The sequence below is a fragment of the Mesorhizobium sp. LMG17149 genome (assembly GCF_024518695.1).
Lineage (GTDB): Bacteria > Pseudomonadota > Alphaproteobacteria > Rhizobiales > Rhizobiaceae > Mesorhizobium.
On record NZ_JANIFL010000003.1, the window covers coordinates 229,624 to 594,647 of the forward strand.

326 protein-coding genes, 4 tRNA genes, 5 pseudogenes and 1 riboswitch (1 of these 336 running past the window's edge) are annotated in these 365,024 nt (G+C 62.8%); of the genes and pseudogenes, 165 read left to right on the top strand and 170 right to left on the bottom strand.

Going from position 1 to position 365,024, the window contains the following annotated elements; genetic code table 11:
• Positions 1–41, top strand: partial view of a thermonuclease family protein gene (locus NP945_RS07320; protein ID WP_372337959.1) — the final stretch only. 811 nt of this gene lie to the left of the window's left edge; the window shows 41 of its 852 coding nt (coding positions 812–852); the start codon falls outside the window, past its left edge; the stop codon is at positions 39–41.
• On the opposite strand, the gene NP945_RS07325 is transcribed toward NP945_RS07320, so the two are convergent.
• The gene (locus NP945_RS07325; protein ID WP_256745958.1) at positions 7–1,653 is read right to left on the bottom strand and encodes a lysine--tRNA ligase; all 1,647 of its coding nucleotides are present in this window, start codon (positions 1,651–1,653) and stop codon (positions 7–9) included. The genes NP945_RS07320 and NP945_RS07325 overlap by 35 nt on opposite strands.
• Positions 1,654–1,816: 163 nt before the next feature.
• Here NP945_RS07325 and NP945_RS07330 point away from each other — a divergent pair, with 163 nt between their 5' ends.
• Positions 1,817–2,224: a tellurite resistance TerB family protein gene (locus NP945_RS07330; RefSeq protein WP_013533653.1), complete on the top strand. Its 408-nt coding sequence runs from the start codon at positions 1,817–1,819 to the stop codon at positions 2,222–2,224.
• 60 nt (positions 2,225–2,284) lie between these two features.
• Here NP945_RS07330 and NP945_RS07335 read toward each other — a convergent pair whose 3' ends face one another.
• Positions 2,285–3,133 (bottom strand): transporter substrate-binding domain-containing protein, encoded by an 849-nt coding sequence (locus tag NP945_RS07335; protein WP_256745959.1) that lies wholly within the window; start codon positions 3,131–3,133, stop codon positions 2,285–2,287.
• Positions 3,134–3,381: 248 nt separating this feature from the next.
• Here NP945_RS07335 and NP945_RS07340 point away from each other — a divergent pair, with 248 nt between their 5' ends.
• From NP945_RS07340 to NP945_RS07350, 3 genes are all read left to right on the top strand, one after another.
• Positions 3,382–4,113 carry a LuxR family transcriptional regulator gene (locus NP945_RS07340; protein ID WP_127267150.1) on the top strand — a complete coding sequence of 244 codons (732 nt, stop codon included), beginning with the start codon at positions 3,382–3,384 and terminating at the stop codon, positions 4,111–4,113.
• A 96-nt stretch (positions 4,114–4,209) separates the two neighbouring features.
• Complete coding sequence (locus NP945_RS07345) at positions 4,210–4,848, top strand: acyl-homoserine-lactone synthase (protein WP_013533650.1); 639 nt, start codon at positions 4,210–4,212, stop codon at positions 4,846–4,848.
• Between the two features lie 14 nt (positions 4,849–4,862).
• On the top strand, positions 4,863–5,612 hold the full coding sequence (locus tag NP945_RS07350) for an enoyl-CoA hydratase-related protein (protein WP_013533649.1): 750 nt from the start codon (positions 4,863–4,865) through the stop codon (positions 5,610–5,612).
• A gap of 53 nt (positions 5,613–5,665) precedes the next feature.
• On the opposite strand, the gene ppk2 is transcribed toward NP945_RS07350, so the two are convergent.
• Positions 5,666–6,574: a polyphosphate kinase 2 gene (ppk2, locus tag NP945_RS07355; protein WP_256745960.1), complete on the bottom strand. Its 909-nt coding sequence runs from the start codon at positions 6,572–6,574 to the stop codon at positions 5,666–5,668.
• Between the two features lie 223 nt (positions 6,575–6,797).
• Here ppk2 and NP945_RS07360 point away from each other — a divergent pair, with 223 nt between their 5' ends.
• The 3 genes from NP945_RS07360 (at position 6,798) to NP945_RS07370 (ending at position 10,002) form a co-directional block, all read left to right on the top strand.
• On the top strand, positions 6,798–8,063 hold the full coding sequence (locus tag NP945_RS07360; RefSeq protein WP_127267148.1) for an ATP-binding protein: 1,266 nt from the start codon (positions 6,798–6,800) through the stop codon (positions 8,061–8,063).
• 113 nt (positions 8,064–8,176) lie between these two features.
• Positions 8,177–8,902, top strand: coding sequence for a phosphate signaling complex protein PhoU (gene phoU, locus NP945_RS07365; RefSeq protein WP_127319336.1), 726 nt, complete (start codon positions 8,177–8,179; stop codon positions 8,900–8,902).
• Positions 8,903–8,991: 89 nt separating this feature from the next.
• Complete coding sequence (locus tag NP945_RS07370; RefSeq protein WP_256745961.1) at positions 8,992–10,002, top strand: magnesium and cobalt transport protein CorA; 1,011 nt, start codon at positions 8,992–8,994, stop codon at positions 10,000–10,002.
• A gap of 118 nt (positions 10,003–10,120) precedes the next feature.
• Here the strand turns inward: NP945_RS07370 and NP945_RS07375 are convergent, their stop codons facing one another.
• A complete protein-coding gene (locus NP945_RS07375; protein WP_127267146.1) occupies positions 10,121–10,639 on the bottom strand; it encodes a GcrA family cell cycle regulator in 519 nt (172 codons plus the stop codon).
• Positions 10,640–10,997: 358 nt separating this feature from the next.
• On the opposite strand from NP945_RS07375, the gene NP945_RS07380 reads away from it, so the two are divergent.
• The 3 genes from NP945_RS07380 to NP945_RS07390 all read left to right on the top strand — a co-directional run bounded on the left by NP945_RS07380 (position 10,998) and on the right by NP945_RS07390 (position 14,268).
• Complete coding sequence (locus tag NP945_RS07380) at positions 10,998–12,197, top strand: aspartate aminotransferase family protein (protein ID WP_256745962.1); 1,200 nt, start codon at positions 10,998–11,000, stop codon at positions 12,195–12,197.
• A gap of 17 nt (positions 12,198–12,214) precedes the next feature.
• Positions 12,215–13,126: an ornithine carbamoyltransferase gene (argF, locus tag NP945_RS07385; protein WP_256745963.1), complete on the top strand. Its 912-nt coding sequence runs from the start codon at positions 12,215–12,217 to the stop codon at positions 13,124–13,126.
• A gap of 110 nt (positions 13,127–13,236) precedes the next feature.
• The gene (locus NP945_RS07390; RefSeq protein WP_256745964.1) at positions 13,237–14,268 is read left to right on the top strand and encodes an Hsp33 family molecular chaperone; all 1,032 of its coding nucleotides are present in this window, start codon (positions 13,237–13,239) and stop codon (positions 14,266–14,268) included.
• Positions 14,269–14,315: 47 nt separating this feature from the next.
• Here the strand turns inward: NP945_RS07390 and apaG are convergent, their stop codons facing one another.
• A complete protein-coding gene (gene apaG, locus NP945_RS07395; protein WP_127319328.1) occupies positions 14,316–14,708 on the bottom strand; it encodes a Co2+/Mg2+ efflux protein ApaG in 393 nt (130 codons plus the stop codon).
• 233 nt (positions 14,709–14,941) lie between these two features.
• Between apaG and NP945_RS07400 the strand changes: the two genes are divergently transcribed.
• The 3 genes from NP945_RS07400 to NP945_RS07410 all read left to right on the top strand — a co-directional run bounded on the left by NP945_RS07400 (position 14,942) and on the right by NP945_RS07410 (position 16,780).
• Entirely contained in the window at positions 14,942–16,093 is a 1,152-nt protein-coding gene (locus NP945_RS07400; RefSeq protein WP_256745965.1) for a ceramide glucosyltransferase, read from the top strand.
• A 155-nt stretch (positions 16,094–16,248) separates the two neighbouring features.
• Positions 16,249–16,470, top strand: a complete 222-nt coding sequence (locus tag NP945_RS07405) for a BrnT family toxin (protein WP_256745966.1) — start codon at positions 16,249–16,251, stop codon at positions 16,468–16,470.
• Positions 16,454–16,780 (top strand): BrnA antitoxin family protein, encoded by a 327-nt coding sequence (locus tag NP945_RS07410; RefSeq protein WP_236383388.1) that lies wholly within the window; start codon positions 16,454–16,456, stop codon positions 16,778–16,780. The genes NP945_RS07405 and NP945_RS07410 overlap by 17 nt, the downstream gene beginning before the upstream one ends.
• Before the next feature lie 23 nt (positions 16,781–16,803).
• Here the strand turns inward: NP945_RS07410 and NP945_RS07415 are convergent, their stop codons facing one another.
• Positions 16,804–17,991, bottom strand: a complete 1,188-nt coding sequence (locus tag NP945_RS07415) for an O-succinylhomoserine sulfhydrylase (RefSeq protein WP_256745967.1) — start codon at positions 17,989–17,991, stop codon at positions 16,804–16,806.
• A gap of 57 nt (positions 17,992–18,048) precedes the next feature.
• Positions 18,049–18,126, bottom strand: a riboswitch (SAM riboswitch).
• A 138-nt stretch (positions 18,127–18,264) separates the two neighbouring features.
• On the opposite strand from NP945_RS07415, the gene NP945_RS07420 reads away from it, so the two are divergent.
• On the top strand, positions 18,265–19,359 hold the full coding sequence (locus NP945_RS07420) for a 2'-deoxycytidine 5'-triphosphate deaminase (protein ID WP_256745968.1): 1,095 nt from the start codon (positions 18,265–18,267) through the stop codon (positions 19,357–19,359).
• A 97-nt stretch (positions 19,360–19,456) separates the two neighbouring features.
• Complete coding sequence (locus tag NP945_RS07425) at positions 19,457–20,227, top strand: ABC transporter substrate-binding protein (protein ID WP_128307995.1); 771 nt, start codon at positions 19,457–19,459, stop codon at positions 20,225–20,227.
• Between the two features lie 177 nt (positions 20,228–20,404).
• Here the strand turns inward: NP945_RS07425 and araD1 are convergent, their stop codons facing one another.
• The 4 genes from araD1 to chvE all read right to left on the bottom strand — a co-directional run bounded on the left by araD1 (position 20,405) and on the right by chvE (position 25,711).
• Positions 20,405–21,397 carry an AraD1 family protein gene (gene araD1, locus NP945_RS07430; RefSeq protein WP_127319683.1) on the bottom strand — a complete coding sequence of 331 codons (993 nt, stop codon included), beginning with the start codon at positions 21,395–21,397 and terminating at the stop codon, positions 20,405–20,407.
• A 304-nt stretch (positions 21,398–21,701) separates the two neighbouring features.
• Complete coding sequence (gene mmsB / locus NP945_RS07435; protein WP_027038593.1) at positions 21,702–22,988, bottom strand: multiple monosaccharide ABC transporter permease; 1,287 nt, start codon at positions 22,986–22,988, stop codon at positions 21,702–21,704.
• On the bottom strand, positions 22,985–24,517 hold the full coding sequence (gene mmsA, locus NP945_RS07440; protein ID WP_127266708.1) for a multiple monosaccharide ABC transporter ATP-binding protein: 1,533 nt from the start codon (positions 24,515–24,517) through the stop codon (positions 22,985–22,987). Before mmsA ends, mmsB begins: the two co-directional genes overlap by 4 nt.
• A gap of 123 nt (positions 24,518–24,640) precedes the next feature.
• Complete coding sequence (chvE, locus tag NP945_RS07445) at positions 24,641–25,711, bottom strand: multiple monosaccharide ABC transporter substrate-binding protein (protein ID WP_027038591.1); 1,071 nt, start codon at positions 25,709–25,711, stop codon at positions 24,641–24,643.
• A gap of 312 nt (positions 25,712–26,023) precedes the next feature.
• Here chvE and NP945_RS07450 point away from each other — a divergent pair, with 312 nt between their 5' ends.
• Positions 26,024–27,013, top strand: a complete 990-nt coding sequence (locus NP945_RS07450) for a LysR family transcriptional regulator (RefSeq protein ID WP_256745969.1) — start codon at positions 26,024–26,026, stop codon at positions 27,011–27,013.
• Positions 27,014–27,143: 130 nt separating this feature from the next.
• Complete coding sequence (locus NP945_RS07455; RefSeq protein ID WP_127266711.1) at positions 27,144–27,380, top strand: hypothetical protein; 237 nt, start codon at positions 27,144–27,146, stop codon at positions 27,378–27,380.
• A 2-nt stretch (positions 27,381–27,382) separates the two neighbouring features.
• Here NP945_RS07455 and NP945_RS07460 read toward each other — a convergent pair.
• The 6 genes from NP945_RS07460 to NP945_RS07485 form a co-directional block, all read right to left on the bottom strand.
• A tRNA-Gly gene (locus NP945_RS07460) sits at positions 27,383–27,456 on the bottom strand.
• 77 nt (positions 27,457–27,533) lie between these two features.
• On the bottom strand, positions 27,534–29,447 hold the full coding sequence (locus NP945_RS07465; protein WP_127330890.1) for an acyltransferase family protein: 1,914 nt from the start codon (positions 29,445–29,447) through the stop codon (positions 27,534–27,536).
• Positions 29,448–29,643: 196 nt separating this feature from the next.
• Positions 29,644–31,125, bottom strand: coding sequence for a hypothetical protein (locus tag NP945_RS07470; protein WP_256745970.1), 1,482 nt, complete (start codon positions 31,123–31,125; stop codon positions 29,644–29,646).
• 38 nt (positions 31,126–31,163) lie between these two features.
• The gene (locus NP945_RS07475) at positions 31,164–31,631 is read right to left on the bottom strand and encodes a GtrA family protein (RefSeq protein WP_256745971.1); all 468 of its coding nucleotides are present in this window, start codon (positions 31,629–31,631) and stop codon (positions 31,164–31,166) included.
• A complete protein-coding gene (locus NP945_RS07480; RefSeq protein WP_256745972.1) occupies positions 31,609–32,310 on the bottom strand; it encodes a class I SAM-dependent methyltransferase in 702 nt (233 codons plus the stop codon). The genes NP945_RS07475 and NP945_RS07480 overlap by 23 nt, the downstream gene beginning before the upstream one ends.
• Positions 32,303–33,292 carry a glycosyltransferase family 2 protein gene (locus NP945_RS07485; RefSeq protein ID WP_185929007.1) on the bottom strand — a complete coding sequence of 330 codons (990 nt, stop codon included), beginning with the start codon at positions 33,290–33,292 and terminating at the stop codon, positions 32,303–32,305. Before NP945_RS07485 ends, NP945_RS07480 begins: the two co-directional genes overlap by 8 nt.
• A 273-nt stretch (positions 33,293–33,565) precedes the next feature.
• Here NP945_RS07485 and NP945_RS07490 point away from each other — a divergent pair, with 273 nt between their 5' ends.
• Entirely contained in the window at positions 33,566–33,829 is a 264-nt protein-coding gene (locus NP945_RS07490; protein WP_013533620.1) for a DUF6460 domain-containing protein, read from the top strand.
• Positions 33,830–33,895: 66 nt separating this feature from the next.
• Here the strand turns inward: NP945_RS07490 and NP945_RS07495 are convergent, their stop codons facing one another.
• Positions 33,896–34,801 (bottom strand): histone deacetylase, encoded by a 906-nt coding sequence (locus NP945_RS07495; RefSeq protein ID WP_256745973.1) that lies wholly within the window; start codon positions 34,799–34,801, stop codon positions 33,896–33,898.
• Positions 34,802–34,931: 130 nt separating this feature from the next.
• Between NP945_RS07495 and NP945_RS07500 the strand changes: the two genes are divergently transcribed.
• Entirely contained in the window at positions 34,932–36,287 is a 1,356-nt protein-coding gene (locus NP945_RS07500) for an MATE family efflux transporter (protein WP_256745974.1), read from the top strand.
• A gap of 273 nt (positions 36,288–36,560) precedes the next feature.
• Entirely contained in the window at positions 36,561–36,761 is a 201-nt protein-coding gene (locus NP945_RS07505) for a hypothetical protein (protein WP_127408637.1), read from the top strand.
• 8 nt (positions 36,762–36,769) lie between these two features.
• On the opposite strand, the gene NP945_RS07510 is transcribed toward NP945_RS07505, so the two are convergent.
• Positions 36,770–37,846, bottom strand: a complete 1,077-nt coding sequence (locus tag NP945_RS07510) for a quinone-dependent dihydroorotate dehydrogenase (RefSeq protein ID WP_256745975.1) — start codon at positions 37,844–37,846, stop codon at positions 36,770–36,772.
• Positions 37,843–38,193, bottom strand: a complete 351-nt coding sequence (locus NP945_RS07515; protein ID WP_063173552.1) for a DUF952 domain-containing protein — start codon at positions 38,191–38,193, stop codon at positions 37,843–37,845. The genes NP945_RS07510 and NP945_RS07515 overlap by 4 nt, the downstream gene beginning before the upstream one ends.
• Before the next feature lie 187 nt (positions 38,194–38,380).
• Between NP945_RS07515 and NP945_RS07520 the strand changes: the two genes are divergently transcribed.
• Both NP945_RS07520 and NP945_RS07525 read left to right on the top strand, forming a co-directional pair.
• Positions 38,381–38,797, top strand: a complete 417-nt coding sequence (locus tag NP945_RS07520) for a hypothetical protein (protein ID WP_127266720.1) — start codon at positions 38,381–38,383, stop codon at positions 38,795–38,797.
• Between the two features lie 120 nt (positions 38,798–38,917).
• Entirely contained in the window at positions 38,918–39,577 is a 660-nt protein-coding gene (locus NP945_RS07525) for a response regulator transcription factor (RefSeq protein ID WP_023813893.1), read from the top strand.
• A 32-nt stretch (positions 39,578–39,609) separates the two neighbouring features.
• On the opposite strand, the gene NP945_RS07530 is transcribed toward NP945_RS07525, so the two are convergent.
• Positions 39,610–41,121 carry an MFS transporter gene (locus NP945_RS07530; protein ID WP_256745976.1) on the bottom strand — a complete coding sequence of 504 codons (1,512 nt, stop codon included), beginning with the start codon at positions 41,119–41,121 and terminating at the stop codon, positions 39,610–39,612.
• Between the two features lie 146 nt (positions 41,122–41,267).
• Between NP945_RS07530 and NP945_RS07535 the strand changes: the two genes are divergently transcribed.
• Positions 41,268–42,176, top strand: coding sequence for a LysR substrate-binding domain-containing protein (locus NP945_RS07535; protein ID WP_256745977.1), 909 nt, complete (start codon positions 41,268–41,270; stop codon positions 42,174–42,176).
• 147 nt (positions 42,177–42,323) lie between these two features.
• On the opposite strand, the gene NP945_RS07540 is transcribed toward NP945_RS07535, so the two are convergent.
• From NP945_RS07540 to NP945_RS07550, 3 genes are all read right to left on the bottom strand, one after another.
• Positions 42,324–45,833 carry a PAS domain-containing hybrid sensor histidine kinase/response regulator gene (locus NP945_RS07540; protein WP_256745978.1) on the bottom strand — a complete coding sequence of 1,170 codons (3,510 nt, stop codon included), beginning with the start codon at positions 45,831–45,833 and terminating at the stop codon, positions 42,324–42,326.
• 126 nt (positions 45,834–45,959) lie between these two features.
• Positions 45,960–46,235 carry a type II toxin-antitoxin system RelE/ParE family toxin gene (locus tag NP945_RS07545; RefSeq protein WP_127321224.1) on the bottom strand — a complete coding sequence of 92 codons (276 nt, stop codon included), beginning with the start codon at positions 46,233–46,235 and terminating at the stop codon, positions 45,960–45,962.
• Complete coding sequence (locus tag NP945_RS07550; protein WP_256745979.1) at positions 46,225–46,539, bottom strand: hypothetical protein; 315 nt, start codon at positions 46,537–46,539, stop codon at positions 46,225–46,227. The genes NP945_RS07545 and NP945_RS07550 overlap by 11 nt, the downstream gene beginning before the upstream one ends.
• Before the next feature lie 142 nt (positions 46,540–46,681).
• Between NP945_RS07550 and mscL the strand changes: the two genes are divergently transcribed.
• A complete protein-coding gene (gene mscL, locus NP945_RS07555) occupies positions 46,682–47,104 on the top strand; it encodes a large conductance mechanosensitive channel protein MscL (RefSeq protein ID WP_027038576.1) in 423 nt (140 codons plus the stop codon).
• A 110-nt stretch (positions 47,105–47,214) separates the two neighbouring features.
• Complete coding sequence (locus NP945_RS07560) at positions 47,215–48,381, top strand: pyridoxal phosphate-dependent aminotransferase (RefSeq protein WP_256745980.1); 1,167 nt, start codon at positions 47,215–47,217, stop codon at positions 48,379–48,381.
• 335 nt (positions 48,382–48,716) lie between these two features.
• Here NP945_RS07560 and hemA read toward each other — a convergent pair whose 3' ends face one another.
• Complete coding sequence (gene hemA / locus NP945_RS07565; RefSeq protein WP_127270796.1) at positions 48,717–49,994, bottom strand: 5-aminolevulinate synthase; 1,278 nt, start codon at positions 49,992–49,994, stop codon at positions 48,717–48,719.
• Positions 49,995–50,261: 267 nt separating this feature from the next.
• Between hemA and galE the strand changes: the two genes are divergently transcribed.
• The 3 genes from galE (at position 50,262) to NP945_RS07580 (ending at position 54,440) form a co-directional block, all read left to right on the top strand.
• A complete protein-coding gene (gene galE, locus NP945_RS07570) occupies positions 50,262–51,257 on the top strand; it encodes a UDP-glucose 4-epimerase GalE (RefSeq protein WP_127320762.1) in 996 nt (331 codons plus the stop codon).
• A 103-nt stretch (positions 51,258–51,360) separates the two neighbouring features.
• Positions 51,361–52,611: a D-amino acid dehydrogenase gene (locus NP945_RS07575; protein WP_256745981.1), complete on the top strand. Its 1,251-nt coding sequence runs from the start codon at positions 51,361–51,363 to the stop codon at positions 52,609–52,611.
• Between the two features lie 2 nt (positions 52,612–52,613).
• Positions 52,614–54,440, top strand: a complete 1,827-nt coding sequence (locus NP945_RS07580) for an alanine racemase (protein ID WP_127271726.1) — start codon at positions 52,614–52,616, stop codon at positions 54,438–54,440.
• On the opposite strand, the gene NP945_RS07585 is transcribed toward NP945_RS07580, so the two are convergent.
• The 7 genes from NP945_RS07585 to NP945_RS07615 all read right to left on the bottom strand — a co-directional run bounded on the left by NP945_RS07585 (position 54,441) and on the right by NP945_RS07615 (position 61,580).
• Positions 54,441–55,817, bottom strand: a complete 1,377-nt coding sequence (locus NP945_RS07585) for an FGGY-family carbohydrate kinase (RefSeq protein WP_256745982.1) — start codon at positions 55,815–55,817, stop codon at positions 54,441–54,443.
• A complete protein-coding gene (gene rhaM / locus NP945_RS07590; protein ID WP_256745983.1) occupies positions 55,814–56,131 on the bottom strand; it encodes an L-rhamnose mutarotase in 318 nt (105 codons plus the stop codon). Before rhaM ends, NP945_RS07585 begins: the two co-directional genes overlap by 4 nt.
• On the bottom strand, positions 56,131–57,126 hold the full coding sequence (locus NP945_RS07595) for an ABC transporter permease (protein WP_256745984.1): 996 nt from the start codon (positions 57,124–57,126) through the stop codon (positions 56,131–56,133). The genes rhaM and NP945_RS07595 overlap by 1 nt, the downstream gene beginning before the upstream one ends.
• Positions 57,123–58,097: an ABC transporter permease gene (locus tag NP945_RS07600; protein WP_256745985.1), complete on the bottom strand. Its 975-nt coding sequence runs from the start codon at positions 58,095–58,097 to the stop codon at positions 57,123–57,125. Before NP945_RS07600 ends, NP945_RS07595 begins: the two co-directional genes overlap by 4 nt.
• Positions 58,094–59,635 carry a sugar ABC transporter ATP-binding protein gene (locus NP945_RS07605; protein ID WP_256745986.1) on the bottom strand — a complete coding sequence of 514 codons (1,542 nt, stop codon included), beginning with the start codon at positions 59,633–59,635 and terminating at the stop codon, positions 58,094–58,096. Before NP945_RS07605 ends, NP945_RS07600 begins: the two co-directional genes overlap by 4 nt.
• Positions 59,636–59,719: 84 nt before the next feature.
• Positions 59,720–60,715: a rhamnose ABC transporter substrate-binding protein gene (gene rhaS, locus NP945_RS07610; protein ID WP_013533599.1), complete on the bottom strand. Its 996-nt coding sequence runs from the start codon at positions 60,713–60,715 to the stop codon at positions 59,720–59,722.
• Between the two features lie 55 nt (positions 60,716–60,770).
• Positions 60,771–61,580, bottom strand: coding sequence for a DeoR/GlpR family DNA-binding transcription regulator (locus tag NP945_RS07615; protein WP_256745987.1), 810 nt, complete (start codon positions 61,578–61,580; stop codon positions 60,771–60,773).
• 185 nt (positions 61,581–61,765) lie between these two features.
• On the opposite strand from NP945_RS07615, the gene NP945_RS07620 reads away from it, so the two are divergent.
• From NP945_RS07620 to ggt, 3 genes are all read left to right on the top strand, one after another.
• Positions 61,766–63,868 carry a bifunctional rhamnulose-1-phosphate aldolase/short-chain dehydrogenase gene (locus NP945_RS07620; RefSeq protein WP_256745988.1) on the top strand — a complete coding sequence of 701 codons (2,103 nt, stop codon included), beginning with the start codon at positions 61,766–61,768 and terminating at the stop codon, positions 63,866–63,868.
• A gap of 97 nt (positions 63,869–63,965) precedes the next feature.
• The gene (rhaI, locus tag NP945_RS07625) at positions 63,966–65,258 is read left to right on the top strand and encodes an L-rhamnose catabolism isomerase (RefSeq protein ID WP_372337960.1); all 1,293 of its coding nucleotides are present in this window, start codon (positions 63,966–63,968) and stop codon (positions 65,256–65,258) included.
• Positions 65,259–65,567: 309 nt separating this feature from the next.
• Entirely contained in the window at positions 65,568–67,307 is a 1,740-nt protein-coding gene (ggt, locus tag NP945_RS07630; protein WP_256745990.1) for a gamma-glutamyltransferase, read from the top strand.
• A gap of 86 nt (positions 67,308–67,393) precedes the next feature.
• On the opposite strand, the gene NP945_RS07635 is transcribed toward ggt, so the two are convergent.
• On the bottom strand, positions 67,394–67,741 hold the full coding sequence (locus NP945_RS07635) for a hypothetical protein (RefSeq protein WP_032808338.1): 348 nt from the start codon (positions 67,739–67,741) through the stop codon (positions 67,394–67,396).
• Between the two features lie 433 nt (positions 67,742–68,174).
• Entirely contained in the window at positions 68,175–70,280 is a 2,106-nt protein-coding gene (locus NP945_RS07640; RefSeq protein ID WP_256745991.1) for a TonB-dependent siderophore receptor, read from the bottom strand.
• 400 nt (positions 70,281–70,680) lie between these two features.
• Between NP945_RS07640 and NP945_RS07645 the strand changes: the two genes are divergently transcribed.
• From NP945_RS07645 to NP945_RS07655, 3 genes are read left to right on the top strand one after another with little or no spacing between them, the layout of a single operon-like run.
• Positions 70,681–71,478 (top strand): ABC transporter substrate-binding protein, encoded by a 798-nt coding sequence (locus tag NP945_RS07645; protein WP_245469300.1) that lies wholly within the window; start codon positions 70,681–70,683, stop codon positions 71,476–71,478.
• Positions 71,471–73,522 carry a Fe(3+)-hydroxamate ABC transporter permease FhuB gene (gene fhuB, locus NP945_RS07650; protein WP_256745992.1) on the top strand — a complete coding sequence of 684 codons (2,052 nt, stop codon included), beginning with the start codon at positions 71,471–71,473 and terminating at the stop codon, positions 73,520–73,522. The genes NP945_RS07645 and fhuB overlap by 8 nt, the downstream gene beginning before the upstream one ends.
• A gap of 25 nt (positions 73,523–73,547) precedes the next feature.
• Positions 73,548–74,423 (top strand): alpha/beta hydrolase, encoded by an 876-nt coding sequence (locus NP945_RS07655; protein ID WP_256745993.1) that lies wholly within the window; start codon positions 73,548–73,550, stop codon positions 74,421–74,423.
• Here NP945_RS07655 and NP945_RS07660 read toward each other — a convergent pair.
• The 4 genes from NP945_RS07660 to NP945_RS07675 all read right to left on the bottom strand — a co-directional run bounded on the left by NP945_RS07660 (position 74,420) and on the right by NP945_RS07675 (position 77,586).
• The gene (locus NP945_RS07660; protein ID WP_256745994.1) at positions 74,420–75,529 is read right to left on the bottom strand and encodes a DUF4432 family protein; all 1,110 of its coding nucleotides are present in this window, start codon (positions 75,527–75,529) and stop codon (positions 74,420–74,422) included. The genes NP945_RS07655 and NP945_RS07660 overlap by 4 nt on opposite strands.
• Before the next feature lie 175 nt (positions 75,530–75,704).
• The gene (locus tag NP945_RS07665; RefSeq protein ID WP_256745995.1) at positions 75,705–76,142 is read right to left on the bottom strand and encodes a hypothetical protein; all 438 of its coding nucleotides are present in this window, start codon (positions 76,140–76,142) and stop codon (positions 75,705–75,707) included.
• A 155-nt stretch (positions 76,143–76,297) separates the two neighbouring features.
• A tRNA-Phe gene (locus NP945_RS07670) sits at positions 76,298–76,373 on the bottom strand.
• Between the two features lie 319 nt (positions 76,374–76,692).
• Complete coding sequence (locus NP945_RS07675; protein ID WP_024504770.1) at positions 76,693–77,586, bottom strand: helix-turn-helix domain-containing protein; 894 nt, start codon at positions 77,584–77,586, stop codon at positions 76,693–76,695.
• 85 nt (positions 77,587–77,671) lie between these two features.
• Between NP945_RS07675 and NP945_RS07680 the strand changes: the two genes are divergently transcribed.
• The 5 genes from NP945_RS07680 to NP945_RS07700 all read left to right on the top strand — a co-directional run bounded on the left by NP945_RS07680 (position 77,672) and on the right by NP945_RS07700 (position 84,089).
• Positions 77,672–78,943 (top strand): extracellular solute-binding protein, encoded by a 1,272-nt coding sequence (locus NP945_RS07680; RefSeq protein ID WP_256745996.1) that lies wholly within the window; start codon positions 77,672–77,674, stop codon positions 78,941–78,943.
• 286 nt (positions 78,944–79,229) lie between these two features.
• Positions 79,230–80,090: a carbohydrate ABC transporter permease gene (locus NP945_RS07685; protein ID WP_127328654.1), complete on the top strand. Its 861-nt coding sequence runs from the start codon at positions 79,230–79,232 to the stop codon at positions 80,088–80,090.
• Positions 80,087–80,923 carry a carbohydrate ABC transporter permease gene (locus tag NP945_RS07690; RefSeq protein ID WP_127256867.1) on the top strand — a complete coding sequence of 279 codons (837 nt, stop codon included), beginning with the start codon at positions 80,087–80,089 and terminating at the stop codon, positions 80,921–80,923. The genes NP945_RS07685 and NP945_RS07690 overlap by 4 nt, the downstream gene beginning before the upstream one ends.
• 8 nt (positions 80,924–80,931) lie before the next feature.
• Positions 80,932–82,026, top strand: a complete 1,095-nt coding sequence (locus tag NP945_RS07695) for an ABC transporter ATP-binding protein (RefSeq protein ID WP_127807907.1) — start codon at positions 80,932–80,934, stop codon at positions 82,024–82,026.
• Between the two features lie 35 nt (positions 82,027–82,061).
• Positions 82,062–84,089, top strand: a complete 2,028-nt coding sequence (locus NP945_RS07700; protein WP_256745997.1) for an aldo/keto reductase — start codon at positions 82,062–82,064, stop codon at positions 84,087–84,089.
• Between the two features lie 27 nt (positions 84,090–84,116).
• Here the strand turns inward: NP945_RS07700 and NP945_RS07705 are convergent, their stop codons facing one another.
• Entirely contained in the window at positions 84,117–84,992 is an 876-nt protein-coding gene (locus tag NP945_RS07705; protein WP_256745998.1) for an AraC family transcriptional regulator, read from the bottom strand.
• A 247-nt stretch (positions 84,993–85,239) separates the two neighbouring features.
• Here NP945_RS07705 and NP945_RS07710 point away from each other — a divergent pair, with 247 nt between their 5' ends.
• The 6 genes from NP945_RS07710 to NP945_RS07735 all read left to right on the top strand — a co-directional run bounded on the left by NP945_RS07710 (position 85,240) and on the right by NP945_RS07735 (position 94,281).
• Positions 85,240–86,706 carry an alpha-glucosidase/alpha-galactosidase gene (locus NP945_RS07710; RefSeq protein ID WP_256745999.1) on the top strand — a complete coding sequence of 489 codons (1,467 nt, stop codon included), beginning with the start codon at positions 85,240–85,242 and terminating at the stop codon, positions 86,704–86,706.
• A 160-nt stretch (positions 86,707–86,866) separates the two neighbouring features.
• Positions 86,867–88,951 (top strand): ABC transporter substrate-binding protein, encoded by a 2,085-nt coding sequence (locus NP945_RS07715; protein ID WP_256746000.1) that lies wholly within the window; start codon positions 86,867–86,869, stop codon positions 88,949–88,951.
• Positions 88,952–89,062: 111 nt separating this feature from the next.
• Positions 89,063–90,070, top strand: coding sequence for an ABC transporter permease (locus tag NP945_RS07720; protein ID WP_256746001.1), 1,008 nt, complete (start codon positions 89,063–89,065; stop codon positions 90,068–90,070).
• A 1-nt stretch (position 90,071) separates the two neighbouring features.
• Positions 90,072–91,211, top strand: coding sequence for an ABC transporter permease (locus NP945_RS07725; protein WP_127319546.1), 1,140 nt, complete (start codon positions 90,072–90,074; stop codon positions 91,209–91,211).
• Positions 91,212–91,220: 9 nt separating this feature from the next.
• A complete protein-coding gene (locus tag NP945_RS07730) occupies positions 91,221–92,888 on the top strand; it encodes an ABC transporter ATP-binding protein (protein WP_256746002.1) in 1,668 nt (555 codons plus the stop codon).
• A 19-nt stretch (positions 92,889–92,907) separates the two neighbouring features.
• A complete protein-coding gene (locus tag NP945_RS07735; RefSeq protein ID WP_256746003.1) occupies positions 92,908–94,281 on the top strand; it encodes an alpha-glucosidase/alpha-galactosidase in 1,374 nt (457 codons plus the stop codon).
• A gap of 15 nt (positions 94,282–94,296) precedes the next feature.
• Here the strand turns inward: NP945_RS07735 and yacG are convergent, their stop codons facing one another.
• The 9 genes from yacG to NP945_RS07780 form a co-directional block, all read right to left on the bottom strand.
• Complete coding sequence (yacG, locus tag NP945_RS07740; protein WP_127269085.1) at positions 94,297–94,494, bottom strand: DNA gyrase inhibitor YacG; 198 nt, start codon at positions 94,492–94,494, stop codon at positions 94,297–94,299.
• A complete protein-coding gene (locus NP945_RS07745) occupies positions 94,491–95,120 on the bottom strand; it encodes a Maf-like protein (RefSeq protein ID WP_127319552.1) in 630 nt (209 codons plus the stop codon). The genes yacG and NP945_RS07745 overlap by 4 nt, the downstream gene beginning before the upstream one ends.
• Before the next feature lie 21 nt (positions 95,121–95,141).
• Positions 95,142–95,360: a translation initiation factor IF-1 gene (gene infA, locus NP945_RS07750; protein WP_006200926.1), complete on the bottom strand. Its 219-nt coding sequence runs from the start codon at positions 95,358–95,360 to the stop codon at positions 95,142–95,144.
• A gap of 87 nt (positions 95,361–95,447) precedes the next feature.
• A complete protein-coding gene (locus NP945_RS07755; protein WP_256746152.1) occupies positions 95,448–95,918 on the bottom strand; it encodes a low molecular weight phosphatase family protein in 471 nt (156 codons plus the stop codon).
• Complete coding sequence (locus NP945_RS07760; RefSeq protein ID WP_127271901.1) at positions 95,906–96,391, bottom strand: UPF0262 family protein; 486 nt, start codon at positions 96,389–96,391, stop codon at positions 95,906–95,908. Before NP945_RS07760 ends, NP945_RS07755 begins: the two co-directional genes overlap by 13 nt.
• A gap of 6 nt (positions 96,392–96,397) precedes the next feature.
• On the bottom strand, positions 96,398–97,690 hold the full coding sequence (gene hisD / locus NP945_RS07765) for a histidinol dehydrogenase (RefSeq protein ID WP_127319556.1): 1,293 nt from the start codon (positions 97,688–97,690) through the stop codon (positions 96,398–96,400).
• A gap of 7 nt (positions 97,691–97,697) precedes the next feature.
• Positions 97,698–98,129: a DUF2948 family protein gene (locus tag NP945_RS07770; protein ID WP_256746004.1), complete on the bottom strand. Its 432-nt coding sequence runs from the start codon at positions 98,127–98,129 to the stop codon at positions 97,698–97,700.
• 205 nt (positions 98,130–98,334) lie between these two features.
• Entirely contained in the window at positions 98,335–99,627 is a 1,293-nt protein-coding gene (gene murA, locus NP945_RS07775) for a UDP-N-acetylglucosamine 1-carboxyvinyltransferase (RefSeq protein WP_127381104.1), read from the bottom strand.
• A 146-nt stretch (positions 99,628–99,773) separates the two neighbouring features.
• Positions 99,774–99,968, bottom strand: a complete 195-nt coding sequence (locus NP945_RS07780) for a hypothetical protein (protein WP_256746005.1) — start codon at positions 99,966–99,968, stop codon at positions 99,774–99,776.
• Between the two features lie 161 nt (positions 99,969–100,129).
• Here NP945_RS07780 and NP945_RS07785 point away from each other — a divergent pair.
• From NP945_RS07785 to NP945_RS07800, 4 genes are all read left to right on the top strand, one after another.
• A tRNA-Thr gene (locus NP945_RS07785) sits at positions 100,130–100,204 on the top strand.
• Between the two features lie 323 nt (positions 100,205–100,527).
• Positions 100,528–102,156: a DUF882 domain-containing protein gene (locus NP945_RS07790; RefSeq protein ID WP_256746006.1), complete on the top strand. Its 1,629-nt coding sequence runs from the start codon at positions 100,528–100,530 to the stop codon at positions 102,154–102,156.
• A 170-nt stretch (positions 102,157–102,326) separates the two neighbouring features.
• Complete coding sequence (locus NP945_RS07795; RefSeq protein ID WP_256746153.1) at positions 102,327–103,232, top strand: MurR/RpiR family transcriptional regulator; 906 nt, start codon at positions 102,327–102,329, stop codon at positions 103,230–103,232.
• A gap of 57 nt (positions 103,233–103,289) precedes the next feature.
• Positions 103,290–104,606, top strand: a complete 1,317-nt coding sequence (locus tag NP945_RS07800) for a M20 family metallopeptidase (protein ID WP_256746007.1) — start codon at positions 103,290–103,292, stop codon at positions 104,604–104,606.
• Between the two features lie 24 nt (positions 104,607–104,630).
• On the opposite strand, the gene NP945_RS07805 is transcribed toward NP945_RS07800, so the two are convergent.
• Genes NP945_RS07805 through NP945_RS07825 form a run of 5 tightly spaced genes read right to left on the bottom strand, consistent with a single transcriptional unit; the run spans position 104,631 to position 109,254 of the window.
• The gene (locus NP945_RS07805; RefSeq protein WP_256746008.1) at positions 104,631–105,665 is read right to left on the bottom strand and encodes a branched-chain amino acid ABC transporter permease; all 1,035 of its coding nucleotides are present in this window, start codon (positions 105,663–105,665) and stop codon (positions 104,631–104,633) included.
• The gene (locus tag NP945_RS07810; RefSeq protein WP_127296621.1) at positions 105,662–106,537 is read right to left on the bottom strand and encodes a branched-chain amino acid ABC transporter permease; all 876 of its coding nucleotides are present in this window, start codon (positions 106,535–106,537) and stop codon (positions 105,662–105,664) included. Before NP945_RS07810 ends, NP945_RS07805 begins: the two co-directional genes overlap by 4 nt.
• A 12-nt stretch (positions 106,538–106,549) precedes the next feature.
• Entirely contained in the window at positions 106,550–107,263 is a 714-nt protein-coding gene (locus NP945_RS07815; protein WP_256746009.1) for an ABC transporter ATP-binding protein, read from the bottom strand.
• A complete protein-coding gene (locus tag NP945_RS07820; protein ID WP_256746010.1) occupies positions 107,260–107,997 on the bottom strand; it encodes an ABC transporter ATP-binding protein in 738 nt (245 codons plus the stop codon). The genes NP945_RS07815 and NP945_RS07820 overlap by 4 nt, the downstream gene beginning before the upstream one ends.
• A 3-nt stretch (positions 107,998–108,000) precedes the next feature.
• On the bottom strand, positions 108,001–109,254 hold the full coding sequence (locus tag NP945_RS07825) for an ABC transporter substrate-binding protein (protein ID WP_256746011.1): 1,254 nt from the start codon (positions 109,252–109,254) through the stop codon (positions 108,001–108,003).
• 191 nt (positions 109,255–109,445) lie between these two features.
• Between NP945_RS07825 and NP945_RS07830 the strand changes: the two genes are divergently transcribed.
• The 3 genes from NP945_RS07830 (at position 109,446) to NP945_RS07840 (ending at position 115,703) form a co-directional block, all read left to right on the top strand.
• Positions 109,446–110,264: an alpha/beta fold hydrolase gene (locus NP945_RS07830; protein WP_256746012.1), complete on the top strand. Its 819-nt coding sequence runs from the start codon at positions 109,446–109,448 to the stop codon at positions 110,262–110,264.
• Between the two features lie 131 nt (positions 110,265–110,395).
• On the top strand, positions 110,396–114,205 hold the full coding sequence (gene metH / locus NP945_RS07835; RefSeq protein WP_256746013.1) for a methionine synthase: 3,810 nt from the start codon (positions 110,396–110,398) through the stop codon (positions 114,203–114,205).
• A 103-nt stretch (positions 114,206–114,308) separates the two neighbouring features.
• A complete protein-coding gene (locus NP945_RS07840; RefSeq protein ID WP_256746014.1) occupies positions 114,309–115,703 on the top strand; it encodes a multicopper oxidase family protein in 1,395 nt (464 codons plus the stop codon).
• Between the two features lie 33 nt (positions 115,704–115,736).
• On the opposite strand, the gene NP945_RS07845 is transcribed toward NP945_RS07840, so the two are convergent.
• The 3 genes from NP945_RS07845 to NP945_RS07855 all read right to left on the bottom strand — a co-directional run bounded on the left by NP945_RS07845 (position 115,737) and on the right by NP945_RS07855 (position 117,984).
• On the bottom strand, positions 115,737–116,024 hold the full coding sequence (locus tag NP945_RS07845; protein WP_024504797.1) for a PTS sugar transporter subunit IIB: 288 nt from the start codon (positions 116,022–116,024) through the stop codon (positions 115,737–115,739).
• Positions 116,025–116,041: 17 nt separating this feature from the next.
• Positions 116,042–116,503: a PTS sugar transporter subunit IIA gene (locus tag NP945_RS07850; RefSeq protein ID WP_256746015.1), complete on the bottom strand. Its 462-nt coding sequence runs from the start codon at positions 116,501–116,503 to the stop codon at positions 116,042–116,044.
• A gap of 74 nt (positions 116,504–116,577) precedes the next feature.
• Positions 116,578–117,984: a PTS galactitol transporter subunit IIC gene (locus NP945_RS07855; RefSeq protein ID WP_256746016.1), complete on the bottom strand. Its 1,407-nt coding sequence runs from the start codon at positions 117,982–117,984 to the stop codon at positions 116,578–116,580.
• Between the two features lie 340 nt (positions 117,985–118,324).
• Here NP945_RS07855 and NP945_RS07860 point away from each other — a divergent pair, with 340 nt between their 5' ends.
• Together NP945_RS07860 and NP945_RS07865 are read left to right on the top strand one after the other, a co-directional pair.
• The gene (locus NP945_RS07860) at positions 118,325–119,638 is read left to right on the top strand and encodes an NAD(P)H-dependent oxidoreductase (RefSeq protein ID WP_256746017.1); all 1,314 of its coding nucleotides are present in this window, start codon (positions 118,325–118,327) and stop codon (positions 119,636–119,638) included.
• A gap of 67 nt (positions 119,639–119,705) precedes the next feature.
• Complete coding sequence (locus NP945_RS07865) at positions 119,706–119,960, top strand: type II toxin-antitoxin system VapB family antitoxin (protein ID WP_256746018.1); 255 nt, start codon at positions 119,706–119,708, stop codon at positions 119,958–119,960.
• Positions 119,961–120,332: 372 nt separating this feature from the next.
• Here the strand turns inward: NP945_RS07865 and proC are convergent, their stop codons facing one another.
• From proC to NP945_RS07880, 3 genes are all read right to left on the bottom strand, one after another.
• Positions 120,333–121,148: a pyrroline-5-carboxylate reductase gene (gene proC, locus NP945_RS07870; RefSeq protein WP_256746019.1), complete on the bottom strand. Its 816-nt coding sequence runs from the start codon at positions 121,146–121,148 to the stop codon at positions 120,333–120,335.
• Between the two features lie 61 nt (positions 121,149–121,209).
• On the bottom strand, positions 121,210–122,556 hold the full coding sequence (locus NP945_RS07875) for an O-antigen ligase (protein WP_256746020.1): 1,347 nt from the start codon (positions 122,554–122,556) through the stop codon (positions 121,210–121,212).
• A complete protein-coding gene (locus NP945_RS07880; RefSeq protein WP_256746021.1) occupies positions 122,525–123,523 on the bottom strand; it encodes a glycosyltransferase family 2 protein in 999 nt (332 codons plus the stop codon). Before NP945_RS07880 ends, NP945_RS07875 begins: the two co-directional genes overlap by 32 nt.
• Before the next feature lie 172 nt (positions 123,524–123,695).
• Between NP945_RS07880 and NP945_RS07885 the strand changes: the two genes are divergently transcribed.
• From NP945_RS07885 to NP945_RS07895, 3 genes are read left to right on the top strand one after another with little or no spacing between them, the layout of a single operon-like run.
• Entirely contained in the window at positions 123,696–124,868 is a 1,173-nt protein-coding gene (locus NP945_RS07885; protein ID WP_256746022.1) for a glycosyltransferase family 4 protein, read from the top strand.
• Entirely contained in the window at positions 124,865–125,659 is a 795-nt protein-coding gene (locus NP945_RS07890; protein WP_256746023.1) for a WecB/TagA/CpsF family glycosyltransferase, read from the top strand. Before NP945_RS07885 ends, NP945_RS07890 begins: the two co-directional genes overlap by 4 nt.
• On the top strand, positions 125,656–126,579 hold the full coding sequence (locus tag NP945_RS07895; protein WP_256746024.1) for a DUF6492 family protein: 924 nt from the start codon (positions 125,656–125,658) through the stop codon (positions 126,577–126,579). The genes NP945_RS07890 and NP945_RS07895 overlap by 4 nt, the downstream gene beginning before the upstream one ends.
• Here NP945_RS07895 and NP945_RS07900 read toward each other — a convergent pair.
• A complete protein-coding gene (locus tag NP945_RS07900; RefSeq protein WP_127272343.1) occupies positions 126,576–127,871 on the bottom strand; it encodes a lipopolysaccharide biosynthesis protein in 1,296 nt (431 codons plus the stop codon). The two genes, NP945_RS07895 and NP945_RS07900, sit on opposite strands and share 4 nt — an antisense overlap.
• Before the next feature lie 199 nt (positions 127,872–128,070).
• Between NP945_RS07900 and NP945_RS07905 the strand changes: the two genes are divergently transcribed.
• From NP945_RS07905 to NP945_RS07920, 4 genes are all read left to right on the top strand, one after another.
• Positions 128,071–130,611 carry a Wzz/FepE/Etk N-terminal domain-containing protein gene (locus tag NP945_RS07905; protein ID WP_256746025.1) on the top strand — a complete coding sequence of 847 codons (2,541 nt, stop codon included), beginning with the start codon at positions 128,071–128,073 and terminating at the stop codon, positions 130,609–130,611.
• 180 nt (positions 130,612–130,791) lie between these two features.
• On the top strand, positions 130,792–131,691 hold the full coding sequence (folD, locus tag NP945_RS07910; protein WP_127269251.1) for a bifunctional methylenetetrahydrofolate dehydrogenase/methenyltetrahydrofolate cyclohydrolase FolD: 900 nt from the start codon (positions 130,792–130,794) through the stop codon (positions 131,689–131,691).
• A gap of 20 nt (positions 131,692–131,711) precedes the next feature.
• The gene (locus NP945_RS07915; RefSeq protein WP_164748958.1) at positions 131,712–132,710 is read left to right on the top strand and encodes a GlxA family transcriptional regulator; all 999 of its coding nucleotides are present in this window, start codon (positions 131,712–131,714) and stop codon (positions 132,708–132,710) included.
• Between the two features lie 375 nt (positions 132,711–133,085).
• Positions 133,086–134,756: a VWA domain-containing protein gene (locus tag NP945_RS07920; protein ID WP_256746026.1), complete on the top strand. Its 1,671-nt coding sequence runs from the start codon at positions 133,086–133,088 to the stop codon at positions 134,754–134,756.
• A 68-nt stretch (positions 134,757–134,824) separates the two neighbouring features.
• Here the strand turns inward: NP945_RS07920 and edd are convergent, their stop codons facing one another.
• The 3 genes from edd to zwf all read right to left on the bottom strand — a co-directional run bounded on the left by edd (position 134,825) and on the right by zwf (position 138,890).
• Positions 134,825–136,648 carry a phosphogluconate dehydratase gene (gene edd, locus NP945_RS07925; protein WP_256746027.1) on the bottom strand — a complete coding sequence of 608 codons (1,824 nt, stop codon included), beginning with the start codon at positions 136,646–136,648 and terminating at the stop codon, positions 134,825–134,827.
• A gap of 74 nt (positions 136,649–136,722) precedes the next feature.
• Positions 136,723–137,439 carry a 6-phosphogluconolactonase gene (gene pgl, locus NP945_RS07930; RefSeq protein WP_256746028.1) on the bottom strand — a complete coding sequence of 239 codons (717 nt, stop codon included), beginning with the start codon at positions 137,437–137,439 and terminating at the stop codon, positions 136,723–136,725.
• Positions 137,421–138,890 (bottom strand): glucose-6-phosphate dehydrogenase, encoded by a 1,470-nt coding sequence (gene zwf, locus NP945_RS07935; RefSeq protein WP_127320684.1) that lies wholly within the window; start codon positions 138,888–138,890, stop codon positions 137,421–137,423. The genes pgl and zwf overlap by 19 nt, the downstream gene beginning before the upstream one ends.
• A gap of 314 nt (positions 138,891–139,204) precedes the next feature.
• Between zwf and NP945_RS07940 the strand changes: the two genes are divergently transcribed.
• Entirely contained in the window at positions 139,205–139,951 is a 747-nt protein-coding gene (locus tag NP945_RS07940) for an SDR family oxidoreductase (RefSeq protein WP_256746029.1), read from the top strand.
• A 12-nt stretch (positions 139,952–139,963) separates the two neighbouring features.
• Here NP945_RS07940 and NP945_RS07945 read toward each other — a convergent pair whose 3' ends face one another.
• The 4 genes from NP945_RS07945 to NP945_RS07960 all read right to left on the bottom strand — a co-directional run bounded on the left by NP945_RS07945 (position 139,964) and on the right by NP945_RS07960 (position 144,356).
• The gene (locus tag NP945_RS07945; protein ID WP_127320682.1) at positions 139,964–140,788 is read right to left on the bottom strand and encodes an SH3 domain-containing protein; all 825 of its coding nucleotides are present in this window, start codon (positions 140,786–140,788) and stop codon (positions 139,964–139,966) included.
• Positions 140,789–141,050: 262 nt separating this feature from the next.
• Positions 141,051–142,337 carry an FAD-binding oxidoreductase gene (locus NP945_RS07950; protein ID WP_256746030.1) on the bottom strand — a complete coding sequence of 429 codons (1,287 nt, stop codon included), beginning with the start codon at positions 142,335–142,337 and terminating at the stop codon, positions 141,051–141,053.
• Positions 142,338–142,425: 88 nt separating this feature from the next.
• Positions 142,426–142,794, bottom strand: a complete 369-nt coding sequence (locus tag NP945_RS07955) for a four helix bundle protein (protein WP_013530241.1) — start codon at positions 142,792–142,794, stop codon at positions 142,426–142,428.
• A gap of 125 nt (positions 142,795–142,919) precedes the next feature.
• A complete protein-coding gene (locus tag NP945_RS07960) occupies positions 142,920–144,356 on the bottom strand; it encodes a glutamine synthetase family protein (RefSeq protein ID WP_164749124.1) in 1,437 nt (478 codons plus the stop codon).
• Between the two features lie 163 nt (positions 144,357–144,519).
• Between NP945_RS07960 and NP945_RS07965 the strand changes: the two genes are divergently transcribed.
• Positions 144,520–145,233, top strand: coding sequence for an HAD family hydrolase (locus tag NP945_RS07965; protein WP_256746031.1), 714 nt, complete (start codon positions 144,520–144,522; stop codon positions 145,231–145,233).
• Positions 145,234–145,302: 69 nt separating this feature from the next.
• On the opposite strand, the gene NP945_RS07970 is transcribed toward NP945_RS07965, so the two are convergent.
• From NP945_RS07970 to aceA, 3 genes are all read right to left on the bottom strand, one after another.
• Positions 145,303–145,707 carry a response regulator gene (locus tag NP945_RS07970; protein WP_245463682.1) on the bottom strand — a complete coding sequence of 135 codons (405 nt, stop codon included), beginning with the start codon at positions 145,705–145,707 and terminating at the stop codon, positions 145,303–145,305.
• 279 nt (positions 145,708–145,986) lie between these two features.
• Positions 145,987–146,229: a hypothetical protein gene (locus tag NP945_RS07975; protein WP_023766759.1), complete on the bottom strand. Its 243-nt coding sequence runs from the start codon at positions 146,227–146,229 to the stop codon at positions 145,987–145,989.
• A 57-nt stretch (positions 146,230–146,286) separates the two neighbouring features.
• Positions 146,287–147,576 carry an isocitrate lyase gene (gene aceA, locus NP945_RS07980; RefSeq protein WP_128309403.1) on the bottom strand — a complete coding sequence of 430 codons (1,290 nt, stop codon included), beginning with the start codon at positions 147,574–147,576 and terminating at the stop codon, positions 146,287–146,289.
• A 227-nt stretch (positions 147,577–147,803) separates the two neighbouring features.
• Between aceA and NP945_RS07985 the strand changes: the two genes are divergently transcribed.
• The 6 genes from NP945_RS07985 (at position 147,804) to NP945_RS08010 (ending at position 154,815) form a co-directional block, all read left to right on the top strand.
• Positions 147,804–149,246 carry a short-chain fatty acyl-CoA regulator family protein gene (locus tag NP945_RS07985; RefSeq protein ID WP_127268367.1) on the top strand — a complete coding sequence of 481 codons (1,443 nt, stop codon included), beginning with the start codon at positions 147,804–147,806 and terminating at the stop codon, positions 149,244–149,246.
• Positions 149,247–149,396: 150 nt separating this feature from the next.
• A complete protein-coding gene (locus tag NP945_RS07990; RefSeq protein ID WP_127268368.1) occupies positions 149,397–150,347 on the top strand; it encodes a DMT family transporter in 951 nt (316 codons plus the stop codon).
• 340 nt (positions 150,348–150,687) lie between these two features.
• Complete coding sequence (locus NP945_RS07995) at positions 150,688–151,785, top strand: polyamine ABC transporter substrate-binding protein (RefSeq protein ID WP_127268369.1); 1,098 nt, start codon at positions 150,688–150,690, stop codon at positions 151,783–151,785.
• 84 nt (positions 151,786–151,869) lie between these two features.
• On the top strand, positions 151,870–153,009 hold the full coding sequence (locus tag NP945_RS08000) for an ABC transporter ATP-binding protein (protein WP_127272201.1): 1,140 nt from the start codon (positions 151,870–151,872) through the stop codon (positions 153,007–153,009).
• An 8-nt stretch (positions 153,010–153,017) separates the two neighbouring features.
• Positions 153,018–153,992, top strand: a complete 975-nt coding sequence (locus NP945_RS08005) for an ABC transporter permease subunit (protein ID WP_127272202.1) — start codon at positions 153,018–153,020, stop codon at positions 153,990–153,992.
• A gap of 4 nt (positions 153,993–153,996) precedes the next feature.
• The gene (locus NP945_RS08010) at positions 153,997–154,815 is read left to right on the top strand and encodes an ABC transporter permease (protein WP_013530251.1); all 819 of its coding nucleotides are present in this window, start codon (positions 153,997–153,999) and stop codon (positions 154,813–154,815) included.
• Positions 154,816–154,838: 23 nt separating this feature from the next.
• Here the strand turns inward: NP945_RS08010 and NP945_RS08015 are convergent, their stop codons facing one another.
• Positions 154,839–156,689, bottom strand: a complete 1,851-nt coding sequence (locus NP945_RS08015; protein WP_127327951.1) for an AsmA-like C-terminal region-containing protein — start codon at positions 156,687–156,689, stop codon at positions 154,839–154,841.
• Between the two features lie 290 nt (positions 156,690–156,979).
• Here NP945_RS08015 and NP945_RS08020 point away from each other — a divergent pair, with 290 nt between their 5' ends.
• Complete coding sequence (locus tag NP945_RS08020) at positions 156,980–158,938, top strand: acetoacetate--CoA ligase (protein ID WP_256746032.1); 1,959 nt, start codon at positions 156,980–156,982, stop codon at positions 158,936–158,938.
• A gap of 327 nt (positions 158,939–159,265) precedes the next feature.
• Here the strand turns inward: NP945_RS08020 and NP945_RS08025 are convergent, their stop codons facing one another.
• Positions 159,266–163,030 carry a PAS domain S-box protein gene (locus NP945_RS08025; protein ID WP_256746033.1) on the bottom strand — a complete coding sequence of 1,255 codons (3,765 nt, stop codon included), beginning with the start codon at positions 163,028–163,030 and terminating at the stop codon, positions 159,266–159,268.
• 248 nt (positions 163,031–163,278) lie between these two features.
• Between NP945_RS08025 and NP945_RS08030 the strand changes: the two genes are divergently transcribed.
• The 5 genes from NP945_RS08030 (at position 163,279) to NP945_RS08045 (ending at position 167,624) form a co-directional block, all read left to right on the top strand.
• Complete coding sequence (locus tag NP945_RS08030; RefSeq protein WP_256746034.1) at positions 163,279–163,737, top strand: phasin; 459 nt, start codon at positions 163,279–163,281, stop codon at positions 163,735–163,737.
• A 370-nt stretch (positions 163,738–164,107) separates the two neighbouring features.
• Positions 164,108–164,184, top strand: a tRNA-His gene (locus NP945_RS08035).
• 585 nt (positions 164,185–164,769) lie between these two features.
• Entirely contained in the window at positions 164,770–164,907 is a 138-nt protein-coding gene (locus tag NP945_RS31830; protein ID WP_306283096.1) for a hypothetical protein, read from the top strand.
• Between the two features lie 15 nt (positions 164,908–164,922).
• Complete coding sequence (locus NP945_RS31835; protein ID WP_306283097.1) at positions 164,923–165,702, top strand: hypothetical protein; 780 nt, start codon at positions 164,923–164,925, stop codon at positions 165,700–165,702.
• A gap of 1,088 nt (positions 165,703–166,790) precedes the next feature.
• Positions 166,791–167,624, top strand: coding sequence for a 3-keto-5-aminohexanoate cleavage protein (locus NP945_RS08045; RefSeq protein ID WP_256746035.1), 834 nt, complete (start codon positions 166,791–166,793; stop codon positions 167,622–167,624).
• 139 nt (positions 167,625–167,763) lie between these two features.
• Here the strand turns inward: NP945_RS08045 and NP945_RS08050 are convergent, their stop codons facing one another.
• The 9 genes from NP945_RS08050 to NP945_RS08090 form a co-directional block, all read right to left on the bottom strand.
• On the bottom strand, positions 167,764–168,822 hold the full coding sequence (locus tag NP945_RS08050; RefSeq protein WP_256746036.1) for a 3-carboxy-cis,cis-muconate cycloisomerase: 1,059 nt from the start codon (positions 168,820–168,822) through the stop codon (positions 167,764–167,766).
• 90 nt (positions 168,823–168,912) lie between these two features.
• Complete coding sequence (locus tag NP945_RS08055; protein ID WP_256746037.1) at positions 168,913–169,542, bottom strand: alpha/beta fold hydrolase; 630 nt, start codon at positions 169,540–169,542, stop codon at positions 168,913–168,915.
• A 10-nt stretch (positions 169,543–169,552) separates the two neighbouring features.
• On the bottom strand, positions 169,553–171,454 hold the full coding sequence (locus tag NP945_RS08060) for a bifunctional sugar phosphate isomerase/epimerase/4-hydroxyphenylpyruvate dioxygenase family protein (RefSeq protein ID WP_256746038.1): 1,902 nt from the start codon (positions 171,452–171,454) through the stop codon (positions 169,553–169,555).
• A gap of 85 nt (positions 171,455–171,539) precedes the next feature.
• On the bottom strand, positions 171,540–172,373 hold the full coding sequence (locus NP945_RS08065; protein ID WP_256746039.1) for a cyclase family protein: 834 nt from the start codon (positions 172,371–172,373) through the stop codon (positions 171,540–171,542).
• Positions 172,374–172,471: 98 nt separating this feature from the next.
• Positions 172,472–172,903: a type II 3-dehydroquinate dehydratase gene (locus NP945_RS08070; protein WP_256746040.1), complete on the bottom strand. Its 432-nt coding sequence runs from the start codon at positions 172,901–172,903 to the stop codon at positions 172,472–172,474.
• Between the two features lie 18 nt (positions 172,904–172,921).
• Positions 172,922–174,223, bottom strand: coding sequence for a TRAP transporter large permease (locus NP945_RS08075; RefSeq protein WP_256746041.1), 1,302 nt, complete (start codon positions 174,221–174,223; stop codon positions 172,922–172,924).
• Positions 174,220–174,738 carry a TRAP transporter small permease gene (locus NP945_RS08080; protein WP_256746042.1) on the bottom strand — a complete coding sequence of 173 codons (519 nt, stop codon included), beginning with the start codon at positions 174,736–174,738 and terminating at the stop codon, positions 174,220–174,222. Before NP945_RS08080 ends, NP945_RS08075 begins: the two co-directional genes overlap by 4 nt.
• Positions 174,739–174,827: 89 nt before the next feature.
• Entirely contained in the window at positions 174,828–175,814 is a 987-nt protein-coding gene (gene dctP, locus NP945_RS08085; RefSeq protein WP_256746154.1) for a TRAP transporter substrate-binding protein DctP, read from the bottom strand.
• 46 nt (positions 175,815–175,860) lie between these two features.
• The gene (locus NP945_RS08090) at positions 175,861–176,772 is read right to left on the bottom strand and encodes a shikimate dehydrogenase (RefSeq protein WP_256746043.1); all 912 of its coding nucleotides are present in this window, start codon (positions 176,770–176,772) and stop codon (positions 175,861–175,863) included.
• Between the two features lie 160 nt (positions 176,773–176,932).
• On the opposite strand from NP945_RS08090, the gene NP945_RS08095 reads away from it, so the two are divergent.
• Entirely contained in the window at positions 176,933–177,577 is a 645-nt protein-coding gene (locus NP945_RS08095; protein ID WP_256746044.1) for a TetR/AcrR family transcriptional regulator, read from the top strand.
• 436 nt (positions 177,578–178,013) lie between these two features.
• Here the strand turns inward: NP945_RS08095 and NP945_RS08100 are convergent, their stop codons facing one another.
• Together NP945_RS08100 and NP945_RS31950 are read right to left on the bottom strand one after the other, a co-directional pair.
• Positions 178,014–178,268 carry a hypothetical protein gene (locus NP945_RS08100; RefSeq protein WP_372337962.1) on the bottom strand — a complete coding sequence of 85 codons (255 nt, stop codon included), beginning with the start codon at positions 178,266–178,268 and terminating at the stop codon, positions 178,014–178,016.
• 25 nt (positions 178,269–178,293) lie between these two features.
• Positions 178,294–178,377, bottom strand: a pseudogene (locus NP945_RS31950) (hypothetical protein); the annotation flags it as partial.
• A gap of 109 nt (positions 178,378–178,486) precedes the next feature.
• On the opposite strand from NP945_RS31950, the gene NP945_RS08105 reads away from it, so the two are divergent.
• The 13 genes from NP945_RS08105 to NP945_RS08165 all read left to right on the top strand — a co-directional run bounded on the left by NP945_RS08105 (position 178,487) and on the right by NP945_RS08165 (position 192,618).
• Positions 178,487–180,022 (top strand): sugar ABC transporter ATP-binding protein, encoded by a 1,536-nt coding sequence (locus NP945_RS08105; RefSeq protein WP_127267392.1) that lies wholly within the window; start codon positions 178,487–178,489, stop codon positions 180,020–180,022.
• Positions 180,019–181,011 carry an ABC transporter permease gene (locus NP945_RS08110; protein WP_256746045.1) on the top strand — a complete coding sequence of 331 codons (993 nt, stop codon included), beginning with the start codon at positions 180,019–180,021 and terminating at the stop codon, positions 181,009–181,011. Before NP945_RS08105 ends, NP945_RS08110 begins: the two co-directional genes overlap by 4 nt.
• Positions 181,008–182,036 carry an ABC transporter permease gene (locus tag NP945_RS08115; RefSeq protein WP_256746046.1) on the top strand — a complete coding sequence of 343 codons (1,029 nt, stop codon included), beginning with the start codon at positions 181,008–181,010 and terminating at the stop codon, positions 182,034–182,036. Before NP945_RS08110 ends, NP945_RS08115 begins: the two co-directional genes overlap by 4 nt.
• Before the next feature lie 103 nt (positions 182,037–182,139).
• Positions 182,140–183,360, top strand: coding sequence for a sugar ABC transporter substrate-binding protein (locus NP945_RS08120; protein WP_256746047.1), 1,221 nt, complete (start codon positions 182,140–182,142; stop codon positions 183,358–183,360).
• Between the two features lie 65 nt (positions 183,361–183,425).
• Positions 183,426–184,715: a histidinol dehydrogenase gene (gene hisD / locus NP945_RS08125; protein WP_256746048.1), complete on the top strand. Its 1,290-nt coding sequence runs from the start codon at positions 183,426–183,428 to the stop codon at positions 184,713–184,715.
• Positions 184,716–184,735: 20 nt separating this feature from the next.
• Positions 184,736–185,776: a LacI family DNA-binding transcriptional regulator gene (locus tag NP945_RS08130; RefSeq protein WP_256746049.1), complete on the top strand. Its 1,041-nt coding sequence runs from the start codon at positions 184,736–184,738 to the stop codon at positions 185,774–185,776.
• Complete coding sequence (locus tag NP945_RS08135; protein ID WP_127269455.1) at positions 185,769–186,386, top strand: hypothetical protein; 618 nt, start codon at positions 185,769–185,771, stop codon at positions 186,384–186,386. Before NP945_RS08130 ends, NP945_RS08135 begins: the two co-directional genes overlap by 8 nt.
• Entirely contained in the window at positions 186,358–187,233 is an 876-nt protein-coding gene (locus NP945_RS08140; RefSeq protein WP_127269454.1) for an N-acyl homoserine lactonase family protein, read from the top strand. The genes NP945_RS08135 and NP945_RS08140 overlap by 29 nt, the downstream gene beginning before the upstream one ends.
• Positions 187,221–188,171, top strand: coding sequence for a 3-hydroxyacyl-CoA dehydrogenase (locus NP945_RS08145; RefSeq protein WP_236383432.1), 951 nt, complete (start codon positions 187,221–187,223; stop codon positions 188,169–188,171). Before NP945_RS08140 ends, NP945_RS08145 begins: the two co-directional genes overlap by 13 nt.
• A gap of 13 nt (positions 188,172–188,184) precedes the next feature.
• Positions 188,185–188,934, top strand: a complete 750-nt coding sequence (locus NP945_RS08150) for an SDR family NAD(P)-dependent oxidoreductase (protein ID WP_256746050.1) — start codon at positions 188,185–188,187, stop codon at positions 188,932–188,934.
• 41 nt (positions 188,935–188,975) lie between these two features.
• Positions 188,976–189,980, top strand: coding sequence for a 4-hydroxythreonine-4-phosphate dehydrogenase PdxA (pdxA, locus tag NP945_RS08155; RefSeq protein WP_127271304.1), 1,005 nt, complete (start codon positions 188,976–188,978; stop codon positions 189,978–189,980).
• Positions 189,977–191,071 carry a four-carbon acid sugar kinase family protein gene (locus NP945_RS08160; protein ID WP_256746051.1) on the top strand — a complete coding sequence of 365 codons (1,095 nt, stop codon included), beginning with the start codon at positions 189,977–189,979 and terminating at the stop codon, positions 191,069–191,071. Before pdxA ends, NP945_RS08160 begins: the two co-directional genes overlap by 4 nt.
• Before the next feature lie 200 nt (positions 191,072–191,271).
• Positions 191,272–192,618 (top strand): FAD-binding oxidoreductase, encoded by a 1,347-nt coding sequence (locus tag NP945_RS08165; protein ID WP_256746052.1) that lies wholly within the window; start codon positions 191,272–191,274, stop codon positions 192,616–192,618.
• Positions 192,619–192,675: 57 nt separating this feature from the next.
• Here the strand turns inward: NP945_RS08165 and NP945_RS08170 are convergent, their stop codons facing one another.
• From NP945_RS08170 to NP945_RS08195, 6 genes are all read right to left on the bottom strand, one after another.
• Positions 192,676–193,944: a D-tagatose-bisphosphate aldolase, class II, non-catalytic subunit gene (locus tag NP945_RS08170; RefSeq protein WP_256746053.1), complete on the bottom strand. Its 1,269-nt coding sequence runs from the start codon at positions 193,942–193,944 to the stop codon at positions 192,676–192,678.
• Positions 193,944–194,930, bottom strand: a complete 987-nt coding sequence (locus NP945_RS08175) for a sugar kinase (RefSeq protein WP_256746054.1) — start codon at positions 194,928–194,930, stop codon at positions 193,944–193,946. Before NP945_RS08175 ends, NP945_RS08170 begins: the two co-directional genes overlap by 1 nt.
• A gap of 153 nt (positions 194,931–195,083) precedes the next feature.
• The gene (locus NP945_RS08180; protein WP_256746055.1) at positions 195,084–195,713 is read right to left on the bottom strand and encodes an HAD family phosphatase; all 630 of its coding nucleotides are present in this window, start codon (positions 195,711–195,713) and stop codon (positions 195,084–195,086) included.
• Positions 195,713–197,233 carry an FGGY-family carbohydrate kinase gene (locus NP945_RS08185; protein WP_256746056.1) on the bottom strand — a complete coding sequence of 507 codons (1,521 nt, stop codon included), beginning with the start codon at positions 197,231–197,233 and terminating at the stop codon, positions 195,713–195,715. Before NP945_RS08185 ends, NP945_RS08180 begins: the two co-directional genes overlap by 1 nt.
• A gap of 162 nt (positions 197,234–197,395) precedes the next feature.
• Positions 197,396–198,196, bottom strand: coding sequence for a BtpA/SgcQ family protein (locus NP945_RS08190; RefSeq protein WP_023809131.1), 801 nt, complete (start codon positions 198,194–198,196; stop codon positions 197,396–197,398).
• A gap of 39 nt (positions 198,197–198,235) precedes the next feature.
• A complete protein-coding gene (locus NP945_RS08195; protein WP_127395311.1) occupies positions 198,236–199,096 on the bottom strand; it encodes a DeoR/GlpR family DNA-binding transcription regulator in 861 nt (286 codons plus the stop codon).
• Positions 199,097–199,261: 165 nt separating this feature from the next.
• Here NP945_RS08195 and NP945_RS08200 point away from each other — a divergent pair, with 165 nt between their 5' ends.
• The 6 genes from NP945_RS08200 (at position 199,262) to NP945_RS08225 (ending at position 205,254) form a co-directional block, all read left to right on the top strand.
• On the top strand, positions 199,262–200,062 hold the full coding sequence (locus NP945_RS08200; RefSeq protein WP_127318852.1) for an SDR family NAD(P)-dependent oxidoreductase: 801 nt from the start codon (positions 199,262–199,264) through the stop codon (positions 200,060–200,062).
• Between the two features lie 174 nt (positions 200,063–200,236).
• Positions 200,237–201,412, top strand: coding sequence for an ABC transporter ATP-binding protein (locus NP945_RS08205; RefSeq protein ID WP_256746057.1), 1,176 nt, complete (start codon positions 200,237–200,239; stop codon positions 201,410–201,412).
• On the top strand, positions 201,409–202,239 hold the full coding sequence (locus NP945_RS08210) for a carbohydrate ABC transporter permease (RefSeq protein ID WP_256746058.1): 831 nt from the start codon (positions 201,409–201,411) through the stop codon (positions 202,237–202,239). The genes NP945_RS08205 and NP945_RS08210 overlap by 4 nt, the downstream gene beginning before the upstream one ends.
• 95 nt (positions 202,240–202,334) lie before the next feature.
• Positions 202,335–203,630, top strand: a complete 1,296-nt coding sequence (locus NP945_RS08215; RefSeq protein ID WP_256746059.1) for a sugar ABC transporter substrate-binding protein — start codon at positions 202,335–202,337, stop codon at positions 203,628–203,630.
• A gap of 115 nt (positions 203,631–203,745) precedes the next feature.
• On the top strand, positions 203,746–204,660 hold the full coding sequence (locus NP945_RS08220) for a carbohydrate ABC transporter permease (protein ID WP_127318834.1): 915 nt from the start codon (positions 203,746–203,748) through the stop codon (positions 204,658–204,660).
• Between the two features lie 60 nt (positions 204,661–204,720).
• Positions 204,721–205,254: a hypothetical protein gene (locus NP945_RS08225; RefSeq protein ID WP_256746060.1), complete on the top strand. Its 534-nt coding sequence runs from the start codon at positions 204,721–204,723 to the stop codon at positions 205,252–205,254.
• Between the two features lie 11 nt (positions 205,255–205,265).
• Here NP945_RS08225 and NP945_RS08230 read toward each other — a convergent pair whose 3' ends face one another.
• The 10 genes from NP945_RS08230 to NP945_RS08275 all read right to left on the bottom strand — a co-directional run bounded on the left by NP945_RS08230 (position 205,266) and on the right by NP945_RS08275 (position 213,415).
• The gene (locus NP945_RS08230; protein WP_256746061.1) at positions 205,266–205,859 is read right to left on the bottom strand and encodes a hypothetical protein; all 594 of its coding nucleotides are present in this window, start codon (positions 205,857–205,859) and stop codon (positions 205,266–205,268) included.
• The gene (locus NP945_RS08235; RefSeq protein ID WP_256746062.1) at positions 205,856–206,446 is read right to left on the bottom strand and encodes a L,D-transpeptidase; all 591 of its coding nucleotides are present in this window, start codon (positions 206,444–206,446) and stop codon (positions 205,856–205,858) included. Before NP945_RS08235 ends, NP945_RS08230 begins: the two co-directional genes overlap by 4 nt.
• Positions 206,430–207,593 carry an AAA family ATPase gene (locus tag NP945_RS08240; RefSeq protein ID WP_256746155.1) on the bottom strand — a complete coding sequence of 388 codons (1,164 nt, stop codon included), beginning with the start codon at positions 207,591–207,593 and terminating at the stop codon, positions 206,430–206,432. Before NP945_RS08240 ends, NP945_RS08235 begins: the two co-directional genes overlap by 17 nt.
• Positions 207,590–208,228 (bottom strand): TadE/TadG family type IV pilus assembly protein, encoded by a 639-nt coding sequence (locus NP945_RS08245; RefSeq protein ID WP_256746063.1) that lies wholly within the window; start codon positions 208,226–208,228, stop codon positions 207,590–207,592. Before NP945_RS08245 ends, NP945_RS08240 begins: the two co-directional genes overlap by 4 nt.
• Complete coding sequence (locus NP945_RS08250) at positions 208,222–208,716, bottom strand: TadE/TadG family type IV pilus assembly protein (RefSeq protein ID WP_256746064.1); 495 nt, start codon at positions 208,714–208,716, stop codon at positions 208,222–208,224. Before NP945_RS08250 ends, NP945_RS08245 begins: the two co-directional genes overlap by 7 nt.
• A gap of 7 nt (positions 208,717–208,723) precedes the next feature.
• A complete protein-coding gene (locus NP945_RS08255) occupies positions 208,724–210,238 on the bottom strand; it encodes a TadE/TadG family type IV pilus assembly protein (RefSeq protein ID WP_256746065.1) in 1,515 nt (504 codons plus the stop codon).
• Positions 210,239–210,310: 72 nt separating this feature from the next.
• Complete coding sequence (locus NP945_RS08260; protein WP_256746066.1) at positions 210,311–210,601, bottom strand: hypothetical protein; 291 nt, start codon at positions 210,599–210,601, stop codon at positions 210,311–210,313.
• A complete protein-coding gene (locus NP945_RS08265; RefSeq protein ID WP_256746067.1) occupies positions 210,588–212,033 on the bottom strand; it encodes a type II and III secretion system protein family protein in 1,446 nt (481 codons plus the stop codon). Before NP945_RS08265 ends, NP945_RS08260 begins: the two co-directional genes overlap by 14 nt.
• 48 nt (positions 212,034–212,081) lie before the next feature.
• Positions 212,082–213,104 (bottom strand): Flp pilus assembly protein CpaB, encoded by a 1,023-nt coding sequence (gene cpaB, locus NP945_RS08270; protein ID WP_256746068.1) that lies wholly within the window; start codon positions 213,102–213,104, stop codon positions 212,082–212,084.
• Positions 213,105–213,196: 92 nt separating this feature from the next.
• The gene (locus tag NP945_RS08275; RefSeq protein ID WP_256746069.1) at positions 213,197–213,415 is read right to left on the bottom strand and encodes a Flp family type IVb pilin; all 219 of its coding nucleotides are present in this window, start codon (positions 213,413–213,415) and stop codon (positions 213,197–213,199) included.
• A gap of 530 nt (positions 213,416–213,945) precedes the next feature.
• On the opposite strand from NP945_RS08275, the gene NP945_RS08280 reads away from it, so the two are divergent.
• Genes NP945_RS08280 through NP945_RS08300 form a run of 5 tightly spaced genes read left to right on the top strand, consistent with a single transcriptional unit; the run spans position 213,946 to position 218,409 of the window.
• Positions 213,946–215,334 (top strand): CpaF family protein, encoded by a 1,389-nt coding sequence (locus NP945_RS08280; protein ID WP_256746070.1) that lies wholly within the window; start codon positions 213,946–213,948, stop codon positions 215,332–215,334.
• On the top strand, positions 215,334–216,302 hold the full coding sequence (locus NP945_RS08285) for a type II secretion system F family protein (RefSeq protein ID WP_256746071.1): 969 nt from the start codon (positions 215,334–215,336) through the stop codon (positions 216,300–216,302). The genes NP945_RS08280 and NP945_RS08285 overlap by 1 nt, the downstream gene beginning before the upstream one ends.
• A gap of 18 nt (positions 216,303–216,320) precedes the next feature.
• The gene (locus NP945_RS08290) at positions 216,321–217,271 is read left to right on the top strand and encodes a type II secretion system F family protein (protein ID WP_256746072.1); all 951 of its coding nucleotides are present in this window, start codon (positions 216,321–216,323) and stop codon (positions 217,269–217,271) included.
• A 54-nt stretch (positions 217,272–217,325) separates the two neighbouring features.
• Positions 217,326–217,868, top strand: a complete 543-nt coding sequence (locus tag NP945_RS08295; protein ID WP_127383256.1) for a tetratricopeptide repeat protein — start codon at positions 217,326–217,328, stop codon at positions 217,866–217,868.
• Between the two features lies 1 nt (position 217,869).
• A complete protein-coding gene (locus NP945_RS08300) occupies positions 217,870–218,409 on the top strand; it encodes a prepilin peptidase (protein WP_256746073.1) in 540 nt (179 codons plus the stop codon).
• Between the two features lie 188 nt (positions 218,410–218,597).
• Here the strand turns inward: NP945_RS08300 and NP945_RS08305 are convergent, their stop codons facing one another.
• From NP945_RS08305 to NP945_RS08330, 6 genes are all read right to left on the bottom strand, one after another.
• On the bottom strand, positions 218,598–219,545 hold the full coding sequence (locus tag NP945_RS08305; RefSeq protein ID WP_256746074.1) for a nucleoside hydrolase: 948 nt from the start codon (positions 219,543–219,545) through the stop codon (positions 218,598–218,600).
• Positions 219,542–220,555 (bottom strand): nucleoside hydrolase, encoded by a 1,014-nt coding sequence (locus tag NP945_RS08310; RefSeq protein ID WP_256746075.1) that lies wholly within the window; start codon positions 220,553–220,555, stop codon positions 219,542–219,544. Before NP945_RS08310 ends, NP945_RS08305 begins: the two co-directional genes overlap by 4 nt.
• Positions 220,556–220,566: 11 nt before the next feature.
• Positions 220,567–221,553 (bottom strand): ABC transporter permease, encoded by a 987-nt coding sequence (locus NP945_RS08315; protein WP_256746076.1) that lies wholly within the window; start codon positions 221,551–221,553, stop codon positions 220,567–220,569.
• Positions 221,541–222,581, bottom strand: a complete 1,041-nt coding sequence (locus NP945_RS08320) for an ABC transporter permease (RefSeq protein ID WP_127272241.1) — start codon at positions 222,579–222,581, stop codon at positions 221,541–221,543. Before NP945_RS08320 ends, NP945_RS08315 begins: the two co-directional genes overlap by 13 nt.
• A complete protein-coding gene (locus NP945_RS08325; RefSeq protein ID WP_127301659.1) occupies positions 222,578–224,152 on the bottom strand; it encodes an ABC transporter ATP-binding protein in 1,575 nt (524 codons plus the stop codon). Before NP945_RS08325 ends, NP945_RS08320 begins: the two co-directional genes overlap by 4 nt.
• A 91-nt stretch (positions 224,153–224,243) precedes the next feature.
• Positions 224,244–225,248, bottom strand: coding sequence for a BMP family protein (locus tag NP945_RS08330; RefSeq protein ID WP_127267638.1), 1,005 nt, complete (start codon positions 225,246–225,248; stop codon positions 224,244–224,246).
• Positions 225,249–225,503: 255 nt separating this feature from the next.
• On the opposite strand from NP945_RS08330, the gene NP945_RS08335 reads away from it, so the two are divergent.
• Both NP945_RS08335 and NP945_RS08340 read left to right on the top strand, forming a co-directional pair.
• Entirely contained in the window at positions 225,504–226,088 is a 585-nt protein-coding gene (locus NP945_RS08335; RefSeq protein WP_127396267.1) for an amino acid synthesis family protein, read from the top strand.
• Positions 226,085–226,669: an amino acid synthesis family protein gene (locus NP945_RS08340; protein ID WP_127329177.1), complete on the top strand. Its 585-nt coding sequence runs from the start codon at positions 226,085–226,087 to the stop codon at positions 226,667–226,669. Before NP945_RS08335 ends, NP945_RS08340 begins: the two co-directional genes overlap by 4 nt.
• Positions 226,670–226,672: 3 nt before the next feature.
• Here the strand turns inward: NP945_RS08340 and NP945_RS08345 are convergent, their stop codons facing one another.
• The 3 genes from NP945_RS08345 to NP945_RS08355 are packed head-to-tail and all read right to left on the bottom strand — an operon-like array spanning position 226,673 to position 229,143.
• On the bottom strand, positions 226,673–227,866 hold the full coding sequence (locus NP945_RS08345) for an amidohydrolase family protein (protein ID WP_256746077.1): 1,194 nt from the start codon (positions 227,864–227,866) through the stop codon (positions 226,673–226,675).
• A gap of 44 nt (positions 227,867–227,910) precedes the next feature.
• The gene (locus tag NP945_RS08350) at positions 227,911–228,450 is read right to left on the bottom strand and encodes a MarR family winged helix-turn-helix transcriptional regulator (protein ID WP_256746078.1); all 540 of its coding nucleotides are present in this window, start codon (positions 228,448–228,450) and stop codon (positions 227,911–227,913) included.
• A 48-nt stretch (positions 228,451–228,498) separates the two neighbouring features.
• Entirely contained in the window at positions 228,499–229,143 is a 645-nt protein-coding gene (locus NP945_RS08355) for a cysteine hydrolase family protein (protein ID WP_256746079.1), read from the bottom strand.
• 232 nt (positions 229,144–229,375) lie between these two features.
• Here NP945_RS08355 and NP945_RS08360 point away from each other — a divergent pair, with 232 nt between their 5' ends.
• Together NP945_RS08360 and NP945_RS08365 are read left to right on the top strand one after the other, a co-directional pair.
• Positions 229,376–230,230 carry an NAD(P)-dependent oxidoreductase gene (locus tag NP945_RS08360; RefSeq protein ID WP_256746080.1) on the top strand — a complete coding sequence of 285 codons (855 nt, stop codon included), beginning with the start codon at positions 229,376–229,378 and terminating at the stop codon, positions 230,228–230,230.
• Positions 230,227–231,033 (top strand): SDR family NAD(P)-dependent oxidoreductase, encoded by an 807-nt coding sequence (locus NP945_RS08365; protein ID WP_127267632.1) that lies wholly within the window; start codon positions 230,227–230,229, stop codon positions 231,031–231,033. Before NP945_RS08360 ends, NP945_RS08365 begins: the two co-directional genes overlap by 4 nt.
• Here the strand turns inward: NP945_RS08365 and NP945_RS08370 are convergent.
• The 6 genes from NP945_RS08370 to NP945_RS08395 form a co-directional block, all read right to left on the bottom strand.
• Positions 231,030–232,100 carry a Gfo/Idh/MocA family protein gene (locus NP945_RS08370; RefSeq protein ID WP_256746081.1) on the bottom strand — a complete coding sequence of 357 codons (1,071 nt, stop codon included), beginning with the start codon at positions 232,098–232,100 and terminating at the stop codon, positions 231,030–231,032. The genes NP945_RS08365 and NP945_RS08370 overlap by 4 nt on opposite strands.
• A gap of 1 nt (position 232,101) precedes the next feature.
• Positions 232,102–233,010, bottom strand: coding sequence for a carbohydrate ABC transporter permease (locus NP945_RS08375; RefSeq protein WP_127267630.1), 909 nt, complete (start codon positions 233,008–233,010; stop codon positions 232,102–232,104).
• On the bottom strand, positions 233,010–233,945 hold the full coding sequence (locus NP945_RS08380; RefSeq protein WP_256746082.1) for a carbohydrate ABC transporter permease: 936 nt from the start codon (positions 233,943–233,945) through the stop codon (positions 233,010–233,012). The genes NP945_RS08375 and NP945_RS08380 overlap by 1 nt, the downstream gene beginning before the upstream one ends.
• The gene (locus NP945_RS08385; protein WP_256746083.1) at positions 233,942–234,880 is read right to left on the bottom strand and encodes a sugar phosphate isomerase/epimerase; all 939 of its coding nucleotides are present in this window, start codon (positions 234,878–234,880) and stop codon (positions 233,942–233,944) included. The genes NP945_RS08380 and NP945_RS08385 overlap by 4 nt, the downstream gene beginning before the upstream one ends.
• 108 nt (positions 234,881–234,988) lie before the next feature.
• Positions 234,989–236,341 (bottom strand): extracellular solute-binding protein, encoded by a 1,353-nt coding sequence (locus NP945_RS08390; protein ID WP_256746084.1) that lies wholly within the window; start codon positions 236,339–236,341, stop codon positions 234,989–234,991.
• A 258-nt stretch (positions 236,342–236,599) separates the two neighbouring features.
• Complete coding sequence (locus NP945_RS08395; RefSeq protein ID WP_256746085.1) at positions 236,600–237,385, bottom strand: SDR family NAD(P)-dependent oxidoreductase; 786 nt, start codon at positions 237,383–237,385, stop codon at positions 236,600–236,602.
• A gap of 98 nt (positions 237,386–237,483) precedes the next feature.
• Between NP945_RS08395 and uxuA the strand changes: the two genes are divergently transcribed.
• The 4 genes from uxuA (at position 237,484) to NP945_RS08415 (ending at position 242,704) form a co-directional block, all read left to right on the top strand.
• The gene (gene uxuA / locus NP945_RS08400; RefSeq protein ID WP_256746086.1) at positions 237,484–238,668 is read left to right on the top strand and encodes a mannonate dehydratase; all 1,185 of its coding nucleotides are present in this window, start codon (positions 237,484–237,486) and stop codon (positions 238,666–238,668) included.
• Between the two features lie 316 nt (positions 238,669–238,984).
• Positions 238,985–240,004 carry an isopenicillin N synthase family oxygenase gene (locus NP945_RS08405; RefSeq protein WP_256746087.1) on the top strand — a complete coding sequence of 340 codons (1,020 nt, stop codon included), beginning with the start codon at positions 238,985–238,987 and terminating at the stop codon, positions 240,002–240,004.
• 333 nt (positions 240,005–240,337) lie between these two features.
• A complete protein-coding gene (locus tag NP945_RS08410; RefSeq protein ID WP_256746088.1) occupies positions 240,338–241,660 on the top strand; it encodes an LLM class flavin-dependent oxidoreductase in 1,323 nt (440 codons plus the stop codon).
• 24 nt (positions 241,661–241,684) lie between these two features.
• Entirely contained in the window at positions 241,685–242,704 is a 1,020-nt protein-coding gene (locus tag NP945_RS08415; RefSeq protein WP_256746089.1) for an NADP-dependent oxidoreductase, read from the top strand.
• 70 nt (positions 242,705–242,774) lie between these two features.
• Here the strand turns inward: NP945_RS08415 and NP945_RS08420 are convergent, their stop codons facing one another.
• The 5 genes from NP945_RS08420 to NP945_RS08440 are packed head-to-tail and all read right to left on the bottom strand — an operon-like array spanning position 242,775 to position 247,756.
• Positions 242,775–244,091, bottom strand: a complete 1,317-nt coding sequence (locus tag NP945_RS08420; protein WP_256746090.1) for an aspartate aminotransferase family protein — start codon at positions 244,089–244,091, stop codon at positions 242,775–242,777.
• On the bottom strand, positions 244,088–244,855 hold the full coding sequence (locus NP945_RS08425; RefSeq protein WP_256746091.1) for an N-formylglutamate amidohydrolase: 768 nt from the start codon (positions 244,853–244,855) through the stop codon (positions 244,088–244,090). The genes NP945_RS08420 and NP945_RS08425 overlap by 4 nt, the downstream gene beginning before the upstream one ends.
• Positions 244,855–246,177, bottom strand: coding sequence for a glutamine synthetase (locus tag NP945_RS08430; RefSeq protein ID WP_256746092.1), 1,323 nt, complete (start codon positions 246,175–246,177; stop codon positions 244,855–244,857). The genes NP945_RS08425 and NP945_RS08430 overlap by 1 nt, the downstream gene beginning before the upstream one ends.
• Entirely contained in the window at positions 246,174–246,821 is a 648-nt protein-coding gene (locus NP945_RS08435; RefSeq protein WP_127267229.1) for a cysteine hydrolase family protein, read from the bottom strand. Before NP945_RS08435 ends, NP945_RS08430 begins: the two co-directional genes overlap by 4 nt.
• Positions 246,818–247,756: a MurR/RpiR family transcriptional regulator gene (locus NP945_RS08440; RefSeq protein ID WP_256746093.1), complete on the bottom strand. Its 939-nt coding sequence runs from the start codon at positions 247,754–247,756 to the stop codon at positions 246,818–246,820. The genes NP945_RS08435 and NP945_RS08440 overlap by 4 nt, the downstream gene beginning before the upstream one ends.
• 145 nt (positions 247,757–247,901) lie before the next feature.
• Here NP945_RS08440 and NP945_RS08445 point away from each other — a divergent pair, with 145 nt between their 5' ends.
• From NP945_RS08445 to NP945_RS08475, 7 genes are all read left to right on the top strand, one after another.
• A complete protein-coding gene (locus tag NP945_RS08445) occupies positions 247,902–249,068 on the top strand; it encodes an FAD-binding oxidoreductase (RefSeq protein WP_128287488.1) in 1,167 nt (388 codons plus the stop codon).
• A gap of 14 nt (positions 249,069–249,082) precedes the next feature.
• Positions 249,083–250,924: an ATP-binding cassette domain-containing protein gene (locus tag NP945_RS08450; RefSeq protein WP_256746094.1), complete on the top strand. Its 1,842-nt coding sequence runs from the start codon at positions 249,083–249,085 to the stop codon at positions 250,922–250,924.
• Between the two features lie 45 nt (positions 250,925–250,969).
• Complete coding sequence (locus NP945_RS08455) at positions 250,970–252,136, top strand: ABC transporter substrate-binding protein (RefSeq protein WP_256746095.1); 1,167 nt, start codon at positions 250,970–250,972, stop codon at positions 252,134–252,136.
• A 4-nt stretch (positions 252,137–252,140) separates the two neighbouring features.
• Positions 252,141–252,845, top strand: coding sequence for an ABC transporter ATP-binding protein (locus tag NP945_RS08460; protein ID WP_127382641.1), 705 nt, complete (start codon positions 252,141–252,143; stop codon positions 252,843–252,845).
• 5 nt (positions 252,846–252,850) lie between these two features.
• A complete protein-coding gene (locus NP945_RS08465) occupies positions 252,851–253,732 on the top strand; it encodes a branched-chain amino acid ABC transporter permease (RefSeq protein ID WP_127269886.1) in 882 nt (293 codons plus the stop codon).
• Between the two features lie 4 nt (positions 253,733–253,736).
• A complete protein-coding gene (locus NP945_RS08470) occupies positions 253,737–254,252 on the top strand; it encodes an FMN-binding negative transcriptional regulator (RefSeq protein WP_256746096.1) in 516 nt (171 codons plus the stop codon).
• 143 nt (positions 254,253–254,395) lie between these two features.
• Positions 254,396–255,442: an ornithine cyclodeaminase gene (locus tag NP945_RS08475; protein ID WP_256746097.1), complete on the top strand. Its 1,047-nt coding sequence runs from the start codon at positions 254,396–254,398 to the stop codon at positions 255,440–255,442.
• Between the two features lie 12 nt (positions 255,443–255,454).
• Here NP945_RS08475 and NP945_RS08480 read toward each other — a convergent pair whose 3' ends face one another.
• The 4 genes from NP945_RS08480 to NP945_RS08495 form a co-directional block, all read right to left on the bottom strand.
• Positions 255,455–256,558: an alcohol dehydrogenase family protein gene (locus tag NP945_RS08480; protein WP_256746098.1), complete on the bottom strand. Its 1,104-nt coding sequence runs from the start codon at positions 256,556–256,558 to the stop codon at positions 255,455–255,457.
• A gap of 9 nt (positions 256,559–256,567) precedes the next feature.
• Complete coding sequence (locus tag NP945_RS08485; protein ID WP_256746099.1) at positions 256,568–257,947, bottom strand: aspartate aminotransferase family protein; 1,380 nt, start codon at positions 257,945–257,947, stop codon at positions 256,568–256,570.
• 38 nt (positions 257,948–257,985) lie between these two features.
• On the bottom strand, positions 257,986–259,479 hold the full coding sequence (locus NP945_RS08490) for an NAD-dependent succinate-semialdehyde dehydrogenase (RefSeq protein ID WP_256746100.1): 1,494 nt from the start codon (positions 259,477–259,479) through the stop codon (positions 257,986–257,988).
• A 414-nt stretch (positions 259,480–259,893) separates the two neighbouring features.
• Positions 259,894–260,385: an Lrp/AsnC family transcriptional regulator gene (locus tag NP945_RS08495; RefSeq protein WP_256746101.1), complete on the bottom strand. Its 492-nt coding sequence runs from the start codon at positions 260,383–260,385 to the stop codon at positions 259,894–259,896.
• Between the two features lie 81 nt (positions 260,386–260,466).
• On the opposite strand from NP945_RS08495, the gene NP945_RS08500 reads away from it, so the two are divergent.
• The 11 genes from NP945_RS08500 to NP945_RS08550 all read left to right on the top strand — a co-directional run bounded on the left by NP945_RS08500 (position 260,467) and on the right by NP945_RS08550 (position 271,428).
• The gene (locus tag NP945_RS08500; RefSeq protein WP_127272428.1) at positions 260,467–261,852 is read left to right on the top strand and encodes a PLP-dependent aminotransferase family protein; all 1,386 of its coding nucleotides are present in this window, start codon (positions 260,467–260,469) and stop codon (positions 261,850–261,852) included.
• Positions 261,853–262,121: 269 nt separating this feature from the next.
• Positions 262,122–262,913, top strand: a complete 792-nt coding sequence (gene ehuA / locus NP945_RS08505; RefSeq protein ID WP_128309183.1) for an ectoine/hydroxyectoine ABC transporter ATP-binding protein EhuA — start codon at positions 262,122–262,124, stop codon at positions 262,911–262,913.
• Positions 262,914–263,000: 87 nt separating this feature from the next.
• Complete coding sequence (ehuB, locus tag NP945_RS08510) at positions 263,001–263,852, top strand: ectoine/hydroxyectoine ABC transporter substrate-binding protein EhuB (RefSeq protein WP_256746102.1); 852 nt, start codon at positions 263,001–263,003, stop codon at positions 263,850–263,852.
• A 212-nt stretch (positions 263,853–264,064) separates the two neighbouring features.
• A complete protein-coding gene (gene ehuC, locus NP945_RS08515) occupies positions 264,065–264,724 on the top strand; it encodes an ectoine/hydroxyectoine ABC transporter permease subunit EhuC (protein WP_127807774.1) in 660 nt (219 codons plus the stop codon).
• A gap of 34 nt (positions 264,725–264,758) precedes the next feature.
• On the top strand, positions 264,759–265,418 hold the full coding sequence (gene ehuD, locus NP945_RS08520; protein ID WP_256746103.1) for an ectoine/hydroxyectoine ABC transporter permease subunit EhuD: 660 nt from the start codon (positions 264,759–264,761) through the stop codon (positions 265,416–265,418).
• 3 nt (positions 265,419–265,421) lie between these two features.
• Complete coding sequence (eutA, locus tag NP945_RS08525; RefSeq protein WP_256746104.1) at positions 265,422–266,198, top strand: ectoine utilization protein EutA; 777 nt, start codon at positions 265,422–265,424, stop codon at positions 266,196–266,198.
• 183 nt (positions 266,199–266,381) lie between these two features.
• A complete protein-coding gene (gene eutB / locus NP945_RS08530; protein WP_256746105.1) occupies positions 266,382–267,377 on the top strand; it encodes a hydroxyectoine utilization dehydratase EutB in 996 nt (331 codons plus the stop codon).
• Positions 267,374–268,366, top strand: coding sequence for an ectoine utilization protein EutC (eutC, locus tag NP945_RS08535; RefSeq protein ID WP_256746106.1), 993 nt, complete (start codon positions 267,374–267,376; stop codon positions 268,364–268,366). The genes eutB and eutC overlap by 4 nt, the downstream gene beginning before the upstream one ends.
• A 154-nt stretch (positions 268,367–268,520) precedes the next feature.
• On the top strand, positions 268,521–269,699 hold the full coding sequence (gene doeA, locus NP945_RS08540) for an ectoine hydrolase DoeA (protein ID WP_127330033.1): 1,179 nt from the start codon (positions 268,521–268,523) through the stop codon (positions 269,697–269,699).
• Positions 269,699–270,703: a N(2)-acetyl-L-2,4-diaminobutanoate deacetylase DoeB gene (doeB, locus tag NP945_RS08545; protein ID WP_256746107.1), complete on the top strand. Its 1,005-nt coding sequence runs from the start codon at positions 269,699–269,701 to the stop codon at positions 270,701–270,703. Before doeA ends, doeB begins: the two co-directional genes overlap by 1 nt.
• Before the next feature lie 404 nt (positions 270,704–271,107).
• Positions 271,108–271,428: a hypothetical protein gene (locus NP945_RS08550; RefSeq protein ID WP_245466428.1), complete on the top strand. Its 321-nt coding sequence runs from the start codon at positions 271,108–271,110 to the stop codon at positions 271,426–271,428.
• 69 nt (positions 271,429–271,497) lie between these two features.
• On the opposite strand, the gene NP945_RS08555 is transcribed toward NP945_RS08550, so the two are convergent.
• From NP945_RS08555 to NP945_RS08565, 3 genes are all read right to left on the bottom strand, one after another.
• Complete coding sequence (locus NP945_RS08555) at positions 271,498–272,616, bottom strand: P1 family peptidase (protein WP_256746108.1); 1,119 nt, start codon at positions 272,614–272,616, stop codon at positions 271,498–271,500.
• Positions 272,617–272,620: 4 nt separating this feature from the next.
• Positions 272,621–274,252, bottom strand: coding sequence for an exodeoxyribonuclease VII large subunit (xseA, locus tag NP945_RS08560; protein ID WP_256746109.1), 1,632 nt, complete (start codon positions 274,250–274,252; stop codon positions 272,621–272,623).
• 83 nt (positions 274,253–274,335) lie between these two features.
• The gene (locus NP945_RS08565; RefSeq protein ID WP_063170125.1) at positions 274,336–275,292 is read right to left on the bottom strand and encodes a LysR substrate-binding domain-containing protein; all 957 of its coding nucleotides are present in this window, start codon (positions 275,290–275,292) and stop codon (positions 274,336–274,338) included.
• 178 nt (positions 275,293–275,470) lie between these two features.
• Here NP945_RS08565 and NP945_RS08570 point away from each other — a divergent pair, with 178 nt between their 5' ends.
• On the top strand, positions 275,471–275,761 hold the full coding sequence (locus tag NP945_RS08570; protein WP_127382518.1) for a DUF1127 domain-containing protein: 291 nt from the start codon (positions 275,471–275,473) through the stop codon (positions 275,759–275,761).
• A 145-nt stretch (positions 275,762–275,906) separates the two neighbouring features.
• On the opposite strand, the gene NP945_RS08575 is transcribed toward NP945_RS08570, so the two are convergent.
• The 5 genes from NP945_RS08575 to NP945_RS08595 form a co-directional block, all read right to left on the bottom strand.
• Positions 275,907–276,131, bottom strand: a complete 225-nt coding sequence (locus NP945_RS08575; RefSeq protein ID WP_256746110.1) for a type II toxin-antitoxin system HicB family antitoxin — start codon at positions 276,129–276,131, stop codon at positions 275,907–275,909.
• A 38-nt stretch (positions 276,132–276,169) separates the two neighbouring features.
• Positions 276,170–277,213: a DUF937 domain-containing protein gene (locus tag NP945_RS08580; protein WP_256746111.1), complete on the bottom strand. Its 1,044-nt coding sequence runs from the start codon at positions 277,211–277,213 to the stop codon at positions 276,170–276,172.
• Positions 277,214–277,313: 100 nt separating this feature from the next.
• Positions 277,314–278,687, bottom strand: a complete 1,374-nt coding sequence (locus tag NP945_RS08585) for a glutamate--cysteine ligase (RefSeq protein WP_127330045.1) — start codon at positions 278,685–278,687, stop codon at positions 277,314–277,316.
• A 144-nt stretch (positions 278,688–278,831) separates the two neighbouring features.
• The gene (locus NP945_RS08590) at positions 278,832–279,566 is read right to left on the bottom strand and encodes a 16S rRNA (uracil(1498)-N(3))-methyltransferase (RefSeq protein WP_256746112.1); all 735 of its coding nucleotides are present in this window, start codon (positions 279,564–279,566) and stop codon (positions 278,832–278,834) included.
• Positions 279,567–279,597: 31 nt separating this feature from the next.
• Complete coding sequence (locus NP945_RS08595) at positions 279,598–280,245, bottom strand: hypothetical protein (protein ID WP_256746113.1); 648 nt, start codon at positions 280,243–280,245, stop codon at positions 279,598–279,600.
• A gap of 87 nt (positions 280,246–280,332) precedes the next feature.
• Between NP945_RS08595 and NP945_RS08600 the strand changes: the two genes are divergently transcribed.
• Both NP945_RS08600 and NP945_RS08605 read left to right on the top strand, forming a co-directional pair.
• Entirely contained in the window at positions 280,333–281,031 is a 699-nt protein-coding gene (locus NP945_RS08600; protein WP_127267708.1) for a type 1 glutamine amidotransferase, read from the top strand.
• Positions 281,032–281,324: 293 nt separating this feature from the next.
• Positions 281,325–281,456 carry a hypothetical protein gene (locus NP945_RS08605; RefSeq protein WP_013893872.1) on the top strand — a complete coding sequence of 44 codons (132 nt, stop codon included), beginning with the start codon at positions 281,325–281,327 and terminating at the stop codon, positions 281,454–281,456.
• A 39-nt stretch (positions 281,457–281,495) separates the two neighbouring features.
• Here NP945_RS08605 and NP945_RS08610 read toward each other — a convergent pair whose 3' ends face one another.
• From NP945_RS08610 to NP945_RS08620, 3 genes are read right to left on the bottom strand one after another with little or no spacing between them, the layout of a single operon-like run.
• The gene (locus tag NP945_RS08610; protein WP_127382525.1) at positions 281,496–282,269 is read right to left on the bottom strand and encodes a metallophosphoesterase; all 774 of its coding nucleotides are present in this window, start codon (positions 282,267–282,269) and stop codon (positions 281,496–281,498) included.
• 35 nt (positions 282,270–282,304) lie between these two features.
• Positions 282,305–283,441 (bottom strand): alpha-hydroxy acid oxidase, encoded by a 1,137-nt coding sequence (locus NP945_RS08615; protein WP_127382526.1) that lies wholly within the window; start codon positions 283,439–283,441, stop codon positions 282,305–282,307.
• Positions 283,442–283,460: 19 nt separating this feature from the next.
• A complete protein-coding gene (locus NP945_RS08620) occupies positions 283,461–284,264 on the bottom strand; it encodes a FadR/GntR family transcriptional regulator (RefSeq protein WP_256746156.1) in 804 nt (267 codons plus the stop codon).
• Positions 284,265–284,466: 202 nt separating this feature from the next.
• Here NP945_RS08620 and NP945_RS08625 point away from each other — a divergent pair, with 202 nt between their 5' ends.
• The 5 genes from NP945_RS08625 (at position 284,467) to glcF (ending at position 290,953) form a co-directional block, all read left to right on the top strand.
• Positions 284,467–285,789: a DUF3422 family protein gene (locus NP945_RS08625; protein ID WP_256746114.1), complete on the top strand. Its 1,323-nt coding sequence runs from the start codon at positions 284,467–284,469 to the stop codon at positions 285,787–285,789.
• A 238-nt stretch (positions 285,790–286,027) separates the two neighbouring features.
• On the top strand, positions 286,028–287,524 hold the full coding sequence (locus NP945_RS08630) for an FAD-linked oxidase C-terminal domain-containing protein (RefSeq protein WP_256746115.1): 1,497 nt from the start codon (positions 286,028–286,030) through the stop codon (positions 287,522–287,524).
• 294 nt (positions 287,525–287,818) lie between these two features.
• Positions 287,819–288,415 (top strand): ASCH domain-containing protein, encoded by a 597-nt coding sequence (locus NP945_RS08635; RefSeq protein WP_256746116.1) that lies wholly within the window; start codon positions 287,819–287,821, stop codon positions 288,413–288,415.
• Entirely contained in the window at positions 288,412–289,617 is a 1,206-nt protein-coding gene (glcE, locus tag NP945_RS08640; protein WP_256746117.1) for a glycolate oxidase subunit GlcE, read from the top strand. Before NP945_RS08635 ends, glcE begins: the two co-directional genes overlap by 4 nt.
• Before the next feature lie 10 nt (positions 289,618–289,627).
• The gene (gene glcF / locus NP945_RS08645) at positions 289,628–290,953 is read left to right on the top strand and encodes a glycolate oxidase subunit GlcF (RefSeq protein ID WP_256746118.1); all 1,326 of its coding nucleotides are present in this window, start codon (positions 289,628–289,630) and stop codon (positions 290,951–290,953) included.
• A 16-nt stretch (positions 290,954–290,969) separates the two neighbouring features.
• Here the strand turns inward: glcF and NP945_RS08650 are convergent, their stop codons facing one another.
• A complete protein-coding gene (locus tag NP945_RS08650; RefSeq protein WP_256746119.1) occupies positions 290,970–291,890 on the bottom strand; it encodes a bifunctional 5,10-methylenetetrahydrofolate dehydrogenase/5,10-methenyltetrahydrofolate cyclohydrolase in 921 nt (306 codons plus the stop codon).
• A 260-nt stretch (positions 291,891–292,150) separates the two neighbouring features.
• A complete protein-coding gene (locus NP945_RS08655) occupies positions 292,151–292,885 on the bottom strand; it encodes a L,D-transpeptidase (RefSeq protein ID WP_256746120.1) in 735 nt (244 codons plus the stop codon).
• 215 nt (positions 292,886–293,100) lie between these two features.
• Here NP945_RS08655 and NP945_RS08660 point away from each other — a divergent pair, with 215 nt between their 5' ends.
• A complete protein-coding gene (locus tag NP945_RS08660; RefSeq protein WP_256746121.1) occupies positions 293,101–293,739 on the top strand; it encodes a DNA-3-methyladenine glycosylase I in 639 nt (212 codons plus the stop codon).
• Between the two features lie 2 nt (positions 293,740–293,741).
• Here NP945_RS08660 and NP945_RS08665 read toward each other — a convergent pair whose 3' ends face one another.
• Entirely contained in the window at positions 293,742–293,993 is a 252-nt protein-coding gene (locus tag NP945_RS08665) for a hypothetical protein (protein ID WP_256746122.1), read from the bottom strand.
• Between the two features lie 248 nt (positions 293,994–294,241).
• On the opposite strand from NP945_RS08665, the gene hisS reads away from it, so the two are divergent.
• The 5 genes from hisS to NP945_RS08690 all read left to right on the top strand — a co-directional run bounded on the left by hisS (position 294,242) and on the right by NP945_RS08690 (position 301,120).
• Positions 294,242–295,747 carry a histidine--tRNA ligase gene (gene hisS, locus NP945_RS08670; RefSeq protein WP_256746123.1) on the top strand — a complete coding sequence of 502 codons (1,506 nt, stop codon included), beginning with the start codon at positions 294,242–294,244 and terminating at the stop codon, positions 295,745–295,747.
• 178 nt (positions 295,748–295,925) lie between these two features.
• Positions 295,926–297,047 carry an ATP phosphoribosyltransferase regulatory subunit gene (locus tag NP945_RS08675; RefSeq protein WP_256746124.1) on the top strand — a complete coding sequence of 374 codons (1,122 nt, stop codon included), beginning with the start codon at positions 295,926–295,928 and terminating at the stop codon, positions 297,045–297,047.
• Positions 297,044–297,742: an ATP phosphoribosyltransferase gene (hisG, locus tag NP945_RS08680; protein ID WP_256746125.1), complete on the top strand. Its 699-nt coding sequence runs from the start codon at positions 297,044–297,046 to the stop codon at positions 297,740–297,742. Before NP945_RS08675 ends, hisG begins: the two co-directional genes overlap by 4 nt.
• A 432-nt stretch (positions 297,743–298,174) precedes the next feature.
• On the top strand, positions 298,175–299,947 hold the full coding sequence (locus NP945_RS08685; RefSeq protein ID WP_256746126.1) for an AMP-binding protein: 1,773 nt from the start codon (positions 298,175–298,177) through the stop codon (positions 299,945–299,947).
• Positions 299,948–300,016: 69 nt separating this feature from the next.
• Positions 300,017–301,120, top strand: coding sequence for a calcium:proton antiporter (locus NP945_RS08690; RefSeq protein ID WP_256746127.1), 1,104 nt, complete (start codon positions 300,017–300,019; stop codon positions 301,118–301,120).
• Between the two features lie 421 nt (positions 301,121–301,541).
• On the opposite strand, the pseudogene NP945_RS08695 reads toward NP945_RS08690, so the two are convergent.
• Both NP945_RS08695 and NP945_RS08700 read right to left on the bottom strand, forming a co-directional pair.
• Positions 301,542–301,739, bottom strand: a pseudogene (locus NP945_RS08695) (DUF899 family protein); the annotation flags it as partial.
• Positions 301,740–302,112: 373 nt separating this feature from the next.
• Positions 302,113–302,697 (bottom strand): N-acetyltransferase, encoded by a 585-nt coding sequence (locus NP945_RS08700; protein WP_206517178.1) that lies wholly within the window; start codon positions 302,695–302,697, stop codon positions 302,113–302,115.
• 136 nt (positions 302,698–302,833) lie between these two features.
• Between NP945_RS08700 and NP945_RS08705 the strand changes: the two genes are divergently transcribed.
• Positions 302,834–303,043, top strand: coding sequence for a hypothetical protein (locus NP945_RS08705; RefSeq protein ID WP_127330081.1), 210 nt, complete (start codon positions 302,834–302,836; stop codon positions 303,041–303,043).
• Positions 303,044–303,163: 120 nt separating this feature from the next.
• On the opposite strand, the pseudogene NP945_RS08710 reads toward NP945_RS08705, so the two are convergent.
• Positions 303,164–303,847, bottom strand: a pseudogene (locus NP945_RS08710) (glutathione S-transferase family protein).
• Between the two features lie 408 nt (positions 303,848–304,255).
• On the opposite strand from NP945_RS08710, the gene NP945_RS08715 reads away from it, so the two are divergent.
• On the top strand, positions 304,256–305,089 hold the full coding sequence (locus tag NP945_RS08715) for a hypothetical protein (protein ID WP_256746128.1): 834 nt from the start codon (positions 304,256–304,258) through the stop codon (positions 305,087–305,089).
• 45 nt (positions 305,090–305,134) lie between these two features.
• Here the strand turns inward: NP945_RS08715 and NP945_RS08720 are convergent, their stop codons facing one another.
• Together NP945_RS08720 and NP945_RS08725 are read right to left on the bottom strand one after the other, a co-directional pair.
• Positions 305,135–306,025, bottom strand: coding sequence for a LysR family transcriptional regulator (locus tag NP945_RS08720; RefSeq protein WP_245456765.1), 891 nt, complete (start codon positions 306,023–306,025; stop codon positions 305,135–305,137).
• A 350-nt stretch (positions 306,026–306,375) separates the two neighbouring features.
• Positions 306,376–308,016, bottom strand: coding sequence for a sulfatase-like hydrolase/transferase (locus NP945_RS08725; RefSeq protein ID WP_256746129.1), 1,641 nt, complete (start codon positions 308,014–308,016; stop codon positions 306,376–306,378).
• A 229-nt stretch (positions 308,017–308,245) separates the two neighbouring features.
• Between NP945_RS08725 and NP945_RS08730 the strand changes: the two genes are divergently transcribed.
• Positions 308,246–309,250 carry an acyltransferase gene (locus NP945_RS08730; protein WP_024502339.1) on the top strand — a complete coding sequence of 335 codons (1,005 nt, stop codon included), beginning with the start codon at positions 308,246–308,248 and terminating at the stop codon, positions 309,248–309,250.
• A gap of 341 nt (positions 309,251–309,591) precedes the next feature.
• Here NP945_RS08730 and NP945_RS08735 read toward each other — a convergent pair whose 3' ends face one another.
• Complete coding sequence (locus NP945_RS08735; protein ID WP_013530368.1) at positions 309,592–310,269, bottom strand: MIP family channel protein; 678 nt, start codon at positions 310,267–310,269, stop codon at positions 309,592–309,594.
• A gap of 182 nt (positions 310,270–310,451) precedes the next feature.
• Between NP945_RS08735 and NP945_RS08740 the strand changes: the two genes are divergently transcribed.
• The 5 genes from NP945_RS08740 (at position 310,452) to NP945_RS08760 (ending at position 316,304) form a co-directional block, all read left to right on the top strand.
• Positions 310,452–311,741, top strand: coding sequence for an RsmB/NOP family class I SAM-dependent RNA methyltransferase (locus NP945_RS08740; RefSeq protein ID WP_256746130.1), 1,290 nt, complete (start codon positions 310,452–310,454; stop codon positions 311,739–311,741).
• Between the two features lie 126 nt (positions 311,742–311,867).
• Positions 311,868–312,326 carry a PaaI family thioesterase gene (locus NP945_RS08745; RefSeq protein ID WP_013530371.1) on the top strand — a complete coding sequence of 153 codons (459 nt, stop codon included), beginning with the start codon at positions 311,868–311,870 and terminating at the stop codon, positions 312,324–312,326.
• Positions 312,327–312,467: 141 nt separating this feature from the next.
• Positions 312,468–313,136 carry a 5'-methylthioadenosine/S-adenosylhomocysteine nucleosidase gene (locus NP945_RS08750; protein WP_256746131.1) on the top strand — a complete coding sequence of 223 codons (669 nt, stop codon included), beginning with the start codon at positions 312,468–312,470 and terminating at the stop codon, positions 313,134–313,136.
• A gap of 55 nt (positions 313,137–313,191) precedes the next feature.
• On the top strand, positions 313,192–314,754 hold the full coding sequence (gene guaA, locus NP945_RS08755) for a glutamine-hydrolyzing GMP synthase (protein ID WP_023809008.1): 1,563 nt from the start codon (positions 313,192–313,194) through the stop codon (positions 314,752–314,754).
• Between the two features lie 293 nt (positions 314,755–315,047).
• Positions 315,048–316,304 (top strand): site-specific integrase, encoded by a 1,257-nt coding sequence (locus tag NP945_RS08760; protein ID WP_127267910.1) that lies wholly within the window; start codon positions 315,048–315,050, stop codon positions 316,302–316,304.
• A gap of 119 nt (positions 316,305–316,423) precedes the next feature.
• Here NP945_RS08760 and NP945_RS08765 read toward each other — a convergent pair whose 3' ends face one another.
• The 5 genes and pseudogenes from NP945_RS08765 to NP945_RS08785 form a co-directional block, all read right to left on the bottom strand.
• Positions 316,424–317,758, bottom strand: a complete 1,335-nt coding sequence (locus NP945_RS08765; protein WP_127267911.1) for a hypothetical protein — start codon at positions 317,756–317,758, stop codon at positions 316,424–316,426.
• 174 nt (positions 317,759–317,932) lie between these two features.
• Positions 317,933–318,366 (bottom strand): annotated as a pseudogene (locus tag NP945_RS31955) (TfuA-like protein).
• 99 nt (positions 318,367–318,465) lie between these two features.
• Entirely contained in the window at positions 318,466–318,720 is a 255-nt protein-coding gene (locus tag NP945_RS08775) for a hypothetical protein (protein WP_127267914.1), read from the bottom strand.
• Between the two features lie 207 nt (positions 318,721–318,927).
• A complete protein-coding gene (locus NP945_RS08780) occupies positions 318,928–319,212 on the bottom strand; it encodes an AlpA family transcriptional regulator (RefSeq protein WP_127267915.1) in 285 nt (94 codons plus the stop codon).
• Between the two features lie 162 nt (positions 319,213–319,374).
• Positions 319,375–319,607 (bottom strand): annotated as a pseudogene (locus NP945_RS08785) (hypothetical protein); the annotation flags it as partial.
• A 2,122-nt stretch (positions 319,608–321,729) separates the two neighbouring features.
• Between NP945_RS08785 and NP945_RS08790 the strand changes: the two are divergent.
• Positions 321,730–323,316 (top strand): FAD-dependent oxidoreductase, encoded by a 1,587-nt coding sequence (locus NP945_RS08790; protein ID WP_127270412.1) that lies wholly within the window; start codon positions 321,730–321,732, stop codon positions 323,314–323,316.
• Between the two features lie 126 nt (positions 323,317–323,442).
• Here NP945_RS08790 and NP945_RS08795 read toward each other — a convergent pair whose 3' ends face one another.
• Positions 323,443–323,775, bottom strand: a complete 333-nt coding sequence (locus NP945_RS08795; RefSeq protein WP_236383374.1) for a hypothetical protein — start codon at positions 323,773–323,775, stop codon at positions 323,443–323,445.
• Positions 323,776–323,986: 211 nt separating this feature from the next.
• Positions 323,987–324,874: a hypothetical protein gene (locus NP945_RS31960; protein WP_372337961.1), complete on the bottom strand. Its 888-nt coding sequence runs from the start codon at positions 324,872–324,874 to the stop codon at positions 323,987–323,989.
• Between the two features lie 369 nt (positions 324,875–325,243).
• Here NP945_RS31960 and xth point away from each other — a divergent pair, with 369 nt between their 5' ends.
• The gene (xth, locus tag NP945_RS08800; protein ID WP_127266514.1) at positions 325,244–326,035 is read left to right on the top strand and encodes an exodeoxyribonuclease III; all 792 of its coding nucleotides are present in this window, start codon (positions 325,244–325,246) and stop codon (positions 326,033–326,035) included.
• A gap of 459 nt (positions 326,036–326,494) precedes the next feature.
• Here xth and NP945_RS08805 read toward each other — a convergent pair whose 3' ends face one another.
• The 8 genes from NP945_RS08805 to NP945_RS08840 all read right to left on the bottom strand — a co-directional run bounded on the left by NP945_RS08805 (position 326,495) and on the right by NP945_RS08840 (position 330,939).
• Positions 326,495–326,797 (bottom strand): hypothetical protein, encoded by a 303-nt coding sequence (locus NP945_RS08805; RefSeq protein WP_127327941.1) that lies wholly within the window; start codon positions 326,795–326,797, stop codon positions 326,495–326,497.
• A 103-nt stretch (positions 326,798–326,900) separates the two neighbouring features.
• The gene (locus tag NP945_RS08810; protein ID WP_127327939.1) at positions 326,901–327,215 is read right to left on the bottom strand and encodes a DUF982 domain-containing protein; all 315 of its coding nucleotides are present in this window, start codon (positions 327,213–327,215) and stop codon (positions 326,901–326,903) included.
• 515 nt (positions 327,216–327,730) lie between these two features.
• Positions 327,731–328,099, bottom strand: a complete 369-nt coding sequence (locus NP945_RS08815; protein ID WP_127266517.1) for an SPW repeat protein — start codon at positions 328,097–328,099, stop codon at positions 327,731–327,733.
• Between the two features lie 31 nt (positions 328,100–328,130).
• On the bottom strand, positions 328,131–328,442 hold the full coding sequence (locus NP945_RS08820; RefSeq protein ID WP_127266518.1) for an RNA polymerase rpb6: 312 nt from the start codon (positions 328,440–328,442) through the stop codon (positions 328,131–328,133).
• 12 nt (positions 328,443–328,454) lie between these two features.
• Positions 328,455–329,222, bottom strand: coding sequence for an NADH dehydrogenase ubiquinone Fe-S protein 4 (locus tag NP945_RS08825; RefSeq protein WP_127266519.1), 768 nt, complete (start codon positions 329,220–329,222; stop codon positions 328,455–328,457).
• Positions 329,223–329,293: 71 nt separating this feature from the next.
• On the bottom strand, positions 329,294–329,803 hold the full coding sequence (locus NP945_RS08830) for an Hsp20/alpha crystallin family protein (protein WP_013525023.1): 510 nt from the start codon (positions 329,801–329,803) through the stop codon (positions 329,294–329,296).
• Positions 329,804–329,876: 73 nt separating this feature from the next.
• Positions 329,877–330,347 (bottom strand): Hsp20 family protein, encoded by a 471-nt coding sequence (locus NP945_RS08835; protein WP_127266520.1) that lies wholly within the window; start codon positions 330,345–330,347, stop codon positions 329,877–329,879.
• A 238-nt stretch (positions 330,348–330,585) separates the two neighbouring features.
• On the bottom strand, positions 330,586–330,939 hold the full coding sequence (locus tag NP945_RS08840; protein WP_127266521.1) for a hypothetical protein: 354 nt from the start codon (positions 330,937–330,939) through the stop codon (positions 330,586–330,588).
• Between the two features lie 285 nt (positions 330,940–331,224).
• On the opposite strand from NP945_RS08840, the gene NP945_RS08845 reads away from it, so the two are divergent.
• Positions 331,225–332,565: a Do family serine endopeptidase gene (locus tag NP945_RS08845; RefSeq protein ID WP_236383373.1), complete on the top strand. Its 1,341-nt coding sequence runs from the start codon at positions 331,225–331,227 to the stop codon at positions 332,563–332,565.
• Positions 332,566–333,688: 1,123 nt separating this feature from the next.
• Here NP945_RS08845 and NP945_RS08855 read toward each other — a convergent pair.
• The 3 genes from NP945_RS08855 to NP945_RS08865 form a co-directional block, all read right to left on the bottom strand.
• Positions 333,689–334,942 (bottom strand): diguanylate cyclase, encoded by a 1,254-nt coding sequence (locus tag NP945_RS08855; protein ID WP_256746157.1) that lies wholly within the window; start codon positions 334,940–334,942, stop codon positions 333,689–333,691.
• Positions 334,943–336,445: 1,503 nt separating this feature from the next.
• Positions 336,446–337,270, bottom strand: coding sequence for a Ku protein (locus NP945_RS08860; protein ID WP_256746132.1), 825 nt, complete (start codon positions 337,268–337,270; stop codon positions 336,446–336,448).
• 87 nt (positions 337,271–337,357) lie between these two features.
• Positions 337,358–338,218: an ATP-dependent DNA ligase gene (locus NP945_RS08865; protein ID WP_127266525.1), complete on the bottom strand. Its 861-nt coding sequence runs from the start codon at positions 338,216–338,218 to the stop codon at positions 337,358–337,360.
• Between the two features lie 41 nt (positions 338,219–338,259).
• Between NP945_RS08865 and NP945_RS08870 the strand changes: the two genes are divergently transcribed.
• Positions 338,260–338,529: a hypothetical protein gene (locus NP945_RS08870; protein ID WP_236383369.1), complete on the top strand. Its 270-nt coding sequence runs from the start codon at positions 338,260–338,262 to the stop codon at positions 338,527–338,529.
• Here the strand turns inward: NP945_RS08870 and NP945_RS08875 are convergent.
• The 5 genes from NP945_RS08875 to NP945_RS08900 all read right to left on the bottom strand — a co-directional run bounded on the left by NP945_RS08875 (position 338,454) and on the right by NP945_RS08900 (position 341,689).
• Entirely contained in the window at positions 338,454–338,678 is a 225-nt protein-coding gene (locus NP945_RS08875) for a KTSC domain-containing protein (protein ID WP_164748849.1), read from the bottom strand. The two genes, NP945_RS08870 and NP945_RS08875, sit on opposite strands and share 76 nt — an antisense overlap.
• Positions 338,679–339,371: 693 nt before the next feature.
• Positions 339,372–339,560: a hypothetical protein gene (locus NP945_RS08880; protein WP_236383367.1), complete on the bottom strand. Its 189-nt coding sequence runs from the start codon at positions 339,558–339,560 to the stop codon at positions 339,372–339,374.
• Complete coding sequence (locus tag NP945_RS08885) at positions 339,560–339,700, bottom strand: entericidin A/B family lipoprotein (RefSeq protein WP_127395386.1); 141 nt, start codon at positions 339,698–339,700, stop codon at positions 339,560–339,562. Before NP945_RS08885 ends, NP945_RS08880 begins: the two co-directional genes overlap by 1 nt.
• A gap of 925 nt (positions 339,701–340,625) precedes the next feature.
• On the bottom strand, positions 340,626–340,823 hold the full coding sequence (locus NP945_RS08895) for a hypothetical protein (protein ID WP_127266529.1): 198 nt from the start codon (positions 340,821–340,823) through the stop codon (positions 340,626–340,628).
• Positions 340,824–340,933: 110 nt separating this feature from the next.
• A complete protein-coding gene (locus tag NP945_RS08900) occupies positions 340,934–341,689 on the bottom strand; it encodes a hypothetical protein (RefSeq protein ID WP_256746133.1) in 756 nt (251 codons plus the stop codon).
• A gap of 560 nt (positions 341,690–342,249) precedes the next feature.
• Between NP945_RS08900 and NP945_RS08905 the strand changes: the two genes are divergently transcribed.
• The 3 genes from NP945_RS08905 to NP945_RS08915 are packed head-to-tail and all read left to right on the top strand — an operon-like array spanning position 342,250 to position 347,712.
• A complete protein-coding gene (locus NP945_RS08905; RefSeq protein ID WP_256746134.1) occupies positions 342,250–343,014 on the top strand; it encodes an ImuA family protein in 765 nt (254 codons plus the stop codon).
• Positions 342,926–344,449 carry a DNA polymerase Y family protein gene (locus NP945_RS08910; RefSeq protein WP_256746135.1) on the top strand — a complete coding sequence of 508 codons (1,524 nt, stop codon included), beginning with the start codon at positions 342,926–342,928 and terminating at the stop codon, positions 344,447–344,449. The genes NP945_RS08905 and NP945_RS08910 overlap by 89 nt, the downstream gene beginning before the upstream one ends.
• A complete protein-coding gene (locus tag NP945_RS08915; protein WP_256746136.1) occupies positions 344,446–347,712 on the top strand; it encodes an error-prone DNA polymerase in 3,267 nt (1,088 codons plus the stop codon). The genes NP945_RS08910 and NP945_RS08915 overlap by 4 nt, the downstream gene beginning before the upstream one ends.
• An 85-nt stretch (positions 347,713–347,797) precedes the next feature.
• On the opposite strand, the gene NP945_RS08920 is transcribed toward NP945_RS08915, so the two are convergent.
• The 4 genes from NP945_RS08920 to NP945_RS08935 all read right to left on the bottom strand — a co-directional run bounded on the left by NP945_RS08920 (position 347,798) and on the right by NP945_RS08935 (position 350,367).
• Positions 347,798–348,652 carry an alpha/beta fold hydrolase gene (locus NP945_RS08920; RefSeq protein ID WP_256746137.1) on the bottom strand — a complete coding sequence of 285 codons (855 nt, stop codon included), beginning with the start codon at positions 348,650–348,652 and terminating at the stop codon, positions 347,798–347,800.
• A gap of 154 nt (positions 348,653–348,806) precedes the next feature.
• Positions 348,807–349,517, bottom strand: coding sequence for a hypothetical protein (locus NP945_RS08925; protein ID WP_236383365.1), 711 nt, complete (start codon positions 349,515–349,517; stop codon positions 348,807–348,809).
• 5 nt (positions 349,518–349,522) lie between these two features.
• Positions 349,523–350,116: an SOS response-associated peptidase gene (locus NP945_RS08930; protein WP_127266533.1), complete on the bottom strand. Its 594-nt coding sequence runs from the start codon at positions 350,114–350,116 to the stop codon at positions 349,523–349,525.
• Between the two features lie 14 nt (positions 350,117–350,130).
• On the bottom strand, positions 350,131–350,367 hold the full coding sequence (locus NP945_RS08935) for a hypothetical protein (protein ID WP_256746138.1): 237 nt from the start codon (positions 350,365–350,367) through the stop codon (positions 350,131–350,133).
• A gap of 235 nt (positions 350,368–350,602) precedes the next feature.
• Between NP945_RS08935 and NP945_RS08940 the strand changes: the two genes are divergently transcribed.
• The 6 genes from NP945_RS08940 (at position 350,603) to NP945_RS08965 (ending at position 361,118) form a co-directional block, all read left to right on the top strand.
• Complete coding sequence (locus NP945_RS08940; RefSeq protein WP_256746139.1) at positions 350,603–351,568, top strand: ArdC family protein; 966 nt, start codon at positions 350,603–350,605, stop codon at positions 351,566–351,568.
• 137 nt (positions 351,569–351,705) lie between these two features.
• Positions 351,706–353,820: a ParB/RepB/Spo0J family partition protein gene (locus NP945_RS08945; RefSeq protein ID WP_256746140.1), complete on the top strand. Its 2,115-nt coding sequence runs from the start codon at positions 351,706–351,708 to the stop codon at positions 353,818–353,820.
• 163 nt (positions 353,821–353,983) lie between these two features.
• Positions 353,984–358,273, top strand: coding sequence for a strawberry notch family protein (locus tag NP945_RS08950; protein ID WP_256746141.1), 4,290 nt, complete (start codon positions 353,984–353,986; stop codon positions 358,271–358,273).
• Positions 358,273–359,334, top strand: a complete 1,062-nt coding sequence (locus NP945_RS08955) for a toprim domain-containing protein (RefSeq protein WP_256746158.1) — start codon at positions 358,273–358,275, stop codon at positions 359,332–359,334. The genes NP945_RS08950 and NP945_RS08955 overlap by 1 nt, the downstream gene beginning before the upstream one ends.
• Positions 359,335–359,691: 357 nt before the next feature.
• The gene (locus NP945_RS08960) at positions 359,692–360,621 is read left to right on the top strand and encodes a DUF2493 domain-containing protein (RefSeq protein WP_127327978.1); all 930 of its coding nucleotides are present in this window, start codon (positions 359,692–359,694) and stop codon (positions 360,619–360,621) included.
• A gap of 329 nt (positions 360,622–360,950) precedes the next feature.
• Positions 360,951–361,118, top strand: a complete 168-nt coding sequence (locus NP945_RS08965; protein WP_256746142.1) for a hypothetical protein — start codon at positions 360,951–360,953, stop codon at positions 361,116–361,118.
• 133 nt (positions 361,119–361,251) lie between these two features.
• Here the strand turns inward: NP945_RS08965 and NP945_RS08970 are convergent, their stop codons facing one another.
• Positions 361,252–361,692 (bottom strand): Lrp/AsnC family transcriptional regulator, encoded by a 441-nt coding sequence (locus tag NP945_RS08970; protein ID WP_127327909.1) that lies wholly within the window; start codon positions 361,690–361,692, stop codon positions 361,252–361,254.
• A gap of 129 nt (positions 361,693–361,821) precedes the next feature.
• Here NP945_RS08970 and rocF point away from each other — a divergent pair, with 129 nt between their 5' ends.
• From rocF to NP945_RS08985, 3 genes are all read left to right on the top strand, one after another.
• Positions 361,822–362,757, top strand: coding sequence for an arginase (gene rocF, locus NP945_RS08975; RefSeq protein ID WP_256746143.1), 936 nt, complete (start codon positions 361,822–361,824; stop codon positions 362,755–362,757).
• Positions 362,754–363,812 (top strand): ornithine cyclodeaminase, encoded by a 1,059-nt coding sequence (locus NP945_RS08980; RefSeq protein WP_256746144.1) that lies wholly within the window; start codon positions 362,754–362,756, stop codon positions 363,810–363,812. Before rocF ends, NP945_RS08980 begins: the two co-directional genes overlap by 4 nt.
• 636 nt (positions 363,813–364,448) lie before the next feature.
• Complete coding sequence (locus NP945_RS08985) at positions 364,449–364,775, top strand: DUF736 domain-containing protein (RefSeq protein ID WP_127327904.1); 327 nt, start codon at positions 364,449–364,451, stop codon at positions 364,773–364,775.
• The last annotated feature ends 249 nt before the right edge of the window (positions 364,776–365,024 follow it).

Genomic DNA, 365,024 nt, shown 5'->3' on the forward strand with positions numbered 1-365,024 from the left:
GCGTGCTCAAGCCAGCTGACCAGCCAGCGCCCGCTCAATGAGCGCACGTGTCTCGGCAACGCCGTAGAGCGCTGCGAACGAGCCGAAGCGCGGGCCGCGCTCCTGGCCGATCAGCACTTGATAGATCATCTGGAAGAAGGCGCCCGATACGCCGGGGCCGCCTTCCGGGCTCTGCTTGGAATGATCCTGATAGCGCTCAATCCTGCGCGCGACGTTGAGCGAGGCGTTCTGGATCGCTTCGCCACTGGCGTCGGCCGGCAGCGCCCCAAGCGCTTCGTCGAGGGCTGCCAGCGCCTCGCGCTCGACCTCGTCGGCGGGCCGGAAGGTTTTCGTCGGCTTCACGAAATCGTCGAAATAGCGGATCGCATGGCCGACCAGCCGGTCGAGCTCGGGATGCGTCGTTGGCGTCACGCCTTGCGTATGACGTGAAATGAACCCCCACAGCACATCCTTGTTCTGCGCGTTGGAGGCGCTGACCAGATTGAGCAGCAGCGAGAACGGCACCGGCATGTCGATCGCGGGCGGGTTGCCGTCATGCATATGCCAGACCGGATTGCCCAGCCGTTCCTTCCAGTCCTGCCGGGGATAGGCGGCGAGGAACGTATAGTATTCGTCCACGGCCCGCGGGATGACGTCGAAATACAGCTTCTTGGCCTGCCGCGGCCGCTGGTACATGTAGAGCCCGAGGCTTTCGGTCGGCGCATAAGTCAGCCACTCGTCGATGGTCAGCCCGTTGCCTTTCGACTTCGAGATCTTCTGGCCGTTCTCGTCGAGGAACAGTTCGTAGACGAAATGCTCCGGCGCCCGTCCGCCCAGAATGTTGCAGATGCGGTCGTAGACCACCGCATTGGTCTGGTGGTCCTTGCCGAACATTTCGAAATCGACGCCAAGGGCTGCCCAGCGCATGCCGAAATCCGGCTTCCACTGCAGCTTCACGCGGCCGCCGGTGATCGAAAGTGTGGTCTCGGTGCCCTCGTCGTCGAAGGTGATGGTGCCGGCCTTGGCGTCGACCTGCTTCATCGGCACGTAAAGCACGCGGCCGGTCTTCGGCGAAATCGGCAGGAACGGGCTGTAGGTCGCCTGCCGCTCGGGCCCGAGCGTCGGCAGCATCACCGCCATGATCTGCTCATAGCGTTCGGCGGCGCGCTTGAGCATCGCATCGAAACGGCCGGACTTGTAGTATTGCGTCGCGCTGGCGAACTCGTAGTCGAAGCCGAACGTGTCGAGGAAGCGGCAAAGCATCGCGTTGTTGTGGTCGGCGAAGCTGGCATAGTCGCCGCCGAAGGGGTTGGGGACCGACGACAGCGGCTTGTGCAGATGCGGCTCGAGTGCGGCGCGGTCCGGCACGCTGTCGGGTATCTTGCGCATGCCGTCCATATCGTCGGAAAAGCACAGAAGCTTGGTCGCGACCTTATCCTGCGTCAGGACGCGGAAAGCATGGCGCACCATCGACGTGCGCGCCACTTCGCCGAACGTGCCGATATGCGGCAGGCCGGACGGCCCGTAGCCGGTCTCGAACAGGATTGTTTGCGGGAAGTCGGCGCCTTTGTAGCGCTCGATGATCTTTTTGGCCTCTTCGAAGGGCCACGCCTTGCTTTCGGTCGCGGCCGCCAACAGCTCGGGGTTGAGATCGATGATGTTTGATCCCGCCATGTCACAGTTTCCAAATCATTTGCCGGCCCGAAGGCGGGCCGCGGCAAGGTTTTTCAACCGGTCTCTAGGCGTGCAGCGCCGGAGCGTCAACGCGTGCGGCGCTTTTTCCTTGCGGTGCAGAACGGGCGTTCCTAACTTCGAGGCCCGGTTCAAGGAGAAAAAATTGCCGACACCTCATGAAGCCCTGATCTATCTGATGGTCATCACCTCGGCCTCCGACCGCGACATGACCGATGTCGAACTGGCGCGGATCGGCGAGGTCGTCCGCTCCTGGCCGGTGTTCGAGGACTTCAACCACGACAGGCTGGTCGGCGTTGCCCAGGACTGCCAGAAGCGCCTGCACGAAAAGGACGGGCTGGAGGGCGTGCTGGCTGAAGTCGCCGAGGTCTTGCCTGAGCGGCTGCGCGACACCGCCTATGCCGCCGCCTTCGAGGTTGCCGCCGTCGACCTCGAAATGCGCATGGAAGAGGTACGGGTGCTGCAGCTGATCCGGCGTCAGCTCGATCTCGACACGCTGACGGTTGCTGCCATCGGCCGCGCGGCCAAGGCGCGGCTCCGCACGCTGACCTGAAGTCCTTGGCCGGGCGCTGTTGAGGTTCAGGTCAGGCCGGCAAAGCCGACCGGAACCGGATCAGAAAAAGCTGACCGGGAAATAGCGCAGATAAAATTCGGCGAACGTGCCTTTCATCGAAATCTCCTGCAGCGCGTAATCGATCGCGGCGGCCAGCGCCGGATTGTCCGCTTTGGTGGCGATGACCATGCCCGAGCCCAGATATTCAGGCGCCAGATAGGGCCCGCCGGCAAAGCGGCAGCAGCCCGCCGCGTCCGAGCCGCCCAGCCAGAAAGCCAGGCGCATGCCGTCGCCGAAGCCGGCGTCGACCTTGCCGGCCTTGAGATCGGCATAGAGGTCTTCCGGCCTGTCGAAAGGGACAACCTGAACCGTGTTGAAATAGTCGCGCAGCATGCGCTCATGCGCCGAGCCTGATATCACGCCGACACGCTTGCCGTGCAATTTGTCAAAGATGGGCTCGGTCAGCGCCTTGCCTTTCGGCATGATGAAGCGCGCTGGAAACTGCAGATAGGAGCGTGAGAAGGCGTAGGTCGCGCGCGATTCCGGTGTGGCGGCGATGCCGGCGATGATCGCCTCGCCTTCCCCTTTCCGCAGTGCGCCTTCCAGCTCGGCCCAGGGCAGGGCCTGGATCTGGCATTTTTCAACAATGCCAAGCTCGGCGCAGATGGCGCGTGCCAGATCGATATGGAAGCCGGACAGCTTTCCCGCACCGTCGAGGAAGTTGAAGGGCGGGAAGTCCGTGGTGGTCAGGAACCTCAGCCGGGGCAGCGTCGAAAGGTCTGGCTTGGGCAGCCGCTCCTTGGCATCCCACAGCACCGGAACCTGAGGCGCCGCGGCGCGCGCGCCGTCGGCGAACGACAGCAAGCCGATCAGCATCGCAAGGGCGAAGGACCTCCACCGGAACGCCAAGATAAAACTCCGCCACAGTCGTGCTCGCACCGGTTTTGGTACGAAAATGGTACAGGCACAATGGTTTTTGATTTCAACCCGCCGATTTCAGGATATGATTTAGCCGGTTTGCAAATCAGCTTCGGCCGCCTCGGTGAGGGAAGCCACAAAATAAGTATGCGATTTGCAATCCGTGGTCGGTGGCGAAGTGTAAATCAGGCACGCATCATTGGCCGCAATGCACGAGGCAACATGGGGTTGATGTTGCGATGGGTCAGTTCGATCGCACGCTGGAATACATAGACCAACTGCAGCACGCCGCAACGGCGGCGGCGGTCTGTGAAAGGCTGCTGGGCATAACATCGGATTTCGGCCTCACCGCGCTGATGGCGGGAACCGTACCGCAGCCAGGCACGCCGGCCGGCCAGCAAAAGCAGCATGTGCTTCTCTGCGATTGGCCGGGCGAATGGCTGGAGCGCTATGTCGCGCGCAACTATGTCGACCATGACCCGGTCGTCAGCCACATGAAACAGTTGCAGGCGCCCTTCCAGTGGCACGAGGCGTCGCAGGGCATCCGCATAGACAAGAGCAGCGGCGAGGTGATGGGCGATGCCGGCGCCTTCAAACTGCGTGATGGATTGGCCTTTCCGTTGATCACGCTTGACGGCCAGATCGTCATGGTGTCGCTGGGCGGCGAGGCTGTGGAATTGTCCGCCGCCGAATTTGGCCAGGTGTCGCTGGTCTCGACCTATGCGGTTGGCCGCGCCATGCAACTCCACACCATGGCGAGCAACACCATCGATCATATCGTGCTGACGCCGCGCGAGCGCGAATGCCTGCAATGGGCCGCCGTCGGCAAGTCCGAATGGGAGATTTCGCAAATCCTCGGCATTTCCGAACACACGTCGGAGAAACATCTTCTTAACGCCAAAAGCAAACTAGGTGCCGTCAACAGGGTGCAGGCCGTCGCGGAAGCGATACGGCGCGGCTACATTAGTTAGGTCGGCCGTGCCGACCTGGAATTTTTGCCTACGCGATCACGCAATTTTCTCATCAAAGCACGGCCGTATCTTCCTCTGAACGCAGGAGACGGCGGAATGCTTTTTTCCCTTACAACCCAGGAATTGATGGAACGTCCCGACCTTTGGGAGGCCGTCCATCGGTTGCGCTACAAGATATTCGTCGAAGAGATGGGGTGGGATGACCTCAGGCGGCCCGACGGGCTCGAACTCGACCAGTTCGACCACGACGAGGCGGTCCATCAGATCGTCATCCGAGGCGGTGAAGTGGCGGGTTATCAGAGGATGTTGCCGACGACGCGGCCACATCTGCTGACCGAGGTCTTGACCGATCTTTCCGAAGGAACGCCGCCATCGGGTCCAAACATCTGGGAATTGACCCGCTACGCGGTGGCTCCCGGTTTTCGTGATGGCCGTCGTGGCGTTTCGACCGTCGGCACCGAACTGATTGCCGGTTTCGTCGAGTGGGGGCTGAAGCGCGGCGTCGACAAGGTGATCATCGAGTTCGAGCCGATGTGGGTGCTGCGCGCCTTGCAACTGCATTTCCTGGCGACCCCGCTGGGCTATCAGCGCACCTATGGCAACCAGCAGGTCGTCGCCACCTTGCTGACCTTCAACGAACACACCCTCGATGTGGTGCGGTCGCGCCGCAATCATTTTGCTCCCGTGCTGGCCAGGGGATATCCCGACATGCTCGGGCAAAGGCGTGCGTCATGAGATCGGAGACAGCCATGAGCACACACCCGCAACCTGAACTTCGCAACCACACGCTGGTCGTCACCGTGTCGTCGAGCGACGGCCGGCCGGTGCTGGACAGGAGAGCCTATGAAAGCCTGGCAAGGACCTTCCATGAAGCCGCCGACAATGAGGAGGTTCGCGTCGTCGTGCTGCGCGGCCTGGCAGGCTGTTTCTGTCTTGGCGGCGACTTCTCCGAATTCCTCGACGCCACCAAGCACCAGAAACTGATCGCCGCCGTCACCGACCTGTTCCGCACGCTGGCGACGTTTCCAAAGCCCATCCTGGCATGCGTCGATGGCGATGCCGTCGGTGTCGGCTGCACCATCCTGTTCCACTGCGACATGGTGATCGCGTCCGATGAGAGCACGTTCAGGGTGCCGTTCGTCGATTTCGGCCTGGTGCCGGATGCGGCGACCAGCATCCTGGCGCCGCAGAAGCTCGGCTACGCCGGTGCCTTCCGCTTCTTCTGCCTCGGCGACACGCTTCGCGCCGAGGACGCCAGGGCGCTCGGCCTTGTCGCGGAGATCGTGCCGGGAGGCACCGTCGAGGAGGCGGCCCTCGGCCGGGCAAGACAGCTCGTCAAGAAGCCGGTCGCCGCCTTGCTGCAGACGCGCGGCCTGCTGAAAGGGAACACCGAGGCCCTCTGCGACCGCATCGATCAGGAGATTTCGCTTTTCCAGCAGGCGCTGCAGGACGACACCACGCTGCGGCGATTGCAACGCATCGCCCGGCTCGCGGCCTGAGCGAAAGCCTCAAGGAACGCGCCGCGCGGCCTTGGCCGCGCGGCGCGGAAGCGTCAATCCTGCTTGCCGAGGAATGACGGCCCTTCGCCGATGATCTTCTTGTCTTCCTTGCCGATGATTTCGAGATCGCGCCCCTCATAGGGCAGAGACGACAGGATGCGCCGCATGATCGCCAGCCGCGCGCGCCGCTTGTCATTGGCCCGTACGATGATCCACGGCGCGAATTCCTTGTGGGTGCGCTCGAACATGGTGTCGCGCACCTTGGTGTAGTCGTCCCACTTGGTGATGCCTGCAACGTCGATGGGCGAAAACTTCCAGCTCTTCAGCGGGCTGTAGCGACGGTCATGGAAGCGCTCGAGCTGCGTTTCCCGGCCGATGTTCAGCCAGAATTTGAAGAAGTGGATGCCCTCGTTGGAGATCATCCGCTCGAAATGCGGCGTCTCCTCAAGAAACTGCTCGTGCTGCTGCGGGGTGCAGAAACCCATCACCGGCTCGACACCGGCGCGGTTGTACCAGGAACGGTCGAAGGTGACGAATTCGCCTGAAGTCGGGAAGTGGTGGACATAGCGCTGGTAGTACCATTGCCCAAGCTCGGTCGGGGTCGGCTTGGTCAGCGCCACGTTGCGTGCCGTGCGCGGATTGAGGTACTGGCGCACCACGAAGATCGTGCCGCCCTTGCCTGCAGCATCGCGGCCCTCGAACAGCGCCATCACCCGTTTGCCGGTCGACTGCAGCCAGGCCTGCGCCTTGACCAGCTCGATCTGCAGCTTCTCGAGCATCTCGTCATACTCGTCGCTTTTCATCTTCTTGTCGTAGGGATAGCCGCCAGCGGTCAGCTTGTTGTCCTCGACCCAGTCGGGAAGCACGGGATTTTCGATGTCGAACTCCCGCTCCTTGCCGCCGATCCTGATCTTCAGCGGCCCCGCAGTTGGCGCGGCGGGACTTTCTTTTGCTTTTTTCATCGAGACGAACCCTTTCCAGCTTCCGGACTCATGCTATGGGGAGCCACTATAGCGTCGCGCGTCCGTTTGGATGCGCAAAGGACGCTGTAGCACTTTTAATTTGCGCATGATCCTTTCCGAAAATCGATCCCGATTTTCGGGGTCATGCGGCAAGCGGTCTAGTGGAAGTTTTCCGCCACCGTGCGACCGGGTGCGAAGACATGGGGGGCAGGTCCACGAGCGAATGGCTGACCTGGACACAGAGCAGAGAGGCATGACGCAAACCATGGCCGCACGGCTGTGGAATAGCCGCTGGCTGCTTGCGGCCGGCGTCGTTGCGGTTCTCGCTGTTTATGCCTTGGCCGGGATTTCAGCCTATGTCGTCCCCGCGGCGCTGCTGTTGCTGCTTGCAGCGGCAATACTGCCGACCGCCGGCGCGCGCCAATCCACCGGCAGCGGCGCTGCCATCGAGGCCATCGGCCTGCAGCGGCTCTCGGGTGAATATCTGGCCGCCGCCGTCGCCGATCCGCTGATCATCTTCGACCGGACCGCCACCATCGTCCATGCCAACGCCGCCGCCTTCGCCGCCTTCGGCGGCATCGCGCCAGGCATGTCGCTGTCGTTGAAATTCCGGGCGCCGGAGATGCAAACCCTGCTGGATGGAGTACTATCTGGTGATATCGCCTCCGATGTCGTCGACTACATGGAGAAACTGCCGGTCGAACGGGCCTACCGGGTGAGTGTGTCCTCGGTCGGTCACGCCACCGATCTCTATGTGCTGGTGTTCAAGGACCAGAGCGAAGCACGCCGGATCGACCGCATGCGCGCCGATTTCATTGCCAATGCCAGCCATGAACTGCGCACGCCGCTCGCCTCCATCGCCGGCTTTATCGAAACGCTGCGCGGGCCAGCCCGCAACGACGCGGCGGCGCGCGACCAGTTTCTGCAGATCATGCAGAGCCAGACCGGTCGCATGGCGCGTCTGATCGACGATTTGTTGTCGCTGTCGCGGCTCGAGATGAAACCCTATCTGAAGCCGGGAACCGAGGTGGATCTGCGGCAGACAGTCGACAGCGTCATCGACTCGCTCGGACCGCTGGCCAGCGAAAACGCCGTTGCCATCGAGCGGCACTACGCCGATGGGCCGCTTCATGTGCCTGGCGATCGCGATGAGCTTTTCCAGGTTTTCGAGAACCTCTTGGAAAACGCCTGCAAATACGGGCAGTCGGGTGGGCGCGTGGTTGTATCCATAGCCCATAGCGACGCCGGATCAGAACCGGGCATCGACGTGACGATCAGGGACTTTGGCCCTGGCATTCCCGAGGAGCACATTCCGCGCATTACCGAGCGCTTCTACCGCGTCGACGTCGAGACCAGCCGGACCCAGAAGGGTACCGGCCTCGGCCTGTCGATCGTCAAGCATATACTGACGCGCCACAACGCCCGGCTTTCGATCAAGTCCGAAGTCGGCAACGGCGCGGCATTCTCGGTTCATTTGCCGACTCACTGATATCGCCCTAATTCAAAGGGACTGTTTCTTTTTTCTGTCATCCGGCTAGCGTATCAGCGGGGATTCGAGGAAACGACTCAAAATCAAAACACCCCGTGGGAAGGCATTTTGCCATGCAGTCCGTGCACATCGTCAGCGCTTATGACGAGGAGTTGAAATATCTGTCGAAGCGCATCGCCGCGATGGGAGGCCATGCCGAGCGCATGGTCGAGCAGGCGGTTACCGCTCTCGTCAATGCCGACCCAGGCCTTGCCCAGAAGGTCATCCGCGACGATACCGTACTGGACGAGGGCCAGCGCGAAATCGACGACAAGGCCATCATCATCATTGCCAAGCGTCAGCCGATGGCGGCGGATTTGCGCGAGATCGTCGGGACCATTCGCATCTCCGCCGACCTCGAGCGGGTTGGCGATCTCGCCAAGAACGTTGCCAAGCGGGTGGTCGCCGTCACCGATGGACGCCAGCCGACCAGCCTGTTCCGCGGCCTCGAGGCTCTGTCCACCCTGGCGTTGACCCAGCTCAAGGAAGTGCTCGACGTCTACGCGTCTCGCGCGGTGGAGAAAATCGGCTTCGTGCGCGATCGTGACGACCAGATCGACGCCATGTACACATCGCTGTTTCGCGAATTGCTGACCTACATGATGGAAGATCCGCGCAACATCACGCCCTGCACGCATCTGCTGTTTTGTGCCAAGAACATCGAGCGTATCGGTGATCACGCCACCAACATCGCCGAGACCATCTATTACATCGTCACCGGCGATCAGTTGCCGGCTGAGCGGCCCAAGGGTGACAAGACCGACAAAATCAGTCTTTCCGAGACGCAGCCGGTGAAGTGAACGCGCCTCTCGAACCGTCACCCGATTTACAGTAAGCTTTCCGGGCTTTGCCTCTATCCTCGCCCGTGGATTTGCTCCGGGAGGTCGTGATGGAAAATGCTCGGAACCTGACCCCGGCGCCTGGGCCGATATCGGGCATTATCGCTTGCGGCGTCTACACGGCGGGGCGCCGCATTGCCGACATTCCCATCGAGGAAGCCGGCGAATGGGCAAAGAAATCCGGTCATGTCGTCTGGATCGGCCTTTTGGAGCCCGACCGCAACCTGCTGCTGCGCGTCCAGGCGCAGTTCCACCTGCATGAACTGGCGATAGAGGATGCCGAGCACCCGCACCAGCGGCCGAAGATCGAACAATATGGCGACGCCTTGTTCATCGTCGCCCGCACCGCGCAGTTGATCGACGGTCGGGTCACCTTCGGCGAGACCCATTTGTTTGTCGGCTCAGGCTACATCGTCAGCGTCAGGCACGGTCCCTCGACGTCCTATGCCGCCGTTCGTCAGCACTGGGAAAGCTGCCCGCACTCGCTGGCCAAGGGTGAGGATTTCGTCCTTTACGCCATTCTCGATTTCATCGTCGACAATTACATGCCGGTGCTCGAGCAGATCGAGGACGAAGTCGAGGCGATCGAGGACAAGGTTCTGCTGAAGCCGATGACCGCTCCCGACATCGAACGGCTCTATATGCTGCGCCGCGATCTCCTGCGCCTGCGCAATGCCGCGCTTCCGCTGGTCGAAGTCTGCCGACGGCTGACCAGCGCCGAGCTGCCGCAGATACATACCGCCATGCACCCGCTGTTCCGCGACGTGACCGACCACATCCGCACCGTCCAGGAGAAGATCGACAGCCTGCGCGAAGTGCTGGCGTTCGCTTTCGAGGCCAGCCTCCTGGTCGGCCAGAGTCAGGAAACGGCGAACACCAAGAAACTCGCCTCCTGGGCCGCGATCCTGGCGGTGCCGACGGCGCTCGCCGGCATCTACGGCATGAACTTCGACAGTATGCCGGAACTGAAGATAGAATACGGCTATCCGGTGGTGCTGGGCGCTATCGCGCTCATCTGCACGTTTCTCTACTGGCGGTTCAGGAAGAACGGTTGGCTGTGAGAAGAGAGCGAATAGGGAGTAGCGAATAGCGAACACAAAAACGGCTTGCTTCCTGTGACGGAAGGCAAGCCGTTTCTATTCGCTATTCGCTATTCGCTATTCGCTATTCGCTATTCGCTCAGCGACTCCGCCGCCGCTCCGATGCCGGCTGGAACGCCACGCGGGCGTGATATTTGCAGTAGGGTCCGGTTTCGGCGGCTTCGTTGCCGCAGAAATGGAAGTCCTCTGAAAGCGGGTCACCGTTCGGCCATTTGCAGGTTCGCTCGGTCAGCTCGACCAGTTGCAGATGCCGCGAGATCGGCAGCACGACATTCTCAACCGGGCGGATGTAATGGCGTGCCACGGGTTCGGCGTCGAACTGCGTCTGCAAGGCGGTCGCGCCGATCGATGTCGTGACATGGCGTGCCGTGGTTGCAGCGCGTGATACCGATTTCTGGACAGTCGATCCTTGCGCTGCCTTCTTCTGGCGTGCCGGTGTGGCGGTCGAGCGTCCGCGGCCCGACAGTTTCAGCCGATGCACCTTCCCGATGACCGCGTTGCGGCTGACCCCTCCAAGCTGCGCAGCAATCTGGCTTGCGCTCAGACCCTCCGACCACAGTTTTCTCAAGAGTTCTACCCGCTCGTCAGTCCAGTTCATGAGACCGCGCTCCTCTAAGCGTGCGGCAATCGGAATCCTTCTCCCGACCCGGCAACATTTGCCGGGGCAGACACCACATATATCTGGTGATTAGGTCCGCCGCACGAAATCTAGTTATTTCTCAACTACAACTACTCTATGCGCTGACTCGGTGACAAGAGTCCCAAGTGCAACACGAATCGGTTTTTTCGGTTTTCCCCAACTTGCCCGGTCGCTGATGAGCCGGCGTCCCGTCGGAGGGCTTGCCGCGCGCCACTACGCGACGTTTTCGTTGACTTCATGGCCGAAAAACGGGATAAGCCGCACAGGCCGCCGCTTTGGCGGCTTTTTTGATTTTCCGGTACCGGAGACGCATATAATGAGCGGTTCGGCGCTTTACGAGACCTTTGCTCGCGCACCCCTGGCCTTCGACCACGGGGAAGGCACCTGGCTGGTTACCGACAAGGGCGAGCGATATCTCGATTTCGCCGGCGGCATCGCCGTCAATTCGCTGGGCCACAGCCATCCGCATCTGGTCGCCGCACTCACCGAGCAGGCCGCCAAGCTCTGGCATGTTTCCAACCTCTATGAGATTCCGGGGCAGAGCCGGCTTGGCGAGCGGCTGGCCGACGCCACCTTCGCCGACAAGGTGTTCTTCACCAATTCCGGCGCCGAGGCGCTGGAATGCGCGATCAAGACGGCGCGGCGCTACCATTTCGTCAAAGGAAATCCCGAGCGCTTCCGCGTCATCACCTTTGAGGGCGCCTTCCATGGCCGCACGCTGGCGACCATCGCGGCTGGCGGCCAGTACAAATATCTCGAAGGCTTCGGCCCCAAGGTCGAAGGTTTCGATCAGGTTGGCTTCGACGATATCGACGCCGCCGAAAAAGCGATCACGCCGGAGACGGCCGCGATCCTGATCGAGCCGGTGCAGGGCGAGGGCGGTATCCGCCCGGTGCCGACGCAGTCGCTGAAGCGGCTCAGGCATTTGTGCGAACAGCACGGCCTGCTGTTGATCTACGACGAGGTCCAGTGCGGCATCGGCCGTACCGGCAAGCTGTTCGCGCATGAATGGTCAGGTGTTACGCCAGACATCATGGCGATCGCCAAGGGTATTGGCGGCGGCTTCCCGATGGGCGCCTGCCTTGCCACGGATGAAGCAGCTGTCGGCATGAGCGCTGGCGTGCACGGCACCACTTTCGGCGGCAACCCGCTTGCCATGGCGGTCGGCAACGCCGTGCTCGATGTCGTGCTGGAAGACGGTTTCCTCGAAGATGTCCAGCGCAAGGCGCTGCTGATGAAGCAGGGGCTGGCGTCGGTCGCCGACGAATTTCCCGAAATCATCGAGGACATCAGGGGTGCCGGGTTGATGCTCGGCCTCAAATGCGCCATGCCCAACACCAAGGTGAACATGGCCTTGCGCGACCAGCACCTGCTGGCGGTTCCGGCCGGCGACAACGTCATTCGCCTGTTGCCGCCGCTCACCGTCACCGACGCCGAGATCCATGACGCGCTCAACCGCATCCGCGCCGGCGCCAAGGGCCTGGCGGAGGCGATCGCTTCCGCCGCGGCGAAGTAATCCCGGAACCATTGCAGATGTCAGTTCGCCATTTCACCGATCTTTCCACCGTTTCCGAAGGCGATCTGCGCTTGATGCTGGACGATGCGGTGGTGCGAAAGGCGCGCCTCAAGGCCGGCGAGCGCACCAAACCGCTCGAAGGCAAGGTGCTGGCGATGATCTTCGACAAGCCGTCGACGCGCACGCGCGTCTCCTTCGACGTCGGCATGCGGCAGCTCGGCGGCGAGACCATCATGCTGACCGGCACCGAGATGCAGCTCGGCCGCTCCGAGACAATTGCCGACACGGCCAAGGTGCTGTCGCGCTATGTCGATGCGATCATGATCCGCACCACCTCGCATGAGCGCCTGCTGGAATTGACCGAGAACGCCACCGTGCCGGTGATCAACGGATTGACCGACGACACCCATCCCTGCCAGCTGATGGCCGATATCATGACCTTCGAGGAACATCGCGGTCCGGTCGCCGGCAAGACCATCGCCTGGACCGGCGACGGCAACAATGTGCTGCATTCCTTGCTTGAGGCCTCGGCCCGGTTCCGCTTCAACGTCAACGTCGCCGTGCCCGAGGGCAGCGAACCGGCGCAGAAGCATATCGACTGGTCGCGGGCACATGGCGGCAAGCTGCACTTCACCCGCTCGCCCGAGGAAGCCGTCGATCAGGCTGACTGCATCGTCACGGATTGTTGGGTCTCGATGGGTCAGGAGCACCGCGCCCGCGGCCACAACGTGTTCTCGCCCTATCAGGTCAACGCCAAGCTGATGGCCAAGGCCAAGCCGGACGCGCTGTTCATGCATTGCCTGCCGGCGCATCGTGGCGAGGAAGTGACGGACGAGGTCATCGACGGGCCGCATTCGGTGGTCTTCGACGAGGCCGAGAACCGGCTCCATGCCCAGAAGGCCGTGCTTGCCTGGTGTCTCGGCGCTTGAAGTGTCTCGGCGCTTGATCCCAGGGAGCTTGATCTGCGGGGGTGTGATGCCTATTTGCGCCGCATCACGCAAATCAAGCGCGTTTCGACGCATGCGCCCCGGAGGGCGGCATGGCCGCGCCCTGGAGCTTTGTCATGTTGGAAACCTATCAAGTGACTGAACATCACCCCAAACTCGGCGAATTTGGCTATGCCGGCGACGATCATGTCGTGCCGTTCGAGGTCGGCCCGCTCGATGTGCGGGGCCGCACCGTCCAACTCGGGCCGATGCTCGACGCCATCCTCGGCCGCCACGATTATCCCGAGCCGGTCGCCCGCCTGCTGGCGGAGGCCTGTGTGCTGACCGTGCTGCTCGGCACCTCGCTGAAGTTCGAGGGCAAGTTCATCCTGCAGACCCGCACCGACGGGCCTGTCGACATGCTGGTCGCGGATTTTTCCACGCCCTCGGCGCTGCGCGCCTATGCGCGTTTTGACGCCGACCGGCTGGAAGCGCTTGTCGCGGCCGGCGAAACTTCCCAGCAGACGCTGCTTGGCAGCGGCGTGCTGGCGCTGACCATCGACCAGGGCGCTCATACGCAGCGCTATCAGGGTATCGTCCAACTCGATGGCGAGACACTGGAAGATGCGGCGCGCACCTATTTTCGCCAGTCGGAACAGATCCCGACCGATCTCAGGCTGTCGGTGGCCAAGCTTTTGACGCCCGGTCCTGGCGGTGCCCGCGAGCAGTGGCGCGCCGGTGGTATCCTGGCGCAGTTCCTGCCGCAGTCGCCCGAGCGCATGCGCGTCCCGGACCTGCCGGGTGGCGATGGCGATCCGCGCGAGGAGATCCACGACCCGGTCGACAATTCCTGGCAGGAGTTGCTGGCGCTGCTCGGCACGATCGAGCCGACCGAACTGATCGACCCGACAATCGGTGCCGAGCGGCTGCTTTACAGGCTGTTCCACGAGCATGGCGTGCGCGTCTTCGGCGGCGTCCCGGTCGCCGACCAGTGCTCGTGCTCCAGGGACAAGATCCGCGGCATCCTCGAGGGTTTTTCCGCGCAGGAGATCAAGGACAGTACAGAGGACGGCGGCATCCACGTCGCCTGCGAATTCTGCTCGAAGCAATATGACTTCGACCCGGCGGAATTCGCGGCCCAGTAGAGAGAAAACCACGCCTCACCGGCCGCGGAGCGGCCGGTGAGGCGAAATCAATTCACCGTCCGCCGCGTCCCCGGCAGGTCCAGCGAAAACGCCGGAATGGCGATGTCGAACGTCTCGCCCTGCTGGTTGCGCATCGTGTAGTGCCCGACCATGATGCCGGATGGTGTCGAGAGCGGGCAACCGGACGTGTATTGGTAGCTGTCGCCGGGATTGAGTTCGGGCTGGTCGCCGACGACGCCGGGGCCGCGCACTTCCTCGACCCGGCCAGTGCCGTCGGTGATATGCCAATAGCGCGACAGAAGCTGCACGAAGTCGTCCGACTGATTGTCGATCGTTATCTGATAGCCCCAGACATAGCGGTTCTCCGAGGGATCCGAACGGTCCTCCAGATAGAATGGCCTGACCTGCACTTCGATGTTGCGCGTGACGGCGCTATACATAAGCGGCTCCAAAAAACGGTTCCAGCGGAACTTTCGGCGCTCTGTGCGGTTAGGTCAACCGACCGAAGCCTCCTCTGGCCGACCTCGCGGGCAGGTGCCGACAAAGAATGTCATTTAAGTGACATATGACAATGATGGTGTGCGCGGACTGGTGATGCGCGACTCGGGCGCTCTGCTGAACTGTTGAAACCGGCCATCTTGCGGACCGGTTTTCCTGGAGTGACCGGATTTCGATGGAACTCACTCTCATAGCCGCCACGCTTTCAACTGTCCTCATCCTCTCGAATCTCGCCAGCATCGTGCTCGCCGCTTCGCGTCTGAAACGGCGCCACACCATTGGGCCACCGGCCGCCAAGCCGCGGCCGGTGTCGATCGTCGTGCCGTCGCGCGGCGTCGAGCCGTTCACGCAGGAGACGCTGGAACGCGCCTTCTCGCTCGATTGGCCGCGCTACGAGTTGATTTTCTGCGTTGCCCATGCCGACGATCCCGTGGTCAAATTGATAAACAGGACGATCGTCCGGTTTCCGAAAGTGCCAGCCCGGCTGCTTATCGGCGACGACCGCATCAGCGCCAATCCGAAACTCAACAATTGCGTCAAGGGCTGGGAAGCGGCGCGGCACGACTGGGTCGTCCTGGCCGATTCCAACGTGCTGATGCCGAGAGACTACGTCCAGCACCTGATGGCTGCCTGGCGGTCCGGCACCGGCCTTGTCTGCTCGACGCCGATCGGCTCCCGGCCTGCCGGCTTCTGGGCCGAGGTCGAATGCGCTTTCCTCAACACGCTGCAGGCGCGCTGGCAATATGCCGGCGAGGCGCTCGGCCTTGGCTTTGCCCAGGGCAAGAGCATGCTCTGGAACAAGCCGATGCTCGACGCCAATGGCGGCATCCGCGCGCTGGCCGCCGAGATCGCCGAGGACGCCGCAGCGACCAAGCTGGTGAACAGCCTCGGCTTGCGCGTCAATCTCGTCGCCGCCCCCTTCGAGCAGCCGCTTGGCCGGCGCTCGTTTGACGAGATCTGGTCGCGTCAGGCCCGCTGGGCGCGCCTGCGCCGCGTCACTTTCCCGCTGTTCTTCGCACCCGAAATCCTGACCGGCGCCTTGGTGCCGCTGGTGCTTGCGCTGATTGCCGCAGCCAGTGCCGGTTTCAGCCTCTGGGCAACCGCCACTGCCGTACTGGCGGCCTTCTACCTTCCGGAGTGCGCCCTGGCCTGGTCCAAGGGCTGGTACCTGTCGCCACGCATGGTCGCCGCGATCATGGCGCGCGACCTGATCCTGCCGGCGATGTGGGGACGCGGCTGGCTCGGCGGCGCCGTCGACTGGCGCGGCAATGCGATGACCATCGGCACCAAGACGGCCGAGCTGGAAGAGACGCCGTCCGGCGCCTGAAGGCGTCAGCCAGGTTTGACCGCTGGAATAATTATCGTATATACGGAAATGTTGCGTTAGGCTCTATTTTTGTGTATACATAATTTATGGGAACGCACCGGCGGCGATGCAGTTCGAGTGGGATGAAAACAAGGCCAGGATGAACAGGGCCAAGCATGGCGTGGATTTTGCGATCGCACCATTCCTTCGACTTCGCCAACGCCGCTATCAGGCTCGACGACAGCGAGGACTTTGGCGAGGACCGCCTCGTTGCCATCGGTCTGATCGGAACTGGCGTCCATGTGATGGTTTATGTCGAGCGACGATACGCCATCCGCGTTATTTCGCTGCGCAAGGCCACAAGGCAGGAAATTACGGACTATGTCGAAAACCTCTAAGACGATCGTACGCCGTGAGGCTGCTGCGCCCCAGCTGTCACGTGCTGACGCTTTGGCGTTGGCCAAAAAGGCGCTTGCCGCGATGACCGACGAAGAAGATGCCAAGATCACCGCTGCGGCCGAAGCCGATCCGGATGCGCAGCCAACCGATGCCGTTTCGCGCCGCAAGGTTGGCCGGCCGCCGCTTGCCCGGCCCAAACGTGCCGTACAGCTACGCCTCGACGCCGACGTTCTCGACCGCTTCAAGGCCGCTGGCGATGGCTGGCAGACCCGCATGAACGAAGTGCTGCGCAAGGCGGTCGGCCTGTAATCCTGTGACGACGCTCGCGCGCGCTACCTGGCCTTCAGCGCCTGCGCGATATCCTCGAGCAGATCGTCGGCATCCTCCAGCCCAACCGACAGCCTGAGCGTGCCCGGCCCGATGCCGAGCTCGGCGCGCGCTTCGTCGCTCAAATTCTTATGCGTCGTCGTCGCCGGATGGGTGATCAGGCTCTTGGCGTCACCGAGATTGTTGGAGATCAAGACGATGTCGAGCGCGTTCTGCAAGGCGAAGGCCGCGTGCTTGCCGCCCTTGACGTCGAGACAGATCAGTGTCGAGCCGCCCGACATCTGCTTCTTGACGATGTCGGCCTGCGGATGGTCGGCGCGGCCGGGATAGATGACGCGGGCGATTTCCGGCCGCTCGGCCAGGAAATCCGCGATCCTGCCCGCGCTTTCCGTCTGCTGGCGCACGCGCAGCGGCAGCGTTTCCAGGCCTTTCAGCAGCGTCCAGGCGTTGAAGGGTGACAGGCTTGGGCCAGTATGGCGGAAATAGTCGTGCAGGTTCTCGTCGATCCACTTCTTGTCCGACAGGATGACGCCGCCGAGACAGCGCCCCTGGCCGTCTATGTGCTTGGTCGCCGAATAGACGACGATATGGGCGCCGAGCTGCAAGGGCTTCTGCTGCAGGGGCGTGGCGAAGACATTGTCGACGATCAGCCTTGCGCCGATCGAATTGGCAAGCGAAGCGACAGCGGCGATATCGACCACTTCCAGCGTCGGATTGGTCGGGCTTTCCAGGAAGAACAGCTTGGTGTTCGGCTTGACCGCCTTTTCCCAGTTGGCGATGTCGGTGCCGTCGACCAGCGTCGCCTCGATGCCGTATCTCGGCGCCAGCGTCTCGACCACCCAGCGGCAGGAGCCGAACAGCGCACGTGCCGCCACGATATGGTCGCCGGCCTTGGCGCTGCACAGAAGGGCGGCCGTCACCGCCGCCATGCCCGACGCGGTGGCGCGCGCGTCTTCGGCGCCTTCGAGCGCGCACATGCGCTTCTCGAACATGTCGACGGTGGGGTTGGCGTAGCGCGAATAGATGAAACCCGGCTCCTCGCCCTTGAAACGGGCTTCGGCGGCCTGTGCCGTTTCGTAGACATAGCCCTGGGTCAGGTAAATCGCTTCCGACGTTTCGCCGAAACCGGAACGCAGCGTTCCGCTGTGCACGAGTGCCGTCTGAGGCTTCCAGTTGTGCTTCTTGGTGCTCATCGCTTTTCTTCCAGACACAAAAAAACCGGCCGCGAAAGTCGCAACCGGTCCATACGGCCTTGCGGCCCGACGGTCCTTTAGCGACTTGTTTAACGTGGCTGCAAGCCGACCGGCCAAATCACCACGGGATAACGACCCTTTAGACCCGCGCCACGCTTGCGTCAATTGCCGGCTTCATTAAGAGGTTTGTACCAAGCAGGTTCCGCAAAAGTGTTCCACGGTTTTGCGACCAGAACCTGCGACAAGAAAAACGTCTGACCTAGGAGTGGAGCCTTGCGGCAGACAGGCATTCTTCCCGATCAGGACATATCGGCGCTGTTCCAGTCCGGCGCGCTGAAGTCGGCGCGTGCGCTCGACGCCGACCAGATCCAGCCGGCCAGTCTCGATCTCAGGCTCGGCGACAAGGCCTGGCGGGTGCGGGCCTCCTTCCTGCCCGGCCCCAACCACAAGGTCTCGGAAAAGCTCGACCGGCTGCAGCTGCACGAGATCAATCTTGCCGAGGGCGCGGTGCTCGAGACCGGCTGCGTCTACATCGTGCCCTTGCTTGAAAGCCTGGCGCTGCCGGCGGACATTTCGGCCTCGGCCAATCCGAAGAGCTCGACCGGGCGGCTCGACATCTTCACCCGCGTCATGACCGATCGCGGCCACGAGTTCGACAAGATCGCCGCCGGCTATCATGGCCCGCTCTTTCTGGAAGTCAGCCCCCGCACCTTCCCGATCGTGGTCCGCACCGGCTCACGCCTGTCGCAGATCCGTTTCCGCACCGGCAATGCGCTGCTCTCCGAAGTCGAGCTGCACGACCTGCATCGCACCGAGATGCTGGTCGCCACCGAGCCGCCGAACATTTCCGGCGGCGGGATCGCGCTGTCGATCGACCTCAACGGCGATCAGAACGGCCTGGTCGGCTACCGCGGCAAGCATCACACCGGCCTCGTCGATGTCGATAAACGCGCGACCCAGGAAGTCGTCGACTTCTGGGAGCCGATCCACAAGAGCGGCGCCGGCGAACTGGTGCTCGACCCCGACGAGTTCTACATCCTCGTCAGCCAGGAAGCGGTGCACGTGCCGCCGCTCTACGCCGCCGAGATGACGCCTTTCGATCCGCTGGTCGGCGAATTCCGCGTCCACTATGCCGGCTTCTTCGATCCAGGCTTCGGCCACTCGGCGTCCGGCGGCACCGGCAGCCGGGCGGTGCTGGAGGTGCGCAGCCACGAAGTGCCGTTCATCCTCGACCACGGCCAGATCGTCGGCCGGCTGGTCTACGAGCATATGCTGAAGCGGCCGCAGGCGCTCTATGGCACCGATCTCGGTTCCAACTATCAGGCGCAGGGCCTGAAGCTGTCCAAGCATTTTCGCGCCGCGCGCTGAGCGCCGCCGTCAGGCAAAATACTTGCCTGCGCTGGCTCGCCATGCTTGGCTGCCTTGCTGGTCGTCAAGATGCCGGCGTTCAAGGGGAACCAAGAAAATGCAGATTTCGAAATGGATCATATCGGCAGCAGGCGCTGCCATGCTGGTGGTGGCGGCCGGCTCGCTTTCGCAGGCGCAGGAGAAAATCAAGATCGGCACGGAGGGCGCCTATCCGCCGTTCAACACCATTACGGCTGACGGCAAGGTCGAAGGCTTCGACATCGACATCGCCAATGCACTATGCGCGCAGATGAAGGTCGAATGCGAGATCGTCACGCAGGACTGGGACGGCATCATTCCCGCCTTGCAGGCGAAGAAATTCGACGCCATCATCGCCTCGATGAGCATCACCGAGGAGCGCAAGAAGCAGGTCGCCTTCACCAACAAATATTACACGACACCGCTCGCTTTGGTGGCGCCGAAGGATAGCGATCTCAGCTCGACCGAACCACCGGCACTGGCCGGCAAGACGGTCGGCGCCCAGGCCTCGACCACGCAGGCCGACTACGCCCAGAATGAGTATGGCAAGGCGGGTGCGGAGGCAAAACTCTATCCCACCCAGGAAGAGGCGATCACAGACCTGACCAACGGTCGTCTTGACGCTGTGATCTCGGACAAGTTCGTGCTGATGGACTGGTTGAAGAAGGCGAGCGACGGCTGCTGCAAGCTGGTCGGCGACGTCAAGGGGACGGAAACGCAAGCCGGCATTGCCGTTCGCCTGGAAGACACGGCACTTCGCGACAAGCTCAACGCGGCCATCGACGCGATCGTCGCCGACGGCACCTACAAGAAGATCCAGGCCAAGTATTTCGACTTCGATATTTATTGAGGCTGGGCGCTGCAATCTCCCCCCTTGAGGGGGAGATGGCCGGCAGGCCAGAGGGGGTCGCAGCGCGTAGAGCGCCAACGTCGTTTGGTGCCGCAGAAGACGTCGGCACTCCACGCGCGACGACCCCCTCTGTCGCCTTCGGCGACATCTCCCCCTCAAGGGGGGAGATTACCCTTTCTACAGCGCCTTCACCGCCACCTTCACCGGCTGTTCGATCTCGAGCGGATTGCGCAGCGGCAGGCCGAAGTCCCCGGCCTCGATCTCGAACACATCGCCGGCCTCGGTCCTGATGCCGTCGGCGAAAGAGAGCGTCGCCGTGCCGAACATATGCACATGCACGTCGCCCGGCTGGCGGAAGGCCGCGTATTTGAAATGGTGATGTTCGAGATTGGCGATGGTGTGCGACATGTTCGCTTCGCCGGACAGGAACGGCTTTTCCCACAGCACCTCGCTGTCACGCACGATGCGCGAGGTGCCGCGGATATCGGGCGGCAGGTCGCCGATCAGGATTTCCGGACCGAACGAGGCGTTGCGCAGCTTGGAATGGGCGAGGAACAGATAGTTCACGCGCTCGGTCACGTGGTCGGAAAACTCGTTCGACAGCGTGAAGCCGACGCGGAAAGGTGCGCCGTCGTCGCCGATGACATAGATGCCGGCCACCTCGGGCTCTTCGCCGGCGTCCTTGGCAAAGGCCGGTGACAGGAGTGCGGCGCCTGGCGCCACCGCCATCGTGCCGTTGCCCTTGTAGAACCATTCCGGCTGCACGCCGATCTGGCCATTTGCCGGCTTGCCGCCCTCCAGCCCCATGCGGAACATCTTCATGGAATCGGTGAGCTGCTCCTCGCCGTCGGCGCTCAGCTTCTTGTGCATGGAATCGCGCGTCGCGGCGGAGCCGAGATGCGTCAGCCCGGTGCCGGTCAGGTGCAGATGCGCCGGATCAGGGTGATTGATCGGCGACAGCAGCCGCCCCTTCTTGTAAGCGGCCTCGAGATCGACCGTCTCGCCAAGCCCCTTGCGTTCGATCAGCGCGACGAGGCCGACGCCGGTGCGGGCGGCCTCCATCGCCAGCGAATAGACGCTGCGGGCGCCATTGATGATCCGGGTCTTGCCGCCATTGCGGGCGACGACGCGGATGGTCTCGGCGTCGTCGAGGATCTGGGAGATCAGCATGATGAATCCTCTCTCATTTGCCTTGGCAGGACTGCCAAAACGGCAGACCTTACTCAGCGCGGCCGGGACCTCGTCCATGCCACGGTTTAAATTCTCAGTTCGGATTGCGCTCGCGGGCCTGGTCCCTCAGGGACTTCTGTTACCGGCGGGTTGCCGGCAGCGCCGCGATCGTATGCCTCCTGCTTGCCTCGCCTAGAGCAGTTCACCGTTTCACGGAAACGGCGAACCGCTCTAACTCATTGTCTTGGCGCAATTCCAGGCGGAAAACCGTTTCACATTTTCCTGGAATTGCTCTTAAGCCCGTTCAAGCCTTGTTCTTGTTGTAGACGTCGAAGATCACGGCACCGAGCAGCACCAGGCCTTTGACCACCTGCTGCCAGTCGACATTGACGCCCATGATCGACATGCCGTTGTTCATCACGCCCATGATGAAGCCGCCGACCACCGCGCCGATGACCTGACCGACGCCGCCCATCGCCGAGGCGCCGCCGATGAAGACGGCGGCGATGACGTCGAGCTCGCTGCCGAGGCCCGCGGCCGGCACCGCCTGTCCCAGTCGCGCCGCGATGATCAGGCCGCCGAGCGCCGACAGCACGCCCATATTGATGAACACCATCAGCGTCAGCCGCTCGGTGTTGATGCCTGACAGCTGCGCGGCCTTGGAATTGCCGCCCATGGCATAGATACGGCGGCCGATGGTCATGCGCTTGGTGACGAAGACGAACAGCGAGATCAGCACGCCCATGACGAGCAGCACCACGGGCAGGCCCCTGTAGCTGGCGAACTGGTAGACCAGGAACAGCGCCAGCGCGCTGCCGACCAGCGTCTTGACGACGAACAGGGCAAAGGGCTCGGCCTCATAGCCATGGCGTTCGCGCTTGCGGCGCGTCCTCACCCCGAAATAGGCGTAGGCCAGCACAGCGATCAGGCCCAGCACGATCGTCGTCATGTGCAGCGTCAGGCCGCTGCCCATGATGGTCTTGCCGGCCGCGTTCACCGTCGGCGGGATCAGCGTCAGCGGGCCGATGACATCCGGGATGAAGCCGGAGCTGAGCGCCTTGAAGCCATCGGGTAGCGGCCCCACCGAGGATCCGCCGCCCAGCAGGGCCTGGCAGATGCCGCGGAAGATCAGCATGCCGGCCAGCGTGACGATGAAGCTCGGTATTCGGTGATAGGCGATCCAGTAGCCTTGCGCGGCGCCGATCGCGCCGCCCACGATCAGGCAGATGATCGACACCACCAGCGGATTGCTGAACGGACCGAGCGGCCAGATGACCATCATCATCGCCGCCAGCGCGCCGATGAAGCCAGCGACCGAGCCAACGCTTAGATCGATATGGCCGGAGACGATGACCAGCAGCATGCCCAGCGCCATCACGATGATGAACGAGTTCTGCTGCACCAGGTTGCTCAGGTTCACCGGCTTGAACAGCGTTCCGTTCGTGGTGAACTGGAAGAACACCATGATGGCGATCAGCGCCAGGATCAGGCCATATTCGCGCAGGTTCGTCGTCAGCGCCGAGACGGCGATGCGTGGGCGCTGCTCTTCGGCGACGTTGCCCTGCGGGGCGGGGGCGCTTTCGGTGCTCATGCTGCTTTTCCTTCTCCACGAACGATGGCGCGCATTATTTTTTCCTGGCTTGCTTCCGCGGCGGGCATTTCGCCCACGATGCGCCCTTCGTTCATGACGTAGATGCGGTCGGTGATGCCAAGCAATTCCGGCATTTCCGACGAGATGACGACGATCGCCTTACCCTCAGCCGCGAGACGGGCGATGATCGTATAGATTTCGTACTTGGCGCCGACATCGATGCCGCGCGTCGGCTCGTCGAGGATCAGCACGTCCGGGTCGGCGAACAGCCATTTCGACAACACCACTTTCTGCTGGTTGCCGCCGGAGAGATTGCCGGTCATCTGATAGACGCTGGAAGCGCGGATATTGGTCTTCTTGCGATAGTCGTTGGCAACGGCGAGCTCGCGCATGTCGTCGATCACGCTGTGGCGCGAGACGCCGCCAAGATTGGCCAGCGTGATGTTGTGCTTGATATGGTCGATGAGGTTGAGACCGTAGGTCTTGCGGTCCTCTGTGACGTAGGCGATACCGTGTTGGACCGCCTTGCTCACCGAGGATACGTCGACCGGCTTGCCCTTGAGCAGCACCTCGCCGGAGATGCGGCGGCCGTAGGAGCGGCCGAACAGGCTCATGGCGAATTCGGTGCGGCCAGCGCCCATCAGCCCGGCAATGCCCACCACTTCGCCCTTGCGCACGTTGATGTCGATGCCCTTGATCACCTGCCGCTCGGCATGGATCGGGTGATAGACCGACCAGTTCTTCACTTCGAACACGACCTCGCCGATGTCAGGCTCGCGCGGCGGATAGCGGTCGTCGAGCGAACGGCCGACCATCGAAGTGATGATGCGATCTTCCGAGATGTCCTTCTTGGCCAGCGTCTCGATGGTGCGCCCGTCACGAATGACCGTGACCTTGTCGGCGACCCGGTTCACCTCGTTGAGCTTGTGCGAGATCAGGATCGAGGTCATGCCCTGCCGCTTGAATTCGAGCAGAAGGTCGAGCAGCGCCTGGCTGTCCTTTTCGCTGAGCGACGCCGTCGGCTCGTCCAGGATCAGGAGCTTGACTTCCTTGCTCAGCGCCTTGGCGATTTCGACCAGCTGCTGCTTGCCGACGCCGATATTGGTGATCAGCGTCTTGGGGTCCTCCTTGAGGCCCACCTTCTTCAACAGGGCGCTGGTGCGCGCCTCGTTGGAATTCCAGTCGATGATGCCGTATCTGGCGTGCTCGTTGCCGAGGAAGATGTTTTCGGCGATCGACAGCATCGGTACCAGCGCAAGTTCCTGGTGGATGATGACGATGCCCTTGCGCTCGCTGTCATGGATGCCTTTGAACTGGCATTCCCCGCCGTTAAAGATGATCTGGCCGTCATAGGTTCCTGAGGGATAGACGCCCGACAGCACCTTCATCAGCGTCGACTTGCCGGCGCCGTTTTCGCCGACCACGGCATGGATCTCGCCTTCCTCGACGCTGAGATTGACGTTCGACAGCGCCTTCACGCCGGGGAACGTCTTGGTGATGTCGCGCATCTCCAAAATCGTCGAGGCCATGGGACAACCGCTCCTTGAGAGCTCGGCAAACATTGCCGGCGAGGTCGGCGACAATACCGGGCTCGCTGGTGAACGAAAAGGGGCCCTGCGTTGCGCAGGACCCCCTGACTTTGTAACCGGGGGTTACTTCAGTTCGTCGGCCTTGATGTAGCCGGAGTCGACGACCAGTGCCTGGTAGTTCGACTTGTCGACCTCATGCGGCGTCAGCAGGATCGAGGGGACGACCTTGACGTCGTTGTTGTAGGTCTTTTCATCGAGGCCGTCCGGCTTGCCGCCCGAGAGCACCTTGTCGACGAGCTCGACGGTGGCCTTGGCCAGTTCACGGGTGTCCTTGAACACGGTCGAATACTGCTCGCCCGTGATGATCAGCTTGACCGAAGCGGTCTCGGCGTCCTGGCCGGTCACGATCGGCCACGGCTGAGCCTCGGTGCCGTAGCCGACGGCGCGCAGCGAGGCGGTGATGCCGCGCGACAGGCCGTCATAGGGCGAAAGAACGCCATCGACGCGGCTGCCGTCCGAATAGTTGGCCGACAGCAGGTTGTCCATGCGCGCCTGGGCGGTGGCGGCGAGCCAACGCAGCGTGCCGACCTTGTCCATGCCGGTCTGGCCGGACTTGATCTTGATTGAGCCGTCGTCGATCAGCGGCTGCAGGACGGAGATGGCGCCATTGTAGAAGAAGAAGGCGTTGTTGTCGTCGGGCGAGCCGCCGAACAGTTCGACGTTCCACGGCTTGGTGTTCGGGAAACGCTCCTTGAGGCCCTTGACCAGCGAATTCGCCTGGATCACGCCGACGCCGAAATTGTCGAAGGTGGTGTAGTAGTCGACATTGGCGGTCTTCTTGATCAGGCGGTCATAGGCGACGACGACGACGCCCGCGTCAGCGGCCTTCTGCAGAGCATCCGACAGGGTGGTGCCGTCGATCGAAGCGATGATCAGCGCCTTCGGGCCTTTGGTGATCTCGTTTTCCAGCTGGCTGAGCTGGTTGGGGATGTCGTCCTGCGCGTATTGCAGGTCGACGGTGTAGCCGAGAGCCTCGAGCTGGGACTTGACGGCATCGCCGTCATTGATCCAGCGCTGCGAGGTCTTGGTCGGCATCAGCACGCCGACGAGACCCTTGTCGGCTGCGTGCGCCGAGTAGGTCATGGCAGCGATGCCAAGGGCCGCGACGGCGGCCAGTGTCTTGATGATTTTCACTTCAACTCTCCCTGTTTGATGGACGCGGCACCCCGGGGGTCGCGGGCCGCGCAATCGTGCAGAAGCGCCAAGGCACTGCTGCCGTCATATCGATCTCCGGTATCCTCCCATGGCCCCGAGACGCTGATTCAATCGATACGATTTTTCTCGTCAGCGACCGTCACGTCTTGGAACGCGCGGAGGGTGTGGGTCTTTGCCATAACTGTCAAATGCGATCTTTGATGGTTGCTATATCATGGTTGGTATATGTATTGGGACGTGACGGGCTGACTCCAAGGTCGGCCTTACACGAGCAGAAGGCAGGGAAAAGCGATGGCGCGGCCCGGGAATCCGGCAACAGCTTCAAATGGTTACAGAGAAGCACCGGGCGATGGCGAAACCCTGCTGCGCAGCGGTCTCAGTCTGCGTCACATGCGCATGATCGTCGCGCTCGACGACCATGGCCGGGTCAGCGCGGCAGCCCAGGTTCTGAACATTTCGCAGCCGGCGGCCTCGCGCATGATCGCGGAGATGGAGGCGGTGCTGGAGGTCAAGCTGTGCGAGAGGCTGCCGCGCGGTATCACCTTGACGCCATACGGCAAGGCTTTGGCCAGGCGGGCGCGCTCGATCCTGCTGGAGATGCGCGAGGTCGACCGCGAGATTTCCGAGCTCAAGGCGGGCAAGGGCGGTTCGGTTTTCCTGGGTGCCGTGACCGCGCCGGCAATCGAGCTGGCGGTGCCGGCAATTCGTGAAATCCGCCGCATCTATCCGCGCATCGAGATCACCATGCAGGTCGAGACCTCCAATGTGCTGGCACGCGAGCTGATCGCCACGCGCCATGACTTCATCATCGCGCGCATCCCGGACGACCTCAATCCGCGGCTGTTCGAGTCGCGCGTCATCGGCGTCGAGAAGGCCTGCCTGATCGTGCGCCGGGGCCATCCGCTCACCAAGGGCGAGGCGGTGCGGCTGGAAGAGACCGCCGCCTATGACTGGGTCTTCCAGTCTGGCGGCTCGCCCTTGCGCCAGGCGATGGAGAGCAACTTCCTCAACCGCAACATCGCTTTGCCGGACCGTATCCTGAACACCAGTTCGCTGCTCCTGACCCTGGTCATGGTCGCGCAATCCGATGCCATCGCACCGGTCTCTGTCCAGGTGGCGAAATTCATCCAGAACCCTGACGGGCTGGCCGGCGCCATCGACGTCGTCCAGACCGAATTCGACATCGAGGTCAGGCCCTACAGCCTGATCACGGTCAGGAATCGCGCACTGTCGCCGGCCGCCAAGATGCTGCACGACTTCATTCTGAGGGAAGTGGGATGATGGCTCGCTCGGGTAAGGTTGTCCGGCGAAAGCACCGCCAGGCCGAGGCCGGCGAAAGCGAGCTGGGAACATTATTTCCCGCCGATGCGTTCATGATCTTGCAAGGGGCGATTTCTTCTGGAGGCTGAACATGCGCAGCTTCGAAATCATCGATCTGCTTTGCGTGATCGAGGCCTGCAAGCACGATCGATCGGTCGGGAATTTCGTTTCCATGGCTGAAGGCGTTGAAGAATTGCGGGTGTTGACCGGCGATTTCGTTTCATCGGATGACGTGGCGGCAAACGCCCTCGCAACGGTGGCGCTTGCGCGAGGCTGCTCGGTTGTGTTCGACGAACAGGCAGGCGCGGAAATGGTTCTGACGCCTTAGACTGGAGCGGGTAGAGGGAATCGAACCCTCGCGTTCAGCTTGGGAAGCTGACAAGCTACCATTACATCATACCCGCGTGCGCCCTCGTTACCATGAGGGTTAGCCTTCGGGCAATCGCAAAGCGGTCTGTTCTCACGACGGTCGTGCTGCGGATCACGGCGCGCCCGCGGCCGTGAATTGCCGTTTTGCCTCCGCGACCTCATTGCTGGTGGCGAAGCTTGGCCAGTATTTCGAGATGGCCAGCGTCGCGCCGGCGGAAGAGAAGTGGCCATAGTCGAAGTAGAGAAATTCATTGGTCGTGGCGTCGGCGTATGAACAACCGGCCGAGTCGCACAGATACGTCAGCGGATCTATGAAATCGGCCCCTTTGGTGAACGGCAAAACCCGTGCGTTGATGTCCGGATCCATAGCCATCGGCCAGGATGTGGTTCCGGCATGCTCCCGTCTCACCAAGAAAGCGATCTTCTGGACGTCGGCGATGAATTCCGGAGACTGGCCGACGGTATAGACCTTGACCCCCATCCCGCGAAGCCGATCGATCGTCTTCTGCAGGCCGTCGAAGCCCCTGGCCTGGTAGTCGGTCCATCGGCCGCTCAGGATCACCGCCTGGATGTTGGCGTCGCGAATGATCGACAAGGCCCGTTCGTTGAAGCGGGTGCAGGCGGGCCGAGCATAGGAAAAATAGGTCAGGTCGGGCGGACAGCCGGCATAGGTGTATTGGATGACATTGGCCTGGATTTTCTGGGCGTTGGGCTCAAGTCCCGGAACATAGTGGGCAGCGAAAGAATCGCCCCACAGCAGCACATTGGTGGCAAAGCCCGTTGTCCGGGTGCAGTCGGCAAGGTTCCAGTCTTCGATGCGGGTCCCGTTTTCGTTGAAACAGATGCCGTTGCGCCAGTCGCCGACCCGGATACGTTCTGTCGAGAAATCCGGAAACCGTTGCGGGAAACCGTTGCCCAGTGCGCCGGCCAAACCACCGGCGCACAGCAGCACGATTGCCGTCGCCGAAAAGGCGAAGATGGGCAGCGGGGCGGTATAGGCTCGTTTGTGGCGGAAGGGTTGCTCGACGTATTTCCAGGAGAATGCCGCCAAGGCGAAACTGGCAACCGTCATCGCGATAATCGTTGGCACACCGACAGTCTTCAGGGAGAGATAATGGACGAAGGAGTTGATTGGCCAGTGGACGAGGTAAAGCGAATAGGAAATGAGGCCGACCCAGACCAGCGGCGCCAACCGAAGCACGCGAGTGGCGACAGGTGCCGGCCTGTCGGCGCTATCCTGGCCAGCATAGATCAGCAGAGCTGTTCCGATGCAGGGGAATAGGGCATTGTAGCCGGGAAACGGATCGCTGTCCGAAATCATCACAAAGCCAAATGCAATGAGGGCAAAGCCGGCGAGGCCGATCAGGTCCGCCGCCAGCCGACTGGCTAGGACCGGAGGCTTCCGCAACATCAGCATGGCGCCCAGCGCCAGCTCCCATATGCGCGTCGGCAAGAGATAGAACCCTGCCGTCGGTGCCAGCGAGGTTGCTATGACTGCCAGGGCAAAGCTGCCGATGGCCATCGGCAGAAGTACCGTCAGCCAGCGCTTCGAGACGTATCGGTAGATCAGATAAAGGAGGATCGGCGCGAAGATATAATACTGCTCTTCCACCGAAAGCGACCATGTGTGCAGGAGCGGCCGCAGTTCGGCGTCGATGGAGAAATAGTTCGTCGTTTTCCAGAAATAGATGTTCGACCAGAAGGTCGAGGCGGCGATCACGCTGAGGCTGAATTCGTGGAGATCCGAAGGCAGAAGGATGAACCAGGCGGCAATGCTCGCGAGCAGGATGACGAAGGTCAGCGCCGGCAGGATGCGCCGTGCGCGGCGCCAGTAGAAGCGGCCGATCGAGAATTGGCCCCGCTCAAGATCATCGAGCAGGCTGCCGCTGATCAGATAGCCCGATATGACGAAGAAGATGTCGACACCGGTGAAGCCGCCGGGAATGGCAGACACGCCGAAATGGAAGAGCACGACAGGCAGCACCGCAACGGCCCGCAGACCGTCGATGTCGCGCCGGTAGTTCATCCGGCCGGCCCGCGCGCGACCACCAGGATCCGTGCGGCCGCACCCGACACGCTCATGCGGCGATGTCGTCGATCGTGCTGAAAATCCCGGCTCGTCGATCTCACAGGCTTACCCTCAGGCAGCAATTTTGCTGCGCTGCAACATGGGTGTCAAGGCATATATTGCTGTCGCGAAATTCGCCAGGAACGCACCGGGATCAGGCGCCGGGCAGATAGATTACCGCGTAGTCGTCCGAATAGGCCCGTTTCCAGCCCAACTGGTCGAAGAAGGGAATGCGGCTGTCGTCGGCCGATAGCAGCGCCCAATCTATTGCGTATTTCTTCAGGCGGGCTTCAAGGAGCGGCTTGCCGTCGCCGCGTCCGGTGTCGTTATCGCTCTTTGTGAAACCGCCGAGGAACAGCTGGTCCGTCCGTCCGTCGATATAGGTCTTGAACCCGTGGAAAATCAGCGTGCCGCCGAAATTGTAGGAATTCAGCACGTTGCCGGATAGATGATGGCTTTGCGCGAATGCCAGCGCCCCGCTGGCCGATGTCTTCGGACTTGGCGCTACCTGATAGACGCTGCCGAGCACAGCGACCCCGCCAATCAGCAGAACGGCTGCCGTGCCGCAGATGGCGTAGAACCGCCTGGCTAAGAATCTCTCCAGCCCGTCGCGCTTTTCGGCCAGCCACGCGGTGGCTGAAAGCGAGGGATATTGCTGTGCGACCTCGGCCGCCATCACCAGCGGAATCAGCAGGAAGAACAGGTACATGAAGCGCACATGGGCGAGATAGACATGCAAGGTGAAGACGACGAACAACGCCTTGGCCCAGCCAATTCGCAATCGGGACACCAATAGCCCGAAAAGCGCCAGCAGCATCACCGCTTCCTGGACAGGACTGTCCGGCGGATTGAACGGTTTCCATTCCATGATCAGCGACACTGCCTCATTGCCGTAAGCCACGGCGAGCGTCGCCAGGATGGCCTGGACGCCGTACGGGTGGATCAGGCTGACCAGCGGGCAAAGCAGGCCGAACGCGATCCACTTCGCCAGCAGGGCCGGTTTTGACAGGCCCGTGCGCGCCAGCAGATCGAGACCGGCGAAAGCCGCGATGACGAAGCTCAAGGTGAAGGTGGCGTGCAGGTTCGCCCATAATACGACCAGCACAAGCAGCCACCAGGGCGGCGCCCGTTCTTCCCTCGCCGCACCGAACAGCACCGCCGTCCAGATGACGATGATCGGGAAGGTGAAGACATGCGGACGCGCCGTGAAGATCGGGTTGATCAGGAACACCGCCGCGAAGGCCAGTGTAATCGCCAGGATCGGTTTCAGCCATGCGCTGAGAAACCACCCCATGAGGAAAACCGTCAGGGAGATCGAGGCGATGATCGCGGTGACGACCCCGTTCCAGCCGCCCGCCCGGTAGGCAAGAGCCAGCAGGACCTGCCCCAGCCATTCCTTGGCAATCCAGGGCTGGCCGGCAAACGTGTAGGAGTAAGAATCCACCGTCGGAAATGTCCGGTTTGTCAGGAAATCGAGACCGACTTTCACTTGCCACCAGCTGTCGGGATCCTGCAAGGTGGCGCCTGCTTGGGCAGCCAACGCACCCGCCATCGCCAAGGCCGCGAGCAGGCAGAAGATCAGCCTGTTCCGCTCGTTGTATGTCGCGGCCGCCACACTGGCCTGAGCGTCGTTCATGATGCGCCGCCTCTGATCGGTTCCGGTGACAGTTGGGTTCAAGGTGTTGGACTGGCGGACTGCCGCCGAGGCTTGTCGGCCACCCGAACTGTGCGGTCGGTGCTGTCGTCCCCACGTCCCACAAACACGAAGCGGGCCGAGCCAAGATAGAAAACCACCGAATAGACGCAGATTCCCGCGAGGTGGACCAGCGGGTTTTCGACGATGCCTGCCGAACGGGCGGCGATCACGACGGCCAGATTGATGCTGTAGGCGACCAGAAAGACACCCCCGTAGCGCAGCGCGGTTCCGGGCTGGAAGCCATCGGCTCTGCTGAAGGTCCATTGGCGGTTGAGGAAGAAGCCGAGGACAAGGCCGGCGGCATAACCCGTGGCGTTGGCAAGGATGTCGCCCAGACCGAGCGCAAGCCCGGCCAGGATGACCGCGTATCCCAGCGCCGTGTTCAACAGACCGACGGCGCCAAATCGCAGCATCCTCGGGAAGTCAAACGGCAGGCTTGACCACATGCGCAAAATATTGGGCTCCGACAGGTACCTTGGTGAGGAAGCGCTCGAACGGCCTCAGTCTCGCAAGCATCCGAGGAAAGAAAATCCGGTAGACGATCCTCGTGTTGGCAAGGCCCGCCTCGGCCATGCGCCTGCGCATCTCGCGCGAATTTATCAAAACCGCGTTTTCGTCGAAGGCACAGTTTCTCACCGCGTGCGTGGTCAGCGGGTTCCAGGGATTGTGTTCGAAGACGAAGAAGCTGCCGCCATCGGCCAGCACCCTGCCGATCTCGGCGAACAGCCCGATCTGCAGGTTCTCGGGAATATGGTGGAAGACGCAGGCCGCGAAGGCCAGGTCGAAGCTGCCGTCGGCAAAGGGAATTGTCTTGCCGTCGAAATGCGTGAAGGCGGCCTGGCCGGGAAAGCGCTTGCTGGCGATGTCGAGCGATTCCCGCGAAGGATCGAGCAAGGTGATCTCCGCGTCGGGAAACGCGTTGCGCATATGGCCTAGCGAATTGCCGACGCCGGCGCCGAAATCCAGTATTCGTCGCGGTTCGACACCGGCCCGCCGCAGCGTCGCGGCGACGTCGTCGATCTTGTACCTGGCGAAGAAATCCGGGTTTTCGCCGCTCAGCCTTATGCTTGCGGCATGCTGCTCCTGATATTCCCGCGCAAACCGGTCGAACTCCGCCTCAAGCACGTGCGGCCCTCTTTGCCATCTCCTGCAGGCGATGGACCGGCAATTCGCCGTCCTCCACTGCCTGGCTGCGCGAAACGATCTCGTTGACGAAGTAGAGCGGCCGCCGCTTTGTCTCCATGTACATGCGCCCGAGATACTCGCCGAAGATCCCGAGCACCATAAGCTGGACGCTGCCGAGGATCAGCACGATCGCGGCAAGGCTGGTCCAGCCGGGCAACACGTTTCCGACCGACCATTCGAGCAGCGTGTAGCCGAGCACGACCAGGCCCAGAAGCCCGAACATCATTCCGAGCAGCGAGGCGAACCGCAACGGCACGATGGAGAAGCTGGTCATCGCGTCGACCGCCAGAAGAAGCATTTTCTTCAGCGGATAGTGGGTGGTGCCGGCAAAGCGGCGGTGCCGCTCATAGGGGAAAGCCACCTGTTTCAGCCCGATCCAGCTCACCATGCCGCGAATAAACCTGTAACGCTCTGGCATCGCGTTCAGATGGTCGAGCGCGCGACGGTTCATCAGCCGGAAATCGCCGGTATTGGGGGCTATGTCGACGTCGACCATCCGGCGCAGCAAGCGATAGAACATGGACGCGGAGGCGAGCTTGAACCAGCTTTCGCCATCGCGCGTCAGCCTCTGGCCGTAGACCACATCGAAGCCTTCGTTCATCTTCGTCATCATCGCGCCGAGCAGTTCAGGCGGATCCTGCAGGTCGGCATCGAGAATGAGAATGCGCTGGCCGCGACAGAATTCGAGCCCGGCGCTCAACGCGATCTGGTGGCCGTAATTGCGGGCAAGGTCGATGGCGACGACATGGTCGTCCTTTTCGGCCAGCTGGAGAATGGCCTCGCGCGTGCCGTCGGTCGCGCCATCGATAACAAGGACGATCTCGTAGGAAGGGCCTTGTTCAAGGCATGCGGCCGTTACCCGCCGATGCAGTTCGGCCACGCCATCCAGCTCGTTGTAGCATGGGATGACCACCGACAGCATGACGCCGCGTCGCGCGGTGTTTCTCTCCGTCTCCACCAAAGCCTTGCTCCCGCTATCCGATTGGGAATAGCGGCAATTGGTTAGAAAACAGATAAGCCAGCGGGATCGGTGCGGCAGTAGCCGGCAGTCTGCCATGCGCCTGGGCTCGGCTTGCGGCCACACTATGCTCGGTGTCTCGCTACCCCGCAGAACTCCCGGCTTGAAGCGGACAAGCCAAGTGCGTATGTCTGGCTGACGCCCTCTAGCCTGGGTACCTCAATCTGGAGACGGGCCTTGTCCGCATTGACGCGCTTTCTTGGCGACTCGCCGCTCAAGGTGATCCTGAAACTGCTGGTGGTGTCTTTCCTCGTCGGCCTGGTCATGAACGCCTTCGGCTGGTCGCCGATGGATGTGCTCTACGGCATCCGCAAATTCTTCATGGACCTGTGGAATCTCGGCTTCCACGCCATCGACCGTTTCCTCGGCTATATCCTGCTGGGCGCGGCTATCGTCGTGCCGGCCTTCATCCTGTTGAGGCTCGCCAACTACCGGAAGTAGAGCATGATCCCGAACCGCAGGTCCGCGTCAGCGAACCCTGGCACCCGGTTTTTGGACAAGATCGTACTATCGGGCGTAGCCCGCGGCGACCTCGAACAGGATGGCGTGGCGCGCCGCGAGTGCGGGCACATCAGTTGAATAGCCACCGCCGATGACGCCACACACCGGAACGCCCCGCGTGCGAAAGTGGCTGATCACCATGTCGTCGCGGGCGCGCAGACCGTCATCCGATAGCGACAGCCTGCCAAGCCGGTCCTCGGCATGGACGTCGACGCCGGCATTGTAGAACACGATGTCCCAATGCGCTCGGGTGGACAGTTCCGGCAGGATGGCGGTGAGCCTCTCAATGTAAGCGGCGTCACCCGTGCCGTCGGGCAGCGCGACATCGAGGTCGGAGGCGATCTTGCGCACGGGGTAGTTGCGGTCGCCATGCATGGAAAAGGTGAGCACGCGCGGATCATCAGCGAGAATATCCGCCGTGCCGTCGCCCTGATGCACGTCGAGATCGACGACCAGGATGTTGCGTGCCGCGCCTTCGGCGAGCAGCACCAATGCGGCCACGGCGACATCGTTGAAGGTGCAGAAGCCCGCGCCTTGCGCGCGCCGCGCATGGTGGCTGCCGCCGGCGGTGTTGCAGGCGATACCGTGGCGCAAGGCCAGCCGCGCCGCCAGCACGGTGCCGCCGGTGGCAAGCTGCGCGCGCAGCGAGACGCGGGGTCCGATCGGAAAACCGATCTCGCGCTCGATCTTCTCGGCCACGCGGCAGTTGACGACTTGGTCGACATAGTCCGCCGCATGGGCAAGCTCCAGCCATGACACCGGTGCCGGTTCGGCGGTGCTGAGCGCGTCGGGGCCGGCGAGGCCACGTGAACGCAACGCCTCCATCAGCAGGGGATATTTGCTCATCGGGAAGCGATGGTTGACGGCGAAGCCGGCGTCGTAGTCGGGATGATGGACGATCTGCAGGGGCATGAACTGGATCCGGCGGCTCGCGCCAGGCCGGGGATTCGGTTGGCCGTCACGGGAAGAGTGATTGCGCGGTGGCTGGAAAATGAGGCACATCGGTAGTTCGATCAAGCCGCAATCAGCAAGGCAGCAATCCTTGGACCAGGGTGCAACCCCAGCCGACGCCAGATCCCCAATCAACCCCGGATCATTTGTCGTCACCAATCGCTCCGTGCTCGCCATCGCCGTGCCGATGACGCTTGCCTATCTGACGACGCCGATGCTCGGCCTGGTCGACACGGCTGTCATCGGCCAGTTCGGCGATGCCGCCTTGCTTGGCGGCCTGGCGGCCGGCGCATTGATCTTCGACGTCGTCTTCACCTCTTTCAATTTCCTGCGCTCGGGCACCACCGGGCTCGTCGCACAGGCGTTTGGGCGCGGCGACGCCCTGGAGGAACAGGCGGTGTTCTGGCGCGCCGTGCTGATCGCGGTTATCGCCGGCATCGTGCTCGCTGCCCTTGCGCCGCTGGTCGCCATCGCCGGGCAAAAGTTCATGGGCGCCGAACCGCGCGTCAGCGAGGCGATGGGCGTCTACATCAGGATCAGGCTGCTCGCGGCGCCGTTCTCGCTGATCAACTACGCCATCCTCGGCTATGCGCTGGGGCGCGGCGAGGGCGGGCTTGGGCTGATGCTGCAATTGGTGCTGAACGGCATCAACATCGCGCTCTGCTTCGTGCTTGGGTTGGAACTTGGCTGGGGTGTCGCCGGCGTTGCCTGGGCGACCGTCACCGGTGAGTTCCTGGCCATGCTGCTCGGCCTGGCGATCGTTATCCGCCGGTTCCGGGCCGCCCCATCCTTGCCGCGCCACCGCCTGCTCGACATGGCCGCCTTCCTGCGCATGATGTCGCTCAACCGCGACATCATGATCCGCTCGTTCTCGCTGCTCGCCGCCTTCGCATTGTTCACCCGCCAGGGCGCGCAGTTCGGCACGGTGACGCTGGCCGCCAACGCCGTGCTGATGAACTTCTTCCTCGTCGCCGGCTATTTCCTCGACGGCTTTGCCACCGCCGCCGAACAGCTGGCGGGCCGTGCCGTCGGCGCACGTGCCGCCGCACCGTTCCGCCAGGCCGTGCGGCTGACGCTGTTTTGGGGTTTCGGACTGGCGGGAGCCGCGACGCTGGTAATGCTGTCTGGTGGCGCCAATCTTGTCGCTCTCGTGACGACATCGGAGGAAGTCCGTTCGGTGGCCGACATCTACCTGCCATGGGCGGCATTCACGGCGCTGAGCGGTGTGCTGGCGTTCCAGATGGATGGCGTCTTCATCGGCGCGACCTGGTCCCGCGACATGCGCAACATGATGCTGCTGTCGTTCCTGGTTTTCGCGGCCGCGCTGCTGACCCTTGCGCCCGCCTTCGGCAACAATGGACTGTGGGCGGCGCTGCACGTCTTCCTGCTGGTGCGAGGCTTCAGCCTGCTGACGATCCTGCGGCTCAGGGTGCGGACGGCGTTTTAGACGGTGCCCTCCGGAAGGCCCTGCGCCGTCCAGGCAGCGAACGGCACCTGTTCGCGATAGGAATTTTTTCTTGACTCGGTGATCTCAGCTATGGTACATTTTTGGCCATGGTGCTGATTTGCGCCAGTGACCCGCCGCACAGGCGGGTTTTTCGTTTGATGCTCCGTCAGCCAATGCGCCGGCGAGGCTCCGAAGCAACCCGTTAAACCGAGTTCGTTGCCCTGCTGTGCGGTCGGATGCACTTGCACTTCCAGTCGATTTCCAACAGACTTGATGCACCAATTGTTCCAGGGCGAGCTTATGCGAAGCTACCTGCCATATGTCTTGGGCGCGGCGTTGGGATTGCTCGCTGCGTTCATTCTCTCCGCGGTTTCTGGCATCGGCGGCACCGCGCAATTGCTTCTCTTCGGCGTGTTGCCTGCCATCGGCGGCGCCATTTGCGAGCGGGCCGTCAGTCGCAATCTACGCTCCTGAGAGCAGGCTCAGAGTTGCCTGGACGCCCAGAAGTCGAGGCGGCTGCCGCGCAACTCGCAAATCGACTTCAGCCGTTCCTTTTCGACGAAACGGACCATTCCGGAAAGGATACGGCCTGGCAGTGAAGGCCCGGCATAAATCATGCCGGTGTAGAGCTGGACCAGATCAGCACCCGCACGGATCTTGTCAAGCGCCGTATCGGCGGAATCGACGCCGCCGACGCCGATGATGGCGCGGTCCGGTCCGAGCAGCTTGCGCATCTTCGCCAGCACGATGGTCGAACGCTCGAACAGCGGCTTTCCGGAGAGCCCGCCGGTCTCGCGCGCGGTGTCGCTACTGCGCAATGGCGGTCGGGAAATGGTGGTGTTGGAGACGATGACGCCGTCCACCTGCTTTTCGGTGACCTCGGCGGCGATGTCCTCCAGCTCTGCCTCGACCAGGTCCGGCGCGATCTTCAGGAACACCGGCGGCTGCGCCGTTGCCGCGGCGCGCGCGGCCATGACACGCGACAAGAGTTCGCCAAGCTGCTCGCGCGCCTGCATGTTGCGCAGGCCCGGCGTGTTGGGCGAGGAGATGTTGACGGTGAGATAGCTGGCGTATTGCGCAAACCGGGCGACACCGCGCTCATAGTCGCCGATGCGGTCGCTGCTGTCCTTGTTGGCTCCGATGTTGACACCGACGATGCCGGAGCGCCCCTTGCGTGCGGCAAGGCGTTTTTCGGCCGCTGCATGGCCTTCATTGTTGAAGCCCAATCGGTTGATCACCGCATCGTCGGCAGTCAGCCGGAAGATACGCGGCTTCGGATTGCCGGCCTGCGGCAACGGCGTGATGGTACCGACCTCGGCGAAACCGAAGCCCAGGCCAAGCAACGCGTCCGGAACCTCGGCGTTCTTGTCATAGCCGGCCGCCATGCCGATCGGATTGGGGAAATCGAGGCCGCAGACGCTGACCTTCAGCCGCGCGTCGAGCGTCGTCCGCGCACCGACCGGCAGGCCGCATCGCAGCGCCGCAATCGACATGCCATGCGCGGTTTCCGGATCGAAGGCGAACAGCAGCTTCTGGCCGAGCCGGTCGAGCACGCTCATTGCCCCTCCAGTGCCGGGAACTGGTGCACACCATCGGCGCCAAGCGGCAGTGGCCGGACCCACAGCACGGCCTTGAGGTCCAGCGGGCCATAAAGATGCGGAAACAGCGCGCCGCCGCGCGAGACCTCGTATCTCAGCGCAGCGCCCAGGCCGGCGCCGTCGATGGCGACCAGCAGAAGGTCCGTCTGGCCGGCAAAGTGCTTTGCCGCCGTTTCCCTGACCTGTGCTGCCGTTGAGAAATGGATGAAGCCATCGGCGACATCGATCGGCGCGCCGGTGAAGCGACCATGCGTTTCGGCCTCGCGCCAAGGCGCTTGCGGGGTTATCTTGTAGATAATCTGAGACATGGTTGCGCTATAGAGCAGTTCCAGGAAAAGTGTGAAACGGTTTTCCCGGGAAAAGCGCATAGCGCTTTCCCTTGGGAATTGCGTCAAAAAGATTCCGAACCAGCCATTCGGGAAAGGCCACGCCAAGGGTCTTCCCCATTTCCGGCGCAAACATGCGATATCTGAGGCCTTGGCCATGGAGGACAACATGCGTCTGCAGCACATCTTGATCCCCGCCGCGCTCGTTTCGCTGGTCGCGGCTTCAGCTTATTCGGAAGAGACCGACCGCTACCGCCTGGAAAAGTCCGATAGCGGCTTTGTCCGTATCGATACGCAGACCGGCGCCATGTCGATCTGCGAGGAACGTTCGGGCCAGCTCGTCTGCAAGATGGCGGCCGACGAACGCGCTGCTTTCCAGGACGAGGTCGACCGCCTGCAAACCTCGATGAAGGCGATGGACGAGCGCGTCACCAAGCTCGAGAATTCGCTCTCCGCCCGCCTCGAATCGAAACTGCCGAGCGAGGAGGATTTCAACAAGACCATGAGCTACATGGAGCGCTTCCTGCGCGGCTTCATGGGCATCGTCAAGGATATGGACAAGGACGACGGCGCTCAGAAGACCTGAGCGCTTCAACCAGGGGAGGCGGCGCGCTGGCTTTGCCGCTTGAAAACAGCGCGCAGCCCCTCATAATCGTCCAATTGAACCCGAAAAGCCAAAAATCATCGGGGATTTGGGGAGGGACATTTGCCGGCAGGCTATTCTTTCGTCATCGCCGACGATCACCCGCTGTTTCGCGGTGCGCTGCGCGAAGCGCTCGCCGGCATCGGCAACGTCGCCGCCATCCATGAAGCCGGCGATTTCGAGAGCGCCAAGGCGCTGGTCGTGGCCAACGAGGACGTCGATCTGGTGCTGCTCGACCTGTCGATGCCGGGCGCCAGCGGCCTGTCCGGCCTGGTCTCGCTGCGTGGCATCCATCCGGCGGTGCCGCTGGTCGTGGTGTCGGCGCATGACGATCCGGCGACCATCAGGCGGGCGCTCGATCTCGGCGCTTCCGGCTTCATCTCCAAGTCGGCCAGCATGGAGGAGATCCGCAGCGCCGTGCAATCGGTGCTTGCCGGCGACATCGCAGCACCAGCCGGCGTCGATCTCGGCATCGAGCGCGATCCCGAAATATCGGACCTCATCAAGCGGCTGCAGGCTCTGACGCCGCAGCAGACACGGGTGCTGGGCATGCTGGCCGAGGGCCTGCTCAACAAGCAGATCGCCTATGAACTCGGTGTATCGGAGGCTACCATCAAGGCGCATGTCTCCGCCATCCTGCAGAAGCTCGGCGTCGACAGCCGCACGCAGGCGGTGATCCTGCTGTCCAAGATCGGCAGCGACCCGCTGCAGCCGGCGGGTTGATCGCCAGGGCGCCTGTTCGATCATTGTAGTGTTCAATCAGAGCACTGAACCTCCGTCCGCCGCACCGGCCGGCCGTTGAAGCTTGCGAAACTGATGGCGGCCATGATCCAGACGCCGATCCCGCCATAGAGCATGACCCAGCCAAAGCCGTTGCGCAGCGCATCCTGGGCGACGGTCCCGGCGAGCCCGGAGATGGGGTTTCCAGCAGCGATAGCTTCGGCGAGAAGACGCAATTGGGCAGCGTCGAGGTCGGGCAGCGCATGCCCCAGATGCGCCAGCACACCGCTGGCCAGGATGAAGCCCATCACCGCGATGTTCAGCGCCAATGAAACCATGCGCGCGGTCATGTCGATGCCGGAGGCCATGCCGGCGCGATCGCTCGAAACGGAACCCGTCGTCGTGTTGGTGACAGGTGTGTTGGTTATTCCCAGACCCATCCCCGCGATCAGGCAGCCGGGCAGCATCGTCAGCCAGTCCGGTTGCGCGGCGGCGCTGCCGAGCTTCATCAGGATGAACCCGACGCCGATGATGACGAGGCCCGCCGGAATGATGATGCCGGGCCGATAACGCAGCGAAAAGCGCTCTGCCAACGGCGGCAGCACAAGCGTCGGCAGCGTGTAGGCAAGCAGGGCAAGGCCGGTGGAGACGGTGTCATAGCCGAGCCCGGCGTGGAACCAGATCGGCAGGTAGATCATGAAAGGCCAATAGCTGAGGTTCATCGCGGCAGAGCCGACGATGGCGCCCGAAAAGGGCCGGATCCGGAAGACCGAGAAATCGAACATCGGCCGCTGGCTGACCTTCTCGGCAATGAGGAAGGCGATGAAGCTCACTATCGAGATACCGAGGATCGCCAGCGCGGCAGGGCTGGAGAAACCCAGATCCGGCCCCTGGATGATGTAGAAAACGAGGCAGAAAACCGACGGCGACAGCGTCAGGATGCCTGCTACGTCGAGCTTGCCCGCCTGTGGATCCTTCGATTCGTGGACGCCCATCAGAGCGAGGGCGAACGCCAGCGCCGCAACCGGCACGTGGACAAGAAACACCCATTGCCAGCTCGAGACCGCGACGATGCCGCCGCCGATGATGGGGCCGAAGCCGAGGCCGGTGCCGAAGATGACGCCCCACCAGCCCCATGCGACGGCGCGTTCGCGCCCTTCCCGGAATTCATGCGACAGCACGGCAAGCTGGCAGATCAGCATCGCACCGCCGCTCAGGCCCTGCAGAAACCGGGCGACGATGAGCGTGGAGACGCTTTCGGCGACGCCGCAGATCAGTGATGTCAGGCCGAAGGCGGCGATGGCGACCAGAAAGACACGCTTGCGCCCGTAACGATCGGCGATCGTGCCGACCGCCATCAGCACCGTCGTGACCGCGATCGTATAGGCGTTCATCACCCATTGCAGTTGCTTGAAGTCGGCGTGCAGAACCTGCTCCAGTGTCGGCAGAATCGTGGGAACGCTTGAAATCTCCAGGCCGAACATCAGGCATGCCAGGCAGGCGGCAAACAGAACCACGATGCCTCGGCGGGTCAATACAGTGGGCATGATTCAACCTTTCGAACGTATTTGTCGGCAATCGGCGAATCCATTGCAGCTCGCCCGGCGCGCGTATGGCCCAGGGTAGGCGAGGCTTGATCATATTAGAATTGCATGGTTGGCTATTTCAGAGACAACAAGTGCGGATAGCTGACATGACGCTGGACGTAGACGCTGTGAAAACATTCGTCGCCATCGCCGATCTTCAGAGCTTTACGCGTGCGGCCGAGGCTCTTGGCAGCACGCAAGGGGCGATCAGCGTGAAGCTGAAGCGGCTGGAAGAGCGCGTCGGCCAGAAATTGATCGAGCGCACGCCCCGGCTGGTGCGCTTGTCGGCGCAGGGCGCGGTGTTTCTCCAGCCCGCACGCGACTTCCTCGCGGCACACGATCGCGCCATTGCCAGCCTGTCTTCGGTGCGCCGCCGCTTCACACTGGGCATCGCCACCCATGTCGGAGGCGCGGAAGTCCCGACATTGCTGGCGCGGCTCAATGCGCATGACCCGGCGCTCACCATCGAAGTGCGGCTCGATGATTCGCGCGACCTGCTGGATGCTTTCGATCGCGGTGAGATCGACGCGGCGATCATCCGCCGGGAGGACGACCGGCGCGATGGTGAAGTGCTGGCGCCCGAACATTTCGGCTGGTACGCCGCGCCCGGCTTCGTCCACCGGGCCGACGAGCCGCTGCGCCTGGCGGCATCCTCGCCATCCTGCGGTATTCGTAACATCACCACCCGCGCGCTCGACGCTGTCGGAATATCGTGGACGGAGGTGTTCCTCGGCTGCGGCTCTTTCGCCGTTGCCGAAGCCGTCTCGGCCGGCCTCGCAGCCTCGGTATTTTCCTGCCGGCTTGCCCCATCCGGCACCATCGAGGTCAGCCGGAAATTCGGGCTGCCGGCGCTGCCGCCTTCCGAGATCGTGCTGCTTTCGACGCTGACGGACGCCAAGTCCCGCGAGGCGCTGAGGACGCTTGCAATGGCCTTTCGCGAGCATCGTCCGCCTGTGGCGGGCAATGCCGGACGGCCTCGGTTCCGCAGTTCCCAGATGGTCGACGGCCTGGCCTAGAGCAATTCTTGGAAAAGTGTGAAGCGGTTTTCCGTCTAGAATTGCGTTAAAACAAAGAGTTAGAGCAGATCGCCGTTTCCGTGAAACGGTGAAATGCTCTAGGACTCCACCCTCGGACACCAGGGCTGAGACCGGGCGCCTTTGCTGCTATTCGGCCGCCGGTGCCAGTGGCCTGACCCTGGCCATCATCGAGCGCAATACCGCTGGTTTGAGCGGTTTGTTGATCACCGCAATCTCGAGCCCGCCGGCGGCCGTGCGCACCTCATTGGAGCGGTCTGCGGTGACCAGCACGGCCGGCAGGGTGTCGCCATGGAGCGCGCGCAGCCTGACGATGATATCGAGACCGGTTTCGCCGTCGAGATGGTAGTCGGCAAGGACGATGTCCGGGCGGTGTGTCACCACGCTTTCCAGATTCTTTGAACCGGACACGGTGTCGACGTTGCAACCCCAGCCTTCGAGCAGGAGCCGCATGCCCTCTAGGATGCGGGCGTCGTTGTCGATGCACAGCACGTGCAGCCCGGCCAGCGAAGCCGTCGCGCGGGCAGGAACCCTGGCGTCGATCTCGCGCCGCGGTTCCTGCACGGCCGCGACGGGCAGGATGACGGAGAAGCGCGTGCCCTTGCCAGGGTTGGAAAAGATCCGGATCTCCAGCCGCAGCACCCGGGCGATGCGGTCGACGATGGAGAGGCCGAGACCGAGGCCCTCGGCCTCGCGCGCGCCCTCGTCGAGCCGGGTGAATTCGCGAAAGACGGTGTTCAGCTTGTCGCCGGCGATGCCGATGCCGGTGTCGATCACCTGGATCTCGGCCAAATCGCCGCGCCGCCTGACGCCAACCAGCACGCGGCCGTGGCGCGTGTATTTGATGGCGTTGGAGACGAGATTCTGGATCAGGCGGCGCAGCAGATTGCGGTCCGTCGTCACTGTCAGCGATGACGGCATGATGGTCAGCTCGAGCTTCTTTTCGGCGGCCAGCGGCAGGAAGTCGTTGCCGATCTGGCGCAGCAATCCGTCGAGGTTGAAGGCGGTATCGTCCGGCTTCATCGCGCCGGCATCGAGGCGGGAGATGTCGAGCACGGCGCCGAGGATCGTCTCGACCGATTCCAGCGAGGATTCGATGTTCACGGCGGCCTTGCCGGCAGGCCCTTTGCCGGCCTTCTCGATCAGCGAGGAGCAATAGAGCCGGGCGGCGTTGAGCGGCTGCAGGATGTCGTGGCCGGCGGCGGCGAGGAAGCGCGTCTTGCCGAGATTGGCCTCCTCGGCCAGCATCTGCGCCTGCGCCAGCTCCTCGTTGACCCGGGTCAACTCCTCGTTGACCCGGGTCAGTTCGATGGTGCGGGTCTTGACGCGCTGCTCCAGCGATTCATTGGCACGCTTCAGCGCCAGATCCTGTTCCACGCGCCCGGAAATGTCGGCATAGGTGGCGACGATGCCGCCGTCCGGCATCGGGTTGGAGCGCAGTTCCAGGATGCGGCCCGAGGTTTTCAGTTCCATCTGCCATGGGCTGACGAAACTGGTCAGGCGGTTGAGCATGGCCACACGCTGATCGGCGGGGATGTCGCCGCGTTCGGCGAGATGGCGCAGGATGCGGTCGAGCGAGACGCCGACCTGGCCCATCTCGTCGGGCAGGTCGAACAGCGCCCGGTACTGGCGGTTCCAGCAGATCAGGCGGAAATCGCGATCGAAGACGGTGATGCCCTGTTCCATCTGGTCGAGCGCGATCTGCAACAGGTCGCGGTTGTGCTGCAGCGCCTCGGTGGCGTCGTCGAGCAAGCGGAAGGCATCCCTGGATTCGCGGTCGTGGCGCCGAAACAGCAGCGACAGGATCAGCCGCGCCGACGAGGAACCGACGGCGCTGGCGAGCAATTGCTCGGAGAAGCGGATGACGTCCATGCTCGCCTGCTCGTTGCCGTGCAGCGAGGCTCCGTTGGTCTTTTCGAACGACTGGAAAGAGCGCTCGGTGCGCTCGACGCCGAGATAGCGCCCGATCGTGTCCTTGAGGTCGTTGACGGTGATGGCGGTGCGGAAGCGGCGCAGGCTTGGCATCGGGCCGGCATCGCGCGGCACGAAGATCGACGCCTGTATACGTTCCAGCGGCACCGATGCGCGCGACAGCGAACCGAGCACGAAGAACACCGCGTTGAGCGACAGGCTCCACAGCACGCCGTGGTTCAGCGGTTCGGCGACGGTGCCGAACAGGGCCTGCGGCCGCAAGGCCTCGAAGCCGAACAGCCCATGCACGATGATGCCGGTATCAGGGGCGGCAAGCGACGGAAACAGCAGCGTGTAGCCCCAGACGAGGATGCCGGCGACCATGCCGAGTGCCGCACCCCGGCCGTTGGCGCCGCGCCAGATCAGCCCGCCGATCAGGGCGGGCGCGAACTGGGCGATGGCCGCGAACGACATCAGGCCGATCGACGACAGTCGCGCGCTGTCGGTGCTCTCGCGGTAGTAGAGGAAGGCGATGAACAAGAGGATGAAGATCGCCCCGCGCCGCACATTGAGGATGAGCGTCGACCAGTCCTCGGTCTCGGAGGTCGAGGTCTTGAGCAGGCGGCGCACGAACAATGGAATGACGAGGTCGTTGGAGATCATGATCGACAGCGCCACGCTTTCGACGATCACCATCGCCGTCGCCGCCGACAGGCCGCCGATGAAAGCCGCCATCGCCAGCACATCATGGCCGCTGAACAGGGGCAGCGACAGCACGTAGAGATCGCTGCTGGTTCCGGTGCCGACCAGCGAAAGGCCGGCGAAGGCGATCGGCAGCACGAACAGGTTGATCGCAACGAGGTAGAGCGGGAACACCCATGTCGCGGTGCGCAGTTCGGCCTCGCCGCGGTTCTCGACGATGGTGACGTAGAACTGCCGCGGCAGCATGATGATGGCAAAGCCGCTGAGGCACGTCAGCACCAGCCAGGTGGCGAGCGAAGTGTTGTAGCTCATCGCCTGGCGGACCTGCGCGTTCTCAGCGAGCTTGTCGAACATGTCGCCCGGGCCGCCGAAGATCAGGAAGGTGACCATCAGGCCGATCGCCAGGAAGGCGGCGAGCTTGACCACGGTTTCGACCGCCACCGCCAGCACCAGCCCGTCCTGGTGTTCGGTGGCGTCGGCGTGACGGGTTCCAAACAGCACCGCAAACAGCGCCAGGAGCATGGCGACGACCAACGAGATGTCGCTGACGAAGGGATCGAACGAAGGCGGCGATCCCGTATAGTGCTCGACCATCAGGCTGACCGAACCGGAAATCGCCTTCAACTGCAGCGCGATATAGGGCACCGCACCAATGGTGGCGATCAGCGTGGCGATCGCCGCGACGGTGAAACTCTTGCCGTAGCGCGCGCCGAGGAAATCCGCGATCGAGGTGATCTTCTCGGTCTTGGCCAGCCGCACGATGCGGTTGAGCAGCGGGAAGCCGAACACGAAGACGAGCACCGGGCCCGTATAGATGCCGAGGAATTCGAGGCCGCGTTCGGAAGAGAGACCGACCGAGCCGAAGAAAGTCCAGGATGTGCAGTAGATAGCGAGGCTGAGTGCGTAGATGAAAGGCCGCCCCCGGCTCGGCTCGGAGATGGCCGAGCGGCGGTCGCCGAGGCTGGCGATGGCAAACAGCAGCGTCACATAGGCGACCGCGATGATGACGATGAACAAGCCCTGCACGCTTGGACTTTCCTCCTCTGCCGTCTTTCTATCCAGCTTGCCCGGACGCAATCACAGCTTGGCGTCCGAGTCCATTGCAGAGCTGCATAGGACGGTTCTCAGGCCGGCGCGTCGGTGTCGATGTCGTTATGGTGAAGATCGCCGCTGGGCGCCGTGGAAGATGCGGCCGACAATGATCTCCTCCGAACCCATACGATAGAGGATGATGTGCTTGCCATGGACGAACTGATGGGTCCTGCCTTCATAGAGCCTGCCCATATTCGGGTAATCGCCGAGCAATTCAAACACCGCGTCGAGTTCACGCAGATACTTTTCGGCCTGAGTGTGGCCGAAGTTTTCGAAGGTATGTCGGTAAATGTCTTTCAGATCGCGTTCGGCGCGATGCGTTATCCTATGGCGCATGCGGGAATTCGGCACGCGCTTCCCGAATAATGTCGTCGATAGACTTGTCGCTGACGGGGCTCTCAAAACCTTCGTCGATGGCCGCCTGAATCGCTTTCCGCTTCTCATCGGGCGAAAGCGCGTCGAACCAAGCGCGCTGCTCCTTTGTCGGAGCCGCCCACGGGTAAACGTCAATGCTGATGGTTTCGAGCATGTTCATGAGAATATTATAGGCGAAAACGCCTATGATTGCCAGAAATTCAACGCTGCTCCTGCCGAACCGTGGGTCTCGAACAACTGAACCGGGGTCGGTCTTGGCGAGCAACCTAGCCGGCTCCCGGTAAGGAGAAACCGGTTGCTTTCTCCTTTTTGCCGATGTTGCGTCAGGAGGTTTTTGTTATGTTGTCTCAGGTCGATGTCGCAAGGACGGAAACGGCAGCTCGGCCAGTCACGACAAGGAGGGTCGAATGCTGAAAGAATTCCAGGAATTTATTTCCAAGGGTAATGTGATGGACCTTGCGGTCGGCGTCATCATCGGCGCGGCCTTCGGCAAGATCGTCGATTCCCTTGTCAACGACATCATCATGCCGATCGTCGGTGCGATTTTCGGCGGATTGGACTTCAACAACTATTTCTTCGGATTGTCCTCAGCCGTCAACGCGACCTCGCTGGCCGATGCCAAGAAGCAGGGCGCGGTCTTTGCCTATGGCAGCTTCATCACCGTGGCGCTGAACTTCCTCATTCTCGCGTTCATCATCTTCCTGATGGTCAAGGCGGTGAACAACATGCGCAAGCGGCTTGAGCGCGAGAAGCCCGCTGCACCGGCCGCTCCGCCGCCTGCCGACGTCGCGCTGCTCACCGAAATTCGCGATCTGCTCGCCAGGCGCTGACCAGGGGCGGCATTTGCTGGACCAAAACCCCGGTCGTTCACGGCCGGGGTTTTCTGTTTTCGCATCTGGTAAGGACCGCTGACGAAAACGCAGACCAAACGGATCCGCCCATGACCCTGATCGACAGCTTGCGCACCGAGGCCCGTGCGGCACCCGAAAGCGGCATTGTCGCCGTCGTCAATTACGGCCGCCTGCGCGAAGGCATGATTCCGCTCTGGGCCGGCGAGGGCGACCTTCCGACGCCAGCCTTCATCACCGATGCCGCGTCGAAGGCGCTGGCCGGCGGCGAGACATTCTACACCTGGCAAAGGGGCATCCCCGATCTCAGGCAGGCGCTCTCCCGCTACTATGCCAGGCATTTCGGCAAGACCTTCCCGGAGGAAGAATTCATCGTCACTGGCTCCGGCATGCATGCCATCCAGCTGGCGCTCGACGCGCTCGCCGGTGCCGGCGACGAGGTTGTCTATCTGTCGCCGGCCTGGCCGAATTTCGATGCCGCGGCAGCGATAGCGGGAGCCATTCCAGTCGCGGTCACGCTCGATCATTCCGGCAATGGCTGGTCCTGCGACGTCGAGAAGCTCGCGGCTTCGATCACGCCGCGCACAAAGGCGCTGTTCATCAACACGCCGTCGAATCCGACCGGCTGGACCGCCGATCATGAGACCTTGCAGGCCATCCTCGATCTGGCGCGCGCGAAAAACCTTTGGATCATCGCGGACGAGATCTATTCTCTGTTCCACTATGGCCACGGCCGCGCGCCGTCCTTCCTCGACATCGCGTCGGCGGAAGACCGCATCCTCTATGTCAACTCCTTCTCCAAGAACTGGGCTATGACCGGCTGGCGCGTCGGCTGGATCAAGACGCATCCGAGCTTGCAGCAGGTGTTCGAGAACCTGATCCAGTATTCGAGCTCCGGCGTCGCCCAGTTCATGCAGCGCGGCGCGGCCGCCGCCCTTGACGAGGGCGATGCCTTCGTTGCCGAACAGGTGGAGCGGGCGCGCAAGGCGCGCGACCTTGTCTGCGGCATTCTCGGCGCCACCGGCCGCGCTGGGTTTACGGTGCCGCAGGGCGCGTTCTATCTGTTTTTCACTGTCGACGGCATCACCGATTCACGCACCGCTGCCTTCGACATTGTCGACAAGGCCAATGTCGGCCTGGCGCCAGGCACCGCTTTCGGCCCCGGTGGCGAGGCGTTTTTGCGGTTGTGTTTCCACCGCCGCCTCGACCAGATCGAGGAAGCGGCACACCGGCTGGCGAAGTGGATGAAGGCAGTTTGAGGATTGGGCTGGACAGGAAAGCCGCGCGTTTGAAGATTCTGGACCGCCTCACTCTTCGGCCGCAGTAACGGCATGGATCCTAGGGTCTGCGCCGCGTCGCTTCGCTCCTTGCTCCGCCCTAGGATGACGAAGAGAAAGATGCCTCGGCCAACCTCGAAGGTCGGCCATTGCTACGATGCCAGACTCCAACTCTGTGACTAGCCAGAAGCCCCCACGCTTCGTCATCCTAGGGCGTAGCAGTCGCGAAGCGACGTCGCGGAGACCCTAGGATCCATGCCGTGACGTCGGAGCGTCGCGGCGTTGGAAGCAATCGACAGGCGCAACCAGCAACGGCTTCAGCCGCCTGACTTAGGCACCAGCAGGGGAATGATGCGGTCGCTCTTGGCCACCGAAGGCCGGCCGGCGGAGCCATAGGGGATGCCGAGCGCATCCCAGGTCTCGACCAGCGCATCCTGCAATTCGGCGATCAGCGCATCGGAGTGGAACGGCGTCGGCGTGATGCGCAGCCGCTCGGTGCCGCGCGGCACGGTCGGGTAGTTGATCGGCTGGATGTAGATGCCGTGCACGCCGAGCAGGCGGTCGCTGGCCATCTTGCAGGCCTCGGGATCGCCGACCAGAAGCGGCACGATGTGGGTCGGCGAGTCCATCACCGGCAGGCCGGCGGCCGACAGGATCTGCTTGGTTCGGCTCGCCTGCTGCTGCTGGGCGTCGCGCTCGGCCTGCGAGCGCTTGAGATGGCGGATCGACGCGGTCGCGGCAGCCGCGATCGCCGGCGGCAGTGCCGTGGTGAAGATGAAGCCCGGCGCATAGGAACGCACGGCGTCGATCACGGCGCTGGTGCCGGTGATATAGCCGCCCAGCGTGCCGAATGCCTTGGCCAGGGTGCCTTCGATGATGTCGATGCGGTCGGCCAGGCCTTCGCGCTCGGTGATGCCGCCGCCGCGCGGCCCGTACATGCCGACGGCATGGACCTCGTCGATATAGGTCATGGCGTTGTAGCGCTCGGCGAGCTCGACGATCTCTTTGATCGGCGCGATGTCGCCATCCATCGAGTAGACGCTTTCGAAGACGATCAGCTTGGCGCGTTCGCGCCCCGCCGCCTGCAAAAGGCTTTCCAGATGCGCCACGTCGTTGTGGCGGAAGATCTTTTTCTCGGCGCCGGAACGCCGTACGCCTTCGATCATCGAGGCGTGGTTCAATTCGTCCGAGATGATCAGGCAGTTGGGCAAAAGCTTCGCGATGGTCGAGATCGAGGCCTCGTTGGAGACGAAACCGGAGGTGAAGACCAGTGCCGCTTCCTTGTCGTGCAGGTCGGCAAGCTCCACCTCGAGTTCGACCAGCGGGTTCGAGGTGCCGGAAATGTTGCGGGTGCCGCCGGCGCCCGAACCCATCTTGCCAGCGGTATTCTGGAACGCGGCGATGACGTCGGGATGCTGGCCCATGCCGAGATAGTCGTTGGAGCACCAGACGGTGATTTCCTCGGCGCGGCCATTGGAACGCCAGATGGCGCGCGGGAACTTGCCCGCGATCCGCTCCAGGTCGGCGAAAACGCGGTAGCGACGCTCGGCATGGAGCTGGTCGATCGCTTCCTCGAAGAACCGCTGATAGTTCATATAGGCTTCCCAATTTTTGCGCGGGATCATAATCATTGGCCTGTTGGTCGTCCACCTGGCCTTTTTGGTCAAAATGCCACGCCCCGGACCTGTTCCTAACGATCACGGATCGTGGCCTATTCCCTTGATGTGGATCAACTTTGTTTCAGGACGATGCCACTAGCCGGCGATGCCGGTTACCACGGTTTCAATGGTTATGCGGCGGGCTTTCCAGTAGAGCGGGGGTTGAGACAGTTTCCGATAAATCTTGGATAAGCGAGGACGCGGATGACGGTTTTGGTTACAGGCGGCGCCGGTTACATCGGCAGCCATATGGTCTGGGAGTTGCTTGATGCCGGCGAGAGCGTGGTCGTCCTCGATCGCCTTTCCACCGGTTTTGAATGGGCGGTGGCGCCGGAGGCGAAGCTGGTCGTCGGCGACGTCGCCGACAGGGAATTGGTCGGCTCGGTCATCAGGGAGAACAAGGTCGACGCGATCATTCATTTCGCCGGCTCGATCGTGGTTCCGGAATCGGTCGCCGACCCGCTCAGCTACTACGAGAACAACACCTCGAAGACGCGCACGCTGATCGAAACCGCGGTGCGCGAAGGCGTGCCCAATTTCATTTTTTCATCGACCGCCGCCGTCTATGGCGGAGCCGGCCTGGAGCCGGTACGCGAGGACGCCCGCCTGTCGCCGGAATCGCCCTATGGCCTGTCCAAGCTGATGAGTGAGTGGATGCTGCGCGACGCGTCGATCGCGCATGGCCTGCGCTATACGGCGCTGCGCTACTTCAACGTCGCCGGCGCCGACCCGAAGGGCCGCACCGGCCAGTCGACGCCGGGCGCCACCCATCTGATCAAGGTCGCCTGCGAGACGGCACTTGGCAAGCGGCCGTTCATGCAGGTGTTCGGCACCGATTATCCGACTCCGGACGGCACCTGCATGCGCGACTACATCCATGTCAGCGACCTGGCGGCGGCGCATCGCCTGGCCTTGCAGCGGCTGCGTGCCGGGGGACAAAGCCTCGTCGCCAATTGCGGCTACAGCCATGGCTACTCGGTGCTCGAGGTCATCGACAGCGTGCGCCGCGCCTTCGGCCATGATTTCGAGGTGAAGATGGGCGATCGCCGTCCCGGCGACGCCGCGGCGGTGGTCGCCAATTCGGATCTCGCCCGCGCTGAACTCGGCTGGACCCCGCAACGCGACGATCTCGACCAGATCGTCGCCGACGCGCTCGCCTGGGAACGCATCCTGACCGGCAAGAACTCCGCGCGCGGCTGAGCCGGGTTCTCCCAAGGGCTCGCAAGGCGGGCAGCGAAGCGCTATTGAAGGCGTTCGCGGCAAGGCGCGGAGGCGTCGCCGCGAGGAGATCTTGGGGGATGGCATGAAAATAACGGTGCTCGGGGCCGGTGTCGTCGGTACGGCGGCCGCCTATTATCTGGCCAGCGACGGCCATGAGGTGACAGTGATCGAGCGCCATCCGGCGGCGGCACAAGGCACCAGCCAGTCCAATGCCGGCCTGGTGTCACCGGGTGACGCCACCGCCTGGGCCTCGCCGGCGGCTTTGAAGACTTTCCTGCGCGGGCTCTACAACCATGATCTCGGCATCAAGGTCAGGCTGCGCCTCGATCCCTATTTCCTCGCCTGGAGCCTGCGTTTCCTGCGCCAGTGCACGGTGGCGCGCCTGCGCGCCAACACCGACATCAAGCTCAGGCTCGCGCTCTATTCGCGTGACTGCATCAATGCGCTTTCGGAAGCGACCGGCATCCACTACGACGAACGCAAGAAGGGCATTCTCTACTTCTTCCGCTCGCAAAAGAGCCTCGATACCGGCACCGACAATTACCGTTATCTTGCCAGGCACGGCCTGCCGATCGAAATCGTCGGCCGCGACCGGCTGGTCGAGCTGGAACCAGGCCTTGCCGGCGTCAAGGACAAGATTGCCGGGGGCGTCTATTCGCCAACCGACCAGACCGGAGATTCCAAGCAGTTTGTCGACAGGCTGGCCGCCTATGCTGCCGAGAAGCTCGGCGTCAAATTCCTGTTCGGCACGACAGTCGAAGGCCTCGACATCGAGGGCGATCATGTGCGCGCGGTGATGACGTCGGCCGGCCCGGTCGCCGGCGATGCCGTGGTCATCTCGATGGGACCGGAGAGCGGCCTGCTCGGGCGCCGTTACGGCATCGACCTGCCTGTCTATCCGGTAAAGGGCTATACCGCGACGATTCCCCTGGAGGACGAAAGCAAGGGACCGACCATGGGCGGCGCCGACGAGGACCGGCTGATCGGCTATTCCAGGCTGGGCAACCGCTTGCGGATGTCCTCGACGGCTGAATTCACCGGCTTCGACCGAACTTTCAAGCCCGCCGATTTCAAGACGATCATCAGCACCGGCAAGGATCTTTTCCCGGGTGCCTTCGACGAGAAGAAGGCTGTGTTCTGGGCCGGTCTGCGGCCGATGATGCCCAACTCGGTGCCGGTCATCGGCCAGGCTCGCTACAAGAATCTCTATCTCGACACCGGCCACGGCCATGTCGGCTGGACCATGGCCTGCGGCTCGGGGAAATTCCTTGCCGACCTCGTTTCCGGCCGCAAGCCGGAGATCGACCCGCAGAGGCTGGTCTACGGGGGGTAGTGATGTCGGGACCGCAAGTCGCTATCGACCTTGGCCGCATCGAGCGCAATGCGCGCACGATCGTCGAGCGCTGCGCGCTGTCGGGCATAAAAGTGTTCGGCGTCACCAAGGGCACTTGCGGCATGCCGCAAGTGGCGCGCGCCATGTTGCGCGGCGGTGTCGCCGGCATCGCCGAATCGCGTTTCGAGAACATCCGCCGGCTGCGCGACAGCGGCATCAACGCGCCGATCATGCTGTTGCGCAGCCCGCCGATGGCGCGGGTCGAGGAGGTGGTGCGCACCGTCGACATCAGCCTGCAGTCGGAACTCGCCACCATCCGCGAAATATCGCGCATCGCCGAGCGCATGGGCCGCATCCACGACATCATGCTGATGATCGATCTCGGCGATCTGCGAGAAGGCATCTGGCCGAACGACCTGATCCCGACCGTCGAGCAGATACTGCAGTTCAAGGGCGTTCGCATTGCCGGCATCGGCACCAATCTCGGCTGTTTCGGCGCCATCATGCCGACGCCGGAAAATCTCGGCCAACTCGTCGCCCATGCCTACAAGACCGAGCGCCTGTCCGGCAGAAGCCTCGACGTGATCTCCGGCGGCGCCTCGTCGTCGCTGCCGCTGCTGCTCGAAGGCAGACTGCCGGCCGGCATCAACAATCTGCGCGTCGGCGAGGCGATCCTGCAGGGTGGTGTCGAGACCTTCCGCGACACGCCGTGGGCGGAGCTCGAACCCGATGCCTGCCGGCTGACAAGCGACATCATCGAGGTCAAGCTCAAGCCGTCACGACCGATCGGCCAATCGGGCTACGACGCCTTCGGCAATCAGCCGGTCTTCCCCGACGAAGGCGACAGGCTGCGCGCCATCGCCAATATCGGCCGTGAGGATGTGCTGGTCGAGGGACTGACGCCGATCGCCAGGGGGATAAGGGTGCTCGGCGCCTCCAGCGATCATCTGCTTTTGGATGTCGCCGATGCCGACCCGAGGCCCTCCGTCGGCGACCGCGTCGCCTTCCGCATGAGCTATGGCGCCATGCTTTTGGCGATGACCTCGGAATATGTCGAGAAGGCCCCGATGCACGACGTCGAGGATTTTTCCGGCCGCAAGATGGTGCAGATCACGGCCGGGCAGGGAGCTGCCGGCATCCTGGCCCGGGAAAGCACCGGCGCCCGGCTGGAAGCGATGAACTTCGACGTGGTGGAACTCGCCGATGTCGAGCGGCCGCCATCGGGGCTGGTCCGGCTGATTGCCGGCGTCGATCGTCGCATCGCCCACAAGGCGCTGACCGCGACGGCGCGCGCGACGCATTCTTTCGGCCTGATCTGGATCGATTCCATCGCCGCCCTGATGCCAGAGGACGAGGAGGGCATCGACCTGCCGGAATGTTCGGTCCTGGCGCGATCGCTCGGGCTCGATCACAAGGCCGGCGCGCTGCAGCCGCAGCTGTCGCCGGAAAATGTCGTCATCGTCGGCCTGCGCCACGCCGATCCGGCCGAGGCGCGGGTGCTGAAGGATTCGCGCGTGTCGGCCTTCACCATGACCGACATCGACGCCATGGGCATGCGCGACCTGATGCACGAAGCGATCCGCATCGCCACCTCAGGCACGCAAGGCTTTCATGTCAGCTATTCGCCGACCGCAACCGAATTCGCCGGCTGGGCTGCGGGCTCCGGCGGGCTGACCGTGCGCGAAACGCACCAGGCGATGGAGGCGATCGCGCTCTCCGGTGGCTTGCTGTCGATGGATGTCTCGGGCCTGACGGCGGATCTGGAGCCGCGGATCGGCACCGACGCGGTCAACTTCGTCATGTCGGCTTTCGGCAAACGGATTCTCTGATCAGCCCTGCACGTCCACTGCCGAGCGCCATGCGCTGACATAGTCGACCCAGGCCGGGTCTACAGGCGGTTCTATTCTTTCGCCCTTGCCGTGCGTCGCCGGCTGATCGGATGCCAGCAGCGCCGCGCCGATGCTGGTGCCGGTGGCGGCCTCGGACCCAACCACGGCGCGCGCCGTGGCTGCCGCCAGCATGCCGACAAAGAGCCGGTTGCGGGCAAAGGGGCCTTCGACCGTGGTCGGGCCGTCCGCGCCGATCAGTTCGAGGCAGGTTGCCGTCATCAATGCCAGGTAGAACGAGATGGCGGCAAAGCGCTGGCCGCTGTTCAGGCCGTCGGCGTTGACCCATGCCGCGGCATGGTGCGGGAATGGCCCCGAGCCTTGCTGGGTCGACGGCAGCAGCAGCATTTTTCGCGCCAGCACGGCGCCGACATCATTCTCGGTCCACTGCTCCGGCTGATCCTTTGTCAGCACGGAAAACTCGCGGCCGCCCATGAAGCGCGCCGAGGGAACGGGATCGCCGATTGCGTTGACATTGACCAGCGTGTCGCGCGCGGCATCCAGCGCAATCTGTTTGCCGCCGACCGCCATCGACACCACCCAGGTGCCGGTCGAGACGACGGAGAAAGGCGGTTTGTCGGAGAGAAGATGCGGCAGAAGCGAGGCGTTGGAATCATGCAGGCCGCAGAACACCGGCGTTTGCGGATCGAGTCCGGTTCGCATCGCAACGATGGGCAGGATCGGGCCGAGGCGGTCGCTGGCCGGCCGCACCGGCGCCATCAGCCCGCGCCATTCCAGCCTGTCGACCAACGATGAGAAATCCGCCGTCCACGGGTTCCACAGGTCGGTGTGGCAGCCGAGCGAGGTGACCTCGTTGGCGGCGATGCCGGTCAGGCGCAACGCCCAGTATTGTGGGTACATCAGCATCGCGGCGGCCCTGGCGAATTCCGCCGGGAAGCTCTTCTGCTGCCAGAAGAATTGAGCACCAAGATTGAGGCCGAGCGGCAGGCGCGGCGTGCCGGTCTCGGAGAAGGGCGGGCGGATCGCGTCATAACCCTCGGCCAGCCCGTCGGGGCCGTCGAACTCATAGTCGAGCACCGGCAGCACCAGTTCACCCGCCGCGTCGACCAGCACGCCGGTCGCGCCATGGGTGGTGATCGAAATGGCGTCGATGCGCTGTTCGCGATTGAGACCGGCAAGGCTTTCGAGGATGAATGCCCACAGGGCCTCGACATCGTGGTGCGGGTAAGGCGCCTGTCGCACCGGCGCATTGGACATGCGGCGCAGCGCCACCTCGCTCAACGTAGCGAGGTCGACCAGCGCCACCTTGGCGTTGGTCTTGCCGATGTCGATAACGGCGATGTGGCGCATCGCACTCATGCCATGTGGAACACGGTTTCCAACGGCACGGCCACCGGCTCGTTGTCCTGCCTGGTTTCCATGATGTCGGCCATTTCAGCCCACCAGCGCTGCATCACCGGATATCCGGGCAATTCGTCCATGCCGTGGTCGTCACGCCGCCACAGAACACCGAACAGGATATTGGTCTCCTCGTCGAGATGGATGGAATAATCGGAGACGCCGGCCTGCTTCAGCAGCGATATCAGCGACGGCCAGATCTCATCGTGACGCTGCTTGTACTCGGCCTTCATGCCGGGCTTCAGCTTCATCTTGAATGCATATTTCTCGGCCATCAACGCCCTCCGCGGAGTCGCCGCCAGACGATCGGCAGGGCAATGACGATAATCAGCAGCAGGCCAATGAAGATCGACATGACGATGCCGGGCACGTTGAGCAGGCCAAGCCCGAAGGTCACCAGCCCCATGATGAAGGCCGCGAGCACGACCCCAACAATGCTGCCGGCGCCACCGAGGATACTGACGCCGCCGAGCACCACCATGGTGATGACTTCCAGCTCGTAGCCCTGCGCGATCGATGGCCGCGTCGAACCGAGCCGCGAGGTGATCAGCACCGAGGCGATGCCCGACATCAGCCCGGTCAGGCAAAACAGGAGGAACTTGGTGCGGCCGACGCGCACGCCGGAAAACTGCGCAGCTATCGGATTGTTGCCGATGGCGAAGACGCGTCGGCCAAAACTCGTACGGTGCAGCAGGAACCAGTAGACGACGGCCGCGATCAGGAAGAGCACCAGTTCGAACGACACCACCCACCAGACATAGCCCTGGCCGAAGAAGGCGAAGCTTGCGGGATAACCCTTGTAGGCCTGGTCGCCGAGGATGATGAAGGCGATGCCGCGAAACAGGCTCATCGTGCCGATGGTGACGACGATCGAGGGCAGACCGAGCCTTGTCACCAGCAGACCGTTGAAGGCGCCGCAGCCGAGCCCGACGACGATGCCGATCGCTACCAGCACCGGCGTGCCGGCGCCGGCCTGCACCGCCATGCCCATCATCGTCGACGCCAGCGCAATGATGGCGGCCACCGACAGATCGATCTCGCCCGAGATGATCAGCAGCGCCATGGCGAAGGCGATCAGGCCTTTCTCGGTGAAATTGAAGGTCAGATCGGACAGCGAATACGGGTCGAGGAAATAGGGCGAGGCGAAGCTGTTGATGGCGAAGATGGCGACGGCCACCACGACCAGCAGCGCTTCCCAGGAAAAGATCGCCGAACGAAGCGGCTTGTCGAGCCGGTCGGGAATGTGGCGCGGAGCAGGGATGTCGGTCACGCCTCCACCTTTCTGAGGATGATGCGGCCTTGCTGGCGTTCGCCGCGCGCGTTGAGCACGACGGCCAGGATGATGGCGCTGCCAGAAATCGCCATCTGCCAGAAGGGCGAGATGTTGATGACCGGCAGCGCGTTGGAGATGATGCCCAGGAACAGTGCGCCGAGCACCGCGCCGCCGACCGAGCCGATGCCGCCGGCGATCGAGATGCCGCCGATGACGCAGGCGGCGATGATGTTGAGCTCATAGCCATTGGCGACCTCGACCGACGCGATCACATAGCGCGAGATCCAGAGATAGCCTGACAGGCCGCCGATCATGCCGGAGATGCAGAAGACGATGAATTTCGTGCGGCCGACATCGATGCCGGCATAGACGGAAGCCGTCGGGTTGACGCCGATCGCATAGATCGAACGGCCGAGCGCGGTGCGCGTCATCAGGACGAAGAACAGCGCAATGACCAGGATGGCGATCCACGACAGCACCGGAATGCCGAGAAAGGCGGCGCGCTGAAAGCCGATGAAGTCCGGGCTCATCTTGTCGGCATTGACCCAGGCGCCGCCGGACAGGACGAAGGTGGCGCCGCGATAGATGGTGAGCGTGCCCAACGTCACCACGATCGAGGGGATGTTCAGCCGCCAGACCAAAAGGCCGTTGATGGCGCCCAGCATCAGCCCGACGGCCAGCGCGACGACGATCAGCAGCGGGATCGGGATTGCCGGATGCGCGGCGTTCAGCATCGCCACCACCATGCCGGTGAAGCATAGATTGGACGCCATCGACAGATCGATCGACCGGGTCAGGATGACCACCATCTGGCCAAGCGCCAGGATCATCAGGATCGAGGTGTCGTTGAAAACCTGGCGCAGATTGCCGGGGTCGGCGAAGGCCGGGAAGCGCGTCGAGATCAGGCCGATCAGCACGACGATGGCCGCGAACAGCCAGATTTCACGGTATTTGAGGAAAGCCTTCATGCCGCAATCCCTGCTGCCGTCCGAACCAGCGTCTCGGCGTCCAGCCCCTTGTTGTCGTAGACCGCCGCGACAAGCCCCTCGCGCATGACCACGACGCGGTCGGACATGCCGAGGATTTCGGGCAGCTCGGACGACACCATGATCACCGACAGGCCTTGCGCCACCAGCTCGGCCATGAAGCCGTGCACGGCGGCCTTCGAGCCGATGTCGATGCCCTTGGTCGGCTCGTCCAGGATGATCACCTTGGGCGACGTCGCCAGCCATTTGGCGATGACGATCTTCTGCTGGTTGCCGCCCGACAGCGTGCCGACATCCTGGCTGAGCGAGGAGGCCCTGAGGTCGAGCCGCTCGGTGTAGGAGCGGGCCAGATCGAACTCCTCCGACAGCCGCAGCAGGCCGGACTTCGATGTGCGCTTGAGCGAAGGCAGCGAGACGTTCTGGAAGATCGGCAGGCCGATCACCACGCCTTGCTTGCCGCGTTCTTCCGGCACGTAGACGATGCCGGCATCGATCGAATCCGCAGCCGATTTCGGCGCGAGCGCCTTGCCTTCCAGCGTGATCGTGCCGGCTGATGTGCGGGTGATGCCCGATATCGCCTGCATCACCTCGCTGCGGCCGGCGCCGACCAGGCCGTAGAAGCCGAGGATCTCGCCCTTGTGCAGTTCGAAGCCGATGTCGTTGAATTCGGTCGGATGCGACAGGCCGGAGACGGAGAGCACCGGCAAGCCGATCTCGGCCTTGCGCTGCGGGAAGATGTGATCGACCGCGCGGCCGACCATCAAGCGCACGATCTGGCTTTGGCCGGCATCCCTGATCAGGCCTTCGCCGACCATCTCGCCATCGCGGAACACCGTGTAGCGGTCGGCGATACGGTAGATCTCGTCGAACTTGTGGCTGATGAACAGGATCGCCTTGCCATCGCTCTTGAGGAACTCGATCAGCAAAAAGAGCTCCTCGATCTCCTTCATCGAGAGTGCTGCGGTCGGCTCGTCCATGATGACGATCTGCGCGTCGATCGACATGGCGCGCGCAACGGCAACCAGATGTTTGTTGGCGATGCCGAGGTCCTTCAGGCGCGCATCGGCGTCGATATGGCCGGCATGCATGGTGTCGAGCACTTCGCGTGCATTCTTGCGCATCGTGCGCCAGTCGATGGTGCGCAATCGCGTGCGCGGCGCATGGCCGAGAAAGATGTTTTCTGCGACCGACAAATCGTCGAACAGCACGGTTTCCTGGTGGATGGCGGTGACGCCGTGCCCGAAGGCGGCATGCGCGCTCGGCAGGGTGACGGCCTGGCCGTCGATGCTGATCGTACCCCCGTCGGGCTGGTAGATGCCGGTCATGATCTTGACCAGCGTCGACTTGCCGGCGCCGTTTTCGCCGATCAGCGCCGTCACCTGCCCGGGGTAGAGAGACAGGCTGACATTGTGCAGCGCGCGCACGCCGGGAAAGCTCTTGGAGATGCCGGACAGCGTCAGGCGTGGAGCCGGGGCCGGAGGCCGCTCCTTCACCGCGCCGTGTTGGGCTGTCGTGTCCATAATCGTATCAAGCCCTGAAACAAGGTTCGTTTAAAGTCGCGGCGGGACGTGAGCCCCGCCGCGTCAGCTCGAGAGAACTCCAGATCAATAGATCTTGGAGAACTTTTCGATGTTCGACTTGTCGAACTGGAAGGGCGGAGCCATCGCAGCCGAGTTGGTGTCGTCGAGCGTGACCTTGCCGACGCGGCCGATCGACAGGGTGGCGCCGGGCTTTGCCTCTTCCTTCTTCACCGCCAGATCATGGGCGAGGTAGACGGCCGAGTAGCCGAGGTCGATCGGGTTCCACAGGGCAACCGCCTGGCTGGAACCGTTGTCGATGAACTTCTTGAACTCCGACGGCAGTGCGAGACCGGTGACATTGACCTTGCCGATCAGGTTTTCGTCGGTGACGACCTGGGCGGCGGCGACGACGCCGACGGTGGTCGGCGCGATGATCGCCTTGAGGTTCGGATAGGACTTCAGCAGGCCCTTGGCTTCGTCGGTGCTCTTGGCCGAGTCGTCATCGCCGTAGACGGTGGCGACGAGTTTGATCTTGGGGAACTTCTCCGGCAGGATTTTCTTGGCCGCGTCGATCCAGGCGTTCTGGTTGGTCGCGGTCGAGGAGGCCGACAGGATGGCGACCTCGCCGCCTTCCGGCAGGTGGTCGGCGGCAAGCTTGATGATGGTCTCGCCGATCAGGCCGGTGTCGGACGGGTTGAGGTGAAGCTGGCGGCCTTCCTTGGCGACGCCCGAATCCCACGAGATGACGGTGATGCCGCGTTCCATGGCCTTCTTCAGCACCGGCACCAGCGCGTCGGCGTCATTGGCCGAAATGGCGATGGCGTTGACCTTCTGCGCGATCAGCGAATTGACCACTTCGATCTGCGCTTCGGCGGTCGCCTTGGTCGGGCCGGTGTAGATGATGTCGACATCGCCGAGTTCCTTGGCCGCCTCTTCGGCGCCCTTGTTGGCGGCATCGAAGAAGCCGTTGCCGAGCGACTTAACCACCAGCGCGATCTTGACGTTTTCGGCATAAGCGGCATTCACGAACATGGCGGCTGAAAAGGCCGCCGTCACCATCAATTTCTTCAAGAAGCTCATCGAATTTCCTCCCTTGAGCGTTGCATTCCATCGTCGCTGCGGGCGCGAGTTGGCCTCAGGCCTGCAGTGAAGATTCTTCCTTGTTGGTTGCGGATGTGCGGGCGACGACCAGCGTCACGCCGGCGGTCTCCAGCATCTTGGCCTCGCGATCCTCGATGCCGTCATCGGTGATGACGGTGGCGATGCGCGACAGGCCGCACAGGATCAGGCTGGAGCGTTTGCGGAATTTCGAGGAATCGACCAGCACCACCAACTCGTCGGCCTGGTCGATCAGCTTCTGCTCCGCCTGGATCAAAAGCGGATCGCCTTCCATCAGGCCAAGCGGCCCCAGCCCCTGCGCGCCCATGAACATGCGGCGCGCATAGAAATTGCGCGTTACGTCATTGTCGAAGGGCGACAGAATGATGTTCTGCTCGCGATAGATGGTGCCGCCCGACAGCATCACCGTGTTCTTGGAGTGCTTGAGCAGGTGCTCGGCGATCGGGAACGAATTGGTGAAGATCGGCATGCGGCGGCCGGTCAGGAAATGCACCATCTGGAAGGTGGTGGTGCCGCCATTGATGATGATCGGTTCGCCGTCCTTGCACAGCTCAACCGCTTCACGCGCTATTGCCCGCTTCTGCGAGGCGTTGATGGTTTCGTTGACGGAAAAGGGCCGGCCGGCCAGCCCGATGAACTGCGGCGGCGAGATTGCCTCGGCGCCGCCGCGCACACGGCGCAGCCGCTTCTGGACGTGGAGGGCCGCGATATCGCGCCGGATCGTCGCCTCGGACGACTCCGTCAGGTCGACCATCTCCTGCACCGTCACCACAGGCTTTTCCTGGACGGCGGACAGAATGATCCTGTGGCGCTCTTTTTCGTGCATGGTTCCTCCCTGCCTGAGCATCTAGGCACCCAAAACGCGCAGTGTCAATCATTTCCGATCATATAATTTCATTGTGCAGTGCAATATGATCGATATTGATCGTTTGTGATTGACAAGCCGGCTGCTTCCGTGGAAATTCGGGGCCAAATGGCCGCGCCTTTTGCGTGCCTTCGGGAGGATTTCTTATGCTCGACAAGCGCACCGGCGCGCGCCTCGCCAATCTGTGGGACGAGGCCAAGGCTCACGCGATGAGCGGGCCGGACCTTCTGGTCTACCGCTCGAACACACTTGGTTCCGACAAGCGCGTCACCAACTATGGCGGCGGCAACACGTCGTCGAAGATCTGGCAGAGAGACCCGCTCACCGGCGAGGATGTCGAAGTGCTGTGGGTCAAGGGATCGGGCGGCGACAGCGCCTCGATCAAGCTGGACGGCTTTGCCACGCTCTACATGGACAAGCTGCGCGCGCTCAAAGGTCTCTATCGCGGCGTCGAGCACGAAGATGAAATGGTCGGCTTCCTGCCGCACTGCACCTTCAACCTCAATCCACGCGCGGCCTCTATCGACACGCCGTTGCACGCCTACGTGCCGAAGCCTTTTGTCGACCACATGCATCCCGATGCCATCATCGCCATTGCCGCCGCGAAGGATTCGAAGGCGCTGACGAAAGAAATCTTCGGCGACGCCATCGGCTGGTTGCCGTGGAAGCGTCCCGGGTTCGAGCTTGGCCTGTGGCTGGAGAAATTCTGCCTCGAACACCCCGATTCCAAGGGTGTCATCCTGGAAAGCCACGGCCTGTTCACCTGGGGCGACACCCCCAGGGAATGCTACGAGACGACGATCTCGGTGATCAACCAGGCAATCGAATGGTTCGAGCGCCGCTCCGAAGGTGTCGCTATCTTCGGCGGTGAAGTGGTCAAGGCACTCGACGCCACCGAGCGCCGTGCCATCGCGGCCAAACTGATGCCGAGGATTCGGGGCCTGATCTCGGAGAAGAGCCACAAAACAGGCCATTTCGACGATTCCGCCGCCGTGCTCGAATTCGTCAATTCCAGGGATCTGCGCCCGCTGGCGGCACTCGGCACCTCGTGCCCCGACCATTTCCTGCGCACCAAGATCCGCCCGCTGGTCATCGAATTCGATCCGGCCAAGCCCGATGTCGATGCGGTGATTGCGCGGCTTGCCGACGACATCGCAGCCTATCGCGTCGGCTACCAGGCCTACTACGACAGCTGCAAGCATCCGGACTCGCCCGCCATCCGCGATCCCAATGCCGTCGTCTACCTGATGCCCGGCGTCGGCATGTTCACCTTCGCCGGCGACAAGGCGACGGCGCGCATTTCGGGCGAATTCTATGTCAACGCCATCAACGTCATGCGCGGCGCCTCCACCGTCTCGTCCTATGTCGGCCTGCCTGCACAGGAAGCCTTCGACATCGAATACTGGCTGCTCGAGGACCTGAAGCTGCAGCGTATGCCGAAGGCGAAGTCGCTTGCCGGCCAGATCGCGCTGGTCACGGGTGGCGCCGGCGGCATCGGCCGCGCCACGGCCAACCGGCTGCTGCGCGAAGGCGCCTGCGTGGTGCTGGCCGACATCGACGAGACAGCGCTGGCCAGCGCCAATGACGAACTGGCCAAGGTCTATGGCAAGGATTTCGTCCGCCCGGTGCTGATCAACGTCACCTCGGAGGACCAGGTTATCGCCGGCTTTGCCGAGACAGCGGTCGAGTTCGGCGGCATCGACATTCTGGTGTCGAATGCAGGGCTGGCCTCCTCGGCGCCGATCGAGGAGACGACGCTGGCGCTGTGGAACAAGAACATGGACATCCTGTCGACCGGCTATTTCCTGGTCTCGCGGGAAGCGTTCCGGCTGTTCCGCGCGCAGAAGATTGGTGGCAACGTCGTCTTCGTCGCCTCCAAGAACGGCCTTGCCGCATCACCCAACGCCGCCGCCTATTGCACCGCCAAGGCCGCCGAGATCCATCTCGCCCGCTGCTTGGCGCTTGAGGGCGCGGAGGCGCAGATCAGGGTCAATGTCGTCAACCCGGACGCGGTGCTGCGCGGCTCGAAGATCTGGACTGGCGAGTGGAAGGAACAGCGCGCCGCCGCCTACAAGATGTCGACCAACGATCTGGAGGAGCACTATCGCTCGCGTTCGATGCTGAAGCGCTCGGTCTTCCCGGAAGACATCGCCGAAGCGATCTATTTCCTGGCGTCCGACATGTCGGCCAAGTCGACCGGCAACATCATCAATGTCGACGCGGGCAACGCCCAGAGCTTTACGCGCTAGCCGCTTCGCCCTTCTCCCCATCACTATACGGGGAGAAGGTGCCGGCAGGCGGATGAGGGGCAGCGCTGCCCGAACATATTTTGGGAGGAATCAGCACTTGTCCGAATCCATCATCTCCGCCGACCTCGTCGACAAGGACAACGGCGCGCGCAAGCCCAACCTCAAGCGCGACTACGCCTCGCTCGGCGAGCGGCTCGACCGTCGCGGCATCGCTATCGACGCTATCAGAGACAAGGTCGAGAAATTCGCGGTGGCGATCCCGTCCTGGGGCGTCGGCACCGGCGGCACGCGCTTTGCCCGCTTTCCCGGCGCCGGCGAGCCGCGCGATATCTTCGACAAGATCGAGGACTGCGCCGTCATCCAGCAATTGACGCAAGCGACGCCGACCGTCTCCCTGCACATTCCGTGGGACAAGGCCGACCCGAACCGGCTGAAGCAGGCGGCTTCGCGCTTTGGCCTCGGCTTCGACGCCATGAACTCCAACACTTTTTCCGACGCGAAGGACCAGGCGCTTTCCTACAAATTCGGCTCGCTGTCGCATGCCGATGCCGGCACGCGCCGGCAAGCGGTCGAGCACAATCTCGAATGTATCGAGATCGGCAAGACGCTCGGCTCCAAGGCCCTGACGGTGTGGATCGGTGACGGTTCGAACTTCCCGGGCCAGGTCAATTTCGCCAAGGCGTTCGAGCGCTATCTCGACGCCATGAAAGAGGTTTACGCCGGACTGCCCGCCGGCTGGAAGCTGTTCAGCGAGCACAAGATGTACGAGCCGGCCTTCTATTCCACCGTCGTGCAGGACTGGGGCACCAACTACATGATCGCCAGGGAATTGGGCGACAAGGCGTTCTGTCTCGTCGACCTCGGCCACCATGCCCCCAACGTCAACATCGAGATGATCGTCTCGCGGCTGATCCAGTTCAAGAAGCTCGGCGGCTTCCATTTCAACGATTCGAAGTATGGCGACGATGATCTCGATGCCGGTTCGATCGACCCCTACCGGCTGTTCCTCGTCTTCAACGAACTGGTCGATGCCGAACTGTCCGGCACCGAGGGTTTCGATCCGGCGCACATGCTCGACCAGAGCCACAACGTCACCGATCCGATCGAAAGCCTGATGCTGTCGGCGGTCGAGGTGCAGCGCGCCTATGCGCAGGCGCTGCTTGTCGACCGCAAGGCGCTGGAAGGTTTTCAGGACAGTAATGACGCGCTGATGGCGACGCAGACGCTGAAAGCCGCCTACCGCACCGATGTCGAGCCGATCCTCGCCATGGCGCGGCTGAAGACCGGCGGCGCCATTGATCCGGTCGCGGCCTATAGGGCGGCGGGCTATCGGGCGAAAGTCGCGGCCGAACGTCCCGCGGTCGCCGGTGGCTCGGGCGGCATTGTCTGAGGCCGAGCCGGCCCCCTCATCCGGCCGCTTTGCGGCCACCGCCCTCCGGGCATTCGTTGTTCGAAAAGCCAAGCAGTTGGCTTTTGGCCCGCCGCGCGGACCACGCCTCACCCCGCTGGGGAGAAGAGACTGACGTCAGCGCTGACAACCTCCTCTCCCTTCGGGGAGAGGTCGGATTGCCTCGAATTGCGCTTCGCAATTCAGTTGGCAATCCGGGTGAGAGGGCTCTTTCTCACGCTCCCTTAATTGTTAGTGGACTCGATCAGTCCAACACGGTCTTCTAGGCGTCCCCCCGCCCGGAGAACCGCCATGCCTCTCAACCGTCGGACACTGATCGCCGCCAGTCTTTCCATCACCTTCGCCCTCGCGCCGTTGACGGGCGTCTTCGCCGCATCGCCCGCGCCGGCCAAGGGCGAGCACGGCATGGTGGTGACGGCCCAGCACCTGGCGTCCGAAATCGGCATCGAGGTGCTGAAAAAGGGCGGCAATGCTGTCGATGCGGCGGTTGCCGTCGGCTATGCGCTCGCCGTCGTCTACCCCAATGCCGGCAATATCGGCGGCGGCGGCTTCATGACCATCCGCTTCAAGGACGGCAAGTCGACCTTCCTCGATTTTCGCGAGCGGGCGCCGCTGGCGGCGACAAAAACCATGTATCTCGACAAGGACGGCAACCCGGTGAAGGGGGCCAGTCTCGACGGCTATCTTGCGGTCGGCGTGCCGGGTTCGGTGGCCGGTCTGGAGATGGCGCGTGAAAAATACGGCAAATTGTCCCGCCAGGATCTGATGGCGCCGGCAATCGGCTATGCCAGGGACGGGTTCATCCTCAACCAGGGCGACGCCGCCTCGTTTGCCGGCAGTGCCGACAGGCTGGCGAAGGACCCTGCGGCCGCGGCGATATTCCTGAAACCCGACGGCAAGCCCTATGGCATCGGCGAGCGGCTGGTCCAGCCCGATCTCGCGGCGTCGCTCGCAACCATTTCCGAAAGGGGGACGGATGCCTTTTACAAAGGCGCCATCGCCGATGCCATCGTCAAGGCGAGCGGCGCCAAGGGCGGCATTCTCGCCAAGCCCGACTTCGAGCAATATGCGGTGCGCGAACTCAAGCCCGTGACCTGCACCTATCGCGGCTACGAGATCACCTCCTCGCCGCCGCCCAGCTCCGGCGGCGTCATCATCTGCGAAATCCTCAACGTTCTGGAGGGCTATCCCTTATCCTACCTCGGTGCCGGTTCTGCCGAGACGGTCCATGTCATGGTCGAGGCGATGCGCTATGCCTATGTCGACCGCAATTCAGCGCTCGGCGATCCCGATTTCGTCGACAATCCGGTCTCGAAATTGCTTGATAAGGCCTATGCCAAGGATATCCGCGACAAGATCGACCCGTTCCGGGCCGGCGTGTCGCAGGATCTGATGCCGAAGGGCTTTGGCGAGAGCAAGGAGACGACGCATTATTCGATCATCGACGATGAAGGCAATGCGGTCGCGGTCACCTACACGCTGAATGGCTCCTTCGGAGCCGGCGTCGTCGCCGACGGCACCGGCATCCTGCTCAACAACGAAATGGACGATTTCACCCAGAAACCCGGCGTGCCCAATCTCTACGGCCTGGTCCAGGGCGAGGCCAACGCCATCCAGCCGAAGAAGACGCCGCTGTCGTCGATGAGCCCGACCGTGGTCGCCAAGGACGGCAAGCCGTTCATGGTCATCGGCAGCCCGGGTGGCTCGCGCATCATCACGATCACGCTGGAAGCGATCGTCAATGTCATCGACCACGGCATGAACATCCAGGAGGCGATCGACGCGCCTCGCATCCACCATCAATGGCTGCCCGACAAGGTCTATGTCGAGCCGTTCGGCCTGTCGCCGGACACAGAAAAGCTGCTGGCCGGCATGGGATATCACCTTGATCTCGCTGACCAGAGCTGGGGGCAGGCGGCCGGCATCCTGGTCGGCGGCAAGAGCCTGGCGGAAATCGAGAAAGGCGGCGGCTCGCGCTACAACGGCGCCATCGACAGCCGCGCGGCCTCCGGCGAGGCGCTCGGATACTGATAGCTCGGAGGAAAAACCTGGTGCAGCATGGCGATTCGGGTTGATCGCCCGCTGCTCAAGTGGATCGGCTCACACCGATTTGGCCGTCACAAGACCAGCGTGAGAGTGGACGCAACCAGCATCAAGGCGGCAATGCCGACGAACAGCGCATAGATACGCGGCCGGTCGAGCAGCAGCGCGTTTCCGGATATCCAGGCGGACGTGGCGCCGCCAAGCGCGAAGAGGAAGCCGTTGCGGTGCCCGAAGACCATCGATGCGGCCATCAGCCCGCCAATGATCAGCGCACCGAACACGATGATCACGGCAACGGCATATCTCTCGAAATCATTGCCGCTTCCCATGCTCGGGCCGATTGCGTTCAAGGTTGGCAGATCGTCCGGATCGAAAGGGTTCGTCGACCCGTATTCGTCTTGACCGGCAGGCTCTCGCATCATTTATTCTCCGTATAGCGGCAACAAACCATCAAGCCTTGCCGAGCGCAACCCGATCGCACTCCCTTCAATGCGTTTGGTACGGTCTTCTACACCTTCTGGCGACGACCGCCGCCGGTTTTTTGATTCGTTGCCTTTTTCAGGCAATCCAATCCAGAGCGCGCCGCCCGGAGGCGGTCGTGGGACCATCCATCCTGGAATGCATTCGTGGAGGAAAAATGATGCGGGACGTGGATTGCGCTTCGCGGGCAGCGATTTTCGGCGAGCGGACGTCGCACGCCCACCGTGACGGTGCGAATCGTCTTGCCGCCATCCGGACGGAGGACAGGGCCGCGTCGAATCGCGGCTCTGGACGCGCGTCATCACAGGTTCGTGCGGCGAGCTTCAGATCCCGCATGCCAGATCACTGCCAGCCGAGGCAGCCGAGCGGCATGCATCAGAACTTCATGCTGAGGCTGCCCTTGATGACGCGGCCTTCGCCATAGATGCAGCTGAGGTCGGCATTGCTGCCGGCCTCATAGCAGGTCGAATAGTAGGTCTTGTCGAACAGGTTGGAGACATTGAGCGCTGCCTGCCAGCCATTCTTCTTGTAGCGCAGCGCCGCGTCGACCAGTGTGTGGCCGGGCACGTTAACCGTGTTCGTATTGTCACCGAAGCTGGCGCCGATATAGCGCACGCCGGCGCCGACGCTCAGGCCCTCGAGCACGCCGCTGCCAACCTCATAATTGGCCCACAGCGATGCCTGGTGTTCCGGCACCCTGGCCGGGCGGTTACCGATGACGGCGGCGGCATCGCTGGTTATCTCCGCGTCGAGATAGGTGTAGGCCGCCGTCATGCTGAGGCCGGAAGCCAGATCTGCGTTGGCCTCGATCTCCAGGCCGCGATGGCGGACTTCTCCGGTCTGGACCTGGTAGACGGGATTGGCTGCTGCCGTCGGCACATTGGTCTTGCGCAGGTCGAACAGCGAAGCGGTGATGAAGCCGGGGAAGAAGGTCGGCTCGTATTTCAAGCCGACTTCATACTGCTTGCCCAACGAGGGCAGCAGCGCGTCTCCGGACTGGGTCGGGCCGATATTGGTGGTGAAGGATTCGGCATAGCTGGCGTAGGGCGTCAGGCCGTTGTCGAAGAGATAGCCGATGCCGATATTGCCGGTGAAGGCATGGTCCTTCTGATCGTAGCTGCCTGCACCGTCGAGTCGGTTGAAATTGGTGTGGTCGATCCAGGCCTGCCGGCCGCCGATTGTCAGGACCCAGTGGTCGGCGATCTTGGACTGGTTTTGTGCATAGAGGCCGACCTGGCCGATCGTCTCCACGCGATCCGTAATGATGAGGCTCGGCGGCGTGACAGGGATCGAGTAGTCCGGGTTCTGGGTGTCCAGCGGCGGACCCGCCCCGTAGCCGTTGCGCCCGTCGACCGATTGTCTGCTGTAATCCAGACCGAACAGCAGCTTGTTTTCGACCACGCCGAAGTCAGCCTTGTACTCGGCCTGGTTGTCGACGTTGAACAGCCTTGCCGTCTCATCCACGGTGAACAGCGTGCGCTGCACCGTATGTTCGTCTGCGCCGATGTATGGGCCGCCAAGCCACTCGCCAAAATAGAGCTGCCGGTAGTCGGTTTCCTGCTGCGAGTAGCGCAGGTTTTGCCGCACCGTCCAATGGTCGTCGAACTCATGGCTGAACTGGTAGCCGATCGAACCATGGTTGGCATCGAAGCGGTCGAAGTCGGGCGAGCCGGTGAAGAAATTGCGCGGCAGATTGCCATACTGCGCCGGCAGAAACTGATTCGTCGTCAGCCTGTCCCACTGGTAGTTGGCCAGGATGGTCAGCGAGGTCTGCGCATCCGGCTGCCACCTGAGCGCCGGCGCGACGAAGATGCGGTCGTTGCGGGAATAGTCGGTTTCGAGCGCGCCGTTGCGAACCAGGCCGGTCAGCCGGTAGGACCACACGCCGGCATCGTCTATCGGGCCGCCTATATCCAGCCCGGCCTCGACGGTGTTGAAGCTGCCATAGCTGAGGAAGCCGTCATAGATCGGCTTGTCCGTCGGTCGCTTGGTGACGGCGTTGACCATGCCGCCAGCCTCGTTCTCGCCGTAGAGCACCGAGGATGGCCCCTTCAAGACTTCGATTCGCTCCAGCCCGTAGGGCTCGATCTTGAAGCCTGAGAAATCGATCACTTTCTGCGGCAGCCCGTCGCGATAGATCGCCGACGTGCAGAGGTCGAACCCACGAATCAGGCATTGGTCGAAGCGATCGTCGACGCCCCATGGCGAGATGGTGACGCCGGCGAGATAGGACAAGGCGTCCTCAAGCTGCCCTGGCTGGCGATCATCGAGCTGCTTGCGGGTCACCACCGAAATCGAGCGTGGAATTTCCTTCAGCGGCGTGTCGGTTTTCGAGCCGGTGGTGGTGTTTTTGGCGATGTAGCCGTCATCCGGTCCGACCGGGCTGTCGCTCTGTCCCTCGACATTGATCGGGTTGAGCTCGGTCGCGGCTTCCTGCGCAAGGGCCTGGGTGCAAAGCAGGGTCGAAAGCGATGCGACCACGAGGCCCCGGGTCCGGCTTCGCCGCCGCGCCGCACGATATGCACTCAACCGCATCTTGATACCCTCACTGCCCGCAATGCGCGCAGGACCGTTTCGCCTTGCGCCAATTTAAATTTGTTGACTGGTTAGTCATCTTCAATGTTGACTATGGAAGTCATGTTTCATAGTCAACCGACCATCGGCTGCCGGCAGCCAGATTTTTGAATGCGTCGTTTTGGAGAAAACCCGTGCCTGAAATCCACGCCCAGCCGGCTTTCCGCACAGGCGCTGCGCGATGATGGCAGCCCTTGAATCCCACAGGGCTGACCGTCTCCGAGGTCGGATCACCCGGCGCGGCGCGCTGGGACTTTTCGTTTTGCCCTTTGCCGCAATTGCATCGCCATCTGCCACGGCGAAACCGTTGCGCATCGTCTGCCTGGATGACGGCCTGGCCGAGACCTTGCTCATGCTCGGTGTCAGCCCGGTTGCCATTGCCGGTCGCGACATCTGGGAGACCTGGGTGGTCGAACCGCCGCTGCCGCCTGAGATCGCCGATGTCGGAACGCTGCTCGAACCCAATCTCGAATTGCTGCAGCAGCTCAGGCCCGACATCATCCTGTCCATGCCGTATCTCGACGGCATCAAGCCGCTGCTCGAACGCGTGGCGCCGGTGACGACGATCGGGCTCTATACCGAGGCCGGGCAGCCCTATCAGCGCGCACTCGAGGCGACGCGCCAGCTTGCCGGGCTTGTCGGCAAGGAAAGCGAAGGCGAAGCGCTGATCGCGGCGACAGATGCGTATTTTTCGGAAGTCCGCCGGCAGCTGGCGCCGCTTTCGGCGCGGCCGATCTATGTCGTCAGCTTCATGGACCCGCGCAATGTGCGCGTCTACGGCAAGAAGAGTCTGTTTCAGGAGGTGTTCGATCGCATCGGGCTCGCCAACGCCTGGACGGCCGAGACCAATTATTGGGGGTTTTCGACCATTGGTATCGACGGGCTGGCGACATCCAGCGACGCTCGCCTCGCTTATCTCGAACCCTTGCCCGAGGGCGCGGGCGGCACGCTGACCGAAAGTCCGGTCTGGAACGCCATGCCTTTCGTGCGCAACCGCTCGATCATGCGTCTTCCCGCCGTCCATATGTTCGGCGCCCTTCCGTCCGCCACCCGTTTTGCTCGGGTCCTGGCGTCGGCGATAACCGGGGAGGCCGCCCGTGGCTGAGGATGCTGCGGCCATTGCCCAAGGGGGGAAGCCTGCGTCGGCCGGCCGGGCCTCCGCGTGGAGCTTTTTCAGCAATCAGCCGGTAGGCGCGATCCTGCTTTGCGCGGTGCTGCTCGCGGCAGCGTCAGCGGCAACCGTCTCAAACCTAACCGTGCAGCTGCCATCGGCGCTCTGGCTCCAATCGGTCGCCGCCCCCGACATCGCCGACATGCGGCAGGTGCTCGTCCACTATGCCTTCCTGCCTCGGCTTGCCGTCAGCCTTCTGTGCGGTGCGGCACTCGGGCTTGCCGGAACCGTCCTGCAGCAGGTTCTGCGCAACCCGCTTGCCTCGCCCGAAACGGTCGGCGTCTCGGCCGGTGCCTATCTGGCGCTGGCGCTGGCGACGCTTCTGTCGCCTTCGCTGCTTGCCTTCGGCCGCGAATGGGTGGCGCTGGCTGGCGCATTCGTCGCCCTTGCCGCCGTTTTCGCTCTGTCCTGGCACAAGGGCCTGTCGCCGCTTTCGGTCGTGCTGGCGGGGCTTGTCGTCAGTCTCTATGCCGGCGCCGTCGGTGCCGCTCTCATTGTGCTGCGGCATGAATGGCTGGCCAGCCTGTTCATCTGGGGCGCCGGTTCGCTCGGCCAGCAGGACTGGTCGACGACGCTGTGGCTGTTGCCGCGCATCGGCACTGCTGCGCTTGCGATCTTCCTCATGGTGCGGCCACTGACCTTGCTTGGCCTCGACGATGAAGGCGCGCGCAGCCTTGGCGTGCCGCTCGGCGCCTATCGCTTCGCCGGACTGGCGGCCGCCGTCGCGCTGATCGCGTTTGTCGTTGCCGCTGTCGGCGTCATCGGTTTCGTCGGCCTGGCCGCGGCGACGCTCGCGCGCATCGGCGGTGCCCGGCGGCTGGGCCAGCAACTGGTGATGGCGCCGCTGATCGGCGGGGCGCTGTTGTGGGCTGCCGACCAGGCCGTGCAGATCGCCACCGGGCCGCAAGGCGACCTGCTGCCGACCGGAGCGATTACAGCACTTCTCGGCGCGCCGCTGCTTCTCTGGCTGCTGCCGCGCCTTGCTCTTGGCTCGGAAGCCCCGACCTTGATGGCCGCGCGCCTGCCGCGCGCAAGCCGGCCCGGCCTTATGCTGACGGCGATCGGCCTGGCCTTGCTTTTGCTGCTCGGGCTGGCCCTGCTCTATGGACCGGGCCCGCATGGCTGGACCTTCGCCTTCGGCGACGAGCTGCAGCCTTTGCTGTCGTGGCGGTGGCCCCGCGTGCTTGCCGCGCTGAGCGCCGGGGCGATGCTGGCGCTTGCCGGGCTGATGATGCAGCGGCTGACCGGCAATCCGATGGCGAGCCCCGAAGTGCTTGGCATCAGCGCCGGTGCTGCGCTCGGCATGATGGTGGCGCTGTTTGCGCTCTCCGATGCCGGGCGCCCGGTTCAGACGGCGGCGGCAACCATCGGCGCCTTCGCCGCTTTGCTGGTGACGCTGGCGATCGGCCGTCGTGCCGCCTATGCGCCGGAGCGGCTGCTGCTCGCCGGCGTTGCTCTGACGGCCTTGTTCGACGCGCTGATCCTGGTGCTCACCGCCACCGGCGATCCGCGTGCCATGCTGCTGCTCAACTGGCTGACCGGTTCGACCTATGGCGTCGATGTCGGTGACGCCTTGCTCACCGGTGGCATCGCCGTCTGCCTCTTCGCGCTCGCGCCTTTCTTCATGCGTTGGCTCGACATCCTGCCGCTTGGCCCCGCCGCTGTGCAGGGCCTTGGCATTGACCTGAAGAGGACGCGGCTTCTCGTGCTGCTGGTGGTCGCGGCACTCACCGCAGCTTCTACCCTGATCGTCGGTCCGCTGACCTTCATCGGCCTCATGGCACCGCACCTTGCCCGTCGCATTGGCCTTTCCCGTGCGCTGCCGCAGGCCATTGGCGCGGTGCTTGCCGGCGCGCTGATCATGGTCGCCGCCGACTGGGTGGGCCGCACCGCCATCTTCCCGCGCCAGATCCCGGCCGGTCTCGTCGCGACGCTCATCGGCGGCCCGGTGCTGATGTGGCTGCTGCGCCGCCGCTGACCGTTTTGCCCTTGTGGAGATATCGATGTCCAAGTCGATGCCAGCCTTGATCGCCGACACCACGGTCCACGATCTTGTCCCGGCGCAGGGCGGCGCCCCCTGGCGGATATTCCTGCATGTGCCGTCCGGGCCGGTGCCAGAAGCCGGCTGGCCGGTACTCTACATGACCGACGGCAATGCCGTCATCGGCACGGCGGTCGACGCCATGCGCGCGCAGGCCTTCTATCCAACGGGCACCAATGTCGGCTGGGGCGTCATCGTCGCCATCGGCTATCCCGTCGACGGCGCCTACGACCCGCTGCGCCGCTCATGGGATCTCGGCCCGCCGCCGGGCAAGACCTATCCGCCCTTCTACGAGGGCACGCCCGAAGTCCGGACGGGTGGGACAGCGGAATTCCTTGCCTTCATCGAAGACGAGCTGAAGCCATGGGTCGCCGGTCGGGTCACGGTCGACACAAGCCGCCAGGCGCTTTACGGCCATTCTTTCGGTGGTCTGTTTGCGCTCTATGCCCTGTTCACGCGGCCGTCTACCTTCCAGACCTGGATCGCGGCGAGCCCCGCCATCTATTGGGAAGAGCGTGCCATCGACCGCTTTCTCGAAACCTTCGAGGCCGCCATCCCCGCTGGTTTGGCGGCGACCGTGATCCTGTCGGCCGGCGAGTACGAGACCGAGAAGCTGGCGCCGTTCCAGATTGGCGCCGAGGACGAGGAAAAGCGCCTGCAGCAGAAGAAGATAACACGCACCGACGAATTCGCGCGGGCAATGGCGCAGCGGCTTGATGCTCTCCCGGGCGTGCGTGCGCGCTTCGAGCTGCACGCTGGCGAGAACCACATGTCGATCCTGCCGGTCACGGTCAATCGCGCGGTTCAGGCAGCGTTTGCGGTCAGGGCTTGCGACTAACGGCCTTCACCTCTCAACGCTGCAATGGCTTGTTCTCGTTGTGTGGCTGCGTCCGCGTCCATAGCGCCAAAACGCAGGGCACAGCGGAATTTTTCCCCGGGTGCGACGCGAACCAGGCGGCCTCTTTCCTTGGCCGCAAGATAGCCGTCTGGTTCGGCGGTGGCCGGCAGCACGAGGCCAAGCGCGTCCTGGTCGGCGCCGCGCGTGATCCAGCGGACGGCATAATTGAGCTCGTCGGGGCGAAAGCTGACGAAATCCGCCGTACGGTCCGGATGGACCTGCAAGGCGTGCGCCCAGCCCTGGAGGTCCGCCTTAGCCCTCATCGTCAGCACGAGTTCTGGGTCGATCGGCTCGCCCTTGGTCAGCAGGCGATGCCGCGAAGGATCGGCGACAACGGCATCGCGGTAGGCAAGGTAGCTTTCGCTCGGTGTGAAAAAGGGCGGCAGCGTCTGGCGCACGACAATGTCCGCGGAATCATCCGCTACGGTGTCGACCAGGCGCCCGCCATCGGCCGGCTTGAAATTGATGTGCGCCAGGTACATCAACTCCATGGCCGAGCGTTTCAGGTTCTCGATCACGATGTCGACGGCGAGGCTGCTGGCGTCGAGTTGCAGCCGTACGGTGGGCTCCATCACATAGTCATGGCTGAAAGCGACGGTCTGTCGGCAGCGCCCCGTCAGCGCCATGAAGGGCCCTTCGGAATTGCTGCCGGCGATCAGTTGCACATCCTGATAAGGCGCATTGGGCAGGTCGCCGTGAAGCGGGTGGCGGTCATCCGGACCCGGATTTCCCATTGCGGTGGCGCCGCAGTGGATGAAGAACGCGCCGTAGTTGGAAAGATAGTCGCGGGTCGCGACCGGCTCATCGAACATCGAGCGCATGGTCAGGGAGCGGCCGAGGAAGGTCGCGTCCCAGATCTGCTGTCCTTGGAACGGCAGCATGACGATTTCGCCCTTCGCGTTGCTGATCCGAAGCCCGGCAACGCCGGATCGGTAGCGAAAGGCGGTGGCGACAAGCCCGCGATAACGCGCGACGATGGTTTCCGACGCGCCGAACTGCTCGGGCAGGAGGTCGACGAAGACGTGATCGGAGTAGTCCAGATGCATTGTTTCGACCTCTATCCACCGCAAGCGTGCGTGCCGATAGTCGCAGGAAACATCTGGAAATCAACGGCAGCACGTCTCACAGCTTCTGCCAGGACGGCTGGTGGCAGAGTCTCTTCGCGCCCTCCTGGGAGAGCGCTCGAAACTGCAAGCTTGCCAGGCAATATCCCGCGATTGCCTATCCGCGAGCCGGCGGCAGCTCGAACAAAGTGGCGCCGTTCTCCCGGCCGCGCTCGACATAGCCGATAACGCCGAACCATCTTGCGACATCCGGCCCCTGGAGCCAGCTGCGCGAGTGGATGGCGAGGTTGCCGGCGAGCGCCTGGATGTGCTTGATATGCCGCTTGCAGAAGCGAACGGTCGCGGCACGGAAGAAGTCTTCCCGTGCGGCGAACAGCGTGTCGGCGGCGTCGCTGTTCTCATGCCAGGCGATAATTGCCACGGCCTTGTCGCCCTCGACAAGCGCGTGCGCGCGGCCCTCCTTCAAATTCATCATCAGATTGTCGTAGGCGATCTTGCTGTCCTTGCCGGCCGCCACGTATTCGTCCGACATCCGCTTGGACAGACCGCGAAAGACATCCTCCAGATCCCCAAGCGTTGCTGCGCGTGCTCTCATTTCACCTCCTGCAGCCCCGGCAGGCAGTTTGCCCTAGGGTTGAGGGGTGGCCAAGCAAATTAAATCCGTCGGCGGGTTAATGTGCGCAAAGTGATTCCACTTGGCGATGCAGGCGGCGACGCGATGGGGTGTGTCCAGAACGGACCTTGGGAAAATGGTGCCCAGAGGCGGATTCGAACCACCGACACGCGGATTTTCAGTCCGCTGCTCTACCAACTGAGCTATCTGGGCCTGTTCCGGCAAACGAAAACTCGCAGACCGGAATTCATTGAGGCGCCGTGGGGCGCCCCTTGAAAGCGCGTGGGTTATAGCACGGGAATTCGGCCTGTCCAGCGCCTAGTGGGCGATTTCAGGCAGGAAAAGCGACGCCGTGCGGTGCCCCGGTTTCCATGCCGCTTGCGGGCCGGAATCGGGCACGGCATGGCACGATGCGGCCTTCGCCATCCCTGTCCGTGCCGCTGTTGCCGGCTGACATGCCGTGGCACTGCCTTTAGCCGGCGATCGAGGCGCACAATGCTTCGCGGCTCAGACCGGCATTGGTCGCCGCCACCTATCTTGCGCCGGTCACGCCTCTACGAAAATCGGAGGGCGACATGCCGGCGAGCTTGCGGAACGACTTGTTGAAGGCGCTGAGCGAGCCGAAGCCCGAATCCATGGCGACGCGCAGCACATTGGCGTCCTGATGCATCAAAAGCGCCTGCGCATAGCTCAGCCGCAACAGGTTCACATACTCGTTGAGCGTCATGCCGGTGGATTTCTTGAACAGGCTCATGGCATATTTGGGATGGATGTCGGCGGCCGCCGCGATGTTCACGCAATCGATGTCGTAGAGGAAGTTTTCGGCGATGAAATCGCACATGCGACCGACATTGCGCGACGATTGCTGGTCGAAGGGGCTGCCTGTTTCCTGGTCGGTCGGAGTTGCGGATACCAGCCGGTAGGGCTCGAACCGCACCCGCTCCAGCCGCAGCAGCAATTCGTTGACGGCATGTTCGGCCTTGGCCTGGTCGCCGGACCGGGCGTAGCGGTTCCAGCGCTCGAAATTATGGTTGTCGGACTGGTCGGTGGCTGATGTCACCAGTGTCGCGCCGGTCATCAGCCGGTGCCTTATATCCGTGGGCAGGTGCAGCCGGAAGAAATGCACCAGTGGCAGATGCGCCCCGGCATAGATGGCGTCGTCGGACAAATCGTCCATCTGGTGCGGCAGGCCACCCCAGAACAGGCACATCTCGCCGGCCGAAAGCGAAATCTCGTGGTCGTTCATGCGGTAATGCACGCTGCCGCGCACGATGAAATTAACCTCGACCTGGGCGTGCCAGTGCGGCTTGAGCATCACCAACGGGTTGGTGTGAAACATCTGCAGGAGCAGCGGCAGGCCTTCCACGCTGCTGGCCCCAGGCTGGTAGAACGGCCGTTCAGGCATCTTACTTTCCGCCAATTTCATATTCCTTTTGACGGCGACAGGCCTTGCCCACTGCATAGTCTAGCCACGCTCACAGTGAGAGAGCAAATGAAATGGGAGGATTTCAATGCGCATCACAATGACCTGCGCCGCGCTCGCGCTTGCCCTGGGCTCTGCCCCGGCCTTCGCGCAATCCGGCGAAATCACCATCTGGAGCTGGAATGTCGCGGCTTCATCGCTGAAGGCGACCATTGCCGGCTTCAACAAGCAATTTCCCGACATCAAGGTCACCGTCCAGGATCTCGGCAACCAGCCGACCTATGACAAGTCGATCGCCGGCTGCGCGGCCGGCGGCGTCGGGCTGCCCGACATCGTCACCGTCGAGAACGGTGAGGCCGAGAATTACTGGAGCCAGTTCCCCGACTGCTTCGTCGACCTGCATACGCTCGGCTACACAGCCGACGACCAGAAAAAGTTCCCCGATTTCAAGCGCACCGAGCTGGAAGTGGGCGACAAGGCCTACGCAATGCCGTGGGATTCCGGCCCGGTTGCCGCGTTCTATCGCCGCGATTTCTACGAAAAGGCCGGCGTCGATCCGGCTTCGATCAAGACCTGGGACGATTTCATCGCCGCGGGCAAGAAGATCCAGTCCGCCAATCCTGGCGTCTCGATGACCAATGCCGATTTCAACGGTGACTCGGAATTCTTCCGCATGATCTCCAACGAACAGGGCTGCGCCTACTTCTCCGAGGACGGACAATCGATCACGGTCAACCAGCCCAAATGCGTCGATGCCATGACCAAGGTCAAGGAGATGAAGGACGCCGGCATCATCTCGTCGGCCGACTGGGGCACCAAGATCACCAACAACACCGCCGGCACCGTCGCCACCCAGATCTATGGCGGCTGGTATGAGGGCACCATTCGCACCGAATCTGCCGGTGAAAACGGCAAATGGGGCGTCTATCTGATGCCGAGCCTCACCGCCGACGGGCCGCGCGCCGCCAATCTGGGCGGTTCCTCGCTGGCTATCACCTCGGTGTCGAAGAACAAGGAGGCCGCCTACGCCTATCTAAAATACACGCTCGGAACCAATGAAGGCCAGATCACGATGCTGAAGGAGTTCGGCCTGGTGCCGTCCCTGATCTCGGCGCTCAATGACCCCTACGTCTCGGAAGGTCTGCCCTATTGGGGCGGCCAGGCGGTGTGGAAGGATATTCTCGGCACCTTGCCGAAGGTTGTTCCGAGCCGCGGCACGCAGTTCCAGAGCGACGCCGAAATCATCGTCCGCGCCGTGCAGACCAAGTATCTGGCCGGCGGCTATCCCGACGCCAAGACGGCACTCGACGATGCCGCAAGCCAGATCGCGGCGGCGACCGGACTGCCCGTCAAGTCATGACCGCCGGCGGGCCGAGGATGCGTCCTGCGGGAACTTTGGCGCTGCCCCTCATCCCCTGCCGGGACCTTCTCCCCGTATAGTGACGGGGAGAAGGGAGATTGCCGCAGCGCCGGCGCCCGTCCTGCAACGCCGGTGATTGACGAAACCATTGATGACAGCGCCCCTCTCCCCGTCACTATACGGGGAGAGGATGCCGGCAGGCAGGTGAGGGGCGGCGCAGACCTCGAAGATTGAATACCGACACGCCACCCGACGGGCGGAAAGCAAAAAGGAAGGAGGCAAAAAAATGCGCAACCGCAACGCCACGGCCTATCGCTTCCTCACGCCCTATCTGCTGATCTTCGCGATCTTCTGGGTGTGGCCGATCATCAGCTCCTTCATGATCTCCTTCCAGGCGACGCGTACCGTGCCGTGGCGGTTCGCGCCGAGCTTCAACTGGGGCCGGTTGATCGGCGATCCGGCATTCTTCAATGCCTTGAAGAACACGCTGCTCATCCTTGTCATCCAGGTGCCGGTGATGATCTCGCTGGCGCTTGTCATGGCGGTGCTGTTGAACTCGCCGCTCTTGAAGGCGCGCGGCCTCTACCGCTTTGCCTTCTTCGCCCCGGTGGTGGTCGGCGAGGTCGCCTATTCGGCGGTGTTCCGGCTGATGTTCAACCTCGATTTCGGCATCATCAACAAGCTGTTGAACAGCATCGGCCTGCCCAAGATCGACTGGTTTTCCAACGTCACGCCGGCGATGGCGCTGATCATGATCGCGGTGACCTGGCGCTGGGCCGGCTACAACGCCATCATCCTGCTCGCCGGCATGCAGTCCATTCCCGAAGATGTCTACGAAGCGGCGACGCTCGACCGCGTCAGCAAGCTCAAGCAGTTCTTCTACATCACCCTGCCGCTCCTGAAGCCGGTCATCGTATTCTGCCTTGTGCTGTCGATCATCGGCACCATGCAGCTGTTCACCGAGCCGTTCCTGATCACCGAACGCGGCGGACCTGGCGGCGGTACGGAGACGCTTGGCCTGCTGCTCTATCGCCAGGGTTTTAGGTCGCTCAATTTCGGCTATGCGTCGGCCGTCGCCTACACCATGGCCGGGCTGGCGATCGCCATCACGCTGGCGCAGCTGTGGCTGACGAGGGAACCGAAATGAGTTCGCGCTCCTCCGCCAGACTGGGACGCAGCATCGCTCTGCATCTGTTCCTGACGCCATTGGCGCTGATCTGGCTGTTTCCGCTGTGGATGATGGTGGTGTTCTCGACCATGCCGGACAACGGCATCTTCAGCCCCGGCATCGAGCTTTTGCCGCACGGCAATTTCATCGACAATTTCAACAATCTGCAGCGTGACACGAACTTCGTCGGCGCCATCGGCATTTCGGTCTCGGTGGCGGTGACCTACACAATCCTGTCGGTGCTGCTGACGTCGATGGCCGGCTGGGCGCTGGCCCGCTACCAGTTCTTCGGCAAGGGCGTGGTTGTCGCCATCATCCTCGGCACCATCACGCTTCCCTATGCGGTCGTGCTGATCCCGCAATTCATCATGGTGGCGCGCGACTTCAAGCTCGCCAACACCTGGGTGGCGCTGATCGTGCCGCCGCTGTTCAATTCGCTCGGCGTGCTGTTCATGCGGCAGAGTTTTTCGATGATGCCGGACGACCTCTTCGATGCTGCGCGCGTCGAAGGCGTCAAGGAATGGCGCATCTTCCTCTTCGTCGCGCTGCCTTTGGCGCGGCCGATGCTGGCCGCACTCGCCATCATCCTGTTCCTCGCCTCCTGGAACAACTATCTGTGGCCGCTTTTGATCAACAGCCAGCCGGGTTCGATGACAGCACCCGTAGCGCTCGGCACGCTGATCGGCCTCACCAAAGTGTCATGGGGCGGCATCATGGCGGGCGCGGTGATGCTGACGGTGCCTATGCTCGTCGTCTTCGTGCTGCTGCAGCGCCATTTCATCGCGGGCATCGCCGCCGGCGCGGTCAAGTAAGGGGCAGCATGGCAACGGTCACGCTCAACAATGTCGTCAAGCGCTTCGGTGTCTTCGAGGTCGTCCATGGCGCCAGCATCGACATCAAGGACGGCGAGTTCGTCGTCTTCGTCGGGCCCTCCGGCTGCGGAAAATCGACGCTGCTCAGGATGATCGCCGGGCTCGAGGACATCAGCGGCGGCGAGATCGCCATCGGCGGCAAGGTGGTCAACGATGTCGAGCCGGCCGACCGCGGCATCGCCATGGTGTTCCAGTCCTACGCGCTCTATCCGCATATGAGCGTCGAACAGAACCTCTCTTTCGGCTTGCGTATGACCGGCAATCCAAAGGCCGACACCGAACGGCGGGTGAAGCGGGCGGCCGAGATCCTGCGCATCAGCGAATTGATGGACAGGCGCCCGAAAAAACTCTCCGGCGGACAGCGCCAGCGCGTCGCCATCGGCCGCGCCATCGTGCGCGAACCGCAGGTGTTCCTGTTCGACGAGCCGCTCTCCAACCTCGACGCCGAATTGCGCGTCCAGATGCGCGTCGAGATCTCCCGGCTGCACAAGGAGCTCGGCACGACAATGATCTATGTCACGCACGACCAGACCGAGGCGATGACGCTCGCCGACAGGATCGTCGTGATGCGCGCCGGCCATATCGAGCAGATCGGCCGGCCGCTCGATCTCTACGACAACCCCGACAATCAGTTCGTCGCGGGCTTTGTCGGCTCGCCGAAGATGAACTTCATCAAGGGCCGGGTCGTCGGGCACGATGCGCGTGGTGTCGTGGTCGAGCTGGCGGGTCAGGAGAAGACCTGCATCACGCAACCGCTGACCGGCGCTGCACCTGAAATGGGCAGCCCAAAAATCGGCAGCAAGGTCATTGTCGGCGTGCGGCCCGAACATTTCGGCAATGCCGGAGAGGGCGACGCCGACCTCGTGGTTGCCATCGACGTGGTCGAGCACCTGGGCGGCACAAGTTTCCTCTACGCCAGAACGGCCAACGGTGACGACGTGGTGATCCAGCGCGACGCGACGAAGGTTCCCGACACATCAGAGATCACCGTTTCCATCCGCAAATCCTACCTGTTCGACGAAAAAGGACTGCGGCTGCGCTGACCGCCGGCCCTTTCCAGCCTTCAAGGAGAATGACAATGACTGCAACCACGCCCATTCGCTGGGGCATCCTCGGCCCGGGCAGCATCGCCCAGTCCTTTGCCGGTGGCGTGGCCTCTTCGCGCACCGGAAAGCTGGTCGCCATCGGCGCGCGAAATCCCGCCAAGCCCGGCCTCGCCGAGAGTTTTCCCGGCGCCCGCATTCTCGACGGCTACGACGCGCTGCTCGCCGATCCCGACATCGATGCCATCTACATTTCGATACCGCATCCCGGTCATGCGCAATGGGCGATCAAGGCGGCCGAGGCCGGAAAGCATGTGCTGTGCGAAAAGCCGCTTGCGCTGACCGCCTTCGAAGCCGACGCCATAATGCACGCCGCACGCAAGGCCGGCACATTCCTCGGCGAAGCCTTCATGTACCGGCTGCACCCGCAGACGCTGAAGCTGGTGGACCTGATCAGGTCCGGTGTCATCGGCGACATCAGGATGATCAAATCGAGCTTCGGCTTCGCCATGCCGGGCTTCATGCCGCAGCACCGGCTCTATGCCAACGATCTCGCCGGCGGCGGCATTCTCGACGTTGGCGGCTATCCCGTCTCGATGGTGCGGCTGATTGCCGGCGCGGCAGTGGGACAGCCCTTCAGCGAGCCGGACAAGGTGGTCGGCACCGCCCATCTGGGCCAGTCCGGCGTCGACGAATGGGCGTCCGCGCTGCTGCATTTCCCAGGCGGCATTGTCGCCGAAGTCTCCTGCAGCATTTCGCTCAACCAGGACAATGTGCTGCGCATCTTGGGCACAAAGGGCCGCATCGAAGTGCCGGACTTCTGGTTCGCCGGCGGTAACCGCGACGTCGGCCTCGGCCGGATCGACATCATCGCATCCACCGGCGCGCGCGAGACCATTAGCGTCGAAGAGAAGCGCCATGTCTATTCCTTCGAGGTCGACGCAGCCGGCGAGGCCATCCGCGCCGGCGGCCAAGAATTCGCCTGGCCTGGCATGGCATGGGCGGAAAGCCTCGGCACCTTGCGTGTGCTGGACAAATGGCGGGCGGCCGCCGGCCTCGAATACGGGATCGAGAAAGCCGCGCAGCGTACCAACACCATCTCCGGCCGGCCTTTGCGGTCCGGCGGCACGGCGATCGCCAAGCGCACCATTCCCGGCCTGTCGAAGCCGGCATCGGTGGTGGCGCTCGGCTTCGAGGATTTCCGTACCTTTTCCTCAGGCTCGATCCTGCTCGATGCCTTTTTCGAGGCCGGCGGCAATCTCTTCGACACCGGCTATGTCTATGGCGGGGGCTATACCGAGAAGCTGCTTGGCGAGTGGTTGAAAAACCGTGGCGTGCGCGCGCAATCGGTGGTCATCGCCAAGGGCGCGCATTCGCCGCTCTGCTATCCCGATGTGATCGGCAAGCAGCTCGACCAGACGCTCGAACGCCTGCAGACCGATCATGTCGATGTCTATTTCATGCACCGCGACAATCCCGATGTGCCGGTCGGCGAATTCGTCGATGCGATGGATCGTGAGGTCAAGGCCGGCCGCATCCGCGGCCCGTTCGGCGGCTCGAACTGGACGATGGAACGCATGGATGAGGCGATCGCCTATGCCGAACGCACCGGCAAGCAAAAGCCTGGCGCGCTGTCCAACAATTTCTCGCTGGCTGAAATGCTGGAGCCGATCTGGGCAGGCTGCGTCACGTCCTCCACGGATCCATGGAAGGCCTGGCTGACATCCAGGCAGATGCCGAACTTCGCCTGGTCGAGCCAGGGGCGTGGCTTCTTCACCCATCGCGCAGGTCGGGACAAGCAAGACAATGAGGAACTGGTGCGGGTCTGGTACTCCGAGCGGAATTTCGGCCGCCGCGACCGGGCGGTCGAACTTGCCGCGAGACTGGGCAAGAGCCCGATTCATATTGCGCTGGCCTATGTGCTCGCTCAGCCCTTCCCATCCATCCCGCTGATCGGGCCACGCACGCTGGATGAGCTGGACGACAGCCTGCGCGCTCTCGACATCACGCTGTCGCAAGCCGATCTCGAATGGCTGGATGGCGGCAGTCGGCGCGCTGCCTAGCTGGCTGCCTTTTTAACCGTCGCGGCGTCAGGTCTCGTCATCAGGCGCCCTGACGCCACGCCTGGCCGGTGTCCGCAAATTGGCATACATGCCGGTGGTGCGGAATTGGCTCGGCGTGATGCCGTAGCAGCGGCGGAAGACTTTTGAAAAATAGTTCGCGTCCTCGAAGCCGCACAGGATGGCGACCTCCTTCACCGGCAGAAAATCCGCCTTGGTCAGCAGCTTCGCCGCGCGTTGCAGACGCTGCTGCAGCACGAACTCGGCAGGCGGCAAGCCTTCGCTTTCAGCAAAACAGCGTGAGAAATGGGCCCGGCTGAGGCCGCTGATCTGGACCAGGTCCGCCACCGGCAGCGGCCCGTCGAGATTGGCATTGATGTGATCGATGACCGGCTGCATGGCGCTCTGTTTTTCGGCAAAGGCATGGGAGCCGAAGACATCGTCATAGAGCGCCATCGCAGCCTCATAGGCGACCGCCGAAGCAGCACCCGGCGAAGCGGCGCCTTTGATCAGGCGCAGGCTGCAATCGGCAAGATGATCGATCGTCGCCGGCTGCAGCCGAAATACCGGACCGGAGACGCTGAGGATCGACTTGTGGATGCGCAGCGCCTCCTCGCCGTTCATCGAAATCCAGAAATATTCCCAGCGCTCATCCCCGGCCAGCCAGTAGCGGTGGTTGTGCGGCACCAGCACCAGCAATGTGTCGTTCTTCTGCAGGCGGTAATTGCGGTTCTCGTAGCGCAGCCGGCCGGTTCCGCTGATCGTGTGCTGGAGCACGGTGAACGGTGTCTGGCCGCGCTTTCGCCCATCCCAGTCGTAGATCTCGTCCTCGCGCACTTCATAGCCCGTGCTCGTCGGCATGGCATGCAGACGCTGGCGGCCGCGCGGCAGCGAGATCGTACGCATGGACTGTCCGTTGTCTATCAAATCCTGCAGCACAAAATTACCCTTGAAAGCATAATCCTTCTCTGGTCGCGCTCGCGAATAAGCGCATAATCGCCGTCGAAAAGCGAGAGAGATCCGCAGTCGAGGAGCGGACAGGGAGGTTGGCGAGCCGGATTCCGGCTTGTCCTGCACACATGCCACGGCATGTGGCAACAGCTTCCCATTGTCATTCCTTGCCTGCAATTCGAAATGGAATGAGGTGCGGCTGATGAGTTTCAAAATCGCTATCATCGGTGCCGGAAGCGTCGGCTTCACCAAGAAATTGTTCACCGACATCCTCTGCGTGCCCGAATTCAAGGACATCGAATTCGCGCTGACCGATGTCAGCGAGCACAACCTTCAGATGATCAAGGCGATCCTCGACAGGATCGTCGAGGCAAACAGGTTGCCGACCAGGGTGACGGCGACGACCGACCGCCGCAAGGCGCTCGAAGGCGCACGCTACGTCATCAGTTGCGTGCGGGTCGGCGGTCTCGAAGCCTATGCCGACGATATCCGCATTCCCCTGAAATACGGCATCGACCAATGCGTCGGCGATACGATCTGCGCCGGCGGCATTCTCTATGGACAGCGCAACATCCCGGTGATCCTGGATTTCTGCAAGGACATGCGCGAGGTCGCCGAGACGAACGTCAAATTCCTGAACTACGCCAACCCGATGGCGATGAACACCTGGGCGGCGATCGAATACGGCAAGGTCGACACTGTCGGGCTCTGCCACGGCGTCCAGCACGGCGCCGAACAGATCGCCGAGGTGCTGGGCGCCAAGTCCACGCAGGAACTCGACTATGTCTGTTCCGGCATCAACCACCAGACCTGGTTCATCGACCTGCGCCTGAACGGCCGCCCCATTGGCAAGGACGAACTGGTGGCTGCCTTCGAGGCGCATCCGGTCTATTCGCAGCAGGAGAAACTGCGCATCGACGTTCTGAAGCGCTTCGGCGTCTACTCGACCGAAAGCAACGGCCATCTTTCCGAATATCTGCCCTGGTACCGCAAACGTCCCGACGAGATCACGCGCTGGATCGATATGTCCGACTGGATTCACGGCGAGACAGGCGGCTATCTCCGCTACTCCACCGAAACCCGCAACTGGTTCGAGACGGAATATCCGCAGTTCCTCGAAGCGGCGTCAAAGCCGATCGACCGGGCGAAGCGCTCCAACGAGCATGCCAGCCACATATTGGAGGCGCTGGAGACCAACCGGGTCTATCGCGGCCACTTCAACGTCAAGAACAATGGCGTGATCGCCAACCTGCCGCAGGATGCCATCATCGAGTCGCCCGGCTTCGTCGACCGTTTCGGCATCAACATGGCCGCCGGCATCACCCTGCCGGAAGCCTGCGCCGCCACTTGCATCGCCTCGATCAATGTCCAGCGCATGTCGGTGCATGCCGCTATATCAGGCGACATCGATCTTCTGAAGCTCGCCGTGCTGCACGACCCGCTGGTCGGCGCGGTTTCGACGCCGGAAGAGGTCTGGCAAATGGTCGACGAAATGGTCGTCGCCCAGGCGGCCTGGCTGCCGCAATATGCCCATGCGGTTCCGGCAGCCAGGGAGCGGCTGTCGACATCTCAGGTGAAGACCCGCGAGTGGGCGGGCGCCGCACGGCGCAGCGTTCGCTCGATCGAGGAATTGCGCGCCGAAAAAGCCGCGCTGAAGCAAGCCGGCTGAGACGAGCCGGCTGAGACGGGCCGGCTGAGACGGGCCGGCTGGAAATTCATGCGGTGATGGTGGATCCATGGGAGGCGGATCCACTGCCACGACACCGTTTGAATTCGAGGAGAGGCGGAGCGGGTGCAAACGCTCCGGACAAACAAGAGGGAGAGAGACCGTGAGGAATTTCCGCAATATCGGCCTTGCTGCCGGACTGACGCTGAGCGTCTCGGTCTCGGCACTCGGTGCTTACGCTTCCGAACCGACGGTTCCGCCGGCGCCGACACCGTTTCCCGCCGAAGGCAAGATCAACTATGTCGCGCGAGACTCGATCCTGGAGTTCAAGGCGCTCCCCGAATATCACGAGCCCGACTGGGTCACCGAGAAATACGTCAAGACCGGCAAGCTGCCGCCGGTGAAAGACAGGCTGCCGAAGGAGCCGCTGGTCTTCAAGAAGGGCAACATGCAGGACGGCATCGGGGTCTATGGCGATACGATGCGCCACGTCATCGGCGGGCGGCCGGAAGGCTGGAACTACGGCGCCGGTCAGACGCAAGGCTGGGGCGGCATCGACATCGGCCTTTCCGAATGCCTGACGCGCACCGCGCCGCTGTTCCAGGTCGAGGCCAAGGATACCGAGCCGCTGCCGAACCTGGCCAGGAGCTGGGATTGGTCGAGCGATGGCCACAAGCTGACCATGCACCTCATCGAAGGAGCGAAGTGGTCGGACGGCGTGCCGTTCAATGCAGACGACGTCATGTTCTACTGGGACGACGAGGTGGTCGATCCCAACGTCTCGCCGCTGAACGGCGCCACGCCGGAAACCTTCGGCGTCGGCACGACGCTGAAGAAGATCGACGACTACACCGTCGAATGGACCTTCAAGGACGCCTTCCCGAAGCAGTACCTGTATGCGATGGCCTACGGCACCTTCTGTCCTGGCCCCGCGCACATCCTGAAGCCCCACCATCCGAAATATTCGAAGAACACCTACGATCAGTTCAAGAATGCCTTTCCGCCGGAATTCATGAACATGCCGGTGATGGGCGGCTGGGTGCCGGTCGAATACCGGCCGGACGACATCATCGTCATGCGCCGCAACCCCTACTACTGGAAGGTCGACGAAAAGGGCAACCAACTGCCCTATCTCAACGAACTGCACTACAAGCTGTCGACCTGGGCCGATCGCGATGTGCAGGCGGTTGCCGGCGCAGCCGACTTCTCCAATCTGGAGCAGCCGGAAAACTTCGTCGCCTCGCTGAAGCGTGCGGCGGAGGCGAATGCGCCCGCACGCCTGGCCTTCGGGCCGCGGCTCATCGGCTACAATCTGCGCTTTAATTTTTCCGCCAATGGCTGGGGCAATCCGGACGAACGCGGCCAGGCGATCCGCGAGCTGAACCGCAACGAGGATTTCCGCAAGGCCGTCACCATGGCGCTCGACCGCAAGGCGCTCGGTGACTCGCTGGTCAAGGGGCCGTTCACCGCCATCTATCCCGGCGGCCTCTCGTCAGGAACCAGCTTCTACGACCGCGCTTCGACGGTCTACTACCCCTTCGACCTTGAGGGCGCCAAGGCGGAACTCGCCAAGGCCGGCCTCAAGGATACGGATGGCGACGGCTTCGTGAATTTCCCTTCCGGTACCGCCGGCGGCAAGAATGTCGAGATCGTGATGCTGGTCAACAACGACTACACGACCGACAAGAGCCTTGCCGAAGGCGTCGTCGCCCAGATGGAAAAGCTCGGGCTTCGGGTCGTGCTCAATGGCCTCAACGGCACCCAGCGCGACGCTTCCCAATATTCGGGCCGCTTCGATTGGCTGGTCCGGCGCAACGAACAGGAACTGACGTCGGTGGTGCAGAACACCGTGCAGCTTGCCCCGGTCGGCCCGCGCACCAGCTGGGACCATCGGGCGCCGGAGAACGGCGAGGTCGATGTGATGCCGTTCGAAAAGGATCTCGTCGATATCGTCAACAAGTTCGTCTCGACGCAGGACAACGACCAGCGTGCCAGCCTGATGAAACAATTCCAGAAGATCTCGACGGAGCACGTCTACAATGTCGGCCTGACGGAATATCCCGGCGCGCTGATCGTCAACAAGCGCTTCTCGAACATTCCGCAGGGCACGCCGATCTTCATGTTCAACTGGGCCGAGGATTCGATCATCCGCGAACGGGTCTTTGTCGCGGCCGACAAGCAGGCGAAATACGAATTGTTCCCCGAGGAGTTGCCCGGCAAACCCGGAGAGAAGGGGCCGATGAATTAGGTTTACCTCCCTGACTGAGAGACCTCCGGCCGCGCCGCTGGCGCGGCCGGACAAACCAACCTCCGGACGCAACCAAGGGCGCGATCGGCGAGACAAGGAAACGAACCGTCCATGCTGCGATTCCTGCTCACGCGCATAGCGTCGGCAATCCCGGTCCTCGCCATTTTGAGCCTGGCCACCTTTGCCATCATCCAGGCGCCGCCGGGCGATTATGCCGACTACATCCGCTCGCAGGCGATCAACCAGGGTGGAGCCTCCTTCGCCGAGGCCGACGCGCAAGCAAGGGCCTATCGTATCGAGCATGGTCTCGATAAGCCGCTGCCTCTCCAGTATCTCAACTGGATCGGTGGCATCGTCACCCGAGGCGATTTCGGCTACAGCCTCTACTACAACAAACCGGTCGCCGACGTGGTCGGAGAGCGCCTGCCGCGCACCCTCCTCCTGGCGCTGGTTTGCCATCTGCTGGCCTCGGTGCTGGGCATCACATTCGGCATATGGGCGGCGACAAGGCAATACACCTGGATCGACTCGACACTGTCGGCCATCTCTTTTCTCGGCATGACTGTGCCGCGCTTCCTGATGGCGCTGATCATCGTCTATCTCCTGGTGTTCCAGTTCAACGTGTCGGAGATCGGCTCATTCTTCTCGCCGCAATATGGTGGCGCGCCGTGGTCGTGGGCCAAATTCGTCGACCTGGTCAAGCATGTCTGGCCGGTGGTGGCGATCGCGACTTTCGGCGGCCTCGCCTACAATATGCGCGTCATGCGCGGCAATCTGCTCGATACGCTGAACGCGCAATATGTCGAGACGGCAAGGGCCAAGGGGCTGACGGGTGCCGCCGTCGTCATGCGCCACGCCGTGCCCAACGCGCTGCATCCGCTCATCATGTATCAGGGTGTGGTGCTGCCCTATATGCTGACCGGCGAGATCGAGACCGCGATCATCTTCGCGCTGCCGACGGTCGGCCCGGCGATCGTCGGCTCCATGGCTGTCGGCGACGTCTATGTCACCGCCACCCTCATGATGGTGCTGTCGGCGACGCTGATCGTCGGCAACATCATCGCCGACATGCTGCTCGTCCTGCTCGATCCGCGCGTGCGCCAGTTCGGGGAGCGCTGAGATGCTGGCGCGCGATCCATCACCTCCACCGCTGCCGGCCGAAGGTCCCATCGTCGCCAAACCGGCGCGCGGCAACGAAAGCTATATCGCGCTTGTCTGGCGCCGGCTGAAGCGCTCCTGGACCGGCATGGCCGGGCTCTGGCTCGTCGTGCTGCTGCTGTTGATGGCCGTGTTCGCCGAGTTCATCGCGCCAATGGACCCGAAGGTCACGGATGTCGGCTTCGCTCCGCCGCAGGTGCCTGTTTTCCATGACAGAGACGGCGGTTTCACCGCACGGCCGAGGGTCTATGCGCTGGCCGATTCGGCGGACCTCGATCCGGTCACTTTTCAGCCCGTCGTCGGTCCCGACTACGACCATCCAAGGCTGCTTGGTTTCTTCGTGCATGGCGCGCCCTACAAGCTGTTCGGGCTGCTGCCGGCGGACCGGCATCTGTTCGGCTCGCTGGACGGCCAGCCGGTGCATTTCCTGGGCACCGACAAGTTCGGCCGTGACGTGCTGTCGCGCGCCATCCATGGCTCGCGCGTCTCGCTGATGATCGCGCTGACGGTCGTCTTCATCATCACCGTCATCGGCACCACCGTCGGCATGGTCTCCGGCTATTTTGGCGGCAGGTTCGATGTCTGGATGCAGCGCTTCGTCGAACTGGTGCTCGCCTTCCCGCAGCTGCCGCTCTATCTGGCGCTGACGACGCTGATCCCGGTCACCGCTCCCACCAACGTCTTCCTGGCTTTCGTCATCATCGTCATGTCGGCCTTGGGCTGGGCGCAGATGTCGCGCGAGGTGCGCGGCAAGACGCTGGCGCTGGCGCGGATCGAGTATGTGCGCGCCGCCATGGCGGTCGGCGCCACCGACCGGCGCATCATCATGCAGCACATCTTCCCCAATGTGATGAGTCATGTGATCGTCGCCGTGACGCTGGCGATCCCGACCGTGGTGCTGCTCGAATCCTTCCTCGGTTTCCTCGGCTTCGCCGTCAAGCCGCCGCTGATCTCGTGGGGTCTGATGCTGCAGGACACCGCGACCTATTCCGTCATCGGCACCTATCCCTGGATCCTGTCGCCGGTCGGTTTCGTGCTCGTCACCGTCTTTGCCTTCAACGCGCTGGGCGACGGCCTGCGTGACGCCGTCGACCCTTATTGAGGTGCTGAGATGACCGTCGCGCTCGCCGAATCCTTCGCACCAACCGTCCGTCACGACCATGACGGACGCCAGGGCCAGCCGATCATCGATGCCCGCAACGTCGCCGTGGCCTTCAAGGTCGAGCATGGCGTCGTCGACGCGGTCAAGGACATCTCGTTTCAGCTCTATCGCGGCGAGACGATCGCCATCGTTGGTGAATCCGGTTCGGGCAAGTCGGTGACGGCGCGCACCGTCATGGGCCTTCTGTCGCGGCGCGCCACCGTGTCCCCCGGATCGAGCGTCTGCTATGACGGGCAAAACATCCTGAAATTTCCCGAGAGCGCCCGGCGCAAGCTGCGCGGCAACCGCATCTCGATGATCTTCCAGGAGCCGATGAGCTCGCTCAACCCGATCTATACGGTCGGCAGCCAGATCGTCGAGGCGATCCGGGTGCATCGCAAAGTCAGCCGCAAGCAGGCCTGGGCGCGCGCACTGGAACTTCTGCAGCATGTGCAGATTCCCGATCCTGCCGCGCGGCTCAAGCAATACCCGCACCAGCTATCGGGCGGGCAGCGTCAGCGGGTGATGATCGCCATGGCGCTGGCCAACAATCCCGATGTGCTGATCGCCGATGAGCCGACCACAGCGCTCGATGTCACCGTCCAGGCGCAGATCCTGAACCTGATCCGCAGCCTGCAGAAAGAGCTGCGCATGGCGGTGATCCTGATCACCCACGACCTGACCGTGGTGCGCCAGTTCTCCGACTACGTCTATGTCATGCAGCATGGCGAAATGTGCGAGCACAACGTCACCGAACGGCTGTTCGCCAACCCACAGCACCCCTATACGAGACGGCTGCTGGCTTCAGAGCCGCATGGGCAGCCGAAACCCCTTCCGGAGGGCTGCGGCACCATCCTCGAGGCGAGCGGCGTGCACGTCTCATTCATGCTGCGCCACGGCACCTTCCTGAAGCCGGACTGGCGAGAACTGGTCGCCGTCGACGATCTCGGCCTGAAACTCTGTCGCCATGAGACGCTGGGGCTGGTCGGCGAATCCGGCTCCGGCAAGACCACCTTCGGCCAGGCCTTGCTCCGCTTGATCGACGCCAAGCGCGGCGAGATCCATTTCGACGGCAAGCCGATCCATGGCCTGTCGCGCGCCGAGATGCGGCCGCTGCGCTCGCGCATGCAGATCGTCTTCCAGGATCCGTTTTCCTCGCTCAACCCGCGCATGACGATCGGCCAGATCATCGAGGAAGGGCTGATCGTCAACAGCATAGGGGCGACGCGGCGCGAGCGGGTCGAACGGGTGCGCGACGCGCTGGTCAGCGCCGGCATGCCGGGCGATATACTGTCGCGGTTTCCGCATGAATTCTCCGGCGGCCAGCGGCAGCGCATCGCCATCGCCCGCGCCATAGCGCTCGAACCCGAATTCATCCTGCTCGACGAGCCGACATCGGCGCTCGACCTCTCCGTCCAGGCGCAGATCATTGACCTCCTGCGCAAGCTGCAGGACGAGCGCGGCCTCAGCTACCTCTTCATCTCGCACGACCTCAAGGTGGTGCGCGCGCTGTGCCACCGCGTGATCGTCATGCAGAACGGCAAGATCGTCGAGCAGGGTCCCGTCGACGACGTCCTGTCCAATCCCAAGACCGCCTACACCGAACGGCTCGTCAGGGCCGCTTTCGACGTGGCCTGAACATATGCCGGAGGTTAGCATGGCAAGGAATCCCAAGATCACGTTCATCGGCGCCGGCTCGACGGTGTTCATGAAGAACATTGTCGGCGACGTGCTGCAGCGCCCGTCGCTTTCGGGCGCGACGATCGCGCTGATGGACATCAATCCGCAGCGGCTGGAAGAGAGCGCCATCGTCGTCAACAAGCTGATCGCGACGCTCGGCGTCAAGGCGAAGACCGAGACCCATTCGGACCAGCGCAAGGCGCTGGCCGACGCCGATTTCGTCGTCGTCGCCTTCCAGATCGGCGGCTATGAGCCCTGCACGGTCACCGACTTCGAGGTGCCGAAGAAATACGGCCTGCGCCAGACGATCGCCGACACGCTGGGCGTCGGCGGCATCATGCGGGGCCTCCGGACCGTGCCGCATCTGTGGAAGGTGTGTGAAGATATGCTCGCCGTCTGCCCGCAGGCGATCATGCTGCAATATGTCAACCCGATGGCGATCAACACCTGGGCGATATCGGAGAAATATCCCGACATCAGGCAGGTCGGCCTCTGCCATTCGGTGCAGGGCACGGCGATGGAACTGGCTGAAGACCTCGACCTTCCCTACGAAGACATCCGCTATCGCTCGGCCGGCATCAACCACATGGCGTTCTACCTGAAGTTCGAGCATCGCCAGCCGGACGGTTCCTACCGCGACCTCTACCCAGATCTCGTGCGCGCCTATCGCGAAGGCCGCGCGCCCAAGCCCGGCTGGAACCCGCGCTGCCCCAACAAGGTGCGCTACGAGATGCTGACCCGGCTCGGCTATTTCGTCACTGAGAGCTCGGAACATTTCGCCGAATACACGCCCTATTTCATCAAGGAAGGGCGCCCCGACCTGATCGAGAAGTACGGCATCCCGCTGGATGAGTATCCCAAGCGCTGCATCGAACAGATCGAGCGCTGGAAGGGACAGGCTGAGGCCTATCGCTCGGCCGATCGCATCGAAGTCGAGCAATCCAAGGAATATGCCTCGTCGATCATGAATTCGGTCTGGACCGGCGAACCCTCGGTGATCTACGGCAATGTCCGCAACAATGGCTGCATCACCTCGCTGCCCCGGGATTGCGCCGCCGAAGTGCCGTGCCTGGTCGATGCTTCCGGCATCCAGCCGACCTACATCGGCGAGTTGCCGCCGCAATTGACCGCGCTGATGCGCACCAACATCAACGTGCAGGAACTGACGGTGCGGGCGCTGATGACGGAAAACCGCGAGCACATCTATCATGCGGCGATGATGGACCCGCACACATCAGCCGAACTCGATCTCGACCAGATCTGGTCCCTGGTCGATGATCTCCTGGCCGCCCACGGTGACTGGCTGCCTGCCTGGGCGCGGACGAACCGCAAGAGCGAGGCCGCCGCCTGATCGGCGGCGCCCGGCTCATTTCGAATCGTCGGGGTCCGTTTCTTCCTCGTCGTCGCGAGCCTTGATGACGTAAGCGCCCTTCAGCCAGCGATTGAGGTCGATGTCCTTGCAGCGCGTCGAGCAGAACGGGAAGGTGTCGCGCGCCGAGGGCTTGCCGCATTCGGGGCAGGGGCGCTTCGGGCGCAAGGGCGTGACTTTGGGATCGGAATTCACAGCCGGGGTCCCGCCAGCCAGCCGCCATGCACCTTGAAGCCCTCGCCGCTCAACAGCGCGACGGTCTCATAGAGCGGCAGGCCAACGATATTGGTGTAGGAGCCGACCAGCTTGACGACGAAAGCGCCGGCGAGGCCCTGGACGGCGTAACCACCCGCTTTACCGCGCCATTCGCCCGAGGCGACATAGGCGTCAATCTCTTCGCGCGGCAGCCGCTTGAAACGCACCCGCGTCTCGACCAGCCGTTGGCGCAGCTTGCCACCCGGGGTGATCAGGCAGATGCCGGAATAGACCCGGTGCGAACGGCCCGACAACAGCCCGAGGCAGTTGGCGGCGTCGTCGAGGGTTTCCGCCTTGGGCAGGATGCGCCGCCCGACGGCAACCACCGTGTCGGCGGCCAGCACGAAACCCGGCGCGTAGTCGGCTTCGGTCTGCAGCGAGGCGAACGCCTTCTCGGCCTTTTCCCTCGACAGCCGTTTGGCCAGCGAGCGCGGATGCTCGGCACGCAGCGGCGTTTCGTCGACATCGGCCGGCAGCACGCGGTCTGGCTCGATGCCGGCCTGCTGCAAAAGCTCGATCCGGCGCGGCGAACCCGAGGCAAGCACCAGCTTCTGCAAAATGCTCATCGCGGACCAGTCGGGCTTTGCTTACTTGAAACGATAGGTGATGCGGCCCTTGGTCAGGTCGTATGGCGTCATCTCGACCAGAACCTTGTCGCCGGTCAGCACGCGGATGCGGTTCTTGCGCATGCGGCCGGCCGTATGGGCGATGATTTCGTGTTCGTTTTCGAGCTTTACCCGGAACATCGCGTTCGGCAACAATTCCGTCACGACACCCGGAAACTCGAGGACTTCTTCCTTCGGCATTCGATACCTTTGCTTGGATGGTAGTTCCAGCACCCTGGCCGGAATTTCGGCGGAACCTATATGATAATCGTCCGCTTGTGAACACGCTTAATCCGTCGCGTTTTTTGCTCCTGGAAGCAGAAAACGTCGGCCTATGCGCACCTTCAGCCGCTCGCGCACGTCGCGATAACTAGCCATGATCTGTTCGCGGGTACCGCTGGCGTCGGTCGGGTCCGGCGTCGGCCAGTATTCGACCTCGACAGCGAGCGAGCGGGTGAGTTCAAGTGTGGCGTGGTGCGCTTCCGGCGCCAGCGTGACGATGAGGTCGAAATAGTCGTCCTCGAGATCGTCCATCGTCCTTGGGTGACGCTCGCCCAGCGTGAGACCGTCTTCGGCAAGCACCGCATCGACGAATGGATCGCGCTCGCCGGCGCGAACGCCTGCCGAAGCGACAAAGACGGTGGCCGGCAGCATGCGGCGCGCCAGTTGCTCTGCCATTGGCGAGCGCACGGCATTCATGCCGCACAGGAACAGGATCGAACGGGGCAGGGCGCCGGGTGCCAGGGCTAGCCCCGCCAGTGCAGTACGCAGACCAGCGTGAACAGCCGGCGCGCCGTATCGAAGTCGATGTCGATCTTGCCGGACAGCCGGTCCATCAGCGTCTGCGAACCTTCATTGTGCAGGCCGCGGCGGCCCATGTCGATCGCTTCGATGTGGCTCGGCGTCGAGGAACGGATGGCGTCGTAGTAGCTTTCGCAGATCATATAATAGTCCTTGACGATGCGCCTGAGCGGCGTCAGCGACAGGATATGGGTGACGACGGCGGTGCCATCCTCGCGCGCCACGGCAAACACCAGGCGCTGCTCGGCCAGCGACAGTTTCAGCCGGTAAGGGCCGTCGCCGCTGTCACTGACGGGCTGAAAACTGTTCTCCTCGATCAGGTCGAAGATCGCCACCGCGCGTTCATGCTCGACATCGGGTGTCGACCGGCCGATCGATTCATCGAGTTCGACATCGATCAGCCTGGCGCGGGTTTGATCGGGGCCAGACATCGCCGCCTACATGTTCAACCGTATGGCGACGGAGCGTCCATGCGCGTCAAGGCCTTCCGCCTTGGCCAGCGCAATCGCCGCCGGCGCCAAGATCCGCAACTGTTCCGGTCCAAGCTTGAGGATCGACGTGCGCTTGACGAAATCGAGCACCGACAGACCGGACGAGAAGCGCGCCGAGCGCGCCGTAGGCAGCACATGGTTGGAGCCGCCGACATAGTCGCCGATGGCTTCCGGCGTGTGGCGGCCGAGAAAGACCGCACCCGCGTTGCGCATCCGCGACAGGAAGCCCTCGGCGTCGTCGATGGCCAGTTCGACATGTTCGGCGGCGATGCGGTCGACCAGCGGCAGCGCGGCGTCGATGGTCGACACCTGGATCACCGCACCAAAATCACGCCAGCTCGCCGCCGCCGTCTCGGCGCGTGGCAGGCTCTGCAACTGGCGCTCGACGGCTTGTTCGACAGCGATGCCGAAGGCTGGATCGTCGGTGACCAGGATCGATTGCGCCGATGCATCGTGCTCGGCCTGGGCCAGCAGGTCGGCCGCGATCCAGTCCGGATCGTTGCTGCCGTCGGCCACGACGAGTACTTCCGACGGCCCGGCGATCATGTCGATGCCGACGGCGCCGAACACCTGGCGTTTGGCCGCCGCGACATAGGCATTGCCCGGGCCGACGATCTTGGCGACCGGCCTGATCGTTTCGGTGCCGTAGGCAAGGGCGGCGATCGCCTGCGCGCCGCCGACACGGTAGATTTCCGACACGCCTGATATGTCGGCCGCCACCAGCACCAGCGGATTGATGATGCCGCCCGGCGCCGGCACGACCATGACGATGCGCTCGACGCCGGCCACCTTGGCCGGCACGGCGTTCATCAGCACCGAGCTTGGATAGCTCGCCGTGCCGCCCGGCACATAGAGCCCAACCGCCTCAACCGCCGTCCAGCGCCAGCCGAGCTCGACGCCGGCGGCATCCGTATAGCGGTCATCCTTTGGTCGCTGCCGCTCATGATGCGAGCGGATGCGGTCGCGCGCGAATTCCAGCGCCTCGATCGTCTTTGGGTCGGCGGCCTTGTAGGCCTGGGCGATGTCGTCCTTCGAAACGGCGATGCCCAGTCCAGCCAGATCGGCGCGATCGAATTTCCGTGAATAGTCGATCAGCGCCGCGTCGCCCTCGGCGCGCACGCGCGCGATGATGGCGCGCACCGCTGCATCGACGTCGGCGGACACTTCCCGCTTGGTCAACAGGAAGGCGGCGAAACGCTGCTCGAAATCGGCGTCGGACTGACGAAGCGTGATGGCCATCGGACGCTCAGGCCTTGTGGATGGGGCGCGAGGTGGCTTCCCACGCCCCGCCGATGTCGGCAAGGCGGGCCTCGATGCATTCGACGTCGAGCATGATCGCACCGCCGCCCGAGAAGATCAGCTCGACGATGCCGGCCGGCTTGCTGATCTCGATGAAGCTGATCGCCAGCAGAGACAGGACTTCCGCAGGCTTGTCGCGGTCGATACCGCTGGTCTTGGCGCCGAGCACGCGGTCGAAATGCAGCACGGCCTGCCGTCGCTCATTGTGCTGGCGAAACAGGCCGGATTTTGCCTCCCAGACGAAACGGTTCATGGTCAGCAGGAAACGCTTGGCCGCGGGCAGGAATTCGAGGTCGCTGACTTTCAGCACGGCATCCTGGACATGAGCCGAAACGATGCTCAGGTCCTGATCGTCGAGCGCGATAAGCTTAAGGGCCATGCGGATTTCGCACCTGAAGGTTGATTGTTCAGCCTTCTGTTAGGCGGTCTTGGCGATCGGTGCAACCGCACCAACAGCTGCAGGTCTGCGCTGCCCCTCATCGCCCTGCCGGGCACTTCTCCCCGTATAGTGACGGGGAGAAGGACGCTGCCGCGAAGGATTTCGCCAATCTCCTGCGTTGCTGGAGAGGAGCCGAGGTCGCGGGCTACGCCGAAATCCGTTCGATCACCGCGCCGCAGTTGGACAGCTTTTCTTCCAGCCGCTCGAAGCCGCGATCGAGGTGGTAGACGCGGTTGACCGTGGTCTCGCCTTCCGCCGCCAGGCCGGCGATGACCAGCGACACCGAGGCGCGAAGATCGGTCGCCATGACCGGCGCGCCCTTCAGCTTCGGCACGCCGTCGACGATCGCCGTCTGGCCCGAAAGCGTGATGTGAGCGCCGAGCCGCGCCAGTTCCTGCACATGCATGAAGCGGTTCTCGAAGATCGTCTCGGTGATGCGCGACTTGCCCTTGGCCATCGTCATCAGGCCCATGAACTGCGCCTGCAAATCGGTTGGGAAGGCCGGAAACGGCGCCGTCGTCACGTCGACCGGCGCAATGCCGGCGCCGTTGCGCCTCACCCGGATGCCGGAATTGGTCGGCGTGATCTCCGCACCCGTCTGCGCGATCACGTCCAGTGCGGTCTGCAGCAGATCCGGACGCGCACCTTCGAGCACGACGTCGCCGCCGGTCATGGCGACAGCCATGGCATAGGTGCCGGTCTCGATGCGGTCGGGGATGACGCGCACGCGCGCACCCGACAGCGATTCGACGCCGTCGATGGTGATGGTTGGCGTGCCGGCGCCGGAAATCTTCGCGCCCATGGCGTTGAGGCACTCGGCGAGGTTGACGATCTCGGGCTCGCAAGCCGCATTTTCCAGCACCGTCTCGCCCTTGGCGAGCGCCGCGGCCATCATCAGCACATGGGTGGCGCCGACCGAGACTTTCGGGAAGATGTAGCGGTTGCCGACAAGCCGGCCATTCCTTGTCTTGGCGATGACATAGCCGGTGTCGACGTCGATATCGGCGCCCAGCGCCTGCAGGCCCTCGAGGAACAGATCGACCGGCCGCGTGCCGATGGCGCAACCGCCCGGCAGCGACACTTTGGCTTCGCCCATGCGGGCCAGCAGCGGGCCGATCACCCAGAACGAGGCGCGCATCTTCGACACCAGTTCGTAGGGCGCTGTGGTGTCGACGATGTTGCGGGCGGAGAAGTTGATGGTGCGCGAATAGCCCTCATTCTGCTTCTCGCGGCGGCCATTGACCGAATAATCGACGCCGTGGTTGCCCAGGATGCGGATCAGTTGCTCGACATCGGCCAGATGCGGCACGTTTTCCAGCGTCAGCGTGTCGTCGGTCAAAAGCGAGGCGATCATCAAAGGCAGCGCCGCGTTTTTCGCGCCCGAGATCGGAATGCTTCCGGAGAGCTTGTTGCCCCCGACAATTCTGATGCGATCCATGGAAGAACGTCCCTCTCGGCCAAAAAGGGCCGGTTCAATCGTTTGAGTAGCGGCCCGTCTAGACCATTGGCCAATCTGGTTCAAGAATTACGCTGGTTCAAGAAATGGGATTTCGCCCACCCCGGGCCTAGAGTGGCCGATTTGAGTTAATCTTTTTGTATTTCCTTCGATGCAGCGAGCCCGTCCGGCCGCTCGTCGGCATCGCCGGTCCGCCGCGAGCGTGACTGCGCCTTGCGCTTCTGCAGATTGGCGCGCAATTGCTCGGCCAGCCGATCCTTGCGGATTGTTGCGCTGTTTTTCGGTGGACCATGCTTTTTCACTGGAATTGCCTTGTCGTCCATCGCCCCGTCCCCGCCGGCGACCCACCAGCTTGCTGTTCAGGGATAGCCAACATTGTGGCACTGCCATGTCATTAAAAGCTATCCGGCAAAGGCTTTCACAGAAGCGTTGCGCTTGGCCTTGCGCTTGCCGGTTCGATATGGCAGAAGCCCCGCCATCAGCGGCTGCGGTAGCTCAGTGGTAGAGCACTCCCTTGGTAAGGGAGAGGTCGAGAGTTCAATCCTCTCTCGCAGCACCAGTTTCCAACATCCTTGTTGCCGCACATTCGTCCTCTGCATTTGCAAGGGCGAGGCGGCTACATGGGAACGGCGCGGCCGTCGTGCTGGCGGACCTCATCAGCGGTGCATTGCTCCAGAAAATGGCTGCCACAGGCAACTCCAGCCGAAGCGCATTCCCGGCAAGACACGATTCATTAACCAAGATGCTGTTCATCGACATGACGTATTGTGGCATGGACGCCTGTCTGCGTCGGTCAAGTCCATGCTTGTCAGGAAGAGGGCTGAAAGGCTCTTCATCCGGGCGGGAACCTGAAATCGCCCGAAACAAAAGAGCGTGCAAGGCATGAACGTGAGCGAAAACGTGCAAAACGCCCCCCGTGCTTCCCGTCTTTGGACACTGCCTGCCATCATCGCAGCGTTCCTTTGCCTGTGTGTCACCGGCGCGTTCGCGGAGACGCGTGCTTTGAAGATTCAACATCTCCATACGGGCGAGAAGGCTGAAATCGTCTTCAAGCGCAATGGGCGCTATGATCCGGCGGGATTGAAGAAGATCAATCTCATGCTGCGCGACTGGCGTCGCAACGAACCGACGAAGATGGATCCGCGCCTGCTCGATCTTGTCTGGCAGGCCTATCGCGCCAGCGGCTCGAGAGCCTATATCCACGTGGTCAGCGCCTATCGGTCGCCAGCGACGAACGCCATGCTGCGCAGCCGCTCGAAGGGCGTGGCTCGGGAAAGCCAACACATGGTTGGCCGCGCGATGGACTTCTTCCTGCCGGATGTGCCGCTGAAGAAGCTGCGCGACATCGGCCTCAAGATGCAGGGCGGCGGCGTAGGCTATTACCCGACCTCCGGTTCGCCTTTCATACATATGGATGTCGGCAATGTGCGGCATTGGCCGGGCATCAGCCGCCAGGAACTCGCAAGGGTATTCCCGAACGGCAATACGCTGCATGTGCCGAGCGACGGCAAACCGCTGCCCGGTTATGGGCAGGCGTTTGCCGCCTACAAGTCGCGCAAGGGCGCCGGCACGCCCAACATCGACCTGGCAAGTGCCGACGGCGGCCAACGCAGACCGGCGCGCGGCCTGCTGGCGACGCTTCTGGGTGGGCGCGGCGCGGACGAGACCGATGATGTCGCCGAAGCGGTGCCGGCGCCACGCAAGCCGGCCAAGTCCGTTGAACCCAGGCCCGCCGGCATCGCAATCGTGCCGCCGCAGGATGCCCAGCGCGCCGACATCCAGATGGCTTCCGTCGATAGGGCCGAAGAATCGCCGATTGGACCGGAGGGGAAGACGCCTGAAGCGATCGTCATGGCGATGGCGCCGGGCTCGGTGCCGCTGCCAGCCTTCGCCCCGCGCAGCGGGTCCACGACCAGCATTCCGACCCCGCAACTCGCGCCGCTTGCAGCAGCCAACGCTTCCACCGCGCGGGCCGAACTGGCCAATCCAACAGCAACCGATGCTGAAATTCCCTCGGGCAAGTCGGCCGGTCCCGCGGGCGGCGCGCCGGACATGGTGGCGTTCAACATCCCGTTGCCGACATGGCGACCGGAAAGCCCGACGCGCCAGCTTGAAGCAGACAAATCCGGCGATGCGGTCGCTGCCTTGCTGGCCTTGAACCACGCCGATGACGGCCACAATGGGTTGGCCAGCCAGCGGGTCTCGGTTGCCCAATCGAAGCCCGAAGATCGCGTCAGGACCAGCCCGAAGGCCGACCGTGTCCAGCCAAATCTCGATCCCGAAGCCACCGCGGTCATCGTGCCGGCAGCGTTGTCCCGGCCGATTGAGACAGGTCGTGGCATCGCCGGCGGAGCTAGCACTGCGGCGGCGCCCGTCATTGCCGCCAATCTCATCCGCACAGCGCCGGAGCACATCTATCTCGATGGATTCCAGCCGCGAGGACAGACCTCCGATCACCGGCGCTTCACCGGTTCCGCGGTCAAGTTCCTGCCCATCGCCAGCTTCAAATAGACGCCAGCCCTCGTTCGAGCCGACGTGGATGTGTTGCACGACTGGCTTGGCTGCCATGGGATAGCAAGTCATGCCGAACTCTCGATGGCTCTGTAAGAGAAGTTCCAAATTTGACAAACATGTGTGAAATTGTAAGATAATCGTCTTTCCGTCGGCGATGGGCGATGACAATGTCGATCCGCGAAGAACTGGCCAATACGACCGTGGCGTTCACCTCTGCGGAAGAGAAGATCGTCCAGGTCCTGCTCGCTGATTATCCGATGTCGGGGCTGGGCACCGCGACCCGGCTGGCACGGCGCGCCGGCGTCAGCGACCCGAGCGTGACGCGGCTGATGAGCAAGCTTGGCTATGTCGGCTTTGCCGATTTCCAGGCACGCCTGCTCACCGAAGTTGAATCCAGGCTGCATTCGCCGCTTTTGATGATGGAGGCCAAGCGTCCGGGCGGCTCCAGCGAAGGCACCGCACTCGCCTATTTCCATTCGGTTTCCGACAGCCTGGAGCGCACGCGCACGGCAGTGCCGGTGCAGGCCTACACGCGCGCCGTCAACATGCTGCTCGAGAGCAAGGGCCAGGTCGTGCTGCTGGGCGGCCGGTTCAGCCGGCATATCGCCTCCATGCTGGCCGGCTACCTCCTGCAGTTCCGCTCCGGCGTGCGCGACATCGGTTCGTTGAGCCCCGCCGATTTCGACCTGTTGATCGACCTTGGCAAGCGCGACCTCCTCGTCGTGTTCGACTACCGGCGCTATCAGTCGGACGTGGTGAGCTTTGCCCAGCAGGCCAAGGAGCGCGGCGTCTCCATCCTGCTGTTCACCGATGTCTGGCTGTCGCCGATATCTGACATAGCGGACCTGACCATGGTCGCGGCGATCGACGCCAACTCGCCGTTCGACACCCTGGCGACGGCCGTTGCCCAGATGGAAACCGTGTTTGCCCACGCGCTGGAGGGCCATGGCGCCGGGGTTCGCAAGCGCATCGAGGACATCGAGAGGATCCGCAGCGCCAATGCGGTCACGCTCGATACCGCCCTGTCGTCATCGGCCGACGACGTCGCCAAATCCAAAACCGCAAGGAAATAGTGTCGTTGCGCCCAGTGCAGCGATGCAAAGCGCCGCGACGCAGAGAAGGAAGCTACAATGCCCGACAACCAGACCATCATCGACGCCGTGCAGGCTGAGATCGAGACCGATCGCGACTGGTTGATCGGCCTGACCCGCGACATGGTTCGCATCCCTTCGGTCAATCCCAAATTCGAGCCCAACCCGGCGATCAACCGCGAGGCGGATGTCCAGGCGCTGCTCGAACCGATCCTCAAGCAGGACGGGTTCAGGACCGAGCAATGGGATGCGTTGCCCGGGCGGCCCAATCTGGTCGGCGAATGGGCGGGAGACGAGGACCGCAGCCTGATCCTGTGCGGCCATATCGACGTCGTGCCGGTCGGCGCGATGAAGGACTGGTCGGTCGATCCGTTCGGCGGCGAGATCACCAATGGCCGCCTCTATGGCCGCGGCGCCGTCGACATGAAGGGCGGCGTCGCCGCTTGCATCGCCGCCGCGCGCGCGATCCGCAAGGCGGGCATCACGTTGCAGGGCCGGCTCGCCATCCACTCGGTCGTCGACGAGGAAGCCGGCGGCTTCGGCGCCATGGATGCGGTGAAGAAGGGCAAGCTCGCCAAGGCGGTGCTGGTCGCCGAACCGACCTGGGGTGATGTCCTGCCGGTCGAAGGCGGGCTCGAATGGGCGCGGGTGACGATCCGCGGCCGCAACGCCCATTCGGCGCTGCGCTACAACGAGATCTATCCGCAGCGCCACGACAAGGACCGGCTCGAGCCGGGCGTCAACGCCATCGAGATCGCCGCCCGTTTCATCGCCGCCGTGCGCCAGTATGAGCTGGACCGGACGCGGGCGAAATCGCATCCGCTGCTGCCGCTCGGCATGAACACGATCAACATCGGCGTCATGCATGGCGGAACCGGCCTTGGCCAGCATGGCCTGCCGACCGTCATGACCAACCCGGCCATCATTCCCGACGTCGCGGTGCTCGATCTCGACATGAAATTCCTGCCCGATGAGAACTCGGCCGACTACCGCCGCGATTTCGAGACGTTCGTCCACCATTTCGCCCAGACCGATGCGTGGCTGCGCGACAACCCGCCTGCGATCCAATGGGAGCTCGGCGGGCTGTATTTCCCGCCGATGAACACGCCGGTCGATCATCCGCTGGTGACATCGCTGATGAAGCGCAAGGCCATGGTCGGCAAGGCGCCGCAGGCGCGCGGCTTCGTCGCCGTGTGCGATGCCGCGCACTATGCCGGCGCCGGCGTCGACGGTGTCATCTTCGGCCCCTCAGGCGACGGGTTTCACGGTTCCGACGAATATGTCGAGGTCGAATCGGTGGTCGAGACCGCCAAGGTGATCGCCGCTTCGGTCATCGACTGGTGCGGCATCCGCTGAGGCGGAGCCGCTATTCCGAGCCGATCAGCCCGGGCGCTTCAGGCGTCCGGCGACGGCGCCCCATGAAGCCTTGATCATGCCGACCAGTCCGCTGGGGTAGGCCAGCATGACGCCGATGATCAGCACCGCCGTGATCATCGGCCGCCACGCGCCGAAATCGGCCATCCATTCGGCGAAGATCGTCAGCACGAAGGAGGCGATGATGGCGCCGTAGATGGTGCTGGTGCCGCCAAGCAGCACCATCGACAGGATGATGGTCGCGAGACTCATGCCGAAGACGTCGATCGACGCATTGCGCTGGTAGGCGGCGTAAAAGGCGCCTGCGATGCCGGTGAAGAAGGCGCTCGCGGCAAGCGTCAGCATGCGCTGGCGCACGATCGAGACGCCGCGGCTGACGGCGTATTCCTCATTGTCGCGCAAGGCGACGATACTTGCCCCGGCGCGTGAGCGCACAAACACGCGCAGGAACAGCGTACTTGCCACCAGCAGTGCCAGCGCGATGTAGAAATAGGCTGATTTGCCGTCGCGGACCATGTTGTGGTCGAAGATATAGAGTCCGGGAATGCGCACCAGCCCTTGCGTGCCGCCGGTGATGGCGGACTGGCTGATGATCACCTGCATCACCAGCTGCGCGAAGCCGAAAGTGACCAGGATGATGTAGATGCCCTTCAGCCGCAGGATCGGGATGGTCACCAGGATCGCCGCCAGGGTTGCGATGACACCGCTGGCAAACAGCGCGATCCACGGGTCGAATTCGGCCAGCTTGGTCAGCAGGCTGTAGGCATAGACGCCGATGCCGAACAGCGCCAGATGGCCGAAATTGAAGACGCCGCCATAACCGAGGCTGAGGTCCCAGTTCGAGGCGACGATCGCATAGATGAAGGCCATGATCAGGATGTGGCGGGCATAAGTGTCACCGAAGATCAGCGGCAGCAGCGCCAGCAGGGCGAAGCCGAGCACGAAGCCGATGGCCTCCTGCTTCCACGGCGTGCGGCCTGGAGCGATCGGGGTTGCCGCCTCGGCGTGGCCAGGCGCGGTCAGCGATGTCGTGTCGGTCATGCTAGGCCTCGGGAGCGGCTGGCAAAGATGCCCTCGGGGCGCACCATCAGGGTCAGGATGAGCACGCCGAACAGCAGTGCCGGCGTCCAGTACAAGCCGAAATAATAGCTGCAGGCTGCCTCGAAGAAGCCGATCAGATAGGCGGCGAAGATCGGACCCGATATGCTCGATATGCCGCCGAAAACGACGACGATCAGCGCCTTGAGCAGCGGGTCGCTGCCCATCACCGGCGACATGAAGCGGTAGCCGCCCATGAAGATGCCGGCGAGCCCGGCCAGCGAAGCGGCGATGGCGAAGGCCAGCCCATAGAGCGCGGTGACGTTCAGCCCGACAAGATGGCTGGCATCTTCGTTCTGCGCCACGGCGCGCAGCGCCAGTCCCAGCCGCGTGCGGTTGAGGAACACCCAAAGTGCGGCCAGGATCAGCGGCGTGATGACGATGATAGCGATCTGGTGCAGGGAGACGCCGACGCCCCCGATGGTGGCGTTGCCGGCGATCAGCGCCGGGATCTGTTTCGAGCGCGGTCCCCAGATGGTCAGCGCGCCGTTCTCGATCAGCGACCCGGCCGCCAGCGTGGTGATGACGACGACCAGCACGATGTTGGGTCGGCCGATCAGCGGCCGCACGACGCTCGCCTGCAGGATCCAGCCGACGCCGGCCATGACGACGACGGCGATCGGAAAGGCGACTGCCGCCGGCAGGCCGAGTTCAACCAGCTGCCAGGCGATGTAGGCGCCCAGCATCATGAACACGCCATGGCTGAAATTGAACACGCCGATCGTCGTCCACACCAGAGCCAGCCCGACCGCCATCATGGCGTAGAGCGAGCCCTGGAACAGGCCGCCGAACAGGATTTCCGCCAATGCGCTCATCTTCGGATTTTCCTAATGGCCAAAATACATCGACATGATCTCGCCGTGGTCGAGGCTTTCGCCCGGCTTGATCTCGGTCGCCACCGCGCCATGATTGACGAGGTAGAGTTGCTGCGTCAGCTCCAGCAGGAATTCGATGTCCTGCTCGACGACGATAAGCGGCACGCCGCCGCGTGAAATATCCATCACGGAGGTGCAGAGCTCATCCTTGATCTTGGGTGCCAGTCCAAGGGTCGGTTCGTCCAGGATCAGCAGGCGCGGATGGCTCATCAGCGCCGTGCCGATCGACACCATCTGGCGCTCGCCGCCCGACAATGTGCGCACGCGCTGGCGCCAGCGCTCCGACAGTTTCGGAAACAGCTTGATCACCTTCTCGCGGTTCTCCGCCTCATGCGGCCGGGCCCGCGGCGAATAGGCGCCGAGCGCCATGCAGTCGGCGATCGAGAGATCGGGAAACAGCCGGTTGCCTTGCGGCACATGGATCAGGCCGGCGCCGACGATGGCGCGTGCGCTGCGGCCGGCAATGTCTTGCCCGTCGAACAGGATGCGGCCGCTCTTCGGCTGCAGCAGCCCGGAGACTGCGCGCAGCAGCGTCGTCTTGCCATGGCCGTTGGGGCCGAACAGGCCGACATTGCCGAAACGGCCGGCCTCCAGCGAGATATCGTGCAGCACGGTGACGCGGCCATAGCCGGCGGTGACGCCTTCGACGCTGAGAATGGGGTTCACGCCGCCGATCTCCTCGTGCCGAGATAGGCTTCGATGACGCGCGGGTCCGCGATCACGCCGGCCGGGTCGCCAGCGGCCAGGACGCGGCCATTGTTGAGCACCAGCAGATGTTGCGAAAGGCTCATCAGGAAGGTCAGCACGTGCTCGATCAGAAGGATGGTGATGCCGCGGTCGGCGGTGCGGCGGATCAGGCCGATCGATGTCTCGATCTCGGGCTTGGTCAGGCTCGATGCCGGCTCGTCGAGCAAGAGCATGCGCGGCTGCATGGCGATCGCGGTGGCAAGCATCAGGCATTTGCGCTCGAACACGGACAATTCGCCGGCAAGCCGGCCGAACGACCGAGATCCCAGGCCGACGAACTCGAGCGCCTCGGCGGCGGCATTGCGGGCCGTGGCCGCTGTCTTTTCCTGCTTGCCGTAACTGGCGCCGATCAGCGCGTTCTCGAACACGGTCAGCCCGTCGAAGCTGGTCTCGCGCTGAAACGTGCGGGCGAGGCCGAGGCGCGCGATGGCGTGTCCCGATTTGCCGTTTATGGCAATGCCGTCAAAGCGGATCCGGCCCCGGTCGGGGCCGAACGGTATGCCGGTGATGATGTTGAACAGCGTGCTCTTCCCGCTGCCGTTCGGGCCGGCGATGCCGAAGATCTCGCCGGCCTCGACCTTGAACGACACGCCGTCGACGGCCTTCAGCGAACCGAAGGCCTTCGACACGTCGTCCAGTTCAAGCAGGGCCATTCCCTACTTCATCCAGGGCTGGAGCTTGAAGGCGCCGGTGGCGTATTTCTCCGGCGAGATCAGCGTGCGCTGGCCATCCCAGATCTGGAAGAAGGTGATCGGAATATAGTCGTCGCCCTGCGTGGCAAGGTGGGTGGCGGGATCGAATTTCAGCCGCCCTTCAGCGACCTGCTTGTCGGTCTCCGACAGTGCCTTCATGATCGCCGCATGGTCGGATGCGCCACCGACCTTCTTGATCGCGTCGAAATAGACATTGGTCATTTCGTAGAGGCCGACGCCGTAGGTGCCGCTCTCGACGCCGTATTTTGCCTTGAACTTGGCCGCCACCTCGTCGGCGCGCGGGTTCTTCGGCGTCGTCAGCGCGCCGCCGAGCAGGTTGTAGATGACACCATCCGATTTCTTGCCGGTCAGCTCGACGAATTCCGGAACGCTCGGTGCGTATTGCAGGAAGACGAGGCTCTTGGTCGGCTGCTCGAGGAACTGGTTCAGGAACGACGCCGAATTGCCCGGCAGATAGTCGGTGTTGATGACGACATCGGGAACGTTCTCGCGCACCTTGGCGAGGATCGAACGCCAGTCGGTCACTTCGCCGAACGGCACGATCTCGTCGACGGTGATGGTCCAGCCCTTCTCCTTGAAGGTCTTCTTCATGCCTTCGGAGATGGTCTTCGAATAGGCATTGTCGGACGAGATGATGGCGACCTTCTTGGTCGGCAAGGTGATCTTGCCGTCGGCCGCGAGCTTCTCGACGAACAGGGTGACGTCGGTGTTGTAGGCGTCGAAGGAAGGCGTCAGCGACCAGCAGCACATGTATTTATCGGGGCTCGGCGCGATGATGTCCCTGGTCTGCTGCGAGGTGGCCGCCAGCATGTAGGGCATTTCCGCTTCGGCCATGTTGTCGATCTCGAAATTGGTCAGGCTGGCATAGCCGGTCAGCATGAAGTGCACGCCCGGATCGCCAAGCAGGCGCTCGACCGCGCTGGTGACGTTGCCGGCGGACTGATCCTTGACGTCGCCGACCACCAGTTCGAACGTATCCCCGGCAACGCCGCCGGCTGCGTTCGCCTCGTCGATGGCCATCTGCACGCCGCGCTGGAATTCCTGGCCATCCGCCGCGGCAGGGCCGGTCAGCGGCGCAAGCAGGCCGATCTTGACGACATCGGCAAAGGCGGGGGCGGCTGATACGGCAAACATGCCGAGCAGCGTCGTGCTCATCAGCATATGGCGGATTCGACTTGCGGCGGATTTGGGCTTCATCGTGCTGTTCCCTGTTTTCCTCCCGTTCATCGGGAGTTGGATAATTGACAATCTACGCATAATTGTTCTTATTTGAAAAGGATTTTTCAACGCAACCTGGCCGGGAAGATGGGTCCCGCAAAGGTATGGAAGCCGTGGCGCTTTGCTGCGCAACTGTATTAAACAGGGCAATTCCCCCGACGGAGCGGACAATGGCGATCTCGCAGAAGACCCTTGAAACCAGCCACGGCAAGATCGCGGTTCGCCAGACCAGTGGCGAAGGCACCGCTGTCATGCTGATCCACGGCAATTCATCTTCCAGCGCCGTTTTCCGCAACCAGTTGGACAGCCCGTTGGGCGAGCGCTACCACCTCATCGCTCCCGACTTGCCAGGCCATGGAGCGTCCGCCGATGCGATCGATCCGGAGCGTTCCTACAGCATGGAAGGCTATGCCGATGCCATGACCGAAGTGCTCGGGCTGCTCGGCATCGACAAGGCCATCGTCTTCGGCTGGTCGCTCGGCGGCCATATCGGGCTTGAGATGATCGACCGTTTTCCCGGCCTGCTTGGCCTGATGATCACCGGCACGCCGCCCGTCTCGCCCGAGCAGGTCGGCAACGGCTTCAAGCCGAGCCCGCATATGCACCTTGCCGGGCAGGAAACCTTCACTGACGCGGATGTCGAGGCCTATGCGCGCAGCACCTGCGGCGAGCCGTTCGAGCCGTTTCTCATCGACACGGTGGCGCGCACCGATGGAAGGGCGCGGCGCCTGATGTTCGAAAAGTTCGCGGCCGGCACCGGCCGGAACCAGCGCGAGATCGTCGCCGGCAAGACGCCGCCGATCGCCGTCCTGAACGGCATCGACGAGCCATTCGTCAACACCGATTTCGTCTCCGCTGTGAAATTCTCCAATCTATGGGAAGGCAAGGCCCATCTGCTCGACAAATCCGGCCACGCGCCGTTCTGGGATTCGCCGGATCGCTTCAATCCGGTCTTCGCCCGCTTCCTTGCAAGCGTCGACAGAGCGTAGGTCCGTCGGAAAACCGGCGCCACAGACCCCGCCCTCGAGACAGGTGGGTGACAATCGCGCGCATCTATCGTATATTGACATAAAGATATCCTTATGTGACATGAAAAGGCCTGTCGCCAAAGGGATAAAAAATGTCGCAGAATTCTGCATCGCTGGACGCATTGTTCGGCCCCGTCGCGGCAAAACCGGACGGCTCGGAAGTGCTTGCCGCGCTGACAGCGGCGGCACGCGAGCGCATTCTCATCCTCGACGGCGCCATGGGCACACAGATCCAGGGCCTCGGCTTTGATGAGGAACAGTTTCGCGGCGAGGCCTTCGCCGGCTGCGCCTGCCACCAGCAAGGCAACAACGATCTTCTGATCCTGACGCAGCCGAAGGCGATCGAGGAGATCCATTACCAATACGCCATCGCAGGCGCCGACATCCTCGAAACCAACACCTTCTCCTCGACCTCGATCGCCCAGGCCGATTACGGCATGGAGGATGCCGTCTACGCGCTGAACCGCGATGGCGCGCGGCTGGTGCGGCGCGCGGCGGTGAGGGCCGAGCAGGAAGATGGCAAGCGCCGTTTCGTCGCCGGCGCGCTGGGGCCGACCAACCGCACCGCCTCGATGTCGCCCGACGTCAACAATCCTGGCTACCGCGCCGTGACCTTCGACGATCTGCGCCTCGCCTATGGTGAGCAGTTGCGCGGCCTGATCGACGGCGGCGCCGACATCATCCTGATCGAGACGATCTTCGACACGCTGAACGCCAAGGCCGCGATCTTCGCAGCGGAAGAGATCTTCATCGAGAAGGGCGTGCGCCTGCCGGTGATGATTTCGGGCACCATCACGGACCTCTCCGGCCGCACGCTGTCGGGCCAGACGCCGACCGCCTTCTGGCATTCGGTGCGCCATGCCAACCCTTTCACCATCGGCCTCAATTGCGCGCTCGGCGCCAATGCGATGCGGGCGCATCTGGCCGAAATATCAGGCGTCGCCAACACCTTCACCTGCGCCTATCCGAATGCCGGCCTGCCCAACGAATTCGGTAGGTATGACGAGAGCCCGGAATTCATGGCCGCGCAGATCGAGGATTTTGCCAGGGAAGGGCTGGTCAATGTCGTCGGCGGATGCTGCGGCTCGACGCCGGAGCACATCCGCGCCATCGCCGAAGCGGTGAAGAAATATCCGCCGCGCGCCATTCCGGACATCGAGCCCAGGATGCGCCTTTCCGGGCTGGAGCCGTTCACGCTCACCGACGAGATTCCCTTCGTCAATGTCGGCGAGCGCACCAATGTCACCGGCTCGGCCAAGTTCCGGAAGCTGATCACGGCGGGCGACTATGTCGCCGCGCTGGATGTGGCGCGCGACCAGGTCGCCAATGGCGCCCAGATCATCGACATCAACATGGACGAGGGTCTGATCGATTCGAAAAAGGCCATGGTCGAGTACCTCAACCTGATCGCAGCCGAGCCGGACATCGCCCGCGTTCCTGTCATGGTCGACAGTTCGAAATGGGAGATCATCGAGGCCGGGCTGAAATGTGTGCAAGGCAAGCCGCTGGTCAACTCCATCTCGATGAAGGAGGGCGAAGAGGCCTTCCTGCATCATGCCAGGCTGGTGCGCGCCTATGGCGCGGCGGTGGTCGTCATGGCTTTCGATGAGGACGGCCAGGCCGACACCAAGGCGCGCAAGGTCGAGATCTGCACGCGCGCCTACAAGCTCCTGACCGAGCAGGCCGGCTTCCCGCCCGAGGACATCGTCTTCGATCCCAATGTCTTCGCCATCGCCACCGGCATCGAGGAGCACGACAATTACGGCGTCGACTTCATCGAAGCCGCGGGCGAGATCACCGGCACGCTGCCGCATGTCCACATTTCCGGCGGCGTGTCGAACCTGTCCTTCTCGTTCCGCGGCAACGAGCCGGTGCGCGAGGCCATGCATGCCGTGTTCCTCTACCATGCCATCCAGCGCGGCATGGACATGGGCATCGTCAATGCCGGCCAGCTCGCAGTCTACGATACGATCGAGCCGGCACTGCGCGAGGCCTGCGAGGATGTCGTGCTCAACCGCGCGCCCAGGGCCGGCGGCACCGCCACCGAACGCATGCTGGAGATCGCCGAACGCTTCAAGGGCACGGCCGGCAAGGAAGCGCTGGAGCGCGATCTCGCCTGGCGCGACCTGCCGGTCGAACAGCGGATCAGCCATGCACTGGTCAACGGCATCACCGAATTCATCGACGCCGACACCGAGGAAGCGCGGCTTGCCGCCGAGCGGCCGCTGCATGTCATCGAAGGCCCGCTGATGGCCGGCATGAATGTCGTCGGCGACCTGTTCGGCGCGGGCAAGATGTTCCTGCCGCAAGTGGTGAAATCGGCGCGGGTGATGAAGCAGGCTGTCGCCGGACTGCTGCCGCATATGGAAGCCGAGAAGCTGGCCAACGCCGCCAACGGCATCGACAATGGCGAGCGCCAGACGGCGGGCAAGATCCTGATGGCGACGGTCAAGGGCGATGTCCATGACATCGGCAAGAACATCGTCGGCGTCGTGCTGGCCTGCAACAATTACGAGATCATCGATCTCGGCGTCATGGTGCCGGCGGCAAAGATCCTGCAGACGGCACGCGAGAGACAAGTCGACATTATCGGCCTGTCGGGCCTGATCACCCCGTCGCTCGACGAGATGGCACACATGGCCGCCGAGATGGAGCGTGAAGGTTTCGACATTCCGCTGCTGATCGGCGGCGCGACGACCAGCCGCGTGCACACGGCGGTGAAGATCCACCCGCGCTACACCAAGGGCCAGACGGTCTACGTCACCGACGCCAGCCGGGCGGTGGGTGTCGTGTCGTCCTTGCTGTCGAACGAGACCAAGGGCGGCTATGTCGACACGGTGCGCACCGAATACAAGAAGGTCGCCGATGCGCATGCCCGCTCCGAATCCGACAAGCAGCGGCTGCCGCTGGCCAAGGCGAGGGCTAATGCGCACCGGATCGACTGGTCTGCCTACGAGCCGCCGAAGCCGTCCTTTACCGGCGTCAAGGTATTCGAGAACTGGGATCTCACCGAACTCGCGCGCTACATCGATTGGACGCCGTTCTTCCAGACCTGGGAACTGAAGGGCCGTTATCCCAAAATTCTCGAAGACGAGGCGCAAGGCGCCGCCGCGCGCCAGCTGTTCGAGGATGCGCAGGCGATGCTGAAGAGGATCATCGCCGAGAAATGGTTCGCGCCGCGCGGCGTCGTCGGCTTCTGGCCGGCCAATGCCGTCGGCGACGACATCAGGCTGTTCACGGACGAAAAGCGGTCGCAGGAACTGGCGACCTTCTTTACCTTGCGCCAGCAGCTGACCAAGCGCGACGGCAAGGCCAATGTCGCACTGGCGGACTTCGTCGCGCCAGCGGAGTGCGGCAAGCCGGATTACATCGGCGGCTTTATCGTCACCGCCGGCATCGAGGAGGTGGCTATCGCCGAACGGTTCGAGCGAGCGAATGATGATTATTCGTCGATCATGGTCAAGGCGCTGGCAGACCGCTTCGCCGAAGCCTTTGCCGAGCGGATGCATGAGAAGGTGCGCAAGGAATTCTGGGGCTATGCTTCAGATGAAGCGCTGGCGCCGGACGAACTGATCGGCGAACCCTATCGCGGCATTCGTCCGGCGCCAGGCTATCCGGCGCAGCCCGATCACACCGAGAAGGCGACTTTGTTCCGGCTGCTCGACGGCGAAGGCAATGCAGGCGTGAGCCTGACCGAAAGCTATGCGATGTGGCCGGGTTCCTCGGTATCAGGCATCTATCTGGCGCATCCCGAAAGCTATTATTTCGGCGTCGCCAAAGTCGAACGCGACCAGGTCGAGGATTACGCACGACGCAAGGCGATGCCGGTGGCCGAGGTTGAGCGCTGGCTTGGCCCCATCCTCAACTACGTGCCGGCACATTATGCCGAGGCGGCTGAATAGCGGCGGCAAGCGTTCAACAGAATTTGCGCTGGTTGCCGGCTTGTGATCCGTGGCGCGGCGGTTACACCTGCGCGGGCAGCCGTCTTTATAGTTGGAGCGCCGAATGACCTTACTCACACGCCGCAGGCTTTTGAAGACGGCTGCGGTTGCCGGCGCGGGCGGGATCGGGCTTTCGGCGATGGGCCGGCTTGGTGGCTGGGCCGCCGCGACGCCTGAGCCGGTGGTTTTGCAGACGGCAAAGATCCAGGCGAAGCTGATGGATGTCGGCCAGACCAGGGATGTGCTGACCTATGGCAACGCCGGAATGCCGCCCGTGCTCAGGATGAAAAAGGGCGAGCCCTTCGCAGCACGCCTTGTCAACGCGATCGACGATCCGACGACGATCCACTGGCACGGTATTCGCGTTCCCAACAAGATGGACGGCGTGCCGTTTCTGGTACAGCCCTACGTCTACACCGGCGATCATTTCGACTACGCCTTCACGCCGCCCGATGCCGGCACCTTCTGGTACCACCCGCATTGCAACACGCTGGAGCAGATGGGCCATGGCCTGACCGGCGTGATCGTGGTCGAGAATCCCAACGATCCGAAATTCGATGCCGAAATCGTCCTCAATTTGCGCGACTGGCGCCTCGGTGACGGCGGCCAGTTCATCGACCAGTTCCGGCCGCGCGATGCCGCGAGAACCGGCACTTACGGCACGGTACGCACCGCCAATTGGCTCGATCAGCCGCAATATGATGCGCCGGCCGGCGGACTTGCGCGGCTGCGCGTCGCCATCACCGACGTGACGCGCATCTACGCTCTTCGCGTCGACGGTGCGGAGGCGAGTGTCATGGCGCTCGACGGCAATCCGGTGCCTGAGCGTTTTTCGCCCGATGCCTTGCTGCTTGGACCCGGCCAGCGCATGGAACTGGCCATACGCATGCCCGACGAGGAAGGCGCGATGGTCAGCTTGAGGGACGTCAGGGGCACCAAGCCAAAAATCCTGGCAACCCTGCGCGCGACAGGAAAATCCCTCAAACGGGACATTCGCGATGTTGCTCCGCTGGAGCTCAATCCGGTGGCGGAAGTGGATCTCGCCAGTGCCAGGCATATTTCCCTGGCACTAAGCGCCACGGCGGAAAACGTCCCGAGCGATGGCATCTGCGGTTCGCTTGGTTATAGTTTCTGGGCCCTCAACAAAGTGCCGTGGCCTGGCGACACCAAGGATCCGACCGCGCCGCTGGCCGAATTGAAGCTTGGCCAAAGCTACGTCATCGACATGGAGAACCTGACGCCGCAATCTCATCCGATGCATCTGCACGGTATGAGCTTCAAAGTGCTGTCATCCTCGACGCGCCAGGTTCAGCCTGTGATTTCCGACACCTATCTCATCCAGCCCAACGAGAAGGTTCAGCTCGGCTTCGTCGCCGACAATCCCGGCGATTGGCTGCTGCACTGCCACATCATCGAGCACCAGAAATCGGGAATGACGAGCTATGTCAGGGTGGTGTGAAGCCGCGTCAGCCTGCGCGTAGCGTCTGTGCCGTCATTTGCGCAACTGCGCCTCGATCTCGTCGAGCACCTTGTCCTTGCCGATGCCGGTGAGGAAGGCGAGGCCCTTGATCACCGGCTTGGTCACCGAAGCGGAGATCGGGGTGGTTGAGACGATGAAGTCGACATTGTCGGCCAGTCCGGGCACTTCGGTGGCCTTTGCCTGCTGGGCGTTGAAGGTGAGGCCGCGTTTCTTCATTTCCTCGGTGACGGCGACATTGACCGCGGTCGAGGTGGCGATGCCCGTGCCGCAGGCAAAGAGAATGGTTTTCTGTCTGGACATCTCTGCTTCTCCTTGTTTCAGCCGAGTACGGCTCGCACGTCTTCGAGGGTTCTGGCCGACCTCAAATCATCCAAGGCTTGCGGATTCTGGATGGTGGCCATGACGGCCTGCAGCGCCTCAATCTGCTTGTCCTTGTCGTTGATGGCAAGCAGGAAGACGAAGCCGACCGGCAGCATCTCGTCGGGATCCTCCATGTTGGCGAAGGTCACTGGTTGCTTCAATGTGCCCATCGCGATGCCAGGCTTCAGCACATGCTCCGGATCGGTGTGCGGCACCGCGACATTATCGGAGCGTTCCAGCGGCAGTCCGGTCGGGATGGTCAATTCGCGGCGCACGACCGCGTCGGCATAGCTGTTTTTGACATAGCCAAGTCTCTCCAGCCGGCCCGCCAGGATGCGGATGATCTCCTCATTGGTCGAGGCATCGGATCCGAGCACGATCGCGTCAGGGTCCAGAAGCTGCATGAGTCCGTCGGACATTCTTTGCTCCGTCTATGAAATCGTGCGCCCCGGGAAGGGCGCACGATCGGTTTAAAGGGTGGACGCTATCAGGTTCAGGCCGTCTCTTCGGCCGGCTCGTCCTCGGCGCCCGCGGCCCGCTCCCAGCCGAGCGGATTGCGGCGGTAGAGGACAAACAACGCCGCGATAACCACCGCGATCACGATGATGCCGACAAGCCCCATCCCTTGGATAGCCTCGATGATCACGTAAGGCACCCACAGGAAGCCGTCGACCACCGAGGTGATCTGCAGTGCGTCCGCCGGCAGCTTGAAGCCCGACGAGACTGCTGCGCTGGTGAACAGCGGCGCCAGCGCGTTGGCGACGTAGAAGCCGATGGCCAGCGTCACCGTGCCGATCACCACCATGCGGAACACGTTGCCTTTGACCAGCGGCGCGGTCATGGCGACGATGAAGGGGATGACCGCGAGGTCGGCGAACAGGATGACGCGGTTGCCCGGCAGGATGATGGACAGAATGATCGCGATCGGCACCAGGATCAGCGACGACGAGATCGCGGCCGGATGGCCGATCAGGATCGCCGAATCGAGACCAACGAGAAGCTCTCGGTCACCGGTGCGTTTGCGCACGAACGCCTGTGCGGCATCGGAGACGGGGATCAGCCCCTCCATCAGGATCTTGACCATGCGCGGCAGCAGCAGCATCACCGCGGCCAGCGTCATGCCGGTGCCCAGGACCTTGGCCAGCACCACACTGAGATCACCCGCATTGTAGAACGCGATCGCACCAAGCACGAGGCCGATGATGAGGCCCATCACGACAGGTTCGCCGAATACGCCGAACCTGCGCTCGATGGTGTCCGTGTTGATGTTGATGCGGTTGATCCCGGGAATGCGGTCCATGATCCAGTTGAGCACAATGGCGATCGGCAGGATCTGTGCCGAGGCGAGATGCGGCACCGAAATGCCGGGCACGCCGTAGAACTGCTGTACCGCGCGCGCCGACCAGTCGGCGAACAGCAGCGAGAGTGCTGCGACAAGTGCTGCGACCGCGATGCCATAGGCCAGATTGTCGGTTGCGGCGACCACCAGCGAGCCGACAAAGGCGAAGTGCCAGAAATTCCAGACATCGACATTGAGCGTGCGCGTCATGCGTGTCAGCAACAGCACGATGTTGACGAGGATGCCGACCGGAATGACCCAAAGGCCGACCGACGAGCCGAAGGCGATCGCGGCCGCGGAGGGCCAGCCGACATCGATGATGTCGCGATGAATACCGGTGTTGGTGACGATGGCCTTGGCGACGTCGCCAATCGACGTGAACATGAGGCCAAGCACCAGATTGATGCCGATGAAGGCGACGCCGATGGTGACGGCGGCGCGAAAAGCCTTGCTGACCTTGGCGCCCAGAACCACGGCGATGATGAAAATGACAATTGGCAGCAGGATCGTCGGGCCAAGCGTATCGATGGCCCCTTTTAGGCCCGCGAGAACAGTATCCATTTTTCCTCCCCTGGAGCCGCGAGCCTTCGCTCGACGCCTCGCAATGATGCTCCATCCAGCCTTTGACGCTCTGGCGCAAAGACACTCCCCAATTTGCCCCAGAGGCGAATGCTTTCCGACTGTCGCGTCGGTGAACATTTGCCTTTGTTGACAAACGAATGTTTTATTGGGGTTGTCCGCTGCATTGTCAATTGGTTGCGCTTCGGCCAATCGAGCCTCGGCGGACGTCCCTTCCGAGACGATTTCGCGGGAAATTGCCGGTCGCGACCGGGTTTCGTTGGCAAATAGAACCCGTTCCCTGCTATCCGACCTCAAATCACGAAGCTGTGGACATTCCTGCATGACCAACGTCGCCCTGACCGGCCTTGCCCGCGATCTCGCCAGGCGTGCCGCCGAGGGCCGCCCGGTGCGCATTGGCGTCATCGGCTCGGGCGAAATGGGCACCGATCTGGTCACCCAAGGCATGCTGATGCCAGGCATTTCGATCTGCGCCGTCTCGACGCGCCGCCCGCACACCGCGCGCGATGCCATCCGTATCGCCTATGGCGACGAAGCCATGGCCGTCGAAGCCGACACCGCGTCGAAAGTCACCGGCGCTATCGAGAGCGGCAAGATCGCCGTCACTTCGAACGAGATGCTGGTCACCAATCCGCTGATCGACGTCGTCATCGACGCCACCGGCAAGCCGGGCGTCGCCGCCGATTTCGACCTCATGGCGATGGAGCACGGCAAGCATCTTGTGATGATGAATGTCGAGGCCGACGTCACCATCGGCTGCTATCTGAAACAGCAGGCCGACCGGCTTGGCGTCGTCTATTCGGTGGGTGCCGGCGACGAGCCGTCGAGCTGCATGGAACTGATCGAGTTTGCGTCAGCGCTCGGGCTGACCATCGTCTCGGCCGGCAAGGGCAAGAACAACCCGCTCAACCACGACGCCGTGCCGGACGACTATCGCGCCGAAGCCATCCGCCGCAACATGAACCCGCGCATGCTCGTCGAGTTCGTCGACGGTTCCAAGACCATGGTCGAGATGTGCGCCATCGCCAACGCCACCGGGCTGGTGCCCGATGTGCCCGGCATGCACGGCCCCAAGGCCGATCGCGACGACCTCGCCAAGGTGCTGATCCCGCGCGAGGACGGCGGTCTGCTGTTGAAGAAAGGCGTCGTCGACTACACGATTGGCAAAGGCGTCGCGCCCGGCGTCTTCGTCATCGTCGAGGCGACGCATCCGCGCATCATCGAGCGCATGGACGATCTGCATATCGGCCACGGCCCTTACTACAGCCTGTTCCGGCCCTACCATCTGACCTCGCTGGAAGTGCCGCTGACCGCCGCCCGCATCATGCTTTTCGGCAAGCCCGACATGGTGCCGCTGCCGCGACCTGTTGCCGAAGTCTGTGCGGTCGCCAAGCGGGATCTCGCCGCCGGCGAGACCTTCGATGCGATCGGCGAGACCTGTTACCGCTCCTGGACGATGACCGTCGGCGAAGCCCGTGCCCAGCGCGCCGTGCCGGTCGGCCTGCTCGAGGGCGGCAAGGTGCTGAAACCGGTCAGGAAGGGTGAGTTGCTGACGTCAGACAATGCGGCGCCCGACCAGACGACAAGGCTGTTCGCCTTGCGCCAGCTTCAGGACGAGATGCTCTACGGGGCCTGAAAGGACCACGCTGGCGCTGCTACGACAAATGATAGATTGTGGGGCAAATGTCGCCAAGGTCGGTCACATGAACCTTCGAATCAGGAATCCGCTTGCCCGCGAACTGGCTCGCCAGCTTGCCGCCAAGCGCAAGGTTTCCATGACCAGAGCGGTTATCGAAGCGCTTGAAAGTGAACTGAAGCGGGAAAACGCCCGTATACCTCTGGCGGAACGGCTGGCTGCAATCGCCGATGATTTGAGGTCCAAAGCGGGCAAGGCTGGCCGGGTCGTGAGCAAGAATGAGATCGATGCCATGTGGGGTGGCGGCCAGAATGACGCCTGACAGGTGCACAGGGGTTGTCACGTTGGAAGGCCTGCTGGCAGCTCGGATTTCGTCGTTCGTTTCGATGGATGATCGTAGACATTCGGGATTGACCGGAGCCTTCCCAACTTCGTCATTCACGGGCGGAGCAGGAGCGAAGCGACGTCGCGGAGACCCGAGGATCCATGCCGTGATCTTGGTCGAGGAATGCAGCGGAGCAGAATTCTGCACCGCAGCAGCGCTTTGAAGTCGCGGCATGGATCCTGGGGTCTGCGCCGCGTCGCTGCGCTCCTTGCTTCGCCCCAGGATGACGAAGCGATGTGCATTTCCGCCAAGCCATCAACGCAAGCACGTCCGACCCATCAAAACTTCGGCAGGGGAGGAGCTGGCTGCTTACTTCCCCAGTTCGACCGACCGCAGCCGTGCAGCCTCCACCGCTTCTGTGAGAAGGTGCGTCAGCCGGTCCTCGCCCATCAGAACGTCCAACGCCGCGGCCGTCGTGCCGTTGGGGCTGGTGACCTGCTGGCGCAGCACGCCCGGTTCCTCGCCGCTTTCGGCGGCGAGCGAGGCGGCGCCATAGACTGTCTGCATGGCGAGCAGCTTGGCGGTCGCCGTTGGCAGCCCGGCCTTCTCGGCGGCCACGGTCAGCGCTTCGATGAAATGGAAGATGTAGGCCGGCCCAGATCCGGAGACGGCGGTCACCGCATCCATCAGGCCCTCGTCGTCGATCGTGGTCACTTCGCCGCTCGCCGACAAAAGGTCGGCGACGAAACGCTTGGTGTCTTCGGAAACCAGCCTGTTGGAGAACACCACCATCATGCCCTTGCCGATTGCTGCCGGCGTGTTGGGCATGCAGCGCACGATCGGCGCGCGGTTGCCGAGGATTTCCTCGAAGGTGCTGGCCGGCGTGCCGGCGGCGATGCTGACGAAGGTGGTGCGGCCATCGCCGAAACGCTTGTAGGCGGAGGTGACATCGCGGATCACCTGCGGCTTCACCGCGATGACGACGAGATCGGGCACGGCATCGGCCGGGATGCTGCCGGCATCGGCTGATGTCGCGCAGCCCAGCGTGGCCGCGCGATTGCGCAGATCGGCATTGGGCTCGACCACGAAAACCGCCGATGGCGCAAGCTTACCGGATTTCAGCCAGCCTGAGAGCATGGCGTAACCCATATTGCCGCAGCCAGCGAGAACAAGCCTGATCGTCATCAAAAGCCCTCCGAAGGAAGGCTTTCACATAGACGCTGGCGCTTCCCCGGGGAAGCCCCCGTCAGGAGGAACGGAAAGATCGCGAGCCGCGATCGGGATCGCGCACTGCCATCGGCCGCAGCGAGACTTGCCTGAGGCCAAATACGCCGAGCACGAAGAACAGCCAGACCGGGTCGCCGCGATGGAAGAAGAAGCTTTCGAGAAAAGCGTTCAGCGCCGTGAACAGCACCACCATCATGAAGAAGTCACCGAGAAAAATGTTTTCCCTGCGCAACGGAATGCGCATGTAGTCGCGCAGCGGCGCGATGAGGAAAGTGTAGACCGCCACGCAGAGTGCCGGAATGCCCATCAGCACGGCGATGTCGAGGTAGCCGTCATGGCCGTGCACGATGGTCCGGATGTCCCACGGCCGGTCGAAGGGCTGGTCCTGGTTGAGCAGCAAGGGCGTGCCCCAGAAGCTCTCATAGCCGTAACCGGTCCATGGCTTCTTCGCGAGCATGCTGCCGGCGAACTCCCACAGCGTCGTGCGGCCCGTATAGGTCATGTCTGGGAAATAGATCGCCGCGAGATGTTTTATCGGCGGCAGGAATACGATGCCCAGCGTGCCGACCGCTGTCGCGACGATCGCCAGCGCAAACAGGATCGGCGTGCCGAGCCGCATGCCGATCAGGCTCGGGAACATGACGATCAGGATCGAGAACGGCACCAGGCCGGCTGTCGTCTTGGAGCCGGTGTGCAGCATGAAGATCATCGCAGCGAAGAAGATCCCGGCACCCCAGTAGCGCTGTCCGCGCCGGTAGAGATAGAGGCCCGCGAAGCTGAGGCAGGCCATGATCGGCCCGGCGATGTTCTTGTGGGTGAACACGCCGCGCCACAGGCCGGCATGCTCAGGCTCCTGCGAGTCGGCGGTGTGCATCGCCTCGTGCGGAAAAACGATGAGCCCGAGATAGGAAAGGCCCATGACCACGACGGTGGTGAAGATGATCACCTTCGAGAAGGCTTCGGCGTCGCGAGGCAGCACCAGGATCGTCGCCATCGTCAGGATGCCGATCAGGGTGAAGGAGGCGGCGCGCATGGCCGAAGGCGGATCGGTCGACAGGATCACCGAGAGGAAAAAGAAGCCCAGCATCAGCATCCAGGACGGGCTGAGCAGCGAGCGCACCACACGCGGATCGGCAAAGGCCATCAGCGAGAAGATCGACATGGCGCCGAGCGAACCGAAGCCAAGCTGGTTGACGATGTCGCCGCCTTGACCGGCGAGTTCTGCGCCGCCCGGCTGGAACGGCCGGAAGGACACCATGATGACGGTGAACAGCAGCGCGGCAATGGCGGTCGCCACGCCTTCGCGCGTGAACGCGGCGCTGAGCGGCGCGCGCTCAGTTTTTCTCAGGCTGGCGATATTGCTCATTGGCATATCCGAATTCGGCCAGCACGCGGCCCAGCGCCACATGGACAGGGTAGATGGCGATATCAGGCGATCCGGTCCGCGCCAGCCGGATCAGGCCGCGAAACGGCGAGGCGGCAAGCAGCGCCAGGCTCTTCAGCAACACCTTGGCGCCGGCCAGCGGTGTGCCGGCGCGCTTCTTCTTTTCGACCAGTGTCGAGATGACACCGTTGCGCAGGCTGCGGGCCCGGATCCAGTCGGCTTCGATACGCCGGGCCGGGACGGTTTCATGCACCTTGGCCTCGGCGCACCAGCCCAGCACAAAGCCCTTTTGCGCCGACCGGCTGAGAAAGTCGGAATCGCCGCCGCCCATGAAGTTGAATCTGAGATCGAGAAAGGGTGGACCCATGGCGATCAGCACGTTGCGCCCGACCAGAAGATTGCCGGACGAATAGAGCGCCGGCACCCGCTTGGTCTCCCGGTAGGGCGGCGCGAACACCGGATGCTCGGCCCATCGCGCATGGGCGGGGTCGGCAAACACCGGCACCTGCGGGCCGCCGACAATATCGGCACTGAGCGTTTCGGCAGCCCGGCACATCCGTTCCAGCCACTGCGGATCGGCGATCTCGTCATCGTCGATGACCAGCAGATGCCTGAAGTTCGGGAATTGCAGGATGGCCGTCTGCCAGCCGGCATTGTAGGCGCTGCAATTGCCGCGCTCATGCGCGATGATGATCAGGCCTGGCATCTCGCCGCGCTCGAACAGCGGCAGCGCTGCCTTGGCGCCGGCCTGCGCCTCGGCTTCGTTCTCCACCACGATGACGGCAAAGCGCCTGCCGGTTTGCTGCGCGCGCAGCGACGCCAGCGTTTCCAGCACCTGCTCGGGACGCTTGAAGGTCGGCAAGGTGACGACGGCTTCGACGGCCTCGACATCAAGTCGCGGCGTGCGTCCCGCGACCGATACCGAACCGTCCGATGGCAAAGGGATCATCCGTGTCCAGCCACATGGTGAGTTGGGCTCTGGTAGCACCGCGGTTGATAAGGTTTCGTTAATCACCTTGCACGGAGAACGCCTGCAAGCAGAGGCTTTCGGCCGTCGAATGTGCTCGCTTAATCAAGGGTTCACCGCGCTTTGCTACCGGCTACACCACTGGATAGGTGAGATGCATCTACTGTTCGCCACATCGATCGTGCCCGACGGTGCTCTCGCCTCGGGCTACGAGATCGCAAACGCTGCGATCATCGCCGCCCTGCGGCGCGCTGGCGTGCGCGTAACCGTCATTGGTTTCACCTGGCCGGGGAAACCCGCGGCCGACCCCGAAAACACCGTGGTGCTGGGTGCCATCGACGTGCGCACGGACAATGCCTCCGCGCGGCAGAAGCTGGCCTGGGTCGGCAAGGCGCTGCTTTCGGGCCTCACCTTCGCCTCGGTCAAGCTGCGCGCCGTGTCCGACAGCGATGTTCTCGCTGCCATCGAGCAAGCTGGACCGGTTGACGGCTACGTGCTGAATTCCGTGCAGTTCGCCGGCGCCTTCGAAAAGCTGTTCACCGAGCGGCCTTCGATCTTCGTTGCCCACAATGTCGAGCATCTTTCGGCGCGGGAGAACGCCGCTGCCGCCGGCAGCCTCTTCCAGCGCCTGCTGTTTCGCCGCGAGGCAAGGCTGCTCAAGGCCGTCGAAGAGCGTCTCTGCCGCCGGGCGCGCTTCGTCTTCACCCTGGCCGAGGAAGACCGCGCCGCACTCGGTGTCGCCTCCGACAACCGCTCGGCGGTGCTGCCGCTGGTGACCGGTGCCCAGGCGCCAACCCTGAAAGGCCCTCGCCGCATCGACTGCGACGCCGCCCTGATCGGCACCTGGACCTGGCAGCCGAACCGCATCGGCCTCGACTGGTTCCTGGACAAGGTGGTGCCGCATCTGCGGCCCGATTTCCGCATCCGCATCGCAGGCCACATGCCTTCGGGCGTCGCCTCGAAGCATCCGGGTGTCGAACTTGTCGGCCGCGTGCCCGACGCGCAGGCTTTCGTGCGCGGTGCTGCCGTCATTCCGCTGATCAGCACCGCGGGCAGCGGCGTCCAGTTGAAGACCATCGAAACGTTCGAACTCGGCCTGCCTTCGGTCGCCACCAGCCGTTCGCTACGCGGCATCGACCACCGTCCGGCCAACTGCGTCGTCACCGACGATCCCGTCGCCTTCGCCAGGGCTCTCGAGGCTGCGGCGGCCGATATCCGCGATGTTGACGGCAGCGCGTTCCGGGGCTCGCAGGTCAAGGCGCTCGACGCTGCCATCCGGCTCGGCCTTGAAAAGCTCGCACCCGTCAGGCAGGAGGCGTTTGCATGAACATGCATTCCGCCCGCGCCGCGTTCGGGCTCGACAAGCTGAAGATGATCCTTGGCATCCCGGTGGTTGCGGTCCGCTGGAACGATGCCATCGCCCTGCTGAACCGGTTGATTGCCGAGCGGCGCTTCACCAAGGTCAGTTTCCTCAACGCCCACAACGCCAACATCGCCTATACCGACCCGGTGTTCGCCGGGGCACTCGATGATTTCCTCATCCTGCCCGACGGCATCGGTATCGATCTGGCGGCGAGACTCCTCTACGGGGCGCCGTTTCCCGACAATCTGAACGGTACCGATTTCGTCCCGGCCTTCCTGCAGGCCTCGACGACGCCGCTGACCGTCGGCCTGCTCGGCGCGACGCGCGTCAATGCCGAAGCGGCGTCGGTCAAGCTGGCGGCACTGGCCGTGCAGCACCGGTTCGTGGTGATCCATGACGGCTACTTCCCCGCTTCGCAGGAGCAGGAAATCGTCGACCGGATTGCCGCGCTTCGGCCCGACGTGCTGCTCGTCGCCATGGGCGTGCCGCGCCAGGAATTGTGGATCGAACGCCATATCGACGCGCGCCACTGCACGCTGCCGATCGCCGTCGGCGCATTGCTTGATTTCCTGAGCGGCGCGGTGCCCCGCGCGCCCTTGTGGATGCGCCGGCTGCGGCTCGAATGGCTGTTCCGGTTGGCTGTCGAGCCGGGCCGCCTGTGGCGCCGCTATGTGGTCGGCAACCCGCTGTTCCTGCTGCGCGTCGTCAGGCAGAAATTCTCGCTTGCGCCCGAAGCCGCGGGAGATACCAAATGAACAGCAGGTTCGTGCCAGGCGCTGCTGTCGAGCCAAGCCCGCTGCGGCAGACACCCACGGTGGCAATCGTGACGGCAAGCTACGCGCCCGACTTCGAGCGCTGCCGCCTGCTGTGCGAGACACTTGATCGCCATGTCTCCGGCGCGGCGCACCATTACATCCTGGTCGAGCATCGCGATGTCAGGCTGTTTCGCCAATTGGAAACCGGCCGCCGCACGGTCGTCGACGAGCGTGAATTGCTGCCGCGCTGGCTGCACGCCTTCGACGATCCGCTCAGCCTGTTTCGCCGGCGCGTCTGGCTCAGCCTGAAGACCCAGCCCCTGCGCGGCTGGCATGTGCAGCAATTGCGCCGCATCGCCATCTCGGCGCATGCATCTCAAGATGTGCTGATCTTCTGCGATTCGGACGTCGCTTTCTTGAAACCTTTCGACTGCGGCGCCTTCTGGCGCGACGGCAAGGTGCGCCTGTTCCGCCGTGACGGTGTGCTGGCGGACGAAGGTCATGAGGAGCATCGCATCTGGTCGCGCAATGCGGGATCGGCACTCGGCATCGAGCCGTCCCAGGCGTCGATCCATGACTATATCTCGACGCTGATCGCCTGGCGGCGCGACACCGTGCTGGCCATGTGCGGCGAGATCGAGAAGGTCCATGGTCGCAACTGGGTCGAGGTCGTCGGCTCGGCGCGCAAATTCTCCGAATGCATGATCTACGGCCGCTATGTCGACGATTTGCTACAGGGTGCCGGCCACTTCCACGGTTCGGAGGAGTTCTGCCGGGTGCACTGGACCGGCGAGGCGCTGTCGGACGACGAGTTCCGCCGCTTCGTTGCCGCCATGGCGCCGGAGCAGGTGGCGATCGGCATGCAATCCTTCATCGGCACCGATATCGGCCGCATCCGCCGTTTGATCGGGCTGGATTAGATGGGCTTTGCCGGTTTACGCATCGCCGAATAGGTGAGCAGCGTCGAGGCGAGATACAAAAGCAGGAAGACGACATTGAGCGACAGCACCAGGTTCGGCGTGTCGAGGATGGTCGTCAGCACATAGGTCAAAAGCAGCGCCTTCAGTGCGGCGAGCAGACCGAGATTGAGCGCCCGCACCAGCGTCTGGCCGCGCGCGAACAAAAGCTCGGCCTGATATTCGACCAGATTGCGCAAGCCAGGCACGCAGATCGCCAGCACCACCAGCGGCGCGGCCTCGGCGACATTCTTGCCGAGCGCATTGGGGAAGAAATGCAGCACGATGCCAAGCGTCAGCAGCGCTGCCGTGGAGACCGCGAACACACCGCCTTCGATGCCGCTCTTGACCGCCAGCCGTGACAACAGTTCCGGTGCGCGCATCATGCGCTGCACCAGCATCATCGAGAAGGTGCGGATCGGAATGGCGGTCAGGTCTACCAGCCGCATAATGATGGCGTAGATGCCAGCCAGATGCGGGCCGCCGATCGCCAGCACCAGCAGCTTGTCGAACTCCATCTGCAGGTAGAACAGCACTTCGGCGCCGGCCACGTAGACAGAATCGGCCAATCGCCTGAGATAGAGCTCGATGCGCAGCCGCAACCGCTGGCGGGGGTAGAAGAAGCCGAAGGCAATCAGCAGCGAGGCGGCATTGGCGCCGATATAGAACCACGACCATATCCAGACACTGTGATGCGCAGAGAACATGAACAGCACCGCGCCAAGCGCCCGCAACGCGGTCGCCAGGATAGCCAGCAGCGCGGCGCGGCCGAATTTGCCCAGCCCATTGTTGACGATCAGCGCCACCTCGACCGGCCGCCACAGCAGCGCTTCGGCAAAGACGATTGCCGCAAACACCGACAGCGGCACGGTGTCGGCGAAGAAAAGCAGGTAGACGCCGAACGAGGCCGCGGCCAGCAACGGCAGCGACAGCACGCCGAGCAGCAGGAAGCCGGCGGAAAAGGTGCCGATCAGATTGGGGCGGATGGTGGCGGTGCGGTAGAGCGCCGAGATGAACCCGAAGGCGAGGATGCGCGACAGCATGACACCGGCCGCCGAAGCGGTGGCGAACATGCCGAATTCGGAAATGGACAGCGTGTTGGCCAGCGCGATGAAATAGGCCAGCGAAAACACCAGTCGCCCGCCGGCGCCGCTGATCGCCGAGAAATAGTCGCGAAGCAGCCCCCGTCGTTCGGCCAAAAAGCTGCCGATCCGGGCGAGGGGCCGCCTTTGCGGTATGTCACTGGCCTGCGTCATGTCTCAAGGAGAGCCTAGGCGGGAAAACTTAACGTGCCGTTCTGGAGGCTTAAGCCTGTGTCGAAAATAGATACAACCGAAGCGAGAAACCGACGCTTCGGTGCGGGAAAATTAACCTTTTGTTTTCCATGCCTGTTTAGCGTGGCTTAACGAATGGCCAAGCGCCGTTTGCAGGTCGCCAAAGGTAAAGTTCCAGACGATGGTCGACAGGGAAAACCGCGAGGACTGGAAGCGCGAGCGCTCATTGCTGGCGCTTGGCCAGGCTGTGCGCGGCGACGAACCCGACGCGTCCCTGGTCTCGATAGGCGACCGGGCAGACCCGTCATGGCGCGAGGATGCCGCCACCCGTCATCGCCTCGCCCGTTCGCAGCGCGAGGCGCGCAACCCGAAACTGTCGGATCCGGCCGCGACCGACGGGGATCATGAGCAAGCTTACCGCGCGCAAACCACGCCACGGACACAGTCTGGTGCCGCCGAAACCGCTGGCGCCCGTCGCGCCGATCGTGCATCGGAACCTTACGCTGCAGGCGACGCGTCGGTATCCCGAAACGACGGCACGGACAGTCAGCAGTGGAAGCCGCTGATCGATCCGATGCAGGTCGTGCGTGGTGTCGGCAAGTCGAAGCTGCTGATCGTGACGACGACACTACTGGGCGCTGCGCTCGGCGTCACCATCGCGCTGTCGACGCCGAAGAAATATGAAGCCACCACCGAACTGATCGTCGACCCGCGCGACCTGAAGCTCACCGACCGCGATCTCACCCAGTCGGTCGTCGCTTCCGACGCCACGCTGGCCATCGTCGAGAACCAGGTTCGGGTGCTGACCTCAGGCACCGTTCTCAACAAGGTCGTCGACAAGCTCAATCTGGTCAACGACCCCGAATTCAATGGGCAAGGCGGCGGCGGCCTTAGCGTCATGTCGCTCATCCGCTCCGTCCTGTCGCGCAATGACGGGCCGGGGGGTGTCGACGACACCCGCCGCCGTGCACTTGCTGTCGGCAATCTGGCCGAGAGCCTTTCGGTCGAGCGCGGCGGCAAGACCTTCGTCATCACCGTCAGCGCCACCACGCAGAATGGCGAGAAATCGGCCCTCATCGCCAACACGATGACGGATGTCTTCCTGCAGACCTTCGGCCAGATACAGTCGGACACGGCAGGCCGCGCCACCGACGAACTGACGGCCAGGCTTGACGAGTTGCGCAAAGGGGTCGAGGCGGCCGAGCGCAAGGTCGAGGATTTCAGGGCTACCCATGATCTCGTCGATGCGCAGGGCCACCTCATCAGCGATGACGAAATGCTGAAACTCAACGAGCAGCTGTCGGTTGCCCGCGCCCGCACGCTGGAGCTGAATGCCCGGGCGGCCTCGGCGCGTTCGGTCGACGTCAATTCGGTTCTCACCGGTACCTTGCCGGAGGAGATCAACTCCAACTCGATGAGCGATCTGCGTTCGCAATATGCATCGCTCAAGCAGGAGGCTGACCGCGCTGCCATTCGGTTCGGCCCGCGTCATCCCGAACTCCAGGCGCTCAATGCCCAGCTTGCCGGCGCACGCGACCGCATCGCCTCGGAGCTGCGCCGCATCGGCTCGTCGCTGCAGGTCGACCTCAAGCGCGCGGTCCAGCTCGAACAGGATCTTGCCTCTCGCCTGGCGCAGCTGAAGGTCCGCAGCGGTGACGTCAACAGCGACCTTGTGTCGATGCGCGAACTGGAGCGCGAGGCGACCGCCAAGCGTTCCGTCTACGAACAGTATCTGCTGCGCGCCAAGGAGACCGGCGAGCAGAAGGACATCAACACAGCCAACATCAATGTGATCTCGAAGGCCTTCGCGCCGCTCGAGCCGAACGGGCCGTCGCGGGTCGTGGTCGCGCTCGCCGGCCTGTTGCTGGGTTTCGCCTCCGGCATTGGCCTCGGAGCCATGCGTGGCGCCTATGAGAGCCTGCGTGACACTGCCAATTCGCGCTCGCGTCGCGACCATGGCACGGACGAACACCGGACGCCTTACGAAGACAAGGCATATCGGTCAGCGCCGCCGCCGGCGCCGCCACAACCACCAGCGCCGCAGCCATCGACACCCCCGCCTGCATCACCACCGCCTGGCGCGCCATCGCCTGTCCAGCAAGCCGAGGTCTCGCCGGCCGAAGGTTCCGGCCGGATCGGTGCCTTGCTGTCGAGGCTGCACAAGTCCGTCTCACGCAGGCCGTCCCGGGAGGAGCCGTTCGATACCGTTGAATGGGCCTCTGCCGAAAACGCGAAGCCGATGCAGGATCCGCAATACTCCGCTTACCCCCAGTCGGCGCCGGCCTTCGAGCCTCGGCAGGCGGCCGCGGCAGCATACCCGTCGCGGCCTTTCCAGCCCGGCGGCCATCCGCAGCAGACGGCGCAGCCGCCACTGCCGCCTCCCATGGTGCAGCAGCGGCCATATTCCGGGCCGCAGCTCTATCCCTACGCGCAGCCATTGGGCTACGCACAGCCGCCGGCCTATCCCTATCCGCAATCGATGCCGGCCGCCAATGCCGGGCTGCAGCCCGATCCGGCTCAGCCTGCTTCCGAGTCCTATCCACAGCCGTCCCTCCCGCAGCAGCAGGCGCCTCAGCCTCATCAGCGATCGGCGGAGCCGTCGCGGGCCGCGGAGGATGCCGAGCAGCAAGCGCCAATCGAGGAAATCCGCGCCAGCCTGCGCGAATTCCGCGAAGCGGTTCGCGAACTGACCGAGAGCCGCGTGCGGCGTCGCTACTTCTGAGCTACAAAAATCTGCGCTGTGCCGTACAAAAACATGCCGGTTTCGCGTAAACGGCATGGGACGGCGCTTTGGCGGGATTGCATGTTGGAATTTTCGTGAAAATGCCACGCTGTGAAAGATCGAAAAGCGCGTCGCTTCCGCAAGCGACGCGCTTGGGCATTCTGGTGTTGAGGGTAGTCCATGGCCGAAGTGATTGATGGCAAGAGCGTTGCCGGCGACGTTGTGGGGTCGGTCAAGACCCTGACGGCTGAGCTTGTCGCCAAGGGCCAGGCCAAGCCGGGTCTTGCCGTGGTTATCGTCGGCGAGGACCCGGCCAGCCAGGTCTATGTCGCGTCCAAGTCGCGCACCGCCAAGGAATGCGGCTTTCATTCCGTCCAGCACACGCTGCCGGCCGAAACCTCGGAACCGGCGTTGCTGAAGATCATCGGCGATCTCAACGCCGATCCGGCCATCAACGGCATCCTCGTGCAGCTTCCGCTGCCGGCCCATATCGACGCCGGCAAGATCATCCAGACCATCGCGCCGGAAAAGGATGTCGACGGCTTCCATTTCATCAATGTCGGCAAGCTCGGCACCGGTGAACTCGAGACAGCCTTCGTGCCTTGCACGCCGGCCGGCTCTATGCTTCTGATCGAGCGGGTGCGCGGCAAGGATCTGTCCGGCCTCAACGCCGTCGTCGTCGGCCGCTCCAACATCGTCGGCAAGCCGATGGCCAACCTGCTGCTTGCCGCCAACTGCACCGTCACCATCGCCCACAGCCGCACCAGGGATCTGCCCGCCTTGGCCCGCACCGCCGATATCCTTGTCGCGGCCGTCGGCAGGCCGGAGATGATCAGGGGTGATTGGGTGAAGCCCGGCGCCACCGTCATCGATGTCGGCATCAACCGCATTCCGGCGCCGGAAAAAGGCGAGGGCAAGTCCCGCCTCGTCGGCGATGTCGCCTATGCCGAAGCGGCTAAGGCCGCCGGCGCCATCACGCCGGTTCCCGGCGGTGTCGGGCCGATGACCATTGCCATGCTGATGGCCAATACGTTAGCCTCGGCCTACCTAGCGGCCGGATTGAAACGGCCGTCCTTCTGACCCGCCAGAAAGCCGCAGCTTTGCCGAACCCCAGTGTTCCCTCAGAACGGCCGGTCATCACGGACCCCGTTCAAGGCGGGCGGCAGTTCGCATTCCTGCTGGTAGACAAGTTCTCCATGTTCTCGCTGGCTGCCGCGATCGATACGTTCCGCTCGGCGAACCGGTTGCTTGGCCGCGACTTCTACGGCTGGACGACGGTGTCGGCCGATGGCGATCCGGTGATGGCTTCCAATGGCCTGCCGCTCAAGATCGACTACGCCGTTGCCGACCTGCCGCCGGTCGATATCCTTTTCGTCTCGGTCGGGCTGACGACGGAATTTCCCGGCAAGAGCAAGGTGCTGGCGGCACTGCGCAGCTGGGGCCGGCGCGGCAATGCGCTGGGTGCCCTGTCGGTCGGCTCCTACCTGCTGGCCGAGGCCGGCCAGCTCGAAGGCTATCGCTGCACCATCCATTGGGAAAACCGCGCCGGCTTCGTCGAACGCTTCCCCGACATCAACTGCACCGGCAACGTCTTCGAGATCGATCGCAAGCGCTACACCTGCGCCGGCGGCACCACTTCGATCGACCTGATGCTGGAGATCGTGCGCGGCGATTTCGGCTCGAACCTCGCCAATGGCGTCGCCAACCAGTTCCAGCACGAACGCATCCGCTCGGCCGGCGACCGCCAGCGCGTCGGCCCGGAACGCGACCTGACCGGCAAGTCGGAGAAGCTCAGACGCATCGTCGAACTGATGGCCGACCATCTCGACGAGCCGCTGTCGGCAGTGCAGCTGGCCAAATCCGCCGGCCTTTCGGTGCGCCAGGTCGAGCGCCTGTTCTTGCGCCACCTCAGCGTCACGCCTGGCCGTTATTACATGCGGCTGCGGCTGGAGCGGGCGCGCGAACTGCTGCGCCAGACCAACATGCCGATCCTCGATGTGGCGATAGCGACCGGCTTCACCTCGCATTCCTACTTCGCCCAAAGCTACCGGCTGCAATTCGGCAGGCCGCCCTCGGAAGAGCGCCGCACGACCTACTGAATTCCGCTTCCGCTGAAAAGTTCGGCATTCGGCCCGGCGCATCGGGCCAGGGTAGCGAATTCGGGTAACGGGTTCTTTCGGAGCCTTGGCCGCGCGTAGGCTGACGGGTGCATCAAACGAAAAACCCGCCTGAGCGGCGGGTCACCGGCGCAAATCAGCACCATGGGCAAAAATGTACCATAGCTGAGTGCATCCAGTCAAGAAAAAATTCCTATCATGGAAAGCCTTCGGCACTGCCGACACCCCGAACTGGCTGTCGTCACGACTTTTGTTAAGCTGGGTTCGGGCCCTACGCACCTGGCTGCCCGGACTTGTGTCCCGGCGCCGCGTCAAATAGCTTGCCGCCCGGATCAGGGGCGGATTTAGGAGATTTCGATGGCGGGACTTGCACGGGGCGTCGCTGCGGCGATCCTCCTTTTGGCGATGACGACGTTCGGCTTCGCCGCAAACAAGGTCATCATCATTCTCGATGCGTCCGGCTCGATGTGGGCGCAGATCGACGGCAAGCCCAAGCTCGAAATCGCCCGAGAGTCGCTTCGAACCGTGCTTCAATCGGTCCCCACCGACGACGACATCGGCTTTATGGCCTATGGCCACCGTGAAAAGGGCAGCTGCGACGACATCCAGCTGATCGTGCCGCCGCAGGCAGGTTCGGGCAGCGCCATTTCGGCCGCTGCCGACAGCCTGAAATTCCTCGGCAAGACGCCGCTGACCGCTGCCGTCAAGCAGGCGGCCGAGGCGTTGAAATACACCGAGGACAAGGCGACCGTCGTGCTCATCACCGACGGGCTCGAAACATGCGGGGGCGACCCTTGCGCGCTTGGCAAGGAGCTCGAGGCATCCGGCGTCGACTTCACCGCCGATGTCGTCGGTTTCGGCCTGACCGCCGATGAGGGCCGGCAGATCGCCTGCCTCGCCGACAACACCGGCGGCAAATACATCCAGGCCTCCGACGAGAAGGCGTTGCAGGAGGCGCTTGCCGAGACAGTGGCGGCGCCGGCGCCGGCGCCTGCTCCTGAACCGGCTCCGGCACCTGCGCCAGCGCCCGCGCCGGAGCCGGCCAAACCGGAATTCAATTTCCTGCCGATAGCGGTGCTTGCCGAGGGCGGCGATCCCGTCACTGACGGCAACGCCTGGGAAATCTACAAGGCCAAACCCGACGGTACGCGCGGCGACTACGTCAGCACCGAATACGGCGCCTACAAGGCCAATCTGGAACCGGGCGACTATATCGTCGTGGCCAGTGACGGCCAGGCCAAGACCGAGCAGAAGGTCAAGATCGAGGCCGGCCAGGTCTACAAGCCGCTTTTCAACTTGGATGCCGGCACGCTCATCATCCACCCGCGACCGAGCGCGGGGGCGGATGTCGTCGATGGCGCGGCTGTCGTCATCGACTATCCTGGTGCTGACATGCCCGCCACCTTCTATGGGACGACGAAAGCCGTGTTGCCGGCCGGCGACCAGAAGGTGACTGTCACGATCGGGCAGGGCGTGGCTACCGAGACGATTCCGCTGGCTGCCGGCAAGACCGTGGAAAAGGACATGGTTGCCGGTGTTGGCCATGTCGTTGCCAATGCTTACTATGCTGCGGGCGGCGACAAGGCGGACGGTTCAGGCATCGGCTTCAAGGTGCTCAAGGCAAAAAAGAAGATCGATGGAACCAGGGACGAGGTGACCTATGCCTACGGACCCGACAGCAAATTCGATCTGCCGCCCGATGACTATGTGTTGATTGCGACGGTTGATCTCGCCGTCGTCGAGCAGCCGTTCACCGTCAAGGTGGGCGAATTTCAGGATCTGAAGGTCGCAATGAATGCCGGCGTGCTGGCGATCACCGCGCCCGGAGCCTCGAAGATCGAGATTTTCGAGGCCAAGAAGGACATCAACGGCAACCGCAAGTCGCTTGGCTATGCATTCGACCAGAAGTATCAGGCAGCGATCCCGGCGGGCGACTACGCCGTGGTTTCGGAGAAATCCGACAACAGTTCGAAAGAAGGCAACGTGACGGTCAAGGCCGGCGAGCGAGCCGAGCTAACCGTGCAATAGAATCGTATGCACAACCGCAAGAGGGCGGCCATGTGCCGCCCTTTTTCATGAACGACGCAGAACTGCCGTCAAGCGGTGCCGAAGGCGCTGGCGCCATGGTCGGCGCGGCCGACCAATTGCCGGAAGCCGGCAAACAGTTCGCGGCCGAAGCCGAACTCGTTGCCGATAAGATCGGCATCCGCCGTCCGGCGCAAGGCGAACTCCCCGGCCGGCACCAGGACTTCGAGTGTGCCGGCTTCGGCGTCGAGCCGGATGATGTCGCCTTCATGGATCCTGGCGATAGGACCCTCCTCGACCGCCTCCGGCGTCACATGGATCGCCGCCGGCACCTTGCCGGAGGCGCCAGACATGCGCCCGTCGGTGACCAGCGCGACGCGCTGGCCGCGATCCTGCAGGATGCCGAGCACGGTGGTCAGCTTGTGCAGTTCCGGCATGCCATTGGCCTTCGGCCCCTGGAAGCGGATGACGGCGATGAAATCACCGGTCAGCGTGCCTGCCTTGAACGCATCGTTCAGCCCTTGCTGGCTGTCGAAGACCCTGGCCGGCGCCTCGATGATACGCCGCTCCGGCTTCACCGCGGAAGTCTTGATGACGGCGTGGCCGAGATTGCCTGACAGCACCTTCAGGCCGCCGGTCGCCTGGAATGCCTTGTTGAACGGCGCCAGCACTTTTTCGTCGCCGCTTGCCTTCGGCGAGGCTTCGCGCACCACGCTGCCATCGACGCCGAGCTTTGCCTCGACCGCATAGGGCCGCAGGCCTTCGCCCCACACCGTCTGCACATCCTCATGCAGGATGCCTTCGTCGAGCAGTTCGCGGATCAGGAAGCCGAGCCCGCCGGCGGCGTGGAAATGGTTCACGTCGGCGAGGCCGTTCGGATAGACCCGCGCCAGCAGCGGCACCGCTTCCGACAGGTCGGAAATATCCTGCCAGGTGATGGCTATGCCGGCCGCCGCCGCCATGGCGATCAGGTGGATGGTGTGATTGGTCGAGCCGCCGGTGGCGTGCAGGCCGACGACGCCGTTGACGATCGAGCGCTCGTCGATCATCCGGCCGACAGGCGTATAGGCGTTGCCGAGCGCGGTGATCGCCAGCGCCCGCTTCGTCGCCTCGCGGGTCAGCGCCTCGCGCAGCGGCGTCCCGGGGTTGACGAAGGAAGCGCCCGGCGTGTGCAGGCCCATGATCTCCATGAGCATCTGGTTGGAATTCGCCGTGCCGTAGAAGGTGCAGGTCCCCGGCCCATGATAGGATTTGGACTCGGCCTCCAGCAGTTCGGCACGTCCGGCCTTGCCCTCGGCGTAGAGCTGGCGGACCTTGGCCTTCTCGTCATTGGGCAGGCCGGTCGTCATCGGTCCGGCCGGGATGAACACCGCCGGCAGATGGCCGAAGGTGAGGGCGGCTATCACCAGCCCCGGCACGATCTTGTCGCAGACGCCGAGATAGACGGCGGCGTCGAACATGTTGTGCGACAGGCCGATCGCGGCGGCCATGGCGATCACGTCGCGCGAAAACAGCGACAGCTCCATGCCGGGCTGGCCCTGGGTGACGCCGTCGCACATCGCCGGCACGCCGCCGGCCACCTGGGCAATGCCGCCGGCTTCGCGGGCCGCGCCCTTGATCAACGCGGGGAAGGTCTCGAACGGCTGATGCGCCGACAGCATGTCGTTGTAGGAGGTGATGATGCCGAGGTTCGGCACCTTGTCGGCGCCCAGCGCGAGCTTTTCCGAGGGGCTGCACACCGCAAAGCCGTGGGCGAGATTGCCGCACGACAGCACAGCCCGGTTGGCGGTGCGGTTCGATGCCTCGGCGATGCGGCCGAGATAACGCTCGCGGCCTGGCTTTGAGCGCTGGCGGATGCGTTCGGTGATGGCTTCGATGTCGCGTCTGGCGGTCATGGCGGTCGGTCCTTTCAGGCGAGGGTCCCGGAAACATCCTCCCGCCGTTTGCCGGGACCAGAGTAAATCGAGATTCAGGGGGCCCAGAAAACCTCTACGGGCTTATGCGCTGCGTCGAGCACGGCACGGATTGGCTTTCGCGGCCCGGGCGCCACCGCGCCGTCGAAGGCGATACGCTTGTCCTCACCCTCTATGTGCAGCGCGATGAAGCCGGCTTCGACGATGCGCGCCAGCGACAGGGTCAGCCGCGGCTCGCCCGCACTTGCCGCATGAACCGGCAGCACGATCCTGTCGGAAGACGGGTCGAGCAGCGTCGCCAGATCGTCGGCATCGGGAAAGAACGAGGCGGTGTGGCCGTCCGGTCCCATGCCGAGCACGACGACATCGAGCGGCCATGGCAAGGACCGGAGCGCTGCATCATCGGACGAGGCCGCATCCTCGATGCTGGTGGCTTCGTGATAGAGCGGCACGAAACGAGCCGCCTTGGCCGCGTTCTGCAACAGATTGGCGGTCACCAGCCCGGCATTGGAGCGTGGCGAGGAGGCCGGCACGAAACGCTCGTCGACCAGCGTCACGATCACCTTGTCCCAGGCGATGGGTATCGCTGAAAGGGCGGCGAAGAATCTTGCCGGCGTGGTGCCGCCGGAGACGGCGAGCAACCCCGTGCCGCGCTCGGCGATCGCCTTGGTCAGTCTGCCTGCAGCATGACCTGCAAGGGCGGCCGCCAGTTCCTGGCGCCCGGCGAAGCCGTTCCAGCTGTAGGCGGCGCTGTTCAATTGCTCTCGTGCCATGTCCGCCCGTCACGCTCGATCAGTGCTATCGAGGCCGATGGCCCCCAGGTGCCCGCCGTGTAGCCCTGCGCCTCCTGCCTGGCACTTTCCCAGGCATTCTGGATCGGGTCGATCCATTTCCACGCCGCCTCGACTTCGTCACGACGCATGAACAGGGTCTGGTTGCCACGGATGACGTCCATGATCAGCCGCTCATAGGCGTCCGGTGCGCGGCCGTCGAAGGACTGCGCAAAACTCATGTCGAGAGAGATCTGGCGCAGCCGCATGCCGCCCGGGCCCGGATCCTTGATCATGATGAACTGCTTGACGCCTTCGTCCGGCTGCAGCCGGATGACCAGCTGGTTGGCGAAGATCGGTCCGGCGCTGTCGCCGAAGATCGAATGCGGGATCGGCTTGAATTCGATGACGATTTCCGAAACCCGCGTCGCCAGCCGTTTGCCGGTGCGGAGATAGAACGGAACGCCCGACCAGCGCCAATTGCCGATCTCGGCCTTGATGGCGACGAAGGTTTCGGTGTTGCTGTCCTTGCCGAGTTCCTCGACATAGCCTTTCACCGGTCCGCCGGCCGAAGCCCCGGCGCGATACTGCCCGCGCACGGTGTGCTTTGGCGCCTCGTTGCCGTTGATGCGCTTCAGTGCCCGCAGCACCTTCAGCTTTTCGTCGCGCACGGCGTCGGCATCCATCGACGATGGCGCTTCCATGGCGACGAGGCACAGCAGCTGCAGCATATGGTTCTGCACCATGTCGCGCAGCGCGCCGGCCTTGTCGTAATAGGTGACGCGGTCTTCCAGGCCGACGGTCTCGGCCACGGTGATCTGCACATGGTCGATGTGGGCTGAATTCCACAACGGCTCGTAGAGCGCGTTGGCGAAGCGCAGCGCCATCAGGTTCTGCACCGTCTCCTTGCCGAGATAATGGTCGATGCGGAAGATCTGGCTTTCGTGGAAGTCGTCGCCGACCAGGTCGTTGAGCTTGCGTGCCGAATCGAGGTCGCGGCCGATCGGCTTTTCCAGCACGATGCGCGAGTTCGGCGTGATCAGATTGTGCTCTTTCAGCTTGTGCGAGATGTCGCCGAACAGCGCCGGCGCCACCGCCAGGTAGAAGGCTCGAATGCGGTCGCTGTCGCCGATCGCTTTCTTGAGCTTGTCGAAGCCGGCGCCGCTCGTCGCATCGGCCGAGACGTAGGATAGTCGCGCCAGGAAAGTCTTCAGTTCCTTGGCGTCGATGTCGGCCGGTTTGACGTGCTCGGAGATCGCCTGTTTGGCGAAGGCCTGGAATTCTTCGTCGCTCATTTTCGAGCGCGATGTGCCGATGATGCGTGTCGGCTCCGAAAACTGATGGTCGCGCTGGCGATAATAGAGCGACGGCAGAAGCTTGCGTTCCGACAGATCGCCGGTGCCGCCGAAAATGATGAAGTCGAAAGGCTCGACGGGGATGATCTGGCTGGTCATGGTCTGTCCGCTTTGACGCCGGTCGCTGTGACGCGGCTGATATAATCTAATCGATTTAAATTTTCCAGTGCCATGGTGTCACATCTGGGTGTATGCGCCTGCCCCTTGACAGTCCGATGACCCGGAGGCTTGTCGAAGGCGCGGCTCCGGAAGCCTTCGCAGTTGCAGCATAGAGCGGGATCGACGCGAAAGCCAAAGGAGAAATCAGCGATGGCTCCACATCTTTCGGCCAATCCAGTCAGAAGCCGTGGCTTTGCGCGGATGAGCGCCAATGACGTGCCCGTTGATCGTCACCAATAGTGAGCGGAAAAAACATGCGTCTGGAAAACAAGGTTGCGATCATCACCGGTGCTGCGTCGGGTTTTGGCGAGGGCATCGCCAGGCGCTTTGCGCAGGAGGGCGCCAGGGTCGTTGTCGCCGACCTCAACGCCAGGGGCGCGAAGCGCGTCGCCGGCGAGATCGGAGAAGCGGCGATCTGGACCCAGACGGATGTCTCGCTACGCTCCGAATTCGACGAGATGGTCTATGCCGCGAAAAGCGCCTTCGGCCGCATCGACATCATGGTCAACAATGCCGGCTACACCCATCGCAACGGCGACATGCTCAATGTCGACGAGGAGACCTTCGACCTGATAACCGCCGTCAACATGAAGGCGATCTATCACGCGGCACTTGCGGTGGTGCCGATCATGGAGCGGCAGGGCGGCGGCGTCATCCTGACCACGGCCTCCACCGCGGGTCTGCGGCCGCGCCCCGGCCTCACCTGGTACAACGCGTCGAAAGGCTGGGCGATCACCGCCACCAAGTCGATGGCGGTCGAACTGGCGCCGAAGAACATCCGCGTCAACTGCCTCTGCCCGGTTGCCGGCGAGACCGGCATGCTGGAGAAATTCATGGGCGCCGACACGCCCGAAATCCGCGAGAAGTTCCGCGCATCGATCCCGCTCGGCCGGCTTTCGACGCCGCTCGACATCGCCAACGCCGCACTCTGGCTGGCCTCGGACGAAGCCGCCTTCATCACCGGCGTGGCGCTGGAGGTCGATGGCGGCCGCTGCATCTGAAAGTGCCAGGCGTCACGCGCCGGTCTTGATGTAACTCTTGTAGATCCAGCCGGTCTTGCCGTTGTAGGTGATCTGGCACCATTGCTTGCAGCTCTTCACCTGCACCGAGGTTTTGGCTGGCACCGTACCGATGGCGGCGGCATTTTTCTTCGGGCCGCTTCGCATGGTCACGGCCCTCAAAATGCGCCCTGTTCCGGCGGCTGCGGCTTTCCTTGGCTTCGCCTTGGCCTGGCTGTCATCGCCTTCCGCCGCTGGCACTTGCGGCTGCACCGCGGGGATGGCGGCGGTTTGTGCGCCGTCGGGGTGGTTGCCCGCGGCTGCGCTGGGCGCGGCTACCTTGGCAAGTTCGGTGGCGGCATCGGTAGCGGCTGCCGGCTGTGCGAATGCCGCCGCTTGCTTGTCCGCTGCCTTGGGAGCGGTCGAATCGGACGTGGTTGCGTCCTTCGGCTGCGAACCGGTCCAGCGCGGGTCATTAGCGGCAAGTGCGGGGAGGTTGGTTTGCGCGGCCGCCACGGTAGTTGGAATTGCGTCGGACTTGCGCGCCTGCGGCACGGCTGCCGCGGCGACCGCGGCCCCAACCGGGGTTATTTTCGTCGTCTTCACCGGAACCGTTGGAATTGTCTGCTCGGGGCTCGCTGCCGCTTGCCTGTCGCTGGCCGGCAATGCCAGCCACAGCGCCACGGCGGCGACGCTAAGCAACGCGGCGGTGCCGATCGCGGCGATCACCAGATGCGAGTTCGAACGGACTTCCTGCCAGAAGGACGGCCGCATATCGTATCCGAACTGCATGGCAAAGCGCCGACGTTCCGGCGTACCGAAACTGAAGGGCTCTCTCACTCTTGCCACCTCCATAAGCGGGCCGACGTTCTCTCGGTCGGTGCCGGAAGTCCGGCGTCTGATCCGCATAGGTCCCAAAAACAACGCGGGCAGTCCCGCAACAATCCCCGAACAATCGCCCAGAACCGGCAGCTTTCGCCTGCGATTGTGGCATCAGTACGCCATTATAGGGGATTCTGCGCCTTTGCGGGAAATTGCGCAATGCGTCGCACGGGCAACAAATGTTACAATGAATATTACAATATTACATCAGGTCGGTCGGCTAGATCCTGTCCCGCAACGCAAACCAGTTGAGCGCCAGGAACAGCAGCGGCGTGCGGAAGCGCCGACCGCCGGGGAAGGGCGGGATTTTCAGATCCTCGATCAGCTTCAGCCGGTCGCGGTTGCCGGCAACGGTTTCAGCATAGAGTTTACCGAAATAGTTCGACAGCATGACGCCGTGGCCGGAATAGCCGCCGGCCGAGATCACATTGGGCATCACTTCGCGCACGAAAGGCTTTCTCGGCACAGTGATGCCGACATAGCCGCCCCACCCATGCGTGATCTCGACATCCCTGAGTGCGGGGTAGAGTTCCGCGATCTGGCGGCGGATGTGAATGTGGATATCCTTCGGATCGTTGACGCCATAAACCTCGCGTCCGCCAAACAGCAGCCGCCCGTCCTTCGATCTGCGGAAATAGCGCACGACGAAGCGCGAATCGTCGACCGCCTCGCCGCCCGGCAGCACATCTGACTCTGCCCCCAGAGGCACGGTCGCACCGATGAAGGAACCGATCGGCATGATGTGCGCCGCACTTACCGGCTCGAGCGCGCCGCCATAGGCGTTGACCGCTATCAGGCATTTTTGCGCCGTCACCGTCCCCCTCGGTGTCGAAACCTTGACCTTGCCGCCACTGGAAATGATGCCGGTCGACGGCGTCCCCTCGAACAGCTGCGCGCCTGCAAGCGCTGCCACCCGCGCCGTGCCGATCACCAGCTTCATCGGATGGATGTGCCCTGTGCCGGTATCGCGCGTGCCGCCGAAATAGGCGGTCGAGCCCAACCGCTCCGCCGTCTCCCTGGCATCCATGAACGAGATATGCGGGTAGGCAAAACGGCTCGCCATGATCTCGGCATGCGCCTTGTAGTCGTCGACATAGCGGGGCTTGTGCGCCACCGAGAGCTGGCCCGGCATATAGTCGATATCGATCTGGTTGGCGGCAGTGAATTCGAGGAGATGCGCCTTGGCCTCTTCGGCAAGATCAAACAGCGCCTTGGCGCGGGCCAAGCCATACTCGGATTCCAGGTCCTCGGCCCAGGCGCGCTGGCCGGTGCCGAGCTGCCCGCCATTGCGCCCGGAGGCGCCATCGCCGAAGCGGTACGCGTCGATCAGTACGACATTGGTGCCTGCCTTGGCCAGATGCGCCGCCGCCGACAGCCCGGTGAAGCCGCCACCAATGATGACGACATCGCATGTCCGGTCGCCATCCAGTCCGGGATATTCGGGCCTCGGTCCCGCCGTGTCCTCGTACCAGGAACGGCCGGGGGAAATTGGGGATTGGTAAGGCATGATGCTCGCAGGGAGTAGGGGAGTAGGGGAATAGGGGAATAGGGGAATAGGGGAATAGGGGAATAGGGGAATAGGGGAATAGGGGAGGCTATTCGGCTGCAAGTTTACGGATGAGAAGCCGAAGAAGCTTTCCCACACTTTCGGTACTCGCCAACAATGGGCCGGACGTCGCTTTCGGCGCGATGCCAATACGTTCAGCAATCAGAAGCTGAGTTTCCAGCTCCTTCAATGATCCTTGGGCAATACGGAGAAATTGCAGATAGGAGCCTCGAATTTCCCTGCCATACCCCTCGGCTATGTTTGCCGGCACCGACGTTGCAGAGCGCCGCACTTGGCTGGTCAGCCCATAAAGTTCTTCTTTGGGCCAGGATTTAGTAGCACCGTAGACCGCCACCGCAAGATCCATCGCCTGCTCCCAAACAAGCAAGTCCTTGTAGGACCCTGTTTTTTCGGTCATCCGTCCCTACTCCCCTACTCCCCTACTCCCCTACTCCCCTACTCCCCTACTCCCCTACTCCCCTACTCCCCTACTCCCCTACTCCCCTACTCCCCTACTCCCCTACTCCCCTACTCCCCTATTCCCTACACATTCAGCAACAAATACTCCCGCTCCCACGGGCTGATCACTTCCATGAAGGTCTCGAACTCCGCCCGCTTGATCGCCGCATAGGTGGCGGCGAAGGACTTGCCCAGATGCGCGCAGAGTTCCTCGTCGCCCTCGAACAGGTCGACGGCTTCGAGCAGGCCACGCGGCAGGTCGATTTCGTCGGCATTGGCGGTGGTCAGGACGGGAGGCTCGGCCTTGATCTTGTTGGTGATGCCGATCAGCCCGCAGGCAAGCGATGCCGCCAGCGCCAGATAGGGGTTGGCATCGGAGGACGGGATGCGGTTTTCGACGCGCCGCGCCGCGGGATCCGAGCGCGGCACACGAAACGCCGTGGTGCGGTTGTCATAGCCCCATTTGTTGTTGACCGGCGCCGACGCCGCCTGCGTCAGCCGGCGGTAAGAATTGACATAGGGCGCGAACATCACAAGTGCGTTCGGCACATGCTTCTGCATGCCGCCGATGAAGTGGAAAAAGTCGTCGGTTTCCGAGCCGTCAGCGGCCGAAAAGATGTTCCGTCCGGTCTTCTTGTCGATGATCGACTGATGGATGTGCATGGCGGAGCCGGGTTGCCCCTGGATCGGTTTGGCCATGAAGGTGGCATAGATCTCGTGCTTGAGTGCTGCCTCGCGAATGGTGCGCTTGAACATGAACACCTGGTCGGCCAGTTCGATCGGGTCGCCGTGGCGCAGATTGATCTCCAACTGCCCGGCGCCCTCCTCGTGGATCAGCGTATCGATCTCCAGGCCCTGGCTTTCGGAGAAATGGTAGATGTCGTCGATCAGTTCGTCGAATTCGTTGACGCCGGCGATCGAATAGCCGGCGCCGCCGCCGATCGCGCGTCCCGACCGGCCGACCGGCGGGGTCAGCGGATAGTCCGGATCGGGATTCTTGCGCACGAGGTAGAACTCGATCTCGGGCGCCACCACTGGCTTCAGGCCGAGCTTGTCATAGGCGGCCACCACACGTTTCAACACATTGCGCGGCGTGAACTCGACCGAGCGTCCGTCCTGGTGGACGAGGTCGCAGATGACCGCGGCCGTCGGGTCTTCTTCCCAGGGCACCACCGTCAGCGTCGACAGGTCGGGCATGAGTTTGAGGTCGCCGTCATCTTCCGGGTAATGGAAGCCGTTGCCATCCTCGGGGTAGCCGCCGGAAATCGTCGTCATGAAGACTGCCGACGGCAGCGCCAGCGAGGTGTTGGAGGTGAATTTCTTCGATGGCATCATTTTGCCACGCGCAACGCCTGCCTGATCGGGCGTGATGCACTCGATATCCTCGATGCCGCGCCACTCCAGCCAGGCGCTGACTTCCTTCCAGTTCTTGACGCCCCGTTGGTTTTTCACGAAGGCAGGCGTGCGGGCGCGTCCTCCGCGGCTCGACGGACGGACTTCCTTTTTTGCAGGCGGCATCATTCACCAGATTGGGTTGCGGATTGTGGAGTATAGCCGTGCCCTCCTATGGAAGGGAAGGGGAGCCGCGTCGGGCATTGGCCGGCGCGGTTGAAAATCACGCCAATCGGCCTAGTTTCGGCCGTCGCAATTCCAATCGAGGCCCAAATCTTAATCGAGAAATTGAATGCGGCCCAACGGCAAACTGACAACGATCGGATTCGATGCCGACGACACGCTGTGGCAGAACGAGCAGTTCTTCCGGCTGACGGAAAAGCGCTTTGCCGCCATGCTCGTCGACCATGGCGAAGCCGAGCATATCTCGGCACGATTGCTGGAGGCCGAAAGGCGCAACCTCGCCGTCTATGGCTTCGGCATCAAGGGATTTACCCTGTCGATGATCGAGACGGCGATCGAGGTCACGCAAGGCCGCGTGCCGGCTTCGGTCATAGCGGAGATTCTCGATGCCGGCCGCGAGATGCTGAGCCATCCGATCGAGGCCTTGCCGCACGCCCGCGAGACGGTCGAAAAGCTTGCCGGTGCATTCCGCCTCGTGCTGATCACCAAGGGCGACCTCTTCGATCAGGAGCGCAAGCTGGCTGGCTCAGGCCTTGGCGATCTGTTCGACGCGGTCGAGATCGTCAGTGACAAGAATGCAGCCACCTATAGCAGGCTCTTCAGCCGCCACGGTGATGGTCCGGCGAAAAGCATGATGGTCGGCAACTCGCTGAAGTCGGATGTGGTGCCGGCCATCGAGGCCGGCGGCTGGGGTGTCCATGTGCCGCATGAACTGACATGGGTGCTGGAGCATGTCGAGGCGCCGGTAACCGAATCGAGGTTCCGCCAGATATCCGATCTCGGACAACTGCCCGGACTGATCGAAAGCATCATCGATCCGTGATCGCCGGGCCTTACCTGGTTTGCTCAATTCCGGACGGAAAACCGCCTGCGTACTTTTCCCGCAGTTGCCTTAGCGGCCGATCAGGCGATCGATCACCGGTTGCAACCGTTCGGGCGTGATCGGCTTGGCGACCACCACGTCGATGATACCAGACAGGCCCAGACTTTCCGTCGTGCCGTTCTTGGTTGACAGCAGGATTACCGGTGGCAGCGATTTGCCCGAGGCGCGGCGCAACGCGTCGATGCTGGACATCAGATTGTCGCAGTCCTTGTTGTCGGCGCCGCCGTCAAGGACAACCACACCGGGAATGAGCGACCGCAAGATCCTTGCCGCCGTGTCGGGAGATTCCGAAATCGGCTTGAGCCCGGATCGCTCGACGATCTTTGAAATCACCACGCGATTGATGGGCGATTTCCCGACGACAAGCACCTGCGACGGATCGCGGATCGCCTCGGTGGTTGAGTCGCGGGTCACCGGATTCGGATGTCTTGGAGTCTCGCCTTCGCGATTCACCGGGCACACAAGTCGGCCAAGAAGCTCGCCCCTATTTCAATGCAGAGTTGAATCCGGAGCGCAATTGGCGTGAGATCGTAGCCTGTGTCAAGTTGAAATAAAAGTGCCCGAAATCATCGCCGGTAGCAGTGAATTTCAAGCAACGCTACTGTACTCAACTGTCCATACGTGGATTTCATAAAGAGAAGATTCACCTGCGCAGGGGCTGCGCAGGTGAAGGGTCGGTTGCATGGATTTCAGTCAGCTGTGGCTCTGCTGCGTGACGATCACCGGGATCAGCAGATCGCCCCAGTTGCCGTCGCCGCCGTGATGTCGTGCCGAGCGCACGAGTTCCACCGAGACGCCCGCCTCGACCGCCTTCATCACCGACTGGTTGAGGCGGTGCAGGTCGTTGGCCAGCATGCGGATCGTCGCCTGCTGGTCGACGCTCATCGTCGTCGACTGTTCCTCGGCGCGTTCCTTGACGCGGCTTATCGATGCCATTGGTCTTCTCCTGTGTTCCCGGCCCTGTTGGGCGTTTCCTCTGTACTTTGCTGCTCGCTATTCCGCGGCCGGTTTGAACTGCGCGTGCTCGGTCGATTCATGCATGGCGGTGGTCGATGACTGGCCGCCGGTGATCGCCATCGACACGGCGTCGAAATAGCCGGTGCCGACTTCGCGCTGATGTTTGGTTGCGGTGTAGCCATTGGCCTCGGCCGCGAACTCCGCTTCCTGCAACTCGGAATAGGCCGCCATCTGCCGCGCCTTGTAGCCGCGCGCCAGTTCGAACATGCCGTAGTTGAGCTGGTGGAAGCCGGCGAGCGTGATGAACTGGAACTTGTAGCCCATCGCGCCGAGCTCCTTCTGGAACCTGGCAATCGTCGCGTCGTCGAGGTTCTTCTTCCAGTTGAACGACGGCGAGCAATTGTAGGCGAGCAGCTTGTCGGGATGATGCTTGCGCACGCCCTCGGCGAATTTCCTGGCTTGCGTCAGGTCCGGCTTCGAGGTCTCGCACCAGATCAGATCCGCGTAAGGCGCATAGGCGATGGCGCGGGCGATGCAGGGCTCGATGCCGTTCCTGACATGGTAGAAGCCTTCCACCGTGCGCCCGGCGTCGTAGTCGACGAAAGGCTGGTCGCGTTCGTCGATGTCGGAGGTGAGCAGCTTGGCGGCTTCCGCATCGGTGCGCGCGACGACCAGGGTCGGCGTGCCCATCACGTCCGCCGCCAGGCGCGCCGCGTTGAGGTTGCGGATGTGCGCCGCAGTCGGGATCAGCACTTTGCCGCCGAGATGGCCGCATTTCTTTTCCGACGCCAGCTGATCCTCATAGTGGACGCCGGCGGCGCCCGCCTCGATGAAGGCCTTCATTATTTCGAAGGCGTTGAGCGGTCCGCCGAAACCGGCTTCCGCGTCGGCGACGATTGGCGCGAACCATGTCTCGACCGAAAGCCCGTTGCCTTCGGACGTTTCGATCTGGTCGGCGCGCTGCAGCGTCCGGTTGATGCGCTTGACCAGTTCGGGCGCTGCATTGGCCGGATAGAGCGACTGGTCCGGATACATCGCGCCAGCCGTGTTGGCGTCGGCGGCAACCTGCCAGCCCGACAGGTAGATCGCTTTCAGCCCGGCGCGCACCTGCTGCATCGCCTGATTGCCGGACATGGCACCGAGCGCGTTGACGAAGTCCTCCTCATGGATGAGCTTCCACAGCCGGTTGGCACCCATTTCGGCGAGGCTCTGACGGATCTGCACCGAACCGCGCAGACGCTTCACATCCGCCGCGGAGTAGGGCCGTTCGATACCGTCGAAACGACCTTCCGGGGCCGATGGCACGAGGTTGTAAAAATCAGTCATTGGTCACTCCGAGGAATTGCTGAACTGTGTCAAGGCTTCAAGAATTTGGGGTCGTTGGGGTATGACTGGATTTACATTTCTGCGCGACATCAGCCACAAAAATCAGGGAAACCGACGGAATATAAGAGAAAACCTGTGTTGCGTTTGACAGAGGTGCGTTGTAAATTTGTCATTATTGTAAAAGGACCGAGCCCAGAAATTCGTGTAAATGCTGTAAAGGACAGTCCGTGGCTGACCAGAAGATTTTCGCCGGGCCGCGCATCCGCCGCATCCGCAACGCCAAGGGCCTGACGCAGACGGCGATGGCCGAGGGTCTTGGCATTTCGCCCTCCTATCTCAATCTGATCGAGCGCAACCAGCGGCCGCTGACGGTGCAGCTGATCCTCAGACTGGCCTCCGTCTACAAGGTCGATCCGCACGAGCTGCAGGGCGAGGCGAGGGGGTCGGTCGCTGCCTTGAAGGAAGTGTTCACCGATCCCCTGCTGGTCGGCGAGTTGCCGGGAGATCAGGAACTGATCGAGCTTGCCGAGGCCGCGCCCAACGCGTCCGCGGCGGTGATAAAACTGTTCCGCGCCTATCGCGAGCAGGCCGAGCGCCTGTCCGACCTAAACGAGCTATTGGCGCGCGAAGGTCGGGCGACGGCGCTTTCCGGCGCCCGCCTGCCGATCGACGAGGTGCACGAGATTTTCGAGCGCCGGCCGAACCATTTCGCTGCCCTCGAGGGGGAGGCCGCGGCGTTCACCTCGGTGCTCGATCCCGGCGACGATCTGTTCGGCGCGCTGAAGGCCTGGCTGAAGCGCGAATATGGCATCGTGGTCAAGGTGCTGCCGGTCGCCACCATGCCGAACTGGCGCCGCCGTTATGATCGTCATTCGCAGCGCCTGTTCCTGTCCGAACGCCTGTCGCCGTTCGACCAGTTGCGCGAAGTCGCGATGGAGGCCTGCCTGATCCGCATGACGGTCGCGGTCGCCGGCGAGATCCAGGCGCTCAAGCTGAGCACCGACGAGGCGCGCCGCCTGGCCCGCTTCGAACTTGGCCGTTATGCGGCGCATGCGCTGATGATGCCCTATCAGGCCTTTCACGCGGCTGCCGTGCGCGCCCGCTATGACATCGATGTCCTGCGTTCGCGCTTCGGCGTCTCCTTCGAACAGGCAGCCAACCGGCTGACCATGCTGCAGCGGCAGGGTGCCTCGGGGGTGCCGTTCTTCATGCTGGAGGTCGACAATGCAGGCAACCGCTTCCGCAAGGCCGGCAGCCAGGGCTTTCCACAAAGCCGCTTTGGCGGCGGCTGTCCCAAGCTGCCCGTGCATGTTGCCTTCACCCAACCCGGCCAGGTCTTCGTCGAGGCAGTGGAAATGCCCGACGGCGCCGAGTTCCTGTGCATCGCCCGCACGCTGGAAGGGCCGCAAGGCGCATTCTCGGAACGTCCGCGCCGCACCGCGCTGCTGCTCGGTTGCGACATCGGCTTTCGGGACGAGATCGTCTATGGCGCGGCATTGCCCGGTGCGGCAATCACCGCAAAGGCCGGCAGTATTGCGGCGACGCCGGTCGGGCCTGCCTGCCGGCTTTGCGAACGCGTCGGCTGCCTGGCGCGGGCCGAGCCGCCGGTGACGCGCCCGCTCGGCCTTGACGAGATGGTGACGGGCCTGAGTGCCTTCGATTTCCAGTAACGCCGTGTCCTCTGAAATGGGGGCAAGGTGCCACAATTGTCGCCGGCCGCTGGCTCAGTTCCGGCCTGCGCCTTTGCGTTACGCGAACAGAGCATCTTTTTGTCGTCCCTTGCGCATCGTCCCGTCCACAAAAGCTCGACAGTCGCGCTCATGATCGATACCGCATCGCCGATCGTCGCATCGCCAGCCGTCTCGCCGCGCGAGGAGCGCGTCGGCATGCTTTTGGTCTTCCTGTCGGCGCTGATGTGGAGCTTCGGCGGCACCATCGCCCGCTTCATCACTGTCGGTGACAGCTGGACGGTCATTTTCTGGCGATCCGTCTGGGCAGCCGCCTTCCTGGTCTGCTTCATGGTCTGGCGTGACGGCTGGCGTGGCACGTTGAAACTGTTCCACGACATGGGTCTGCCCGGCCTTGCCGTCGGGATCTGCTTTGCCACCGCATCGACCGCCTTCGTCGTGGCGCTGGCCTACACCACCGTCGCCAACATCCTTTTGATGCAGGCAGGCGTGCCGTTGCTGGCGGCGCTGTTTGCCTGGGCGTTGTTTCGCGAAAGGGTCGGTGTCGCCACCTGGGTGGCAATCGCCGCCGTCATCACCGGCGTCGCCATCATGGTGTCGGAATCGCTGGATGGCGCCGTCTCGCCCATAGGCGATGGGCTGGCGCTGTTGATCGCGGTCATGTTCTCGGTCGCCACCGTCATCACCCGGCGGTTTTCCGGCGTGCGCATGACGCCGGCGACGTGCCTCGGCACCATGCTCGCGGCCGGCTTTGCCGTCTCGCAGGCATCGACCTTCACCGTGTCAGTCAGCGACATGGGCTTTCTGTTTGCCTTCGGCGTGGTCAATCTCGGCCTCGGTCTCGCCTTCTTCGCCACCGGCGCACGACTGATCCCGGCGGCCATCGCGGCTCTGCTCGGCACGTTCGAGCCGATCCTGGGCCCGATATGGGTCTGGCTCATCCATTCCGAGGTGCCGTCGGGGCGCACCATCATCGGTGGCGCGGTGGTGGTCACGGCGCTGCTCGTCCATATCGGGCTCGAATTCAAGCGCCAGGCACGGCCCGAACGCGCAGGGGTCACCGGGGTGCCGTCGCCTAATTGAAGCGGCCTGCAGCTTTGCCATTGACAACGTCGCTGCAGCACGGGCAGGCTGGGAATACGGCAACAACAAGACAGGCGTATCTTGCCAAGTCTCCCAGCCGGTCCGATCGGGACCGGACCATATCGTCGTATCTCTGCCCGCGCCACGGCGAAAGCCTATGACGGTATTGGCACGCCTCCCAGGCCGCCTCAGGGGCAACCAGCCATCTCATCGAACCGCCTGCATGGTCTCGGCAGTTCGCGCTTGTCGCCCCTTGGAAAGCTCAATAGTCTGAAGAAAATGCCGGTCGCGCTGATATCGCGACGAGCCGGTGAAGGAACACTCATCAAAGGAGAATAGCATGATCCGCAAAGCGCTCTGGCTTTCGGCAACTTCGGCATTCCTGACATTGTTCACCGTCGGCGGTCACGCCGCGGATCGTGTCGTCAACGTCTTCAACTGGTCGGACTACATCGACAGTTCGATCATCGACGATTTCACCAAGGAAACCGGCATCAAGGTCGTCTATGACACCTTTGATTCCAACGAAATCCTTGAGACCAAGCTGCTTGCCGGCGGCAGCGGCTATGACGTCGTCGTGCCCAGCGGCAATTTCCTTGCGCGCCAGATCCAGGCCGGCGTGTTCCAGAAGCTCGACAAGTCGAAACTGCCCAACATTTCCAACATGTGGGACACGGTTACCGAGCGAACCGCCAAGTATGACCCCGGTAACGAATACTCGGTCAACTACATGTGGGGCACGGTTGGCATCGGCTACAACATCAAGAAGGTGCAGGCGGCGCTAGGCACTGACAAGATCGACAGCTGGGACGTCTTCTTCAATCCCGATAGCCTGGCCAAATTGAAGGACTGCGGCGTCTACGTGCTGGACTCGCCGGCAGATATCATCCCGGCGGCGTTGAAATATCTCAACCTCGACCCGAACAGCACGTCACCCGATGATATCGCCAAGGCCGAGGAGACCTTGCTCAAGGTGCGGCCTTACATCAGGAAGTTCCATTCCTCCGAATACATCAACGCGCTCGCCAACGGTGATATCTGCCTGGCGGTCGGCTGGTCGGGTGACGTGTTCCAGGCCCGCAACCGCGCGGTCGAGGCCAAGCAGGGCGTCGAAATCGGCTATTCCGTGCCGAAGGAGGGCGCGCAGATGTGGTTCGACCAGATGGCAATCCCCGCCGACGCGCCGCATGTGGCGGAGGCGCTCGAGTTCATCAACTACATGATGAAGCCGGAAGTTATCGCCAAGTCGTCGAACTACGTGCTCTACGCAAACGGCAACAAGGCTTCGCAGCAATTCGTCGACAAGGCATTGTTGGAGGATCCTTCGGTTTATCCCGATGCCGAGACCATAAAGAAGCTCTACACCGTCTCGCCATACGATCCCAAGACCCAGCGCGTCATCACGCGCACCTGGACCAAGATCGTCACTGGCCAGTAAGCAATCCGACACGGTCCCGGCAGCCACCTGCCGGGACCGTTTCTACCTGGGGCAAGAAGCAAGAAAATCAGGACGGAGTGGGACATGAAATCGCTTGGCAGCATCCGCAGGGATTTTGCACCGTGGAACGACCCGAATGCCAAGCCGTACATCCAGTTCGACAACGTCACCAAGAAGTTCGGTGACTTCACCGCCGTCAACAATCTGTCTCTGACCATCTTCGAGCGCGAGTTCTTCGCGCTGCTGGGCGCCTCCGGTTGCGGAAAGTCGACGCTGCTCAGGATGCTCGCCGGCTTCGAGGAGCCGACAGCCGGCCGCATTCTGCTTGACGGCCAGGATCTGCGCGGCATCCCGCCCTACCGGCGGCCTGTCAACATGATGTTCCAGTCCTATGCGCTGTTCCCGCATATGACGGTCGAGAACAACATCGCCTTCGGCCTCAAGCAGGACGGCATGCCGAAGCCCGAAATCGCATCGCGCGTTGCCGAGATGCTGAAGCTGGTCAAACTCGAGCAGTTCGCCAAGCGCAAGCCGCACCAACTATCCGGCGGCCAGCGCCAGCGCGTCGCGCTCGCCCGCTCGGTCGCCAAGCGGCCGAAGGTGCTGCTGCTCGACGAGCCGCTCGGCGCGTTGGACAAGAAGCTGCGCGAAGAGACGCAGTTCGAACTGATGGATTTGCAGCAGAACCTCGGCCTGACCTTCGTCGTCGTCACCCACGACCAGGAAGAGGCGATGACCATGGCCGATCGCATCGCCATCATCGACAAGGGCGAGGTGATGCAGGTGGCAACGCCGGCCGAAGTCTACGAGGCGCCGGGATCGCGCTTCGTCGCCGGCTTCGTCGGCAATGTGAACATGTTCGAGGGCAAGATCGCGCGTGGCGAGGCCGGCAGCGCCAGCATCGATGCCGGCAACGGCCTCACCATCCGCACCGACAATGCCGGCACCGCCGGCGCCGGGACGGCCGTCACCTTCGCCATCAGGCCCGAAAAGATCAAGGTGTCGTCGAAGAAGCCGGCCGAGGCGGTCAACGCCATCGAGGGCGAGGTCTACGACATCGCCTATCTCGGCGACATGACCGTCTACCATGTCAGGCTGGACGACGGCCAGGTGGTGCGCGCGAGCACCATGAACGCGGCCCGCATCACCGAGGATCCGTTGAGCTGGAACGACCGCGCCTGGGTTTCCTTCCGGCCCGATGCCGGCGTCGTGCTGACGCGGTAGGGGCGACCATGTCGAGCGCCGCCGTCACCACCTCATCAGCCTCTCCGGCATCCAATGCCGGCAAATCCATCCTTGCCAGGCTGGGTGCTGCCTTCGTTGGCCGACTGGTCATCATCATCCCGTATGTCTGGCTGCTGTTTTTCTTCCTCATTCCGTTCGTCATCGTCTTCAAGATCTCGCTGTCGCAGACGGCAATCGCCATTCCGCCCTATACGCCGGCGCTCGATTTCAGTGGCGGCATTTCCGGGTTCCTGGCTCAGCTGAAGCAACTCAGCCTCGACAATTACGCCTGGCTGACGCAGGACGCCCTCTACTTCAACGCCTATGTAACCAGCGTCATCATCGCCGCGGTCTCGACGGTCCTGACATTGCTCGTCGGCTACCCCATCGCCTATGGCATGGCGCGCGCGCCGGCGACGATCCGCCCGACCTTGCTGATGCTGGTGATCCTGCCGTTCTGGACCTCGTTCCTGATCCGGGTCTACGCCTGGATCGGCATTCTCAAGCCCGAAGGGCTGCTCAATCAGCTGCTGCTCGCCACCGGCGTCATCCACCAGCCGCTGATCATCCTCAACACCTATACGGCGATCTTCATCGGCATCGTCTATTCCTACCTTCCGTTCATGGTGTTGCCGCTCTATTCCGCGCTTGAGAAGATGGACTATTCGCTGATCGAGGCAGCCAAGGATCTCGGCTGTCCGCCGACAAGTGCGTTCTGGAAGATCACCTTCCCGCTGTCGCTGCCCGGCGTCATCGCCGGCTGTCTGCTGGTGTTCATTCCGGCCGTCGGCGAGTTCGTCATTCCCGATCTGCTCGGCGGCTCGCAGACGCTGATGATCGGCAAGACGTTGTGGAACGAGTTCTTCGCCAATCGCGACTGGCCGGTATCGTCGGCCGTTGCCGTCATCCTGCTGTTGCTGCTGATCGTGCCGATCATGCTCTTCCAGCGGGCCCAGGCGCGCGCTCAGGAAATGGACAGGTGACCTCATGAACGCCACCTGGAGCCGCTTCAACATCACTTCGATCGTGCTTGGCTTTGCCTTTCTCTATCTGCCGATCGTGCTGCTCATCGTCTTCTCGTTCAACGAGTCGAAACTGGTTACGGTCTGGGGCGGTTTCTCGACCAAATGGTACGTCTCGCTGTTCCACAATCAGGGCCTCATGGACGCGACCTGGGTGACGGCGCGCGTTGGCCTGATCTCAGCCACGGTAGCGACCGTTCTGGGCACGCTGGCGGCACTCACCTTGACCCGCTACACGCGCTTCAAGGGCAGGGTGCTGTTCTCCGGCATGGTCTTTGCGCCGCTGGTCATGCCGGAAGTCATCACCGGCCTGTCGCTGCTGCTGCTCTTCGTCGCCGTCGGGCTCGACCGCGGCTTCCTCACCGTGACGCTCGCCCACATCACGCTGACCATGTGCTTCGTCGCCGTGGTCGTGCAGTCGCGCCTTATGACCTTCGACCGCTCGCTGGAAGAAGCCGCGATGGATCTTGGCGCAACGCCGGTGAAGACCTTCTTCCAGATCACATTGCCGGTCATCATGCCGGCGATCGTCTCCGGCTGGATGCTGGCTTTCACGCTTTCGCTCGACGATCTGGTCATAGCCAGCTTCACCTCCGGGCCGGGCGCGACGACGCTGCCGATGAAGATCTACAGCCAGGTTCGCCTCGGCGTGACGCCGGAAATCAACGCTGCCTGCACCATCCTGATCGCCGTGGTGGCGATTGGCGTCATCATCGCCTCGCTTGCCAACAAACGGCGTGAGGTGCAGCGCCAGCTCGACGAGCAGGCGGCGCAGCGCGGGTGAAAAACAGAAGGCGCGGTGGCGGCCTATTCCCCCGAAACGCCGCGGCTGATCGGGGAAATGAACGGCGTGCTCCAGGTTCCGCCGACGAAGAACGATGACTGGTTGGGACCTTGCTGGCCATTGGCCTGCGTTGCCGCCTGGTCAGGCTGAATGACGCCGCCGGACAAGGCCAGTCCGCGCCCGGCGTAGGACGCGATGCCGGACAGCCAGATCTTGTACTTCGCTGAATTGGCCTCGGCCTTGTCGATCCGCGCCACGCCCTTCGAAATGGTGGCCTTGATCTCGGCGCCGTCGATCGGCAATGTTCCGTCGGAGACATCGTCGAGCGCGAAGAAGCCGCCCTGTTCGGTATGTTTGAGGAAGGCCGGCAGGTTGAGCTTGCTCAACGCACCCGGCCCGAAGGTCGCCGAGACCGAGCCGTCGGCATTGTCGAAGATGGAATCCCAGGTTCTGCCCGGCCCCTTGAGGATCACCGAGACGGTGCCCGTGCCGACCGGCACCAGCCGCGTCATCCCTGCCGCCGTACCGAAAGCACCGCCGTCGATGTCGGACGCCAGAAGGCGGATTTCGACCTGCGAGCCCTCCGGCTTGCGATCGAAGCGAAGGCTGGTCTGGATGTTGCCGCCGAAGGCCGAGGCATCGGAGATGTCGAATACCGACAGACCATCCTTGACCTGGGCCGTGGCGGCGACATCGGCGAGCTGGATAGGCCCCGCCGTGGCGTGGGCTGCCGACAGCCTCAGATCGAGATTGATCTTGTCGGCGAAACTTGTGTCGATTTCGCCGGGTCCCGCCCCTCCGGTCGGCACCAGCGGGGTGAAGGCCGAAAGAAACGATCTGAGGTCGAGCGTGTCGAAGGCGAGCGTACCGGAGATCACAGGTTGTGCGCCAAGCGAGAGGTCCAGTGCACCCATCCCCGGATTGTTGTCGAGTGCAATTGCCGTGTTGTCGAACTTGACGCGCCCGCCTGTCGCGGTGATCTTGCTCGAAATGCTGACCGAGCCGATCGCCGCACCCGGAGCGATGCCGGCCTGCGACCATTCCAGGACACGCCGCAGCGAGGGTGCCGAGAACTTCGCCTGACCGTCGAAATAGGTATTTTCAGACATGCTGGCCGTGCCGTCGAACGAGAAGGTGGCGGGTGCTGCCTTGAAGGACAGCGTCAGCGGCGCCGTGCCGCCGGCAAACAGCACAAGCGGCCTGGCCGAGGCGACGTCCAGCGCGACGCTTTCGCCCCGCCAGATCCCTGTTGCCGACAGCGTCGCATTGCTGTTCATCGCCGCCCAATTCGCCTGACCGTTTAAACTGCTCAGGATCTCGACGTCCTTGCCGCCGATGGAGGCTACCATTCGGCCGTCGCGAAACTCGACCGTGCCGAAGGTGTCGGTAGGCAGCTTGTCGAGGTCCGGCTTGGCGGGGTCGGCATTGACCACGCCGCGCGCCGTGTCGATGGAACGCGTGATGCGCCCGCCGGTGGGGACAGCGGGCAGGAAAAGGCCGGCAGGCGTGCGCTGGACCCGGATCGTCGGCCGCACCAGCCGCGCCGTCGAAAACACCACGTCGCCGCGCAGCGCCGCCATGGCGGAAAGGTCGACCTCGACCCGTTCTGCCTCGACCACAGGCGGCGCCTCGGTGTCGGTCCATTGTGAAAGCGTCACATCGGTCAGGATTGCCCGGAATGTCGGCCAGACCTCGATGCGCGGCGAACCGTCGATGGCGACCCGGAAGCCGCTCCACGCGCTCATTTCCCAGGCGATGCGGTCGCGCACGATACGGGTGGAGGCAATCAGCGGCAGGGCGGCAACGACCAGCGCGACGACGATCACGGCAGCGCCGATCGCCCATATTCCGCGCCGGATCATAGATGATGGCATATGGCCCCGTATGCTTCCATTCCGACAAATCGCCCGGCGGGTGTAACCCCGGTCGTCACCACGACCCCAGTCGTCACCACGACCCCAGTCGTCACCACGACCCCAGTCGTCACCACGACCCCCAGTCGTCACCACGACTTCAAGTTGTCACTACGACTTAGGGCTGAGGCATTTCAAGTCTTTATGGCCCGGCGATGGCATTTGCGCACATCTGGTCGCATCAGCCGAACAAAATCTTGCTCTGCTGCGCTGCGATATGCATAAGCGATGGCGACCGTGGAGGAACGATCATGGCTGCCGAACAACCGCTCTGGACCCCGACGCAAGACCAGATTGACGCAGCACCCTTGACCGCCTTCACCAGGGTCGCCGGAGTGAAAGCCGGCGTAGCGTTTTCCTCGTATTCGCAGCTTCATGCCTGGTCGGTCGAGGACCGTGAAGGGTTCTGGAGCCTGGTCTGGGATTTCTGCGGCATCGTCGGCGACAAGGGCGATAAGCTGCTCGTCGACGGCGACAAGATGCCCGGCGCTTCTTTCTTTCCCGATGCGACACTGAATTTCGCCGAGAATCTGTTGAAGAAGACCGGCTCAGGCGACGCAATCGTGTTTCGCGGCGAAGACAAGGTCGAGCGCCGGCTGTCCTGGAACGCGTTGCACGCGCTGACCTCGCGGCTGCAGCAGCTTTTCCTGTCGCTCAACGTGAAGAAGGGCGACCGCATCGCCGCCATGATGCCCAACATGCCGGAGACCGTCGCCGCCATGCTGGCCGCCGCCTCGATCGGCGCCGTCTGGTCGTCCTGTTCTCCCGATTTCGGCGAGCAGGGCGTGCTCGACAGGTTCGGCCAGATCGAGCCCGTCGTCTTCATCGCGCCGGATGGCTATTGGTACAATGGCAAGGCGATCGAAGTCGCCGACAAGATCGCCGCGGTCGCGGCCAAGCTCGGCACTGTCCGCAAGATCCTGGTCGTCGACTATCTCGGCACATCGAGCGATGTCGCCGGGACCATCGACAAGGCGGTGGCGCTGGAAGAGGCGCTGTCGCCCTTCGTCGGCAAGCCCGTTGCCTTCGAGCCGCTGCCGTTTTCGCATCCGCTCTACATCCTGTTTTCGTCGGGAACGACCGGCATTCCCAAATGCATCGTCCATTCGGCCGGCGGCACGCTGATCCAGCATGTCAAGGAACACCGGCTGCATGCCGGTCTCACAGACGGCGACCGCTTCTTCTACTTCACCACCTGCGGCTGGATGATGTGGAACTGGCTGGTGTCGGGGCTCGCTTCGGGGGCCACGTTGCTGCTCTATGACGGTTCGCCCTTCTACCCCGACGGCAGTGTGCTGTTCGATTTCGCCGATGCCGAGAAGATGACGTTCCTCGGCACCTCGGCCAAGTTCATCGATTCCGTGCGCAAGGCCGGCCTCAAGCCGATCCGCACGCATGATCTGGCCACTGTGCGGGCAATCTCCTCCACCGGCTCGCCGCTATCGCCGGAAGATTTCCGCTTCGTTTATGACGGCATCAAGAAGGACGTGCATCTGGCTTCGGTCTCCGGCGGCACCGACATCGTCTCCTGCTTCGTGCTCGGCGTGCCGACGCAGCCTGTCTGGACCGGCGAGATCCAGGGACCCGGCCTTGGCCTTGCGGTCGATGTCTGGGACGATGACGGCAGGCCGGTCCGGCAGGAGAAGGGCGAGTTGGTCTGCACCAAGGCTTTTCCGGCGATGCCGATCGGCTTCTGGAACGACCCCGAGGGCAAGAAGTACCGGGCGGCCTATTTCGAGCGCTTCGACAATGTCTGGTGTCACGGCGATTTCGCCGAATGGACCGAGCATGGCGGTCTCATCATCCATGGCCGCTCCGACGCCACGCTCAACCCGGGCGGCGTGCGCATCGGCACGGCGGAGATCTACAACCAGGTCGAACAGATGCCGGAGATTCTGGAAGCGCTGTGCATCGGCCAGGACTTCGACAACGACGTGCGCGTCATCCTGTTCGTGCGCCTGGCCGCCGGCGCGCAGCTCGACGAAAATCTGGAAAAACGCATCCGCGCCAAGATCCGCAGTGGCGCCAGTCCCCGCCATGTCCCGGCCAGGATCGTTGCCGTGTCGGATATTCCCCGCACCAAGTCGGGTAAGATCACCGAACTCGCGGTGCGCGACGTGGTGCATGGCCGCGCCATCAAGAACAAGGAAGCGCTCGCCAACCCGGAAGCGCTCGACCTGTTCAAGAACCTGCCGCAGCTGGCCGAGTGACCGCCAACGGATGTCGCTCCAGAGGAGCCACTGTTGGAGGCAACGAGATGGGTGAAAAAAGCCTTTCCAGCATGGTTAACGAAATATCACGCTAGAATTTACCTAGATTTCATGAGTGGTACACATTCGTAAATTTTCCGACGCCCCGGTAAGGAGTTGTTAAGGTCCGGCGTCGATAGTCGCAGGTAACTTGAGGGAGAAATCCCGTTCCTCAGCCCCGAGGATCCGAATTCGCTCAAGCCCCCGTTGTGACAGCAATCCCATCTCTTAAGGCGTCCTTTGGGCGCCTTTTCTTTTTATCGGGACCGAACCGCGGAGAGGGCTGACCTATTCCGCGAGCACACGGGTCGACGGAAAAGCGATCTCGACCAGAGTGCCTTCGCCCGGTGTCGAATTGATGGTGAACCGGGCACGGTTGGCTTCCACCATCGCTTTGGTCAACGGCAGTCCAAGCCCGGTACCGTCACCGCGTCCGCGCTTCAGCGCGTTGATCTGCTTGAACGGCTTCAGCGCCTGCTCGATCTCGGCATGGCTCATGCCGATGCCGGTGTCGCGCACCCGCATGACGACGTCGCCCGAGGTCTCATAGGCGGTCGAGACGATCACCTGGCCGCCGGCCTGAGTGTAGCGGATGGCATTCGACAGGATGTTGAGCGCGATCTGGCGCACGCTGCGCAGGTCGGCCACCACTTCCGGCAGCCGCGAAGCGAAGCTGGAGCGGATGATGACCCGTTCGCGGTTGGCCTGCGGCTGCATCATCGCCACCGTCTCGGCCAGCGTGTCGTTGAGCGACACCGCTTCATAGGCCATCTCCTGCTGGCCGGCCTCGATCTTGGAGATGTCGAGCAGGTCGTTGACCAGATCGAGCACATGATTGCCCGAGCGGTTGATATCGCGCAGATAGTCGCGGTAGCGATCGTTGGCGACAGGTCCGAACTTCTCGTCGACCATCAATTCCGAAAAACCGATGATGGCATTGAGCGGGGTGCGGATCTCGTGGCTGATGCGGGCCAGGAAATCGGTCTTCTGCGAGGACGCGCGCTCGGCCACCGCACGTGCCTGCGTCAAGTCCTCTTCGGCCCGCTTCCACTGCGTGATGTCGCGAACGACGGCGCAGAAGCCGCTGTCGTTGGGCAGCCGACCGATGGTCATGAACAGCGGAATGAAGCGGCCTTGCGACTCGCGCCCGATCACCTCGCGGCCGTCGTTCATGACACTCGCCACGCCGGGTTCGGACAGTCCGTTGAGATAGTCGCGCGCCGCGCGCTGGCTTTCGATCGCAAACAGCGAGGCGAACGGCTTGCCGGTCACATCGTCGCTGTCGAAGCCGAACAGCGCTTCCGCAGGCCGGCTAATCGATCGGATGGTGCCGTCACGGCCGATCAACACGACGCCGTCGGTGGCGGTGTCGATAATGGTGCGCATCTCGGCGATGCGCGCCTTGAGTTCGGAAATATCCGGCTGCGTCTGCTCGTCGCCAACCACATGCAGGCTCGCCGGCGCATCATCCTCGCCGGAGCGTCGCACGACCAGCATCAGCGCCTTGCCGTCGCGCCAGGGGACCGAGCGCAAAATGGCCTCGATCGGGAATTCCTGTCCGTCACGCGTTTTCAGCCGCAGCGCGCGATCGGTGCCGTCGGAAACGCCGTCGTCGGCATAGGGGTCGGCAAACAACGCGCCGAGGCCGCCGGCATCCGCCAGATCGTCAAGCGCCTCGTAACCCGTCAGGCTGAGGAATTCCTCATTCGCATAGTGCAACCGGTCCCCGGAATGGATGAGCAGCGGCACGGGCAGCTTGCCGAGCAGCGACGTGTCCGGAGCCTTGTGTTCATCTCCGGCGGAAAACGCCGACGGCACGAACCCTTCGGCCTTGAGCGGCGGAACCTGCAGGCGAGGGCGCTCGAGGGGTATTTCCGCAGCGTCGCCTGCGGTTTCCTCGGCAACCGTCTGCTCGTCGGGCGACGCGGCTTCCTCGTCGGGCTGCGCCCAATCCTCATTGTCTTCGGCATCGCGAAAATCCGCCGACGTCATGCTGTCGTCATCGAGGCTATCATGTGTCGCGTCAGTGGCTTCAGGCTCTTCGCCGGGCGAAACGGCAGCTGTGTTCTCAGGTTCCGCTGCCACGGGGCCACGTTCGTCATCTTGGCCGGCATAGTCGAGCAACGAGCCCGTCACATTCACCCCCGAGCGGGCGTCACGAGGGGCTTCGTCCGCGTGACCGTCAAGCCGTGCCAGATCCCGCTCGTCTTCGGCATCGACATCGGATGCCTCGACCGGTTCGTTCTCCGGCCCTGACGCAGGGATGCCGTCGGTGCGCATCGGGTCGTCGGACGCATTGACCGGAGCCTCGGTCTCCGCTGCCGATGCCTCCACAGTCTCGGTCTCTGGCGGCCCGACCGGAGCGCTATCCTTCTTCAGCCGCTCGCCGATTTCGCGGAACGCGCTGCGTTCCAGGGTCGACAGGCCCTTGTCGTTGGCAGGCTGGCGATGTTCGGCGAGCCGGATCACCTTATCGGCAAAGCGCCGCTCCTGTTTCGGCACGATGGTCAACGCCGGCACCTCGCCCTTGAACGGATCCGATGCCTGCGTGTCCTCGGTCTTGGGCTCTTCGGCGTTCGGCTGTTCGGGCGCGGGTTGGATGACTTGCGGTTCCGGCGTTGCCGGCGCCTGGCTATTGGGCACCAGCGCCATGCCGATGGCCTCCGGATCGACGACCGCGTCGCTGGCGCGGGCGACGCCGAAGCCGCGGAAACCCTCGAAGGCGCGGCTGCGGCCATAGACAGGCAGCGCCGCCAGGTCGACCGGTATCTTCAGATCGGTGCCGACGACCGGCCACAGCACGGAGCGCCCGGACCAGGTATCGCGCCGTTCGAGGAGCCCTGATATCTCGCCGGAGGGGTCGAGGCCGAATGTAGCGGCGACATCCCTGAAGCGGCGGCCGATCACGTCGGCCGCCGGCTTGCCGACGATGTCGGCGAATTCCGGCGACAGCGCGCTGAACTTGCCTTCGGCATCGGTGCGCCAGACGAAGCGCACCGGCGCCGCTGCGCGGTCTATCGCCGAGACGGTCGTCGGCGTGGCCGTGGACTGGACTTCCAGGGCGGCCGGCTCTTGAGGCGCTTCAGGTCCGGACGCGGCAGGTCGCGGCGCCTGTTGCCCTCCGTCTTCGCCGGCGTTGAAGTACCAATGGTCGTGCTGCGCGGGCATGCGCTCTGCTGCCGGCTGATCGCTGTTGGCCGCCGTCGGCGCCTGTCCGATCGCATCGGCGATCTCATGCTGCTGCGATGCGGCGATGTCGCCGGCCGGCTGCGAGGCGCTCGGTTCGTTGGTCGGTGCCTCGCGACCCTGTTCCGGCTGGGAAGCCGCGTCGCCAGCGGGTGCCGCCTCGGCAATGATTTGCGTAGGATGTTCGCCCGCAGGGGCTGTGTCGTCGAGCTGGTCCTCGTCGATCACCACCAGCAGATGCCGCTCCTCGGTCAATCTTGCCAGCCCTGCCGGGTAGGAGGCCGTGCCGCCGGGGACAAGGCGCTTGACGATGCGGTCGCTCTCGGCTGCGACGTCGGCGACCAGTGCCGCCAGCGTCTCCGGCAGGATGCCCAGTGCCGAAAATCCTTCCGAGGCCGCCTCGACGTTGCCCCCGGCATCGACAAAGGCGATGAAATGACCATCCTCGGTGAGGCCGCTAATGGCGCGCGCGGCGATTTCGCTGGCACTGCGTGACCCGGTCTGAGCCGCCGACACTGCCAGCATGATCGCCTTTTCGGCGTCCGGCATGGTCACCGCACTGGCCAGGAAGCCGACGGCGCGGCTGGTCATGCCGGTCGCCAGCCGCACCATGATGGCGCGGTCACTGCCAATCTCGGGAAATCCGCTGGTCGCCATGATCTGGCGCCTGGCGATCACGGGCAACTGCGCCGAGGCGCCGATGATCGCCTCGATGTCGGGATAACCGAACATCGCGGCTCCTGGCCCGTTGGCCCAGATCACCTGCTCCAGATCCGCCGACAGGATCGCGATCGCGTCGCCTGCCGCAAAGCGCTGGCGGACCGCGTCGAGCACGGCGACATCGAGGAAGGAATATTCGGACGGCATGCGCTTGGCGGACCTCACGGAGCGGCGATTTTGCAGTTAACGCTTTGTTAATAAAAGCCGGAGGCGCGAAGGTCCACAAGCCAGAACGTGCAAAGGCTGGAATCTGGGCTCTTGGTTAACGGCCCAAAAGAAATTTATGGTGCACTGCAACAAAGATATTGCAATGCACAAAATTTGCCTTTATATTGCCATCATACAGGAACGAGACGGCTTTCTGTCAAAGCCGCTGCCGCTGAAAAGGATGGAAAATGTCCAGGACCAAGACCGCCGAGACGATCGAAAACGTTGAATTCCCGAGCTTCGACGCTTCCAAGGCCACCGACCAGATGCGCGCCTTCGCCGAAAAGGGCGTTGAGCAGTCGAAAGAGGCCTATGCCAAGCTGAAGACCGGCGCCGAGGAGACCCAGAAGGCTCTGGAGTCGACCTACGAGAGCGCCAAGACCGTTTCCAACGACCTGTCGCTCAAGACCATCTCCGCTTTGCGTGCCAATGCCGAGGCCGGCTTTTCCCACCTCGAAGCCCTGATCGGCGCCAAGTCGCTGTCGGAAGTCGTCGAGCTGCAGACCGCCTTCCTGCGCAAGCGCGTCGAATCGACCGTCGAGCAGGCCAAGGACTTCCAGGCCGTTGCCTCCAAGGCGGCCGAGGACGTCTCCAAGCCGATCAAGACCGCCTTCGAGAAGGCGATGAAGGAAATCAAGGTTGCCTAACATTTGCGCATGATCTGAAGATGCAACAAAAGGTCGCATTTTCTTAAAAACGATCAGGTGTATGATAGCAGCCATCAAGGAATACCCGGTGAGTGGAACCTCCTCCCTCTGCTCCCCGGGGTGACCAGCCAGCACCTCCTCCCGCTGGCTCGTAACAGGAAAAGGCCGGCACCTCCTCCCGCCGGCCTTTTTCTTTGTCCGTCGCCCGGCCCTTGCCTGCGCCTTCTTGCTGGGCAAATGCCGCGTCGATGTGGGGAAGTGACCTTTGCTTTCCAAAAGCCTTGAATTAGAATCCATAAGCCCGTAAGGACGCATCGCCGAACGACAGAGCGGGCGGATGAGTTTCTGTTTCGATCCGCTCAGGCAACGTGCCGTTGTAGCTCAGATGGTTAGAGCGCCGGATTGTGGATCCGGAGGTCGCTGGTTCGATCCCAGCCAACGGTACCATCGGCTTTCCTCGCTAAGCTATTGAATTTACTACAGAAGTTTCGACAGCTAGTGATTAGCCCTGCGGCTATTTCCGATTTTGTGTTACCTAATGTGTTACTTATTGTGATACAAATGGTGCATCAGAGACGTGGGAAGACGACGCGAAGAGCATGATCCTGACCGCTTCCTGCAACTGAGGGGCGATCATTTCCACTACTACCGCCGGGTGCCCAGAGAGGTTAGGGACCTCGACGAGCGTGGCGTGTTCGTGCGCCGCGCCCTCGACACCACTGACCGCATAAAGGCGCGCACCGCCCGGGATCTCCACGAGGCCGCCGATAGCGCGCCGAGTCGCTGGGGTTCATCTATCGGCCACTCGCCGAGATCCTGGTCGCCGAGCCGCTCGATACGATCCTGCAGCGGGTCGAGAGCACAATAGGCGAGTCTCCCAGATCACCATCTGTCGACGCAGTCGGTGGCGCGGTCGCCCGCCCTCACGACAAGATATCGGAAGCGCTGAAGCTGTATTTCAACGAGATTGCCCGCGACGAAATCCGCACAAAAAGCCCTGATCAGAAGAAGCGCTGGAAGGCAAAGCGCGAAATGAGCGTCGACGTGTTTATCGGCCTGGTCGGCGACAAGCCAATGAGTGAGATCACGCGTGATGACGCGCGAGTGGTACACAAATATTGGCTGGATCGAATTGCGCCGGAGAAAGGGAGAGCGGATCGTTCAGCGTAGACAGGCAACCGAAACATGGGCAATCTTCGAACCCTCTACGCCGACTACTTTCGCCATCTCGGTTTCCCCGAACAAAAGAACCCGTTCGCCGATCTGTCATTCGCCGACAAGTCGAAACGCAGTCGACCGCCGTTCCCGACCGACTGGATTCGAGACAAGATATTTGCGCCTGGCGCGCTTGCGGCACTCAATGATGAGGCCCGGGGAATCGTGCTTGCCTTCGCTGAGACAGGAGCCCGGCCGAGCGAACTCGCGAACCTGCATGCCGGTGTCATCCATGTTGACCACGAGGTGCCGCACATTTCAGTCGAGCCGCGCGACGATCCCGACGATCCAAGAGAGATCAAGATCGCCTCGTCGGTGCGCAAGGTGCCGCTGGTCGGCGTGGCGCTTGAGGTGTTCAAAAAGCATCCCAAGGGCTTCCCACGGTACAAGGATCGCGAGGCGTCGCTGTCAGCCCTGCTCAACAAGCACTTCAAGAGCTACAGTTTGTTCCCGACCGACAGTCACACCGTCTATTCACTGCGCCATTCATTCGAAGACCGCATGAAGAACGGTAGGCTGGACGAGGAGCTTCGGCGCATGCTGATGGGCCACACGATCGACCGTCCGAAATACGGCGAGGGCGGCGACATGAAGATGTGGCAAGAGGAACTTATGAAGATCGTGTTGCCGTTCGATCCTGGGATCGGTTGCCGTTCGATCCTGGGATCGTATGACACGCCGGCGCACTGCCGCGAGGCGTTCCTCCTTCGCTCGATGATCCTGCAGGGCGCGTTCCAAATGGTCGTATAGCGGGAGCCATGCCTCACCATGGTCGCCTCGCGCCACGATGATCTCGGCGACGCGGTCGAGCGCTCGTTCGATACGCTCTGCGGTGATCAGCCGAGGCGCGGGCGAGTACCGCTTCACGGCTACGGCTCTCTGCATGTCCATGAACTCGGCATGCCTTTATGCGTAGACGGACTTTGATTGGAGGAGGGAAGGGGTGCCTTCGGTTCAGGCGGTAAATTGCGGCCGCGACCTGTAAATAGGAGTTGCTACGGGTTACGCCGGTCGGGGGTTGGTAGCGAGAGCGCGCTACATCGCGAGACCCACTATCGAACAGGCATTTTTCTCCTATCGACGGCACGCGGTTTAGTCGAAATTTAGCCGATGCCTCTGAAGAGAGAGGCCACATCTTTCTTCTGGGAAGAAGACCATACGAAAGGCCAGATACTGAGATATTCTTGCCTGACGCTGATACAGTGGTCGTGTCGACATCGCATCTTCTGCGTACTTCCCCGTGGCCATCGCAGCCGGCAGCATCGGGTTTGTGCGGTGCCAGATCGAAGTCCTCCGATCCGGCCAGTGTCCCCACATGTTGAGTTGGCCCAGAGCATCGAACAGCCCGAGGTACTGTTTAGAGCTCACCCCAATCCACATCCGTCGCGATCGGACAACCAAGCGTCACAACGCGAGTGAATGTCTGGAATGCGCCGCATTTCGGCCGTTTAGGCCGCCTTGAGGCTGTCGTGAAAGCTGCCGGTGACCTGCAGCATGCAGCGTGGGGCAGGCATGGCCGGCCTAGGGCGCGGTCATCGGAGCTCCGCACCGGAGTCACGAGGAGGAGATCAAGGCCGTCGTCGTCAAAGAAGACCGGCGACACGTAGACCGAGGGCGAGCTGATCACCTGGCGGACGGGAGCAGTTCGGCGAAACTTGAGCTTGCTCGTGAACAGCAGGGTTTCAGGTCAACGTCGGAGGAAAGCGCAGCGAACGGCCTTTAGTGTGGGTATGCGACGCTGCACAACCATCATGTAGAAGTGCTTGGAGGAAATCGCGTTTCGATGAACAATCGCAGGCACCCTCAAGGGACCTACAAGATCGACGAAGAGCCTATCCATGCCGGAATCATGCATTATCGCGGTGGCGATCACCGGTTCGCTTCCCCGCAAGGAAGACAACCCAGCGCTGCCGATAAGTGCGTCAGAGCAAATCGAATCGACGCACCAAGCCTTCGAGGCCGGTGCGTCGCTGGTGCATATTCATGTCCGCAATGACGATCAGTCGTCCTCGTCCGATCCGAAGCGCTTCGCTGCCGTCCAGGAGGGCCTGCGCCGGCACTGCCCCGGCATGATCGTGCAGTTCTCGACCGGGGGGCGCGGCCGCGATCCGTCCGCGCGGGGCTCTTCGCTCTACCTCAAGCCCGACATGGCTTCGCTTTCGACCGGATCTGTCAACTTCCCCCTCATCGTCTACGAGAACCATCCGGCACTGGTTGACGAGCTTGCGTCGAAGATGAAGGCTAATGGGATTCTACCGGAGATCGAGATCTTCGATCTATCCCATCTTCATGCAGCCCGCAGGCTGGCCGATCTCGACCTGATCGGTGAGCGGCCACATATTCAGTTCGTGTTGGGCGTTCAGAATGCGATGCCGGCGGAAGAACGCCTGCTGGATATCATGCTCAGCGAAGCAAAGACGTTGTTTCCTCGTTGCACCTGGACCGCTGCCGGCATCGGTCGCAACCAAAGTTTGGTCATGCGCTGGGCACTCGCGCGCTCCGCGGACGGCGTGCGCACCGGCATGGAGGACAACATCCGAATTACAAAAGAACGCCTCGCCAGTTCGAATGCGGAGCTGGTCGAATGCGCCGTCGCAGCCATCTTCGAACAAGGTCGGCGTGTCGCTTCCACGACCGAGGCTCGCACAAGGTTCGGTCTGGCGCCGAGCTGAAGCATGTCGCGTTTGGTGCGATTTGAGTTGCGCAGCCGAGTATAGCGTTTCGGAACAGCGCTTCAACGCCACCGCGGCGGCCCAATTCCGGGGATCGCCGCATTTCGTGAACGACTTATTGTGCCCGATTTGCTCTTCACTATGGTTGGAAGTGGATTTGGCTTGTGAGGCGTGTCGCAAGCCTAAGACTTGCGCCTGTCGTAACTATGATTTGCGGCAGCGTCAGCCATTCGAGGGTCCAGGCAGCGCCGGACCGCTCGTTCTCGTGCACGATGGACTGATGCAGCGTGCCGACTAGGCCAGCATTGTAGCGGGCCAATGCCACCAGCACTTCGGCGTTCACCGGGTTGGACTTGTGCGCCATGGCGGAGGACCCGCCGCCGGCGGAGAGTTTGATCGAGGCGACTTCGGTCTGGGCCATCAGCGCCACGTCAGCGCCGATCTTGCCCAGCGATCCTGTTATCAACGAGAGCAGCGATCCGAAGGCCACGATCGGATCACGGGTTGCATGCCATGGTTCCGCAATGCCAAGGTCGAGCAGCCGAGCCAGTCCTCGGGCAACCTGAACGCCCTTCCCGCTGAAAGTCGATCGGTCGCCGATCGGTCCGCCGAGTTGGACCACCAGCAACTGGCGCCGAATGCCGGACAGTGACGCATGATGTCGGCCGAGCGGTTCCAACCAGGTCCTGAGCTTTTCGGCGACGGTAAAAGGCAGTGCCGCTTGCATTTGGGTGTGGGCCATCAGCGGCATCGCGGCGGAAGCTGCTGAGAGCGCGGCGAGGGCCGACTGCAGCTCGGCGATCCGATCGAGAAACAGGGCGACGATCCTGGCCAATTGTAGCACCAGCGCCGTGTCGATAACATCCTGGCTCGTCGCGCCGTGATGGACGAACTGACCGTGGGGTTCGCCGACCGCGGTGCGCAACTGACGCACCAGCGCCGGCACGACCACACCATCCTGCGCGAGGCCGGCCGCAAGGTCATCCCAATCGACGGTGAACCTGTCGATAGCCGAGGCAATCGCCGCTGCAGCATCGTTTCCGATCAGCCCGGCATCGGCTTCGGCCTCCGCAAGGGCGCGCTCGAAGGCGAGCATGGCTGCGAGTTGTGCCTCGTCGCCGAGCAGCGCTTCGGTCCCGTCGTCGCCAACAAGCGCGTCTAGCAATCGGCGCCGAGGCGCGTGCATCGATGGCTTCATTCAGGTGATCTCCTGACGCAGGCCGACATCGATACAAATGGCGGAGCACTTAACCGCATCAACGGAATGGAAAGGGCCCAGCACATCGTCTTAGATGTCGAAGAAGACTGTTTCGTCGCCGCCTTGAAGGCGGATGTCGAATGTGTAAACAGCCTTGCCGTCCGCGTCGGAGCGGGCCGCGATCAGGGTCTTGCGGCGGCGCACGTCCATGATCCGATTGAGCACGAAGTCCATCTCGTTGGCCTCGGCTTCATCCTCGAACCAGCGTTCCATGACGGAATCGGCAATGGCGATGGTGCCGCCGGCCATCACCGCCCTGATCCGGTCGTCCCAGAAACTGGCGGTACCGATCTTTGCCGCCGTATGGCAAAGGACCAGCGCGCGTACGCGGGCGCCGTGGCGGACAGCCGCTCCCTGCGCAATCAGACCGCCGACTGATACGCCGGCCAGGGCGAAGTCGCCGATACCGAGAAAATCCGCGAGACCGAAGAGATCATCGAGATGATCTTCGAGCCGATAGGGGCCGCTTACGGCATCGGACAGCCCGTGGCCCCGCTTGTCGTAGGACATCACGCAATAGCGGCCGGCAAGCATCGCGATGAAATCGTCCCAGATGCGGGCGTCGGTACCCAGCGAATTGACGAGCACGAGCGGCGGTGCGGCCGACGGCCCGTCGATGCGATAGTGCAGCGTGACGCCCTTGATGCTAGCGAAATTCATAATGGGACCATCACAGGCGCAAATCGTGGGGCATGCCCTTCGGCCGCAGATGCCGTTTCTGGGCCGCGATGCGGAACGGCGCGTTGGGCGCGCCGTAGCCCTTGTAGCCGCTTCGGCGTTCCACCACCTCGACGATGAAGCCTTCGCCGAAGGTCGGCGCGTAGAGCTGGAAGAACTCGCCGTTGTCGTCGCGGTCGTAGAGGATGTTTTCGGCGCGCAACCGGTCGGCGAGATCCGGTTCGAGCCCGAACCGCGCTTCGACGTCGTCGTAGTAATTGGATGAGATGGCGAGCGGCGTGAAGCCGTTTCGTCTCAGCGCCGCCGCGGTGGCAAAGATATCGCCCGTCTGAAACGCCAAATGCTGCACGGCCGGGCCGAAACTTTCGGCGATGAAGCGCCCGGCCAGCGTCTGCCGGTTCTCGGCCCCGTTCAATGTCAGCCTCAACTGGCCGTCGTGACTTTCGATCGCCTGGCTTCTCACAATGCCGGACGGATCAATGACGTCCACCATCGGCGTCTTCCTAGTCTGGAATATCGATGTATAGAAGAGCAGCCAAGTCAGCATTTCGCCGTAGTCCATCGTCTGGCCGACATGGTCGATTAGGGTCAGGCCGGCAGGCCCGCATGGGCTGGTGTCCTCGACCGGCAGGAACTCGACGTCCCAGACTCTGGCGAGTGTCGACGTGCCGTCGATGAAGTAGACGACGCCGCCGCCGACCCCGCGTATTGCCGGAATCTGCAGTTCGCCCGGTCCTACCGCCTGCTCGAACAGCTCGGCGCCGAGCGCCCGTGCGCGTTTGACCGTCGCCTTCGCGTCCTCGACCTTGAGGCCGATGGCGTAGACAGACGTCCCGTGGACCAAGAATGAGGAGTGAGCCAGACCCTCGCGCTCGGTGTTGACGACGACGTTGATCTCGCCCTGCCGAAAGAGGCTGACATCCTTCGACACATGCCGTCCCGCCAATTTGAAGCCCAGGGTGTGCAGAAGCGCTGCTAACGCGGCGGCGCCAGCGGCGTCGGCCGCGAATTCGACGAACGCCACGCCCGCGACGCCGACCCGGCCCGGCATCTCTGGCATCTCGAGCGCTAGCCCGGGTTCGTCGCGCCGCACCTGATCCATCAGCGCAAGCAGCGACCGGCGGCCGTCGACCGCGATGGATTTCGGCGAGCCCCCGCGGAACATGTCGTTGAATATCTCTAGCGAGAGATAGCCGTCATAGCCCGTCGCGGCGACCGCGCCGACGAAAGCCTTGACCGGCAGGTCGCCCTCCCCCGGCATGTTGCGGAAATGCCGGCTCCAGTAGAGCAGGTCCATCTCGATCAGCGGCGCGTCGGCCAGTTGCACGATGAAGATCTTGTCCTTCGGGATCGAGCGGATCGAGCCAACGTCAATCTTCCGTGCCAGCGTGTGAAACGAGTCGAGAATAATCCCGACATTGGGATGGTCGGCGCGGCGAACGATCTCCCAGGCGTCACGATGATCGTTGATGTGCCTTCCCCACGCCAGTGCCTCGTAGCCGACTCGCAAGCCACGCCTTGCCGCACGCTCGCCGAGTTCCCGGAAATCCGCCGCCGCGCGGTCGATGCCGCCGAGCGCCACCGGCGAGACGCTGGAACAGATCAGCATCAGATCGGTGCCAAGCTCCTGCATGACGTCGAATTTGCGCTCGGCGCGATCAAACGCTCGACCGCGCTGCGGCTCCGGCAGACCCTCGAAATCGCGGAAGGGCTGGAACAGCGTGATGGCGAGCCCGGCATCGCGCGCCATATTGCCGACATCGGCGGGCGAGCCGTCGAAACCCAGGAAATCGTTTTCGAAGATCTCGACGCCGTCGAAGCCGGCGGCGGCGATCGCGGCGAGCTTCTCGGGGAAGTCGCCGCTGATCGAGACCGTGGCGATCGAGGTTTTCATCTCTTTGCGGACCTGCGCTGGAAGACCCTCCACCCGAAAGGATCGAGGGAGAAAACGACATTCTCGAAGCTATCTTGTTGCGGCTTCATAGGAGCGCGATCACCCGGGTAGGACCGCCGGTGGCGCCCTTCACCTTTGGGATGCCGAGGAAGAGACGCGCTCCGGATTCCGGAATCGCATCGAGATTCGCCAGGCATTCCACGCCCCAGCGGCCGCTTCCCAGCCATTCGTAGTGAACTGGGAACGCTCCGCCCGAATTCAGCCCGGTATCGAGCGACAGCGTGTCGACACCGATGCCTTTCACCTTGCGTTCGTTGATCAGCATCTGTGCCGTTTCAACGTGGAAGCCGGGTGTGTGATTCTTCTTCTGGTCGTCGTTGCCGGTGAATTTCGGATCGCCGACCAGTCTGTGCCAGCCGGAATTCATGACGACGCAGCATCCCTCCGGCAGCGGACCATTTTTCGATTCCCACGCCTTGACGTCATCTGGCGTCAGCGACGTGTCGACATTGTCGGCGGCGCGGGCGGCAATGTTGATGACGGCGACCGGAACGATGAGGTCCGAGATCGGGATCAAGTCGGCCGTCAAGCCGTCGGCGGAGAAATGGATCGGCGCGTCCATATGCGTGCCGCTGTGCTCGACGATCGTCCAGCGATTGAGGTTGACCTTGTCCTTGGCGAACGTGACGAGCTGTTCGACAGTGAACCATTTTTCGCCGCTAAACGTTGGAAACCCCTCATAGAGGGCGTGCGACAGATCGACCGTATCAGTGAAACTCGTGGTCGCGGCCTGGGCAGGCTTTGCGATCGGAAACGCGGTGGCCGCGGCCGCGCCGACGCCAAGTGCGAATCCCGCTTTCAGCAACCCCCTGCGGGTGGCCTTCTCGCAGATCGAATGCAGACATCCTGGTGGGCACATGTATCGTTCCTTCCCTCTCGATGTTTTTGAAGCTTGTGAATTGGATCGGCTTGCCATTCCTTCCTAGTTGTTCCGTATCTTCTCCTCCCGCTCTTGAATTACTTCATGATCATCTCGCACAGCGCGTGAACTGCATGGGCGTAGCCCCTTGGCCCGAGACCCGCGAGCACAGCCGTCGCAACCGTCGAGACGAGCGATTGGTGATAAATCTGCTCACGCTTGTGAATGTTGGAGATGTGGAACTCGATGATCGGACCGGGAAACATCTTGAGCGCGTCCAGGACCGGAATTGAGCGGAAGCTCAAGCCGGCCGGGTTGATCAGAATGCCGGCGCCGTCGTCGATCGCCTCGTGGATCCAATCCACGATCTCGTGTTCGGCGTTCGACTGTTGGAAGCGGACAGGCGTCCCGCCCGCCGCCTCGCGGCACATCGCCTCGATCTCGGCAAGCGTCGTGGTTCCGTAGATCGCAGGTTCCCGCTTGCCGAGCCGGTTGAGGTTGGGGCCATTGATGATGAAGATCGGTTTCATGGCGACGCCTCTCCCCAATCAGCCCTGGTAGCCGAAGAGCCGGGGCAGCCAGAGCACTAGGTCCGGAACAAATGTGATCAGAATTAGCGAGCCGATCATCGCCCAGAGAAACGGCAGTGTGTCGCGCACTAGGTCGCGCAGCGGCACTTCCGCGATCCGGGTCATAATGAAAAGCAGCAGCCCGTAAGGCGGGGTGATCAGGCCGATCATGATATTGACGACGACCATGACGCCGAAATGCACCATATCGAGGCCAAGCGCCTGTGCGGTCGGGATCAGCACCGGCACGACGACGAGCAGGATAGTGGTGCCTTCCAGCAGGCAGCCAAGAACGAGCAGGATGACATTGACGAGGATCAGGAAGCCGGTCGGCGACAAGTCCCATGCTTTCAGGATGGAGGCCACGGTCTGCGGAATATTCTCGACAGTCACGACATAGTTAAAGATGAGGGCACCGGCGATCAGCATGCCGATCGAGGCGGTCGTGCGCGCGCTGGCGAGCACCGAGCGGTAAAAATCCCCAAACGAGACGCTGCGGTAGAGCACGACCGAGATCAGGAGCGCGTAGGCGGCGGCCACGGCGGCCGCCTCGGTTGGCGTGGTGACGCCGCTGTAGATACCGCCGAGCAGCACCACCGGCATCATCAATGACGGCAATGCCTCCCACGTGATGCGCGGCAGGTCGCGGACCGGCGCGGGCTTCTCGACAGGGAAATTCAGCCGGCGCGCGTCGAAGAACACGATGACCATCTGTGCCAGGGCCATGAGCAGGCCAGGGATGACGCCGCCGAGGAAGAGGTAGCCGATCGAGGCGTCGGAAACGAGCGCATAGATCACCATGGGGATCGACGGCGGAATGATCGGGCCGATCACGGCGGTCACGGCGGTGAGTGCTGCGGCATAGCTCGCCGGATATTTGTCGTCCTTGGTCATCAGCTGCTGCATCATCTTGCCGGAGCCGGCGGCATCCGCGATGGCCGAGCCGGACATGCCCGCGAAGATGATCGACTGCACGATGTTGACATAGGCGAGCCCGCCACGGAACCGCCCGACGATGGCGTTGCAGAAGGCCATGAGACGATCCGTCATCGAGCCAATGTTCATCAGTTCCGCCGCCAGAATGAACAACGGCACGGCGAGCAGGATGTAGTTTGTATACATGCCGTTCAGGATCTGTTCGGCAGCGGTGCCCATGTCGAGGCCGGCAAGCAGAAGATAGAAGATGGAACCGGCGATCATGGCGTGGCCGATCGGCAGCCCGAGGAACGACAGCGCGATGATGGCCATGATCGCGAGGGAAAAGGGACTGGTGGGGTTCATACGCCCGATCCCGCCTTGGTCGGGTCGAACTCCTTCGGCGCCTTGCCGAACATCGCCTGCCAGGAGAGCCAGAGGTAGCGGACGATCACGGCGATGACGAAAATGACGTAGATCGAATAAAGCCAGTCGAAGCGGATCTTCATATAGGCGGTGCTCTCGACCTTCATGAAGGTGACGTAGTCCCAGACCGCCGGGAACGAGATGCCATAGAGAACGATCAGCACTATGGCCGAGATCAGGAACATGACGCGCCGCGCGCCGGGGCCGACGGCGGAATAGATCAGATCGAAGCGGATTTCCTCTTCCTCGCGCACGACAAAAGCAGCGCCGAACAGAACCAGCCATATCCAGAGAATGACGCTCAATTCATTGGTCCAGCCGATTGGCAGGTTGAGCAGGTAACGGAAAACGATCTGCAGGATGAAGGCGGCGAACATCAGCCCCAGCATCGCGGCCAGAACGTTCTCTGCGCGGCGATAGAGCCAGCGGCCGGCTTGTTTGAGCTGCCTGTTCAATGACATATCCCATTCTTGACGGCCTCACACCGTCGTCACCGCGAGGTCCGGCCGACGCGCCGCCGGCGGGACCTGTTCACCGTCCGCGCCTAGAGCGCGTTGATCTTGTCGACCATGCCCGCGGGCCAGTCCTTGGCCAGATCCGACGCGAGATACTGTTCCTGAACGTGCTTGCGGAAGGCGGCGACATCCGGCTCGTAGATCTTCAGGCCCTTGCCTTTGAAGGTCTCGACGAGTTCCTTCTCGTGGGTCAGATGTTTCTCGGTCGAGAAGTCGATCGCCGCGTCGGCGGCGGCCTGGACCTTCGCCTGGTTGTCGGCGCCCATCTCGTCCCAAACCTTCTTCGAGATGCTGAGAAGATCGAAGCCCACGAGATGCGAGGTGAGCACGATCTGCGACATGACTTCGTAGAACTTCATGTTTTCGACGTTCGGCAGCGGGTTGTCCTGACCGTCGATCGCGCCGGTCTGCAGGCCTGTATAGACTTCGGCATATGCCATCGGCGTTGGGTTCGCGCCGAGTGCCGTTCCCACGAACTGCCAGGCGTCACCACCAGGCATGCGCAGCTTGACGCCAGCGAGATCGGCCGGCGTCTTGATCTCTTTGTCCGGCTTCAGCCCAACCTGCCGTACGCCGAAATAGGTAGGGCCGAGCACCTTCACGCCAAGCTGGTCCTCGGTCATTTTCTTGAGTTCCGCACCGGACTCGCTTGCGAAGAACGCTTTGAGGTGAGCCGCATCGCGGAACAGGTAACCTGCCGTCACGATCGACCACGCTGGAATCTGCTTTGAGATGTCTTGCGGGGCGATGTTGCCCATTTCGAGGTTGCCGCGCTGGATAGCGACGAGCTCGGTCCCCTGCTTGAACAGGTTGCCTCCGTAGTAGCCTTCGAAGACGAAGTCATCCTTGGTAGCGTCGGCAAACATCTTCATCATCTCGGCGCGGATGTCCTGCTCCGAGAAAACAGCCGAGAAGCGCAGCTTCGGCTTATCCTGCGCGAAGGCCGGAAAAGTGCCCGCGGCGGCAAGGATGCCAGTCCCGACCAGGAATTGGCGGCGTGTTGTTGTGAAGCTCATCTTATTCCTTCCTCCCTTTTGCGATACGAATGACCCCGGTTGATCTCTAGTCGGGTGGCGCGCCACCGAACGCCGAGAAGACCGCCTTCATCCGATCCGCGTCCGGCGCAACGCCAGCGAAAAGCTCGAATGCCCGCACGGCCTGGAATATTGCCATGCCCTCGCCGCCGAGCGTGCGGCAGCCCAGCCGGCGGGCCGCCGCGAGCAACTGAGTTTCGAGTGGAAAGTAAATGATGTCGGCCACCCAGCAGCCGTGCCTCAGCAGAGCGGCATCGATGGGCATGCCGGGAAGCTTGTCCATGCCGACGGGGCTCGTATTGACGATCCCGTCGGCCGCTTGCGACGCCTGGACAATGTCCGTGACCGCTTCGACCTTGTCTGCGCCGAATCGCGAAGAGAGCCGGTCGGCAAGCGCGGTCGCGCGAGCCGTATCGATATCGCCGATCGTCAGCCTGCCGACGCCGCTCTCAAGCAGAGCGTGGCCAACCGCAGCGCCCGCGCCACCAGCGCCGAGCATCAACACGCGGTCACGTAGTGCGAGGGTCATGCCGAGGCGGAAGCTTTCCTTGAAACCCCACATGTCGGTGTTATGCCCGACGCGCCGTCCGTCCCGCAGGACGACTGTATTCACCGAGCCGATAGCCTGCGCGGCATCGGACAGCTCATCCAGAAGCGGAATGATTTCCTGCTTATAGGGGAAGGTGACGTTGAAGCCATCAAAGCCAAAGTACTCGGCAAAGTCGATGACCTCTGAAAGCCGCGGAGGTGTGGCGCCCATCCGATCGGCATCGAGAAGGCGATAGATATAGGCGATGCCGTTCGCACGGCCCTCAGCCTCATGCATGGCCGGGGTGCGGGACTGTTGAATGCCGCGGCCAAGAAGCCCGACCAGAATCGGTCGAGGATTGGCGACCGCCTTCCTTTCCGTCACTACCGCGCTGGCGGCTGCTGATGCCAATCGGACCTCCGGGATGGCAACCACGCTTTCGCATGCTCCTCGTGCCATCGAGAAGCACTTTGTACTGCCTGGTTAATTTCGTCAACAGTTTTGTACGAGCTGGTTAATTTCATTCTCTCTGCGCTCAGTGTAATGTTCGCGGGGCAAGAGCAGGTCATCCATGGACGACAAGACGAGCGGCAGAAACGGCTGGAAGCAGGATCCGGCGGGAGTCCGGAAGAATATCCTCGCGGTGGCAATGGCGGAATTCGCTGCCAACGGCCTCTCGGGAGCGCGCATCGATGAGATCGCGGCGAAGACGAATACGTCGAAGCGCATGATCTATTACTATTTTGGCGACAAGGAGGGTCTGTACGGCCGCGTGCTGGAGGAAGCCTACCGGGAGGTGCGCGCAGGGGAACAGGAACTGGAACTCGATCACCTTCCGCCCGTCGATGCCCTGAGACGCCTGGCAGAGTTCACGTTCGACCATCATAGCCGCAATCCCGATTTCATTCGCATCGTCATGATCGAGAACATCCATCACGGGGCGTATCTGGAGAAATCCGACCTGATCCGCCTGCTTAATGCCGGCGCGATCCAGAAGCTGGAGAGAATCTGCCGCCGAGGGCGGGAGGCGGGCCTGTTCCGGGACGACGTTGAACCGCTGGAGTTGCACTGGCATATCAGTGCCCTGAGTTTCTTCAATGTGTCCAACCGGGCGACTTTCTCCCGCATCTTCGGCGACAGGCTCTTCAGCTCCGACCGACAGCAATTGCTCAAGAAGCATTTGGTCGAAATGGTCGTCGGCCTTGCTCTAATCTGACCGGCGGTTCCGCCCCTAGGAACTGGGACGCTCCTCTGCGGACCAATGATGCATGTAGCAATCGCATACTCGGCGACAACCCGTCGCCGTCCGCCGTCGACCGCGCTCGGACCTCAGCCCGAATGACGGCTTGTGACGGATATGAGCATCTTGTCGGTACCGTCGCCGTGCAGCATTGAAATTATTGGGTAATTTTGTCCGGGGGGCGCTACCACATATGCCTGATTTTATAGTTATTTCAACAACTTACTGGATTTTGGTAGCGGGAGACCGCTACATCGCAACACCCACTATCGAACGGGCGTTCTTCTGCTATCGGAGGTACACGGCTTAGTCCAAAACGAGGATCCGGATAGGCTCCTCCGCGAATAGGCGCGCGATATTGGGCGGGTGAGAAAGGATTCACCCGTCGCGACAGCCCGGTCTTGCGTTCACTTCACGCTTGATGAAGCGGGGGCGCTCCCCTGTAGGTCTTGGGAAGGCCGGCCCTTGCGATCGCTCCCGAGAACCGCTCCAGCGGAAGCCACTCCTCGACGCGACGCCGGAATGCGACCAGTGCCTCGACATCGACACCGGTGTCGAAGCCAAGCTGTTCCAGCAGGAACGCCGTATCCTCCGTGTCGATGTTTCCGGTCGCGCCCGGCGCGAAGGGACAGCCCCCCCAGTCCGCCCAGCGAGGCATCGAAAGCACGGATGCCGACATCCAGCGCCGCTGTCACATTGGCGAGGCCGAGCCCCCGCGTATCGTGGAAATGACAGGCGACACGCCTTGGCGCCGTGGCTGCGATGACCGATTTCATGATGCGGCCGCCAAATACCCGGTTGACAACGAATATCGGTTTATGAAAGGGTGAGAACGTTCTCAGAGAACGTTCTCACTGCAGTTGCGACCTTACCTTGGGAGGAGGGATGAGCACCGACGAGACCCCTCTAGCCGTTCGCATCGCCAAGATTGCGAAGTCTTACGGACCGACAGTCGCGCTCGATTCCGTTTCCATTGACCTGCGTCCGGGTGAAGTCCATGCACTGCTGGGCGAGAACGGCGCCGGCAAGTCGACGCTTGTCAAGATCCTCAGCGGCGTGGTGAAGCCGGACAGCGGATCGCTGTCGATCTTTGGCGCGCCCTATGCGCCGCACGACATCGTCGGTGCGCGGGCGCAGGGCGTGGCGACGGCCTTCCAGGAACTCAGCCTGCTGCCCAACCTCAGCATCGCCGAGAATCTGATGCTGCCGAAAATGCCCAGGGGCATGCTCGGTCTCGCGTCGCATCGCACGGCGATAGCCTCCGCTCGAAAGACGCTTAAGGATTATGGTTTGGCGTATTTCGATCCTGACACGCCCGTGGGTGTGCTCTCGCTGTCGGACCGTCAGCGGCTCGAAATCGTCCGTGCTTTCACCCACGCTTCGAAATTATTGATCCTCGACGAGCCGACGGCCGCGCTGGCCGACGTCGAATGGCTGTTCGAGCTGGTGCGGCGGCAAAAATCCTTGCAGACCGCAATCCTTTATATTTCCCATCGCCTCGGGGAAGTACGCAGCTTGTGCTCGCGTGCCACTATACTGCGCAACGGCCGCAGCATCGGCACCGTCGAGCTTTCGGGCGCCTCGGACGAGAACATCTTCGAGATGATGGTCGGCCGCAGCGCGCGTGAAACGGTCAACACATTGCCCGTAGCAGGTGATGCCGCGCCCATCGCGCTGAGCGTCAAAGGCCTTTCGGGCGGCATCCTGAACGAGGTGTCGTTCAATGTCAGGCAGGGCGAGATCGTCGGCATCGCCGCGCTTGAAGGTCAAGGGCAGCGCGACCTGTTCAGGACACTGGTCGGCCTTGCCAAGGCGAAGGGCGGAAGCATCGAGATCGACGGCGTGCGCGCTCATATCGGCAGCCCAGGCGATGCGCTCTATTTTGGCAACGGCCTTGCCTACCTGCCTGAGGATCGCAAATCGGAAGGTATCCTCGGCGGCCTTACCACGGCCAGCAACATGGTGCTGCCGATCATTTCCCGCATTGCGCAGGGCGGCATCGTCTGGCCCGCCGGCGAGCGTCGCGCCGCGAGGAAAACCGCCGCGGCGGTCGACCTTCAGGAGCGCTACCTGCATTTCAAGATCGACGAGCTTTCGGGTGGCAACCAGCAGAAGGCGCTTCTGGCCCGCGTCATGATGACCGGCGCGCGCACCTTGCTGCTCTTCGATCCCACGCGCGGGGTCGATGTCGGCACAAAGCAGTCGATCTACGAGGCGATTCGCAAATTCGCCGCCGACGGCGGCTCGGTGCTCTTCTATTCATCCGAACTGCCGGAACTCGTCCATCTCGCGCATCGCTGTATCGTGCTCTACGGGGGCCGCATCTTTGCCGAATATCAGGGCGACGCCATCGACGAGCAGACCATCGTCGGCGCGCTGATCGGCCACGCTCGGAGTGCGGCGAAGGGAGTGGCTGCATGAGCGCGATCGCGGCAAATCCAGCGCCTCGCCGCTCGCCTTTCTGGCGCGCCGTCATCAGCGGCACCGGTATCGTCGCGCTGATCTACGTCCTGCTCTACGCGCTCTACGCGTTCTGGCAGCCCGATGCGCTCTCGGTCTACACATTTACCGACCTCGTGAACAATTCGACGCCGCTGGCGCTGGCGGCGGCGGGCGAGACGCTGGTCGTCATCAGTCGCGGCTTTGACCTGTCAGTCGCGGGCGTCGTCTCGCTGACCAACGTGCTGATGGCCGTCTATCCGCTCGACGGCCCGGGCGGAGCGCTGATCAGCCTGCTGATGTGCTGCGCGATCGGCGCCATCGTCGGCATGATCAACGGCATTCTGGTTGCCAGGCTCGGGCTCCAGACCATCGCGGCGACGCTCGGCACGATGATCATCTGCCAGGGGCTGGCGCTCGTCATCCTCGACGCGCCCGGCGGCATGGTCTCCGACTTTGTCACCTACACCTTGACCGACACGCTCTTCGGTGTCGTTCCGATTGCCGGTCTGTTCCTGGTTGCCGCCGCCGTGCTGTGGCTGGCCTTCCGGCGAACGAACACCGGCATCGGCCTTTATGCGATCGGCGCCGACGAGCAGTCGGCCCGTTACTCCGGCGTGGCCGTATCGGGCGTGCGCATCACTGCCTTCGTCGGCGCTGGCATCCTCTATGGCGTCGCCGGCTTCATGCTGAGCGCCCAGACCGCGACCGGCAATCCGACGGCGGGCACTCCATTCCTGATGCTCACCTTTGCCGCCGTGGCGCTTGGCGGCACACCGCTCAGCGGTGGCCGCGGCAGCCTTATCGGCTCGATCCTCGGCGCCGGCACGCTCATGCTTTTGCAGAAAGTGCTGTTCTCGGGCGGTGTGTCGTCTTTCTACACCGGCATCTTCCAGGGCTTCGTGCTGGTGCTCGCGATCGTCTTCGGCAACGCGGTGGCGCGCCTGCTCAAGAAGGACGACGCCCGGTGAACGCGCATAAGGACATGGCGATGCCTTTCGACGCCTCTTCCGACCAGCGCGGCAGGCAGAAGCTGGACCGCGAAACGGTGAACACACTTGTCGTGTTCGGACTGAGCATCGTGCTCGTGTTGTGCTCGCGCTTCATCAGCCCGGCGCTCGGCTCCTGGAGCCAGGTTCTCACAGTGCTGATCCTTGCATCCTTCCTGATCATCCTTTCCTTTGGGCAGGGGCTTGTCATCCTGATCGGCGGACTGGATCTGTCGATACCCGCCCTCATCACGCTCGGCGGCGTTTTGACGACGAACTGGATCGGCACGAACGACGCCGGCATCTGGTACATGCTGCCGGCCATCCTGCTCATCTGTGCCCTGGTCGGCGCGGTGAGCGGCGTCGGTATCGTCTGGCTAAGGGTGCCGCCTTTCATCATGACGATGGCGACGTCGATCGTCATCGCCTCCGCGGCGCTCGGCTATACTAGCGGCACGCCGCGCGGCGGTTCGCCATCGGCCCTGTTATGGCTGATGAAGGCGTGGTTTCTCGGCGTGCCGGTGGTCATCTACTTCACCCTCGCCTTCATCCTGCTCGGCTGGCTGCTGCAGAACTTCACCGCGCTAGGACGTCGGCTTCGCGCGCTCGGCACCAACAGGAACGCCGCGCTCATCGCCGGCGTCAACGTCAACCGGCTCGAGCTCGTGCCCTATGCGATCAGCGCCGTTTGCGCCGGCTTCGTCGGCATGATGCTGGTCGGCTACTCTAACGGCGCGACGCTCAGGATGGGCGACAGCTACATGCTGCCCTCGATAGCCGCCGTCGTGATCGGCGGCTCCTCGATCCTCGGTGGCAGCGGAACCTTCATCGGTACGGTCGGCGGCGCAATCCTTCTGACCACGCTCGGCATGATGATCTCGGCCATCGGGCTCAGCGAGGGATGGCGCACCATCATCGAGGGCGCGATCATCGTCGGGGCGCTGCTGGTGCTGCGGGGCGAGTTCCTGACCCACATCGGAAATCGGATGCTGACGCGAAGGAAATGACCATGCGCCTGCGTGTGATGCTTTTTGTCCAATTGTGAGAACGTTCTCACAAGCTCTGGTCCGGCACCTGAAAGGGCCAAATTCCAAAGGGAGGTTGATGGAAATGAAGCTGTTAAGAAGACTGGGACTGGCCGCGTCGCTGACGCTTGCCACAACTGCGGGCGTTGCGACGGTCATCGACCATGCCGACGCGCAGGACAAGAAGCTCAAGGTCTATCTGTCGCTGAGCTACAGCGGCAATTCCTGGCAGTCGGAGGCCGCGAACATCGTCAAGGCGCTGGCGCAGACGCCGCCTTACGACAAGACCGTGGAGCTGAAGGAGGTCATCTCCGGCACCGATCCGCAGGCGCAGATCTCGGCCTATGAGAGCATGATCCAGGATGGCGCCGACGGCATCATCAGCTTCCCGATCTCGTCGACGGCGCTGAACCGCACCATCCATCGCGGCTGCCAGAAGGGCGTGCTCTTCTTTATGTATGACGCGACGGTGACCGAACCCTGCGCCTACAACGTCAGCTACATCACCGCTGGTTTCGGCGAGAACAGCGCCCAGGCGCTGGTCAACATCCTCGGCGGCAAGGGCAACATCTTCCTGAGCCGTGGCGTTCCGGGCAACTCGGTCGATAAGCGCCACACCGACGGCGCGATGCACATCTTCAACCAGTATCCCGGCATCAAGGTGGTCGCGGAATACTATTCCTACTGGGATGACCGCACCACGCAGCAGGAGACGGCCAAGGCGCTCGCCGCGCATCCGGACGTCGACGGCATCTGGGCCCAGGCCGGCGAATACGGTGCGATCCAAGCGCAGCTCGACAAGGGCAACAAGCTCGTGCCGATGACCGGCGAGAACTCCGACGGCTTTCGCCTCGGCCTTGCCGATCCGAAGATGCAGGGCATGGGTCTCAAAGGCGTCTCGGCCGGCTCGCCGCCCGCCACCTCCGGCTACGCCTTCAAGCTGATGATGGAGATCCTGACCAAGAAGCGCGACCTGAAGCCGATGAACATCGAGTACCCGCTGCCGTGGGTGCCGGCTGATCAGGTCAAGCCTTGCAAGGGCGACACCTTCGCCGACGGCTGCAACGTGTTCCCGTCCGACAAGGTGCCCTCATCCTTCGTCACCGAGGTCTTCAATCCCGAGCTTCTGCCGGAACTGTCGCTACAGTCGGCGCTCGAGGGCAAGCCGACGCCCGGAGCGACCATCCAGCCGCTGCCGGCGGATGTGAAGCAGGCGCCCGACGCGCCCGGCATCAACTGCTCGTCGTGCAAGGCCCCGGCCGACGAATACAAGCTCACCAAGATCGAGGCGACGGTGAAGCCCTGACGATCAGCAATGCGATAGATGGACGGCACCCTGCCGTCCATCCCACCCAAGACAAGGATGAAAACATGCCGACCTTTCTGAAGCGGGGCAGAGATCCCGAGGCTGTCGCCCAGGGCGACGCGGTTGTCCGAACGACCGTCGAGACGATCCTCGCCGATATCGAGAAGCGGGGCGACGCCGCCGTCCGGGAACTGTCGGAGCGTTTCGACAAATGGTCGCCGCAGAGCTTCCGGCTGACCGACAGCGATATTGAACAGGCCATCTCCAAAGTCTCGGCAAGGGATCTGGAGGACATTCGCTTCGCCCAGGCGCAGGTCCGCAATTTCGCCGAGAAGCAGCGCGCCTGCCTGCAGGATCTCGAGGTGGAAACGCTGCCGGGTGTCGTCCTTGGCCACAAGAACATTCCCGTCGACACGGTCGGCTGCTACGTGCCGGGCGGCAAATATCCGATGGTCGCCTCCGCGCACATGAGCGTGGTGACGGCAAGGGTCGCCGGCGTGAAGAAGATCATCGCCTGCGCGCCGCCGTTCCAAGGCGGGCCGCATCCGGCCATCGTCGCCGCCATGCACATGGGTGGCGCCGACGAGATCTACGTTTTGGGCGGCATCCAGGCCGTTGGCGCCATGGCGCTCGGAACCCAGACCATCGGGCGCGTCGACATGCTTGTCGGTCCGGGCAACGCCTTCGTCGCCGAGGCCAAGCGCCAGCTCTACGGGCGCATCGGGATCGATCTGTTCGCCGGTCCGACCGAAACGCTGGTGATCGCCGACGACAGCGTCGACGGCGAGATCTGCGCGACCGACCTGCTCGGCCAGGCCGAACATGGCCCGACAAGCCCGGCGGTGCTTCTGACCAATTCGCCGAAGCTGGCGCGCGACACCATGGCGGAGATCGAGCGGCAGCTGAAAATCCTGCCGACGGCCGAGATCGCCGCCAAGGCGTGGGCTGACTACGGTGAGGTGATCGTATGCGATTCCTACGAGGAAATGGTTGTGGAAGCCGACCGTATCGCCTCCGAGCACGTGCAGGTGATGACGCGCGATCCCGACTACTTCCTCGGCAACATGCGCAACTACGGTGCGCTGTTTTTGGGGCCGCGCACGAATGTCGCCTATGGCGACAAGGTCATCGGCACCAACCATACGCTGCCGACCAGGAAGGCGGCCCGCTACACTGGTGGTTTGTGGGTTGGCAAGTTCATCAAGACCTGCACCTATCAGCGCGTCCTGACCGACGAAGCGAGCGCCATGATCGGCGAGTACTGTTCGCGCCTGTGTGCCCTGGAGGGTTTCTACGGACATGCCGAGCAGGCCAACATCCGGGTCCGCCGCTACGGAGGTCGCAACGAGGCCTAAGGCAGCGCAACGGAGTTTTCATGTCGGTCATCGCCCGCAACAAGAACAGCAAACCCCGCCTGACCGTGAAGGATCTGGCGCACGACCTCGGCATGTCTGTTTCGACCGTCTCCAGGGCTTTTCACGCCGATGCGGTGATCGCCAAGGGCACGCGCGACGTGGTGTTGAACCGCGCGAGGGAGATCGGCTATTCGCCAAACCCCTTCGCGCGCAGTCTCATCACCAAGAAGACGCGCATCGTCGGCGTGGTCGTCGCCGACATCAAGAATCCGTTCTACCCGGAAGTCCTCACCCGGCTCACCACCGAGCTGCGCGCCATCGACATGAACGTGATGCTGGTCGCGGCCGACCAGTCGGGCGAGGTCGACCAGGCGCTGCGCCTTCTTCTCAACTACCAGCCCGACCTCGCCATCATCCTCGCGGCAACATTGTCGTCGGAAGCTGCGCAGGAGTGCCGCAACGCCGGCACGCCGGTGATCTTCTTCAACCGGCTGTCGGCCGACGACCACGCTTTCGGCATCTCCTGCGACAACATCCTGGGCGGCCGCAGCATTGCCGACTATCTGGCCGATACTGGCCACCGGCGCCTGGCCTACATCGCCGCGCTGGCGGATGCCTCGACCAATGTTGCCCGTCACCGCGGCTTCAGCGAACGCGCGGTCGAGCGCGGCCTTGCAGCGCCTGCCGTCATCGATGCGGGGCAGTTCAGCTACCACGCCGGCTACGAGGCCGCCCGCAAGCTACGTGATCTCGAAGAGATGCCCGACGGCGTGTTCTGCGCCAACGACATTCTCGCCATAGGCTTTCTCGACGGCGTTCGGGAACTCGGCCTCAACGTGCCGGACGACCTCTCGATCGTCGGCTTCGACGATATCGAAATGGCGCATTGGCCTTCGCACGGGCTGACGACCGTCAAGCAGCCCATCGAAAAGATGTTGGAGGCGACGATTTCGCTGGCCAAGGAACTGGGCACGAATGCTGGCCGGGAGCCGGTCGTGCAGATGATTGCGCCAGGCGCCGTGATCGAGCGCGCGACGACGCGCAGGAGGCATCATGACTGATCTATCCGCAAAGCGCTTCTTCGAACGCGCGGTCAACGTTCACCGCTACGACTGCGAGCTGGTTGCAGCGCCGCAGCCGTCGGACGCTGAAAGCGGGCAATTCCAACCAGCCATCGACAAGGACGGGGCGACCGACGAGGCCGTCGTCCGCTACGTGGTCGCCACCCGTCCCATCTATGACGGCCTGCGCCGGCTGATCGGGCAGGTCGCGGGCTTGCTGGTTTTGGCCGAAGCTGGCGGTCGCCGCGATGTGCTCGACCTGCCGGATATCCCGGCGGCCTGTGAACAATGGGCCGAGGTCAAGCAGCGCCTGGGCGCCTTGCAGACGCCGCGCGGTCTGGAGGCCCATTGCGTGCGCCTGGAGACCGCGCACGCGACGCTCGGCGAAGTGCTTGACGAATTCGGCCTGGCCCGGCTGCGGCGCGACTGGCAGCAGCATCTCGACCGGGCAGCGGAGAGGATCAAGCACGCCTATGCCTGGCTGCAGGCGGCGTCGGAGCCGCGCGCCGGCATGACGCCGATCGATTTCAATCATGCCTGCTGCAGTTGTGCACAGCGCTGGCGAAAACAGGGAGGAAACGATGGGTCAATATTCGATCTGGGTGCTTGAGTACAGCTACGTCACCAACTACCACAAGAGCGGCGTGCTCTACGGCGCCCACAATCAGGGTCACGTCAAGCTTCCCTACTGCTATGCGCTGATCAAGGGCAACGGCCACGTCGCCATGGTCGATGTCGGCTACAACAACAAGGACTACGGCAAGCATCTCGGCGACAAGTTCGGCGTCGAGAACTGGCACTCACCCGAGGCCGTCCTCAGCGAGATCGGCCTGTCGCCGCAGGACGTCGACACGGTCTTCGTCACCCACGCCCACTTCGATCATTTCGGCAATGTCGAGGACTTCCCGAAGGCTACCTTCTACATCCAGGAGCGCGAAATCGCGAAATGGGTCTGGGCGATGTCGCTGCCGGACCGCATGCGCTGGATGAACGTCGCCGTCGACCCTGGCGATATCGTACGCGGTGTCGACCTGGCCCGCCAGAAGCGGCTGGTGACGATCGATGGCGCAAAGCAGGACGTGCTGCCGAACGTCGATCTCCATCCCGCCTTCGATAGCCACACCTACGGTTCGATGTGGGTCACCGTACGCAACGGCAACGAAGATACCTGGGTGCTGGCAGGCGATCTCGTCTATGTCTTCGACAATATCGAGGGCTCGGGAGCTGCCGTCGATGTCGAGACGCTCTACGTCCCGGTGGGCCTTGCGGTCGGCAGCCAGACCAATCTCGTGCTGGCGACCGAGGAGATGATGAAGCAGGTGAATTACGAGGCCCGGCGCGTCATTCCCATCCACGAAGAGCGGCTGAAGGACCGTTTCCCCTCGCGCATCACCAAGGATGGCCTGCGCATCACTGAAATCTGCCTCGCGGACGGCGAGAAATCGTGGGTGCAGTAATGGAGCAAATCCGCAAGGTGGCCATTGTCGGGGCAGGGCTCGTCGGCCGCGGCTGGGCGATCGTCTTCGCTCGTGCTGGTCATGACGTGACCATCTATGACGGCAGCGACGACATCCGCGTGGCGGTGATTGACAGGATCCGCGCCAGTCTTGCCGACATGCACGAAGCCGGGCTGATCGATGCGATCGATCCTGTCATGCGGCGGTTAAGGGTGGTCGACACGCTCGAGAGTGCGGTTGCCGATGCCGACTATATCCAGGAATCGGTGCTCGAACGGCGCGATGTCAAGCAGGCCGTCTGCCTCGAGATCGATCGGGCCATGCGGCCCGATGCCGTCGTAGGCAGCTCCAGCTCAGGTATTCCTGCCTCGGCGTTTACGGAACAATGTGTAAAACGCGCACGCTTCCTCGTGGTGCATCCGGTGAATCCTCCACATCTGATCCCGTTGGTCGAACTGGTTCCGGCGCCATGGACGGACGCAAACATCGTTCCTTGGCTACGGGAACAAATGGAAGCCGTGGGCCAGGCGGCCATCGTCGTGCGCAAGGAGGTGGAGGGCTTTGTCCTGAACAGGCTCCAGGGTGCGCTGCTCAACGAAGCCTGGGCATTGCTTGAGGAAGGTGTCGCAAGTGCCGCCGACATCGATCTGACGGTGTCGCACGGGCTTGGCTACCGCTGGTCCTTCATGGGACCGTTCGAGACGATCGACCTCAACGCGCCTGGCGGGATTGCCGACTATGCGCGGCGTCTGGGGCCGCTCTACCACGCGATCGCACTGGCAAGGCGCGATCTGGCGCCTTGGTCCGAAGCGCTGATCGGCAAGGCCGAAGCCGAACGCCGCGAGAAACTGTCGGCATCCCGCCTCGGTGAACGCAGCACCTGGCGCGACCGCAATCTCATGGCGCTCGTCGCTTATAAGCAACGTACCAGCGTCTGACACGGAGAGGGCCATGGCGGCAATGCTGCAAGACAAGGTTGCCCTGGTGACCGGAGCGACCGGTGGTATCGGCGCGCAGATCGTATCGAGGCTCGCGCAGGAAGGGGCGTCGGTCGTCGTCGGCTACAACAGTTCACGCCAGGCGGCCGAAGCGCTGGTCTCGTCGCTAACGCCCCGCGATCATCTCGTCGCCGAGGCGAGCGTCACCGACAGCGACTGCCTCGCGCGATTGGCCGGCCAGATCGAGGAAAGGTTCGGCCGGCTCGATATCCTGGTCAATTGCGCCGGCATAACCCGTTTCGTACCGCATCCGGACCTCGATGGTCTGGACGACGCGTTGATCGACAGCATCTTCAGCGTCAACGTGCGTGGTGTCATCGCCGCGACGCGGGCAATGCGGCCGCTGCTCGACCGCGCCGCCAGCGGCGTCGTTGTCAATATCTCTTCGATTGCTGGCGTAACCGCCATGGGCAGCAACATCGCCTACTGCGCCTCCAAGGCCGCTGTCGACAACCTAACCAAGTCGCTGGCGCGCGCCCTGGCTCCGAAAATCAGGGTCGTGTCGGTGTCACCGGGCGTCGTCGATACCGATTTCATCAAGGGCCGCGACGAGTCCTGGCGAGATGAACAGGCGAACCGGACGCCGCTCGGGCGATTGGGCACGCCCGACGATGTTGCCGAGGCGGTTCTGGCAGTCGCGACCCATCTTCGCTTCGCGACAGGAGTTGTCATTCCGGTCGACGGCGGGCGGCCCCTGGTATGATTTTTGTCCTGAACGTCCGCACAGCGCTTATGGAGAGCTGAATGACCGCAACCATAGCCATCACCATCGGCGATCCGGCCGGCGTTGGACCCGAGATCGCGCTCAAGGCCGCCCATCATTTCGCGGCGGTCCTTGAGACTGGCACGGTTCGGCTCCGCCTGATCGGGTCACTTGCGGCGCTGGGCGGGACAGCCCGGTCGCTGGCCTTACCATTGCCCGCCGTCGCGAATGCGGATGAACCTCTCGGCATCTGGCCGATCGAGGGTTCCGCCGTTGAGATCGGACAGGTGTCGGCGGAAGGCGGCAGGCAGGCCTATGAGGCCGTGGCCGAGGGTGTGCGGCGTACGATGGCCGGCGAGGCTTCGGCCATCGTGACCGCGCCGCTCAACAAGGAATCGCTGCATCTTGCCGGTTATCGGTTCCCGGGTCACACCGAGCTGCTGGCGGCGCTTACCGGGGCGCGAGACAGCGCGATGATGCTCGCGCACGGTTCTTTCCGTGTCAGCCACGTCACGACCCACATTCCGCTGGAAGATGTGCCGAAGAGGGCGACGGAGCCGCGCATGCGGCGGGTTCTCGACCTGACGATCGAAGCCCTAAATCATCTGGGGATCACGGCGCCTCGCGTTGCGATTGCCGCGCTCAATCCGCACGCCGGGGAGGGCGGTATTTTCGGGACCCACGACATCCGCATTACCCAGCCGATTGTCGCCGACTACAGGGCGCGCGGCCACGACGTCCATGGTCCCGTTCCGGGCGATACCGTCTTCGTGAAAATGCGCGGCGGCGCCTATGACGCGGTCGTGGCCATGTACCACGATCAAGGCCATATTCCGGTGAAGCTGCTTGGCTTCCAGATCGACCCGCAGACCGGTGAATGGCTTGGCCTGAGCGGCGTCAACATCACGCTCGGCCTGCCGATCGCGCGGACCTCCGTCGACCACGGGACCGCTTTCGACATCGCCGGCCGCGGGATCGCCCGCGAAAGCAGCCTCATAGAGGCGATCGACTACGCCTTGTCGCTGACCACGGAGAACGCTGCGTGAACCGTAGCCCCGACGGGCGCGGGCTTGGCAAGCCGGATGTCCTGATCGTCGCGGACGACATCACCGGTGCGCTCGACACGGCCGGCTATTTCGCGAGTCCAGAAAAACCGGTGAAGGTCTGGCTCGACCTGCCGCCGGGCCTTTCCGGCTGCAACGCCATTGATCTCGACAGCCGGGACTTAGGGGAACGAGCGGCATACGATCGTGTCACAGGCGTTTTTGCCGATCGCAAAGCCGGCGCACGGTCGCTGTCGTTCAAGAAAATCGATAGCGTCATGCGTGGACACCCTGTCGCAGAGTCGGTTGCGGCCTTTCGCGCCGGACGGTTTAGGCGTGCCCTTTTCGCCCCTGCTTTTCCGGCGTTGGGCCGGGCAACAGTCAACGGCCGGCAGCACGTAGTATCGCAGGATGGGATAACACCCGTCGGTCCGGCGCTTGTCGATGCATTATTGGGCCACGGGGTTCCGGCTGCCATGATCGGCGAGGCCTGCGCAAGGGAGGGATTTTTTGTCGCCGATGCGTCAAGCGATGCCGAGCTTGCGGCGGCGATTGCAGCCTTTGGAGTGGATAGCGAGGATCTTTATGTCGGCTCAGGTGGATTGGCCTCCATGCTCGCTGGAAGTCGGACGGCCCACCTTCAGCCACCGGCACTCGATCTCGCCATCTGCGGCACGAACCATCCGGTTGCTTTGCGCCAGGTCGCGGCGGTCAGCGGGCTGAAGACCGTCGTGATGGACGGCTCCAGTCCCATGCCTCTCGAACCACCGTTTGTTTTGCTCGCGCCCTCCCACGCTGCTTCGGAATCCCAGGCGCGCCTTGCCATCGAGCGATCGCTCATCCAGCTTGTGGCCAGGCTGCCGACGCCGCGTTCTGTCTTGGTGACAGGCGGGTCGACGCTGCGGCTGCTGGCAGGCATCTGCGGAGCCAGCCATTTCTTGTGCGAGGGACTCTACGAGCCCGGCGTGGCGGTCAGCAGGATGGTGTCGGCCACATGGAATGGCGCTGTCATCGTCTCCAAGTCAGGCGGGTTCGGGAGCGACGATCTTCTCGCTCACTTGGTATTTCCAGATGGACGAAATCGTCTACCGTAGGGCGCGTCAGGTCCGTTCGCTTTTACGATGCTGTTTCGACCTTTGCCGCCCGCGTCGCGATAGGCGGCCTTGAAGCACTAGCTGACGATCAATCTCCTCGCGTGGTATCGACATTTCACGGCGGCCAGATATCGCTGCCCAGATCTCGCTGCCAGCGTGGACCGGATGTCGCCGCAGCATACCAAGAAGGACGGTGCTCTTTGACAATCTTCTCCTTCACCGAAGCCACCTCGATCCAGTTCCAGCAGCCCCTGCCGAAGACTTCGGACGTCGTGATCATCGGCGGCGGGGTCATTGGCGTGAGCACGGCACTGTTCCTGGCGCGACGGAACGTCTCGGTGACGCTGCTGGAAAAGGGCCGCATCGCCGCCGAGCAATCCTCGCGCAATTGGGGCTGGATCCGGCAGCAGGGCCGCGATGCCGACGAACTGCCGATCGTCATCGAAGCGCAGCGCCTCTGGCGGCAACTGGCGCAGGAGTGTGGCGAGGACATAGGACTGACGCAGACGGGCGTTACCTATCTTGCGCGGACGGACAAGGAGATGGCCGGTTTCGCGAAATTCCTGACGATCGCCCAGGCTCATGGCGTCGACACGCGTCTCCTCGACCAAGGTGAGTTGGCAAGCCTGATCCCGGCCATGGCGCTACCGTTCAAAGGCGCAATGATCACCCCGTCGGACATGCGCGCCGAACCTTGGGTCGCCGTGCCCGCGCTTGCGCGCCTGGCGGCCCGCGAAGGCGTGACGATCATCGAGAATTGCGCGGCACGTATGCTCGACATCTCCGGGGGTCGCATCAGTGGCGTCTGGACCGAGAAAGGGCTCATCGCGACCTCGAGCGTCCTCGTCGCCAGCGGCGCGTGGACGTCGCTCTTTCTGCGCGCCCACGGCATCTCGATTCCGCAGCTCAGCGTCAGGGCGACTGTCGCCGCGACAGCACCGATGCCGGAAATCCACACCGGTGCCGCCGCGGATGAACGCATCGCTTTCCGGCGCAGGCAGGATGGCGGGTATACGCTCGCATCGGGAGGCAGTAGCCAACTCTACATAGGGCCGGACGCCTTTCGCCATGCGGGCAAATATTTCAGCGCCCTGATGGCCAATCCCTTCGGCACGCGCTACCTGCCGGCGGCCCCGCGAGGATACCCGGACGGCTGGTCGACGCCGCGCAGATGGAACGCGGATGAAGAAAGCCCTTTCGAACGGATGCGCGTCCTCAATCCGGCTCCCGAGACGTCGGCGCTCCGCGCCATCGACCGCGGGTTCAGGGAGCTTTTCCCTCAGTTCACGACTGTGCCGCTCAAGGCGAGCTGGGCGGGCATGATCGATGCGATGCCCGATGTCGTGCCCATCGTCGATCGCGCCGCTGCGATCCCGGGTCTCGTCATAGCGACCGGGATGAGCGGCCACGGCTTCGGCATCGGACCCGGCATCGGCCGTGTGCTGTCCGACCTCGTCCAAGGCAACGAGACCGGGCACAACCTCCACAGGTTCCGTCAATCCCGTTTCAGCGATGGCAGTCCGATCCGATTGGGGCCATCGCTGTAAGCGTTCCTGCCGCCCGCCAGCCCATGCGCTCTGGCCTTGAAGAACCGGACGAGGGGTTCAGGTGCCGCATGCCCGGGCGTAGGCCTCGATGCTCCGCCGGACGTGACCGATCGCGATCTCCTCGCCGTCGCAGGCGCGGCCAGCCCATGTGACTGCAGAAGGCAGGTGCTGGAGAAACAGCGTCACCGGTACCCTCCGGCCTTTCAACGTATCGAAAAGACGGTTGCAGGCGGCACGGGCTTGCGGGATCGCCCAATAATATCGGATGCGATCGGAATAGGAGTAGTGGCGCAGCGTCCGCTTGTCGGCATCGCTTCCATGATAGTGGCTTGCCCAATTCTTGGGGGTGGCTTGCATCAGCTCTTCCATTGCGCGGTAAAGCGGCCGCTCGCCATAGCCAGGCGCCAGGTCGGAAGCGATCAGGTCGAGCGCGTACAGCGCCTCGCGCAGCTTGAAGGTCAGCTCGGGTCCGACCTTGAGGACGGCGAAGCCGTCCTCGACGAGTTCACGCAACGGCCTCTCACCCTGATAGTCCGTCGAATGGGCTTCGAAAATGAGCGACGGCAATCTGTCGAGGGTTGCCGCCAGGTCGCGGGCCTTTGCCCGATCGTAGAAAATCACATTCTGGTTGCCGAACTCCACGCCCGGCTGCACCACAAGCCCGATGACGCGGGAAAATGCGCTTTCAAGCCCGGCGGTGTGGAATGCCTGGGCATGAATGGCATGTGTCTGGCGAGCGGCCTCCGGACTGGTCGGGGTGATCGCATCCAATGTGTGATCGGCGCCGCCGGGCGGCGGCACTTCCGTGCCGATGATGTAAACCGGGCTTGCCCCGCCGCTCTGCGCTGCCGCCTGCTCCGCGACGCCTGCCAGCCTGGCCGCGCGCCCGGCCACCGTGTGGTCGTCTAGCGCCGCCGGTTCACCCGCGCAGCCCATCGAGGCATCGAGGTGGATCTTGCGGAAGCCGGCGCGGACATAGGCATCGATCATCGTCCCGGCCTGCGCCATCGCCTCCTCGGCGGGCCGGTCTCTCCAGGGATTGGGGCCGAGATGATCCCCGCCAAGCACGATCAGCTCTTGCGGGCACTGCTCGGCTGCCGCGAGCGCTTCCACCATCGCCGCGAAATCGGCCGGCGTCATGCCCGTATAACCACCTAGATGATTGACCTGATTACACGTCGCCTCGATCAGGACGGTGGTGCCGGTTTCCCGCCCGTGGCGCAGTGCGGCTTTCAGCACCAGCGGGTGCGCCGAGCACACCGAGGTCACCCCGATTTTCTTCCCGTCCCTGTGCAGGGCCGGCAAATCTTCGATCGCCACACGCATCAATTTCTTCTCGCCGTTCTTGCCATGAAATCTTCCAGCTCGGCCGGCGTGCCGGCTCCCTCCATGGGACCGAGGCGTGTGACGTTGCGCGCCCCTGCCGCGTTGGCGAATTCGAGCGCCGTCTGCAGCGCCATCCCCAGCCGCCGGCATGCGACATAGGCTCCCCCGAAACAGTCGCCGGCGCCGGTGGGGTCCGTTTCCTCGACGATGAGGCCGGGGCAATCGGCGCGGGCTCCGGTGCTTTGACGGGCTGACGCGCCATGTTCGCCGCGCTTCACGGCGATCTCCTTGACCCCTCGTCTGAACAGCGCCTCGATCGCGCGTTCCTCCCCGTCCGTGCCGGCGGCCAGGAACAATTCATTGCCCGACGGCAGCAGCAGGTCCGCTTCGTCCACCAGACCGGCGAATTTCTCCTCGGTCTGGCCGTGCGCCAGCAATTCCTTGCGCAGGTTCGGATCGAGCGACATCGTGCCGCCGCGTGCCTTGATCAGCGGGATCGCGCGTTCGGTGATCGCCCAGGCTGCGGGACTTGCGAACACCGTTCCCATGACATGGATATGCCCGCAACGCGCGATCAGCGCCTCGACCTGCGGGCTCCATTCCAGTCGGGCGGCGGCGGATTTGGCGATGTTGTAGACGAAATCGCGGCTTCCGTCCGTGCGGTAGCGAACAAAGGCGCTGCCCGTCGGATAATCCGGGGAAACAGCGATGGCTGAAGTGTCTACGCCGTCCCGCTTCAGGCGCTCCATGTTGACGGCGCCGAAATCGTCGTCGCCGACCACGCCCACCATTGCGGCCGCTCCGCCCATACGTGCGCATTGATCGATGAAGATGGCGGGCGCGCCGCTCGGAAAGGGACCAATGAGGTCGATAGGTTGCCGGAAGCCGGTGCCCGTCTGCCTCGCGACGATCTCTACCAGGATTTCTCCGATCGTCACGGTTGGCCCGAGCGAGTCCGCTGCAAGTGTTCGGGGGAGGTCGTTCATCAAGCGTCCAATCCTGGGTGTGGTGTCGTTCGCGGTTTCACGACGCCGAGGCGCAAGAGGATTCCTACCGGATCGATGTGAATCGATCAGCTGCCATCACGCTACAAACCTGCATGCATGGTCAAGCGCACACTTGGAACGACGCGCAAACCCTCAGCCGGGAAACAGGTCCAGGATCGACGACAGACGGTTGGTACTGAGATCGACGTCGCCGAGCAGGACGCCGCTGGGGAGATAGCCAACCACGAACAGACCAGCGGCCCGTGCGGCCTTGGTACCGGTGCGGCTATCTTCCACGGCCACTACGGACCCTGGAGCTATGGCGAGCTGCCGGCAGGCCTCGCGATAGGGCGTTGGGTCGGGTTTGCCGGCCGACACGTCGTCGAGGCTGATTGTGAGGCTCATATGGTCGCGCACGCCGAGCGCATCGAGATTGGCATTGACGACTTGCCGGCCGGAATTCGAGACGCAGACCTGCGGGACGCCGCGGTCAGCCAGGGCCCGGATCGTCTCGACCGCCTCGGGGATCGGGACGGCGTTCGCCCGGTTCGCGACGTAGTGGGCATTGATAGCGGCGAGCCACTCCGCCTGGTCGAGCCCGCCCGGGAGACGCGGACGCAGCATTGTCCAGACGTCGCCCATATGGATGCCGCGAAAGGCTTGGTCGGGCAGGTCGTCAAGATCGACGTTCCAGTTGCGGCAGCCGGCGAGGAGGGATTGATGATGCAACGGCTCGCTGTCGATCAGCGTTCCGTCGATGTCCCAGGCGACGGCGCGATACATCACGATGACGATCCCGCTCTGGTCGCGCCAGGAGCCGACAGGCGCGCATAAAGATCGCGATAGCGGCGATAGCCGTCGCGGTAGATATCAGCTTTGCGCGGGTCGGGATCGAGCCGGTCGGCGAAGCTGACGAAACCGGAAACGCCCGACCAGTCGTCGGTCAGGCCGACGCCGATCGCCGCCGTCCAGGCAGCGCCGATACAAGAGCCGGGGTGCCCGGTCAGGCGTTGGACCGGCTTTTGCAGGACATCCGCGACAATCTGCATCCAGACCTTGCTGCTTGAGCCGCCGTCGGAGGCGAGATAGCGCTCGGTCCGGTGGCCCATGTCGTTGAGCACCTCGATATGATGCGCGATGGCGAAGGCATAGGCCTCGAGCAAAGCGCGCCAGACATGGCCGATATCGTGCGACAGCGTCAGCCCATCGATCACGCCACGAGCCGCTGGATCATGGATCGGCGTCTTCTCGCCGAGGAAGTAGGGCAGGACGGTGAGGCCGTCGGCACCGGCGGGACGCTCTGCCGCCAGCGCATCGAGCCGCTGGTGTACCGAAATACCATCGGCCTGTGCCGCGGCCATCTCGCCGCCGGCGAAATTGCGTACGAACCAGTTGAGGCCCGAGCCGCCGGTCGACATGCAGCCATTGGGCATGAACAGGCCTGGCACCAGATGGTAATCGAGATACATGCGGGGATCTGGCTTGATCTGATCGGTGGCGATCAGGATATCGACCGAGCCGCCGAATTTCAGGAGGACATCGCCTGCTGTGGCAACTCCGGCGCCGAGCGCGGAAGCGATCATGTCGGCCGCACCACCGACGACAGGTGTTCCCGCCATCAGGCCGGTCTCATCCGCGGTCTTCGCCGAGACGGAACCGAGGATCTCATGCGAGGCGATCTTTCGTGGCACGGCCGAGCGCGGTATGTGGGCGAGCGCCACCAGGTCGTCGTCGATCCGGTGCGTCGAAACATCGACGAAGCCGGCCTCCAGCGCCCAGTTCTGCTCAACCGCACGTTCGCCGGTGAGGCGCCAGTTGATATAGTCATAGGAGCCGAAAACGGTGGCGATGCGGCTGAACACCTCCGGCTCGTGACGCTCTATCCAGCGCAGCTTTGCGGTGACCAGCTGTTGGTTGATGCCGTTGCCGGCCTTGGCGATGAAAGCCGCCTCATCGCATTCGGTCCGCAGTTCGGCAACTTCGGCGCCACAGCGGCCGTCGCTCTGCTGGATGCTCAGTCGCAGCACCTCGCCCTGGTCGTCCAGAAGAACGACCGCCGGCAGCATGCCGGTGGTGCCGATCGCCACGATCTCTTCGGCCTTGATGCCGCTGGTCCTCAGCAGCTCCTGCACGATGTCGCGGACATTGGTCCACCATTGCGCGGGATCTTCCTCGGCCCAGCCCGCATGCTCGGAATGCAGCGTGACGGGGCGCGAGGCGAGGCCCAGCACCTGATCGGGAAGCCGGATCAGAATGCCGATCGTCGAGGTGGTGCCTATATCGAGACCGAGAACGAACGCCATGTCGAATCCATTGAAATGCCGGGAAGGGCAGGCGGGCGAACCTGTCTGCCTCGTCGTGTCCCGCTGCTCGATACCAGTCGATCATTCCGGACGCCGGCCCGCAACGATCGATATGATCACCGCGAGCCGGCGCGATGGCCGGCATCGCCGTGGAAGCCGTTCTCAGCGCAAAGTGGCGACAACGTCCATGAAGCGTTTGACCCGATCGCCGTCGACGGCGTTCCAGGTATTGCCATCGATCTTGAAATGGGTCCCGATCACGACCCCGCTCGCCAGCGAAAGGACATCGCGGACATTGTCGATGTTCACGCCGGTGTTGGCGAAGACCGGCACGTCCTTGATCGTCTCGCAGACGCTGCGCAGGTGGGACTGGTCGGCCGGCTGGCCAGTGATCGGACCGGAAACGAGGATGGCGTCGGCCATCGACGAGAACACCGCGCTCTTGGCGCGCAATTCAATAGGACGCTGGTCGAGCGAGTGTGCGAACTCTGCATTGATGTTGAAGAGAAGCTTCATGTCGTCGCGGCCAAGATTGTGCCGCAGGCGCGAGGCGGCGGCGCAATCGGGCTCCCACAGGCCCATGTCGGAAGCAAACAGGCCGGTGAAGATCTCGCGCACGAAACGGGCTCCGGTGGCCGCCCCGATCGCGACGCTGGCAGTCGGGTCCCAGAGATAATTGACGCCAAACGGCACCTTCAGCTCGGGTTTCACCGCCTGGACGATCGCGGTCATGGCGGCAATGCCTTCGGGCGGCGCCTTGAAGACATAGGGGCGGTCGTTCTCGTTGCCGAACATGATGGCATCGACGCCGCCGCTCTGCAGCTTGCGGATGTCGGAGAGCACGCCATCGATCAGCTTGTCGAGGCCGCCATCGGCATCATAGAGGGGCGTTCCCGGCAGGGCACCGATATGTGCCATCGAGATGACAGCCTTCTTCTTGTCGCCGAAAAATTCAAATACCATCGAGTCGTCTCCTTGGGGATAAAGTGAAAATGTTGCGCCTCAGTCGCGCGTCAGCGGCGGCGCGATGCGCAGGTCGACCTTGGCCGCGGCGAGCGCTGCGGCGATCTTGGCCGGCGGCTCGGCATCGGTGATGAGGATGTCGACGTCCGACAGTGGCGCTATCCGCACCAGCGACATGCGCAGGAATTTGGCGGAATCGCAGAGCACGATCTTGGTGCCTGAGCGTCTGAGATAGGCGCGCTTCATATCGGTATCATCGAAGGAATAGTCGAAGAGGCCGTCCGCCGTGATGCCGGAGACGCCGATCACGGCGACATCGAACCACAGCGCCTCGAACTGGGCGATGGCCGCGGGTCCGCCGGTCGACATCTCGTCGGCCCGTACACGGCCGCCGGCAACATAGACTTCGGGCACGCCGCCGTTCAGCGCCGCCGCGATCCTGAGGCTGTTGGTGAACACCTTGGCGTGCGGAAGGTCCTTGAGGTGCTCGGCCATCAGATAGGTGGTGGTGCCGACATCCAATGCGATCGTGCGGTATCCCGAAACCAAGGCGGCCGCGGCGGCGGCAATCGCGGCCTTCGGGTCACGGCGCTGGCGCAAGCGCGAATCGAAACTCGGCTCCTCACTGTCCATGGCGACCAGCGGCGGGTTGTCCGCCTCGATCGCACCTCCGTGGATTCGTACAAGCCTGCCCTCGCGCTCCAATTCGACCAGATCACGGCGGATCGTCATGTCGGAAACGGCGAGTTCGGCCGCTGCCGCAGCGACGGTGAGCGACCCCGTGCGGCGCAGGAAAGCCAGGATGCGTGCCTGTCGATCGTGCGCGAGAAGGCGCTGACGGTCGGCATCACGCGGTGCGCCATGCGTGGACGATAGAGGAGAGGCGGTGTCGTCGGCCATCGATGTATCCGGTGGGTAAGCCGCTGACGAAGCGGTCTGCAACTTCAACTCTACCGCATGATCAAACATTTTCAAACAAAAATATGTTTGCAGTGTTCGAATTTATTGGTATGCATCTCGATATTAACAGAACGCGTTCCGCCACCAAGCAGAGAGAATACGACCATGCCGGCTGCCTCCGTCATTCCTCCAGTGCTTGCCGAACTCGCGGGCAAGCGTGCCTTTGTGACGGGTGGCGGCGCGGGGATCGGTCGCGCGATCGCGACCGCCCTGACGCGGCAGGGTGTCGCCGTGGCGATCGGCGATCTGGATCCCGACGCCGCGCGCAAGGCGGCCGAGGAGATTGGCGGCGGTGCCGCCGCCGTCACGGTCGATGTTCGCCGTCGCGATTCCGTCGAGGCGGCCTTTGCCACTGTGCTGGAAGCGCTAGGCGGCTGCGATATCCTGATTGCCAATGCCGGCGTGTCCACCATGCAGCACGCGCTCGATCTGACCGACGAGGAGTGGGACTTCAACTTCTCGGTCAATGCGCGCGGGGTATTCCTCGCAAATCAGATCGCTGGACGGCATTTTGTCAAGCAAGGCACGGGCTGCATCGTCAACACCGCCTCGCTTGCGGCGAAGGTCGGTGCGCCGCTCCTGGCGCATTATTCGGCATCCAAGTTCGCCGTGCTCGGCTGGACGCAGGCCTTTGCCCGCGAGCTCGCGCCCAAGGGAATCCGCGTCAATGCCGTCTGCCCGGGGTTCGTCAAGACCGGCATGCAATCGCGCGAAGTCGAATGGGAGGCGCATCTGCGGCAGGTCACGCCCGAACGGGTGGTCGCCGACTATATCGCGCAGACGCCGCTCGGCCGGCTCGAGTTGCCGGAGGATGTCGCCGACGTCGTCGTGTTCCTCTGCTCGGATCAAGCCCGCTTCATGACTGGCCAGGGCGTCAACGTGACCGGCGGCGTCTACATGACCTGACGGCTTTTGGCGGCTGTAACCGGATCCTGATGCTGGCACGCGCCATCCAAAAAAGTGAACACATATGATCAGAAGGCAGGCTTTCAATGTTACATTTTGTTCTCTAAGATGACCGTTCGCTCGACTTCGGCCTTCGGCGTTCAGCCGGGTCAGACGGGTTCATGAGGAAAGTCTATGGCGTCTATCGAGCTCGATCGCGTTTCCAAGCTCTACGGCAATGGCAATTACGGGGTGCATGAGGTCGATCTCACCATTCCCGATGGTGAATTCGTGATCTTTCTCGGCCCGTCGGGATGCGGCAAGTCGACGACGCTGCGGATGATTGCCGGCCTGGAGAGTATCTCCTCCGGCGATCTTCGCATCGGCGGCAAGAGCGTCGCCAATGTCGCGCCGCGCGACCGCAACGTCGCGGTGGTGTTCCAGAGCTACGCGCTCTATCCGCATATGTCGGTGCGGCAGAACATGGCCTTCGGGTTGAAGATGCGCGGCACCGACGCCGCAGTGATCGATGCCAAGATTGCCGACGCCGCGAACCTGCTCGGTTTGCAGAATCTTCTCGGCCGCAAGCCGGCAGCGCTTTCGGGCGGCCAGCGTCAGCGTGTCGCGCTTGGCCGGGCGATCGTTCGCGAACCGGCGGCCTTCCTGCTTGATGAACCGCTGTCCAACCTCGATGCGCAGCTGCGTGCCGAGATGCGGCTCGAACTCGTCAAGCTGCACCGACGCCTCGGCCGCACCATCGTCCATGTCACGCACGACCAGGTCGAGGCCATGACCATGGGCGATCGCATATGCATCATGCGCGATGGTCGCCTGGTCCAGGCCGGCCGGCCGCTTGAAGTCTATGCCGACCCGGTCAACACCTTCGTCGCGCGCTTCCTGGCGACGCCGCCGATGAACCTCATTCCGGCCACGCTTCAGGCCGCACCTGGCGAAGGGCTCTCCGTCCTGACCGACAGTGGTGCCGTGCTTGCCGTCCCCGCCCGCCACCGCAACGCTTATGGCGAGCGTGTCGGGCGCCGCGTCATTCTGGGCGTGCGGGCCGAGGATTTCCACGAAAGCCCCGACAAGCCGGACTGGCAAAAGATTTCCGTACGGGTCGTGGCCGTCGAAGCTCTCGGCGCCGAGAACGTCCTGATCGGCCAGATTGCCGGTCAGGCCACCGGCACGGACGATGCCCACCCCGCCGGAGGCGGCAAGCCGTTGGAGATCGCCGCCCGCCTGAGCCGTTATTTCACGGCGCCCGTCGGCTCGATCGTCGAACTCTACATCGACCCGCTGCCGATGCACCTGTTTGATCCCGAAACCGAACTGGTGATCGCGCGGCCGAGCCTCATGGGGGCCACTCGATGACCAGCATGGACAGAAACGAGCGGCGGGCCTTTCGTCGCCGCTTCGGCCTTCATTTCGGGCTGATTGTCGTTTGCGCCATCGTGCTGCTGCCGCCGCTCTGGGTGCTGCGGACAAGCTTCGTGCCCGAGCAGCTATCCTACAGCAACGAGCTGATGCCGGCCTTTACGACGGACAATTATTCGGCGCTCCTGTCGAGCCGCTTCGGTCAGTCCTACCTCAACAGCCTGATCGTCGCGCTCGGCTCGGTTCTGCTCGCATTGCCTTTTGCCGCCACCACCGGTTATGCCTTCGCCCGCTTCCGTACGGGCGGTCGGTGGGCGCGTTTTGCCGTTCTGGCGACGCAAATGCTGCCGCCCGTGGCGCTGGTGCTGCCGACCTTCACGCTGTTCCGAAGCCTGGAGCTCAGCAATTCGCTGACCGGGCTGATCATCGTCTATGCCGCGCTCAACCTGCCTTTCCTGACCTGGATCCTGATGGGCTTCTTCGAAGGCATTCCAGTCGATCTGGAGTGGGCGGCGATGACCGACGGCGCGACCGCCTGGGGCGCCTTCTGGCGCATTGTGCTGCCGGTGTCGATGCCCGGTATCGCGGCCGCCGGCGTCCTCGGCTTCATCCTGGCGTGGAATGAGTTTTTGTTTGCCCTGGTTTTGAGCGGGCCGAAGACGGCGACCATACCGGTTGCGCTCGCCGCGTTGCAGACCTCGAACGGCGTCCAGATCGCCAAGGTCTCTGCCGGCGTCGTCCTTGCCATCCTGCCGCTGGTCGTGGCTTCCCGCTTCATCCAGCGTTTCATCGTCCAGGGCTTGACGTTCGGCAGCGTGAAATAGGCCGGCCGCTCCGAGAGCCGACATGGCTCGCTAGCCGGTTATGAAATCGTGACGGGATCACCGCCGCGTCCAGAGGGAAAGAGGAGTAGAGAGTTATGACTTGGAACAAGCAGACCTTGATCAAAATGCTGATGACGGCCGTGAGCGGGGCAGCTGTTGTCAGCGCATCGCTTCCGGCCAGGGCGGCTGAGCCCATCACCTTGCACGCCTTGATGGAGGACGTGCCGGAAACCAAGATCATCGAAGCGCTGTTGCCCGAATTCGAGAAGCAGACCGGCATCAAGGTCGAGTTCGAGAAGATCGGCTATCCCGACATGCACGACAAGCTGGTGTCGCAGCTGACCGCGCCGCAGAGCTACTACAATGTGCTCGAGGTCGACTTCCTGTGGGCCGGCGAATTTCCGGCGGCCGGCTGGCTCGCCGATCTGAAACCCTTCGTCGAGAAATCCAAATACGATCTAGGCCCCTTCATTCCCTCGACGCTTGACCTGCTCGGCCGGACCAAGGACCAGCTGTTCCTGGTGCCCATGTACAACTACTCGATGGGCCTCCTCTACCGCACGGACCTGATCGGCGACGAGAAGCTCAAGGCCGCCTACAAGACGGCAACCGGCAAGGAACTCGCTTTGCCGACGACCCTCGAAGACTATGTGGCGATTTCCAAATTCATGAAGGCCAATGCCGGCGTCGCCGGAGCCGCGATGCAGGGCCAGCGCGGCGATCCCAACAGCATGGAATTCTCCAACTACCTGTTCTCCGCCGGCGGCAGCTATCTTAATGCCGACGGCAAGGCGAGCCTCGGCACGGCAGAGGCCAAGAAGGCGCTCGATCTCTATGTCGACAACATCCAGCATGGCGCCCAGCAGGGTGCCATATCGGCGACACTCGATGACACCATGCGCCTGATGTGCAGCGGTTCCGCCTTCAGCATGGTCACCTATTGGTGGATGCTGCCGCAGATGGACGATGCCGTGAAGTGTCCGACCGTCGCCGGCAAGGTCGGCCTGTCGGTGATGCCGGGTGGCCATGGCGAAAGCGGCGGTTGGGGCTGGGGCATTCCCAAGAACACGTCGCCCGAAGAGCAGGAAGCCGCCTGGACCTTCATACAGTGGGTGCAGAGCAAGGATGTTTCGGTGAAGCGCGCGCTCGAGGGCCACGCGCCGGTGCGCAGCGATGTCTATGCCGATGCGGCGGTGCTGGCGAAATATCCCTTCTACAAGACCGCCGAGGATGTGGTGGCGACCGGCAAGTCGTTCCCGATCTTCACCTATTCGGCGCAATACGAGGATCTGCTCGGTACCCAGCTCTCGCTGGCGGCTGGCGGCCAGGCGACATCGGACGCGGCGCTGAAGGCGGCTTCCGACGGCCTGCAGGGGCTCCTCGACAAATAGCGGTCCGGCTCGGCCAGGAGATCCGGCGCGGCGGTGTCAGCCGCGCCGGATCTTGTCCAGACCCCGGATCTTGACGAGATCAGCAACGCCACACCCCGACCAAGGCTCGGTTACGATGTTCAATGCGATCAAAAAAGGATTGGCTGCCCGTGGCCGCGAATGGCGGACCGGCTGGGCCTTTGCCTTGCCCGGCCTCCTGCTGCTGGCGATCGTGATGGGCTTTCCGCTGGCCTATGCCTGCATCCTCTCGATTTCCTCGATGACCTTGATCAAGCCGCAGCTTCTGCCGCTTGTCGGGTTCAAGAATTTCGCCTCGATGATCGGCGATGATCTGTTCTGGAACGCGCTCTGGCTCACCGTGCGCTATTCGGCGGTGACGGTGGTCGGCGAATTCGTGATCGGGCTCGGCATCGCCCTGATGCTCAACCGGACGGTCCGGATGAAGCCGGTCTATTTCGCGGTTCTGACCATTCCCATGGCGATGTCGCCGATCAGTGTCGCCCTGATCTGGCGCATGCTGCTCCAGCCCAATCTCGGCATCGCCAATCATCTGATGGAAACGTTCGGCCTGCCGCGCCTCGACTGGCTAGGCACGCCAGGCATGGCGCTCTGGACGATGGCGGCGATCGACATCTGGCAGCAAATGTCCTTCGTCGTGCTGATCCTCGCCGCGGGGCTCGCCGCTTTGCCGCGAGATCCCTATGAGGCGGCCGAAGTGGATGGCGCGCGCGGCTGGCAGCAATTCTTCTACATCACCCTGCCGATGCTGCGGCCGGTCGCGGCGATCACCATCATCATCCAGCTGATCAACGAGTTCCGGACCTACGATCTGCCTTATGTCCTGACCAAGGGCGGGCCGGGCAACGCGACCGAAGTGCTGAGCTTCTTTGCCTACCGCCGTGCCTTTCTCGGCCTTTCGCTCAACGAAGGCGCGGCGGCCGCGTTCGTGCTGCTTCTGATCGTCCTTCTGCTCACCGTGATCTTCTTTGCCGTCCTCGAACGCTCGCAATCGGGAGAGGGCCGGAAGTAGGGCCGTTAAGCCTTGAGCAATCTATACGGCCTATCCTGGCTTGCAGATTGTCGAGGGAACATGAAACGCCAGCCGCTTCTGCTTTTCGCCTTTCCGTTTCTCATTCTGGCGGTCCTGGCAGGGGAGCGCATGGCGACCTTGTTGCTGGGCACCTATCCAGCCAGCCCCACCGCATGGTGGCTATGGCTTGAACTGCGCCCTCTGTCGACGGTGCTTTGGCAGCAGGTCGATGTCTGGCTGGGTGGTTCCATGGCTATCGACGCCGTCATTCTTGCCGCGGCAGCGATCGTCTGCTGGGTGGCGTGCCACGCCAAAAGATCGGCATCCTCGTTCCTCGCCAACCATGTCGCCCTGATTTTCGCTGGCCTGATGATCGCCGTCGGCAGCCATTCGGAAACGGCCAGCACGATTGCCGAATTCACCTCGCCCAAGGGTCTTCCGTATTCGCTGGCCGTCGATTTCACCTTGAAGAACAGCCTGGTGCTGCTTTTTGGCATCGTGGCCTGTGCCTACTGCCACATCGCCTTCCTCACTGAGGCGCGGGAGCGGTCCGTCCGGGCCATCCGCATCCTGGCGCTGCAGCGCGATCTCTAGAGCAATGGCGTCTAGTTGATCCGGCGGTAATAGACCTTGCCGTCGGGCTGCTGGATGCGCTGGTAGTTGGAGCTTGGGGCAGGGGGCGAGGCCGATGCGATTCTCTTCCTGGGTGCGGGTGCTTCGATGACGCCGGGCTCGCTCGCGCTCTCGCCGTCGAGCGCTTCGGGCGCTTGCGCCAGCGTGCTGGTGGCGAATTCGGACGGTTCTTCCGCACCCGGCATGCCCTCGCCGCCGGCGACCGGCATACTCTGCCCCAGCCGGGCAATGCTGGCATCGATCTCGTTGAAGCTGCCTTGCAACTGGCTGTCCAGTTTCTCGAACCGGCTCTGAAAACCGTTGTTGACCGTGTCGAGCCGGGCCGCGATCCGCTGCTCGAACGCGCCGAGCTGCTCCAGCCGCGCCTCGACGAAACGCAGGTCGCTCATGCCCCGGTAGAGATAGACCGCGGCCGCCATGTTGACCGCGGTGATCAGAAGCGCGCCACCGGCGACGATGACGCCGATCGTCTTTGCCTTGCTGAATTTCTCGGTGGCAACCGGTTCGCGCTGTTCCTGGTTTCCGATATCGATCGCCGGCATGTCCGGTTCGCTGATCATCGTCATTGGACCACCACCTTTGCGCCAACCGCGACGCGTTTGAAAAGATCGATCACATCCGTGTTGGTGAGACGAAAACAGCCCGATGTCCCGTCGAAGCCGACACCCGACGGGTCGTTGGTGCCGTGTATGCGGTAGAGCGTGTCGCGCCCGTCCCGCGAGAGGTAGAGCGCCCTTGCGCCGAGCGGATTGTAGGGGCCGGCGGGCACCATTTTCGGCAGCTCCGGCTGGCGGGCGCGCATTTCCTGCGGCGGGCGCCACTCCGGCCATTCGGTCTTCGCCCCGACCTTGACGATTCCGGTCCAGCCGAACCCGTCGCGTCCGACGCTGATCTGGTAGCGCAGCGCCTGGCCCTGGCGGGTCACCAGGTAAAGCGCCTTCTCGTCCTTGCGGATGACGATCGTGCCCGGCTGCTCGGCGGTTCTAAAGGCAACGGCCTTGCGCAGGCTGGGCCCCATCGCCGGCAGCGGCGGCCGCTCCGAAAGTGCGGATCGCGCCTGGGCGAAGTCGTGGGCGGAGAGCGCCAGCGCCACGCCGAGCACGCAGGCGCCGGCGAGCTTTGGAGCGATCCAATATCTATCGGGCAGCATCATCGAGCCGCTCTTTGAACATCCGCTTCAGATCCTTGTTGAAGCGCGCCCGCCCATCCACCTCGGAAGGCGGAATGGCCCTGTTCAGCGCATCGGTCAGAAGTGCGTTGTCGAGCGCGACCGACTTGATGTGCGGCGCCTTGAAGATCTTTTCGAGCTCGCTGCGCGAAAAATGGTTCCCGAACCATTTGCGCTTGTGCTTGTTGGCGACCAGCGTGATGCTGACCGCATTGCCGCGCAGCTCGCGGATCTTCTTGTAGAGCCGCTTGCCCTGCCGCAGCGAAGCGACATTCAGTTCGAAGACGATGAAGATCTCGTCGCTCGTCGACAGCACGGAATCGTGCCAGGGCGTTTCGAGATTGGGCAGGTCGATGACGATGTCGTCGAAGCGGTAGGCGACGAGGTCGAGCAGCCGGAAGACGAAATCGCTGCCATGCGGCTCGAACGGCAGTTGCGGCCGCTCGAACGCGTAGAGGGTGAGGCCGGACGGGCGCGACAGCTTGATGACGTCCATCAGCTCGACATCGAGCCGCTCCGGCTGGCCGATGATGCCGGCAAGGTCGAACTGGTTGAACAGATTGAGATAGGCGCCGCAATTGGCGCTCTGGAAATCCAGGTCGACGAGGCAGGTGGACGCCGCGCGCTCGGCCGATTTCGAGGCGAGATGTTCGGCCGCCGACAGCGCCAGCGTCGTGGCGCCGGCGCCGCCGCTGGCGCCGATGAAGGTGATGATCCGGCTCTTCGTTCCCTGGTTGCCGGTGTCGTGGAAAGTCACCGCATTGAGCAGCTCCTTGCCGTCGAGCGGCTTGTGCAGCCAGTCCGAGGCGTTCATGCGCACCAGCACGCGCGTCTGTTCCGAGGTCAGCTCGTCGGAAACCGCGATCAGCGGCACGCTGGCCCACAGCGCGCGCGCCTCGACGATTCCGGGCCGGCCGAGCAGCTCGCCATTGCTGAGATCGAGGATGACGATGCCTGGGCGCGTCTCCGCGGGCGGCCCCTTGAGGAAGTCGCTCGTCTCGGAAACCCTGACGTCGTAGATCGCCAGCGCATCGAGCCGCGTCGCCACCTCGCGCTTGAAATTCGGATCCGACGAAAACAGCGCCACCTGCTTGCGCTTGGTCGGCGTTACCTTGGTGTTGATGGCATTCATGGCGTCCACGTGCTTTTCATGTCTTCGCCCGTGACCGTGCTCAGCATGGAGGGCATGGTGATGTTTCCGAATCCGAGCAGTCCGCCCAGGAAGAAGAACTGGAAGGGATGATTGGTGATGCTGACTGTGATGGTCGGCACCGGTCCGCTGGGTCGCGTCCAGTAGCCGAGGCCGGACGCCTGGTATTGAATCCTGACTTCGGACTTGGCCAGCAGCGGCAGGAATGTCTGCATTCCGGCCCGGCTGCTGTTGCCGCTGAAAATAAAATCAAAAGCGGCTTGGCTTACATTGAGGTTTTGACATGTAGCGCCTGTGCCGCAAACGCAAGAGACGCTTCCAGCGGTGTTGGCGGTGCAGATATAGTTGTAAGTGTTTGCGGGTACCGCAGTGCCGACTTTGGTTACATCGCTCTGCGTTATCGTCTCCACCAGGAGCCCGCTGGCGACAGGTGTAGAAATCTGCGCCAGCCTTGCGCCGGCTTGCACTGCTTTATTCCCTGCATTCCATTGATAAAAGGCGTAGCCGAAATCGACGAAGCCAAGCAGAAGCGTCAATAGCAGCGAGATCACTATGGCCATTTCGACCATGGCGGTTCCGGACTGGCTAACCCAAAACTTGGTGCGCTCCGTCACCATCCAATGACTCGCTCCTGATGGGACACCGTGAGGGTCAGTGGACTAAAGCCAAGATATGACAGGAATCCGGAGCCTGAATAAGAATAGGAGGTAGTGACGTCCACGACATCGACAGTGCTCTTGCTGCTAAGATAAAGCTGCGTGCCCGTGGCCACGTCAACCGCTTGCAGCGAGACCGCCGTGGTGATCGCAACTGCCGCCGGCAGCCATCCGGTCACCCTGGCGCTGCCGTTGGCGACCACCCCATTGGCAGCAAGGTTTTGAGCCCGGCCCTTGCAAGTCGCCCAATCGCTACTGCATCGTGCCATGTAGCGACCCGCATCCTCAACGCCGGCTTCGAGAAGCAGGCGCGTGTTCAGGATGTTGGAGAACTCGAACACACCGGCCGATAACAGCAACACGAGCGGTATGGTGATCGCGGCTTCCACCAAAGCGGCGCCATTTTCGTCGCCTTGGAACCGCCTGATGATTTTATCGAACCTGGTCATGTCGAATCTACCGATACAACTGGGCTTCGTTCCGGAAAGCCTTGTCGACAAGCGTGTTGTTTGCAAATCCGCCATCGACATCGACAATCTCTAGGCTGATAGGCTTCTCGGCCGCCGAGGCGTCCTCATCGTCCTTGGTGTTGTCCTGCTTCTGGACCGGCGTGTTGATGAAGACGCTTGCATAGCCGTCTGGCCTGAGCTGGACATGGCCATTGAGCTTTGCCTGGTTAGCGATGCAATTGACGATCGCCATATTGAGTAGTCGGCGATCAGGATCCGCCGTGGGCGCATCCCCCTTGTAGCAGGACGGCGTTCCGGTTTCCTTTGTCGGCGCCAGGGATTTATCCCCGACGAGCCCATTCGCGATCTCGTACTTGTAGACGTCGTATCGGGAAGCCGGCGCCGTTTTTGCGCCGGTCGGATTGGTGGCGCTCGGAACGTTGGGGTAAGCCGAGCCATGGTTGATTTGCCAGTAATTGCCCCAAAAGCCCTGAGACCCTATGGGAAGCGACATCCCAGGTTTAACCCCGTAGCCATCACCGGGCGGGAGAGGAAGGGCCGAGTTGTCCGTGACCGGGTCATACTTACTGCAGCCGGTCTTCTGCCCCTTGCGAACATTGCTGGCGGGCCGATAAGCCCAGTCCTTGTTATTCTTATTCAGTGAGCCGCTGTAGAGGTCGAACCGGGTGTTCAGACCTGCGTTGACTTGGCCCAAGGTGACGCCGGTTTTCGTGGTGAGAACGTCGCGGCTGTAGCATGTCCCAGAGGTGCCCATTGCTATGGCATCCCGCAGCGAGGACAGATTGTTGTCGATCAGCCCAAAGTTGCCAGGGCCAGGATTTGAATCCACCTTCAACATTCGAAACTCTCGGCTGTACGTGTCACCCGAGGCGAACGCCTGCTGGATCGTCTTGCTGGTCAAGGGATCGCTCGTCTCGAACGGATTGCACATGAAGATCGGCACTGTTTCGCAGATTGACTGATTGAACCCAGCCACAGCCTGCGGCCTGATCTCGAAGGTGCTGTCGCCGCCCAGAAAGCTTGCCGGAAAGATCGCCTCAAACGCCCCGGCTCCGTTCGCTATGCCGGATGCATTTACCGTCACTTCGGCGAATAGGGCGGATTTTGAATCGGGCGCCACCCAGCTGACACCGTTGGCGTCGACGCCGGCGGCTGTCAGTCCGATGTTGTCGCTGGCAGGTATCCCCGACAGATAGGTGATCGTCACGTCAGCCGGTGTGAGCGTGTGGTTGCCCGAAGTTGAAAACTTGGTCTTGTTGGTGAGGAGCGTCGTTGCCGCCCTGGTGGCCCGTTCGGTCGAATCCGTGCGGCCGTCAAGCTCGGCGGCGGCAGCCAGCGCAAGCGCATCGACACCCTTCTGCAGATCGTTATGAAGTCCGTTGGCCCGGCTCATATCGATTGCCAGCAGAGCGAAGCCGACAAGCACGGGCAGCATGATAGCCACGAGGATCATCGCGACGCCGCGCTGATCGTTCCAGAAGGCACGAATGGTCCCCAGCATGACCTTACTCTCTGCTTTCCTGCGCCAGAGCCCCTCGCATGCCCGGCGCCCCTCCGCATCCTTCGGCTCAGTTCACTGCGTCACACCCGACCCGCCGACATTGACTGTGATCGCCGGCGGCGGGGGCGGTGGTGGTGGAAATCTGTAGTTCTGAGCAACACCGGCGGCGCGCGCACCGTCACCCTCGATCCTGGTGTTTTTGGAGGCCGGATTGAGCGGGTCGACCGTTTGCAGCATCGAATTGAACTTCTGCGTGTCGCCGGCAGCCAGGGTCACCGAATCATAGTGGTTCAGATAGTCCGTGGCACAGCCCGACAGCAGGCCGGCGCCCAGGATGAGGATCAAGGCGCTATTTCTTGACATAGAGCATCTTGTCCTTCGATTTGAAGTCGAGCATGTGGCCATAGGGGCCGGTTACGCCTTCGCCCAGTTCATATTTGCGGACCATATCCTTGGTCACTTCAAGCTGCCCGAGCACGAAGAATTCGGGATCGTTGGCGGGCCGTGTCTTGTCGAAAGGCGTCGCCAGCTGCTCGCCGGGTTTCACCGGCCGCACGATATGCGGCGTGACGATGACAACCAGCTCGGTCTCTTCCTTCTGGTTGCTCGAATTGCGAAACAGCGTTCCGATGACAGGCACCTGGCCGAGCCACGGCACCTGGTCCTGGAGCTTGGTGGTCTTGCTCGACAGAAGCCCGCCGACGGCGAAACTCTGGCCGTCGCGCAGTTCGACGACGGTTGCCAGCTTGCGGTTGGTGAAGATCGGGTCGCCGGCGGTGGTGAAGCCGGTCAGGTCGCTGACTTCCGGCGCCAGCCTCATATGGATCTTGCCGTCGTCGAGTACGACCGGCGTGAACAGCAGGTTAACGCCGAATTGCTTGTACTCGATGCTTATCTCGCCGTCTTTGTTGAGCGTGCGGATAGGCACTTCGCCGCCGGCGTTGAAGCTGGCCTGCTCGCCGGAAAGAGTGGTGAGGTTGGGGTTCGCGAGCATGCGCACCGCGCCTTTGGACTCGAGCGCCTCGATGATCAGATCGACCTTGATGTTGCTGTCGATGACGCGCGTGATCAGGGCTCCGAAGGGACTGGAGGTCGACAGGAGGCCGCTGAGCAGACCGCCTGGCCCGAGCACCACTCCGTCCTCGTCGACGGCAGCAACACCGGTGCCGGTACGGGTCGTGCCACTGCCGTTCGTGCTCCTGATCGACACGCCGAGATCGCGGCCGGTGTTGCGCTTGGCTTCCAGCACGCGCACTTCCAGATTGACCTGCTGGCTGTCGTCGACGATGACGGAGTTGATGACGGCGTCGGGGCCATATTGCTGCGCAACCGCCAGGATAGCCGCCAGCGTGGCGCCGTCCTTGACGTGACCGCCAAGCCTGACCCTGCCATTGACCGAGCCCACTTCGATGCGCGACTTTGGCGCCACCTGTCGGATCGCCTGCGCCATGTCGCTGACGTCGACGCCGACTTCGATCTGGAGGGCGCCGAGCGAGCGCTTGTCGGTGGAGAACAAATTGACCGTGGTGGTGCCGGCGCCCTTGCCGATGACATAGAGCGTGCGGTCGGTCATCGGCTGCGCATCGGCGATCTTCTCGTCACCGACGACGATATCGCCCAGATTGGCACTCACCTGGATCGTTACCGATTGCGACATCGGCAGGAAAATCCGGTGCACGGCAGGGGTTGACACATCGATGAAGCGATCAGCCGCACCGGCCGCCAGGCCCGACAGCAACAGCGCCGCCAGACACGACAACGCGGCCGTCGCTATCCCTAACCAAGAACCCCGCATCCCCGTCTCCCCACTCGCTGCTGGTGGCAGCATCCGTTTCGCCGCACTTTATTGTTGTCGCGGCACGTCATATGTTTCGAGCTTCACACCTCGGAATACGCCGACCGTCGCCCGTGCCGGCGGTTCAGGCTGCACGTATTTGACCACTTCCTTGGTCGCCGGTGCCGCGACAGGAACCGGTTTGGCCCGGCCAAGCTCGTCGAGACGGCTTCCCACTTTTTCCACGGCCTGGGTCAACCCGGCAATCTTGTCCTCGGCGCGCTTGCGCTCGGCTGCAGCCGCGGCTTCCGCCGCTGCCTTCTTGTCAAGCTCCGCCTGCCTGGCGGCGACATCGGCCGGCGTTTCGCCGGTCAGGTCGGAAAGTGTCACGCGTTCCGTTGTCTCGCCCTTGCTGGCTGCGGCCTGGCGAAGCGCCAGCGACAATTGCCCGGCGCCTGCCGCCAGTGTCAGCTTCTGCGCATCCTTGGTGCTGGCCTCGAGCGTCACGGACTTCACCACGGTTGGGCTGTCCTTGCTCACATCGGCCACCTGGTCGATGGCGAGCACCTTCATGCTCTGCAGCAGCACATCGACAAAACTCTTGTCCGCGCCGTCATCGCTGCGAACCGTTCGCGTCAGCAGCACATCGACCCGGTCGCCCGGGAAGACGAAGCCGGCGACGCCGAGCACGTCGTTCACCCTGATGGAAACAGCTTTCATGCCTTCGCCAAGCACCGCCGAAAGCGTGGCGCGTTGACCTGGTCCAGTGATCTTGCTGGCGAGGACAGGTTCGTTGGCGCTAATGGTTTGAAGCGCCTGCCTGGTGCCTTCGCCGGCCAAGGCCTCTTTCGTTGTCTTGAAGGCGCCCGCTGGAATAGAGCCTGCCGGCCATGCGACTTCGCGTAATTTGTCTGCGCTCAGCGTATCGCCGAATTTCAGTGGCATTGCCGCAACCACGACTGTGCTGGCTTGAACGATTCCCGTTTGCGCCATGGCGCTTCGCTGGCCGGCCAGCCAGATATTGACCAGCACAACTGCCAGAACGCCGAACACGCCGGCGAGAACGATCATGATAAGCGTATTGGCGCGCATGCCCCAATCCCCAAGCCCCAATGCGGGATTCGCCCGCTGCGATCGGATTCAGGCCCGGCTCGAATGATCCGGGCCTGAATGTAGTCAGGCGATCAGGAGCCGATACCGGTGGTGGCGTTACACCCACCGACTGTCGATGCTTCCAAAGCATCGCAGAGACCCGTGAACCTGGCGTTCACCCATCCGCCGATGGCGATGACCGTCATGATTGAGGCGACGGCAATGATACCGATAAGGATTGAATATTCGACCATGGCAGCGCCGTTCTCATCGTCGCGGAACTGCCGGGTCATCGTCATGAGCTTCTTCATGTCAATTTCTCCCTTTGGAGGTTTGAACCCGACGAGACAGAGCCAAGGATGAAATCCATACCCAAGCATCCCCCGTCATCTCGATCCTAGGTCCCGAGAAAACGCGGAGTCAAACGACATTAAGGGTTCCTTAACTTTCATGTACATGATTCGGCAAGAAGATCACAGCTCCGAATGTTATCAACAGCTTGATTCCTTTCATTTTTCAAGCGCCTTAACCATTCGTTCACAATTTCGCCGCGGATGTGGCAAGATTGAGGAAGCATTAGTCATAATGCATATTCCTTTATATCTAAGGGGTTAGCTGCAGATATCGGGCGGTTCGTCCCGAAAAATCGGATGAGTGCGGAAAGCGAAATCGAGCCTGTGGTCACGAACCGGCAGCCATATCAAATAAGCGCATTATTACAGCCTCATGATCTTAACTATGTAGACAGTATTGAGGGTACGGCAGCCACTTGGGCGCTTGTGCCTCCCGTGGTTAACAGTTAGTTTCCGCTAATGAGGGATTAAGGGGAGTATAAGCGATTATGCTGGGGCGATTCATCAAGGGGCCTAGCGAGCAGCAGCCAGCGCCAAAGGCGGAGTCGCTGACTGTTCTGCCTGTTGCTTCTGCTCCTTCACCAGCCGCTGATATTGAATCGCATGGCAATGATTTTCTGACGATCAAGGTCGAACTGCATCGCCACTTGATCGATCGGTTCAACCTGACCGCGCTTGAAAGTGCTTCCAAGGATGAGATCCTGAATGAGATTCGTCCGATCGTGCGCGAGTTCGTTCGAAATCGGAATGTGCCGTTGAACGCACGCGAGCTGGATCAATTGACCAGCGACACCGCCGACGAGATGCTGGGACTTGGGCCGATCGAGCCATTGCTCAAGGACGATTCCATTACCGACATCATGATCAACACCCACAAACGCGTCTTCATAGAGCGGCGTGGCATGATCGAAGAGACCGCAATCCGTTTCCGTGACGAGGCGCATCTGTTGCGCGTCATCAACAAGATCGTTTCGGCCATCGGCAGGCGTGTCGATGAATCGTCGCCCATGGTGGATGCGCGGCTGGAGGACGGCTCTCGCGTCAATATTGCGGTGCGCCCGATCTCGGTGGACGGCCCGCTGGTGTCGATCCGTAAATTCTCGAAAAATCCCTATTCGCTCGAACGCCTGATGGCATTCAACTCGATCCGGCCGCCGATGATCGAATTGCTGCGCATCGCCGTCCAGGCGCGCAAATCGATCCTGGTTTCGGGGGGAACCGGCAGCGGCAAGACGACATTGCTCAACGCCCTGTCGAGTTACATCCCCTCGAAAGAGCGGCTGATCACCATCGAGGATGCGGCCGAACTGCAATTGCAGCAACCGCATGTCGGCCGGCTGGAGACACGCCCGCCCAATGTCGAGGGTCGGGGCGAGGTTCGCCAGCGCGAATTGCTGAAGAACGCGCTCCGCATGCGGCCCGACCGCATCATCGTCGGCGAAGTTCGTGGCGAGGAAGCTTTCGACATGCTGCAGGCGATGAACACCGGCCATGAAGGCTCGATGACGACAATCCATGCCAACACGCCCCGCGATGCGATCTCGCGGCTCGAACAGATGGTCGGCATGGCCGGCATGCCGATGACGCATGAGTCAATCCGGGCGCAGATTGCGTCCGCCATCGACATCATCGTCCAGACACAGCGTCTTTCGGACGGCGGCCGTCGTGTCACCTCCATATCTGAACTGACTGGCATGGAGGGCAATGTCGTGCAGCTTCAGGAAATCTATCATTTCGTCCGCCGTGAGGTGACGGCCGAGGGCAAGGTCATCGGAGATTTTCGCGCCACCGGTGTCCGTCCGCGTTTCGCTCCGGAGGCTGCGACGCTTGGCCATCATTTTGCCAAGGACGCCTTCAACCCGCAGGTTGCCCTCTGATGCCGACCGGTCAAGCTCTGCTCTACTTCATCTACATGCTGGCGGCGGCCTCGCTTATTCTCGCCGGCGAAGCTTTTTATCTTTCTTTTGCCGGCCGCCGCTCTCGGTCTCTAGCAGTCAATCGCCGATTGAAGCGGCTCGCTGGCGACGTCCCGGCCGAACAAACGTTACAGGGATTGCTGCGAGAACGCGGGCTCACGGACTCCGGCGATTTTCTTTTCGGTATGGTCTGGCTGAACAGGCTCTATACCCAGTCCGGTATCACCGGAAATCCGTTGACCTTCGCCGCAACATTTCTGCTTGCAGGGCTGGCGATGGCGTTGCTGCTGATACTCTTCAATTTTTCCGCATTGGCGTCGCTTCTTATCTTTCTGGTCGTAGGGCTTGTCCTGCCGCTTCTCGTCCTCCGGCGCGCCCGCAACAAGCGAATTCGGAAATTTGCCAAACAGCTGCCGGATGCGCTCGACATGATCGTTCGTTCGCTGCGCGCCGGACACCCGGCTTCGATCGCGATCGGTCTGGTCGCGCGTGAAATGCCGGATCCGCTCGGCACCGAATTCGGCATCGTCTCCGATGAGATAACCTTTGGTCTCAGCATCGAGCAGGCCGTGCGAAAGCTTTCGCAGCGTGTCGGCTTCGAGGGCCTTCAGCTGCTGTCGGTGTCGCTGTCGATCCAGGCCAAGACGGGCGGCAATTTGACCGAAATTCTGGCCAATCTTTCCTCGGTTCTGCGTGAACGGCAGAAATTACGAATGAAAATCAGGGCGCTCTCGGCAGAGGGTCGCGTCTCCGCGTGGATTATCTCCTTGTTCCCTATTGTGATGTTCTTCACACTTCAAATCCTTGCCCCGGCCTATTACGGCGCCGTCTGGGGCAACCCGCTCATCTTCCCGATATTTCTGATTTTTGGGCTGTGGGCTCTGCTTGGTGACTTCATCATGTACCGGATGGTCACTTTCGATTTCTGACTGGAGCAACGAAAGAAATTGTTTTCGAACATTCAGGACCTGGGTTTCTTGGTATCCATTGCCGTCTTCGTGGCGGCGGTGTCCCTCTTCCTGTTCGGTGCGCTTGTCTTCTTGCCGGCTCTGCAGACACGAAAGCTCGTCGCGCAGAGCCTGATGGGCGAAGGAATTACAGACCGCCGATCCATGCTCGGACAAGACCAGCTTGCCAAGCTTGCGGCGCAACGGCCGGTCGATGCCTACTTCAAGTCGATCGAGAAGGAGCGCGAAGAGCCAAACGCTTTGGAAGCGAAGCTGTTTCGCGCCGGCTTTTATAAATCCAGCGCACCGCTGATTTACACGCTGTGCCGCCTTGTCGCGGTCTGCGTCGGTTTCCTGGCAATGTATGCACTCCTGTCGCGGGTTCTGCCGTCGCACCTGCCGGGTTTCATCACCCTTGCTGGTTCTGCCTTGTTCGGCCTCGCCTGCATCGTGCTTCCCGCCATTCTGCTCGACCGTTTCGAGAACAGCCAAAAACAGGTCTATCGCCGGGCTTTCCCCGACTTCATGGACATGATGATCACCTGCGCCGATGCCGGCATGAGCCTGGAGGGGGCGGTTGAACGCGTCAGCCATGAAATGGCCGCCACCCACAAATGGCTGGGAATACAACTGTCGATCATGAATTTGCAGTTGCGTGCTGGCAAGCCGTTGCGGGAAGCGCTACGTGAACTCGCCGATCGCATCGGGCTTGACGAGGCGCGGGCACTGGCCGTGCTGTTCCGGCAATCGGAAGAGCTCGGCACCAGCCTTACCGATGCCTTGCGTGTTTATAGCGCGGAGATGCGCGGGCAACGAATTCTGAGTGCAGAGGAACGCGCCAACTCTTTGCCGGTGAAGATGATGATTCCATTGGGGCTATGCATATTCCCTGTGGTTATGATGGTCATCATGTTGCCGGTCATCATTCGCATGCAGCGCATTTTCTTCTAGTTAGGTATATCATTCGGTCCTAATGTGAGTCGGGGACCCCAAGGGGACACATTTATGAAGAGGGTTATCGCGGCCGCGGCCTGTCTGCTCATGGCGGTGCTTGCCGGTTGCCAGACGGCGGACATAACCGACGGTGTCGTGCGCACCAACGAGCCGTCGAAAGGCGACGTAACGTCTTTTGGCGATGCTTTCGATGGGCTGAAGACGGTCAGCGACGTCGAATACTATGCCTCGGACCAGGCCGTCGCGGAGGCCAAGAACCAGTTCCGTGCCGAGAATTACGGCAATGCCGGCGCGCTGTTCTTCAAGGCGACGCAACTGGCGCCCAATGACGGTAACGCCTGGATGGGGCTGGCCGCCTGCACCGACCGGATCCACCGCTTCGACCTGTCCGACAAGGCCTATGCCAAGGCCTTCAAGCTGGTCGGCGCGACGCCCGAATATTACAACAATGTCGGCTATTCCTACCTGCTGCGCGGCAAGCTGCAGGATGCACGCTCGAACTTCCTCAAGGCTTACGAACTGGCGCCCAACGACCCGACCGTCGCCAACAATCTGAAGCTTTTGTCGTCAAGCGTGCAGAACGTCGAGCGCTAGCATGCTGCTCGTCGAAGCGCTGCTGCTGAAGGTGCTCGCCATCCCTCTGCTGGCAAGGATTGGCTGGCTCGACTTCAAGACGCAGAAGATTTCCAACCGCGACGTGCTGCTGCTGCTCTGCCTGGGCGCCGGGGGCCTGCTGCTGCTGTCGCTCCAATCCGGGTCGTGGTGGGACATGGGGCTGAGCGCTCTCGCCGGACTTCTGCTGTTCGTCGCGCTCTTGCCCTTCTGGGTCTTGCGCAAGATCGGCGCCGGCGACGTCAAGCTGCTGGCAGTCGTGCCATTCCTGATCAGCGGCGGCGCTCTCGCGGTGTTTTCAGTGCTGCTCCTGGTTTTCGCTTTGGCCACCGCGGTCATCGTGAAAAACCCGTTCATGCTGCCGGCGGGCGCTTTTCGGCTTGTCGTGCAGCATCTGGACCGCAAGGGCGTGGTGCCGTTCGGCGTGCCGATCTCGCTCGCCGCGATCTGTACGCTGGCGTTCCTGATCTACCGGAGTTTGATGGTCGCGAGCAGCTCTGGAATCCTCAACCAGCTCAACTGACCCTGACATCTCACGCAGCTGAAATTGCCTCGCGGGAGATTTGACGGAGCATCAAACGAAAAACCCGCCTGTGCGGCGGGTCACTGGCGCAAATCAGCACCATAGGCAAAAATGTACCATAGCTGAGTGCAGCGAGTCAAGAAAAAATTCCTATCGTGAAGCGCTGCCAAGCGCAGCTTGCGTTCCGTTCAGTCCCGCAGCAGATCGAACATCAGCTTGAAGAAGCGGTCTGCGTCGACCTCATGGGCGATGCGGGCATTGTCCTTTTCACCGCGCTCGCCCCAGTAATCGGCAATGGTCGCGCCGAAGGCGTAGGTGCCGGACAGGTCGACGCCGATATGGGCAGGGCGCGTGCGCACCAATGTCGGGTCGATGGCCAGCGCCAGCGCCAGCGGATCGTGCATGGCGCCGCCGACGCCCATCGAGTTGCGGTGCAGCTTCTCGTAGAACAGCAGCCAGTCGTTGACGAGCCGGCCGAGCGGTGTGTCGATGGTGGCGAGTTCGGCATATTGCGGCGCCTCGATCAGCACCTGCATGGTGACGTCGAGGCCGACCATCAGGATCGGCACGCCGCTGTCCAGAACGATCTTCAGCGCTTCTGGGTCGCAGAACGCATTGAACTCGGTCGGCGTGATGATCTCGCTCTTGCGGTAAAACACGCCGCCCATCCAGATCAGCTCCTTGATCTTGGGCAGCACGTCGCGATGCTTGAGGATCATCAGGCCGATATTGCTGAGCGGGCCGGTGGCGACGACCAGGATCGGTTCGGGCGCGGCGCGCAGCTTCTCGGCCAGGAAATCGACAGCATGCTGGTCAACCGGCTTGATCGTCGCCTGCGGCAGGTAGGGCGAGCCCTCGAGGCCGCTGGGGCCATCGGCGGTGCCGAGCACCAGCGGGCGCGCCAGCGGGCGGTGACAGCCCTGCGCGACAGGCACGTCGCCGGCGCCGATATATTCCAGGATGCGCAAGGCATTGGCGGTCGTCTTCTCGACTTCCGCATTGCCGCAGGTCGTGGTGACGCCGATGAGTTCGATGGCCGGCGAGCGATGCGCCATGACCAGCGCGATGGCGTCGTCGTGGCCGGGGTCGCAGTCGAACAGGATAGGAGTTGGCTTGGTCATCATGTCGTCTTTCACGCCGCCCGCTCGTAGCGCGCTATGGTTTTCTTGAAGCCGTCGAGGAAACGCCGGCCGTCCAGGCCGGTGCAGATGCGGGTGGTCTTGGGCCCGCCGCCGGGCAGCAATTGCCGGCCGCGATAGGCGACGGTCTGGCCGCGCGCCAGCCTGCCGTCGAGCACGACGTCTGCGAACAGCGGCTCGGTCATCGTCGCCAGGCCGGGATCGTAAGCCAGCGCCACGGTGATCACGTCGTCCATCGGGAACCCGACGAGGTCGAAGAATTCGCGCCAGATGTCGATGTAGATCGGGAAGCTGTCGGCGATCATCTCAAGGACGGGATTGTCCCTGGCGACGGCCTGCATGTCGGCGATGTCGTCGCGTGTCAGCATCGAATCGGCGACGCGGTTGTCCTCGCAGATGTCGAGCGGCACGAGGATCTTCTCGACATCGGCGTTGAGCACGATGCGCGAGGCCTCCGGATCGGCCCAGATGTTGTACTCCGACAAGGGTGTGATGTTGCCCGGCGTCTGGAAATTGCCGCCGAGCACGATCAGCCGCTTCAGTGCACCGGTCAATCCCGGCTCCTGCAACAGCGCCATCGCCGCATTGGTCAGCGGGCCGGTCGTCACCAGCGTGATCTCGCCCGGATTGGCCATGACCGTGCCGATGATGAAATCGACCGCATGTCCCGACGTCGCCTGCCGCACCGGCGTCGGCGCCGGCGGGTTGAACTTCTTCAGGCGATCGCCGAAACGGGCAACGAGCCGTTTTTCGAAATGCACCGGCGCCTCCATGTCGGCCTTGGCGTTGCCGACGATCGGCCGCCACGCACCGGCGTGAACCGGGATATCGTCACGCCCGGCGAGCGTCAGTGTGTTGAGGACGACGTTGGTGACCTGCTCGATCGGGCCAGCGGCACCGGTCACGGTGGTCACGCCCTCGAGCCGCAGCTTCGGATTGATCGCCGCAAACAGCACGGCGAGAATATCGTCGCCGGCCGAATCCACGTCGAGGATTATGCGTTCCATAAAGGCTTCCTTCACTGGGGATTTTTGCCGCCGGCTTCAGTGTTCTTGTCTACCGACAGCAGCTTACGCATCGATTCCAGCGTCTCCGCGATGATCCTTGGACGCGCCCGGTAGGACAGCGCGAACAATGCGACCAGCGCGACGACATAGGGCACGGTGAGAACCAGGTAGGACGGATAGCCGAACGTCTGCAGGCGCAACGAAAAAGCATCGGCGAAGCCGAACAGCAGGCAGCCGGCCAGCACCTTCAGCGGATCGCCGTTGGAAAAGATCAGGATCGCCACCGCCATGAAACCACGGCCCGACGACATGTTTTCCGTGAACATGGTGATGTAGCCGAGCGACAGATGAGCGCCGGCGAGGCCCGCCAGCAATCCGCACAGCAGGGACGCGATATAGCGGACGCGGGTGATCGAGATGCCAAGCGCCTCGGCGGCTTCCGGCTTTTCGCCGACGACACGGATATAGAGGCCGAGCCGCGTCCTGGTATAGCAGACGACCAGCAGCGGCACGGCGATGAAGGCGACATAGACGAGCGGCGTGAAACCGGAGATCAGCGGCGCCCACGAGCCGAGAAGGTCGCGGGCACCGGGCAGCTGGACTTTCGGCAGGCCGACGATGCCGTGACCGACGATCGAACCGCGCGTGCCGAAGATCGCTTTCATCAGCGAGATCGTCATGCCGCCGGCCAGGATGTTGAGCGCCAGCCCGACGACCACTTCATTGGCCTTGAAGCTCACCACCAGGACAGCAAAAACCAGGGCGAAGACGAGCGCCGCCGCGACGCCGCAGGCGACCCCCGCCAGCGCGGAACCGGTCCAGATCGACCCGAGGACGGCGAAGAAGGCGCCGATCAGCATCTGCCCCTCGAGGCCGATGTTGAAGATGCCGGCCTTGGTGGTGAACGAGCCGCCAAGCGCGACCAGAAGGATGGGCGCGGTGGTGCGAAGCGTCGCCGCGATCAGCGCGACGTTGATGAGCTTGTCTAGAATTTCCATCGCCGTTCCCCTGCCTGGCTGTCGCCACGCTTTCTCACCAGCACCTGGGCCGACACGCTGAGGATGATCAGCGCCTGGATCACGGTGATGATTTCGCGCGACGCGCTGGTATCGACCTCGAGCAGCAGCGATCCGTTGCGCAGGGCGCCGAAGAACAGTGCGGTGAAGATGGTGGCGACAGGCGAGCCATTGGCAAGCAGGGCGGCGATCAGCCCGTCGAAGCCGAAACCGGGGGCAAATCCTTCCATGAAGCGGTGATGGACGCCGAGCGTCTCGACGCCGCCGGCCAGCCCGCCGACGGCTCCTGAAAGCAGCAGGACCAGGAAACCCTGCCGTTTCACGTTGACGCCGCCATATTCGGCGAATTTCGGGGCCGAACCGACCATCGTGACGCCGTAACCCCATTTGGTGTAGCGGAAGACAAGGGCTGCGCCGACCGCCAGCACCAGGCCAATGACCAGGCCCCAGTTCAACCGCGAAAAGGTGAAGATCTCCGGCAGATAGGATGTCGCCAGGATCGGCGGCGTCTCCGACCAGCCACCCGGCCGCTTGAACAGGAAGATGGTGAAGTAGGACGTGAGCAGCACCGCCACGTAGTTCGACAGGATCGTCGAGACGACTTCGTTGGTGTTGTAGCGGGCGCGGAAGTAGGCGGGGATGGCGACCCAGGCCGCGCCTGCCACGACCGCCAGCGCCAGCGCGGCCAGCGTGTGAATGCCCGCGGGCAGGGGCATGGCAAAGCCGACCCACGCGGCGGCGAAGCCGCCGAGGAACAGCTGGCCCTCGATGCCGACGTTGAACATGCCGCCGCGCAGGCCGATGCAGGCGGCGACACCGCAGATCAGGATCGGCGTCGTCTGCAGCAAGGTCCCGGCGATCTTCTCCTGATCGCCGAAGGCGCCGCGCAACAGCGTCATGAACACACGCACCGGGCTTTCGCCGACCATGAGGATGATGATCGCGCCCATCAGCAGCGCCACGCCGATGGCGATCACCTGGCCGGAAACGGCACGCAAATGGTCTGTCATGATGCGGTCTCCGCGGCGAATTCCGGCACGGCCACGCCTGCCATCATCATGCCGATGCGCTCCTCGTCGGCCTCGTCGCCGGCGACCTCGCCCATGATCCGCCCGTTGAACATCACCAGGATGCGGTCGGCAAGGGCGGCCAGTTCGTCGAGCTGCACGGAAATCAGCAGGATTGCGCGGCCGGCGGCGCGCTGGCGCATGATCTCGTCATGAATGGCCTCCTGGGCGCCGATGTCGACGCCGCGCGTCGGCTGGTCGATCAGCAGGAAATCGGCGCCGTTGGTGAATTCGCGCGCCAGAACGACCTTCTGGATGTTTCCCCCCGAAAGCCGCTTGACCGCATCACCGGCTCCGCGCGCGCGAATATCGAAGCTCTTGATCAGCGTTTCGGCGTTTTGATTTATGGCATTCCAGTTGAGCATGCCGGCGCGGCTCCATGGGGCGCGATGCTGGCGGCCCATCAGGGTGTTGGCCGCTATCGAAGCATTGCGATCGACCCCGCGTACCATGCGGTCGCCTGGAACATGGGCGAGGCCTGCCTGGCGGATCGCGGCGGGGGAGAGTGCGGTGAGATTCCGGCCCTTCAGCCACGCCCCGCCATGGCTTGCCGGTCGCAAGCCCGAAAGCACTTCCGCCAGCTCCGTCTGTCCATTGCCGGCCACACCCGCGATCCCCACCACCTCGCCGGAGCGGACGGTGAAACTGGCATCGCGAAGAGCCGGCAGCAGGCGATCGTCGCGCGCCCACAGATCCTTGACTTCGAGCACCACGTCGCCGTGCAGCGAAGCGCGCGGCCGGCGGTCGAAGCTCACCTCGCGGCCGACCATCATGTGCACCAACTCGTCCTTGCTGAGCTCGGCCGTCGGCCGGGTCGCCACCTTCCTGCCGTTGCGCAGCACCGTCACCGTGTCGGACACTTCCATCACCTCTTCCAGGTGATGCGAAATGAAGATCACCGTCATGCCTTCGGCCACGAAGCTGCGCAGTGTCTGGAACAGTTCACGGCTTTCCTGCGGCGTCAGCACGGCGGTCGGTTCATCGAGGATGATGGTGCGCGCGCCGCGCACCAGGACCTTCAGGATTTCGATGCGTTGCTCTATGCCGACCGAGAGCAGCCCGACGCGCTCGGTCGGATCGACCTGCAGGCCGAAGCGCTTCGACAGGTCGCGCGTACGCGCAATTTGTGCGGCGTGGTCGATCAGCCCATGGCGACGGATTTCCATACCGAGAAAGACGTTGTCGGCAACCGAGAGCGAGGGAACCAGCTTGAAATGCTGGTGAACCATGCCGAGGCCGGCCTTTATCGCCACGGACGGATCGGCGATCACGATCTCTTCACCGTTCAGCCGGATCGAGCCTTCGTCCGGCTGCAAGAGGCCGAACAGGATGTTCATCAGCGTCGTCTTGCCGGCGCCGTTCTCGCCGATGATGGCGTGGATCTCGCCGCGGCGGACCGCAAGGTCGATGCCGTCATTGGCGACGAATGCGCCAAAACGCTTGGTGATGCCAGTCAACTCGACGGCTATCGCGGCATTGCTGTGGAGGGTCGGCGACCCCGGCGTGTTCGACAACGTGGCTCTCGCAGATTGGACACTGATCCGCCGCGGCAAGCCGCGGCGGATCAGTGTAGCGCTTTCTTGGGAGGGAGGCGCTGTTGTTGGCTTACTTTGCCTTGGCGATCACGATCTTGCCGTCGACGATGCCCTTTTTGATCTCGTCCAGCTTGGCGGTCACGTCAGCGGGGATCTTTGGGGCAATATCATCGCAGACCTTGACCTCGACACCGCCCGAGGCGAGGTCGAAAGTGCGGGTGCCGGCGGTGATCTTGCGGCCCTCGACCTCGTCCTTGATCAGCGTGTAGACGGCGATGTCGCCGCGCTTCAGCATGCTGGCGAGCACATTTCCGGGAGCCGAGCCGCACATGTCGATGTCGACGCCGATCGAATATTTGTCGACCGCGGCACTTGCCTGCATCACGCCTTCACCCGTCGGGCCGGCGACGTTGTAGACAATGTCGGAGCCCTGGCCGTAAAGCGCCTGGGCAAGTTCGCTTCCCTTGGCCGGGTCGTCGAAGGTTCCGGCGAAGACGGAGTTTACCTTGACGTCGGGCGCGGCATATTTGGCGCCTTGCTCGTAGCCGCCCAGGAAGTTGCGGATCACCGGGATATCTCGGCCGCCGACAAATCCGATCGCCTTGCCGTCGCCGATCTTGTCGAAGGCGGTGCCCTTGGCCTCGATCATGCCGGCAAGCGCGCCGGCGACGAAGGATCCCTGCTCCTCGGCGAAATTGGCATAGATCATCTTGGGGTTGTCGAGGACGCCATCGATGAACACGAAGCGCTGGTCAGGATATTCGGCGCTGACCTTCTGCAGCGAGTCCACCAGTTCCCAGCCCATCACGAAGATGAGGTCATATTGTTTGCCCTTGGCAAGATTCTCGAACTGCTGCTGGTAGTCGAGCGCGCGATTGCCGGTGTCGACCAGCTTGAGGTCGATGCCGAAATCGGTCTTGGCCTTGTTGAGGCCGTTGACGATCGAAACGCCAAAACCCTGTGCGAAGTATCCCGAGATGGCGGCCACGGAAACCTTGGCCTGCGCGGCGGCCGGTCCGAACGAAATGGCAAGCATCGTGCCGGCCAGAAATAAACTCTTGAGCGCCCTTTTCATGTCATTCCCCTTCAGCTTTTTTCAGCTTTTCAAGCCACGCTTTGACCATCCCCCACATATCGCCGGGACAACGGCGATTTCGTTGATGGTCATATGAGTTTAGGAGCGGCTTAACAGGCTGTCAATCGTCATCCGATGCAGTTTTCTTGGCCCTTCGCCCACGTGCTCGACGTCTGCGCTTGACAAATGTCGACGGGCATAATTGTTGATACTCTAATGAGTTTTCATGAACGACGGGATGAAGGAAGCGAAACAATGCCGGCTGTGGTGGTCAGGAAATTTCTGGTTCAGGTCGAAGAGATATTCCATGAGGGCGGACCCCACGCGGCACGCCCGCTCAAGCGAGGCGCGGTCGTCGCGGTCATTGCCAACCCTTTTGCCGGACGCTATGTCGAGGAGATCACCGGCTTCATGGAAGACCTGAAGCCGCTCGGTCTCGATATGGCTCGGCGCCTGATCGACGCCATTGGTGAAGGCGGCCAGGCCATCGAAGGCTATGGCAAGGGTGCCATAGTCGGCGCCACCGGCGAGCTTGAACATGGCGCGCTCTGGCACAATCCGGGGGGCTATGCGATGCGCGAACTGCTCGGCAATGCCAAGGCGATCGTGCCTTCGACCAAGAAGGTCGGCGGCCCCGGAACGCGCATCGACATCCCGATCACGCACATAAACGCCTCCTATGTGCGCAGCCATTTCGATGCGATCGAGATAGGCATTGCCGATGCGCCGCGCGGCGACGAAATGGCGGTCATCCTGGCGATGACCACCGGCGCACGCGTCCATGCACGGGTCGGCGGCCTTGCTGCCGCCGACATCAAGGGCGAGGACGGATTGCGATGAGCCCGGAAATTCGCCGCATCATCACCATCGTCGAGGAAACCCGGATCGAAGGCGGACGGCCCGTCGATCCGCCGACGCGGCGTGCCGCAGCCATTGCGGTGATCCGCAACCCCTATGCGGGTACCTATGTCGAGGACCTGTCGGCACTGAGCGCCATAGGCGAAGCCCTGGGCGATATCTTGCCCAGGCGCGCGGTCGCTGCTCTGGGCATTGCCGGCGACCGGGTCGAGAGCTTCGGCAAGGCCGCCGCCGTCGGCGCCGATGGCGAGCTCGAACATGCCGCCGCCATCCTTCATCCAAAGCTCGGCGCCCCGTTCCGCGATGTGCTTGGCAAGGGCGCCGCGCTCATTCCTTCATCGAAGAAGCGCGGCGGCCTCGGCGTGTCGCTCGATATTCCGCTCGGTCACAAGGATGCGGCGCGGGTGCGCAGCCATTTCGACGGCATGGAGGTTCGTGTTCCCGACGCACCGCGTGCCGACGAGATCGTCGTCGCTATCGCCGTCACCGATTCCGGCAGGCCGCACCCGCGCGTCGGCGGGCTGACCAAGGACAAGATTGTCGGGATTGACGGCGTCGGCTGACCGTCAGGCCGCCAGGATTTCCGGCACCCGGAGCGCCGGAGGCGTATTTCTGCTCCGGCCGGTCCGCACCACGCCGTCGATGACGACCATTCCAATGCCTGGAAGATTGCCGAGCGCCACGCTGTCGAGCAGCCCGTCGCCGGCGCCGCCAATCGCCTGATCCATGAAGATCAGGTCGGCGGCGCGACCGACCTCGATCAAACCGCGATCGTCCAGTCTGCGCACGCGCGCCGTGTTGCCGCTGGCAAGACAGAACGCCACTTCCGGCGCAATACCCCCCAGCGAAGCCAGCATGGTGAGGATCCGCAGGATGCCGAGTGGCTGCACGCCGGATCCGGCCGGGCTGTCGGTGCCGAGGATGACGCGCGAAAGTTCGCCGCGCTGCCTTGCCAGGTCGAGCACGAACAGTCCGGTGCGCAAATTGCCGTTATGGACGATTTCAAGCGCCCTCGAGCCCTTCTCGCAGATCTGCCGTATTTCCGCGTCGGGCAGGGCGGTTGGCCCGCCATTGACGTGGGCGACGATGTCGGCGTCGACCTCCAGCACGACATCCGCGCCGATGCGGCCGGAGCCGGGCAGGGATGGACCGCCCGTGTGGGTCATCGAGGTCATGCCGTATTTGCGCGCCCAGGCGATCATCTGCCGGCCGGTCGGCCCATCCTTGACGCCGCCAAGCCCGACCTCGCCGACAAGCGTCACGCCGGCCTCGGCGAGACTGCGGAAGTCTTCCTCGGTAAGGCCGGGTTCCAGGATCGGTGCCCCAGCGAGGATCTTCATGCCGTTCGGACGGAAGTTGGAGAAGGTGCGTTGGGCAGCGATCGCCAGCGCCTTCAGCCCGACAAGGTCGCGCGGTCGGCCCGGCGTGTGGACTTCCCCCGCCGAGATCATGGTGGTGACGCCGCCATGCACGGTCGAATCCATCCAGCCGATCTGGTTCTGCCGAGGCGTCCAGTCGCCAGCCACCGGATGGGCGTGGTTGTCGATAAGACCCGGCGCGACCGCGCAGCCCATCGCATCGATGATCGTCGCCGCGCTGCCGCCATCAATGTCGCCTGCCTTGCCAATGCCTGATATGCGTCCATCGGTCACGACGATGGTGTCGGCGTCGATGATCGGTTGTGCTAGATCGCCACTCAGCATGAGACCGATATTGCGGACGACGAGCGTGTTGGCAGACGACTGGAGGTCGGACGACATCGGTTCTCACTTTTGCTGTTATGGAAAAAAGGACTGGACGCAGCTTATTTGCCGCCGTCGCCATTCGATGGGTCGTCGTCGTTGATGCGCTGGAGCAGGCGAAGCAGCGTCGCCTGCTCGGCCGGTGAGAGCGGCGACAGGAACCGCCGCCCGACCTCGACGCTGCGTTCGAGCCGCTCCAGCGTATAGTCGGTCCCTTTGCTGGTCAGCGCGATCATCGTCAGGCGTTGGTCGGTTTCGGAGGCGCTGCGCGTGATCAGCCCGTGTTTGAGCAGTTTGCGCATGACGATGCTGATGGTCGATGGGTCCATCGCCGTCAGCCGGCCGAGATGGTTCTGCGAAACTTCGCCATGCTTGAGGATCGTGGCGAGCGCCGCGAATTGCGTTGGCGAAAGGTCTTCGCCGGCCATGACCTGCTGGAAGCGCAACGTCGCGCGCTGATGCGCCCGGCGGATGACGTGCGCCGGGTGGCGGTCCAGTTCATAGCCGGTCCCGGCGTATTGCTGCAGCACCTGCTCGCGGCTCGGGGGTGCATCGCCGCTCGGCGTTTTCGGCGTCGCGCCTTTTTCGGATTCAGTCGTCACACCGGACTCCTATCGCCGCTGTCTTGGATGTCGTCGGCTGGAAAAGGCTCAAGCCGCAACCCTCGCTGGTTGAAGCGACGTCCCGTCGCGGAGGGCTGCGACGACATCAGCCGAATCGCTGACCACGCCGAAATGGGTCGCTATGTCATACAGCGAGCTTTCCTGCTCGCGTGGTCCCGTCGCCGCACAGCAATCGCTTGGCACCACCACCTCATAGCCCTGGAAAAAGGCATCGTGGACGGTCGAGCGCACACAGATATTGGTGACCACGCCGAAGATGATCAACTGATCGATCTGCATGTCTTTCAGCGTCAGGTCGAGGTCGGTTTGGAAGAAGGCCGAGTAGCGCCGCTTGATCACATGGATCTCATCATCGCGGGCGCCGAGATCCTCGATGATCTCCGGCCCCCAGCTTCCGTCCAGGCAATGCGGCGTGCGCTTCACCCATTCGCGCTCGCGTCGCATGCCCGGCCGGTGGCTGTCATGGACCCAGATCACCGGCACGCCGGCGGCGCGCGCGGCCTCGATCACGGCCAGTTGCGGCCCGACCAGCGTCTCGTACCCAGGCAGGACCATGGCCCCGCCGGGCTTGCAGAATTCATTGATCATATCGATGACGACAACGGCTGCACGGCGTGAATCGAGACGCACCGCGTCATCGTGCCGATGTGAGGAAAAACTGTCCACGGACATGGCGAGCTCCTTTGACCGATCGTTGATGCTCATACAAAAAACCCTAGTGGATGCCAAGTCAATCCCGTTCGACGCAAAGCGTGCTGGTCGGCCTTGCGCACCGCGCTCCGACAAGCGTATGCGCTATTTGTCCATCGCGAAATGGCCTTGACAACGCTTGTCAGGCATGTGCTCGATTTGTATGACCATCAATGATATTCAAGCCGCTGAATTGCGGAGCCGAGGTCGAGATATGAAAACCATCGTCACCGGAGCCAGTGGCCTGCTTGGCCGCCATGTGGCCGAGGCTCTGGTTGCGGCCGGCCACGATGTGCTTGGTCTCGATGCCGTGGTGCCGGATGAGGTCGCATGGCGCCACGCAACCGCCGATTTGACCGATCTGGGATCGACGCTGCAGCTGGTGCGCGACTGCGACGCCGTTGTGCATGTCGCGGCCATTCCGCGGCCGACCGGCCGGGCCGGCGGCGAGGTGTTCAAGACCAACATTGCGACCGCCTACAATGTGGTCGAGGCAGCTGCCATGGCCGGCGCCAGGCGCTTCGTCTATGCCTCGTCCTTCAGCGTTTTCGGCTATCCCTTTTTCGAGAAACCTGTGCGGCCGCCCTATCTGCCGGTCGACTTGGACCATCCGGTCGGCGCGCAGGACCCGTACGGCCTGTCGAAATGGCTGGGCGAGGAAATCGTCGACGCGGCGGTGCGCCGCGGCGCCTTTTCGGCGGTCAGTATCCGCATGCCGTGGATCCAGACGCCGGGTTCTTTTTTCGAGGGCGTCGGGCCGCGCCGCGCCACTGCCGACAGTGCCCGCGACCTGTGGGCCTATCTCGATGCGCGCGACGCCGGGCAGGGCTTCCTGCGGGCGCTTGAATGGCAAGGCGACGGCCATCTGCGCGTCGTCCTGAGCGCCGCCGACACATTCATGGAAGAGGAAACCGAAGCGCTCGTGCGCCGGGTCTACCCTGATGTCCCCCTGTCACGGCCGATCGCCGGTTTCGGCGCCGTGCTCGACACGATCCATGCGCGCGAAACGATCGGCTTCGAGCCAAGCCATTCGTGGCGTTCCTATCCGAAGCCGGAGGCCGGACAATGAAACGGTTCGAAAAACAGAATGTTCTCGTCACCGGCGGCGCCGGCGCGATCGGCAGCGCAGCGGTGCGGCGTTTCCTTGACGAAGGCGCGCGGGTCGCCATTGTCGACCGCAATGGCGCGGCGGCGCAGCAACTGGCTCGCTCACTGGGTGAAAACGCCATTGCCATCGAAGCCGACGTCACCGACGAAGCGGATGTGCGGCGCGCCGTCGAGGCGACCGTCGAGACGTTCGGCGGCCTCGACGTGGTGTTCAACAATGCCGGCATTTCCGGCGTCGTCGCTCCCGTTCACGACCTGCCGGTCGAGGACTGGGATACGACCATCCGCATCAATCTGCGCGGCATCTTTCTCGTGCTGCAGGCTTCGCTTCGGGCGATGATCAAGGCCGGGACCGGTGGCTCGATCGTCAACATGGGCTCGTCCATGGCCGGTTGGGACGTCCTTTCGGGGGGAGCTGGCTATGTCGCTTCCAAACACGGCGTGGTCGGCCTGACGCGGGTCGCGGCGCTCGATGCCGCGCCCTATGGCATACGCGTCAATGCCATCTGCCCCGGCGTGATCGAGACGACGCTTGGCGTGCCAGCTTCCGGCAACGGCGAATTCAAGAGCAGCGTTCAGCATTTCGCCGACCGCATTCCGTTGCGCCGCATCGGCCAGCCGGACGATGTCGCGGCCGCCGTGGCTTTCCTGGCCTCCGACGAGGCGAAGCACGTCACAGGCGTGGATTGGCTGATCGACGGCGGCCAGACCTTGCAGAGCTGGGCCAATGCCCCTGATGGCGGCGCGTTTCCGAAATTTCGCTAAAGTCTTTTCGGCGGCATTGCCTGGATGATCCGAACGGCAAGATCGAGATCGGCGAGCCCGCCCGAAAGCGGCGTGCGCGGTTTCGCGCCGGCAAGGATGCAATCGGCGAAATGCAGCCACTCGCGGCGGAACGACGTATCAGGAACGCCAGGCAGAACGCGTTCGGATGCAGCCTCGCCTGTCGTTTCACGTAGCCGGACAGTCGCCGAGGCATTGCGGAAATAGGGGTTCTGGAATTCGATCCGCACCTCGTCGCGCTCGCCATGCACATGGATCCACTCGTCCCACCATTCATACTGGGCAAGTGCCATGTCGAAGAGGCAAGGGACGCCGCCATAGTCGAGCACGGCCAGCAACTGGTTCGGGCCGGTCTGCTGTGCATGGACGACGCGGTCGGGTGTGCCGAAAGCACCGCGCATGACGGCAAGGTCGTGGCTGGCGAGGCTGAGCAGTACAAGATAGAGATCGCGATAGCCGGCATGGTCCACACCGAGCGCCGCCTCGATGCGCCGAGCGACCGTTTCGCGCCCCGCCGCCAACACATCGGCCGGCACGTCGGTGACCCTGGTCTGCGTGTAGAGTTGGCCATAACGGTCGAAGCGGCCGGCGAAATCGTGGACATGGATCGACTTCGGCCGGCCGATGGCGGCGATGCGCTCCAGCCCGGTCTCATAGCCGGGATCATAGAATTTCATGTAGCCGACAAGGGCGACGAGGCCGCTCCGCTCGGCCTGCTCGACCAGCGGGCGCGCCTCCTGCGGCGTGAAGGCAAGCGGCTTCTCGACGATCAGGTGCTTGCCGGCGCGGATTGCATCGGCAACCATCTCGCCATGATCGTAGGTGCAGATCACGACCGCATCGACATTCGGGTCGGCAAGCAGCGCGCGATGGTCGGTATATCTGGCAGTGACGCCATAATGTTCCGCGACCTTGTCGGCCGTGCCGGGAGAGATGTCGCACAAGGCGGCGATGCGAAACGCCGGCAATTCCATCAGATAAGGCAAGTGCATCAGCTGGGCGATCTCGCCGCAGCCGATGACGCCGACGCCAATAACGCGATCCTGCATGTCAACCCTTCACGGCGCCGGCTGTCAGGCCGGCGATGAACTGCCGTTGCATGGCGACAAAGACGACGATCACCGGCAGTGTCGTGATCGTCAACGCGGCGAAATAGAGCGTCCAGAGCGAGTCGTATTGCTGGAAGAAGCTGACCAGTCCAAGCGGGATGGTCTGCACCGAAGGGTCGCGCAACAGCAGGAAGGCCAGGAAGAAATCATTCCAGATCTCGATGAAGCCGAAGATGAGGATCAGCGCAACGCCCGGCCGCACCAGGGGCAGCATGATGTGGATCAGGATCTCGAGCCGGCTGGCGCCATCGATGCGCGCGGCATCTTCGAGGTCGGCCGGCAATGTGATGAAGAAGCTGCGTAGGATGAAGACCGAAAGCGGCAGCGACGTCGCGGCATAGATGAAGGCAATGCCGAGCCGGCTGTTTATCAGGCCGAGATCGCGCGCCACCAGGAACAGCGGAATGGCCATCACCTGCGGCGGCACCAGCATGGCCGCAACCGCGACTGCGACCACAAGACCGCGTCCGGGGAAACGAAGACGCGCCACCGCATAGGCGCACGGCGTCGCGACGGCCACCAGAATGATCAATGCCGAGCCGGTGACGAAGATGCTGTTGACGATGCGCGATCCCATGCCGGCGATCCGCCAGGCATCGGCATAGTTCTGCAGCACCAGGCTCGATGGCGGACCCCAGACATTGCTGAGCATTTCCTGCTTGGTCTTGAGCGAACCGAACAGCACCCAAAGCAGCGGATAAACGGTCTCGAAGAGCACGAGGACGAGCGCGGCATAGATGCCGCCAAGTTCGAGGATGCCGCGCATGCCGAGGCGCTGCATGAGCCCGCGACGGCGAGAGCCGGCGGCGCCATCGTCCAGCGAAATTGGAGGGTTGGCGGCTGCTCTCATCAGACGTCGAGCCTTTGCCTGCGCATCAGGGCCAGCAGGCCGACACTGGCCAGCCCGACGATCATGAACAGCACATAGCCGATCGCCGCGGCGTAGCTCATGGCGCCGTCCTGGAAGGCCTTGCTCATCATGTAGGTGAGCACCACTTCGGTGGCGTGGTTCGGGCCGCCCTTGGTCAGGACATAGACGATGTCGAAATTGCGCACGAAGGCGCCGGAAAGGCCGAGGATGGTGTTGATGAAGATGATCGGCATCATCATCGGAACGGTGACGTGCCGGAAACGCTGCAAGGGGCCGGCGCCGTCCATTTTCGCGGATTCATAAAGTTCCGAGGGGATCGTCTGCAGCCCGGCCAGATAGATGACGGCATGGAAGCCGAGCCATTTCCAGACATCGACGACGATGATCGAGTAGAGCGCGATGTCGGCGTCGCCGAGCCATGATCGTTTCAGCCCGGCGAGGCCAATGAGATCGAGCCCGCTGTTGAGCAGGCCGAAGACGGGATTGTAGATCCAGGACCAGAGCAGGCCGACGGCGACGAAGGACATCGTCACCGGGACGAAAGCGGCGGCGCGGAAGAAGGCGCGGCCAAGCAGCGCCCGGTTCAGAAGCAGCGCCAGCCCGAGGCCGAGCGCGTTCTTCAGGACCACGACGGCAACGACGAAAATCAAATTGTTGCGCAGCGCACCGAGGAAAATGCGATCGTGCACGAGGCGCTTGTAGTTGGAAATACCTGCCCAGGTCGGGTCGGAAAACCCGTCCCAATTGTGCAGGCTGAGCCAGAAGCCGTTGACGAACGGCCAGAGGTAGAAAAGACCGAAGAGGATCGCGGCGGGCAGGATCATGACGAATGCGACCGCCCCGTCCCCGGCATTGAAGCGCCAGGTGCTGGATCGGCTCGAAACAGGAGCCGCCTCTTGCGGTCGCGTGCTCATGTGGCCTTCGCGCCTTGCGGGGTCAGCACCAGCCCGAGCGTGTCCCTGACATAGGCGATGCTCTCGAGCGTGCTTTGCTCTGCCGTTTTCTTGGACGCATCCAGCTCGATGATGGCGAGGCCATCGTAGTTTGCATCCAGCAGGACGTCGACGATGCCAGCGAGATCGACGACCCCGGCGCCGAGCTCGCAAAAGGCGCCATAGCGGTCATAGCCCTTCAGCGCCGGATCGACCCTGGTGTCCTTGAAATGCATGTAGCGCACGGCGGAAATGTAGGTCTTGACCGCGTCGACCGGATCGGAATTGGTGTGGGCAAGATGCGCCGGATCGATGCACAGGCCGGCCAGGTCGGTATCCAGTTCGTCCATCATGCGGTCGAGCTGGTCGCGGCGCTCGATGAAGGTGTCGAGGTGCGGGTGATAGACCGTCTCGATGCCAAGGTCCTTTGTCCGCCTGCCGATATCCTCGAGCGCCCGGCAAAAGGCGCGGTAGTCGTCGGCCGTGTGCGCCCCGGCAGCGGCTTCCGAGGGACCGCCGCCGAGAACCAGCACCGGTGAGCCAAAGCCCTTCAACATCCTGGTCAGCGCGACGAGAACGTCCCGTTCATAGGTCCAGGCGACAGGGTTGGTGAAAATCGCATTGACGTAGAAGGAGGAGAGCTTGATGCCATACTCGCTCTGGCCTTCCGACAGCAGCGCATAGCGCCGCAAGATGTCGGTGTCGGTGGTCACTCCCATCGGCGCCTGGTTGCCGAGCTGCATGTATTTGCGGGCGTATTGGTCCGACAGGCTGGTGAAGGCGAGGATCTCGAACCAGCCGAAGCCCTGGTCGGCGAGAAACTTGATGGCCGGCCTGAGCGGAAGGCCGGTCAGGTCCCAGCTGTTCAGATGATAGCCGATCGAGAAGCGCTGCCGTTCGGCGCGATGTGTCGTCATGTGTTCTCCGATGGGCGAGGCTGCCCGAAGCAGGCAGCCTCTGTTTTTCTTGCCTGGCACATCAGCCCGGCTGGATGGGCGCTCGCTTGCAGGCGCTACTTCAGGGCCTCATTTGGGCGGCCAGCTGCCCTGGGCCTTGAGGTCGTCGAAGATGGTCTGGATCGATGCGGCGGCGTCTTCGGGCGTCGTGGTGCCGCCGACGATGCCGGCGATTGCCGAAGACGTGGCGCTCGCGACCTCGGATGGCCAGATCCAGTCGAGGAACTTGATCGTGTTCGGGAAGGCTTGCTTGCGCAATTCGACGGCATAGGCATCGTCGACCTGCGGCACGCCCTTGATCGAGGCCGCGATCGGCTGTTCCGGCGCGAGGTAGAGCGTCGCGACTTCAGGCCGTGTCAGATATTCGATGAATTTGACCGCGGCATCGAGCTTCTCGGGCGGGATCGAGGAGGCGACGCACATGCCGTTGTCGGCACCGCCGCCATGGCCAGGCGCGCCCGGCGTTCCGTCCATTTTCGGAAAGGCGAAGACGCCCCATTTGGAGTCCTTGACGCTCGACTGGAGCGACGGGATTTCCCAGGTGCCGCCATAATACATGGCGCTCTTGCCGGCGGCGAAGGCCGCACGCATGCCGTCCTGGTCGACGGAAAGCGAATCCTTGGAAAGGATGCCGTCATCGACCCATTGCTTGATCAGCTTGAACCCCTCGACATCGGGCGCGTCGGTGAACTTCGCCGTACCCTCGAGGTTCTTCTGCGTCTTGCCGACCGGGTCGCCTGATGCCTGCGAAAAGGTCTCGAAGTACCACATCGGCCACATCACGGTGTTCGAGCCCTGATGCAGCAGAGGGATCACGCCCGCGGCCTTGAACTTCGGCACGGCTGCCTTCAGGTCGTCATAGGTTGGCGGGACAGGAATGGCGAGCTTCTGAAAGAGATCGACATTGTAGAAGATCGTCGACGTCGACAGCGTCGAGATCGGCACCCCGTAGACTTGGCCGTTGACCGTAAAGGCGCCAAGAGCGGCGGTATCGATCCTGTCCTGGAACGGCTTGATCTTGTCGGTAATCGGCATCACCAGTTTGCGCCTGACATAGGCGCCATTGGTGTAGAAGGCCGGGCAGGCGATCAGATCCATTTCCTGGTTTGCAAGTTTTGCGGTCATCACGCGCTGAATGGAATCGGTTTGCGGCCCCTGGGCATCCCACTCGACGGCGGCGACGTCGGGGTTGGTCTTGAGGAAACCGTCGATGACCTGTTGCTGGATTTTCTTCTGCTCGTCCGGCGGTTGACGCGGCGCGAGTTCGTCGAGCGCCGAGCCGCCGAAAATCTTGAGCGTGATCCCTTCGGCGTGGCCGATGCCGGGCAGTGTGATCAGGCCGAGACCTAGCAGTGCGGTGGCAAGGATGGGAGCGGCGGGACATTGTTTCGGACGATGGGTCACTCTCTGCTGAAGGGGCATCTGGCTCTCCTTTACGCCAATGCCGAGGGGCAACCTCGGGACCAATATCGTTGATGGTCATATGATCTTGGTCGCCTGTTGATGTTTTTGTCAATCGGCAAGAATGCCTATTATTTCATCGATCGCACCGCCCCTTTCATGTTCGGCGTGGCCCGTGCGGTGTTCAATTTGCTTGGGCATTGATCTGCAAGAAGATCGGCAAACCAATGGTCGGATGCTGGCTGCTCCCGGTAACGGACAAGCCCCAATCTTCGCGATCTACTTCACGCCGATGCCGGCGGTCAGGCCGCCATCGATCTTGTAGTCCGCGCCAGTGCAGAAGCCGGCCTTCGACGAACACAGGAAAGCGATGAGTTCGGCCACTTCCTCCGGCTCGCCGATGCGCCCGATGGGGTGCGCTTCGCCGAAGCGCTTGTAGGCGGCCTCGACATCGGCATCCGTGCCGTTCTCGCCGCGGGCGGCCTTCTCCAGGATCGGGGTGCGGATCGAGCCGGGGCTGACGGAATTGACGCGGATGCCGGAGCGCGCATGGTCGAGGGCCAGGGCACGCGTCAGCGTGTGGATGGCGCCCTTGGTGGTGGCATAGGCGGCGACGTTTTGCTGGCAGGCAAAGCCCTGCACCGAAGCGACGTTGACGATGGCGCCGCCGCCCATGCGGACCATTTCCGGAATGCCGAAATGCGCGGTCAGATAGATGGACCCGACATTGACCGACATCGCCCTGTTCCAGGTCTCGAAATCGGTGCTGGTCGCGGTTCCGTACGGATGCACCGCCGCCGAATTGACGATGATATCGAGGCCGCCGAACCGCTCGACGCCGGCCGCGACCGCGTCGCGAACCTGATCGGGCACGGAGACGTCGGCGTCTATGACCAGCGCCCCGGCTCCGGAGCTTTCCAGTTCCGCTTTCAGCGCAGCGTTGGCCGCGCGGTCGATGCCGCAGGCGACGATCGCAGCACCCCCTGCAGCGAGGCGTCTGGCGGTTGCGAGGCCAATCCCGGTCGTGCCCGTCACCAAAGCCACCTTGCCGTCGAAATCCTTCATTGGGAAAACTCCTTCATTCGCTGTCCGAAACCGTTCCTAGTTTGACACCCATTGTGGTCCAACAATAGGTTGCCGTCCTCTCGCAGAAGGAAGCGGCAATGGAACAGTGCTGGCGCTGGTATGGACCGAACGACCCGGTAACGCTCGATCATGTCAGGCAGGCCGGTGCGACCGGCGTGGTGAGCGCCTTGTACGATATCTATGACGGGCGCGCCTGGCCCCTCGAGAGCATTCTGGAGCGCAAGCGTGTCATCGAGGCCGCCGGCCTGACATGGTCGGTGGTCGAGAGCATTCCGGTCCACAATTCCTTCAAGATCGGCGCGCCGGAACGCGAGCGCTATGCCGGCTACTATCGTGACTCAATTCGCGCGCTCGCCAAGGCCGGCATTGCGACGGTCTGCTACAATTTCATGCCGGTGGTCGACTGGACGCGCACGGATCTCGCCTATCGGCTGCCAACGACAGGTTATGCGTTGCGTTTCGACGCGATCGATTTCGCAGCCTACGATTTGTTTGTGCTGAAGCGCGTCAATGCCGAGGCCGGCTATACCCCCGCCCGCATTGCCGAGGCGGAAGCGCGGCTGAAGGAATTGAGCAGCGAAGCGATCGACAGGATCGAGCGCAACCTGATCGCCGGCCTGCCTGCGACCGAGCGCAGCTATGACAGGGACAGTTTTCGCGAGGCCCTGGCGGACTATGATGCGATCGGACCGAAGGAGCTGCGCGACAACCTTGCCTGGTTCCTGCGCGAGATCATTCCGGTGGCCGAAGAGGAGGGGGTGCGCATGTGCATCCATCCCGACGATCCGCCCTTCTCGCTCTATGGCCTGCCGCGCATCGTTTCGACCGCCGAGGATGCGCGTTTCATCCTCAACGCCGTCGACAGCCCCGCCAACGGCCTGACGTTCTGCACCGGCTCCTATGGCACGCGCGCCGACAACGACATCGTCGCCATGGTCAAGGAGTTCGCCGACCGCATCCATTTCGCCCATCTGCGCAACATCACCATCGAGGATGACGGCTCGTTCTACGAGGCCGAGCATCTCGAGGGCGGCACGGACATGGCGCATGTTATCCTTGCTCTGATGCAGGAAGAGGCGCGCCGCCGTCGGGAAGGCCGCGCCGACTGGCGCATTCCGATGCGGCCCGACCATGGCCATCTGCTCGCCGACGACATCGGCAAGACCAGGCTCAATCCCGGCTATTCGCTGATCGGCCGGCTGAAAGGCCTCGCCGAGCTGCGTGGCATCATGCGCGCCATCGAGCGGTTCGAGCTGGCTTGAATGCCCTCCGGCCGGTCGGCTGGCGGATTTACAGGCGATCACGCGCGGTTGCGCTTCCGCTGTGACTTATACGATGTCGCACTGGAAAGTGCGGCCTACGAGAGGCATGGCGGGTAAAGCACGTGTCGGGAAATTATTTGCCGGCAGTTCACAATATGCAGCGCTGACGTTCTTCCATTCGGGCCAGATTGGACTTCTTGTTGCTTTGATCGGCACGCCTTGCGTGTCACTTTGAGATGCATTCATTCTCGAAGCTCTTGCCGGTGGTCGCTTCTACTTCTCCTAAGCCAAGGCAGAGAAAAGAAGGAACCTGACCATGCCTAGAATTGTGCCGGTGCTCGATCTGAGCCGTCTCGAACAAGGTGCCTCCGAATATCGTACCTTTCTCCTGGACCTGCGCACGGCGGCTCGGGACGTCGGCTTCTTCTATCTCAGCGGCCACGGAATTTCGGCCTCGGAGATCGACGACGTGCTCGATGCCTCGCGCCGGTTCTTCGCGCTGCCGGAGGCCGACAAGCTGGCGATCGAAATGGTCAAATCCCAGCAGTTCCGCGGCTACACCCGCGCCGGTGGCGAACTGACCAAGGGCGCGGCCGATTGGCGTGAGCAACTCGACATCGGCGTCGAGCGCCAGCCCATAGCGCAGGGACCTGGAATTGCACCGTGGACAAGGTTGCAAGGACCCAACCAATGGCCGTCGGCATTGCCGGAGCTCAAGCCGGCACTGCTTGCATGGCAGGCCAAGGCGACCGCGGTGGCGATTCGGCTGCTGAAAGCCTTCGCACTATCGCTCGATCAGCCCGAGGACGCCTTCGACGCGATCTACCGGGACTCGCCCAACCATCGTATGAAGATCGTTCGTTATCCCGGCCGTGACGCGACCGAAGGCGACCAGGGCGTCGGCGCGCACAAGGATGGCGGCTTCCTGACCCTGCTGCTGCAGGACGACAACAAGGGGCTGCAGGTCGAATATGACGGAAGCTGGGTGAATGTGGATCCGCTGCCCGGAACGCTGGTCGTCAACATCGGCGAACTGCTCGAACTCGCATCGAATGGATATCTGCGGGCCACCGTGCACCGCGTCGTGACGCCGCCTGCCGGCGTCGAAAGGATTTCCGTTCCCTTCTTCTTCAGCGCGCGGCTCGATGCGACCATCCCGCTTCTCGGCCTTTCCGAGGAACTGGCGGCGCAGGCGCGCGGACCGGCAAGCGATCCCGACAACCCGTTGTTCCGCGACGTCGGAATCAATGTGCTCAAAAGCCGGCTGCGTTCCCATCCCGACGTGGCACGCCGCCACTATGCCGATCTTCTGGAGACTGGAACGGTGGGTTCGTGACGGTCGCCTGGCACGAATTTTTGCCGTTTGGCATGTTTTTTGGAATGCCATTCGTCGCCAAGGCTTGGAAATAAGCTCAAAAAGGTAAAATCGTTCGGCGGTTTCCTCCCATTTCGCCGAACGGTGTTCCCCTCTGAAGGTTTTGACCTTCTTTTTGGCCGGGCCGTATTCGAGCCCGGCCGTTTTTTGTCCTGGGGTATCAGCGCAAAACTGAAATGCTGCAAAAGCCCGGCGCAGCGGAACAGAATACCTTCCCGAGTTGGGCTGACCGTCCGATCCTGAGAAGGATTCGAGCACTGTGCTCGACTGTATCGATCGGCCGGAACATCTTTCATGACACGAAAACAACTGCGCCTCGGCGCCTTCATGCGCCCCGTCAGCCTGCACACCGGCGCCTGGCGCTATCCGGGCGCCTATGCCGACGCCAATTTCAATTTCGCGCATCTGAAGCGCTTCGCCCAGACCCTGGAAGCGGCGAAGTTCGACGCCTTCTTCATGGCCGACCATCTGGCCGTTCTGAACATGCCGATCGAGGCGTTGCGGCGCAGCCACACGGTCACCTCGTTCGAGCCGTTCACGCTGCTGTCGGCGCTCGCCGCCGTCACTGACCATATCGGGCTGGTCGCCACCGCATCGACGACGTTCGACGCGCCTTATCATGTTGCTCGCCGCTTCGCCTCGCTGGACCATATCAGCGGTGGACGCGCCGGCTGGAACATCGTCACCACGTCCAACCCTGACGCGGCGCTGAACTTCGGCCTCGACGAGCATGTCGAGCATGATGAGCGCTACCGGCGGGCGCGGGAATTTTACGATGTCGTCACCGGCCTGTGGGACAGCTTTGCCGACGATGCCTTCATCCGCGACGCCGAAAGCGGGTTCTATTTCGATCCGGCCAGGCTGCATGTGCTCGACCACAAGGGCGAACATCTCTCGGTGCGTGGGCCGCTCAACATCGCCCGGCCAATCCAGGGTTGGCCGGTCGTCGTCCAGGCCGGCGCGTCGGAGGCTGGACGCCAACTGGCGGCGGAGACAGCGGAGGTCATTTTCGCCGCCCATGCGGATATCGCGGCGGGACAGCGTTTCTTTGCCGACGTCAAAGGCCGTGCGGAGAAACTCGGCCGCTCGCGTGACGACATCAAGATCCTGCCTGGCGCCTTTGTCGTTGTCGGCGACAGCGTCGAGGACGCGCAGGCCAGGCGGGCGAAGCTCGACAGCCTCGTCTACTACGAGAGCGGCATCGCCTCGCTGTCGATCGCGATCGGACACGATGCGTCCGGATTTGACCCGGACGCGCCCTTGCCCGAAATCCCCGAGACCAATGCGAGCAGGAGTGGCCGCGAGCGCGTCATCGAACTGGCACGCGAGGAGAACCTGACCGTCAGGCAGCTTGCGCAAAGGCTGGGCGGCTATTCCGGCCTTGCTTTTGTCGGCACGCCTGAAACAATCGCCGACGAGATGGAGGAATGGCTGGTTGCCGAGGGCTCTGACGGGTTCAACATCATGTTTCCTTACCTGCCGGCAGGGCTGGATGATTTTGCCGAGAAAGTGGTGCCGGAATTGCAACGGCGAGGCATCTTCAGGCGGCAATATGAGGGGTCGACACTGCGCGAGAATCTCGGCCTGAAGCGGCCGCCCAACCGGTTTTTCGAGTAGAACATCCTTCGCGGAGAGGTCTCCATGTCAATCCAGTCCAACACCCGCATCGTGCTCGCGGCGCGACCGCAAGGCCGGCCGAAGCCGGATGATTTCCGCATCGATACGGTTGACCTTGACCAGCCGGGAGAGGGCGAACTGCTGTTGCAGATCCTTTATCTGTCGCTCGATCCCTATATGCGCGGTCGTATGAACGCCACCAAATCCTATGCCAAGCCGGTCGATGTCGACGGCGTGATGGAGGGCGGCACCGTCGCGCGTGTGATGATCTCTCGCCATCCGGAATTTGCTGAAGGCGATATCGTCCTGTCCCACTCCGGATGGCAGAGTTTCGCCCTGTCCGACGGTGTCGGGCTGCGCAAGCTCGATCCCGCGGCTGCACCCATAACAACCGCGCTCGGCGTGCTCGGCATGCCGGGCTTTACGGCCTATGCCGGTCTGCTCACCATCGGGCAGCCGAAGCCTGGCGAGACGGTCGTCGTCGCGGCCGCCAGCGGCGCGGTCGGGTCGGCCGTTGGCCAGATCGCGCGCATCAAGGGTGCGCGTGCCGTCGGCATTGCCGGCGGTGCCGAAAAGTGCGCCTTCGTGCGAGAAGAGCTCGGCTTTGACGCGGTCGTCGATCACCGGGCCGACGATTTTGCAGAGCAGTTGAAGGCAGCTTGCCCCGGCGGCATCGACATCTATTTCGAAAATGTCGGCGGTCCTGTCTGGGACGCGGTGTTTCCGCTGCTGAACGAATTTGCGCGTGTGCCGGTCTGCGGGCTGATCGCGCAGTACAACGTCATCGCGGATGCCGGCACCGACCGGTTGCCGACATTGATGCAGCAAGTGCTGCACCGCAGCCTGACGATCAGGGGTTTTATCCAGCGCGAATTTGTCGACCAGCGCCCGGCCTTCTATCGTGAGATGGCCGAATGGATAGCGTCCGGCCGCGTCCGCTACAGGGAAGATATCGTGGACGGCATCGAAAATGCGCCTCAGGCCTTTCTCGGCCTTCTCGAAGGCAGGAATTTCGGCAAGCTGATCGTGCGTATCGCGGAATAATTGTTGCACAACGATGAGCCGGGGCTGCCGAGACAATCGCTGTCGCAGCCCGGCGCGGCGCCTTTTTTGTTCACCACATCATGAAGGAGGCGACGTCCGCATCCGAGACCTTGCCGGCATTCACGTCAGCGATTGCCTGGTCGACGATCGCGACGCCCTCGGTCATCTCGTCTTCCGTCAGCGTCAGCGGTGGCATGAACTCCAGCACATTGGCCTTCAACCCGACATAGGTGAAGGCTGCACCCAGCTCATAGCCGCGATAGATGATCTTGGCCGTGGTCGTGGCTGGAACGGGCTCGCGTGTCGCGCGGTCCTTGACTAGGTCGACACCGATGGCAAGGCCGCGCCCGCGCACGTCGCCGATGATCTCATGCCTGGCGGCAAGGGCTCGCAGCGCGTCGGAAAACAGCATGCCGATCCGCGCCGAGCGCTCGACCAGGCCGTCCGTCTCGATCGTCTTCAGCACCGCGTTGCCGGCCGATGTCGCCACCGGATTGCCCGCGGTTGTCTGCAGCGCGAAGGCCGGCGCATGGTCCATGATCTCCTTAGGGCCGATCACGGCCGACAACGGCAAGCCACCGCCGATGCCTTTGCCAAAGACGACGAGGTCGGGCGTCAGTCCTTCATGCTGGAAGCAGTGCATCATGCCGCTGCGGGCGAGCCCGACCTTGACCTCGTCAACGACAATCTTGATGCCGTGCTTGCGGCAACGCTCCTGCAATGCCTTGAGAAAGCCGGGCGGCGGCACGATCAGTCCGCCATCCGACATCAACGGCTCGATGAACACCGCCGCGACCTGATGCGGCGGGCAGGTGGTCTCGAACTGGTAGTCGAGCAGGGCCAGCACGTCCTCGCTGCTGAAATTCGGTCGGAACGGATCGGGATAGGGCAGCAGAAGCACGCCCGGCCGGGGCAGCGTGTGGGTCATGGCGGTATGGCCGCTGATGCCCATCGAGCCGGAGAGATTGCCGTGATAGGAACCGATGAACGAGATGAAGCGCGAGCGGCCGGTGGCTGCCTGCAGCACGCGCACCGCGCAGTCGTTGGCATCCGACCCGGAATGGCCGAACCAGACGCGCCGTTCGCCTTCTCCGGGCGTAATCGCCAGCAGCCGCTCCGCCAGCGATACGGCGGGCTCGTTCGGGTAGAGCAGCAGGCTGGCGCCCGCCATGTCGCGGATCGACGTCTCGACCGCTTCGACGATTGCCGGATGGCCGTAGCCGAGCACCGCCGGACCGGCCGATCCCGACAGGTCTAGCAAGGAGCGGCCGCCTTCCTCGATCAGCCGGTTGCCCCGGCCGCCGATGACGCTGAGCGGCGAGAAACGCAGCTTGCCGATCTGGGCGATGGCCGCGGCGTCGCGTTCGCGCAGGCTTAGATTGCTCACGGCACGGTTTCCGTCTCAAGTGCCGGCAGTGCCGCCGCCAGCCGGTCCGCCCATTCCTCGATGCCGGACCGCGTCGACAGCAAATCCTGCCGGATCTCGACGAGGACGGCGGGGATGCCGCGATCGTCGCCATGGATGGGCACGGCGTAGTCGGCGTCGCGGCTGATCACATAGGGCACGTTGGCCGCGACATTGAGCCCGGCGTCGGTGCGCAGGCCCGAAAGGATCGATTCTGCGAGACCTCTCGCTTGGTCATGCAGCACGCCGGCATGCCAAGGCCTGCTGACACCGAGGAAGACCGGCGTGAAGGAATGGATCGTCACGATCCGCGTCTGCCGGCCTGCCTGTGCCCGGCGGTCGAGATACGCGGTCACCCGGTCATGAAACGGCGAAAAGATGATCTCGGCACGTCGGCTCCGCTCCGCCGAATCGATGCCGACATTGCCGGGAATGTCGGTGTCTTCCGACAGCACCGGAATGCTGCCTGGCGTGCCCAGCGGCCGGTTGAGGTCGATCAGCAGCCGCGAATAACCGCTGAGGAAGGCCGCAGCATCGAGCTTCGACGACAGCAGGCAGGTCACTTCGGCGGCGCCGATATCCCAGGCGATGTGGCGCTGCAGATGGCCGGCATCGAGGCCGAGCTGTCGATACTCGGCCGGCATGTGGTTGGACGCATGCTCGCACAACAGCACGATATCGGAGCGGCCGTGCTCGTTGAGGACCTCGACGGCCTCGGGCCAATCTTTTCTGGCCTGCGCGGTCATCAATAGAGCGTCCGGTAGAGATCGCAGATGGAGGCCGGATCGAGACCGGCAAGACGCTCGGCTTCATGTCGCTTGAGGCCGACGAAGGTTTCGATGAAGACAGGCGCGAACCATCCCGTCACGATGCCGTCGGCCAGCAACGCGTCCAGTGCCGCCGGCAGGGTTTCGGGCAGGCGCACCAGACAGAGACTCGCCCGCTCAGCCTCGCTCATCAGTGTCGGGTCGCCGGTGACCAAAGGCGGCGACGGCAGGCCCGCCTTCAACCCTTCCAGCCCGGCGCGGATGATCGCCGCCAGCGACAGATAGGGATTGCCGGTGGCGTCAGCGGCCCGGTATTCGATGTTGTATTGCCGCGCCGGATCGCGTCCGCCGATCGTCACAGTCGGGCAGATGCGCAGCGACGCCTCGCGGTCGCGGTCGGCAAGCCAGGTATAGGACGAACTCCAGCTGTGCGGCTTCAGCCGGTAGAAGGACGACACGCTCGACGCCGTCATCGCGGTCATTCCAGGCAGATGGCGCAGCACGCCGGCACAGAAGGCGCCGGCTTTGGCGGAAAGACCTCCGGGCTGCGTTGGATCGTATGTCACCGGCTTGCCGGCCTCGTCGACAAAGCTGAAATGGATGTGGACGCCGTTGCCGACGGCAGTTGGCGCGGTTTTGGGCGCGAAGCTCGCACGCCAGCCGGCATTGCGCGCCAATTCGCGCGTGATTTCGCGGATGGCGACGGCGCGGTCCGCCGCCGTCAGCGCGTCCGCCGGCTCGTGCGTCACCTCGAACTGCTCGTCGCCGAATTCGGCGATGACCACCTCGGGAGCGACTCCGGCTTCCTCGAGCGCCGCCATCAGGTTGGGCGCGAAGGGGTCCGTGCGGCGCAATGCGGCGAAAGACATCGAATGCGCCGGCGCGAAGCCGCCGTCGGCGACATTGAATTCATGCTCGAAGGCGGCGATGACCGACAGGCCGGTTGCGGCTTTCAAATCGGCCAACGCCTCTTTGAGCATCGTGCGGGTGCACCCCAGCCATGGGCTGCCATCGAGCTCGACGATGTCGCCGGCGACCATGTCGAACGGCGTCGCCGATCCGGTGCGTGTCGTGCGAAAGCGCGCCTTGAGATCGGGGATCAGCCGTAGGTCGCCCGACGAGCCCCAGGGGTTGGGATCGACGATCGAGTTGAACGGCGTCAGCGACAGATTGGCCTGCAGCCAACCGACGCCGGTCGTGGCGGTCTTCTGCAACTTGCTTTCGGCAACGAAGCGGCCCCGCGTGACGGCGGAGAGATCCGTGGTGACGACGGCAACCAGAGGCTCGACAGTCGATGTCATGCCGGTTTTCCCAAAGCGTTGAAGCGGCCGACGACCGTGTCGGTATCGGCCACCCAGCAGTAGCCGCCGAAGGCCTTGAGCGCGATGTCGTGGCGTTCCTGCGTAATGGTGGCGCAGGCATCCGATACGCAGGTGACAAGATAGCCGCGGTCGGCGCCGTCGCGCACCGTCATGTCGACGCATTGATCGGTCAGCACGCCGACCACGACGAGATAGCGGATGCCGAGGTTCTTGAGGAGATAGTCGACATTGGTCGAGTTGAAGATGCCGGACGACGTCTTCGGCAGCATGATCTCGTCGCCGACCGGCGCCAGCGCCGGCACCGGCAGACCCTCCGGGAGGCTGGGCGCGACATGGATCGGCGTCAGCTTGTGGTCGAGCGAGCGGTCACGGCCGTCTTCGGTCAGGCTCTGGATGATGGTGTGCAGCACCTCGACGCCATTGGCCCGCGCAGCGGCCAGCAGGCGCTCCTGGTTGGGGATCGTCTGTGACGATGTCTGCCGGTAGAAATAGTGATCGGGCCCACGCTCCGGATGCGACGGATCTGCGCCCGGCTCCAGCCAGATGCGCTGCATGTCGACGAGCAGCAGGGCCGTTTCGCCGGCACGGAAGGCTTCGTCTCGTTTGGGTAGGGCCTGGGTCATGCTTTGTCGTCCTGCTTTGCTGATTTGGGTCCCGGCGTCTTGCGGGGTCCGGGTATCTTGCGCGCGCCGTTCTCTTGCGGGTCGCTGTCGAGTGTCACGGCATTGGCATGTCGCACCCTTTCGAGCCGCTCAATGCGGGCGCGCGCGTCGTCGCCCAGCGTCGAAACGATATGGGCGACCAGCGCCTCCATCTGGGCGATCGCCGGCGCCAGCGTGTCGTAGGGCGAGGCGACTTCGAGCGGGCTGACGATGGTGACTTCGGCGAGGTCTGATATCGGCGACAGCCATTGGTCGGTGAACAGGACGATGCGCACATCGAGCGCCGCCGCTTGGCTCGCATAGGCCATGACGTCGAGCTGGTAGCGGCGGTAGTCGAACACGACGAGCACGTCGCGCCGGTCGAGGTCGGCGAGCGTGTCGAAAGTCTGTGGAGAAAGCACGCCGAGATCGCGAACCCCGGAGCGAAACTGCACGAGATAGCCGGCCAGCATGCCGGCGATGTGACGGCTGAACCGGCCGCCGACCATCACAACCTCGCCCTTGACCTCCATCAGCAGGCGGGCCGCCCGCTCGTATGTCTGGATGGGTGTCGCGGCGGTGGCTTTCTGCAAGGCCGTGGTGACGCTGTCGAGATAGGCCAGCACGGCGCTGTCGTTGGAGCCGCTCTGCCGCTTGGCCTCCATCATCAGCAGCGGCGAGTGCAGTCTTGCCTCGACTTCGGCCAGAAGCTTCGCCTGGAAATCCGGAAACCCTTCATAGCCGAGCTTGACGACCAGTCTCACCACGGTCGGATCGCTGACGCCAGCGCGCCGGGCGAGCGATGAGGCGGTGCCGAGGCCGGAGGTCGGATAGTCCGTCAACAGCAGTCGGACGATCTTCTCTTCCGACGGCGTCAGCGCAAGATCCCCGCGCATCAGAACATCGCGTATCGCCATGGGCCTCCCCGAAATCCGTGTTCTCTTGTTTTGTCGAGTTTATTACAGAGATTTAAATCTTGGTCAACAATGAAGAGATGTTGACATTGCGTGATCGCTGGCCCTACCTTGTCGGAAAGCAGCCAAGAGACTGTGGGGAACAGCCATGCGAAACGGAAGCGACGTCATCGTCGTCGGTGCCGGCATTGTCGGATCGAGCGCCGCCTATCATCTGGCCAAGGCCGGTGTGAAGGTCACATTGGTCGAGCAGACCCATCCCGCCGGCGGCCCGTCGGGCAAATCGTCGGCGCTGCTGCACGCCTTCTACCTGATGCCGGAATTGTCGCAGCTTTCCATACGTGGCCGCGAGATCCTGGTGTCGCTGCCGGAAATCGCGGGCGAAGGCTCTTTCGTCACCGAAATCGGCATGATGTGGGTCTGCGGCAACGACAACAAGGTGAGTTGGACGGCGGCGGCCGAACGCATCCGCGGCGAGGGCGCGCGCATCGAGACATTGTCGCCGCAGGCCTTTGCCGACGCGGCACCCGGCTTTGCCCTGGACAATGTCGCAATGGCGCTGTGGGAGCCGGAATATGGCTACGCCGATGCCTTCGGCGCCACCAACGCCATCGCCCGTGCCGCCCGCGCCAACGGTGCCAGGATCATGCAGAACACGCTGGTCGAGAGCCTTCAACGGCAGGGCGACCGCATCACCGGCGTCACCTTGACCGATGGAACGGTGCTGGAAGCCGGTACCGTCGTCCTGGCCGCCGGGCCGTGGACGCGCCGCCTGCTAGCGACGGTCGGCCTCGATCTGCCGCTGCATGTCGAGCGCCATCCGATGGCCGTCCTCGACGCAGCCGGCAAGGCAAGGCAGGTCATGCCTTTCGCCTGGTGCGACGACATTTCCTGCAACTATGCACGGCCTGACAATGACGGCGTCATCCTGGCCGGCACCTGGGCTGGTGGCGGCACCGGCCTGCGCCACGAACATGCGGGCCGCCCGCGTTTGGTCGAAAATCCTGATGATTACATGGAAGGTGTCGAGGAGCAGGAATCGGTCGAGATTCTGGAGACCTTCGCTGGCAGAGTCCCTGCCATGGCCGAGCTTGGCATCCGGCCCGGCTATGCCGGACTCTACGACATGAGCCCCGACGATCTGCCGGTCATCGGCGCCATGCCTGACGTCGAAGGGCTGGTCGTTTCGGCGGGATCCTCCGGCCACGGCTTCAAGACCGGGCCGGCAGTCGGCGAGGCGGTGGCCAGGCTGGTCACCGAAGGCGCGCAACCGATCCTGGCGCCGTTTTCACCCGATCGCTTCAGGGCCGCGTAATGGCGTCGGTGACGATGAGCGAGAGCAAGCCCAGTGGCTTCATGCCGGCCGCGTTTCGCAACGCCACTGCCGATGCCCTGTGCATGGTCGCGGTGCTGCTGCTGGTGGCGCTTGCCGCCTTCATCTTTGGCAGCGCCGCCATGCAACGTGTGGTCACCTATGCCGCGATCATGCTGACGGCGGTGCTTGGCCTGCAGATATTCTCTGGCAACAGCGGCATCGTCTCGTTCGGTCAGGCCGCCTTTGTCGGCCTTGGCGCCTACGCCACCGGCATCCTCACCATGCCGACCGCATTGCAGCGAACGGCGCTGCGCGACCTGCCGCAATTCCTCGCCGGGTATCAACTCTCCTTCTTCGCGGCGCTGGCCGTCGTCCTTGCTCTCGCGGTCATCGTCGGCCTGTTGACCGGCACGCCGCTGCTCAGGCTTTCCGGATCGAGCGCTTCGATCGCAACGCTTGCCATGCTGATCATCGTCTACACGCTGCTGGTGGCCGGGCGCGAGATCACGCGCGGCAGTCAGCCATTCTATGGCGTGCCGCGCGAGGTCGGGCTGTGGACGGCTGCCGCTGTCGCTTCGATGGCGCTGGTGGCGGCGAGGCTGTTTCGCGAAACCTCCTTCGGCCTTGCCGCCCGCGCCGCCGCCAATGACGAGCGCGGTGCCGCCGCCGTCGGCGTCGACCAGCGCACGGCGCGTTTGGCCGCCTGGGTGGCGGGTGTCGTCGCCGCCATGGCCGCCGGCGCCATGATGGCGCAGTTTCTGGGTGCGTTCTCGCCACGCGATTTCTATTTCGACCTCGGCTTCACCATGCTCGCCATGCTGATCGTCGGCGGCATGACCTCGTCGCTCGGCGCTTTCGCCGGCGTCATCGTCACCATCGTTTTGGTCGAAGTGGTGCGCCGCTTCGAAGGCGGCGGCGAGGTGCTCGGCCTGCATCTGCCCGTCCTGTTCGGCCTGACCCAGGGCGTGCTTGCCATCGCCATGATCCTGGTTATCTGGCGGCGGCCGACCGGTCTGTTCGGCGAGCGTGAACTGAACCTGCTGCGCCGACCCGGACGCCAGGCCGTGATGGCTTCAACGGCGCCACCGCGGCATGTCGAGAGTGACCGGCTCACCGCCGTCCATCTGTCGCGCCGCTATGCCGGCGTCGTCGCCGTCGACGACGTCAGCCTGGATTTCGAGACCGACAGCATCACCGGCATCATCGGCCCCAATGGCGCCGGCAAGACGACGCTGCTCAACATGCTGGCCGGTGATATCAAGCCGAGTGCCGGCACCGTGTCGGTGGGTGGCGTGGTCCGGCAGGCTTCGGCCTTCCGCTTCGCCCGCTCCGGCGTTGCCCGCACCTTCCAGAACATCCGCGTCTTCCCGCACATGACCGTGCTCGAAAATGTCGTCGTCGCCGCCCGCCAGGTGGAGCCGGATCTTGGCCATGCCGAGGCGGCGGCAATGGGTGAACTTGCGCGCATGGGGCTGGAGAGATTTGCCGATCAACCGGCCGCCAGGCTTGCCTACGGCCAGCGCCGTCGGCTCGAAGTGGCACGTGCACTGGCGTTGAAGCCGCGCTTCCTGCTGCTCGACGAGCCGGCCGCCGGCATGAACGCCGTCGAGACCGCCGAACTGGTTTCGATCCTCTCGACGGTCCGCATCGAGCGCCGCATCGGCATTGTGCTGATCGAACACGACATGCGGCTGGTGATGAACCTGTGCGAGCGCATCGTCGTCATCGATCATGGCCGCGTCATCGCCGACGGCACGCCGGGCGATGTCCAGAAGAACCCCGCCGTGATCGCAGCCTATCTCGGCAGCCGCACGGCGCGCGCCAAGACCGCAACGCCTGAAAACCAGACCGCATGACCCGCAACGACAGCCAACCATAAGAAATCCAGAAGGAGAACCGACATGCCAAGCCTCTATCGCCTCCATCGCGCCGCTTTGTGCGCTGCCGTGTTCGGCATCGCCGCCATTTCGACGGCCAGCGCCGAGGAGATCATCATCGGTGCGGCGACCGCGCAGACCGGCGGCCTTGCCCCTTACGACCAGCCGGCACTTGCCGGCCTGCGCATGTCGCTCGACGAGCTCAACGCCAAGGGCGGGCTCGGCGGCAAATACACCGTCAAGCTGCTGATCAAGGACACGCGCTCCGATACCGCGCAGACCGCCACCGTCGCCCAGGAGCTGATCGACGCCGGCGCCAAGATCATGATCACGCCGTGCGATGCCGATCCCTCGATTTCCGCCGGCCAGCTCACCCAGCCGCTCGGCATTCCGACCCTGACGCTGTGCGGCTCCGCCCCGGTGCTCACCGGCGCGGTCGGCGACGTCATGTTCGGCACCTATCCGGCCGACAATGTGCAGGCGACGGCGGTCGCCGACTTCGCCGTCTCGGAAGGCAAGAAGAAGGTGTTCCTGCTGACTTCGCCGGACTCCACCTACACCGCCAATCTGCCGGAATATTTCGGCAAGGTGTTCGAGAAGAAGGGCGGCGCCATTGTCGGTCGCGGCACCTTCAGCATGGGCCAGCCCGACTTTTCCGCCGAGATCACCAACATCAAGGGCCTGGCCGACAAGCCCGACCTGATCATGACGGCGGCCTATGAGCCGGATTTCCCGGCCTTCATCCAGCAATTGCGTGGCGCCGGCGTCACCATCCCGGTCTATGGCGCCGATGCCATCGGCACGCCGACCATCAAGGCGCTCGGCAAATTGGTCGACGGCGTCGTCTACACCGCGGCCGGCTATGCCGAGCCGGGCAGCAAGCTCGAGGCCTTCAACGCAGCCTTCACCAAATATGCCGGCCACGCACCGGAATCGACCTATGAGGTCAATGGCTACGAGATCGGCCTGATCCTCGACCAAGCGGTCAAGACGGCTGGCTCCGACAACCCGAAGGCGATCCGCGACGCCATCGCCGGCCTCAAGGACTTCGAAGGCATCACCGGCAAGATCACCTATGCCGGCACCGATCGCATGCCGCTGCGGCCGGTGGCGCTGATGCGCTACGAGGGCGGCGAGGGCAAGCATGTCCAGACCCTGATCCCCGACGCTGCCGACGTTCCCGCGCCGTGATGTCATGCTGAGCGTCGAAGCCCTGAAAATCCGGTACGGCGAGGTCGAGGCGGTGCGCCGCGTCGACCTCACCGTCGGCAGCGGCGAGATCATCGCTCTGGTCGGCGCCAACGGCGCCGGCAAGAGCTCGACGCTCGGCGCCGTCGCCGGGCTGGTGCCGGCGGCATCCGGCAAGGTGATCTTCGACGGTGTCGACATCACCGGCCTGGCGCCGGAGGCGATTGCCCGCAAGGGCGTCGCGCTGGTTCCCGAAGGCCGCCGTATCTTCGCCAGCCTGACGGTGGCCGACAATCTGCGTCTCGGCGGCGCAGTGCATCAGCCGGCGGCCGAGGCAAGGCTGCGCGAGGAGGAGATGCTGGAGCTGTTCCCGATCCTGCGCCGCTACCATCGCGTCAAGGGCGGCAATCTGTCGGGCGGCGAACAGCAGATGCTGGCCATCGCCCGCGCGCTGATGGGCAAGCCGCGCATGATCCTGCTCGACGAGCCCTCGCTCGGCCTTGCCCCGCAACTGATCGACACCGTCTTCGACCTGATCGCCGAACTGCGCCGCAAGGGCCTGACCATCCTCCTGGTCGAACAGAATGTAGCGCTGGCGCTCGAAATCGCCGACCGCGCCGTGGTGCTCGCCAATGGCGAGGTGGTGCTGTCGGGCACGGCAAAAGAACTCGCCTCCTCGGACCTCGTCCGCCAAGCCTATCTGGGAGCTTAAGAAGCATGATCGCGCAGCAGATCATCAATGCGGTGAGCCTCGGCGGCGTCTATGCCCTGCTGGCGCTCGGGCTGGCGATCGTCTTTTCCATCGTCGGCCTGATCAACTTCGCCCATGGCGAGCTGATGACGCTGTCGGGCTATGCGCTTCTGGCCTCGCTGGTGCTGGGTTTTCCCTTTCCCGTAGCCGTGCTCGTCGCCGTCTCCTGCGGCGCGCTCGCCGCCGTCGCCATGGAGCGTATCGCCTTCAGGCCCATGCGCGGCGCCAGCGTCACCAGCCTGCTGTTGACCAGCTTCGCGGTTTCCAGCTTGCTGAAGGTCGTCTTCCAGAACGGCATCTCGGCACGGCCGCAAGCTGTCGCCATGCCTAGCTGGATGACCGGCGCCTTCTCCTTCGGCGACTTCACCATCGGCGTCGGTCCCAGCATCTCCATCGTCGTCTCCGCACTGGCGCTGATTGCGCTGGAAGTCTTCCTGCGCCGCTCGGTGACCGGCACGGCGATGCGCGCCGCGGCGGAAGATTTCGACGTCGTGCGCCTGATGGGCATTCCGGCCAGCCGCATCATCGCCACCGCCTTCCTGCTCTCCGGCCTGCTGGCCGGGCTGGCGGCCATGCTGTGGGTGGCGCAGCGTGCCTCGGTCGATCCGCTGATGGGCTTTACGCCGGTGCTGAAGGCCTTCATTGCCGCCGTCGTCGGCGGGCTCGGCAGCCTGCCCGGTGCGGTCGCCGGCGGCTTCCTGCTCGGCATCATCGAGGTGCTGCTGCAAGCGACACTGCCGGGAGCGATCGCGCCCTATCGCGACGCCATCGTGCTGTCGGGCGTCATCGCCGTGCTGCTGGTTCGCCCGCAAGGCCTGATCCCGGCGGTTCGCGCCCAGCGAAGCTGACCTGATGTATACCAAGCTCGAGTTCGCGCCACTGTCGCGCGACGAGGTGTTCGGCCTGATCGAGGCCGCGGCCTTTGCCACGGTGGTGACATCGGGACCGCAGGGTCTTGTCGTCTCGCATCTTCCCTTCGTGCTCGATCGCGCGCGGGGTGAAAACGGAACGCTGGTCTCGCATCTCGCCAGGGCCAATCCGCACAGCGCGCTGATCGCCGAGGGCAGGGAGACGGTCGCCATCTTTCACGGTCCGCATGGCTACATCTCGCCGTCCTGGTATCCGCGCAATCCGGTGCGCGACAGCGCGCCGACCTGGAATTTTGCTGTCGTGCATTGTCATGGGCATCCGGTGCCGCTCGACGATCATGCCACCGCCCGGCATCTCCTGCAGCTTGTCGACGTGCTGGAGAAGGAGCGCGACGACCGCTGGTGCATGCGCGAACTGGGACCAGGCGGCATGGAGCGGCGCATACCTGGTATCATAGGGTTTGACCTGCCGATCGGGCGGCTCGAAGCCAAGTTCTAGATGGGACAGGATGAGCGCCTCTATGACACAGGCGGAGCTATCGGGGCGCTGGAACAAAACGATCCGGCGCTGGCGGCGATGATGAAGGCGCACAACGCGCATCGCCAGGACTGACCGCCTGCATGCGGCAAGGATAAGAAAAAATGATCCCAAATCTCAACATCGTGCCCTTCGTCAGCGTCGATCATATGATGAAGCTGGTGCTGAAGATCGGCGTCGAGCGCTTCCTCGTCGAACTCGCCGGCTACATCGAGGATGATTTCCGCCGTTGGGAGCTGTTCGACAAGACCCCGCGCGTGGCCTCGCACAGCGCCGAGGGCGTCATCGAGCTGATGCCGACCAGCGACGGCGAGGTCTACGGCTTCAAATATGTCAACGGCCACCCCAAGAACATGCGCGAGGGCCGCCAGACGGTGACCGCTTTCGGCATGCTCGCCGATGTCCACAATGGCTACCCGGTGCTGTTGTCGGAGATGACCATCCTGACCGCGCTGCGCACGGCCGCGATGTCGGCTCTGGCCGCCAAATACCTGGCGCCGGCCGGCTCCAGCTGCATGGCGCTGATCGGCAATGGCGCCCAGGCCGAATTCCAGGCGGTGGCCTTCAAGGCGCTGCTCGGTGTCGACAGGCTGAGGCTTTACGACATCGACCGCACTGCCACCGAAAAATGCATCCGCAATCTCGCCGGTCTCGGCTTCGACATGGTCGCCTGCGGCACCGCGCAGGAGGCCGTCGAGGGCGCGCAGATCATCACCACCGTCACCGCCGACAAGCAGTACGCCACCATCCTCACCGACAACATGGTCGGCTCCGGCGTCCATATCAACGCGGTCGGTGGCGACTGCCCGGGCAAGACCGAACTGCACCGCGATATCCTGCTGCGCGCCGACATCTTCGTCGAATATCCGCCGCAGACCCGCATCGAGGGCGAGATCCAGCAGCTTCCGGCCGACCATCCCGTGACCGAGCTGTGGCAGGTGATGTCAGGCGCCGTGCAAGGCCGGCGCGATCCCGGCCAGATCACGCTGTTCGATTCGGTCGGTTTCGCCATCGAGGACTTTTCGGCACTGCGCTACGTCAGGGATCAACTGCGCTCGACCGGCCTCTATCAGGAACTCGACATGCTGGCCGACCCCGACGAGCCGCGCGACCTGTTCGGCATGCTGCTAAGAGCGGCCCAGCACGGTTGAGACGAGCGTTGTTCAGCCAGCCGAGCCCCACATGGCATCCGGCACCACCACCAGCTTGCCGACGAAATCCTTGGCGATGAAATCCGCCTGCGCATGGTGGAAATCGGAGAGCTTGTAGACGCCGCCGACCAGCGGCCGGATCTTTCTCGCCTCGATGTACCCAACGATGCGGCGGAAATCCGCGCGCGTGCCCTGGCTTGAGCCATGCAACTGCAATTGCTTCAGGTACATGGTCCTGAGATCGAGCTGTACGACCGGACCGGCAATCGCGCCGGCGGTTGTGTAGCGGCCTTCGGGCCGCAGGATGCGAAGCAAGTCGTTGAAGATGGCGCCGCCGACGAGGTCGGCGACCACGTCGATCGGCTGGCCTCCGGTCGCCTCATTCACGGCTTGCGGCAGGTCGGCAACACCACGCGTGATGACAGCTTCGGCGCCGATGTCGCGTACCGCCTGTTCCTTGCCCTTGCCGACGACCGCATAGGGAATGGCGCCGCGCGCCCGTGCCAGCTGCACGATGCCCGAACCGACGCCGCCCGAGGCGCCTGTGACCAGCACGCGTTCACCGGCCTTGAGTGCGGCGCGCTCCAGCATCTGCTCGCCCGTCAGATAGGCGCAGCAGAAGGTGGCGAGTTCGACGTCGCTCATGTCGGTGTCGACGACATGGGCATTCTCGGCCGGCACGGCCTGATATTCGGCGTAGCCGCCATCGCGGCCATGGCCCATATAGTCGATGTCGGCGAGCGAATCGTCGTCGCGATTGTAGATCGAGAAATCGACCATCACCCGTTTGCCGATACGGTCGGGCGACACACCTTCGCCGACAGCGGCGATGATACCGACGGTGTCGGTGCCCTGGATGCGGGGGAAGCTCAGCGTGTTGTTCTGTCGGCGCCATGTCGACACGGCGGCAGCGTCCTCCTCCGTGCCATAGGCGCCCTGGCGCACCCAGACATCGGTGTTGTTCATCCCGCAAGCGCTGACCTTGACCAGCACTTCACCGGGAGCGGGCGAGGGCACTTTCACGTCGCTGCGGTAGACGAGTTTTTCCGGTCCGCCGTGTCCGGTAAGCAGCACGGCGGCCATGGTGGCGGGGAGGGTTCTGGTCATGGCATTCATCGGTCGATCTCAGAGATTGGCAAACACGCTCTTCACGGCATCGGCGGTCTTCGACACGACGATGTCGGCTTCCTCGCGGGTCAGGCAGAGCGGCGGCGCGAAGCCCAGAATGTCGCCCTGCGGCATGGCTCGGCCGATGACGCCGCTCGCCGCAAGCGCCGTCGCTACCTGCGGTCCGATCTTCTGCGAAGCGTCGAAGAACACCCGGTCGTCCTTGTCGGCAACGAATTCCACCGCCGCCAGCATGCCGTCGCCGCGGACGTCCCCGACATTCGTGTGGCCGCCGACTGCCTTGGCCAGTTCGGCGCGGAAATAGGCGCCGGTCTCCTTGGCATTTGTCACTAAATCCATCTCGTCGATCAGTTCGAGATTGGCGACACCCGCGGCAACGCAGATCGGATGCGCCGAATAGGTCCAGCCATGGCCGAGCGAGCCGAGCTTGTCGGAGCCCTCAACCAGCACCTGCCACATCTTGTCGGCGACGATGACGCCCGACAGCGGCGCATAGGCCGAGGTCAGGCCCTTGGCGATGGTGATCAGGTCCGGCTTGATGCCGTAATGGTCGGAGCCGAACATGGTGCCCAGCCGGCCGAAGCCCGTCACCACTTCGTCGGCGACCAGCAGCACGTCGTACTTCTTAAGCACCGCCTGGATCTTTTCCCAATAGCCTGCCGGCGGCGGCACTATGCCGCCAGTGCCGAGGATCGGCTCGCCGATGAAGGCAGCGACCGTTTCCGGACCCTCGGCCAGGATCATCTCCTCGAGCTTGTCGGCGCAATGCTGTGAAAACTGCTCCTCGCTCATCGAGCGGTCGGTGCGGCGAAAGTAATATGGTGCTTCGGTGTGCAGGATCGGCGCGCGCGGCAGGTCGAAGGCGTTGTGGAACAGGTCGAGCCCGGTCAGCGATCCCGTCATCACGCCCGAGCCGTGGTAGCCGCGCCAGCGCGATATGATCTTCTTCTTCTCCGGCCGGCCGAGCACGTTGTTGTAGTACCAGATCAGCTTGATGTTGGTTTCGTTGGCATCCGAACCGGAGAGGCCGAAATAGACCCGCGACATGCCCTGCGGCGCGCGATCGATGATCATCTTGGCCAGCGTGATCGAGGCCTCGGTGCCGTGGCCGACATAGGCGTGGTAGTAGGCGAGGTTCTTCGCCTGGGCGGCGATGGCATCGGCGATCTTCTGACGGCCGTAGCCGACATTGACGCAGTAGAGGCCGGCGAAGGCATCGAGGCTCTTCCGGCCATTGTTGTCCCAGACGGTGACGCCCTCACCGCCGGCCATGATGCGCGTCGGGCTTTCGCCCCGCGCATGCGTGCCCATATGGGTCGAGGGGTGGAAGAAGTGGTCGCGATCCCAGGCGGCGAGTTCGTTGGACTGGTCGAGCATTCTTTTGACTCCTGACAAAACGGTGATTCCGGCGCAGCTTAAGCTACATCCAGGCAGAGATATTTGAGATCGGTGAAAGCCTCGAGCCCGTGGCGCGAGCCTTCGCGCCCGATGCCCGATTGCTTGACGCCGCCGAACGGAATCGGCGCGCCGGTGATCTTGACGCGGTTGATGGCGACCATACCGTAATCGAGGGCGCGGCCCATGCGCTGCTGCCGGCCGCCATTCTCGGTCACGACATAGGCGACGAGGCCATATTCGGTGGCGTTGGCGCGGGCGATCACTTCGGCCTCGCTGCCGAACGGCGTCACCGCGGCCACCGGACCAAAAGTCTCCTCACGCATGATCAGCGCTTCGTCAGTGACGTCGGCCAGCAGCGTCGGCTGGTAGAACAGGGGGCCAGCCTGGTGCCGCTTGCCCCCGGTGAGGCAGCGCGCGCCGTGAGCGATGGCATCGGCGACCTGTTCCTCGACCTTCTTGACGGCGCGCTCGTGCATCAGCGGGCCGATGTCGGTGCTATCAGCAAGGCCATTGCCGGTCCGCAACGTCTCGATACGCTTGGCGAAGGCGGCACAGAACCGATCGTAGATCGGACGCTGGACATAGATACGGTTGGCAGCGAGGCAGTCCTGGCCCGACGTGGCGAATTTGGCGTCGATGGCGATATCAACCGCTTTGTCCAGATCGGCATCGGCAAAGACGATCAGCGGGGCGTGGCCGCCAAGCTCCATCACCAGCCGCTTCATCGTCGCAGCACTTTGCGCGGCGATCAGCCGGCCGATCTCGGTCGAGCCGGTAAAGCTCATGGCGCGAACGCGCGGGTCTTCGCACATCCGCCCGACGATGGTCGAAGCCTTGCCGGTGATGACGTTGAAGACGCCGGCGGGCAAGCCGGCGCGTTCGCCGAGCTCGGCCAGCGCCAGCGCCGACAGCGGCGTTTCCGAGGACGGATGCGCAACGATGGTGCAGCCGGCGGCAAGGGCTGCCGCAGCCTTGCGGGTCAGCATCGCCGACGGAAAATTCCACGGCGTGACGACGCCGACGACACCGAGCGGCTCGCGCCGAACCATCATTTCGGCGTTCGGCAGATGGCTGGTGACGCTCTCGGCATTCAAGCGTTTTGCTTCTTCGGCATACCATTCGACGAAGGAAGCGGCATAGTCGATTTCGCCCAGCGACTCCTGCAGCGGCTTGCCCTGTTCCAGCGTCATCAGCAGAGCGAGGTCTTGCTTTGCAGCGACGATCAGCTCGAACCATTTGCGCAGAATTTTCGAGCGCTTCTGCGGCAACAGTGCCCGCCACGCCGGGAAGGCGCGCGCGGCGGCATCGATCGCCTTCGTCGTCTGCCGGCCGTCGAGCGCGGCGACGAAAGCGACTGTGGTGCCGGTGGCCGGGTCGGTAACTTCGAAGCTTTCGGCAGCCTCGCTCGCCGTCCAGTGGCCATCGACATAGGCGAGTTCACGCAGCAGCCGGCGGTCGGCGAGGCGATCGAGCGCTTCATGGCGATGCGAGCGGGCGAAATGCGCGGACATGGTCGAGACCTCCCGGTTCGGACTGATGCGGGAAGACTATTCATCCGATGCAGATAGAGAGGCTGTTTGGACAGCCCCATAGAGAGAGATTGTCTCTATTGGCCCACGGGCGCAGATGATCTCTCTGCTGACCGGTGGGCGGCACTAAACCTGGAGATTGGCCGAAGCCTCCCCGCCTTCGTCATCCACGGGCGGAGCAGGAGCGAAGCGACGCGGCGGAGACCCGAGGATCCATGCCGTGATCTTGGTCGAGGAATGCAGCAGAGCAGAATTCTGCACCGCAGCAGCGCTTTGAAGTCGCGGCATGGATCCTGGGGTCTGCGCCGCGTCGCTGCGCTCCTTGCTTCGCCCCAGGATGACGACATGACGGGGGTTTCGATCAGTCTCCTGGGTGTACGGTAGGGGAGATTGACCTCATGCTTGCGCCGGCAGCAGGTCGGCGAGGGGCAGCGCGATCTCGTCCTTCACCGTCTTAATGACGATGTAGGTGAAGTACCGATCGATGCCGATTTCGCGGTCGAGCAAGCCGTCGACCAGCCGCTGATAGGCGTCGATGTCGCGCGCCATCACCTTCAGCACATAGTCGACGCCGCCGCCGACCGACCAGCAGGCGACGATCTCTGGGATGTCTCGGATGACGCGCTCGAAGCGGTCGAAATCGGCCTGGCGGTGGTTGGCCAGGGTCACCTCCATCAGCACGGTGGCAACGGGTGCGACGACGCGCATGGCGATCCTGGCGTGATAGCCCGAGACGATGCCGGCCTTTTCCAGCTTGCGCAACCGCATCCAGCACGGCGTCGGCGACAGCCCGACCTGCTCGGCCAGCGCCAGCTTGGTGATGCGTCCATCGCGCTGGATGGCGTCGAGGATTTTCAGGTCGATCGGGTCGAGTTTCACTGATGTCATCAGAGCTCACTTTTCGTCCGAGTACCATGACGGCGCATTATTTCGATTGTCAATTGCACTGATTTCGATCTCTAATAAGTCATGACATTGTGGCAACCCGATCCCGCACTCATCCGGCGGCCGGCATATCAATCGCTGGCCGACCAGTTCGCGCGTGCCATCCATGACGGGCGCCTGGCCAATGGTGCGCGGCTGCCGACCCATCGCAGGCTGGCCGACGATCTGAAACTTTCGGTGCAGACGGTCAGCCGCGCCTATGAGGAACTGATCCGTCGCGGCCTGATTTCGGGCGAGATCGGCCGCGGCAGCTTCGTCCAGACGCAGCGCCGCGAGCCGGAGCCGCCATATCTGCCCGAGCGGCTCGGCGAAGTCATCGACCTGTCGATCCTGAAACCGGTTTGTGAGCCGATGCATCTGGAGCGGCTGAAACAGGCACTAGGCTGGCTGGCCGAGAACCTGCCGTCGAGTTCAGCACTTTCGTTCCGGCCCAACATGGTGTTTCCGCGCCACCGCGCGGTGGCGGTCGAATGGCTGAGGCTTTGTGGCCTCGATGCATCGCCGCAGAACGTCAGCCTGACCAACGGCGCCACCGCCGGCATGACCGTGGCGCTGATGAGCGTCGCGCCGCCGGGTTCGACGGTTGCCACCGAGGCGATCGGCCACCATACGCTGGTGCCGTTGGCACGCTATCTCGGCTTCAATCTGGAAGGCCTGCCGATCGACGACAATGGTCTGATCCCGGAAGCGCTGGACGAGGCCTGCCGGCTTTCCGACATCCGCGCGGTCTTCGTGCAGCCCTCGGTGATCAACCCGACGGCGACCCTGATGGATGCGCGGCGGCGAGAAGAGATCGCCGCGGTCGCGCGCAAGCACGACATCGCCATCATCGAGAACGATGTGCTCGGTCCGCTGGTCGAAGACCGGCCGCCGCCGGTTGCCGCGTTCGCGCCGGAGCGCACGCTCTACGTCACCTCCTTCACCAAGATCACCGTGCCCGGTCTGCGCATCGGCTATCTGGCCGCGCCCGACCGCTACGTCGCCGCCGTCGCCAACCGGCATCTGGTCTCGAACTGGATGGCGACGCCGCTGGTGGCCGAGATCGCCACCAAATGGGTGACCGACGGCACGGCGATGGAGCTTGTCCACTGGCAGCGCGCGGCTTTGCGGCGCCGGCAGGATATTGCAGCGCAAGTGCTGGCGGGGGTGGACTATCGCGCCCGGCGCGACGGGTTGCATGTCTGGCTGCAACTGCCGGCCGACCGGGCCGAGGAAAGCTTTGTCGCCCAGGCTCGCCTGCAGGGCGTGGCGATTGCACCCGGCACGTCCTTCCGTATTTCGGCTGCGCCCTGGCATCCGGCGGTACGTATCTCGCTGGGTTCGACCACCGAGGGGGAACTGCGCGCCGGCCTCGGCGTTGTCACCAAGCTTTTGCTCGGCGATCCCGAGCACCTGCTGCTCGCTATCTAGCGAGTGCGCCGCTATCCGGGTGATGCCGGCCTGCGAAAGGCAGCCTCCTGCGCTTCCGGTACTCACGTACGAAAAGTACGCTCCGTTCCGGTTCTCGGAGGCTCCCATTCTCGGGTCGGCCTGCGAATCCCGGCGCACTCTTCGGCACTGGTTGCTCAAGAATTGTGCCGAATGGGAAATATTGTCATGATATTATTTTCCCAATTGACATGATTTGGCGCGTTCCGCATCGTTAAGGGGCACAGGCTTCTCCAGCACGGGGAATTTATTTGTCCGCATCAGCGCCCATCATCAAGATCGACGGCATCTCGAAGAGCTTCGGCAGCTTCAAAGTGCTGGACGGCCTGTCGATGCAGGTCATGCCCGGCGAGAAGCTGGCGCTGATCGGCCCGTCGGGTTCGGGCAAGACGACGATCCTGCGCATCCTGATGACGCTTGAGCGCATCGATGGCGGTCATATCCAGATCGACGGCGAGCAACTCTACCACATGGAGCGCAACGGACAGTTGCTGTCCGCCGATGAGCGGCATCTCACAAGGATGCGCCAGAAGATCGGCATGGTCTTCCAGCTGTTCAACCTGTTTCCGCACAAATGCGTCATGGACAATGTCACGCTGGCGCCGATGCTGACCAAGGGCACGCCACGCGCCGCCGCCGAAAAGCGGGCGATGGAACTGCTCGAAATGGTCGGCATGGCCGACAAGGCCAAGTCCATGCCGGCGCAGCTGTCCGGTGGCCAGAAGCAACGCGTGGCAATCGCCCGGGCGCTGGCGCTGTCGCCGAAGATCATGCTTTTCGACGAGGTGACGTCGGCGCTCGATCCGGAGCTGGTCGAGGAGGTGATGAACGTCATGCGCAAGCTGGCCGCCGAGACCGACATGACCATGCTGCTGGTCACCCACGAGATGGGCTTTGCCCATGATTTCGCTGACCGGGTACTGTTCTTCGATCGTGGCAGGATCGTCGAGGAGGGCAAGCCCGACGAGATTTTCCGCAATCCCAAGCAGGAGCGTACGCAAGGCTTCCTGAAGAAGATCATCGCGGCCGGACATCGCGTCTGACCGCAATGCCCAGGGCGACGAAGTCGTCCCGAGGTGGCGAGGGCCGCCCCGTAACAAAGCAAGACAAGAAACAAGGAGTTGGGAACAATGAAAAAACTTGGCATTCTGGCTGGCGTCGCCAGCCTTACGCTGGCGGCGGTGCTGGCCGCCTCGAGCGTGGGTTCGGCCGATGACAGCAAGCTCGAACAACTCAAGGCGCAAGGTTTCGCTCGCCTCGCCATCGCCAACGAGCCGCCCTACACGGCGGTCGCCGCCGATGGCAAGGTTTCGGGTGCCGCGCCCGATGTGGCCCGCGAGATATTCAAGCGGCTCGGCGTCGCCGACGTCGCCGCTTCGATCTCTGAATATGGCGCCATGATCCCCGGCCTGCAGGCCGGTCGCTTCGATGTCGTCACCGCCGGCCTGTTCATGAAGCCGGAACGCTGCGCCGCCGTCGTCTATTCCGAGCCGGTGCTTTGCGATGCCGAGGCGATGTTGGTGAAGAAGGGCAATCCGAAGGGCTTCAAGAGCTATGAGGATGTCGCCAAGGATACGACTGCGACCATCGGCGCGCCAGGCGGCGGCACCGAGGAGAAGCTCGCGCTCAATGCCGGCGTGCCACGCGATCGCGTCATCGTCGTGCCGGATGGCCAGAGCGGCGTGAAGATGCTCCAGGATGGTCGCATCGACGCTTATTCGCTGCCCGTCCTGTCGATCAATGATCTGGTCAAGAAGGCCAACGATCCGAACCTCGAAGTCATCGCTCCGGTGCAGGGCGCACCGGTCTATTGCGACGGCGCCGCTTTCAAGAAGGGTGATGAGGCACTGCGCGACGCCTTCGACGTAGAACTGGCCAAGATGAAGAAATCAGGCGAGTTCGCCAAGATTATCGAGCCCTATGGCTTCTCGGCGGCGGCGGCGATGTCGACCAGCCGCGACAAGCTCTGCGCGGCGAAGTGATTTTTCCTTCTCCCCGTTCAACGGGGAGAAGGTGTCACGAAGTGACGGATGAGGGGCGACGCCAAGTTCTGAGACTCTAGTGCTGCCCCTCATCTGCCTGCCGGCTTTCGTTGCTCGAAAAGCCAAGCAATTGGCTTTTCGCCCGCTACGCGGACCGCTCCTCAACTCCCCGTAAATGGGGAGAAGGAGCTAAACCCAACGTTGGAACGTAAATGACCCAGTGGTCCGGCTATTTCGGCCTGATATTGCAGGGAGCGATTGTCACCATCGAGCTGACGCTGATGGGGTCGGTGCTTGCGCTGTTCATGGCCTTTCTTGCCGGAATGGGGCGGCTGTCGCGTTTCTTCGTGCTGCGCGCGCTGGCCACCGCCTACATCGAATTCTTCCGCGGCACCTCGATCTTCGTGCAGTTGTTCTGGGCCTATTTCGTGCTGCCCTTCATCGGCATTTCGTTGACCCCGTTGCAGGCCGGCGTGCTGGCGCTCGGCCTCAATGTCGGCGCCTACGCCGCCGAAGTCGTGCGCGGTGCCATCCAGTCGATCGGCCGCGAACAGTATGAGGCCTGCACCGCGCTCAATCTCGGGCGGTGGCAAGGCATGCGCCACATCATCCTGCCGCAGGCGCTGCTGGTGATGCTGCCGACTTTCGGCAACAACGCCATCGAATTGCTCAAGGCGACCGCCGTGGTGTCGCTGATCTCGCTCACCGACCTGACCTTCCAGGCGCAGGTGGTGCGCGCCCAGACCGGCAACACCCTGGTGCCATTCACCACCATCCTGATCATCTATTTCATCCTCGCCCTGCTCATCTCGTGGGGCGTGCGCTCGCTGGAACGACGCATGGCGCGCGGCCTCGATGGGGTGCGTGCCTGATGGCCAATTTCCTTCTGATAAATTGGGCCTGCTGATGGAATGGGATTGGAATTTCGTCTGGGAAATCATGCCGACGCTGATCCAGGGGGTGAAGATCACCATCCTGGCGACGCTGCTCGGCTCGGTGCTGGCGGCGGTCGTCGGGCTGGGCATTGCGCTGGCGCGCCGCTCGCCCAACAAAGCGCTGTCGCGCACGGTCGGCTGGGCGGCTGAATTCATCCGTGGCACGCCGCTGCTGGTGCAGCTCTATTTCATTTTCTACGTGCTGCCCAACATCGGCATCCTGTTGCCGCCGCTGGTCGCCGGTGTCATCGGGCTCGGGCTGCATTACGGCACCTACACGGCCGAGGTTTATCGTGCCGGCATCGACAATGTGCCGCGCGGCCAATGGGAGGCCGCCAAGGCATGCAATTTGAGCGCCAGTCAGACCTGGACCCACATCATCATTCCGCAGGCCATCCCGCCGATGATTCCGGCGCTCGCCAATTATTTCATCGCCATGTTCAAGGAAACGCCGCTGCTGTCGGCAATCACCGTGCTGGAACTGATGAACCAGGCCAAAAGCGTCGCCAACACCTACTATCGCTATATCGAGCCGATCACCTTGGTCGGTGCTTTCTTCCTGGTCATCAGTCTGTTTTCGGTCGTGCTGCTGCGCTGGCTGGAACGCCGCTACGGCAAGATCGAGAGGTAGCCGATGAAACCCTTGCCCGAGATCAAGATCTACCCGAAACGGCCGGCGCTGGATGCACGCCCGCTCGACATGCGCATCGGCCTGATCATCCTGGCCACTGATCACACCAGCGAACCGGATTTCCGCCGCATGGTGGCGAGCGAGCGGGTCGGCGTCTATGTCGCGCGCATTCCCTATGCCAACCCGACGACGCCTGAAAACCTGCGCAAGATGCAGCCGGCGCTGACGGCGGGCGCGGCCCTGATCCTGCCGGACGAGAAGCTCGATGCCATCTGCTATTCCTGCACTTCGGCCTCGGTGGTAATCGGTGATGCCGAGATCGAGGCGGCGATCCAGGTCGCAAAGCCCGGCGTGCCGGTGGTCACACCGCCGATGGCGGGCGTGCGCGGGCTGCGTGCGCTGGGCGCAAACAAGCTCAGCATCCTCACTCCCTACACGGTCGAGACATCCAGGCCGATGGCCACCTATTTCGCGGCGCGCGGCTTCGAGATCGTCAGCTTCACCTGCCTCGGTTTCGAGGATGACCGCGAGATGGCGCGCATCGCACCAGCAACGCTTGTCGATCTTGCGCGGGAAGCCACCGGCGCCAGCGCCGATGCGCTGTTCGTGTCCTGCACGGCGCTGCGTAGCGCCCTCGCGCTCACCGGCATGGAAAAGGCGATCGGACGTCCCGTGGTGACCAGCAACCAGGCGACCGCCTGGAACTGCCTGAGATTGTGCGGGGATGAGGCGCCGCATCCTGAGTTCGGGCGGCTGATGACGTTGCCGTTGGTTCAGTAAGACGATGTCCCACATTCACGAGCGACCCCCTCTGGCCTGCCGGCCATCTCCCCCTCGAGGGGGGAGATTAGCTGCTGCCCGGCTTTCGCCAATCACCGACGTGACAGGAAGAACGGCAGCGTCGAAGCTGCCAATCTCCCCCCTCGAGGGGGAGATGGCCGGCAGGCCAGAGGGGGTCGCCCCATGACGCGCGCCGTCGCCCTAGCGGACATCCGTATCGCCCGTGACCGTATCGCCGGCAAAGTCGAGCGCACGCCAACCGTCTTGTCCCACAGCCTCTCGGAACAGTTCGGCGTCCCCGTTCACCTCAAGCTCGAACACCGGCAGACCACCGGCAGCTTCAAGCTGCGTGGCGCCTCGAACGCCGTCGCCTCGTTGAACGCCGAACAGAAGGCGCGGGGCGTGGTCGCGGCCTCGACCGGCAATCATGGCCGCGCGCTGGCGCATGCGGCGAAGCTTGAGGGCATGCGCGCCGTAATCTGCATGTCGCGCCTGGTACCCGGCAACAAGCTCGACGAGATCCGCCGGCTTGGCGCGGAGGTCCGCATCGTCGGCGACAGCCAGGACGATGCCCAACAGGAGGTCGATCGGCTGGTCGCGCAAGAGGGGCTGATGATGCTGCCGCCCTTCGACCATCCCGACATTATCGCCGGGCAAGGCACGCTCGGGCTTGAGATGATCGAGCAGGTCCCGGATGCCGCCCTCGTTCTGGTCCAGATCTCCGGCGGTGGGCTCGCCTCAGGGGTTGCTACAGCCATCAAAGGCGTCAGCCCCGGCACAAAAATCATCGGTGTCTCGATGGCGCGTGGCGCGGCGATGAAGGCCAGCCTCGATGCGGGCCAGCCGGTGCTGGTGGAAGAATTGCCGACGCTGGCGGATTCGCTCGGCGGCGGCATCGGACTCGACAATCGGCTGACCTTCGCCATGTGCCGCGACCTGCTCGACGATGTCGTCCTGCTCAGTGAAGACGAGATCGCCGCGGGCATCCGCCACACCTATGCGCAGGAGCGCGAGATCGTCGAGGGTGCCGGCGCGGTCGGCATCGCCGCACTGCTGGCCGGCAAGGTCAAGTCGGACGGGCCGGTGGTTGTTCTGCTGTCCGGTCGCAACATCGATATGGACGCGCACCGCACAATCGTTTGCGGCGTAGCGCCATCGCTCAAGGAGCGCGCCGCATGAGCCGGATGACGATCCTCACTGAGAAAGAATTGCGCAAGATCGTGACGCTCGATCTCGGTGCCGTCGCCTGCGTCGAAAACGCCTTCCGTGCGCTTGCCACTCTGCCGGTGGCAATGCCGCCGATCCTGCGGCTAGACATTCCCGAGCATCGCGGCGAAGTCGACGTGAAGACCGCCTATGTGCCTGGCATTGACGGTTTCGCCATCAAGATCAGCCCCGGGTTCTTCGACAATCCGAAGCTCGGCCTGCCGAGCGTCAACGGCATGATGGTGCTGCTGTCAGCCAAGACCGGCCTGGTCGAAGCGCTGCTGCTCGACAACGGCTATCTCACGGATATCCGAACCGCTGCTGCCGGCGCCGTCGCCGCCAAACATCTGTCGCGGCAAGACTCGTCCGTTGCCGCGATCTTCGGCGCGGGCGTACAGGCCGGGCTGCAACTGGAAGCACTCATGCTGGTGCGGCCGATCACCGAGGCGCGCATCTGGGCGCGCGATGCGGCAAAGGCCGAGGCGACAGCCGGAGCCTTGCGCGAAAAGCTCGGCATTCTCGTGCGCGCCGAGCCGGACGCGGCAAACGCGGTCGCCGGCGCCGACATCATCGTCACCACGACGCCTTCAACCGAGCCGCTGATCAAGGCCGGCTTCGTTTCCGCAGGGCAGCACATCACCGCGATGGGATCGGACGCCGAGCACAAGAACGAGATCGCGCCGGCAATCCTGCGCATGGCCGATCTCTATGCCGCTGACAGTGGCCGCCAGACAAAGCGGCTGGGTGAACTGCATCATGCAATCGCGGCGGGCGTGATGGCCGCCGAGGAAGAGGTGACCGAACTCGGCCAGATCATCGCCGGCGCGAAACACGGACGGCGCTCGGCCAGCGACATCACCATCGCCGATCTCACCGGCACTGGCGTCCAGGACACGGCGATCGCCACGCTCGCTCGAGACCGTGCGCGGGTGGCCGGTTCCGGGGCCATCTTCGAAAGCTGATGCTGGCCGCAGGAGCATGATCCGGAAAAGTGGGAACCGGTTTTCTCGGACAAACGGTTTTCCGTTTGTCCAGAGATCACGCTCAAACAAGAACGACGAGTTGGATTCAAAGCTGATACCGGCCGCAAGGCCCAACAAACGAGGACCAAGAACAATGCAACCGAACCTGAGATTCTCGCGCGGCGAATATGCGGATCGCCTCGCCAAGACACGCAAGGCCATGGAGGCCAAGGGCGTCGATCTTCTTGTTGTCAGCGATCCTTCCAACATGGCCTGGTTGACCGGCTATGACGGCTGGTCGTTCTATGTGCACCAGGCGGTTATCGTGCCGCCTTCGGGCGAGCCGGTCTGGTACGGCCGCGGCCAGGACGCCAACGGCGCCAAGCGCACCGCCTATCTCGCGCACGACAATATCGTCGGCTATGCCGATCACTATGTGCAGTCGACCGAGCGCCACCCGATGGATTTTTTGGCCAGCGTGCTTGCGGATCGCGGCTGGGGCAAGCTGACAGTCGGCGTCGAAATGGACAATTACTGGTTCTCGGCGGCCGCCTTTGCGTCGCTGCAGAAGCATTTGCCCAATGCCCGCTTTGTCGATGCCACCGCGCTGGTCAACTGGCAGCGTGCGGTGAAGAGCCCGACCGAGATCGATTATATGCGCAAGGCGGCCCGCATCGTCGAGGCCATGCATCAGCGCATCTTCGACAAGATCGAGGTCGGCATGCGCAAATGCGATCTCGTCGCCGAAATCTATGATGCCGGCACGCGCGGCGTCGACGGTATTGGCGGCGACTATCCGGCGATCGTGCCGCTGCTGCCGTCGGGTGCCGATGCCTCGGCGCCGCATCTGACCTGGGACGACAGACCGATGAAGCGGGGCGAGGGCACTTTCTTCGAGATCGCCGGCTGCTACAACCGCTATCACTGCCCGCTGTCGCGCACCGTCTTCCTAGGCAAGCCGACGCAGGAATTCCTCGATGCCGAGAAGGCGACGCTGGAAGGTATGGAAGCGGGGCTGGCCGCCGCGAAACCCGGCAACGCCTGCGAGGACATCGCCAACGCCTTCTTTGGTGTTCTCAAGCGATACGGTATCGTCAAGGACAACCGCACCGGCTACTCGATCGGCCTGTCCTATCCGCCGGACTGGGGCGAGCGCACGATGAGCCTGCGTCCCGGCGACCGCACCGAGCTCAAGCCCGGCATGACCTTCCATTTCATGACCGGCCTGTGGCTGGAAACGATGGGACTGGAGATCACCGAGTCCATCCTGATCACCGAAACCGGTGTGGAGTGCCTGGCCAATGTGCCGCGCAAGCTGGTGGTGAAGGATTGATGCCGATGTCGAATCTACGTCCATCACCGGTCGCGCCGACCGTCGATTTCGACCGCGACGGCATCCAGCACGGTTTCCTGCGCTTGCCCTACAGCCGCGACGATTCGGCGTGGGGCTCGGTGATGATCCCGATCTGCGTCATCCGCAACGGCAACGGGCCGGCAGCGCTGCTGACCGGCGGCAACCATGGCGACGAGTATGAGGGGCCGCTGGCCCTCTACGATCTCGCCAGCACCCTCGATCCCAAGCAAGTCAGCGGCACGGTGATCATCGTGCCGGCCATGAACTATCCGGCCTTTCGCGCCGGCACGCGCACCTCGCCGATCGACAGGGGCAACATGAACCGCAGCTTTCCCGGCCGGCCGGACGGAACGGTGACCGAGAAGATCGCTGATTATTTCCAGCGTGAGCTGCTTCCCCGCGCCGACATCGTGTTCGACTTCCATTCCGGCGGCAAGACGCTGGACTTCGTGCCGTTCTGCGCCGCGCATACTTTGCCCGACAAGGCGCTGGAACAGAAAGCCTTCGACGCGGTCGCGGCCTTCGCCGCCCCGTTCTCGATGCGCATGATCGAAATCGACGCTGTCGGCATGTATGACACGGCAGCCGAGGAGATGGGCAAGGTCTTCGTCAGCACCGAGCTTGGCGGCGGCGGCACGTCGCGCGCGCAGACCGTGCGGATCGCGCGGCGCGGCATTCTCAACGTACTGCGCCATGCGGGCATTGTAGATGGTGCGGTCGAGAAGACTCGAACCCAGTGGCTCGACATGCCGTCGGGCGATTGTTTCTCCTTCGCCGAAGATGACGGCATGATCGAAACCATGGTCGATCTCGGTGAGCCAGTCGAAGAAGGCTCGGTGCTGGCACGCATTCATTCCACCGGCCGCACCGGCACCGCTCCCCAGGAAATCCGGGCAAAAATGTCGGGCATGCTGGCGGCGCGGCATTTCCCCGGGCTGGTCAAGGCCGGCGACTGCGCGGCGGTGGTGGCTGTGCACGTCTGAGCGATTCCGCCGAGGCTTGCTCCACCCGGTTCGCGTCCATCGTCACTTGCTCTTGGTCCGTTGCGGAGCCTTCGGCGCGGCGGAAAGAAGCAGCATAGCGAGCGGAGTCGACATTGCAGGAGGATGTCACTATATAGCGGCGGCTTCGACCTGCGCGCCCGAGGGCAGCACCTCGAAGCAACTGTGAATGTGTAGTGTGTTGCGCCATCTATTGTGACGGAAATCGGCTCGGAAACCGGAAAAAAGCAAATAGAAACAGTGGCGCAGCGCTGGGCGTGACCCAGCCAACGGTACCGACCCCTCCAGAATCAGAAAATGCTCTTGACCCTTCGATTTCCTATGGCTCTGTGGACCTTGGACGGCATTGGCTTGCCGGACGACCGCGACTCGGCTGGAATGGGGACATGCATCCTTTGCGGGATGTCGACGTTTGTGATTACCAACCGGCTTTGCCGCCAGGGAACAGCAGTATGAGTGAACACGCCATCGAATTCTTGCGGGGATGGATCGGCGAAAAGGTCCATTGCCAGTCCTCCCAGGCAAGGATCGACAAGCAGGCCGAAACCCTGGCCAAGGAGTGCGCCGCCGAGGCGGCCGAGGTCGGCATTCCGCTGGAGGATATCCAGGAAGAAGTCGGCGATATCCAGGAACTTATCGCATCCCGGCTTGAGGAAGCGGCCGAGGCCGAGGAAAGCCAGCAGGCCCCCGGAAAAGCCGCGGAATGATCAAAGCCGCGGAATGATCGCATAGTGGCGACGTGTTCCAGCGCGGGCTTGTGGTCCGCGTTTGTGTCTTCAGCCAAACTTCTCCTTCAGCCACGCCTTCGGCAGCGCCGGCACGAAATTTCCGTCGCGTCCGGTCATATCGTCATTGGCAACCAGCGCGTTGAGGATTGCTTCCTCCACGGTCTGGATCACTGCATCGAAAAACGGATCGATATCGGTGTCCGGAATAAAATCGGCGCTGGCGATGCGGCCGGATGGCGCCAGCGCTGCGCTCGCATTGGCGGTCGAGAAGGCGATAAAAATGTCGCCTGAACTGTGATAGCCGAAGCCGCCGGTCAAGGCGACGCCAAGCGGCACCCGTCGGGCCAGCCGCTTCATCTGATGCGGCAGGAACGGTGCGTCGGTGGCGATGACGGCGATGATCGAGCCTTTCTCGGCACGCGGTGTGCCTTCGCGGACAGCCGGTTCGACGAGTTCCGGCCCGGCGCGCAGGCCGCGAATGGCAATATTGCGCCGTTTGCCAAAGTTGGACTGCACGAAGGCGCCGACCGTATAGGCACGGCCGTGCCATTCGACGATGCGCGATGCCGTGCCGGAGCCGGCCTTGAAGCCGAAGGTGATCATGCCGGTGCCGCCGCCGACGCTGCCTTCCTCGATAGGCCCGCCGGCGGCACCGTCGAGAGCCTGCGCAACATGCTCTGACGTCAAATGGTGGCCGTTGATGTCGTTGAGGAAGCCGTCATAGGTCTCCGCCGCCACCGGCAGCCCCCAGCCGCTGTCGAGCGCTGCCGGCAGCACGCTTTGCATCCAGCGCAGCGTGCCGTCGCGGGAAACACCGCAGGAATGCGTGTTGGTGATGGTGATCGGGAAGTTGAAAGCGCCGGTTTCCTCGACGATGTGCGAGCCGGTCAGTTCGCCGTTTCCGTTCTGGCTGAAAATGCCGGCGAAGACCGGCGTGGCGAGGTCGGCGAGCGGCCTGGGCAGGATCGCGGTCACGCCGGTGCGCACCGGTCCCTCGCCGACGACAAGCGCGCCATCGCCCGAAATCAGCGTCGCATAGCCGACCGTCACGCCGGGCACATCGGTGATCGCGTTAAACGGTCCGGGCCGCCCATCGAAGCCGATGCCGAAATTTCGCGCGCGCGGTTTGCCCGAGGGTGTTGTCAGATGATGCGGATTGTCGGTCATGGTCTCAGAACAGGGATCCCTGATTGCCCGGCTCCTTGGCCTTGGCCGCCGGCTTGGCCACGGCTTTCGGTTTTGCCGTGCCGGTGATCGCCACCGCATCGGCGATGCCGTCGGCGAACTCGAGCGAAAGCGCCATTCCCGACGCCACCTCGGCAGCCTGCTTGATCACCGCGCCATCCGCATCCCTCACCAGCGCAAAGCCGCGCGCCAGGACGGCCTTGTGCGACAGCGACGCCATCAACCTGTCGGCCTGGACGACGCGGCCGCGCAGGCGCTCCAGCCTGAGCACCACTGCTTGCGTGCCGCGTCTTGTCAAAGCTGTCAGCAAATCCCTCTGCACGCGTTGCCGCCGTGCCGTCGGCTCGATCGTGATGCGGCCTTGCAGCATGGCCAGTTGCTGCTTGTGCCGCTGCAGCGATGCCCTGGCACATTTTGGCAATTGATCGGCCGCTCGGTTAAGCTCCGCACGCCGGGCTCTTGCCAACGCGCGCAGTGCCCCTTGTGCTCGCAAAAGATTGCGTTCGTTGGTGCGCCGCGCCTCGGCAATGCGCTGCGACAGCATTGCCGGTGTCAGCTTTACGGCAAAAAACCTTGCACGCTTGCGTTCGGTGGAGACCAACAGGCCCCGGCCGAGCCTGGATGTCGCCTCGTCGAGGCGTCGCCGCGGCAGCGCCAGCAATTGATCGGGCGAGGGCAAAGCCCTGGCGGCGGCACGGGCGGCCTGCCGCTTGCGTTCGAAATTGCGCAGGACCGCCGCTTTCAGCCGCGCACCGAGGCTGGCAAGCGTTGCTTCGAGATCGGCCTTCACCGGCACGGCGATTTCGGCTGCACCCGTCGGTGTCGGCGCCCGCACGTCGGCAACGAGGTCGATCAGCGTCCAGTCGGTCTCGTGGCCGACAGCCGAGATCACCGGAATGCCGGAAGCGGCAACCGCGCGGGCGAGCACCTCGTCGTTGAAGCCCCAGAGGTCTTCGAGGCTGCCGCCGCCACGCGCCACGATCAACAGATCGGGACGCTGGACGGCGCCATCCCATGCCAGCGCGTTGAAGCCGTTGACCGCGGCGGCCACTTCGGCGCCTGACGTCTCGCCCTGAACACGCACCGGCCAGACCAGGATGTGCAGCGGAAAGCGGTCCTTGATGCGGTGGATGATGTCTCGGATGACGGACCCTGTCGGCGAGGTAACGACGCCGATGACGCGCGGCATGAATGGCAGCAACCGCTTGCGACCGGCATCGAACAGCCCCTCGGCCTGTAGGCGCCGCTTGCGCTCCTCCAGCAGCGCCATCAGGGCGCCGGCGCCGGCAGGCTCCAGATTGTCGATGACGATCTGGTAGTTGGATTTGCCGGGATAGGTGGTGAGCTTGCCGGTGGCGATCACCTCCATGCCCTCTTCGGGACGGAATTTCAGCCGGCTCATCGTGCCTTTCCAGACCACGGCGTCGAGACGGGCACGGTCGTCCTTCAACGCGAAATAAGCATGACCGGACGAATGCGGTCCTCGGTAGCCTGATATTTCGCCACGCACCCGCACATTGCCGAAAACGTCCTCGACCGTGCGCTTCAGCGCGCCGGAAATCTCGCTCACCGTGTATTCGGCGGCGTTGGTGCGTGATTCGGATGCTGCTTCGCTCATCGGTCGATTGGGGAACGGTTGGGCGCCCGCGTCAAGGCGGTTGCGTCGGGCCAGCCGTTCATAACCCGCATACCTGACCTTGCCTACCAGCCGGGCAGAATCTGGTTCGGCTTGGTTCGCCGCAGCTTGGTGAAGGCGAGTGCCGCGAAATCGAATGTCCCGGGATCTTCACCGACCGGCACGGAGATATTGTCCAGGCTTTCCGAAATATGGCGGGCGAGCGCATCGACGATCTCCGGCCGCGACGTCTGGCCGCGCATGATGCCGATGCGGCAATCGGGCAGGGCGCCGAAGCCGTCGGCTTCGCCCAGCACCCGCATGCCGGGCCGCAGCGCGCATTCCGGCAGCACCGAGATCGCGAGGCCCGAAAGCACCGCGGCGGTGATGACGGTGGCCGAGAAACTGGTGAACAGGATGCGATAGTCGCGATTCTGCTGGTCGAGCACATCGACGGCGGCGCGCCGCCAGATGCAGTTCGGCCGGCCGAAGGCCATCGGCAGCGTTTCCTGCTCATGCGTCGCATGGTTGGCCGAGGTGACCCACAGCAGCGGTTCGCGCCGCACCACCTCCGACTGGCCGCGTACGTCGTTGTGAGTCACCAGCGCGAGGTCGAGATTGCCGCGCTTGATATGCTCGACCAGCCCCGGTGTCGGCTCGCAGATGACGGTCAGTTCGACGCGCGGATTGGAGCGCGTGAACCGCGCCATGATCTCGGGCAGGAAACGGTCGGCATAGTCGTCGGGCGTGCCGATGCGGATCGTGCCTTCGAGCCGCCGGTCGTCGAAGGCAGCCAGCGTCTCACGGTTGAGATAGAGCAGCCGCCGCGCATAGGAAAGCAGCTTGTCGCCTTCCTCGGTCAATCTGTTGGTGCGCCCGTCTTTTTCGAACAGCGGCTTGCCGAGCCGCTCCTCCAGCCGACGCATCTGCATCGAAACCGCCGACTGGGTCCGGTGCACCTCTTCGGCCGCCCTGGTGAAGCTGCCGGTATCGGCGATCGAGATGAAGGTCTGCAACTGATCGAGATCGAGCGGCGATTTCATCGACATGATCCATCACTGGTGTTGATGGCAAAGATTAGAAACATTCGTTGGATTAATCAATCGGCCGATGGCAAATTGGCATTGTCCACATGAAGGCATGTGAATCGAAGCCGGAACGGCCGCTGTCGCCAGCGCCGATCGCCTGGTTTTGTCCGTTCGAGTCTGAAGGAGACCGACAATGACCACGTTTGATTTCGCCACCGAGACCTCGCGCATCACCTCGCGTCCGGCCGTTGCGACGCGCGTGGCCAACACCGTCTCCAACGTCTACCGCGCCTGGAAAAATCGCCGCGCCTTCTATCGTCTTGGCGAGATGTCGGACGCCGAACTCGCCGATATCGGCCTGACGCGCGGCGACCTGCACGTCGCCATCGACGTGCCGTTTGGCCGCGACCCGACGGCGATGCTGCGCGAAATCGCCAGCGATCGCATCGAAACGATCGAGGACATCGCTCGCAAGGTGGCCTGATCTGATGCTTGTTGTTTAGGTTGCCGCGAACCTTTTCGGGGTTCGACGCGACTGACGAGTATGCAGGCTCCCACTCCCTGCCGGATCCCCCCGGCCCGCCTGCACTCTGCCCGGTCCTCCCAGGACCGGGCTTTTCCTTTGGCTGTCAGGCGAATGCCAGCTTTCGCGATAGCCTTGGTATCGATCTGCCGAGCTCATGCGCGGCCTCTATCCAGGCTGCTATGGCGTCCTGGACATTGGCGATGGCCTCTTCGGGGGTGTCACCGTCACTCACGCAGCCTGGCAGATCAGGCACCAAAGCCGAAAAACCGCCTCCATCCTCTGCAGAAAGTGGCGCAATGACGACCGGATATTCAAGTCTGTCCATCATGGCCCTTTGCCTCGTCGATAAATGCCACGAGCTTTCGATTATCTTCGGTCCATATCCCGCTTGAACTGGTCGAAGATCGTCTCCACGCCCCTCTGGTAGTCGTCACGCTGCTGGGCGCCGGTCTCGAACATCTTGCCGAACAGATCGTCGAACGGATTTTTCGGCCTGCCGCTCGGATCGGCCTGTGGCTGCGGTGCCTGACGCTGCTGTGGGGGCGCTTGAGGCTGTTGCGGCGCCGGCTGTCCGCCAGGGATGCCGCCTAAGCCACCGCCACCTTGCCGCAGCATCTCCTCGAAGATTTTCCCCAGCGGATTGTCTCCGTAGGGGCTTTGTGTCTGCTGCGGCTGCGCCCGCCCTTGCGGCTGCGGCTGAGGCGCGCCACCGCCGAACATGTCCTGCAGCACCTTGCCAAGTGGATTTTCGCCGTAGGGATTGGGCTGCGGCTGCGGCTGGCTTTGCGGCTGTGGCTGAGGCGCACCGCCGCCGAACATGTCCTGCAATACCTTGCCGAGCGGGTTGTCCATCGGGTTCTGGGGTGCCGGCGCCTGGCGCGGCTGCGGCGCCGGGGCCTGCATGCCGCCGCCTTGCCGCATCATCTGCTCGATGATCTCGCCCAGCGGATTGTTGCCGCCGCCGCCAAAACCGCCGGCGGCCTGCATCTGATTTGTCGTCTGCTTGAACAGCCCGCCCATGACCATCGAGGCGATGGCCGGCAGCATCTGCTGCAGGATCTGCTGATTGACGCCGCTGGCTTGCGCCGCCTGGCTGGCCACGGCGCGCGACAGGTCTTTCGAGCCGAACAGGTGCCCGAGAATGCCGTTGCCCTCATCGACGCCTTGCGGCGAGAAGGCCCGGGTTGCGTCCTCGAAATACTTGGCGTGCTGGCCGCTGGCCATCGCCGTCATGAAGGCGCCGAGCCCGTAAGGGTCGGCTGTGTTGCGCTGCAGCCCCTGCGAAAAGGCCGGCAGCAATGCGGCGACCGCGGCTTGCGTCTGCTGCATCGAAAGCCCGTACTGCTGGGCAAGGGCCTGCATGCCGTTGCCGTTCTGGGCCTGTGTCAGCATGTCGAACAAGGAAGGCATTGGTCTCTCCTCCGGAAATCCTCGCCGAAGAAGCCTAGTTTGTTTCCACTTCCGATTGAAGCGACTTTTGCCGGCCGGTCAGCTTTGCCAGATCCGAGGGTTAATAGGCGTATTCCATGAAAACCGGCTCGATCGAGCCGCCCCAGCGCGTGTGGTAGGCCGACAGCATCTCCTCGGCGCTGGTTGTGCCGCGCGCCACGACCTCGTCGAGCGTGTTGAGGAACGAGGTCTCGTCATAACCGTCGCGGTTCTTCTTGCCACGGTTCTTCAGGCCCATGCGGGAAATGACCATCACGTCACGCGCGATCTCGCGCAGCGTGGTGTTGCGGAACGGTGCGGAAATGCCTTGTTCCGGCACGGCGTTGCGCATCGCCAGCGTTTCTTCATACGTCCAGCTCGACGTCAACGCCTCGGCGGCATCGAGTGCGGCTTCATCATAGAGCAGCCCGACCCAGAACGCAGGCAGCGCGCAGATGCGTCGCCATGGCCCGCCATCGGCGCCGCGCATCTCAAGGAAGCGCTTCAGCCGCACGTCCGGGAACAGCGTCGACAGATGGTTCGCCCAGTCGCCCATTGTCGGCAGCCCGTCCGGCACCTGATTGCGCGCGGCACCGGCCATGAACTGACGGAAGGTGATGTGCGTCATGTCGTGATAGTGGCCGTCGCGGATGACGAAATACATCGGCACGTCGAGCGCCCATTCGACATAGTCGGCGAAACCGAAATCGGGCGAGAAGCAGAATTCGAGCAGGCCCGAGCGCTGGTTGTCGGTGTCGCGCCAGATATCGCCGCGCCAGCTCTGCAAGCCGTTCGGGTGGCTTTCGGTGAAAGGCGAATTGGCGAACAATGCCGTCGACAGCGGCTGCAGCTTCAACGACACCTGCATCTTGCGGCGCATGTCGGCCTCGCTCTCGAAGTCGAGATTCACCTGGATCGTGCAGGTGCGGTACATCATGTCGAGGCCCTTGGTGCCGACCTTGGGCATGTAGCGCGTCATGATCTCATAGCGCGATTTCGGCATTTTCGGCGTCTCGGCCAGCGACCATTTCGGGCTGCCGCCGAGGCCGAGGAAACGGATGCCCATCGGCTCGGCGATCTCGCGCACCTGCGCCAGATGGGCGTTGCCCTCGCGGCAGGTCTGGTGGATCGTTTCCAGCGGTGCGCCGGAAAGCTCGAACTGGCCGCCGGGTTCCAGCGAAATCGCACCCTGACCGGTCGGCTCGACCAGGCCGATGATGCGGCCGTCATCGACGATCGGATCCCAGCCGAGCTTTGACTGCATGCCTTCGAGAATGGCGCGGATGCCGCGCTCGCCGCCATAGGGGACCGGTGCATTGCCGTCGACATAGAAGGGGAATTTCTCGTGCTCGGTGCCGATGCGCCATTTGTCGCGCGGCTTGTTGCCTTCGGCCAGATGCTCGACGAGTTCGTCGACACCTTCGATCGGGCGGAAATCGGTCGTATCGCGCGCCATGATGGTACCCTCAGAGGCGGCCGGATGACCGCCGGCGGTAAATGGACGAAATGTCAGCAGACGATCAAGCGAAAAATCCTGAGCCACAGGTCAACAGGAATTGAACGTTGCTGGAACTCTGCATCCCTTGCAAGGGATGACGTCTCACCAGTCTCCGACAGTTGCCTGCATCACCGCGAGCGCGGCCACCGCCGCGGTGTCGGCGCGCAGGATACGCGGGCCGAGCGGAATGGCGGTGACGAAGGGCAGGGCGCGCAGCATCTTGCGCTCGTCGTCGGAAAAACCGCCCTCCGGCCCGACCAGCAGCCCAAGCTTCTTTTCCTTGACCGCCTGCAGCGCGGCCAGCGGATTGTTGGTCGAAGCATCCTCATCGCAGAAGATCAGCCGTCGCTCTGTGTCCCAACCGGTCAGCAGGCGGTCGAATTTTTCGGCTTCGCGCACCTGAGGCACCGCCAGGATGCCGCATTGTTCGGCGGCTTCGACGACATTGGCGCGCAGGCGATCGATCGACGGCTTGGCCACTTGCGTGTGCTGGGTGATGACCGGCTGCAGGATGCCGGCGCCCATCTCGACCGCCTTCTGCACGAGATAGTCGAGCCGGCCCTGCTTCAGTGGCGCAAAGCAGTAGACGAGATCAGGCAGCGGCGGCTGCGGCCGCTGCAACGCTGACACCTTCAGCCGCACCGCCCTTTTCGTCTTCGCTGATATGGCCGCTGACCACTCCCCGTCGCGGCCATTGAACACCAGGATTTCGGCGCCTTCGCCAAACCGCAGCACATGCAGGAGATAGTGGCTCTGCTGTTGGCCAGCGTCGAACTCGACATCCGGCGCGAGATCGTCGGGCACGAACAGACGTTGCATCTTGTAATTGGCGCGCATCGCCGAGGAATGAGCGAGCCGGCCGCCGGCGTCAAGCCTCGGCGGTAGGATGCCACACCGGCCGAAAGCCATGCCGCAGCACGGCGAGCGTCGTGGCCGGCGTCAGCAGCGACAGTGTCTTGCCTTTGAGCAGGCCGAAATCTGCGGGTGGGCCATATCCCGCAAACGACCAGCGCAGCGTCTTGCCCCTACGCAGGGCATAAACAGTGCGACCATCCGCAACCATGGCGCCGTCCGGCAGGCCGGCAAGGTCTTCAACAGCAATCCCTGGCGGCCTGCCGCCCGAGGCCAGCCGCTCCTTGTGCAGCCGCTTGTCGACCATCGGCGCGCGCGGTTCGGCAATGCCGAACGCGTCGCCGAAGCGGCCGACGAAATCCCTGGCCCGTTCGCGCTGGCAAAAGAAGCAGGGGCGATGCCCGGCCGCCAATGCCGTCACCTCGTCGAGGAAGAACAGTTCTGTCCAGCCCGCTTTGCCGCCCTTCCGGTTGCGGCCCATCGGTTCGCGCCGCACATCGCGGAATTGGCGGACGCAGATGATCCAGGCCGGAAGCGCCCAGCGCTTCTTCTTGAGCGTCTTGGTCTCGGGATCGTGGATGATGCCGCGATTGCCGGTGAACATGCCGCGATCGGGCACAGCGTGGATGGTACCGAACGGATCGACCCGGTTCTGCAGTGGCATAGTTTTCTCTCCGGACACGCATCTTGGCTGCAATGCGAGCGGCATGATATCGCTCCTCGCATCTTTTCATGTCAGCAGGGTTTTGTGATGCGGGTGCTGGTGGTGCAGAACTACGACAATACCGGCCTCGGCCAGGTCGGCGCAGCACTTGCGGAAGCGGGTGCCGATCTCGACCTGCGTCTCCCTTACAAAGGCGATCCCCTGCCGGATGACGCGGCCGGGCATGATGCCATGATCGTGCTCGGCGGCGGCCAGAACGCGCTGGCCGACGATGAGTACCCCTATTTCCCGGCACTGCTCGAACTGACCCGCGACTTTGCCGACAAGGATCGCGCCGTGCTCGGCATCTGCCTGGGCAGCCAACTCGTCGCCCGTGCCTTCGGCGGCGAAAACCGCATCGGCGGCGCCAATGAGTTCGGCTGGCACGGCGTATCGCTGACGGCGGACGCCAAGGGCGATCCGGTGCTGGGCGCGCTGCCGGAGAAATTCCCGATCTTCCAGTGGCATGACGACACCTTCGTGCTGCCTGAGGCCGCCGTGCGGCTTGCCGGCAACGATGTCGCCGAGAACCAGGCATTTCGCGTCGGCCGCGCCGTCTACGGCTTCCAGTTCCATTTCGAGGCCGACCGGCCGATGGTCGAGGACTGGAGCACGTCGTTTGCCCCGACCATTGCCGCGCGCCATCCCGACTGGGCCGGCAAGCTCGATGGCGAAATGGCGCGCAACGGGCCCGATGCGGATGCCGCTGGCCTCGCCATTGCCCGTGCCTGGGTAGCAACCATCTGAGTGTTGGCCTCTCCGTACCCTCCAGCGTCACATAATTGGCACGCGGCGGTGAAACCGCCTGGGGAAAACCGTTTCATTCTTGGCTTATGTCCGCCCGCCATCCTAGAAGGCGCGCGCTCTGCATCTTCTGTGCAACGGCTATGAACCTTTTGTGTGACCCGCGCGACACACCGTTGATACAGAACATGCCTAGAAGCGCAAAATCGTCGAAACTTTGAAGCGAATTCTCGGTTTCAACGCATTGGTAACCGCCTGGTGCACAGATGCAGAAAGCTCAACAAGAGATGACCTCCGTGAAAGCAGCGCTTCTGTCCTTTGCCATGTTGTCCGCCATCGTGCTGTGCGGTCTCGGCATCTATGCCGCCGACGCAGCCAACAACCACAACGCCGTCGACGGTTACGGCGTCACCGCCTCTCTGCGCTAAAAGCGGGAAGCGTCTTTCGCGTCCTCCGACGCGCGACGCTCAAGCTTCCTTGATCGTCATTGTCAGGATGCGTTTGTCCGCGCCGTCGACGACGAGCGCGCTCAGCATGCCTGATTGCCAGGCAAGCGTGTCGACGTTGACGCGGTTGGCCATCACTTCCGCCTCCGGCACCGGCGTGTGGCCGTGCACCACGATCTTCGGATAGAGGTCGGGGTGGTTATGGAAGACGTCGCGGATCCAGATCAGATCCTGCGGGCTTTGTTTTCCTAGAGGAGTGCCCGGCCTGATGCCGGCATGGCAGAAGAAGAAGTCCCCGAAAGTCACGGAGAACGGCAGCGAACGCAGGAAGTCGATGTGGCTTTGCGGCACGGCCTCGACCAGGGCCTGATGTCCTCTGCGCACGGCCGATTCGGCCTTGCCGAACCATAAGCTTGTGCCTTCACTGATCGCCACGCCGTAAGACTGTGCCGTTTGGATGCCGCCGAACCGGATGAAAAGTCCTTCCGGGTCAGGGGTCTTGAGAAAGTCGAGAAAGCCGATGTCGTGGTTGCCGGTCAGCATCAGGTGACGAGGGTCGCGCTCTTGCGCCTCGATCAGGAAATCGATGACGCCCTTCGAGTCCGGCCCGCGGTCGACATAGTCGCCAAGATGGATGACGCGCCAGTCGGCAGGTGGGGCCTGCTCGATCTCGGCCCTGATGCGCCGATGCATGGCGGCCAGCAGGTCGAGCCGGCCGTGGACGTCGCCGATCGCGTAAAGACGCACACCTTCCGGCCCATGCGCGTCGAGAAAATGGATGCCGGGTTCTGCCAATTTTTCGGTGTCTCCGTGGTCGTGCGGTCACGGGCTTAGCGCCGGAGCTGGTCCTTGCCCATGTCGGTGACAAGACGCTTTCCGCACAGCGCCAGCGTGATGTCCATCTCCTTGCGGATGATTTCCAACGCCTTGGTAACCCCTTCCTTGCCAAGCGCCCCCAGGCCGTAAAGAAATGGCCGGCCGATATAGGTTCCCTTGGCACCTAGGCAAAGCGCCTTCAGGACATCCTGGCCGGAGCGGATGCCGCCATCCATATGCACTTCGATCGTGTCACCGACCGCGTCGGCAATCTCTTCCAGAACGCCGATCGACGACGACGCACCATCGAGCTGGCGCCCGCCATGGTTGGAAACGATGATCGCGTCGGCGCCGGTCTTGGCCGCCATCAGCGCGTCCTCCTTGTCGAGAATGCCCTTGAGGATCAGCTTGCCGCCCCAGCGCTCCTTGATCCAGGCGACGTCCTTCCACGACAGATGCGGGTCGAACTGCTCCGTCGTCCACGATGCCAGCGAGGCCATGTTGCCGACACCCTTGGCGTGGCCGACAATGTTGCGGAAGGTCCGCCGCTTCGTGCCGGCCATGGCGGCGCACCAGTGCGGGCGGATGGCCATGTCGATGATGTTCGTCAGCGTCAGCTTGGGTGGCGCCGAAAGCCCGTTGCGGATGTCCTTGTGGCGCTGACCGAGAATCTGCAGGTCGAGCGTCAGCACGAGCGCCGAGCATTTCGCCGCCTTTGCCCTGTCGATCAGGTTGAGCACGAACTCCTTGTCACGCAGCACATAGAGCTGAAACCAGAACGGCTTCGTGGTTACCGAGGCGACATCCTCGATGGAGCAGATGCTCATCGTCGACAAGGTGAACGGCACGCCGAATTCCTCCGCCGCCTGAGCCGCCAGCATCTCGCCATTGGCGTGCTGCATGCCGGTCATGCCGGTTGGCGCCAATGCCACCGGCATCGACACTTTTTCGCCGATCATCGTCGATGCCAGCGAACGGTTGTCCATATCGACGAGCACGCGCTGGCGGAACTTGATCTTCTGGAAATCCTCTTCGTTGGCCCGATACGTGCTTTCGGTCCACGAACCGGAATCGGCATAGTCGAAGAACATCTTCGGCACGCGCCGGCGGGCGAGGTCCTTGAGGTCGGCGATGGTCAGGATCTGGCTCATGGGCTTCCCGTTTCGATAGCTAGGAGCGTTTGCGTGCAGGTTCGGTATCGGTGGCTTCGACCCGCTGCTTCAGCCTCAGTCGCGAAACGCGCTGCCAGTCGCCGCTGCGCTCGGCTTCCGCCATCGACCGTTCGACATAGGTGATGTGGTCCATCGCCGCTTGCCGGGCAGCATCCGGATCGCCGGCCTTCACCGCCGCATGGATCGCGCGGTGCTGCGCGAGCAGGGCGTCGCGCGCGCCGGGCACGCTGAACACCAGCAGCCGGTTCTGGAACACGCCCTCCGACAACAGCCGGTAACAGGAACGCAACGTGTGCAAAAGGATGATGTTGTGCGCGCATTCGCAGATCGCGTGGTGGAACTCGACATCGATCTCGGCCTCGTCGTCGAAGTCGCCGGTCCGGTGCGCATCGTCCATACGTGCCATGATCTTGTCGAGCAGCGCCATGTCGTCCGCAGTGGCGCGCCGTGCCGCGTATTCAGCCGCGACCCCTTCGATCTCGCGGCGATATTCCAGATAATCGGTCACTGCCTTGCGGTGCATCGAGATCAGGTCTGTCACCGGTTTGGTGAAGAGCTGGCCGATGACATCGGCGACATGCGTGCCGCCGCCGGGCCTTGTCGTCAAAAGGCCGCGTCCTTCCAGTGACTTCAGCGCATCACGCAGGATCGGCCGGGATACGTCGAACTGGCGTGCAAGCTCGCGCTCGCCCGGCAGCCGGTCGCCGGTGCGCAGCACGCCTTCGAGGATGAGGCTCTCGATTTGCTGCACCACCTCGTCGGCGGTGCGCGAATGCTCGATCCTGGAAAAAATGTCGCGCAACAGAATGCCTGGAAGGTGAACCGGTGTCGTAGAATAGAGCTTGCCTCGCCAACTGGTCAAATTATTTATCCAATTGACAAAAGCGGGCCGATTTCCCGCCCGATGCCATCATCTTCGGCTAACTTGCTGTTTGCGTCATCAGGCCATTGGCACTAGAGGGACGCGCGTGCAAGAGGGTTCAAGGAAACCCAGGGAACAAGCCGTGTCAGACGACCCGTCCGATCTCGAATTCCAGCCGCGCGCCAAGGGCAGCGTCATGGGCTTTCCTGCGCATGAGGGCCGGCCTGGCGCACTCGGCGAGGTTCATGCCCGGCCGCACCCGTTGATCGAAAAGCCACGCGTCCTGATGCAACTCGCCTTCATGACCGAGGGGGGCTCGGGCGTCGACCACGCGGTGCTTTCCGAACTGTCGCGGCGCCTCGGCGTCGCCGCGCCCGACCGCCAGGCCCGCCATCATGCCATGAAATGGGGCAAGGGCTCGCTGCGCTGGGAGCGGCACACCGAATTCTCGACCTATTTGTGGGAAGGGCCGCTTTCCGAGAGCGGCAGGGCGCAGGAGGACTCCCCCTTCGGCAACGGGTTTTCGCCGCCGGGAACCTGCATCTCCGGCATCAGGCTCGAAATCCGCAAATGGACGCAAGCGAGCGAGCAGCTGATAGCCGGTTTCGATCCGACCAGCCTGTGCTACTCGCTGGTCGAGCGCGGAAACGCCGCCATCGTCACCGATTTTCGCCAGGATGGCGATGGCCTGACGCGCATGCTGCTGCTCGATCGCGGCTTGACCTCGGCGCGTACCGGCGCGTTGTCGCAGCGGCTTATCGACATCGAAACCTATCGGACGCTGGCCATGCTCGGCCTGCCGCTGGCGTTGACCTTGTCCGGCCGTGCCCGCCGCATCGAAGACCGGCTGGCGCAGACCACGCTTGAGATGAAGGTCGCCGGGACTCGCGACAGCCAGACCTTGCTGGCCGATCTGACCGAACTTGCGGCGGAGTTGGAGGCGGACGCGGCGTCGAGCCTTTACCGTTTCGGCGCCAGCCGTGCCTATGACGGCATCGTCGGCGAACGGCTGGAGGCGCTCGAGGAAGAGGCTGTGCCCGGCTATGACACATGGCGCGGGTTCCTGCAGCGCCGGGTGGCGCCCGCAATGCGCACCTGCCGCTCGGTCGAGGAGCGGCAGGAAAATCTGTCGCGAAAACTGACCCGCGCCACGACGCTGCTGCGCACCTGGGTTGATGTCGAGGTCGAGAAACAGAACCGCGACCTGCTTGCCTCGATGAACAATCGCGCCCGCCTGCAACTGCGCCTGCAGCAGACCGTCGAGGGGCTCTCGGTCGCCGCCGTCTCCTATTATGTGGTCGGCCTTGTCGGCTATGTCGCCAAGGGTGCCTCGATCTTCGGCCATGCCTTCGCACCGGAGATCACTACCGCGGCTTCGGTGCCTGTCGCCATCCTGCTGGTCTGGTGGGGCGTACGCCGCGTGCGCCGGATGCACTCCGAGCCCGGCAAGCCGCCCGGCGAATAGATCTGCTCACCCTCCCCCTTGTGGGGAGGGTCGGCTCATGATCGCAGCGAAGCGAAGATCGTGAGACGGGGTGGGGGTCCTCGTAGAGCGCCGCGCGGGGGAGGGTGAGACAGCGGCAGATTGCCGCTGCGGAAGCTTGCCCCAGCCTTGATGCCGGATTCCCAACCACCGCAGGATTTGCACCCAACGCGCTTCACTGGTAAAAGATTTTGACCAGTCAAGCGAAATGAGGCTGCTGATGTCCGGCCTGGCCATGCCGAAACCAGACGACGCCACGATGCGCCGGCGCGACGAGATCGTCGCCGACATGCGCATCATCGTGCCGGGTGAGGGCGTCGTCGACGCCGCCAATTCCATGCGCGCCTTCGAGAGCGACGGCCTGACCGCCTATCGGCAGCTGCCGCTGGTTGTTGTTCTGCCGCAAACCGTGGCGCAGGTGTCGCGCGTGCTGAAATACTGCAACGATCGCAACATCCGCGTCGTGCCGCGCGGCTCCGGCACCTCGCTATCGGGCGGCGCGCTGCCGCTCGAGGACGCCGTGCTTTTGGTGATGAGCCGCTTCAACCGTATCCTCGAGATCGATTTCCCCAATCGCGTTGTCGTTGCCCAGCCGGGCGTCACCAATCTCGGCATCACCACCGCCGTCGAGCAGCAGGGCTTTTACTACGCCCCCGATCCATCCTCCCAGATCGCCTGCTCGATCGGCGGCAATGTCGCCGAAAATTCCGGCGGCGTGCACTGCCTGAAATATGGCCTCACCGCCAACAATGTGCTCGGCATCGAGATGGTGCTGATGAATGGCGAAGTGGTACGGCTCGGCGGCAGTCACCTCGATGCGGAAGGTTATGACTTGCTCGGCGTCATGACGGGTTCGGAAGGGCTGCTTGGCGTCGTCACCGAGGTCACCGTGCGCATCCTGAAGAAACCGGAGACGGCTCGCGCACTGCTGATCGGCTTCCCGACCAGTGAGCAGGGCGGCCAGTGCGTCGCCGACATCATCGGCGCCGGCATCATTCCGGGCGGCATGGAGATGATGGACCGGCCGGCGATCCACGCCGCCGAGGATTTCGTCCATGCCGGCTATCCCCTGGATGTCGAAGCGCTGCTGATCGTCGAGCTCGACGGGCCGGGCGTCGAGGTCGATCATCTGATCGGCCTTGTCGAGGCCATCGCCTACAAGAACGGCTCGACCACCTGCCGCATTTCGCAGTCCGAACATGAACGGCTGAGCTTCTGGGCCGGCCGCAAGGCGGCGTTTCCGGCCGTCGGCCGCATCTCGCCCGACTACTACTGCATGGACGGCACCATCCCGCGCAAGGAGCTGCCGCGCGTGCTCGCCGGCATGCGCGAGCTGTCGGAAAAATACGGTCTCGGCGTCGCCAATGTCTTTCACGCCGGCGACGGCAATCTGCATCCGCTGATCCTCTACGATGCCAACGTACCGGGCGAACTCGACAAGGCCGAAAGCTTCGGCGCCGACATATTGCGGCTCTGCGTCAAGGTCGGCGGCGTGTTGACCGGCGAACACGGTGTGGGCGTGGAAAAACGCGACCTGATGCCGGAAATGTTCACGCAGATCGATCTCGACCAGCAGATGCGCGTCAAATGCGCCTTCGATCCCAACCATCTGCTCAACCCGGGAAAAGTGTTCCCGCAGCTGCGGCGATGCGCCGAACTCGGCCGCATGCACATTTCCGGCGGCAAGCTGCCGTTTCCGGACATTCCGAGGTTTTGAGGGATATGTCGGCGCTTGAACACCCCCCTCTGTCCTGCCGGACATCTCCCCCTCAAGGGGGGAGATTGGCAGCTCGCGCGCCTCGCCCTTTTGTCACCATTGGAGATTGGCGAAGCCATATGCGACATCCGATCTCTCCCCTTGAGGGGGAGATGTCCGGCAGGACAGAGGGGGGCGCCAAGGAACTCAGCATATCCGAACTCGCGTCTGGCATAGAATTCGCCCCCTCTCCGTCTCGGGCTTTGCCCGAGCCACCTCTCCCCCGCTTTGCGGGGGCGAGGAACCCATGCCCGAGTGAGGTTTGAGTTGCTGTTCAAACAATCCTTGCTGGACAAGATCGCGCGCAATGAAGTGACGCTCGCTTTTCGGCGCTGGAAGCGGCCGACCGTCAAGGCCGGCGGGTGGGTCAGAACGGCGTCAGGTGCGGTTAGGATCGGGGACATCTCGATCGCGAGCGGCTCCGAATTGACGGAGAAAGACGCGACCGCAGCCGGCTTTCCGTCCCGAGGAGCCCTTCAGGAGATGCTTGGCCCCGATGACGGTACCCCGGTCTATCGCATCGAGCTCAAAGGCATCGAGCCCGACGAACGCGTTGGCCTGCGCGGCGACGCCGTGCTTTCCGATGAGGACTGGCATGCCTTGACCCAGCGTTTTGCGTGCTGGGACAAAACGGCACCCGGCTACTTCCCGTCGATCCTGCAGGCGATCGGCGCCCATCCGGAAGTGCCGGCTGCTGTCCTTGCCGACAAGGCCGGTGTCGAAAAGCTGAAGTTCAAGCAGGATGTCCGCAAGCTTGGGGAACTCGGACTCACCGAGAGTCTCCAGATCGGTTATCGGCTGTCGCCACGGGGCGAAGCCGTGCTCGAAAGGCTTCGGGAGCACAGGCTTTGACTACTTTCACCCCAACCACGTCAGACGAAGTTCTCTCCACCGTCGCCTGGGCAGCGGCGGAAGGCTCGCCGCTGGAAATCCTCGGCCACGGCTCCAAGCGTGGCGTCGGCCGGCCACTGCAAACCGAACACACGCTCGACCTGTCGAAACTCTCTGGCGTCACGCTCTATGAACCGGCTGAACTGGTGCTGTCGGCCAAGGCAGGCACACCGCTGGCCGAGATCGAAAAGCTGCTGGCGGAAGACGGCCAGCAACTCGCTTTCGAGCCGATGGATTACGGTCCGCTGTTTGGTGGCGAACCGGGCAAGGGCACCATCGGCGGCGTGCTCGCCGCGAACCTCTCCGGTCCGCGCCGGCTCAAGGCGGGCGCGGCGCGCGATCATGTCCTGGGCATCAATGTGGTGTCCGGTCGTGGCGAAGCCTTCAAGTCGGGCGGCCGCGTGGTCAAGAACGTCACCGGCTATGACATGTCCAAGCTGATGGCCAACAGCTGGGGCACGCTGGCTGTGTTCACCGACGTCACCTTCAAGGTGCTGCCGGCAGCCGAGGCTGAAGTCACGCTCGCCATTCGTGGCCTGCTCGACGATGCGGCAGCAAGCGCCATGGCCCTGGCGCTTGGCTCGAGTGCTGAAGTGTCGAGTGCCGCCCATCTGCCCGAGCGGATCGCCGCGCGTGTCGCCGGCGGCAGTCTCGGCAGTGAGGCCGCGACGCTGCTGCGTGTCGAAGGCTTCGGCCCGTCCGTCGCCTACCGCATCGCCGCGCTGAAAACGCTGCTCGGCAAGGCTGGGCCGCTGCAGGAGATTGCCGGTGACGCTTCACGGCTGATCTGGCGCGATGTACGCGATTGCAGGCCCTTCGCCGACAACAGCGAGAAACCGGTCTGGCGTGTCTCGATGACGCCGGGACAGTGCCACCAGATGGTCCTGACGCTGCGCATGCAGGCCGCCGTCAGCGCCTACTATGACTGGCAGGGCGGGCTGGTGTGGCTGCGCATGGAACAAGGCGATCCGGAAGCCGCCCTGCTGCGCGGGCTGTTGAGGAAACATGGCGGCGGCCATGCGACGCTGGTGCGTGCCGCACCTTCGCATCGCGCCGCTCTGCCGGTGTTCGAGCCGCAGCCGCCGGCGCTGGCAGCACTCAGCCAGCGGCTGAAGCAGGAATTCGACCCAAAGAACATCCTCAATCCCGGCCGCATGGCCTAGGACATTAGCGATGCAGACCAATTTTTCGCTTGCCCAGCTTGCCGATCCGCATGTCGCGGAATCGGAAAAGATCCTGCGCAAATGCGTGCATTGCGGCTTCTGCACCGCGACATGCCCGACCTATGTGACGCTCGGCAACGAGCTCGATTCACCGCGCGGGCGCATCTACCTGATCAAGGACATGCTGGAAAACGGCCGTCCCGCCGACAAGGAGATCGTCACCCATATCGATCGCTGCCTGTCCTGCCTCGCCTGCATGACCACCTGCCCGTCGGGCGTCAATTACATGCATCTGGTCGACCATGCCCGCGCCCATATCCAGGAGACCTACCAGCGGCCGCTGCTCGACCGCCTGACCCGCGCCATGCTGGCTTTCGTACTGCCCTATCCCGCGCGCTTTCGCGTCGCGCTCAAGCTGGCGAAGCTGGGCAAGCCCTTCATCGGCCTGTTCGACAAGGTTCCGGCGCTGAAGCCGCTCAGTGCGATGCTCAAGCTCGCGCCGGTCTCGATTCCGGCAGCTTCGCCGATGGGCTCGCCAGGCCTCCATGCCGGGCAGGGGACCAAAAAAGGCCGCGTCGCCATCCTCACCGGTTGTGCGCAATCGGTGCTCGATCCCGCCATCAACGAGACGACGATTTCGCTGCTGACGCGGCTCGGCGTCGAGGTCGTGGTGCCACCGGGCGAAGGCTGCTGCGGCGCGCTGGTGCATCATATGGGGCGCGAGCAAGCCGCCCTTGCCTCTGCGAGGCAGAACGTCGATGCCTGGACGCGCGCCATCGAACAAGGCGGGCTCGATGCCATCGTCATCACTGCATCCGGCTGCGGCACGACGATCAAGGACTACGGTTTCATGCTGCGGCTGGATCCGGCCTATGCCGACAAGGCCGCGCGCGTTTCGGCGCTGGCCAAGGACATCACCGAATATCTCTCGACCTTCGATCTGCCTGAACCGGTGCGCAAGCCGGGCACGGTTGTCGCCTATCACTCGGCCTGTTCGATGCAGCACGGCCAGAAGATCACCCGCCAGCCGAAGGAACTGCTGGCCAAGGCCGGCTTCATCGTGCGCGAGCCGCGTGAAGGACATCTCTGCTGCGGCTCCGCCGGCACCTACAACATCCTGCAGCCCGAGATCTCGGCCAAACTGCGCGACCGCAAGGTGAAAAACATCGAGGCGACGGGGGCTTCGATCGTCGCCACCGGCAACATCGGCTGCATCACCCAGATCGCTTCCGCCGCCAAGCTGCCGGTGGTGCACACGATAAAACTGCTCGACTGGGCCTATGGCGGACCAAAGCCGGAAGGCGTTCGGGAAGAGAGCCTGATCGCCGCGGAGTAGGGCGCCAGCCCCAGCGCTACTCCGCCGCAAGCCTGTCCGCAGTGCCGTAGGTCGCCTCATAAAGCGCGCGCTGGCGGCTGAGCGCCACCATCGTGTTGCGCAGCAGGATGGCGACCGTGATCGGGCCGACGCCGCCCGGCACCGGGGTGATCCAGGAGGCGACCTCGCGCACGCTTTCGGTGTCGACGTCGCCGACGATGCGGCTGGTGCCGTCAGGGCCGATTTCGGAATTGATGCCGATGTCGATAACGGCCGCACCCGGCTTGACCATATCGGCCTTGATCAGCCGCGGCCTGCCGACGGCGACGAACAGCGCGTCGGCGCGCCTTGCATGGGCGGCGACCGACCGCGTCATATGGTGGCAGACCGTCACCGTCGCGCCTTCGCTCATCAACAGGAAGGCGATCGGCTTGCCGACGATTTCCGAATGGCCGACGATGACGACTTCCAGTCCCTTGAGGTCGAGGCCGGTTTCCTTGAGCAGTTCGACCGAGGCCGCCGCCGTGCAAGGCGCGAGATCGAGCTGGTTGTAGACGATATTGCCGATCGAGGCCGGATGCATGCCTTCGACATCCTTCAGCGGATGCACCGCCGCCTGCAGTGTCCGGATCGGGATGTGGGCCGGCACCGGCCGCTGGATGATGATGCCGGTAACACGCGGATCGGCATTCAGGCCGTGGATCGCAGCTTCCAACTCGCCTGCCGTGATGGTGGCGGGAAAGCGCCGCTCCTCGAAATCGATGCCGGCGAGCTCAGCCTTGGCGCGCTGGTTGCGCACATAGACATCCACTGCATCGGTGTCGCCGACGGTGATCGAGATCAGCTTGGGCGGAAAACCCTCGGCTTTGGCGATCGCTGCGTCCTCGGCAACGGCGGCGATGATGCGCTGGGCGACCGGGCCGCCCTTGAGATAACGGCTGTCTTCGGACAGGGGCATGGGTGAACTCTTTTGTGGAACTAGCCACCGAGATAGCAAAAGAATGCGGTAAAGGGCAGCATGAAAGCGAACCGCTATGCCCGTTGCGCGACGCGTGGGTGACCTTTGCCCTCGATTTCTGCTCAAAAACGGAAAGGGCAGCGCGGTTTCCCGTGCTGCCCTTCCTGACCGGCCGCATCCCCATACGGCCCGTCCCCCGTATCCCTAAACTGGCCTCGAAAAGCGGACTGCTTTGCCGGCCAGGTGATTCGCAAGGATTATTATATCACCTCGACCGTGGTTCCGACATTGACCCGCTCATAAAGGTCGACGACATCCTCGTTGCGCATGCGGATACAGCCCGATGACACCGCGCCGCCGATCGTCCACGGCTGATTGGTGCCGTGGATGCGGTATTCGGTCGTGCCGAGGTAGAGCGCGCGGGCGCCAAGCGGGTTCTCCGCGCCGCCGGCAAGATAGGTCGGCAGGTAGCGGCCCTTGGCGGCTTCGCGTTTGATCATCTGCGCCGGCGGGCGCCAGTCCGGCCACTCGCGCTTGTTGGTGATCTTGTGCGTACCCGACCATTCGAAGCCGGGCTTGCCGGTGCCGACGCCATAGCGCCTTGCCTTGCCGTTCTTCTCGACGAGGTAGAGGAAGTTCTGGGTGGTGTCGATGACGATCGTGCCCGGCTTTTGGCCTCCGTCATAGTCGACTTCCTGCGGCAGGTAGATCGGGTTGATCTGAGGACGCGCGACCATGCGCTTGGCCGGCGGCTGCACCGCCGCCGTCTGCACGCGGTCGGGCTGCGCCAGGCGCAGGCGCCGTTGCTGCACCACCTGCCGGTTCTGGCGTACGACGCCGGGCGCTTGGCCAAGCTGCAGCACCCAGGGTGCTGAAAGGTCGGGGCTCACCATCACCGGCGGCCTGTCGGCATAGCGGTCGCCGGCGATTGAGGGTGTGACGCCGGCGGCAAACACAGCCACGGCGCCGAGCACGGGAAACAACACTGTCTTCATCGTAACGCACCTTGATCGTCTGATACAAAACGGGTGGAAACGTCCTCCCGGTTCGGCGATCATTGGCGCGCAAGCAGCAACCGAAACATGAATCGGAATGCGTAAAATGCGGCTTTGCCAGTAAACCTTTTGCTGTGGTTACCGCCGGGTTCAGGAATCTGGTAAAGCCGCGGTAAATGCCCGCGCAAAGCGCGTTAACGAACGGATTTTGGCTTATGGACAAGGAAAAAACCGGCCTGCTCGCCGGTCCCGATGGTGTCGCGCGCTGCTTCTGGCACGGCAATCTGCCCGACTATCTGCACTACCACGATCATGAATGGGGCCGGCCTGTGGCCGACGACCGCAGGCTGTTCGAAAAGATCTGCCTGGAAGGCTTTCAGTCGGGCCTGTCGTGGCTGACCATCCTGCGCAAGCGGGAGAATTTTCGCGAAGCCTTCGCCAATTTCGAGTTCGACAAGGTCGCCGCCTTCACCGACAAGGATGTCGAGCGCCTGCTCGGCAATGCCGGCATCATCCGCCATCGCGGCAAGATTGTCTCGACCATCAACAACGCCAAGCGCGCCCGTGAAATGGCCGACGAATTCGGCTCACTGGCCGCCTGGTTCTGGAAGTTCGAACCCGGCAAGGACGAGCGGCCGCAAATCGTCGACCTCGCCCATCTGCGTGCCAACCCGACAACGGCCGTCTCGGTGCGGATTTCAAAGGAGCTGAAGAAGCGCGGCTGGAGCTTTGTCGGCCCGACCACGGTCTACGCCTTCATGCAGGCCATGGGCCTGGTCAACGACCATCTCGAAGGCTGCGTCTGCCGCAAAGAGGTCGAGAAGCAGCGAAAGGCTTTCAGGCGGCCGAAATAGGCTCAGGTGCCGTTGGCGCTGGCCAGCACCAGGCCGGCGACGATCGCCACCACCGTGGCCACGGTCGGATAGATCACCAGCAGACCAGTCATCAACGCGTCGCGCATGGATGGTCCCTTGCCGGTGTCGACGGGTACTTCGAACGGGCCGGCAGCCTGGCTGACCATTTTCGGGGCGTGGATGTCGGCCGGGCGCAGGCGTGCGGGCAATTCAGCATCGCTGTCGATGGCGTGGTACCTTGCTGTGCTGGTCATGGCCGCGAACCCCTCATTTCCCGCGCTTTATCTCTCGCGATTGTGTCGGCACGATGCCGTACGCATGGCGGGATTGTTTCATTTGCGGTCCGGATTGGTTTCAAGGAGGTTCGGCGTCGCCTTCTCCCATCAGGAGCGCCAGAGGGCTGACCCTTGCCGCCTACGACCTCTTCGGTTAGGACACCCGCGTTGCGAAAATCGCAACATTGCTAACCTGCAAGCATCATAAAACGCCGAGCAAACACCCCATGGCCGATAAATCGGAAAAGACGAAAGCGCGACTGCCGCGCGGTTTTGCCGACCGCAGCGCCGAGGACATCCGCGCCGTCGAGAAGATGGTGGCGACGATCCGCTCGGTCTATGAGCTTTACGGTTTCGAACCGGCCGACCAGCCGCTGATCGAATACACCGACGCGCTGGGAAAATTCCTGCCCGACCAGGACCGGCCGAACGAAGGCGTGTTCTCCTTCCAGGATGACGACGACCAGTGGCTGTCGCTGCGCTACGATCTGACCGCGCCGACGGCCCGTTTCGTCGCCGAGAATTACGAGCGGCTGCCCAAGCCCTACCGCAGCTACCGCTCCGGCTGGGTGTTCCGCAACGAGAAGCCAGGCCCCGGCCGCTTCCGCCAGTTCATGCAGTTCGACGCCGACACGATCGGCACGCCGGGCGTGGCCGCCGACGCCGAAATGGCGATGATGATGGCCGACGTCATGGAAGCGCTGGGCATCAAGCGCGGCGACTACGTCATCCGCGTCAACAACCGCAAGGTGCTGGACGGCGTGCTGGAGGCGATCGGCCTAGGTGGTGAGGAGAATGGCGGCCGCCGGCTGACGGTGCTGCGCGCGATCGACAAGCTGGACAAGCTCGGGCCGGAAGGCGTGAAGCTCTTGCTTGGCCCGGGCCGCTGGGACGGCGGCAAGGAGGGCGAAGGCGACTTCGCCAAGGGCGCCGGGCTGAACAACGGGCAAGCCGAGGCGGTTCTTCTCGCGACCGCGAGGACTGTACAGGCCGGCCAGGATTCCATGGTCAGTTCGAACGCCATCTACCAGGAAGGCGTCGGCGAACTCGCCACGATTGAAGCGCTGGTCAGGGCGGCGGGATATGGCGAGGACCGTATCGCCATGGACCGCTCGGTCGTGCGCGGCCTCGAATACTACACCGGCCCTGTCTTCGAAGCTGAGCTTCTGGCCGAAATCCCCAACGAAGACGGCCAGATCGTGCGCTTCGGCTCGGTCGGTGGCGGCGGCCGCTATGATGGCCTCGTCTCGCGCTTTCGCGGCGAACCTGTGCCGGCGACCGGCTTTTCCATAGGCGTCTCCAGGTTGATGACCGCGCTGAAGAACCTCGGCAAGCTCGATGCCTCGGACGTGATCGCGCCGGTCGTCGTGCTGGTGATGGACAAGGACACCGACAGCCTCGGCCGCTACCAGAAGATGGTGGCGGAGCTGCGCGCCGCCGGCATCCGTTCAGAAATGTATCTCGGCGGCGCCGGCATGAAGGCGCAGCTCAAATATGCCGACCGCCGCGGCTGCCCGGTCGCCATCATCCAGGGCGGCGACGAGCGCGCCAAGGGCGAGTTGCAGATCAAGGATTTGATCGAAGGCGCGCGCATGTCCGCCGAAATATCAGACAACGCCGAATGGCGCGCGGCGCGCCCGGCGCAGGTGACGGTGGCGGAGGGCGAACTGGTCTCCGAGGTGAAGAAGATTTTGGCGGCGCAGGCTGCTGATCGCGCGAAAGGTGGCGCTTGAACACCCCCCTCTGGCCTGCCGGCCATCTCCCCCGCAAGGGGGGAGATTGGATGTCGCGTGGGCTTTCGCCAATTTCCAGCGTTGAAGAAGCGGTGCGGAGCCTTAAGTTGCCGATCTCCCCCCTTGCGGGGGAGATGGCCGGTAGGCCAGAGGGGGGTGCCTCGCGCCCATCCTGTCCATGACCTCCCGCACCCCCGCCATCTCCACCGACATCACCAACCTCTTCGCCACCCGCAACACCCATGCGGTCGAAGTCGCCATATTGCAGCCGGCCGACCCCTTCCTCGACATGGCCGGCGAGGATCTGCGCCGCCGCATCTTCCTCACCGAAAGCGAAACCGGGCAGACATTGTGCCTGCGGCCGGAGTTCACCATTCCGGTCTGTCTCGATCACATAAGCTCGCAGGCCGGCACGCCGCGCCGTTATTCCTATCTGGGCGAAGTGTTTCGCCAGCGCCGCGAAGGCGGCAACGAGTTCTTCCAGGCCGGCATCGAGGATCTCGGTGACCGCGATACCGCTGGAGCCGATGCCCGCTCGGTGGCCGACGCGCATGCGCTGCTGTCGCTGGTGCTGCCTGGCCAAGCGCTGGCGATCACGCTCGGCGACCAGACCATTTTCGAGGCGGTGCTGGCTGCCCTCGGGCTGCCGCGCGGCTGGCGCATGCGCCTTGCCCGTGCGTTCGGCTCGGCGCCGATGCTTGAGGCGGCACTCGCCGATCTCGCCAACCCGCCGCGCAACGGCCAGCTCTCAGGTCCGGTCGCCGCTCTCGTCCTCGACGGTGATCTGGACGGTCTTTCCGCCCATATCGCCAGCGGCATGGAAGAGGCCGGCCTGTCGGCGTCCGGCGGGCGCTCGCCCACAGACATTGCCCGGCGGCTGATCGAGAAAGCCGAATTGCGCAGCGTTCGGCTGTCGAGCGAGGCCTTTTCCGCGCTGAAGGATTTTCTGGCGATCGACGTTCCGCTTGATGGCGCGGCCCAGGCACTGGAGACCTTCGCCACCGGCGCCGGGCTGTCGCTCGATGTCGCGCTGGAAAAGTTCGCTGCCCGCGCCAAGGCGATCGAGGCGCACGGCTTGCCGGCCGATAAAATCCGCTACGACGCCGCCTTCGGCCGCCCGCTCGATTACTACACCGGCCTGGTTTTCGAAATCGCGGCCGACAATGGCGACCGGCCGCTGGTCGGCGGCGGCCGCTATGACCGGCTGCTGACCCTGCTTGGCGCGAAGACGCCTATCCCCGGCGTCGGCTTTTCCGTCTGGCTCGACCGCATCGAGGCATTGCGGGAGACGGCGCCATGATCACGCTGGCGATCCCGTCCAAAGGGCGCCTGAAAGAACAGGCGCTGGACGTGCTGGCCAAAGCCGGCCTCGCCGTCAGCCTGCCCGGTGACGAGCGCAAATACCACGCCCGTGTCGAGGGCCTGGACGATGTCGAAGTGGTGTTTCTATCGGCTTCCGAGATATCAGGCGAGATCGGCCAGGGCGCCGTCGATCTCGGCATCACCGGCGAGGATTTGGTGCGTGAAAACCTCGCCGACTGGGAGACCCGCGCCGAAATCGTCGCCCGTCTCGGCTTCGGCAATGCCGATGTCGTGGTGGCTGTGCCGGACATCTGGCTCGACGTCGACACCATGGCCGATCTCGACGACGTCGCCGCCGATTTTCGCCAGCGCCATGGCCGGCGGCTGCGCATCGCCACCAAATACTGGCGGCTGACGCAGCAATTCTTCTCGCAGAAGCACGGCATCCAGGTTTATCGCATCGTCGAGAGCCTGGGGGCTACCGAAGGCGCGCCGGCGGCCGGTCTGGCCGATGTCATCGTCGACATCACAACCACCGGCTCGACGCTGCGCGCCAATCATCTCAAGGTGCTGGGCGATGGCCTCGTCCTGCGCTCGCAGGCCTGTCTGGTGGCGTCGAAGAAGACACGGGCGGCAGCGGACGAGACGCTCTTGCGCGACATTGCCGCGAAGATGGCGGCGGCGGCCGGATAGCGGCGGGGGCCACTACCCCTTAGGGACCCCGAACCCAGCCTAAAAAACCCTGACGGCGGCCCGGCGGTGTCGGTAGCGTTTGCGCCGAGGTTTTCATGGTGATAGGAATTATTTCCTTGACCGGTGAGGGCAGCTATGCTACATTTTCGTCCATGGTGCTGATTTGCGCCAACAACCCGCCGCCCAGGCGGGTTTTTCGTTTTGACGCCTCGTCAGCCAACGCGAAGCTACGAAGCATCGTCGACCGGATCGCTGCCCTGCCTCGACCATCGGCGGGATTTCCTCCACCCCGGCAGGCTGATAGGTTCGGCTAATGCATGTCGCCCAAAAGTGATCTCGGTTTTGGGAGAACGACATGCATAAAAACAGGACCTAAGCGCGTCGCATGATTCCGTTTCAGCGCGACGCGCTTAGTCCCAGGAGGAGAGAGCGATGCCGGTCAATCTCGACGAGCTGAAGAATGCCAGCAATCTGCGCGGACGCGGCGCGCGTGCTGGCGGTGTCTTCGTCGCACCCGTCGACAACAGGGCGCATGTCTCTGGCGAACGCAGCGTGCCGCTGCTCGACAAGACCATCCCCGCGCTGTTTTCCGACACCGTCAGCAAATACGGCACGCTCGACGCCGCCGTTTTCGTCGACCAGGACAAGCGTTTCACCTGGAGCGAGCTTTCGGACACGGTTGACGCGCTGGCTGCCGGCTTCCTGGCACTGGGGTTGGCAAAGGGCGATCGCGTCGGCATCTGGTCGCCCAACCGCTGGGAATGGCTGGTGACGCAGTTCGCCACCGCCCGCATCGGCCTGATCCTGGTCAACATCAACCCGGCCTACCGGCTGACCGAACTCGACTATGCGCTGAACAAGGTCGGCTGCAAGGCGCTGGTCACCGCTGCCAAGTTCAAGACGTCGGACTATCTCGGCATGATCGAGACGCTGGCACCCGAGATCGCCAAGGCTACGCCCGGCAAGCTCAAGGCGCAGAAACTGCCGGCGCTGAAGATCGTCATCCGCATGGGCGAGGAGAATTCGCCCGGCATGTTCAATTTCGGTGATGTGCTGGCCATGGCCGGGCGTGACGAGCATGACAGCCTCGACCGCATTTCGGAGAAGCTGAAGCCGCGCGAGGCCATCAACATCCAGTTCACCTCAGGCACCACGGGAGCCCCCAAGGGCGCGACGCTGACCCACGGCAACATCGTCAACAACGGCAATTTCGTCACTTCGGCGATCAAGCTGACCGTCGACGACCGGCTGTGCATCCCGGTGCCGCTCTACCACTGCTTCGGCATGTCGATGGGCACGATGGGTTGCGTCTCGAAAGGCGCCACCATGGTTTTCCCGGGAGAAGGGTTCGACGCCGGCGCCACGCTGAAGGCGGTGGCTCAAGAACGCTGCACCGGGCTCTACGGCGTGCCGACCATGTTCGTCGCACTGCTCGATCATCCGGATTTTTCCGCCTTCGATCTCTCCAGCCTGCGCACCGGCATCATGGCCGGCTCGCCATGCCCGATCGAGGTGATGAAGAAGGTGGTGTCGCTGATGCACATGGAACAGGTGACCATCGCCTACGGCATGACCGAGACCAGCCCGGTGTCGTTCCAGAGCGGCGTCGACGACCCCTTGGAAAAGCGCGTCTCGACCGTCGGGCGCATCCACCCCCATGTCGAGGTCAAGGCGGTCGATGCCGACGGCGCTACCGTTGCGGTCGACGTACCGGGCGAGCTTTGCACGCGCGGTTATTCGGTGATGCAGGGTTACTGGGACGACCACGACAAGACCCGCGAGGCGATCGACAGCGACGGCTGGATGCACACCGGCGACCTCGCGACCATCGACGCCGAGGGCTATTGCAACATCGTCGGCCGGGTCAAGGACATGGTCATCCGCGGTGGCGAGAACGTCTATCCCAGGGAGGTCGAGGAATTCCTCTATCGTCATCCAAAGGTCAAGGAGGTGCAGGTGTTCGGCATTCCCGACGCCAAATATGGCGAGGAGCTGTGCGCCTGGATCGTGCTCAAGCCCGGCCAGATTGCCACCGAGCAGGAGGTCAAGAACTTCTGCGCCGGCCAGATCGCCCATTACAAGATCCCGCGCCACATACGCTTCCGCACCGAATTGCCGATGACGGTGACCGGCAAGCCGCAGAAGTTCTTGATGCGCGAGGCGATGGTGGAGGAACTGGGGCTGGTGGCGCAGAAGACGGCGTGAACGGGTGAACGCTTCGATCTGTCGGTGCGCGAATGCAGCCACGGTTCGCAGCAGCGGTCAGGGGCTTGCATGAGCGGTTTCGGACGTTCGGTGACTTCGTATGCGATGCCGCTGGCCGCCTTGGTGATGGCTGTCGCCGTCAGAGCCGGCGGGCTGTCGGCGGACGAAGGTTCGCTGAGCGCCAGGATACTCGTCGGAGCGCTTTCGAGTGCGATTATGTTCACCACCATTTTCGTGGTGCTCGACCACGCCGAGGCGGTGGCTCGGCGTGTAGGAGAGCCCTACGGCACATTGGTGCTGACTTTTGCCGTGACGGCAATCGAGGTGTCGATCATCGTTTCCATGATGCTGCATGGAGAGAACAACCCTACGCTTGCACGTGAGTCTGTCTTTTCAACAGTGATGATTGCATCTACCGGCGTCGTCGGCACGTGTCTTGCGCTTGGCGGCTGGCGTCATCGCAAGCAGGCAATTGTTCGACAAGGGACCAGCGCATATCTCGCGGTTCTGATCGCGCTGACCATCATGACGCTTATTCTGCCAACCTACACACAAGCTACGGGGCCGGGCACATTTTCGGCAGCTCAACTTGGCTTTGTGAGCGTGCTTTCGGTGCTGCTTTATGCAAGTTTTGTGTTCGCGCAGACTGTCCGCCACCGAGAAGACTTTGTCGAAGGGCAGGCCCACGGCGTTTCGCTGCGGACTGCCCCTCACGAAAGCGTCTTTGCTGGCGCATTGCTGCTTTTGATCGGGCTGATTGGCATTGTCATGCTCGCCGAGCAGGTCGCCGCAACTGTTGAAAATACGCTCGTTGCCTATCAGGTGACACAGGCTGACAGCATTGTGGGGGCATTGATCGCCGGGCTGGTTTTGATGCCGGAGGCCATTTCGGCGGTTCGCGCTTCACTCAACAATGAGCTGCAACGCGGTTTGAACGTCGCGATGGGTTCCGCTTGCGCCACAATCGGTTTGACAATACCGGCGGTCGCGGCCGCCAGCCTGCTGACGGGAAGAGGGTTAACCCTGGGGCTTCCAGCGACTGATACAGTGCTTTTGATTTTAGCGCTGTTCATATGCAACGTGAGTTTTAGCACTGAAAGAACAACATTCTTGACGGGCGCGGTCCACATCGTGGTATTTCTTACATATATATTTCTTATATTTGTACCATGAAAACTTTGACCCAGGCTGGCAATTAGATACAGTGGCGAGACTGGTCGTCAACGGACTGCTTGGGTTCTTCAGTCTGGAAGCCGACAGCGAACTGCAGCCCGTTGCCTGAGATGGCGTTTCCGCTTCCGCACCGAATTGCCGATGACGGTGACCGGCAAGCCACAGAAGTTCCTGATGCGCGAGGCGATGGTGGAGCAACTGGGGCTGGTGGCGCAGAAGACGGCTTGAGGGCTGGCTTCGCGGTGCGGCTGGGTTGCTTTGAGCCAACTGTCGACGACGGCGACGAGGTAATGACGTCTCAATCGGGCCGAGAGCGGACTGGCGGCTTTGGGCGGCTTCCGCACAAAGCTGCCGGCCGTGAGCCGTGACGCAGAAAGGCTCATTTGTCATCCGAGCGTCATTCCACGGCTTCCCGGAGTGGCTACTCGTATCGATCGTGGCGACGTACCCAGTCCATTCCCTCCTTCTCGTTGCGGCCTTTCGGCATGAAGTCGAGCATGGCGTAGGTGCCCATCATCACCTCAACCCCGCGCCCGTAGGTGGAGTAGGTGCGAAAGACCTCGCCCGCGTGCTTGAAGAAGGCGCTGACGCCGGGCCATTCCTCGCCGGTCTCCCGCCATGGGCGTTCCCCGTTGCTGCAAACATCGTCATTTCCGGTCCTCGGTCGAATTCGGCGTTTCCAACGGTTGCGATCCGGAAACGCTATTTCGGACGGAGGCCAGATGGGAGTTACAAGTGTGACGTGATTTCAATGGGGGCCGTCTGCAGAATGGCGGTTCACCGCGCGGCAAGCGAGATAGCTGTCATAAGCTGATCTATAGGCGGGCAGCGGCCCTATCATCCCGCGAAGTTGGCACAGTTGCCAAGAGGTGCCCGCGATCCGCTTTCCCACCGGCGAGAAGGGCCAGGTGCGCGGCTTCGACGGGTGTGCTCGACAGCTCCGTGGACGCCCTGAACGTCCCAAGGGTCAAACTATCTGATCAAACTGACGCTCAACGAGGTCGCCGCAGCATCGGGATGAGCGTCGGCGACGAACCGACCTGGATCGCGCCGAGCGATTCGAAGCCGTGCCGCTGGTAGAATGATATGTTACGCGGGTTCGAGGATTCCAAATAGGCCGGCGCGTGATCGCGGTCGCACTGCGCGAGTGCGTACGCCATCAAGGCATCGCCGTGACCTTCGCCTTGATGCGCCGGGTCGACGCCGATCAGGGGCAAGTACCAATGCGGTTCGGTCGGGTGGTACGTGGCCATCTGCTCGAATATGGCCGCGGTTTCAGGGGCGAGAGAGGATTCAACCGTGCTCTCGATCACGGCGCCAAGCTCTTCCTCGTCGGAATGCACGCCGGGCGGCAGCCACAGCGCCGTCCCGGCGTAGCCGTCGGTGCAAAAGGCGCTTCCGTTAGAGAATGCCCTGCGCCCGAACGCACGCGCCATTCGCGGCATGGCTGCAAGGTACGGGTGTGCATGCGGCCAGGTCCACCGCGCCATAGGGTCCGCTGCAAACGCCAGCACGATTATCTCGACCGCTGAATCTTCATCGGCTGCGTCCATAACTCTCACTGTCGGCGACTTCACGCTGCCCTCCTGACGTAGGTGGTTCGACGAGGCGCCCGCGCCCGTTCTCAGCAACGCATCGTAACCCGGATGGAGTGGGAGCGATACCGGTTGCTGTCGGCTCAGCGGTTCTGGAAAAGCTGAAGCTGCCCGGATCGTGCTCAAGCCCGGCCAGATCGCCCACTACAAGATCCAGCGCCACATCCGCTTCCGCACCGAATTGCCGATGACGGTCAGCAAGCCGCAGAAGCTTTTGATGCGAGGCGATGGTCGAGGAACTGGGGCTGGTGACGCAGAAGAAGGCTTGAGGGCTGGCCTCGCGCTGCAGCTGAGCCGACGTCGAGCCGTGAACTCGATTGGCGTCTAATAGCGCTGGGTCGTCCAGGCTGACATTGCACTGCATTGGTTGGGCATCCGAGCATCGCACTGAACCCGGCCGCCAGCGGTGCTCGAATCCACCGGCAGCAGAAACTGCCGGTGGCACGGGTCATACGGCATCTGCCTCGTTTTGCGGGAACATGGCGCGACGTGATTCCGCATCGAGATCAGCCTTGAAGGTATGCCTTGCCTTCATGTCCAGGGCTCGCTGGACCGCAGGGCGCTTGGCCGCCTCGTCCATGAAGCGCACGACATTGGGATAGTCGCCAAGACCCTTCTCGCCGAATGCATATCCGGCGGAGGCGGCCCAGCCCCAAAGCGCCATGTCGGCGATCGTGTACTCGTCGCCGGCCAGATAGCGGGCCTTTCCAAGCCGACGGTCCAGAACCGCGTAGTGGCGCTCGAGCTCCTTCACGTAACGATTTTTCGCATAGGCGATATCTTCCGGCGCGTAATGCAGAAAGTGGATTGCCTGGCCGGAAAACGGCGATAGGCCCGTTGCCACGAACTGAAGCCATGACAGCATCAAAGCCTTGGCCTTCAGTTCGCCCGGAATGAATTTTCAGTGCTTCTCGGCGAGGTAGAGGAGGATGGCGTGGGAGTCGAATATCGTCACCTCCCCGTCAACCATCGCCGGCACCTTGCCATTTGGATTGATCTCCCTGAATTCCGGCGTGTGCTGCTCGCCTTTGAAGATATCGACCGGCGAGACGTCGAAGGGCAATTCCAGCTCTTGCAGCAGCACCGCCACCTTCATCGAATTCGGCGTGGCGTGAAAATACAGATTGAGCATCTTTTTCTGTTCCATCGTTGAACATCCACCCAGTCCGCCCGATCGGCGTCTGCTGATGTTGAGCGCCTGAAACATGCTGGCCTGCCCGCCAACACGCCAATCGATCTTGCGGATTGGTGGCATCGAGCCCGTTCATGGCAGGTCGGGCGATCGGACGGGTTTGGATTTTAACAAGTCCCAAACCCATGAACGCGATCGATTCGTCTCATCGTGAAACGCGATTTCTCGAGGCGCGCTCAGAGTTCTAGAGCGGTGACATCAACCGACCGAAAGGAACCAATCATGATCTCTCGTTCTCTAATGTCTGGCGTCGCAGCCATGATTCTCTTCAACATTGTATCGCCATCGATGGCCGGCAGCACGGCTCAGGGGATTTCGTTCGCCTCCGACCAGAGTTATCCGGAGAGCATGACATGGTCGGCCAGGCAGGACACCTTTATGGTCGGCTCGGTGCGTCATGGCCTGGTGGCCAAGGTCGACAAAACCGGGAAGTACACGGTGTTCGTGCACGATGCGAGGCTGGTTTCCACGGCGGGTCTGCTCGTCGACGACAAGCGCAACACGCTTTGGGTGACGAACTCCGATCCGGGCGTCGGCGATCGCACCGGTGCGGCGAGCAAGGGCAAGCTTGCGGCGGTGGCCACCTACGATGCCACGACCGGCCAGCCTCGGGCCTATTACGATCTCGGCAGCCTCAGCGAAGGTACGCATTTTGCCAATGACATCGCGCTCGATGCCGACGGAAACGCTTATGTGACCGACAGTTTTGCTCCGATCGTCTATCGGATCGACACAGCGGGCAAGGCGGCGATCTTTGTGCAGGATCCACGCTTCACGAATGGCGACGGCTTCAAGCTGAACGGCATCGCCTGGCACAAGGATGGCTATCTGCTCGTGGGCAAATACAATACGGGTGAGCTGTTTCGCGTCAGTATCGCCGACCCCCGCACGGTCGAACCGGTTAAACTGCCCGAGGCCCTCACGGGTGCCGACGGCATTCAGTTGATCGATGACCAGCACCTCATCGTGGTGCAGAACCTGGGCGCAGATCGCACCGTCGAACTGGTATCCGCCGACGGGTGGGCATCGGCGACGATCGTCCGGCAGGAGCGCAGCATCATGTCGATGCCGACGGCCGCGGCGATCTTGGGCGACGATGTCTACGTACTGAATTCGCGGCTCGACACGCTGTTCGATCCGGCTGCCGACAAGGTTGGCGACTACCTGCTTCAGAAGCTCTGATTGCACGGCATGTGGTAGCCGGAACGATTGCGTGGTGTTCGGCCACTACCCCTCGTGACCGCTGCGAGCGCTCTGTATCACCAGTTTGCGCAGCCATATGTGGGCGGGGTCGCTGCGCATTCGTGGGTGCCAGAACAGGTTCATGGCGAACGGCGAGAGCTCCAAGGGGGCTTCGAACAGATCGAGGACTTGAGCGAAGCGCCTCAGGAATCGCCGGGGCAGGGTGCAGATCAGATCGCTGTTTTCCAGAACGAGCGGGGCCAGTGCGTAGCTCTGGATGGAGACCGTCACATTGCGCGAGCGGCTGATCTCGGCAAGCGCGTCGTCGATCATCCCTGCAAAATGCCCGCCGCTCGTCGAAATGAGCAGATGGTCGAGGGCACAGAATTCGTCCAGGGTGATTGACCCCTTGCCACGCGGATGGCCGTGCCGCTGGGCGGTAACGAACTCTTCTTCGAACAGCTTCTGCCCGATCAGACCACTCGAACCGTCTTCCGCGGCTCCGATGAAGAGATCGATGTCGCCCTGCTCCAGATGCTCGACGATCCTCGGCTTGTTGGGCACCGTAAAGGCGACCTTTGCGTTGGGAGCTTGGGATTTGAACCGCGGAATGAGGTCCGGCGCCAGGATCGCTGCCGGATTGTCCGTCGCGGCAATGCGATAGACACGTTTGCTTGTCGCGGGGTCGAACAGATGAGCAGTATTCACGAAATCGCTCAACCGTTCGAGCAGCCGGGTGAGTTCGGGCTCAAGTGCCAGAGCGTGAGGCGTCGGGATCATTCCCCGTCCGGACGCCGCCGTTGTGAAGAGGGGGTCGTTCAGCAATTGACGCAGACGCGTCAGGCGGGCCGACAAAGCCGATTGGGTAATGTTCAATCTCGCCGCCGCATGGGTGACGTTCTGGTGCTTCAACAGCGCGTCGAGTGTCAGCAGCAAGCCAATGTCGAAATCCGATAACCGTTTCGTCAATGGGACCTCGAACCAGCAGGGGGACCTCGAAACAGCAGGCGCTATTCAATCGGTAGCAATCTCTAGCACGGTTCCGGAGACTGAAGGACATGCGGCTCCAGTCAATCCTGCAATGGCTTCGAAGTTCCTTTCCCGCCCGGTCGGGTTACTGAGGTGACGGCAATCGGGACGGCTGGTCCGGGTAGCCTTGACGACAACAAGACCCGCCGGGGGATGATGCCGACGGCTGGATGCACATCGTGGAACGTCCGGTTTTAATACGGGGAGCACTAAGAGGCGAACCGATGTCGAGTGCTCAGCCGGCATGTGCTTCGCATTTAGCGAGGTTCAGCCACGGCCGCCGCAGCCGTCCGTGCCGGCTTCAGTTGCCAGAATGATCTGACGAGAACATCGTCGGCATAGATCGCGTCATCGAGTTGGGCCTGCCCAAGCGCTTGGACCATTGTCGGTCGATCCCCGAGCAGCGAGACGCCAAATGCAGCCTTGCCATTCGGGAGCGGCACGCCTAGAGCGTCCAAAATAGTCGGGAATATATCGACCACGCTCGAAAGTCCGGTATATGTGCGGGGGCGAATGCCATCGCCCGACAGGGAGAAAAAGTTGCGTCTTTCAAACCTGTTCAACTGATCCGTCACCGTGCTCGGCGCGCTGAGGTGATCGCTTTGCAGCACCAGAACGGTATTCGCCATCAGCCCTTCTGCCTCGGCTTTGTGAATGAAGTCCGCGATGAGCATGTTCGTGCATTTGACGGCATGGAGAATATTGGGGGTTTGCGGAGAAAGTCCGGTCTTGCCGATGCATTTGTCCGTCAGATAGCCGTCCATCGCGTGCCCACCACTGACGGCGATCGTCAGCGCGAGCGGTTTGCCGTCTCGCTGCGCGCGCCGCAAAATGTCGAAACTCATATCCAGAACCTGGGCGTCGCTGGCGCCAAAAGTGCTGCCAGACCCGGCGACGGCAGCGACGACTTCCGATCCCCCAAAAAGCGATGAGTAGCCATGGGTGGCATAGAATGCCCCCTGACCGGTGAAGCCGAGTGGCCAACCGGAAACGAAGCTCTGCCGATAGCCCCGCGACTTCAGGACGTCGCCCAAGCAGGTCAAGCCTGGCAGGAACTGCGAATTCTCCTCCAGATACTCGCGGGTTGTGAAATACGACATCAGCAGCGGCGTTCCACAATTCGCGGCGACCATGCCCGCGATGGAATTGTTGGTGTAGGCCAGCTGCACCATGTTGGTCGCTGAGAGGCTACGCCTGTCGAATTCGAGCAGCGGACCCATGACATCGCCAAACGTCGCCTCGTTCATGTAGGTGCGTTCGGCGCTCTCGATGAAGATATGTATGAGGTTCTTCGGCACGGCGGTCACGGACGCCCCCGCGGCCGGTTTCGTCAACGAGGTAATATCGACGAAGTGCTTGGACAGGAAATCATGCAGCGGGTTGAGATGGACCGCCGCCGCGATCGGGCGCGTCAGCATCGGGTTTGCCGCTAGGAAGAACGCCATCAGGGCGACGTCTAATCTCCTTGTCAGTGTGCCGCGCGCCTTTAGCGCGCCGAGACCGAGAAGCACGACCAAGATGACCAGTATCGTGTTTCCGGTGTTCATCAAACATTCAAGAACGACGCCGGGGGTAAGAACCCCGGCACCGACATGCATGAACATCGCGGCCCAATCGAAATAGCCGAAAACGCTTTCAAGATAGACATAGAAAAGAAACAGGAAGCAGGGGATGAGCGATAGATAGATGCTGAACCACCTGCGTCTTGGCTGATCTGTCTTGGCGCCTTGCTGACAATCCAGCAACAGAAGCGCCCACAGAGCGCAAAGGCCAAGGATGACAAGCAGCCTTTTCTCCGAGAGATTGATTAGCGATACGAGCCAGGTGAGCGAGCCCACCGTCGCGGCGCTAACCAATGATGCGATTGGCCTGGAAGAAACCGCAGGAATTCCGCGCATGCCTTGCACTCGAACGGTGATGTCCGAAGTGAATATCGAGAACCATTTAAAACTATACTAAGGAGATGCAGAAAATTTTTCCTCATTGAACGATCTGTTAAGTTAGAAAAAGCTAATGTCGTAGGGCGAAAGCAACCTGCCTTTTAGGGTGCCGGACAGCCATAGAAGGCTGGTCCGCCGTGATGTTCTAAGGTAGGATTAAAGTCTTCTTGGCGGGAGTAATGCTTGAGTGATACGAAATCCAGCTTTAGACGGCGTCAGGGCACTCGCCGCGATGCTGGTTGTCGTGCATCACTCCCAGAGCCCATGGATGCCTGGCGGCTTCATCGGCGTTGACATCTTCTTTGTCTTGAGCGGGTTTTTGATCACGTCGCTCTTGATGCGAGAGGCCGACAGTACGGGCACCATCGCGATCGGAGCGTTTCTGCTGCGCCGCTCAGTTAGGCTGATGCCGCCCCTTGTTATGTTGCTTGCCGCAGCCCTGATAATCGGGCCGCTATTCTGGCCGGACGTCCCTATTGGGCTGATCGTCGCTATCTCGATTTTGTATCTCGCGGACTATGTAAGTGCGCTCCATGGCGTCATTCCCCTGCTTGGTCACACATGGTCGCTTGCGGTCGAGGAGCATTTCTACCTGATCTGGCCGATGGCGGTGCTGGGGCTGGCAAAGCTCGCCCAAAGGTCAAGGATCAAGGCGCTTGCGATAGCGTTCGTCGTGGCAACGCTTTGGCGGCTGGGCAATGCTTATCACTACACCGAGTTCGAGATGACTGCTTTCCGTTTCGACACTCGGCTCTCTGGTCTGCTGTTGGGCGCATTAGTGTCTGTTTCGGGCATCAGCCTCAAGGGTCGGCACGCCAATATCGTAGGGCTGTCGTCTTTGGGTGCGCTTGTGGTTCTTGCGTTCGTGGCAACACAAGAGCCTGTATCGACCGCCTATCTGCAACCGCTTATCGACATGGCGTCGGCCGGCCTCGTCGTGTCGCTGCTCAACAATGAAACGATGATAGCCCGTGCTTTTGCATGGAGGCCGATCGTCTATATCGGCATCATCTCGTATTCGGTCTATCTATGGCACTATCCGATTTCCAGAGCGGCGTTGATGTACACCAACGACTGGCGCATGGTCCTTGTCGTGACGCTTGTACTTTCGCTTGCGATCGCCGCACTGTCTTGGACCTTCGTCGAAAAGCCGTTTCAGTCATGGCGGCGAAATCGCTTCGCAATGGTCTAATCCGGCTTATCCGTCGCCCTACGCAAATGCGGCTTCAACACCTGAAAATCCGGAGCTTCACTTACGCGATCACGGAAAAGCACATACACGACTGCAACCGAGCATCCGAGCAAGCTCAGCGCCCGTCTACGGTCCCAATCAATCTGCGGCACTCATGCAATGGCCGGTTCAAGAAATGGCAAAGCTGGTCGCAACGTCAGCGATGCTGCACAAAGTTGCCATCTAAGGCCGAGCCTATTTAAGTCGTCATTGGGGAATAGAAGACTTGGCGGTTCCATTATGCCAAGCACGAAGGCGCGGGCCATGGCCCGCGCCTTTTCATATTCAGCCTTCCAAAGAGCTCAGTCCTTCTCGAAGATGCGCGCCTTGGCGACGACACCGGCAATGGCGCCGCCGATCAGCGGTGCAACGATGAACAGCCAGAGCTGGCCGATCGCGGCAGTTCCCGAAAACAGTGCCGGACCGATCGAGCGGGCCGGGTTGAGCGACGTGCCGGTCACCGGGATGATGGCGAAGTGCAATCCTGCCAGCGTCAGGCCGATGACCAGTCCGGCGAACGCCGTCGAGTGCTTTTCAGCCGTGACGCCAAGGATCACGGTGACGAAGGTGAAGGTGCCGATCACTTCCCACAGGAATGCCGAGCTGACACCCCATTTCGTCACATCCCAGCCATTGGCGCCGAAGCCGGTGGTGTGTCCGCCAACCTGGCCGGAAACGATGATCCACAACGCCAGCGAAGCAAGGACGCCGCCGATGACCTGCGCGATCCAGTAGGGGATCACGTCCTTGGCCGGCAGCCGGCCGGCAAGGAAGACGCCGAGCGTCACCGCCGGGTTGAGATGCGCGCCCGAAATGGGGCCGATCGCATAGGCCGCCGCGATGAGGCCGATGCCGAACGCCAGACCGATGCCTTCCTGGCCGAGCGGCAGCGCGCCGCCGAAGCCGCCCGTCACCACAGAAGCCGTACCGATGAACACCAATAGAAATGTGCCTAGAACTTCCGCCAGATAAGTCTTCATTGCCCTCTCCTCGTGTCGATCCGCCGGTCCACCTTTTGCGCGCCGCGAATCACAACCGGAAGAGTATTCGCAACCAGAAAAGTTGGAAAGCAGAGCGGTTGTGCAGGCCGACCTGCTTGTGCGCGCCGGTTGCGCGCTCTAGAGCAGGGCCGGAATAATTTTCTGCGTGACGGAACAAGACCATGCGACTGGGCGGACGGCTGGCTGCGGCCATCGAAGTGCTGGAAGACATCGGCCGGCGTCACCGGCCGGTGGCGGACGCGCTGAAGGATTGGGGCCTGTCGCATCGCTTCGCCGGCGGCGGCGACCGTGCGGCGATCGGCAACATCGTCTATGACGCCTTGCGCCACAAGCGTTCCGCGGGCTGGCTGCTGGGGCAGGACACGCCGCGCGCCATCGGCTTCGGCGCGCTGCTGCTCGAATGGCGCCAGACGGCACAATCGCTCAACGAGGCGCTCGATGGCGACAAGTTCGCACCGCCGCTGCTGACCGCCGCCGAGCTTCAGGCCATCGCCGAACGCCGGCTTGACGATGCGCCGGCCGCGGTGCGGGCGGATGTTCCGGACTGGTGCGCGCCGCTTTTCGAGCGCGCCTTTGGCTCGACCTGGGCCGACGAGGGCGCCGCGCTGGCAACGCGCCCGCCGCTCGACCTCAGGGTCAACACCTTGCAGGCCAACCGCGACAAGGTGCTGGCCGAACTGACGGGAACCGGCGCGAAACCCTCGGCAATCGCGCCACACGGCATCCGCATCCCGCCGATCGACGGCGACGGCCGGCACCCGAACGTGCAGGCCGAGCCGGCTTTCCAGAAGGGCTGGTTCGAGGTCCAGGACGAGGGCTCGCAGATCGCGGCCGCCCTTGCCGGGGCCGAAGCCGGCATGCAGGTGCTGGATTTCTGCGCCGGCGCCGGCGGCAAGACGCTGGCACTGTCGGCCTCGATGGAAAATCGAGGGCAGATCTTTGCCCATGATGCGGAGAAAGCACGGCTGGCACCGATCTTCGACCGCATCCGCCGTTCGGAAAACCGCAATGTGCAGGTGGTCACCAAACCCACAGAACTCGCGCCGCTCGGCAACCACATGGACATCGTGCTGGTCGATGCCCCATGCACCGGCAGCGGCACCTGGCGCCGCCGTCCCGACGCCAAATGGCGGCTGACGCAGAGACAGCTCGATGCCCGCAAGGGCGAGCAGTCGGCGATCCTCGATGCGGCCAAAGCCTATGTCAAACCGGGCGGCCTGTTGGTCTACATCACCTGCTCGGTGTTTGATGAGGAAAACGGTGAGCAGATCGCGGCCTTTCGGAACCGTAACAGCGGCTTTGTTTCCGTCGACCACCGCCAGCTCTGGGACAGCCGTTTTCCCGGCCATGAGGCAGCCGCACGCATCGGCGCCAAAGGCGACATCTCGCTGTCGCCGGCGCTCAGCGGCACCGATGGGTTTTATCTCTGTGCGTTACGCAGATCGGCCTGAATCCAGTTCCTGACGGATGCGTGGCGCCGGCCGGCAGGCCAAGTCGATTGTGCAGTGCAGCAAAAGCATTTGCCTGCCGTCCATGCCTCTGCAATAAGCTTATCCGCGTAAAGGAAGGCAGCGGCAATGGCAGCAAAGATCGTACCCGCCCCGGACTATGAGGATCGCGTCAGGACCTCCTTCGCGCGTCAGAAGGCGATGGCCACGATCGGCGCCGAACTGACGCTGGTGACGCCCGGCATCATCGAGATCGAGATGCCCTATTCGGCGGCACTCACCCAGCAGCACGGCTTCCTCCATGCCGGCGTCATTTCGACGGCGCTGGACTCGGCCTGCGGCTATGCCGCCTTTTCGCTGATGCCGGAAAATTCCGGCGTGCTGACCATCGAGTTCAAGGTCAACCTCCTGGCGCCGGGCAGGGGCGAGCGCTTCCTGTTCCGCGGCTCGGTGACCAAGCCAGGCCGCACCATCATCGTCGCCGACGGCCAGGCCTACGCCTTCGCCGCCGACGGCGAGGCCAAGCTGATCGCCACCATGACCGGCACCATGATGACGGTGGTTGGCCGCGATGGGATTGAAGGGTGAGTGGCCGGTTCGCCGCAGGCGAATTCATCGTGCCGGTGGCACGATGAAAGGCCACGAACGCCGGGAGCTGCCGGAGGCAGCGGGTCCCGGCGAGCGGCGGTGCAGATAAGCAGATGATCGGGCGGAGAGGAATAAATCATCATGGCCGATAAAATCTCCCGCCTGTCGGGCAAGGACGTCCTCTTCGTTATGGCGGCGCAGGCCGAATACGGCCCGCACCTCAAGCAGCTGTTCACGCCGCTGATGACCGGTGTCGGTCCGGTCGAGGCCGGCGTCAGGCTGGGTGCTGAACTCTCCTGGCTGAAATCGCAAAAAGCACTGCCGGATCTCGTTGTTTCGCTCGGTTCAGCCGGCAGTCGGACGCTGCAGCAGACGGAAATCTACCAGGCGGTTTCGGTCAGCTACCGTGACATCGACGCTTCGCCGCTCGGCTTCGAGAAGGGCGCCACCCCCTTCCTCGACCTGCCGGTAACCGTGCCATTGCCCTTCAAGATACCGGACATCAAGCAGGCGACCCTGTCGACCGGCGGCGCGATCATCACTGGCGCGGCGTATGATGCTGTTGCCGCCGACATGGTCGACATGGAGACCTTCGCCTGCCTGCGCGCCTGCCAGCTGTTCGACATTCCGCTGATCGGTCTGCGCGGCATTTCCGACGGGGCGGCGGATCTCAGGCATGTCGGCGACTGGACCGAATATCTTGAAGTCATCGACGAGAAGCTGGCGGACGCCGTCATGCGGCTCGAACAGGCGATCGGCGACGGCGCCCTTCGGACGGAACCATCCCATGAAGATGCCGGACCAGCCTGAAAGTCGGGCTACGCAACCCATTGCGTCGACTCGTTTCTTTCTCTAAACGCTCGCCATGAAAACAGCCAATCATCCCGACACCGTCCTGATTGTCGATTTCGGCAGCCAGTTCACCCAGCTCATCGCCCGCCGCATCCGCGAGGCCGGCGTGTTTTCCGAGATCGTGCCGTTCCAGTCGGCCGAAGCGGCATTCAAGCGTATCAATCCGAAGGCCGTCATTCTGTCCGGCGGTCCGGCTTCGACCGGCGATATCGGCAGCCCGCGCGCGCCGCAGATCGTCTTCGATTCCGGCGTGCCGGTGCTTGGCATCTGTTACGGCCAGATGGCCATGTGTGTGCAGATGGGCGGCGTCGCCGAAAGCTCCGACCATCGCGAGTTCGGCCGCGCCTTCGTCGAGATACAAAAGGACAGCCCGCTGTTCGAGGGCCTGTGGGCGCCCGGCCAGCGCCACCAGGTGTGGATGAGCCATGGCGACCGCGTCATCTCCTTGCCCAAGGGCTTCGAAGTGTTCGGCAAGTCCGAGGGCTCGCCCTTCGCCATCTTCGGCAACATCGAGCGCAAGATGTACGGCATCATGTTCCATCCCGAGGTGGTGCATACGCCCGACGGCGCCCGGCTGCTCAGGAATTTCGTCCACAACATCGCCGGCATCGAGGGCGACTGGACCATGCGCGCCTACCGCGAGCACGCGGTCGAGACGATCCGCAAGCAGGTCGGCAAGGGCAAGGTCATCTGCGCGCTGTCGGGCGGCGTCGATTCTTCCGTTGCGGCGCTGTTGATCCACGAAGCGGTGGGCGACCAGCTGACCTGCATCCTTGTCGACCACGGCCTGATGCGCAAGGACGAGGCCGCGGGCGTGGTGGCGATGTTCCGCGAGCATTACAATTTGCCGCTCATTCTGGTGAACGCGTCGGACCGTTTCATTGACGCCCTCGAGGGCGAGTCGGACCCGGAGAAAAAACGCAAGACCATCGGCCGGCTGTTCATCGAGGTGTTCGAGGAAGAGGCCAAGAAACTCGGCGGCGCCGAATTCCTGGCACAAGGCACGCTCTATCCCGACGTCATTGAAAGCGTCTCCTTCACCGGCGGCCCGTCGGTGACGATCAAGTCGCACCACAATGTCGGCGGCCTGCCCGCGCGCATGAACATGCAGCTGGTCGAGCCGCTGCGCGAACTGTTCAAGGACGAGGTGAGGGCGCTCGGCAAGGAGCTCGGCCTGCCCGAAAGCTTTATCGGCCGCCATCCATTCCCCGGCCCAGGCCTCGCCATCCGCTGCCCAGGCGGGATCACCCGCGAAAAGCTGGAGATCCTGCGCGAGGCCGATGCCATCTATCTCGACGAGATCCGCAAGGCCGGCCTCTACGACGCCATCTGGCAGGCCTTTGCCGTGCTGCTGCCGGTGCAGACGGTCGGCGTGATGGGCGACGGCCGCACCTACGAGTTCGTCTGCGCGCTGCGTGCCGTCACCTCGGTCGACGGCATGACGGCGGATTTCTACCACTACGACATGGCCTTCCTCGGCGCCGCCGCCACCCGCATCATCAACGAAGTCCGCGGCATCAACCGTGTCGTCTACGACGTGACGTCGAAGCCGCCGGGAACAATCGAGTGGGAATGATTCAGGCCTACTCAAACGCCGCCGAGAATACGCCAATCTGCGATGTAACATACTGAAAACGAAAATAAATCCTTTCAGAGACAATCAGCGACAATCGGCACGCAGAGATTGGCTTTGACGGGCCGCCTGACGGACCTTCCGCATATTGCCCCCCCGAGTTTTTCTAAGTACCGTCAGAGCCAATGAGGCTTGTGACGGTACTTTTTTGTGCCTTAAGGCATTGAAGAAAAAAGGAACCTTCTGTCACGAAGCTTCGAAATTGTACTGACGGTACTTTTTAGGAGGCAATGGGTATGCTGACGGACGCCGCCCTTAAGGCACTGAAACCAAAAGAAAAAGCCTACAAGATTGCTGACCGTGACGGCATGTACATTCGCGTCATGCCCAGTGGCACGATCTCGTTTCGGCTGGATTACAGGCTGAATGGACGCCGTGAGACGGTCTATCTAGGCAGATATGGCAGAGATGGAATCTCGCTCGCGTTGGCACGAGAGAAGTGCCTTGATGCCAAGCGCGCCGTCAGCGAGGGACGTTCGCCGGCGATCGAGAAACAGCGCGACAAGCGCCGCCTGAAAGAGGCAAAGAGTTTCGGCGAATTCGGCGAGAAGTGGCTCGCGGCCGCGCCGATGGCCGACAGCACGCGCGCCATGCGACGCGCCATCTTCGAACGGGAGCTTCTTCCGGTCTGGCGCAATCGCTTGCTGACGGAGATCACGCCCGATGACCTGCGGGCCCATTGTGGCGCGATCGTTGAACGCGGTGCTCCGGCGACCGCCATCCACGTTCGAGACATACTGAAGCAAATCTACGGCTTCGCGATCTTGCATGGTGAGAAGGTCGCCAATCCGGCCGAAGAGGTTGGACCGGCATCGATCGCCACCTTTGTTCCAAAGGATCGCTCGCTTTCGCCCGCGGAAATTCGAGTGATGCTGAAGCAGCTGGAGCATATCGCTACACTCCCCACGATCCGTTTGGGAATGCGGCTTTACCTGCTCACTATGGTGCGCAAGAGCGAGCTGCAGGACGCGGTATGGGACGAGGTCGATTTCGAAAATGCGGTCTGGACGATCCCGAAGGAACGCATGAAGCGCTCGAAGGCGCACAATGTATACCTGTCACGCCAGGCGCTCGACATTATGATCGCCCTAAAGACCTGCGCGGGAAATTCCAGATACTTGCTGCCGTCGCGGTACGACGCAGATGCTCCTATGTCGCGCGCCACCTTTAACCGGGTCACGTACGCCGTCATCGAACGCGCGAAGTCCGAGGGGCTGCCTCTGGAGCCGTTTACGGTTCATGACCTGCGGCGCACGGGCTCGACGCTGTTGAATGAACTTGGTTTCAACAGTGATTGGATTGAAAAGTGCCTGGCGCATGAGGACGGGCGCTCGTCGCGCGGTGTCTACAACAAGGCCGAGTATGAGGTGCAGCGTCGGCATATGATGCAGGAGTGGTCGGACATTTTGGACGCCTGGGTCCAAGGCAAGAAGTATGTGCCAACGCTCATCCCGCCGTCGATGCCGATCTTGCAGGCCGACCCGGCGTTTTGACTGGAGCCCCGGTGTTGCCTTCACGCGACGCGTCTTGACAATTGATCAACGTTTCCGCTGCCAGAGTTGGTGCAATCGCCACATCGCCTTGCTTGTCCGAGCGCCGTCCGGACCACCAGCTACGGGCTTGGGCAGATTTTCTCGACCTTGCCCGAACAGACGGACTTCAGTTTCACCAGACTTGGAAAGTAGTCTGCCAACGGGGCAAATTCTTTTGCAAAGCAGCCGTTGGCGTCGGGCCAAAACCATGGTCCCCCCTTCGGTTCGGGAGGCCAGTGCCCGGGAGGCATGGTCCTGTTAGCGGCCATCTCGATGATGCTGCTGCAGAACTTGTGGTTCGTCGTCACTTGGGGCAGGCCGTGGCACCTGAAACACCCACCTGCGTCTGGGGGAACGATCGGGCCAAAATTAGACCAAGGCTCGGGTTCGTCCCCAAGACCGACAAACTCAAACGTTTGCGACTTCGGCACGTCCTCCGCGTACATTGACTTGATGGTCTGACTAAGCATCGTCTTCGGGTGCACAATGAACGGGTTATTGCCGAGGCGGCAGACGTTGCAACGATCTTCACCGTCTTTGGGATGCACCAGTTCACCGAAATCCCGCGTCTTGAAATCATCCCAGGTGATGCGGCTCGTGCCGGAACCTTCGTAGACAATGTTGTCGAATAAACACGCCTTCTTTTGCAGCTTGTCTGCACAGATCGTGCCGACATATTGCACAGGCCAACCGGGTTTGCGCCTGACGAGCGCTACGCAGAAACCGCCGGAGATATCATCCCTATAGGTCCACACCTCGGCGTCAGTCCAATCTGAAGGGAAGAAATACCTATGTGTTTCGGAACCGAGGTCCTCCCTATGGACCCAGCGCTTGTCCGCCGCGAATGAGCCGGGCACCGGTACTCCCGCATCGCGACACGCCTTCAGGTATGCTGGAACGTCGTCGCGGAATTTCGCCTCGCCCACTGCGGGCCAGCCACTCTCCGTGAGCGCGGGGCCGGCACCTTGTCGCTCGATGATGTCTTTGGCCTTTTGCCATTTGCTGACGAGCCGGCGAGCAACATCTCGCTGCTGTATGGCAGCATCGGTGTTCGCCAGAGCCGCTGCAAGTTCGATCTGCACAAAGCTTCTTTCTGCCTGCTGCGCCCGCGAAACGACTGGTCCCTTGAGCGTATCGATCATCTGCCTGTATCGGTCAGACGCTTCTTCAACGAGCAGCCCTTCGACGCAACCGCGAGCGCGTTCCAGCAGCTCCCCGCGATTCTTGTCGGTGACGTTGACCTCTACTCCTGAGGGCACTTCGAAAATGCCGCCATACGCGGCGACGAGATCACATGACATGGCCAACGAAGAGAGGCTTCCTGATCCTTCATCGGCCGCCATCAATAGGGTCGAGACGTAAGCGACGATCAGCAACGCCCCAGAGGCTGCGACGGTTCTCCAACGCATCAGCATTCAGTTCCTGACAAGCTTGAGCAACCGGGCCGAAACGGTGTGTGAAGGAAAGTCCCTGTAGCGATATTGCATGAAGATGTTTCGCCGAGCCTGTCGATCAGCAAAAGGGCATCGCGGGTTTTCACTGCGGGTCCGCTTGCGGCGATCCAGCGAAGCGCGGCCTCCTGAAGCCCTTTATGCATGCCTGCTTCGTCCAATACCTGTTTCCAGGTCCGCGACTTGAAATGGGTCTTGCCGGCTACAGCCATGACGGCGGGCGAGCGAGCCGTCCAGAATGTCCGCCGCAACCATTCGCTGCAGAACGTCGGCCACATCGACGAGCGGAACCGTCAGCGGCAGATAGCCAATCTCTGCCGGACCATGAATCATGGCGACATCGGCATCGGCACTGCGGCGTCCTGTGAGATAATCCTCGAAGACTTTCCGATGCCGATCATCCCGAACTGCCAGCATTCAGCTGCTCTGAGGGCACCCATGCTCGCCGCACCGAGTAGGCGGCAGCCGGCGTCAAGCGCGAACAGAATTTCCTTGTGCCATACTGCAGGTCCCGATTCGAATAGGCCGTCGATCAACCCGATGACCTTGCGCCCCTCGAGCACCGCGCGCATGACATCGCCGCACCGGGCCGGTGGCGCAATGTCAAACGCCTGCCCACCTTGCACACCAGCGAGCGCGATACAGGCTTGGACCGACGAAGATCAGAGGCCTTATGCGAGGCTCCATTGCCGCAGTAGCTTGCGGGCAGCTCGTCCGGACTGTGCATAGGATTCGGGTTGGTGCGTGCTGACCAGGTCGTCGGCAAGCACGCGTACCGCTTCGATCCCGAATCTGCCGCCGCCGAGCGGGAAAACATAGATGTCGCGGACGCCCTCCGTCACGCTGCCGACGGTATCTTGCAAACTCAGATCCTGGCGTTGGTTCAGGAGGCCACCTTGCGGCAGAAGCCGGTAGCTGCCGAACAAGCACGATCCAAGGTCGGGATTGTAGGTGAGATAATAGGAGCAATGGACATTGTCGAGTGGACGCGATGGATCCCATATATCCTTCGTTCCTAGGACATAATCATTCCTCGTGCGCAGGACGGTGGCGGATTGTCCGGCCTCGAGATCGTCCAGTTGAACAAGCCTCCTGTTTCAGTCTTAGTATCGGCGCTAACCATCCAGATCGCGCTATGCCGTTCTTGCCGCGTGATCCAGGCCTTTGACAGGACGGGCTCGGCGTTGTTTCACGTCGGGATTTGGTGCGCGGAGGATAGGTTTCGAGCGGCGGGCCGAAAGCCATGCCTGAACCTCGCCGAGGTCCCAAACCACGCATCGGGCGGTCAACGCGAAGCGTCGCGGAAATTCGCCCCGCTGTTCCATTTCGTAGATCGTGCTGTCTGCAAGGGGCACCATTTCACGCAATTGGTGTCTCCGGATTGTACGCTTCAGTACCTCTTCATTCGATCGACCCATTTCGCACTCCTCAGCATGGGCCCAAATTCAAGGCGAAGGTGTTCGATAATGAAAGAGCGTCCTGTCCCGCGTCGCATCATCGGCGGTTTTGACCTGCAAAAGGGACAAGTCACGCGTTGTGGTGGTCAACTTTTCGCAAATGGCTTCTGCCGCCACGACACTCGCGCCAACCCGCATCTGCAATCTCGGATCGATCTCCAGCGTGCGCAGGAAGGCGATTCGTTCTGTCAGCCCGGACTAGGTTCGACGCACCAGGTGCTTCCGGCGCCGAGCGCAGCCAATGAAAGCGGGTTTGGCCGATTCGACGGATCAACCTCCAACAGCCTGTCCATTGAGGCAAGCCGATCCAGCGAGATACCCGCAATGATCGCGTTCTCTGCCCGTCGGCGGGCAATCCGTATGCAGACCTGGTTTCTGATCGGCAATGATGTCGCCGAACTCATGACCGTTCTTTGGCAAGCGGCCTCGGCCGCACGATGCTCAAATCAAATTTGGTTGGCAGGTCAGGTCCCGTATTGTTGACGGCGGAGGTGGGCATTCGATGGGCGGGCGGGATGATTACCATCCGGACGTGTCGTTCAGGCCAGAGCGGCTTCCCGAAGAGTAGGAAAACGCCTGCTACGAGAACGATGATCAACCCCGCTGCGAACGCATTCGCGATGATATGACCAAGCCGCATGCACCCTCCACAGAAGAGTACCCGCCACGCCAAGCGAGCCGTGGCGGGTAATCAACCAACCGACGATGAAGGGACGATGATCGACGGTCACATTCCAAATGTCGAAAAGGCTGTGTTGTTTCACGGGTCAGACCTTTGCGCTTCTGCATTGGAGGTTCGTCGGTGCTACACGCGTGCCTGCCCGAACAACCATCTGCGCACGGCAAAGGACCGCCACCGATCAGCAATGACGGGCCCTGCCTCGAGACTGCTCGGCTGTAAACCAAGCTATGGACTGAACTTCGATTTCAGAAGCAGGTTCCCTTGATCTCCGAACTTGAACTTCAGTGGGTCGGCCCCTACTGGGGCGCCGAGGCGGACCCGGCCGAGGCTTGGGGGCCTCGACAGGCAGCGGGGGGACGCTGCCGCTTTCGAACCTGCCTCGTCATATCAGGACTAGCGCACAAAAAAGCCCGCCACCTTTCGGCAGCGGGCTCCTGGAGAGGCAGGCCATTTGGGGGACGGGTGCTGCCCCAACGAGTTTCCTTTTTGTCACGGCCCGATCTTTGTCAATAATGAAACGTTGCTTGGCTCGATGCGGACTGCGCCAAGGATGCTACAAGATTTTTGGATGCGGTGCGGACGAGAGATGGGGGCATCACTCGGACGCGACTGGCTCAGGCGGGCTACCGCATCCACTCCACCATCGCGTAATCTGAAAGTCCGCGCCCCAATGCCTCCACGGATGGAATGCTGATGGCATCCAACTTGCGCCATTCGGTTCCTGGCTATCAAAAAAGCCCGCCGCCTCTCGGCAGCGGGCAGTGTAGGTCCCTAGGATCACCCCGCGGTAACTAAAGTACACCCCGCCTCGCCAAAAGGGAAATGTTAGATTTCTCTAATGGATGATTCGGACCCTTGGGGCTCGCCGTGGCGTATCAAATACGGGAGCTTCTTGCGGGGCGGGTGATAGCCGATTATCGCGCAGAAGCGCCGACCTCTTTCCGTGCAGCCGAAGGCGCAACTGGTCGACCTTTGACACTTCACCGGACGGGGGACTACTTCCTTGAGGTGACCGATGAGACCAGCGGGACAGTGTTCGCGTTTCAGTACGCCGACTTGCTCTACTGAGAGGGCTCGCCTCCGTTCGGCGCACTGTTGGGTGTTGCTGATTGAGCAGTGTGCACAGCGCCGTAATGATCTGCGGGGGGGAAGAACGGCTTGACAATCATCACGCTGTCTGGGACGCCTTCAGACCCCCAGGAAAACGCACCATCGCCGCTGATGTAGACCACAGGTAGGGTTGGGTTGGCTCGCCTGACGTGCCCGGCTACTTCCCACCCAGATTCTCGAGAGCCGAGACGGATGTCCGTAAGGAGGCCGGCGAACTTGTTTGGACCCTCATCAAACGCCTTTACGGCGGCTTCGGCACTCGGCACTCCTACGACGAGAAAGCCAGCGTCCTGCAAAGCAGATTCAAGGTCGAGCAGGAGCCTGTGGAATTCCAAACCCGTCGCCACCATCTCCCGTGAGGGTCTTCTGCGCCGCTTGCCTTGATGCAGTGTATGAATTCTTGGTGACCTAGTTGCTGGTCTCGGCAAAGAGCCGCTCCCGGTCCAGAAGGTCAATAACTTGTTCCGTTTTTCCTTACCCCAGAGCGTGGAGAGGCGCGCGCGGTTCCAGTCGCCTTCACCCTTGATGATCTCCTGAAGTGCCCCGCGGTCAATCACGATCTGCGACGGTCTACCCCTTGGTAGTCCCATTTCCGCGCAAGGGAGCAAACAATTTGGATTCGTCTGCGCATTTCGGATCAAAATGCAGTTCCGACCGTTAGACGCGCAGCCAGGTTGGAGGCAGCGATGAACGTCAGTGACGAAGCCACGAAATCTCTTTGGATGAAGGACACGGAGTTGCCCTCGGCCCCGCAACTGGAACAGGATGTGCTATGCGACGTGGCGGTGGTGGGGGCTGGCATGGCCGGCGTTTCTATTGCCTACGAACTTGCGCTGGCGGGACAGTCAGTGGTGCTGGTCGACAGGGGGCGGCTGCTCGGTGGGATGACTTGCCGCACGACCGCCCACTTGGCCCCGATCTGCGACGACGGCCTAAGCGAACTCGTCAAAATCCGCGGCGAGGATCTCGCTCGAGGTTTTCAAGAGAGCCAGCAAGCCGCTGTCGACCGGATCGAGGAACACGTCAGCGATCTTGAAATAGACTGCGACTTTCGTCGGCTCGACGGATTTCTTTTTCCCGCAGCCTGGATGGACGAAAAAGAAGCCACCAAGCAATGTGATGAAGAGTATGAAGCGGCCGGCAAGGTCGGCGCAGTCGCGGAACACGGCCGCGGCGTTCCGCTGAAAGGCCATGAAGCGGCGCCGGTGCTACGCTATCCCGATCAGGCCACGTTTCACCCACTGAAATATCTTCGTGCCCTGCTTGACGATTTCGGGGAGCGCGGAGGCAAGGCTTTTGCCGAAAGTGCCGTGACCGAGATCGAGGAGGGTGAACAGATCCGCCTTCGCGTGGAAGGGGGCGCAACCATCACCGCCGACAACGCCGTGTTTGCCACAAACTCGCCGGTCAATACGGTGGTGGCGATCCACAGCAAGATGGCGCCCTATCGGACCTATGCGATGGCATTCGAGCTGCCCAAAGCAACTCTTCCGGACGCGCTCTATTGGGATATGGACGATCCCTATTACTACGTTCGTCTCCAACCTGGGGAGGGTGACATCGACTATCTAATTGCGGGCGGTCGTGATCATAAATCTGGTGAAGCCGATGACGGCTCGGCGCGTTTCGATGCATTGGACGCCTGGATCCGGGCCCTTGTTCCGGAACTGGGCCAGGAAGCAGCGCGTTGGTCTGGCCAGGTTCTCGACACGATCGATTATTGCGGCTTCATCGGCCGTAATCCTGGCAGCAAGAACGTCTTTATCGCTACCGGGGATTCAGGACAAGGAATCACCCACGGAGCGTTGGCTGGCCTGCTCATCCGGGACCTTGTCGTCGGTGGATCCAGTGTGTGGGAGGAGGTTTATGCCCCCGATCGCAAGCCTCCCTTGGCATTGGTGAACTACGTTAGCGAGAACCTGACGGCGTTGAAGAATTTCGCGGAGTATCTGTTGCCCGGCGAGATCAAATCAGCCGCCGATCTGGAACCCGGTCAGGGCGGTATTCTCCGCGACGGTTTGAGCAAACTCGCCGTGTGCCGTGACCAAAACGGTGGAACGCACATGCATTCCGCCAGTTGCACGCATCTCGGCTGCATCGTCCATTGGAATTCGACCGAGCAGTGCTGGGACTGCCCCTGCCATGGCTCCCAGTTCGCGCCGGATGGAGCCGTTCTCAATGGTCCCGCTATCCGTCCTTTGTCGGCCCGGACCGGAACCGCCTCAGATTGGTCCAAGAGATCACACGCACAATCCCACAGCGGCGCAGACTGAAACTCCCGGTCCGGTCATGAACACCAACATTTCAACCGGGCGGGGCGCTTTTCCCACCTGGACACTCTTCATCGTTCAAAATATCTCGCTGAACACGAGGATCGCGAACGCGACGACGGTGTCGCGCTAGACCAATGCCATCGGCATGTAACGGATGATTACCCTGTCTTGCCGGAAACGGCGTTCCAGTTCGGAGCGGCGGGCGCACCAATCGGACAAGTCGACTTCTTCCGCCATGACCTCGAAGATGACAATTTCGTCGATGGCGGAGTCGGCACCCTTTTGCCACAACCCCTCCGCTGGCGCCTGAAGGTAGGCAGTCACGCCATCGAACCGGGCAGCCAGCTCTTCCTTGACCCGATCGAAAGCTTCCCGCTCAAATGGCCGGCCGTCATTGTCCGCGCGCGGAAGCAGGATTTGGAAGAGGTGCATGACGACTTCTCGCTGAAAAGCATCCAACGGCTTTCATGGCGCCCCGTTCCTTCGGGAATAGCTCGGCCGGAGTGAAACTGGCGAAGCTGACGCTTGAGCGGGGGGCTGAATTCTCTGCCGAAACACACGCCCATCATTCAACGCTACGACCTCGTGCTGCCGTAAACGTGCCTGAGGTCCGCTCGACGGAGAGCCCGATTAGCGACCTTCGTGCCAGCCGCACGGCCGGATGCGAGCGTCACATCTGCCGGCTGCGACTTCGCCCAATACGCTCTCGACTGCGGGCTTTTCGACGGGCAACTCTAAGCTCGGCAAGTGTTGGCCACCACCAACCCCTCAGGCGTTCGGTCGGGCCAGCGGCCACCCTTGCGGGCCATGTCCTTACAAGTTCGCCCAGTGTAGCGGAGCGCCATCTGCCCCAAACGAATTCGCCGTTCGAAGCCATTGCGTGAGGATAAAGGGAAGTTGCGTCTGATGGCGCGACCACTTCACCGGAAATGTCGGTGAAGACGACGACCCCGTAGAGCTCGGTTGCGACAGCGCGACCCAGGTGAGGTTGATCGTGAGTTGGCAACGGGTAGCGGTGACGCCGGCGTTCAGCAGCCAGTTGGCGCGAGGCTCTGTAGCCTTCAGTATTTCTGGCGTCCACACGTCGCCGTTTTCTTTCCTCCGGCTCGGCATGGCGAGCAGCTTTTTCGATGCTTGGCCACCGGCGCCGGAGCTCGTCATATGAGCGAAATGGAACTCTCCAGGCCCGCAATTCGTCGTCCCAACTCGACCACGGGACGGCACGCAACTCTTCAAGCACTGTCCTCGAGTAGGGCGTACGAATGCGCAGGTCGTCCGCGATGTCCAGATATTGGCTCGATATTGGATCGAAGGCGAAGGCATCTCGTCCCTTGCTGTCGTCGTCGGGCGTCCGTAGCGCTGCCTCTTGCGCTAGCCACCGGTCAATCCGCCGGGCTGCCGTTGTGCCGGGCACGAACCAGCTCTTGCGCTCGTCACTCCATCTCGCGCGCGGAAAAGCCTGCTGAAACCGCTCGACCGCCATTCGATCGAAGGAAAAGCGGGCTTCGGCGCCACTTGCCTCCTGCTTCTGCGGCCCGGGACGTGGGTTGTAATCCATCACAATGCATCGTTCGCGTTTTGTCGCAGGCAACGCAGTGACGGCCCTAAAGGTTCATCTGCCTAGCAAGCCTCCGGACCCCTGAACCCACGCGAAATGCCAAAGCTGTAGTGAAACTTTCCCCCCGTACCGCGGTTAAGGAGCTGAGAGGACAACACCGTCTAAATCGAACGAGAGAGCGGCTGCGGGCGAGCCTCCCCAAAGGATCGGTCGCGTGCCAGAAGAGGGGAGGGCGCAGGAGGTAAAACATGGCATCGAGACACATCGGTCGCCAGCCCAGGCGCGAGATTTGCGCCGGTATAGAAAAGGAGCGGCGGTTATTGGCGAGGCTGCCTGCAAGACTGACAACCCCGCCGCCGGCATAATGCAATGACACGCATCGCGACCTTCAATTTGAATGGCGTGAACGGTCGCCTGCCGGTGCTCATCAGATGGCTAGGTCAGACCAACTATGACATCGTCTGCCTTCAGGAGTTGAAGACCTCGGATGAGAAATTTCCCGCCGAAGCCATCAGGAACGCCGGTTACGGTGCCGTCTGGCATGGGCAGAAGTCTTATAACGGTGTAGCTGTACTCGCCCGAGGGAAAGAGCCGCTGGAGCGTCGGCGTGGCCTCCCGGGTGATCCTGACGATACTCACAGCCGGTATATCGAGGCGGAGGTGGATGGGATCGTGATCGGCTGTCTGTACCTGCCCAACGGCAATCCAGCGCCTGGCCCGAAATTCGACTACAAGCTCCGATGGTTCGATCGTCTGATCAGCTACAGCCAGGTACTGCTCAGGGAAGGCTCCCCGAGCGTTCTGTGCGGCGACTATAATGTCGTGCCAACGCCGATCGATGCCGCGGTGCCAGGACGTTGGCTAGGCGATGCGGTCTACTTTCCGGAGAGCCGGCAAGCTTACGCCGAAATGCTTGGTTATGGCTGGATCGATGCTGTCCGCCGTATCCATCCGGAGAAGGGCATCTATACGTATTGGAACTTTTCGTATCGTGGCGGTTTCGACAGGAGCTCCGGCCTGCGCATGGACCATCTCCTCGTCAGCCCGTCACTTTCGTCCAGATTACGTGATGCCGGCGTGGACGCTGATTTGCGCGGCTGGGAAAAACCGAGTGATCATGCGCCAGCCTGGATAGAGCTCAACCTACCCGGCCGTGATTGAAGGGTGCCGTTGTTCGCCAGGATGCCGGGCTTTCGCTATTGCAAAGCTGGTCTCTGCACTTGAGCATGGGATCTACCAATCTCGTGGTGGCAAAAGCTTCGCATTCACTGCTGAACTGGCCGACAAGCGCAGGCAGTTTGCGGGCGCCGAGAAGTCGCTTGCGGCCGAAAGCGATGGCAGGGGGGATGTCCTTCGGCCGCCCGATCCAATTACTTCTCAGGCCGAGCCGCGCCATCACGCGCGACCGGCCATCTCTTTGTCGCTCCCCACTAACTATTCCTGTCGGCAAGCTAAAGGATGATGCAGGAGTGAAGGCAGCCAGCGCCGAGGGTACCCGCTGGAGCTCATGGGCTTGGCTTCGGGTGGCACCAGTACGGCAGCGGCCGCGTGGGATCGCTGGTCACGGCCTGTCAGTCAGGCATCTGGCGCATGCCGCGCGGCGGGTGAACTCGCGCGGAGCTAGGTGATCTCATAGTAAAAATCGCAAATCAGATCCGCGACCTTAGTCGCTTCAAAATCAGTCATATGCGCGGCGGTCTCAAGAGCGACAGTCTCCATATCGTCCTGATCGACGGCCAGAAGGTCTAACAATTTCGCAAACTTGAATTTGAGCTCTCGGTCGCCGTCGAATTCATCGATCGTGACGTTCAAAATATTTACGTTGGCGTCTATCAGCCGCGTTTGAATGCTGTCGGAAGAGGCCGCTAACGCGCGAACGGCCGCAAAAAAGTGCTCACGCGCTTTGGTGTATTTTTCGTCCATTTAGAAACCTCGGTGGGTTAAAATGCCTTGGACGTGAGGGCGGAGCCGGGACTTAGGCTTTCGATAGCGCCGAAGTCAACGCATGATTGCCGCCGCAGGGCGTTTAACGGTCACTTTCTATAAGTTCGTCTGCACCGCCAATCTTCGGCCCTGTCATCCAAGGCGGCGCCACGGGAACGTCTTCGATCACACCCACCCTGCGTGCCCAGGTCACAAACGTCTTGTGCGCGGCCTCGACAGACTTGCGACCATCATATGCCGAGTAGCATGTATCACACGCCGCCCCGTGGAGAAGGCCGCGCCTTTCGACCGGCCATTCTTCCAGAAATTCTATGGCATCCATGACGCAACCGATTTTTCTGAGGACGAGACTGTCATCTCGTACAAAAATCGGCTGTTTGAACGTAGCGCTTTCCATCGTGACCTCCCTTCCAGCCTAAAGCGACGCTTGTGCCTCTTCGGGTGACGCAGGATTTTCCTCGGCAAAAGCATGCCGGTCCGCGTGACGCCTTCTCGGCACAGAGAGGATATTGGAAATGCCTCTTTTCAGTTCAAGAGAGAAGTGGCCGGCCGAGCCCAGCAGCCTCTTGGCAATCGTGTCGCCGTGCACCCCATCCCGCTGCCGCGCGTCGGTTCAGTCCGCGAGGGCTTCGAGCCACCAACCTGCACGTCGGCGATCTTGCCCTCGCGTAGCAGGGCGGCCTCGAACCGGCTATGGGAATTCGCGTCAAGATGTACTGGAGTGCAGCAGCCCCGCGAAGGGCCGATCCAGTACCAGAGGTTGAACTGTGTTTCCTGTTACTCATGTCCATGGCGGCCACTTCACACAAACGCGGGATAGATCGCCGAACCGGAACGGCATCAGCATCGATTGTGGTCTCGCGCGTAAAAAAAGAGCGGGCCCGGAAGATCCGGACCCGCCAGCGGCTATGATCAGGCTGCAGAAAGCGGTCGGTTGTTCGCGAGCCAAAGGCTGGCTGCTGCCAGGGCCGCAACCACAACGCCAGCGATGACGTGCGACCACATTGCTGCCGCCAGGCCGGCAAAGCCAAGCACCCAAGGTGCGGCCACAATCCACAGGCCGACGACAAGGTTCGCCCATTCTTCAAATTTGTGGAACGCCACCAACGCGCGCGCCGCGATCAGAACGGTGATTACGCCCGCGATGAAGGCGTGCCAGACGGCAACAGCATCGGCAGCATAGCCAAGGAGCCAGGGCGAGAGCGCCAGCGCGATGCCGGCAAGGATATTTACGACATCGAGCGCCGGCCTGCTGCTGTCGGAAGTGAGATTCTTCAACATCGATCATTCTCCTTTCCTGCGTTTCAGTACGTCAATGTACCGCCCTTGAGTCGAGGGCGGGTGCGGCAGCGGGCCTGTTCGGCCCGATGCCGCAAAGCTTCTTGGGTCCCGATTTGAAACGGACGCAGCCCTTCGGCGAGATCGGCTCAGTCAGGAGGAAGGATTCGATCTCCCGAGGTTCGAACGCATTGCCGGCGATCTCACTCAATGCGAGATGCGGCCGGCTCTTCGGGCTGGCCGCCAACCGGGGCGCTGCGCCGCGCGCCCGGCCCGCTGCCGCGACCGCAAGCGCGAAGGGGTTCGGGATCGTACGTTGGGCGTCGAAGTCGATCAGTGGGTCCATTCTTGCCTCCAGTCATGCGGCTATCCGGGAGCATACCGGGCTGAGCCGAGTCTGGAATCTCTGGGTGCGGCCCTCCAAGGCCAGCAGAGCGAGTTCAACCTCGTCCCGTCGCGTCGGACGTGCATTTTCCGGCATGCCTTCTGCGGTGGCCAGGTCGATCAGGTACTCGTTCCAGGCCCAGTTCTTGAGCACGGCAAGTTTCTCGTCGAGTGCGAGTACCGGGTCATCCACGACCTCCATCGGAGAGGCGTAGAATGTCTCGGGCTCGGAAAGCGCCGTCTGTATGTGCGCTGCCTTTGCACCAGCGCCATAGTTGTGGCTTGCCTGAAGCCATGCCAATTGCAGCCGTTGCCAAACCACGTCGGAAAAGACGTGCCTCTGCTCCGATGCTTGCCTGTTGCTGACCTTGGCCTGGCAGCCAGAAGATGGAGCCTGCACCACGTGGTTGAGGCCTTGGCGCTCCGCATAACGGATCGCCGCCTCAAGCGTCGGAAAATCCAGTTGAACCTGGGTCAGGGTGTCCCGGCCGCCCGTATAGCCCATCAGCGGCTCGATGAACGGGGCTGTGCGAGGTTCGAAAATCAATCGCCAGTCCTTGCGGGGCTTTGCTGAGGTCGTGGCCGAGCGGCATGGCTGGTAGATCCGTGCCGTCACGCCATCCGGAAACACTGACCGCCCCATTGACAAAGCCGGCTCGTCGAGACGAGGCCGATTGTCATTGTCCGGCCGGCCGGAGGTCTTGGTTGGGTTTCTGATGTCGCTGCTTTGAACTGTCTCCATTGTCTGTCCCTCCCATAATGAAGGGTGGTATGAGCAGCGGCCGTTACGGCCGCTGCTCATACTGCCGTGCGTCAGTTCTTGCCGTTGATTGCGATCCGCTTGGCCTTCGCCTGCGCCCGCTCGGTCTTGGGCAAGGTCACGGTCAGCACCCCGTTCTTGAAGGCGGCGTTGACCTTGTCTTCCTCGACCTCGTAGCCGAGCGGAATGAGGCGCTCGAAGCGACCGTAGAAGCGCTCGGAGAACTGCCGGTCTTTGTCCTCGGTCTCGGAACGCTTCTCGCCTTTAAGCTTGAGCGCCCCGTTGTCCAGCAGGACTTCTATGTCGCTCTCGTCCAGGCCAGGTATTTCCGCCGTGACGCGGACTTCCTTGTCCGTGTCAGAAATCTCCACGCTGGGCCAAGTGGCGGCAAAAGAGGGACTGAAGGCCGGCAGTCTGGCGCCAAAGCTGCGGAAGGCGTCATCGAACAGCCTGTTTACCTCCCGGTGGAGGGAGACGAAGGGGTCTCGATCTCCATCAGGGAAGAGACTGGGCGCCGAGTTTCCGTTGCCCCGGCCCCATGGGATCAAGTCACGTACGCTCATTGTCTTTCTCCTTTCGTAGGTCTCTGAGCCGGGCCGGACGCCCGGCTCAAGCGATGCCTTCATAGTGGATTGCTCAGGCCGCCAGCTTCTCGGTCTCGACCTTGGGCGCTTCGATCTTCGGCATGCGAGCCCCGCTGGAGATCTCGACCTTGCGCGGTTTCATCTCCTCGGGAACCTCGCGCTTGAGATTGATGCTCAGCAGCCCGTTCTCGAGGCTGGCGCCAGCAACTTTGACATGATCGGCCAGTTCGAACCGACGCTCGAAAGCGCGCCCGTTAATGCCGCGGTAGAGATACTGGCCGTTCTCATCGCCCGATTGCGACCCGCTCACGACCAGCATGTTGGGCTGGTAAGTGATGGTGAGCTGGTCCTGCGAGAAACCGGCGACCGCCATGGTGATGCGATAGTCATCATCATCAACCTTGGCGATATCGTAGGGCGGCCAGTTGTCGAACGAGGCCACACGGCTCGCATTCTCAAGCATGTCGACCATGCGGTCGAAGCCGATGCTGGACCGGTACAGGGGGGTAAAATCGAGGTTCATAACCACATCCTCCTTTGAGCAACATGGATCATAGGAGGCGCCAAGAGCCTTGCCGCCTCCTGGTCTGCCGGCCCCATCGGGCGACCGGCGACTATCAAATTTAGAATCGCGACTTGCACCTTCAAGAGGAAGAATAGGAAAATTTTCAGCGGCAGTCCGGGCGACGCACCCATGCCGCCCTCCCGCCGGCGGGGTCACTCGCCGACGGATCCATGGTGCAGGAACAATTATGTGGCGCTTAAATCCGATCGATGAATGGCACGAACCCGGCCACCACCGCGCTGTCACTGCCATCAGGACCGGCAAGCTCTTCCGATTGATCCAATTGTTGCAACGCATCCATGATCGCATCGAAGCTGACCGGTTCACCCGCCCCCGGCAGCATGCGAAGCGCTGGCACGGATTCTACCGCGCAGGCATCCGACGCCCATGACGAAAGGATGGCGCGCTTCTCCTGAACGTCCAGGGCAACGTCGGCCAAAACGTCGTGGGGGTGTTTGAAATGCCGTGCCGGATGCAGCAAGCGGTCCAGAAAAACGTCAGGGGCCACGGGTTCAATCGAGGCAAAATGGGTCGAAATGGCTGCTTCCATTGATGGTCCTCCGCTTCAGACAATCTCCTGCGTGGTTGAGTTTGGCGGCTCTCGCGATTCCCGCCAGACGAAATTTTGGAACGTCTCAAGCAGGTTTCAATGGCTCGGCACGGGTCACATCCCCGTCGTCAACGCCTTAGAACCATTTTATCGGGCCGGTGAAACAATCGGCGAGAATCTCAGTTCTGGCGTCGGACGAAAATCAAGGACCCGAATCCGGCAGGAGAACCAGTCATGTCTTACCTCTCCAGGAACTTGTGCATTGGCTTGATCACAGGAGCCCTGATGCTCTCGACTGGCGGCCTTGCTCCGGCCACCGCACAGGAAATTCCGAACGACTTCAGCGCAATTGTGCGTCAGAAGCTGCCAGCCGTTGTCGCCATCACGACCAAGCAGATCATCCAGGATCAAACGACGCTCAACGGCTTTCTCAATCCCTTCGACGGGGCAGGGCGTATCCAGCCCCAGGTGCGGGAAGCACTCGGCTCCGGCTTTGTGATCAGTCCCGAAGGCTACATCGTCACCAATAACCATGTCGTCGCCGACGCAACTGAGATTCATGTCGTGTTCTCCGACAAGGAGACGGCGCCCGCCAGGGTGGTGGGCCGCGATCCGGCAACTGACATCGCGGTATTGAAAGTCGATCCTCGGCCCAACATGACGGCGACGGCCTGGGGGGATTCGGACGCGATGCAACCAGGGGCCTGGACCATCGCCATCGGCAGTCCCTTCGGCCTCGGGGGCACGGTCACTGTCGGCGTCCTTTCTGCCCGCTCTCGCGATATCCAGGCCGGTCCTTACGACGATTTCCTGCAGACTGACGCCTCGATCAACAGAGGTAACTCGGGAGGTCCTTTGTTCAACGCGCGCGGCGAAGTCATCGGCGTCAACACGGCAATCGTGTCGCCGTCAGGCGGCAGCATAGGCATTGGGTTCGCGGTGCCCTCGCGTACCGCTCGGACTATCGTCGACCAGCTGATCAGCACTGGCCGCATCGAGCGCGGCTTCATCGGCGTGCGTCTTCAGGAGATCACGCCCTCCATCGCCGAGGCGCTCGGAATGCCGGGCGCCAAGGGAGCGCTGGTTGCCTCGGTCGAGGCTGGCAGCCCGGCGCAGAAAGCGGGAATCCAGGCCGGCGACGTGATCACCCGGTTCAACGGCAAGGACATCCAAGGCGTCCATGACCTGACGCTGGCGGCAGCAAGCCAAAAGCCGGGATCGAAAGTGACCGTAACAATGAACCGGGGCGGCACACACCAGGAATTGTCACTGACTGTCGATCAGCGCAGGGATCAGGAGGAACCGACCGGTACCATTCCAAGCCTGGGGACAGAAGACCAGCGCCTTGGTCTATCACTGAGCCCCATTCCGGACGATGCGCGCCAGCAACTCGGCCTGCAGGCCGACAGGACGGGCGTGTTCGTCCAGGATGTCGCTCCCAACAGTCTTGCAGCCGAAAGCGGCATCCGGCCAGGCGACGTTATCGTGTCGGCCAACAACCGAAACATGACCCAGCCGTCCGACGTCCGTGAGGAATGGGCGAAATCCCGTCAGCAGAAAAGACCAATGCTGTTCCGTATCGACCGGCAGGGACAATCGCTTTTCGTTGCTGTGGCAAACTCCTGACTGACAGGCCAGAGGGCGTCGCGATCTGTGCTGCTGGCCTGGCCCCCTACCGGGCGCACCAGAGTTGTGAAGCTGATGAGCGGTGTGTTTTAGGTGGCGGTCCGTTTCAACATGCGGCTGCCGGAGCTGTTCTGCAGCTTTGCACACGCGACCTGCGACGCATCGGTCGGCGAGACCAAAGTCGACCTTAGGTTCGGCGCATCGGTGAGCACATCCTGGACAAGAACAAGGTGCGATCCGCTCCTGAGCGCGTGCGCGGCCTTGTGATGCTACTCGTACGATGGTGGGAAGTCTGAAGGCCACGCGCAAGCCCTTTGACTGAACTGAACCGGGCCCAAAGGTCGGCTTCATTGAGAAAGTGCCTGCAACGCTGCCGTGGATGACAGGGCCGAATTGCACATTCCATTGCTGATCTATTCCAGACGGGTGCCCGGTTCAGCCGGGTCGTCCTCGTCGGGCTTAAGCAAGTCAATAAGCGCGGCCCCTCGTGTTCCCGGAAGTGGGCGCCCCTGTCCCATTAACGCGTCGTCAGCAAAAGCCCACGCCCACGCCTCGCTCAATTCCTCGATCGACGCACCCGTTGCGATGATCTCCGCAACTGTAATATCGTCGGCTAATCCAATGACGGAGAGAACTTCTTGCCGTGTCATCGTTTGACCGCGTTCTGACTACAACCCAACTAGATGGAGATTTCATGGAGCACTTGCAACCGATCTAATGAGGGCTGTTGCAAGATTCCCTTGCGCAAGATCAGAGGCTGCGTAATGGCGCCATACCTGGCCAAACGCGCGCAACATAGGGCGCAGGGCGCAGAAATCGACGGAGCCCATGCGCTCGGCATTTGCGAAGACTCGGCAAATCATCCAGATGATCGCCCATCACTGAGGCCACTTGGTGGAACTCCTACTGGACCATCCACGCAGCGGGAATCGGCTATGGGTGTTCGCAACAACCCGGAAACTCGTTTCAGGGGATTATTCTCGAAAATCGTGGTCTGCCGGGCGCGATGTGGAGATACAGGGGAACCCTTGGGTCGTCTCGGTGGACCAAAGTCCCTGAACTAACCTGTTATCATCGACGCACGGGAACCCCGCGATTCAGAAGAGCAGATCTCGGGCCACGCCTATGCCCCAAGGCTGCCCGGCCGAATATGTTTGCGCGCGGATAACTCCGGTCTGTGAAGCAGCACCCTGTTGCGGCCGGTCTGCTTGGCCAGGTAAAGTGCGGCATCCGCCCGTTGCTGTAACTGCTCCGGCGAGATCGCCTCAGCGGTCTGAACGGCAACTCCAATGCTCAGAGTGACCCAGCGCGACACGCGGGATCCAGGGTTGGGCAAAGCGGCAGCCTCGACGCTCTTACGCATTCGTTCAGCCACAGCGGCGGCCTCTTCCTCGTTCACCCCGGGCAGGAGCACGAGGAATTCTTCGCCGCCATAACGGGCAACGTGATCGCGATCACGCCTGACGTTTTCCTTCAAGATAGTTGCGACCTTTACCAAACACCGATCTCCCTCCGCATGGCCGAGGTGGTCGTTTAGCTTCTTGAAGTTATCAATGTCGCACATCAGCATCGCGGCACCGGCAAGGCAACGTTTATCACTTCCCCATAGGTGCTCGAGTGTTTCCGTCATCCAGCGACGGTTGGAGATGCCGGTGAGTGGATCGGTCCTCGCCAGGAGTACCAGTCGATCATTGGCTTTCGCCAGTTCGGCGCCCCTGCGTCGGTCGCGAAGCTCAAACAGGAAAGTCTTTTGAGCGAGAATTGTCATGATGCGCCGCGCGGCCACCGTTGCAAAGATACCGCTGGCGAAGAACAGCGTCCCAGCCACTGCACTCCCATGCGCGATGGCCGGGTTCTGCAGTTGAAGCATGAGATAAAGTCCGAGCGCCAGCGCAGCGATAGTCATCGTCCAGGCCAGGGGGATCCCGAAGATTATGATGGCTGTAATGGCCACGAACAACATGACGTTCAATTGCCGTTCGTAGAACTCGCCACCAGCGCTTGCTCCGACCAATGCGACTGACAACAAGATAAGGAACATGCCTGCGATCAGCGAGGTTCCTTGGAGCCAAGGCGCCTGCGGTTTACGCCAAACAAGGACGACGGCCAACGACACGGGCGGGATGATGGCGCCGGGCAGGAGCATGGACTGCGCTACGACCCATGGAAGCAACGCCGCGTTCAGTGCCAACGTCAGCACATCCAAAAATGCCACCCAGATCATCCACGCGCGGATGATTTTGGCCGTTTGCGACCAGACACGTACTCGAAATAGGCGTTCGATCTCGCCACGCAGGCTGATTTCGCGCGTACGGCGCGCCAGAAGCCGGTCGACCTCAGCGGCTAGGGCAGGATCATCCTGCACATCGGGGGGCATCAGATCTGACAAGTCGATAGGCCTTACGCTGCTTTCTCCTGAACATCTATCCAAGCCATAGGCGGTCGGCGGTGGGCAATCATGTCAACTTACCCTGAAGATTTGATTTATAGCTGTGATTTGCGAACACTCGGTCCCAAACCATCTGATCCTCGATGCGCGTAGCCGAATTAACCTTTGTAATTGCGGTGGCGCTGCACCGCGGTTATCCACGCCGCCGCCGGGCTCGGCGAGATGTCCCGGGAGCTTCTGAAGTCGAGCACGTGAAGGAATGGGGGTGATGCCGATTCTCGTCATCATTGACCTTTCGAGTATTGCCTGCAGACCAACAGGATGGATTTGGCCATGAAAGGAAGCCGACCGGGTATTTCGTTGTTGGATTTCGACATACTCTCCCGGGCTCTTACGTCAGCCATCAGGGAGAGCCCGGAATCCGATTCGACGGTCCAGGCCCGCGAGCTTGTGTGCCTATACACCGGCAAAAAGTCAGCCGACCAAAATTTGATCGCGGCCTTGCTTCACGCCAGTCGCGCCCAGCTGGACTTGGAAGCATCCAAGGAAAATCGGCCCGGCAAGAATTGACTGAGTGCCTGCATCTGCTCGACGTGATCTCTCACCGGTTGTCTCCTCAACGGAGCTACGTTCCGAGACGAAGCCCAAAGGCCCGACCGACTGAGACGCAGCGCATAATTCCCGCGGGCGACAGGACGAATATCCTGACCGCGACACGATAGCCAGAAGGTCACCGAATGGACCTTTAAAGTCATGGCAGCGGGTTGGACTTCGATCGAGATAGCCGAGGCCATCGAGCATCCGGCCGTGGCCGACCGTCGTGGGCGCGAGGAAAACGCCGCTCTAGATGCCTGCTGCTCGCACGAGCATTTTGACCCCAGGGCGATAAATTTGAACTGACCTGAGGAACATGCATCTGCAGTCGAAGTTCGGGATGTGCTTGGTGAGGACGACTCCCTCCTTGAAACGACCAAGCTCTGGTGCGAGGGCCCGCCTCTGGTTCCGAGACCCGGTGGCGGGCCTATGCAATGCCAGCAAGCGTTAAGTTTTTTCTGCAGGCCTGGAACCTGTTTCTGAAATCGAAGTTGGGTTTGCAGCTTGGCTCCCCGGGCCAGGTCTCAAAGCAAGGCCCGCCGCTGTTTGTGTCCTCAGTGGCGGGCCTACTTCGTTTCCGCTCAACGCTACATTGCGCTAGATTAAAGCAACGATCATCCACGCAATCTCACATGGCCTCGGTCCATGGCCAGGTCGGCACGATCATTTTTTGGGTGACGGTGACCACGCCGACCAGTTGGTCACAAGGAGTGACCAAACGACGAGACCTATAGCTACGGGCACAACGGCAATCCGGCAACAAAGCCCGATGTGTCTAGGCTGCCCGTAACCTCCGGGATTTGTCGCGTCGGGCGTCATGGTCTTTCCTCCCGATCGCCTAGCCGTCGCAGGCGACGAGCTACTGGTCATGCGCGGTGATGGGATTGCTGTCTTTAACTATGCCGATTTGCGGCTCTTGGCCTTTGGCCGGTCTTGGCCGATGCCTTCCTTGGCGAGGCTCTTTCGAAGAACCGAGGCCAGGTCGACCACGTTCTCCTGGGGCTTTGGCGCCGGTTTCGGGGGCTTTTTGCCCTTGCGCTTGGCGTCGATCATGGCAATCAGCGCATCCTCGTAGGTATCCTCGAATTTCGAAGGATCGAACTTTGTTACTTTCTTGTCGATGAGAAGCCCCGCGATTTCGAGCAGATCCGAATCATACTTTGGGCTTTTCACATCGTCGAAGACGGTGTCTTCCGACGTCATCTCATTGTGGGTGCGCAACTCGGTCAGCAACATCCCCTTACCAAGGGGTTGGATCAACACTTCGCGCCCGCGCTGATAGAGTACGACGCAGGAGCGTGCCGCGACGCGCTTCTTGGCCATCGCGTCGCGCAGGACGCCAAAGGCCTCCAGCGAGGCGCCGTCAGCCGGGATCAAGTAGTATGGCTTTTCGAGATAGCGCGTGTCGATCTCGGCAACCGGAACAAAGGAATCGACATCGAGTGTGTGCTGCGACGTCAGTTTCAGTTTCTTGATCTCGTCCGGCTCGACGTGGATGAACTCGCCCTTGTCCGCCTCGTAGCCTTTGATCTGATCCGCGACTTCGACAACATCGCCAGTCCCTTCGTCGACATAGGCACTCTTGACGGGTAAACCGTCGCTGCGGTTCAAAATCTTGAAGTGGATTTTCGATGCCTCGCTTGTGGCACCCACTATCTTGACCCCGCACGACACGGAACCGACCCTCAGAAAGCCCTTCCACACCGCGCGGGGCGCAACCATGCCGTTTCTCCTAGACCTTGATCTCGGCACAACGTCAGTCAGGCACACGGTTCTGTTCCGCGTCATGGGCAGCACCTTGTCGCCAGCTTATTCCTCACGGTAGTCCAGCAGCTTGGCGTGGCGGAGCCTTTCCTCGCCCTTTAGGAACCGCACGCGACCGACCAGACCAGGCTTAAGCCATTCGGCCTTTTCTTTCTTTAGACCGATGGGCACTGGTCCGCCGACCTTCCCTTGCACGCGATCCCATAGTCGCTGACGCTTGTCGGCTTTAAAGGCAACGAAAGCGCCGCCAGCATAGCGACCCTTGTCGGCCATGAGCACCATCGCGGGCTTTCCGGCCTCGCGCTGCACGCCAATGATGTCCATTTCCTTTTCGGCATAGCACTTGATCTTGCGCCAGTTCATCGTCGGCCCGCTGCGGTAGACGCTGTCCTTGCGCTTTGAGATCATGCCCTCCAGCCCTGCCTTGTCGACCAGGTGATAAACCGCATCGCCAGTGCCGGGCATGGCTTTGCTGACCTGAATGCGCCCGACGGCTGGTATCAATGCCTGCAGGATCTCGCGGCGGTCTTCCACCGGCATGTTGCGCAGATCATGCCCGTTCAGATGCAGGAGATCGAACGCCACCAAATACAGGTCCCGCGACGGCTCACGGCGGGTAACGGCTGATTGCAGGGCGTGGAAGTCGGACAGGCCGGCCTCGTTGACCGTGATTGTCTCGCCATCGATGATGAAACTTTCCGCCTCGATCGCCTCCGCCTCTCCGGCAAGTTCGATGTAGCGGCCGGTCCAGTCGTAACCATTCTTGGTGAACAGCCGGATCCCGTTTTCATCCTTGATAATTTGGGTGCGATACCCGTCGAATTTGATCTCGTGGAGCCATTCGTCGCCTTGCGGTGGCGTGTCGACCAGCTCGGGCTCCATGGGCTTGATGAACTTCAGAGGCATGCGCCGACTCGCATAGTGCGATTCAATTAGCGCGCGCTAAAATGGTTCCGGAACATTTTAGACGAATTGAATGTTTGACAGTTATGACGAAGCTATCCGACCTTGGACCGCCGATTCCCGGCAAGCAGCACGGCGGCGAGCCTGCCGACGAGCTCAACAATTTTATGACCTGTCCGGTGTGCGGCCAGCAGTTCGACATGCGCGACTTCCGCCAGGTCGCTTGGCACAATCTGCCTCAGCATGAGCCGCTGGAGCCGGAGCTTGCCACAGGCCGGAACGCGAAATGGTTGCGGATGCGATCGTTGAAATAGCGGCCCTTGGCAAAGGCAGTTTTAAAATCGGCGTAGGTATCAGGCGGCACGTCCAGAAAGTCGTACTGCCTGCCGCTCGCTACAAACCACACCGATAGAACCCTGGTGCCCGGATTGTATTCGAACCTGCGTATCGAGGTTGACGGCATGGTGCACCAGATGCTGCTAGCGAGCGGCCCGCGAGATGGCCCGCCCACTGAGGAAGCGGGAGCGGGCCGACCACGGCTGTACGTCCATGGCCATCATCGCCTCCACGGAAGGGGCGGTGACAGAATTTCAACTCCCATTGGATTGCGGCGTTCCACAGATAAACAAAAAGGCCCGCCACCTCTCGGCAGCGGGCAGTGTAGGTCGCTAGGATCACCCAGCGGTAACTAAAGTACACCCCGTCTCGCCAAAAGGGAAATGTTAGATATCTCTAATGTATGATTCGGACCCCGGGGGCTGACCGTAGCGTATCAAATCCGAGAATGTCTTGCGGGCCAGGTGATAGCGGAATACCGGGCTGGGGCCCCGACATCCTATTGCGCCGCCGCACAGGCAACGAAAAGGTCCCTGACGCTCCACCGATCCGGAAACTACTTTCTTAAGGTGACCGACGAGAGCAACGGCAGAGTGTTCGCCTACCAATACGCCGACTTGCTCTGCTGAGTGGGTCTGAGTAGCGGCTGCTGCTCACCTCCGGGTCAAAAACCCGCCGCCCCATTCATAGCAGCGGCGGGCCGTGCCTAGGGATAGTTGGACTAGACGGTGTGTTGATTCACCGCTGATGGATGGCTGAGGTGCAAAACCATGCAACCACAAACCCCGATACGCGACAGAAAGCCGTCGCAACGTCAACTTTACTCAAGCCGGAATTCAACCGCATGCTTGTCGGCCTCACTAATAAGGCCGCTGTCCATGGCGGCTTCGAACGCCTTGGTGAAATACTGATCATCGGAAGCCTCGTGATTCTGCTGCGCAAGATCGATCGGCAGAGCTCCGATCACGCGGCCCGTTGTCTTCTCGATGACCGTGACGGTCCTCTGCATCAGGGTTTATTGACCGTGTCGTCGACTGCGTTGGCCGTCGATTTGACGTCCCTGCCGACGCCTCGGACGGTGTTGGCGCAGGCCGCAAGGGCCAAGGCACAGGCAAGAATGACAATCGGTGTGATGCGTAGCAGTCTCATGGACGGGTTCTCCTATTTGTGGTTATCAAGTCCGCTTTGCCGTATCGCACCTGTAACCGCCATCACCTTGTTGTGGGCGGCCGCTTCATCTGCGGTGTCAAAGGGCGTTGCGATGGTCGTCCCATCCAGAGCCAGTAGCACAGCCAGGAACGGAAGGCCGATCAGCGGTGGTGCGTAGACGTACGCTGGGCGGGCATTCTTCATCGCCCATGTAGCACCCTTTGTCGGTCAGGACCTAATCCACGCCCTGAAGACCAAAAAGCCCGCCAGCCGGAGCCACCGGGCTTCCAGTGGTCAAAGACCTGCTCAGGTCGCAGAAAGACCCGACTCGATGACTTGCGCCGTGATTGAGGAAAGAATTCCCCGCTTGGTCAGGACTGGCTTTTCATAGGCTTTTTTCATAGCTGTTCCTCCCTTTTCACCCACCGAAACTGCTTTGGGGCAATTAACTTGTCAAGCTGATGCTAAAATGGCCGCCAGTGACGCACGCCACGCGTCGCGATCGTCGCAGAGAAGACGGAGAATGATCCGGTGCGAACCAGCGGGCGAAGAACTTCGGTCGCGTTGGACGGCAAACGGGCAATCCAGATCGACGGCTGTCCTGTCGAAATTGGTCGACCAAGACTTAGCCGGCCCCCCAAATCCGGGGAACGATGCTAACGGGAGAGCGCTACATGGCCGGGCCCACCTACCGCCGGCATGCAGCGTGAGCAAGTCGTGATCGATCGCAGCGGCAGTCCGTCAACCCGGCGCCGCGAGTCGTGCGCGAGAGCACTGGCTTCCGAGCGTTTCCTCCAGCCGAGCCAGTCGGCGACTGACAACGGATTTGCGACGCCCAGCCGCCCCTCCGCACGATGCCTGGTCCCTGCGTGATCTCCCGAAGGTCCTGGCTTCGGCTTTTCTGATCTGGCACATCGTCGGACACTCAGCGCGTCTTGCCGGAGCGAAGATGCATCTCGATCTTGTTGATGGCCTTGGTGAGGATATCGACTGCCTGCAGATTGACTGCGAAGTCGAAGTTCCCTTGCGCCGTTTCGAATATCAGAACGCCGACCTTGGTCTCGTCGTCGCTCATCATGCCTGTTCCAATGCCGGTCGGCATATAGGGTGGTTTTTCTGACATGGTTCTCTCCTCGGGTGCGGTGTGGGCTGGTCAGGTTTTTAGCCATCCAGCGTGCGACCTGGAGTGGCCAAGCACGATCGATCGACGATGGCCGTGTAACCCGTTCACCGCTAATCGAAATGCATCGACTGGCCGCGCATCATCGCCAGGGTCAGTGCGATTGCAGGATTTGCAGGTGGCTTCTCCATAAGCAGGGAGCCGTCGAAATCGCGCCATGCCGCCATCCGCAATTCTTCACCGTCTTCGCTGGCTGCAGGATCGAAAACGTGGGCATCGTAGGGGTCCTGGTCAATCTCGATCGTCCAGTCCTTGAGTGCCTTGCGAGCCATTTCTTCCACCTGGGCGAGGTTGCTGGTGAAGAAGGGGATACGGTCGCCATTTTCCGAAAGCGGCTCGACCTGATCCAGCGTCGGCCGCTCGGGCACCCAACCAAGAACGAAGGCAATATCGAAATCGATCTGGCGGTCCGGCCCGGTCGTGGTCTCCAATCGGGTGACAACATCGGGATAGAGCTGTTTGCGCGCCGGCCACGTGTCCGGGAGCGCCTCGGCCTGCAATCTCGTTCGGGGCACGTCGATCAGCTCCAAGATCTGATGGCCCGGAACTTTATCCTCCGGCCAGCCCGCACAACATGCAGTCGTCGCAGCCTCGTCGGCTTCCATCCAGACCGAAGCAGCCTGGTCCTCGTCCTCGGTTGGCTGGTCGTCTTCCGGGAAGCCCTTGATATCCCAGCCTTCCAACGCGAACAAACCTTCCGCGCCTTGCAAAGCCGTAATGCCGGCGCGCGAGAAGACTGCTTCGGCTGCCGCGACCCCGCGTGCCAGTTCCTCGGGCGTTGCACCTTCAATGTTCAAGCGAAGTTCCACGGTTCGCCTCCAGTATCAATCACCAACAGTGAACAAAATAAGAACAAAGGTGTCAATAGACTCCTGATGGTTTGGAAAAATGGTTGTTTTCCAATTTGGATAGGGAAGATCTGGCAATCGGTTGAGGCTTCGTGCTCAATCCCAACGCAACTGCATTCATGGCCGATGCTACACGCGGACCACCGCGGACGGGGACAGTCGGTCCCGCGTCCCGTCCTGCGGCCGGCGCTATGCTGACGCTCCTACGGCTGTCCTGTTAACCGCCCGCGGCGGGGGCGAATTTCCTCCGTCCCGCGCGCGACAATGTCCGCCATTGCGGACGCGCGCAGGACTGCGGTTTATACGCGTTTTTCCTTGTGCGCCGCCAACCGCCGGCGCGAACATCCCAACAGGACAGGTGGCCTTCGACGCCTCGTCCTGCTGGCAAACGGTTCTTTCGGTGCCACCGGGCGGTCGCGACAAAATTTCTTCCGCAGCGCAAACTCTCCATGGCATTGACTCTTTATTAGGAAGGGAACAAATGAGGAACATTCCGCCACCATGTCGCGTTCAGGGGACAGATGAGTGCATCGACGCCAAACGCTGCTATTTCCGATCTGCGAGATCGCATTGCGCGTCTCGAAGGCGGTAATGCGCGCAAAAGAGCGGTGCTCCCATTCGGTATCTCCTCGATCGACAGTCATCTGCCAGGCGGGGGTGTGGCGCTTGGCGCACTTCATGAAGTTGCCGGCGGCGGCAATGGAGCGATCGATGGCGCTGCAGCGTCGCTTTTTGCAGCCGGGATTGCAGCGAGGACGCAAGGCAAGGTGCTGTGGTGCGTGACGCGCCAGGATCTGTTTGCACCGGCAATCGCACAGGTCGGACTTCATCCCGACCGGGTGATCTATGTCGAAGCCGGTGACGACAAATCCTTGCTCGCCTGCTTCGAGGAAGGTCTGCGGCATGTCGGGCTTGGAGCTGTGGTCGCGGAAGTGGCGCGCCTGTCCATGACGGCCTCGCGCCGGTTGCAACTGGCATCGGAAGGCTCCGGCGCGATGGGCATCGCCATCCGCCGCTGGCGCCGCCAGACCGAAGCCGCCGATTTCGGGCAGCCCACGGCGTCTGTCACCCGCTGGCGAGTTTCCGTGCTGCCGTCGCGACCGCTGCCTGTGCCCGGCGTTGGTCGGGCGCGATGGCAACTTGAACTGATCCGGTCTCGTGGAGGGGAAACACTCGATATCGAAGTGGAGGCTTGTGATGCCAAGGGTCGTCTCGCTATTCCTTCCAAGCTGGTCGACCGACCGGCTCAGAAGGAAATTGGGCGACGTCTCGCCGCCACCGGATAAGCCTTTGGTGCTGGTCGGGCGGCACGGTAATCGTCGCCTGGTGACTGCGGTGGATCGCGCGGCACTGGAAGCGGGCCTGCGCGTTGGAATGCCGGCAACGAAGGCGCAGGCCCTCGTCCAGGGGCTGGCGGTCATGGATGCCGAACCTGAAGCAGACGCGCAGGCATTGGATCGGTTGGCCCTGTGGGCTTTGCGGCGGTACGCGCCGATTGTCGCAGCAGATCCTCCCGACGGATTGGTGATGGATACCACGGGCGCCGATCATCTTCATGGCGGTGAACGCTTGATGCTGGCCGATATGGTCGAACATCTCGGCAAGGTCGGCTTCTCGGCGCGCGCAGCCATAGCGGATAGCTGGGGTGCTGCTCATGCGGTGGCGCGATACGTGAAGCAGACCGTCAGCGTGGTCGCCGTCAACGCAACCCAGGATGCGATTCTTCCACTGCCCATCGCGGCACTGCGGTTGCCCGACGCAATCGTCAGGGGTTTGCGGGTTCTCGGCTTCGACAGGGTAGGCGAGCTTCTGCAGCAGCCGCGCGCGCCACTGACGTTGCGCTTCGGGCCGGAACTCGGCCGCCGGCTTGACCAGGCTGCTGGACGCCTCGCCGAGCCGATTGAGCCGGTGCGGTCAGCGGATGTGGTCGAAGTCCAACGTGCCTTTGGCGAGCCCATCGGTGCGGCCGAGACAATCGCGCGCTATGTCGGCAAGCTTGTTCAAGCGCTGTGTGTCGATCTCGAGACCAAAGGCCTCGGGGCCCGGCGGCTCGACCTGCTGCTCTACCGCGTCGACAACCGCATCGAAGCCGTTCGCGTCGGCATGGCCTTGCCTGTCCGCGATGTGAAGCGGCTGACACGGTTGCTCTGCGACAAGATCGAGATGGTCGATCCGGGTTTCGGCATCGAGTTGATGCGCCTGTCCGCGCCCTTGGCAGAATCACTGACACCCAGGCAGACCGTTTCGTCGCTGATCGAGCAACGGGATGCAGACATCTCGGATTTGATCGACACACTCGGCAACCGTGTCGGTGAGGAAAAGCTCTATCGGTTTACCCCGGTTGCCAGCGATGTGCCCGAGCGATCTTTCCGGCGTGTAGCCGCTGCATCCGCTGAGACCGGCGACGCATGGCCAGACCATTGGCCGCGTCCGGCTCGTCTGTTTGCCGTGCCGGAGCCGATCGAGGCCATTGCGCTGCTACCGGACCATCCGCCGGCGAGCTTCACCTGGAAAGGCATCCGTCGACGGATCAAGCGCGCTGATGGTCCCGAGCGGGTTTTCGGCGAATGGTGGAAGCGCGACGCCGAGCTAACTGCCGTGCGCGACTATTTCCAGGTCGAGGACGAAGCCGGCGAGCGGTTCTGGATTTATCGCGCAGGCGACGGCGAGGATACCGCGACCGGCTCGCATCGCTGGTTCCTGCACGGCATCTTCGGATGAACGCGTGCTATGTCGAGCTGCAATGCACCTCGCATTTTTCCTTTCTGCGGGGCGCGAGTTCCTGTGAGGAACTGTTCGCGCAAGCAGCCAGCATGGGAATGCCCGCCCTTGCCATCTGTGATCGCAACAGTCTGGCCGGCATTGTCCGCGCGCACGAGGCTGCAAAGGCAACCGGCGTCAGGCTGATCGTCGGCTGCCGGCTGGATCTGGTGGAAGAGATTTCCATCCTGGTCTACCCGACCGGTCGCGCGGCCTACTCGCGGCTGTGCCGCTTGCTGTCGCTGGGCAAGAAGCGTGGCGGCAAGGCGAAATGCGTGCTGCATTGGGCTGACGTTGTCGCCTATGGCGAGGGGCTTCTTGCAGTGCTCGTGCCCGACCAGGCCGACGACGAATGCGCGCTCCGGCTCAGGCGGTTGCGCGAGGCATTTGGCGATCGCGCCTATATGGCGCTGACGTTGCGGCGCCGTCCCAACGAGGCGCTGCGGCTGCACGATCTGGCCAATCTTGCCGGACAGGCCCACGTGCCAACGGTTGTCACCAATGATGTCCTGTTCCACGAACCGTCACGGCGCATCCTGCAGGACGTCGTCACCTGCATCCGGCACAATGTGACGATCGATGATGCCGGGTTTCGGCGCGAGCGGCACGCCGACCGCTACCTGAAGCGGCCCGATGAAATGGCACGGCTGTTCAGCCGCTCCCCCGAAGCGCTCACGCGGACGATCGAGATCGCCGAGCGCTGCCGGTTCTCATTGGACGAGCTTGCCTATCAATATCCCGAGGAGCGGATGCTGCCGGGTCTGACACCGCAGCAAGCCTTGGAGAAACTCACCTGGGAGGGCGCGACGGAGCGCTTTCCCGAGGGCGTGCCGGACAAGGTCGTTGGCACGCTCAGGCACGAGTTGCAGCTCATTGAGAAGCTGCAATACGCGCCGTATTTTCTGACGGTCAACTCGATCGTTCGCTTTGCCCGCAGCCAGGGCATTCTCTGCCAGGGCAGGGGATCAGCAGCCAACAGCGCCGTCTGCTATGTGCTCGGCATCACCTCGATCGATCCCGACCGCAATGACCTGCTGTTCGAACGCTTCGTCTCGGAGGAGCGGCGTGAGCCGCCTGACATCGATGTCGACTTCGAGCATGAGCGTCGGGAAATCGTCATGCAATGGGTGTTCGAAACCTATGGCCGCGAACACGCCGCGCTCTGCTCGACGGTCATCCGCTATCGCTCGAAGGGCGCCTTGCGCGATGTCGGCAAGGCGCTTGGACTGCCCGAAGACCTCATCAAGATGCTGTCCTCGCAAGTGTGGGGCTGGTCGGACGAAGGCGTCCAGCCGAAACATGCCGAGGAGCTGAACCTCAACCTCGGCGACCGTCGCCTGCGTCTGGCGCTGGACTTGGCCAGGCAGTTGATCGGCGCGCCGCGGCATTTGTCGCAACATCCGGGCGGCTTCGTCCTGACTCGCGACAGGCTCGACGATCTGGTGCCGATCGAGCCAGCCGCGATGAAGGATCGTCAGGTTATCGAATGGGACAAGGACGACATCGACGCGTTGAAGTTCATGAAGGTGGACGTGCTGGCGCTCGGCATGCTGTCCTGCATGAAGCGCGGTTTCGATCTGCTGGCCGAGCACAAGGGCATCACTCTCGATCTCGCGACGATCCCTGCCGAGGATCCACGCACCTATGCGATGATCCGCAGGGCCGACACGCTCGGCACCTTCCAGATCGAATCCCGCGCCCAGATGTCGATGCTGCCGCGCATCAAACCGCGTACTTTCTACGATCTTGTCATCGAGGTTGCGATTGTTCGGCCAGGCCCGATCCAGGGCGACATGGTTCACCCCTATCTGCGCCGGCGCGAAGGCAAGGAAGACGTCGTCTATCCCAAGCCTGAGCTCGAAAAGGTGCTTGGAAAGACGCTGGGCGTGCCGCTATTCCAGGAGCAGGCGATGCGGGTGGCGATTGAATGCGCCGGCTTCACGCCAGGCGAAGCGGATCAACTGCGCCGCGCCATGGCGACCTTCAAGCACACCGGTGGCGTTTCCAGCTTCGGCGCCAAGCTGATCGGCGGCATGGTGAAGAACGGCTACGAGCGCGAGTTCGCCGAAAAGACCTTCAAGCAGCTCGAAGGCTTTGGCAGCTATGGCTTTCCCGAAAGCCATGCCGCCAGCTTCGCCCTGATCGCCTACGCCTCGTCCTGGATGAAATGCCATCACCCCGATGTCTTCTGCGCCGCTCTTCTCAATGCCCAGCCGATGGGCTTCTACGCGCCGGCGCAGATCGTTCGCGATGCACGTGACCATGGTGTCGAAGTGCGCCCTGTCTGCATCAACGCCTCGCGTTGGGATTGCACGCTTGAGCCCATCGCCGATGACGGTCGGTTCGCTGTCCGGCTTGGTCTGCGCATGGTCCGGGGTCTTGCCAACGCCGATGCTGCGACCATCGTCATCGCACGCGCAGACCGGCCCTTTGCGTCGGTGGATGACCTCTGGCACCGTGCCGGTGTTCCTGCTGCCTCTCTGGTTGAACTCGCCCAGGCTGACGCTTTCCAACCATCCCTATTGCTGGCGAGGCGTGAGGCCCTATGGGCGATCAAGGCACTGCGCGACGAACCGCTGCCACTGTTTGCGGCGGCCTCCGGCCGCGAGCAGCGGACGGTATCGGAGATCCAGGAGCCCCTTGTCGCGCTGCGTGCGATGACCGCCGGCGGCGAAGTGGTCGAGGACTATGGACATGTTGGACTGACCCTGCGCGACCATCCTGTTTCCTTCCTGCGCGCCGACCTGGGGCGCAAGCGCATCGTCTCGTGTCGCGAGGCCATGCAGGCGCGCGACGGGCACTGGCTCGAGGCGGCTGGCCTCGTGCTGGTCCGCCAACGACCTGGCTCGGCCAAGGGCGTCATGTTCATCACAATCGAGGATGAGACGGGCATTGCCAATCTGGTCGTGTGGGTCAAGGTCTTCGAAAAATATCGCAGGGTCGTGCTCGGCGCCGGCATGATTGGCGTTTATGGTCGCATCCAAAGGGAAGGCGAGGTGGTCCATCTTGTCGCTCATCGTTTGAGCGATCTTTCCGCCGATCTGGCCAGCGTTGGCGATCGTGAGTCTGCCTTTCCCCTGCCGCATGGCCGCGGCGACGAATTCCATCATGGCAGCCCGACGCCCGATCCGCGCGGCATGCCGAAGGGGCCGAGGCCGCGGAATATTATCGATCCCTATCTGCACATCGACCAGATCAAGGTGAAGACACGGGATTTCAAATAGGGCGGTGCAAGAACGGGTCTGCCGAACAATGGCTGGGTTCGTCGATACACATGAGCGATCGCTCAATCGGTGCTTCTGTCATTTTTCAGAGAAAGGCCTTGAACGCTGCTGCGAGAGCGGCGGGATTTTCTTCGGCGACATGGTGCCCGCTCCTGATTCCGTAGCCCCCCACGTCGTCGGCCCAGTGCTTCCAGATGGCAACCGGATCGCCATAAATCTGCGCCAAATCGTCGTCGAGTGACCAAAGACAGAGCATCGGACAGCGCACCCTCCTGCCGGCATCTCGATCTTCGCGGTCGTGGCGATGGTCGATCCTTATGCCAGCGCGGTAGTCTTCGACCATGCCATGGACGATGGCTGGATCGTGGATGAATGAAACCAATTCGTCATAGGCATCGTGTCCCATCTCATCTGGCCGCAAGTCACTATACCATGCCATCGGGTCTGCCAGGATGGCCCGTTCCGGCTTCTCGGGTTGAGCAAAGAAGAACCAGTGGTACCAATCGCGGGCAAAGTTCCAGTCGGCCCGTTCCAGATGCTCGATAACTGGCAACCCATCCACGGCAATCAGCTTTCGCACCAGGTCGGGATGGTCCATCGCCATTCTGAAAGCGACCAGACTTCCACGATCGTGCCCGGCGACGAAGAAAGCGTGGTGGCCCAACCTTTCCATCACCTCCACCAGCGCCGAAGCCTTTGCCCGCTTGGACGAGAACCTGCTCTCGGGGTCATCGGCCGGTACGTAGGAGCGACCGAAGCCCGGAAGGTCGGGGCACACGATCCTGAAATCTGCTGACAGCAAGTCCGCGACCTGGCCCCACGTCATATGCGCGCGAGGATGGCCATGGATCAGAAGCAGAGGCGGCCCAGATCCGCCATGCCGAAGCCGTATCGGCCCGCCCTCGGTTTCCATCATTTCAAGCACGAAGTTGTCGAACATTGGCCATCCTCAAAAACGGGCTGTTGTCGGCTTGAAGAACTCCTTCAGCATGGAATGGTTCGGGACCGGCCAATCGCGACTGCAGATCGTTTCGGCTCCCGGTTAGCTTTCGCTCAGGGTCCATTCTGGACGCGCGAGTGGCTACAAGGCGGATCTAACGGAGCAGGCCCTCGTCGTCGAACGCGTCCCAGCCCTTCAACTTGGGCCGGGGAGCGTCATCTCTGGGGTTATTCCCGGCGCCGCGAACCTTCTCGCTACCCTTTCCCGCCCGCGTCAGGGCAGCCTTGCCGGCGCCACGTCGCCTGTTCTCTGTAACTTGCTGCGCGTCTTCTTCGCGCCAAAGGCTTGGCAGATCACGATCAAGGATGTCCTCGATGTGCTTGGGATCGAACACGTGGAAGGTGACGGCCTTGGATCGACCGCGCATCTTCACGGTGCGGGTGCCAATGCTTTGCAGCCGTCCGTCTTTCAGCCACTTGTGACGCTCACGCGAAGAAATTGCGAGGATGTCCTCCGCCTCGCGCGGCAGGACCGGGAGTACTTCGATGGTTTCCAGGGTCTTGGCGATCTTGTTCGAGGCGGCCTCGAACTCTTCGGCATCGTCTTCGCGCATCCGCAATGTGATGCGACCCGTCTCGGCTTTGATGTACTTCCTCACCGCCCATGGCAGGCGGGCACGTATTTCACGCTCGATACCTTTCGTGCGCACCGACGAGCCAAGCGTGGCTGATGGCGGAAGTGGCCACTCGGCAATCAATGACAACGAGGTGCTGACGCTTTGGCCCGAGCCGCGATCTCGAGGGGCCGCAATTGCCGCAGCGATGCCGCTAAGAATCTTCCGTGTTTGCGCAAAACGCACCGGCATCTGAGCTAGTCGCTTCCTTGTCGCACGGTTTCTACCGCCAGCGACCCGGCCGGCAGGGCCTTCAACAGCTCCACCTCGGGTTTCGTGAGGTAGATCCATGCCGCCCAATCGTCCGGGCGCAGAACCACAATCTGGCGATTGTGGATGGGCGCCACGTCCGGGCCGGGTTCCGTCGTCAGCATAGCGAACGTCGGGGGCTTGTTGCCTTCGCCATCGCGCCACAGGCCGGCGATCGCCATGAACGAGGCGCCGTTGAGCGTGAAGCGATGCTTAGCCTTTGGAGACTTCTTTCCGGTGAATTCGAAGAAAGCCGACGCCGGAATAAGGCAGCGCTTGCTGTTGGAGAAGTTCCGTCCTTCCGAGCGGAAGTTGAAGATCGGCCCGCCTTTGGGCCCGGAGGGCGGAAAGGCAAAGGTCATGCGCGTGAGTTCGATCGTGTCGCCGGCGGCGCGCATGATCGGGGCGGGATCACTGATGCGGATGTCATCCGCCTGCGGCAAATCCAGTTCGGTTTGATGGGTGGGAATGTCGAGCGCCAGCAATTGCATCATCCTGCAATATTCGGCCCAGGCGATATGCTGCTCATAGTCGTTGCACATGGCTGCCCACGCTTTCAGTCAGTTGATGACTTATAACAAATAACGCGGCTTGGCTGCGGCGCCACCATCGCGAGATTTTCCGTTATGCCCGAAATCTCGCGATCTGCTTGAGCATCGCGCGGTTTGTCGGTGATGACATCGCCGTGGCTCACAATGATGCGCTCAAGGTCAGGCCCACCAGACCATCTGCGGAAAGCCTGGCCCAGCGCCTGGCCGTCCTTGACAAAGAACCTCTTGGCAACACGCGGCATGCTGGGCCGGTCGACGCCAAAGCCAAGCACACGCGCTACAATGTGGGCACCAATTTGCGACGGTCTTCATCCATACGGGCTTCCATCCCTGACGTGAGATCGGCCACGCCGATGCTACTTCCTGCCGCCGCTGGGTACCGAGACGGGTCCATGAGAGTGAGAGTGCAGACCGGGTTTGCCGTGACGGGTTGAAGGTCGGGAGAGAGGCTCCTGGCGCCCGTCGCGGAGAACCGCGATGCCCAGAAACACCGCTAGCGCCCGTTCCGGCAACGACCGGCCAGGCCTCTATACGGAAATCACCGACAAGATCATCGCCGAGTTGGAAGCCGGACGCATTCCATGGGTGCAGCCCTGGGGCACGGCGGCGGCAAAGGCGCCGCTCGCCATGCCGGAAAACGCGTCGACCCACCGTCGCTACTCCGGCATCAACATTCTGATCCTGTGGGGCGCGGTCATCGAGCACGGTTTCACCGGCCAGAGCTGGCTGACATTCCGCCAGGCGCTTGGGCTCGGCGGCAACGTCAGGAACGGAGAACATGGGACGACCATCGTCTACGCCGACCGCTTCGTGCCCGACGATGAGCGTAACCGAGCCCGCGAGAGCGGGCACGAAGCACAGCCGGTCCCATTCCTCAAACGCTTCACAGTCTTCAACGCCGATCAATGCGAGAACCTGCCGGAGGACGTCGCCGCCGTCGCACCACCACCTCCGCCGGGCATGATCGAACCGCAAGCAGAGGCGCTGATCCGGGCCACCGGCGCGGATTTTCGGATCGGAGGCAGCCGCGCCTTCTACAGCCCTGCGAGCGACTTTGTGCAGGTCCCGCCGCCAGCCGCCTATTTCGAACCGATCAACTGGCACCGTACCGCGTTCCATGAACTGGGGCATTGGTCGGGTCATTCCTCCCGCCTCGGCCGTGATATGACCGGTTGCTTCGGCTCTAAATCCTACGCGCGGGAGGAACTGGTGGCTGAGATGGCCGGGGCCTTTGTCTGCGCTTCTCTCGCCATCGTGCCGACGGTGCGCCATGCCGACTACATCGGCTCGTGGCTGGCGGTCCTGCGCGAGGACAATCGCGCCATTGTCCGTGCCGCCAGCGCCGCCTCGAAGGCCGCCGAATTCATCCTCGGCTTCCAGCCTGGCGTGGATCAGCAAGCCACCGCGGCAGCGGCGAACGACAAACGGGAAGCGGCGTGGTGAGCCACGCAGAACCGGAGTCGGACCGCGCTTCGCCGGCTTCCCGGTTCGGTGGCCAGGAGAGTGAGAGGGGTGCCGGTATTTCATGACGGGTTTGGGTCGAGAGAGAGGCTCTCGGCCACCGTCGCGGAGAAAACACCATGGCTACTGCCGTTCAAAAGATCACCTTGTCGTCCTCGCGCGACATCCCTTTCAACAAGTTGGTGCTCGCCCAGAGCAACGTCCGGCGCATCAAGGCCGGCGTCTCGATCGAGGATCTGGCGGCTTCGATCGCCCGCCGGGGCCTGATCCAGAGCCTCCATGTTCGTCCCCTGCTCGATGCCGGCGGCGACGAGACAGGCATATTCGAGGTGCCGGCCGGCGGTCGCCGCTACCGCGCTCTCGAAATGCTCGTGAGCCAGAAGCGGCTTGCCAGGACCGCACCCGTTCCTTGTGTCATGGGCAACAACGCTGTCCTGGCGGAGGAAGTTTCGCTGGCCGAGAACATCGATCGCGTCCCACTTCATCCATTGGATGCCTATCGCGCGTTCAAGGACATGCGCGACAAGGGCATGTCGGAGGAGGAGATTGCCGCCGCTTTCTTCATCTCCGTCACCATCGTCAAGCAGCGCCTGAAGCTCACCGCCGTGTCGCCGGCGCTGCTCGATGTCTATGCCGACGCCGGAATGACGATCGCTCAGCTCGAAGCGTTCTCGGTCAGTGACGACCACGCAAGACAGGAGCAAGTGTGGGAGGCGATCAAGAACAGCTGGTCGAAAGAGCCATACCAGATTCGCCGCATGTTGACGGAGAACACTGTCCGCGCTTCCGACAAGCGTTCCGTGTTCGTTGGGCTCGATGCCTATGAGGCAGCTGGCGGCCAGGTGCTGCGTGACCTCTTCCAGTCGGATGACGGCGGATGGCTCCAAGACGCGCTGCTGCTCGACCGTCTTGTCGCCGAAAAGCTCCAGCTCACGGCTGATGAAATTGCCAATGAGGGCTGGAAGTGGATCGAGGTCGCGGTGAGCTTTCCCTACGGCGCCGCGAACGGCTTGCGTGAACTCCACGGCACGCCCGTTGACTTGACCGACGAGGAGCAGGCAACGCTCGGGGCGCTGCGTGACGAGTTCGACAAGCTGCAGGCGGAATACGAAGAGGCGGACGAGTTGCCCGATGAGATCGACCAGCGGTTTGGCGAGCTTGAAGCCGCCATTTGTGCGCTGGAGGCGCGCCCCGTCCACTTCGATCCGGTCGACATTGCAAAAGCGGGTGTCTTTCTCAGCGTTGACGCCGATGGATCGCTTCTCGTCGAGCGTGGCTATGTGAAGCCGGAGGACGAAGCTTCCGTTGCGCCCGATGGCGAGAGTGACTTCGGGGCCGGGGGAACCGACGATGGGGCGACGTCGGTCCAGCGGGCGGTAATTACCATCGGCGGCCAGCCAGCTCAGCCGCAGGATGATGAGGAGGATGGCATCAAGCCCTTGCCGGATCGCCTGATCATGGAACTGACCGCCGAGCGCACGCTGGCGCTACGCGACAAGCTCGCGAACGATCCGGCGATCGCCTACCTTGCCGTGCTCCACAAGTTCGTGCGCGACGTGTTTTCCCGCTACAGATCACAGGGTGTCGCGATGGAAGTCTCTGTCCGCGGCACGGTTTTCTCGGCCCAATCTGCCGAGCTTCGCGACACGCCTTACGCGCACGCGGTCGAAGTCCGCCACGCGGCCTGGGAAACCCGTTTGCCTGGGGGGGTCGACGACCTCTGGGATGCGCTTGCGGCGCTTACTGACGACGAGCGAGCCGCGCTTTTTGCCCATTGTGCATCCTTCGGCGTGAACGCCCTTTATGAAAAGGCCGATCGCTATGGGAACGGCGCTATCTCGGCACATGGCGTGCAGGAGCGTCTCACTGAGGCCGATCACCTGGCCCGGGTAGTCGGCCTCGACATGGTCGATGCCGGTTGGCGGCCGACGGTCGGCAACTATCTCGGGCGCGTCACCAAGGCACGTATTATCGAGGCCGTTCGCGAGGGTGAAGGCGAGAGCGCCGCCCAGCTTATCGACCACCTCAAGAAGGACGACATGGCCAAAGAGGCGGAGCGGCTGCTGGCCGACAGTGGCTGGCTGCCCGAACCGCTGCGGCTCATCGACCTCGATGCCGAGGGCGCGTCAAACGCGGACGAGGCAGACAAAGCGCTGCCCGATTTTCTCGCCGGTGACGACGAAGACAGTCGGGGCGACGAGAAGAGTGAGCAGCAACTCGACGCCGCGGAATAGCCTCGGCTTCGCGGATGATCTGGCTGCCCGGCACTTGCAAGAGCGCCGGGCCTTTTTGTGTGCGGTGGTCAGAGTGAGAGGGCGGGCGCGACGGGTTTGAGCCCGTCCGGTCAGAGAGAGCGCCGGAGGGCTTTCCCGTGTCGCTCTCCGAAGGACCTTCCCGATGAACGTTTCGTTCCCGACAGCCACCGCCGACCCAGCCGCGGCAATCCACGCGGCAGCGCTGCTTCTGCTTCCCCATCTCGAACGGGGTCACCGTATCGACATGGCTCTTCTGCGCGGTGCTATGGAAGCGTCGTTTGAAGCGTCCGACGCAAGCGGCGCCTGGGACTGGAAGACCGCCTACGATGCATGCGAGGCAGCAACCGTCCTCTTCCTGCGCAAATACGGAAAATCACTTCTGCGCAAAGCCGGATCTCCGGCTCGCGCCTTGCCGCTTTTTGGCAGGATCGCTGGCCTACTGCCCACGCAGACGCGCCGCTCCGAGGAAAGTCAGGCGTTGCAGCAGTTCTCGACGCCGATCCCGTTGGGCCTCGCGGCTGTCACTGCGGCGGCCATCACCCCCTTCGATCGCGTTCTGGAGCCATCCGCCGGCACCGGTCTGCTCGCCATCCTCGCCGAGATCGCCGGCGGCTCGCTCGTCCTCAACGAACTTGCCGAGGTCCGCGCCGGCCTGCTGTCCAGCCTCTTTCCGGCGGGTGCGGTGACCCGGTTCGACGCCGCACAGATCGATGACCATATCGATCCGGCGATCATGCCGACTGTCGTGCTGATGAATCCGCCATTTTCCGTCCTCGCCAATGTGCAGGGTCGCGTCTCCGACGCAGCCTGTCGCCACATCGTCTCGGCGCTCGCCCGGCTTGCCGACGGTGGTCGCCTGGTCACGATCAGCAGCGCGAATTTCGCACCGGAGGCACCCGCCTGGCGTAACGCTTTCATCCGTCTGCAGGAGCATGGCCGCGTCGTCTTCACGGCGGCTATCGAGGGCTCTGTCTACGCCAGGCACGGCACAACGATCGAGACGCGCCTGACGGTCATCGACAAGCTGCCGGCCAATGATCCTTCTGTCTTTCCGGTCTCTCCCGGTCTTGCCCCGGACGTTGCAGCGCTGCTCAGTTGGATAGAAGGACATCTTCCGGCAAGGTTGCCGGTCGCCGACACGGTAAAGGTCGCTCCCCTTGTTGCGATACCGCGCCGCGTGCGCGGCTGTCTCGATCGCTCTATCGCTACGCCTGCTCGGCCGGCGCCTTCCGAGCCGGCCGGCGTTGAACTCTCGTATGAAACGATCGACTGGGCACCCGACGAGAGAGTGCGGCTGACTGACGCGATCTATGAGCATTACGGGTTGCAGACGATCCGTATTCCAGGCTCCCAAGCGCATCCGACCAGACTCGTCCAATCCACCGCGATGGCGTCCGTCGCGCCGCCAAAGCCCAGCTATCGACCAACGCTTCCCGTCGATATCCTAACGTCACTCTCCGATGCTCAGCTTGAAACCCTGATCCTCGCCGGCGACGCCCATTCGGGCTTTCTCGCCGGGTCATGGATGGTCGACGATACGTTCGATATCGTCACAGCCGCACCCGAGGACGCGGAAGGGGCGGTGCGCTTCCGACGCGGGTTTTTCATCGGGGACGGCACGGGCGTCGGCAAGGGCCGAGAGTCCGCCAGTATCGTCCTCGACAACTGGCTGCAAGGCCGCCGCAAGGCCGTATGGATCTCCAAGTCGGACAGGCTGCTTGAGGATGCGCAGCGCGACTGGTCGGCCCTCGGAATGGAGCGCCTGCTGGTCACTCCACTGTCGCGCTTCCCGCAGGGCCGTCCCATCGCTCTGGCGGAAGGCATCCTGTTTACAACCTATGCCACGCTGCGTTCCGACGACCGTGGCGAGAAGGTTTCGCGGGTCAAGCAGATCGTCGAATGGTTGGGCTCCGATTTCGATGGTGTGGTCATTTTCGACGAGGCGCACGCGATGCAGAACGCCGGCGGCGGCAAGGGAGAACGCGGGGATGTCGCGCCCTCGCAGCAGGGCCGCGCCGGCCTGCGTCTGCAGCACGCACTGCCGAGCGCGCGTGTCGTGTATGTCTCCGCGACCGGCGCGACCACGGTCGGCAATCTGGCCTATGCGCAACGGCTCGGCCTTTGGGGTGGCGAAGATTTTCCGTTCTCGACCCGGGCGGAGTTCGTCGAGGCGATAGAGGCGGGTGGCGTGGCAGCCATGGAGGTGCTCGCCCGTGATCTGCGGGCGCTCGGACTTTACACAGCTCGTTCGCTCTCCTTCGACGGCGTCGAGTATGAACTGCTCGAGCACGAACTGACGCCAGAGCAGCGGCGCATCTACGATGCCTATGCTGGCGCCTTTGCCATCATTCACAACCATCTCGATGCTGCCATGCAGGCGGCGAACATCACGGGCGATAGCGGCACGCTGAACCGCCAGGCGAAGTCAGCCGCGCGCTCGGCCTTCGAGAGCGCCAAGCAGCGCTTCTTTGGTCACCTGCTGACATCGATGAAGACGCCAACGCTGATCCGCTCGATCGAGCAGGATCTCGATGCCGGTCATTGCGCGGTCATCCAGATCGTTTCCACAGGCGAAGCGCTGATGGAGCGGCGGTTGGCAGAGATACCGACGCAGGAATGGAACGATATCCGCGTCGACATCACACCGCGCGAATATGTGCTCGACTACCTCGCCCATTCCTTCCCGGTCCAGCTCTATGAGCCCTTCACGGATTCCGAGGGCAACCTGTCATCCAGGCCGGTCTATCGTGACGGGCAACCCGTCGAGAGCCGCGAGGCGGTCGCGCGTCGCACGGCGCTGATCGAAAAGCTTGCCAGCTTGCCGCCGGTCCCCGGCGCGCTTGACCAGATCATCCAGCGCTTCGGTACGGGAATGGTGGCGGAGGTGACGGGGCGGTCGCGGCGCATTGTGCGGAACGGAGACCGATTGATGGTCGAGAGCCGCGCGGCCTCCGCAAATCTCGCCGAGACGCAAGCCTTCATGGATGATGTGAAACGTGTTCTCGTCTTTAGCGATGCCGGCGGGACGGGACGCAGTTACCACGCCGACTTGTCGGCGCGGAACACGCGGTTGCGCGTCCACTATCTGCTCGAGCCCGGTTGGAAGGCCGACACCGCCATTCAGGGTCTTGGTCGCACACACCGGACCAATCAGGCGCAGCCCCCGCTGTTTCGGCCGATCGCGACCAATGTGAAGGCGGAGAAGCGTTTCCTCTCCACCATAGCCCGCCGCCTCGACACCTTGGGCGCGATCACGCGCGGGCAGCGCCAGACCGGCGGGCATGGCCTGTTTCGGCCAGAGGACAATCTGGAATCGCACTATGCGCGCGCTGCCTTGCGCCAGCTCTATCTGCTGGTCGCCCGCGGCAAGGTCGAAGGGTGCTCGTTGCAGGGGTTCGAGGAGATGACTGGCCTGAAGCTGATGGACGATAGCGGCATCAAGGATGAGCTGCCGCCGATCAGCACATTCCTCAATCGCCTGCTCGCACTCACCATCGACCTGCAGGACATCCTGTTCGCGGTCTTCGAGCAGTTGCTTACAGCCAAGGTGGAAGGCGCCATCGCGGCTGGCGTCCATGACGTCGGGCTGGAAACGATGCGGGCCGAGAGCTTCGTGATCACCGGGCGGCGCACGATCTACATCCATCCGGGCACCGGCGCCGAAACGCAGCTCCTCACCATCGCGCAGCGCCAGCGCAATCGACCCATGTCAGTCGAGGAGGCTGTCGCCCATCTCGCCGCGTCACATGTCGTTCTCCTCATCAACGAACGGTCAGGGCGCGCAGCAGTGAAACTGCCGGCACCCTCGTTCATGCTCGATGACGGTGAGATCGAGCGACGGGTCCGCCTGATCCGGCCAATAGAACAACATCATGCCTCACTGCGCATGATGGAGGAGAGCCACTGGGCCAACGCGGATCGCGACGCTTTCGAGGCGGCGTGGAGCGCCGAGGTTGCCGGCATCCCCGCGTTCACCGATTCGACCATCCACATCGTCGCGGGCTTGCTGCTGCCGATCTGGAAACGGCTACCCAACGAATCGAGCCGCGTCTATCGCCTTCAGACCGATGACGGTGAGCACATCATCGGTCGCAGGGTTTCGGCGGCCTGGGTCGCCAGCGCACTCGCAATCGGTGTGAGTCCGTTAACCGCGGCGGACGCCTTCAACGCATTGATGGATGGCGGCACGACTCTGGACCTTGCTGAGGGACTTCACCTGCGCCGCGTCCGCATCATGGGCGCCAATCGAATCGAGCTTTCGGGCTTCACCGACGCTATGCGCGAGCGGCTCTCGGCGGACGGGCTGTTCCACGAGATCATATCGTGGAAATTGCGCATGTTCGTCCCCATCGACGCGACGGGACCTGCGGTACTTGCCACGGTCCTTGAGCGCTATCCTGTGCAGCGCGTCAGTGAGAGGGAGGCAGCATGATGTTCCCTCACAATGCTTCCGAACTGGCACACCGTCTTGCCCGACAGGCCGAAGCGGTGTGCCGCCGCTATCTCTCCAATGGTCACCGCGAAGGCCGGTACTGGCTGGTTGGCGATGTTCGCAATTCGCCTGGGCGGTCAATGTTTGTCCGCCTTGAGGGTCCGGATTCGGGTAAAGGCGCGGCAGGCAAGTGGACGGATGCCGCCACCCGCGAGCACGGCGATCTGCTCGACGTCATCGGGGAATGTCTTGGCACGGCGGCCTTCAAGGACGTCGCCGATGAGGCGCGCAGCTTTTTGTCCATGCCCCAGCCAACCCCCGATAAGACTGAATGCAGACGACGATCGGCTGCCGCCCCTTGCGGCTCTGCCGAAGCGGCCAGGCGGCTGGTCTCCATGTCGCACGCGATGTCAGGCACGCCCGTCGAGACATACTTGCGCGCACGCGGGATCACAGCCTTGCACGAAACAGCCTCTCTTCGCTTTCATCCGCGCTGCTACTATCGTCCCGACGAATCCGGGCCGACCGAAACCTGGCCCGCAATGATCGCGGCTGTGACCGACCTCAACGGCAAGCTCACCGGCGCCCACCGCACCTGGCTCGATCCGCGCGGCTTCAGCGAAGCCAATCTCGGCCGAGCTTCGATCGACACGCCGAGGCGAGCCATGGGCGAGTTGCTCGGGCACGCGGTCCGCTTCGGCGTCTGTAGTGACGTGATGGCGGCCGGCGAAGGCATCGAGACGATGTTGTCGCAGCGTTCAGCGCTGCCCTCCTTACCAGTCATCGCAGCCCTGTCGGCGGCACATCTGTCAGCCATCCTGTTTCCTGGCACACTGCGGCGGCTTTACATCGCTCGCGACAATGATCCGGCAGGGGATGGGGCAATGGCGACCCTCATCGAGCGCGCCAGCTCGGTCGGGATCGAAGCGATGGCGCTGACACCGCAGCTCGGTGACTTCAACGAGGATCTGCGCCTGCTTGGTCTGGACGCCGTCAGAGCGTCGTTGCGGGTTCAGCTCGCACCCCAGGACGTCCCACGTTTCATGCCCCTTGCGGCCTGACCGGAAGGAGGGACGTGATGGCGGCAAGTCGCTGTCGGGTGTCATGCGCATATTGCGTTTTTTCGCGTGGACGTGGGCCGGCCCACGGCCTTCCAGAGGGCGATCGGGCAGCAGGCGGCCCGGACCGGCAATGGCCGCGCCCAGCTATTTTCCGGCGGCCCTTTCCACCCCACGCGGCAGGCCGCGCGGGGACCCCGGCCTCAGGCCTTCCATCGCGAAACAAAATAGCCGGTCTCGCCATCCTCCACTGGCGTTTCGGCCCTGCGCTGGCGCTGCGGGTGCAAGTCCGGACCGCCCGCTGCCTTCGTCGCCATGAAGGCCGCGATGGGCGCGGCCGATCCGCCGAAGGAAACAATCATGGGCGACCCGGACGATACCCACTTCGAACCGCAACCCGCATCATCTCCGACCGACCACGTCCTCCAGGAACTCCAGCTCTACGGCTACCGTCGTTTCGAAGACGAACCCGATCCGCGTCCGCTTCCCGAGGCCCAGGTCATCGCAGCCAGCGCCGCCGACATCTTCGATGCCCTCGTCGTGGCGATGGCCGACACGCGCCTCGAACCCGATCTTGAGGAGTTGCTTTGGGGTACGGTCAACCTCTTCCATCGCGCATGCAGCCGAATCGAGCGCGAACTCGACGAAAACGAGGTCTCGCAGCAGCGCCTGCAGCGCGAACAGGACGGGTCAGAGGTCAAGTCCGTTGAACTCGAACGGCTCACCGCCCAAGGTCAGACGCTGCTCGAACGCCGCGGTGCCTTCGAACTGATGCGCGATCAGGCCGCCGAGCACTTCGAGCGTCACACGCATTCGATCTGGCGACCGCGTTCAGGCTCGGTCGTCAACCATCGCAATCTCACCGCGGCAATGATTGACAGCCGCGATTTCCTTGCCGCCAGGAAGTACGCCGATAGCCACGCACTTCTTCCTGCCGGGCCAAAGGTCGCGTTCACCGGCGGGCTCGACTTCAATGACCATCGCCTGATCTGGGCCAAGCTTGACCAGGTCCATGCCAAGCACCCGGACATGGTTCTTCTTCATGGTGGTTCACCGAAGGGAGCCGAGTTGATCGCGGCAAAATGGGCTCACCATCGCAAGGTGCCGCAGATTGCCTTCAAGCCCGACTGGACCAGGCACGCCAAGGCCGCTCCCTTCAAGCGCAACGATGCAATGCTCGAGGCACTGCCGATCGGCGTCATTCACTTTCCTGGCACGGGCATTCAGGACAACCTCGCCGACAAGGCCCGCCAGCTTGGCATCCCGGTCATGAAATTCGGCGCCGCATGACGGCCAATGCCATGCTCGTCGGCGGATGTTCGTCCCAAGCGGCGTCTGACCCAGCGACTCCTGGCGGGTTTGCGATGAAGGCGCAGGCAGGGTGTCAAGCTCGAGGATTCATCGGCTTCTGAAATCGGAAGCACGACCCATCACTGCGTTATCGGCGCAATCCCTTGATCCGGTCCGAGGCCCTGTTGCCATCAACCCATGAAGGGTCGGACAACGCGAAGCATGCCGCCGTTTCGGCTTCGCCTCAACGGTGATTGCGGCCCTCGGCCGGACACATCGGGCGCCTGTCACGCGGGGATGGTCCCCGCTTCCAAACAGGAGCCGGAAAGATGTCCCTCGCAGAAGCAAACGCTTTCGCCTTCAGCCTCGCCACCAGCATGATGGTCAGCATTGTCATTTTCCGAGCCGGGGACGGAACGGTCGCTGTCGTACCGGCAGATGAGTATGACGGAGACGCTTGCGATATCGTCGCGGAAATGGACCCCTACGTCGAATGAACTGACGCCGGATTTGTCGGCGACCAGCGAGGCGCGTCGAGCTCGGGCGCGCCTCGTACTGATTGTGCTGTGGCGACTGCACCGACGCTCAAGGGTATGGCGTCGCGAGACTGAGCCGGAAATCCCGAACGCGCTATGTCAGTCGTGCCCGGGTCGTGCGCGGCGTCGCCAGGAGAAGGCTGGTTTCGCTGCCGGTTATGCCAGCTATGAGGCGTATCCGGCGCAGCACCGCGTCAAAATCGGTGAGCGAGGCCGTACCGAGTTCGACCACCAGGTCCCAGCGGCCATTGGTGGTGTGAATGGTCGAGACCTCGGCCAGACCGCCGAGCGCCCGGACCACGCGGTCGGCGGCATGGCCTTCGATCTCGATCATCATCACGCCGCGTATTCTCTGGTCGACGGCGTCGGCGCGCAGCACCACGGTGTAACCGATGATCTCGCCGGATTTTTCCAGCTTCTCCATGCGCGCCCTGACCGTCGCGCGCGACACGCCGAGATCGACCGCGAGATCTGAGATGCTGCGCCGGGCGTCGTGCCTGAGCAGCGTGACCAGCCTTTCATCGAGAGCATCCATGATTGTTCCATTTCGATCAAAGTGATTGCTCAATATGATAGAGTAGTCTTCTCGAAATGCCAATTTTCCCTGTTCAAACCGCCGGAGCATGGTGATTCATTCCTTCGATCAATCGTAAGGGCAAAAGAAATGCGCTGCAGGATCGTTGGCGCGCCGGTGCAGGACGGCGCGGGCAGGATGGGATGCGAGATGGGGCCGAGCGCGCTGCGCACGGCAGGGCTTGTCTCGGTGCTGTCGGAACTCGGCCATGAGGTCGAGGACTGGGGCGCGGTGCAACCGGCTGCGGCGCGCGCTATCGTCCACGGCAATCTTGCGCTGAAGGCGCTGCCGGAGATTTCCGCCTGGACGGCGGCGATCGCCGAGACCGCCTATGCGGCTTCGAAAGACGCCATGCCGATCTTCCTGGGCGGCGACCACGCAATATCGGCCGGCACGGTGTCGGGCATAGCGCGCCGGGCCGCCGAGCGCGGCCGGCCGCTCTTCGTGCTGTGGCTCGACGCCCATCCCGATTTCCACTCGCTCGACACAACCGTCAGCGGCAATCTGCACGGCGTGCCGCTTGCCTATGCCAGCGGTCGGACGGGTTTCAACGGCTATTTCCCGGACCTGCCCGTCGCCGTCGATCCGGCCCGCATCTGCGTGATGGGCTTGCGCAGCGTAGATCCGGCCGAGCGCCGGGCGCTGAACGAAGCCGGCGTGACCGTGCATGACATGCGCACCATCGACGAGCACGGCATCGCGCCCTTGCTGCGCGCCTTCCTCGCCCTTGTCGAAGAGGCCACCGGCCTGCTGCATGTCAGCCTCGACGTCGATTTCCTCGACCCCTCGATCGCACCAGCCGTCGGCACCACCGTGCCCGGCGGCGCAACCTTCCGCGAGGCGCACTTGGTGATGGAGATGCTGTCCGACAGCGGGCTGGTCTCCAGCCTCGACCTGGTCGAGCTCAACCCGTTCCTCGACGAGCGCGGCCGCACCGCCACGCTGATGGTCGACCTCGCCGCCAGCCTGATGGGCCGGCGCATAATGGACCGCCCCACCCGCAGCCATTCCGGAAGCATTGCATGACCCAGCCATCACGCCTTGCCATCGTTCCCTTCGTCAGCGTCGACCGCATGATGAAGCTGGTGCTGACCATCGGCGTCGAGCGGTTCCTGACCGAACTCGCCGCCTATATCGAGGAGGATTTCCGTCGCTGGGAACTGTTCGACAAGACGCCGCGCATCGCCTCGCACAGCCATGACGGCGTCATCGAGCTGATGCCGACCAGCGACGGCCGCCTCTACGGCTTCAAATACGTCAACGGCCACCCGAAGAACATGCGCGAGGGCCGCCAGACCGTCACCGCTTTCGGCGTGCTCGCCGATGTCGGCTCCGGCTATCCGATGCTGCTCACCGAAATGACGATCCTGACGGCGCTGCGCACCGCGGCCACCTCCGCTGTCGCCGCCAAATACCTGGCGCCCAAGGATTCGCGCTCCATGGCCATTATCGGCAATGGCGCCCAGTCCGAATTCCAGGCCGTCGCCTTCAAGGCGCTGCTCGGCGTCGACCGGCTGCGGCTCTACGACATCGATCGGTCAGCTTCCGAGAAATGCGCCCGCAACCTCGCCGGCAAGGGTTTTGACATCACCATCTGCACGACGGGCCAGGATGCTGTCGAAGGCGTTGACATCATCACCACGGTGACCGCCGACAAGCAGTGCGCCACCATCCTGACCGACAACATGGTCGGCTCCGCCGTGCACATCAACGCGGTCGGCGGCGACTGCCCCGGGAAAACCGAGCTGCACCGCGACATCCTGCTGCGCTCCGATATCTTCGTCGAATTTCCACCGCAGACGCGCATCGAGGGCGAGATCCAGCAGCTCGACGCCGGCCATCCGGTGACCGAGCTGTGGCAGGTGATGACCGGCCAGGCAGAGGGCCGCAGGACTGCGGAGCAGATCACGCTGTTCGATTCCGTCGGCTTCGCGACGGAAGATTTCTCCGCACTCCGCTATGTCCGCGACCAGCTCCAGGCCACCGGCCTCTATGAGGAGCTCGACCTGCTCGCCGATCCCGACGAGCCGCGCGACCTCTTCGGCATGCTGATTAGGGCAGCACTGCAGCCGGCTGCCTGAGCAAAGGCAGCGTCCTTTAAATGAGAAGGCGCTTAAGCGTGGTCCCATGGCCTGGCGTCTTTCCAACTCGAGGACACCGCCAGACAGGACACCGATAACCCCACGGCCATCATCGCCAAGGCGGCAAAGTCGAGCGGTGGTGCGCGATTGAGTTTGATATCAGAGCTCCGGCTTGATTGGAGGCTTGCCTACCGCCGAGGTCAGCGGAGCACGCCTGAAATCAATCAAACGCATGGCACGTCAATCCATCGCGAGTTCGGGAATGCGACAATGCGTGCCAGAGGCTGAGCAGGATTTCGTTCGATTGTGAAACATCGTCGGACAAGAAGGGCTGCGGGTTGCCGCGTTCTCCTTCATCCATTCCTGTCGTGACGAGCACACCGAAGCGGTCTCATCGATGGGTGTTTCTGGTCTGAAGGTCGGCTTCGCCTCGATCGCCTGTGACGCAACGGCGCTTCGCGACTTTCTTCCCCTGCCGGCTGCGCCGTCATTCCTAGCGGCACAACAAAGTCGCTCCAGCGCCATCCTCCGCTTCGCTTCGGCCCATGGGTGCGCCCTCGATCGCCTCCGACCTCTCGACCACCATCGAGACCGCAATGGTGCGGCTCGAAACAATCAGGATCAAGGAGAACTATCATGGCTACCATCGGCACCTTCAAGAAGTCCGGCAACGAAGAATTCACCGGTGAAATCGTCACCCTCAGCGTCCAGGCCAAGAACGTGCGCATCGTCCCAGACACACGCGCCACTGGCGAAAACGCTCCCAGCCATCGGGTGCTGGTCGGCCGCGCCGAGATCGGCGCCGCCTGGTCCAAGCGCTCCAACGAGGGCCGCGACTATCTCGGTCTCAAGCTCGACGATCCGAGCTTCAACGCCCCGATCTACGCCAACCTCTTCGACGACGAGGAAGGAGAGGGCTTCTCGCTCATCTGGTCCCGCCCGAATGCGCGGCGGGGTGACTGAGGACCCGCGAAGGCCCCGGCCAGAAGGCCGGGGCCTCAGACTGCTGACAAACCCCGTCGATTTTCGGCGGGGTTTTTTGTTATGTGATTGAAGTGTCTTGGACTGTTTGTGTCAGGAGATTTTTGACAGGAGGCATTCAGCCTCATGCGCGGGCCGGCTTGGGCTTCGGGCACAGGCAAAGGGCGATCTTTTTGATGTTCTGGGCGGCGGCGGCGATCAGGCACTGGCAGGCGACCTTGGTGAGACTTC

What these genes read in the sequence shown, in the direction of transcription:
- NP945_RS07325 (WP_256745958.1), bottom strand. Translation starts at nt 1,653, where the DNA reads ATGGCGGGATCAAACATCATCGATCTCAACCCCGAGCTGTTGGCGGCC.
- NP945_RS07340 (WP_127267150.1), top strand. Translation starts at nt 3,382, where the DNA reads ATGGGTCAGTTCGATCGCACGCTGGAATACATAGACCAACTGCAGCAC.
- NP945_RS07345 (WP_013533650.1), top strand. Translation starts at nt 4,210, where the DNA reads ATGCTTTTTTCCCTTACAACCCAGGAATTGATGGAACGTCCCGACCTT.
- NP945_RS07350 (WP_013533649.1), top strand. Translation starts at nt 4,863, where the DNA reads ATGAGCACACACCCGCAACCTGAACTTCGCAACCACACGCTGGTCGTC.
- ppk2 (WP_256745960.1), bottom strand. Translation starts at nt 6,574, where the DNA reads ATGAAAAAAGCAAAAGAAAGTCCCGCCGCGCCAACTGCGGGGCCGCTG.
- NP945_RS07360 (WP_127267148.1), top strand. Translation starts at nt 6,798, where the DNA reads ATGGCTGACCTGGACACAGAGCAGAGAGGCATGACGCAAACCATGGCC.
- phoU (WP_127319336.1), top strand. Translation starts at nt 8,177, where the DNA reads ATGCAGTCCGTGCACATCGTCAGCGCTTATGACGAGGAGTTGAAATAT.
- NP945_RS07370 (WP_256745961.1), top strand. Translation starts at nt 8,992, where the DNA reads ATGGAAAATGCTCGGAACCTGACCCCGGCGCCTGGGCCGATATCGGGC.
- NP945_RS07375 (WP_127267146.1), bottom strand. Translation starts at nt 10,639, where the DNA reads ATGAACTGGACTGACGAGCGGGTAGAACTCTTGAGAAAACTGTGGTCG.
- NP945_RS07380 (WP_256745962.1), top strand. Translation starts at nt 10,998, where the DNA reads ATGAGCGGTTCGGCGCTTTACGAGACCTTTGCTCGCGCACCCCTGGCC.
- argF (WP_256745963.1), top strand. Translation starts at nt 12,215, where the DNA reads ATGTCAGTTCGCCATTTCACCGATCTTTCCACCGTTTCCGAAGGCGAT.
- NP945_RS07390 (WP_256745964.1), top strand. Translation starts at nt 13,237, where the DNA reads ATGGCCGCGCCCTGGAGCTTTGTCATGTTGGAAACCTATCAAGTGACT.
- apaG (WP_127319328.1), bottom strand. Translation starts at nt 14,708, where the DNA reads ATGTATAGCGCCGTCACGCGCAACATCGAAGTGCAGGTCAGGCCATTC.
- NP945_RS07400 (WP_256745965.1), top strand. Translation starts at nt 14,942, where the DNA reads ATGGAACTCACTCTCATAGCCGCCACGCTTTCAACTGTCCTCATCCTC.
- NP945_RS07405 (WP_256745966.1), top strand. Translation starts at nt 16,249, where the DNA reads ATGGCGTGGATTTTGCGATCGCACCATTCCTTCGACTTCGCCAACGCC.
- NP945_RS07410 (WP_236383388.1), top strand. Translation starts at nt 16,454, where the DNA reads ATGTCGAAAACCTCTAAGACGATCGTACGCCGTGAGGCTGCTGCGCCC.
- NP945_RS07415 (WP_256745967.1), bottom strand. Translation starts at nt 17,991, where the DNA reads ATGAGCACCAAGAAGCACAACTGGAAGCCTCAGACGGCACTCGTGCAC.
- NP945_RS07425 (WP_128307995.1), top strand. Translation starts at nt 19,457, where the DNA reads ATGCAGATTTCGAAATGGATCATATCGGCAGCAGGCGCTGCCATGCTG.
- araD1 (WP_127319683.1), bottom strand. Translation starts at nt 21,397, where the DNA reads ATGCTGATCTCCCAGATCCTCGACGACGCCGAGACCATCCGCGTCGTC.
- mmsB (WP_027038593.1), bottom strand. Translation starts at nt 22,988, where the DNA reads ATGAGCACCGAAAGCGCCCCCGCCCCGCAGGGCAACGTCGCCGAAGAG.
- mmsA (WP_127266708.1), bottom strand. Translation starts at nt 24,517, where the DNA reads ATGGCCTCGACGATTTTGGAGATGCGCGACATCACCAAGACGTTCCCC.
- NP945_RS07450 (WP_256745969.1), top strand. Translation starts at nt 26,024, where the DNA reads ATGGCGCGGCCCGGGAATCCGGCAACAGCTTCAAATGGTTACAGAGAA.
- NP945_RS07455 (WP_127266711.1), top strand. Translation starts at nt 27,144, where the DNA reads ATGCGCAGCTTCGAAATCATCGATCTGCTTTGCGTGATCGAGGCCTGC.
- NP945_RS07465 (WP_127330890.1), bottom strand. Translation starts at nt 29,447, where the DNA reads ATGAACTACCGGCGCGACATCGACGGTCTGCGGGCCGTTGCGGTGCTG.
- NP945_RS07470 (WP_256745970.1), bottom strand. Translation starts at nt 31,125, where the DNA reads ATGAACGACGCTCAGGCCAGTGTGGCGGCCGCGACATACAACGAGCGG.
- NP945_RS07475 (WP_256745971.1), bottom strand. Translation starts at nt 31,631, where the DNA reads ATGTGGTCAAGCCTGCCGTTTGACTTCCCGAGGATGCTGCGATTTGGC.
- NP945_RS07485 (WP_185929007.1), bottom strand. Translation starts at nt 33,292, where the DNA reads ATGCTGTCGGTGGTCATCCCATGCTACAACGAGCTGGATGGCGTGGCC.
- NP945_RS07495 (WP_256745973.1), bottom strand. Translation starts at nt 34,801, where the DNA reads ATGCCCCTGCAGATCGTCCATCATCCCGACTACGACGCCGGCTTCGCC.
- NP945_RS07505 (WP_127408637.1), top strand. Translation starts at nt 36,561, where the DNA reads ATGCACCAATTGTTCCAGGGCGAGCTTATGCGAAGCTACCTGCCATAT.
- NP945_RS07510 (WP_256745975.1), bottom strand. Translation starts at nt 37,846, where the DNA reads ATGAGCGTGCTCGACCGGCTCGGCCAGAAGCTGCTGTTCGCCTTCGAT.
- NP945_RS07515 (WP_063173552.1), bottom strand. Translation starts at nt 38,193, where the DNA reads ATGTCTCAGATTATCTACAAGATAACCCCGCAAGCGCCTTGGCGCGAG.
- NP945_RS07520 (WP_127266720.1), top strand. Translation starts at nt 38,381, where the DNA reads ATGCGTCTGCAGCACATCTTGATCCCCGCCGCGCTCGTTTCGCTGGTC.
- NP945_RS07530 (WP_256745976.1), bottom strand. Translation starts at nt 41,121, where the DNA reads ATGCCCACTGTATTGACCCGCCGAGGCATCGTGGTTCTGTTTGCCGCC.
- NP945_RS07535 (WP_256745977.1), top strand. Translation starts at nt 41,268, where the DNA reads ATGACGCTGGACGTAGACGCTGTGAAAACATTCGTCGCCATCGCCGAT.
- NP945_RS07545 (WP_127321224.1), bottom strand. Translation starts at nt 46,235, where the DNA reads ATGCGCCATAGGATAACGCATCGCGCCGAACGCGATCTGAAAGACATT.
- mscL (WP_027038576.1), top strand. Translation starts at nt 46,682, where the DNA reads ATGCTGAAAGAATTCCAGGAATTTATTTCCAAGGGTAATGTGATGGAC.
- NP945_RS07560 (WP_256745980.1), top strand. Translation starts at nt 47,215, where the DNA reads ATGACCCTGATCGACAGCTTGCGCACCGAGGCCCGTGCGGCACCCGAA.
- hemA (WP_127270796.1), bottom strand. Translation starts at nt 49,994, where the DNA reads ATGAACTATCAGCGGTTCTTCGAGGAAGCGATCGACCAGCTCCATGCC.
- galE (WP_127320762.1), top strand. Translation starts at nt 50,262, where the DNA reads ATGACGGTTTTGGTTACAGGCGGCGCCGGTTACATCGGCAGCCATATG.
- NP945_RS07575 (WP_256745981.1), top strand. Translation starts at nt 51,361, where the DNA reads ATGAAAATAACGGTGCTCGGGGCCGGTGTCGTCGGTACGGCGGCCGCC.
- NP945_RS07580 (WP_127271726.1), top strand. Translation starts at nt 52,614, where the DNA reads ATGTCGGGACCGCAAGTCGCTATCGACCTTGGCCGCATCGAGCGCAAT.
- NP945_RS07585 (WP_256745982.1), bottom strand. Translation starts at nt 55,817, where the DNA reads ATGAGTGCGATGCGCCACATCGCCGTTATCGACATCGGCAAGACCAAC.
- rhaM (WP_256745983.1), bottom strand. Translation starts at nt 56,131, where the DNA reads ATGGCCGAGAAATATGCATTCAAGATGAAGCTGAAGCCCGGCATGAAG.
- NP945_RS07600 (WP_256745985.1), bottom strand. Translation starts at nt 58,097, where the DNA reads ATGAAGGCTTTCCTCAAATACCGTGAAATCTGGCTGTTCGCGGCCATC.
- NP945_RS07605 (WP_256745986.1), bottom strand. Translation starts at nt 59,635, where the DNA reads ATGGACACGACAGCCCAACACGGCGCGGTGAAGGAGCGGCCTCCGGCC.
- rhaS (WP_013533599.1), bottom strand. Translation starts at nt 60,715, where the DNA reads ATGAGCTTCTTGAAGAAATTGATGGTGACGGCGGCCTTTTCAGCCGCC.
- NP945_RS07615 (WP_256745987.1), bottom strand. Translation starts at nt 61,580, where the DNA reads ATGCACGAAAAAGAGCGCCACAGGATCATTCTGTCCGCCGTCCAGGAA.
- NP945_RS07620 (WP_256745988.1), top strand. Translation starts at nt 61,766, where the DNA reads ATGCTCGACAAGCGCACCGGCGCGCGCCTCGCCAATCTGTGGGACGAG.
- ggt (WP_256745990.1), top strand. Translation starts at nt 65,568, where the DNA reads ATGCCTCTCAACCGTCGGACACTGATCGCCGCCAGTCTTTCCATCACC.
- NP945_RS07635 (WP_032808338.1), bottom strand. Translation starts at nt 67,741, where the DNA reads ATGATGCGAGAGCCTGCCGGTCAAGACGAATACGGGTCGACGAACCCT.
- NP945_RS07655 (WP_256745993.1), top strand. Translation starts at nt 73,548, where the DNA reads ATGTCCAAGTCGATGCCAGCCTTGATCGCCGACACCACGGTCCACGAT.
- NP945_RS07660 (WP_256745994.1), bottom strand. Translation starts at nt 75,529, where the DNA reads ATGCATCTGGACTACTCCGATCACGTCTTCGTCGACCTCCTGCCCGAG.
- NP945_RS07665 (WP_256745995.1), bottom strand. Translation starts at nt 76,142, where the DNA reads ATGAGAGCACGCGCAGCAACGCTTGGGGATCTGGAGGATGTCTTTCGC.
- NP945_RS07675 (WP_024504770.1), bottom strand. Translation starts at nt 77,586, where the DNA reads ATGAAATTGGCGGAAAGTAAGATGCCTGAACGGCCGTTCTACCAGCCT.
- NP945_RS07680 (WP_256745996.1), top strand. Translation starts at nt 77,672, where the DNA reads ATGCGCATCACAATGACCTGCGCCGCGCTCGCGCTTGCCCTGGGCTCT.
- NP945_RS07685 (WP_127328654.1), top strand. Translation starts at nt 79,230, where the DNA reads ATGCGCAACCGCAACGCCACGGCCTATCGCTTCCTCACGCCCTATCTG.
- NP945_RS07690 (WP_127256867.1), top strand. Translation starts at nt 80,087, where the DNA reads ATGAGTTCGCGCTCCTCCGCCAGACTGGGACGCAGCATCGCTCTGCAT.
- NP945_RS07695 (WP_127807907.1), top strand. Translation starts at nt 80,932, where the DNA reads ATGGCAACGGTCACGCTCAACAATGTCGTCAAGCGCTTCGGTGTCTTC.
- NP945_RS07700 (WP_256745997.1), top strand. Translation starts at nt 82,062, where the DNA reads ATGACTGCAACCACGCCCATTCGCTGGGGCATCCTCGGCCCGGGCAGC.
- NP945_RS07705 (WP_256745998.1), bottom strand. Translation starts at nt 84,992, where the DNA reads ATGCGTACGATCTCGCTGCCGCGCGGCCGCCAGCGTCTGCATGCCATG.
- NP945_RS07710 (WP_256745999.1), top strand. Translation starts at nt 85,240, where the DNA reads ATGAGTTTCAAAATCGCTATCATCGGTGCCGGAAGCGTCGGCTTCACC.
- NP945_RS07720 (WP_256746001.1), top strand. Translation starts at nt 89,063, where the DNA reads ATGCTGCGATTCCTGCTCACGCGCATAGCGTCGGCAATCCCGGTCCTC.
- NP945_RS07725 (WP_127319546.1), top strand. Translation starts at nt 90,072, where the DNA reads ATGCTGGCGCGCGATCCATCACCTCCACCGCTGCCGGCCGAAGGTCCC.
- NP945_RS07730 (WP_256746002.1), top strand. Translation starts at nt 91,221, where the DNA reads ATGACCGTCGCGCTCGCCGAATCCTTCGCACCAACCGTCCGTCACGAC.
- NP945_RS07735 (WP_256746003.1), top strand. Translation starts at nt 92,908, where the DNA reads ATGGCAAGGAATCCCAAGATCACGTTCATCGGCGCCGGCTCGACGGTG.
- NP945_RS07745 (WP_127319552.1), bottom strand. Translation starts at nt 95,120, where the DNA reads ATGAGCATTTTGCAGAAGCTGGTGCTTGCCTCGGGTTCGCCGCGCCGG.
- infA (WP_006200926.1), bottom strand. Translation starts at nt 95,360, where the DNA reads ATGCCGAAGGAAGAAGTCCTCGAGTTTCCGGGTGTCGTGACGGAATTG.
- NP945_RS07760 (WP_127271901.1), bottom strand. Translation starts at nt 96,391, where the DNA reads ATGTCTGGCCCCGATCAAACCCGCGCCAGGCTGATCGATGTCGAACTC.
- hisD (WP_127319556.1), bottom strand. Translation starts at nt 97,690, where the DNA reads ATGGCCATCACGCTTCGTCAGTCCGACGCCGATTTCGAGCAGCGTTTC.
- NP945_RS07770 (WP_256746004.1), bottom strand. Translation starts at nt 98,129, where the DNA reads ATGGCCCTTAAGCTTATCGCGCTCGACGATCAGGACCTGAGCATCGTT.
- murA (WP_127381104.1), bottom strand. Translation starts at nt 99,627, where the DNA reads ATGGATCGCATCAGAATTGTCGGGGGCAACAAGCTCTCCGGAAGCATT.
- NP945_RS07780 (WP_256746005.1), bottom strand. Translation starts at nt 99,968, where the DNA reads ATGGACGACAAGGCAATTCCAGTGAAAAAGCATGGTCCACCGAAAAAC.
- NP945_RS07790 (WP_256746006.1), top strand. Translation starts at nt 100,528, where the DNA reads ATGAACGTGAGCGAAAACGTGCAAAACGCCCCCCGTGCTTCCCGTCTT.
- NP945_RS07795 (WP_256746153.1), top strand. Translation starts at nt 102,327, where the DNA reads ATGTCGATCCGCGAAGAACTGGCCAATACGACCGTGGCGTTCACCTCT.
- NP945_RS07800 (WP_256746007.1), top strand. Translation starts at nt 103,290, where the DNA reads ATGCCCGACAACCAGACCATCATCGACGCCGTGCAGGCTGAGATCGAG.
- NP945_RS07805 (WP_256746008.1), bottom strand. Translation starts at nt 105,665, where the DNA reads ATGACCGACACGACATCGCTGACCGCGCCTGGCCACGCCGAGGCGGCA.
- NP945_RS07810 (WP_127296621.1), bottom strand. Translation starts at nt 106,537, where the DNA reads ATGAGCGCATTGGCGGAAATCCTGTTCGGCGGCCTGTTCCAGGGCTCG.
- NP945_RS07820 (WP_256746010.1), bottom strand. Translation starts at nt 107,997, where the DNA reads ATGGCCCTGCTTGAACTGGACGACGTGTCGAAGGCCTTCGGTTCGCTG.
- NP945_RS07825 (WP_256746011.1), bottom strand. Translation starts at nt 109,254, where the DNA reads ATGAAGCCCAAATCCGCCGCAAGTCGAATCCGCCATATGCTGATGAGC.
- NP945_RS07830 (WP_256746012.1), top strand. Translation starts at nt 109,446, where the DNA reads ATGGCGATCTCGCAGAAGACCCTTGAAACCAGCCACGGCAAGATCGCG.
- metH (WP_256746013.1), top strand. Translation starts at nt 110,396, where the DNA reads ATGTCGCAGAATTCTGCATCGCTGGACGCATTGTTCGGCCCCGTCGCG.
- NP945_RS07840 (WP_256746014.1), top strand. Translation starts at nt 114,309, where the DNA reads ATGACCTTACTCACACGCCGCAGGCTTTTGAAGACGGCTGCGGTTGCC.
- NP945_RS07845 (WP_024504797.1), bottom strand. Translation starts at nt 116,024, where the DNA reads ATGTCCAGACAGAAAACCATTCTCTTTGCCTGCGGCACGGGCATCGCC.
- NP945_RS07850 (WP_256746015.1), bottom strand. Translation starts at nt 116,503, where the DNA reads ATGTCCGACGGACTCATGCAGCTTCTGGACCCTGACGCGATCGTGCTC.
- NP945_RS07855 (WP_256746016.1), bottom strand. Translation starts at nt 117,984, where the DNA reads ATGGATACTGTTCTCGCGGGCCTAAAAGGGGCCATCGATACGCTTGGC.
- NP945_RS07860 (WP_256746017.1), top strand. Translation starts at nt 118,325, where the DNA reads ATGACCAACGTCGCCCTGACCGGCCTTGCCCGCGATCTCGCCAGGCGT.
- NP945_RS07865 (WP_256746018.1), top strand. Translation starts at nt 119,706, where the DNA reads ATGAACCTTCGAATCAGGAATCCGCTTGCCCGCGAACTGGCTCGCCAG.
- proC (WP_256746019.1), bottom strand. Translation starts at nt 121,148, where the DNA reads ATGACGATCAGGCTTGTTCTCGCTGGCTGCGGCAATATGGGTTACGCC.
- NP945_RS07875 (WP_256746020.1), bottom strand. Translation starts at nt 122,556, where the DNA reads ATGAGCAATATCGCCAGCCTGAGAAAAACTGAGCGCGCGCCGCTCAGC.
- NP945_RS07880 (WP_256746021.1), bottom strand. Translation starts at nt 123,523, where the DNA reads ATGATCCCTTTGCCATCGGACGGTTCGGTATCGGTCGCGGGACGCACG.
- NP945_RS07885 (WP_256746022.1), top strand. Translation starts at nt 123,696, where the DNA reads ATGCATCTACTGTTCGCCACATCGATCGTGCCCGACGGTGCTCTCGCC.
- NP945_RS07890 (WP_256746023.1), top strand. Translation starts at nt 124,865, where the DNA reads ATGAACATGCATTCCGCCCGCGCCGCGTTCGGGCTCGACAAGCTGAAG.
- NP945_RS07895 (WP_256746024.1), top strand. Translation starts at nt 125,656, where the DNA reads ATGAACAGCAGGTTCGTGCCAGGCGCTGCTGTCGAGCCAAGCCCGCTG.
- NP945_RS07900 (WP_127272343.1), bottom strand. Translation starts at nt 127,871, where the DNA reads ATGACGCAGGCCAGTGACATACCGCAAAGGCGGCCCCTCGCCCGGATC.
- NP945_RS07905 (WP_256746025.1), top strand. Translation starts at nt 128,071, where the DNA reads ATGGTCGACAGGGAAAACCGCGAGGACTGGAAGCGCGAGCGCTCATTG.
- folD (WP_127269251.1), top strand. Translation starts at nt 130,792, where the DNA reads ATGGCCGAAGTGATTGATGGCAAGAGCGTTGCCGGCGACGTTGTGGGG.
- NP945_RS07920 (WP_256746026.1), top strand. Translation starts at nt 133,086, where the DNA reads ATGGCGGGACTTGCACGGGGCGTCGCTGCGGCGATCCTCCTTTTGGCG.
- edd (WP_256746027.1), bottom strand. Translation starts at nt 136,648, where the DNA reads ATGACCGCCAGACGCGACATCGAAGCCATCACCGAACGCATCCGCCAG.
- pgl (WP_256746028.1), bottom strand. Translation starts at nt 137,439, where the DNA reads ATGGCACGAGAGCAATTGAACAGCGCCGCCTACAGCTGGAACGGCTTC.
- zwf (WP_127320684.1), bottom strand. Translation starts at nt 138,890, where the DNA reads ATGACCAGCCAGATCATCCCCGTCGAGCCTTTCGACTTCATCATTTTC.
- NP945_RS07940 (WP_256746029.1), top strand. Translation starts at nt 139,205, where the DNA reads ATGCGTCTGGAAAACAAGGTTGCGATCATCACCGGTGCTGCGTCGGGT.
- NP945_RS07950 (WP_256746030.1), bottom strand. Translation starts at nt 142,337, where the DNA reads ATGCCTTACCAATCCCCAATTTCCCCCGGCCGTTCCTGGTACGAGGAC.
- NP945_RS07955 (WP_013530241.1), bottom strand. Translation starts at nt 142,794, where the DNA reads ATGACCGAAAAAACAGGGTCCTACAAGGACTTGCTTGTTTGGGAGCAG.
- NP945_RS07960 (WP_164749124.1), bottom strand. Translation starts at nt 144,356, where the DNA reads ATGATGCCGCCTGCAAAAAAGGAAGTCCGTCCGTCGAGCCGCGGAGGA.
- NP945_RS07965 (WP_256746031.1), top strand. Translation starts at nt 144,520, where the DNA reads ATGCGGCCCAACGGCAAACTGACAACGATCGGATTCGATGCCGACGAC.
- NP945_RS07975 (WP_023766759.1), bottom strand. Translation starts at nt 146,229, where the DNA reads ATGGCATCGATAAGCCGCGTCAAGGAACGCGCCGAGGAACAGTCGACG.
- aceA (WP_128309403.1), bottom strand. Translation starts at nt 147,576, where the DNA reads ATGACTGATTTTTACAACCTCGTGCCATCGGCCCCGGAAGGTCGTTTC.
- NP945_RS07990 (WP_127268368.1), top strand. Translation starts at nt 149,397, where the DNA reads ATGATCGATACCGCATCGCCGATCGTCGCATCGCCAGCCGTCTCGCCG.
- NP945_RS07995 (WP_127268369.1), top strand. Translation starts at nt 150,688, where the DNA reads ATGATCCGCAAAGCGCTCTGGCTTTCGGCAACTTCGGCATTCCTGACA.
- NP945_RS08000 (WP_127272201.1), top strand. Translation starts at nt 151,870, where the DNA reads ATGAAATCGCTTGGCAGCATCCGCAGGGATTTTGCACCGTGGAACGAC.
- NP945_RS08005 (WP_127272202.1), top strand. Translation starts at nt 153,018, where the DNA reads ATGTCGAGCGCCGCCGTCACCACCTCATCAGCCTCTCCGGCATCCAAT.
- NP945_RS08010 (WP_013530251.1), top strand. Translation starts at nt 153,997, where the DNA reads ATGAACGCCACCTGGAGCCGCTTCAACATCACTTCGATCGTGCTTGGC.
- NP945_RS08015 (WP_127327951.1), bottom strand. Translation starts at nt 156,689, where the DNA reads ATGCCATCATCTATGATCCGGCGCGGAATATGGGCGATCGGCGCTGCC.
- NP945_RS08020 (WP_256746032.1), top strand. Translation starts at nt 156,980, where the DNA reads ATGGCTGCCGAACAACCGCTCTGGACCCCGACGCAAGACCAGATTGAC.
- NP945_RS08025 (WP_256746033.1), bottom strand. Translation starts at nt 163,030, where the DNA reads ATGCCGTCCGAATATTCCTTCCTCGATGTCGCCGTGCTCGACGCGGTC.
- NP945_RS08030 (WP_256746034.1), top strand. Translation starts at nt 163,279, where the DNA reads ATGTCCAGGACCAAGACCGCCGAGACGATCGAAAACGTTGAATTCCCG.
- NP945_RS31830 (WP_306283096.1), top strand. Translation starts at nt 164,770, where the DNA reads ATGAGCGTCGACGTGTTTATCGGCCTGGTCGGCGACAAGCCAATGAGT.
- NP945_RS31835 (WP_306283097.1), top strand. Translation starts at nt 164,923, where the DNA reads ATGGGCAATCTTCGAACCCTCTACGCCGACTACTTTCGCCATCTCGGT.
- NP945_RS08045 (WP_256746035.1), top strand. Translation starts at nt 166,791, where the DNA reads ATGCCGGAATCATGCATTATCGCGGTGGCGATCACCGGTTCGCTTCCC.
- NP945_RS08050 (WP_256746036.1), bottom strand. Translation starts at nt 168,822, where the DNA reads ATGAAGCCATCGATGCACGCGCCTCGGCGCCGATTGCTAGACGCGCTT.
- NP945_RS08055 (WP_256746037.1), bottom strand. Translation starts at nt 169,542, where the DNA reads ATGAATTTCGCTAGCATCAAGGGCGTCACGCTGCACTATCGCATCGAC.
- NP945_RS08060 (WP_256746038.1), bottom strand. Translation starts at nt 171,454, where the DNA reads ATGAAAACCTCGATCGCCACGGTCTCGATCAGCGGCGACTTCCCCGAG.
- NP945_RS08065 (WP_256746039.1), bottom strand. Translation starts at nt 172,373, where the DNA reads ATGTGCCCACCAGGATGTCTGCATTCGATCTGCGAGAAGGCCACCCGC.
- NP945_RS08070 (WP_256746040.1), bottom strand. Translation starts at nt 172,903, where the DNA reads ATGAAACCGATCTTCATCATCAATGGCCCCAACCTCAACCGGCTCGGC.
- NP945_RS08075 (WP_256746041.1), bottom strand. Translation starts at nt 174,223, where the DNA reads ATGAACCCCACCAGTCCCTTTTCCCTCGCGATCATGGCCATCATCGCG.
- dctP (WP_256746154.1), bottom strand. Translation starts at nt 175,814, where the DNA reads ATGAGCTTCACAACAACACGCCGCCAATTCCTGGTCGGGACTGGCATC.
- NP945_RS08095 (WP_256746044.1), top strand. Translation starts at nt 176,933, where the DNA reads ATGGACGACAAGACGAGCGGCAGAAACGGCTGGAAGCAGGATCCGGCG.
- NP945_RS08105 (WP_127267392.1), top strand. Translation starts at nt 178,487, where the DNA reads ATGAGCACCGACGAGACCCCTCTAGCCGTTCGCATCGCCAAGATTGCG.
- NP945_RS08110 (WP_256746045.1), top strand. Translation starts at nt 180,019, where the DNA reads ATGAGCGCGATCGCGGCAAATCCAGCGCCTCGCCGCTCGCCTTTCTGG.
- NP945_RS08120 (WP_256746047.1), top strand. Translation starts at nt 182,140, where the DNA reads ATGAAGCTGTTAAGAAGACTGGGACTGGCCGCGTCGCTGACGCTTGCC.
- hisD (WP_256746048.1), top strand. Translation starts at nt 183,426, where the DNA reads ATGCCGACCTTTCTGAAGCGGGGCAGAGATCCCGAGGCTGTCGCCCAG.
- NP945_RS08130 (WP_256746049.1), top strand. Translation starts at nt 184,736, where the DNA reads ATGTCGGTCATCGCCCGCAACAAGAACAGCAAACCCCGCCTGACCGTG.
- NP945_RS08135 (WP_127269455.1), top strand. Translation starts at nt 185,769, where the DNA reads ATGACTGATCTATCCGCAAAGCGCTTCTTCGAACGCGCGGTCAACGTT.
- NP945_RS08140 (WP_127269454.1), top strand. Translation starts at nt 186,358, where the DNA reads ATGGGTCAATATTCGATCTGGGTGCTTGAGTACAGCTACGTCACCAAC.
- NP945_RS08150 (WP_256746050.1), top strand. Translation starts at nt 188,185, where the DNA reads ATGGCGGCAATGCTGCAAGACAAGGTTGCCCTGGTGACCGGAGCGACC.
- pdxA (WP_127271304.1), top strand. Translation starts at nt 188,976, where the DNA reads ATGACCGCAACCATAGCCATCACCATCGGCGATCCGGCCGGCGTTGGA.
- NP945_RS08170 (WP_256746053.1), bottom strand. Translation starts at nt 193,944, where the DNA reads ATGCGTGTGGCGATCGAAGATTTGCCGGCCCTGCACAGGGACGGGAAG.
- NP945_RS08175 (WP_256746054.1), bottom strand. Translation starts at nt 194,930, where the DNA reads ATGAACGACCTCCCCCGAACACTTGCAGCGGACTCGCTCGGGCCAACC.
- NP945_RS08180 (WP_256746055.1), bottom strand. Translation starts at nt 195,713, where the DNA reads ATGTATCGCGCCGTCGCCTGGGACATCGACGGAACGCTGATCGACAGC.
- NP945_RS08185 (WP_256746056.1), bottom strand. Translation starts at nt 197,233, where the DNA reads ATGGCGTTCGTTCTCGGTCTCGATATAGGCACCACCTCGACGATCGGC.
- NP945_RS08190 (WP_023809131.1), bottom strand. Translation starts at nt 198,196, where the DNA reads ATGGTATTTGAATTTTTCGGCGACAAGAAGAAGGCTGTCATCTCGATG.
- NP945_RS08195 (WP_127395311.1), bottom strand. Translation starts at nt 199,096, where the DNA reads ATGGCCGACGACACCGCCTCTCCTCTATCGTCCACGCATGGCGCACCG.
- NP945_RS08200 (WP_127318852.1), top strand. Translation starts at nt 199,262, where the DNA reads ATGCCGGCTGCCTCCGTCATTCCTCCAGTGCTTGCCGAACTCGCGGGC.
- NP945_RS08205 (WP_256746057.1), top strand. Translation starts at nt 200,237, where the DNA reads ATGGCGTCTATCGAGCTCGATCGCGTTTCCAAGCTCTACGGCAATGGC.
- NP945_RS08210 (WP_256746058.1), top strand. Translation starts at nt 201,409, where the DNA reads ATGACCAGCATGGACAGAAACGAGCGGCGGGCCTTTCGTCGCCGCTTC.
- NP945_RS08215 (WP_256746059.1), top strand. Translation starts at nt 202,335, where the DNA reads ATGACTTGGAACAAGCAGACCTTGATCAAAATGCTGATGACGGCCGTG.
- NP945_RS08220 (WP_127318834.1), top strand. Translation starts at nt 203,746, where the DNA reads ATGTTCAATGCGATCAAAAAAGGATTGGCTGCCCGTGGCCGCGAATGG.
- NP945_RS08225 (WP_256746060.1), top strand. Translation starts at nt 204,721, where the DNA reads ATGAAACGCCAGCCGCTTCTGCTTTTCGCCTTTCCGTTTCTCATTCTG.
- NP945_RS08230 (WP_256746061.1), bottom strand. Translation starts at nt 205,859, where the DNA reads ATGACGATGATCAGCGAACCGGACATGCCGGCGATCGATATCGGAAAC.
- NP945_RS08235 (WP_256746062.1), bottom strand. Translation starts at nt 206,446, where the DNA reads ATGATGCTGCCCGATAGATATTGGATCGCTCCAAAGCTCGCCGGCGCC.
- NP945_RS08240 (WP_256746155.1), bottom strand. Translation starts at nt 207,593, where the DNA reads ATGAATGCCATCAACACCAAGGTAACGCCGACCAAGCGCAAGCAGGTG.
- NP945_RS08245 (WP_256746063.1), bottom strand. Translation starts at nt 208,228, where the DNA reads ATGGTGACGGAGCGCACCAAGTTTTGGGTTAGCCAGTCCGGAACCGCC.
- NP945_RS08250 (WP_256746064.1), bottom strand. Translation starts at nt 208,716, where the DNA reads ATGACCAGGTTCGATAAAATCATCAGGCGGTTCCAAGGCGACGAAAAT.
- NP945_RS08255 (WP_256746065.1), bottom strand. Translation starts at nt 210,238, where the DNA reads ATGCTGGGGACCATTCGTGCCTTCTGGAACGATCAGCGCGGCGTCGCG.
- NP945_RS08260 (WP_256746066.1), bottom strand. Translation starts at nt 210,601, where the DNA reads ATGTCAAGAAATAGCGCCTTGATCCTCATCCTGGGCGCCGGCCTGCTG.
- NP945_RS08265 (WP_256746067.1), bottom strand. Translation starts at nt 212,033, where the DNA reads ATGCGGGGTTCTTGGTTAGGGATAGCGACGGCCGCGTTGTCGTGTCTG.
- cpaB (WP_256746068.1), bottom strand. Translation starts at nt 213,104, where the DNA reads ATGCGCGCCAATACGCTTATCATGATCGTTCTCGCCGGCGTGTTCGGC.
- NP945_RS08275 (WP_256746069.1), bottom strand. Translation starts at nt 213,415, where the DNA reads ATGAAGAAGCTCATGACGATGACCCGGCAGTTCCGCGACGATGAGAAC.
- NP945_RS08280 (WP_256746070.1), top strand. Translation starts at nt 213,946, where the DNA reads ATGCTGGGGCGATTCATCAAGGGGCCTAGCGAGCAGCAGCCAGCGCCA.
- NP945_RS08285 (WP_256746071.1), top strand. Translation starts at nt 215,334, where the DNA reads ATGCCGACCGGTCAAGCTCTGCTCTACTTCATCTACATGCTGGCGGCG.
- NP945_RS08295 (WP_127383256.1), top strand. Translation starts at nt 217,326, where the DNA reads ATGAAGAGGGTTATCGCGGCCGCGGCCTGTCTGCTCATGGCGGTGCTT.
- NP945_RS08300 (WP_256746073.1), top strand. Translation starts at nt 217,870, where the DNA reads ATGCTGCTCGTCGAAGCGCTGCTGCTGAAGGTGCTCGCCATCCCTCTG.
- NP945_RS08310 (WP_256746075.1), bottom strand. Translation starts at nt 220,555, where the DNA reads ATGGAACGCATAATCCTCGACGTGGATTCGGCCGGCGACGATATTCTC.
- NP945_RS08315 (WP_256746076.1), bottom strand. Translation starts at nt 221,553, where the DNA reads ATGGAAATTCTAGACAAGCTCATCAACGTCGCGCTGATCGCGGCGACG.
- NP945_RS08320 (WP_127272241.1), bottom strand. Translation starts at nt 222,581, where the DNA reads ATGACAGACCATTTGCGTGCCGTTTCCGGCCAGGTGATCGCCATCGGC.
- NP945_RS08330 (WP_127267638.1), bottom strand. Translation starts at nt 225,248, where the DNA reads ATGAAAAGGGCGCTCAAGAGTTTATTTCTGGCCGGCACGATGCTTGCC.
- NP945_RS08335 (WP_127396267.1), top strand. Translation starts at nt 225,504, where the DNA reads ATGCCGGCTGTGGTGGTCAGGAAATTTCTGGTTCAGGTCGAAGAGATA.
- NP945_RS08340 (WP_127329177.1), top strand. Translation starts at nt 226,085, where the DNA reads ATGAGCCCGGAAATTCGCCGCATCATCACCATCGTCGAGGAAACCCGG.
- NP945_RS08345 (WP_256746077.1), bottom strand. Translation starts at nt 227,866, where the DNA reads ATGTCGTCCGACCTCCAGTCGTCTGCCAACACGCTCGTCGTCCGCAAT.
- NP945_RS08355 (WP_256746079.1), bottom strand. Translation starts at nt 229,143, where the DNA reads ATGTCCGTGGACAGTTTTTCCTCACATCGGCACGATGACGCGGTGCGT.
- NP945_RS08360 (WP_256746080.1), top strand. Translation starts at nt 229,376, where the DNA reads ATGAAAACCATCGTCACCGGAGCCAGTGGCCTGCTTGGCCGCCATGTG.
- NP945_RS08365 (WP_127267632.1), top strand. Translation starts at nt 230,227, where the DNA reads ATGAAACGGTTCGAAAAACAGAATGTTCTCGTCACCGGCGGCGCCGGC.
- NP945_RS08370 (WP_256746081.1), bottom strand. Translation starts at nt 232,100, where the DNA reads ATGCAGGATCGCGTTATTGGCGTCGGCGTCATCGGCTGCGGCGAGATC.
- NP945_RS08375 (WP_127267630.1), bottom strand. Translation starts at nt 233,010, where the DNA reads ATGAGAGCAGCCGCCAACCCTCCAATTTCGCTGGACGATGGCGCCGCC.
- NP945_RS08380 (WP_256746082.1), bottom strand. Translation starts at nt 233,945, where the DNA reads ATGAGCACGCGACCGCAAGAGGCGGCTCCTGTTTCGAGCCGATCCAGC.
- NP945_RS08385 (WP_256746083.1), bottom strand. Translation starts at nt 234,880, where the DNA reads ATGACGACACATCGCGCCGAACGGCAGCGCTTCTCGATCGGCTATCAT.
- NP945_RS08390 (WP_256746084.1), bottom strand. Translation starts at nt 236,341, where the DNA reads ATGCCCCTTCAGCAGAGAGTGACCCATCGTCCGAAACAATGTCCCGCC.
- NP945_RS08395 (WP_256746085.1), bottom strand. Translation starts at nt 237,385, where the DNA reads ATGAAGGATTTCGACGGCAAGGTGGCTTTGGTGACGGGCACGACCGGG.
- uxuA (WP_256746086.1), top strand. Translation starts at nt 237,484, where the DNA reads ATGGAACAGTGCTGGCGCTGGTATGGACCGAACGACCCGGTAACGCTC.
- NP945_RS08405 (WP_256746087.1), top strand. Translation starts at nt 238,985, where the DNA reads ATGCCTAGAATTGTGCCGGTGCTCGATCTGAGCCGTCTCGAACAAGGT.
- NP945_RS08410 (WP_256746088.1), top strand. Translation starts at nt 240,338, where the DNA reads ATGACACGAAAACAACTGCGCCTCGGCGCCTTCATGCGCCCCGTCAGC.
- NP945_RS08415 (WP_256746089.1), top strand. Translation starts at nt 241,685, where the DNA reads ATGTCAATCCAGTCCAACACCCGCATCGTGCTCGCGGCGCGACCGCAA.
- NP945_RS08425 (WP_256746091.1), bottom strand. Translation starts at nt 244,855, where the DNA reads ATGACCGCGCAGGCCAGAAAAGATTGGCCCGAGGCCGTCGAGGTCCTC.
- NP945_RS08430 (WP_256746092.1), bottom strand. Translation starts at nt 246,177, where the DNA reads ATGACATCGACTGTCGAGCCTCTGGTTGCCGTCGTCACCACGGATCTC.
- NP945_RS08435 (WP_127267229.1), bottom strand. Translation starts at nt 246,821, where the DNA reads ATGACCCAGGCCCTACCCAAACGAGACGAAGCCTTCCGTGCCGGCGAA.
- NP945_RS08440 (WP_256746093.1), bottom strand. Translation starts at nt 247,756, where the DNA reads ATGGCGATACGCGATGTTCTGATGCGCGGGGATCTTGCGCTGACGCCG.
- NP945_RS08445 (WP_128287488.1), top strand. Translation starts at nt 247,902, where the DNA reads ATGCGAAACGGAAGCGACGTCATCGTCGTCGGTGCCGGCATTGTCGGA.
- NP945_RS08450 (WP_256746094.1), top strand. Translation starts at nt 249,083, where the DNA reads ATGAGCGAGAGCAAGCCCAGTGGCTTCATGCCGGCCGCGTTTCGCAAC.
- NP945_RS08455 (WP_256746095.1), top strand. Translation starts at nt 250,970, where the DNA reads ATGCCAAGCCTCTATCGCCTCCATCGCGCCGCTTTGTGCGCTGCCGTG.
- NP945_RS08460 (WP_127382641.1), top strand. Translation starts at nt 252,141, where the DNA reads ATGCTGAGCGTCGAAGCCCTGAAAATCCGGTACGGCGAGGTCGAGGCG.
- NP945_RS08465 (WP_127269886.1), top strand. Translation starts at nt 252,851, where the DNA reads ATGATCGCGCAGCAGATCATCAATGCGGTGAGCCTCGGCGGCGTCTAT.
- NP945_RS08470 (WP_256746096.1), top strand. Translation starts at nt 253,737, where the DNA reads ATGTATACCAAGCTCGAGTTCGCGCCACTGTCGCGCGACGAGGTGTTC.
- NP945_RS08475 (WP_256746097.1), top strand. Translation starts at nt 254,396, where the DNA reads ATGATCCCAAATCTCAACATCGTGCCCTTCGTCAGCGTCGATCATATG.
- NP945_RS08480 (WP_256746098.1), bottom strand. Translation starts at nt 256,558, where the DNA reads ATGAATGCCATGACCAGAACCCTCCCCGCCACCATGGCCGCCGTGCTG.
- NP945_RS08485 (WP_256746099.1), bottom strand. Translation starts at nt 257,947, where the DNA reads ATGCTCGACCAGTCCAACGAACTCGCCGCCTGGGATCGCGACCACTTC.
- NP945_RS08490 (WP_256746100.1), bottom strand. Translation starts at nt 259,479, where the DNA reads ATGTCCGCGCATTTCGCCCGCTCGCATCGCCATGAAGCGCTCGATCGC.
- NP945_RS08495 (WP_256746101.1), bottom strand. Translation starts at nt 260,385, where the DNA reads ATGACATCAGTGAAACTCGACCCGATCGACCTGAAAATCCTCGACGCC.
- NP945_RS08500 (WP_127272428.1), top strand. Translation starts at nt 260,467, where the DNA reads ATGACATTGTGGCAACCCGATCCCGCACTCATCCGGCGGCCGGCATAT.
- ehuB (WP_256746102.1), top strand. Translation starts at nt 263,001, where the DNA reads ATGAAAAAACTTGGCATTCTGGCTGGCGTCGCCAGCCTTACGCTGGCG.
- ehuC (WP_127807774.1), top strand. Translation starts at nt 264,065, where the DNA reads ATGACCCAGTGGTCCGGCTATTTCGGCCTGATATTGCAGGGAGCGATT.
- ehuD (WP_256746103.1), top strand. Translation starts at nt 264,759, where the DNA reads ATGGAATGGGATTGGAATTTCGTCTGGGAAATCATGCCGACGCTGATC.
- eutA (WP_256746104.1), top strand. Translation starts at nt 265,422, where the DNA reads ATGAAACCCTTGCCCGAGATCAAGATCTACCCGAAACGGCCGGCGCTG.
- eutB (WP_256746105.1), top strand. Translation starts at nt 266,382, where the DNA reads ATGACGCGCGCCGTCGCCCTAGCGGACATCCGTATCGCCCGTGACCGT.
- eutC (WP_256746106.1), top strand. Translation starts at nt 267,374, where the DNA reads ATGAGCCGGATGACGATCCTCACTGAGAAAGAATTGCGCAAGATCGTG.
- doeA (WP_127330033.1), top strand. Translation starts at nt 268,521, where the DNA reads ATGCAACCGAACCTGAGATTCTCGCGCGGCGAATATGCGGATCGCCTC.
- doeB (WP_256746107.1), top strand. Translation starts at nt 269,699, where the DNA reads ATGCCGATGTCGAATCTACGTCCATCACCGGTCGCGCCGACCGTCGAT.
- NP945_RS08550 (WP_245466428.1), top strand. Translation starts at nt 271,108, where the DNA reads ATGCATCCTTTGCGGGATGTCGACGTTTGTGATTACCAACCGGCTTTG.
- NP945_RS08555 (WP_256746108.1), bottom strand. Translation starts at nt 272,616, where the DNA reads ATGACCGACAATCCGCATCATCTGACAACACCCTCGGGCAAACCGCGC.
- xseA (WP_256746109.1), bottom strand. Translation starts at nt 274,252, where the DNA reads ATGAGCGAAGCAGCATCCGAATCACGCACCAACGCCGCCGAATACACG.
- NP945_RS08565 (WP_063170125.1), bottom strand. Translation starts at nt 275,292, where the DNA reads ATGAAATCGCCGCTCGATCTCGATCAGTTGCAGACCTTCATCTCGATC.
- NP945_RS08570 (WP_127382518.1), top strand. Translation starts at nt 275,471, where the DNA reads ATGACCACGTTTGATTTCGCCACCGAGACCTCGCGCATCACCTCGCGT.
- NP945_RS08575 (WP_256746110.1), bottom strand. Translation starts at nt 276,131, where the DNA reads ATGATGGACAGACTTGAATATCCGGTCGTCATTGCGCCACTTTCTGCA.
- NP945_RS08580 (WP_256746111.1), bottom strand. Translation starts at nt 277,213, where the DNA reads ATGCCTTCCTTGTTCGACATGCTGACACAGGCCCAGAACGGCAACGGC.
- NP945_RS08585 (WP_127330045.1), bottom strand. Translation starts at nt 278,687, where the DNA reads ATGGCGCGCGATACGACCGATTTCCGCCCGATCGAAGGTGTCGACGAA.
- NP945_RS08590 (WP_256746112.1), bottom strand. Translation starts at nt 279,566, where the DNA reads ATGCGCGCCAATTACAAGATGCAACGTCTGTTCGTGCCCGACGATCTC.
- NP945_RS08595 (WP_256746113.1), bottom strand. Translation starts at nt 280,245, where the DNA reads ATGCCACTGCAGAACCGGGTCGATCCGTTCGGTACCATCCACGCTGTG.
- NP945_RS08600 (WP_127267708.1), top strand. Translation starts at nt 280,333, where the DNA reads ATGCGGGTGCTGGTGGTGCAGAACTACGACAATACCGGCCTCGGCCAG.
- NP945_RS08615 (WP_127382526.1), bottom strand. Translation starts at nt 283,441, where the DNA reads ATGAGCCAGATCCTGACCATCGCCGACCTCAAGGACCTCGCCCGCCGG.
- NP945_RS08630 (WP_256746115.1), top strand. Translation starts at nt 286,028, where the DNA reads ATGTCCGGCCTGGCCATGCCGAAACCAGACGACGCCACGATGCGCCGG.
- glcF (WP_256746118.1), top strand. Translation starts at nt 289,628, where the DNA reads ATGCAGACCAATTTTTCGCTTGCCCAGCTTGCCGATCCGCATGTCGCG.
- NP945_RS08650 (WP_256746119.1), bottom strand. Translation starts at nt 291,890, where the DNA reads ATGCCCCTGTCCGAAGACAGCCGTTATCTCAAGGGCGGCCCGGTCGCC.
- NP945_RS08655 (WP_256746120.1), bottom strand. Translation starts at nt 292,885, where the DNA reads ATGAAGACAGTGTTGTTTCCCGTGCTCGGCGCCGTGGCTGTGTTTGCC.
- NP945_RS08660 (WP_256746121.1), top strand. Translation starts at nt 293,101, where the DNA reads ATGGACAAGGAAAAAACCGGCCTGCTCGCCGGTCCCGATGGTGTCGCG.
- NP945_RS08665 (WP_256746122.1), bottom strand. Translation starts at nt 293,993, where the DNA reads ATGACCAGCACAGCAAGGTACCACGCCATCGACAGCGATGCTGAATTG.
- hisS (WP_256746123.1), top strand. Translation starts at nt 294,242, where the DNA reads ATGGCCGATAAATCGGAAAAGACGAAAGCGCGACTGCCGCGCGGTTTT.
- NP945_RS08675 (WP_256746124.1), top strand. Translation starts at nt 295,926, where the DNA reads ATGACCTCCCGCACCCCCGCCATCTCCACCGACATCACCAACCTCTTC.
- hisG (WP_256746125.1), top strand. Translation starts at nt 297,044, where the DNA reads ATGATCACGCTGGCGATCCCGTCCAAAGGGCGCCTGAAAGAACAGGCG.
- NP945_RS08685 (WP_256746126.1), top strand. Translation starts at nt 298,175, where the DNA reads ATGCCGGTCAATCTCGACGAGCTGAAGAATGCCAGCAATCTGCGCGGA.
- NP945_RS08690 (WP_256746127.1), top strand. Translation starts at nt 300,017, where the DNA reads ATGAGCGGTTTCGGACGTTCGGTGACTTCGTATGCGATGCCGCTGGCC.
- NP945_RS08715 (WP_256746128.1), top strand. Translation starts at nt 304,256, where the DNA reads ATGACATGGTCGGCCAGGCAGGACACCTTTATGGTCGGCTCGGTGCGT.
- NP945_RS08725 (WP_256746129.1), bottom strand. Translation starts at nt 308,016, where the DNA reads ATGCGCGGAATTCCTGCGGTTTCTTCCAGGCCAATCGCATCATTGGTT.
- NP945_RS08735 (WP_013530368.1), bottom strand. Translation starts at nt 310,269, where the DNA reads ATGAAGACTTATCTGGCGGAAGTTCTAGGCACATTTCTATTGGTGTTC.
- NP945_RS08740 (WP_256746130.1), top strand. Translation starts at nt 310,452, where the DNA reads ATGCGACTGGGCGGACGGCTGGCTGCGGCCATCGAAGTGCTGGAAGAC.
- NP945_RS08745 (WP_013530371.1), top strand. Translation starts at nt 311,868, where the DNA reads ATGGCAGCAAAGATCGTACCCGCCCCGGACTATGAGGATCGCGTCAGG.
- NP945_RS08750 (WP_256746131.1), top strand. Translation starts at nt 312,468, where the DNA reads ATGGCCGATAAAATCTCCCGCCTGTCGGGCAAGGACGTCCTCTTCGTT.
- guaA (WP_023809008.1), top strand. Translation starts at nt 313,192, where the DNA reads ATGAAAACAGCCAATCATCCCGACACCGTCCTGATTGTCGATTTCGGC.
- NP945_RS08760 (WP_127267910.1), top strand. Translation starts at nt 315,048, where the DNA reads ATGCTGACGGACGCCGCCCTTAAGGCACTGAAACCAAAAGAAAAAGCC.
- NP945_RS08765 (WP_127267911.1), bottom strand. Translation starts at nt 317,758, where the DNA reads ATGCTGATGCGTTGGAGAACCGTCGCAGCCTCTGGGGCGTTGCTGATC.
- NP945_RS08780 (WP_127267915.1), bottom strand. Translation starts at nt 319,212, where the DNA reads ATGGGTCGATCGAATGAAGAGGTACTGAAGCGTACAATCCGGAGACAC.
- NP945_RS08790 (WP_127270412.1), top strand. Translation starts at nt 321,730, where the DNA reads ATGAACGTCAGTGACGAAGCCACGAAATCTCTTTGGATGAAGGACACG.
- NP945_RS31960 (WP_372337961.1), bottom strand. Translation starts at nt 324,874, where the DNA reads ATGGATTACAACCCACGTCCCGGGCCGCAGAAGCAGGAGGCAAGTGGC.
- xth (WP_127266514.1), top strand. Translation starts at nt 325,244, where the DNA reads ATGACACGCATCGCGACCTTCAATTTGAATGGCGTGAACGGTCGCCTG.
- NP945_RS08805 (WP_127327941.1), bottom strand. Translation starts at nt 326,797, where the DNA reads ATGGACGAAAAATACACCAAAGCGCGTGAGCACTTTTTTGCGGCCGTT.
- NP945_RS08810 (WP_127327939.1), bottom strand. Translation starts at nt 327,215, where the DNA reads ATGGAAAGCGCTACGTTCAAACAGCCGATTTTTGTACGAGATGACAGT.
- NP945_RS08815 (WP_127266517.1), bottom strand. Translation starts at nt 328,099, where the DNA reads ATGTTGAAGAATCTCACTTCCGACAGCAGCAGGCCGGCGCTCGATGTC.
- NP945_RS08820 (WP_127266518.1), bottom strand. Translation starts at nt 328,442, where the DNA reads ATGGACCCACTGATCGACTTCGACGCCCAACGTACGATCCCGAACCCC.
- NP945_RS08825 (WP_127266519.1), bottom strand. Translation starts at nt 329,222, where the DNA reads ATGGAGACAGTTCAAAGCAGCGACATCAGAAACCCAACCAAGACCTCC.
- NP945_RS08830 (WP_013525023.1), bottom strand. Translation starts at nt 329,803, where the DNA reads ATGAGCGTACGTGACTTGATCCCATGGGGCCGGGGCAACGGAAACTCG.
- NP945_RS08835 (WP_127266520.1), bottom strand. Translation starts at nt 330,347, where the DNA reads ATGAACCTCGATTTTACCCCCCTGTACCGGTCCAGCATCGGCTTCGAC.
- NP945_RS08840 (WP_127266521.1), bottom strand. Translation starts at nt 330,939, where the DNA reads ATGGAAGCAGCCATTTCGACCCATTTTGCCTCGATTGAACCCGTGGCC.
- NP945_RS08845 (WP_236383373.1), top strand. Translation starts at nt 331,225, where the DNA reads ATGCTCTCGACTGGCGGCCTTGCTCCGGCCACCGCACAGGAAATTCCG.
- NP945_RS08855 (WP_256746157.1), bottom strand. Translation starts at nt 334,942, where the DNA reads ATGCCCCCCGATGTGCAGGATGATCCTGCCCTAGCCGCTGAGGTCGAC.
- NP945_RS08860 (WP_256746132.1), bottom strand. Translation starts at nt 337,270, where the DNA reads ATGGTTGCGCCCCGCGCGGTGTGGAAGGGCTTTCTGAGGGTCGGTTCC.
- NP945_RS08865 (WP_127266525.1), bottom strand. Translation starts at nt 338,218, where the DNA reads ATGCCTCTGAAGTTCATCAAGCCCATGGAGCCCGAGCTGGTCGACACG.
- NP945_RS08870 (WP_236383369.1), top strand. Translation starts at nt 338,260, where the DNA reads ATGGTTCCGGAACATTTTAGACGAATTGAATGTTTGACAGTTATGACG.
- NP945_RS08875 (WP_164748849.1), bottom strand. Translation starts at nt 338,678, where the DNA reads ATGCCGTCAACCTCGATACGCAGGTTCGAATACAATCCGGGCACCAGG.
- NP945_RS08880 (WP_236383367.1), bottom strand. Translation starts at nt 339,560, where the DNA reads ATGCAGAGGACCGTCACGGTCATCGAGAAGACAACGGGCCGCGTGATC.
- NP945_RS08885 (WP_127395386.1), bottom strand. Translation starts at nt 339,700, where the DNA reads ATGAGACTGCTACGCATCACACCGATTGTCATTCTTGCCTGTGCCTTG.
- NP945_RS08895 (WP_127266529.1), bottom strand. Translation starts at nt 340,823, where the DNA reads ATGTCAGAAAAACCACCCTATATGCCGACCGGCATTGGAACAGGCATG.
- NP945_RS08905 (WP_256746134.1), top strand. Translation starts at nt 342,250, where the DNA reads ATGAGTGCATCGACGCCAAACGCTGCTATTTCCGATCTGCGAGATCGC.
- NP945_RS08910 (WP_256746135.1), top strand. Translation starts at nt 342,926, where the DNA reads ATGCCAAGGGTCGTCTCGCTATTCCTTCCAAGCTGGTCGACCGACCGG.
- NP945_RS08915 (WP_256746136.1), top strand. Translation starts at nt 344,446, where the DNA reads ATGAACGCGTGCTATGTCGAGCTGCAATGCACCTCGCATTTTTCCTTT.
- NP945_RS08920 (WP_256746137.1), bottom strand. Translation starts at nt 348,652, where the DNA reads ATGTTCGACAACTTCGTGCTTGAAATGATGGAAACCGAGGGCGGGCCG.
- NP945_RS08925 (WP_236383365.1), bottom strand. Translation starts at nt 349,517, where the DNA reads ATGCCGGTGCGTTTTGCGCAAACACGGAAGATTCTTAGCGGCATCGCT.
- NP945_RS08930 (WP_127266533.1), bottom strand. Translation starts at nt 350,116, where the DNA reads ATGTGCAACGACTATGAGCAGCATATCGCCTGGGCCGAATATTGCAGG.
- NP945_RS08935 (WP_256746138.1), bottom strand. Translation starts at nt 350,367, where the DNA reads ATGCCGCGTGTTGCCAAGAGGTTCTTTGTCAAGGACGGCCAGGCGCTG.
- NP945_RS08940 (WP_256746139.1), top strand. Translation starts at nt 350,603, where the DNA reads ATGCCCAGAAACACCGCTAGCGCCCGTTCCGGCAACGACCGGCCAGGC.
- NP945_RS08945 (WP_256746140.1), top strand. Translation starts at nt 351,706, where the DNA reads ATGGCTACTGCCGTTCAAAAGATCACCTTGTCGTCCTCGCGCGACATC.
- NP945_RS08950 (WP_256746141.1), top strand. Translation starts at nt 353,984, where the DNA reads ATGAACGTTTCGTTCCCGACAGCCACCGCCGACCCAGCCGCGGCAATC.
- NP945_RS08955 (WP_256746158.1), top strand. Translation starts at nt 358,273, where the DNA reads ATGTTCCCTCACAATGCTTCCGAACTGGCACACCGTCTTGCCCGACAG.
- NP945_RS08960 (WP_127327978.1), top strand. Translation starts at nt 359,692, where the DNA reads ATGGGCGACCCGGACGATACCCACTTCGAACCGCAACCCGCATCATCT.
- NP945_RS08965 (WP_256746142.1), top strand. Translation starts at nt 360,951, where the DNA reads ATGTCCCTCGCAGAAGCAAACGCTTTCGCCTTCAGCCTCGCCACCAGC.
- NP945_RS08970 (WP_127327909.1), bottom strand. Translation starts at nt 361,692, where the DNA reads ATGGATGCTCTCGATGAAAGGCTGGTCACGCTGCTCAGGCACGACGCC.
- rocF (WP_256746143.1), top strand. Translation starts at nt 361,822, where the DNA reads ATGCGCTGCAGGATCGTTGGCGCGCCGGTGCAGGACGGCGCGGGCAGG.
- NP945_RS08980 (WP_256746144.1), top strand. Translation starts at nt 362,754, where the DNA reads ATGACCCAGCCATCACGCCTTGCCATCGTTCCCTTCGTCAGCGTCGAC.
- NP945_RS08985 (WP_127327904.1), top strand. Translation starts at nt 364,449, where the DNA reads ATGGCTACCATCGGCACCTTCAAGAAGTCCGGCAACGAAGAATTCACC.